The sequence below is a fragment of the Paenibacillus anseongensis genome (assembly GCF_009757995.1).
Taxonomy (GTDB): domain Bacteria; phylum Bacillota; class Bacilli; order Paenibacillales; family NBRC-103111; genus Paenibacillus_E; species Paenibacillus_E chondroitinus.
Genome location: NZ_WSEM01000016.1, coordinates 1 through 461373, shown reverse-complemented (window position 1 = coordinate 461373; position 461373 = coordinate 1). Strand labels below are relative to the sequence as shown.

Here is a 461373-nt window from a genome sequence, read left to right as displayed (position 1 = left end):
AAATGGATTTTGTAAAAACAGGAGCCCACTCCTTTTATATGGGTGATGATGAACAAATCGATTTGATCATGACCAAGGTGCTTAGCTAAGATTGGAAAAATAAGCAACCTTTTCCGATTTCCATAGTCTAATGTCTTGGATTGATGGAGAAGATGGAGGCAAAGATCATGAGAAATCGCAAGGTTGCTGTGATGTTATTGGCTTGAAAAGAGGGTCAAGGTTTCTATGTCATGCTGTTGCAGCCTTAATGCATTAGCAAGTTTGAATAAGTTTGAATATGCTCAATATATCTTTTTGCTTCTTGAGAGAGGTAGCTATCGTTATCCTGAGCAGTTGCTCCATAGGTTACAAAAGCTGGGAGATAAGTTCCATTACATTTTGTAATCGTTCGCTGGATAGGTTTTAAAAACTCACTGATTGTGAACCAATTGTCTCCACCTGCTCGATAACAGTTCTCCGTACCCCCTGTTGTTGTTGCAACAATAAATTCTTTACCAAGCAAATTATCACCTCCCGGTCCATAAGCCCAGCCATACGTGAATACATCATCGAACCATTTTTTTAAAAGGGGCGGACAACTGTACCAGTAGAATGGAAATTGTAAAACAATTCGATCATAGGCTAAAAGTAATTGTTGCTCCTTCTCAATGTCAAAAATCCAATTTGAATACTCCTGATATAAGTTTCGAACATGTAAGTTCGGATGTTTACGAAGTTCAAGCATCAATGCTCGATTTGCACGGGAAGTCTCTAAATTCGGGTGGGCTACGATAACCATAGTTTTCATTTTAATCCTCCTGGATCCAACAAGTTATTTTTACTACACCTCCATTATTGAGTCGAATGAAATATTTGAAAAGTACGCTCTTTTTTCATACTAAGTCTGGAAAACCGTACAACTAGGATCTAAAGGACTTGGGAATAGTACGTTTAACCATACTAAGTACGAAATAATATAGTACTTACGAAATTCAGGATACTTTGGTAAAGTCGGAGTAAGAGTTTCGGATCTTGCAGTAAAAGGAGTTGAAATCATGGATATAGATAGGAATCAATCGTATCGAACACAGGGGATCGTGACTACTTTACAAATGATAGGTGGGAAATGGAAGCCTTTGATATTGTTTATTTTGATGAAAGGGGGGACCAAACGGTTCGGTGAATTGAGACGTTTGCTCCCCGAAGTCACGCAAGGGATGCTTACGAACCAGCTCCGTGAATTGGAGAAAGATAAGCTCGTCGTTCGGCAAGTGTTTCAGACGATTCCTCCAAAAGTCGAATATTCTCTTTCTGACCATGGAAGAACATTAAGCGCTATTCTGACCGATATGTGCGGGTGGGGGTTTCACCACATCGATTTTATAAACAAAACGAATGACGTCCAGGATACGAAAACGCACTGAATAATTCAAAACGAAAAACCGCTTGCGGAAGCTAATTTCCCGTAAGCGGCTTTTTGCGCATTTCATTTAAGAAAATACCCTGCTCATCAAAACATCCAGCGCATGTTCGATCTCTTGCAATTCTTCTTTGGATACGTTTCCGAGTTTCTGGACGAACTGAGCTTCAACTCGCTGAAAAATGTCGCCCATCATCGCACTTCCTTCTTTCGAAAGCCGTATCGATTGTTTGCGACGGTCTTCGGCATCGGTAACCTTCTCGCACAATTGTTTTTCACTTAGTTTTCTAAGCTCACGGCTCGTGTTAGGCATGGACATATGCATGCAGTCACTGATTTCACTGAGTGTAACGGGCTGGCTGACGGAAATGTATTCTAGAATCTTATATTGAACGGGAGTAAGCGACTCTGATCTCACATCTTTGGTCATCTCATGCGTTACTTGGTGGACTGCGGCCGTGAAGGACACGAATTTCTGAAATAGGACATTGTTCTCCACATGATCACCTCGTATAAAAAATAATATCAAAATAATTATCAATAAACAATTATCATTTGACAATAAAAAACGGAATGTGCTACGATTTACTTATCAAAAGATAAGTAAAGGAGTGTTGTAATGAAAACGCTGATTATTTACACGCATCCCAATCATCGCAGTTTAAGTTATGCCTTTTTACAGAAAGTCGTCCAAGGAAGCAGTGAAAATCCGAAAATTAGTGAAGTGAGGGTCTTGGATCTATATGAGGAGGGATTTAATCCGGTCCTGGTCTTTAATGAACAGAAGCGTAGAAGGGATATGCACGCCGACCCCGATCTTGCCATCTACAGGGAGCAACTCAGCTGGGCGGACAAAATTGTGTTTGTCTATCCGATCTGGTGGGGGCGGCCTCCAGCCATGCTTATGGGCTATATCGACCAGATGTTTGCTTCGGGTTTTGCCTATAAGGATAAGGGCGGGATGTTGCCGGAAGGGCTTCTGAAAGGGAAGTCAGTGGTGTGTATTTCGAGTATGAAGGGACCGGTCTTATATCCGTTGTATTGGCTGAATAACGCGCACAAAGTTTTAATGAAAAAAGCACTTTTTAACTATGTAGGCATTAAAAAAGTAAAGTTTTTTGAATTTGGCAGCATGGAGAGTCCACGAGGCAAACAGCAGCAGAAATTAGAGAAAGTTTATGACTATTTCAAAACCGTAGACCGTTAACCGTACTGGCTGCCGCTGTTTTAATATTTGCGTTTTTTAATTAATTGCCGCAGAGAATCAAAGGCCAAACTTATTCCGATAAGGATTCCTGAGAGAGCGACTAAGAGAGCAAAATACTGAAAGACCGAATAATCAAGCATTTTTCTCCAATTAATAGGTCCTTTTAAATCTTCAATGACCTGATTCATTCCGTATATGCCACTTATCACCGTATAGATTGTCAAAATGCGCAGCAAATAACTGGCCCGTTTATTCGTATAATTGGATTGATATTCAAACAGATCGGTCAATGTCCGCTTAACTTCAACAAACAGCTCATCGTTCCCATAGAACTTGCGCAGCTGTAGGAAGATTTCTTTTCCTTGGGATTGGGAAACAACTTCAATAAAATAATATTTGGCGGAAAAATCAGTAATGGAACGGATCAGTTCTTCAATTTTTCCCTGGTTCTGCTCCAAACGGACTTGTGAGTATTGGTTGGAAATTTTGAGAAGCACGATTTTGTGAAACAAATTAAGCAGCAGTCCATAATAATACTCACCGTACATTTTATTGGCTATTTTGACCGCGACAGCATGAGATTGTTTTGTGATACAAGAAAAGGCATTTTCATCCGTGATAAAGTAAGTATCCGGACCCCACCTGTCATAAGAGTGCAGCTCGCCATAGGATTTTATATAGTTCAAATTTGTTGCACCAATGAAAGGTTTGCCCTCTTTATCCAACCCGTCAATACGTGCAGCTCGATAAATGTCCACTAAAGAAATTTCTGAGTCCTCAACCAGCGAGTAAAAACATGCCACATACATGCATTCATCCAGAAAAAAAGGCAGCTTCTCAAAGATGACCTCGTCCACTCGTTCATGGTCTAAAAATGCCGAAGTATTTGGCCCTAGAATATGAAATATAAACGATTCACTTTGTTTAAAAGTTTTCTCGTTATATTGAATGTAAGATTCGTCATCCTGTTTGTTCATATTTTGAAGCACTCTAAATCGTTTTGCGAATTCCAGAGCCAGGGAATAATTGATCTCCTCACATTTCAGTTCTGTGCGAATTGTGATGAATCCGAGATCGAAGGGGCAAAGTATAACGTCAACGGAATGAATCGTAAAAGCTAAATTGTAATATGGCGAGTGAAGGGAGCACACAATATTCAACTGCTTGGAATAACGTCTAAACCCCTGTTCATTATCCTTCTCATGAGGAAATAGGAAGCTGCTTGTAAATGGAAGATAATAATGCTCCATTTCCCTGTGAGACACACGGTTTTCGGGTCCATAATACTTATCTTCTTGCATTGTCTCACCAATAAAAAAAGGAATAAATTCATCTTTGAGCAATTGTTCCTTAAAACGATTTTGAGAATTTAGTTTGATGGAAAAAGGGAAGATAAATTGATGCAAAGCCACTTGCATGCTTTTTTCAGTTATCGCTACACGGTTCTCCACTTCTAAACCCCCACATTTCAAATTATGATATCTAATATTCCCCACTTAGGGTAAAAATACAAAATGTGGTCTGGAAAGACTTGAAGTTAAACAATGAAAGAGGGATTAGGATGAAGCTTTCAGGCAATGTGATACTTATTACAGGCGGAAGCGGTGGAATTGGGTTAGCTTTCGCTGAACGATTCGCCAAATTAGGCAATCAAGTGATTGTCTGTGGAAGACGTGAGGAGGCTCTTCAACAAGCAAAAGAGCAGATCCCTGATCTTATTACTCGCGTATGTGATTTGGATAGCGAATCCGATCGCGTGGCCTTATTTGATTGGGTAACCACAAACTACCCTGAAGTTAATGTGCTTGTTAACAATGCAGGAGTCCAGCAGCGTTTTAATGTTTTGAAAGTGGATGCAAGGAGCAACTGGGGCTATTTCAACAAAGAAATCACCAGTAATTTGGATGCGCCGATCCATCTAGCCTTACTATTTGCACCGTTTTTTGCCTCAAAAGATAAGGCGGCAATTATTAATGTTACTTCAGGACTTGCTTTTACCCCTTTCGCAATTGCTCCGATTTATTCGGCTACGAAAGCGGCGCTTCATTCATTTACGATGAGCTTGAGACAACAGTTGTCGGATACAACCATTGAAGTTATTGAGGTTGCACCTCCCGCGGTGAATACAAATTTAGGCGGCGCGGGGTTGCATACAACCGGGGAGCCACTAGATGCTTTTGCTGATGGAATTTTCGAAGGTCTGAAAGAGGGCAAGCAGGAAATCTCATACGGCAGCGCTATCGCTCGTTTACGCATGTCACGAGACGATATTGATAAGGCTACTGAAGCACTTTGGAATGCTACAAGAGGTATGATTGAATAAAATTGATCACGAGGCAGCCGACTAGCGGCTGCCTTTTCTGCGAGATTTTAATGGTACGTGTAAGCCTATATTTTGCATAAAAGTTCCAAACACCGCTCAAACTATGACCATGTCTAACATTAGGGGTTTAATTTATGCTTAATTCGGTTCAGGTAATTAAATCCATATTCGCTGACCATGATGATTTCTTCATTCAGGAAGAGCAATTTGATCAAACAGCCATATTTCTTATAGGTTTTAAAACGCTGATAGATTTCACGAAATCAAATTTGTATATTCGGCAAATGGCGAAAATGTCATCAACCGTTCATGACTTATTCACGAACCTCAGTGATCAACTAGACGTAGATACAGATCAAATAATTAAAGCTGTTGTAGAAGGCAAATTAGTACTGTTATCCGAGAATGAGCGCAATGCTGTACTTGAACCAGCCAATCGCAACTTAAGCCGAAGCATTGATCAGCCAAAAAATGAAAGTATCATTTTTGGTCCTATGGATGCTTTTGTTGAGGATATTGACATTAACGTAGGGTTACTTAGAAAGTGGTTGAGCACGGAACGTCTGTGCCATTGTTCTTATCAAGTTGGTGAGCTGGCTAAGCGGAGGATTTCAATGCTCTACATCAAAGGAAAAGCGTCAAGTGCGCTAATTGAAAAAGTGGACCAACACTTAAAACGAATTGAAACGGATATTGAAACGGTTGATGATCTGAGTAAGCATTTCGGGCAGCGCAAGTTTAATCCCGTTAGTTATCTATTCTCAACGGAAATTCCGAATCAGGCCATTGACTCGTTAAAAAAGAACAGAATTGTTCTTTTTTTAGATAATTATCCCTTCGCACTTGTTTTTCCTCATCTCTTTTTGGATATGTTGAGTACTGTAAACGATCGCAATTTCCCTTATGGGTTATCACTGATGATTCGAATATTAAGGGGATTGGGAACGTTGGCAACGCTTATTCTGCCCGCGTTGTATGTTGCCTTAACGTCAGTTAACCCTGATGTTTTAAAAATTGATCTCGCCTTTTTTATCTCTGAAAGTAGAGAAGGCATCCCATTAACACCCATCATAGAAACTCTAGCCATGGTCGTGATCGTCGACTTAATCATTGAAGCGATCGTGAGACTCCCGAAAAGCGTTGGTCCCGCAATTACCATGGTTGGAGGAATCATACTTGGCCAGGCCATGGTGGAAGCGAAATTAGTCAGTAATTTATTGGTTATTGTAATTACCGCGATGCTGATAGCAAGTTCATCCGTCGTAGGCGTACAAAATTCCTTGTACATTCGTGCATTAAAGTACCCCATTTTAATATTGGCATCTGTCTACGGTATTCTTGGAGTATTTGTCGGTTTAACTTTTGTATGCATTTATTTGGCGAGCTTAACGTCATGCGATATTCCGTATATGACATTTCGCATAAAAGGAAAGGGCGACACACATTGACTTCAAGGTTACAGATAGGATTGGTGTATATCATCATGCATATGGGATTCGGTTATTTGCAGTACCCCAGTCTCATATATAAGCTAACGAAAACCGGTCATTGGGGAGTGGTTCTTTCATATGGATTGTTAATACTAATTTTAATGATGATTTGCAAGAAAGGACTAGACTATTTCCCTGAAAAAGATATGATTGATATTTATTTAAAAATGGGAAGATGGGTTGCTTTCCTTTTTTTAATCCCCTACGCACTCAATATAACTGCGCTGATTGCGATGAGTTTTCGCCACCATGCTGAAGTCATTGCGTCGATTTTTTTACTTCAGACGCCTATTTGGGCGATCATGATTCTTCTTCTCGTCATTTCAACGTATACAGCTATAAAAGGTTTAGGCACGATCTTACGCTCTTCCGTTATTATTTTTCTCATCGTTAATATTTTGGTGGCTTTTGTTATTGTTTCTTCGTTTGTTAATTTTGATTTTAGAAACGCTTTGCCGCTTATACCGCCATCTCTTCATTTTGTAACGAATATAAATTTTCTTTACCTTTTGGGATTTTCTTCTTTATTTTTAGGATTTATACCTTCCAAAACTAATTTGACGTACGGTCAACTTTTTGGGGCATTGGCTTACGTGATCTGCTTCTATCTAACTGTTGTGTATATCCCGCTTTTTATTTTTGGGACAGAAACGGTTGATAGCTTTTTCTTCCCTGCCAAAGAAGCCGCGGATTCCGTTGACATGAATTGGTTTGTATTTAACCAGCAAACCATGTTTTTTGGTCTGTCAATGGTCGGGTTTACAATCATTTTAAATGCGGTTCTGCTATGGATGATCATTCAAATCATACAGAAACTTTTCAATTTGAAAAGTAAAAAAGCCTCTTATTGGATTTACGCCTTTTCACTTATCGCATTCGTATTCGCTATCTCCATTCCGAATCTGATCTTGATTGAGAAATTTGCATTATGGAGTGCTGGCGCTAATGCACTTTTTATCATTATTCTTCCATTTACCATGTTTATCTACGGTGTTTTAGCTGGTAGGGGGAGGTTGAGATATGAAAAAAAATAGATTTTTTATGAGTACTATTGTTCTTCTGTCTCTAATCTTTCTTGTAGGCTGCTGGGATATTAAAGAAATAGATAAGCGCGACATTCCTTTAATGATTGGAATTCGTAAGGAGAGCGATAACCAATTCAAAGTGACATTGTATATTCCAACAACCGAGAAAGGCAGCAAAATATCACGAACCATCACTCAAAAAGGTACAAACGTTTCTAGTATTTTGGAACAACTAAAGACAAATACCGAAGATGCCTTGTATTACAAGCAGGTTCGTTTAATTCTCATTCAAAACAATTTTGCAAAAGACAAAGCAGATATTGGTGAAATGATTCTTTAATGAAATCCAAAGAATTACCTTCCATAGCTTTACTAGCTATAACAGATGAAAATATCGAGAAAATGTTTTCATCCATTGATGAAAAGCTTGATGCACATGCAACCTCAGTAATTGACTATTTCTATAAAGGAGCCGATTGGGCACCGGAGATCACCACCTCCCGAGTATGGGAAGTTTATCGGAGCTTGTTTTCGTATACGAAAGATATCGCGGTTCTGGTTGTTAATGCTGGAAAAGATACATTACTAAGCTTTGAGGGATCCGCTGTATTGAAAAACGGAAAGATTATAGAACAAATTAGTCCAAGTGAAAATCAATTTGTGAATTTGTTTCAAAAGCTCCGTGCAAAAGGAAAGGTAGAGAGCCTGGGTTACGCCAGCATCATGGTGGAAAATAGTTCATTACGAATCAAACCGTCAAAGAAAGCTGGCGAACTGATGGTGGCAAGCGATTTATCTTTAAAAATAGACGTTATGGAAAAAAATGAAGACACCACGAATGATCAGATACAAAGAGATCTTGAGAATCTGATAGAAAAGCGGTTTTACAATTTGTTTGAGCAAGCTCAAAAAAACAAAACAGATATATTCGGATTTGGCCAACATTTCCGTAATCAAATTCCTTATGATGAATTAAAAAACTGGAGAGAAGACTACTATCCTAAGTTAAAAGTAAATTTTCAGGTCCATGTCAAAATGGAATAAATGACTTCGCCAACCATTTGCAAAGAAAACCATACATAAGTTGCTTCATGCCATATTTTTTTTGCAACAATTTTAATCCTTTTATCGTCTGATTATTTGTAGTGATTCAAACATATAAGAGAGAAGGCAACTTATGAAAATTTATAGCAAAAAAGCAGCTGTTTATCCAATGTTAATAGCGAGTATGCTGATGTTCACGGCATGCACATCAAATGAAAAACCAGCAGCGAGTGCCGCTGATCCAATAGCTAGCTCATCTCCTAGCCCAGTTGTAGAACCTTCATCAACACCTTCAGCTGCACCTAGCGCAACACCGGCAGTTTCTTCCAAGCCGACATCTACGCCTAGTGGTAACGTGAATGTAACGCCAGTATCGTCAGAAGCGACATCGGTAACTAAGCAAATTAAAGGTATGCTTGAATTAGCGAAGTCAGGCAAGGTGGCGGGCATTGAATTTGCTGCAGAAACTAAATTGATTGATGATGTGGAGAAAGCTTGGGGGAAAGCGGATCATACAGATGTCGTTGCGAGCAATATATATGCAACCTACGCTAAGAAAAATGCAGTCATTGGCTTCAATAAGGGCGATCAAATTATCGATATTCGTTCCAGTGATCCAAAGCTGCAAACATTAACGCTGAAACAAATCGAAGAAGCGCTAGGAAAGCCATCGGATACGAAAGTAAACGGGGATGACACGATTTATATTTATAAAGCATCCGATATGTTTCAATTAAAATTTATTATTCCTAAATCAAGTGGGAAAGTAGACCATATTTCTGTGTTTGATACGAAACATTCGGTCAATAACATGGCAGGTTAAACAAAAAACCAAAGGGGCGAGCCCCTTTGGTTTTTTGTTTTCAACATCCTATTCTATGAATCTGGAACCCTCCGGTAAAACAGCATCCTTATCAACGGCAACCAATCCTACCCCTCCCGGGATAAAGGCTGCAACAGTATCATCATCTACATTTAAATAATAGCCCGGAACATAAGTACCATGTACATAAGTTTGGATAAAGCCATTATTATTAATATACGCTGGCGTACCCTCAGTCTCAGTTGCTGCACTAATGACACTTGGAACCATCAAACTCGAACTTGCAAGAAGCAGAATCAATTTTGTTTTGAATGAACTCATATTGTGCACTCTCCCAACGGTATGATTTATTTCAACGCTATAATTCATCTGTAAACCATTTGGGATATATTTGAAACACCTGCGAAAGAAATTTTTGGAAATATTTTTTTTGTATCTGCAGACAATGCGTTATTGAACATTGCTGCGTTCCGATTATTACTTTTACCTATAAAGTTAATTCCAATTATATATTAGACCAATAAAATGTTTGGAGATATGATGTATGAATTAGTGAAAAAAAGCCATTCAGAAATAGTCGACCAAAGGAGGTCATTGTCATTAGCAGTTATGTAACTTTGTTTGGAACCGTAAGTGTACCGATTCTGTTAGCTTGTTTTCTCGGTTATCTGTATCAGAAATTTAAGTCACCCGATACGAAGGTGCTGGCAGACTTAAGCCTGTTTGTGCTTTCACCATGTCTGATTGTAAGTGCCGTATCGAGCAGCGAGTTAAATAGCTCCTCTTTTGCTCATATCGCCATATTTACCGTTATTCAGACTGTCCTCTGTTGGGCGGCTTCCCTTGTTGTTGGAAAATTATTTCGATTTAATGCGCCATCCTTACGGGCCATGGAACTGACGACGATCTTTGCCAATTCGAATAATTACGGATTGCCTTTGCTGCTTCTCGCATTTGGAAATGCTGGCTTCGCCATTGGCGTCACGAATGTCATCCTACATATCGTACTTGTGAATACTCTTGGCATGTACATTGCCTCGCGAAGTTCCTTTAGTCCGCGGCAAGCCGGTGCCAAAATGCTGCAGAACCCACTGATTTATGCGGCTGTTGTAGGACTAGTCCTGTATATATTCAAAATTCCGCTGCCCAAAAGCTTGCATGCCGGTTTGGAACTGATTGGCGGGGCTTACGCTGCCATCGTTTTGCTTATGTTAGGGATGCAGCTCAAAAAAACAAACTGGCGCGCGAGCATGCGACGCGAACTGTGGATTTCTATCCTCATGCGAATTGTGGGTGTGCCACTTTTATCTTTGTTGACCATTAAATTACTTGGACTTCATGGACTTGAAGCTTCCGTTTTATTCGTACAATCCTCCATGCCTTCCGCTATTAATTCCGTCGTGCTTATGGAGAAATACGGGGGCGATAAGGAACTTGTTTCTGTCAATGTAGCGATGACGACGGCAGCCAGCTTTCTGTATCTGCCTGTGCTGATCTATTGGTCAGGCGGCTTCTGAGTGGAGCTTTTTTGCTTGCGATTTGTAATCCCGTTAGGTACAATGGAAACCATAAAAACAAAATTGGTTTCCATTGTAGATAGGAGGAATCGTACGTATGAAGGATTCGATCCGGTTGCGCATCGTTCAGGAGGCAGCGGATCTGTTTAATGCCAATGGTTATCGCGGCGTAACACTAAGCGAGCTGGCGACTCGTCTTGGGATGAGCAAGAAGACGCTGTATTTGTATTTTAGCGGCAAAGAAGAGATTGCCGGAGCTGTGTTGGAAACTGTTTTGAAAGCGATTACACTTCTTGTGAAGGAGCAAATGCAGTCTTCCGACCATCCGCTAGATATTTTCGAGCGTGTCTTTATGGGGATCAGGGGAGAGATCGCTAAGCTGCATCCGTTATTTTTAAACGATATCCAAACCTATATCCCCGATTTATGGGCGAAACTGGAGGCATTTCGCAGTGCCCAACTCACATTCATCGAACAGCTTCTCAAGCGAGCCATGCAGGAGGGGCATATTCGAAACGTTAACCCCAAACTGTTAACCGCAATCATGCTGGAAAGCATTGAACGCATGGCCCGCCCGGATGTGGCTGCCAAGTACGGAGTTACGATGGTAGAGATGGGCGAAACATTGTTCGGCCTGTTTATGCACGGTCTTCGCACGGACTCATGCTAAGGGAGGAGCAAGTACCCATGAACGATTATGTGCTTGATTTTAGCCAATTGGATAAAAACAGCCTTCCACTCGTAGGAGGCAAGGGAGCGAATTTAGGCGAAATGACGAAGGCGGGGTTTCCTGTCCCCGCAGGCTTTTGTGTCACGACGGAAGCTTTTTTGTCTTTTCTGAAGCAGAGTGAGGTGATGGACGAATTTTTCCAGCGATTAAATGGCGTAGAGGCGGATCAGCTAGCGGTAATTACGGTGTTGGGGCAGTCCATTCGTGAGCATCTGGTAAACATGGCGGTTCCTGATGACATTCGGACCTCTATTATTCAGGCTTGGCAACAGTCAGGAGCGGATCAAGCCTATGCGGTGCGGTCGAGTGCCACGGCGGAGGATTTACCGTCAGCTTCATTTGCCGGTCAGCAGGATACGTATCTGAATGTACGTGGGGAAGAAGCGCTGCTACATGCCGTACGAAAGTGCTGGGCGTCATTATTCACCGATCGGGCGATATCGTACAGGGCTCGTAACGGCTTCGATCATCGTGCTGTGCATCTATCCGTCGTCGTGCAACGCATGGTTTTCCCGAAGGTGTCCGGCATCATGTTCACCGCCGATCCGATTACGGGCAACCGAAACACGGTGTCAATTGACGCCAGTTTCGGCTTAGGGGAGGCGCTTGTGTCTGGGCTGGTCTCCGCTGACCTGTATCAGGTGCGGTCTGGGAAGCTGCTCACGAAGACAGTTTCCCGCAAGAAGCTCGCTATCTTCGCGCTCTCGGAGGGTGGCACCGTAACGAAGGAACTGCCTGAGGCAGAGCAAGCCATGCAAGCATTGGAGGATTCGCAGATCCTGGAACTAGCTGCCATCGGCGAGAAGATTAAGCGCTACTACGGCTCAGAGCAGGACATCGAATGGTGTTTTGCGCAAGGAAACTTCTACATCGTTCAGAGTCGGCCGATCACCTCGTTGTTTCCGCTGCCGGAGTTAAGCATTCCTCCAGGGGAAAGTCCGCATTTGCTTGTATCCTTCGGCCATCAGCAGATGATGACGGATGCAATGAAGCCAATGGGCGTATCTGTGCTTCGAACGCTGTTTCCTTTCGGGAAAACAGGTATTCGGGAAATGAACGTGCATACGGCGGTAGTCGGCGGAAGGGTTTATATCGATATTACAAAGCTGCTGACTCTGAAGAAGGCCCGTGTTCTTTTACCGAAGGTATTGACCAACATCGACGAGATGATTGGCCTTGGCGTAGCGGAGATTGTGAAGCAGGAATCGTTCGTTCGACATCTGCCTCCAGCACCTGGCGTGAAAAAAGGCGTTATCAGCTTTATTCGTCCAGTGCTGCTGAAAGTGGCGCGCAAACTGCTCTATGCTCCTGTTACCGATGCACATCCTGAGGTCAATGTGTACATCGAGGGATCGATTCGTAAGGGAGAAAGCCAGCTTTCCGGAGTCTACGGTCCAGAGCGGATAGTCCGAATTCAGGAGCATGTAGGCTCGTTGCTAATGACCATTTTCCCACAGTTGATCCCCTATCCGCTGGCGGGAATTATTTCGTCACGACTCTTGAATGCACTGTCAATAAAATGGCTGGGCGATACGGAGATCGTGCATGTGCTGAACAGAGGATTGTCAGGCAACATTACGAGTGAGATGGGACTCATGATCGGCGATTTAGCGGATGCGGCCAGACCCTACCCACAAGTGACAGACCTGATCCTGCATGGCGATCCGCTTCAATTTAGGGAAAAACTGCAGCAGGTAGAGGGAGGCAGTGTATTCGGGCAGCACTGGGATCGCTTCATGGAGCTTTACGGCATGAGGTGCCCTGGCGAAATTGACATTACACGCCCCCGGTGGCGTGAAGATCCAAGCACGCTGCTGCCATCGATTGGCAGCCATATGCGGAGCATGGAGCCTGGGGAGCATCGAGCCAAGTTCGCCGAAGGCGCACTGCAAGCGGAGGCCGCGGCAATCGACTTGTTAAAGCGGCTGCGTGCCCAGCCTTTTGGCAGGTTGAAGGCGAAGCTCATGTCACGGCTAGTGAGCGTGTTCAGAGGATTGATGGGGCTGCGGGAGCATCCCAAATATTTAATGATGCAGCATTTCTACCTCGTGCGCAAAGGGTTGCTTGACGAAGGCAACTCGTTAGTTAAGAAGGGTGTGTTAAAGCGGGCGGAAGATGTGTTTTATTTGTCTCTCGATGAGCTGCTGAAACTGGCCGAAGGCGAACGTCCATCGGGAGTTGCGGCGCTGATACAGCAGCGGACGGAGGAACTGAAGCGATTCCGCGGCATGACGCCACCAAGGTTGATGACGAGCGAGGGAGAAATCGTTATCGGCCGGCGTAAGTTGCAGGATGCTCCCGAGGGAGCCTTCGTTGGAACACCGGTATCCGCCGGCGTCATCGAGGGCATCGCTCGTGTGGTGCTGCGGCCTGAGGAGGCGAAGCTGAACAAGGGTGAGATTATGGTCGCCCCTTTTACAGACCCAGGCTGGACGCCTCTGTTCCATTCCGCCGTCGGGCTGGTTATGGAGGTCGGCGGTTTGATGACACATGGCGCCGTAGTAGCCAGGGAATACGGGCTGCCGGCGGTTGTTGGCATCGATGGAGCGACGACTCTCATTCGCGACGGAGACCGAATTCGGTTGGACGGGACTCGCGGCTATGTACTGGTGCTGGAGCGAAACGATTTCATGAAACTTGACTGAGGAGGTTAATCAAATGGTACCAAAACATATCGTATCAGCAGCAACCATTGTCATAAATGAACGCAACGAAATTCTATTGATAAAAGGACCTAGACGAGGATGGGAAATGCCGGGAGGCCAGGTTGAAGAGGGTGAATCCCTGAAGGATGCGGCTATAAGGGAAACAAAGGAAGAGAGCGGAATCGATATTGAGATAACCAAATTTTGCGGCGTTTTTCAAAATGTGAACGCTAGTATTTGTAATACGTTATTCTTAGGAAGACCAATTGGTGGAGAATTGACCACTACGTCTGAGTCTTTAGAAGTGGGATTTTTTCCAGTTGAAACTGCATTAGAGATGGTAACGTGGGGGAATTTCAGACAACGAATTGAGTATTGCTTGAATGAAGAACATCATCCATTTTATGTTGAATTCTCTATTCCACTTAAGGATTGTTAAACCCAATAGAAATTAGAAATGTGATCCGCAGCCAAGTGCTGGGGGTCTTTTTTTGCTAATAAAAAATGCCTTATAATGATTATCCGATGTTATCTAATGATTATTGACTGCTAAAAACACCTGTATTGTAAGCGTATACAAATGGCTTTCTGATGATTGTATCCGGTTACTCCATACGATGCTATGATCATTTTATTCCAACGCACCATGCAGAAAGGAAGGTCGTCTCTCATGAAGGCAACGACGGTGGACGCCGGCATCAAACGAGAATCTCTTTTAACCTCGAACGTGCTAAAAAAAAGACTGCTCAAAAATCGCTGGCTCTATTACATGCTTACTCCGGGTGTCCTGTATTTCCTTATCTTTAAATACGCGCCGATGTGGGGAGTGCTGATCGCGTTTCAGGATTATTCGCCTTTCACTGGATTCTGGGGGAGTGATTGGATCGGTTTCGAGCACTTTCGGACATTTTTCAGCGAGCCCGAGTTTGCGCTGTTATTCAAGAATACGTTTATTCTCGCAATCTACAACATCTTTTTCTTCTTCCCGTTACCGATCATTATTGCCCTTATGCTCAATGAGATTCGTAAGGAAGTGTTCAAGCGAACCGTACAAAGTCTCATCTATATCCCGCATTTCATTTCTTGGGTCGTTGTGGTTGGTTTGGTCCATATTTTGTTTACAACAGAAGGCGGTATTCTTAACGAAATGATCGCATCCTTTGGTGGAGAGAAGTTGAACATGCTGTTGGATAAAAACTGGTTTAGGCCGTTTATCATTGGCGAAATGATATGGAAAGAAACCGGTTGGGGAACGATTCTGTTTCTTGCGGCGCTTGCGGGTGTCGACACGCAGCTGTATGAAGCTGCCAAGATCGATGGTGCCGGAAGGTGGAAGCAGATGATCCACGTAACATTACCAGCCATCCGCAGCACGATTGTTGTACTGCTGATTCTAAGGCTTGGTTCATTTCTGGATGTTGGCTTCGAGCAAATATTCCTCATGTTAAACCCGATGAACCGCGAGGTTGGCGAAGTCTTCGAGACTTATGTGTACGAGCGAGGTATACAGCAAGGGGACTTCAGCTACTCAACAGCGGTGAACTTGTTCAAATCGGTCATCGGCATTGTATTGGTAGTTGGCGCCAACCACTTTGCCAAAAAAGCAGGCGAGGAAGGCATCTATTAGGAAGAAGGAGGAATCGATATGAAGGAATCTCTTGGCGGCAAATTGTTTGACTTATTCAATTACACCTTTCTGGGCTTGTTCGGCTTAGTGACCATCCTGCCATTCATTTATGTGGTCGGCGGAGCGTTTACCTCGCCGCAGGAATATATCAGCCGGAAGCTAGTCTTGTTTCCCCATTCGGTATCCCTGGAAGGATTCAAATATATCTTCTCAACACCGGTGCTGCTGACAAGCTTGAGTGTAACAATCTTTATTACGATTGCCGGCACGTTGATCAATTTGATTTTCACATGCCTGATGGCGTATCCGTTGTCACGCAAAGATTTGGACGGACGCAAAGTTATTTTGCTCGGCGTCGTTTTCTCGATGCTGTTCAGCGGAGGAATGATTCCGACATTTCTTGTCGTGAAATCGCTAGGCATGATCGATTCCTTCTGGTCGCTGCTGCTGCCCGGAGCCATCAGTGCGTTCAACCTGATCGTGCTCAAAAATTTCTTCCAGCAGATGCCGGACGGTCTTGAGGAAGCCGCAAAAATAGATGGCTGCAACGACTTGCGCATTCTATGGCAAATCGTGCTGCCGTTGTCATTGCCGGCTATCGCGACGTTCTCGCTGTTCTATGCGGTCAACCATTGGAATTCGTTTTTCTCAGCCATTCTGTATATTAACGATAACTACAAATGGCCAATCCAGGTATGGCTGCGGCAGATCGTCATTCTCTCGTCAGGAGGACTCGGTGATTCTGCGACGTTCGACTCCAACTACATTGTACCTCCAGGACAAATAATCAAAATGGCTGTGATTGTCATCTCCACTGTCCCGATTCTCTGTGTGTATCCATTTTTGCAAAAGCATTTTGCCAAAGGGGCATTAATCGGATCGGTCAAAGGCTAAATCCAAGGAGGGGCTCATGCTGAATGGACGCGTACTGGAACGCTCACCCCCTGAGGGGATTTGTTGCCATGAACACGAATTCCAATATGAACTAATGGAGGATGAATCATGCTAGAAAGTTTAATCCGGACTGCCTTTGTGGATGATTGCTTGAACATTATGAACGCTTCGGAGGATATTTGCGAAGTCTTTAAAGAAGTGAGTACGACACACAGAACGTTTGCCCAATTCGGCAGCCTGACGCGTTCGGATGATCAGATTGCAACCGAACTTCTGGCTCGCTATAGGGACGATTGGGAGTCCCATCGCACCGTGAAGGAGGAGGTTGGCTTTCGCTCGGCACCGCTTGTCCCCAAGACAGAGGCTGAGTCTTCCCTTGCTTTAGCGCTTGGATGGATCGCTCATCGTACAGCGAGGGCGCATTTGACACCGGAATCAGCGGAGGCAGGGTTGTATCAGGACGCTGAGCTGTTCCGCAAGCGATATGTAGGCGGCTCTGGCATCAGTCGTGAGGAGCTCACCGAGTTGTTTAGCGTCATGCAGCAGCGCTTTTTTATTGAGATGCACACATTCGTCCCGGATGTTGATGACATCGAGGGATGGTTTGATCGGCTGGATGAGATGATGCGTGAATGGGAGGGGCACATGGCGCAGTTGGCTAGCGCGGTAGTCGCTCCCGATTCAGAGAAGGGACAGCGGAATGTCGATACATTGAAAATCTATGACGAAGAGGATGCATTGATCCGGATGGCTGAAACTATCCGCAGCGGTGTGCGGCCTTCACAGGGCGAAATTGAAGCGGCGCTTTCCGCCGAACCACGGAGTAAGTATGCACGAGGTTTGAATCAGGCGATTAACAGCCTGCGCAGAGCAAACGCATTTTTTATCGGATCCAGCGATTTAAGGTCGTTCAACGAATTCTTGGCGGTATAAGAATAAACCACAATAAGGGGGATCTTTCATGGCTAATCTTATCAGGAAGTCCAGCATAATGGGGATTGTAGGGAGTTTGTTCGTTACTGCCGCTCTTGCCGGCTGCAGCAGCACTCCTCCGAAGGCGTCAGAAACGAGCCAGCAGGGCACATCTGAGAGCACGACACCGGCGAAGGAGGATAAGCCTTTTGTCATTACGATGATGAATCTGTCCGTCCTGTCTGAGCCGCCGAAAGAGAATGACCCCATTATTACAGCGGTTGAGAAGCTGACCAATACGGATCTGCAGATTCAGTGGGTGCCGAACGGTACGTACGAAGAGAAGGTAAACGCCACGATCGCTTCCGGGCAGCTGCCGATGGTCCTGTTAATCGGAACACCGGTGCAATCCAATATCAAAAATGCCATGAGAGCCGGCCAGTTCTGGGAAATCGGACCTTACCTCAAAGACTACCCGAACTTGCAAAAGGCGTTAAATCCAGAAGTGCTTAAGAGCACAGCGGTTGGCGGAAAATACTATCAAATTAACCGGGCTCGCTCCCTGGTCGGGGACGGCATGATCTATCGTACGGATTGGCTGGATAAGCTTGGTATGAAACCTCCGACAAACCTAGATGAGATGTATGAAGTCATCAAGGCGTTTGCTACAAAGGATCCGGACGGCAATGGAAAAAATGATACGATCGGCCTCGCCGAAGAGAAGAGCATACGCGGATTCAAGCTCATTTTGGCAGCGACTGGCGGAGGTAACGTGTGGGAGATTAAAAACGACCAGGTTGTCCCCGCACATGAAAGCCAAGCTTTTGTAGAAGCAATGAACTGGTACAAACGTCTCTACCAGGAGAAGTTGATCAATCAAGATTTCGCCATTGCGGAGCGAGTGCAGAACATCGATAACGGCAATAAAGGATTGTTCGGATTCCGGCTCGGTGACAATGACTTTATTTCTCGTCACTCGGAGCTATTCAAGATCAATCCAAAGGCAGAAATGGATACCTCCAGTATTCTGAAAGGAGTAAACGGCACCAAGCTGCTGATGGACAGCGGGCTTTCGGGCAGTTTCGTCATTCCGAAACAGACGGTGAAAAGCGAAGCCGATTTGAAGCGGATTCTACAATATTTCGACAAGTTGTCCACTCCGGAAGGACAGAACATTTTCGAATGGGGCGCGGAAGGCATTCATTATACCGTGAAAGACGGCAAAGCAGACCGGACGCCGGAACAATCGGCGAAGTATGCAGCAGAGGTCATTCAGCTGCAGCAAGCTATGCAGGTCTCTGACGGCTCGCTCGCGATGGAAGGAACGTACGATAAATATACAAGCAAATATAAAGCAGCCAAAAAAGAAGCAAGCGCCGTACCGGGTATATTTGTAACAAACCCGGCAGCAGCTTATAATTCGCCGACATTCGATTCGAAGCGCACGCAGCTTGATAAAATTATTAACGATGCCCGTGTGAAGTACATTATGGGTGAGATCGATACGGCTGGCTGGAAGGCTGCGCTTGATAATTGGCGTAAGTCCGGAGGCGATAAAGTGCTGGAAGAGTTGAACAAGGAATATCAGGCTGACCCTAACAAAGGGAAATAAACCAATATACGGAGGATGAGCTATGTCGGAGAATGTAACCCATACCGCAGTTGTGGAAGATTGCTTTAACCTTATGCTCGCATCGGAACGTATTTGCAGCGCTTTTAAGGAGGCTGGCAGGGACCATATCCGATTTATCCAATTCGGCAGCGTAACGCGTTCGGGTGATAAATTTACAGTCAACCTGCTGGATAAATACCGATCGATCTGGCCTACTCGCAATCGTAATGAAAATGACCGCCTCGGATATAAGCTCGCGTTTGTACTGGGGTGGCTGTGTCATCGCGCAGCGGACCGGCAAATGAAGGTCGTTTTTCGCGAAGCGGAGCCAGAGTCAAGCGAATTCCCGACGGATTGCAGCATCTATCATGATGCATTTATTTTTCGCAAATTGTACGACGGCAACGGGAACACACCATTCCCTTATCGGACAGCTCATTTCGAGAAGGGGCTGGAGAGCTTGTCCGCAGCGGCTATGATCGATATAGGCGGAGTTACGGATGTCTACCGCTCGATCTGGCAGCAGTCCCTGTTGGGACTCCAAACGTTCATTTCGCAGACGAGAGATCGGGACGGTTGGTTAAGCAAGCTGCACGCCAAACATCAGGAGCAAGTCATCCATCTGGACCGCTATGCCGAAGCGGTTGTCACGCCGGTATCCACCAAGACTCAACGTTTTATTGGGGATACGAACTTTTACAGCAGCGAAGATGCCATCTTGCGGTTGTGCGAGGAGCTGCGCAAAGGTGCGGTACCGTCCCAGAAGGAGATCGATGAAGCCTTCGAGGCGGAGCCGACAAGCCACTACGGCCATGCCGTCCGAATGGGGTTTGGTTATCTGATGAGCGCCAGCAGCTATTTTACTGGAGCAATAGATGAAGAGACGCTGAAGGACCAACTCGATGTTGGCAAAAAAGGCAGAGACGGTCTGGCGGTTTAACTTCTCCCTTAAATTATGCTGCACCGGCTCGGCCCATAAGGCGGTCCGGTGTAGTATAATGATGGCGTGCAACAAGAGAAGAAGGCTGAGGGGGCGGATTATGTTCAGAATCAACCGGTACCTTACAAAGATGATTGTGTTCTCGATAGGCGTGAGCACGCTGCCTATCATCCTGCTCGGACTATTCTTTTATGTGAAAACGTCTAGTACGATTCAACAGAAAGTCAACGACGGTAACGTGCTGGTGCTAGAGCAGACGCGTCTGCGAATCGAGCAGGTACTAGGTGCGCTGGATTTACAAATTGAACGACTTTCGGAGAGCTCCTTTGTGACTGAGGCACTGGAAACTGGCATTACCCCGTCCCAATTTACCCTTGTCCAAAATTTGTTGAGATCGATGTCTCAAGTGCAGACATTCGATGTTGGTGTCAGAGACGTTCACCTGGTTGATGTTAGCCGGGGATGGATTTTAAATTCGGAAGGCTATAATCCGCTGTCTCCCGAGAAGACATCTATTATCGACCATTATTTGCACATCGACCGAAACAAGTTTTGGAACGTGGAAAAAACAAGCTTGCTTCGCAGTCGAAATGCGGATAATACCCTGACATTCAGTCTGGTCAAAAAAATTCCGGCTTTTATTGAGAAGCCGCTTGGGATGTTGATCGTCGAAATCAACGGCGGGCAGCTTCGCCATTTCCTGGCCAACAATAATACGCTCGGTGAAGTGATGATCCTGGATGAAGATTACGCTGTACTGACGACTCAAAGTGAAAATAGTAAGGTCGATACGGCAACTTTACAGACGATTGTCGGGAAACTGCGTGGGAATCAGGAAAAGTCCGGCCTTTTTGAGTCGTTGGTAGGAGGCACCCAGGTCGGTGTGGCGTTTCAACGATCTTCATTTAACGGTTGGATCTATATTTCCTTGATTCCAATTGAACAGATCAAGTTCGAGTCGCGCAGGACAGGATGGATTATCTTAGCTACTAGCTTCACGATGCTGCTGCTTGCCGTGTTGATCTCATTGGCTGGTTCACAGCGGATGTATGCGCCCATACATAGGCTTTATCTATCTTTGTTTTCACAGCAGGATCCGGAGCGTAAACGCGTAGATGAATTTCTTATTATTAACGAAAGGTTCATGAAAATGCGCAGTGATCAAGTGCAAATGGCCGATCAACTCAGAAGCCATACGCGCCAGCTTGAAGAATATTATGTGTTAAAGCTCGTTCGCGGAGATTTCAAACCGTCCGAAATTCAAGAAAAGCTTGGCGGCATGAACGTAGCCGGTCGGCGCATGGCAGTGCTAACGATTCAGATGGATACGCTTAAAGGTACACGTTACGAGGAGCGGGACAGTGAGCTGCTGTTATTTGCAATCAACAACATGGTCAGCGATCTCATCCCGTCGGCTCAGCGGCTGCTGCCGATTGTTTTGCAGTCGTCGCAAGTAACGCTTGTTTTTGAGGAACCGGGCTCGACTGAGGATTTCCGAACTTATATCTATTCGCTAGCCAAACAGGTACAGGATACCCTTGAGCAATATTTAAAGCTGCGGATTAGTATTGGAATCAGCAGGTCTTATGACGGGTTGAGGTATGCCAACCAAGCCTATAAGGAAGCGATAGATGCGTTGAAATACCGTGTGATGTATGGACAAAAGACAATCCTGCACATCGATGACGTCCAACCGGCCCATCATGTGACGACGATATATCCGAAGGATCTGGAGCGGCAAATTCGCGATTCGGTCAAAATGGCGGATCGGGATAAGGTACAGGAACTGTTAAATGAGTTTTTTGAGGAAATTTCCCGCCAGTATCATAACTATAATGAGTATCAAATCGCCGTCACGAGGTTATTCGTCAACTTGATCTGGCTGCAGCAGGAGAGTGGTGGTGCGACGATCGATCTTCCAGAAGGGGAGCCTCCGCTTCTTGAGCAATTGAATGCGCTATCATCCGTGGATGAAGTGCGGCATTGGTTCAGAAACAAGTTGATCGAGCCGATGATTCTCGTCTATGACGAGCAGAGACGGACGAGGCATAAATCGATCTCCGAAGAGGTCACTCAGCTGATTCATAGCAACTTCGACAGTGAAATCAGCTTGGAGTCGTGTTCCACCCTGCTTAACTATCACCCGAGCTACATCAGCAAGGTTCTGCGGCAGGAGCTTGGGATCAGCTTCAGCGACTATCTGCTGCAATATCGTTTGTTGAAGGCAAAAGAAATGCTGGAAGAGACTGACATGAAAGTATCGGAAATTGCCCTGAAGCTTCAATACAATAATTCTCAGAACTTTATTCGATCCTTCCGCAAGTTGGTTGGGATCACACCGGGTGCTTACCGGGAGGAACGGCTTACTAACATGCAATATCGAACATTCAAGCAATAAACAGCGAAGGGGATTAAGCTATGAAACGGTTTGAAATTGCGGTTATTCCAGGAGATGGTATCGGTAAGGAGGTTGTTCCCGCGGCTCTGGAGGTACTAAATGCGGTTGCGGAGGTTCATGGCGGAATCTCGTTTCAGTTCGAGTCCTTCCCTTGGAGCTGCGATTATTATGAACAGCATGGCAAAATGATGCCTGACGATGGCTTGCAAACGCTTCAAAACTTTGAAGCTGTGTTTCTCGGAGCGGTTGGCGACCCTACGCGAGTGCCTGATCATATCTCGTTATGGGGCTTGCTCATTAAGATCCGCAGGGAGTTTCAGCAGGTGATTAACATCCGCCCAGCCAAATATTTCCTCGGTCTTTCTTCACCATTGCTTTATCCAAAAGAATTTGATCTTCTCGTCGTTAGAGAAAACAGCGAAGGCGAATACAGTGAAATCGGCGGTCGTATCCACAAAGGCGATGATGAAATTGCCATCCAGAACGCTGTGTTTACACGCAAGGGCACGGAGCGGGCGATGCGATATGCGTTCGAACTTGCCCGTAAGCGTCGCGGGCATGTAACCAGCGCCACCAAGTCTAACGGTATCGTCTACTCGATGCCATTCTGGGACGAAGTGTTTAAGGATGTGCGCAAAGATTACCCCGACATCCAGACAACTTCAACGCATATTGATGCGTTGGCAGCCTTTTTTGTGACAAAGCCGCAGGTGTTTGACGTTGTTGTGGCGAGTAATCTGTTCGGTGACATTTTAACCGATATTGGCGCCGCCATTATGGGGAGCATCGGCATTGCCCCGGCTGCCAACATTAATCTGAACGGCAAATATCCATCGATGTTCGAACCGGTTCATGGTTCTGCGCCGGACATTTACGGACTCGGCATTGCCAATCCGATCGGTCAGATCTGGACGGCCAAAATGATGCTGGACCATTTCGGCTATCAGGAGCTTGGCCAGCATCTACTGGATGTGGTCGAGAACGTAACGGATGCCGCGATTAAAACGAAGGATATCGGCGGCACGGCTACTACGCGAGAGGTGACATCGGAGATTATTCGCCGATTAAAAAAGTGACGAAGATTAATAGTAATTTATGAATCGCATTTTCAAAATCAATTCAGGAGGTAATCTCTTATGGGCAAACCCTATCGTGATTTATCTTATTTGTATCTCGACAGTGCGGAGCGACAGGCTGGAAGCCGTGTTTCCACTGCGGAACTGGAAGAAGCGGCAAATTCCAAGGTATTGAATGTGGATGAGATTACAAGCCCTGTAATTATTGAGTCCTTGGAGCTGCTGTTCAACAATGGGCTGTATTTTCTGCGTACACGTTCCAAGGACGGTTCCGAGGGGGTAGCGGTAGCCAGTGAACGGGCGGCATATTTGTATCCGCTGCTGAAGCAGCTGATCATCCCGTATTTTATCGGCAAGGATGCGCGCGACTTAGAGAAATTGCTAGACGGCGTCTACGTGTATGAGAGCAATTACAAGCTATCGGGTCTTGCGTTATGGTGCTGCATCTCCTGGGTGGAGGCGAGTCTGCTTGATATGTTGGGACGCATTGTCAACAAGCCGATCGGAAATTTGCTGGGCGGCGTTATCCGCTCAGAAGTGCCGATTTATGTGGCTAGCGGTAACCGGGGTACGACACCGGAAGAAGAGATCGAGGTGCTGCAGCGACGGATGGCTGAAACAGGGGCGAAAGCGGTCAAGTTTAAGGTAGGCGGCCGTATGAGCAAAAATGCCGACTCCCTCGCAGGCCGCTCGGAGGGGCTGATCTATATGGCGCGCCGTGAATTTGGCGATGACATCGCCATCCATGCCGACGGCAATGGCTCATACGATCCTCCGGTCGCTATCGAATACGGCAAAATGCTCGAAGAAATCGATGCTTTCTTCTATGAAGAACCTTGTCCGTTCGAGCATCTGGAGGACACGAAGGAAGTCGCCGACAATCTGGCGATTCCGCTGGCTTTCGGCGAGCAGGAGACGAGCATGCGTCGCTTCCGCTGGATCATCGACAACGATGCCGCTCAGGTTATTCAGCCGGATTTGCAGTACAACGGCGGCTTTATCCGCAATACACGTATCGCTCGAATGGCAGCGCTGAAAGGTATTCCGGTTACCCCGCATATTTCCGGAGGGTTCGGTTATGTGTATGTGCTGCACTACGCGTCATACATCCCGAACATTGGGAAGTTCCAGGAAGACAAATCAGGCGTTAAGACGACCGGATTTCTGTTCTCTCCGCCGAAGGAATCCAAAAATGGTGTCATCTATGCGCCGACAGGCCCTGGGCTCGGTATGGACGTGGCGACGGTGAATGTTTTGCTGCGCAGAGCTTTACAGATTTGATTGAGTCGCTGGTTCCCCATACTGGCAGCGTCTATAAGCGAAAAACAGGCTATCCGGGATTTATCGGGTGGCCTGTTTTTGTGATGTGACATGAAGGAGGAAGGGACATTTGTAGTGCAATCAAAGTAGTACCTTGACAGACACAGTAATATGATTTATTATACAGTCATGGAGGTGATTGTATGAGCGAGAACAAGATCACATCCGACCTGTTACGCGGACATACGGATACGATGATTTTACGGCTCTTGTCCGAAGCTGATCGTTACGGTTACGAGATTGTCAAGCTGATCGCCGAGCGTTCGAGCGGCGAGTATGAACTGAAGGAAGCTACGATGTATTCCAGCTTCCGGCGGCTAGAAGCAGATGGTGACATCGAGTGGTATTGGGGCGATGAGTCACAGGGCGGACGGCGTAAATATTTTAGGATAACTGAAAAGGGCAAGAACACTTATGATCGCAACAAAAGCAACTGGGAGTATGCCAAACGCGTGTTAGAAAACTTAGTATGAGGAGAGATTTGATATGATGAATCCCAAATTGACGGATTATCTGAACAGCGTTTTTACGCCATACGATGGTGTAAAAAGCGTCTCCGAATTAAAAGACGACCTGCATACCGATTTGCAAGAACGATACCGTGAACTCAAAGCGGATGGCAAGGACGATGAAACAGCGTTTACGATGACCATTGAAAGTATCGGCGACATCGAGCAAACGATTTTGGAGGTCGCCAACCTCTCCCGTTCGCTGGAACGGCAAGTGCTGACAAACTTTAATGGAAGCAACTTGGCGGAAAGTGATTTTGCAGGCGTTAAGGCGCATAAAGGACAGTTTAAAGGCAGCTCACTGCACGGTTCCGACTTTTCCGGCGCTGATTTAACGGGCAGTTCGTTTAAGGCAAGTGACGTACGCGAAGCCAATTTTGACGGCGCGAATTTAACGGATTGCAGTCTGGACGCGCTGGACCTGTCAAATGCAAGCTTTGATAAGACGATTCTTGTACGAACTAATTTTAGCAAGTCAGGGCTTGACGGTGCCAAGTTCACAGGCGTGAGACTCATCGATGTGACGTTATCGATGACCGATCTTCGAAAGACGATTTTTGAAGGCTGTCGATTTGAGGGAGTTGATTTCAAATACACCGATCTTACCCGGCAGCGTTTTGACGGTCAGACGTTTATCGGCGTTAAGTTTGACAAAGCAGCTTTAACCGAAGTTTCATTCAGGGGCGCTACATTTAACAATGTTTCATTTCAGCCCGGTTTTAGTCTCACGAATAAATACTATCGGATGATCAAAACCGTTATTTTCGACGGCGCAACGATGGATAAACTGACGTATGCGGCGCTTAAAGGTATGGGAGCGGATGTATCCAAGGTTACTATTCGATAAGGAGGGAACTCAATGAACAGGATCATAACGGGACAAAGTAACAACGGCTTCTCCAAAGCAGGGCTGAGTAGATTGCACGATGTGCTGGCACGGCATGTTGACTCCGGGAAGATTCCAGGGATTGTCGCTCTGGTCAGCCGGAATGGTGAGACACACGTCGAAGCGCTCGGTACGATGCGCCATGACGGTGGCGCTCCGATGAACCGGGACACGATATTCCGGATGGCATCCACTTCCAAGCCGGTTGCAGTCGCACCGGTGATGATCCTGCTCGACGAGTGCAGGCTGCGGCTGGATGATCCGGTAGATCCCTGGCTGCCTGAACTCTCCAACCGGCAGGTGCTGAAACGAGTCGACGGCCCGCTGGACGATACGGTGCCGGCGAGACGGCCGATCACGGTAAGGGATCTGTTGACCTCCACATTCGGGCTCGGCATGGATATTACGCTGCTGGGCACACCGATTCTGAGTGCGATCTTCGAGCAGGGGCTTACGCCCGATCTGCCGACGCCGATGCCCGAACCGGATGAGTGGATGCGCCGTCTCGGCGCACTTCCGTTGATGTATCAGCCAGGAGAGCGCTGGCAGTACCACATCAGCAACGATCTGCTCGGCGTGCTCGTCGCCAGGGTCACGGGGCAGTCGTATGAGTCATTCCTGCGCGAACGCATTTTTGATCCGCTCGGCATGAAAGATACCGGATTCCACGTGCCTGCCGATAAAATCGATCGGATGCCGCCCCTCTACGCGCCCAATCCGCAAACTGGCGAGTTCAACGTTTGGGACGAAGCCAAAGGGGGACGCTACAGCCAGACTCCGGCGTTCCAGGGTGGCGGAGGCGGATTGACCTCCACCGTCGACGATTTTCACGCCTACTTCCGGATGCTTCTGAATCAAGGGAAACACGGGACTGAACGGATTCTATCCCGGCCTGCCGTCCAGTTGATGACCACCAACCGGCTCACACCTGAGCAACAAACCGTCCGTAACGCCATGGCGACCAATAATGTCCATTTGTCATTTGGGCAAGGGCAGCATGGTGGCTGGGGATTTGGGATGGCGGTTCGCACTTATCGTGGCGACTACGCGCCCATCGGTCAATTCGGCTGGGACGGCGGAAGCGGCACTTCGACCTATGCTGATCCAGTCAACCAGCTCACCGGAATCCTGCTCACTCAGGTGGGCATGTCAACTCCGGATTCGGCGAGGGTTATCCACGATTTCTGGACCACGTATATCAGGCCATTGAGGATTAATAGTTTATTTTCATTTAACAAGGTGAGGTGTAAAGTATAGTGAAACTTTATGATTTAAGTGTTCCTATCAGTCCCCAAATTCGTGAACCACTTCCAGCTAAAATTGAATACTCCACCCATGAAGAGGGAGCAGTCCAAGCAGCTGCAGCGCTCGGGCTCGCACCTGAGAATTTTCCAGAAAAGAAAGCATGGGCTACAGAGACAGTAACATTAAATACACATTCGGGGACACATGTGGACGCGCCATGGCATTACTGGCCTACATCGGAAGGCAAACCCTCCAGAACAATTGACGAGCTTCCCTTGGAGTGGTTTTACTCAGATGGCGTGCTGCTTGATTTCAGCAGTAAACCGCCGGGTTATGAAATCACGAAAGATGATCTCATCACTGAGTTGAAGAGGATTAACTATACGTTAAAACCATTCGATATTGTACTCATTCGGAGTGATGCAGATAAACGATTGTACCACGAGCATTATGCGTTCCTGCATGCTGGTGTTTCAGCTGAAGCGACACTTTGGCTGCTCGAATGCGGAATTAAGGTTGTTGGGACGGATGGCTGGGGCTGGGATATTCCATTGAACCTGCAAGCCGAGGATTACCGAAATCATCCAAGAGACGGTGTCCTGTGGGCAGCCCACTATTTAGGTAAGGATCGGGAGTATTGCCAGATCGAAAAACTTGCAAACCTGGATCAACTGCCGAAGCCTTATGGTTTCAAAGTGTCCTGCTTTCCAGTGAAGATTGAGCGAGCAAGTGCCGGATGGGCAAGGCCAGTTGCAATTTTTGAATAAAATACCATGCCGCGTGTAAAGCACCGTGCGTTCTAGTTAGACCCTCAGCTACTGCTGTGGGTCTATTACTTTTTGAAAGATAGGCAAGAGATTCTGGAAATTCCACTAGTCGCCACCTGCAAGTGATGGATGCGTCCTTTGCTGCTAGAAAATAGAATGTATTATTTAGTAGTTTTGGGAGGTGGCTTATGTCACAGAAAGATAAAGGAAAAAATAAATGCCGCCCCTGTCCTCCAGGGCCAGAGGGAGCCCGAGGGCCTCGTGGAATTCCGGGACCTCGTGGACCACAAGGCCCCCCTGGACCAGCGTTTGCTCCCGGTTGTAATACGCAATCTTTAGGTCCTTGTTCATTGGCCGAGGGTTCTTCCACGAAATCAATCGGGTTCGCTTCCCATGCCGAGGGATCCAAAACAGTTGCCTATGGCTTAGCCTCACACACGGAGGGAACGCAAACCAAAACAACGGTCGATGGGATAAATGCGCATGCGGAAGGTGAAGGGAATATAGCGAGTGGAAGAGCCTCCCATGTAGAAGGTGGAGGTGTGGATTCGATCGGCAGACCTTTCCCTAATCTGGCAAGCGGAAATTCTTCCCATGCAGAAGGTCTTGGCAATATAGCAAGTGGCTTGGCTGCACACGTGGAAGGGATAGTTGCCATAGCAAGCGGGGATGGTGCCCATGCCGAAGGTGCGGAGTCAACAGCAAGTGGTTTCGCTGGACATGCCGAAGGACAAATCGCTAGAGCCATTGGGGATGCGTCCCATGCAGAAGGATTTAATACAACGGCAAGCGGACAAGCTTCACATTCCGAAGGGCGGCTAACCACGGCAAGTGGGCGGTCATCGCATGCCGAAGGTTTTACAACAACAGCAAGTGGAATTGCCTCACACGCGGAAGGTCAAGGTACAACGGCTGGCGGAGTGGCTTCTCATGCAGAAGGAGAAGGAGCTACGGCAAGCGGAGAAGCATCGCATGCGGAAGGAAGTTCTACGATAGCAAGCGGAGTTGCGTCCCATGCGGAAGGAAATGGGACACAAGCCAGTGGACCTGTCTCTCATGCCGAAGGTGCCGGTACGATAGCAAGTGGACTAAATTCTCACGCAGAGGGGATACTAACAACGTCCAGTGGTACGGCCTCTCATTCGGAAGGAATACAGACAAGCACTAATGGACATATAGGTGCCCATATTATGGGAACAACCGGTAAAGCGGACAGTGATTTCTCCTGGTTTTTAGCCAATGGACTTCTTGATGATGGGACCGGAAATAATTTGGCGGCCAAAATTATTGGTTCAGGCTTAAATAATGGAAAGGGTTTTGCGGATGTCGGTTGGTTTGGAGGCGGTGCTGACTTCGCTGAGATGTTTGAAACCTTGGATGGTCAGCCTATCGATGTCGGATACATGGTGACCTTGGATGGAGAAGGCGATCGAATACGAAAAGCGAAATCAAATGATCATTATTTGTTAGGCATAACGAGTGCAAATCCTTCTTTTTTGGCAAATAGCGGTGAATTGAGATGGAAGGACAAGTTTATGACCGATGAATGGGGCAGGATTTTACTGCAAAATGTTCTCGTACCTGCAGTGCTCGATAACAAAGGTAAAGTCATCATTCCCGAACGAATGGAAGCCCGGCCGCGGATTAATCCCCGATATAATGCTGCGCAAAGCTACAAAGCAAGGTCGCAGAGACTGGAATGGGTTGCCGTAGGCCTGTTAGGACAAATTCTTGTTCGAGACGACGGGACATGTCTTCCCAAGGGATATTGCAAGCCTAATGATGAAGGGATTGCTACCTCTTCATCCGTAGGATATCGGGTTATGAAGCGTACGGGACCAAATCAAATATTAGTAATGGTTCAACCTGTTCAATTGGGATGAAACGTAAAGTATTGCCTGTCAGATTCGGATCTAAAGATTCCTAAGCTGTGGACAAGGTGCTGCAGCTTTTTTTGCACTTCCTGGGCGAGGAGATTCGTGTGGAAAGTAAAGCTAATGAACAGGTGATGAGATACTAATTTTCACCCGTGCTTCATATGTATGAATTAGGACAAGAATAGGGATCGATTAGCAAAAAAAAGTTGATTTTTATTCCAATTAGCTTTATAACTGTATTTAGAACAATTATTATTTAAAATTAATTATTGTAGGGGTGATATCATGGATTTGACTTCCGGCAGCGAAGGCAAATGCCCGTTTCCGCACGGCAGCGCAACTAGTCACAAATCAAGCGGTACGACGAATAGAAATTGGTGGCCCAATCAGCTCAATTTGTACATACTTCATCAACATGATCAGAAATCAAACCCGATGGGTGCGGATTTCAATTACGCAGAAGAGTTTGCAAAGCTAGATTTTCAAGCGGTTAAGCAGGATCTTAAGAATCTAATGACAGACAGTCAAGATTGGTGGCCTGCTGACTATGGACATTATGGTCCATTTTTCATACGTATGGCTTGGCATGCTGCAGGTACTTACCGTACGGGTGACGGTCGCGGTGGTGCCGGAACCGGAAACCAGCGTTTTGCTCCTCTGAATAGTTGGCCAGATAATGGAAACCTCGATAAAGCCCGTAGATTGCTTTGGCCGATTAAGCAAAAGTATGGCAATAAGCTCTCGTGGGCGGATTTATTCGTTTTAACAGGTAATGTCGCAATTGAATCTATGGGGGGCAAAACCTTTGGTTTCGGCGGCGGCCGAGTAGACGTTTGGCATCCGGAAGAAGATATCTACTGGGGTGTTGAGACAGAATGGCTGGGGGACAAACGTTACACGGGCGATCGTGAGCTTGAGAATCCGCTTGCCGCTGTTCAGATGGGTCTTATCTATGTGAATCCAGAAGGCCCGAACGGTAAACCAGATCCACTTGCAAGTGCACGCGACATTCGCGAAACGTTCAAACGCATGGGAATGAATGATGAAGAAACCGTCGCACTCGTAGCGGGCGGTCATACATTCGGCAAGGCACACGGTGCAGGAGATGCTGCGAAAGTAGGGGCAGAACCGGAAGGGGCTCCAGTTGAAGCTCTGGGCTTAGGTTGGATCAATACGCACGGCTCCGGTAGAGGTCGTGACACAATTACCAGCGGTATTGAAGGTGCATGGACTGCGAATCCAACGCAGTGGGATAATGGCTTCTTCGATATGCTCTTTGGATATGAATGGCAGCTTACGAAAAGCCCAGCAGGCGCCTATCAGTGGGCTCCGATAAATCCTGATAAAGAGCACCTCGCACCGGATGCGGAAGATTCATCCATTCGCGTTCCAACGATCATGACGACAGCGGATTTAGCATTGCGCGAGGATCCGGCATATGAGAAGATTTCTCGTCGTTACCATGAAAATCCGGAAGAATTTGCAGATGCTTTTGCTCGCGCGTGGTTCAAACTCACTCACAGAGACATGGGTCCTCGTGTAAGATACTTAGGTCCGGAAGTTCCTGAAGAAGTACTGCTCTGGCAGGATCCTGTAGATGCAGTCAACATCGAATTAACGGATGCGGAAGTTCAAGATCTTAAAACAAAGATCCTAAACTCCGGTCTTACAATCAGCGAACTGGTAACTACGGCGTGGGCTTCGGCAAGTACTTTCCGGGGTACGGATATGCGCGGTGGTGCGAATGGTTCCCGTATTCGACTTGCTCCTCAGAAGGATTGGGAAGTGAATCAGCCTACACAACTTAATAAAGTGCTTGCTATTCTGGAAACGATCCAGGTTGAACTTGAGAAGAAAGTAAGCTTGGCTGACTTGATTGTATTAGGTGGTAGCGCTGCCGTTGAAAAAGCTGCACGTGATGCAGGTTATGATGTAACGGTTCCTTTCACACCTGGCCGCGGCGATGCGACTCAAGAACAAACGGATGTAGAAAGCTTTGCCGTACTAGAGCCGGCGGCCGATGGTTTCCGCAACTATCAGAAGAAGAATTACAGTGTAAATGCTGCTGAACTCCTAATAGACAAGGCACATCTGCTTAACCTTACTGCGCCAGAAATGACTGCGCTTGTAGGTGGTATGCGTGTTCTTGGTACAAACTTCGATGGGACAAAACATGGCGTATTCACCGAACAAGTAGGCAAACTGACGAACGACTTCTTCGTTAATTTGCTTGACATGAGAGTACAATGGAAGCCTGTTAGCGGAGGCATTTATGAAGGATCTGATCGTCAGACAGGTAAAGTCGTGCGTACGGCGACGATCGTTGATCTCGTATTCGGGTCAAACTCTATTCTACGTGCCATTGCTGAAGTTTACGCTCAAGATGATAACAAAGAGAAGTTTGTACGTGAATTTATTGCAGCTTGGGTAAAAGTAATGAATGCAGATCGTTATGAGCTAGCTAACACTCAGTAATGAGTTAAAAAGACTCAACCAATTTTCTACTAACTTGGTTGGGTCTTTTTCTATTTTAATTTACCGAGGAGCCGGGCTGTCTTCATATTTACATTGACAACGGAACGGTCTGTTCGTATGATCCAAGTAGATTGTAAAAAAATGTGAATAGTGGGGAGAGGATCCGGATGCTGAACAATTGTGCGGCTATTATCCAACAATACATGGAGAATTTGGACAAATATTCGATAGAGCAGTTGCGATATAAAAGTGAGGAAAACGTGTGGTCAATCGGGCAAATGTATATCCATGTGATTGAAGTGGCGAAAGAATATATCGGGCATATTGAAACGTGCACGAAGGCAACCAGGGAAGAGCCTGAAGATAAGACAACTGATGGATTGAAAGCGTTTGCGGAAAAAGAGTGGCCTAATATCCGAGTGAAACTTGACCAACCGCCGAATGAGACAAGAAATCCCGAGACGAAAGATGAAATCATAGCCGGACTAGAGCAAGTGCTAGTGATGTTGGCCAACTGGACAAGCCGCATAGAGGAAGCAAATCCAGCATGCAAAGTTCTCCACGGCTGGTTTGGCTGGCTGAACGCACGTGATTGGTTTGAGATGGTTGGGATGCACAGCAGGCATCATCTGCGGCAAAAAGAAATCCTGGACGAGAAACTGGCGGAGGCAGGGATAAGATAACCCGATATAATAATTTTTTTTGTTTGATGTAGAAATTGTGTGATCTGGCTCGTCATTATTGTGAAGACGGCAACAAGTTATTCCAATATGAACGTTGAGAGGAGCAGTAACGATAAATTACACACTGATCATGTATGAAACCACAGAGGATTTCGCCAAACGTACCGACCCGATACACAAGGAGGCTTATACAGCAAGCTGGGCTCATTATGTCACAGCTTTGCGTGAATCCGGCATTGTTGTAAGCAGCGCAGGCCTCCAGTCTCCGGAGACGGGGACCACACTAAGCCGTAACGGCGGCGAATTGCTTGTTCAGGATGGCCCGATCACGGAAACGAAGGAGCAAATCGGCGGTCTGATCATCATAGACGTGCCGGATATGGACCACGCATTGGAATGGGCGGCGCGTTGTCCCGGCAGCTCAGTTGAGGTTCGTCCAAACCTCAATCCGATTACAAAATGAGCGATAGGCAAGCTCATCAAATAATTGAACAGACGGCAAGGGAATCCTACGGCCGTCTGGTTGCATTCCTTGCTGTCCGCTCTCGTGACCTGGCGGCAGCGGAGGATGCACTTGCGGACGCATTTCTGTCCGCGTTGGTGAAATGGCCGGCGAGCGGAGTGCCGGACAAGCCTGAAGCATGGCTGCTTACGGCTGCGAGACGTCGGTTGATCGATGGCAGCCGACATACCCGCGTGCAAGCCGGCGCCGAGCATGCTTTGCTATCCCTAGCAGAAGATGCACGGCAGCGAGTCGAAAACGAGATGCCTTTCCCTGACGAACGGCTGAAAATGCTGTTTATTTGCGCACATCCCGAAATCGATCCTGCTGTGCGCACGCCGCTTATGCTCCAGTCCGTACTTGGCCTTGATGCGGCCCGCATTGCATCTGCTTTCATCGTTAAACCGGCAACGATGGGTCAGCGGCTCACTCGTGCTAAAGCAAAATTAAAGAACGATGAGATCAGATTCGATTTGCCCGGTGAGGATGAATGGCCGGAGCGCCTTGGAGCAGTGCTTGAGGCTGTTTATGCAGCCTATGGTAGTGGGTGGGAGGATATTGCCGGCGTTGATTCTCGCAGGAAGGGGCTTGCCGAAGAAGCGATATTTCTGGGAAGGCTGATTGTCCGATTCATGCCAGGGGAACCCGAAGCACTGGGATTGTTGGCTCTCATGCTGCACTGCGAAGCGCGCCGTTATGCGCGCCGCGATGAGGCAGGCAGCTATGTGCCAATATCCGATCAGGATCATTCACGCTGGTCGTTCGGAATGATCGAGGAGGCTGAACATTGCCTCCGCACTGCTGCCAATGGGAAACGTATCGGACGATTCCAGCTTGAGGCGGCCATTCAATCCGTGCATGCTCAGCGAGCTTGGACGAACCGCACGGAATGGGGAGAGATTGCGCTGCTGTACGAGGGACTGGTTAGCATTGCTCCAACGATTGGCGCAATTGTAGGTCGCGCAGCAGCGGTTGCTGAAGCGTTCGGCGCAGAAGCGGGAAAAGCGCAGTTAGATGCTATACCGGCAGAAGCGGTTAAAAGTTATCAGCCTTATTGGGCGCTGCGCGCTCATTTGTTCAAAAGGATGAAGAGATACGAGGAAGCCCGCGCCTTTTACAGCCGTGCTATCGGGCTGTGCATGGATCCATCCATTCGAGCTTTTCTGGAGAAGCAATCCCATGAATGTTAATTGATTTTACGGTGGAAATGAAAGCAGGGAGTAGATTGCCGCAATGGCAGCTGCTCCCTGTTGTTTTAATTTAACTGACTTTTACGATACTGAATGGGCGTAAAGCCTGTGATCTTTTTAAATATCCGACAAAAGTAAGGGAAATTAGGTATGCCAACCAATGAACCAATTTGTTCAATAGATTTTGATTCCGTTTTCAACAACCAGCAAGCCTGTCTTACTCTACGTGCAATGACGTATTCCGTGATGCTTCCCCCTGTTTCGGTCCGAAATAACCGCGATACATGATTCTTGGAGAGATGGAGTTCCTTTGCTAATTCAATCAAGTCAAAAGGCTCTGTAAAATGCTCTTCGACCCAATTCATGATTTTTTCAGCATGGCTTTCCGGACGTGCGACGCCCCCAAATCCTCCAATGTGCAAGGAGCTGAGATAGTCTAAAATGTTGAGAATCAACATCGAGGCTGTCTCGTGGTCTTCATCTTTTTCGTTCCACCCCGTAACCAGGTCGTTGAATCTTTCCAGAACGCCTATCATATAAGTCGAATCCCGATCCTCACGAAATACCTGATTGGTCATTTGTTCTTTCCATACCTGATCAAAAAAACGAGACAGTACAGTAAAGTTTTTGAGATGAGGGGCAACGATTGAGGGTTCAAAGGTTAGAACGGTTCGTACATATGGATTTTGAGGAGTGGCATCAAATTGAATGCGATGCAGCTGGAAGGGTTGTAATATCACGACACAGCCGGCCTCTAAATTGTAAATCTTGCGGTTAAGGGTCAAGGTTCCCTTTCCTTGATAGACAAACAAGACCTCAATTCCTTTATGATAATGGTAAGTAATAGGGGGATATTCGTAGGACACGGCCCTATATTTAAGCCTTACGCCCCGGTTGTTAAGTACATGAAATACTTGTGCACGTTCATCCACATGTTTTGTGTTTTTCAATGATGATCACCATCCAACCCGCTTTTCAAAATTATCATTTGAGTGCTATTTTGTGACGGAAGAAGATAACTATTTTAGCCAAAAAATAAGCTATGATAGGAATGTCGATACCATCTAATTATACGTTGTTGCCATTATTGGTGGCAATGAGGCTTTCAACGATTATGACTCAAAAACCTACGGAGGTGACATAGAATGACTTTCCCTTTATCGACTCTAAAGGAGGACGAATACAGCGAGTTACTGGATGGAATCAAAGATATCTTGAAGGAATGCTATCAAGTGACAGAATACGAGGCGATGTTAGTCATTCATGAGGGGAATGAAAAAACGCAAGAGTTGTTAAAAGATTATTTGCCTTACATAGATTCCATTCATAAAACGATTTGTGGCATTAGGGACACACTAGAAAATCATATGAATCTAGTATTCCAGGAACAAGAATTGCCAAATAAAATGATTTATGAAGCAGCTGCCTGGCACGCGTTTGAATCTGTGAGATGTTACTATAAAAGCACGGTAACTACCGTGTAACGGCAATTCCGACTACATATGAGGAAGGCGAAAATCAGATGGCAAGAAAAACAACCTATGTGTACATGTCTATGTATTACTCACTTGTCTTTATGGCGCTAGGCGCTTTCAGCAATTATATTCCTATTTATTACAACGACATCAATCTTGATCATTTTCAGATTGGTTTGCTCTCGACAGCGGGAGCGATTACCGCAATGATCGCGCAACCGCGATGGGGATTGGCCGCTGACAGAGCGGCATCGAAAAACCGTCTGCTTCTTATAGCGCTGTTGCTCACCTCAATTCTCGTCTGGACGTTGCCGGCGGCAGGCAGCCAATTCTGGGTGTTATTTGCGTGCACAGTTGTGTTCGGGGCCGTCCAATGCGTGATTAATCCGCTGGGTGACACGATTACGCTGGAGATTTCCCGCAAGTCGGGATTTAACTTTTCGCGTATTCGCACAGCGGGATCCGTCGGTTATGCTTTGATGGCGGTTATTGCCGGCTGGCTGTTGGACCGTAATCTGCACTATATGTTTCCGTTGTTCTCCGGGCTCGTATTCGTCGCCTTCCTGCTGGCTTGGGGCATCCCTAAGGTGGAAGGCCATCAGCACAAGGCGAAGGTCCAACTGAAACAGCTGTTCACCAGCAGAAAGCTTGTTTTGATTTACTTATACACACTTGTGGTAAATTGTACGTTGGGCTTTTTTACGACATTTCAAGCCGTCTATAGTAAAGAGCAGGGAATGAGCACAGCGCTGATTGGCATTGGGGTCAGTATCGGTTCGATCAGCCAGTTTCCATTCATGTTGTTTTTTCAACCGCTTTATCGGAGGTTCGGAATTTTTAAAATATTGCTCTGCTCCGGAATTATTCTCGCCGTACGATGGTTGCTGTTCAGCGGTTCACTAAGCCCGGCCGTCTATTTGGCGACGTGGGTGCTGCATGGCGGGACGTTCATGCTCTTTTACTTATGTCTGGCTGAGTATGTGAGTACACATGTGCCAAAAGAGTTGAAAGCAAGCGGACAAATGATGAATTCATTAACGATGAACGCCATAAGCCGTACATTAGGCTCGCTGTTAGGCGGACTGTATGCCGGTTGGTTCGGTATCCGCTCAGGATTTATGGTCAGTTCTATCATTTGTGTCGCAGCAGTGGCTTTATTTTGGTATTATTATCGCCCAAATGATGGAGAGAAACTGGAAATGGAAGTGTCAGCCTGAGATACAAAACTGGCGTGCCGGCATTTTATTTAACTAATGAGCTGTGATACGATGATATGGAATAGATTATAAATTTTTTCAGAAAAGAGAGTCTAAGCAATGATCACAATAAACCGATCAAAAGTAGAAGATGAGCTTCAAGCCTTCATTGGTCATGATGTTTATATTCACAGTGAAGCAACGTCCTTTGTTTTCGTACGCAATTTCAAAGTCAAGGTTACCCATGCGTTTGTAGCTGGGGAAGGTCCATTTCGTGCTGCTCTCCGATTTGACGGGCATGGCTGGCTTCGAATGGAAGCGCTCACGCATTATGAGATTGATGCAAATGGCCGGCTTTTATTGGCTGGTTATGATGACAGAGGCCGGATGAATGTTGCCCTGCATGTAGGAAAGGAGCCGTTTCCAGAATGAACATGACACAACATACACCATCGAAAAAACTGTTAGCGGTGTTTGCGCATCCCGACGATGAGTCGTTTATTTGTGGTGGTACGCTCGCCAAGTACGCCAGTGAACAGGTCGACATTACACTTGTAAGCGCAACGCGTGGAGAAATGGGACGACGTATGGGCAATCCGCCTTACCTCAATCGTGAAACGATGGCAGATGCTCGTGAAATAGAGCTACGGAATGCCTGCGATAGCTTGGGAATCCGGCAGTTGCAATTTTTGGATATCCGCGACAAAACCGTTGAGTTTGTCGATGAGAATAGCTTGACAACTCGCATCGCGGATATTATCCAAAAAATTGACCCTGATGTCGTGCTTACTTTCCACGAAAAACTGGGTGGTCATCCCGATCATTGTGCTATAGGGAAGGCGACGACAGCTGCTTTTCAAAAATTAGGTCGACGAGGTGCCCTGTATTTTATTACGTTTGGCGATGCGATGGAGCGTCCTGAGCGATATGGGTATTCCCGTAAAGATGTCGTCAAAATCGATGTGCATGCTCACTTGGACGCCAAGCTTGCCGCGTTTCGTGACCACCGGTGCCAGACTGAAATAGACGAATGGGTATGGCTGCCCGACCAAGAAGCAAAAGCCAGATTCGGTAAATACGAATACTTTTTGAAAGCGGATAGGGCGTCTTCGACATTGAATCATGATGATTTATTTATTCCTACACTTGGATAAAACATTAAGTATTGGCAAGTATATACGGAGAAATTAGCAAAAGCTCGAATGTTTTTCTGAAACCCAAGTGTACAAAAACAATTTGGAGGTATCTGTCATGCGTTTGGAAGGTAAAGTAGCGGTCGTTACCGGTGCTGCGTCGGGCATGGGCAAAGCCATTGCTATGTTATTTGCGCAAGAGGGCGCTAAGGTTGTCGTATCAGACTTGAATTTGGAAGGCTCGAATGCAGTTGCCGAAAGCATTAAAGCCACTGGTGGCGAGGCCATAGCTGTCAAAACTAATGTTGCCAACTTGGATGATATCCATATGATGATAGATACGGCTGTGAATGAATATGGAACACTAGATATTTTAGTTAACAATGCTGGCATTATGGATAACATGGCACCTGTCGGCGACGTAACCGATGAAAAATGGGATCTCATTTTCGATATTAATACGAAGGGCGTTATGCGCGCGATCAGAAAAGCTCTTCCCATTTTCCTTGAAAAAGGTAAAGGTGTCATCATAAATACAGCTTCAACAGGCGGATTTAGTGGTGCACATGCAGGCGTTGCTTATACGGCATCTAAGCATGCTGTTATCGGGATCACGAAAAATACCGGTTTTATGTATGCTCAAAAAGGGATTCGTTGCAACGCGATTGCGCCAGGGGCGACGATTACGAATATCGCATCAACCATGACTAACGTGAACGAGATCGGTGCTTCTCGAACAAAGGTTACCCAAGGTGTGATTCCACGTGCCGGTCAACCGGAAGAAATTGCGCAAGTAGCTCTATTCCTGGCATCCGACGAATCAAGTTTTGTTAATGGCGCAGTGATCGCTGCGGACGCAGGTTGGACGGCCGGCTTCTGAGGAAGCATCCTAGAAATCTTATATGTAAATAATCTCTGAATCCGGGTATTGCTATGTGCAATATCCGGATTATTTGTTTTATAATCGTTTTAATGTTGTTTCAATAATTAAATAAAAGAATTAAAAAAATTAATTTTTAAATTAAATAAAATAATAATTATTGATTTACATTTTGAAAATAGTGGATTATAATTTAGAAAAAGAAAGGGGCGGAGTATGAAATATCCCATCATCACACAGTGTCCTGTATGCGACCATCATTTGCACGCCGTCAAGCTGGAATGCGGACATTGCCGAACAACGATTGAGAACACATTTGAATTATCCAATCTGGCTCTACTCTCGCCCGAACAACTCCATTTTGTGATCACCTTTCTAGTGAACAGGGGCAATATCAAGGAAGTGGAGAAAGAGCTCGGAATATCTTACCCGACGGTACGCGGTAAGCTCAATGATATCATTTCAGCCCTCGGATACGATACGCGGAAGAAGCCAGAAGTCGATGAGAAGAAGGTCATTTCCATGCTGGAGAACGGCGAAATCACTGCAGACGAAGCGGTCAAAATGCTGAAGGATGAATAAGGAGGAAAAACGATGAAAGAAGAAATCAGCAAAGTGTTGTCCATGATGCAGGAGGGTAAAATTGATTCCGTCAAGGCTTCTGAGTTGATTGACGCACTTAAGGAGAAACAAACAGCTCCTGCTTCGCATGCCGTACAGATGCTGGGGAAACCCAACTTCTCGAAGAAACCGTCTTCGGCATCCGGTAGTTATTTAGATAAAACATTGAAAATACGGGTCACCTCCCACGAAAATGATAATGTGAACATTAATTTGCCGATTAAACTTGTGAAAGCTGTACTCGCAGCTGGACACAGCATCGCATCCAATATTCCGCAGGCTGCGAAATATGTGAAGGATATTGATATTGACCTTCTCATCGATGCGATAGAGAACGAGCTTGACGGGCAAATCATTGACATCCGCTCCGGTGTATCGGACACAGTCACCGTCGTGATTGAGTGACAGGTCATGATGATTGTGAAGGTTAAAAGTAAGGAGCACGCTTTTACGATTCCTGTCCCTTATACCGTACTGCACATGGGGAGTGGTATTCTGACTTCCAATTTCATTCACCGTATATTGAAGGATTGGTTGAACAAATTCGACGGAAAGTCGGATGGGCATTTGAACCGGAAGCATGATTTCGATTCGGACAGCAGTCGATTCGGGATCGAGCTGGTACTGTCGATTCTCCAAAGCCGAAGCACGAAGCAAGCGATTAAGCAACTCATCAAGGAGTTGCAGCGTTACAAAGGGACGGTTCTGGTCGATGTCAAAGCTCAGGACGGCACGGAAGTGTTGATTAAACTGTAAGCTAGGTTTTTTAATCTCAATGAATGCCGCATAGGATGTGGCATTTTTTTTTGTTTCATTTTCATGTCGATATGGATTCGCAGGCAAGATATGCTAAAATAATGTCATATCGGTTAAACCTCTTCGAGAACGATATTATTATGGCAATTGGAGGAAAGTACATGCATCTTATCGACAAAGCAATAGTCCAGCAGTTTATCGATATCCTTATTGATCAGGATTTATATATTCATCTCGAGATGACAACGGGGGCTTATGCCGCGCATCTGGATTCTACGAAACATCCGGCTGCGACCTTTATTTCGAATGCCGTTATTCGTTATTCTCACGGCTCGATTTCGGGTAATGGACCTTATCGCGTCGGCTTGAAAACGGAGCAAGGTTGGGTATATTCCGAGGGGCTAACTCACTATGAAGAGACGGATTCCGAAAGGCTTATCCTTGCGGGGCATGATACGGCGGGGAAACTTGTCGTGGCGCTGCAATTGAGCCGGGAACCGTTCTAAGGTAAAGGAGGAATCGAACATATATGGAACGACACATTCTGGTTGTGCTTCCACATCCGGACGATGAGGCATTCAGCGCGTCAGGAACGCTTGCCATGCATCTCAGCCAAGGATCAGAAGTCACTTACGCTTGTTTAACTTTAGGTGAAATGGGCCGCAACATGGGCATACCGCCATTCGCCAATCGGGTCACATTGCCTGTCATTCGCAAACAGGAACTTGAAGCTTCGTGCCGCGCTATCGGCATTCGGGATCTTAGGTTGCTCGGCTTTCACGATAAAATGATCGAGTTCGAGGATAAAGCCAAATTAGATGGAAGGATCGAAGAACTTATCAAAGAGCTTAATCCTTCGTTAGTCCTTACTTTCCACCCCACACTAAGTGTTCATCCGGATCACGAAGCATGTGGAGCGGCGGTAATCCGAACCATTGGTAGAATGCCTGCCGACCGAAGACCGACTGTGCATTGTATGGCATTCGCCAAAAATCATGAACAAGAAATCGGCAAACCCGATATTGTTAATGATGTCAAAAGTTTTTTGAAACAGAAGATGGCATCTATTCAATCCCATAAGTCGCAATTCCAAGCCGCTGAATTATTGGGTAGCAAGAAATTATCGGATCCGGAAATTCAGACGCGCTTCGGAACGGAACGATTTTGGACGTATCGATTCTGATGAAACATAGTTGAATGAAGCGAGGAAGGCAGCCGGCACAAGTCGGCTGTCTTTATTTTTTTACAGGTGAACAGTTCAAATTGCAATCAATAATTTTCCCCGCGATAATAGCGCTTCAGCTTTTCTTCCAAATGAACGAGCTGCGCTTCTTTCTCCGCAATATCTTGCAACAACTTTTCCTTTTGGCCTTCAATTAGTTGGATTCGCTCCGGCAGGGTTGAGGTTCCTTCGTTTACTTTATCATAATACGTTTTGATATCCTCCACACTCATCCCGGTTTCGCGAAGGCATTTGATAAAAATTAGCCAGTTCAGATCATTATCTGTATAGAGACGGTTATTCTGCTCGTTGCGGGCAGCAGGTTCCAACAGTCCTTTTCTTTCGTAAAATCGGATCGCTCCAATATTGATCCCGACTTTCTTCGCCACTTCTCCAATTGTTAACATACGAACCCTCTTTTTATGAAAAATTAATTGTTGACCTACACTAAGTGTAGCATAGTAACTTTTAAATTGTTAATGAAAATTCAAATGAAGAAAGAAGGATTCGCATGAAAAAGATCGCTTTAGTGACCGGAGCAAATAAAGGAATCGGAATTGAAATCGTGAAGCAGTTAGGCGAAGCAGGTTGGAGAGTCATCCTTGGAGCACGAAGTGTCGAACGCGGTGAAGCAGCCGTTTCCGAGTTAACTGCCCAGGGGTTAGACGTAGAATTTATACAAATTGACATGGGTGATTTGAAAACCATCGAACAGGCAGCTGAGACGATTAACAAGCGTTACCCGGACTTGAAGCTTCTAATCAATAACGCTGGTATGCCAGGCGCTTTCTCACGCTCCTTTATGGATACCAAAGAGGAAGATTTGCGGAATGCGTTCGAAGTGAACTTTTTCGGGACCTTCCGTTTGAACCAACGATTATTCCCTTTAATCAAAGATAACGAAGGTACAGTCGTTAATGTTTCGACCGATATGGCTTCACTGGATCATATGCAAAATGCTGAATTTACTTTAAATGCATTCGATTATAACTCATCGAAAACGGCCAACAATGCCATGACACTTTCAATGGCCTATGAAGTCAGAAACAGCAAAGCGCAAGTATTCGCGGTAACGCCTGGATTCACATCCACAGATCTTAACGGCAATGCTGCAGGTGGTAAATCGAAAGAAGCTGCCGCCGTGATTATTGTTGGTTATGCGACGGATGGCAAACGTCATAACGCCGAATTCTTGGACGAGAAGGGCGTTTACGCTTGGTAACTCTCAGCTATCGAAAGCAAAAAACTCTTGCTGCCATTATTGGCAGACAAGAGTTTTTTTGCGTATAAGACAAGCCGGCATCACCCCGGCTATTCTTGAAACATCATCCAATGACCGTAAGTCCCTTTGGAAAAGAGGTCAACACCTCGACGCCGCTGTCCGTGACGAGCACATCATCCTCGATCCGGACACCGCCGACGCCCGGAACGTAAATGCCCGGCTCGATCGTGAAGACCATGCCGCTGCGCAGCAGCTCTTGGTTTTGACCGTGCACGGATGGATATTCGTGCACATCCATGCCAAGACCATGCCCGAGCCGGTGCATGAAATACGCTCCGTAACCAGCGCCTGTGATGTGCTCGCGCGCCGCGTGGTCCAGGCTGGCGAGCGTAGCACCAGGGCGAGTTGCTTCAATGGCCAGCAAGTTCGCCTGCAGCACCGTCTGATAAATTTTCGCTTGTTCTTCCGAAATATCGCCTATCGCGAACGTTCGCGTAATATCGGATGCATATCCATCTGCGTAGACGCCGAGGTCGAACAAAAGCAGCTCTCCTTCACGGACGGCCCGTGAACCCGGAACACCGTGAGGCATCGCAGATTTTTCGCCCGCAAGTACCATCGTCGCGAAGGAAGGTCCGCTCGCACCAAGTTTCTTCATCTGGTACTCCAGCTCCGCCACAAGTTCAATCTCCGTAACGCCTGGTTTCACTTGAGCGATACCGGCTTGGAGCACATCTTCGATGATCCGAACCGCATGCTTCATGCGAATAACTTCATCCGGAGTCTTAATGACGCGCATCTCCCGCAGCGGCTCGTCGATATCCGCATAAACGGCTGCACCTACCGCTCGGCTTATTGCTTCAAATCGGCTAACCGTCATATAGTCTTTCTCCAGCCCCAGCGTCCGGATGCCGGATGGCAGAAGCTTACTGAGAATTTCGTAGGGATTATCGGTGTCCGTATGAGTATGGATTGCCTTTACGGTAGATGCGGCTTGCGCTGCTTCAAGGTCCAAAGCGGGTACGATTAGCAGCGGTTCAGCTCCGCGCGGAATTAACAACCCGAGAAAACGTTCATGTGGGTCGCTCGCAAACCCGGTCAAATAATACACATGTTTCGGCATTGTAATCAGCACAGCATCAATCTCTCGCTGATCCATATATGCAATTAGTTGTTCAATACGAGTATTCATGAAACAAATCAACCGTCCTTTCAGCGTTTACTGACACTGGGTAAATTAAACATAATGAACTCATTATAATGTCAATAAGCGTCGGGTGACAAGGTCGACAAGGTCGTCACGCATTCAGAGCTCGCAAGCGTTTGATATCTTGAATGGGTGAAAGACCGAACATTCTCGTATATTCTCGGCTAAATTGAGAAGGGCTCTCGTAACCTACCCGGAACGCGGCTTCAGCGGCCTCAGTAGGTTCGGTTAATAAAAGACTTCGAGCCGCTTGCAATCGCAGGTGTTTTTGAAATTGAATAGGGCTCATAGCGGTTACATCTTTGAAATGCCGATACAATGAGGGAACGCTCATATTGGCTATTTCTGCAAGATCATCAATACGCAATGGTTTTTCAAAATTTTGTTTAATATGTTCGATGGCATCGATGATTCGGTATGCACCGCCTCCATCTTTGACAATCTGTTCCAATGCCATCCCGTATTTCCCTTGCATAATACGAAACAGAATTTCTTTTGTAATAAGAGGTGCAAGTAGAGGGATTTCTTCTGGGTGATCCAACAATTGCATCAATCGTTTAACTGCATCCATTAATGGTTCTTCCATTTTGCCGACAAATAAGCCTCGCTTTGCATGCTCTTGTGAATGTGTCGGGATTTTGGACTCCTGAATAACCTCGAGTATTTGTTCTGGAGTGAATTTCAGCTTGAGGGCGAGATAGGGAGCCTCTGGAGAAGCTTCGACAACTTGGCTGATAACAGGCAAATCCACGGAGGCGGCAATATATTCAGCTGACTCGTAGCGATAAAGCTCCTGCGCAAGCATGACTTCCTTCTGGCCTTGAAAAACAAAACAGATTGAACGGTCATGTACCCCGTGAGTGGGAACCGTCATTTTATTCTGGCGAAAGAGAAACAAAGATGGAATTGAAGTGGGGTGCGAGCCATTACTTTGGCGTGAATGATGTTCTATTAAATTAGCTATATGTTCACGTAGTTCGAGTTGGCGATTCATCATGTCATCCTCCTTAACATACCCGATAGTTGTTCCAATCATAATATACAGTCACTAGCAACGGCAATGGATGTGATAGGAATAGGCAATCAATTGAGATAAATGTTATACCGATGGGTCCTATATCCGTAGCATAATGTAGAAGCTGAAGCCAAGGCTTTCATGCTAAAACAACAAACGGAGGAGATATCCTTATGACAACTACACAAACGCCTATTGGCTCTGGTTTCGGAGCTACATCAACAGCAGCCGAGGTCATCCAAGGGATCGATTTGACTGATAAAACCATTGTGGTTACTGGCGGCTATTCCGGCATCGGATTAGAAACCGTTCGTGCATTCCACTCCGCAGGGGCCAAAGTCATCGTGCCCGCTCGCGATATAAATAAGGCTAAGGCCGCTCTCGCTGAAATGCCGGATGTGCTTATAGAATTCATGGATTTGCTTCAACCTGCATCTATCAATGCTTTTGCAGATCGTTTCCATAGACAGTTTGACAAGCTGCACATTCTTGTCAACAATGCAGGCGTCATGGCTGCGCCGCTAGTTCGTGACGAGCGGGGATATGAATCGCAGTTCGCAGCTAACCATCTTGGGCATTTTCAGCTAGCCGTTCGTCTCTGGCCAGCACTGGTTCGCGCGGAAGGAGCGCGTGTTGTAGCCCTATCTTCTTATGGCTATATAAGAGGTGAAGTCAACTTTGAAGATCCTCATTTCGAACATCGGGATTATCATCCTTGGGTTGCTTATGGTCAGGCGAAAAGCGCCAACGCGTTGTTCGCTGTCGCACTAGATTCGATAGGGCAAAGTCAAGGCGTACGAGCTTTCTCCGTCCATCCAGGTGGCATCGCAACGGATTTGCAGAGACATTTGTCACAGACGGAATTAGATGCTGTTAAGCTTTTTGATGAAAACGGCAAGCCAATTATCGATCCTGAAGGTGCAGATAGGAAAACTCCACAGCAGGGTGCGGCAACAAGCGTATGGTGTGCAACTAGTCCTCAATTGGAAGGCATGGGGGGCGTTTATTGTGTAAATTGCGAGATTGCCCCATTGTTACCGAACGATGAGTCTATGGAAAGATTTGGCGTAAGACCTCGCGCGATCGATCCAGTTGCCGCTGGCCGACTATGGCAGCTTAGCGAGCAGCTCACTGGCACAAAAATCATGCCTGTATAAGCTAGCTTTTAGATGATATGGATAGGAAGATAGAAAAAATGAACCAGTCTGTTGTTATTGAAAATAAATCAAACGTGAAAAAAACTCATCGCCCTTTAGTATTAGCCACTCTAGTTATATCCATGTTCATGGCTGCCATTGAGATGACGATTATTTCAACGGCTATGCCTAGTATTGTTGGAGAAATGGGAGGATTCACTCTCTATAGCTGGGTATTTTCTGCCTTTTCGTTAATGCAGGCAGTAACAACACCGATATATGGGAAACTATCCGACTTGTTTGGCCGCAAGCCCATTTTTATTACCGGAATCGTTATTTTTCTGGTCGGCTCCATATTGTGCGGGCTTTCGAAAACGATGATGATGCTCGTTATTTTCAGATTAATTCAAGGACTTGGCGCCGGCGCCGTCCAACCAATTGCAATGACCATCGTGGGCGATATGTTCACTGTTGAAGAACGTGCAAAAATTCAAGGATACTTCTCAAGCGTATTCGGGATTTCATCGGTTATCGGGCCAATTGTTGGTGGGTTGATCGTGCAATATTCCCATTGGTCCTGGATATTTTGGATGAACGTACCTCTTGGTATATTGTCCATTATCGGCGTCGTTTTCTTTTTTCATGAAGGCATCGATAAGCAAAAACACACCATTGATTACACCGGCTCCATTTTATTTGTCTTAACCATATCCTCGCTAATGATTGCCTTGATTCAAGGTGGCGTAGCATGGAGCTGGACATCGCCCCAAATGTTCTGTTTGTTAGTGGTGTTTATTTGGGGGACTTGGCTGTTCTTAAAACAAGAGCGTAGAGCTTCTGAGCCGATGATGCCTCTGCAGCTCTGGCAGAATCGTTATATTGCTGTCGGAAACACCGCAACGTTTACATCTGGCGCCATTGTTATCGGACTGACGAGTTTTATTCCCGCGTATATCCAAGGTGTTACGGGAGGTTCAGCATTCATAGCTGGTTTTACGCTAACGGTAATGACAGTAGGATGGCCTATCGCGGCATGGGCTGCAGGGCATTTGATTCTGAAAATCGGCTTCCGCCCAACGGCCGTTATTGGTGGCATTATCATCTTCATCGGGTCGTTGTTTTTCATCACTTTGGATCCATCAAAAGGCTCCTTATGGGCGGGGACTGGATCGTTTATGGTTGGAATCGGAATGGGATTCTCTAACTCGGCGTTTATGATTTCAATTCAAAATAGTGTACAACGGCAGATACGAGGCGTAGCTACTGCTTCAAATATGTTCATGCGACTATTAGGTAGTTCAGTTGGCGCGGCATTGCTAGGCGGAATATTGAATTTTAGATTTAAAAGATTTGTATTAAGCTCTGATAATACGTTGGGAAATACCGTTTCAATAGATTCCATTAACCAAGTATTGGACTCTTCAAAAACGCATCAAATCCCGGTAAGGGAACTACATGTTATTCAACAAGGTTTGACAATTGCACTTCACAGTGTCTATTGGGGGGTCTTAGTACTCGCTGTAATTACGATGCTTGGCACATTATTTTTACCTAAAACTCGAAATACGGCATGATGAAATTCTAGCTATCATTTATTTAGATGCATAAGATCTTAAATCTGTATTATGAATGATTCCTAATTTCAATGTATAGTATAAGAATGCTTTACAACATATGAAAATTAATTGTGCTTACGTATGGATAGTTGTCCTACCTTTTAATAGATATGGTGTGAAAAAACTGGAGAGGAAGGGATTTACGATGAAGATTGTTGAGTTAGGAACTCAGGGATTGAAGGTCAGCCAAGAAGGTTTGGGTTGTATGGGAATGAGTACTTATATTTATGGCCCAAGCGACGATAAAGAAAGCATGGCGACACTTCAGCGAGCAGTCGAACTTGGTATTACGTTCTTCGACACTGCGGAGACTTATGGGATGGGTCATAACGAAGAATTGGTTGGCAAAGCTCTCACAGGGATACGTGGGAATGTTGTTATCGCAACCAAGGTCGGATTCGGATTCACGGACGAAGGCCAGATTAAAGTCGTAGATGGCAAACGTGTCGTAGATGGCAGTCCCCAAAATGTCGTTAGAGCAATAGAAGGATCGCTACGTCGTCTACAAATGGATTATATCGACCTTGTTTACCTTCACTGTATCGATCCAACAGTCCCCATTGAAGAGACAATCATGGCGATGAGTAAGCTAGTAGCCGAAGGCAAAATCGGCCATATTGGTTTGTCCGAAGCTGCAGCGGGTACAATCCGCCGCGCTCATGCGGTTCATCCAATAACTGCTGTACAGACAGAGTATTCCTTGTTCGAGCGCGGAGTTGAAGCTAATGGTGTACTTGATACTGTCCGAGAATTAGGCATTGGTTTTGTACCGTACTCTCCATTAGGACGTGGATTCTTGACAGGTCAGTTTAAGACGGACCAGCTTCATCAAACGGACTTTCGCAAAACGGATCCTAGACTTAGCGGCGAAAACCTGGCAGTTAATTTGCAAATAGTTGAAGCTTTAACTCAGATAGCTGATGCTAGAGGAGTCAAACCCTCACAGTTGGCATTGGCTTGGACGATCGCTCAAGGGTGTGTCCCGATTCCTGGAACCCGTCGAATTTCTTACTTGGAGGAAAACGTCGCAGCTGCAGATATTGTACTGACACAAGATGAGTTAACAAAAATTAATGAAGTTGCGCCAATAGGCATCACAGCTGGCGATCGTTATACTAAGGCAAATATGTCATATGTGAACATTTAAGTAGTAAAGCCAGCTATAATCTCAAGATGAGGTGCTTTTATGAATGAGATAAAAAACATATTGAATGACAGATTTGAAGCCATTGAGCGAAGGATCGTTTTGGTTTTGGAACAGTTAGATGATGAACAAGTAAATTGGCGTCCTAACGACTCAAGTAATAGTATATCGAATTTAATCGTTCACATTAGCGGTAATATTAACGATCGTATTGGCAAAGGTATGAATAAGAGACCATTCACGAGAGACCGTGATGGGGAGTTTGAAGTACAGGTTATAACGAAGAATGATCTAATCGAGATTATTAAAACATCACTTCGTGAAGTTAAAGTGACATTAATGGCCATGAATAACGAAGGATTATTGGAAACTCAAAAAACGGGTAATCGTGAACAAACAAATTTAGAAATTTTTATTCAGAGTGCAACTCATTTCTCGGAACACATGGGCCAGATTTTATATATAGCGAAGATATTGAAAGATGAGGATTATGTGACGACTACTGTTCCAAAGAAGAAACGGGTCTAAATGATATCTGAAAAAAATATCTTATAAAGGCTGCCATACGGCAGTCTTTTTTCATCTAGTGGACTACAGAGAATGTGGTAGAATATAACATAAATATTTAGAAAATAGTGGGGGATCATATGATCAAGTTCTATAAAAACCATATATGTTATGGGAATGGGTCCATTTAGGATTGTATGATCTACTCAAAGCTTATTCTGGTTTTTTAACAGAGAACAAATATAAGCTAAATGAAGAAGAATTTAAAGAACTGTACAAAAAAGCTATTAAAATTGCTAATAAAGGGGTCTTGAGGCTTTGAAAACCGGTACAGCTATGTACCGGTTAACTCTGCTGAAATTGTATTTTCTTAATGATTTCTAGAAACTGATTGGCATCTTCAGAAGGATGTAAGGGATATAGCAAACCATAGGGGATTGCGAAGTCCAAGTCGCTAGGAATTGTTACTAGAGACGGATGAATATCTGCCCATACATCCAAAGTTAGTAAGACAACACCACTTTCTTCACATCGATTGAATATATCAATATCATAAAGACGCGGAATATCTTTGATTCGGATTTTAGGGTGGTTCTTTATCATAAAATTACGAATCTCATCAATTACCGCGCTACCTCCGCCATTTACTACAGCCAATTCCTCTCCATACAAATCTTTCACAGAAATAGTTTTTTTAGATGCCAGCCGATGATTGCGAGATAAAGCAAAGCAGAAACGATTACTTCCCAACTCAAGCACTTGGAAATACTCCTTTAAATTTTCTGTAAGGATAGGCCCTACAATGAAATCATAGTTTTTGCCAATAGTACGATAAGTAGTTGGGAGTGTATGTGAATCATCCTCAAAATGCACGATATTGATTTTGAATTGCGGAAATTTGTTGCTGACTTCATTCCACATATCCAGCAAAACCTTGTAGGGATTAAGCATAGAAGTTCCCACGCGAATTACGAGCTGATTTGCCTGTGCGAATTGACGCATGCGCAGCAGAGCTTCTTCGAAAAATTGCACCATAAATGTCGCATCCTTCACAAAGGATTTTCCCGCTTTGGTCAGGTCAATTCCATGGTTAGTGCGGATCAAAAGAGGCATACCTACCGCATACTTTAACAAACCATGAATTAGCTAAAACAAAGGATCCGCCGCGGCGGGTCCTTCTGCTATTTGGCACAGAATAAAGCCCGGCTAGCAAAGAAAGATGGAATTAATAACCTATAAAAATGAAATAGCCCCCTAATTCATACGAAGTGGATTCGTAATATGGTTAATTCAAGGTTTTAAAGCGTTTGCAAAATAGATGAATTCCAAATACGGAGGGATATAATTCATGAAAAAGTTTTTGGCCGTAATTGCTGTACTAACGTTTATTGCAGGCTGTGAACAGGGCGGGAGCTCCGCTCCGGTTGCAGGGGAAGGAGACGGAACAAGCAAAACAACATCCGCCACACCGAGTAATGAGTTGTTTATATATACCGTCAATCCGCCCTATTTCGCCAAGGAAGAAAATTTCGATAAACAAATCGGCGATTTCCTCAAAAAGAAATTCCCAGACGTAAAGATTAAGCATGTTCATTGGGATAACCCTGGTAGACAGTACAAGGACCTTATTGCAGCAGGAACAATTCCAGACCTTATCATTGATAATACGCGCATGAATGTTCAACGTTGGATTTTTGACAATGATCTGCAGTATGATATCCGGGATCTTATTAAAAAGTATAATTTTGATACAACCAAATTAAATCCGTCCCTGATGGCTCAGATGACCAATCTGAAAACGGATGGCAGCATCTATGGTTTGCCTTATAACAATAATGATTTTGTGCTTTTTTATAACAAGGACATCTTTGACAAGTTCGGTGTCGATTATCCGAAGAACGGGATGACTTATGATGAGATCTATGAAATCGCCAAGAAGCTTACCCGCGTAGATGGCGAAATCACCTACAAAGGATTTTCTCAAAATCCGGGTCATTATATGAATTATAATCAGCTCTCATTGTCGCCTCTAAGTTTAACGGAGGACAAGGCGAGCATGAACTCTCCCGAGTGGAAAAATGTTGTTGATAACTTACGCCGGTTCTATGATATTCCAGCTAACCAGTTTGACACGGTTGAGACTTTTGCGATGAAAGCTAACATTGCGATGGCTGTAGCGACAGTTGATCATTTAGTTACGTACTATGAGCAAAATAAGAATTTGAACTTTGATATTGTATCAGTGCCTTCTTTTAAAGAGGCTATGGATACGAGGTATCAGCCTAATGTGTATTCCATGTATATTACGAAACAATCACAGAAGAAGGATCTTGCTTTCCAGGCCATGGCGGCACTGCTTTCCGAGGAGCATCAAGTGGATCTTGCGAAAGAGGGCGTCATCGTACCGACGGAGTCCAAAGCCGTGCAAGAGGCATTCGGGCAAAACTTGTCACAGATGAGGGGTAAGAATACAAGCGCAATCTTTTACGGTAAAACAGCCATGCCGCCTGCTGCACGTGCTAATGGTTTAATGTGGTATGACGTTCCGATGCAGAACGTATTTGCGCCTCTCATTTTCAAAGAATCGAAAGACACCGTTACGGCGCTGCGTATGATTGAGGAACAATCGACGAAAGCCATTGCAACTGCGAAAGCTGCGAAAGTGAACACCGATACGGCTGCTGAAGCGAAGAAATAAGTACGAAGGAGAGGGATAGGATGGGGGAAAGAAAGAGATCACTTCCAGAGCTATTTGAAAGCAGCAATGGCCGCCGAGTTAAGACCGTTGAAGATTGGAGAATTTTTAGACGTCCTGAAATTATAGAATTATATCGTGAATATGTCTATGGAAGAGAGCCCGTGGGACGTCCCGATTCTTTACGATTCAATGTTGTGATGGAAACGCCGGTTATGCAGGGAACAGCAGTACATAAACAGGTCGACATCAATTTTACAGGTCGAGGCGGCGAAGGGCGCATTCGTGTACAGCTCTACATCCCAATAACCGAGTCAAGGGTACCAGCTTTTATCTACGCGGCAATCAAAGGTCAACGTGTGTCAGAAGTGGTATTAGAGGAATGTTCGGCTTATTGGCCGGTGGAGGATATCGTATCCCGAGGTTATGCAGCTGTTTCTTATCATGTGGAAGATTTGGACCCGGACTTCTTTGATGAAGGTTACCGGAATGGCGTCCACGGCGTATTTGATTCGCCAAGTGAATCACGATCGCCGGATGCCTGGGGAGCTATGTCCGCATGGGCATGGGGTGCAAGCCGTGTGATGGACTATTTGGAGACGGATTACCGAATTGATTCAGAACGGGTAGCCATTGTTGGTTATTCCAGAAGCGGGAAAGCCTGTTTGTGGGCTGGTGCTTTGGACGAGCGATTTGCCTTAGTTGTCAGTAATGATTCCGGTTGTTCGGGAGCAGCCATTTCGCGAGGTAAGGCAGGGGAGAGGCTCATAAACATTAACCGTGGAAATCCGCACTGGTTTAACGATAACTATAAGAAGTTTAATGAACGAGAGGATGAGCTGCCGATCGATCAACATCTATTGCTATCGCTCGTTGCCCCCCGGCATCTTTATGTAGCCAGTGCATCTGAGGACAATTGGGCCGATCCTGAATCTGAGTTTTTAGGATTACTATTGGCACAACCGATCTATACGCTTTATGGATTCAACGCTCTAGATGCACACCAGATGCCGCTTGTGAATTCTCCTGTGTGCAGCGAGAGAGTGGGCTATCATCTCAGAGAAGGAAAACACGACATTACCCGCTATGACTGGAAGTGCTTTATGGATTTTGCGGATAGAAAACTTTAGCATGAATATGGGGGCGATGTTGCATCTATCACGAAAAGGGAGCAGACTCCGCGGTTAATTGTTGATGATAAGAATAATACAACCGATATTTGGGCAAAAAATGGTAGTAATATTCTGCGTCAACAAGTGATTAAGGAGGAGGAACATGCGCTCCGGACGGTCGAGATTAAGAAATTGGATAGAAAAAAGATCACCAGCCCAAGTGATTACGGGTTATTACTTTTTGGCAATGATCATTTCCGTGGCATTATTTAGTATCCCTGCTGTGCATAAGCCTGGCATCCATGTTTCTTTCTTCCATACCATCTTTACCGCTGTAAGTGTTGCAAGCGACACGGGACTTGCCGTTTTTAATGTTGCAGAAACCTACAGCGTCTTCGGTTATTTCGTCATCATGCTGGTTTTGCAATTTGGGGGAATCGGTATTATGGCGATGAGCACGTTTTTTTGGCTTCTTCTTGACCGACGAATAGGCTTAACCCAACGCCGCCTCATCATGGCAGATAATAATCAGTTTGAAATGTCAGGTCTCGTACATATGATGAGAGAAATATTAGTGATTACCCTTCTTACAGAGCTTATTGGAGGACTTATTTTCGGAATTCGCTTCTTAGCGTATTATGATCGTTGGCAGGATGCCTTTCTTCAAGGATTATTTGCCTCCGTTAGTGCAACGACGAATGCCGGAATGGATATTACCGGACAATCCCTGATTCCGTATGCGAACGATTACTTTGTACAGTTGCTTACAGTTGCCTTAATCATTTTCGGAGCTATTGGTTTTCCCGTGTTAATTGAAGGCAAGGCATTTCTAACTCATCTAAGAAAACGGTCTAAAGAGATCTTTCGCTTTTCGCTTTTTACAAAAATAACGACGGTTACTTATGGTTTTCTTCTTGTGCTCGGGACGATCCTTATGCTGCTGTTTGAGAGTGATCATTTTTTAAAAGACATGCCCTTAATGGAAAGGTTTTTCTATGCCTTTTTCCAAACCGCAACAACGAGAAGCGCAGGGCTTACAACGATGGACATTAATCATTTATCCGTTCCAAGCCTTCTCTTAATGAGCTTTTATATGTTTATCGGCGGATCTCCCAATTCCGTAGGCGGAGGAATCCGTACCACAACGTTTGCTTTGAATATGCTTTTCATTTATCAGTTCTCAAGAGGGTATCGCTCCATCAAGTTATTCCGAAGAGAGGTGCATCAGGAAGATATGCTGAAAGCACTCGCCATTTTTCTACTTGCCACTGTGCTATGCGTGATATCGGTTATTGCGATCTGCAATGTGAATCATGATCTGCCGCTAATCTCGATCATACTTGAGGTATGTTCTGCCTTCGGTACGGTGGGCTTATCCCTCGGTGTAACACCGGATCTTGGCGTGTTCTCTCAATGCATTCTTATGGTGCTCATGTTTCTCGGAAGAATCGGCTTAACCACCTGCTTCTTCTTCCTTCGAGGCAAGCAAGACGACGCCAAATATCGTTATCCCGTCGAACGGATCATGACAGGATAGTGAAGAAACCAGCAAACACTTGTTTGCTGGTTTTTTGCGTTTCAAAATCCCTTATCGCAAACCGTTCGTGTATCTATAAAGATTATTAATCGGGATGCTAATGATTATAAGTTAATAAAAACTGACTCCTAGCACACGGAAAGCCCCGTTGATAACCGATTTGAGAAAAAGTCGCTTTAAAGATTGTATCCATTTATTCGGTTCTAAGAAATAATGAGATAAGTTTTACTGCAAGACGAAAACATAATCACAAAAAGAGGTGCATCATGAAACGACGAAGATACGCGATATGCGGTGTCAGCAATCGAAGCGTGAAAATGTATATCGGTCCGATGCTGCAAACTTTTTCGAAGCAGGCCGAGATTGTCGGATTACTCGATGTCGACACTAGGCGGTTTGACGTATGTAAGTCCAAATATCCAGAGCTTTCCGACGTTCCGGAATATGGGGCTGATGATTTCGATAAAATGGTCGAACAAACAAAGCCAGATGTGATTATTGTAACAGGGCGTGATGATACGCACGTGACGTATATCATTAAAGCGCTGGAACATGACTTGGATGTGTTGTCCGAGAAACCCATGGCAACGACAGGGGCGGATTGCCGCCGTATTATCGAAGCAGAGAAAAAAAGCAACGGCAAAGTGACGGTTACCTTTAATTACCGGTACACGCCCATTCACAGCCGGATTAAAGAAATGGTATTGGAAGGAAAGGTTGGCAGAGTAACTTCCGTTGACCTGAATTGGTACATTGATACCTACCACGGAGCTAGTTATTTTAAACGTTGGAACCGTATTCGTGAGCATTCCGGAGGACTTTCCATTCATAAAAGCTCCCATCACTTCGATTTGGTCAACTGGTGGATCGGTCAGAATCCGCTGGAAGTTTTCGCCTATGGCGCGTTGAACTACTACGGCCCGGATGGCGAGCTGAATCCGAAGAAGGAGGAAGGTCGTTACTGCGGAACTTGCGCGGATAAAGGAGATTGCCGTTATTTCATGCGTTGGTCGTCGCGGGGCAAGGAAGTCCATGTGAAGGATGATCATGTCGATGTGGGCTCCAATGATGTCCAGACGCCGTACAGCGGTTATCGGTCCGATGCTTGCATATTCGATTCTGAAATTAATATCGAAGATACGTATTCCGCTACCGTTAAATATGACGGCGGAGCATTACTCACGTACTCCGTTAACTTTTCACTTCCTTACGAGGGATACCGGCTTGCGATCAACGGCACGAAAGGCCGCATCGAAACGATGGAATATCATTCTCCCAGCAGGGTTCCGTTCCCGGTGCCCGAGCAGACGATTGAATACTTCCCGCTCTTCGGCTCCAAGGAAACGATTCATGTTGTGCATCGACAAGGTGGACACGGTGGCGGTGATCCTACTCTTTTGGAAGACATTTTTCTCGGTCCGGATCCGACTCGGCCCTATGATATATTGTCCGGCTCGATGGACGGCGCTAATTCCGTTGGGACTGGCGAAGCTGTTTGGATCTCCGTTAAAGAGAACAGGCCTGTCCGTATCAAGGATGTACTTACTTTGACTTAATTACATGCAGCAGAAAGGAGGCGTTAGGCTTGAAAACGGATGTGTCCGTGAGGAAGTCAACGGTTGGCTGGGGGCGTAGCGGGAGTCTTTTCTGGAGAAGACTCGTTAAAAGCCGTTATTTGTATATTATGGTTACACCGGGACTGCTTTATTTTGGCCTTTTTAAATATTGGCCGATGTGGGGAGTACTGATTGCCTTTAAGGACTACTTACCATTTCGCGGTTTTTGGAACAGTCCTTGGGTCGGTTTCAAGCACTTTGATCGCTTTTTCCACGATCCTGTGTTTTGGCTGCTGTTTAAAAACACGTTTGTATTGGCTATCTACAATATCGTCTTTTTCTTCCCAATTCCTATACTTATCGCGTTGATGCTCAACGAGCTGCGTCTGGAATGGTTTAAACGTACAGTACAGACGGCCATCTATATTCCGCACTTTGTATCCTGGGTTGTCGTTGTTGGAATGGCTTACACCTTTTTCTCATTGGAGAACGGTATCTTTACGAACATGCTTGTCCAAGCGGGAATGGAAAAAACCAATTTTCTCATGTCTAATACATGGTTCCGGCCGATGATCATTCTGGAAGTCATTTGGAAGGAATCCGGATGGGGGACGATCATCTTCCTGGCCGCGTTGTCAGGTGTTGATCCTACGCTATACGAGGCAGCTAAAATCGATGGTGCAGGACGCTTCAAACAGATGTGGCATATCACTTTGCCAGCAATTCGGAGTACAATTGTCATCTTGTTCATATTGAGGCTAGGTAACTTTTTGGATACTGGCTTTGAACAAATTTTTCTCATGCTTAATTCGACCAACCGTGAGGTAGGAGAGGTGTTCGACACTTATGTCTATTCTAACGGCGTTCAGCAGGGACAGTTCAGCTTCAGCACGGCTGTTGGTTTGTTCAAATCATTAGTAGGCTTATGCCTGGTATTAGCGGCTAACAAGATTGCAAAGAAATTCGGGGAACAAGGTGTTTATTAAAGTAGAAAGGAGCTGCTGCCATGATTCGTCAATCACTCGGTTCACGTATTTTTGATATTGTAAATGTCGTCGTGCTAATTGCCATTGCCTTAATTACTTTGATTCCGTTCGTGTTTGTATTGTCAGGCTCGTTAACGGCTTCTGAAGAGCTGATTCGCCGCGGTGTCGTCCTGATTCCAACGAAATTATCGCTGGATGGTTACAAATATATTTTTTCGACGAAAACGATTTTGTGGAGTTTAAGTGTAACCGCTTTCATAACCATTGCAGGCACGTTAATCAACCTGTTTTTTACCACGCTGACAGCTTATCCGCTCGCGAGAAACGAGTTTATGGGACGACGTCCGATTATGCTGCTCATTTTGTTCACCATGTTGTTCAGTGGAGGGATGATTCCAACATTTCTGGTTGTGAAATCGCTTGGACTGCTTAACAGTTATGGATCATTGCTTATTCCAGGCGCCATCAGTGCATTTAACTTGATTATCATCAGAAATTTCTTCCAACAGCTGCCTGACGGGCTGGAGGAGTCTGCGAAAATCGACGGATGCAACGATTTTCAAATTTTGATCCGCATTGTGCTGCCACTCTCTCTTCCGGCCATGGCAACCTTTGCCTTATTTTATGCGGTGGGTCACTGGAACACGTTTTTTAATGCCATTCTATATATCAATGATACGACGAAATGGCCGATTCAAGTATGGCTTCGCCAAATTGTCATCTTGTCACAAGGAGGGGTCGGGGATTCACAACAGATGGGAAGCGATTATGTAGCGCCTCCCGGCGAAGTGATCAAGATGGCGGTTATCGTTGTATCGACCGTTCCGATTCTACTTGTTTATCCATTTTTGCAAAAGCATTTTGCCAAAGGGGTTTTACTCGGTTCCGTGAAAGGCTAGTCATACAGCAGATTGCTGATTACGAACCGATTATTTTTGTAACGACACTAGGAGGCTAACATGAAAATTACGAGCATTACTTGTTACAAGCAAACGATGGGATTGTTTTATGTAAAAGTAGAAACCGACGAAGGAGTTTATGGTTTCGGCGAATCAAGCCCGATGCGGCCGGATGTGCTGATGCAAATCATGAACACGGTGATCAAGCCTGCTGTCATTGGGATGGACCCTTTTCAAACGGAATTGATCGAAGAGGTGGTGCTGCGGAGAAATTACAAAATATCAGGTCAATTGCTTGCCTCGGCGTACAGCGGTCTCGAAATCGCGTTATGGGATCTGAAGGGTCGCTATTTGAACCAGCCGGTGTATAATTTAATCGGAGGTCTCTATCGTGATCACATTCCGCTGTATGCATCCAGTATGAGTCGCGATCTAACCCATGCGGAAGAAGCGGATAAAATTCGCGATGCGATCGAACGTCTTAAGGTCAAAGCCGTCAAAATCAAGGTAGGACCTCGTTTCGGGACAGGGCTCCCGGTTGATTTGAACGATGATGTGCTCAAGGTCAAGGCGGCTCGAGAAGCGATTGGACCCGATTGCAAGCTGATGATTGACGGCAACAGCTCTTATACGTACATTCAAGCCGTACAACTTTTCGATCGTATTAAGGAATACAACATTCATCATTTTGAAGAGCCTTGCCCGTATTACGATGTAGACACTTACGTGAAGCTGGCGAACACGCTGCCTGTCCCCATCCATGTGGGCGAACAGGATTGGAATATATTCACTTTCCGTGACTTTATTAGCAAGGGCGCTTGTCATCTGTACGCAGCTGATCCTGTCAAATGCGGGGGAATATCTAGCGCGAAGCGCGCTGCTGCTTTATGCCGTGCGTTCGGCATTCACTATGTGCCGCACAACACCACCAAGGGCATCGGCTTCGCCGCAGCCATTCATTTGGCGGCCAGTTCGCCGGAATGCAGCAGCTTTTACGAATACAACATCGAATCAAACAGTACGAGAGAACGTTATTTGAAACAGCCTTTCGAAGTGAAAGATGGACATGTCCTTGTACCGCATGGACCAGGGCTGGGAATCGAATTGGATGAGGAACTAATGGAAGCTACACTTGAAGTTATTCGATAAGATTGTTTTGACTATTAAAAGTTCGTAATTAGGGGGCCAACTTATCCATGAAAACGAATCCTATTTTTAAGCGGGGACTGCTCGTTACAGGAGCATTATCAATTATTCTCGCTTCGGCATGTTCCAATGGCGAGGGAACCAAACCTAATGCATCGGAATCTACGAAGCCAGCAGAACTTACCATGATGAATCTGTATTTGACACCAGAGCCTCCAAAAATGGATAGCGAAGCGATGAAACTGCTTCAGGAGTACACCAACACGAAATTAAACATCACTTGGGTTCCCAGCTCAAGTTATAGCGAGAAGGTTACCGCCTCGATCGCTGTTGCCGGGGACCTGCCACAGATCCTTCTCGTGAAAGACGACCGTAACCCTGCGATTATCGAAGCTGCACGAGCAGGCTTGTTCTGGGAACTGGGGCCGTATCTGAAGGATTATCCGAATCTGAAAACGTTGGATGCTACACGTCTAACCAATACGTCAATTGACGGTAAAGTGTACAGCATTTTCCGTTGGAGACCGATGGCGCGCAACGGCGTCATTATTCGCAAAGACTGGTTAAATAATCTGGGTCTGCAGGAACCAAAAAACCTCGACGACCTGATGAATATTTTCAAAGCTTTTACCTATAACGACCCTGATAAAAATGGTAAAAATGACACGTACGGCATCTCATTTGACTCCAGCAGCGCGCAAATTTTTCACCTCCTTGCTATGATGGGCGCTCCGAATACGTGGGGATACAAAGATGGTAAAATGTCGCCGGACTTTATGACGAAGCCTTATATGGATACGATGAAATTACTGCAGCAAATGTTCAAGGATAAATTGTTTAACAGTGACTTTCCAGTGGTTAAAGACCGAACTGTATTGGTGAATCAAGGTAAAGCAGGCGTATACATTGGGGCTTACGATGATTTGAACTCCCGGTTCACTGACTTATTGAAAGCGAATCCAAAGGCTGAATTGGATACCGTTGCTACTTTGAGCGGACCAGGGGGAATGAAAGTACAGGGAGGTACCGGCTACAACAGCGTATATATGATCCCGAAAACAAGCGTAAAAACCGAGGATGAACTCAAAAAAGTTCTTACCTATATCGATAAGCTCGGTGATGAAAAGGTACAGAACCTAATGGCGTGGGGGATTGAAGGCAAGCACTATAAGGTGGAGAATGGCCAAGCTGTGCGGATTGACGAGCAAGTATTCACCGACGAAATCTATAATAATCTGTTCCAATTAATGGTGTTTGATGGCAGCAAGGCGCTTCCTGGTAAGCAGGACCCTAGCGTTGATAAGTATAACAAGCTTATTCAGAACAACGAACAATACGCAGTTCCGAATCCGGCCTTGCCGCTTCTTTCCAAAACTTATATGGAAAAAGGAAAACAGCTGGATCAGGTCATTACGGATGCTAGAACCAAATTTATCTTGGGTGAACTGGACGAAAATGGCTTTCAACAAGCCATAGCTAACTGGCAAAAGCTAGGCGGAGACCAAGTCATGTCCGAGTACAAAAGCGAGTATGAGAAAACAATGAAAAAATAATGGGTGCGATGGCACCCACTTCATGCGATAATGTACGCAATCGAATCTTATAAATGGCATAAAGAAAGTGAGATTGTCATGAAGCTGAATTTGCCCCGTTATCAAGTGAAACTGTTCGCATTATGCCTACTGCTTGGCGCCATACCTGTTATGGTGCTAGGCATTTTTTCGTATATGAAATCATCGAGCATCATTGAAAGCAAAGTGTTGAAAGGAAATGAGCAGCTTCTTCAGCAGACGCAGATCCAAATTGAAAACACGCTGAAAATTATTGATTTCTCCATCTTTCAACTTGGGAATTCGCAAGCGGTTACAGATCTTCTGCCTATACAAATCAAGGCTAACGATTTCCCGCTGGTGGACAGATTGTTAGAAACGATGCAACGCATTCAAATTTACGAACTAGGAATTCTTGATATTCGACTGATTAATATTGAACAGCAGTGGGAGATAAATGATAAGGGTTACACGAAGCTGAAAGATTCGGAAGATCTTCAGCTGTTTCGTTCATCATCTCCACTAAACAGGCAATTCAAATGGATAACACAGACGGTGGAGGGAAAAGCAGGAAAGCCATCACAAACGAATGTCTTTTTGTTCAAACAATTTCCGAATCTTTCGGCAAATCCCAGTGCTTTCCTGGTGACCCAAATGTCAAATCAGGAGCTGTTCAAAGTACTTCCCAAAAGCAGTGAACTGGGATCGTTGATTATACTAGACGACAAAGGCCATATCATCGCGACTGACATGGCGTCCTCAATGGATGCGCTCGTTCGAAATACGCCATTGTTGAAGGAAATGACCGAAGCTTCCGATCCAAACGGTTACCGTATTCAAAAAATGGGGAAAGAAGAGTACGGCTTCACCTACCGCAAATCGTCCTATAACGGATGGACGTACCTGTCTGTCGTGTCGCTGGACAGCCTCACACGGGAATCACAATCCATCGGTTGGGCTACAATATGGGCCTGTTTCGTCATCATTGTTTTGATTTCAGTTCTCTCGCTGAAGGGAGCAAATAAGCTGTATTTGCCTGTCCGAGGCTTGTATCAGAGAACCGCACAACCAGGTGAAGCTTCTGAATCTCAAGATCCGCAGGATGAGTTCAAGGTAATCGAAAGCCGTATAGAAAAAATGTCGCAAAATTATCGGCATATGACTAGCCATGTACAAAGTTTAAGGAATCAATTAAAACCTTTTATGATATATAAATTAGTGCAGGGGGAACTGTCGGCCAAAGAGATTGAAGAGCAGATCAGGCTGTTTGGTTATAACCCGGAATTCCGATGGCTCGCCGTCGTGGTGATTCAGATGGAAACACTTGAGCCTACTCGCTATCAAGAAAGCGACCGTGACCTGCTATTGTTTGCGGTCAGCAACATTGTAGAGGAGCTGGTGCCAACCGAGTATCGTCTGAATCCTGTAGTTATCAAGCAATCACAGGTTACCGTCATCCATGGTAATCACGATTCACCGGAAGCATTTAAGGAGTTTCTCTATGAAACGATCAAGCAAGTCCAGGCTAACGTGCTTACATTTCTTGATCTTCCTATCAGTGCAGGCATCAGCAGACCTTTCCAAATGTATAAGGATACTCCTAAAGCCTATGAAGAGGGGCTTGATGCGCTGAAGTATCGCATAACGAAAGTTACCGAGACGATCCTTTTTATCGAAAATGAAGAACCGGAGAAGCAAATGGTGTTTTTCCCCGATCATCTGGAGAAGCAGCTGGTGGAAGCCGTGAAGTTCACGGATGAGAAGCGAGCCCATGCCTTATTAAAGGAATTTCTACAAATATTGTCGAATCGAGAGCTCAAACATAACCAGATGTATAACTGGCTTATGAAGCTTCTGCTGGATTTGTTATACATCCCGGAGCGGCAGGATCGGCCTTCTTTCTCGCTGGATACGAATGCAACACCATTGTATGAACAATTGAAGCGCTTTAACACGATTCAGGAAATTGAGGATTGGTTCATGGTGCAAATTATCATGCCGATTATCCATAGTGAGGATCAGAACAAGGAAGCGCCGCATCAGAAAATATCAAATGAGGTCATCCGGATTATTCAAAGTGAATATGACCGGGAATTAACGCTCGAGGAGTGCGCTTCGCGACTTAATTATCATTCCAGCTATATCCGGCGTGCATTGAAAAAAAGCTTGAATATTAATTTTACCGACTATTTGCTTTCATACCGGATGGAAATTGCCAAAAAATGGCTGTTGGAAACAGATATGAAAATAGCCGATATGTCGCAAAAGCTTCAATATAATAATGCTCAAAATTTTATTCGCTATTTCAAGAAAACGACGGGTTTGACACCGGGGCAATACAGGGAAAAGATTTTAAATGACAATGATGGGGAGTAACTGTAGGGGAAGATGTATGCGCTATTATGGAAGGTGCTGATACGAGATGTCAAAAAAACGGTACGAGGTCGAAGAAAACGAAGTTAGCGTAGTTCCTTTTGACACTAATTGGTTCGTATTATTTACCGAGGAAGCACGCAGCTTAAGAAATGCAATTAACGATATCGTTCATTCAATTGAACATTTCGGCAGCACTTCCGTTGAAGGGCTAGATGCTAAGCCTATTGTAGATATTCTGGTTGGGACACAATCTGATGTTAGTCTGACGGAAGCTCATATTGAAGCTCTTGCAGAGTTAGATTATGAATTTTTAGGGGAAGATGGGCGAAGACTTGGTAGATTTTTTTTCCGGAAAAGAGGGGGGAATAACTTTAACGTAAGTTTCGTACCATTTGATGGGGACTTATGGAGAGATAATATCGTATTGCGTGATTATTTGCGTGCGCATCCGGATGAAGTTCGTCGCTATGCTGCAATTAAGAAAGCAGCGGCGCACACATCACCCAATAGCTTACTGGGATATCAGAACTATAAGCGCTCTTTTGTAGAGGAAATGAAAGAACGTGCGCGAGCTTGGAGTGGAACGATATGAAAGCAAAAAAGATTGTACTAACGTGTGAACGTTAGTTCAATCTTTTTTATCTTACGACACTGACGATCCGATTTCGGCCTTCTTCTTTTGCTTTATACAGAGCTTTATCTACAGATTCAAGCAATTCGTTTAAATAGGAATGGGGACTTCTTAGACTTTCCATTGTGAAATTATTAATCGTTAGCAATCCAATACTTATCGTAATCGATATAGAATGCGGTATATCTTTCACGATCATCTTATTGGATTCAACGGTGGATTTGACTCGCTCAGCTAAGAAATTTGCCTGTAATTGACTCGTTCGCGGTAAATAGATCATAAACTCCTCCCCGCCATAACGAGCCAAAAGGTCTGTTTGACGCAAGGTTTGTCGAATTGCTGCCACCGTGCTAAGTATCATTTGATCACCGACTAAATGGCCGTAACTGTCGTTAATTAACTTGAAATAGTCGATATCTAATAAAATAACTGAGAATGGGATTTGGTGTTTGATATTATTCATTACTTCATACTCTAACTTTTGTGTCAGGTAACGGCGGTTATAAATACCTGTTAGCCCATCGGTTATGGCCATCTTTTCGAGTTTCCGGTTTGTTAGTGAGAGTTCATCTTGTTTAATAATTAACGATTGGTTGCGTTCATGCAGGATTTCGTTCTGAGAATTCGTTTCATGAATGAGGCGATAAAATTCGCTCACGTCTTGAAAAGTGATAACACGTCCCACCATTTCACTATCCACACGGATAGGTGCTGTTTGAATATTGACATACCGTTCATTAGGGAACTCTATTTCGATTTGAGTTCGTTTCAAAGGGTGCATTTGATACGTTTGAAGGAACAAATGAATATTGCTCTTAGATTGCCCTTTAGAGAGTAGATTGGCCATATCAAAACGGGAACCTATACGAAAACTAATATGAGGAAGTAGAGTGCGATTTATTTCTACAACTACTTCATTATCATTGAGTACCAGAATCCCATGATCGATAGTATCTATAATATCTTGATGAGCTATTTTTACAATATCAAATGCTTTATCGCGATGAATGGCTATGACAAAGAAAATAGCAGAAAGTAATATGCCTAAAGATGTCAACCCTGGAATGGCGGGTAAAGGTAAATGAAGGACAACATTTAAGAATATATCTAAACATACAAATACGGTCATTACCGTAATTCCTTTAAACACTTGCTTGACCTGCGTTTTGATACGTGTTGCCTTGTCGGATATTAATGCCCGACTCATCAGATAAAGCGAAACTATAATATAGACGATCAAGACAGTAATGAGAACCCAAAAAAGGGGTCCATAAGTCCTGTGGATGTAATTACCCTGCAAAGGTAGAACGAACTTACCATTTGGATTAACAATCACGCAAACTGCTACGAATATAGCCGGAACAAAAAGCAATATTGACAATTTTTTTCTCAGAAATCGTGCATGTCCAGTGAGAAATATGGTGAAAAGAAGCCAACCGACGGCTATCAGGCACATATCAATAAAAGATAGTTTTAAATAAAATAATTGAACTTTGGGAGTGTCTACCGCTTTAATGGCAAATTGGCAGATCGGCCAGAACATCATACAAAAATGGAACGTTAAATAAACTTTGTGCAAACTCGTGATGGTTACGGAAGCGAATACATAGACAAATAATGCAAACAAAAGTAAAAACAAGGTCAAGTCAGTAAACGACAAAAAATCCATGTTACACCCTCTAAAGTAATAATAATATTCATATAATTACTAGCTTTAGGTTAAAAGTCCTGCTTCATTGTACGAATATATTATTTAAGTGAAAATATCTCAACTTTTCGTTAAATGACATATGCCGGAAACGTTCATCGTTCAGTATTGACAGATTTTTTCATTTTGTCGTGTTGGACTGTGATATAATAATTTTTGGAATAAAAAGTGAGGTGTATCATCATCAATAAAAAAGCGTTAAGCAGTATATTCTTTATCATAGGCGGGCTTGCGTTGCTGCCATATCCTTTCTTGATGATTGCAAACATCATGCAGATTGCCGGGGTTCGGTCGGAAGGCGATAGCGCCCTGTTATTATTTGTCGTATACGCATTCGTAATCGTGTCCAGCTTGTATTTGATTACGTATTTGGTATGTTTGATTCTCGCGATCGTCAAGCGAAAGCAAGGATTTTTACTGATTTCAGCCATTCCACTTTATCATTTGGTCTTGGTTTTTGTGTTGCTTTTGGTTTGGTTCTTATTTGAGTAGGACACCAATTAGAAGATGAATGTTTGTTTGAAAATGAAGTATAGGCAGCCGGTTGGCTGCCTTTTCTTGATTGATGAGATAGATAGGGAATGAATCCAAAATAATGCTTTGTAGGAGTTTACATGGAAAAGAACTTGGATAGGAAATGGAGAATGCAACAGCTAATAAGCAAACAAAAGTTAAAACATAAAAAAGAGTATGGGGTACTCTTTGAGGAATGTATGAATGTTTTGGGAAATGAAGTTTCCATCTTGTCCAAAGTAGATGGAGAAGAAGCTTACGATTGTCTCCAAAAAACCTATCCATTTTCACCTTGGTCAAGGATTGATTGGGAGCATGTAAGCTCCAAAATGGTCGTTGATAATGCGAAAGAACTTGAGAAGTATCTTAGCAAAGAATTTGATGAGAGTGATGAAAATGTATTCATCCTCTGGAGCTATGGAGATTTCCCTGTGTTAAAGACTCAACTTCAAAAAGCTTTAGAGGTAATAGATGATTTAAGGGCTGTTAGCTCGGATATCTTTATTCTATCACCATCTAGATTCGTTATTGAATGTTATCATGAAGGGGAAATCACCATTGGGTTCCGAAATTGATATTATACCATTTTATAAGTGAATTTTTAGCTAAAAACTCGAGGAGGGTATCGAAATCATGAGATTTTTTGAAAATTTTAATCTCACCGATTTTTGGAAGGAAAGTGAATATGCATTAAAGGCATATGTGGAAGAATATCCATCAGATGAGCTTATTAAATCAATTGAAAAAGAATTGAATTACAAATTACCGACTTCATATGTAAGTCTAATGAAAGTACAGAATGGTGGAATACCGAAAAATACTTGTTTTCCCACTACCAGTCCAACATCATGGGCGGAAGACCACATTGCAATTACAGGTATTATGGGTATTGGACGTACTAAAAGTTACTCGTTATGCGGAAATCTCGGGAGTCAATTTATGATTGATGATTGGCAATATCCAGCCATTGGGATAGTAATATGCGACTGTCCTTCTGCTGGTCACGATGTAATCATGCTTGATTATCGAAAGTGTGGCAAAGACGGAGAGCCGGAAGTAGTTCACGTCGATCAAGAATGTGATTATCATATTACGTTTCTGGCGAAGGATTTTGAAACTTTTATTATGGGATTAGTCAATGATGAAGAATTCGATTAATGTAGAGCAATAGATGAATTACGGTAAGTGCTCTTACAAACTATGGAATAACGTTTTCTTGATATCAATAGTAGTTAATTTGGAGGAAATTTGATGAAACGCACAGCTGATATCCTGATTCGAGGAAACAGCAGTTTATTTAATAAAATTTGTAGTCAATTTGAAGGTAGGCTGGATCAGTTAAAATTAGAACCAAGCGGTCTCCAAATAGTAATAGATGAAGAGAAACGAGAATATCAAGAATTAATGTTAATGATCAACAGAGAAGGTATTAAATATTCTATTACAGAAACCAGAGAGTACACAAAGAAAGAATTGAAGGAAGCAAAGTTTTTTCATGTAGGAGTTTTCTATCCATGGGAGCAGGATGCCCTCAAGAATGCTGAATTTTATGGGACAAAGTACGTCCAGGACCATCACTGTGAACACTGTGGTAAGGTTCAGACTTCTGAATTAAAGTTGGATGTGAAGAAAATTGGTAAGCATCATTTAATTCATATTAGACCTGAACTAATTATTACCGAATATGCTAAAGAGGTTATTGAGAGCAGTCAGCTAAGCGGATACGAAATCCTTCCCGCCAGTGATTATAAGACTCGGTATGATCAAAAGGTATATCATCTGGTTATTAAGAGTATTTTGCCACCATTTGATAATCATGTACGTTGTGACCCGTATGAACATTATCCTGCTAGTGATTGCGATATTTGCAGTTTGAGAGGCTTTCCTCGGTCAGAATTTGTTTACAGAGAAGAAGAAGTGGAGAAGTTCCAGGACTTTAATTTAACTTTTGAGTACTTGAACGCTTATCAGAATCGTTTGTTAATCATAAGCACTGAAGTAAAAGAAATTTTTCATAATCATAAAATAAAGCTGCTTAGACCAGAACCAGTTAGATTCATATAAAGAAAGTTTATTACTAGTACCAAAATACGTCTAACAATGTGATAATTCTAATATCCGGATTCTGACGCTTTACAAATAAGTAATCCACGTAGTATCAATAGATTCAATCTAAACGTTATATTCCTCGAGAATAAGTAATGAAGAATCTAGAAAAAAAGTAGAGACCATAGCTCATTGTTATGGTCTCTTCCTATGAAGTGGTCAGTCAAACTGTCAAGATCTACCGCTGAACCGTTTGATCGCTTCCTCGGTCACCGGCGTGAAGAGGTTAATCAGGTTACCGTCGGGATCGCGAAACAGCACAGCACGGTTCCCCCACGGCATCGTGGTTGGTTCGTTTACCCACTCGTCGACAAAAGGCTTCAAGCGCTCGTATTCGGCATCGACATCGTGGACGTGAAACTCGATGATAACTGTGCGATTGTTGGCCGCCACAGCTGAACCAGCACCGAACAGTTGTACCGTCTGGGAATGACCGATCGCCAGGGTGCACGATGGTACAACAAGTTCAGCAAAGACGGGCGCGGGGCGTTCCGCCGAAACTCCCATGACTTTCTCATAGAAATCGACGAGACGATCCACGTCGTCGGTAATGATGCGTACAGAAGCAAAATTCATGAGATACCATCCTTCCTATTATAGATGATACCATTCAGTATCATATCTTCTTTTTGGGTCAAATTACTTCGCATTTAATTCCCACTCCTTTCTGTTACTTACTCTGATTATATAAAAACGCTACTGACAACAGTGTGTCAGTAGCATTTAAACATGCAATTGGAAAGCCCCTAATTTTAATTATGAAGTACTGTCCGTCAACGCGGCAATCCTCTCATTCATATTGCCACGTAATCGCCCGCCATGATAGCAAATGACAGTTTCAATATCATACATGTTGAGCTTTTTCAATGATTGAAGCGCGGTTCTCAAATCCGTTGTTAAGGCTTTAATTGGGCCTTTGAGTTCTCCATTTTCAATTACCATAGCATCTCCCGCAATTAACGTCTTGGTGGGCTGATGATAGAAACAGACATGTCCAGGTGTATGGCCAGGCGTGTGAATCACTTTGATCCCGCCAGCAAGTGGCAGTGTTTCGCCGTCTACCAATGTACGATTAACATTAGCACTCGTGGGCTTAACGAAAGCTGCTTCAAAATCGCTTTGTATCTTTTTCGGAAGTGTAGCCAACAGACCGAATAGTCTTTCCAATGGTATTTTTAGCATCGGCTGTTTCCCATTAATAACTGCCTTATCCTTTTCATGAGCATAAACAAGAAGCCCCGGATTATCTGCTATAAAGGTTGGAAGGCCCCCGATATGATCAATATCTTGATGGGTTAAAAGGATGGAACTAAGGCGTTGTTTAATGCCCGCTCGCTGAATAAGCTTCAAAATTGCTGGGGCAGAGCCAGGCATTCCTGTGTCAATCAGTATCGACTCCTGTTTGTCGAATAATACAGTCGGGCAGATCGTCATCATCCCCCAATTTAGCTCTAACATTTCAATACCGTCTGCAATCCGCATCTCTCAGCCTCCATTAGGTATGGTATATTAAAGTAACAGATGTTGCCTTAATGAGAAATATACAACCGTCGAATGAATGGAAACAACCAACAATCGTAGCAGGAATGTTGCTATAGCGATAAAGCAGATAAATTGTCGGGGAAGGTATGATGAAAATGGGGACAAAAGTATTGAACGTACGAAATACACAAACAAAACAGTCACTAATCAACGCATTTATGCAGTTAGTTTCTGAAAAGGATTTTGAAAAAATAAGAATAGCAGATATTTCGCAAAGAGCACACGTTAATAGGGCTACTTTTTATGCTCATTTCAATGATAAGTACGAGTTATTGGACTACATGATTGGAGACTCCGCTTCTGCTGCTATTGTGGAATTTACTTCAGGAACTGTGAAATTCGATCAGGATAGTATCTTTCAGCTCGTCTTAGGAGCATGTTATTTTTATCAACAACCGAAAATGAAATGTCGCAGCAGCTATATAGGTTTAGTCGTACCACAACTGAAAGAGAAAATGATTAATGAATTGAAGATCTATTTGGATAAAAGCTTGGAAAATATGCAAACAGAAATTGAAAGGGATTTTTATGTGCCTATATTTGCAAACATCATTAATGAAGGTGCACTTCAATGGGCTTCTGGCAAAGTTACAATGAATCAAGAGGAAATAGCGAGGAGAGTCTCATTATTAGTAATAGGAGGATATCAGCTTTCCAAGGAAAGAATTGTATAACAAGTTTAAAATGAAAAAAAACACCGGATACCTTAAGCAGGTGACCGGTGTTTTCTATTAGCGTTTAGGCATTTTGCTCTCATCCATGTACAACAGGTTCCAGCGGTGACCGTCCAAGTCGGCAAAACCTGCACCGTACATCCAACCGTCCGTTTCACTCGGCTTGCCAAAGATGCTTCCTCCGGCAAACTCTACTTTTTGAATAAACGTATCTACTTCTTCTCTGCTCTTAGCGCCAATGGAAAATATGACTTCTGCGCTATGGGAAGTATCTGCGATTTTTGAACCTGTAAATTTCTCAAACACCGTATCCGGGAACAGCAAAATCGTTGTTTGGCCTATGGCAAGCTTGGCTCTCTCGTTACCCATACTCACTGCTTGGAATCCAATCTCATTAAAAAAGGCGGTTGACCTCTCAACATCTTTGACCGGCAAGTTAATCCAAATCTCTTGTGACATGGCTATAGCCTCCTGGAATATATTTTCAACTATCTCAACTATACTCTATTTCAGGCCGCAGAAGCGAATTGCATCATTTACGACTGCTCAGATAGGGTTCGCATTTTTCGAAGTGATGGGAATAGATACATCCAGAGCCCAGCGATTGCAAGCGTACCAAGACCACCGACGAATACCGCAGGAACCGCTCCAATAAAACCGGCTAAAGTCCCCGACTCAAACTCTCCCAACTGATTAGAAGTACCGATAAAGAGGGAGTTAACGGCATTGACCCGCCCTCGCATTTCATCCGGAGTTTGCAGTTGTACGAGAGATGACCGAATGATGACGCTAATCACATCTGAAGCACCAATGAAGAATAATGCCACAAGGGAAATGAATAGATGACTCGAAACGGCGAAAAGCATAGTCGCTAATCCGAAGACGGCAAGGGCTGCAAACAGAATGTAGCCAACAGCTTTTTTCAGTGGATAATAGACCAAGACAATTGACATTAACAAGGCACCGATGGCTGGTGCGGTCCTCATTAAACCTAGTCCCCATGGTCCTGTATGAAGAATATCCTGTGAAAAAATTGGCAATAAAGCGGTTGCACCACCCAACAGCACAGCAAAAAGATCAAGTGATATCGTCCCAAGGATGATCGGTTGGCGGTAAACGAACATGATGCCAGAGAAGAGGGAACGTAGAGACACCGGCTCAGATTTGCGCACAATAGGCGTTGAACGGATGAAGAAGGTTAGGATGCCCGCGGTTAAAAGAGCGAGCGAGGCAGCTGTATAAACAAAAGATGAGCCTGCCCAATATAGTAATCCCCCCATGGAAGGTCCAAGTATCTGCGATAATTGTCCGACCGAGGTGTTCCAGGATATCGCCTGTTGAAGGAATTCCTTTGGTACCAATTGAGGCAGCAAAGCTGAGGAGGAAGGACCTTCGAATGCCCGGCATGCTCCTAAAATGGCCGCCATTACTAGGATATGATTCTGACCTAATGAATTTGTAAGACTACCTGATAAAAGCAATAAGGCGATAACGCCCTCTACGATTTGACAGAGAAAGACGATATATCGCCGATCATAGCGGTCTGCGAAATGCCCAACGACCAAGGTCAGCAGAACCATGGGGAGAAATTGGGCTAGTCCAACAAGACCGAGACTGAAGGCATCATGGGTCAACTCATACATTTGCCAACCGATCGCTACAGAAAGCATCTGGAAGGCAATTGAGGATAACATTCGTGATACCCAATAGTTCTTATAATAGGGAATTTGTTGAATTGAACTGCTTGATGGGGCCAATTGTATGACACATCCTTTCGACTAATAACTCATAAATTGTATTATATGCCTTACTCAAAAAAGAAGTCTATAGCCATATTGTTTTGCTAATGGCGTCTTCGAAAGGATGATTACTTATGAGAGCAGGGGAAGTCCGCAAGTCTAAGCTCCGCCTGTATCCGTTTCCAGGCACGGTCCTTTGGCAGAACCACAATACAACAGCAGCCCAGACCGTCAATTTTTCGATCATAGGCGATTGTCATGTCGGCTATTCGAACAGCTTGAGTATTTTTAAAAGCATACTGCCCAAGGCCGTTCGTCCTGGGAGTACGAGGTTTGTTATTTTTGGCGGTGATAACAAGCATGGGTCGAAAGGCGCGCAGGCGGATAGCGATTATCAGGCGTTCAAATTTGCTGTGACGAGCGTGCTCGGGACCAGCATTCCTTACAAGGCGTCCATCGGTAATTGGGAGGACGATACGCGGGAGCAATTCCGAAAATATTTGAATCCAGTTCTTGGGATGACGAATTTTCCTGGAACGGGCGGCAAGGTGAAGTATGTCTGGCTTGACAACGCACCGGGCAAGTTCAGCTATGACAGCATATCTCTGCTGAAATCGCTCAGCGCTAATTATTACTACATTATCGATTGCCACTGGCCGCTACGTGTGAACGGCATTACGGTGGACTCCTCGCATGTGCTGAGCGCAGAGGAGACGGGGCATTTCTTCAAGTCGATTCCAGTAAGCGTCCGGGATAAAGTGCTCGGCATTTTTACGCATCATGCGCACACGTTCTTTGAAAATACCTCAACCATCTACACGGGATTTGCTGAAACAAGGTTCTATGTTTGCGGCTGTTCCGGCGCTTATAACTGTCGATGCAACAGTTCGTCCTGCGGGAGGGGGTATTACCAAGCATCTCTCACCCTTCAAGGCAACAAGGTGACTCTCTCCAAGGTAACGCCCGGCAAAATGTGAGCTAAATAAAGTTTCCAAAGCGTTCACTCAACCGGGTGAACGCTTTTTTTAGCAGGCTGGAGGTGGAGGTAATGACGAAACGCAACTTAATTTATACTCCCGAAAACTTCCCAGTTGTTTCCCGGATTTATCCCAAACATTTCCCAGATGTGTCTCAAGAAAAGTGAATTGCACGTGTTGTATGCTAAATCCAGCAAGTAAATACAATTCATTTGACAAAGGGAGAGAATGGAATCTATGACATTGAAGTTCAACAAACGTAAACAAACCTCAGCCATTACATTTTTACTGGCGGGGTGTTTGGGGTTCGGCAGTATTGCCGGTGCTTTTGGCGAAACGCCTCCTGCAAGCGTGCAGATCAAGGAGTTTAGCTTGCTTGATACGTCATCTGACATCGTAGGTGCAGCTGATTTTACACCTGAGGGCAACAAGGACGGTCACTTCAAGCTACGGCTGAGTCTAGCTCAGAATACGGTTATCAATTCCGTCGTATTACGTTCCACGGATGCTTATGGTAAGGATAACTACCAAGGGGTATGGAGAACCAACCATGTAACAACGGGGTGGCTCCTCGGCATTGTGCAAGATAAAACGGTTACATCGTCAAGTGGTACATCACATGAAAGCATCATCATTAACCCAGGGTTTCGAAAGGATGTGAAAGAGCCTGTCGGTGAATTTGAGGGAGAGCTTAACTTAGATCTCTACGCCACCGATAACGGCACAATCAAGGAAACGCAATTTTATGTCTTAGAAATTTTAACTCCTCAAGGGACCGTAGTTTCCAAACCGATAAAGTATAAAAGTCCGATGACAACAGGGGAGAGTACTGGCTCTACAAGTCCCACTCCGCCACCTATACCAACACCTCAGATCCCAACCCCTGTTCCAACTTCGGATAATCCGCTAATTCATGTGCTTTTTAATGGTCAAGAGCTTCAGTTTGATCAAGTCAGTCCCGTACTGAAAGATGGTTCAACACTCGTTCCGTTCCGTAAATTATTTGAAACGCTGGGCTTCGAGGTTCAGTGGAAGGAGACTGACGGGTCCCAGAAAGCGATCGGAATTAAAGATGGACTCAGGATTGAATTGACTATTAACAGTACCACTGCAATTGTGAATGGTAAAAACGTGAGCTTGGATGTCCCTGCCCAAATCCTGAATGGGAGCACCTTAGTCCCGCTTCGCTTTGTAGCGGAAAACAGCGGATACAAGGTGTCGTACTCCAGAAATGGTAGCGAGGCGACAGTTCGAATTGATGCAGCTGATGAAGCTCCAAACACACCAACACCAACCCCTTCTCCTTCTCCTGCTCCAATCCCGGATCCGGTAATAGAGGTGGCTGAGCCGTATGTCGTTAAAGGTTATGTGCGCGATGCAAAAGGCCAGCCTCTCCCTGATATTGTTGTTTTCGCCGATAACACAATGCTTTACGACAGCAATATTCTTGGCGTTACCGATGAATCGGGACACTATCAGATCGAGCTGCCTCAGATAGCTACATCATGGCATATGGGTGCTGATATAACGAAATCATTTAACGAAATGGATTACACCTTTCATTTGAACGTTGATAAAGATCTACCGTTTTCGGGAAGCACTGGAGCCGTCCGCAATTTTACTTGGAGCAAATTTGATGGAATGATTTATATATATCCGAATTTTACGTCATCGGACGATTCACTGCCGGAGTTCGATATGAGCGATCTGGAAATCACGCTGACTCCTGCCGGCCCACTGCTCGATGGTAGTGCCGGTCGTACGATTACGAAACGCGGAGGTCCGATTTCAAATGGAGCGGGCATTGATCAAATACCGATTGGCCGTTACAAGGCTACCGCCAGATGGGTGCCAGAGGGGCATGCGCCAATTTCCTTACAGATTAGTGACTCAACCGGCAAATATGCAGCTACTGTCGAGTTTGAATTCGGTCCTCCTGTAGGCGTATCTACAACTAATTATCTCGCAGAACTTAACGTTAAAATACCTTAAATCGACATTCAAACAACAAGCGATTAGGCTGCCGAATGGCAGTCTATTTTGCATGCTGTATATTTAAACCTTCCTATATGAAAAAAAACCGACCTCACGGCCGGAGTTCCTTGCTGCAACTTATGCGGTTAATTCTTTTGAATTTTTTACCTTGGTGAAAAAATTTCCCGTCCATATCATATAGCCCATTCCCACATACACCAAGCCCCAGAAGAAGGCAAACCATTTCTCAAACCCCGGCATACCGAACGATATGAGCATGAGAATAAACAAAATAATCGTCCAACGTGGAAATACTTTACCTCTAAAAGTAACAATCATTAAAATAATAGTTCCAAGCAGCATCCCCATACCGGAGACAGCTCCGGTGAGATCAACGAACAGCTGCCCTTTTTTCGCATATTCGCCGTATGCAAACAAACCGTAAAAGTTAGAGGCAACAAGCAAATTGCCAATCATGATAAGCAGTGTAGAAATTAAGCCCAATACGCCGGTCTCCTTTGACTGTGCCATATATAACGCAATAGAGCTGATCGCCATCAGGATACAAGCGATAAACCCGCATACCACTTCCGGCGTACTGTCATCTCCCCAGATGAGCGACGATGGTGTCATTCCGATTCGAACGATTCCAGCTAAGAAACAGATAAATCCAAGCGATTTCACAACTTTGTCTACGGTCATTTTGAATAACCTCCAATATTTATTGACTTACATGTTACTAATTGTACCAACGGATAGTTCCTGTCAACGAGAGTATCCCCTACCTAGTGAAGACAGGAAGATTTATGGGTAGATCCGGGAAGCAATCCGCAAGTCATATACAGATTCAGGGGCAGCAGTTATAATTTTCATATAGCTTTCATTGGCTAATTAGGAGGAGAGATGAGGCTCTTAAGAATGAAACTGAGTAGTCAAATGGAGTGGCTATTGCAGGTGCTTATGATTGCAATCAGCGCGATTATGGTTATTTTCTTCATAAGCAGTATTTCAGGTTATTATGAAACGCTGCGCGATCAATGCATCTTGCAGTCATGCGGTTCATCGGCTCCAGTTCCGCCGACCACGCTTGAGACACTGAATCAGCACAGTTTAACGGTTGATTCGTATGCGGCGGCTTTAGTCGCGATTGACAGCGGGCTTGCATTTCTTTTCTATACGGGTGCCGGTATCATCCTCTGGAAGAGCAGGCGAGAGAAGATGGGAAAGCTTGCCATGCTCGCGCTCGTTGCATATGGGACTACGTTCCCCTCGCTCGTCTATATTGCTTCTGAAGGGAGCGAGACATTTCAGAGATGGCCGGATGGCATCAGTACAATCGGTTGGATAACGCTATTTTTGTTTTTTTTATTATTTCCGAGCGGAAAACTAACGCCCTATTGGACACTCTTTGTTTGGATCCCGTTTAGCTTGGTACAGATTTCGAGCTTTTTACTTCCGGAAACCGTTATAGATTTGCAACAATGGTCCCCAACAGCCAGGATTTTGTATTATTTATCTGCCATCGGCAGTATGATTTATTCGCAAATTTATCGATATAGGAAGGTTTCTAATGCCGAGCAGAAGCAGCAGACAAAATGGGTTGTCTACGGCGTTACCATTTCGTTTCTTGGTTTTTTTGGAATAGGTGCCTTTTTTGTTGTTGATGCGGCGTTCAGTCCGGTCTCTTATATTTATTTAACGATCGCTTTACATGTTTTTGTGTCTATCATTCCCTTGACGCTTGCATTTGCCACCCTTCGCCATCGCTTATGGGATATCGATCCGCTCGTTAATCGGACCATTGTCTATGGTGTGTTGTCCCTTGCCATTGTGATCGTTTATTCTGCCTCTGTCCTATATTTAAGCAGTGTGTTCCGAACGGATAAAAGCTATATTATCTCGCTGATCGCAACTTCCATCGTCGCTATTCTTTTCGCACCGCTTAAGCAATGGCTTCAGCGTATTGTGAATCGCTTGATGAAAGGCAGGCACGATGATCCGTTTGCTGTGCTTGTCGAATTGGGAGATAGTCTGATAAAACCGATGGCGCCAGAAAAGGTGCTAGATGCCGTCGCTCGAACCATTCAAGATGCGCTTCGCCTTCCTCATGTCAGTATCTCGATTGGAATGAATGGTCAGGAAACGATGGTCATATCCGTCGGTGAAAAGAAATATGATTTGCATGCTTTTCCTCTTATTCACAGCGGTGAAGAACTCGGTACGCTTTGGCTGTCAAGTCGTTCGCCAGGAGAGGCGTTCAGCTCGGAAGATAGCAGGTTGTTGGATGTACTGCTTCGTCAAGCTGTGCCAATCGCCAAAAACATAAAAATGACCGCTGGAATGAAGCTACTGGCCAAAGATTTGCAGGAATCGCGCGAACGTCTGGTGCTTGCTCGTGAGGAGGAGAGAAGGCAAATCCGCAGAAATCTTCACGATGAGCTTGCTCCGCGCTTAATGTCGCTCGCGTTTAACGTAGCGGCTGCGGAGCAGTATATTCGCAAAAGTCCGGATACCGCGATCGAACTACTGGGAGAGTTAAGGCAGGTCATCCGTACGACGGTTAACGATATCCGTACAATGGTACATGATTTGCGTCCACCAACGTTGGATGAATTCGGGCTGCTTGGTTCAATTGAGGCACGTATTGAAGAGATCTTGAAGACGTCCGCTCAAATGGCAGCTACACGGAATCATGACGCAATTCGTGTGAAACTACACGTGCTGGAGGAGCTACCAATTTTACCGGCAGCAGTGGAGGTAGCGGTGTATCGCATCGTAACAGAGTCTTTAGTTAACGTCATAAGGCATGCGGAGGCAACAATTTGCGATGTACATATACGGTTGACTGCGGCGCAAGAGCTGCAAGTCGAAGTTATCGATAACGGGAAGGGCATTCCAATTCCTATAAAGCCAACCGTAAATGGAGGCATCGGGCTGACCTCAATTCGCGAGAGAGCGGGAGAAATTGGCGGTCACTGCCTATTTGAAAGATTGGAAGCAGGCGGTACGCGTGTAATGGCGCTGCTGCCGCTATTGCGTGGGGAGGAAATAAAGTGAGAATTTTGCTCGCAGACGATCATCCGCTATTTCGCGGAGGCGTGCGCACCTTAATTGGTACTACAGAAGATCTACAAGTAATAGGGGAAGCATCGAACGGAGAAGAAGCGGTGCAGTTGGCTCTCTCCTTATCACCTGACGTCATTGTTATGGACATTCGAATGCCGGGTATTAATGGGATTGAAGCGACGAGAATGATTAGGGAGAAACAGCCTGAACAAAAAATACTCATCGTAACGATGTTGAAAGACGATAAGTCCGTTTTTATGGCCATGCAAATGGGAGCACGAGGTTATGTACTTAAAGATGCGGGGGAGATGGAGCTGCTGCAGTCCATTCGAATTGTGGGTGGCGGTGGTGCTGTATTCAGCTCAGATATCGCTTCACGCATGATGCATTATTTTACGATGCCGAAGCCATCACAGCCGTTAAATCCGGCGCTTTCCGAACTGACGGGCCGAGAGACGGAGGTGCTTGAGCTGATCGCGGACGGATACTCCAATGGACAGATTGCAAGCCGCTTACAATTGAGCGCGAAAACGGTCGCCAACCATGTCACCAATATATTAAACAAGCTTCAAGTTCAAGACCGTCACGAAGCTAAAAAGGTGCTGAGGAACTTTCATGATGCATCGGATTTTGAAAGGTAATGTTGTTTGTGGCTGCCGTATCAGGAAAGACTTTGTCATTACGACAGGGTCTTTTTTGTGTTAAGCCTGAAGCCTCCTACTTAGAAGGTATTGTGTCCATTACGATGAGTAATTTAAACTAATTTTTTTATTATTTTGGACTGTGTAGTCTGTAATTTACGTTTTTCTGATTTCTCCCCATAAATCAGCTGAATATCAGGGAATGCATTAATAAGAATTCCCGGTGTGTGCAAATCCCATAATGGATTGACAGCAGTTGTGTCTTAAGTTAAGATTAGAATGAACATTCGATCTAAGGGGGAGCGGTGGTGGTTATGAGGCCTCCCATTGCCTTGTCATTTATAGATTGAACGTTCGATAGAATATTGGTCATCAATGACTGAAAAAAATCATTTGTACAAATAATATTTGGAGGAGATTCAATTATGAATAAGAAGACTATTTTTATTACAGGAACAAGCTCAGGATTGGGAAAACTGACGGCGATTCATTTTGCGAAGCTTGGTTGGAATGTGGCCGCGACGATGCGTACACCAGAGAAGGAAACCGAGCTTACCGCATACGATAATATTAAAATCTTTAAGTTGGACGTTACGAATGTGGACCAAGTCAATTCTGCAGTTAACGATGCGATAGCAACCTTTGGGAAAATCGACGTTGTAGTTAACAATGCAGGGATGGGGTCGTATGGGGCGCTTGAATTAGCCGAAGAGAGCACCATCGATTGGCAGTTTGCCGTGAATGTTCGCGGCCCGATTAACGTTATTCGTAAATTCCTGCCTCATTTCAGAGAGGTTGGCGGCGGGATGTTTATCAATATTAGTTCTTTCATGGGTGTAACCACAGCAGTACCGTTAGGTTCCCTATACAATATGTCCAAGTTTGCTTTGGAAGGTTTAACGGAAGGTCTTTATTACGAGCTTAAGCAGCTAAACATCGAACTTCGTCTTATCGAGCAAGGCGGTTCCAAGGGTAATAATTTCGTCCATAGCGTCATCTGGAATAAAAATGAGAACATCAAAGCCTACAATGATTTAGAAAATAAAGTAGGCCATATGATGGCAAGTACGCCTGAAGATCAACTCGATGATCCGCAAACGATTGTTGATGCTATTGCTGCTCAAGCAACCGGGGAAAGCAATCAATTCCGTACGCTCGTTGGTGAAGCAGGAAAAGGTTTGATGGCCCTTCGTAATTCAGTTCCTATCGAGCAATACCTGGAGACGATTGCGTCGAACTATAAATAAGTCAAAATTTAAATATTAATTAGAAAAGTAAGGTTCTTGTCAAAAGTTAAATGACAAGAACCTTATCTTATTTTCGGCGAATTGAAGTAGCTCTCTTTTTTTGTATGGGAATTTGTGGATCAAAAGATCTTGAAATGATAAATTTAAAATACTTGATAGACGAAACTAACAGAAAGGAGTACAACCATGTTTGTATCTTTCAATCTAGTATTCCGATTCTTACTGGAACTGTTCCTTCTCGGTTCTTTGGGTGTCTGGGGATATCATCTTGGTGGTGGAACTTTTGCGAGATTCGTCCTAACGGTTGGGCTTCCATTAGCAGCCGCAATCATATGGGGACTATTTATTTCTCCCAAAGCCAGGTTCTCTCTACCAACACCCTTAGTTGTCTTCATCGAATTTTTGCTTGTGGGAGCAGCAGCTTACGGATTAATTTGGTCAGGCTATTTTATAACCGCCGTAATCTACGTAGTGGCTCATATTGGAAATCGACTTCTGCTGGGCATTTTCTTACATAAGAGAAAGGAAGAGTAACGATGATTATGACCCAAAAAGAAATGATGTTCATTGTACAATCACAGCTTGCCATTGATTTAAATTGCTCAATCGATGACCTGAACGGTGAGAAGGACAGCATTATTTTTGTAGAAGCCAAAGAAAATCCTGGACGCAGGCCGTTTCCGAGGAAAGCACGTTATTTCGAAATTCTATCAATGGGCAAGTCAATTGTAGTCTCAGCTACACCGGAACGGTTGCTCATTGCCAAAGAACAGATGCAGGGCAAAAGCAGGGATGCCGTATTTTCCTTACCGTTTTTATCGATTAGGCTATTTTCCCGCGTGGGTGTCTGATTGGCGATGCAATTTTGAATGACTTGAATAGAAACTGGAGAACGCTAGTTCAATATACAGGCAACTCTTTTATGCGTAACCTATTAGTTAACTAATAAACTTATTGTTGACAATGTGCTAGCAATTTAGCATAATGTGACCAATGGTTCTTTTAAATATTATTTAGTTAATTAATAAGTTAACCTAAAGGAGAGTTGCCAGAAAATGACCAGCACGCATAAGTATGTTAAAAATTACCCGCGCCCACAATGGATTCGCGATGAGTGGCAATTGTTGAATGGAGAGTGGAGCTTCCGCTTTGATGATTCGTTCGAAGGAGAACGTAACAATTGGTACAGTGATCTGCATGCGGATCGCACCATTCAAGTTCCTTTTACATATGAGACTAAGGCAAGCGGAATCGGCGAGGAGAAGTTCCATCCGTGCGTTTGGTACGAACGGATCGTATCAATTCCGGAAGAAATGAAAGATAAGCGAGTAGTGCTTCATTTTCAAGCCGTGGACTATTTAACTAAGCTGTGGGTGAATGGCGTTTATATCGGCTCGCATGAGGGTGGATATTCCGCGTTTTCATTTGATATTACGGATGCTGTGGAGCAAGGCAGTAATAACCGCATCTCCATCCGGGTTGAGGATGGAAACAGTACGATGCAGCCGCGAGGCAAGCAGCGTTGGACTGACAAGAACTATGGCTGCTGGTATGTGCAGACAACAGGCATCTGGCAGTCTGTATGGCTGGAATACGTCGATGCTTGTTATGTAAGCCATGCGAAAATTACGCCGAAGCTGGAGGAAGCGTCCGTCTCGTTCGAATACGAGCTGGGAAGCACCGTTCGATCTTTCGAAGGATTGTCGCTCCAGACGATTATTCGTTACGATGGCAAGCTGATTCGCTCGACCGAAACGAATGTAGATAGGAAGTTCGTGAAGGTGGATTTAAGCGTCATGAACGATGTCGGTGAATGGAAGGTCTACGCGTGGCATCCGAATCATCCGAATTTGTACGATGTGGAAGTTGTTCTGAAGAAAGATGGCCAGGCGGTTGACACGGTCTACACCTATTTCGGCATGCGCCGCATTCAGATTAAGGGGAATAAGGTACTACTTAATAATCATCCGTATTATCAACGTTTGCTGCTCGATCAAGGGTATTGGGAAGATACTCATTTGACACCACCGTCTGAAGAAGCTCTTATTGAAGATATCGAGAAAACATTAGCCCTCGGATTTAACGGTGTTCGTAAGCATCAGAAGCTGGAAGATCCCAGGTTCTTGTACTGGGCGGACCGCAAAGGGCTCTTGGTATGGTCGGAATTCGGATCCACGTATGAGTTTGGAGATGATGCGGTACATCGGTTCACGAAGGAATGGATCGAAGTTGTGCGCCAGCATTATAATCATCCAAGCATTGTCACATGGGTTCCGTTCAATGAATCGTGGGGAGTTTCGAGCATCTCTACGGACCGGAAGCAGCAGCAATTTACTGAATCGATCTATCATTTGACCAAATCGTATGACCAAATGCGTCCTGTCATTGTGAATGACGGTTGGGAGCACACGGTTTCAGATATTATAACGCTGCACGACTACGAGGAGCTAGGCTCAGTATTCGAAGCTCGGTATAAGGATCAAGAAGTACTGCTTAGCAATAAAGTACCGCATGACAAACATCGATATCCTTTTGCTAATGGATACAGCTATAAGGGGCAGCCGGTGATTATCAGTGAATATGGCGGCATCGCGTTCAAGAGTGAGGAAGGTTGGGGCTACGGCAACCAAGTCAAGAATGAAGAAGAGTTTCTGGCGCGTTATGAGAGTATTACCCAGGCTATCAAAAACTTAGATTATGTTAGCGGCTTCTGTTACACGCAGTTGACCGATGTGCAGCAAGAGGTGAATGGGTTATTAACGATTCAGCGTGAACCGAAAATTGAGATGGAGAAAATCAAAAAAATCAACTTGAAATAGGAGTTGTAGTATCCTGAAGAAGACCTGCTACGTTTTGTAAGCAGGCTTCTTTTTTTATTTCCCAAGGATGATTCCAATTAACTATTGACAATACAGTTCAATTTGATAAACTTGGTTCAAAATGACGAACAAATTTGATGGATAAACGGAGGCGCTTTCATATGAGATTAGATGCTGAATCAACCATTCAGGAAGTCAGAATCATCGAAATAGCCGATCATAACCTGCAAAATGAGCATAGGTACGTGGAAATTGTTTGCTATGGAGGATTAACGGGCCATGCCGGACCGTTGGACGGGCAATATCAATTTCTTGCTGTCAAAAATCGGCTTCATGTGTTTAACAAATTTCTTGCGAAACGGGATATTTTTGATCCCGAAATTGAGTTTGCTTCTCTGTGGGAGGCTGTCTATCCGGAACATCCACTTTCATCGTATGAGCATGGGAAAGATCCGATAAACGGTGACAATATTTGGCGTTCGCACCGTACGTCCAGGCATTCCGCAACAGGGGAAATCATTACGGCTTTCAGCGCAATCGATATTGCCATTTGGGATTTGCGGGGTAAGGCGAGCGCCAAACCTGTACATCAGCTGCTGCATGGCGAACGCACCGAACTTGAGGCTTACGTCAGCTGCATGGGCAGCAAGACACCGCAAGAAGCAGTCGAAAAGGCGACCAATTGGTATGACAAAGGTTTCAAACGTCATAAATGCTTCCTTCCCCACAGACCAGTAGAAGCTGCAGGAGTCAAGAACAATCTTCACATTATGGAAGCGCTTCATCAAACGTTGCCGCAGGATGCGCAGGTGATGTATGACCTGAGCCGTTTAAGCGATCAACTGGACGATCCATCCACCAGGAGCCAAAGGCTGACTTGGGTTAATGAGATGGTCAAAGAAATGCAGAACTACCGCCCGGTTTGGATCGAAGAGCCTGTTTCTCCGGATGACATTGAGGGATACATGACGATCAAACAAGCCAATCCTTCGGCGGTGCTGGCTGGCGGGGAGCATCTTTATACGCGTTGGAGCCTGAAGCCATATCTGGATAAAGGACTGCTGGATTATGTGCAATGTGATCCGGAATGGTGCGGCGGCATCTCCGAAGCGATCGCGATCTGCAAGATGGTTGAAGCCTCTTACCCGAATGTCCGTGTAGTACCGCACGGACATATGATTCTGGCAGCGTCGCAAATTATAGCAGCGCAGTCTGAGGCCTTATCTCCGTTTACGGAATATTTATATCAGGTCATTCCCGATCGAAATCGTTATTTTACCTATGCACCGGAACCGGTGAACGGGATTTTGACTGTACCGCAAGATCCCGGAGTAGGGCCGGCGCTTGACGATTCTAAATATCAAATCATTCGAATCTATAAGGATGAAGAATAAAAGCAGCGGCTGATAAAGTTGTATGTACCATTTTGTAGAAATGGAAGGGAGTTTATGACCATGAACCTTAAACCAGTCATGATTCTGGCAGCAAGTGTTCTGACAATGTTCCTTTTCGAAACCGCATGCTCCTCGGACGAGCAGCTGGCTGACAAGCAGGATACGTCAGCTGCTCGCCAAAAGGTTAAAATTGATATTTGGCATTGGACAGCAGAGCCGGGAATGAAACCGGCATTTGATGCGTTTAATAAGTCACAGGCCAATATTGAAGCTATCTTCCATCAGTTTCCAAGCACCTCGAACATTCCATCCCAAATTAATTCTTTTCTGATTTCCGGCGAATCCATTGATGTCACTGCCCAGTTCAGCCCGGATGACCTGAGGGAGAGGGTGAAAAATAACTTGTATTTACCTCTCGACGAATTTCTAGAAGAAAACCATATCGATTATGAACAAACCTTCGGCAAAGCGATAAACGATTTAACCAAGATCAATGGGCATTATTATAGTGTTCCTTACGGGGTCAATAAATTTGCCGTGTTTTATAATAAACAATTGTTCGATGAAGCGCATGTTCCTTACCCTAAAGCGGATTGGACGTGGCAGGATTTCATGAAAACAGCCAAGCTTTTAACGAAAGGAGAGGGTGCGGATAAAATATATGGTTCCGTCATCTATCCGCTCGACAATAACATCGGCTGGAGTACGCTGGCTATTCAAACACTTGGCTTAAACGGCATGTATAAAAACGATCACGAAACGAATTTCGATCATCCCAGTTACAAGCAAAGTCTTCAGTTATTTATTGATATGCAAAATAGAGATCAATCCATTATGCCACTCACCGAATTTCCGGGGCAAAAGCTGGACATAGGGACGAATCGGACCAGTTTGTTTTTCAAAGGGAAGTTCGCGATGTTTATTGAGCCTATTTATAATATTTGGAGAAGTCGTCTTCCGGAATATAGACATGATTTCCAAATGGGGGTCGTGCAGATGCCAAGAATTGATGCTAATGCTCCTACGGTTTCCCCAATCACCTTTAGTGACATGAGTATTCCGAGAAGCAGCAAGCATCCGAAGGAAGCGTTTGCGTTCATTCAATTTTATTGTTTGACGCGCCCTGATGAAACGGTGGCTCCGAAAGGAATGATGCCTGCGGCTGCACTCTCTGACCCCCAAGTCATCCAATCGGTCAATCAGTTGATTTACAGTGCACCCGGGGTTGATGAGCAAGAAGCTAAGCAAGTGTTCGAAGATCCGAATACGCAGTATGTGACTCCGGAGACAACCATTACGGTAGCCAAGAAGGAGATATTGCAGGTGGTCAATGAAGATGTCACCAAGGCATTTCTCGGAGAATGGAGTGTCGATGAAGCATTAAAGGATATGAAACAGAGATCCGACGCTTGGATTGCTTCCAAAAATCAGCAGCAAAATTAGCATTTTATGAATGCGCTCTCAGATCTTATTGCGCAGAAATTCGGTGATTCGCATGAAATCAATAGATTGGCTAGGGATAAAAAGCAGCATCCATCGTAAAATTTTTATCTCTTTTATGTTAGTTATGTTATTGCCGACGACGTTAATTAGTGTAAGTACCTATTATTTCTCCATCGATTTGCTGAAGCGCAAAGTCAGCGAGTCCTTTCTGGATAATCTTGCTTACAACAAGAACATCATCGGTATGGAGTTTAAGCAATTCGAACAAATCGCTGATTATATTCCCTATAATTCGGATATTCAGAAGGTGCTTTCTCCCGGTTTCAAATCGCCTTCCATACAGGGCTATTATGATCTGCAAAGCGCGCAGCAATCGCTCAATAATTTTACTATGCAGGCATTTGCTGTTTCCAATGTGGCCTCTATCCAGATTTTTGGCGATAACGGCATCATTCTTTTTACCGGAGCTTCAAGCGATATTTATCCGGACGATAAGAAGTTCAAGGAGAAGATCTGGTACCAGCAAGCGGTTCAGACAGATCAGCCCCAGTTTAGATTCGGTACGTTGAACGAAGATTCTGACGGATCGGCTGGATCAGGGAACATGTACAGTCCTTCCATGATCAAGACCTTTCGCAATAGCGCCACATTAGAGAAACTTGGCGTAATTTACATTAAAATCAGAAGAGATTTGTTCGACAACTTGTTTGAAGACAGCAATATGAAGAAAGCCGGGAAATTTGTAATCCTGGACGATAACGGGCAAGTCGTGTACCATCCCGACAAAAGTATGCTGCTGAAGGCGTTTCCAGGCGTGGACAAATTGAGAGAGCAGCAGGGAGACCACGGTTCATTTATTACCCGGGACGGTCAGTTAATGGTGTATTACCACATTGAACGCTACGGTTGGTGGTTAACAGACAGCATCCCTCTCAGCGAGCTTCTGAAAGACAATAAAATTATTTTTAATATTACGATTGCCGTTGTATTGATTTGCTTCCTATTATCAGGAATAATTTGGTATTTTGTAGCGTCCGGCATTGTCCACCCGATCAAGAAGCTGGCATTTGTCATGCGAAGCGTGAAAGAAGACGGATTGGCCGTTAAATCCGAATATACGGGCAAGGACGAAATTGGCCTGTTAAGTTCGAGTTTTAATTATATGATTGAGAAAATTCAAGAGCTGATCTCCAGGATGGTTGAGGAGCAAGCCAAGAAAAAGGATATGGAGTACCAATCGCTGCAAGCCCAAATTAACCCCCATTTTTTATATAACACGCTTAATTCCATCCGCTGGATGGCGATGATTCAAAAGGCGGACAACATTAAAGAGATGGTGGAGGCGCTGGGCCGGCTGCTCGCGAATAGCACCAGCAAAAGCGAAGCCATGATTACAATAGAAGAGGAATTGGCAATCGTCAAGGATTACATCAAAATCCAAGAGGTCAAATACTCGGATAAGTTTCGCGTTGATTTTGACATCGATCCGCAACTGCTTAAGGTCAAATGCGTGAAATTTATTTTACAGCCGTTTATAGAAAACGCAATTTTCCATGGGATAGAGCCAAAAAGCGGTACCGGCTGTATTCGTATTCAGTTGAAGCTGAGTGGCCAAGTGGCTGAAATAACCATTTATGACGACGGAGTGGGGATGGATGTAGAACAAATCATGTGTGAGGGACATGACAAGGGTAACGGTAGACGCTTCAATGGCATCGGGATTAAGAATGTTGACGAACGGCTGCGATTGACATATGGGGATACATACGGCGTGACCATTCAAAGTGTAAAAAATCACTTTACGTCGGTAACAATCCGATTTCCTGTGGATGCAGATTTCGAGGCAGGAGGACTCCAATGATCAGTGTGATGATTGCAGATGACGAAACGTTGGCCAGAGTTGGATTGAAAACGATGATTCCCTGGGAGAAATACGGGTTTCATTTAGTAGCGGAGGCTGAGAATGGCAAAGTAGCCATGGATTTAGCCCTGCAATTAAAGCCGGATATTATCATCACCGATATCAAGATGCCGCTATTAAATGGAGTTGAGCTTATCTCCGCTTTACGTGAGCAGTTAAAGGATACGAAATTTATCGTTCTGAGCTCTTACGGCGACTTTGATTATGTGAAAGAAGCGATGCAGATCGGTGCCGAGGACTACATATTGAAGCTGGAAATGGAACCGGAACCTTTTGCCGAGCTGCTTAACAAAGTTAAAGGGAAGATTGAAGCCGAGCGAAGCAGGCATAAGGAGGAGCGCGCAGATGAATGGAACAAAAGGCGAAATTTACCTGCATTACGGGAAAAATTGTTCCAGAATCTGTTATTCAGCTACTATATCAATGAAGATGAGATCCAAGAGCAATTCAATTATCTGGATATTAAGCTGCATGCCGAAAATCTGGTATGTTTGTTAGTTCGAGTGGAGAACAGGGAGTTATATGAAAAATACGGTGTAGACGACAGATATGTGCTAACCTATGGCGTCACGAATATGATTGAAGAGATTTTGCAAAATTATCCTCCAGCTTACGTCACCTCAACCAATTCCATGGAGTTTGCCATTATTCATTCAATTAGGGCCGATTCAGAAACTGAACCGAAATCTGCTGCCGAGAAATTAGCCGTTCATGTGGAAAGCGCTTTAAAAACATGTTTTAACTTCAAATGCCGAATCGGAATTAGCGAATCATGCAGCCGCCTTGGAAAACTGAAGTCAGCCTATCGCGAGGCCAGCACAGCGCTTAATCAAGGCTTTTCGGAGCCGAAGCGTACCATTCATCATTATCAGCGGCACTTAGATACCGGCCATACGGTTAGCTTTGAAGAGGAGTTTAAACCAATCGACGACGGGAGAAGTATCGTATCCCGCGCCAAAAAATATATGTTGAAACATTATGATGAGGATATCTCCTTAAAGACAGTTTCCCAGTATCATAATATTTCCCCGAATTACTTGAGCTCTCTGTTCAAAAGAACAACGAATGAAAACTTTATTGATTTTCTCATTCATGTTCGGATCGAGCAAGCTCAGTATTTGCTTAAAAACAGCAGTAGCAAGATCTATGAAATCGGCATAAAAGTCGGCTATCCGGATGCCTATTATTTCAGTAAAATTTTCAAAAAAGTGACGGGTTTAACGCCTCAGGAATATAGAAATTGTCAGAAGTGAAACAGCCCCTTGCGGGTTGTTTTTTTATAATGAATGCAGCTCGTGCGTTAAATAAAACAATGGATCGTGGATAAAGACAATATCTGGAATTTGCTTGGTAAACACCTTTGGATTTTGCTTAACTGGACGGCCAAATTAGTAATATAAAACAATGGATGCCTTTAGATATTACATTTCAACATGCTTTACGGCTTTCTATAATGAAGACATGAACACATAACTTTACGAATAGGGGAGTGAGCATGTTGAGAAATTCAGCTTTTAGAAGAGTAAAGCGTTATTTGGTACCTCTGATGCTTATCGGAAGCACGATTGCAGCAATGGGCTGCCAAAGTCAAAGTGCGGGCACGGCCGCCAAACCAGCCGATGCAGCGCCGGGTCAGACTGTGCTGAATGTCTACAGCTGGACGGTTGAGGATAGCATGAAGCCATTTTTCGAAGCTTTTGAGAAGAAATATCCGAATATCAAAGTGAAATATACAAAAATGGCGGATTCCAATCCGACGACGGCGAATTCGCTGCTGACCTCAGGTGAAGCCATCGACGTTATCCCGCAAGCCTCGGTAGATGATATGCGTGTCAGGGCCACAAGCGGGATGTACGAGCCTTTGGATGAGTACCTGAAAAAAGACAAAATGGACTACAAGCAAATTTTCGGGGCTTCCATCAATGATTTGGAAACGGTGAATGGCAATCATTATGCGCTTCCATACAGTATGGCGACCTACGGTCTTTACTACAATAAAGCCATGTTTGATAAAGCAGGTGTACCGTATCCAACCGACGACTGGACATGGGACGATCTCAGGGCGGCAGCGGTCAAATTGACTTCAGGCAGCGGAGCTAATAAAATCTATGGCTTTTTACCGGACTACACAGGCCAATGGGCTTTTCCCGCTATTCAACAGCTCGGTCTGAACTATGTCTACAAAAATAACGGACAGGAATCGAACTGGGATAATCCTGCCTTCTTGAACGCCTTGCAATTTTTTTACGATATGGAAATGAAGGATAAATCCGCGTGGCCGATTTCGGAATACAAGGCGCTCAAAATCGATACCAATCCGCATACCATTTTTATGCAGGGGAAAGCTGCGATGTACATTCAGCCATCATTTATCGTCAAGTACAGCTCGCAGGAGTCCTATGGCTTTACCAATTTTGATTACGGCGTTGTCAATCTGCCCAAAGTGAAAAAAGAAGACAGCTTGAGCAATGTATATTATATAAGCGATTTCAGCATTCCAGCGAGTGCACCAAATAAAGAAGCGGCCTGGACGTTCCTGAAGTTTTACTGCTTGGAAGCACCGGAAATTTTCGCTCAATCCAAAGCGATGACGCCTGCCAATCTTTCATCTATGGATGCTTCCGTCAATGAGAAGGTAGGTAAAATCATTTTCGATTACCCGCATTTTGATCAGCCAACAGGTATGAAAACATTTATTACGAATAAGATGAAGCTCACGCCATATTTGACGACGATCACAACGGCAAAAGCTGAAATGATGGATATGGTAAAATCGGAAATTACTTCGTGTTTAATGGGCAATCAAACTCCAGCGGAGACCATAGCCAAATTGAAAAAGCAGTCCGACGATTTGATTAAAAAAGCAGGAAAATAGGAGATGTGCGGAGGAATGCTAGATGGAACTGGCAAAGAAGAACTCACTCATAGCACCTAAACGCAAAAAGAAGATTCGTAAGGATATCTTGCATGAAAATATAGCGGGATGGTTGTTTCTTTCCCTTAATTTAATCGGGTACATTATTTTCAAATTAATTCCGATTATCCTTTCGCTGATTTTCAGCTTGTGTGATTGGAACTTGGTATCCGGTTTAAAAGGAATTAAATTTATCGGATTAAAAAATTATATCAATTTGTTGACGGACGACGTATTCATTAAGTCCTTGGTAAATACCATTGTTTATGCAGCTATTACGGTTCCGTGTTCTGTGTTTCTTGCCTTGATTCTTGCAGTAGTACTAAACGATAAAATCTTCTTTAAAAGCTTAGTCCGTTTAGGATTTTATTTACCCAATATTGCTTCCATGGTTGCGATTTCCGTGGTGTGGAGTATTTTGTACATGCCTACCTTCGGTCCAATCAATCAGTTCTTGATTTCAATTGGGATCGAACACCCCCCGGGCTGGCTGTCTTCATCCCAATGGGCGCTGATCTCGATTATCATCATGAGCGTTTGGCAAGCCGTTGGGTACAATGCCGTTATTTTGCTGGCAGGGCTGCAGAGTGTCCCTGGAACATTGTACGAATCGGCGGAAATCGACGGAGCCGGCCCGCTGCGCAAATTTTTTCAGATTACGATTCCCATGCTGTCGCCAACTTTGTTTTTCGTAACAGTGATCTCCATTATTGGTTCGTTTCAGGTGTTCACGCAGGTGAACGTCATGACGCAGGGAGGGCCAGGTACTTCGACGTCAGTGCTAGTCTACTATATTTATAAAGCTGCCTTTACGTACAACAAGATTGGATACGCCAACGCGATTGGATGGGTATTGTTCATCTTGGTCTTCATTTTTACGACGCTACAGTGGAAATTTTCCAATAAAGACTCGCATGTAAACTAGAAGGAGAGGAGGATCCAGATGAGTGCGAGGTCTTTTAAATTAACTCAAAAAACGGTTTTAACCGTAATAATGCTCCTACTATCGCTCCTATCCGTCATGCCTTTCTTCTGGATGTTATCGGCATCCTTCAAGCCAACTGCGGAAGTATTCGAATTTCCGATCCGATGGATCCCGAAAACGTTTATTTGGGATAACTATGTAACCGTATGGTTCGCTCGTTTTCAAACCTATTTTTTAAACTCGGTTAAGGTTTCCGTGGTCAGTGTCATCGGAGAGGTAATTACAAGTGCACTTGCGGGGTATGCGTTCGCTAAAATCAAGTTTAAAGGCAGAGAGCCTGCCTTCGTCATGTATATCGCCACCCTGATGTTTCCGCACCAGATGTTATTGGTTCCAAGATTCGTTTTGTATCGTTTGATGGGCTTGTACAATAGCTTGTGGGCGTTGATGCTTCCCGGCATTTTCAGTGCTTTCGGCACCTTCTTATTTCGGCAGTTTTTCACCACGATACCGGATGAATTGATGGAAGCGGCTAAATTAGATGGCTGCAATCATTTTAAAACGTTTACAAAAATCATACTTCCGTTATCTATGCCGGTTGTTTCAACGCTTGTTATTTTTTCATTCGTCGGTTCGTGGAACAATTACGAAAACGCGTTGGTCTTTTTAAGCAACAAAGATAAATTCACCATTCCGCTTGGCCTGCTGCAGTTTCAAACCGAGGAGCAGACGAATTACGGCGCCATCATGGCGGCATCCGTCTTGTCGCTGCTGCCGATCTTTGTTATCTTTTTGAGCCTGCAAAAATATTTTATTGAAGGAATTGCTACCGCAGGTTTAAAAGGATAAACAACTATACCTGTATATACCGAATTGGAGGAGATTGTCCGTGTCACAAGCAAACCAATCGAACAAGTTGCCTGACGTTATCATTATCCAAGATCATCAAACAACGTTATCCCCAGAACCATCCGTCCAATGGGCGAAGCAAACTTTAATCGACACGCTGGAAAGTCGCGGAATGATTGTTGGATTTGAACCGCTGGATACTGAACAATCCGCCAAGGTACAAATTATCATTTCCGGTAACGATTCCCCGGCAGCCATCGCTGCGGGAAAGGATCTAGGCGTTGCTTTGCCAGAGGAAGCGGAATCGCTTGCAATTCTAGCCACACAAGGAAAAATCGTACTCACCGCACCTGATAGACGAGGGCTTGTGTACGCTCTCCTTGAACTGACGGATCGCATCCAGCATGCTTCCGGCGATATAACCGGCGAATTGCTGGACGTTAAAACGCTCATCGACAAGCCGGCCAATGAGATTCGGAGTGTAACTCGCTTATTCGCTTGCGAACCGGAAGATAAACCATGGTTTTATGATAAGTCATTTTGGGATGAGTATTTGACGGAACTGGCGACACAGCGGTTTAATCGTTTCACCCTATCTTTAGGTATGGGGTACGATTACGGCCACGATCTGAATGTACGGGACAACTACTTTTGTTTTGCATACCCGTTTTTGTTTGATGTGCCTGGTTACGAAGTGAAAGTACTTGAACTGTCGGAAGAGGAGAGAAGGCTAAATTTCGAAACGCTCCATTACATCGGTCAGGAAACCAAACGGCGGGGGATGCATTTTCAGCTTGGACTCTGGAATCACTCTTACATGTTTACGGACAGTCCGAATATGGACTATACGATTGCCGGTATTGACGATAAGAATCATGCTTCCTATTGCCGTGATGCGATCAGCCAGCTGCTGAACGAGTTTAAAGAGATCGACGGTTTGACTTTCCGTGTACATTATGAAGGCGGTATTCCAGAGCCTGCATACGAATTTTGGCGTGTTGCTTTGGCAGGAACGAAAGACATAGGTCGCAGAGTAGAAATCGATATGCACGCGAAGGGCATTAATGAAGAGTTGATTCAGATTGCGCTTGACACCGGTCAGCCGATATTTATCTCGCCGAAATATTGGGCGGAGCATATGGGACCAAGCTATCATCAGGCGGCAATCCGAGATAACGAATTCTCTCTGCCGAAAAACCAGACGATGGATATGCAAGCCATTACCGCATGGTCGCGCCGATTTACACGGTACGGGTATGCCGATTACTTGCAGGATGATCGCAAAATAGGCATTTTATTCCGGTTATGGCCCGGAACGCAGAAGCTTCTCATGTGGGGAGACCCCGCGCTGGCTGCAGGCTATGGACGGCATTCCCATTTCAGCGGAACGCAAGGTATCGAGCTGTGCGAACCGTTGACTTTCAAGGGACGCAAAGGTTCGGGTACGGAGGGCGGAAGGGAGCCATATCTCGCCGAAGAGCTGAAACTGCCGAACAGCGATTGGCAGAAGTATAAATATACGTACCGGCTATGGGGACGGCTGCTTTATAACCCGGAAGCGACTCCTGACGTATGGCGCAGATATTTGTGCCACGAATTCGGCGAGGCGGCAGACAGTTATGAATCGGCGCTTGCGCATGCAAGCCGCATCCTGCCTTTGGTTACTGCAGCCTATTGCCCGTCAGCTGCAAACTTTGTTTATTGGCCAGAAATGCATACTAACCAGCCGATTGCCGATCTGGAATTGCCGTCGCCATTTGGCTTCGATACGCCAAAGCCGGGAACGTTCGGGGCAGCTAGCCCTCTGGACACTGCCTTATTTTATCGAATCGATGATTTTGCCGACGATATTATTCAAGGGTTCCGTCACGGTAAGTATTCTCCGCTTGAAACAGCAGATCGTCTGGAGTCCATGGCGACATCGGCCGCTCAACATTTGTCAAAAGCCGAAGAGCTGGCCGTAGATACACAAGCTGCGAATTTTCAGCGGTTTGTAACGGATACCCGAATGTTGGTCCATATCGGCCAGTTCTTCGCGAATAAGTTCCGGGCGGCGTTAAGCTATGCTTTGTCCGAGCGGACCGGGGATATGGTTGAGCTGGAAAGAGCGTTGGATTTCTATAAGTTGGCCAAAGAGCATTGGGTCAAGGTCATTGAGATTTCGCAGGATACATATAAGGCGGATATCGCATTTGGTAATTCAGGGGCGGTTAGAGGACACTGGGCGGACCGGTTTCCTGCAATTGAAGCGGATATTCAGGCAATGGAACGCCAACTGCAGACAGCTCGGGCAGACAACAGTCGAACGGTAGATTCCGGAAAGCTGCAAGCTGCTATGAAAGTGCTGACCGCTTCTCCTGTTGACCGCAGGCAGCTGTTCGAGCATCAGGCGCCGTCTCATTTCACCAAGGGTGAGAAGATTGGTCTGCAGCTCGAGCTGCCAGGCGCCTCCGACGGCCTGAAAGTAGTGTTGCACTATCGGCACGCCAATCAAAGCGAGCATTACGTCGTCACAGAAATGAATCGGGACGGTGCGAGCTTTGCTGCCGAAATTCCGGCAGCCTACACCAAGTCACCTTTTGGCATTCTCTATTTCTTCGAAGTCGTTGAAAGCGATAACGGAGCCCGGCTATATCCCGGTTTGAACGAGGACATCTCGAATCAGCCTTATTATTTCGTCCAAAGCCGCTAATCCATGTTTCCAAGCTTCGCAGCAGGACGGTGCTGCGAAGCTTTTCATCACAATCTATGCACCACATTAACGCATAATGGGAGGGATTCAGGTGAGTTCAAAGCAAACGACTGGAAAAAACGGCATTATTGATTGCGATGTCCACGTCTACCTTAAATCCAGGGAAGAACTGAACAAATATTTGCCTCAGCCTTGGAGAGACTGGTATCGTCCGTTGAACCGAGCTTACGGCAACATTCAGGGAAATCGTGTGGATGCCAAGCCGCCAAACGGTGGTGGGGCGGGAACCGATCCCGATTTTTTGCGGGAGCAATTGATCAACGAGTACGGAATCGATTACGCGATTCTGCTGCCCCGCGCGATGCTGAACAATTTGCCGGATCCCGACATGGCTTCCGCAGTAGCCGCTGCCTACAACGATTGGCTTGCCGATACATGGCTGGACAAATATAATCATGACGGCGTGTTCAAAGGCTCGCTGTATATCGCTACCCAAGACCCTATCGGAGCGGCCAAAGAGATTGAGCGCTGGGCCGGCCATCCTCATTTCGTACAGGTAATGACCGATTCCGGGGCAACGGCGCCCTTCGGTCAGCGGCAGTATCATCCGATCTATGAAGCCTGTGAAAAATATGGCTTTCCACTGGCGATTCATCCCGGTACGGATGGAATGGGCATTAACCATCAGCCAACACCAGGCCATCCTACCCGCTACATTGAGTTTCATACGTGCTTATCGCTTGCCTTCCAGGCACATCTGGTCAGTTTTCTGACCGAAGGGGTTTTCGTGAAGTACCCTAAATTCAAAATTGCGCTTGTCGAGGGTGGCGTTTCCTGGCTTGCACCTTTAATGTGGCGGTTGGATGCGGAATATAAGGGACTCCGCTATGAAGTGCCTTGGCTTGAAAAGCGGCCGAGTGAATTTCTACGAGACCACGTACGTATTACGAGCCAGCCCATTGAGCGGCCAGATGATGACAAATATTTGTTGACGATGCTGGAAGCGATGGATGCCGAACATATTCTCATGTTTGCCAGCGACTACCCGCATTGGGATTTCGACTCGCCGAGAAGAGCGTTTCCGAAGCTTCCGGCCGAGCTTCATCGGCGAATCTTTTATGAGAATGCGAAGGAGTTTTACAACCTTTAAACAGGAGGCTGCTGAACATGGAGCGATTCGTAGTATGTAAAACGACCGATATGCAGCCGGGAGAGCGGAAAATCGTTCAAGTTGGCGGAAGGTCTATTGGCGTGTTTAATGCAAACGGGGAGTATTACGCTTTGCGCAACAGCTGTCCACATCAGGGAGCACCTCTGTGTGTGGGCAGATTGACTGGGACGACGCTGCCGTCGTTGCCGGGCAGCCACCGATACGGACGGGAAGGCGAAATACTGGCCTGCCCTTGGCACGGATGGGAGTTTGATGTCACGACGGGGAAATCGCTATTCAATCCCAATGAGTGCTTGGTCAAAAAATACGATGTGGCTGTAGAGCCGTTAGAGGATAGTCTTGAAACCTTCCCGGTTTCTGTAGAAGAGGAACATGTTGTTCTGTATGCCTAAAAAGGAGGAGGAACATGGGATTCAACCTCACCGGGAGGCGAGTATTCAGCAGCCGGGCAGCATTGCTTCATCGCATGATCATGCTGACCTTGGCTGCCTCTATTTTGCCGACCTTACTTGTAGGGATCAGCAGTTACCTCTTCTCGACTTCGACGCTGCAAAATGAAGTCAACCGCGCCCATGTTCAACTGCTGGAGAATACTTCGGCAACCATTGATCGGGATTTACAAAATATGCAAGATAGTACATTGCAGATGTTATTTCATCCTCTTTTCGCGAATGAAGCTTTGCAGCGGGGCATCAAGGGAAATGAATTTGAGTTTAACTTGCAGGTCTCGCAGTTTTTTTCCACTTTTCAGTATAACCATAAGCAAATTCTTGATATATCCATGTACATTAAAGACAACTATCTGCTTTCTTCCTCTTACGGTTTATTTAAGATTGCCCCGGTGTACGACCACAACAGGCTAAATGATGCGATGGTTTCCCCGAAGGAGCTGGAGTGGACCAATTCCGTCTTTCGCATCCGGGAGAACGATGAAGCTAGTGGCGTTACCTTTATTTGCAAGCTGCCTCTTCAAGCACCTAATCCAATCGGTCTCATGCTGGTCCGTATGGATCAGAAGGTGTTTCAGGATTCGCTTCAGCGCTCGACCGTGTATCCAGGTCAGATGACAGTGATTGTCGATCAAGAAGGAAAAACCGTTGCCGCATCTTCCGCTTTTACGCTTCCTTCCGAACTGCTTAATACGATTCGTCATAGGAATATATCTGATCATAAGCTCAATTATAATTGGAACAACCGTAATTATCTGGTCACAACGTTAACGTCACGCTATACCGGCTGGCAGTATATTGATCTGATCCCAACGCAAGAATTAAATGCCAAATCGGCGGGAATCGGTGTTATCACAGCCATAGTGCTGGTTGTCGTGCTGCTCTTGGCGCTTGTTCTCACACTTCTTGGTACGCAATGGATTTACCGGCCCATTGCCAATCTTATGAATTTCCTAAAGCGGGAAACTTCCTCAGGTAATGATGTAGGAGAAGACGAGATAGGTTACATGAAACAAAGTTGGCAGGCTTTAAAGCATGAGACGAGTCGGCTACAACACCAGTTATCCATGCAACAGCCTATGCTGCGGGAATCATTTGTCATGCAGATGTTGCTCGGGCATTATTTGCATTACTCGCAAAGCGAGCTGGAACAGTTGTTCATGCGGTACGGGCTTCCCCACCAAACCCGATTCGCGGTTTTTATTATGACTTATGACAGAAGCGGTCCAGCTAATGGGAGGTTTTTGGATCAGGACCGGGACCTTGTTATTTTTGCTATGAAAAATATTATTATGGATATGGTGCAAACGAATGTTCGCCCGATTCTTGGGGTTACTGTTAATTGTCTAAACGATCAGCTGGCTGTGCTGCTCTGGCAGCATGCGGAAGTAGATCATCAAACCGTTCATGAAACGTTAGAGGCATGGGAGAATTCCGTGAAGGTATTCGTTGAGGAGCTCCGAGATGTATTGGCCAATTATTTACGGCTGCCGGTAACAGCAGGGCTTGGTGTAGGAACAAGCGAGATTGGAAATCTTCCGCTCGCATATCGGCAAGCACTTTCAGCTCTTACTTCGCGTCTCGTCGTTGGTGGAGAGCAGGTCATAGCTCCGGATAACGGCTTCTTCAAGTCGAATGAAGAGTACCGTTATCCCATTGAGCTGGAGCGGCACTATGAGGAGTCTTTGAAACAGGGAGATCTCCATGAAGCGGAACGGATGCTTCATGAGTTTTCGAAATATGTCATCGGTGCGACCCATGTTGCCAAGGTGATTCAAATGTCGTATACGCAGCTCCTAGGCACGACGATACGCACCATGTATTTGCTCGGCATTGAACCCGATACAGTCTTCAAAGGAGAAGAGCCCTACGACTACTTACGTAAGTTTCAAAACATGGATGATTTAAACCGTTGGTTTCTTCAGCATTTGATAACACCAATTGTGCAGTTCGTACGAAATAAAACGAATATAGAACACGAGCAAATTATCGACAAGGTGACCGCTTATATCCATGAGAACTATCATCAGGATATTTCTCAGGATCAATGCGCGCGCAATTTCGGAGTCAGCCGTACCCATCTCAGCAAGCTTTTCAAAAAATTCAAACAGATCGCTTTTAGTGATTATTTAACGCACATTCGGATTGAGAAGGCCAAAGAGCTGCTTTGTGAAACCGATATTCCCGTGGCTGACATTTCTGAGAAGGTAGGTTATCTCCATACGCAGAACTTTATCCGTGTTTTTAAAAAGATGGAAGGGATCACTCCTGGACAATTCCGTGAGGAACGCGGGTAGCGGAGCAGCCGTGTTGCACGACCCTCTATGCAGCTGGAGAGCAGAGAAACTCCCGCTGTATAGGGGGTTTTTGCTTACATTTAGCGGATGCTCGTTGTGTGACTCGGAGCTGGGCTGTCACAGATTGAGCATGCACAAATGGCTTATTGAGAATTATCGGAGCCATCCCTAGAATACAGATTGCCGGCATGGAAATTCAGCAAGCATGGAGCACTGGATGGTGGGGAGACATTCAAATTTATGTAGAAAGGATGAGCGTATTGCCAGATCAATCTAGAAGCGCGGTATCCGCCGATGATTTAAAGAGGTCTCTGCAAACGAAACAGGCAAGCAACCGCTTTCTAAACTGGCTGAAAAGTTGGAAGCCAACATGGAAGCAAGAAAAGTATCTGTATGTTCTCGCGCTGCCCGGACTGTTGTATTTCCTTATTTTCAAGTACATCCCGTTATGGGGGCTGTCACTAGCCTTTACCGAATACTCTCCTTACCTGGGATTGTTCAAAAGCGAGTGGGTCGGATTCAAGCATTTCCAAAGTTTTTTTGCCAATCCTGATTTTTGGCTGCTATTCCGCAATACTTTAGCAATCAGCTTCCTAAATATCATTTTATTTTTTCCGATGCCCATCATTATTGCATTGCTCCTGAACGAGCTGAAAAACGTGACCTTCAAAAAATGGGTCCAAACCTCGATTTATTTACCTCATTTTTTATCTTGGGTCGTTATCGTGGGTATCTGCTTTCTAACCTTGAGCGGCAGCGGGATTATTAATAAGCTGGTCGTCGAATCGGGAGGGCAGGCTATTAATTTTTTAACGAATCCCGAAACCTTTTGGGGCATGCTGACGGCTCAAACGATCTGGAAAGAAACCGGTTGGGGAACGATTATATTTTTGGCCGCCTTAGCCAGTATTAATCCCGAGCTATACGAAGCGGCGAAGATTGACGGGGCGAACCGATGGAAGCAAATGCTCTATGTGACGATTCCGGGTATTAAAGGAACGGTAATTATCTTATTAATACTTCGTTTGGGTCAAGTATTGGATATCGGCTTCGAGCATATTTACTTGATGTCCAGCTCGGCCGTGACGGAGGTTGCGGATGTCTTCGACACTTACGCATACCGGGTAGGGATTCAAAACGGGCGATTCAGCTTTGCCACCGCTGTCGGCATTTTCAAATCGGTGGTCGGCTTGATCCTTGTTCTATTGGCAGACCGAGCGGCTAAGAAGCTGGGAGAGGAGGGCGTGTACTGATGAAGCGACACCTAGGCTCGCGTGTGTTTGATAATATCAATTATGCGGTTCTTGGACTGATTGGATTATCAACATTGCTGCCGTTTATTTATGTTATTCTCGTTTCCTTTACTGATCCTATCGAGTACCAGACTAGCCCGATTGTCATCTTTCCCAAACATTGGAGCTTGGCTTCGTATGAGTTCATTCTGTCTACACGTACCTTTTTGAACTCGCTAAGCGTAAGCGCAATTCTGGCGATTGTCGGTACGGCTTGCAGTCTTATATTGACAAGCGGACTTGCGTACACCTTATCTCGCAAAAAGTTCAGACTGAAGCGGGTGTTCATGATAGGTATTTTGTTCACCATGTTGTTCAATCCGGGGATGATACCAAACTATTTGCTGGTCAAGGAATTGGGGCTGGTCAATACCATATGGTCGCTTATTCTTCCGGTGCTGAGCAGCGCCTGGTATGTCATTTTGATGAAAAGCTTTTATCAGGAAATTCCTGAGGAGCTGGAAGAGTCGGCCAAAATGGATGGATGTACGGATATCGGCGTATTTTTCCGGATTATGCTGCCTGTTTCCGTAACGGCGCTTGTCGCTTTCGGCTTATTTTTCGCCGTTGCTTATTGGAATACGTACTTCAATGCGGTGCTGTACATTAACAAAGATACACTTCGCCCTATGCAGGTCGTGCTGCAAGTGCTGCTCATTCAAGCATCAACACAGGTAGGCGATCCGTCTGTTGCGCAAATGCTGCAGAGCGATCAGATGCTGCCACCGGAGACGATAAAAATGTCGGCGGTCGTTGTGGCTTCCTTACCAATTATCATCGTATATCCATTCCTGCAAAAATATTTTGCCAAAGGCATGATGGTCGGCTCTGTGAAGGGTTAAGTTAAATTTTAAGGAGGTCAAACAGATGAACAGATGGTTAAAAAGAGCGTACCTTGGTGCCGCTTCGACGGTTGTCCTGCTTGCTGGCTGCAGCTCTCCGGATGGAGCTTCCAATTCGGCGGGCGGTGCAGGCAGTGCTTCGAGCAAACAGGAACCTACGGAGATCAATATCTTGACCACAACCTACAATTCGGCACCTGGTAACGATCTGGACAGTTTGAAGCAAATCAACGAGAAATTTAATGTGAAAATGAATGTGACCTACGTTCCGGCTAATAATTACCAGGACAAATTGAACGTCATGCTGGCCTCGGGCGATCTACCCGATGTGAGCCTGGTTTGGGACATCAATACGCAGGCATTTGCCAACGCGACAAATCAGGGGGCTTTCTGGGATTTAACGCCGTATATCAAGGATTATCCGAATTTGGCGGCTTATCCTGAGCAAATTTACAAAAATGTCTCTTTTAAAGGGAAAACCATGGGTATTCCGCGTGTTCGTCCCATTGACGGGCATCAGTCGCTGCTCATCCGGCAGGATTGGCTGGATAAATTAGGATTGAAAGCGCCAACGACGATGGATGAGTTTTATAGTGTTATGGAAGCCTTTACAAAAAATGATCCTGACGGTAACGGCAAAAACGATACGTACGGATTCGTCGGTCAAGGCACACCAACGCTATCCAATTATTTCTTATCGATGTTTGGTGCGGGTCTGCAGCATTATGTAGATGAAAACGGCCAGGTACAGCCTAGCTTCTTCAATCCTAAAATCAAGGATGCGTTGGCCTTTTGGAACAAAGTAAACAAAGCGGGCATTATGGTGCCGGATCTTCCTTTGCTGCAAACGAGCCAAACTCGCGATTTTATGACGCAGGGCAAAGTTGGTATGGGCTTTAGCAACGTGTATGATGGCCACTTGTATACCGATGACTTGAAGAAGGTTAATCCGAACGCGGTTATCAAGCCTTATTTGTTCCCAGCGGCGCCGGACAGCAAGGTTTATATGGAAGCGGCACCGGGCTCTTTCGGTATTTTCATGATTAATAAAAAAGTTAGCGAACAAAAAATGAAAAAAATTCTCGAAGTTTACAACTATACGGCAACGAGAGAAACGTACAATCTGGTTGCTTACGGCATTAAAGGCGTCGATTACAACGAGAACGAAGCAGGGGACATCACCCAGACGGATGAGGGTAAAAAGAAAGGCTATGCCTTCGATACTTCAGCGCAATGGGTTTCGAGCTATTACGATAAATACGTAAAAGCGGATTTACCGGGTATGACGCCTGAAACGAAGGCATACAACCATAAGTTAGTAGACACCATTTCGACCGTGTCCGTTCCGAACCCGGCGCTTGGGCTTGTCACTCCGACGGCATTGGAGAAAAGTGCGGATTGGAATAAAAAAATCAACGATATGATTACGAATGTCATTATAGGCAAAAACAGCTTTGAAGATTTTGATAAATTTGTCCAAAGCTTTAAAGACGACCCTTCGTATCAGAAGCATTTAAAGGAACTTAATGATTTGTACAAGGAAAAAACAGCAAAAAAATAAGAGAATTCAGGAGGCCTATCGACATGGGAACAAGATTACAGGGTAAGGTAGCGGTTATTACAGGCTCATCATCTGGCATCGGAAGAGCGAGCGCCGAGGTGTTCGCGGAAGAAGGAGCGCATGTCATTGTCAATGACGATGGCGGACGAGAAGGTTTGGGGCAGCAGGTCGCTGATGGCATCAATGCGCAAGGAGGTTCGGCCGTTTATGTTCAGGCGGACGTATTCAAAAGCGAAGAATTGAAGCGGCTCATTGATTATGCTTATGAAAAGTTCGGCAAATTGGATATTTTGATGAATAATGCCTATAGAGGGCACACCAATTCCGTGTTGGACCAAGAAGAAGCGGATTGGGACAGGGTATTCGCATCTTCGGTTAAAGCCGTATTTCTCGGCAGTAAATATGCACTGCCAGGTATGATCAATGCGGGAGGCGGTTCCATCATTAATTCCGCTTCGGTCCACGGGCTGCTCGGGGGAAGAAGGCATTCCTCCTATGATGCTGCTAAAGCGGCAATCATTAATTTGACCCGCCAGATGGCGGTTGATTACGGGAAACACGGCATTCGGTTTAATTCCATTTGTCCGGGCCGCATTGTGACGGAAGGGAAGATTGATTTCCTGGAGAAATATCCGGAGGAGGTTCGCCGGCAGCAAGCGGTTTACCTGCTAGGGCGGCCAGGAACCATGCGCGAAGCCGCACTGGCCGCACTGTTCCTGGCATCGGACGATTCCTCCTTCGTCACGGGCCATGCTCTGGTCGTAGACGGCGGCCTGACTGCTCAGCTGGCGGATAGTGTCTCCGAGCCGCTTGAGGAAGGTCTCGGTCTCGGCCTTGCCGGCTCCAAATAAATGAGCAGATATAGGGAGAATATCTATGAATAAGCAGGCAACGATTTTCGCATATATCGGCACGCAAACTGATGGCAGCAGCAGTGAAGGGATTTATGTTTATCGGATGAATCCGTCTACCGGTGAATTGGAGTATTCGAGCACGGCTGCGGCGGGAATCAATCCTACTTACTTGGCGATCCACCCATCGAAACGGTATCTTTATGCAGCCAACACAATTGAAGGCGAAGGCCTGATTAGCTCCTTCGCCATTGATTCCCTTACGGGGAGGCTGACGTTCATGAACAGTCAGCCCTCCGGGGGCTCTAAGCCTGTTCATGTGCTTGTTGATGGGAAGGGCAAATTCGTGCTTGCCGGAAATTTCGGCGACGGCAGCGTGTGTGTTCTGCCGATCCAAGCGGACGGCAGCCTTGGCGCGATGACGGATATCATCTATCATTCCGGCTCCAGCGTCCATCCGACGCGTCAGCAGGGACCTCGCGTTCATTCGGTCACGCTCGATCCGGCCGGCCGATATGCGGTTACCGCTGAATACGGGGCCGATCAGCTGCGGGTTTATCGACTGGATGCGGAACGCGGAAAGCTGCTTCCTGCAGCCGTCCCGTCCATTTCCGTTGCAGCGGGTTCTGGGCCTCGTCATGCCGCCTTTCATCCCAATGAACGTTGGGCTTATGTTATCAATGAGCTGGGTAATACGCTGATGAGCTACGATTATGAAGCAACCCAAGGCATCCTTCATTTAAGGGATACGCTTGCCACGCTGCCGGAAGGGTTTGCCGAACCGAGTTTTTGCGCCGATGTTCATGTTCATCCGGACGGCACCTATGTCTACGGTTCGAACCGCGGGCATAACAGCATTGTCATTTATGCGGTCGAGCCTGAGACGGGAAGGCTCCAGCTTGTTGGCCATGAGCCAACTCTGGGGAGAGCACCGCGAAGCTTTATCATCGACCCGACCGGTCAATACTTGTATGCGGCGCACCAAGATACGGACAATGTCGTTGCTTTTAGCCTGGATGGTCAGACTGGTAAGCTGCGTCCGGTAGGTCACAGCATCAAAGTGCCGATGCCGGTATGCATCAAGATGATTTCGATTTAGCTGCGTTAATAGGTATGAATCTGGCGATGATCAACGAATGAGAGGACCTTGCATGATGGACTCATTAGTAAAAATAGCTATAATCGGATGCGGAAGCTTGATGTATCATTTTGTCTACGATTGCCTGAAGCGGATTCCGTTCAACTTAATCGCGGCCAGTCATGAAGATGAGGGGGAACTGACCCGTTTTACGAACCGGTACCGGGTTCCGAAGGCGTATACGAATTACCGGGAAATGCTGCAACAGGAGCAACTGGATGCCGTTATTTGCTTCACGGACGACGAATACGCTCATTTTCAAATAGCTGAAGAATGCCTGCAAGCTAACGTTCATGTGTTTATGGAAAGGCCGGCTTGTTTTTCGATCCAGCAGGCTGAACGTCTCCTGGAGCTGCAGCGGCGTACAGGAAAATATGTAGTGTCTCGTTTTAATAAACGGTTTACTACAGCATATATGATGGCGAAGGAAATCATCCAAAGGGAGGAATTTGGCAGGGTTACGATGTTTCTGTCCAAATTCCAAGGCTCGGAAAGTGCATCGAATGAGCTGTTCCTGTTCAATCATGTGAGTCATCATCTTGATTTGGCTAGATTTCTGCTCGGCGAGATAAAATCGCTGCATGTCGATCAAATCAACCTCGACGCACACAGAGTCGGATACAATATTTCATTCGTCGCGGAGTCCGGCGCTATAGGTGTCATCCAATCAGGCTCTCTGCAAAAGATCGAATACCCGATGGAGCGGGTGGAAATCACTGGAGTCGGCACAAACATTATTGTGGACAATATTCGGCATCTTGCGTATAACCGGCCTGCTCCCAAGCGGGTAGGCTTTCAATTTGCCAAGTTAGCGGATGGCGGAGATACATTGATGTGGAATCTGAATCACGGCAACCTGAGCAATTATTCCTATTATGGTTTTGAGCAACAACTTTATGAATTCATCGACAGTATTCAGAGGCAGATGGCTCCCGAGCCTAACATGGAGGATACCATTCATACGGTAAAACTGTTGGTGCAAATTCAATTTTTGTCGCAAACCAAATGAATTAAGGTATTTTTACCCGCTCCGGCGGGTTTTTCGTTTTGAGATCGAGACGTAGCCTTCTAAATATTATGCGGGCGTAACACTTCCGCTTTGCCTACAATATGATGAGTTTAGAAAGATAAAGAGGTGATCTAATGGCAGTCGTAAAAGCCAGGAAACAGGATATTGATATGTTGGCAAGGTTGCTGCGTGCGGAAGCTGAGACTGAAGGCGAAATGGGCATGCTCCTTGTTGGAAATGTTGGTATTAACCGAATAAGAGCGAATTGCTCCGATTTTAAAGGAATCCGGACCATTCCTCAAATGATTAACCAGCCGCATGCGTTCGAAGCGCTGCAACATGGTTTGTATTATCAAAACGCCAGAGAGAGAGAACGCCGTCTGGCGCAACGTTCCGTGAATGGGGAGCGAAATTGGCCGGGCAAATTCTCCTTATGGTATTTCCGCCCGGGTTCGTTCGAAAATCCAGGTCCTTGTCCGGCAACTTGGTATAATCAACCATTGGCAGGACGATGGAAAAAGCACTGTTTTTATGAACCAACAGCCAAAGAATGTGAAAATGTTTATAATACGTTTTAATTTTATGGTTGGTGAACGATCGTTGAAGTGGAACAGACAAGGCCATCCGGCAAGGATGGTCTTTGTGTTTGCTGTTATAAGAGAGAATTTTGTTAACATGAGGAAAGATTTAACTGTTATACGTCGAACTATACTATATGGATGGACAAGCTTTTTATGACTGGGAGGTCTGAAATGAAGGTCAAACGAATCGTCGCCAATATAAATGCGCAGGATATCTCGGCAGCTAAATGCTTTTACCAGGATGTGCTCGGCCTTGAGATCATGATGGATCATGGTTGGATTAGAACTTATGGTTTAGACGAGGAGATGAGCATTCAAATTAGCCTTGCCTCACAGGGTGGCTCAGAAACGCCTACGCCTGATCTATCGATTGAAGTCGATGATGTCGATGCAGCATTAGAAGGCATGAAGAAAGCTGGATTTCCGATTGAATACGGGCCTGTTGATGAACCTTGGGGTGTAAGACGATTCTATGTTCGAGACCCATTTGGTAAACTTATCAACATACTTGCTCATGAAGATTGATTCACTAATGGCCAAATTGATAAGATACTGGTAAAAAAGGTGGTTATAAGATTGATTGCCGAAGCAATTATTATACAAAATGACTGTGTACTAATGGTAATGCAATACGTTGAACGCGGAGATATTGTTTGGAATTTTCCCGGAGGTGGCATTCAAGAGGGGGAAAGTCCTGAGCAAGCGTGTATTAGAGAAGTGAGAGAAGAGACGGGATTTGATATTCAGTTGAAAGGTTTGTTGAAGGAAAGAAACAAAAAGTATAGTTTCATTGGTGAGGTAGTTGGAGGAAATTTATTCCTCGATACTGACAATCAAGATAACCTGGATATCATTGAAGTTGCATGGATACCTCTAACCGAGCTTGAAAAATTTGATTTCATCACCTTGCCCATGCTTGAGTTAGCTAAACAGCGAGTCCCATTTAACATTTCTTAAAATAATATTGGGATATGTCGATTTTTATGTATACCGCTCGTCGACTAATTAGAGGCTAGAAAGAACGCTTCAATTTAATGGTAGAGGAGACTTTGATCATGAAATTCCTATGTTTAGGTTACTTGGAACCCGAGAAAATGGATGCCCGACCAAAGCATGAGATTGATGCTATTATGAATGAATGTTCGGTTCACCTGGAAAATTTTTATACTAGCGGCCAAGTAGTTATCGATGCCGGTCTCTCATCTGAAACGAAATGCTTGCGGAGAGCGAATGGAAAAGTGAGAGTAACCGATGGTCCTTTTATCGAAACGAAGGAGATGATTGGTAGCGCTTTTCTCATAGAAGCACAAGACATGGAGGAAGCCATCCGAATTGCTTCCTTACATCCTACCGTACAGGTTGCTTCTGGCGAGCAATTCGGATGGGGGATTGAGATTCGTCCAATCGACTACTTTGAATCGAGAAAGTAGAAACAAGAAAAGGGGCTCATCGGAGGCCCCATTTTTTTATCAAAAGTTCATCGCTAATAGAAGTATATATGAATATGTTCACATCTCTTTGTAGTACTTAACACGGTAATAAACGTTATATCCGAGGATAAACATATAGGCAAAGGCCAATATAAATACCGTTATTTTATCTATGCCCATCAAGGCAAATGCTAATAGTAAAGCTCCAAATAGAAAAACAATCATATCATAGGCTTTAGCTTTTGCCCGATTTGCAATTGCCAAATTACGCTCATCATTTTTTTCAATTTCCATCTGCTTTGCTGCGGCAGGATTATTTTTCATAAGGTGTCGGTTGATTATTTCTCCCATACCGTGACCGAAAATCCCACAGCCAAGCCCCACACAGATATAAGGCAATGCTCGAAGTATACCTTGTGGATCTTCAATCGTTTTGATGAAGACTATACCAATTGACAGTAGCACTACACCTGTAAAGGAAAGAAAATAATACGAAATCGGATTTTTCATACACTTTCATCCTCCTCATAAATAAAGATTTCTTCAATACTCATATCGAAATAACGAGCAATTTTGAAAGCTAAAAGGATCGATGGGTTATAACGTCCATTTTCCAACGAACCGATCGTTTGTCTCGACACTTCAAGAGCTAATGCTAATTCTTCTTGCTTAATTCCGCGTTGCTTGCGAATTTCTTCTAATCGGTTCTTCAGAGCGTGTACCCCCTTGTGGAAAGCTAACTTTCCATAATTGAAGTATATTGTGCACGGTAATTGATGTCAAGCGAACTTTCCATTTTGATGAATTTTAACAAGTTGAGTATTAGAAGATGATACGTATAGCGTAATCTCTCGATAACTACTACGCTAGCAATTAAAAAAAATAAACAAATTTAGACAGGAGAAACATGAAGTGAGTGACCATATCCCCGGGATTCAGTTAAGCCGATTGTTCCATGAGCATTATGTCGCCCCGCGCCTAACGGCCGCTAAACCAACTCTTTTATACGCTTCAGCGCTTGTTGGTCCTGGTAGTGAAGTACTTGGCTTCGATACATCGATGTCATGTGATCATGATTGGGGGCCTCGTGTGCTAATTTTTATCCGCGAGTCCGATATTCCTCAAAAGGAAACTATTCTTGCAGCGCTTCAGCATGAGATTCCAGCATCGTTTTATAACTATCCCGTCGAAATCAATCAGACAATTGTGACGACAGTATCGAGTTACTACGGTAGTAGACTCGGTGTCAGCCCTACTAAATTGTTTGAAGGACTTGATCTAGTCGACTGGCTGACATTTTCTTCGCAGACTTTGGCGGAGCTTTCGGGAGGAGCCATCTACCGAGATGATATCATTGAGTTAACGACTGTTCATGAGAGTTTACGGTATTATCCCAAGGATGTATGGCTTTTCTTAATGGCATCCGTATGGAACAGAATTGGACAAGAGGAGCATTTGATGCCTAGAGCAGGCTTCGTGGGTGATGAATTGGGGTCTTCACTTATTGCATCCCGTCTAGTAAGGGACGTAATGAGTCTTTGTTTCCTAATCGAGCGTCGTTATGCCCCTTATCCGAAATGGTTCGGTACTGCCTTCCAGCAACTTACTTGTTCCTCCGAATTGTTACCTTATCTGCAAACGGCACAAAATACAAGCGAGTGGAGAGTGCGCGAGCAAGCATTAGCAAAAGCCTATCAGATCGTCGCGCAGATGCATAATGAACTACAGTTGACCGAACCGCTTGATACGACGGTGAAACTATTTTATGATAGGCCTTTTTCGGTCATTGGCGGAGGCCGTTTTGCGGAAGCACTCGTGAGTGAAATTGAGGACCCAACGCTGCGAAAGCTTGCTGCCTTTGGGTTCGGCGGCATTGACCAGATCAGTGATAACACCGATTTCCGCGCTATCTCCGAACGTTTTCAAGCAGTAACCTGTGAGATAAACCCGCTTCGAGCTTTTTTTGACGGTTTGAGTAATGAAAGGGACCAGTGAACTTACTGAAACAGGAGAAATAGAAGATGGATGATAAAGACCGTAAACATTATAAACTTGGAATTTTCTACTACAATCCCGATAATAAGTCGATTTTTGTTCCTAAACGATTGGGGTTAGGTTGGACAATAAACTTTGCTCGTCCGATTAGTTGGATTATTATCCTTGCTATAGTTGGTTTCGTGATATTTAAAGTGTGGTAGTCCAGAGCTTTTTACACAAAAAGGGGAGAGCACTAATGCTCTCCCTTGTGACAATCCCTTAATTGTTCGGCTTGGTTTTGCAGTCGGATAATTTGGGATTTTGGAAATCCAATCATAGATGATTTTTCGCTGCAAAATGGACAAGAACAATGCACCTTGTTTTTGGACAAACGTCCGTATTGCTCATCATTTACAAGCCAGTGTGTTTGTTTAGCGATTTTATTTTAGAGGCTCAGCCTGCAAAAGACACCAAGGACAAGACATATAGATCTTTTACAAGCTGAGCATGATAATAATGAGCCTCAGTTGCATAGCGATCGGTCCTTCCGATAAAGTTTTTGGGTTGTTTTATAGTCATTGTACGTCAATGCTGAAGCCATCACAATGTGAATGTGTTGTTTTATATGTTGCGATAATTTACTATTGGAAATCTAAGGTTTAAACGAATAGAGGTAATAAATTCATGGACATGGACTATTTCATGCTAATATTTGGTTGTATATTCGCAGTTTTTGCTACGGTTGGTCTCGGATTCTTAATATATGTTTTACGTCGAGAGAGTAAAGCAGATGATTAACGTGAAAGTGTTGATAAAGCGATTTGTTGCATGCACGCTTGAATATAGGGCGAACACCATTTACAATTGATTTATCTTCCAAATGAGGTGAACTGGATGTCTTTTCGTATCGTTCGAAGTAATTAGTTTGCGGGCTGGGTAAAACGCGTACCAGCTACCAAAGGGGATTTTCTGTCCTTTTTAGTCTTATGAAACTAGTGCTTGAACGGTGTCGGGCGGATATCCAAAATATTTAAGCCAAGGGCACTTGAAATGATTGAATGACGGAACAAAAGAATTTTCGTTTGTTCCTATTCAATTGCAACCAGCCCTTGGTTTTTTATTATTCATTCTAAAATGGAGGACAAAGTATGAACAGGTCTGAGTACAAGGATTTTTACGATAAGGTTGGAAAATTAAACGGTTGGGACTTTAGTAAATTGAGAACTACTTCTGAAGGGGAACAGTGGGACTTTCTTCATGAAGTTACTCTGAAATGTAATAAGTCTAGTTTTTTGCTTGATATTGGTACAGGTGGTGGAGAAGCTTTAATATCTATTGCCGATGCTGCATTACTTCTTGTTGGCATTGATCGTTCAGAAGGAATGATAGAGTCAGCTACTGAAAACTTAAAAAAATCAAATAAGGGTAATATTCGCTTTTTACAAATGGAAGCGGAAGATATTGCTTTTCCTATGTCTTTTTTTAATGTGGTTTCCTGTCGGCATAGTGAGTTTTATGCAAATGAAATTTCAAAAGTGTTAGCGAATGATGGCATATTCTTAACGCAGCAAGTAAGTGAAGGAGATAAATTAAACATTAAACAAGCTTTTGGCAGAGGACAGGGTTTTGGAACTAATGATGGGATTTTAAAAGAGAAATATCTTACAGAGCTAGCTGAAGCAGGTTTTACCGATATTCAATCGTTTGAATATGATGCATCGCAGTATTTTCAATCTTATGAGGATTTGGTCTTCTTCTTGAAATTTACTCCTGTTATTCCTAGCTTTGGGCAAACTGATTATGATTTCGAAATCCTTCAAAAGTTTATTGAAGCAAATCAAATGGAAAAGGGAATCAAAACCAATACAAAACGTTTTATGATAATGGCAAGGAAATAATGAGGGTGTTAAATTTACGAAGAACTTTAGTTCAATAACACAACAAATGGAGGCTGCCGGCATGATAGGCAGCTTCCATTACGTTAATGGTAATTTCTTGAACGAAACATACGAACATATGCTAGTATTTAGGTAACAGGAAGTATTAAATAACGTGAGGTGTAAGATGAAAAAAACTGTTTTAGTAAATATCAGTTATTACGTTGAAATAGATGAAAGTGAGAACGGACTTTCTCAAAAAATCCAAAACAAACTTCGCGAGAATCGGAGTTTAGAGTCTGATGATAGTAATGTTTTTCTAAAGTGGAATCAATCTTCATTTAGGGTATTGAATCCTCGAATCATGAATTGCGGTAGATGTGTGAATTGTGGATGTTGGACTACTAATAGTGAAAAAATTGATGCAATTTTTGGACTAGATAATGGAGCATTTCACAATAATAAATTACTTTGTGATGAATGCCTACCTCCAGACCATCGGTGGGCTTTTTGATTAAACTAAAATGATAGTGTAATTGCCTAAAGAAAAAGTATTTAGGCTTTCTAGCGGCAGTGGATATTTCTATTATTTGGTAAAAAGGTTAAGAGAGTGGGGGGAAGTCATTGCTAATGTTTGAAGACCTTAACAAGGCGATTTGCAATTTTTATTTATCCATAAAAGAAGAGGCAGAAGTTCTCTGGTGTTTTACTGATGCAGATCATAAACTAGTATTTTCCTCATTAAAGCATAACTTTATTAGACACGAAGACTTAAAGGAGTTTATTGAATCTAGAACAATATTCATTGAAAACAATTACACATATTGGTACAGCCCAAGATCTATTCAGGAATTATTCCGAATAATCGAAGATAACCCAATTACATATAGATGTAGAGTGCTCTTCTCGGATGATGATATCAATAATCCAAGATTTCGAATACATGTGTATGAACATTATAATTATAAAAGCTCAGAAACAAGAGCATTGTTAATAAACGAAGAAAAAATAGAAAATGATTATGTTTCGAATATCCTACCTAGGATAAAAAATATTCAGAAGTAAAAATTGAGGAATTGATGTTGATACTAGAAATATATGAGTGTTTCATTGGTCTGATAAGCAAACGCAGAACGCTAGTTGACAAATACAGCATGGAAACCAAGCCAAAATGGGATCATGGATAAAATGAATCATATTAACTGTTGCAGTCGAACCTTTTTATTTAACAAATTAGCTAAGGAAGAATGGTGTATTTTATGAAGATGACAGATAGCCAGTTCGATGAGTACCTGGAGCTTTGCTATGAAAATTTACAGAAGAAACAAGAAATATTACTGACAGAGTATGGTCTTGGGAATTTCCAAGAGTATTGGTATGACCAGGAAACTAGCAAAATTCAATTTAAAAATGAGGGTAAAGTAATGCTTGAATTTAGTGTCGTATTTATTGGATCATGGTCAAGTGAAAGCAACACTTGGATGTGGGCGTGGGCAAACAACAGCATGACAGATCAAACAAGGGCACAATCCTCTGCATTGAAAGAAATAGAATCCATTACAGGGATTGGCATCTTTACAAAACAATGCTTTAACTGTGACGAAGCGATGGCACATGAATTAACTGCTTTTTCAGTTGAACATTTAAAAGCAAACGGAATGTATATATCCCCTGATGGTAAAAGCCATGTATTCATGGCTTTGAAGCATCCTATTTCTTAGATTGCTGAATGTGAATGCATTGGCAAAAGCGGGATTTGCCATTGAGCAAATGATCGAGGAATCCGATACACAAGACAATGATGGAGATTTTGCAAAAAAAGCAAAGATGCTTCCTGTAACATTCGTATTTAAAGCAAGAAAACTATAGCATCGTGACGAACAGGCAGCCGACTACATTGGCTGCCTGTTAAACTATAGGAAGGTTAATGGAAAAGAATGATATGGATTTTAAGTACTAAGTGCGGATGGTTCCATAAGAATTGGTTGGATTTTATACAAATTCCTCCTATAAATAACCAACATATGGTATGTTCTTTTAGGTGGGATATATGGGGTTTAATCTAAAAAAATGGGGGTCTAAATAGTACAGGACGATGAGAAATGGTTTTATAAGCAGGGTGTTCAAGAAAATGGCCCTTTCACGACGAAAGAAATGAATAACTTGATTCAAAAAGGCGAATTGAAGCTCGTTACAAGTGTTAAGCGAATTGGACAAGAATGGAATGCTGCGGAATCATTCAAAGAGCTGCATTTCGAAAAATTAGCAAATAGCATTGCACGTCCCTGGTCCCGCTATTGGGCACGAGGACTAGACATGTTAATCCTAGGATTCCTAATGGGTATTCTTATGAGCATTTTATCGACGATTTCCTTCAATACTCGTATTGATGGATTTTTTCTGGGAATTGCGACTCTTATTCTAGCCATCCCATTTGAAGCTTGCCTTTTAAAATTGTGGGGAACCACCCCCGGAAAATGGATCCTTGGCATCAGCATTCGGGATTCGGAGGGTCAGAAACCCAAATTAAGAAAGGCCTTTCAACGAAGTGTGCTTGTATGGTGGCGAGGGCAAGGGGCGGGCTTACCGATTGTCTCACTAATTTTTCATTTGAGAGGTTACCAGCAATTGAAATATGATTTGGGTATGACAACATGGGATCGGGATTCGGAAGTTGTGGTATCTTATCGGACAAAGAGTTGGTGGGGGGAGCTATTAGTCTGGTTAGCTGCTGTTCTTATCATTTATTTTAGAATTATTAGCTTTTTGCCCTGATAAGGTGTACTGGTAAATTATTGAGGCAAGTCTCCAACGTCTAGACTTCGTCATTAATTGAAAAGGAGTAGGCAAACGATGCCCTTTACCTTCGCGCACCCGACCTATGCTTTTCCGATAAAATTGATTAGTCCTCGATGGCTTAGTACAACTGGTCTTGTTTTGGGGAGTATGGCCCCTGATTTTGAATATTTTCTCGCTTTGGAACCGCATCAGGTGATTGGTCATTCGTTCGCGGGATTATTCCTTCAGGGGATCCCGTTATGTTTATTGTTTGCATATCTTTTTCACTTTTATGTTAAGGAATCGCTTGTTCTGCACTTGCCATCTATCTTAAACATCAACCGAAGAGGGTACGACCTTTTATCCTCATGGCGTCTGCGAACGTTTAGCGACTGGTTTGTTTATGTCTTATCTGTCATCATCGGCTTTCTCTCACACATAACGCTTGATGCATTCACGCATTAGAGCGGTTATATGGTTCGGCATCTTATCATTTTACAGACTATTGTTGTGTGGAACCTGCCGCTTTTTAAAATATTGCAGCATACTCTATCGTTGATAGGGATATCGATGGTAGCTGGCGTCATAGGATTAGCGCTGTCTAAGGCAGCATCTGATAAAAAAATGCTTCCAATAATTACGAACAAACAAAAGTTCTACTATTGGAGTTTTGCCGCAATGAGCTCGGTCTTCGTTACTATATGCAAGCTAATATTTGTTTCAAGTGGCAATTTCATTGGAATCTTGGTCGTAGCGCCAATTTCCGGATTCTGTTTAGGAATACTGCTGAAATCCTTATTTTGGAATACAAAGAGGCATCGGACATAATGTATAACTGAATGTAAACTTCATGACAAGAGAAACCTTCGAAGGGTAACGTTCTGCGGCTTATCCCTTTTGTAGGAAGCAAATCGGATACCCGCTGTCGATACATCATATAGTAGGAAGGAGGAGGGGGTTGCATGAATTTTGGAACCTACATTCAATCGGCACGCATTCGAGAATGTAATCAAACACGGCGAATGCTTATTACTTTTGAGCAATGGGAACAGGAAGCGCGCAGGCTTCTTGATCCGCGGTCTTTTTCATATGCGGCAAGCGGTGCTGGCGAGGGGACAACTATTTGGGCAAACCAAGAATCGTTCCAACGTTGGCGAATTGTTCCAAGAATATTAAGGGACGTAGCCGATCGAGATCTTTCGGTAAAACTTTTTGGGAAGACTTTTCCGTTCCCTGTTGGTTTTGCTCCTATCGGAAGGCAAGCGATGTTTCACCAGCTGGGGGAAGTGGCATCTGCAAGGGCGGCCGCGATTTTGGGTATTCCTTTTATTCAAAGCATGGTTTCTACGTATTCCATGGAACAAGTAGCCGTCGCTCATCCAGGCAGTTGGTTGCACTTGTTTTTCGGGGAAGATCGTGACGTATTAAAAAGTTTAGTACATCGCGCGGAAAGAGCTGGTTTTACCGCCATTGTTCCAACTCTTGACCGGCCGGAAGAAGGGTGGAGAGCCGAGAATTTATCGTTATGCGTTTCTCCATTTATGTTCCAATATGGGGTTGGGAACTTTATCTCAGACCCTGTCGTAAAGCAAAAGTTTGGCATTTCACTAACACCTCAAACAATGCGTTATTTGACATGTAAACCCCATATATCCGTTGAGGATTTCGGTTATCTACGCTCTATTACGAAACTTCCAATTATAGTTAAAGGGGTTCTCCATTCGGAAGACGCAAAAATGTTAATAAATTACGGTGCAGACGGAATTATCGTATCCAACCATGGTGGACGACATTTGGACGGAGCCATCGCAGCATTAGAGGTATTACCTTCCATTGTGGACGTTGTTGGAGCACGCGTTCCTGTTATGTTCGACAGCGGCACCCGGTGCGGGGCGGATATCTTCAAAGCACTGGCCTTAGGGGCAAAAATGGTATTTATCGGACGGCCATATCTCTATGGTCTGACTATCGGAGGCGAAACTGGAGTTCGACATGTTATGGAAAATTTAGTAGCTGATTTTGATTTGAATCTTGGGATGGCAGGTTTGAAAAATTTGAGTGAGCTGCTTCCCAGTACATTATCTAAGCAATAGTTGTCTTGATGTGGCTCAATTTCCTAAAAAACAGATAGTTTAAAGACACCGCGGCATCCGATCATGACGATTGGTTGCTTTTTTATGCTTGTGAGCAGAAAAAGCCATTTTCCCTTCTAAATATCTGGAACAAAATGTAAGTTTGACTCGCCAATAATGTATTCGTTTATGGGAGGTATTAAATTGATCAAAAAGTTAATCATATTTGCCTTTGCTATGTGCATATTGTCAAGTTGTTCAAATATTAATGGCTTTGACCAGTCAAAAGGAACATTAAAAAATAATGCTGATGTGATTGATATTCACGGAAGTGTTTCTAACCTTTTCAAAATGGACGACTTTGTAAAAAAAGTTAATGAAAAAGAAAACGTCTCTATTCGTATTTCTCATTATACGATTGAAGGCGATCCTATTTATCAGAACATCAAGTACAGCGATGGTAAATTCGAGCTTCAATATGATACTACTCAAGATAAATTTGGAGCAGGCAAAGTAACAACATATTCCTGTGAAAACTTTGAAAAAACGGAAACGAATACAGAAATGAAATATACTTTAATTGGTTGTTCGAGTGATGTGAAAAACATCGATGTTTTATACCTTTCATATGATGTATCAAAGCAAGATCTTTTCCAATTCCAACTTAAATATGGAGACAATCAAGCAAATGAGATTAATACAATAGATATGAAATTTGTGAAAAACCTAAAAAGCGGGCAGATCATATCAGTGAATGATTTTCAGCTGAGTAATGAAGAACGGCAAAAAATCTATAAAAAAATGGTATTATCAAATTTCTTAAGTGAAAAGAAATTTGCAACATGCACGGAAAAGCCAGACTTCTATTTAAAAGTTAAAATCAATAATGCGGTTCGTGAATATAACTGGTCAGATTGCACAAGTAATGAGGATGATAAATTAATGACTGATTTGGCTAATACAATTATTAAGATTGTTAATTCGAATCAATTTTATGTTATGTCAAATACGAAAATGATGAGCAAAGAACAGGCGTTAGATTTAGGGAAAAAGTTGGATTTAGATAGCGCTGATAAAGCTAAATGGAGTGCGACGTTGGTTGAAAAAAAAGAATATGATATCAATAACCAAAAAGAAAAACATACAGTATGGGTGGTTGAAGCGATTTATCCATTAGGAAATAAAATGATTGTAGACTTTGATGCTTATTCAGGAAACCAAATTATTATGGCAGAAATGGAGGCTAATAACTAGCAATATTATATAAAATTTCATAATCCAATAATTGTAAAATTAGAGAGAGGTAACATGAGTTAAATAATATACATGAAAAGGCAGCCAGTTCATGCGGATTGGTTGCCTTTTGTTCCTCCTGACTATCAACGTGTGGCTCTGGAATAGTTGTATATATTCAGTTTATAAAGCTATTTTATTCTATACAAAAGTCATTAATCATATTGAGGATTACAGGAGGAACTAACATGGAAAAAACGATCTTAGTTAGTGGAGCTAGTTTCGCAGGCCTCTCCACAGCCTATTGGATGAATAAAATGGGTTACAAGGTCACCGTTGTTGAGATTTCTAAAGGTCTTAAAAAAGGTGGCACGCCAGTAAATATCGGCAAAAAGACCGTCGACATTGTAAAACGTATGGGGCTGCTCGATCAAATCAAGTTGAACAATATAAACATGGAATTAATGGAATTTAAAAATTCAGATGATGTCACTGAAAGAAAGGAGTTACGTGAGGAGCATGCAGAAGATGAATATGAAATTGAGCGAGATGTTTTGCTGAATATCATGTTCGAGGCTGTAAAAGAGGATGTCGAGTTTATTTTCAGCGATAGTATTGTGTCGTTGAAAGAAGAAAGTGATGGGGTCTACGTTGCTTTCAAATCGGGCCAAAACCGTTCGTTTGACCTAATATTCGGCTGCGATGGTATTCATTCGATCGTTAGAAAATTGTGCTTCGGCGAAGAGGCTGAATTTTCGCATTTCCTTAAAACTTACTTCTCAATTACAATCGTGAATAGTTTGTTGATCCGAGAGAATACGACTCAGATGTACAACGAGCCAGGTAAGGCGATTATGCTGAACGCCTACAACAATAAAACCGATATTGTTCTCTGCTTTTCTTCAGATAAAGAAATCCCTTACGACTACAGAAACGAAGAACAGCAGCGGAATATCATTTTAGATCAGTTTTCTGGACTAGGCTGGCGAACGCCTGAATTGCTGGAAGAAGTGAAGAATTCAAATACTTTTTACTTTGACAAGCTGTGCCAAATGAAAATGCCATCATGGACAAAAGGCAGGATAGCGCTAGTCGGTGATGCTGGTTTCTGCGCTTCTCCGGCTGCTGGCATGGGTGGATCACTGGCAATAGATGGGGCGGGCGCTTTGGCCGAAGCTTTTCAAAAGTGTCATGGAAATTATGAACTTGCGTTCGAGGAATACAATAAGAGTTTCCGTCCTTTTATCGAGGAAGTGCAAGCCACCGCGGAGATGACTGTAGATTTTCTTGTCCCACGAACGGAAGAAGCCATTCGCACAAGAAATTCGCAAGGACCATTTGCATAGGTCATATTTTCGGAGCGAAGTAAAGGTATCTTGAGAAATCTCCTGTATTTTGACAATGGCTTAGGAAAAAGCTCATGAATATGGAAATGGCAGCTGATCGTTTAATCGGCTGCCATTTTGTTTTGTTTAAACTTGTACCTGTTCAGACTCCTGCGAATTTACAAAGCGGTTACGGGCTGCCCCCATACCATATACAAATATTAAAAAGCTTGCGGCAATTAGTAACGTTAATGGTAGATCCCAAGTCCCGGTCATGTCATGCAGCAAACCGAACAGCATTGGGCCAATGGCGGCCATGATATAACCAACGGTCTGAGCCATACCGGACAATTCCGCTGCTTCTTGAACGGTGCGAGTTCGTAGACTGAAGAAAATCATAGCTAAGGTAAATGAAAATGCACCGGCAATGCCAATAATGACCGCACACAGAGGTACTAGTGCATTGGTGTTCATGAATAAGCCACCTATACCAAGCAGATAAAGAACAGCCGTTAATAGGACCAGTGGTCTCTGGTTGCGCATGCGGCCTGCGATGATTGGTACAAGGAGCGTGAACGGCAACATGGAAAATTGAAGAAGTGAGAGCATCCAACCGCCTGCACTTTCCGACATCCCTCGGCTGACCAATATTTCCGGAAGCCAAGCAGCTAACATGTAAAAAATGATCGATTGCAAACCCATGAATGCTGTTACTTGCCATGCAAGTTTAGAATGCCACAAGCTCGACTTTTTATCATTGGCAACAGTAGAAACTTCAGCAGTCGCTGGTTTGGTGTTGCGCAGGCGGGGGAACCAGCTAATCATGGCCAGGATCGTCAGCATGCACCAACAAATTAAAGCACCTTGCCAGCCGAAGCCCGCATCACGCGCGAGGGGAATGCTGATTCCGGATGCCAGTGCTCCGCACAGATTCATAGAAACCGAGTAAACGCCTGTCATTAACCCAACTTGATGTGAGAAATCCCTTTTTACGAGACTAGGTATAAGTACATTGCAGACGGAAATGGCAAGTCCAATCAAGATTGTTCCTGCAAATAAGGTTCCGGCACCGTGAAGTGAGCGGCATACCGTTCCGAGGAACAGAACGACCAATGCACTAAAAACGACACGCTCCATGCCATAACGCCTTGCGAGTTTGGGAGCGAATGGCGACATGAATGCAAATGCGAGTAAAGGGACCGTCGTCAGCATACCTGCAACCGTATTTGAAATTCCCGTTGATTCCCGAATATAGCTGATTAGAGGGCCAACCGAAGTAATTGGCGCCCGCTGATTGGCAGCGACCAGAATAATGCCAAGGACAATTAACCATCCAAGTGTCAAGTTTGTAGAGTTCTTGATATGAGTTGATGCTTGTAAGTGTTTCATTTTGTTTTAACCTCTCTGTTGCTGAAAATGTTCTTTGGAATGTTCGATGTAGATTCGTACGGTTTCCGCAGCTTGTGAACTATCATTTTGTTGGATAGCGAGAAGAAGCATTTCATGATTTTGCAAATAATAACTGTGAGAGCTTAATTCCATAACATCCGAAATAGTTTCGCGAACGCCTTCGGTCATATGGTTATAAAGTTCCATAAGTAAGGGGTTATGGGAAGCCGCGATGATCGAGCGGTGGAATGCAATGTCTGCTAGGGCATAAGCTGCGTGGTCGCGGCTATGTACGGCAAGCTTGCAAGACTCTATGTGCTGCTGAATTTCCTCCAAATCTTGTTCTGTTCGCCGCGTTGCAGCTAAAATCGCCGCTTCACGCTCTAGCGCATGGCGAACCTCTAACGTTTGCAATATATCACTCCTTTGAATCCGTTTCTTTAAAACAGGGCCAAGAGCACTGGATGAGGATACGTAAGTTCCATCACCTTGCCTTGTCTTTAATAATCCTGCATGAGTTAATGCGCGCATAGCTTCTCTCAACGTATTGCGACTGACCTGCAGCTCTTCCATGAGCTCAGGCTCAGTAGGAATCTTCATCCCAACCTGCCACACGCCACTTTCAATTAATTGTTCAATTTGCATGGATGCCTGCTCGGCAAGTGACAGGCGGTTAGTTTTATTCAACATAACGTCCGGTCCTTAAACGTAGGATGATTGGTCGTTTATAGAATATCACTTCGTTAGGGGAAATACAAGGTTAATTTACGTGTTACGAGTAAATACATTTTCATTATTTTGTTGAATACACAGCAATCTTTAGTCACTGTTGGTTGAACATTCTTTTGTATAAATATAATTCAAACATACAACACCTGTTGTATTTACAATAAATGATGATTTCTATACCAAGTTATGGAGGGAAATACCTAATGAAGAATATAGTCATTGTTGGTGCTGGACCGTGACTAGGATTAGCGATTGCAAAGAAATTCGGCTCCAATGGTTTCCGCACACTGTTAAGATGTCGTTGAATTCAGCCCGATTGTTTTTCCTATACCTAAAAAGGCATTACAAACTACCGTTAAGGATGTTGTGGGACTTGTAGATGGTTATCTTGGCGGAGCAATTCGTGTCGTGGAACAGGTTGTACCGGATATGGTGGAAAAAGGGGAAGGAAGTCTGTTATTTACAACAGGTTTATCTGCTATGTATCCAATGCCTATATTGGGCCATATTGGGATTGTGTTACCTGCGTTAAGAACATATATTTTGAATTTATAAGATGTTCGAGGAAAAAGATGTTGTAGAGGATGTTTATCTTAAAGGTGTTACACCAGAAACAATTAGTCATTACGTGGAATAGCTGTGTTAAAAAATAAAAGAGCAGTTTGCCGCGCCGACAGCTGCTCTTTTTCATTGAATTAAGATAGGTTTTTTGATCCAAACGTACAAAATTTAAGAAAAATTTTATAAATACCCTACTAATTGTTAAAGTATTTTCCTTATCCTTATCAGAAGAGATATGAAGAAACGGGGACGAAAACAATGAATCGCACGAAACGAATAAAACGCCTTGTAGTGCCAGTTCTGTTTGCCGTATACATGCTTACATTATTTAGAGTCATTTTATTTAAATATGGCTCGATAGATATAGACTTTCTTTGGTATCGATTGCAGAAAAATGTGGAAAACCCTGAGTATAGTATGAGCCGCATGCAGTTTGGTAATTTTATTCCGCTCAAAACAATTTCCGATACCGTACTAAGTCCGACAAGTCATGAAGTCATCAATTTGATTGGAAATATCTTGGCATTCATGCCGTATGGCATTTTCCTATTATTATTATCTAAATGCAAATCGATAAAGCTTATTGGAGTAATTATCCGATCACTGGGAGTGAGCTTACTCTTGGAACTTTTACAGGTCTATTTTTCCATTGGGAATTATGATGTGGATGATATCATCCTGAATACCTCTGGGGGGCTTCTTGGATACTGTGTCTTTAGGATGTATGGTAAGTATGTAGGACTAAAACGATGAGATTACCGAGTCGATTGAAAGAAACGCAATATTTTTGACCTGATAAAAAAGAGTATAAATATCACAGGGATGTAGCCAAATAGAAAACAGGCTCCAAGCTTTGCAACGAATTTACTTAATGCATCAATTTTGATTCGATCACTGAATTGAAGTAGAGCAAAAAAGAACGGTAAAAGTATCAAAGGCAAAGAGATGCCCGGTTTGACATTCAGGATTCTTTTTAGAATGCGCGTACAACTCCAGAAAGACAAACACAAAGACGGCAGCGAAACGATAAACCAACCAAGAATAAAGAGAAATTCAATTCTTTCAGCAAAAGGAAATTGTATAATTTTTGTTACCACTAATATCGGATAGAGCGTCTGTTCTAATAGGCCCTGACTAAAATACATCAAGGTAGAAATGGAGATAAAGGCGTACTGTAAAGACGTGAAAAGCACACCAAAATGGGCCCATTTTGCATGTTTATCAGTAGATCTAATAAACGGAAAGAAAATGAATAGAGATTCGAACCCCATATACAAATTGGAAGCAGCTAATGTTGATTTAAGCAGGTCGGAAGTGGAATGATTCCAGATGGGGAATAAGTAGTGTAGGTTTCCATATTTCATAGGAATATAAGTGAGAATAAATAGCAGTGATGAGGCCAACACCGCAAAAAAAGCTATTCCGGTTAAAACTCTAAAACCTCCGGATACAATGTAATAGATGATACATAAGAAAATTAAACATAATTCCCATGTGCTAACCGTTGGAAATATCCACACTTGTAGAACATCGATATAAGCTCTTACGGCAGATAAAGCTGACATGAAAAAATATCCGATCATGAGAAGGGATATAGCACTTCCAAGTATTTTCCCGAAAATCATTTGATGCAACTCTATAACATCTTTTGCAGGGTTATTCAGCATTTTATACATCATCCAGACAATGAAATGCAGGTATACTCCCATGAACAGAATTGAAATCCAAGCATCATGACCAGCTGTTTTATATACGAATATCTGAGAACAAATAGTTGAAACACCAACCGTAGTAGCATGAACTAAAAAAAATACGAAAAACCCGGAAATGATGTAATTTTCCTTAATGCTGCTCTGCACCAATACCCACTCCCGTTTGTGTAATCAAGATCTCCGTATTTACTTCAAACTTTAAGTTTGCATATGAGTTTGTATTGAACGCTTGTTCGTTCCAAGTTCCCCCTTTACTTCTAAAAAGCTCACCAATACCTATAGGGTCCACAGTGTTTTTTTGGAACTTTTTCAAAAGCTCGTTGATTTCTTCAGAAATATGTTGTTCAATTTGCTTTTTTAGATCGAGAAAGTCACTTTTATCAACAGCGTTAATGGTGATAGGTATATCTCGTAGTTCTGTACGCAGCTTTAAAGAAACGATGACTTTATCTTGTGCAGGAAGAGAGAAGTTACAGTTACCACGAATGACTTTAAAATGAAGTTTTTCATTTTGATCATTCAGAAATTCATAATAGCCCATCATCGTTCTCGGTTTATCTTTAAGAAGTTTGAGAAAAAAAGCTTCCTTCTTGGTTAAGAGAAGACGTAATTTATCTTTCTCGAAGACACCGACACCATCCATATGAATCATGTCATCTTTGTCTATATTGACTACGGGTAAGAACAAGTCTTGTCCTTCCCCGTAATATTGATCCAGCATAAGGTGCGTATTTGTAAAAGGAGTACTTCCTTTGTCCATATTCTGTTTAACCATGTCAGCTAAAAAGAAAGGGGGATTTTGTAAGTTTTTGGTCAAAAGCTCATTTGCATCTCCTATGGAGATTAATACATTGGCGTTATTGCTAATAAATTGATCACGAAGAAGACCCTTAAATAGTTCTTGAATCCCGTTTCTTGCTAACTTGTCGCTAATCACGATCGTCCGCATTTGACCGAGTACAACTTGGTCATCGGATTGTGCTGTTAAGGAAATCCAAACGCCGCTGAATGTTTGTGACTCTGACGTAAACAATCGCAACCGCGTATTTTTTTCGTAATCGGCGTAGGCAGAACTGCTCTTAAAGGTGTCGCCATTTGAATCGTAGCCAATACTTTCTATCATTTTAATTCGATCGATGATTTGTTCTTCTGCGCATCCAGAAAGAAGGAAACAACACATAATAGCAGGAATGAACATTTTCATAGATGCTTATTTCCTTTACAACAAATTTTATTCATTATTGTAGTCATTCTCGATGTCTTTATGCTTTTGAACCTGGTAGCGTCTTAAGAATAGGGGACGTAGAAAGCTTGGTCGACTCCAAGTCAGACTTAATGCTGAACGCACAAAACCATCTTTAAAATCTTTGTAACGAAAAGGATATAAAGGAGCCAAATAAGGATTTCCTAAAGATTTCAGACGCAGTAAATGAGCCAGTAGGAAAACCGAACCCACCATGACGCCCAAACCACCAAATGCACCGGCCAGGATGATCATCGGAAATCTCAAAAAACGAATGGTGTTGGCCATTTTAAAAATGGGTGTTGTGAACGTAGCTACTGCGGAAAGAGCCACAATAATGATTAAGATATTGCTTGTTAATCCGGCTTGTACCGCCGCTTGACCTAATACTACACCGCCAACAATTCCAAGGGTTTGGCCGACTTTTGTCGGCAGCCTTGCTCCAGCTTCACGCAAAAGTTCAACCGTTATTTCCATAATGAGAACTTCCAAAAAAGGCGGGAAAGGTACATTGGATCTGGATTCAATAATTGGACCTAACATGTTCTTAGGGACGATAGAGTAATGAAAAGTAATAATTGAAACATAAAAAGGTGTAGCAAAAATGGTGAAAATAACACCGATAAAACGAATAATACGGAAAAATGTCCCCAATACCCAAGGCAAATAATAATCTTCAGGTGAGAAGAAAAATTCAAAAACGGTCGCAGGACCTGATATCCCAAAAGGAGAACCGCTGCTTAATACACCCACTTGTCCGTTCAGAAGGTTAAACTTCATCCGATCTACTCGTTCAGTTGATGTAAATAACGGAAACGGCGTATTGCTATTGTCGGATATAATCTGGTCAAGGATAGAAGTGTCGAAGACTACATCTACATCTACTTCCATGAGTCTTTGCCTAAGCGTATTTACATGCTGGGGATTCGTGATTCCATCAATATAAGCGATTACAACTCTAGATTTGGAGAGAGATCCTTTGGTCAGTTCTTCAAAAATAAGGTTCTCGGAAATGATTTCTTTTCGTAATAAATTTAAATTGGTATCGATATCTTCAACAAAGGCAACTTTCGGACCGATTACACTGTATTCGTCTTCAGATAAATTGTTTTTACGGTAACCCTTGTTCGTATCTGCAATGTTAATAAGGATTCCCTCGTTAAGATTGGATCCTATTTGAATGAAAAGTGAACCTTTGGTCAAACTGAGTGAAATCTCAGCTAAATTGGAGGAGAACTGAATGCCTTCGATTGGAATGAGACGTTTAATATCATCTAAATCATGAAAGTCACTTGTACTGCACTGTATATAATCGAGCACATCATGATGCAATTGTTCATGATTAATGACAGATTTAAGAAATGACATATGAAGTGTAGTTTTATTTTTCGTGATGGTTGATTGATTAAAATCATCCGATCTTAGTGCATCTTTTAAGGCTTCATAAACATTATTCAAAATGGAGATCCCTTCCTTGGTTGAAACGAAAATGATTGTGTTATTTTATTCCATTTAACTTTTTTTATACATCTATCCAAAAGCCCTCCCCTAAGAGAACTTATTGAATATGTTAAAGTACAAGTTCCTTGGGGGTGAAAATATTGATACAACTGAACGGAATCGTAGGTGGAAAAGCTCCAATTGCAGTGGGAGCGCGGAAAACGGTACTCCTCCAGCAGATCGTGATTCGAGTGAAAAATCGCCAAAAGCTCATTTTGAAAAACCTGAATTTTTTGTTTAATAATGAAGCCTTTGCTATCAAAATTGAGGCTGAACCCTCTCCAGGTGTGTTTATCGCAAGAGGCGGGGCTGGCGACTTAAACCCTAATAAAGTACTGGTTAACAATACAAGTGGATCGGAAGTGACGATCTTCTTGCTTATTAGCGCTGTAAATATGGCCAATAACACCAGATCTTTGAGTCGTTCCGACAGCTGGCGCCTGCTGCTTCAGCGCAAGTAATGGAAGAGTGATCGACAAAGATAGCGTTAACGTAGAACAAAGCAGGCGCAATAGCGACCTGCTTTGTTTATTAAGACATCAGTTTAACTTACGGTAAAAATTCAAGAAGACGTTTTGAAGCTGCTGAAAGCGGTACGCCCTTAAGTGTAGCAATTCCAACGTGGCGCTCCGGAACGGGAGGGGTGAGAGGTATTTCAACAAGTTTGCCTGAAGATAATTCCTCCGTTACATAATTGCGCACAATAAAAGAAAGTCCAAAACCGCTTTGTGCAAACTGAACAAGTAGATCGAGGCTGCCTAATTCAAATTCCGGCTTCAGACGTACACCGTGCGATATGGCAAACTCGTCAAGAAAATTCCGTGTACTGCCTCCCGGTTCAAGGAGCAACAAAGGGTATTGATGAAGCTCCTCCAGAGGGAATGGCTTTTCCGCTAGCGCTGCATAATCGTGATTTCCGACAAGACAGTCCTGTTGGGGTGAGCTTATACGGAAGTTGATGTTCGGATCACTCGTAGGTAAGTTCACGATGCCAAAGTCAATTTTCCCCTCTTTTAGAAGTGTGATTGTTTCTGGTGTTGTTCGATTGGTCACGCGAATCTTGATGTCAGGGAACTCTTTGTGGAATTGTTCCAAATGCCTTAGCAGATAATGCTTGCAGAGTGTGTCGCTTGCCCCTATGTTAATTTCACCGTACATAAGTTCTTGCATTTCAGCCATTTTTTTCTCGCCAATTTCAATAAAATGGATCGCTTGTTCTACGAATTTGAAGAGTACTTCACCTTCTGTTGTTAACGTTACACCTTTGGTAGTTCGAAAAAAAAGCAATCCACCAAGGCTCGCTTCTAGTTGCTTAAGTGTGTGACTAACCGCTGGTTGCGTGATGTGAAGCCTTTCTGCGGCTTTCGTCAAACTGCCGAATTTAGCCGTCCAATAGAAAACTCGATACCATTCCATATTGAATTCCATAGCCATTACCTCAGTTTATGATGAGTATTATTTATATCAATTTTACTAATGTTATTACCGCCAATTATAATCATTGAAGTAGACCAATACAAGTGACGGAGGCGAGAAATTTGACGGTTACGGCAATCGTAGGAGCAAATTGGGGAGATGAAGGAAAGGGTAAAATGACGGATGTCCTTTCTGCAAAATCGTCTTATGTTGTGCGTTATCAAGGCGGAAGCAACGCGGGGCATACGATTATTAACAATTACGGAAAATTTGCTTTACATATGCTTCCTTCGGGCGTTTTTTATCCAAATGTGATGAATGTGATTGGTCCTGGAGTTGCGTTAGATGTGGATGCATTCACTAAAGAGCGAGAAGAGTTGCTTGAAAGAGGGGTTCCTGAGCCGCGGTTATGCGTGTCGGATCGTGCGCAAATCGTCCTTCCCATACATCGTTTATTAGATGAGCTGGAAGAAGAGCGGTTAGGTGCTCGCAGCTTTGGATCGACCAAACGGGGAATTGCGCCTTTTTACATGGATAAATATGCAAAGCTTGGCATTCAAGTATCGGATTTGTACGACAAACAGAGGCTGCTATTACGATTAGAACAATCACTAGAGGCCAAAAATGTCCTGCTTGAGAATTTGTATGGGCGGGAACCGATTCAACCAGAGAGTTTGCTAGCGGAATTATTAGAGCAAGGCGAGAAACTCCGTCCATTTGTTTGCGATACCACTACCATGCTCCACAACGCCTATGTGAACGGTGAGTCAATATTATTAGAAGGCCAACTCGGAGCACTTCGTGATCCAGATCATGGCATTTATCCTTATTCCACGTCATCTTCAACGCTTGCGGGATTTGCTCCTGTTGGTGCCGGCTTACCTCCTTATGCTATTGAGAAGGTCATGGCCGTGGTCAAATCTTATTCAAGCTGTGTGGGAACTGGGCCTTTTGTATCCGAGTTGGATGGAATAGAAGCGGACGAACTGCGACGTTTAGGAGGGGATGCGGGAGAGTTTGGTGCAACGACGGGTCGACCTCGCCGTGTTGGTTGGTTCGATGTAGTAGCCACTCGTTACGGCTGTATGATACAAGGGGCAACAGAAGTTGCGTTGACAAATCTTGATGTGCTTGGATATTTGGATACGATTCCCGTTTGCGTTGGATATGAACTACAGGATGGGACGATAACTGCGGATTTTCCAGTAAGCGCCAAGCTCGATAAGGCCAAACCAATCTTGCAGCAGCAAAAGGGTTGGAAATGCGATATCTCAAAAGCGCGCTCTTTCGACGAGCTGCCTATCGCTGCTCAACAATACGTCGCATTCATTGAATCTGCCATCAATGTGCCAATAAAGTATGTTTCAGTAGGTCCTAGACGGGAACAACTAATAGGCATTTAACTAAACCTAGCCAAGGCTGCCGACATTCATGTTCGGCAGCCTTTGTTGAAGTATCATGGTAATGCGATCATGCTGGAGACTGAGTTCTTAGCAGTTTGGGTTTATTCCGTATCCATGTGAGGAAAATCAGGAGCAGCGGTATGATGATGGCAAATAGCATGTAATAGGGAAATAAATATTTTTGTATCCAAACGATATTTTCTAAGATATTGGCAAATAACAGGGAATAGCCTGACATAAACCAGACTAACGGATAAGCGACAGCAGCACGCTTTTCAACCTTAAAAAGTTGGCAGATTCCCAACACGGCGCAATAAAACAAAATGCTTAATTTTAGACAAACTAGAAGCAAAATATTGATGGAAATAACAGCTTCCAGATGTTCAATAAATCGCGAAAATTGCATCTCGCGAAATATCGTGAAGATGGGATAAACGAGCGCAGAACCGCGGCTAGTGCCAAGGATACCGATTGTGAAAAACATACATAATGTCAGAATGCATCCGCCTATTCCGATTCCCAATAAGTAGGAAGTTTTAAGCCTTTGACCTACAAAAGGGAACAACATCATCAAAGCCACCGTTTCCATATAAGGAAAGGCAAATACATAGTTCGTTTTGATCATCATCGGCATAAATTGAAAATCAAAGGGCACTTTGAAATATGTCCAATCCCATTCCCGAAGCATGAAAGAGAAAGGCAACCAAAATGCTAATACCATGTAGGGAGTTATCAGTTCGCAAACGATGGCTATCGTTTCTATCCCTTTGACGACGGCATATGCGCAGGCAAACAGAGTTAAAATAACGAACATGGGAATTGGAGTTCGGGGCATGAGGGTGCTATGCATAAAATCGCCAAGATTGCGGGTCACCCAAGAAGCCATTTGTATAAAGAAAAGGATATACAAGATGGAAACAACTCCGCCGGCCCATTTACCTAAAACTTCATTGGCTATTTCGATTATTCCCTTTCCAGGATAATGTTTGGCTAAATATAACCATACGCCAGCTAATAGCAACCCGTATAAGGTTGACCATACGACAATTAACCAAGCATATTGCTTGGCATCCACCATTAATTTGCCAGGAAGGAGGATATAAGTCGTTCCGATTACTAAGCTATAGGTCACTGTAAACATCTGCCAGCCGCTTAAACGTGCATTTTCCAATCGCTGTTCCTCCCATGTTACTGATAAGTAGTGCTCGTGTTGCCGATTCCTTCTACGGTAGATTGAATCAACACATCAATTTCGAAGTTTTTCCAATTTTCCTCGCCGATGCCTTCATCTTGAATTCCTAGAAGATCCCAGGATTTTTCGTGAGTTAACGTAATAAACCGGTCTATTTTTTCCTTCAATTCTTTATTATAGGCAGCTTCTATCTCAGTTAGATTTTCCAAATTCATGGGAACAGTTTGATTGTTTTCTACGACCCTAAGCACGGCTTTGATGTTCATAACGAGACGTGGAGGCGACTCAGCAAGTTCATATTTCCTATGTACTTGGATATCCTGTGCTTCAACTACAACAGAGGAGCCATTCACTTCAAGCGTGTTTGAAGTAACTTTGAGTTGGCCGTTTAAAAGATAATTCAGTCTTTTCGTATCCTCTTCTACACGGCCTACCATTTTAGCGTGCTGAAATACAGCCCCGTCTGTGAATGTCAGAGAGTTTTTACTGGCTTGAATACTTTCCAATCGATCTGTTTTGGAGGACGACTGCACCCCGGAGTAGTGGAGAATCGGAATGATGATCGGTTGGCTCAAGGATACTGCCCTAGCCACGTCTCTTAGCCGACTAGGAAATAAATGTTTATGAAATGTCCGCGCATGCATGTCCATAACGGAGCGAATATATTTACCGGGGACCCTTTCCAGAGCCGTATAGCTGTACATAATATCTGCGAGAGGGGAGTCAGTGACAACAAAATCAACGTTTGTTCGACGATCTGGATCTCGCTCAATGAAATTAATAAACTCTAATATGCCTTGTTTGGCAAAGCTTTCGGAGACAATATAGCACTGGATATGCGGAGTGAAAAATTGTCTAGGCATGATCATGCTCGTACGTCCTGCAAGACGGCCGAAGTTCATTTCATTGATTTTAAAAGTGTAGACTGGCGCACTCGAAGTGCCTCCTTGCTTAGACGCAATACCTGTAGGGTTTATGACTTGATAGTAAGCTGTGAGTTCACCAGTCTTGGGGTCTTTATCCGCGCCAGCTATATTCACAATGGCTAATTGATTAATTTCCCTTTTGTCCCAGCAGCCTGCACAGATAAAGAGAAGGAGTAAAACTATGAAGACCCTCATTACTTACTCCTTTCTGCTACTTGTCATGAGACCAACGGGGGAGTCGATTCATAAGGAATCTCGGGACTCGAATGATCATATCTTTCCAAGCCGATAGGTACAGTGGTGCTACAGGCGACAAATAATGGACTCCGAAAGAACGTAAGGAAGCCAAGTGGACTAGCATGATATATACGCCTATGAGTAACCCGTATAAACCTAACACGCTGGATAGTCCAAGAAAGGCAAATTGGACAATACGTTGAGCAATACCGAAGCTATAACTCGGTGAAATGAAATTGGATATAGCCGTCAGAGAAACGACGATCACCATAGCGGCCGAAATGAGTCCAGCCTCCACAGCTGCTTGCCCTAGAACAAGCGCTCCTACAATGGAAATCGCTTGACCGGCGATGCGCGGCATCCGTAAGCCTGCTTCACGTAAAATTTCAAACGTTACCATCATAATTGTCGCTTCTACGAAAGCAGGGAAGGGAACTTGTTCGCGCTGAGCCGATAAATTAATAAGCAGGGACGTTGGCAAAAGTTCTTGATGATAACTGACAATGGATACGTATAAGGCAGGTATGAAGATGGCAAGCAGGAATGTAAACATACGAAGCCATCGGATGAGTGTTGCAATATCCGCTCGTTGGTAATGGTCCTCGGGGGAAGTGAAGAACTGAAAAAACGTGACCGGCCCTAGCAGCACCATGGGTGTACCATCCGTCAGTACGGCAACCTGTCCTTCAAGCAGCTTCGCTACGACAGAATCCGGACGCTCTGTTGTTATTAGCTGTGGGAAGGGAGAGAGTGTTTTATCCTGAATCCATTCCTCTATGTAAGCACTCTCGATGATTCCGTCGGTTCGTATGGAAGAGATGCGACGACGAAATTCATCGACAACCTGTGGAGAAGCTACATCCCGTAAATAGGATATGTAAATCGTAGTTTGTGTCTGGGAGCCGAGTACAATCTTTTCGAAAATCAAGTTTTTGCTTTTTAGCCTTTTGCGAATCAAGGGCACATTCTGAGAAATATCTTCGACGAATCCTTCCCTCGGCCCGCGAATAGCGACCTCCGAGCTCGGTTCTTCAATGCTTCTGTAGGAGGACTTCGAGACGTCAAAGCTCAGGTACTTGCTATCAGCAGAAGGGATGAGCAGGCAATGTCCATCAAGCAGTTGATGGATCGCTTGACTGAAATCGTCCAGCTCTTGCCTTTGCCCAATTGGAATAGAACTCATTAACCATGCAAGGTTTGTTACATGATTGCCTTGTTGATTCGCAGAAATAAGTGGTTTGAGGATCAGTTCATCGACTTGATTAGCCATTGTGATGGAGGCAATGTACACGCAATGGACTGTCGAATTGTCCTGCATCGTCAATTGCAAGCAAGTAAGATCCGGTGGATTCCCCAAATCACGCGCAATTTGCTGTGCGATAATATCCGCTTCGATATGCACGACGATATCCCCCTTGTAAGTTCCTAGTTGTATATAATTTCCTTGCCAATAGTTGTTTATTCACATAGGAACTTTTTATCGAATAGGATGTGTTAGCCTATTTAACTTGGGAGGTTTTTTTGTTGATTCCAGTTTTCCCTTATTATGGCCACGAAATGAAATGTGACATTGTTCCCGTGGTATTTCCGCCTCAACATCAAGATGTTCAACCTGGCATTGAGGCGATCATGAACCCGATTCCTATTTCCGATAATCCGGCATATATAGGCAGTGGTAAATTAGCAGGCAAAGTTGCAATAATTACAGGTGGCGATAGTGGAATAGGGCGTGCTGTTGCTATTGCTTTTGCAAAAGAAGGGGCAGACGTCGCAATTGTCTATCTGAATGAAGAACAAGATGCCAACACGACATCCATGATGGTTGAGCGCTATGGACGCCGGTGTTTGTGTATACAAGGGGATCTTCGGAACCCGGCTTATTCAAGTCATGTCGTGCATCAAACGATTCAGTACTATGGAAAGCTTGATATTTTGATTCTTAATCAGGGTGCGATGTTTGAATCCAATTCGATTACAGATATTTCAGATGAAAAAATGGAGGATATTTTCCGCACCAATATTTTCCCTCATTTTTATATGGCAAAGGCTGCACTTCCGTATTTGAGACCTGGAAGTGCGATCGTTAGCACGGCGTCTGTTACAGCCTATCATGGTGAACCAACAATGGTTGAATATTCCGCTACAAAGGGAGCCGTTGTTTCTTTTACACGTTCGCTAGCCTTGCAGTTAGTTAGTAAAGGAATTCGGGTTAATGCTGTTGCTCCAGGACCAATTTGGACGCCGCTAATCGTGTCTGGTTTTTCCAGTGAGAGGGTTAAATCTTTCGGCCTTGAAACGCCAATGAAACGTGCCGGCCAACCGTTTGAATTGGCTCCAGCTTACGTATACTTAGCTTCAGACGATTCTTCCTACGTCACAGGGCAAGTGTTGCATGTAAATGGCGGTGAAAATACAGAGTCATAACCACCGCAAGACAGTGGATTTCTATACAGAGACTTCTTTGAAGTCTTTTTTTTCTGCACTTATCTTGCTATCCTTGCAAGTGGCTTTGCCTTTGAATACATAGGTTGAAAACTAGGGAAAATAAAAGTAAACGATGTTTAACAGTGGGGATTGAATCTGCTGCATCAAATCAAAGAAGAGAAAGATGGGCACTTATAAGTATCTATAGCACTCCAAAGTGCGTACTTATCAAAAAAATTATATGCTTTTATAATAGCACTCAGGCAACAAACAATAATTTTAGATTACAGAAATTCACATATATCGGGAGGAATTATTAGGATGGGTAAGTTATTTAAAGATAAATTAGGATTTGGTACTGCTCCTTTAGGAAATATGTTCCGTAATATTCCGGAAGAAGAAGTTATGGCAACATTAAATACTGCATGGGAACAAGGTATTCGCTATTTTGACACAGCTCCATTCTATGGTGCAGGATTGGCTGAAACTCGTCTAGGTAGAATGCTGGCAAATCATCATAGAGACGAATATGTTCTAAGCACAAAGATTGGCCGGGTCATATCTGACGAACTTGAAGATCCTATTACTCGAGATCTTGGTGAAAAAGGTGGCCTGTTTGAATTCGGGAACAAAAATAAAATGATCGTGGACTATTCCGCGGATGGGACTTTGCGTTCCATTGAACAAAGCTTAAAAAGATTAAATACAGATCGACTTGATATTGTTTACATTCACGATATTGCACAGGACTTCTATGGCGATGAATGGCTTATCCATTTTGAGACGGCTAGAAAAGGTGCATTTAAAGCTTTGACAAAATTAAAAGAGGAAGGGGTCATTAAAGGTTGGGGGCTTGGTGTTAATCGTGTCGAACCGATCGAAATTACCCTCGAATTAGGTGAGGCTAAACCAGACATTAGTTTGCTGGCAGGCCGATACACATTACTTGACCATGAAAAAGCTCTGCAACGTTTGATGCCTAATGCTTTGAAAGAGGGAATGGAAGTAGTCGTGGGTGGGCCATACAGCTCAGGTATTTTGGCTGGAGGAAATCATTTTGAGTATCAAAAAGCATCTCCTGAGATTATCGCTAAGGTCGAAAAAATTAAAAGCCTTACAAATCGATATGGAATCAGCATTAAAGCAGCTGCCCTTCAGTTTTCTTTAGCCAATCCAGCAGTAGCGGCTGCTATTCCTGGTGCTAGTAAACCGGATAGAATTGTTGAAGATAAAGCGGCGCTTAACGAAAAAATACCTACTGAGTTCTGGGAAGAGATGAGGAAGGAACATCTGGTTGCAGAGGATGCTCCTTTAGCTTAATAAAAGAACAAAGAAACGTAGCTAATACCGAACTGCACTCCATTTGTTAGATACAACTAACAATGGAGGTGCAGTTTTTTTGATTAAATTAACAATAATAATGTAACAATAAACGATATTAATTTATTGATAAACAATAAATTATATGGTAAAGTCATTTTATTAATAAATTAGCGAGGTGCTCTATATGAAACGGGGAACAACACTTTTTTTGAAGATGGCCGTTATTGTTATTGGAATTCCAATTCTTGCTTTGTGCATATTTTTAGTGCCAAAGTTCGGGGATTTCGCTGGTGGGTTATATCCAGAAATCACTTATATGAAATCTCTCGTATTAATCGATATGTACGCGGCAGCGGTACCTTTCTACATTGCTTTGTATCAAGCATTTAAACTTTTAAGCAACATTGATAAGAACCAAGCATTCTCGGAATTATCCGTAATGGGTTTAAAGAAAATAAAATACTGCGCCATTACAATCAGTGGCTTGTACCTGCTAGGTATGCCGCTTTACTATCTTATGGCGAGGAGAGTTGACCCTCCATTTATCACCGTTACAGGATGGGTCATTATTTTCGCTTCTATCGTGATCGCCGTTTTTGCCGCTGTTCTCCAAAGACTTTTACAGGAAGCAATCCAAATAAAATCAGAAAATGATTTAACGATCTGAGGTGATGTACATGGCGATTATCATCAATATTGATGTGATGTTAGCAAAACGGAAAATGAGTGTCACGGAGCTTGCCGAGAGGGTCGGAATTACGATGGCGAATCTCTCCATTTTGAAAAACGGGAAAGCAAAAGCTGTTCGTTTTTCAACGTTAGAAGCGATATGTAAGACATTGGGTTGTCAGCCGGGTGATATTTTGGAGTACAGAAATAACGAAGAATAAAGGAGATTTTTAATGGAGACAAAGTTATATTAAACCCATCGTTTCTTAAGCCAGACGCGGTAAACGATATAGACGGAGGCCAAAAAAAGGATATACACGCCAACGGACAAAACGAGCTTGCTGGTGCCAGCAAACAGATTGCTGCCAATGAACGCAAAAAGAAGCATAGCAGGAATTTTGCCCAATGCAGAAGCAACGGCGAATGTAACGACAGGAACAGAAGTAATGGCAGGAATGACATTAACGACAGCCTGAGGGATAACCGGGATTAGTCGAGCTAATAAAATAGTCAGGAACGGATTTTTTTCAATCGCAGCTTGGAGTTTTTCCAACTTTTCATATTTGGACAAGTAAGCACGGCCCTGTTTTTGAAATAAGTAGCGAGCAAGCCAAAAAACAATGACAGACGCGATTGAAGCAGCAGTCCAACTAATCAAAGCACCCATCAAGGGACCGTACATAAACCCGAGCATGCCGATAACTATTTTATAGGGAATGACCGGCACGATAATAAATCCGAGCGCAGCTAGAAAAATAAGCAGAAGGGGAGCGTCCCCATGCTGCATCCAATGCAAAATTTCATCCTTGAATACATAGACAGTAATAATGAGCACGAGATACATGCAGATGGTGAACCATTTCTTCATTTGGTAAGTTGTCTCCTTGGTCTGAATCGTTCATCTAGCCTTGTTAGTCATATTTAGTGTAACACAATCATTATTCAAAGAGTTAACTTACTATACTCTCGTAAAGTATGTAAATAAAATTTCAGTACTTTTAAAAGAATCCTTAGTGTTTTATCATTAGGTAGACAAGTTCGCAGTTCATAATGGAGGGAATGGCTCACATGAAATACCGGAAATTAGGCAGATCGGGACTAAAGGTTAGTGAGATTAGCTTAGGCAGTTGGCTTACATATGGCGGTTACGTTGAAAAGAAAAATGCTGTAGATTCAATTCACAATGCCTATGAACTCGGAATTAACTTTTTCGATACGGCTAACGTGTATGAACGCGGAGAGGCTGAGAAAGTGGTTGGAGAGGCGCTCGGCGGATACTCCCGCGATTCTTATGTACTTGCAACGAAAGTTTTTTGGCCTATGGGGACGGGTCCCAATGACCGGGGATTATCCCGTAAACATGTTTTCGAACAGTTACATGCCAGTCTTAAGCGTCTGAATACGGACTATGTTGATATTTATTATTGCCACCGCTTCGATCCTGAAACACCTGTAGAGGAAACGCTTCGCACGATTGATGATATGGTTAGACAAGGCAAAATTTTGTATGCTGGAGTCAGCGAATGGACCGCTGCACAAATGGCGGAAGCACTGGCAGTAGCTGATAAATATTTGCTTGATCGCATCGTCGTCAGTCAACCGGTCTATAACATGTTCAACCGCTATATCGAAAAAGAGGTGATTCCGCTTGGCGAACAGAAAGGCATCGGCCAAGTCGTTTTCTCGCCACTGGCTCAGGGTCTTCTCAGCGGGAAGTACACATCGATCTCCGAAATTCCAGCAGATAGCCGTGCCGCTAAACTGGAAGGTATGAGAAACGGGATCACAGAAGAGAAAATCGCTAAAGTCGGACAGCTCAATGTTATTGCTAAGGAGCTGGAAATTACTGTAGCGCAACTAGCCTTAGCTTGGATTTTGAGACAGCCTAATGTTGCGAGTGCGCTCGTAGGTGCAAGCCGTCCAGAGCAGGTAGAGGAAAATGCGAAGGCATCTGGTATCCAGCTTTCATCGGATGTACTCGCTAAAATTGAAACTATTCTGGCTTGAAAAATGATCTAAACTTTCGGTAAAATATGATAGAAACTTGAAACCGGCCTTAATGGCCGGCTTTTTGTTTATATTTGATCTTTTATTCCGAGGAGAAGCATAGCTTTGAAAGCAAAATATATTATATGCAATGAATTCGGCGACCCTAAAGACGTGTTGAAAGTCGCTTATAAAACTATTCAGCCACCAGAGGATAATGAAGTCCTTGTGCGAATGTTGGCACGACCGATCAATCCATCTGATTTGATACCGATTAGAGGTTCTTATTCACACCGAATTTCTTTACCTCATATTCCGGGTTATGAAGGGGTTGGCATCGTTGAAGAGGTTGGATCCTCCGTCTCTCAAAGCCTCATTGGTAAGCGTGTTTTACCTTTACGGGGAGAAGGGACGTGGCAAGAATTTGTTAAAACAACCGCTGACTTTGCCGTTCCTATTCCTAACTCTATAGATGATTTTACTGCGGCCCAGCTCTATATAAATCCAATTACAGCGTGGGTCATTTGTACGGAAGTGTTTGCACTAGGTCCAGACGATGTATTGGTAGTCAATGCGTGCGGCTCAGCGATCGGGCAAATTTTTGTGCAATTATCAAAGGTTCTGGGATTTCGGCTAATAGCGGTTACGAGAAATCATAAGTATACGGAAGATTTACTTAGACTTGGCGCTGATTTTGTCATTAACACCTCTGAAGTCCCCTTACAGATGACCTTAATGGATCTAACGAACGGACAGGGTGCAGATGCCGCCATTGATTCTGTGGGAGGGACCTCAGGAATAGAATTAGCATTGTGCGTTCATAACAAAGGAACGTTTTTGACCATTGGGCTTTTATCCGGTATTCAAGTAAATTGGACGGAAATTGCTAAAGCACAAGTGAATACGAAATTATTTCATTTGCGACATTGGAACCAGAAAGTATCGATAGAAACTTGGAAAGAGACCTTCAATTGTTTGATTACGTTATTAGATGAGAAAAAATTAAAACTCATGGTGGAGGGTTCGCATTACGATTTGTCAAATGTAAAAGAAGCTGTCCGTGTAGTTGAAACTTCTAAACACGGCAGTGGGAAGGTCTTTTTAACAAGTTAATACTTTCAAAAGGGGACTAGCTCATGCTTGATGATCGTAAATACTTATTGGAGGCATTTATTGAAGCTGAGAAAGCCGAAGAGGCAGGTACCTATCCGATTGGAGCAGTGATCGTGGATTCCGACGGTAAGATGATTAGCAGGGGACATAACAAGGTCTTTACGCAAATAGATACAACCGCACACGCTGAGGTCGATGCCATTAGGAACGCTGGAGCAAAAATGCTTGATGCTGAGACCAAGAAATTTCTTAAAAAAGGTTATACTTTATACACAACATGCGAACCTTGCCCGATGTGCAGTTGCACAATTCTATTATCTTTCAGTATTACTCGGGTTGTTTGGGCTGCAAACGATCGAGACATGGGAGCGATGAAAAAGTTTGTCGAAGGACCGCATTTTCAAGATCGTTTTAGTAAAATTTCTATTGAAGCAGCCCCTTACAGGGATTTAGAGATTCGTCAGAGGAAAATGCTTGCTGAATGGTCAATAAAACGAGGGTATGTAGATACCCACTGGCAACATCATAATGATGTTTAGAAATAACGGTAATTATTTCAACCCTAGTTTATCGTAGGAGGTATGGCTGCATATGTCAGAAGATCGAGTGAAACTCGCGCCAGGGTTCTGGTCGAGTTTACGCTTAATAGGGATATCCCCGCAAGAAGTAGCGCGCCATGCCCGTCTATCCCTGACTGTTATCAACGACCCGGTCGTTACGACGGCCCAATACTATGCGATCTGGCAGGCTTACGCCGAACTTGTCGGCGATACCGCCACGGCAATCGTCAAACTGGCCACCGCATTCGAGACAGCGCAATATCCGCCGGCCGCCTTAGCAACGTTTCATGCCCGAGATTTCCGTGATGCTCTTATGCGTATGTCTCGTTATAAACAAATGTGCCCGCCAGAAAGCTTGTTTTTGCGTCAAGAAGGAGAGCATGTTGTCGTTGAACTGGGTTGGCAGCATGCCGTTGAGCCTGGTCCACCTGTACTGGTAGGCATTACACTAGCTTATCTCCTGGAACTCGGACGACGAGGAACCGGCCGCCCTCTCAAAGCTCATTCTGTTGAGCTCGTCCATGAAATAGGAAACTCGAAAGTTCTCGAAGATTTTTTTGGCTGCTCGGTTCGAGTTGGTGCTTCTGATAACCGGCTTACGCTGTACGGTAGTGATCTGGACCGTCCGTTTGTTTCTTATAATGAAGAACTCCTAGATATTCTAACGCCTACCTTGGATCGTCATTTGGATGAACATCAGAGCAGAGGCAAGCTCAGCAATAAAGTGAAATGGATTCTGTCGCGCTGCCTTTCGCGCGGGAGAATCGACATTCAAACCGTTGCCAAAGAGTTGGGAATGAGTGATCGCACCTTGCAGCGGCGCTTGACGGAAGAAGGAGCAAGCTTTAAGCAGTTGTTGGTGCAAACCAGGCATGAGCAGGCGCTTTCCTATTTGGCAGACCCGTCACTGGAGATCAAAGAAATCGCCTTTCTCGTCGGCTACGAGGATCAGAACTCATTCTACCGGGCATTCCGCTCGTGGGAAGGGGAGACTCCAGCCAATTGGCGCCTTGCGCAAGAACATTGGCGTTCTTCGCTAGTTACCGAATAGTCGAATCCAGCTATCATTATCTGTATCCTCAACATAAGGAGTGTAGACAGATGGATATGGGTTTAAAAAATAAAACGGCCTTAGTGACGGGTTCTACTAAGGGAATCGGTAAGGCAATTGCCTTGGAACTTGCCAAAGAAGGCGTTCATGTTCTTATAAATGGTAGGAGCAACGAAGAGGTTGAGCTTACCGTGAGGGAGATTCAGGCGAAATTTCCTGATACTCAGCCCAAAAGCGCGACAGCCGATCTCGTAGATGCGCAGCAAAGGGAAGCTTTGTTCGTGAAGTTCCCTCAAGTCGATATTCTGGTCAATAATATGGGCATCTACGAAATCATGTCCTATGATGATATTGATGATGCCGAATGGGAGAAATATTTCCGCACAAACGTGCTTGTCGCGAACAGTTTGACGAAGTTCTATCTGCCTTCCATGTTGAGCGTCGATGATGGACGCGTAATCTTTATCGCGAGTGAGGAAGCCATTATGCCTTCGGGACTGATGCCTCATTATGCCGTGACCAAATCGATGCTCCTCTCGTTATCCAAAAGTTTGTCCAAGCTGACCAAAGGATCGGAAGTCACCGTAAATACAATCATGCCCGGGCCAACACTTTCCGAGAATGTGCAAATGATTATTGAAAGCATGTATTCGAATGAAGAGATGACTTTCGAGGCGAAAGAAAAGGATTTTATGGCGAAGAACTTGCCGCAATCTGAAATCCAACGCTTCATACGACCAATGGAGATAGGTCGGCTAGCCGCATTTATCTGTAGCCCATATGCCTCCGCGTTCAAAGGCTCACCTATCCGAATGGATGGGGGAATGGTACCGACAATATTTTAATGAACTAACATGATGTTAGTAGACAAGTCTATCGAAGAAATGGATTTTATATACATGGGAAAATATGATTGGTATAATATCGTTGATCCTATTATTCCATTTCTATCGAACAGGAGTGTCAGACATGAGTTCAATTTGCAATTATTGCAGTAAAAACGAAGCACTGAACAATCTTATGATCGAAATCGGCCAGTTACGCGTATCAACTTTGTATTTGTTTAAGGAACAGACGTACCAAGGGCGCTGTATTGTCGCGCTAAATGAGCATGAAACGGAGTTTTTTCATCTGTCGCAGGAGAAGCAAGACGCTTATATGCGCGATGTAGCGCAAGTGGCTGCAGCCATTGAAAAAGCGTTCCAACCGGATAAAATTAACTACGGTGCATTTGGTGATACAATGCCGCATGTACATTTTCACATCGTGCCGAAATATAAAGATGGCTACACCTGGGGAAAAATGTTTGAAATGAACCCAGCGGCAAACCTTCTTTTAACTGAGGAACAATACGGGGCACTTATAGATCAAATCAAGAGCCATCTATAAAGAAAGATAAGTATCCGCAGAAATTGCGGATCTTTTATTTTTTTGGAACAAATTACTGTACCATCATGATTATTTTTTAAGATTTAAACAAGGCGTTTGCCGTTACTAGGACAGGTGTCCCTACATAGACATATGCTGATGAGAAAGGCATATGCCATGAACAGGGATGGTGTAAAATAGATGGCTCAACACCAGACAAAAGCAGGTACACGATTAACCGGAAGGATCGTATTTCCGGGCAATCCGACTTACCATGCAGCCAGAATGGAGTTCAATAGACGCTTTTCCAAATTTCCAAAGATCATAGTTTTTTGCAGGCGAACTCAGGATGTAATCAACGCAGTCAAATGGGCTCGTGAGCGGGGCGTACGGCTGAGAGTGCGCAGCGGGCGTCACAGCTATGAAGCTTTTTCGGCTGTAAATGGCGGAATTATTATCGATGTGAGCGAGATGGATAAAGTTAAGGTTGACCGGAAAAACAGGGTGGCCATTGTTCAAACGGGAAATCCACTTGCTCGTGTCTATAAAAAACTGTGGAATAAGCGTATGGCACTGCCGGCTGGGACTGCGCCTGACGTAGGTGTGGCCGGGCTTACACTGGGAGGCGGCATTGGACTTTTGTCCCGGAAATATGGACTTACGTGCGATAACTTGAAACAAGTGAAGATGGTCGTAGCATCAGGGCGGTATGGAGCAAAGACAATTGTGGCAAACAGGAGGCAGCATGCCGATCTGTTGTGGGCATCAAGAGGCGGCGGCGGAGGAAACTTTGGCATTGCTACTGCTTATACGTTTCGGGTTAGACCCATTTCAACGGTGTCAATATTTAGTGTCACATGGAAATGGAGTGATTTGGAGAAGGTGTTGCCAGTTTGGCAACGCTGGGCTCCGTCCGTCACGAACCGTTTAACTTCTACAATCGAGGTTTCTGCCAAACAGGTAGGGACTATTTTATCTACCGGCCAATTGCTTGGCGGTGCAGAGGAGCTGCGTCGATTGATTAGACCGCTTTTGCTGGCAGGCACTCCGGTGAAGGTGCTGGTGAAGACAGTGCCTTTTATTGAAGCAACCAAATTTTTTGCCGTATCGGACCTACATTTGGAACCGAAATTTAAAATAAGCGGCGCCTACGGGTTTCAACCTTTACCAAGAGAAGGAGTCCGAATCATTCGTGACTTTTTATCCAAAGCACCCAACAGGCATGCTACCGTGTGGAGTCAAAGCTTAGGTGGTGCAGGAAGCGCAGTGAGTCGAGTATCACCTACTGCAACGGCCTATCCTCATCGGAAAGCTGAGATCATTTACGAACTGTCAGCACGCTGGAGGAACAACCGTGAGCAAGAGCGGAATATCCAGTGGGTAGAAAGGTTTCGCAGAGCGTTACGTCCCTTTGTTAAGGGGGATTATGTGAACTTTCCTGATTTGGCGATTAAAAACTGGCCCAAGGCGTATTACGGTGTGAACTTTGGCAGATTGAAACAGGTGAAACGAAAGTATGACCCACATAATGTGTTTCGTTTTGCCCAGAGTATTCCAGTAGGTAAAAAGGCAAAAAAATAATAGTCTAGTGAGGTGTGAAATCTGTGACTTTGGTTTGTATGATCAGCTTTTCGTATGAAAATTGACCGCTTACTGGCCATGACGGTGCTGCTGTTGAATCGCGGGCGTGTCAGTGCCAAAGAATTGGCTGACCGTTTTGAAGTTTCGACGAAGACGATCTATCGGGATATGGAGACCCTGAATCAATCGGGTATTCCGATTGTGGCTCATCAGGGCATATCCGGAGGATTTGAAATCATGGAACCCTACGCCATGGCTCGGCAATTCTTAACGCTCAGTGAAATTGAAGCCATCGTCGCGGCGGTAAAAGGGATACATACCGCCGTGGATGACCGCGTGTTTGGCACTCTATTGGATAAGGTAAAGGCGCTGCTCAGTCGTGTAGATCGCCTTCAATTGGAGCAGCAGGGAGCGGGACTTGTTTTCGATTTCAATCCGTGGGGGCAAGGACCTGCAGCAAGGGATAAAGTGAATAGCTTGAGGCAAGCGATTGAGCATACAAGAAAAGTAAGTTTCAAGTACCTGAACATGAACGGAACGGAGAGCGAGCGAGTAGTTGAGCCTGCCGTATTAATTTTAAAAGGATACCTGTGGTATGTGCAGGCTTATTGCACGCTTCGCAGTGAATTTCGAGTGTTTCGATTATCTCGTATACAAGAGCTGCGGGTGTTGGAGCAAACTTTTGTTAGAAAACAAGCCCCTTCGCTAGAGGGTTATGCGTGGGAGTCGGATTGGTCAAGTGCGAATTTGCAAGAGATGACATTTCTATTTGATTCGAAAGTTCGGCATCGTGTTGGGGATTCCTTCGATCCGGAGCAAGTTAGAAGTCAGGACGATGGTTCTTTACAGGTAAAAGGACGCTTCACCGAAGATGAATGGCTTTACAGCATGCTGCTGAGTTACGGTGAACATGTCAGAGTCGAAGCACCGAGTCACGTAGTTGAAGAAATGGTGAATCGGGCACGAAAAATTATGGAGCGATATCAGAAACTGGACAGATAGGTGTCCACGTTCTCCTAGTATACTGATGTTAAATACAAGGAGATGAGGATGAAATTATGCGTACATATATAACCGAGCAACCAGCAATCACACTAACAGGAATTCATGTGCGAACAACAAACGCAGAGGAAGCGGGTCCGAATCGGCGGCTGCCGAAGCTGTGGGAAACGTATTTTCAAAGTCAAATCACCTCACAGACCCCGACAATCAATTCCCATCTGATCTATGCGCTCTATACGAATTATGAAAGTGATGCTTCAGGCGCGTACACCACACTGATCGGGCACCAAGTAGCCGGCGATAAGTTGCTAGACGAGGACAAGTTCCATACCGTGGAAGTGCCAGCAAGCAAATACATGGTATTTACAACGGAAAAGGGCCCTGTTTATGAAGTGGTCGCACAGGCGTGGGGAAACATATGGGCTTATTTTAAGGAATCAAAGGAAGTAAGGGCATATACGGGAGATTACGAGCTGTATGACGCCGGAAATTTAGATCCCGAGCAAACACAATTACAGATTTTTATAGCAATTAAATAGCTAAAAAGGCGCCTAATGTAGGCGCTTTTTCTAATGTTTAATGTTACAGTTTGCTTCTCTTTGTTTAGAATGCGATAATGAAAAAACACCAAATTTTAGGAGGCCCAAGAGGAATGAAATACATGGTTGATTATCAATTTACCAAGCCTGATCAAGGGATACAAATACACAAAGGGTCAATTGAAATTGACATCGAAAGTGATGTGGAGTCGGAGATCATACAAAAGGCAAAAGAGATCGTTATAGAAAAAGAAGGCGTTACAGAAGTGAAAGTAGGTTTAATAAGTCCGGAATGTTAGGCCGCTCATACGAAGCGGCTTTTTTAATGAAAAAAACACGTATGTATCGTAGAGAGAGAAATCGAATTGAATGCATTGGAAAGCGCTTTCTAATCCCAATATGTGCTACAATTACACAGACCATACTTGCGAAGGAGCTAACCAAGGGCATTAGGAATTATCTGATTGAAGGCGTTTCCGGAACCGGTAAAACTTCGGTCTGCAATGAATTGCAGCGGCGCGGCTACCAGGCCATTCATGGAGGTCGACCTTGAAACATTGAATCGGCGGCTTGACGAGAGACCGGAAAAAGAGTGGGGCGGTAAGAAAGCGGAGCTGGAACTCATTGCGCGATTGCAACGTACGAAAGAAGACATTCCGCAAAACGGGATGATAATTGACGCCACTGCATCGATTGCACACGTCGTTGACGAGATCATTCGTCTAAGCGAAACAAATAAAATTTGATGGATGGAGATGATTGAGTATGAATCTTTTTAATAACTGCGTAGGGAAAAGTCTACCTACTTCCCTTCAATGGATGAATGAACCACATGAATGGGAATTTTCTGAAGAAAGTGAACTTATGATTACTGCACCACCTCAAGCAGACTTTTTCCATAACCCAACAGAGGAAACAAGAAAAAATTCTGCTCCATTCCTTTATATGACAACAAATGAGAATTTCATTTTAACCAGTCGGGTCAGCGTAGACATACGTGAGCGGAATGATTCCGCATGCCTTATGGTCATGGCAGATGAGAATAACTGGGCCAAGTTATGTTATGAAGATTTTAGAGGCCGACCTTCCATTGTTAGTGTTGTAACGAAAGATATTTCGGATGATTGTATCGGTGACTATGTCGGGAATGTGAACCCTTTCTTAAGAGTATCTCGATATGAGAATTGCTTCGCTTTTCATTATTCTCTTGATGGTAATGAATGGGCATTAGTGCGGTATTTTGGAATGAAGAATAGTCAAAGTTTAAAAGTTGGTGTGGTTGCACAGAGCCCATTTGGTGAAGGATGTGCAGTGAAGTTCGATTACTTACATCTCTTACCCAATACGAATAAAGATGTAAGAAATATTTGATCATTCCTTGAGGAAGTAGGTTTGTTAGTGAGAAGTGAACATTTAGTAAAGCTCCTGCAAGAGAAGGAATTGCATACTGACCGTCCATTCGATGGGTGTAGCGAAGCAGAGATAAAGCTGCTGGAGCAAGAAATGGGAATCAGGTTACCCGAGTCTTATCGTCAATATTTACTTGCAGTCGGCCATTATTCGGGAAGATTGTTTCAAGGCACTGATATGCAATTCTCACAGCTAAAAGAACTTCAGGATGAGACAAAAGAATTATTACGAGAGAATAATAACCCGGTCGTACTGTCAGCTGGCACATTTGTATTCTCCATTCATCAGGGCTATGAAATTAGATTTTTTGATTTAAATGAAGGAGATAACCCTCCGGTCATGGAATGGTACGAGGGAAGCATGAAAGGGATAGTTAGGCTTTATGATTCATTTGAAGAGTTTCTTACCGATTCGATATATCAGCAAACAGTTATGAAGTGGCTTGATTAGTCTTAGGGGAAATAGTTAGTAATAATTAGACATATATCAAAGTACTAAAGTACCAAAATAACAAAGTCAGAAACAAGAGGGCTGCCGCGAGAACGGGCAGCTTTTTTGCGCTGTTTTGGGATTTACCACTTTGTGGAAAAAAAAGGTGGCACCTTTTAAGTCCAAGCCATCTCTTAAAAACTTGCATACTTTAGAAGTAGTATTTACTAACTAGTAAATATATTTTGCAAACTAGAGCAAATATCAAGCATATGAATAGGAGGGAAAAACATAAATGGCTGTCTTATCAAGCGGTCCGATAGAAAACAATGCTATCAGTGGTACGAGGTCCACTCAACAGATAACAATATTAATAGATAATAGAGATACTGTTAATTCTGCATCTCTTATCATACAAGGATATGTCTTAAATGGTAAAAGAACGTTATATGTACTTGATGTTTTGGATGTCTTTCCAAATCAAATGCTGATCAAAAATTACTTTGCTAATTTCGATAGATTTGAATTCGTTTTTACAACAGGAGGTACCGCTGCAGATCAGACTGGAGTCTCCGTATGGGGAAAAAATGCATCCGGACAGTTAGTTACAGCTCATCGGCTTGTAACATCTGAACTTTAATAATAGGAGGTTTTATATTATATGGCTATTTTATCGACTGGGCCTATTGAAAATAGTGCTGTCAGCGGAGTAAGACCAACTCAGCAAGTAACGCTCATTATTGATAATCGGGATACCGTCAATTCTGCTTCTGTGGTCATTCAAGGTTATGTTTTAGACGGCACAAGAACATTATATGTTCTTGATGTATTGGATGTATTACCAAATCAAGAGGTAACAAGAAGTTACTTTGCTAATTTTGATAGTTTCGAATTCGTATTTACAACTGGAGGTACTGCTGCAAAACAGATCCAAATTTCCGTTTGGGGAAAATCGGCCACAGGAGAATTAGTAACAGCGCATCGGCTTGTTTCTTCTGAACTCTTTGCAGATAACACAGGAGCTACAGGACCTGCAGGAACTACAGGTGCAACCGGGGCAACAGGGACTACTGGCTCAACAGGTACTATCGGAGCAACAGGTGCTACTGGCGCAGCAGGGGCTATTGGTGCAACTGGGGCCAGAGGTGCAACCGGTGCTACGGGTACAGCAGGAGCAAACGGTGCAACCGGAGCTACAGGTGCAGCAGGGACTAACGGTGCGACAGGGGCAACGGGTACAGCAGGGACTAACGGTGCAACGGGAGCTACTGGTGCAGCAGGGACTAACGGTGCGACAGGGGCAACAGGCGCAACAGGAGTTGCCGGCGCAACTGGGGCTAGAGGTGCAACAGGTGTTACAGGCGCAGCAGGAACTAACGGCACAACGGGTGCAACGGGCGCAGCAGGGACTAACGGTGCAACGGGAGCAACGGGTGCAGCAGGGACAAATGGCACAACCGGCACTACGGGTGCAGCAGGGACTAACGGTGCAACCGGTGCAACGGGCGCAGCAGGAGTTGCCGGCGCAACTGGGGCTAGAGGTGCAACCGGTGCTACAGGTGCAGCAGGAACTAACGGCACAACGGGAGCTACTGGCGCAGCTGGGACTAATGGCGCAACGGGAGCTACGGGCGCAGCTGGGACTAACGGTGCGACAGGGGCAACGGGTGCAGCAGGAACAAACGGCGCAACGGGAGCAACGGGCGCAGCAGGAACAAACGGCGCAACGGGAGCAACGGGCGCAGCAGGGACTAACGGCGCAACGGGAGCTACGGGCGCAGCTGGGACTAACGGTGCAACGGGAGCTACGGGCGCAGCAGGAACCAACGGTGCGACAGGTGCTACGGGCGCAGCAGGGACTAACGGTGCAACGGGAGCTACGGGCGCAGCAGGAACTAACGGTGCAACGGGAGCTACGGGCGCGGCAGGAACTAACGGAGCAACGGGAACTACGGGCGCAGCAGGAACCAACGGTGCGACAGGAGCTACGGGCGCAGCTGGGACTAACGGTACGACAGGTGCAACGGGCGCAGCAGGAACTAACGGCGCAACCGGTGCAACGGGCACAGCAGGGACTAACGGTGCAACGGGTGCAACAGGCGCAGCAGGAACAAACGGAGCAACCGGTGCAACGGGCGCAGCAGGGACAAACGGCGCAACGGGAGCAACGGGCGCAGCAGGGACTAACGGTGCGACAGGGGCAACGGGTGCAGCAGGAACAAACGGAGCAACCGGTGCAACGGGCACAGCAGGGACGAACGGTGCAACGGGTGCAACAGGCGCAGCAGGAACAAACGGAGCAACCGGTGCAACGGGCGCAGCAGGAACAAACGGTGCAACTGGGGCGACAGGTGCGGCAGGAACTGACGGAGCAACGGGAGCAGCAGGAACAAACGGTGTGACAGGGGCAACGGGAGCAGCGGGAACAAACGGTGCAACTGGAGCTACAGGCGCAGCAGGAACAAACGGAGCAACTGGGGCGACAGGTGCGGCAGGAACTGACGGAGCAACGGGAGCAACGGGCGCAACAGGAACAACCGGAGCAACGGGAGCAACGGGAGCAGCAGGAACAAACGGTGCGACGGGTGCTACAGGTGCAACAGGAGCTGAAGGTGTAACCGGAGCTACAGGTGTAGAAGGAACAAACGGAGCTGACGGAGCAACCGGAGCAACCGGAGCAACAGGAGTTGCCGGAGTAACAGGAGCAACGGGTGCAACAGGAGCTAACGGTGCGACAGGGGCTACAGGTGTAACAGGTGTTAACGGAGCAACCGGTGCAACAGGCGTCACTGGAGATACAGGGGCAGCAGGAGCTGCTGGCGCAACTGGTGCAACTGGTGCAACAGGTGTAACAGGAACAAACGGTGTGACTGGTGCTACAGGTGTAACAGGAGCTACAGGAACGACTGGCGCCACAGGTACGGCTTTCACGAACACAAACAGCTTTGCTGCGAATACGGCCGGCTCCGTCATCGCCGTTGTCCTTGGCGGAACTAACGTTCCACTCCCTAACAATCAACTGCTTAATGGCGGCATTACTGTCAACGGCTTAAACGATACGTTTACGGTGCCGTCAGCCGGAGACTATATGATTTCATATCAAGTAAATGTTACGACCGCTTTGTTGGTCAGCACGCGATTGTTAATTAACGGAACACCATCTACACCTACCATTATTGCACCTGTAGCTTCTGTATCTGAGTTTAATAATTTGGTGATATTGAGTCTAGCTGCAGGTGACACGATCACACTTCAATTATTTGGATTACTCGGTGCCGCGACATTGCTTAGTGGGGCTGCTGGCGCTGCTCTGACCATCATTAAAGTTTCTTAATTGCGAGTCACTTAGAAGCACTTTTTCGACCAAATAGCATTTAGGACTTGAAGTAACTTTCTAGGCTCTTTCGCTTCCCTATGGGAAAACGGAAGAGCCATTTTTCATTTTGAAAAGGCCAATCTGCCATGGCAAACTGACCTAGTATAGTTTTTTTCCTAATTAGTTGAAGTTTTTGCAAGTTGTACCTTTTCCTGCGATTACTTCCCTAAAAGCAATTCCTTTAATACAGAAGTAATCATGTTGTGATCTTCTTCACCAGGTAGCCCTGATACCGAAATTGTGCCTACAATGCCTTCATCCTTCAAAGTCAATGGAAAGGCGCCGCCCTCAGCTTTGTAATCAATCGGATTAAGTCCGGAGGCTTCCACCGTTGAAGCGGTCGATTTCAGTAATACGTGCATATAATAGGAACTATGCCCAAAATGATTAACGACGTTATTTTTCCATGTCACCCATTCGTCGTTATTAGAAGAAGTGCCGACCATTCTGCTGTAAAATAACAGCTCATTGTTCTTACGAATATTGACGACAATTGCTTTATTCTCTTTCATTGCTTTTTCAATGATCCTGTTCCCAACCCTGTAAGCAGTCTCATTCGTAAAGACGGAAAACTGGAGATCTGTTTCTTCCTGTAGCAGAGTCTTTAATAAATCGTCGTATTTATCCAGAGGGAGCACATCCATTTCAAATAAATTAGCATTTCCTGCTTGATATTATACACGCAAATGATGCTTTTAAACTAGAAGTAATACGGAATTTAAAAGAGTAATAGGAAACTTCGTTTGTTCTAAAAAAAGGTGCAATAGAATAATTTTATAGAATAAGAGGAACTTCTGATAATGGAGGTTGCAGCGATGGCCATGATAGAGCAGACGATTTTCAATTCAATTGGAAACAAAATTATTACAAAGGATAGAGAGATTCCTGTTGTCGCTAGAATGGATGAACCGCTTATTCTAATTTTGGACAATGTATTAAGCTACTCAGAGTGTGACTCTTTGATAGACTTAGCTAATAATCGAATGCAACGAGCTAAAATCGGCAACTCTCACGTAGTAAGTAATTTTAGAACTAGCAGCAACATGTTTTTTGAGGAAAGCGAAAATGAAATGATTCAAAAAATTGAGACCAGAATTTCTGAACTCATGAATATACCGATATCACATGCAGAACCGCTGCAAATTTTACATTATAAAGTAGGAGAGCAGTATCATCCTCATTTCGATTATTTTACATCTGAAAATGTTGTTAACAACCGGATCAGCACATTGGTGATGTATTTAAATGACGTGGAAAAAGGCGGTGAAACGCACTTCCCCTCGCTTCGTTTTTCAGTAACGCCGAAAAAAGGAAGTGCTGTCTATTTTGAATATTTTTATAACGATAATTGCTTAAATGAACTAACCTTACATGCAGGAAAACCCGTAGAAGTCGGGGATAAATGGGTAGCGACCCAGTGGATGAGAAGACAGAGATATCGCAATGTTTAAAAAAGTGGAGTTTGCAGCGATGCAGCTCCTTTTTTAGTTGTGTCACGTTGAAATACCCTGTGAAGAGTGGAATGCTTCTAATACAAACCTATTAATTATTGGGCATTAGTTTAGCCCAGAACTTTCTCACTTGTCATCATAAATTTTGGTATAATTTAGTAATGATAGTAGAATGCCTTTTGAAGGTCCATCTTGAGCGTGAAACCTTATGTAATTTCAATTGCTGCTGTATCAGGAGGTGGGAAAACCACCGTTACCAATCATTTGCTAGGCAAATTGAATAATTCAAAAGCATTCTATTTTGATGAATATGATTTTAAAGATTGCCCTGAAGACATTTGTGATTGGGTTAGTAGAAGTGCAAATTATAACGAATGGAATCTAGCCCCCTTAATTAAATACATCTAAAACGAAGAGGAGTAAACAAATATGAAGACAATTAAGTGCATGATGGATCACCTATATTGGGCGGACGAACGTATCTTGGCTGCACTCGAGGATAGTGAGACGAAGAACAAGGAGTTATTAAAGCTGGTTCGGCACGTCGCGGTCGCGGAACGCGTCTGGCTGTCTCGATTGCAAGGCAAGGGTACTGCGCAATATTCGTTATGGGAGGAAACGGAAGACCTGAATACGATACGGACGATGTTCGAAGAAAATGCCGAGCAGTATCGTGTCTATTTTGAAGGGCTCGAGGAGTCTGTGTTGGACAAGATGATCGACTATGCGAACCAGAGCGGGGTTCCGTTCCGAACGTCCATCCGGGACATCTTGTTACAAGTCCTTTTACATGGGCAATATCACCGGGGACAAATCAACCGTGCACTTCGGATCGAATCAGCAGAGCCTGCCCAAGTCGATTACATCACGTTTGCGAGGCTTAACAGCGTCTAATACTGGGGTGAAGCCGTTGAGCGAAAATAATATTTTTACTATTGATTGTAAGGATGTCTACCTAAGAGTGTACTAAAAGTGAATGGAAAGCTAAGGTTTAGTTCATAAAAGTAACGGAGAACGATAGTCATTGCATGCTCCCCTTACTTATAAGGGAAACATGCAATTGACGATTTTGCCATCAAACCTACAAAAGTGAATTCAAGCAGACCGCTCCGATTTCACGTACCCCGATTTTGAACAGTTCCGTCCCAGTCGTACGCCCGATTAGCTCCCTATATTCCGCTACAGCTGCATGTGGCAGAACGGCGAGAATGACTCCCGCGAAACCACCTCCGTGTACTCGGCAGGCACCGTCGCCCAATCGGTCGATGAAACGCTCAGTAATAGCGAGTGTAAGCGCAATCCCCTGTTCATGTGATACTGATTCTTGGTAGATGTTCTGCAGCCATTTCCACGAGGAGTTACCTGAGGCAGTAATATACTTCAGCACGTTCTGCCATTCGCCCGCCTTAATTGCCTCTACCTGCTGCCCGACACGATCATTTTCATCCAGATAATGGAGGACGCGCAGCACTGCTCGATCTCCGGCAGTTTCGCGGAGTTCCGCGAGCCGGCCATAGATCATCTCCGCCGTCAAATCGCGGCATACCTCTACACCAAAGGCATGTGCCACTGCCCGCATCTCGTTCGGAATTGAAGCATAATCCTTCGTAAGATCAGCATGGTTACCACCGGTACTGACGATGACAAGGCTGTAACCTGCTGCTTCGAAGGTACCTGGAACACGCTCGATCTGAGGTTCTGCCGGATTTTTAAAGTCGATTGTGATCATGCCGCCGTGCGAACAGGCCATCTGATCTAACATGCCAGAGGGCTTGTTCCAATAAAGATTTTCAGCATACTTGCCAATGCGCGACATCATGACCGCATCCAGATCTCCGTTATTATAAAAAGTACTTAAAATTTGGCAGATCAGAATTTCGAAAGACGCAGAGGAGCTGAGTCCTGACGCTGGAAGCACGTTGCTGCTGATGCTAGCATGAAATCCGCCAATTCGATACCCGTGCTGCTGGAAACCGTGTGCAATACCGCGGATCAAAGCAGCCGTCCCACCCTCGCCTGATTTAGGTTCTAGATCATCCAGATGGATGACGGACATGCCTGGATACCCTTCGGAAATGACCGAAATAATACCAGTGTCTACGGCTGATGCAGCCGCTATCGTATCCAACTGGATACTAGCCGCCAGCACCTTTCCATTGTTATGATCTGTATGATTACCGCCTATCTCTGTACGACCCGGAGCACTGAAGTATTTCAACGACTCCGTATCCCCATATTGCGCATGGTATCCTTCCATGCACTTCCGGTACCTGTCAATTTGTCCCTCTCGTTCTTCGTTTCCATACATTTGGTCCAAGAGCTGTTGTGTCTGAAGAGAATTAAAAAACTGCTCGAATGGATTGTTCATCTTGAATTTTCCTCCTGGTTCTAACTGTTTAAGTAATAATTATCATACCCATTGTACCGAAAGACAGCGCTCTCAGATAGATATTTATGAAAGAAATCGGTCTTAATAAAATTCTTAGCTTCATATCTAATCGGAATCCATGGACAGGTCTGAAATTTTTCGATAAAATTCTCTGAAAGGTTTTTGCTCTTACCACCTAGTAGAAAGGGAAGTGCTGGATGAAAGGCAGTTTGAAGAAGCTTCCCATTGCTTGGCAATTGACTTTGCTGACTTCACTCATTGTCATCCCTATGCTTCTAATTATGGTCACGAATTATTTCCGCTCTGTCGAGGTCGTCAAGCGTGATAACAGCAATTATGTGCAGGGGGGCATCTCCCAGTTGAAGCAGACTATTGCGGCCAATAGTGAACACATTATTCGTATTTTGGATACGGTTGCTTACAATGGACCGACGGTTCAGAACTATTTTTACGTGTCAGATCCGGTTGAGAAGTTTGAAGCGTATACGCAATTGAGGAATTACTTGTCGGATATGATGGGCATGAAGGATGGTTTGCTCGATATCATGCTGGTGGGGAGAAATAACACGAAAGTCAACATTCAAGGTAATCTGAATGACCTGATGCCAATTGTTGATGAAATCCCGGACCAAACATTATTTTATTATGTGGGCTACAATGAGATTAATTTGGTGGCAAAAACAATGCCAGTTCTTGTTGTCGGAGCACCCGTGTATTCAACAACTGAATTTAGTGAAGGCAACAACCGTCTAGGTACGGTGCTAATGACAATTTCGATTAAGTCGTTGTTTGATGTGAATTTCCCAGACAAACTATTCACCGGAGCGAAGGTGTATATGTCGGATCGTGAGGGGCATGTTTTTTTTACCAATGATGCATCGACGCGGCTTGGCAGTCCTATTCCCGAACAGGTATTGGCGGGTTCGAACCGGAAATATCTCGTTCAGAAAGATAGCATTCCGGATCTGGGAGGGGAAATTGTCGTCGAAATACCCAACGAAATTTTGCTCAGGGGCATCAATGATATTCGCAAGCAGCAGTTGATTCTGGTCGCTGTAGCCCTGCTTTTGTTAATCGTGCCGCTTCTTTTTGTCATTAATAACATTCTGCAGCCGCTGAAAAAAATGATGCGCTTGATAAACGAGATGCGAATGGGGCAGAAAAGTCATTTAAGCAAGCGCATTCAAGTGGACGGCTACGCGGAAATGACGGTGATGACGACGCGTTTTAATGAAATGATGGCCGAGATTGAGGAGTTAACCGAACATTTGGTGGAGGGCAAACGCTTGCTGTATGAGTCTGAACTGGTGAAACGCAGAGCGGAGCTGTCGTACCTGCAAAGCCAAATCAATCCACATTTCCTCTATAATACGTTGGAATCCATCAAAGGAACGGCTGTCGATGAAGGGGCAACTCGTGTGTTCGAGCTCACGAAAGCGCTTGCGCTATTTTTGCGATTCAGCATTAAAGGGCCCGAGATGGTTACGCTCGACAGAGAACTTACTATTATTAGAAACTACATCTATATCCATCAAATTCGATTCGGTGATCGCTTACAGGTCGAATATGATGTTGCGGAGAACTGTCTTCCATGCTACATTCCCAAAATGATTCTCCAACCCATCGTGGAAAATGCAATCTATCATGGGCTGGAACCGCTTCAGCGCAGTGGGCGTCTGGTGATTACAGCAAGCATGGACGGGAGGGACTTGTCCCTTTCTGTCCAAGACAATGGAGCAGGGATCGGTGTTGACCGACTGGCTCAGATACGAGCCTCCATTGCAAATCATTCCGATCAGCTTGCGCCTGACTCAGCTTCGGAACCTAGCATTGGTCTGCTCAATGTCCACGACCGTATTCGCCTCATGTTCGGCGAGGCGTATGGACTTCAGATAACAAGCCGTCCCATGGAAGGAACGCGGATTGTGTTGAACATGCCGCTTAGGAGGGAAAGCTAATGTACAAGGTGTTCATTGTTGACGACGAGGAGCTCGTTGTGAAAAGCTTGAAAGCCAGCGTAAACTGGGCCGCTTGCGGCTTTGAAGTAGCCGGTTATGCGCTTAGCGGGGAAGAAGCTTTGGCGGTCATTCCGCAAGTTCGCCCCCATGTGGTTTTCTCCGATATTCGTATGCCCGGCATGAGCGGTCTCGAATTAATAAAGCATCTTGGAGATGCCGGCATCTCAGCGAAATTTATGATTGTCAGCGGCCTTGCAGAATTCGCTCTGGCACAGAAAGCCATGAAGCAAGGCGTATTCGGATATTGCTTGAAGCCATTTGATGAAGAGGAAATTAGTGCCTATTTGAATAAAATCAAACAAGAGTTAAGTCGCCACGAGCAGTTGAGTGAAGGCGATATATTGGATCTGATCGAAAGCGGAACGGCGGAGGCGCACCACAGCTTGAAGGAGGAACTATTGAAAGCGGGCATTCCGCATGGGTTGACACTGAAGCTTATGCTGACAGTCCGCAAAGAGAGAATGCAGCTGAAAGCACCATGCTTGCCGCTAAAGATCGGGTATCGTAAATTCATCTATGTCCTGCCGGAGTCGGAAGCGAACGCTTTAGCGTCGACGATGGAGCTGCAGTTGTCAAGAGGAATTGGCTTCAGCTCCCCGTTTACTGACGTTTCCGCGTTATCTCAGACCATTCAACAGGCCGAAGTGCATGCCTATCACTATTTCACGCTTTACAGCCGTCTAATGGGGAAGGGGGACACCAAAACTTCAGCCTCTCTGGAGGGAAACGCCAAAGTAATCCCTGCAGAGGAAGGGAATGTCGCTCTTGCACGATTGGATGCGATGCTGCCGCTATTTCTAAGCGGGCAGCGAGATATTCGCCATGCGTTGCTCCTTTTTAACGACAGCGTATCGCAGTTCAGCCGCCCGGGAAAGGAAGCGTCGGATTTATTTTTATACTCCTACGAGCAATTGGTTGAACGGTTTGACGATGTGCATGCAATGATCGTTGATCTCAAACGTTTATACAAAGAAGAGAAATGCGATCAAGCCTATTCGATTCACGCGGGACGTAATCCCACATTCAAAGCGCTTCTGAATCATATGAACGAGCACTACTGCCAAAATATTTCTATTCAAAGCATGAGCACGATGTTTAATGTCAACGCCAACTATATTTCGCAGATGTTTAGAAAAGAATTGGACAAAACGTTCACCGAATATTTGACCGGTCTTAGAATCGAACGAGCCGCAGCTTTGCTAAGAGCGACGGTGGTTCCGATTAACGAAGTTGCCGATCAAGTCGGGTATCCGGATTATTTTTACTTTAGCAAGCTATTCAAAAAAACGACAGGCGTATCTCCTACAAGCTACCGCAGTGCACATACGCAGTCCCCACACCTCTCTGGCCTCTGAACCTCAGGGGTCTTTTTTACGCCCCACTTGTACTGGAGTTCAATAGATTCAACAGAAAGACACAAGTTTGGTTTTCCCCTTGGACGATTATTCGTTAAAAGGCTAACGGATGTCTATGTCTACTAGTAAGCGCTTACTTTATGATTAAGCCATAGATAGAGACATGAACCAAACGGGAGGCGAGAGGATTGCAGCAACATAACATGGTCAATCAGGTTAGCGGAAAAAGCCGCGTCGTTCAGCAAGCAGGATACCGCAAGGTCAAGATGCGAGAAATCATTAGACACAAATATTTTTACTTGATGGTGCTTCCGCTAATCCTCTTTTACATTATTTTTGCCTACATTCCAATGTACGGTGTCACCCTGGCGTTCAAGGATTTCAATTACTCGCTTGGCATTATGGGGAGTCCCTGGAACAATTTTCAAAATTTCAAGGATGTGTTCCATAACCCGGATTTTGTGAAATCATTTAGAAACACCTTGTTCATCAACCTGGGACGATTGATCATTGAATTCCCAATTCCAATTGTACTGGCTATTATGCTGAACGAAATCAGAAACGGCAGGCTGAAGAGAGTGTATCAAACGGTCTTTACGTTTCCGCATTTCATAAGCTGGGTTGTGTTAAGCGGCATTATCACGAGTCTGCTCAGCGATCAGGGCGTGGTGAATCAACTTCTTCAATTGCTGGGGATGGAAAAAAACAACATACTTACATCAAATGGATCGTTTCTGGGTCTGGTGTTTGCCTCAAACGTTTGGAAGGAAGCCGGTTGGTCTTCCATTATTTATCTCGCAGCGATCTCGGGTATTAATCCGGAGCTTTATGAAGCCTCAGCCATCGATGGCGCCAACCGATTTCAACAGTTAAAGGCGATTACTTGGCCTGTACTTCGCTCTACGGCAGCAATTCTGCTGATTCTTGCCGTCGGCGGCATAATGAATGGCGGATTCGATCAAATCTTTAACATGTATAATCCCGCCGTATATGAACGTTCTGATATTCTCGATACCTTTGTGTATCGAAGCGCTTTTACGGATGCAACAGGCTTCGGGTTTTCAACGACGGTAGGACTCTTGAAGTCTGTCATCAACTTTGTGTTATTATTCGGGGCGAATTTCATTGTCAAGCATGTCCTGAAAGAGGAGGGGTTATATTGAATCGGGCGAAGGCTTCACATATTCTCATCACGTTGTTATTAGGCTTGGGCGCAATCGTGACCTTGTTTCCCTTTTATCAGACACTTGTGCTTTCCTTTTCAACCATTCTGGATGCCAAAAGCGGCAGCGTGCTCTTGTTTCCCAAGACGCTGGACTTCTCAGCCTATCGGTTTATTTTCATGCAGGGGAAAATCACTCATGCCTTGATGATCTCAATTGTGGTTACCGTGCTTGGTACGTGCGTAAGCATGATCGTTACGGCAGCCGGCGCCTACGCGCTTTCCAAATCGTCGATGCCGGGGCGCAATTTCATTTTTACGGGAGTTATTTTGACCATGTTTTTCTCAGGAGGCCTTATTCCTTATTACTTAACGATTCAAGGTCTTCATTTGCAAAATAATTTGCTGGTTATGATTTTGCCTGCCGCCGTCAATTCATTCAATTTAATTCTGATGAAAAATTTCTTCGGTACGATCAGTCCAGCGCTTGAAGAGTCAGCCAAAATCGATGGCGCGAACGACCTGCGCATCCTGGTTCAAATCGTCGTTCCCGTTTCCTTGCCAATCATAGCGACAATTACTTTATTCTATGCGGTTGACCGCTGGAATGAATGGTGGCTGCCGATGTTATTTATCAGTGATACAGGCTTACAGCCGTTGCAGCTTGTTCTGCGGGATGCGATTACGAATTTGAGTCAAGTGATTTCCAATACGACAGGAGCACAGCTCGCAGCAGGTGTTCAGAACGTGTATATGGAATCGGCGAAAGCGGCGATGATCATTATTTCTGCCGTACCGATCTTTATGATCTATCCTTTTATCCAGAAGTACTTCAATGCCGGCATTATGATTGGTTCTGTAAAAGGTTAATAGAGGATTTTCCTTTATTATAGATGTATTAGTTAATGAGGTGGAGGAGGCTTACAACGTGAAAATGAGAAAGGAACTAATTATGGGGGCGACCGTTCTAACGGTTGTGGCGGCATTGTCGGGTTGCAGCAAAGGCGGAGAAAACAAAATCGAGACAAAACCCTCGCCTGCCATAGCAGCAAATTTGGATGCAGGAGGGGACAAACAGCTGGATTTAAGCGTCGCCATCTGGGATATTCAAACCGGCTTCGACGATGCGAATGCCAAAAACGATACGGTGTATACCGATTTGGCCAAGCAATTCAACATGACTGTCAAACCGGTGCAAATCACTTGGAACGACTGGCAGGATAAAATGAAAGTATGGGCGGCATCGAATCAGCTTCCGGATATTTTTGTGAATGCACTTGCCACCGACAACCCAGGCCTGTATGAGACATGGGCTAAGCAAGGCGTCATTAAGCCAATCCCTGACGATTTGAGCGCCTATCCGAATCTGAAAAAAATCTTATCGCATCCTTCGGTCCAGCCGCTCAAAATCAATGGGAAATTTTATATGATCCCACGCATGACATATGCGGATTCCGGGGACTGGATCTTGGATCGCCCGATCCGTTATAGGAAGGACTGGGCTGCAGAAGCCGGTTATACGAAAGATCCGGCCAGTTTCGATGAATTCATGACGATGACGAAGGCCGTGATGGCCAAGCACCCTGGTGTTACAGGTATCACCATTCAGAATAAGGCGTATTTGCTGACACAGTTTCTTGGCAGCTTCCCGGAAATGACGAATGTGAAATCGTGGGTGAAGGAAGAAGGGAAATGGATTCCTTCATTCGCTTCCGAGAAAGCTTACACAGGCATTCAGCAGCTTCGCACGCTCTACACAGACGGCTTGCTTGACAAGGATTTTGCGATTCAAAAGGATGCGGATGGCGTCTCCAAGTTTTTAGCCGGGCAAAGCTTTGCTCTATACGGAATGCAGGATTTCTCCAGCGATAAAGTGGAGCAGTTTAAAAAGGCCAACCCAGGCGTCAGTCCATCGAAATCCGTAGGCTTTATGAATATCTGGAAATCCCCGGACGGTAAACGCTATTCCTTCGTTGAGACGCCTTATTGGTCGGAAGCCTACTTCCCCAACTCGCTGAGCGACGAGAAATTTGCCCGCGCGCTGAAACTGTTGGATTATATGGTATCTGACGCGTATTTGTTCAAAGCGACCAATGGGGTAGAGAATGTCGATTATAAAACAGAGAACGGAAAGTCCGTCTCCTTGTTGAAAGAGAACGAAAAGATAGCGGATAAATACCCGATTACGAAAAATATGGCCTTCCTTGGCGCGTGGAACAATGGCTTGCGTCTGACGGGGAAAGTCGTCGTGAGCTCCGACAGTGAAATGAATACGATTCAAGACGATCTAGTTACGTCCTTCAATAAATTCAAGAGCGAGGATTCCCCTGCGCCGATTAATTTCGATGTGATGCTGCTGTCTACACCGGCAAAAAACAAACTTGGCTCGCTAAACGTGCCAGATGATATTGTGAAGGTGATCCTGGGCAAAGATGATCCGGTCACCCAATGGAAGGAAATGGTCAAAGGCTACAATGCCAAAGGCGTCCAAACCGCGATTCAAGAAGTAAATGATGAAGTAACGAAGAGAGGGATCAAGTAGGTAGTTCAGAGCGCGTTCCGAATGTGTCGGAATGCGCTCTATACTCATAATTCATTTCCGGAAAGGGGAGACAATGAAAATGAAAGCGCTTAAATGTATGTTGGCTTGCGGGTTATTGCTGTCTTCGATCTGTTTCAGCACAGGGGCGAACGCAGCAGGCAGCACAACCGTCACGATTAATGGAGCCGGGGCGGGGAGTATTTTTGAAGGTGAAGGTGTGCTTAGCGGTGGTGGAGGCAACACCAAGCTGCTCATTGATTACCCGGAGCCTTATCGCAGTGAAATTTTGGATTACCTCTTTAAGCCTAACTTCGGAGCCTCTTATCAGGAGCTGAAGGTTGAAATCGGCGGGGATATCAATTCCACAAGTGGAACAGAGCCCAGTCATGCAAGGACCAGAGCAGAGAACGCAAATCCGAATATGACACGGGGGTATGAAACTTGGTTGATTAACGAAGCCAAAAAGAGGAATCCGAACATCAAGCTGTACGGCCTGGAGTGGGGAGCGCCCGGGTGGGTAGGCAGCTTATGGTCACAAGACAATGCCGACTATTTAGTCAGTTATTTGAAAGGGCTGAAGAGCGTCTGGGGCTATGATATGGATTACATCGGCGGGAGCCAGAACGAGAGCTTTAACGGTACTTCTCAGCAGGCAAGGGACTATATCGTGAATATTTTACGGCCGACACTTAATGCGAACGGGTTGTCCAATGTTAAAATCATTGCTCCGGATATCCTGAGTACGGATTGGGCGTTTGCGAACCAACTTGGAAGCGATACATCACTCAAAAACGCCGTCGCCGCCATCGGCTATCACTATGTGAACAGTTCGTCCACAAGCACAGCGCAGAACAGCGGGCTGCCGATCTGGGAGAGCGAAGGCTGGACAGGAATCGGGGATTGGAGTGGTGCTTATGCGCTAGCTAAGGAAATGAACCTCAATTACATCAGTGCCAAAATCACAAAAACAGACGTATGGCATGCCATTGCTTCACAATACGACAACACGAATTGGGCGCACTCCGGCATCATGGAGGCGAATACGCCATGGTCGGGCTACTATATGGTGAAGCCAGCGATCTGGGCGGCCGCACATACGACGCAGTTTGCGCAGCCCGGCTGGCAGTATTTGGACAGTGGCACCGGAATTACGCAAGGTGGAAGCTCGTATGTCACGCTCAAAAAGCCGAACAGCAATGATTACAGCATTGTGATCGTGACGGGTGGTACGTCGGAAACGATGACCGTCAACCTGACGGGCGGGCTTTCTACGGGAACTGTTCATGTCTGGAAATCCAATAGTACAGATCAATTTGTGCAGCAGACTGATATTCAGACGAGTGGCGGCTCGTTCACGATCCCTCTGGAAGCAAATGCGATCTATTCCTTGACGACCACAACAGGTCAGCAGAAAGGCGCTGCGCAGCATGCCATTCCTGCCAATCAGCCTTTTGGCAGCAGCTACACGGAGAACTTCGACAGCTACTCGGCGGGACAGACGCCTAAATATTTGTATGATATTGAAGGTGCTTTCGAGGTCAGCGGCAAATATGGCGGAGGTACAGGCAAAGCGCTGCGTCAAGTGATTCTCAAGCCGCAGCTGCCTTGGAACAGTTGGGGAGACTTTGCCAACCCAAGTACATTCACGGAATTCGGAGATTTGAATTGGCAGAATTATGACTATAGTGCAGACGTTTTGATTGAGAATGCTGGATCTGTCAATATTTATGGTCGAGTCGGCCGGCCTTTGGCAGGTGGAAACATCAATGATTACAAAGGTTATCGGTTAAGCGTCTATGATAACGGCAGTTGGTATCTCTGCTACGGGGATCCGTACAGCTATGAATCAGGCGCAGATAGTGTGCTTGCTTCGGGAACGGTTTCCGGCTTCTCGGCCAATACTTGGCATAATCTCAAGTTGTCTTTTGTCGGGACTTCGATCACGGCCTATGTCGACAATGTGCAAATTGCCTCAGTCACGGACAGTCATTCCAGAAGCGGTATGGCGGGGCTCGGCAGCGGATGGAACCCTGCGCAATTCGATAATCTGTCGGTTGCGATTACATCTTCCCATTATAAAATAGTGAATCGCAACAGCGGCAAGGCCTTGGATATTCCGAGTCACTCCACTGTTGACGGAACGCAGCTTGATCAATGGACGTATGCGGGAGCGACTAATCAACTGTGGAAAATTCTAAATGCCGGTGACGGTTACTTCCAGATCGTGAGCGATGAAAATGGCAAAACGGTTGACGTTGCCGGAAGCTCGACGGCGAACGGAGCATCCATAATCCAATGGCCATACAATGGCGGTAATAATCAGCAGTGGAGCATTCAGGATGTTGGCGGCGGTTATTTTAAAATTGTCAATCGCAACAGCGGAGAAGCGCTTGATGTATCAGGCAGTTCCACAGCAAATGGTGCGCCTGTTCTGCAATGGCCTTATTCCGGCAGCAGCAATCAACAGTGGCAAATTATACCCGTTCCTTGAACAGACGGCATTCTTTTTTTGAAAAAAACTTATTTAGGGGGAATTATCCATGATGGCTGGCATTCGGTTTAGGTTTATCCCCATTGTTTACTTTGTTATTCTCTTTGCTGTGCTTCTTGGTATAAGCGTAGCGAGCGCGGGGCGTGCACACGCGGCTAATACGACGTACTATGTCGATCCGGCGGGGAACGACGCCAATAACGGAACGTCGGCGAGTACGCCTTGGAAAACATTGACGAAGGTCAATGCGACAACATTCGGAGCGGGGGATCAGATCCTGTTCAAGGCCGGTGGGAGCTGGAGCGGGCAACTGCACCCGCTTGGATCAGGAACAAGCGGAGCGCCTATTGTAATTGACAAATATGGCAGCGCTTCCAATCCATTGATTGACGGCAATGGTGGCGATTCCACGGTTTACCTCTACAACCAGAGCTACTGGGAGATTACCAATTTGGAAGTGAAAAATTACAACGGAGTCAACTCGAAACGCAGAGGCATCTTCGTTGTTAACGATGGTGCAGGAACGCTTAATCATATCTACATCAAGAACAATAACGTGCATGATGTTTGGGGAGACAACACCAAAGATGCCGATGGAAGTGCGGGAATCATGGTTGTATCTAAGGGTACGACGCCTTCCAAATTCAATGATGTGCTTATAGATGGAAATACGGTAGGACCGGATGTCGATCGCACCGGCATCGTCATCGTGTCAACGTTCTGGTGCCGTTCAGACGTCAACTGCACGGCTACCCCAAATTGGTATCCAAGTACGAATGTCGTTATTTCCAACAATTATGTGCAAGGAATCGGCGGCGATGGTATTGTTCCCCAGCAGACGGATGGAGCGATTGTCCAATATAACACGGTAAATGGGTTTAACTTGCGATCGAACAGCTATAATGCAGGAATCTGGCCATGGGATGCCGACAATACCGTGATTCAATATAACGAGTCTTACAATGGGCATTCCGAGCTGGATGGAACGGGTTTCGACGCCGATTACGGCTGCACAAACACGATCATTCAATACAACTACAGCCATGATAACGATGGCGGATTCCTGCTTATTATGGGGACGGGAACGGGCAAGAACGATCAGACGACAGCTCGTTATAATATTTCCCAAAATGACAAGCGGGGACTACTAGTATTCAGCCAAGGCAATCCGACCAATTTCCAGGCATATAACAATGATTTCTATATTGGCAGCGGCATGTGGACGGACGTTGTGACGGCCGATTGGGGAACTAACCCCTGGTGGATGTATAACAATATTATCTATAATCTGGGTTCAGGAGGCTACAATTTGAGAGGCATTAACTCGGATTATAATCTTTATTATGGCAATCATCCTTCTTCCGAACCCAATGAGTCACACAAACTTACCTCCGACCCTGCATTTGTAAATGTGGGATCAGGGAACCTCGGGCGGGCTTCATTAAACGGGTATAAACTGTTGCAGGACTCTCCGGCGATCGGCTCCGGTGTGTTCGTCAACAATAACGGTGGCAAAGATTTCTGGGGCAACAACGTGGCGTCCAGCGGTTCGACGAATCGAGGTGCCTACAATGGCGCAGGCATTGCCAGTGGATTCACGTCTTCTTATTACAAAATCATCAGCAGAAACAGCGGCAAAGCCTTAAGCATTCCGGGAAGTTCCAATACCGATGGCGTTCAATTACAGCAGCTGGCTTATACCGGAGGGGACAATCAGCAGTGGCAAATTGTGTATGTGGGTGGCGGTAATTATAAAATCGTCAGTAAGTTAAACAGTAAAGCGATCGATCTATCAGGGTATTCCACCACTGACGGTGCTTCTATAATTCAGTGGCCGTTTAGTGGCGGAGACAATCAGCTGTGGAAACTTTCCGCCGCTTCCCCTGAGGGCTATTACAAACTCATTAGTAAGCTAAGCGGTAAAGCCGTCGATATTTCGGGAGGCTCGACAGCCGACGGTACGCCGATCATTCAGTGGCCGTTTAGCGGCAGCTACAATCAGCAATGGGAGCTTGTGCCTGTGCCATAACGCAAGCCAGCACATAAGGACCCTCCGTTCAGTATGGCGGGGGGTCCTGTTTCTCTAAGGGAAGGGAAGTGGTTCAGACATGAAGGCTAGAAAGCGAAACGTATCGGTGCAAATCAGTCGGATTATTCTCGGTTTGCTTGTTCTCACGTTTTGCAGTACCAGTGTACCTGCCGAGCATATTGTAACGCCGCCGCAGGCAGGCCTAGAGCAATCGGAAGCCAGAATTGTAGCAACCGTCAACGGCGAGCCCATGACCTTGGAAGAGTATCGCCTTGCGGGACAGTTATCCGTTTCTCAATCCGGAGCTCAGATTGGACGGAAAACCAATGAACTCGAGACGGCGATTCAAGTCAAGGTCTTGCAGTTGGAAGGGGTGAAGCAGGGGCTGCTCGCCTCCGCTTCGTTTGCAGATTTTCACGCCCATCTTGATAAGGAAAACAAGCGGAGAGCGCAAGCTGTAGAAGAGAATGCGGTCATCTATGGTCCCAAACGATACTCTGACCAAACGTTCTACGCCGATGAGTTCGCCCAATTGGAAAATGGGTTGAAAAAAATGGCAGCACAAACGTTGGATTCGTCGGATGATGCTCTACAACAAGCCTATGAGCTGGACTTGGCTGCATATACGATCCAGCCAACCATCCGTTTGAAAGTGTGGAAACTGCCGATAAGCGTAGAGGCAGGAAGCGACTTGAAACGCATGCAGGCGCTATACAAGGAAGCAGTCTCCGGCGCCAAACTTGAGGCAATTGCCAATCAAACGGAAACTGCTCCGATACAAGTTATTGACGAGATGATAAATGAGGAGAATAAGCGCAGTTTTTTGAAATATCGGGAGGCCGTAATCGAGCAGGCGAACCTATTGCAGCCTGGCGAGTACAGCCCAATTTTTATGGATCAGGGCAGCTATGTCATGATTTATTGCGACAGTCGGGTTGAGGAAGGAGTCAAAGCTTTCGCGAAGGTGCGGGATGAGGTATACCGCAAGCTCGTTGAGCAAAAATTTCAAGAACGCTGGGATCAGCTTCGAGCATCGGCAACGGTTCAGGTGAACGCGGCTGAGCTTGGCACCCAGGCATCTTATTAAAATTTACTTCCTCACTGAGCGCTGATTCTCAGCGGGAAGCTTGTGAGCATCGCACTCTCGGCGTCTTCGCGCTGAAGCGTGCCCTTTTCGCCATCCTTTGTATAGCTGATACTCATTGGCAGTTTGATTTCAACGGAATATTCGCCAAAAGGAACTTGCTTCCCGGCGGAATCTTTCTGGTCCCAGAGAAAGTCTAGCGAATGTACTTCGCCGCTTGCGAATTTCGCTTCCAGAGAATCGATTTGACCGGACCAAACTAGCGTCAATGATCCATCTATCGTGTTCCGGCGGGAGATATCGATTGTGAACGAAGTCGTGGGCTGCAACGTGAGGGCTTCCTCACTGACATTTCGAATTGTGAATTGAATGCCGACATTTTTTCCATAAGGTTGAAAAGCTTCGCTAGAGGTATTGCTGGCGTCGTTCTTAACAAAAACCGTCAAATCAAACGGATAATTTCGCACCCCGGACCCGAGTTCGGTCATCATTTTAGAGGAATTGATTACTTAAATCGGTTTTACCTCTACTTTCGTCGGGGGAACGTAAGCATCGGGATCCTGCTCCTGCTTCACAGCGTATACCCACGAATCGCCTAGCCAAGAGCTGTGAATATGATGCCAGCCGCCACCATGCTCGAAAGTGTTAATGGTCTGAGGAGCAAGAGAGCCAAGTACGCGGGCCGCTTTATTCGGATGTTCGTAAACAAGCGCCGTTTCGTCTAATTTAAGTGTCGTTTCTTCGCTGTGCAAATCCGCAGGATACCCGACCTTTGGGTTTACCCAGTGAGGGCCATCCCAAGTATCCACATAGAACCAGTCGTTCCATACGATTTTCGATGTGAACCACTGAGGGGCAAGCCAGCCTGCTACATGACTGCCGGCGTCCGGCGAATCGAACATTGGTGAAGTCGTCGTTAATTCAAACGACATGCCTGAGCTGTTCGCACCATATGTCTGCACATCTTCAATGATGGGGTGCTGCGGACGCATCCATCGATAACCGAGCCAGGTTTGGATCAAATAATTGCCATCAACACGATATAGGACGCGCAGCAGTTGAGGAGAAACGGAACCCGCGCTCCGAAAGCCAGGAGTTTGGTCGTTATAGAAGCTCTCCTTTTCGGTCAGCAGGATATGTTGATAGAAGTCTTCCCGAAACTCGGGGTTTTGCAAGTGGACCCAGCGATCGCCGTCAGTAGTCTGAATTTCGAACCAGACAGCCTCATGATTTTGAATCAGTTTACGATCCCAGCCCGGTTCCGCTCCATCGACCTTCACAATTTGAGGTGAGGCGGAATATAGCTGCTGACCTTCGATTGAATCATACACAGGCGTAAGTTGTTCGTTCAAAACGAGTTCGATAGGTAAGGGAAGCAGTGCGGGGTTCGAATCAGCGGCATGCACGCCTTTGTTGAAGATCATTCCGCTAAGCAGGATTGCGGATAGCAAGGTAAGCGTTTGTTTTCGCATACAAGGTTTCCTCCAATGCTCTTCAGAGTCGAATAACATGATATATACATTAACGCATGAGGGGATCAAATGTTTCGGCAATGTATTGCCATTGGTTGTATTTAGTTATTACTCTTATTTGGTATACTGTGAATGTAAATATCGAGTGCGTAGCTATTGAATATGTACAATTTACTATTATTTGAAGAGAGAGGGGGAGTAATTTGGAGAACAAACTAACTCCTAGGCAACAAAAACGACAGCAAGAGCGTGAAATTATTGACGAATATCATAAATTGGTAACGGAACAAGCGCTGGAGCCCTTGTACCAATCTTTTTTGGATTGGAAATCAGGCACATTGCCACACTTTGAACTAACTGAACAAATACATCTATTCCATAAGAAGAATCAGGAGATTTACAAGGACTTTACGTACACAGATAGTAAACACGTCCTTCTACTAGCAAAAATGAAATTGGGCCGTTTAACAAATGATGATATTATAGAAAATCAGCGACTTTTAGAATTATGGGGATATGAAGATAATACCTCTAATTAATCCAGAGGTTAAATATTCAGTTGATAAGAAAATAAATCTATACATACAAGGAGATAACCATGGCGAAAAGCAAATTACTTAGAATGGACAATGTCGGTATCGTTGTAGAATCACTTGATGACGCAATTTCTTTCTTCGAAGAGATTGGCTTGAAGCTCGAAGGACGAGCTACAGTCGAAGGTGAATGGGCTGGTCGCGTAACCGGACTGGGTTCACAGTGTGTAGAGATAGCTATGATGATTACGCCTGACGGCCACAGCCGAATTGAACTTTCGCGATTTCTCACCCCAACTACAATATCAGATCACCGAACTGCTCCTGTAAATGCCCTTGGTTATCTACGCGTCATGTTCGCGGTTGAAGACATTGACGAAGTGGTATCCAGACTAGTCACTAAACATGGTGCTCAGCTCGTTGGCGAAGTGGTTCAGTACGGAGACTCGTATCGGCTCTGCTACATTCGTGGAAATGATGGACTTCTAATCGGTTTGGCGGAACAACTCAAAAATTAGAAAAAATCTCTCGAGAAATTCAATCGCACCCTCTCATAATTATCCACCCTGCCGAATTCATTTGATTGATTATTAGTTATCATGAATCATATCAATGATAAGGGAGAGGGAACGGGATGTTGCATTCGAAAAAGGTAGTCGCAGCAGGACTTGTACTCGTCATGATGCTAGGCAGTGGCACGGCAGCAATGGCAGAAGGCTATAACAATAACAAAAACAAAGGCAAACACGATGATGACCGGAAAGGTAATAACAAAATTGAACTGCATTTGACGTTCAACGATTTAAAAAATTCGGAGTGGGCGATGCGTTATATTGCCAGCCTTGCTTCCAAGCGGGTGTTTGAGGGCTATGACGACGGCACATTTAAGCCACAAAACACGGTATCACGCATCGAGGCCATCACAGCAGCTGTTCGTTTAATGGGGCTGCGCGATCAGGCGGAATCGCCGGCGAAGATGAGTACGAAGCTGAATTTTAAGGATGCTAATCAAATTCCTGCATGGGCTGTCGGCTACGTTGCCGTCGCACTGGAGAATGACCTGTTCTCTGAAAGCGATGACATGGTCAACCCGCAAAAAGTCAGCGACCGGCTGTGGGCAACGACACTGCTTGTGAAAGCATTGAAGCTGGACGCCGATGCCAAAGCCAAGATGAATACGGTGCTGCCGTTTACAGACGCTAAGCAAATCCCTGCAGGATCAGTTGGTTATGTCGCAGTCGCGCGGGAGCGGGGGCTTGTCGATGGCTTTGAAGACAATACCTTCAAACCAAACCAACCGGTAACACGTGCACAACTTGCAGCGTTGTTGGATCGCGTTGGTGGGCAGCTGCCGGATCAGGACAATAACTCGTTAACAGGCACAGTGAATGCAGCTGTAACTGGAAGCACACTGAACCTGACGCGTTCGGGCAGCACGTATTCGTATGCGCTGCATCCGGAAGTTTTTGTTTACCGGAATGGGGCTAAAGTCAACGTATCTGCGATTCAAGTAGGCGACCAAGTGAAACTCAGCCTTTTTAACAATCAGGTTGTGTTCATTGAAGTAACGACTCCGGTGAACTCGAACCCGAGCACAGTTCTATATAACGGTACAGTCAGTGTGCCGGTTACAAATAATACATTGACGATTACAAATGGTACGCAATCTTCTTCGTTGGCGCTTGATCCGAACGTTGTTGTGTACAGAAACGGTACAAGAATCACCGCTTATGACCTCAGGGTGGGGGATGTGGTCAGCCTGAGCATTGCGAACAACCAAGTGACCTACATCTCCGTAACGACTTCCGCGACACCTGTAACAAGCAGCGGTACAGTCAGCGCAATTGTGAACGATAACGTACTACAGCTGATGAAAGCAGGAGTGAACACGACGTATACGCTGGATACCAATGCTGTCATTTACCGCAACGGCGTTCAAGCTAGCCGCTCCGCGCTGCAAATCGGGGACGTGGTGAACATCAGCACTTCCAATAACTTGGTCACTTATGTTCAGGTGACACAGATGGCACAAACGCTTAGCACTAGTGCAACACTGAACGCTGCGGTTTCCAACAATGTGCTGCAAGTGACTTCGACAAGCAGCAGCAGCCCTGCATACTACACGGTTCATCCTGATGTGGTTGTTTACCGCAACGGTGTGCGTGCCACATTGTCCGATCTTCGCGCCGGAGATGTTGTGAACCTGCGCACTTCGAACAATCAAGTGATTTACATTGAGGTTACGCGCAATGCAGGCGTTGACCAGTCATTTGATATTTATGGATATCTGAAAAGCACAACGGTTAACGCGCAAGGCGTGATTGCGACGATTACGATTTCCCAAAACGTTAACGGCACTGATCAAAACACGCTCTATAATGTATCGCCGAGTGTTAGCTTATCAGGGAATTTGGGCTTATTCAGTGAAGGCCATCTCGTTGAATTGATCGGCTCGAATAATCTCGTCACTTCGATCGTTGTGAAATAAAACAGAAGGGCTGCCAAGTGGCAGCCCTTTTCTTATTGAAATTTGCGATGCTAGAAATTCATCCGAACACGTAATTCCGCCATCATAGCCTCGGCCCGCTGTGGATCATCATTTAACAGCTTCCTGTATGTCAGCATCCAATTCAGCGTTACAAGCATATGATCATATTCTTCCTTCTTGCGCTCGATTTCATTGATTTTCTGAAGAATCCATTCTATTACTTCTTGGTTCGTGCGTGTGTTCGTATCGTGATCCTGCAAAATCGTCTTCAGTTCAGCCAACGAACAACCGATGCCTTGAAATTTTTTAATCAGCCTTAACCGTTCAATGGCTTCGTCCGAGTAGTTACGATAATTATTCTTCTCTCGCTGAATATGCCTGCTGTCAAGCAAACCTTCTTTCTCATAAAAACGAATGGTGTGGGGGGTTAAACCCATCAAGTCAGCTAATTCTTGAATTTTCAAAAATAATTCTACCTCCAAACGCTTGCCTTAGAGTTCACTTCATAGTTTAGACTAGAGACATATCTTCGTCAATTACTTAAGGAGGCGTTAACGATTATGCGTATATTTGTTACAGGTGCAGCAGGTTATATTGGTACAGCTGTTGTTCGCGAACTCATCGGTGCGGGACATCAGGTAGTTGGTCTAACCCGTTCAGAGAGTGGTGCTCAAGTATTAGAAAACATGGGAGCGGAGGTAGCTCACGGTGTTTTAGAGGATCTGGATTTACTGCGCAGCCGTGCAGCAACTTCAGACGGAGTTATTCATCTGGCTTTTAACCACGATTTCACAAATTTCGCCGCATCACTGGCCACGGATCTTCGCGCTATTGAAGCAATGGGAGAAGCTCTTGCAGGCTCTAATAAACCACTTATTATCACAGCTCATGCGAATGGTAAAGCATCGGAGGATGCAGCACTTTCGTTTATAGAAAAAGGCGTGCGAGCATCGATCGTCTCGCTTGCACCGTCCGTTCATGGAGAAGGGGATAAAGGTTTCGTTCCCCAATTAATTCGGATCGCGCAGGAAAGAGGCTCTTCTGCTTACATTGGAGACGGCACAAACCGTTGGCCAGCGATTCATCGTTTGGATGCGGCAGTTTTGTTCCGCCTCGCGGTAGAATCTGCGCCCGCTGGCTCACGACTGGATGGCGTGGACGACGAAGGCATTCCGTTCCGTGACATTGCCGGCGTTATAGGCCGCGACCTGGGTGTGCCGGTAGTCAGCATCCCGCGGGAAGAGGCACAAGCGATCTTCGGTTTTCTAGGTATGGTCGCGTCGCTTGACTTGGCAAGATCAAGTGAAGAGACGAAGGGACTGCTCGGCTGGAAGCCTGTTCAACAGGGGCTTCTCGCAGATCTGGAGCAAGGACATTATTTCAGGACATAGCGATCCTGCAAAATTGTCTTCAACTCATCAGGTAGTTATGCAGGAAGAAATTTCAGCCTATTTTTAGCATGGACTTGCAGAAATTAAGCTGATTTTAACCGGGAAATTATTCCAGTTTAAGGATTGGTTCATGTAAAGTTCAGGAAACACGCCTATACTTCATTATGTCGAAAGCAAGTGACATACCGAAATGATCGGAGAGGTGAAGAGTAGGATGAGAAAACAACTGATGATATTGATGGGTGCTACCATTTTGGCCGTATCCACTAGCGGAATCGTGCTTCCGCGGGGAGCATTTGCGGATGAAGCGGTGACTGGTGTAAATTCAACGGCGCAGACGACTACAGAGAAACCTGATGCGCAGGCGGCAACTATAGATTTTAGCAGCATGTTCTTGAACAATTGGCTAAGCAAGCTCGACGTGCATACAGCAGAAGCTGCCAAGATAAATACGAGTGATTTTAGCGATTTGTTACATAATGGATCAAGCTTGGCGACCGCTTCAGGTCTTGCCTTATCGGAGCTATCATCGTCGCTTATTGAACAGTTTGGGATTGATATTAGCAATGAGGTTAAGCAAGGGACTCTTACGGACGAAGAAGCTGCTAATCTTCAGCAGCAGTTCAAAGAGGGTATAGCGAGCTGGGTCCAGCAATCTTGGCCTGGAGCTAATGCGGCTTCGTACCTGCCTAAAGATGGAAAAAGCATAATCCAAAATCGCTTGAACCATATCATCTCAGATGCTGCTACAGCGTCGGCTGTTGCGGAAACTGATATTCGGCAGGCGCTTCAATCCGGAGATTCGATTGCTTCGGCAACGGGGATGGATGCGCAATCGTTAGACAGCACTTTGAACACCTTGCTGGGTGGAGATTTGGATGCGGCTGTTAGTGCGGGAACCTTGAAAGCCAATCAACGCGGCCAACTTGCGATTTCCGGAGCGGATCAGATCTGGCAGACCATTGAGAAGAAGGGCTACGACGAGCAAACAACGCAATGGATGGAGAAGTACGGCCAGGCTCTTTTGAACAAGAAGCTGGATCCTGACATGATGATTCAAGCTGCAGCTGCTTTTGCAGGCAAAGACTATCAGGATATCATGGACGGATTAACCGCAGGCCAAAGCTTGGTGACGGCTTCCGGCCTCGCATCCGCAGATTTATCCGCGCAGCTTTTGGATGCAGTAAGCCGAGATTTGGACAACGAATGGAATGCGGGTAATCTGTCCGCTCAATTGCGAGATCAATTGAAGAAGAGTGCGGCTGAGGCGATTGACAAAGCCATTGACCAAGACGGATACGGCCAAGCGGCTAATGGCAGCAGCAATCATGTGATTGCAGAGGAAAGCATTCAAACTCTTGTCGAAGACAGTGCGAATTATGCGGAAGCTGCTGTAGCCGATCTGCGCCAGTCCTTGGCAGATGATCATACGCTAGTAGAAGCAACAGGCAAGGATGAGAGTGACTTGAGCAGCTATTTACAGCAGAATGCAAATGCTTATATCGAGCAGGCGGTGCAGAAAGGTTGGCTCAACGCTGCTGATCAAGCGGCAACGGAGTCGGAAGCCGATAGCCTCGTGCAGGATGCGATCAATCGCCAGGGCTACAAAGATCAAGTGGATGCGAAGCAATATTTGGCGAACCGCGCGGATCGGATTATCGATGATGTGGCTTCAGTCTCCGGCATCGAGACCGATGACCTGCTTAAGAATCTGGATGGAGGGCAAAGTATAGCCCAAGCTGCCAATCTGGATCCGGATTCGCTCTTGTATAACCTGTTGAAAAAGGCTAACCAACAGATCAACGGTTTTGCCGCTGCTGGTGCCATCAGTAAGGAAGAAGCAGCAAAGCTCAAAGCGGATTATGGCGTTTGGGCTGTAAAATACCTTAGTGCAAACTAAGTTAAAATAGAAGTGACGGGCAATCCGCAATGACGGATTGCCCGTTTTTTTGTCATAAGTGCTTTATAGATGCAGGCACTACAGTCGGAACAACTTCCGCGAATTATTATAATAAAACTTTCCCTATAATGTAGATGATCATAATGCTATGATTTTGTTATTGTAAAAGTAAATCATTTGGCTCTGAGGGTAGGATTTATTCTCAGGGCTTTTATTTTTAGGCAGAAGTGGTCGTTATACGAAAGGATGATGTTTTATTAAAAGACTCGCTCAATATTTTCGCTCCTTACAATCTGGACAGTCATCTTACAATCTGATTTATGAAGGTTCCTACTATGATCAAGGGGGGATGATATCGGATCCAACTTATTGGAGTGATGATGTTGCTTACTGCATTGAACGAACACATAAACTCACACTCGATAAACCATGTATCACCATAAAAATACCTTTTGACCGTCTCGGTCTAGATGAAAATAGAGATCAAGTTGTTCTCTCCGATTTTGCATTAAGAGATTGGATTAATCATATCGAGGCATTAAATGAATGGATCTATAACCGATCACGTTCGGATAAAGAAAATGGCGCATTTTATTGTTTTCGTCCAACCAATGTGGTGTTGCAGCGTAATGCATCTTATGTCGAGTTCATCTCGGAAAAATGGTATCTATGTTTGATGATTACCGTTCAACTTCCATTTCAAAATCATGATAAAGCTATGCGAATGCTCTGCAAAATGCTTCCAAAGGAAGTGGAGGCGTTTATTGGCAATTGGGATCTCACCAAGTTGAAGGCTGCCTATGCATTAGCCGAAAAACAAAATAGGATTCGCGAATGGCTGAAATCCAGTCCTTATTGTGCATTTATAGGGAATGGCAGCATGTTGCCAAGAAATAAAGAAAACAGCGGCCCATTGGAAGGCGCATTGCCTTTTACATCTCCGGAAGATCTTGAAATTGACATCTGTGGTGTGCGAGGAATGGGTATAAAGCAAGGTGTGACGGTCATCACCGGTGGCGGTTATTCGGGTAAAAGTACATTGCTGGATGCGCTGAATTCGGCGATTTACAATCACATCTCAGGCGATGGGCGAGAATTCGTGATTACTGATCAAAGTGCAATGGAAATATCAGCTGAAGAAGGCCGTTCCATAAAAAATATCAATATTACCCCCTTTATAAAATGGGTACCCAATGGTTCGGCTGAACAGTTTTCGACGGACTATGCCTCAGGCTCAACCTCTCAAGCCGCAAATATTATGGAGGCCATCAATGTCGGGTGCAAGCTTCTTCTTATTGATGAAGACCGAAGTGCGACGAATTTTATGATTCAAGACAACAAGATGCGTTCATTAATCAAATCTGAACCCATTACGCCTTTTACAGAACGAGTCAGAGAACTTTATGAGGTTGCTCATGTATCTTCCGTTCTTGTGATTGGAGGTAGCGGTGAGTTTCTATCTGTAGCCGATCAAATTATTCTGATGGACAATTTTGTGCCAAAGAACGTCACTCAGGAAGCAAAAAGTTTATGTAAACACGACAATCCTCGCGAACGAATTACTCCTACAAATTGGGATATAGAGAGAAAAATAACCAGCGAGCACTTTTCGAGCTATCCACAAGGGAGTGGCACAGAAAAGCTGATGGTTTCACCCATGGGTTACCTCATGATAGGAGAGGAACAAATTGATATCAGAGGGCTGTACAATATCACCTCACAAGCCCAGCTTGCAGCTATCGCTTTTTTAATCCGAAAACTCACTGTAAGTAATCAGGATCATCTCATCTTTCTTCATGAAAAGATTAAAAAGGCGCTCCATGATATGGAAAGAGAAGGAGTGGATATTGTATTTTCTACCTTTTTCCCTGGTTTCGAAAGATGGCTTGAAATCCCAAGATTTCATGAAGTTTTATCTGTCATTAACCGAATGAAACATTTGAACTTTGTTCAGCATGAACCATCTGAGCAGCGCTAAGTAAGACATAAATATACGTTTATCCAGCTAGGAGACGGGTTAAAGTGACGAATAGATCGTTTTCTCCCGTTCCTTCTGGAAAATAAAAATCTCATTGCATCCAACTGCGAAATGCGATATATTGCATATACATATAGTATTTATAAGGAGATTCTCATGCCAATACCCCACAATTTTTCTTCCCCTAATCGAATATCAGCGAAAGAACGTGCTTTAACTCAAATCCAGAGATGGATCATTGAGGGAACACTCGTGCCTGGCGAGAAATTAATTGATGCTGAACTTGCAGAATCTTTAGCCGTTAGCAGAACTCCAATCAGGGAGGCTTTTCAGCTTTTGGAAATGCAAGGTCTTGTATCAATGTTTCCTGGCAAGGAGACAAGAGTAACGAATATAGAAAAAAAGGATATTCTTAAGCTTTACCCAACACTCGCTGCGCTCTATTCTTTGGCTGCCGAATATGCAGCGAAGCTAATTACTCTTGAACAGATTGAGGTTTTAAAAGAAATAAATCAGCAATTCGCCCAAGCCATTCACAGTGGACAGACTTACCAAGCTATGGAACTTGATGAGCAGTTTCATAATTTAATTGTTGATGTAGGGGATAATGGATATATCGCGTCATTCAGTGCATCCTTACAAATCCATATTAGAAGATTTAAGTATGTTTTTCTTAAACAGCCAATCACGGGAACACTTGCCTCAGTGGAAGAACATGCGTCCATCATTTTAGCTCTGGAGAAGAAAGACGCTGAATCAGCTGCCGCACATATGAAACAAAACTTAATAAGACCTATGCATGAACTGTATGCCCTAATTGAATATTGAAAGGATTGATGAAGATGTCTGATCAAAAAGATTTAAGAATTCGAAGCAAAGTAATCAGTGAGGGAGTCAATCGCGTTCCTAATCGCGCTATGCTTAGGGCTGTAGGTTTTAAAGACGCTGATTTCAAGAAGCCGATGATTGGGGTAGCCAGTACGTGGAGTGAAGTAACCCCATGTAACATGCACATTGATTCATTAGCGCTTGCAGCGAAAAAGGGAGTTCAGCTTCATGGCGGCGCTCCTCTGATTTTTAACACCATCACGGTTTCAGACGGAATTTCGATGGGGCATGATGGGATGTTATACTCCTTACCAAGCCGTGAAGCTATAGCAGACTCTATTGAGATTGTTACGAACGCTGAGCGCTTCGATGCGCTTGTTGCTATAGGCGGATGCGATAAAAATACACCAGCATGCTTAATGGCCATTGGCCGACTGAATTTGCCTGCGGTTTATGTGTATGGGGGAACCATTCAACCTGGAAAGTTAGATGGGAAAGACGTAGATATTGTGAGTGCTTTTGAAGCAGTAGGATTATATCATGATGGAAAAATGACGGATGAAGAGCTTCACAAAGTAGAATGCAACGCTTGTCCTGGGGCTGGTGCTTGCGGAGGTATGTATACAGCTAACACAATGGCATCTGCTGCAGAAGCATTAGGGATGAGTCTTCCTGGATCATCTTCCACCTCAGCGGTATCATCTCATAAAGCGTTGGAATGCGAAAAAGCCGGAGAGCAAGTACTCGAACTGCTTGAGAAGGGGATTTATCCCCGTGATATTATGACAAAGAAAGCATTTGAGAATGCGATAACGCTCGTAATGGCACTCGGTGGCTCTACGAATGCGTTCTTGCACCTCATTGCGATTGCGCACTCCGTACAAGTGGAGTTGACCTATGATGATTTCGAGCGTATTCGCGTAAAAGTGCCGCACATCGCAGATCTTAAGCCGAGTGGAAAGTATGTCATGCAGGACTTAAGTGATGTTGGGGGTGTACCCGGCGTGATGAAGCTTCTTCTTGAACAAGGCCTTCTCCATGGTGATTGCATGACAATTACCGGTAAAACGTTAGCAGAGAATCTGGCAGCGTCAGCACCTTTGCATGAAAATCAAAATATTATTCGACCGTTACATAATCCTTTAAAGACTAGCGGACCGTTGGTCGTTCTTAAGGGGAATTTGGCGCCGGAAGGCGCAATTGCCAAAATGTCAGGAATGAAAAAATCTCGTTTTACTGGTCCTGCACGCGTATATGATAGCGAGACAGAGGCTACTGAAGCTATTATGCAAAATCAGATCCATAAGGGAGATGTGTTAGTTATACGATATTGCGGGCCGAAGGGAGGACCCGGTATGCCAGAGATGCTTTCCGTTACCGCCTTAATTGTCGGGAAAGGGTTTGGTGGGGAAGTTGCGCTCATTACGGATGGCAGATTTTCAGGCGGCTCACATGGTTTTGTAGTAGGTCATGTTGCGCCAGAAGCGCAGGTTGGCGGACCCATTGCACTTCTGCAAGAAGGTGACATCATTACCATCGATAGTGAAACGCAAGAAATTTCTTTTGAAGTTTCAGAAGAAGAGTTAGCGCAACGCGAGAGCGAATGGGTTCAGCCGCAATTGAAATTTAGTCGAGGTGTTCTCAGTAAATACGCTAGATTAGTTTCATCTGCTGCTAAAGGGGCCGTTACGGATTAGTTGAATATAGTGCATAAGGCAGCCAACAAAATGATGGCTGCCTTTGTCATGCTGATTAGATTATTTTTTAACCACAGGGACCCAAAATTCGCCGTAAAAAGTGCCGTCACGGTTATCTTTGCGATAAGTTGCGTTTGGACCACCGATGTACGCATAATCCGTGATTTGTGACAATACTTCACCAAATGCACGGTATGTCAGCTGATCAAATAAAGATTCCTTTTCGCCATTTCCTGCGACCACGATGTACTCGCTCTCTGGAAACTCGATGATGCGTGTTGCGTCAGTCACTGATTTGCCAGCTTCCACCGCGAAATAATTCCACGGTTTTCCTTGATAAACCTCATTGACAGACCATTCGCGATCATCTTTTGCAGCGTCTTTGAGCTTTGTAAAACGCCCGTCAGCTTTGAGTTTGTCCCAAAACTCAGTTTTTTCTTTTTGCATAGCCGGCATATCTTGAAAATTCGACTGGATTGAAAAACCATAAGCGGTCAATGTGAATGATTTCTTGTGTTCAAGTGTGTATTCTGCCATGTGAATGCTCCTTTTATCCAGTATAATTTTTGGGAGGTCAGGCTCCATTGTAGTGATTTTGAAAGATTTGACAAGGATTATTTTTCAACTTTCATTACACGAAGCCACATTTCGCCGTAGAATTCACCAGTATCATTTGCTTTAACGAATGTTGAGTTACCTGGGCCAACGTATTTGTATTCTGTGATTTCCTGGAGCAAGCCCCCAAAAACTTTGCCTGTGATTTCGTCAGCAAGGCGGTCTTTGTCAGCACCTGTTCCTGGAACTACTAGGTACTCGCCAGCAAGGAAATCGAGGACAACTGCGCCTTCCACGTTGAACTCACCCATGACACCGAATCCGCGCCAAGGCTTGCGATCGAAGTTGTAGTTGATTTGATATTCTTGCCCTTCAGCGAGTGCGAGAAGTTCAGCAAGCTTGCCGTTTTCTGTGATTTCAGCTTTTTTCGCTGCAGTTTTTGCAGCATTTCCTGCCCAGTCGTTGTAGTCATCGAATGAAACACCGAAAGCAGTCATTTTGTAGTTTTCTGAGATTGTTTTGATTGAGTAGTTATTCATTTTTATTCTCTCCTTTAAGGGGGTTATTGTTTACAAGACTGATTCTATTGCTCAAATGTATCAAAAAATGATACTTTTAATTGGATCCGAAATTGTTCATACGTTAGTGCTGACATTTAATGCTACATTTTTGATATAATACAATCATGAAGAAAACAGAACGAGTGAACCTGATCATGCGTTACATCAATAACCGCGCGCACTTTACAATTGCTGAGATTCAGCAAGAGTTCAAGATTTCCCGCGCGACAGCGATCCGCGACATCAACGAGATACAGGCTATGGGGTTTCCGTTGACGTCCGAGCTTGGGCGCGGTGGCGGATACTTTGTGCTGCAAAATCAGTATCTACCCGCCGCCCGCTTCACGCCGGAAGAGCTGAAAGCGATTTTTATCAGCTTTATCGCCTCAAAAAATTCGCAGTTGCCTTATCTCCACAATCGCCGCTCAATCACTGAAAAACTGATCGGCATCGCGTCGCAAACTCAGCAAGATGAGCTGATCGAGCTCAATAATATCTTACTTTTCGAAAATACGAATCCTGCCAATCCGAATCTTTTGGAGCTTGATGATGCGGCTCCTCCGGAACTAAACCAATTGATTTCGCTTGCAGTGCAAGATAAACATTTGCGTGTGACTTATGAACTGAATCTGGGCTGGCCGCAGTTGCTGGATGTTTTTTTGCTTCATATCTTTAACTCAAACGCTACGTGGTTGGTTGAGGTTTATGATTTTGATACGGATGAGTTTCGTTATTTGCCTGTTGAGATGCTGCGGGACTCGGCCATTTCTAAGCAGGAGATGAAGTGGACTGAACAAGAGATTTTGGACAAGAAACGGCTTCGTGCACGTGAAGCCAATCTTGTTGTGAAGCTTGATAACATTGGGATTCAGCGCTATAAGCGGATGCACCCGCCTGGGATCATTTTGTCCTTAACGGGGATGTTTCAGTCGAGCGGGATTTTCAATGTTCAGTTGGATGTGGCTGATAGCGAGTCGCTTGCGTATTATGCGGATTGGCTTTTGTTTTTGGGAAAAGGGGTCGAGTATGTGCGGATTCCTGATGAACTGCGTGTAATTTTGGAAGAGCGTTTAGCTGCTTTGAGATTTAACTAAGATTTTTCTATGAAAAGGACATTATCGCATTAACTGCCGCGAATATCGTGGCTTTTTTGTTATTTTTGGATATAGTTTTCGTCACAATCTTACAGGGCACCAAATTTTAAATAAAAATCCTAAATAAAAAAATAAAGCTGGGGTTGAACTATGATTAATTCAGCCGTGGAATTTGTAAGGTTAAGGCTTAGTGAGAATATTGAGGAATACCTAAAGGCTGCATGGGATGAAGCCTCATTAGATGTTTGGTTAGAAGTAATTCGAACCTATCCTGAAATGCGCAAGTGGGTAGCACATAATAAATCAATTCCTATTGAAATTATGGGGATTCTAGATGAAGATGCAGATGAAAGCGTTAGATTTAATGTTGCAACTAAAAATCGGTTGCCTGAAAACTTACAATTAAAACTGGCAAAAGATTTAGATAACTCCGTTAGACAACGAATTGTCTATAACAAAAAAGCGACATTACGAGTATTAAACATTTTATTGAACGATGAGGATGAAGAGATAAGAGTGAAAGCGAAGAGCAAGATAGATGAATTACGCAATAAATAAACGATATAAAGTAAGATAATCCCAATATGCCATGCTATGATAACAGAAAGGGGGTTAGCTTGTTATGAGTGAATTTACGCAAGGTACTTTGCTGAAGAGTGAACATATTTCGGACGTATTACTTCTTCGTCGCCAATTGGAAATGGACTGTATCATTCAAATATTGAATAGTAATTGGGCAGTTTTCTTCTGCCGCGAGGATATTTCCTATACATATGTTGAGAAATTTCACTTGGAATGTTCTCGGTTCTTTCCCCTGCTTGCTTTCTATAATTTCGAAGATCATGGTTGGGGAGGGACTGTCTTTCGAGATGGGCGCACTTTCCATAAGTTTGATATATCTTACGAAGAATTAGAAAGGAACTTGGCCAAGTTTCAACCTCAATTTTTCGATTCATTCGGTTTCACGGCAGATGAGTTGCTGAAAATTGAAAAATCAATCATCCGAGCTGATGTTGAAGGCTTCAAATATGCAATGGGTTTTCCTGAAATGTCAAGGCTTTCTTATGAATATGCAGGGGGAGATATTGAGGAGGAAGCGGATAAAGAAAGCAGACTTGAGGTGCTTCGGGGACCGACGGAATGTTCGCCTATAACTCATCTGGTCAAGCATTGTCGAAGCTCAAATGACATTCCTGAGTACGGGATGAATGATGCGAGTAATTTGACCCCGTTTCGATTTAATGGGCTTTCAGGCTTTTTTGATTCGCTAGGAAAGGTCGTCATTCCGCCTACTTATCAACAAGTCAGATATTTCAGTGATGAGCGCGCGGCTTTCAAGCGTGACAACAGATGGGGGTTTATCGACGTGGAAGGCGCTGAGGTGATCAAACCGTCGTTCGACCAAATCGGTTTATTCTCAGAAGGCGTGGCACTAGTCAGCACAGAACAAAACAGTCTGCTCATTGATCAAAGCGGTCAAGTTCTGCGGAGGTATGATTATTTATTCGAAGAGAGACCATTTCTCAACTGTTTCGTTGAAGGCCATGCCGTTGTAAAGGTTAATGGAAAGTACGGTCTACTGGACCGGAATGGATCATTTGCGCTAGACCCGGTTTATTCAGCAATCGGGCAAGTATGCAACGGCTTCTCAGTCGTAAATCTGAAGGATATGCCACCATATTTTTGGAAAGCAGACTGTACTCGAATGGATGCTCCAAAGGGTTATAGAATAGTTGGCGGCTTCTCTGAGGGACTTGCGCCAGTGCAGTTAGATGGTGACATGCATCATTTCTCTTTCATTAACTTAAATGGTGATATTGTCCTGAAGAATATTTCACTTATGTTTTTTTATCAAGGCTTCAACAACGGACTCATGCCTATTCTCTTTCCCAATAAAAAGTATGGGTACATAAATTCCATTGGCGAGGTTGTCATTGAACCGAAATTTGATACAGCTCTTCCTTTCCTCGGAAATGCAGCTCTCGTAGAGAACCGTGGCAAATCGACCTTTATTCGGTCAGATGGCACCCCCTACTTCAAACCAAAGGAACTATGCAACCTGTCACAATGGAGCTTTCGTCTTAATAACCCTCTTGTTGCACTAGATATTTTTAATACCGATTACATCAGTAAATACACAGGAGAGCTTGTCTTTTCGAGTAAGTCTTACCAACAATAAGTTAGAAAGAGCTGAGGACGGTGCATCAGCAATGGATAACATTAAGTTACTTCAAATGGCTGTAAGACAATATGGATGTAACCCTGAAGATTTGGTTTTCGAAAAAGAACTTCAGTCGAATTCTTGGCATGGGGATTTACATTTCAAAATTCTTTTAAAAGAAAAGGCGTTCTCAGCAAGATTTATTAGCTATAAGCGATATGAAAATGATGTGTTTGTTAAATTAACGGATGAAGTTCTTACAGAACAAATTAAATTTTGCAATTATTTACGTGAATCTGGAATTCCTTTTATGAAGCACCAGCCATCTGTACATGCTGAACCCTTTATTTTGATTCATGATGGAGAAAAGGAATGGAGATTCCTATTGTTCGAGTGGATTGAAGGTGAGCATATTACTCATTGCACTGAGCCTATATCCGAAAAATTTAGCAAACTAGCACGAAAGATTCACGACATATCAGTGAAATTTGAAAGTAAAATATTTACAAAAGAATCTCATATTTATGGTTCAGAGCAGTTTCTTGGAATGATTCGAAAAGAAGCAGACTCAATAACGTTAATACCAAGTACTAACGAAATGTTACAAACTTATATATCACTTGCAGAATATCATATAGAAAAAGCTAAATCTGATTCATTGGAGTTCATCGTTCAAAGTGACCTAAACAATCTAAACATATTGTGGGATACTAATGGTGAAATCTGAGGCATAGTTGATTTTGAATCTATCACTTACACAGATAGAGTAGAGGGTTTAGCGATGCTGATAAAATGGTATTCGCGAACTCATGGGATAGGTTCACATGAAATGTCTCCTGCTCTGGCTAAAGCTGTATTACATGGTTATGGGGCAAAAGATATTCTAAATCAACATGATTTTGACAGACTTCCTTCATTGCTGTGGTTGTCAGGTTGCTTAAATTGGAATTTTACTGCTCATACAATAAAATTAATTAAGAATAATGAAGATATACTTCTAAAAGAACATCTAACCAAGTATTTAAAACGTGGAGAAATACTCTTGTCACTTATGGAGATATAAAAATCCTCGGTCAAGAAAGCAACCGAGGATTTCTTTCTTTTATTATAGCGGCTTATCCGGCTGCACCCACATATCTCCGGCCCAAGTATGAATATGATACCATAGCTCGTTTTGCGGATCGGTCCATCGCTCGAATGCATTTACGGTTTGAGCTGATAGCACGCCAAAGGTTGGGAAAGGCATTGTAGGAAACATATACAGCCTTACGTCCTTCAAAAGGTTTAGACGTTCATCGATTGGCTCAACCCCTACAGGTTGTGCAAAATCCGGCTGAACCCAAAAAGTGTTGCCGTCTTGAGACCGAACATGGTAAATCCCATTCTGTGTTTTTTCTAAAGCAAACACTTTTTGCGGAGGAATGAACTTGGCATCCGAGGGACGTTGCAAACGACTCGACGTATCGTAGTCCTCCATGTACAAGGTTTCTGTCGGCAGATCCATCTCCTGATTCAAAATCTCCATATCCAGCAGCATACGAGGCTGAGAGACAATCCACATATCTCCTAGCCACGAGGTCTCAATTCGATAGGAGTTGGATAAATACGATACTGGTGATTCGAATACGGCATTCGCATGAACCGTTTGCGGAGCGAGCACGATATCTGTCATCGTCGAAGTAGATGGTTGCGTATAAAGAGAGGAGTCCCAGAGTAATGCAATGTTCGTATCGATCGGTTTGACGATGCCAATTTTGTCATAGTCCAGATGCATCCAGAGATCACCTGCCCATGTGGTCTTAATTTTAATCCATACCTTCTCTCCGTGCTGTTTGTAGTACCATGCTTGTTCAGCATCAACTGTAGTCACATCTTGAGGTGTAAGTGCTGCAAATGGTTTGTGAGAATCGTCTGTTGTAGAATAGAGTGGTGTCTGCTCGAATAGGGTGATGACGGGTGGGATTTTGGGTGGGACAATTTCTCTGTGCGGCGGCGGCGCAGCACTTGCCTGCAAAATGCCCAAAAAATTCCCCAGAATCATGGCAAAGACGAGAACAATGACGTTCCTGTTTATTACTTTGAAATTCATATACGGTTATCACCTCAATTTCCTAATGTTGTAAATATAGACTCGATAAAAGGTAAAAGTGTTGCGAAGAAATTGAATTTTTTTCACAGCCAGATTTTTAATTGACGTGTTGATTATTGTATGATGGGTAATAGAACGAGTGCCTTAACTGGTGTTTTGTAATATTAGGAGGATGAAATGGCCTGGAGTAAATTGAAGCAACAACTGGAGAGTTTTCTCAGTCCTGCGCTGCATGGAAGGGTCGAATACCTTTCAACCAGCTACCGTTATTTACCGGATAAAGCAGGGCTTTGTTATATCGCAGTTGATAAAAAAAACGTACTCAACATGAGTGATACGCTAGTCAAATGGTATCAGACGGAATTGGAGATTAAGAATGATTCAGATATCCAGATTCCTATCAGCCATGATGAAATCGAAGCGGTCAGAAAAGAAACCAAAGGGAATGTTCCGGAGGATCGTTTAAAAGTTATAGTAAGAAGTAGAAAAATATCGGAATTTGCAAAAGAGCTATTGTCAGCACAGTCAACTTTGAGTAAATCAAATTTTAACGTTATTGCGAATAAGTTTTTATCCATTTCTATAGAGGAAAGCCTAGAAAGCAACGATATCTTACTGAATATTTTAGCTTTAGTTGACCGAAGAGTTGGAAAAAAACGAATAATAAACATGACCGAGAAGATGAAGTTAAAACATCCAATTGTACAGTATTTTTTTGAACTTAGACTAGGTACATGATAATCCGAATCATATCCGCCGTAATGGCGGTTTTTTTTATGCCCCGATTGCAGACAAAACCTCCAAATATCTACTTATGAGAAGCATGCTTGCACATAGCAGATTGGAATAATTCTACGATAGCTGCAACATAATATTGGTTATTGCCAGAAAACGGAACCAAACCGCAATTGAAACAACGACAAACGCTGAGTACTTCCATTATATACAACGGGGGGATTGCATTACTCATGTTAAGAATCTTTAGCAAACTAAGACTAAAAGAATGGATTCAAGTGGTGATCAGCCTCGTGTTTATTGTCGCACAGGTTTATCTCGACTTGAAGTTGCCGGATTATATGTCCGAAATTACCCGACTGGTACAGACACCAGGCAGCGAAATGAGCAACATCTGGATTCATGGAGCGTATATGCTGCTCTGCGCGCTTGGTAGTTTGCTGTCTGCCGTCATTGTAGGATTTTTTGCCTCCCTTATCGCGGCTTCGTTCTCACGGCAGCTACGTACTTTGCTGTTCAACAAGGTAGATTCTTTTTCTATGGAAGAAATCAATCGATTTTCTACCTCCAGCTTAATCACACGTTCTACAAACGATATCACCCAAATTCAATTGCTTGTAACTATGGGATTACAACTAATTATTAAAGCACCTATTATGGCGGTATGGGCGGTTACAAAAATCGCGGGCAAGGGTTACGAATGGTCACTGGCAACCGGATGCGCGGTGTTGATTCTGGTTATTGTCATCGCGTTTATAATGATTTTTGTATTACCGAAATTCCGAAAAATGCAGACCCTTACAGATAATATGAACAAGGTTACCCGAGAAAACCTCACTGGAATTCGAGTTGTTCGCGCCTATAATGCTGATGATTACCAAGAGGCAAAGTTTGAAAAAGCAAATGGGGAATTGACGGAGACTCAACTCTTCACGACTCGTGGTTTGGCTTTTATGCTGCCAGTGATGAGCATGATTATGAGCGGCTTATCTCTATCGATTTATTGGATTGGCGCATATCTGATCGATTCCGCACAAGTGGCGGATAAGTTGACCATATTTTCCAATATGGTTGTATTTTCATCCTACGCCATGCAGGTTGTAATGTCATTTATGATGTTGGCCATGATGTTTGTCCTGCTGCCGAGAGCAGCCGTGTCAGCCAAGCGTATCAATGAGGTGTTGGATACAAGGCCGATCATTGCCGATGGTTCGCAAACCGAAGGAAAGCCAGGGGTGATCGGTGAGGTGGAGTTCAGAAATGTTAGTTTTAAATATCCCGGAGCGTCGGAATATGTTTTACATAATGTCAGTTTCTCCGTAAAGCAAGGTGAAACCGTCGCCTTTATCGGTTCAACTGGCAGCGGCAAATCGACGCTCGTCAATCTGGTTCCACGCTTTTTTGACGCCACGGAGGGCGAAGTGCTAATTGACGGTGTGAATGTAAAGGAGTATGTCGAAGAAGCGTTATACAATAAAATCGGATATGTTCCGCAAAAGGCGGTGCTGTTCAGAGGCACGGTCAGTTCAAATGTGGGTTACGGTGAAAATGGAAAAGATACCACTACGGCGGATCAAATAAAAAAAGCCATTTCCATTGCTCAGGGGACGGATTTTATTGAAGCCATGGAGGGGCAATATGATGCGGCCATTTCTCAAGGCGGTACGAACTTGTCAGGAGGGCAGAAACAAAGATTATCTATTGCCCGCGCCGTCAGCAGAAACCCGGAAATATATATCTTTGACGATAGTTTTTCCGCACTGGATTACAAAACGGACCGTGTGCTGCGTAGCGCACTAAAGAAAGAAACGGCAGGAGTTACAAGCATGATTGTCGCGCAGCGTATTGGTACTATTATGGACGCTGACCAGATTATTGTACTCGACGATGGTAAAGTGGTCGGGAAAGGGACGCATAAAGAGCTTCTCACGACTTGCGAGGTTTACAAGGAAATTGCCATGTCACAACTTAGTGAGGAGGAGCTTGTATCATGAGTGAAAATACACACAAAAGACCCGCAGCAATGGGGGGCCCCGGCGGTATGGGAGGCCAAGGCAGGATGGGGGCCCCGGTTGAGAAATCGAAAAATTTCAAAGCGACTTGGGTAAAATTGATTCGATATTGCAAGTCTTATCTTCCAGCTATCCTGATTGCACTTGTAATGGCTGCCGCCGGTACTGTGCTGCAGATTATTGGACCCAACAAAATCAAGGACATGACGAACGAGATTGCCAAAGGGCTTCCGGCCATGATCAAAGGTGAGACGGTGCAGGGCAGTATTGACATACCCGCGGTTGTAAACATTGCCTGGCTTCTTGTGTTTTTCTATGCAGGCTCAACGATCCTGAGTTTTGCGCAGAGTTATATCATGGCGACTGTAACACAGAGAATATCAAAATCAATGCGGACTGACATTTCTCAAAAAATCAACCGCTTGCCCCTCAAATATTTCGATAGGACGAGCAATGGCGATATCCTCAGCCGTGTCACAAACGACGTGGATGCCATTGGGCAAACCATGAACCAAAGCATCGGACAGTTGGTTACCGCAATTGCGATGTTTGTTGGCTCGCTCATTATGATGTTTTATAACAGTTGGATTCTGGCCTTGACCGCTGTAGGTTCCAGTCTAATAGGTTTTGCTTTGATGATGATCATCGCAAAAATATCACAAAAATTCTTTATCGCTCAGCAAGCGGGGCTCGGAAGCATCAATGGACACATTGAGGAAATTTACTCCGGACACCATGTTGTGAAGGTCTATAACGGCGGGATAGAGGCAAAGAAAATCTTTGAGAAATTTAATGGAGATCTGTACCAAAGCGCATGGAAGTCGCAGTTTTTATCGGGCTTGATGATGCCGCTGATGGGCTTCATCGGAAATATCGGGTATGTAGCCGTTTGCGTGGTAGGCGCAGTTTTAGCGATGAACGGAAGCAATTCTTTTGGCGTCATTGTCGCATTCATGCTGTATATCCGCCTTTTTACACAGCCGCTTTCACAGATGGCACAGGCAATGAACAACCTGCAACGGACAGCAGCGGCCGGAGAGCGTGTTTTTGAATTTTTGGACGAGCAAGAGCTTACCGACGAGAGCCAAAAGGTAAAAACCTTGCAAAACGTAAAAGGCAATGTTGAATTTAAGAATGTTAAATTTGGGTATGAGCCTGAAAAAATAATTATCCATGATTTTTCAATTCAGATAAAGGCAGGACAAAAGGTAGCTATTGTCGGCCCGACTGGCGCAGGGAAGACCACGATCATCAATCTGCTCATGCGGTTTTATGAGTTGGATGGCGGTGAAATCCTGCTGGATGGCACGCCGACTAATCAGGTGACGAGGGAAAATGTCCATCAGCAATTTGGTATTGTCTTGCAGGATTCATGGCTGTTTGAAGGCACAATCAAAGAAAATATCGTTTACAGCAAGCAAGGCGTGACGGATGAGCAAGTCGTCAATGCCTGTAAGACCGTAGGCTTACACCATTTCATTAAAGCTTTACCAGATACATACAATACCGTTTTGAATGACAAAGCAAGTCTGTCTGAAGGGCAAAAGCAACTTATTACCATTGCGCGCGCTATGATTCAAAATGCTCCGCTACTTATTTTGGACGAAGCAACCAGCTCGGTAGATACCCGAACCGAACGCATCGTGCAAACTGCAATGGAAAGATTGACAGAAGGTAGAACCTCATTCGTGATCGCTCATAGGCTTTCGACCATCAAAAACTCCGATCTGATTCTGGTCATGAAAGGCGGCGACATCATCGAAAGCGGCAATCATGAGGACTTGTTGTCTAAAGGTGGAGTCTACGCCGAACTCTATAACAGCCAATTTGAACAGCTGGCATAGTTCATTCGAACAATAGGACTAATCATACCGAACAAAATGCCACCTGGAACTCTTGCAAGTCTCAGCAGGCAACAAATTACCTATCCATCACAAACAACTGTCGGTTTTCCCGTCAGTTCTCCATTCGGTACAATGAAAGCGCATACTGCTTTCCGCAAAGGAGAATTGAACATGAACTTTGACCTGAACGTTGTACCTTTCAGCCGGAGAGAATCCTTTCTAGCGATTTCGATTCTGCCTGAAGCCCAAGATAGACAACAAGGCCTGTATCTGCGCACCGTTCGTGGAGGCGACGATAAATTCGGCGAGGCGTTTCATATCGATATGCTGGATGAAAGCGGCCAACCCGTATCATTCGAGGCTGCTGCTTGTCCTGAGCAGATCCAGCTGAAATCAACAACGGGCTTAACCGCTGAGATTTGTATCTCCGATCGCCGAACATTTCGGATTCGCGCGAATGGCTGTGGAATTCGCTTAACTTTCCGCACGGCTGCCTACGATTACGCGTATCAAGCTGCTTCCGGCAGCTGGGAAGTAAACAGCTTCAAGCATGAATGCAGGTTCATGTTGACAGCGCTGGTAGGCGATTTGAAGATGGATGTACCATGGGACAAAATCAAAAGTTCCTACGTCATCGCAGACTTCTTGCCTGACAGAAAATCGGGCATTGCCGAGTTTGCTGTTGAGGAATTCCGCACCGTGTGGGAGCCGCGAATGGTTTGGGAGCCCTTCGATGACGCCGTAAAGCAAGTAAAGGAAGAGTTTAGTCAATGGTTGGATAGCTCCCTGCCCTTGCCTGAGCGCTGGCATGAAAGCCGGGAACTTGCAGCTTACATCACTTGGTCTTGCATCGTTCCGGCAGAGGGGTGTCTGACCAGGCGGGCGATGTATATGTCGAAGAACTGGATGACCAATATTTGGAGCTGGGACCACTGTTTCAACGCAATGGCGCTTGTTCGCCATGATCCGAAGCTGGCATGGGATCAATTCATGATTTTCTTTGACCGACAGGATGAGAGCGGTTTACTCCCCGATTTTATCAATAATAAATATGAACTGTGGAACTGCAACAAGCCGCCGATACACGGTTGGACGCTATCTTGGATGATGGCCAGAACGGATTATATTAAGGAAGCGCAACTTCGTGAGGTCTATGAACCACTTTCCAAATGGACGAAATGGTGGTTTCGCTATCGCGACGGCGATGGAGACGGCATTCCCCAATACAATCACGGGAATGACTCAGGCTGGGACAACAGCACAGCTTTCAATAATGGCATTCCTGTAGAAAGCCCGGATTTAGCAGCCTTTCTTGTTCTTCAAGCAGAACTGCTCGCGGAGATTGCGAGTCTGCTCGGACAGGCAGAGGATGCTAAAGAATGGCGGCAACTTGCTGAGGGCACACTTGATAAGATGATTCGTCATTTCTGGAAGGATGACCGCTTTACCGCATGCCGTTCCGGCACGCACGAATTATCAGAAGGGGACAGCCTTCTCTTATTTGTTCCCATTCTTCTGGGCAAACGTCTGCCTGAGCCGATTCGCACAGCTTTGTTGAAGGGGTTACGGGAGGAAGATCGTTTCTTAACCCGTAATGGCTGGGCAACAGAAAGCGTGAAAAGCCCTTTCTATCAACCGGACGGTTATTGGCGTGGCCCGATCTGGGCGCCGTCCACGATGCTGCTCGTAGAAGGAGCAGCTGCAGCGGGTGATCGGGAACTGGCAGAAATGGTGGCGCATCGATTCTGCAGCATGTTAGATCGCAGCGGAATGGCCGAGAATTTCGATGCGATTACGGGACAAGGTTTGCGTGATCGAGCTTTTACATGGACATCTAGCGTATTCTTAATTCTTGGTAATGAGTACACGAATTAAATACAACCTGCACTTCTTCCTGTTACAAAATTAACAGAGGGAGGTGCTTTTCCAGTTTCGGGGGATTGAATTTCATGGATGGAAGATACATTGTTCGCTGAAACTGTTCCATGCTACACTTAAGAGTAAGATTTTTTCAGAGAAGCTGGAAGGAGGGTGCGATCATCAAAGGTTATTTGCATAAGCGATTCAACTTCCGCCTTTTGTCTAGCTATTATCGAAGCATGCTAACGAAGCTGCTCTTCTGCTTTCTTATTGTGACGATTATTCCACTGCTCTCGCTTGGGGCATTGTCTTATTATCAATCTGCGAAGGTGATTAATTCTCAATTTGGCAAATACGGAGAGAACGCTGTGGCGCAGTTGGAGCAGCAGATGAGCTCTTATCTGAACCGAATGAATCAGACGACGGAGACCGTTTACTCCTATTTACTTGATCCTGCGAGGGTCGATCTAGGGAACCAGGTTCCGACAACCTATAAAGAAATTATAGATAAAAATGATTTTGAAGTCCTTCTGAAAGCGCTTAAAACCGATCGCACGACAGGCATCTACATCATCACCAGCTCCGGCTACTATTATGGAGAAAATAATCTTGATGTGACGAAGCTCAACCGCATTCCTGCTTGGCAATCCATGTCGGACGCCAATAAAGGCAAGTACTGGTTGGGATTCTATACTCAGAATCATGGGATGAAGGAAAACGAAGATTCCGGGATGACGGTTCTGGGCCTAGCTGTGCCCATTAACAATCCATACGGAGCGCTCCGGGGCAGCAAAATTCTTATCGAGGAAAATGCGGAAGATTTGCTTCATATGTTCAGACTGTTCGAAAATGATACGAAGGCTCATCTCCGCATAGCAGATCCGCAGGGTCGCATTATCTATGAGACGACAGCTGCCTTCACCTCGCAAACCAGTGATATTGTTTGGAACAAAACACTTGCGGCAAATCAATGGACGATCGAAGCGAGATTGCCTTCCCAGTCGTTTTATCGATCCTCCAGCATTATAAGATCGAATACGATTATGGTTGCTGTTGCTTCCTGTTTGCTGGCCTTCGGGCTTGCGTATCTATTCTCTACCCGATTAACCGCGAGGATTCGCCGTCTGAAGGACGCCATGCAGAAGGTTAGCTTCGGGAAGCTGCATACGAGGACTCCGGTTGAAGCGAAGGATGAACTGGGCATTTTGGATACAAGCTTTAACAATATGGTCGGCGGCATCCAGACTTTGATCGGCGAGGTTGAAAGGAGCGAGCGGCTCAAGAAGGAAGCGGAGTTGAAGGCTTTTCATTATCAAATTAATCCGCATCTGCTTTTCAATACACTTAACTCCATCCAATGGAAAGCCCGGCTTCAGGGAGCGGAGGACATCCGCCAAATGCTGTACCATCTCACGATGGTGCTCGAAGGCAATTTGGATATCTCGCAGGAGCTAATACCGCTTGGCCGCGAGCTGCGGATGATTGAGCATTTTCTGAAAATCCAGGAAGTCCGCTATGGCCCCGTATTCGAATATGAACTAACTTGTGATGAGAAACTTGAGAGATATCTAATTCCCCGCATGACTTTACAGCCGTTGTTCGAGAATATTTTTTTTCATGGCTTTGAAGACGGCAAAGGCGTGATCCGTTTAACCGTTCGCGATGAAGGCACTTATTTACACCTTACATTAACCGATAATGGAGCGGGGATTCCTGCCGAAAAGCTCAAGCAGCTGCTTCGGCCAAGCGAAACGAAACGCAAGGGAAGGGGAGGCCTGGGTGTGCAAAATGCAGACCAGAAGTTCAAGCTGCATTTTGGCCTGCAGCACGGGCTGACCGTGCAATCTATCCAAGGTGAGGGAACAACGATTATCATGGAATGGCCTAAGAAGGAGGAGAGTCCGCATGGAAACAATCAAGACCATTAAGGTAATGATCGTAGATGACGAGAGCATCGTCCGTAAAGGACTTCGTTCCACGGTTCCTTGGGGGAAATACGGCATGGAAGTGGTGGCGGACGCTCCGAATGGCCGCAAAGCTTGGGAAGCCTTCCTGGAGCATCGGCCACAAGTTGTTATAACCGACATTGTGATGCCCGAAATGGATGGAATAGAATTATCACGACGCGTCAAGGAAACAGCTCCCGATACGAAGATCATTCTGCTTAGCTGTCACCGTGATTTCGAGTATGCGCAGCAGGGCATAAAGCTTGGAGCAGCTGGTTATCTACTCAAAACCGCTTTCGAGGATGAAGAGCTGGAAGGTATGTTGGCGAAGTTTCAACATGAGCTTGCGACGACTCCTTCGGCACCGACGACTGCCCAATCAGTTGGCAGTGACGTTGATGATGAGCGTCTGGGTACCCTGCTTTATGCTTGGCTGAATGGCCACAATGACAAATTTGCTCAGGAGATGGAGAAACGAACGCTTGATGAGTGGTCTTTCCACGGTGAACCGATTTATGTCTATTTAATCAAGATTTCCGGATGTGAAGCGTCGTGGCTTCAACTGTTAAAGGAATCGCTAGAAGAAGATCGCCAGCTTTGCAAAGGGGCTGTCATTCCTTACGGGGATGAGCGCTGCTACTATCTGGTGCCCGAATCTCTTCTGAATGCAGCTAAGAGCTTGCTTGTGGAGAGAAAGAGCGAGAACGCGAAGCTGCAGTGGGCAAAAAGAGGACCGCTTACAAGCACAGAGGAACGTCTTGATGCGTTCTTAGCGCTGCATAAAGCAGCGGAAATAGAGAAAATCTATGGCGTAACGGCTGAAGATTGGCCGGAGCCGATCTGGAAAGCTGTTAAACTTTTGCATGACAATCCAGCGGCTGAGTGGTCAGTCAGCGATGTGGCGAGTCAGGTTGGCCTCAGCCGAAGTCACTTCTCTATTATTTTTAAGAAGACGCTGGGAGACAGTTTTGTGGCTTTTCAGTACAAACGTAAGCTTAAGCTTGCCTACGGATTATTAAAGGACACGCCGCTTACGATGCAGGAGATTGCAGAGCGTACGGGGCTTGGAGACAGCAAGTATTTCAGCAAATGGTTCAAACGCTGCACAGGTCAAACGCCAAGCCAGTACCGCGCCGAACATAAGGACGGCACACTCCGAACATCTGGACACCCATCTCGGTGAATCGAACAAAAACGCTCAAACATTCGAATAGTTATCGGTTTTGAACCGCTTTCATTTTAGTTATGATGAAAGCGGTTCAATTATTATCTACTCATTCACAGAGAGGGGAGCTGACAAAATGAACAAGAAACTTTCACTTATTGTTCTTACAACGGCAATGGCCGTAACGACGCTTTCAGCATGCAGCAGTAATAATGAGGGTACGACTAGCCAGGCGACACAACCGGCGAAAGGTAACGATGCTGCCACAGAGAAGACGCTGCGATTCGCTACATGGGATACCGGGGATGCGCTGAAGATCGAGCAGGATATAGCGAAGAAGTTCGAAGTCAACCATCCCGGGACGAAGGTTCAGGTAGAAGCATACGCCGACGGTTTCGACCAGAAGCTGGCTGCGGGCTTCGGCGCTACGAATCCTCCGGATGTGATGTATATGTGGGATTTCCCAACGTATCATCAATCGCTTGAACCGCTGGGCAGCTACGCAGACGGGGACAAGGACTTGAAGAAGGATGATTTCTACAAAGGGTTGTTCAATTACGCAACGATTGATAACAAGCTCTATGGAATCCCGGCTGGTTTCACGACTCGGGTTGTGTATTACAACAAGAAGATGTTTGATGAGGCCAAAATTCCTTATCCGAAGGACGGATGGACATGGGACGATTTCCAGGAAATCTCAAAGAAACTGACAGATAAAGCCAAGAAACAGTATGGTTTCGGTATTCGAGCGGATAACGATACGTACGATCTGCAAGGGTTTGTATGGAGTAATGGCGGCTCTTATATATCTAATGACGGCAAGACCATAAACGGGTTTATGAATAGTAAAGCAACAGCCGGAGCCATTCAAATGTTCGGCGATATGATCAAGAACGGTTCGGCCGTACTGACCGGAGGCAAAGGACAGCAAAGCGGTGAGGACATCTTCAAAGGCGGCAAAATTGCCATGTGGGAAAGCGGAATTTGGCCGTTGGAGTCGTTCAAGGAAGCAGGGATTGATGTAGGCACGGTAGAGATGCCGGCATTTCCAGGTCAACCAGTCAAAGGCGTGATTGCTGAATCTGCCCTATCCATCGCGAAGGATTCGAAACAGAAGGATCTCGCTTGGGAGTTTATTAAATATTACGTTTCCAATGAAGCGATCAAAATGCGCGTAGCGGATTTACCGGTCAGAGTAAGTGTCGTCAACGAGCTTAAGAAAGACCAGGATCCTCTGTACAAACCATTCTACACGATGCTGCAGCGTTCGGATAATTCGCCGGCTTTCCTGCTTAATCCCAAGTGGAATGAAGTAAACCGTCAGCTATCTTCGGCCGTAGAAGCTATCGTGCTTGGCAGCAATGCACAGGATGCGCTGGATCAAGCTGTCAAAGACAGCGAGCGTTATTTGAAATAAGATTTCTACAGAAAGAAGGTTAGGGAGATGGCTCAAACCTACCCACAGCAAGCAAACGCAGGGAAACCAATGGCCAGCCTCAAGCCTAGAAGAAAACCACGTTGGGGTGGGGTAGCTCCCTACCTCTTCATTTTCCCATGGATCTTCGGGTTCCTGGTGTTCACTTTAGGGCCATTGTTATTCTCGCTAATTATTTCGTTTTTCGATTGGCCGATTGTAGGTAAAGTTCGCTTTATCGGTTTAGGCAATTATGTGGATATGTTTACAAAAGACCCGCTCTTCTGGAAATCGTTCTGGGTGACGATCAAGTTCGCAGCGTTGTTTGTTCCGCTCAATATAGCGGTTGCTCTTGGACTAGCGATTCTACTCAATCAGAAAATTCGCGGCAGCGCAATATTTCGAACTGCCTTCTACCTGCCCTCCGTGATCTCAGGCGTGGCTCTGGCTATGATCTGGTCTTGGGTATACAGCGGCGATTATGGCATTCTGAATTATTTTCTGTCGATCATCGGTGTTAATGGTCCAGATTGGTTGAATAGCAAACAATGGTCACTGGTAGCGATGGTTGTTGCCAGTCTATGGGGGCAAGGTTCGATGATGCTCATTTTTCTAGCAGGACTCAAGGGGATACCAAAGGATCTATATGAATCGGTTTCCATCGATGGAGCGGGTAAGCTCAGACAATTCTTCAGCGTGACGATTCCGATGCTCAGCCCGACCATTATATTTAATCTGATTACGTCCATTATCGCAGCGTTTCAACAGTTGACCCTTGTGCTCCTGCTAACCGGAGGCGGTCCGCTGAAATCAACGTATTTCTACGCGATGTACATGTACGAGAATGCTTTTAAGTTTTTTAAAATGGGTTATTCCGCGGCTAACGCATGGTTCATGTTCCTTATTGTCCTCAGTCTGACATTCCTTGTATTTAAGTCATCCGAGGCTTGGGTGTTCTATGAAGGCGAAATGAAGCAAAAATCACAGAAGAAAGTGAAATCCGGCGGAAGGAGGCGGTCAGCATGAAACGGATCATCGTCTACACGCTGCTGATTATCTGCTCGCTGCTGTTCGTCGCTCCGCTGTTCTGGGCGGTGACAACGGCAGTGAAATCACCTGCTGAGCTGTACCTTTTCCCGCCCAAATGGATTCCTTCCGTATGGAAGTTCAGCAATTTCTCCGATGCATGGACGATACAGCCTTTTAACCTATTTCTGAAAAATACCGTTATCGTGACGTTGATGTCAACGCTAGGCCAACTGATCTCCTGTACGCTCGTAGCCTATGGGTTTGCAAGATTCCAATTTAAAGGTCGAGATCTGTTGTTTCTGATTGTGCTTGCTACGATGATGATCCCTTGGGAAGTAACCATGATCCCGCAATATATGGAGTTTAACTATCTGGGCTGGATCAATACACTTAAACCGTTAATTGTTCCGTCCTGGTTCGGTTCGGCTTACTTTATCTTTTTGCTGAGACAGTTCATTCTGACGCTTCCTCGCGAATTGGATGAGGCAGCAACGATTGACGGGGCCAATAAGTTTGCTATTCTTGTGCGAATCATTGTTCCACTTATGGGGCCATCGCTTATTTTAGTCGGTGTCTTCCAGGTTATGAGCTGTTGGAACGATTATCTGGGACCGCTCATTTTTCTTAATGATCAATCAAAATATACGCTGACGCTTGGACTGTCGCAGTTCAAAGGAATGTTTGGCGTCGATATGCAGTCTATTATGGCAATAACTTGCCTGATTTCCATTCCGCCGCTCGCTGTATTTTTCTTCGCGCAGCGCTACATTGTCGGCGGCATCGCGGGTACGGGGATTAAGGAGTAGATTCGAGAGGAGAGACAACGATGCGTAACGAGAAAGCAGCACGTGATTGGGATAATCTTGCGGTACTGGAGCGCAACCGCGCGAAGAGCCGTGCGTATTTCATCCCACATTCCGACCCGGCCGGAGCTTTGAGTTATGACCGAGGGAGTTCTCCTTGGTTCAAATCATTGAATGGCCGCTGGAAGTTTCATTATGCGAAGGGGCCTGAATGGGCGCCGGAAGAATTTTACCTAGAAAATTATGACATGTCGGGCTGGGATGAGATTCAAGTTCCAAGCCACTGGCAGCTGAAAGGATATGGAAATCCGCATTATACGGACTTATATTATCCGTTCCCGGTCGATCCTCCGCATGTGCCTAACGATAATCCGACGGGCAGCTACGTGCGAGAGTTTGAGCTTCCACCGCATTGGGACGGTAGAAAACTGGCCGTGAAGTTCGACGGCGTAGATAGTGCCTTTCACGTATGGGTTAATGGGACATTCGTTGGTTATAGCCAAGGAAGCCGATTGACGTCAGAGTTTGATTTGACGCCATATGTGAAGCAGGGAATCAATCGTATGGCAGTTCGCGTCTATCAGTGGTCAGACGGCAGCTATTTGGAAGACCAAGATATGTGGTATATGAGTGGTATTTTCAGGGATGTGTATTTGATTTCGGAGCCATCTTCGATGCGGATCGTGGACTATCGAATCGTAACCGAATTGGATGCGGAGTATAGCGATGCGACCTTATCTGTTCAAGTTGAACTGCATGGAAATGGTCTGCAGGGGGCGGCACTCCAGCTTCAGCTGCTAGATCATGTAGGCGCATATGTTGTTTCGGCTGTAGAACATATCAATATTGGCGGTGTGGATCATACGCATGTATCGTTTTCGATCCCAGTTGCGAAACCTGCGCTTTGGAGCGCTGAAGCTCCAGCACTCTATCATTTGATGATTTGTCTCGTGGATCAGAACGATAAAATCGTGGAGGCAGTGGCCCAGCGGGTTGGCTTCCGCAAGATTGAAGTGAAGGACGGCCAGTTTTTGGTGAACGGCAAGGCTATTATGCTGAAAGGCGTAAATCGGCATGATCACCATCCTGATACGGGGCGCACGGTGACGGTGTCGACCATGATTCAAGATGTGAAGATGATGAAACAGCATAATATCAATGCGGTCAGAACCGCTCATTATCCGAATGATCCGCGGTTCTACGATATTTGTGATGAATATGGCTTATATGTCATGGAAGAAACCGACTTGGAAACGCATGGTTTCGAGCCTTTGGGCAATATATCACGGTTAAGCGATGATCCTGTCTGGCAGGAAGCTTATGTCGATCGCATGCGTCGTATGGTGGAAAGGGATAAGAATCATCCTTCTGTCCTGTTCTGGTCACTAGGCAATGAGTCCGGCTTCGGCTGTAACTTTCGTGCGATGTCGGCCTGGTGCAAACAAGCGGATCCTACGCGGCTCATTCATTATGAAGAAGACCGCGAAGCGGAAGTGTGCGATATTGTGAGCACTATGTACTCTTCGGTTGAAAAAATGATTAGCTTCGGACAGCTAGTGGATCATCCTAAACCGCATATCTTATGCGAATTCGCCCATGCCATGGGGAATGGTCCAGGCGGACTCAAGCCGTATTTCGATACCTTCGATGCTTATCGAAGACTGCAAGGCGGTTTCGTTTGGGAATGGATCGACCATGGGATCCGCAGGAAAACAGCAGATGGCAAAGTCGATTACGCTTACGGCGGGGACTACGGCGATGTGCCGAACAACAGCAATTTCGTCATCGACGGTCTTATTCGTCCAGATCGAACACCTTCTCCAGGTCTAATTGAATATAAGAAAATTATTGAGCCTGTTAGGGTTGAGTATATAAAAGATAATCGCATACGCATTATAAATCGCTATGATTTTGTTACATTAGATCATCTCAGTGCTGATTGGAGTGTGACGGTAGAAGGTCGGACAGTCCAAAGTGGCGTGCTTGTTCTGCCTAGAATTGGCCCAGGTGAAAGTGCAGAGGTGCATGTTCCTGTAAGAACAGATCTACAACTCGTTTTATTGGAGCAGTATGCGGAGCGTTGGTTGAATATCGGCTTCACGCTTGCGGCGGATTGTCTCTGGGGTGAGCGAGGACATGAGGTAGCATGGGCGCAGCTCGCTCTAGCAGCAGTTGGTGGCAGTGAACAAGCTAGAAATAACGGAGTTAGCACTAGTTTATCTGTTTATGAGGCAGCTAGTCCGACTAAACGGAGCTTATCCTGCGGAGAGGAAGGGCGCAAGCTCATCTTAGCAAACGATGTATTCCGAATCACCTTCGACACCCGGCGTGCAGGAATAGGTTCGCTGCGAATGAACGGGCAAGAGCTAGTGAACACGGGGCCGCGTCTTCATTTTTGGCGTGCGCCGATTGATAACGATATGTATGTCTTGCCTGACTGGTACAAGGCGCATCTGAATAGACTCACCGAACGAATCGATGATTGCCGCTGGGAGCGGTTGGACGAAGGGACGATTCGAATCACTTGGAAGTCCCGCATTGCACCACCTGTTTTCGATTGGGGCTTCCAATGTGAAACCACCTATACGATAAACGGCTCAGGTCTTATTGTGATCGACGTGCACGGTGTTCCAGAAGGCAAGCCGCCGGCCATGCTCCCGAAGATTGGACTCCAAATGGAGATACCGGGGGACATGGACGCCGTGAAATGGTATGGACGTGGTCCAGGCGAGAGCTACTCCGACAGCAAAGAAGCAGGGCGGTTTGGTGTGTATCAGGGGTCCGTAGATGAACTTTTCACGCCCTATATTTATCCGCAGGAAAATGGCAATCGGACTGATGTAAGGTGGGTATCCATCACTGACGGCGCCGGAATCGGTCTACTCGCGTTAGGAGCACCAACACTTGAATTCAGTGCACGGCGTTATACCGACGCTGACTTAGAAGCAGCCAAGCATGCTAGTGAACTTGTTCCACGGGATTACATTACTCTCAACTTGGATTACAGGCAGAATGGTCTAGGCAGCAACAGCTGTGGACCCGCTCAGTCCCCGGAAAACACAGTCACATCGGAAGCATTCCGTTTCAGGATTCTGCTTAAACCATTTTTATCTGAAGATGCCTCACCTGAGCGGTTGAGCCATCAAATGAGATCTGAAGTGAAATTGCTACAACAGGAGGGTACACATCATGCTTAATCAACAAGACATATTGAACTTATCAGGAAAAATAGCGGTTGTGACTGGCGGTGCTTCAGGAATCGGCCTTGCGACTGCTGAACTGCTAGCCAGCTTTGGCGCATATGCCGTAATTCTGGATATTAACGAAGCACAAGGTGAGCAGGCGGTAAATGGCATCAGATCACAAGGAGGACAAGCGAGTTTCTACCGCTGTGATGTGTCTTCCTCCGCAGATTGCCAGCGTGTTGCAGCAGAGATTGATGCTGCACATGGACGAATTGATATTTTATTCAATAATGCTGGGATTATTCGCCGTAAAACGGTCGTTGAGCTGGAAGAACGTGACTGGGATCTAGTCATTGATGTCTCTTTAAAAGGCGTTTATCTGCTGTCCAAATCTATCATTCCGATTATGGAACGTAATGGCGGAGGCAGCATCATTAACTCTGGATCCGGTTGGGGACTGAAAGGCGGCGATCGGGCTGCTGCCTATTGTGCTGCCAAAGCTGGCGTTGTGAATTTGACGCGGGCTATGGCTATCGATCACGGCGTCGCCAACATTCGTGTAAACTGTGTATCGCCTGGTGATACGGATACGCCGTTACTGCGTGATGAAGCGAAGCAGCTGCAGCGAAACGAGGCTGAATTTCTAATCGCCTCGGCAGGCGGGCGCCCGCTGGAGAGACTCGGCACACCACGAGATATCGCGAATGCGGTCCTATTTCTGGCGAGTGACATGTCTGCTTGGGTAACGGGCAGCGTGCTTGTTGTGGATGGCGGGGGGATTGCCTAGGGAGATTCGCATCCGGCAAGAATGGCAGTTAAAAATCTATGAAATCGAGTTTTTTAATCTACTTTTAAAAGTATGACGAATGGAGGCGTTATCTATGCCTAATAACAGAACTTATGCCCATCCTTATATACCGAATACCGTACCTGAAGTTCGTGATGCGATGCTGAAAGAAATAGGCCTGACTCGGATCGAACAACTTCATGACGCCATTCCGGACAGCTTGAAGCTGAATCGGGAGATGAACCTTTCGCCAGCCATGACGGAATATGAGCTGCGCCGCCATATCGATGGCCTGCTCGCCAAGAACAAGCATGGCGCTGCTTATTTGAACTTCCTCGGAGCAGGCTGCTGGCAGCATTTCATCCCGGCTGTCTGTGATGAAATCAATCAGCGTTCTGAGTTCGTTACTGCGTATGCCGGTGAACCTTATGAAGATCACGGACGTTTTCAAACTCTGTTCGAATACCAAAGTTTAATGGCTGAGTTGGTGGATATGGACGTCGTGAATGTCCCTACCTTTGACTGGGCACAAGCGGCATCAACCGCGATTCGAATGGCGGGCCGCATTACCGGCCGCAGCGTTGCACTACTTCCTAAGTCAGTCGACCCTGACAAAGTTATGATCATTAACAACTACTGTACACCTGTGATGGAGCTGCGCTTTATTGAAATTGATGAAGCAACCGGCAAAATTGACTTAGATGATTTGCGCAGCAAGCTATCCAGCGAGGTAGCTGCAGTATACTTCGAAAATCCTGGTTACCTTGGGATCATCGAAGACCAAGGACAAGAGATCTCGGAGCTTGCTCATGCCGTTAAGGCCATCTCTATCGTTGGAGTTGATCCCATCTCGCTCGGCGTTCTTCAACCTCCAAGCCAGTATGGTGCAGATATCGTCTGTGGCGATTTGCAACCGCTCGGGATGCATATGAATTACGGCGGTGGGCAAGCCGGATTTATCGCGACGCGCGACGAAGAGACGTATGTGATGGAATATCCTTCTCGTCTGTTCGGCATCGTGCCAACAGAAGTTGAAGGCGAATATGGCTTCGGCGACGTAGCCTATGAACGCACATCCTTCGCACTTCGTGAGAAAGGGAAGGAGTCCGTCGGTACCCAGACCGCATTATGGGGCATAACCGCAGGTGTTTATCTGTCCTTGCTTGGGCCAACCGGTATGCAAGAAGTCGGCGAAACTATCATGCAGAAGTCGCAATATGCGGCCAAGAAACTCTCCGCCATTCCAGGTGTTACCCTGCTGTTCGCAGAAACAACATTTTTCAAAGAGTTTGTTGTTGATTTCAATGATACAGGCCTAACTGTTGCTGAAATCAATGCGCGCCTATCTGAAGCCGGAATATTCGGAGGCAAAGATTTGTCCGGTTCTTTCCCGGCTTGGGGACAATGTGCCCTCTATTGCGTTACTGAAATTCATTCGCAAGCTGATCTTGATCGTCTTGCCGACACCATTCAAACCATTGTTCGCCAATCGTGATCCACATAAATAGAAAGGATGGAACGCCATGAAACGAATTCGCAGAGACCATAAAGTCCGTAATTTCCATCAAGCCAAATGGGATGAGCCAGTTATATTTGAACTTCACCGACAAGGTGAGCGTGGGGTCATTCCTCCGGGAACAGATGCTGGTATTACAGCTGAAGTGGGAGATGGGATAGGACGTATTCCTTCTTCCATGAAGCGTAGGACTGCGCCGGCTTTACCCGAAATCGGCCAAGCGAAGGTACTTCGTCATTACTTACGCCTTTCCCAAGAGACACTTGGCTCTGATTTGAATGTTGAGATCGGGCAAGGCACTTGTACGATGAAATATATTCCTCGCATTAACGAAATGCTTATCCGTACGCCTCATCTCATGGAGCTGCATCCCTTGCAGGAGGCTGATTCCGTTCAGGGCATGCTGGAGATTTTCTATAAGCTGGACCTTGCCATGCGGGAGATCAGCGGGATGGATGCCTTCTCGTTCCAGCCGAGCAGCGGAACGCAAGCCTTGCTGGCGATGGCTTCCATCGTTCGTGCTTATCATGATTCACGGGGGGAGGGGGATCAGCGGGATGAGATTATTACGACGATTTTCTCTCACCCTTCTCAAGCAGCGACAGCAGCAGTTAAAGGCTACAAAATTATCACATTGCATCCTGATGAAGATGGATTCCCAGACATCGAGAAGCTGAAGAGTGTTATCTCCGAGCGAACAGCTGGTTTTGTCGTTGCGAACCCGGAGGATACGGGCATCTATAATCACCGAATCCGCGAGTTTACCGACATAGTCCATGAAGCGGGTGGAGTCTGTTTCTACGATCAAGCCAACGCAAATGGCTTACTTGGCATCACGAGAGCGAAGGAAGCAGGCTTCGACATGTGCTTTTTCAATCTGCATAAGACATTTGCAGCTCCTCATATGTGCGGTGGACCAGCGACTGGTGCACTAGGCGTTAGCGAGGAATTGAAACGCTTTTTGCCTGGACCACTTGTCGATTGCGTCGAAGGTCGTTATGTTTTGAAGAATCAGACGGCAGACAGCATCGGCAAAGTCCGCAGCTTCCACGGGGTTGCACAGACTGTTCTGCGTTCCTACGCTTGGATTCTGAGCCTCGGTCCGGATGGACTGAAGGAAGTCGCCGAAATCGCGGTTCTGAACAACAATTATCTGTATCACAAAATCCTGCAAATCCGCGGAGCGAGCGCACCTTATATTAAAGGACGCCGTCTCGAGCAGGTTCGCTACAGCTGGAAGCAGCTTACCGACGAGACAGGTGTCACGACAGAAGATATCACTCGCCGCATGTGTGATTTCGGCCTGCACTACTGGACGTCCCATCACCCGTATATCGTGAAGCAGCCGTTTACCTTGGAACCGACAGAGTCGTATTCCAAAGAGGATCTCGACGAATATATCCATGCGCTGGAGCATATTTCGAATGAGGCTTACACACAACCGGATATTGTTCGGTCAGCTCCGCATAACAGTACTGTCCATCGTAACGATGAGTCGTCGCTTGACGATCCGAAACAATGGTGCATTACATGGCGGGCGTATTTGAAGAAGACTCAACTGGTCTAAAGAGAGGCTCCGTGAGGGGCCTTTTCTTGAATTTTTTTGTTAAGACCGCGATTGCGGTCTTTCGTTGCACATCATACAACCATTTGCTGAAAAGGGTGGATTGTAAGCGATTTAAATGAATCAATCGTTGTATTAAGTGCAATATAGAGGCGAAGTGAGGCCCCTTTACGGATGAATGGTTGCGCAAAATACAACATAGCTGCCACAGTCGCTGTTATCGCTCCAGCGGTTCCTACCTGAGGGGAACTAGAGGGCCCTATTTCATCGAAATAGGCTACTCGTCACGTGGAGGGGAACTGACGTCCTCTATTTGTCCGTTTTCTTGAAGAAATCGGGATTAGGCGTTCAAATAAGGCCCTGTAGTTCCGCTTGAACGCGGATTTTGTTAGAATAACGCCCTGTAGTTCCTCCAAGTGGCCAGCCAGCTTACCTCTCCGATGAGGATGCCCTCTCGCCAAATGTCTCAGTAACGCTGGATTGTTATCGGCGTTGGGTGTTCTCCACCGCCAAAATTCGCTCCCACTGGGCTCTTAACAAGCTAAACTACGGAGGGAAATTAACTCCTCCAACGATTCCTTTCTCCTCAACGAGTAACTACTGGGCTCTATTTCATTTGAACTGTTAGCTGACTGCTTTTTTTTGTTGACCGAATGAGCAGGTTTGTTCAATATTTTCGCGAATACAGGTAGGAGACAAAGCACATTTAGTGGGAGGGGACATTCATGAAAATTTTTGCGGCTGGAGCTACTGGAGCTGTCGGGCGTATTTTGCTTCCAAAATTGATTCATGCAGGTCATGAAGTAATCGGAATCACGCAAAGTGAGAGTAAGAAAGCTATCATCGAGAATATGGGAGCAAAAGCATTAATTGCTGATGTCTTTGATCGTGAGTCAATACGGTCCGCATTAGATGAATCTCAACCTGAGGTTGTCATTCATCAATTGACTTCTTTGAGTAATCGTAATTTTTCAGATAATACAAGGATCCGTAAAGAAGGCACTCAAAATTTGGTGGATGCCGCTATTTCAGTTGGTATCAAACGCATTATCGCACAAAGCATCTCTTGGGCATATGAACCGGGAGAGAGACCGGCAAGCGAAGATGAACCTTTACATGTAGTGGCTGAGGAACCTCGGAAATCAACGATTGATGGCATATTAGCTTTGGAAAATGAAGTGTCAAAAATACCGCAACATGTAATCTTACGCTATGGAATGTTCTACGGACCGGGCACTTGGTACGAGCGTAATGGATTTATGGCAAAACTAATACATCAAAGACAGGTTCCTGCTACTGAAGGAGTCACTTCTTTTCTTCATGTTGAGGATGCCGCTGAGGCAGCACTTTTGGCCTTACAATGGCCTTCAGGACCAGTGAATATTGTGGACGACGAACCAGCAAGAGGAACTGACTGGCTTCCGGTTTTTGCACAAGCTTTAGGAGCACCTACCCCTGAAACTACTTCAAATAGCAACGCTTGGGAGCGAGGGGCATCGAACAGGAAGGCTCGGCAGGAATACGGTTGGAAACCCCTATACCCGACTTGGCGGACAGGCTTTAGCGCTAGTCTGGCTGATGAAAACAATTCAATGTTAGATCAATGAGGAACGTTAGTATTAAAAACGAGGGAGCAGATCGCCACATGGTGACTGCTCCTTTTTTCGTTGACGAAAAGGGAGATTAGCATGGTCAATATAGAACTTTTTCCATTTATTTCCGTCTATAATTGAGTAGTCATTATTCATAAGGGGGCATTACTTTGCCTAAGTTAATTGGCGCGGCAGCAGTTATTTTAGATTCTGAGGGGAATGTATTATTGGTAAAACATAGCTATGGCAAAAATAATTGGGATCTGCCTGGAGGAAAAGCTGAGGAGGATGAATCAGCGCAGGAAACTGCCAAAAGAGAAGTTCACGAAGAAGTAGGGCTAGAAGTCGGGATTGGTCAATTAACTGGTATATACTACGACCCGAACTATGACATGCATCATTTTGTGTTTCTTGCGAATAACGATGCTAACCAAATACCTCAGCCAAGCTCGCCTGAAATTTTAGAATGCAGATTCTTCTCAAGAGATGAACTTCCTAAACCGATTAGTGATTTCACTTGTAAGCGTATTGAGGATGCATTAAATCATGAAAGACAACATCTTTTCCATACTGTGGGACCGAGACAGTGGATTGAATAACGGTTTGTTCGACTATGAAGAACGTTGGTTCAAAACAAACGAAGTGTTTATCTATCTTTTGAGGAGAGTGTGAAATTGAGATTTTTGAATAACGGATATTTAAATGGATTTTATGCTGTATTGTTAGCCGTAGTATCTATTTTCACAGGGGAAATCGTAACTTTTATTATGCTCGGATTCGTATTCATGGCCTTATTGAACATTAACTCAACTTTGCAAAAGATACTTGATAAAAAAGATTAAGATTACTAATCTATAGTAGCTGTTTCTTAGCTAAGGAGGTTTTTATTATCGAGATTATTACAATTATATTTATGTTTATTGTTGTAATTGGCCTAATTAGCATTGACAGAAGCTTAAGACTCAAATTAAAGAATGATGAAATTATAATTGATAAGCTTAACGAAATAACAAAAAAGACAAATTAGTAGGTATGATTTTTAATTGTTATTGGGCAGTTTGATGAAAATGTTACAATAGAAACAAAAGATTGTCGTTTACTTATGGAGGTCAATAAATGGATCTATATAAAATTGCAGATAACATAAATTTAATAAGTGACTTTCTTGGAATAAGAGATATAGACACATTAACAAGTGATGCTCTAGAAGAAAAATATAAATTTTCACAAGCAGATTTACTCATATTATTCGGTGGTAGTATACCATATGGTTGTGACGTAGTAGGTAAAGCCTTTTCTAACAATATTGCCAAGAATTTTATGATTGTTGGTGGGGAAGGACACACCACAGAAAGTTTACGTAGAGCTATTCATTGTGTTTTACCCGAAATAGTAACTGCGGGAAAAATGGAAGCAGATATTATGAGTGAGTATATGAAACGAAAGTATGATATTGACAACATTCTGATTGAACGTAATTCAACGAATTGTGGAAATAACGTTACTTACGCATTTGATGTTATAAAACAAAATTATCTTTCCCTAAACAATATTATTATTGTTCAAGACGCAACGATGCAGTGTAGAATGGATGCTGGTTTTCGTAAGTATCTCCTAGATTCAAAAGTAGAAGTAATAAATTTTGCTTCGTATAAGGTTAAGGTTGCCATAAAAAATGAAAAATTGGTAATTGACCCGTCAGATATTTGGGGTATGTGGGATATAGAAAGATATATTTCATTATTGATGGGAGAAATTCCGAGATTGTTAGATGATAATAATGGATATGGCCCTAATGGAAAAAACTATATTGCACACGTTGATATTCATAACGATGTATTGAAAGCATTTGAAGAGTTAAAAGTGGAGTATGGAGATTTAGTTAGAGTTGCTAATCCTCTGTATGCTTCAAAAACGTTTGAATAAGGGAATATACTATAAAATAGCTATTATTAAGTTATGGAGGCGAAAACTTTTGCTTGTCGGTGAAATCAGTGAAATAACACGATATCCTGTAAAATCATTTGCGGGAGAAAGCTTGGAATCTTGTAGCGTAGATACATATGGGTTGTTTGGTGATCGTTTTTGCGCTTTTTTGGATGAATCAAAAGAGGGATGGAATCGTTTTATTACGGCTAGGGATATCCCTAAAATGCTCGGTTATTCGGCTAGATTAATTAATAACGAAATAAGTGTGAAATCTCCAAACGGAGAAATTTTTAGCTGGAATGAAGATCTTTTAAAAGAAATTCAAAGATACACCAATAGAGAAATCTCTAAGGGGGACTATAGAGCACCAAATCCTCAAGACCCCAAACTTATGTCTGTTGATACTGCTAACATTCTTATCGTTACAGATGCTTCGTTGCGTAGACTTGAATCGATATGGGGAAAGCCATTAGATAAACGTCGGTTTAGAGCTAACATTATCTTGTCATTAGATGAAAACACGATGGATGAAACTGCTTGGATAGGAAAACAATTATCAATTGGCGATGTAAAATTAAAAGTAGAATCAAATTGTGAGCGGTGCTCAATCATTACGCTTGATCCTGATACCCTAGAAAGGGATGTTACTCTGCTAAAGAAAGTAAATGAGCAAATGAATTTATGCTTTGGCTTATATGCATCAGTTATTAACCTAGGGCAAATTCATGTTGGTCAGAAAGTTTATTTATCTGATTGAAAGCTCGGATTACAAATTATATAGAGTGAATAGCTAGTGTTCATTCTGTGAAACAATTTTGATAACTGAAAGGATTAGATTATGGATGTTCTTGTGGGATTCTTAATTTTAGGCGCATTATTTGGCATATTTGTTGCTATTCAAAAGCTCAACTCAAATATCATTACTCAAATTGACCAAAACGAAAGAATTATTCAATTAATGGAAGAAAAATGCCATCAGTCTTTGGAACCCTAGAAAATGTTGGTGGACATACGCATTATTATTTGAAAAAAGACCTTAAAGGACCTGTACATAGCTAATCGTTTTCACAGCCCCTAATGATATGGTAAGGTAAAGGTATAATTTACCATGCGAGGAGGTCAGCGATGTTCCACCATACTAAAAAAACGTCTAATAATCACAGTACTAATGAAAGTGTAAGCATTCAAAGAAACAAAGTTCCTACAAATGCAATTTTACAAATGCAAAGAACGATAGGCAATAAAGCAACAATGAATCTCTTAAAAAGTTACACTCCGCAAATTCAGCGATTTCCTGAGAAGAAAGGGGACTCTAATGATGAGTATATAGACAAACAATATCCAGGCGTGACTTTTATAAAAACATCTGGAAAATGGAATGAATATATGTTGAATGATGGTACGATTGTCTATTATGACGAAGGTAAATATTGGAAAGATGCAAATACATCTCAAATTATGGATTTATCCGGGTATATGAATCAGCAACTAATTGAGAATGCCGGCGGTAAGTCGTACAATTATTTGGCAAGTAATTTAACAGGTCGATTAATGAATATTATGGATTTATATAGAGCAATAACAAATCACAGAGAAAAGTTAGATATACCTAGATATGATGCTGCAAAAGCCGAGATGGAACGCGGTGAAATCGTATATCCCATAGAGGTCTATAACATTGGTGATGGAAAGCTTCGGTTGAGTCAGGGCAATCATCGTCTTTGGGCCGCAAGAGAAATGGGGTATGAGGTGGTTCCAGTTAATTTTCTCTAAACGAAAGAAAATGGAGAGTCTGCATCTATTGTTTGCCTCTTCTTAGATTTTTAGCTCCATAGCCCGCTGCTGTGGGGTATTTTTCTGCCATTTAACTATCGGGCGGAGAAAATCCATTATGTAGTAAGTTTGGATTTATTCAGATAGAAGCTTATTGTTCCACTCATTTCAGGGAAATCTAATACCAAATGTTTTCCCATTACTGTTTACAGTAAACATAATACATCACCATATTTCCTTGAAGGGGGACATCAGTTTTGGATGCGCAGTTTCTAGATTTATTGGCCCTGGAATATGATACGGAAGAAAAAGTAGTAACAGAAATCATCAACCTTGAAGCAATCTCCAATCTTCCCAAGGGAACTGAGCACTTTGTCAGTGATTTGCATGGGGAGTTCCAGGCTTTTCAGCATGTATTAAGAAATGGTTCGGGTACCGTAAAAGAGAAAATAAAAGCCTTATTCCGTGAGGTTTGGACGGAGCAAGAAATCAATGAGTTTACGGTGTTAGTTTATTATCCGGAAGAAAAAATACAGTTGGTTAAAGGTGATCTATGCAATCATCAAGCCTTGAACCGTTGGTACAGGCAAACGATTGAACAAATGCTGATGCTCATTTCTAATTCCTCATCCAAGTATACTCGCTCAAAATTACGTAGAGCTTTGCCGGAGCAGTTTGTATATATTGTAGAAGAACTTTTATACAAGACGGATTCCACCAACAATAAGGACCCTTATTATGAGGAAATCTACCGGCAAATTATTTCATTGGGCCAGGCGGACAAGCTTATTATCGGGCTTGCTTATACGACCCAGCGCCTGGTGGTTGACCATCTTCATGTTGTCGGAGATATCTATGACCGCGGGCCGGACCCTGATAAAATTATGGACACGCTGATCAACTACCATTCTGTCGATATTCAGTGGGGGAACCATGATGTCCTATGGATTGGCGCCTATGCGGGCTCCCTGGTCTGCCTTGCGAACATTATTCGGATCTGTGCCCGATATGATAATCTGGACATCATCGAAGATGTCTATGGCATCAATCTACGCCCACTGCTGAACTTGGCGGAGAAATACTATGATGACAATCCAGCCTTTCGACCGAAGCTGCAGACCGACCATAACGGTTCGGAGCAGGAAATCCTGCAGATTACCAAAATTCATCAAGCCATTGCCATGATTCAGTTTAAACTTGAGATCCCTATTATCAAGCGACGTCCCTACTTTAATATGTCTGAAAGGCTTTTGCTCGAACAAATCGATTACGACAAAAATGAAATCAAAATCGGTGGTAAAACATACCCGTTGGAAAACACTTGTTTCGCAACTATAAATCCGAAGCAGCCTGAAGAATTGCTGGAGGAAGAACAGATGGTGCTGGAAAAGCTGCTCTTCTCCGTTCAGCATTCCGAAAAGCTGGCACGGCATATGAATTTTTTTATGAAACAGGGCAGCCTTTATCTGAAATATAACGGGAATTTGTTATTTCACGGCTGTATTCCTTTGGATGAAGAAGGAAACATGGAAGAAATGCAGATTGAAGACAAAACGTATTCGGGCCGTAAGCTGCTCGATGTTTTTGAATATTATTTACGTTACGCCTTTGCGCATCCGGAAGAGACAGATGATCTGGCAACGGATATGGTATGGTACATCTGGACAGGGGAATGTTCCTCGCTCTTTGGAAAGAGAGAAATGACCACCTTTGAACGATACTTTATCCAAGATAAAGAAAGCTATAAAGAGAGAAAAAATCCTTATTATCATTTGCGTGAAAATGAGGAGATCTGCCGGAAAATACTGCTAGAGTTTGATTTGAATCCGGATCATGGACATATCATTAACGGCCACACGCCAGTTAAAGAAATTCGTGGAGAGAGCCCCGTTAAAGCAAACGGAAAAATGGTGGTCATTGACGGCGGTTTTTCCAAAGCCTATCAATCTACAACGGGCATCGCCGGATACACCTTGTTGTACAATTCCTTTGGCATGCAGCTCGTTGCCCATCAGAAATTTAAATCGAAAGAAGATGTGTTATGTAACGGAGCGGACGTATTGTCTGTAAAAAGGCTGGTGGACAAAGAACTGGAGCGGAAGCTGGTAAGGGAAACCAACATCGGGGAGAAGCTGCTGCAGAGGATCTCGAATTTGAAGAATCTCCTGGAATATCGCTATATGAAATGAAACAATGATTTTTTGCGTTTGAAAAAAGAGCTTATCTTCGATTTCTGCTCCGCATACATATCATTGGCATCTAATGGAAATCATAATGCTTAATTATTGTTTGTAGAGGAGTGCTTTAGATGAATGATTTAATCAAGAATGCAGTTTCGCTTGGTCTGGGAATCACGATTGTGACCAAAGAAAAGCTGGAAACCTACGTTAAAGAGCTTGTGGTAAAAGGAGAAGTTGCCCCTGAAGAGTCGAAGGCGTTGGTGGCAAAGTTAATCAAGAAAGGTGAGGAGCAGCAGGACGCTCTTAAAGAAATCGTACGCGTACAGCTTCAGAAGCTGCTGGTTGACCTGCACCTGGCGACTGAGGAAGATATTAAACGGCTAGAACAACGCATCGACCAATTGGAACACAAGCTACAGGCATAGCCCGTTATGAGGAAAAGGATACGGCAGTTACAACGATACCGGGATATTGTTATAGCTTTGGTTCGCCATGGTTTCGGCTTCTTGGTAGAAGAGTCTGATCTGCTGCAGCGTCTTCGTATTCCAATTAGAAGATTTCAAGTGCATGACGATGCAGACCGTAAATCGCTGGGACTACGAATCAGGGATGTCGTTGAAGAGCTCGGACCCACCTTTATCAAACTGGGGCAGATCGCCAGCACGCGTATGGATCTCCTTCCGGAAGACATTGTAAAGGAGTTGGAGAAACTTCAGGATGATGTGAAGCCCATCCCATACAAACAGGTGCAGGAAATCATTGAGACTGAACTAGGACAAAGCATCGAGGCGATTTATGACCGATTCGAAGAGCAGTCACTGGCAGCGGCTTCCATCGGGCAAGTACACCTTGGCGTGCTCCACACCGGAGAACGTGTGGCTATCAAAATCCAACGGCCTCAAGCCGGAGAATCCATTCGGATTGATCTCGAAATTCTAGCAGATTTGGCAGCGATGGCTGAGCGACGCTTTGCATGGGCTCGCCGGATTCAAATGGAGGTCCTCATTGCGGAATTCGGCAAATCGCTCTTAAATGAGCTGGATTATACCAAAGAGGCTAGGAATGCAGAGAAAATAGCTGATCAATTTAAAGATGTCGCTCATATCAATGTGCCGCTGATTTATAGCGACTACTGCTCGAAAAAAGTCATGACGATGCAGTATATTGAAGGTGTTCGGCTGTACCAAGAGGATCAACTCGACGCACATGGGTATAACCGAGCGCGAATTGCCAATCGGCTCATTCAAACATTGTTTCATCAGATATTCATTGAAGGTTTGTTTCATGCCGATCCTCATCCTGGGAACATCGTCATACAGCCGGGCGAAGTGATCGCTTTACTTGACTTTGGCATGGTGGGCAGGCTAACTTCGGAGTCAAAATTTCATTTTTCTTCTCTGATTATTGCTCTTATGCGCCAGAACACCGATGGGGTGATTAAGGCGATCTACCGGATTGGACTTATTGACGAGGAACTCGATATGGAGGAACTTCGGTTTGATATTGAGGAGCTTAGAGAACGATATTTCGGAGTCCCTCTTAGTAGGGTAAGCTTGGGGGGAATCGTGAATGATCTGTTCGAGGTGGCGTACAAGTACCATATTCGTGTTCCGGCGGATTTTATCTTATTAGGGAAAACGCTGTTAACAATTGAAGGGGTTGTTACGAAGCTAGATCCTACGATCAGTATTGTAAAAATAGCGGAACCATTCGGTCTCCAACTGCTGTTGGAACGGCTGCGCCCGAAAAATTTGACATCAAGTTTACTTAGAGACGTCACGGATTATGGGTCCTTGCTGATTGATTTTCCAAGACAGTCCCGAGAGTTCTTTTCACAGATAAAAAAAGGGAAGCTACATGTGAATATTAGTGTCACTGATGCCTACGATTTCCTGCGCAAGCTGGATCGCATTGGCAATAGGATCACATTCGGCATCGTTCTCTTGTCTTTCAGTCTCATTATGATGGGACTCATCATTGGTTCTTCCATTGTTGGCCGGAAGCATTATTTTTTGCTGAACGTGCCAACGATTGAAGTTGGATTTGTACTGGCATCCTTAATGAGTCTCTGGCTGCTATTTTCGATTTTTAAATCGGGCAGATTCTAGATGAAGAACTTCTTCAGAGTTTGAAACTTTTATATAATCATTCTTTCCCTTGACTTTCAAGAGCGCGACTAAGTATTATGATAAAAGTAAACACAATAATAATAAGGCATTGACCAAAGACATGATTTCCTTCACGAACTGTCCAGAGAGAGAAGTTTAGGCTGAAAGCTTCTCCTGTTACCGGATGTGAAATTACCCCTTTGTAGCCGTGTCGTTGAACCCGTCGATCTGTTCGTCGCGGCAGTAAGCGTCACCGTCTTATCCCCGATACTGGATACCAATAAGGACCTTGCATCTGCTACTTTGGAGAACAGCCAAAGAATGATACGCTGCAGGTCAAATTAGGGTGGAACCACGAGCTGAACGCACTCGTCCCTTTGTGGGAGAGATGCGTTTTTTTGCGTTCAAAAATACTGAAAAAAATAGAAATGGAGGCTAAATCATGGAGATCAATGTAACATTGCCAGATGGAACAATTAGGAGGTATCCCCAAGGAACGATAATCGGACAAGTGGCGGAATCTATAAGTACAGGTTTGAAGAAAAATGCTGTAGCTGGAAAAATTAATGGCAAACTCGTTGATCTTGATCAACCGATCGAGCCTGATAGCCTTGTCGAAATCGTTACTCTTGATAGTAAAGAGGGCCTCGAGATATACAGGCACACTACGGCACATGTAATGGCTCAATCCATTAAACGCATATATGGAGATAAGGCAGTCAAGCTTGGAATTGGACCGGTCATTGAAGATGGATTTTATTATGATATTGATATAGAAAAACCTCTTTCTATTGATGATCTTGCAGCTATTGAAAAAGAGATGGAGAAAATTATCCAAGAAAACCTGCCCATTGTTCGCCGGGTTGTCAGCCGCAGAGAAGCGGTTATGACATTCGAGGAGCTCGAAGAACCGTTAAAATTAGAACTCATTCGCGAGCTGCCGGAAGATGTCCTCATTACCATTTATGATCAGGGTGAGTTTTTTGATCTATGTCGGGGACCGCACCTTCCATCTACTGGCCGGATAAAGGCGTTTAAGCTGATGAACGTGGCGGGAGCCTACTGGCGTGGAGATTCCAATAATAAGATGCTGCAGCGCATTTATGGGACTTCATTTCCGAAGAAGGCACAGCTTGAAGAGCATTTGCATGTTCTTGAAGAGGCCAAAAAACGTGACCACCGCAAGCTCGGTAAAGAGCTAGAATTGTTTATGTTCTCTGAAGAAGCACCTGGCATGCCATTCTTTCTTCCGAAAGGGATGAGCATTCGTAATGAGCTTGAGAACTTTGCGCGTGAATTACAGCGGCAGCGAGACTACGCTGAAGTGCGTACACCGCTTATGATGAATAATCGTGTTTGGGAGCAATCGGGACACTGGGATCATTACAAAGATAACATGTACTTCACCAATGTTGATGAAACAAAATTTGCGCTTAAACCGATGAACTGCCCGGGACATATGCTTATTTTTAAAAACAGCTTACATTCCTACCGGGAATTGCCTATCCGTCTTTCCGAATTTGGCCAAGTTCACCGCCATGAACTTTCCGGGGCGCTTAACGGGATGATGCGGGTCCGTACATTCTGTCAGGACGACGCACACCTATTCGTTTTGCCAGAACAAATTGAGGATGAAATTAGCCGTGTCATTGCTCTAATTGATCATGTTTATCAAGTGCTCGGTTTTGAGTACAAGGTTGAGCTGTCTACCCGGCCTGAAGATTCAATGGGTTCAGATGAGCTATGGCAGCAGGCTGAACAATCTTTGCAAAATGTCCTGGACAAACTTGGTATCCACTATCATGTCAATGAAGGCGACGGGGCATTCTATGGACCCAAGATCGACTTTCACATTTTAGATGCGCTTAAAAGGAGCTGGCAGTGCGGGACCATCCAACTGGATTTCCAGATGCCCGAGAAATTTGATCTTTCTTATATCGGAGAGGATAACCAGAAGCACCGGCCAGTCGTTATACATCGTGCTATCTATGGATCTATTGAGCGATTTATCGGCATGTTAACTGAACATTTTGCTGGAGCTTTCCCGCTATGGCTTGCACCCGTCCAGGTGAAGTTATTGCCGGTTTCGGAGAACTATATCGACTATGCTCTGCAAGTGAAGAAATCACTAGAAGAGACAGGTATTCGAATTGAAGTAGATGTGAGGAATGAAAAACTCGGGTATAAGATTCGTGAAGCCCAACTCGAAAAAGTACCGTATATGCTCGTTCTCGGCGAGAATGAGAAGAATTCCGATAGTGTGTCTGTGAGAAAACGGGGTGAAGGGGACCTTGGATCAAGAAGCATCATGGAAATTATTGGGCAGATTAATGAAGAAATTCGTGATAAAAAATAAGTAGGTATTGGTTTTTGGGGGCTGTTCTAATTGAACAGCCTCTCTTTAATTTGTAGTTTCATAAAATGAAGGACCTTTATGAAAATTTAATTTTTCATATTTTGGTTTATTTTGTATGATAAAGTCAACACATATATGTATATTGGAGGCGTACTTTTTGAAAATACGTGTATTCAGCATCCTTGTAGTACTCTTGCTTAGCACTCAAACGAGTGCTTTTGCAGAAGAAGAACAATCCAAACATAACTACACTTGGGTTACAGGTGGAAAAAATGTAGAGCTAGGAAAAATAGCTAACTTGGATCTTGGCCAGGATTTTGTTTTTCTAAATGGTGAAGATACAAAAAAAATGATGACGGACTACAAGGACATCCCTTCAGGAAGAGAGATTGGCAGTGTATTTCCGAATGATCCCAAGGAGCAATGGTCGGTAATTTTTGAGTATGATGAGTCTGGGCATATAAATGATGATGAAAAGAAATCGATTGATGATGCTGGCATATTGAAAAGTTATAGTGATAGTACGGAAAAGGCGAATGAAAAGCTTCCGTTAGACCGTCAACTTCATGTAACGGGATGGGATGTAAAACCATTTTATGATGAGAAAACACATGATTTAACATGGTCGATGGGCGCGGAAGACGCTAAAAAGCTACCACTTATCAACTACGATGTAAGGCTTTTAACTCGCACAGGTTATATCTCAGCTATCCTCATATCGGATCCTGTGAGCCGTGAACATGATAAACAAGTCTTGGCTTCTCAAATCCTTCCTAAAATTTCGATGGTTAATGGTCAAAAATATGAAGACTTTAACAGCAGCACTGACAAAGTATCTAAATTCGGTTTATCTGCCCTGATATTGGGAGGAGCTGGCCTTGCTGTAGCTAAAAAGGTGGGTCTCCTCGCAGGTGTTTTATTGTTACTGAAAAAGTTTGGGGTTGTTATTGCTATTGCTTTAGCGGGGAGTTGGAAATGGATAAAGAATTTATTTGCTGCCAGAAAAAGAAATCCGAATCCAAGTAGTTCTGAATTCAGTGAGGAACAACTATGAGTGAATTTACCGCAGGAAGCTTAATTCGAAATTCATATCGCGAAACAGTACAACAACATAATCCTCTGATTGTCAAAGAGCTGAATGAGCAGTGGACAGTGTTTATCACCTCAGGGACAGGCGTCAGCGAGATGGCTCCTTCAGATGTTATGGCGATCTCGCAGCATCTGCCGGTGCTGTATTTCTACAATTTTGAGGATCATGGCTGGGGCTTCACTCTTCTTCATCAAGGCGAAGCTGTTTCAACGTTCGACTTGTCGTATGAGCAAGAGGAAGTCGACCTCATGAATTATGTCAAAGACAAATTTCCGGATCAGGATGCCGTCGAACTCCTATATATTAGCCCTGATTCAGACACCTTCAGGGCGTCCATGGTTTTGGAGATGGAGCTGCAGCAAAGCGGGATTGACCGAGTACATATGATGCTGAGGCAGCTGGACGTGGAAGCTTTTAAGCTTTTCGAGCTCGGTGCCGCAGAGATGGAACAGCTTCGGCACCTGTTCGAGGCGGAGACCATCGCACAACTCGAGCGCAAGCACGCCATGGTGGATGACTTCAAAACAATACTTGGTATCGAAGAGATGAGTTGGGTTCGCGCAGATCGATTGGAGTGGTTCGAATCATAAAACGTGAACTCAGGTGAAACATCATACGTTAACGGAAAACGATAGTTTAATTTCGATAGACGGCTGCCAGTATAAAATTGGCTGCCGTTTTTTGTGCTACGGTGATCATCTAAAAAGTATCACTTTTTGATACATTTAATAGTTAGTATAAATGTATCAAGAGAAAACAAATGATTGGAGGATTGAAAATGAGTACAGTTATCAGAAGTGAAAATATCGCGAAAGCAGTACCCCATCCTATTGGAAGGATGGTCGCTTATTGGACCGTTACAATCATACTCGCATTCTCAATTACATTAAGTGGCATCGGACAACTGATGCGATATGGGGGGAATGTCGATCTAGTGACCTCTATTGGTTTCCCGCTGTATATCACGTACATTCTTGGAGTATGGAAATTGCTTGGCGTTATTGCAATCGTAATTCCAGGTTTTCCTCGGCTTAAGGAGTGGGCCTATAGTGGTATCTTTTTTCTAATGACAGGGGCGGCCATTTCACATGCGTTCGTTAACGATTACGGTGATTACGGCTTCCATATCATTCTTCCACTTTTCTATGCTGCGCTTGGCATCGCCTCCTGGTCGCTTCGTCCAAATAGCCGCAAACTTTAATGATATTTTATTAGACACAATAAAAAATAAATTATTTGATCTATTCATAAAAAGGAGTGTTGAAAATGTCTTATATCGTTGATTTCAAAAATCTATCTTCAGTTGGCTTAGAGTCTTCACCTGTAGCAGAAGCGCTCACTGGTTTACGTGCTAATGAAGCTCGTTACTTTATGAACAAATACAAACATGAATTTACGGTCGTACCCGCTAGTGAAAGTCAGGAGAACATTGATTATGTGAACCGCGTTTTGAAAGAACGTGATATTTCATTTGCGGCCAAACCATTAGAAACGTCGCGTTTTCAGGTAGAAAATATCCAATTTACCTACGTCTTTTATGAGGATGGTCTTGGGATCAATGTCATGTATACGGTTGATGACCCTAAGAAGCGGGCTGTTGGGTTCAAGCTCTCTGAGGGGATGGAGGTACCAAAAGAGCTAGAAGAGAAGAAGTTTAAGTTTGCCAGACAGAAGTCTAAACTAGCTGGAACAATTCGGGGTTCGTTTTTTGTAATTAAAGGACAATACTAAGCAAGTAAAGCGTAACGGGACCCATTTTATTCAGCAAATAAGATACATGACTTAGACAAACTACAAATTGAGGCTACCGCTGTGAAAACGAGTGGTAGCCTCATTAATCTTTCACGAGCATGGTTGAAGATCTAACGCGATCAACCGTATCAGAAATAGCGCCTCCTGCAGGAATAATGTACCAAGACCAAAGTCCAGTACTAAACTAAACCTCAGACAGTTATCGCTACCTTACTTATTTGCTAATCTTAATGTCGTAGACAATAACTCGAGAATCAGTATTTTTGTTTTTCCTGGATTCAAAAATGAAAGATGTAAGGACGGGCGGCAGTCCAGATGGAGGAACAATGAACAGACAATATAGGACTAATGAATTTACGAGGAAGAGAAACATGCAATGGTTAAGGCAGGTCGATCACAATATATTTGTCTGGTGCAATCAAAGGGTACATCACTTTGTTCTAGATTGGTTGTTCGGATTGATTACCCACATGGGCGGCGCGTCGTTTACGATTCTATGTACCATATTAGTTATTTGGCTTGCACCCAACGATTGGGAATCGGTAGGTCTGCAAATTTTAGCGGCATTGACTTTCAGTCATGTGATTGCCGTTATTATTAAGAAAAAAATGCGCAGAAATCGTCCATTTCGCGTCCTGCAGCAAGTGCGAGTAGGAAGATTTCCGCTTAAGGATTACTCGTTTCCATCTGGACATACCACCGCCATTTTTGCATTCGTGACTCCTTTTCTTTTTCTATCGTCACAAGGAGTTGCTCTGTTATTGATTATCTTTGCAGGATTGGTTGCCTTTTCACGTGTTTATTGGGGATATCACTACCCGACGGATTGCGTGGCAGGAGGTACGATCGGGATGGGTTCTGCTTTGCTGGTGGTTTATTTGACGAATATAACAGGATAAGTAAATTATAAACACTCGAGGAGCGTAAATATGGAGTGGATTAGATATCTCTTTGAGCAGTATGGGTATTTTGTATTAATTTTTGGATTGTTTGCCGAATCATTGGCACTGCCTTTCCCTGGAGAATTGGCAATGGTGATCGCTGGACACATGTCTACTGTTGGAAGTTTAAATATTTTAATTGTGATCTTTTTTTCTTATTTTGGAGCTATAGCTGGTACAACGGTAACTTATTATTTTGGTTATAAACTTGGTACACCATTCTTTGAAAAATATGGAAGGTTCTTTTTTCTGAACCAAGAACGAATCATTACGATCACGAAATGGTTTCATAAATATGGGAACAAACTCATCCTTGTCAGCTACTTTATCCCAGGTTTACGGCACTTCACTGGCTACATGTCAGGTATTCTGAGGGTTCGGTTAAGCACCTTTATCTTCTACAACTTCACGGGTGGACTCATTTGGGTATTGGTTTATGTTATGATCGGGAAGACGTTTGGTATAAAAATAGAGCAAATGCTTCACCTCATTTCTCAATACTCCCTAGCAGCAATTATTGTATTGGTGGTTGGAGTGGTGATAGGATTTCATATTAAGCATTATAAACAAGCAATTTTAGATTGGATACGAACATTAAACTGGCTTAAATGATAAAGAAAAAGCGTTCACTCATCAATTTTGGGTGAACGCTTTTTTTTATTGATAAATCTCAGTCTTCAATACCTTCAACTGGCCCGAAGCCTGGGCGGGAAGCGCATGGATCGTGGGGGCTGTTTCTCCAGCGGTGACCATTCGCTGTTTGAGCACCTCGCGCAAATGCACCCTCACTTCCTCGTGCGATTGTTTATCGACAAGGTTGTTCAGCTCATAAGGATCCGCCTCCAGGTCGTATAGATAGGACTCGACGTAGTCGGAGGCTCTACTGTCGTGAATCGGATCCCCTGACGGTGCTGTCACGGCATATTTCCAGCGACGGGTACGGATAGCCCGCCCAACCTCAGATTCGCTGATCTGTACAAATACCTCCTGTTGCCATGCGACACCCATACGGTTGCCTCCAATCAACGGCATTAAGGAGCGTCCCTGCATGTGATCCGGAACTTCGATTCCGGCAGCATCAAGCAATGTTGGCGGCAGATCGATCAAGCTGATCAACTCGCGCAGAGCACCGCCACCGTTAAAGCCGGGGCCGCTGAACGCAAGCGGTACCCGGATGGAGCTTTCGTGGCAGGACCGTTGACAATTGAACGGGCAATTCGTATGATCCAAATAGGATTGTAAAAAAATGCAAATGGGGTCGGATGCTGATGGCAACAGCTGATTGGGCGAACAAAATTACCGAAATCACATTGTTTGTGGAAGATTTATATCGGTCGAAGGCATTCTACCAAGAGACTTTCAAACTTGCAATCCTCTATGAGGATGAAAGCTGTGCGGTTTTCGATTATGGCAACACAAGTATCAATTTGTTAAAACAATCGAATGCCGGAGAGTTGATTAAGCCGGCGCAGGTTGGTCACAGCGGAGATGGCGCGCGTTTTCAGTTCACGATTCAAGTGCCAGACGTTGACCGGGTATGCGATGAACTGAAAGTGCGGGGTGTTCAGTTATTGAATGGACCGATAACGCGCCCTTGGGGGCGGAGGACGGCTTGTTTTGCCGATCCAGATGGTCACCTGTGGGAGATTGCCCAGGTGCTGTAATGAATTGGGAGAAGAAAATCAGCGCGAAAAAGCTTGAGAAATCAAGCTTTTATTTTTTTGTGTAGAGATAGGGTTTAATCCATAATTTCGAGAAATCAACCCAGCCGAAGGATTCCATCGAGGCACCTTTGAGCGCTGAATGAAACTTGGATACCTTATTAAGGTGATAACCAAACAAGATCCAGTTTTCATCCCTTATTCTCTGCTCGATCTTATCAATAATCTCACTCCGCCCTTCCGGTGCAAGAAGTTGCTTGAATCTGCGGAAATACATACCCAGCCATGCATGTTGCTCGCGATTGAAAAAACGGTGCAAAAAGCTCGATTCATCCTGAAATAATCGTAGGTAACCCCACTCCGTATCGTCCTCGAGCATTTCGCAGATGAGCAGCAGATCCGCCTTTTGGTCCGCATCTGTCGAGTAGTAGTCAGTAACGGGGATCGGATGAAGGTTGATGTGCAATCCGATAGAATGACAGCGCAGCTGCAGCCACTTGGCGTCTTTCAAGAATTCTTTTTTGTCCCAGTAATAAAGTGTTAACTTTTCCCCGGAGTATCCGCTTTCTCGAAGATAAGCCTGAGCTTCTTTAAGGGTCATGTCGCCATCGTGGACATGCTTGCTCTTATCAGGCAAAAAGCTGCTGGCCGGAGCCATGCGGTTCCCCTTCAAGTCCGTAATGATCGCGGTGCGATCGTACAAAATCCTCATCGCCATGCGGAAGGAAGGATGATGATGAACGCCTTCTTTTCTAAAATTGAAAGCCACATACTGGCAGCCGTCCAACGATTCTATGTCTGTTGTAGGGCTTTCCTCCTCATGCCTTGCATCGTTCCACTTAGGGAGCTGGTACTGACCGTTCTGGATGTCATCCGGAATAAACCACAATTCAACCCGATCCAACAGCGCTCTCTCCCGGTAAAAGTCTTCGAAAGCCTCCAAAACCAATACCTGGTCTGTGAACTCGGCCATGCGAAACGGTCCCGTTCCGATCATCTTTTTTTCCGAAAATGGCGTGTCATGGGGAAGGATGGACATATAGAAAGAGCCGAAAAAGTGCAGGAATAACCGATTAGGCTGTTTCAGATAAAAGGTAATGATATGGTCAGACACGACGTCGGCATGATCGATCTCTTCATACTGCCAACGTGATGGAGAATGGACAGTCTTTAGCCGCTGCAATGTAAATAGCACATCCTTTGCCGTAAACGGTCTCCCGTGGTGAAAGCGGACTCCTTTCCTCAGATAAAAAGTCCACCTGCTCCCGTCCTCATTGCTTTCCCAGTTGTGGGCAAGAGCCGGAAGGTAGGTCTTAGTCTTGGAATCGAAAGATACCAACGTATCGCAAAATTGCTGAAGGAAAAAAGCCTCGGTCGAAGTCGACACGAAAGCAGGATCAAGAGATGTGGGCCTCCGGTCCATGGTTACCCGCAGAATATCCACGATGGCGGATTGTGTATGTTCCACTTGAAAACCGAACCGGGCGCCGAGCTGATCTCGAAGTTTATTGTATAGAGGGAGGGGCAAGTTTTTATGATAGAGCAGGTCCATAACTTCTTTGATCTTGTCTTTTGCCAGTTGGTCATGAAAGTATTCTTCCGCCACATCCCCTAGATCCCTCAGGAGAGTCATTTGGGACGAGTTACCTCGGCCAATCCCGGCTTGCCATTTGATAAATCCTTCCTCCAAGAGCTTACGCAAAATTAGCTTGACGTTACGAGGGGTACAATTTAGAACTTTTGTTAACTCCCTCGTTGTAATAGAAACGGTTTCTCCTTTGTCCAATTGAGGTGGGAGCGACAGTAGGATATTTAGATAGTGCTGGGTGGATTTCATCGCTCTTTCTGGCCTCCGTTTCATAAAAGGTGAAGTTTTGGTTTTGATATTACTCTTTTTCTTCTACTTTTACAAGATAAAATAGAACTATACCAAGGGGGAATGAACATGGAATACAGGAAATTAGGAAACAGTGGGCTACTCGTATCTGAGCTGTGTCTTGGAACGATGTTGTTTGGGAGTTCGACTGATGAAGCGGAGTCGACGCGGATGGTTCAACAGTTCTTGGATGCCGGCGGGAATTTCATCGATACGGCGGATATTTACACAGAAGGGGTGTCTGAGGAGATTGTCGGTAAAGCCATTGGAGCACGCAGATCTGAGGTCATTGTGGCTACAAAAACAGGGATAAGCGTCGGTCCTCATCCGAATGATAGGGGAGGTTCTCGCAAACATATTATGGACAGTGTCAACGCGAGCCTTCGCCGGTTGAATACCGATTATATCGATTTGTACTATCTGCATATATGGGATCATTTGACGCCAATCGAGGAAACTTTGAAAGCGATGGATGACCTCGTCTCATCCGGAAAAGTTAGATATATCGGAGTCTGCAATTTTCTCGCCTGGCAATTAATGAAATCCTTAGCTTATAGCGACGCTAAGGACTATGCCCGTATTGTCGCGATTCAACAGCAATACAGCTTGGTCAGCCGCGATATGGATCGCGAGCATATGTCGTTATGCCAGGAGGAAACGATTGGCATTATCCCTTGGGGACCGCTTGGGGGAGGGTTATTATCGGGCAAGTACAACGCAATGGAAAAGCCAGACTTTGGCCGATTCTCCTTGGGACTTAAGGGAGAGTTTGATTATGACAACAAGTTCACTTCGAATAACTTCGAGATTGTCAATGCGGTTAAAGAAATTTCAGAGCAAACCGGGAAGAAGCATGCTCAAGTTGCACTGAACTGGCTTCTTGGTAAAAAGGGAATCACAGCACCGATCATTGGTGCCAGCAGCTACACTCAGTTCGAAGATAACATGGGAGCAGTCGGTTGGTCGCTTACTGCAGATCAGTGGAAGTATTTGGATAACGCCAGCAGCCTGCCAAGTGAGTATCCACTTCGAATGCAGGAGAGGTTCAGGCGTAATTTGTAAAGTTTCAAACACCCATTTAAATTCTTCTAGTTCAGTGATACTATTTGGATAAACTCCAACAAATATCAACTAACGCAGATGAATGAACAAGAACCCGGCCAAGACGGACCGGGTTTTTAATTTCCAAATGGGGGCTGATGAGAAATGGCACGGTTTCATGTAATGATCGTTGATGACGAGGTACTTGCCATTCAACATCTTAAGCAGTTGATCGATTGGGAGGAGCATGGCTTCACCTTGGCAGGAGAATCGGCACGTCCTAAGCAAGCATTGTCGATGATAGAACAGCTCAAGCCGGAGCTTATTTTTGTCGATATCCGCATGCCACAAATGGACGGTCTGACGTTCTGCAAGGAAGCCTTGGCGCTGAATCCGACAGTGAAGCTCATTTTATTATCATCCTATAAGGAATTTGAATATGCCAAAGAGGCGATCCGGCTGGGTGTTTTCAACTATTTGGTGAAGCACGAACTGGACCATGTAAGCTTGACCAAAGAGCTGGAAGCCGTGCGAAAGGCGATTCAGGATGATTACAATAAACAAGGCATCATGATCAAGCAGGCATTAAGAGAGTTGACAGCAGGGAATGTGTCTTCGTTTGAGCTTTTAGAGTTAGTCCCGAAGCATAAATTGGATGCAGGTCAAGTCTTCATGTACATACTGATTGAGAAAGATACTCCCTTTCCAGTAATACCTGGATATATGACTGACAGCAATTCCCTAGTCGAATTGGAAAAAAATCTGCTTCGTGAGAGGGAGGATGTTTTAGGGATTGCTTACAAAGAAAGCGGCCGCTTGGGGCTTGTGGTTATTCTTGAGTCGGGTAGAAGCATGAAAGCAGCGGCAGAGCTGCAGTTCTTCACTGCACGTGCTATTCAAAACGCATTTTTGCGACTGCAAGCATTTGAAACCGTTTCCATAGTATATTCGGGCTTATTTCGCAAACTTGAAGATTTGCCGGACATCCACCGGCAAGCGCAGGAAGCTCAAGCCGTCCGATTTATGATAGGAAGCGGTTTGATTTCATCTATCGAGGATCAACAAAAGCGTGTGAATTCAAATCGGCGGCCAAACTTGCCAGACATTAACGCGGGCGAATGGGAGCAGCTTTATTCCCTCCATGGATTGGACTCGCTGCTCGAAGCACTGGATAAGACATTCCAAGATATTCAAGAGGCGTATTCGACAGAGCGGCTATCTGAGCTGTGTACGGCGCTGACAGGCTGGATTGACAGGCATCGTACTGAGCGTGGGCTACCAGTACTTAAGCAGCTTTGTCAGCAAGGACAGATCTGGACAGAACAATGGCGAACTTTACACGGAATCCAGCTATGGTTAACGGAGATGGTGAAGATGACGTTTCAACGGGAGCAACAGCCCTTTTCGCGCAAAGTACGCGAGGCCCTTGAATTCATGAATAGTCACTATAGCAAAGAAATAAGCACAGAAGAGATTGCCATGCAGGTCGGCTTAAGCGGTGAGCATTTCCGGCATATATTTAAAGAGGAGACAGGACAGACGGTGCTGGATGCGATAACGGACATTCGGATGAACAATGCCAAGAAGCTGCTACAAAGCGGACATTACAAGCTCTACGAGGTTGCAGAACTAGTCGGGTATCGAAGCAGCTATTATTTTACAAAAACGTTCCGCAAGCAGACCGGCTTCCATCCCCATGCCTTCGTTGAACAATCGAAAGAAGGAAGAATCAGATGAAGATTAGAACCAAAATCATCGTAAGCACTGCGGCCATTGTCTCCATTTCTTTACTCGTCAGCAGCTTTATTACTTACACCTACGTAGCCCGCATCATACGAGAACAATCTGTCAGGGATAATCAGACCAAGCTCGCTCAAATCTCTTCTTCCATAACCAGAGTACAGGAGCGATTGGCTAAAACCGCTGAGATCATTATTGTCGACCCAGGGATCAATGGAAAGATGGTTCCCAATGAGAGCTTAACGAATGAACAGCAATATTTCCGCAAATATGATGTGCAGCAGATGCTGCAGCGCTTCCGTGCGCTCAATTCTTCCCTTCTTAACATTATGATTGTCCGGCCGGATGGCGAGATATTCTCCAATAACATCGGCTATGAAAGCTATTTTCGGGAATATTTGACGGAGGATTGGATCAGACCGTTCTTCCACCATGCCGAACCGGCTGTCTATTCAGTGCCTCATAAGCTTCAATACTCTAACGGGACTTACTCGGTCATCAGTTATGTAAGTCCATATCTGAATATGCAAGATACGGGAGAAACTAAGCCTTACTTCTTAATTCTAGAAAGCAGGCTGGATGAATTTGAACGCATATTTGAAAATAGCAGCAAAGATTTCGCCTGGTTGAGGCTGTTGAACGGTCAGGATCAGACTATTTATGATAGTCGAGCGATGGGAAGTGCAATGAAAGAAGTACCGTCGACTGCGCGAATGATTCCCATGGAAGACGTATCCATGTTGGCTGGATGGCGGCAAGAAGCGTACATCTCTGAGGAACAGCTGTATGAGAAAATTCGGCCTATTCTGTTGTTTTATCTGCTGATCGGCATGGCGAGTCTGGCTTTCATTCTGCTTGTAATGTTACCCAGTATGATCCGTATTACCAAGCCGATTATTGTAATGACTAGAGCGATGCGGCGATTGTCGGCGGGCGAGTTGAACACGGCCGTAACCATTCGCAGTGGCGACGAGATGGAGCTTCTAGGGAATGGTTTTAACCGGATGGCGAAGGATTTGCAGATATGGATGGAATCCGCCATGCGAGAACAGGAGCTGAAGCGGAGTATCCAAATCAACCTGCTGCTCTCGGAAATCAACCCGCACTTTCTGTATAACACCCTGAATACCGTTATCTATTTATCGCAATCGGAGAAAAACAAGGATGTCATCACCATAACGAAAGCGCTTATTGATATTCTTCAGGATACGATCAAGACAGGGGAGGATGCCTATTTTACGACGGTTCGTGCAGAGGCGGATATCATAACTAAATATGCGGCGATTCAGCAATATCGATACCCAAATCGGTTTCGGCTGCAGTGGTCGTTCGGAGAGGGAACGATGGAATGCATCATCCCAAGAATGATCATACAGCCCATCGTTGAGAATGCTCTATTCCACGGCGTGTTTGCAAATGAGGATATTGGCATCATTCAAATCGAAATATCTCTAGTCGGTGAAGAACTTCAAATCGTGATTCAAGACAATGGATGCGGCATGAGTGGAGAGAAGATGAGTACGCTGTTCACAAAAAGCAGGAGCTCAGATTTGTCTAATCAGACAAAAGGCATCGGTCTTGCCAATATTATGGAACGAATCGAGTTCCACTATGGTCCCCCTTATGGTGTGGAACTGGCAAGCACCCTGGGTCAAGGAACAACGGTTGTACTACGATTACCTATTCAAATGTAAGAAATGAGCGATGAAACGTGTGAAACCGGATCGGTCCATAAATAGCCGGATTGTTGCATAGGAAAGCCCCTATAAAGACGATATTCTTATTGGTGTAAACGATTACAAAATTGATTGGAGGGGTTGTCATGAAACAGTTGAAAAAAACGTGGATCGTACTTACGGCTGTAGCGTCAATCACAATGGTTGTTTTGTCGGGATGCAGCAGCTCGGAGACATCAACAACGAACACTACGCCCGCAACTGGAAACAGCGCATCAACTGCAGCCAAGTTTGGTGGAGTTCCCACTGATCTGAAGGGCACAATCAAGGTGTGGGACTGGGATGAGGCATTCCTGAAGCGAATGGTGCCAGAGTTTAATAAAGTGTTCCCGAACGTGAAAGTGGAATATACCGTTGTCAACAATGGCGATTTCATGCAGAAGTTGCAGAGCGGTATCGCTTCCGGCTCGGATGTACCGGATGTCATTCTTGGTGAGATGAACTATCGCGGTCAGCTGTTCGATCTGGGAATCCTCGATAATCTGGAAAAAGCTCCATATAACTTTGCAAAGAGCGAACTGCTGGACTACCTGCCTGCGATTCTCACCAATGCCAAGGGGGAGCTGGTCGGTGTCGATCAATCGATTACGCCGGCAGGATTAGCGTTTCGTAGGGATTTAGCGCTGAAATATTTGGGTACGGAGGACCCAACTGCTGTAGCTGCCTTATTACCCGATTGGAAAGCATTTATCGAGAAAGGGAAAGAAGTAAAGGAGAAAAGCGGTGGTACGGTTACGATGTTCGCAAGCTTTGATGATGCGTACCGAGTCATTCGCGAACAAGCCTCCAAGCCATATGTGACAGGAACGAATATCAACATAACAGAACGCTTTAAGCAGCCAATTGAGACAGTATTTAGTATGCGAGATGCAGGTATTCTTGGTAAATATGAATCCTATACGCCTGGTTGGAATGCGTCCTTTGCCAAGGGAGATAATATCTTTTATCCGATGGCTCCTTGGGGTGCAAAGTGGAACATTTCGGCTAACGACAAGGACGGCATTGGCCGATGGGGACTAATTGCAGCGCCAGGCGGAAGCTATACTTATGGCGGGACCTCTATCGGCGTCTTTAAGGACAGCAAGAACAAGGAAGCAGCTTGGGCATACATTTATTTCTGCTATTTGTCCGATGAAGGGCTTGCCATCAGCTATAAGGAGTTCGGCAATATGCCGGGAATCAAATCATTCTTCGAGAAACATAAGGATTGGCTGGATGCGGGAATCGAATTTGATAAATACTTCAAGAATCAGAACCTTAGCAAGACGTTCTTCGAGAAAATCGTTCCAACTGTGAAAGCAGATCCGCAAACGAAATACAATGCGATTGTCCAAACCGCTTATAGCTCACTTTATCCTCTTTGGATGAAAGACAGTAGCATCAGTGCGGCAGCTGCTCTCGAAAAGTTGAAGGGAGAGGTCAAAAACCTGGCGCCTGAGGTTTCAATCAAGTAATCCGTGATCCAGCTTTGGAAGTAATCGCTGTAGCTCGCATCCTTAATTGCAGCGGTTGCTTCCTTGCCTAGAGGAGGAATGAAGCATGGAGATATTGAATGCTGCTGCTGTCACACAAGCAACCAAAAGTAAAATAAAATCTGGTGTGCGTGTATGGCCATATTTGTTTTCGCTTCCGTTTGTCATGTGCTATCTGATTTTTCATTTCTATCCAATCTTATATTCCTTTTATTTAAGTCTGCACGATTGGAATGGGATTGGCGACAAAACGTTTGTCGGCTTGAGAAACTATGTCACGCTGCTGACCAAAGATCCATTGTTCTTTAAGTCGCTGTTCAATACTATTGTCATTATGCTCATGTCTACACCGTTCATGATTCTGTTAGGAATGGTCGTCGCACATCTGATCTTTCATTTGACACGCGGAAGAATGTTTTTTCAAACGGTCAACTTCCTTCCGTACATTACCACCCCGGTCGCAATTGGATTCATTTTTTCGTTCATGTTTGACTGGCAGACAGGGATTATAAATATGCTGCTCATCAAGCTTGGTTGGCTGAAGGAAGGAGTTTACTGGCTGCAGGACCCCTGGATGTCTCGAATGATTATTGCAATCATGATCATCTGGCGCAATTTGGGCTATTTCATGGCCATTTATTTGGCGGGGATGACGGCAATTCCACAGGATATATATGAAGCGGCTCGTGTAGACGGAGCTTCATCCTTTCATACGTTTACAAGGATTACTTTGCCTCTCCTGCGTAATATAACGGTGTTTCTCATCGTGACCTCGGTAATCGGCGGTCTCCAACTATTTGATGAACCTAAATTACTGTACGGCGGGTGGTCTGCGTCTCAGGTAGGCGGGCCTGACAACGCTGCATTAACGGTGATCTGGAAATTTGTGAATGATTCCTTCGTTACCGGTACTCGGTTTGGGTATGGTTCAGCGATAGCGTACACGTTGTTTGTCGTCATCGCTATCTTTTCTGTGCTCAGCTACAGAATTACCGCCGGGAAGGAGGAGAAGGCATGAAGATTTTCAAATGGTTGTTTATCGGTTTGTTAACTGTCGTCTCGTTGTTTCCCTTTTATGTGATGGTCATGATGTCCACTTATTACTCAGAGGATATTTTCAAGCAGCTTCCGCTTCTGCCTTCGAGTTATGCATTTAACAATCTGGAGACCGTCTTCAAGACGAATTTCCTAAAGGTATATGCCAACAGTCTCATCGTTTCGCTCGCTTCGGTGCTGCTCGGCGTATTTACCAGTACCCTAATCGGCTATGCTATTGCCAAATTCCACTTCAAGCTGCGCCGAATATTGACCTATTTCATTATCATTACCATGATGGTGCCTGCTCAGGTAGGGCTGATTGGCTACATTATTGAAATGAGACATATGGGTTTTGGTAATACGCTAATGCCTGTCATTCTGACCTGGAGTGCCTGGTCCTTCGGGGCATTCTTCATGATACAGTTCATCCGGGATACGGTTCCAAGTGAGATTATCGAGTGCGCGAGAATCGATGGGGCATCAGAGCCTGGCATCTTATTTCGAATTGTGCTTCAGTTAATTAAGCCGGGCATTTCCACCTTATCAACACTCGTGTTCCTCTGGTCATGGAACAATTACTTGCTTCCGCTAGTCACCATCAATAATTCAAAATGGTTTACGCTACCAGTTTTCATATCGACGCTTGGCATCGTGCATCGGACGGACTATGGTGCCAGGATGGCCGCACTTTGCATTGCAACGCTTCCGGTATTACTGATTTTCCTACTTGGAAGTCGTACCTTTATTAAAGGGTTGACCGCTGGGGCGGTTAAGGGTTAGGGGATGCAAACGTCCTACCTAAACCAGCGAGAAAAAGCTTGAGGAATCAAGCTTTTATTTTTTTATGTAGTGAAATTTATTTCATTGAAAAATGCACAATGGAAAATCATTGAAAAAGCTTAGTTTAGCCATTATCTACCGCTTAGAAATGTTATAATTTAATGTATATTATGAAATCGAATCTTTTTAGGGAGTGCTAGTATGCTTAGTTTTAAGAATACGACATTTAGAGGAGACAGGGATGAACGATTCGAGGCGTCATATCAAACGGTATTCAATCGTTACCCTGACGTAGAGGCTGAAGATGATGCAAACTACCCTGATGGATTTTTTATAACTACACAATCTTGAGCTAACAGAGAACGATACCTCAATCACTTGATAAATACAAAATAAAGAAACCCAACGTCTTGACACAGACGCTGGATTTCTTTGCAATTTGAAGTAGTTTACTTGTTATAAACAATAGGCGGTCCTACGACGCTTACTTCATATTTTTTCGCCAACTCGATAATTTCGTCCATGGACTTCCCATGAACTTCTTTAAATATAAGCTCATCTCCCGGAGGAGTAAACATAATCGACATATGCAAATGCGAGTCTCCAATATTTAAGAATGCGTGAGGCGTACCTCTTGGAACGACAAGGACATCACCTGCGCCTGCATTGAATTCCTTCCCGCCAATATGAAAACGAGCTTCACCTTCGATGATTCGAAATATTTCATCCGCTTTATGGTGTATGGCGATAGGTCCATTTCCTTGCTTTGCAGCCATTCGAAGATCGAATAAGGAGTACTCGTTGTTCACATCTTTTCCCTGAATGCGATAAGCGATTTGTTCTCCTGGGAGTACGTCAAACCACTCCATCTCTTCATGACTATGATGAATACCATGGCGTTCCAAATCTTGATGCCTTTGCATAGTTAATTCTCCTATCATTTTATACTAAAATAGACGCGCTCCTTCATTACGCAATAGATGATGCATTGAAGGTTATAACGCATCTCAAATGATTACAAAATCTCTATGAGGCGTCAGCCTTATGTCTATTTAAAATGAATTGGAAACTGTAAATTGATCCAAAGCAAGTCGGTTGGATGGGTGCCCAAGTTTAGTGGCAAGTCCAACGGTTATTAACATCACTGGTGCGTAACGTGCTGGAACATTAAATGCTTCAACAAATTGTGTTTGATCGAAGCCGCCCATTGGGCATGTATCATAGCCCATAGCTTTTGCTGTGATCATCAGCTGCATGGAAATTAGACCAGCATTGCTGAATGCGGAATCGCGAGCTGTCTGCGGATCTTGATAGGCGGCTTCGATTTGCGCAGCCATGCCGTCTTTTACTTCTTGTGGCATCATGCCAGCCGCAACTGCTGCGCCATGTACGATCTCAGCGTTTTTGTTCGCATCGAGATCACCAAGCACCGCAATGACAACAGAGCTTTGTGTAATTTGTTGTTGACCATAAGCGATTGGAAGCAGTTTTTCTTTTTGTGCTTCGTCTTCGATTACGAGAAGTTTCCAATGTTGCAAGTTCCAAGCCGAGGGTGCAGTAGCTGCTGTGGTTAATAATTTCTCGAGATCAGCCTTCGGAAATTTATGTCCGACTTCGTAATCTCGAACAGAATGACGTTCTTCCAGTAGATTTAATACAGATGATTGTACTTGTGTGCTCATATGTGTTTCCTCCAAGGAAATATTATTTGTTTTTGCAAGCTTTTGAAGCTAAAAACACCATATCTATGAATTTGACGACAGATTTTGCAGTAATCATCACTGCATATAATTCTTTTTATTTAAATAGCAGTCCAAATTACTTGTTCTGGAAAAACGATACATCTTTCATTAAAAAATAATCTATTTTGCTTACTAGAGGTCCATCAAATTCTGTCATTCGTTTTATGTCAATCCATTCAGGATCGTTGTGGAAACGATCATAGTTGAAGTTGCGCATTTCCAAATTGGCATGCTCGACTATGAAATAAAGACGATTGCATGCCTCATCTATATCTACCCAAAATTGCGTCACTTTCATACCATGCTTCATAAAGAACTCAATACCATGATCTCTGAACCTATCTTGAATTGCCTGCATCTTGCCAGGATTCACATGGCACACTCGCAGCTCGTACAACATTGCTTCACCTCCTCCGTTTATTCGTGATGACATGACATTTTGGCCTGTGCCTCCTCATTATGCAATAGAACACTTAGCTATAGTTATAACGATATTCTCAATTGTTTGCCTGTTCTTATCAAATTTATTGCGGATTATATTTGGGTATGACCTGGAAGAATTATTTATGAGGAGAGATGTAGATGTCGGACATACAGGCAATTGTATTAGACTTGGACGGAACATTGCTTGGCAGTGACAAATCCATATCACCTAGAAATTATCAGACTGTTAAAAGATGTTATGATGCTGGAATTCATATTATTGTTGCCACGGCGCGACCACCTCGAGCGGCAAATAAATTTGTAATGAATTTTCCTTTTGTAGACCACATGGTTTATTACAATGGTGCTCTAACAACATGCAAGTCTAAGCAAACTCAGCGGCACATTAGTGTCCCAATGGAGATTAGCCAACAAATAAGCAATTACATTGAGTTACAAGCAGCACCTCAATCGATAATTTCATACGAGGTTAATGACTCATGGTATACGTGTACACCCATTCCCGACGCGCAACTTGGCCATTTCGGTATCCGTTCAAATGATCCTAAACCGTCTGTTGTTGATAAGGATTTCATTAGTACACTATCCCCAACCAAAATATTGGTTCATGGTTACAGCACATGGAGGGACGTTATCGATCAGTTCGGCGACCAGGTGAACGTAATCGCAACCGATGGAGAAGCATTGGTTCAAATCATGCATAAATCAGCCTCAAAAGAAGAAGCCGTGCAATGGGTGCTTAATGATATCGGGGTGAAGTCAGAAAATGTAATGGTATTTGGGGATGACTTTAACGATTTAGGGCTATTCCATAAGTGCGGATTTCCGATCGCTATGGAAAACGCGATAATTGAGCTGAAAAATTGTGCGAAACACATTACCCAATCAAATGATAACGATGGTGTTGCTGTTGCTCTTGAGAAATTTGTGGTGTAATCAATTGCAGAAAATGATTCACCTAACAGATACTGAATATAACGTTAGATATAAATAGTTATTTGAGGAGAAGATGATGGAGTGAATGACTTATTCAATCGAGCACGACATAAAGAAATGGAATATCATGATAAGTTTTATGCAGAAACAGAACTTTTTCTACCTGGCAGCTGGCTTTCGCGCCCTGTGAAAGTTGTTCTCGATATTTTGACGCAAATACAAAAAGACAATATACAGGTTCTAGACCTTGGTTGTGGAGTCGGAAGAAATAGTATCCCCATTGCACAAAGTATTCAGGCGTATAAAGGAAAGATATATTGTATTGATTTATTGCCTTCGGCTATTCAGTTATTAGAGCAAAATGCGGAAAAGTATGAAGTTACAGATACAATCATTTCACAAGTAATTGATGTGGAGAATTTCCTGATTAATAAAAATACATTTGACTATATTGTCGCCTGTTCTTGTTTAGAGCATGTTAGTTCAAAAGCAGCTTTTCAAGATAAACTTGAAGAAATGAAAGCAGGAACAACAGTCGGCGGGATTAATTGCATATTAATGAGCACCGAAGTAAAGGAAATTGACCTACTTACTGGAGAAGAACGGGAGGGTTTGATTGAATTAAACCTTTCAACAGAGAAAGTATTCGCTTATCTTAGAGAGGTGTACGTAGACTGGAACATAACAATAGAGAAAAGTGTGCAACAAGAAATTAAAGAAGAAATAGATGGTAGAGAAATTATTTTTAAAAGCAATTGGATTACATTTGTAGCTCAGGCAAGAGATTAAGCGAATGAATGATAATTTATTGAAAATACTAGACGGAAATCGGTAAAAAAGACTGCCTCAACTGGATATTTGCTTAGCGTCATCCTCGATGATACGGTGGTTACTCTCTTGTGGGCTCGCTTAAATTGCTATTAAGTCCATCGACTACCTGATAAATAAGTGGATTTAGAGCAATTGTTGGAATCACAGCGAGTTCGCTCGCTCTATTCAGTGCTTTCTCTGCAATGTCGACTGGTGGTACGATCTTTTTGTTGGTAGATGATGTCTTCGTATTTTGTTCTAAATTCGGTTGATTCATGCTGTCGAGCTGAACGTTTTTATCCGGTTTCATACATATGTCTGACATTAAACAAAAAAAGCAACACAAAAGATAGAGCACCTACCCGGAAGAAAAAGAAGCCGGCGGCTAAGTTATATTTTATTTGTGTCTAATTTAATTAAGGTCTGAATAAAACAATGGGACTTTACAAAACCTTTATTTGATATCGTTACACATTAACGGTTCAGGAGGGATTGTTATTAAACCATTGGTCATAATAGCAGCGTTGCTATTAGTTACGGGTTGTTCGAGTAATAATTCGACAAACAATCAATTGAATGCTAAACAAACGAAGATTGAAACTCATGCTCCTAATGCTGCTTCAACGTCAACCTTAACTCAAGCATCATCCATTTCTACTGAGGGTGCAGGAAAATCATCTATTACGATTAAACAAGTACCCAATGAAGCTTCAAATTGGCTGGATTGGTTCCAAAGTAACTATGGACCGGCAGAAAGCCCAGCGAATCAAACCGTAAATCCACAACAGCCCGCTAATCCGCAAGTGTCTGTCAATCCACAACAGCCTGCTAATCCGCGAGTGTCTGTCAATCCACAAGAGTCCGTAAATCCATCCCAATCCGCGCAGCAAGTTTTGGATCTGGTGAATCAAGAAAGATCGAAAGCAGGCTTGAGTTCCCTTAGCATGAACAGCAGTCTCACAAAAGTAGCCATGGCTAAGGCTCAGGATATGTACAATAATAATTATTTTGATCATCAGTCTCCGACTTATGGATCCCCGTTTGATATGATGTCTGCATTCGGGGTCACATATAACTCTGCAGGGGAAAACATCGCCAAAGGCCAGAGTAGCCCGATGGAAGTCATGAACCAATGGATGAATAGTCCTGGTCATCGTGCCAACATCCTAAGTAGCAGCTACACCCAAATCGGGATAGCTTACTATAATGGTGAGTGGGTTCAGGAATTTATTGGCTAGTAGATCAAGGACTTCAACGAACGCGCCGCGGGGTTGAAGTTCTTGTAATCTGACACACAAAAACATACCGCACCATATGGAAAATAAGACAAAAGGCTACTAATCAGCCTGTGTATACGATTTGGAGGCAAGTAACCTTTAAGTATAAACAAACTAGAGCTGCATTGAAGCAGCTCTTTTTTATTTCATCATTTAAGTAATGAGAGGATAGTTTCTTCTCTCTATACTGCCCGCTATATGGCTCCATGTTACTCAAGAATGGAAACGATTACAATTACTGCAGTTGTAGTTAAACTAAAGAGAAAAGATAGTTCAAAACAAACAATGGTCTCACCATTAATCTAACGGGAGACGTTAGTTTCATACAACAACTGTGAAGGCAGCCGAAATCCAGCGACTGCCGTTTCCCCGCTAACGGCAAGATTTGTATAGGGTATGTGTGTTAATATGAGGATAATAAATTTCAAGCTATATGACTGGTTAGCGACCAGTAGTGAAGATAATGATAATTGAAATTGACGGTTATACATTGAATGTTTTACTAACGGGTAAAAAGTGTTCTAAACAACAGTTAAAGCAAATGTATCTTAAAGCCAAAAAAATAACATATGAAATAAGTGATATTGATAATGTATTTTGTAGGCTCCACAACTTTAAAAGGATCACGAACGATAGCGATGTTGAAGTTGATTTTGTCATAGACACTGATACAGATAGAATTTATTCACCAATTTATTGAGTTAAAGGGATACTATAGCGTAATAAGCAGGGAGCAGCCCGCCACACGGCAACTGCTCTCTGCCTTCGTTAAGGAAAGGGATAGTTTAATCGCTTAGCGAATAATTCGTATGAACAAAAGCGAAGGGACTGAAGGCACGGAATGAATCTTAAAGGATATACATGTAGTTGCTGTGGTGAGTATCACGATGAACTTCCAACCAGTTATGGAACTGCTGCTCCAGCCTATTACGAATTTGCCCCACCCGATGAGCGAGAAAAGAGGTTTGAACTAAGTGAAGACTTATGCGTTATGGACAATGAACATTACTTCATTAGAGGTTGTGTCGAAATTCCGATAATCGGGACAAATGAAGAATTCATTTGGGGCGTTTGGGTTTCGTTAAGTAAGGCGAATTATTTGAAAGTAAAAGAGTATTGGAACCAATCAGAATTATTAGAACCAATGCTTGGATGGTTTTCTACTGCTCTACCTTGTTATCCTGATACGTTAAATTTAAAGGCAAAGGTCCACCACAGGGCAAATGGACTTAGACCATATATTGAGCTGGAACCGACAGACCACCCGCTGGCGGTTGAACAAAGAGATGGAATTACAATCGAACGTGTTCAACAAATAGCTGAACAGATATGTGTCAATAAAAAGAGCGATGTTTCATTACGGAGAACGATAGCCCAATAAATACAAAGAAACGGCAGCCTGCATATGGCTGCCGTTTTCTCAACTAACGGGCAGTTTACTCCAATGGCCTACCATAATAGTAAGCGTGGATTACAGAGTTCTTCCTAACAGTATCCCAACTTGTTTAGCCATTACTTTAGGCGGATAGGGCATTCCGGACTTGATCCACCATTCAATGATACCTGCATAAGCGGTACCCGCATATTGCAACATGACTTCTTCAATTATCTCCGTATTTCTTCCGCTTTCTCTATCGACCTCACCTTTGAATCCCTCAATAAAAGAGGCAAGTAGCCGGGTTCTAAATGCTGCAGGTACCCCTGTACTTGCTAACATAGTTGAAAAAAACAAATAATTCCTCTCGAAATATTCAAAATAAGGTATAAGAGCATCGTTCCAATCGAGCTTACACGCCCACTCATCTATCTCCCCTAATTCATTCAGGTGTGCTTCCATAAGTTTATCCAATAGATCAAATTTGTCCTGATAATGGAGATAAATGGTTCCACGATTTAGGTCTGCATGGTCTGCAATATCCTGGATAGTGATATCGTCAAAATTTTTCTTGGTCATCAGCTCAATAAGAGCTTTTTTTAAAGATTCCTGCGTTTTAATAATTCTCCGATCTACTTTAGGCATTGTATGCTCACCAAACTTTCTAAGATACTTAACACTTTTTGTTGTTGTGTTGATATATCAACAGATTTCATTTTTTTAACCATTGAATTTAAAGCGCTTATTTTTATAATAATAAACACAAGTTGGTTAATCAAAAGTATTTCGTTAGATTAATCATTACCGTTTGATTTGTGGAAAGGAGAAAACACCTATGTACAAAACTCATGCTCTAAGTGTTTTCAGTGCCCATAAAACATTATATGGAATGTTGGAAGTGAATTTGTTAATATCGTCAAACAACTCGTAGGTAACAAAAATCCAACGGATATAAGACTAATCATATCTTTTGATGTCATCGATAACTAAAAACAATTTTAAATTGTGTGATCAGTCCTAATTTATATAATTCATAGATACATGTCCAATGCAAAACACTTGGAGGTGCAATGATTATGGGAGATAGTTATCAGAAACGCATAGAAAAGGCAAAAAGAGCGCTGGAAGATACTGAATACATTCTATTGGGTGCTGGAGGAGGATTATCAGCAGCCGCGGGTAAAACATACAAGCGGCAAAGGTTTTCTGACAATCTTAGCCCTTTTATAAATAGATATGGTTTAACTGTTAGGTACTCATCAGCATTCTATCCTTTCCCTTTGAGAGAGGAGCGATGGGCGTATTTGGCAAATTATATCAGCTTTAACTATTATGATTTTGGTCCTACTAAGATTTATAAGGATTTATATCAGTTGGTTCAAGACAAAAAGTATTTTATTCTTACCTCCAATGTAGATGGCCAGTTCGAAAAGGCAGGGTTTTCAGCCCACAAAATATTCGAGGTCCGGGGGAATTATGGATATCTTCAATGTGCACAAAATTGCCATGACAAGAGATACAGTAATGAAATGCTAGTGAGAAAAATGGTTGAAGAGACTATTAATTGTAAAATACCACCCGAACTTGTTCCTTTATGTCCTGAATGTTCTAGAGAAATGGTACCAACAGTCCTTCCAAATTTAATACAAGATGAGAAGTGGTATGAACAAGAAGCTCTATATGGAGACTTCAATCTTTCTTCTACAAAGGGAAAGAGCATCTATTTAGAGTTAGGTTTAGAAAATAATAACTTTATAAAATTGGAATATAGAAATGAAACCATTATATTCTTAGAGGATATGCGAGAGGTTATTTCATCCTTAATGAACCCAAGTGGGTGTCAATTTGGAAGCGCTTAAAAATCGGATAAAAGGGTTAAGCTACCTACTCCATCTAGAGAACAACGGGAAACGTTAGTTCAATCACAACAAGACGGCAGCCGGCATACTAACGGCTGCCGTTGTCCGTTGAAGTAACGGGATAGAATACAAACAAATTTAGTCCCTATCATGATGAGTCCCAAATTCCAAGCATCCTCCGCTAAAAAAGCGACTGCATTTAATGCAGCCGCTTTTATCTTTTACTGGTTCAATATTTTTTATCTCGCACTTGTTATTTCGATAATCTCCTCTGAATGATTGCATGATATGTCAATGATTTAATCCCTCGTGCTTTCGATTCGTCTTAGGTTCTCAGTGTCCCGAGCTGGAGATGAACCGAAGAAGCGAGAGTACTCTCGATTAAACTGTGAGGGACTTTGATAGCCAACATGATATGCGGCACTTGCTACTGGATAGCCCTCAAATGAAATGAGGTTTCTAGCCTCCAAAAGCCTTAATTGCTTTTGAAATTGAATAGGACTTAAACCTGTTGCCCTTTTAAACTGACGGTGAAAGGTATTTATAGCCATACCAGATTTTGATGCCATCTCGCCAATGTCTATTGGCCTCATGAAATTTTCGCGAAACCATTTTACAATCTGGGAAATCTTAGATAAATTACTTTCCTGCAGACCAAATTGCCTCAGATTCCATCCTTGTGGTCCCATCAGAACGCGATAAAGGATTTCACGCTCATAAGCTGGTGCAAGAGCTGGAATATCTTTTGGTGTTTTAGATAATCGCAATAAGCGCAGCCATGCCGCCATAAATTCATTGTCTATTTCACAAGCTGTGAAATGCTCGGAAGCAGTTGGGATTAGATTTTCAGGGAGATCTCTTAATAAACTCTGAAGAACATCCTGATTTAACCTAAGACCAAGGGACATGTAAGGACGGCCATCACGATCTGAGTGTACACTCGCTGTTGCAGGAACATGTACCGGTAACACGTAATAGGATGGCCCTTTCAGGTCTGTGCAACGCTCCCCGATGGAAAGAATCTTTGTCCCTTGAACCGTAAAACCAATCATGGGCTCGTAGAGCGCTGCAAGCTGATGTGCGGGAATGTCTCCCTTAATCATACTTAGCCCTGGTACTCCGGTTTCCATTGGTCGAGTGCCTGCACTTTTCATTAGATCAATAATTTCATCATGGATTATATTCATACACTTATTTTATTACACGACTACTTATTCCTCAATACCACTCTGAAGTGATTGGGCACTTTTAGGCTCTTCTTGTGATAAATATTAGGGATGATCCTGCTTCATCGAAAGGGTCTATGGTGTTTTTAGGCAATAAGAAGGCATGATTAGATCTATATTATTTCAGCAGATACGACTAAAATTTAATCTAGAACGAACACAAAAAAGGAGAGATCTTATGAAAATTGCAATTGTAACAGGTGGAAGTAATGGCATTGGAAAAGCGACGGCTCTTGGGCTTGGCAAGCGCGGAATTAGCGTCATTCTCACATACAATTCCTATAAGGACCGGGCGGAAGCTGTTGTTAAGGAAATTGAGAAGAATAGTGGAGTTCGGGCATTAGCATTGAAGTTGGATCTGACTCAACTATCATCATTCGAAGGTTTCGTTTTAGAAGTGAAAAAGAACCTTAAAGAAGTTTGGAACAGAACGACTTTTGATTACTTAGTTAATAATGGCGGTATTGGCGGGCCAATGATGTTATCTGACATGAGCGAAGAATATTTCGACAAGATTCTTAATACGAACTTCAAAGGACCGATTTTTTTAACACAACAGCTTGTCGGATTCATGGAAGATGCTGGAGCTATTGTAAATACCACGAGCTCATCCAAAAACCAATCATTTCCAGGATACTCCATCTACGGCTCGTTAAAGGCAGCATTCTCAACTTGGACTCGCTACATCGCCAAAGAACTTGCACCTCGCCAAATTCGGGTTAACGCAGTTTCGCCCGGTCCTACGCACAGCAATTTTGGCGATGGAGTATTCGATAAACATCCTGAATTCATTAAGCCGCTGGCTGAGCAATCAGTATTTGGCAGAATCGGCCAACCCGAAGATATTGGGAAGGTCATTGTGAACTTAGTGTCTGATGATTTCAGCTGGGTTACAGCCCAGGACATTGAAGTGTCTGGCGGACATTTGCTTTAGAAATGCTGTCCACTTGAGCAATGACGATCGGAAGAGATAAAAAGGGTGTCCCATCGTCATTTTCAAGACTTATGGGAACCCCATTTAGATTGCAGAAAATGGCAGCATTGCATAACAAAATAGGTCTTACCGAATTTGGTCTTGGATACAACAGGGGAAGTTGTTGATCCGATAAATAGATGGTAGAGACTAAACTAACGGGAGACGATAGTTCAAAAACAAGGGACAGATTGCCGCGACAGGCAGTTGTCCCTTGTTTCATTGTAGTAAAGGGCAGACTAGTTAATGTAACATAACTGTTGACGAACTCGTCTTTCTTATTATCTGAGGCGATTTTGAATGGGATTAGACGATTATGAATATCACAAAGTTGCCGTTCTCTTCATTTAGTTCATTACAGTGAATTCTCGAAGTAACTCATTCAACTTGTCGCGCTCTTCGTAGAACGAACCATGGCCGCTGTACATGAACGGAACGAGCCGTGAATAGGGTATTTTTCGATGCATTTCCTCTGCTTGGCTGAATGGAATAACCTTGTCGTGAATACCATGCACGATCAGTGTCGGCACTTGGATGCTAGGCAGGTCGGCATTCAGATCGAAGTCGCGCAGCATAATGATGATCGCGGCCGTTGACCAACCGGCAGCTTGCATGCCCATCTTATTAAACCAGTCCGAGAGTGGCTTGGTGATGTACTGGAAGAAGAAAATGTCAGTTATGCCTTGCATCATATTTGCCCGGTCGTTCAACGTTTGTTTTAGCAACTGCGCTGCAGTCTCCTTAGTGAAGCCCCTTGGCGCTGCTGCGTCTATTAGCACGAGCTTGGATACGCCTCCACCATTGTAACGCACCACGTATTTGATAGCTATCGCGCCCCCGGTCGAATGTCCGGCGAGCACGAAATTTTGCAACTGTAACGTGTCAACGACTATGCGGATATCGTCCGCAAGCCGCTCTAAAGTATAACCGCTATAGGGACGATCTGACTTACCGAAGCCGCGCCAGTCGATACCGATGCAGCGAAATCCTAAGCTAGGCAGTACATCGAACTGATACTCGAACTGGTCATGGCTGAACGGCCAGCCATGTAGAAACACGATCGTCTTGCTTCCTTCCGGGTTGATGTCCTCTACGTAGAGATTTACATCTGGCTCTACCGTTACGTAATATCCCACTGTCTTTGCCTCCACGAGTCATAATCCTTTCCCGATAAAATACGCGACATGCGCCCAAAACGTGATCTGAAAAAGACCGTAATTCTTGCTGACGAAGGAGGTGCTTTACGGTGGAGTTTATTTTCATTCTCTAGAAGTTGAGTTATGTACGATAGTTCAATCACTCAGTACATGACGGCAGTCGGCACGCAATCCGCTGCCGTTGCCCGTTGAAGTAACACTCAGGAAATCAGTAAAGATTATCTCCAGTAATGTGTTAAAATGGGTATAAACTAATTTGGTAAAGGATGGATGACTATGATCTTAATGGATAATGGCTTTCGGTTACGTCCTATAATCATACCTAATGATATTGAAACTGCTGTTTCGTGGTACCAAGAGCCTGAAGTTCTTTATTATTCTGAAGGTGGAGAAGCATCCACTCCATATGATTTCGAAAGAGTTGAAGCAATGTATAGTTTTTTATCGAAAAAGGCCGAAATATAAATTATTAAAATTAATACAATTGATGGTTGGCTTCCAATTGGTGACGTATCCCTTTTTCAAGAATCTGGTGTTCCTATTGTTATTGGAAATTCAGCGTATCGTTCAAGTGGGATAGGTAAACGAGTTATCCAATTGATTATTAGTCATGCTAGGGAGCTTGGAAGAAAGACTATCACCACCAATGGTATCTACACTTATAAAAAACGATCTCGTCGTCTTTTTGAAAGCCTTGGCTTCAACATGATCGAATGTTTTATCGATGACGATGGAAATGAATACTACAGGTACAATTTAGTGTTGTGAATTAGATTTTGTAGTAATTAAATGAACGAAAGACAGAAATTCTTAGTTTAGGAGGATTCTATATGATTTTAGACAAAGTTATAAATAGAATTGTAATACAAAGTGAATACAAGGATTTTGTTGATAAGTATATAAATAATATACTTACCGAATTTAAAGGTAAGATTCATAGCATTTATATGTGTGGCTCGATTCCAAAAGGAACTGCTAAACCTTTTAAGTCAGATGCAGACTTTACTATTGTATGTGTAAATCCCAAAGATATTGATTACGAAAGATTGTCAAATATTAAAGACAGGCTTTTGGAAGAGTATCCAGTAGTAACTAAGATTGATACGATAATTTGCTCGATTGACGATGTATTAAGTAAACCAAATGAGTGGGGTTTTTGGGTAAAGATAATTTGTGTTTGCATATATGGTCATGACGTTGGTGAAAAAGTACCACCGATAATTATTTCTCCAGAGTTCATTTTAGACTTAAATACAGAGACCAAGGAGGAAGTAGATCGTATACATAGTTTACTTTCTAATACCAGTGATAACACAATGAAAACTAGATATATTAAAGGTTACTCTAAGAGATTAATTCGTGCATTATACTCTTTGGTTTTAGAAGATACAGGTGTATGGCAAGATGATATTATTAAAATGAAGAATGCTATATTAAACTATTGTGAGATTGACTCTGCTTTCGTTGATTATTTGTATGCTTGTTACTTGGATAGTAATGTACTTGTTGAAGAGTTTCTGGAAATTGCAGATGAAGTATATAGCTATTTTGAGAACGCCTTAAATGCAATGGCTGCTTCCAGAACTTCCTTCGACTAACACCATATTGACGCTCCGGGTCACTCTGAGAAGCGAGTGACCATATACAACTTTCTAAGCCCGTCGGGACGTCAGTGCGTTAAGTGATCGGAAAGCCTCACAACTATAGGCAGCGACTTTAATAAAAACATAAGACTATTGAGCTAACGGATACGTTAGTTGAACGGATATTGGAGTAGTTTGCCGCGTCAACTGCTCCATTTTTCAATACGTCTAATGAGAAACGATAGTTGAGGAGCGTGCAACGCGGCAGCTCCTTTTTACGTTTTTTAGTAACGGTTAGTGGAATAGATTGTGTTAAAATATTGTTGATAATATCTTTTGGATTGGGTAGGGGGAAATTTAGAGATTATATGGAATGCTTAATCATGAGCATCCCTATATTAAGTATGCTGCAGCTATTTACTTGCTTTCGAGGAGAATCGATCTTTGTATGAAATCCATTGGTATTTATTATTCTTAAAGATAAAGATATTGCGAGCTCGATTGAGCATGAATTTGAAAGGACAATGATAAGGCCTATGAGTCTAATATTAATTAGTAAAGGATGAATTAAACAAATACAATGGGAATGGTGATAACATGGAGAAGGAAAACACAAAGGATTTAAAAGAATACGCAGGACGAATTCAACAATTGGTTGAAAATTTTCAAAGCAATATACATGACCATTTAAATGAAGATTATGCAAAATCAACAAAATGGTCAGATAAACTTGCTGATAATGTAGCGGAGTTTGTTGGAAGTTGGAAATTTATTAATATCTTCATTGTATTTTTGGCAGCTTGGGTTATCTTAAACACATTGGCGATCACTAAGGTCATTCATTTTGATGAACCACCTTTTATTTTATTAAATCTTTTATTATCCTTTCTTGCTGGATTCCAAGCTCCAATTATCATGATGAGTCAGAATAGACAGTCAGCAAGAGACAAACAAGAAGCTATAATTGATTTTGCAATAAATTATAAAGCGGAGCAAGAAATTGATGATATGCAGGGTCATCTGCATAGACTTGAGGCAGATTTTGCTGAGTTTAGGAATGAAGTGAAAGAAGATTTGGCGGAGATTAAAAAGCTTTTACAGGGGAAATAAAAAGACTTTTTTAAGAAGAGAAACAGAGCCGTTCTTTTATCATTGTTCTACGGAAGTAAAATCGGCTTCCACTGCGGGATTGGGCGAATAGCAGGCTTGAAAACGCAGAGAGGATTGAACTAACGTAGAACTATAGTTTAATTAATCAGCCTGCCGGTGTGTCCCGGCAGGCTGTTCAGCTATCCGAGGGAGAGTGCTTTTAAGGGTTCAACTGAAGGTATCTTGATCTGAAGCACGGTCAATTGTTCATTATTTCCTCGATTCGATTTGATCTATCGTAATTAATTTTGCCGTTGAAAAGTCCCTCCATACAGCATCTTTTGCATCCAAAAAATAATTACTGTAGTTGGCTTTGCGTACAAGGGTATAAACCAGAACAGGCTTCACCGGATCTTCCGTAATCGTAACTGGATTAGTCTGAATTATCTCATCCTCTTTTTTGTTAATCAGGTTCAGCGGAGGTGTATAGTAGGTTGGGATTACATCGTACGCTTTCAGAAGCATTGATTTTAGTTTTGGTTCATCGAACTGTGGGATGTCTGTAGGTAATGTGCCTTTCAAGGAGTTATTTACAGAGATAACTTCGCCGGATTGAATGTCGATCAGGATGGAGACGTGTCCGTAATAAATTCCAGATAAATTTGCAGTATATGTCAACGTGTAAACTCTATCACCCATTCGTGTCGGCAGCGTTAAAGACGATTCATGGATTGCATACAGCGTGAGTGCTGAAGCCACTTGCGGTAGCACTTTTTTAAGATAATCAGCTGATATTTGCTTAGCCTCATCCTCGACGATAAGGTGTTTGCCATCAAGTGGACAACTATTAGAAAGTGAAGTTAATTCGCCGGTGCTCTGTTGTATTTCCACAGAAGACGAGCAGTATTCAGTTCCTATTGGTTTTCTCCAGATTACTTTCCAAAAGGGTCCGCTTAAATTGCTATTGAGTCCTTCGACTACCTGATAAATAAGTGGATTTAGAGCATTTGTTGGAATCACAGCTAGCTCGCTAGCTCTTTTCAATGCTTTCTCTGCACTGTCGACTGGTTGTACGATCTCTTTGTTGGTAGATGACATCTTCGTATTTTGTTCTAAGGCCGGTTGTTTCATGCCGCCTTGGACTTTTCCGGTAACTGCATCGACTTGCCAATCATCCGATAGTACAGTTTCATAAATGCCTATTTTCTTTTCACCTTTGTTTAATTGTTCCGGGAATACTTGGGAGAACGTCGGAACCAACTGCTCGGTGAACTTCGCGCGTGCTTCTTCTGCTGAAATCACAGGCTCGCTTTCTGGAAGTTGAACGTTTTTGTCCCACAAAATTTGTTTGTCTACAACCTTCCCGGTTTTATCGATATCAAGATTGATGTAGTTACCTGGATACCGAATACCATCAATGGCTCGCATATAACGAATATTGTAAAAATTCGGTTTTACAAACGTATTCTCTTGATAGTCAACAAACAGGAGTTGATCTTTCGCAAAAGGATATTCCTTTTCGATATACTGCGTCGCGTACTCTTGTACCTGAACCTGATCGATCCTGACTTCGGTTGGTGCGGCATTCGCCGCCAATACTACATTGCTTGCCAGAAGTAATGTAAATAGGCTGGCCAATACAAGACTAGTGTTTCTTCTTTTTTTCATAATACCTCCACTTTTTGGGATTTATGTATCGTAACTGTTAGACGAAAATATTTCCAATTAGTTTCGTTCATTTCATAAAATTTCCAAAAAATAAATAAGCCACGATTTACGCGGCTCTTACTTCAAAGGAAAGCTGCAGCCGATTCCACCACTTTTCCATGTGCTATGGCCCAACTAGCCTAACCCTGGTTGAACAAAATAGGCGCTATGAACTGAATACCTCACGGGTCCAGGTCCCACTGGCAGAAACGTTCGATCCCCGGGTGCTGCCATAAAATACTAAAAAAAGAGGCGTGCATATACAAGAAATTTATAATAAAGGATGGAGGTGGTTCGATGTTAGTGAAAATGAATAGGCAAGAGTTCGACTTGTTGGATGATGATGCACTTGGGTGGATGTGTATGGAACCGATTTTCTTGCAGATTCGTGGGAAAGACATGGCAGTGAAATCGCAAGCGTTTGCTCAGCTTGGCACCGGACAACAAGCGCTCTTCATGTTCAGAGTTTTGTATGATCATGCTCGTAATTCAGTGACAGAGTTTTACTGTTGGGTAGCCTATTTGTTGGAGCAGTCGTATTTCTGGTCAGGGGTCATGAAGGGATTGCGCTTTTTTGATGATGCATTAATGATACAAATACTTGAAGAAACGAAAAATGTCCTAGAAACAAGGAGCCAGCAAATTGGCTTACAATTGAGTAATGTTAATTTTAAAGACCTTGAGGATAATAGGGAGTTAAAATCAACCATTGATCGATTATTTCAGAAATTTCAAGAGGCTACTCCTGATAGTTTAAAACGAATCAGTGTGTATATTCGGTCAAATCCACTAGAATTTGTAGAAATGAAAGACTGAGTTACAGGTCAGATTATTACGCTTATGTGGGACGTTAGTTCAACGCCACACTTGTGAAAATTGGAGCTTACACAATGTCCAATTTAAATTGGCAACAAGATAGAATTGGTTGCGCCAAGCACGGAGAGAACCCGTTGGGAATTACAGAGTTGAGAAGCGGGTCTGCTGTAATTGGTGACTCTCAGTACTTGCTGAGATATTGTGTGTTGTTGCCTTCATATAGCGCAATAAACACACCAATGGAGGCTGCCGGCATAATCGGCGGCCTCCATTACGTTGATTGGCAGGATAATTCGGACGATTTAGAGAATTACCCAATATATGTAAGTGTAGATGGGGGGATTCCTTTGATAATTCAAGCTGTTTTTATTGACCGTGATGGAACATTAGGTGGGCATGGTCACTTTATTCATCCTCAAGATTTTGAGTTATTTCCATCATCTTTAGCAGCATTGCAATTGTTAAAAGGACAAGGAATAAAAATATTTGCCTTTACTAATCAACATAACATATCCAAGGGTTTGGCAACAGAATTAGAATTTCAAAAAGAATTTGATAGCTATGGATTCGATGCAGCATATATATGTCCTCATGAGCCAGAAGAAGAATGTGAGTGTCATAAACCACGGCCTGGGATGCTTCGGAAAGCTGCTGCTAAACATGAACTAGACCTGACTTATTGCGCTGTTATAGGTGATGTGGGTTCAACAGATATGCTAGCAGCTGCTGCAGTAGGGGCCAAAAGAATTCTTGTAGAGACAGGCTGGGGTAAACAGTCTTTGGAAAAATACCGTCACAAATGGTACGAGGAAGCATCACCAGATTTTATTGCGAAGGATCTATTAGATGCAGTGAACTGGTTGATTAGTAGTATTTACAAATAAGAGTAGGTATAACTAGCTAATCCATTGTAGAACGATAGCTAAACAGTGAAGGGCTGCCGAGTAAGTTAAATTAATCAAGAATACAATTGGAAAAATGCCTTGAAAAAGGAGAAATGTGCTTTCTTTAAACCAAAATGGCTGTTTATTTTATTAGTATTACTCATGTTATTAACGGGAGTTATTCTGGTACTTAGTTTAAACTTAATTGAAAAGAAGCACGAGGAAGAAATAAGAAATGTCATCTCGTCCTACGGAGGGCAGGTGATAAAAATTGAAAAGGTAGACCCCAAACTTACTCCATTTGCAGAGGATTTTAACAAAAGTAATGTTATCTATAAAGTATCTTATAAAAAGTCTCATGAGGAACTTATAGCTTGGTATCGTGGTGTGAATGTTGTAAATAACATACACGCTGAAAATCCAACTGCCCTTCAAGGTGGATTCGCAGAAAAATGGATAATCCCTTCCGAAATGAAGGATTAAGCGTGAACCTTTTTCCTCGTCGTTAATAAGGATATTTAATACAACAGTAACTTTGAGTACTTCCTACTAATATCTATTGAATAGCAGTAATATACTTCTATTTGGAGAATTTTAATGATAGGAAGAGGTGCTTGTATGATTGCTTTCGCAACCTTATCGTGGTTAAGTATAATTTATTATTTTTTACTTGGTATTGGCGGTCCAATTTTCATCATTTGGTTTGCTTTTTCTTATATAAGAGGTATGAAGGAACGTAACAAAATACTTAGGGAATTGGTCGAAAAGTACAAAGATACTGCACCAGAATGGGTCGGCAAGGCGTGGATTATGCCATCCTATGCGGCTCTTGGAGAGCAAGTTCCGTCATAAGCAAATCTTGAATTATTCGGTGTTGAGCCGATATACTTCGATCCTGGTCTTACTAATCCGACTTGGATTCAATTAGCCCCCCAAACCGTCAAAGTCAAGTCGAAATGGGGAGACCGCTATCTGATTGAAACACAGAAGGGCGATAGGTGGATCGCTCCACGATACGAATCGTTGTACGGTGTGGAGGAAGTAATGCGTGAAGTTCAACTCCAAAATGAAATAAAGCTACTTCGCTCCCCCTCTGGGTTGGAAACGGGAGCAGCTTTGAGCCCCCAAAAAGTAAAAGTGAATGCAGTGTGGCGCGATTGGTATCGCATCGAATCGTGGCTCGGGCCAGTTTGATTCAAGCTGCCGGATACGGATAAGACTATCGAGCAGTCAAAATAACAAATGAATTTTTGAATGGATACTATATAGACCTCTAAGCTAACGAGAAACTATAAAATTGACCGTTATGGATTGGTGTGTAGCTTTTTTCTTTCTATGTCCTCAAGTTCTTGTCGAAATAAGATGACAAGATCTTGGGGACATTCCCGTTTTTTTGACAAGAACATTATGATATTCCCGACGGACTTTTGGTGTGATCCCGGACGAGTACCGTAGGAACAATCACATAAACAAAAAAAGTTATAGATGTAAGTAAACAATTTCTTAACTAATATTGTAAGTTGGTAGAGGAGGCAGGAGTTTATACTTTGTTAATAAACGATTTAGAGGGATTCAATAAGCTTGGTTTAGAATAAGCAGTAAGGAAACGTTTCTACTAAATGTTCCATTGCGAATACCAGTGAAGATATTCCTGTTACCCAGAAACCCAAGAAATCGCATTGTGTTTGCTAACTATCCAGCCACAGATGGCTTCGGAATCAGAGAATTTATGCTTACATTCACAATTTAAAATGACCTTTTTCTGGTATCCACATCCACTATAGAGATAGAGAAAAAAACTTCTCAACGGGTCGGGGGAACATTAAAATGTCAATAAGAAAATATGTTCTCTCTATTTTATGGAGAGCGAAATACTTAAAAGAGCCTAACCTGAGAAATAGAGTCTATAACGAAAATGTAAATTCCGGGTGGCTTATCTGATTCAATGAGGTGAGAGTATGGAGACGACCGGTGTCCATGTATTAAAACATATGAACTATTTGTCTGAAACAACCGATCAGAAGGCGGTCCTTCACAATTTAATGGAAACCTACGGGAATGATGTTTGGAATTATGCATTTACTATTTGCCGTAATACGGATTTATCCGATGACATTACACAAGATTGTTTCCTAAAGGTATATCGCAATTTAACGACATTCCGCGGAGACGCTTCAGTAAAGACCTGGCTACTCACTATAACGCGTAATACCGCTTATGATTATTTACGCAAAGCATTCTGGCGTAAAGTTACTCACGTCGGGTTTATTCAGTCTACCGGAACCTCAGATTCTGCTGAGAACGAAGTGATGGAGAAACTTAATGCTAGGGATATGTGGAAAAATGTAATTTCTCTACCTCCTAAGTATCGAGAAATTTTGATTTTGCATGCACATAATCAACTCTCGATCAAGGAAATAGCAGCCGTTCTTAACATTTCGGAGGGGACAGTGAAATCCAGACTGCATCGTGCCAGATTGAAGGTGATCGAGCTGAAGGAGCGTGCAGCGCGTGAACTGTGCTGATACGGTTGAAGTAATACATAAATGCTTTATCAGCCGCGTATAATGCGGTTTTATTATTTTAAGGATATGACTTCTTGTGCTTTTCAAAAGATAAGATACCATCAACATCCTCATGTTTGGGAGTATAATTAAAAGTGCAGAACAGTTTAAGTGTTTTTGGAGGGATCTTACCTTGAAAGTATTAGAAACAGAACGGCTTATTCTTCGTCAGCAAACAATTGAGGATGCCGCTTTTATCCTTGAACTTTTGAACGACCCTTCTTGGATTCAGTACATAGGCGATAGAGGTGTGAGAACCGTTGAGGATGCGAGGGACTATATTTTAAAAGGAGCTATAGATATGTATGCCCGCTTGGGCTTCGGGTTTTATTTGACAGAGCTGAAGGATGGAAGGATTCCGATCGGCATTTGTGGATTGGCAAAAAGAGATTTCCTAGCAGATGTAGATGTTGGATTTGCCTTTCTTCCTAAGTTCAGAGGAAAAGGATACGCCTTTGAAGCTGCTAGAGCAGTAATCTGTTATGCACAAAACGTTCTAGCGCTAGAACGCATTGTGGCAATTACTTCCGAAGATAACCGTGCTTCGGCCAAACTATTAGAAAAATTAGGATTGAATTTTGAAGGCAAGATCCGATATGAAAATACAGATGAAGAGGTCCACATATTTGGAATTAACAAATGTATTTGATTCTGCAATAATAATGCCATGTGACTTTAAGATTATCTCATTAGGGCTGAGAAAATCGCGGCTTTTTTGTATTTGGGATGAGGGTATTAATATATAAAAAAAGAGGTGCCATCTTGTGAAATACTTCGAAGAAGCCAAACATTTATGGAAAACCTATGTACCAAAGCAAGGTCAATCCGAGACAATACAAGGTGAATTAATAAGGGCTATAGAGAAATTAAGAGATGAGGCCCAGAGGAACGGAAATGGCAATTGGGATGATTGCTTCAATATGTTTTGTGACTTTTTGGAATTGAATTTATGTAATTCAGGAGTTTTTAATATGCTACAGAAAATGAAAATTAGGAGCAATATAAAGAGGCTTAGGAAATTCAGTGATCCTTATTTAGAGGACGACATTTATGATGATTTAACTGATAGAGTGGTAGAATGGTATTTTAAGAATCAAGAACCGATTTTTAAACCATATGATCCGAAACAGTACCGATAATAAAACGGAGATTTCACTAATGAAAAACGATAGTGCATTCACGCATGACGGCAGACGGAACACGATCAGCTGCCGTTGTCTGTTGAAGTAATGGCAGGATAGCTACGATATTTGATGAAATATTGTAGAAGCTCATTTTGAAATAAACAGAGCAAAGGACTGAATCAAAATGACATATACGATGTGGCAAACCATCTATAACAAAGCAAACAATCAAACAACTCGTGAGGAAATTGACGAGTTGCTCTCTTCACTTGAAGACGGAATATGTAATTTAACGGATGATGAAATTATAATTAAAGTGGGGCGTTATATTCCCAGTCAAGGCTGTGAGGGTGCCGTGCATGGCTATTTAGAGATGCTAGCTGCGGTATCACCGTTTCGGACCAATATAACCCACAACCTTCTTGTTATCGCACTTCAACCTATTTATTATATGGGCTTTGAGGAGACAGAAAGACTTTGTCAGTACATAGCCGCTGTCGCAAGAGAGGGACGTAATTTAAACAATAGTCAGCAAAAAGTGCTCGCGGATTTAGCCACTCAAAAAACACTTATCGAATCTGCCTTTACTACGATGCTTAAGTTAGAAAAATTGTATCAATAAGCATCAAAAAGGGGCAGATTACGTTAGTGATCGACTCCTTTAAAATCGATTGATAATTATATTGAATCCTTTATTTAAGCAGTATAGGAGTTGACGAATGTTAAATATCAGTATTCTTAAAGGACTTTCCCATTTAGGTGCAGTTCAGTTGCTTCTAGAAGAAGGATATTTGGAAGAAACGTTAATCGAGCAAACGAGCGATGAATGCGATATGTTATTACAATATCCATTTACCCTATATGACGGTAATAATAGAATTATCGATCAAATCATTTGGGTCGAATATTGTGTTGAAGTAGCTGAAGATGAATACGAGGATCTGAAAAGCTTTTGGTCCAGGTAACTTATAACTTAAATTGATCGGGAACGATAGTTAAACAACGAAGGGCTGCCGCGTGGCAGACCTTCTTAAAGAAATGGAAGACTATAGCGTGGCGATGAAACCAATCCATCGCCTATTTTCGTTTCTGTACAATCCGCTCAACTATCGGGTAGGATTTGCACAATAAGCCTATAACAAATATGGTACAATATCCCATGAAGTTGATGTACTTTGAAGAGGGGGATTTGTTAATGCAAACTGTTTATATATTGTCAGGACCAGCAGGAGTAGGAAAATCAACGACTTCCACTGCACTAGTGGACGCTTTAAAAAACAGTGCATATATCTCAGGTGACGATGTAAGTCATATGCATGTTAGGGGGCGTCAAAAGCCTTGGAAAAGCAAATCCGAGTTGTCCCTCATTTGGAATAATATCTTAAGTCTTACTCGAAATTTCGTTCTCAATGGGATTGATGTTGTAATAGATTATGTTACTTTTCCAGATGAGGCATATTGGCTAAGAGACAAGCTGATGGATTTAACCCAGAATGTGGTCTATGTGGTACTAATGACTGATTATGAGACTCTTTTAAAAAGGGACCAGTTGAGAATACCCGAACACCAGATGGGGGAACGGTGTCTTATCTTAATTCAAGAATTTAATGAATCAGGTTTAAATCGGAAATATTTGCTCGATACAGCTCGGAAAAGTGTTGATGAAATCAATCTGGTTATCGACGACATTATGAACAACAAACAATACAGTTTAGATGATGAATCTAATGGGATACATTACTTCTAAGTTTAATAAATGAAAGGGCGGTTCAATTGAATCCGCCCTTTTTTGTTATATTTTATATAAAATCAGGTCAATAATTTTTAAGAAAAGGTAAAATTAGTTCGTTTAATTTCCAATATATAGAATATAAAATGAATGGTATAACATTAACCTTATAAGAATGGAGGTTTAAATTTGAAGATTAGCAAGGGAGCATTTTATATTATTAATATTATATCTGCTATTTTGGGTGTTCTGGGAATAACAGTTTTATTTATCTCATACAAAGTAACTTCTTGGGTTAAGAATATAGAGCAAATAAAGCTAGGGTATTTAGAAATATTCAACGAACATGCACTAACAATAAATATTTTCGCTTTATGTTCCATTATTCTATTCTTTTTTACAACACTGATTTTAATGAGAATAGTTCGAAGAAATACAAGAAAATTAATAGCCGTACTATCCGTAACTTTATCTATATTAATCGGCGCATATTTAATCCTTTGCCTCTTTTTTTATCAAAATCTAGACGAACTTATTAAAATTAATCATCTTACTTACCAACCTAAAAAGATTGATCAATCTACTGCTGAAAAGATTAGGGTACTTTATAGTGATGCTGAAGAGGTTAAAATTAATACATCTGACAATATAAACTTGTACGGATGGCTTATAAAAAATTCGAGTGTTAAAGATGCCCCGCTACTTTTATACTTTGGCGGTTCTGGGGAAGAAGTTTCTGATATGATATCGTTTGCTTAGAGATTAGATGGATGGTCTGTAGCACTGATTAATTATAGATCGTATGGACTGAGTGAAGGAAAACCAAGTATGATTAGTTTATACAATGACGCTAATTCAATTTATGATTATTTTTCAAAAAGAAGTGATGTTGATAAGAAGAAAATAGTATCGATGGGATATAGTCTAGGAACTGGAATCGCTGTGAATTTATCAAGCGAACGCTCAACAATAGGTACAATCCTAGTTTCTCCATATGATAATTATTCAAAGTTAAAGGGCAAAACAATATCAAACGCTTTACAGCTACATAATATGTTTCCGCTTTCTTATTTTATTGGAGAATCTTATAATTCGGTAAAAAAGGCTTCTTCAATAAAAACTCCGTTACTATGCTTAGCAGGAGATTTAGATAAAAATATACCTATAGAATATTCTAAAAATCTTGTAGCTAAATGGGGAGGAGAGAAGACGATGAAGACAATTCATCGTGGTGATCACTCTTTCTTATTCACGAGCGAGGATGCATGGAATGAAATAAAGAACTTCCTTAAGTTAGTTTAAATTAACGTGCATATGTTCGGATCTTAATCACGATGCCTTTGGGTCCATTATCGTTCCATATTTAAGCCAATTGACGATTAAACTAACGTAGAAGCTATTGTTGAGGGACATGATTCGTGGCAGCTCCCTCTTTTTGCTCATTCAAGTAATGGGAGATTTCGTTAAAACAACAGGGACGTACAAAGCAAACTTAAATTCTCATTGAGCATATATGTTCAGGAACAATTTTTTTACTTTCTTCTGGTACTATAAATTTTTAGTACTTACTCTTAAGTGCAAATGAATGATAAAATTATTACCAAAAAGTCTGGGTAGAATGGAAAAATGATTTTTATTCTGTTAGATGGTTTGATACTTGCTTCAATTATTGTTTATTTATTATGGTTATAGTCTCCATTATTAAAGACAAAAAAATGAATCAGATACTTCATTTGAAATGTGTTGAATGATGGGAGGAAAATTTAATTAAAAAAGTAGCTTTGGTTTTATTTATGACTTTTATAGCACTCACGCTATTTGAAGGTATTAGATCTATAACAAGTCCATTAGTTCAACCAGAAGCGCAATTAAGAGAGAACCTACTTAAAGAAATTCCATTAGGAACCCAAATGAACAATGTTATTCAAATAATAAAGAGCAATAGAGACTGGGCAATTGATGGAATAGATTACGAACATGGTTTTCGTCGATCTGGATCAGGCGAAAACGAGATAATTGGTGAGAAATCAATTCGATTATCTCTTGGAGATTATAGAATTATTTCTAACTATTATTTTATAACTGATGTGTCGGTTTTTTTTAGTTTTAATGTTAATGATCAATTAATTGAAATATGGGTATGGAAAACCACGGATGGACTCTAATATCTTTATGTAGGAATGCCAAAGATAAAGATCTGAGCAAATATCTTTTCAGTTCAGTTTAGAGGCTCATAATGTCTGTAAGTGTGTTTAGAATTAATCAAGAGAATGATTCATTTGAACTAGGTTTTGAAATTCCAGTATCTAATGAAAGGTTCTTTATGAAGTGTTGGCAACCTGCTATCGAGCAGTTAGGAATTTCCTGTATCCGGAATGGAACGGAATTAAGAAAAGAGCAGTTAGAATTAACACTTCTCGAGCTAGAAAAGTTGAGAATATGGGCACAATCTACTCTGCTGGATAATGATACGGAATATATGCTAACGAGGATTGATTGGCTTCTTAAGCAATTGCCTATCGCATTTATTACAGACGACACTGTTTTATGGATTGGATAGGGTGAATTAATTGTTTACTACATTATCTGTTGCTTTTTTGTTGAACTAAGTATGAACGATAAATATTTGAATTATTTTGAGCTCCAAATTATTGAAGATGAAGTTGGAATTTCTCGACGAATAGAAATTGAAGGGTTAGATTTTTCAGGTCATGATGTAGCTTTTAAAGATCTTGATGAAACTTTCGAATATATCGATAAGAAATTAGCTAAAAGTTAATTAATCTTCCTCGGCGATCTATAGATTAACGCATAGGATAGTTGAATCAACTTCGAATTCTTCAATCAATGCTCACTGCTATTAATTGAATTTAAAGAGAAGAAGTGTTGTTTATTGAAAAATTCAATGAAGCTTTGTCAAATTGCAATCATTATTTTTCTAATCATACTCATTAATTCAGCATGTAGTGTTACATATACAGTTAAGACATCATCAACGGTTTCCTTATCGGAAGTGTTAAAAAAAGAAATACCAGCTATCAAAAACTTTAAATGCACATTCACTAGACCCGATTTAACAATAAGCATAGAAATGAAAGATGTTCCTTCTGAAGAATCGTTAAATTCCATATTGGCTAACGTTAAGCAGTTCTCAACTATTGAGAACTTAAACGATATTGCAAAATCCGTAAAATGGAAAAGTGAGATTTACGATATTAATCTTATTATTTATAGTCATTCAAAAGAAAAACCACTTATAAAATATTCTGCAAGCTATTTCAAAACATTCGATGCCTCTAACACTTCGGAAGAAAATATTGATGGATACAAAACTTGGACCAAATATGAGGAACCACACACCTGAAAGTTTAAACTAATAACGAACATTTAGTTGAATTAAGGAACCGCGGCAGCCGGCCATGAGGATAAACAAAAAAGCAGTCCAAGCTGAGGGAATCAGCTGTGGACTGCTTTTTTCATTTCAAGATCGCTTGCGCAGCGAGCATCGGCGCAATATGATTACGAAACACAAGGAGCGGGATCTTGCTCTTCTTCCGCTCATCATGCGTTAACACGACGACGGTGTCCAGTCGTGGAATGATGTAAATCGCCTGCCCGCCGAAGCCGTAGGCGTTGTAGTAGTCCATTGGTGGGGAAGATGGTGAGGCTGTGTTCGCATCAGCCTCATATGTATCGACCCACCAATGCCAGCCGTAGAAGCCACGACGCGGCGGTACCGGCGCGGCCGGAATGGCGGGAGCGCTGGAGCTGGCGACCAGCGCCTTTGAGATGAGGGGCTTGTGCTCCCACAAGCCCTCCTGCAAGAAGAGCCGGCCGAATTTCAGCATATCGGCAGGCCGGAGCTGGAGACCGAATCCGCCGGTATGAATACCTTGCGGGTCGGTCTCCCAGGCGTAGTCCGCGATGCCAAGCGGACCGAAAAGCTGTTGCTCCGCATACTGGGCAACAGACATGCCTGTAACTTGCGCTAAAATCGCAGCAAGCAGCTGGGAATTGCCGGAGTTGTATTCCATGCGGGTGCCAGGTGCTTCCGACAGCGGTTGTGCCAGGACGAAGTCGACCCAATTCGACGTTCTGGTCATCTGTGGGAACGAATTCTGACCTCCAAATTCGGTCCAGTCCATGCCGGAGGTCATCGTGAGCAGGTGCCGGATTCTCATTTCCCGCTTCCGCGGATCAGCGTCTTGAAGAAGCTGAGGGAAGAATGCTGAAACCGGCGTTTCGGGCTCGGGCAGCAACCCTTGATCCATGGCGATGCAGATCAGCGCCGAGAGAACACTTTTTGTGCAAGAATTAATGCGCGTTATTTCAGCTTCTTTTTGTTCGTTGCGATAATGTTCAAAGATTCGTTCACCGCGTTGTTCGATGAGGCAGCTTGCCAAATGCAGCGGTGCAAGCGCGGCAGCCATCTGTTCCAATCTCATGCCATCCGTCCTTTAATTACCTTTTGAGTGAAATGCAGCGTGTGTTACACTAGGGCTAACTATGGTATCCTACCATTATACCATCCTGCCAGGCAGTCAGGAAAAGATTGCGATAGGAGTTCTTTAGCTAATGAGCATGAAGCGAAACCTTTTGTTGATTCCCCTCGCCTTCGTCATGACACTTTCAGCTTGTGAAGCTTTACCTGTATTCGGAAAAGAAAAGCTTGCCCGCAAGCCCATCTCTGGTTATGGCCAGCTTGTACCCGTCACCGAGCAGCGTAATGCGCTTCAGCATTTTATAACAGAAACATTAACCGGACCTCATGGTACGTATACCAACTTACAAGAGACCGATCAGAATAGCGAAGTCGCAACCGGGCATGAAGTACTTAGCGAGTCAGCGGGACTGCTCATGCGTTATTATGCCTTAACGGGGCAAAAGGATAAGTTCGAAGCCCAGTGGCAGCTTACCAAACGCACGTTCGATGCGCGGTCCGGTCTTAGCTACCGGTACAGCCCCAAGTTGAATAAAAAATTCACCGTTAACGCTACAGTGGACGACTTTCGAATCCTTCGCGCGCTGGATGAAGCAGGGAAAGCTTTTCAGACAGACGCTTATAAGAAGGACTTGGCGTACTACGGAGATAAATTATATACCTATAACGTTTCTGAAAGCCGTCTGCGTGATTTCTATGACGAGACTTACGCGATGACGAATTCATTTATTACGTTGTGCTACATAGATGTAGCTTCTATGGAGCTGCTTCCCGTTTCGAACCGGAAGAAGCGGGCGCTTGAAACGGACATGCTGGGGATTATGCAAGGGGGCTATTTGTCGGATTCGTTCCCTTTTTATCAAACTCGGTACGATTTTAAGTTGAAAGCCTATCAATCCGAGCAGATTAATTCGGTGGAGTCGCTACTAACGATCCTGAACCTAGCTGAAATTGGAGAAGCCAAGGCAAGCAGTTTACAATGGATAAAAGCTCAGGTTACCGCGGGCACGTTGGTGGGCGCTTATGATCGAAACGGAAAGCCGTTAAACGATATCCATTCGACGGCGATTTATGCGATCACGGCCATGATCGGTTCTGTGACACAGGATAAACAGCTATATAACGAGAGTATTAAGAAAATGAACGCGTTTCAAAATCATACCCAAGGGAGCCCGCTGAACGGAGGCTTTGGAGATGAGCTCGCGCAGCAAGCCTATTCATTCGACAATGCCATGGCTTTGCTCGCTTATGTTTATTAATAAAGGAGTGAGTGCTTGTCGTGACGAATCGCTATTTGAGAGGACTGCTTCGCGTGATGACACCAGCTGCTACCGCGGCGACCGGCGTATTGGTCATTACAGTGCTCGCCCTATTTGTTTATCCTTATATCGGTATTGCAGATAATGGCGACTTTTTTCGAGTTTTGTATAGCAACGGACTTTACATCAACGATCCGACATATGATAGTCAATATCTTGGTTTTTTCGTCAAAACGTACGGAGTTTTTCAGTATTATAACGAAAATCAGGCAACTATTTTCTCGACTCAATCGTCTTTTGTAAAAGCGGCTATTGGCCTAAATCAGTTGTTCCATCCAGGCACAACCACATTTGATATTCGCTATCAAGCGGCTTTGTATCTCGGACTTTATACGGCTGCGGTATATTTGCTTGTTGAAGCATTGACTTGGAAGCTTTCAAAGCTTCGCGGCTATGTGATAGCGGGAATCGCTGTTTTTGTGTTTGGCGACACCGGTTACACGGCTTATTTTAATTCCTTATACGGTGAGAGTGTGATGTTGATCATGACGATGTTCATGGTAGCAAGCGGACTCCTGTTATACCGGAAAAGATATAACGATTACGTGATGTTTGGTGTATTCGTGATTAGCGCCATGATTTTAACGGCAAGTAAGCAGCAAAACGCCCCAGTTGGGGTTTTAACTGCTATATTCGGGGTATTTTTCATTTATATTCGGAAAAGCCGATCGTATCGCGCCATAACGGCAGGACTCCTCGCAGCTCTGATTGGTGTTGGGGTGGGCACTTATGTGCTGATCCCCAAAGAATTCGTCAATATTAACAAGTTTCATTCAATGACTCGCGGCGTATTGATGGGCTCAACAGATCCGGAAAAAACATTAGAAAGCTTTGGCATCGATAAGCAATATGCGATTTTGAACCGTAGTGAGTACTACGAGCCTTATAAATCGTTTGATGTGGATTCTGCACAGTTTGAAGAACAGTTTTTTAGCAAATACGGCTTTGTTTCCATTCTTAGCTACTATGTCGCACATCCTGGACAAGCGGGACAGATGCTTAATATCGCAGCGAGAGACGGCTTTAGTATCCGTCCCATGGCGATGGGGAACTATGAGAAGTCCGTTGGCAAGCCATTTGGTGCGCACACGGTATTCTTTTCTGGCTATAGCTTGCTCAAGCAGGCGCTGGCGCCGAAAACGTTTGGTTTTATTTTACTTTGGACTTTGCTCATTATAGGGCTTTATATCCCATCGTTTATTCATGCGATTCGCTCGCAACAATGGCGTAAAGCAACGAAGCTGCCTATCGTGATTTTACTGATTTCAATGGGGTTATCGGGGATTTTCGTTTCCATTATTGGGGCGGGGGACGCGGACTTAGCGAAGCATGAATTTCTATTTACATTAACCTTTGATTTTGTTTCTTTGCTTACGGTAAGGGATTTGATTGCTAAACAGTTATGGAGCACAGAATCGGAGAATCAACAAGTTGGGGCAGCGATGTAAGGCATAAGGAGGGAGCGACATGCGAAAAGTATACCTCTTCGTCACACTTCTCGTTTTATTATGTACGTTAAGTGTGCCAAGACAAACTTCAGCCGCAGAAAGCGCAAAGGATCCTGTACTGCTTCTCTATGACAGCAAAGCGCTTAAGACACCGCAGGAAGGAAATGTTGAAGCTCTGCAGCGGCTTTTAGCTGGCTACTCTACACCAGTTACACTGCTGAGCTTAGAGCAATATAAAGAGGGAAAGCTGCACAGCTTTAATAAAGTAATCCTCGTACGAAATAAATCAGATGAATTGAATTTTCCCGATGCTTTTTTACAAGATTTGAAAGCTTACTCCGGTAAGTATATGCAAATTGGAAGCGGCCTTCCAGCATCGATTCAGCAAGCGCTGCACCTTCAAGAACAGCATACGGTGGATGATACGATCAACTTGAAGATTAGTGATCTGAACCAAACTTCCATTCCTGTTAGCAACATGGCATGGGTGACCTCGTTTGAAGGAAAATCGTATGGAACAGTGAAATCCTCCAAACATCCGTCCGAAGCACCGTACAGCATTGCAAACGGCAACTATGGGTATATTCCGTACTTGTCAAAAGGCAACGTGTCAGAACTGGCAGCTTCCTATGTGTTGAAAGATTGGCTGGAAGTTTCCTCGGCCCCGCAGCATTATGTATTAATTAGCGATATTTTTCCATTTTCAAATCTGGAACTCGTGAATGCAATGGCGGATCAGCTGTATGAAGCGGGCATTCCTTTTGTAGCCAGTATACAGCCGGTATTCAGTAATTGGGACTACCCGGCAATGCAGCGTTATATGGAGACGCTTAAACATTTGCAAGCCCGCAATGGCAGTATTATTGTTCAAACGCCGATTGTTGACTCTACAGATTCTCCGGATGTGAATAAGCTTCGGAATGAATTGGGCTCTTTTCTTGATCATCTAGCAAGCTCAGGGATCGTACCGCTTGGCGTCAGTGCTGAGATGTATTGGACTTATGATAAACATTATGCGTCAGATGGACTTTCTTTTTTTGATTCAGGTCTTATTCTTCCTAACAAAGCCGTTCAATACCGGGATCCTTCCGATACTGCCGTGGCATTCCACTCAACAGCATATACGATTGATGCCAAAGAGCTTTCGCGCTATTCGGATGAAGGTAAAAGCCTGAATCCACTGCCGATGAATACGGCCATAGCGTACAGTTTTCCTAACGATCCTTCGAAGCTGGAGACTCTGCTTACGACGTTAACATCTAGCTGGACAACGTATGATGATTATAAAAATGGGGAGCACTCCGTTCAAACGTCAGCGAGTAAATTTAGCTCACAGAACGGGCATTTGCTAATCAATGGTCAGAGTATTCTGCTTAATAATCGCATTCAGGATATTGATTCGGCGCATGTCTATGTGCAGCAAAAAGAGAAAAGTTTAAGCGGACTTTTCTCCGTGCAAAATAAAATACTAATTGTTTTAATCGGAACATCGCTATTCTTATTCGGTCTTTTCCTTATCATCGGACACCGAATGTACAAACGAAAATACATGCAATCGTGGAGACAATGATGACACTTGCCGACATACTAATGCTGATTGCTGTGATATGTATCTGGTCACTCCTGCTGATTAATATCATCCTGATTGTGGCAGGCTATCTGTATTACATGCAGATTGAGAATCAACCGGTTCCTCCGATTAAAGGGGAACCTCCTTTCGTTTCCATCATGGTGCCGGCTCATAATGAAGGCAAAGTGATTACGCAAACCGTTGAATCACTGCTCGCTTTAGACTATCCGCATGATCGCTACGAAATAATTGTGATTAATGACAATTCCTCGGACAATAGCCGAGAACTGCTTGCTAAACTTCAAGCGAAATATCCCGAGCGTCAATTGATCGTGTTGAACACGGATGCTGTCACGGGTGGTAAAGGCAAATCCAACGCCTTGAATCTGGGCTTCAAGCTAAGCCGTGGCGAGCTGATCGCCATCTACGATGCGGATAATACCCCGGAAAAGAAAGCGCTGCTTTATCTCGTCGCTGAAATCACGCAGGATCCAGGACTTGGCGCGGTAATCGGCAAATTTCGCACTCGAAATCGTAATGCGAATCTGTTGACGCGTTTTATCAATATTGAGACGCTTTCGTTCCAGTGGATGGCTCAAGCGGGGCGTTGGAAGCTGTTTAAGCTATGTACGATCCCGGGTACAAACTTTCTGATGCGCCGCGAAATCGTTGAGCGAATCGGCGGTTGGGACGTGAAGGCGATTGCGGAGGACACGGAAATTTCATTCCGCATTTATTTGATGGGTTACAAAATTAAGTTCCAGCCTAAATCCGTTACTTGGGAGCAGGAGCCTCAGACGGTCAAAGTATGGTTCAAACAGCGGACAAGGTGGGCGAAAGGGAACATTTACGTCATTGTAAAAAATATCCCGCTGCTGTTCCATCCGGATGCGCGCCGTATACGATTTGATATTTGCTATTTTCTATCTATTTATTTTTTATTGCTGACCTCGCTTGTCATGTCGGATTTGCTGCTGATTCTACACGCATTGGGCTATGTTAGCACCACCATTGCAAGCTTTAGCTCATTTTTGTGGGTACTGGCGATTACTCTCTTTATCGTGGGCACTTTTATTACGCTCGTCACGGAAAAAGGAGAAATGCGGCTCTCTAACGTGTGGATTATTGTTTTGATGTACGTGTCTTACTGCCAAATGTGGATGGTCGTGGCGGCTTACGGCATGTATACCTATCTGAAGGACGTCATTTTTAAGCGAGAAGCAAAATGGTATAAAACCGAACGCTTCTAGGGCAGTAAGGATCGGAGTTGACGACGATGTGGAATCGTAGTGTTGTGAGAGTAGCATTAAGTATTTTTCTATTTCTGGGCTTATTTCTACCGACAGTTCAAGCAGAGAACGTGTCACCTGCCGCCGGGCAAATGCAAACGCATTTGTCCGATACGTCTTTAACCGGCGGCATTACATATACGCAGCAGTTTTTTCGTGTAGAGAACTATTGGAATGTGACCAGCGTTGACATTCATCTCGACTACCAGCTGTCACAGCTCCTGCAAAATGAACGCTCCTCCGTCACGCTCTATATGAATGGAACTCCGTTTCATTCTTTTCGACCGCAGCTGGGAGAGAAGGTGCAGCAGCAGCTGGATCTGACCGTGCCGGCTTCAATGATTATTAAAGGCGTCAACACGCTCATGATACAGGGGCACCTTGAGACGAATGCGCCAACCGTACAGAATGCTTGTCTGCCTACCGATAATCGCGATAATTGGCTGCAAATCGCAAAATCCTCAAGAATCGCCGTGAATTATTCCAGCGAGCCGATTCAAGACAGTATTCAGGATTTTCAACGCCATTTTATTGGGCAAGATTCGGTTACCAATGGTCAAATTGCGATAGCTGTTGCACCGGAAAACACGGCTCCTGAATTGGAGGCGGCGACCTATGCGTTATCTGGCTTAGCTAAAGTAAATCAAGTGACGGATAAACCGATTCCGCTTACGACTTATAGCAGCGATCTGACGAAAACCAAGAAAGCACTCATTCTTGTCAGTCTCTATGAGCATTTGCCTGCGGAAGTGAAGGCTGTGATCAAAGAAGGGGACGTGGCGCAAAAAGCCGTTCTTCAGCTCCTCAATCTGAATGGAGTCAAAACGCTAGTCATCACATCGAACGACGCCACGCTCCTCATAAAGGCCGGTCGGCTGGCAGCCAATCAAACGCTGCTTACGCAAATTAATGCGCCGCAGAAAGAAGTACTGGCTACCACGGAAGTGGACACGCCGGCTGTCAATGTTAGCCGTACTTTGCCGCTGACGGAGTCCGGAGATAAGCTTGTCGGTGACCGTCACCGGGAGAAAGCGTATTTTATTTCCCTGCCAGGCAATCGTTCCATTGCAGACGGCAGTAAGCTGCGCATCAACTTTCGTTATGCGCGGAATGTCGATTTTGATCGTTCGTTGGTCACGATTCTCGTGAATGATACGCCGATCGGGAGTAAAAGGCTTTCCACCGAGCTCGCCGACGGCGATCATATGGAGCTTACGATTCCGAAATCCCTGAATATTTCAGGGAATTTTACAGTAAAAGCAGCATTTGACCTTGAGCTTAAAAATAATAGCTGTCTTGCAAACGAAGATCAGATGCCATGGGCCTTTGTCGAGAAGGATTCTCTGCTTCAATTGAATACAAAAGACAGAACGGAGCTGTTGTTTAACAACTATCCGTATCCGTTTCTACGTGACGGCAGCTATAACCAAGTTACGGTTGTGTTGCCGACGACACGAGATGTGTACATGTATCAATCGTTAACAAATGTATTCAATCTGCTGGGCCGCTATGCGCAGACGAATACAGGCAATGTACAATATTTAGGAGGTAACCTTCAACCTGAGCAGCTCAAAGGCCGTCAAATTATTGCGATCGGCAGCTATGAAGATAACGCTGTGATTGCGGCTAACAATGATAAGCTTTATTTCCGCTATGGAGCTGGGGGACAAGGTTTTGTCTCTAACGAAAAACTCAGCATTGAATCCGGCTATGGCAAACGAATCGGTTCTTTACAATTGATTGATTCTCCCTATCAAAGTGGTTTTGGCCTTATGGCAGTGACGGGCAGTCGTCCGGAATATGCTTACTTGGCCTCCAAGCTCATCGGCTCGGAAGGCTCGCTATGGCAAGTGTTCGGCGATGGCGCAATCACGGATGCAGATGGCAACGTGCAGGCATATCGCTTTAAGAAAGAAGCTGCCTCAGCGCCATCCACTGCGCTTGATGATGTACTGGCGCGTAAAGATGTTCTCGGCTTTATGGCCGCGGCAGGACTTGTCGCCTTGCTTGTGATCCTCTCGCTGATTTTAATGATTCGTAAATATGCGAAGAAGAAGCGGAGGGATCTGCGATGAGTCGATTACGAAGTAGTATGATCTCGGACGGCGGCTTCCTACTTTTTTTGCTATTGTGCTTTGTAAGCATCATTTTTACCGCGGGCAATCCGAATCTGTACCTGCAAAATATTATTTTTCTCAATGTGGCTTTTCTCATTGCTGTTATTACGTACTTTACGAATGTTACAACAGGCTTGATTCTAAACATTCTGTTCATCTTCGGCTATGGGACGTACACCTTGTACCAAACGGTTGTGGCTGGCGGCTTAATCGGGACGCAGAATTATTTTTGGCTCATTGTGACTCCGATCTTTACACTTGCAACTTGGCTCTTGACGCTGGGGAATCGGCAATTGCAGTCGGAGAACGAACAGCTAATCAAAGAGAATCAATCCTTGGCAACCGTCGACTTAAAGACAAGTTTGAAAAATACGCTTTCTTTTCAAGCCGATGCAACCGTATTTATGGCACTTTCCGTCCGGTATCATATTCCCTTAACCCTGATGGTGATCAGCGTGAAGTATTGGGATGAAATTAAACGGATGATTGGCGAAGATCAGCTGATGGAAGCGGTCCTCGATCTATCCAGAATGAGCCAAACGAATATTCGCACGAACGATTCGCTTTATTTGCTCAATAAAGAAAATCCGATGTGGGGCATGCTGCTATTTACGGATCGGCCAGGGGCATCTATCGTCATTGAGCGTTTGAGAAAGAGTGTTGAAGAACGTAATCGCGGCGAATATGCGGAGAAATACAGGGTGGAACTTGTTTTGAAAATGGGTGCAGTTGAGTACAATGCGGTTGAAATCAATAATCCCCTGGAGTTTATCGTACAAGCGAAAAAACAGTTAGAATACGACGTGTAAAAGGAAGGGTCTCGGCGAAAGCTGGGACTTTTCTTTTTTTGTATGATGTTCAACTCACAAGCAAATGAGAAAATTCGTCATTGGATATGAGATTGTGTAGTTTTGATATACGCAACGTTTATTTTTTGTTTATAAATTATTTAGAAAGTGTCTATAATCATGATTTAAACTAAAGGAGTGGTGCCAATGTGGATGTGGCAACATATATTTAATATCTGTTTTGATAAATGAAAGGATTGAAATTTGGGATGGGTGTAAATGATATTTTCTCCATGTTACTGCGTTGGATAGTCCCGGCTGTATTGTTCATAGGAGCAATCACAGTTGGTTTTCTAATATTGTATAAATTGATTTATCGAAAGTTCCTTCAAGGAAATAAGAAAGTATCCTGGACTAAATTCATTTTATCAATACTTTTGACAGGGTATCTATTTATCGTATTCGCAATAACAACACTAAGCAGAAGTGCAAATTTTGACAACCAATTCAATTTGAATTTAATAAGTGGTTTTCTAGATGTTTGGAATAATTGGTCGTTAACTTCATTTCTGCTACTTGTATATAATCTCGTTGTTTTATCACCTCTCGGAATTCTTCTTCCCTTCATTAGTCGTAAATTTCAATCTATCAAAAATATTTTTCTCTTTTCCGTTGGATTTACTTTGTTAATTGAGTCATATCAATGGGTTACACATAGGGGAATCTTTGAACTGGATGATTTGGTTCATAATACCATCGGTGCACTCAGTGGTTATTTGATCATTAAACTTATTTTGAGTTATAAACAAGAGAGTAAAATAAGATACAATTCCATAATTAGTGCTGCAATTATTCCATTTTTTTATGCTTGCCTTTTTGTGGGTGCAATTTTTAGCTACCACAGCCAGGAGTTTGGAAATATGAGCATTCGTCCTTCAATAGGAACGGATATGTCTAATGTCTCAGTTTCCAGTCAAATTGCACTCTCTCAAGAGAGCAGATTGCTTCCGATTTATTACGATGTAAATGCCAATCAACCTGAATTAGCGCTCAATATCATTTCAAAACTACAACGTAGCATTCCCTTGCCTTTAGTTAAGAGTAGTGGTCGAGACGGAGATAACAAGCAATACAGTTTTGAAATCACTAATGATTCGTCGTATCACTTAACTTACTTCACTCGAGAAGGAACATGGTCATTGTTTGATGAACTCGTTGACACGACGAAAGAACTAACTGATGAAGCTACAGGTCAGAAAATTGAACATCTTTTGAAAGAAAACTCATTTATCCCTTCAGATGCTGAGCTAAAGATTGATCAAAACGGTACTTTCCGCTGGGACGCCCCTAATGTCGATCCTAGCGAGTATTCAAAGGACTTTCTAAACGGAATGGTTATGGTCGATGTTACAGACACTGGCAAGATTTCAAATCTAAGCTTTGATTTAATTGAAAATAAATTTATTCGCAACGCTCAGGTTATTTCTCCTTCTGATGCTTTTGAAAAAATCAAAAAAGGGAAGTTCGATAGTTATAATAGTCGTAAACCTTATCGAATGGGAGATCAAATAAAAATCACCGGTATGAAACTGATGTACCAGTATGACAGTAAAGGCTATTATCAGCCAGTGTATGAATTTGATGGTTCCTTAAACGACGAAGTAAGTAGATTTAGTGTAAGAATACCAGCTCTTCCCTAGATTCATGCCACGGAGTGCTAAATTCTGAATAATTAACCACTTGAAATGAAATAATGAACTCATGAAAATAAATTCTGGAAAATGAGTTGATGTGGCATGAATTCAGTTCCTGAGATCTGGAAAGAACTTAGTAAATCGCTGGATTTTGTTTGTTACGAACATAAGACAGGATCCGAACCTTTTTATATTGGTTATCTAAGTTCACTCATTGACGAGCAAGTTTTACACCGTGATATTCTTGGATACCTAACCGAGGACTCGAAAGTGTCAATAGATGATCTGTACAATCTCATTCCCGTTGCAGAAAAAGAAATTTCATGTACTTCGAAAATCATTCAAAATCATATACTTCAGGGATATGTGGCTGTTCAACTTGGCCTTCTGAATCAACATACGATCTTGGTTAAAGCCTCTCTTTCCAAAGGGCGAAAAGTTACAGAACCCCAGGTTGAATTCACCGTAGAGGGATCGAAAGATGCTTTCGTTGAGTCGTTGGACATCAATCTGAACTTGATCCGCAGACGTATTCCCATTCCCGAGCTACGAATAAAAGAAATTACGCTAGGTAGTGCATCCAAGGCGAAAGTTGCGGTTTGCTACATAGAAGGAACAACGAATGAACAATATGTAAATACATGTATACAACGAATTGAAGATGTAGAATTTGATGTTTTTTCTGATGTTACATTGCTTCAACAAATGATCGAAGACAATTCTAACTCTATTTTTCCCCAAACAGTTGGTACCGAGAGACCGGATTACGTCTCTTGGGCTTTATCATCTGGCCAAGTTTGCATATTAATGGACGGGTCCCCGACAGCCGTATTTGCGCCGGTCAATTTGGGGATATTTTTCATTTCCTATGAAGATTATTTTCTGCCTTGGATCATCGGTTCTATATTGCGATTAATCCGTATGACATCTGTGGTGTTCTCGATCTTTGCCACGCCATTATATGTTGCTGTGATGACGTACCACGGACAAGGCATATCAAATATTTTTTTGCCAACGATCATTTCTTCCAGAATTAATGTGCCTTTCCCTCCGGTTGTGGAGGTGATCATTATGGAACTTGTGATTGAACTGTTACGGGAAGCTGGTGCTAGGTTGCCTTCCAAAATCGGACAAACGATTGGAATTGTGGGAGGTATAGTGCTCGGAACAGCTGCCGTTGAAGCTTCAATTACAAGCAACTTTTTATTGATCATCGTAGCATTATCAGCTTTAGCTTCATTCACAACGCCTGTTTTTCGAATGAGTGCCACGATACGTGTCCTTCGTTTTCCGTTTATTATTGCAGCTCAAATATGGGGGATTCTAGGCATATTCATCATCATTCTCTTTGTGATTATTCATTTATTGCGTTTAACGTCCCTTGGAATGCCTTATTTGGTTCCTTTTTATCCCCTTCGAACTTCCGACATGTTCGATTCTGTGATACGTTCCCCTTATAGTAAATTTCATCACAAATTTAGTTTTTTCAGAACATTAAACCCTGTAAGGTTTGATAAGAAAAAAGCAAAGACGAAGGAAGACATCAATGAATGAAAGAATACGTACGGGGAGTGGTAGGCTGTTGAAACCATCGGTAAATGAACGGTTCACCGTTTCGCCGTTTCTGATTTCCATATTGATTCATTCGATGCAGCTCGGAGTCAGCTATCTTTCTATGGCTATCAATCCGATTCAATGGGCTGGTCAAGATACTTGGATATCTGTCCTTCTTTGTGGTCTCAGTATTCATGTTATTATATGGATGATGTACGGAATCCTCAACCGGAATGAAACAGATCTTATCCACACTCATCTTCAAATATTTGGAAAATGGGGCGGTAGCGTACTTAACTTTATCTTTATCGTTTTTTTCCTGTTAGGCACCATATATCAATTGCGACTATTTATAGAAATTGTCCAAGTATGGGTGTTTCCTGATATCGAAACTTGGTCTCTCGCTTTAATTTTGCTTCTGCTTGTTTACTATTGTGTTGCAGGAGGATTTCGAACAATCGTCGGTATTTCTATGGTTAGTTTAGTGCAGCATCTTCTTATTTTTTCCCTGGTATTTGCAATGCCCTTTTTTCAATTTAACAATTTATTGCCTATGCTGGATCATTCAGTTAACAGTATCCTTAAAGCGGCGAAGGAAATGACATTTCCGTATTTTGGCGTGGAGATGCTTTTATTCATCTATATGTTTGTTAAAACACCACAAAAATCGCAGAAGTGGGCTCATTTAGGCAACATGCTCACAACCATGTTTTATCTCATCATCATTCTTTCACTAGTGTTATTGTTCAAACCGCATCAATTATCAACAGAAATTTGGCCCGAGTTATCCAGCTACAAATTTGTACGTTTTCCATTTATTGAACATATTGAGTTTATTGGTGCCGCTTCTTTGTTATTCGCTTTATTTCCTGTCATATGTCTAAATCTTTGGGCTTCAGGCCGAATAATGAATATCATGTTCAATGTTAAGCGTTCGACTGTTCTGCCTATGTTTCTAATTATTATCTTTATCGCGGTATGTCTGATTCCAGATCGCAACAGCATTGAAGAAGTTAAAACCATTTTATCAAAAATAGGATTTTACTTGATCTATACATACATCCCATTTCTATATATTGTCGATATGATCAGAATGAAAGTGAGAAAAGTGGCATGAATCGGTATCTATTCTTGCTATTGGTCACATGTCTCCTGTTAACTGCTTGTGTGAAACAACAGATTATAGACAGAATCACGTTATTTATTGTTTGTGCTTTCGATGATGCAACCAACGATCAACTTGAATTCACAATAGCTGCACCTAAAGTTCTATCCAAAAAACCTGACTCCATCTCAAACCAATTGCTCTCGAAGGTTGCTCACACTAGTGTGGATATTAAGGAAATAATGGACTACCAATTAACAAAGCCTATTAATCCGGGAAAGCTTTCCGTGATATTGTTTGGAAAAGATTTGGCTGCAAAAGGGCTGGTCAAGGAAATAGATGTAGCTTTGCGGGACGCTCAAGCCTCACGTCGAATGTTTCTAGCTGTGGTTGATGGAGAAGCAAAAAAAATGCTCCAAGCGAATTTTAGTCCAGATGAGGAAAAAGGAATGTTCTTATTCAATTTGCTAAATTCGAACACGAGAAGTGGATTGCTTCTCAAACAAAATCTTCATGAGTTCGAATATGCTCTTTCGGGCAAAGGAATGGACCCTTTCTTGCCGCTCCTTAAATTGGAAAAGGATCAAGTAATAATCGCTGGTTTAGCTCTATTTAAGGACGATAAATATGTACGTTCCATTAATGAAAAAGAAATGGGACTCATGAAACTACTTAAAAAAAATGCAAATCAAGTAAGTTGTGAAGTAAAGCTGGATAATGGATCTTATGTTACCGTTAGAAGCTCCAGTTCTAAAGTGCACTATAAAGTAAGCCATGATAAAAACAATGAGAATGTGATTATTAATCTTAAGATGAAAGGGGAAATTAATGAATCGAGAAGTGAGTATTTACCAAGTCAAGATTTGCAGGCTATAAAGAAGGGGCTAGAAAATGAAATTACTACAACCGGCATGCATCTCATTCATTCATTTCAAAAGGATGGAATCGATCCACTCGGATTAGGTGATTTTGTTAGGAGTAGAACGCGAAATTGGAATGAAGAAGCATGGGAAGAAGCCTATCGAACCTTGAACGTTCGCTTGGATGTTGAGGTTACTCTTAAAGAAATGGGCATCAAGAAATAACATATTCTTGCAAAGCACTCGTATGAAGTCAATGTACTACTCATACCTTGGGAATAAAATTAAGTTTTACCATCCATACTGATAAAGTACAAATAGATCTTTATCGGGGTATATAAACTTGGCACAAGAACAAACCAAACGCTATTCCCATTTGATGCATAGTATTCCATCTAATTCGAGTATTGAATACCCGCTTAATCCGTGGATTCCTCTTTGGTGGTCGGCAGCCTTTCCGGGTTACGGGCATTGTATGGTCAACTATCCACTGATCGGATATTCGCTCATTATCTTCGAATTCACCGTTAACAACCTCGCAAAAGTAAACAAAGCTATTTATTTCTCAATGTTAGGCGATTTCCAATCAGCCATTGACGTTATAGATCTGCGTTTCTTTTATCTCTACATTGGTGTGTACGTATTTACCATGTTCGATTCATACCGCAGATGTGTAGATATGAACAATAATTACGTGTTATCTTATCGGACTACAACTTTGACGAAAACAACGAAGGCATCCTCTTTTAGCGTAAATACCTTGAACAAGGTTAGCCCGATTACATCCACTTATTGGGAAATGATTATGCCTGGTCTCGGTTCCTTGTATCTAAACCATCTAATTTCCTTTTTCTTCAGCATAATCACGTGGGTAATAACGATCGGCTTCTCTAGGTTTTATGTCGGTGTCTACTACACTTGCATTGGCAATTTTGAAAAAGCGAAAACCATATTAGACCCACAATGGTACTTGTTTATTCCGTCCATTTACGGAGGATATGTGTATTTTGCATACTCACAGGCCGTTATTACGAACTTCCAATTTAAGCTCTCTCAATCGCAGTTTTTGCGTTCCGAATATCAACATGCAACTTTCGACATGCCTCTTCCAGTCATGCCAGGGGGAAATAGAATGTATATCATTGCTTCTTTCGAGCACTCGACTGCAATCGAACTAGCTTTGACCGAACTTGAACAGATTGGTGTTGAGAAATCGGACATGTTTGCATTGCCGCTTCGAGTCCGTAATGAAAAGAAAAAGTTATTTGATAACGCACATTACTCAGACGGTGTTAGCTTTGTAGATCTTGCTACCATCTTAGGATCCATCTGTATGCTCCTTGGGGGTATATACGGCTTTGTGCTTAAGCAGGGACCTATTTTATGGGCTTTATACGGATTGGTGGTCGGTGGAGTACTCGGCTTCCTTATCAAGTTCATTGTGATAAAAAAAATGCCTTCGCTAGATCTATTTGGAAGAAGGAAAGCAACAGAAATAGTTATGATGATAAGATGTGGTTCGACAAATGATGATCAGATAAAGAAAATATTATGGAACAATAAAGCGCTTGGATTAACGGAGTACGATCCGAACAAGAGGGAGATGGAATGAAAGAATTATATAATTCTCAATTAGCGGCATAGGAAAAAGATTAAACTAACTAAGAAACTTTTGGTTGAATAAACACCTAGGAAGAGGTTGCCGGCATAATAGTAATCACAAAAAAGGAGAATTTTGTGTGAGAAAGGTATTATTTACACCTTTATTACTATTTTTACTCATAGGATGGGTTTATCTAGACATTGAAAAAGGCGTAAAAGAAGCTGATGCAGCAAAACAAAGTTCTTTCCACTATGCTGATTTTCAGATGTATAACGCAGGACAGAATTTGTATGATTCGCTGTTTTCCGATATACAAAAAGCGAAAGAGTACATTTATATACATTTTTTTATCATTCGAAATGATGAAATTAGTAATAAATTTCTTACTTTATTGGAGGATAAGGCAAAACTAGGGGTCGATGTTAAGTTATCGACAGATCGAATGGGGAGCTTTCTGTTTAAGAAATCGATGCGAGAAAGATTACGAAAAGCTGGGGTGCAATTTACGTTTAGCGGAAAGCCTACGTTTCCACATTTCTTCTATACTTTACAAAATCGGAACCATCGCCGGATTACTGTGATAGACGGGACGACCGCATATATTGGCGGTTTTAATATGGGGAAGGAACATTTAGATCAAGATAAGCGAGTGGGCCATTGGGAGGATTATCACTTTCGTATCAGTGGTGACGGCGCTCAAGATATGGAAAGGCAATTTTTGCTTGATTGGAAAAATAACACGGGTGACAGTTTTCCTGTTCACTCCAGCTCCCCTATAAATGGAAATACGGGTTATGATTATTTATTTACGGACGGGAAAGGTTTGGCGGAGCGATATCAAGACTGGATAATGAAGGCAAGTCATTCGATCGTGATTGCATCACCATATTTTATACCTGGAAAGAAAATGGTGGATGAGCTGATTGAGGCAAGAAAACGAGGTGTTGCTATCAAAATTTTAGTTCCGCTTAATAGTAATTTCCCTATGATAAAACAAGCTGCATACCCGTACTTAAGAGAACTCTTGAAAAATGGGGCGGAAATTTATTTATATCAGAACGGTTTTTTTCATGGAAAGGTGTTGAGCATTGATGGAAAGTATGTAATGACGGGCACCCCGAATTTTGATACTCGCACCTTTTATCTTAATAAGGAATCGGTATGTTCGATTTATGGTGGACCGATAATAGCTGAGATCCAGAAAAAGTTACAGGATGAATTTCGGATGTCAAAGCGTATCTCTGATACTTATTTTGATGATTTGAATATATGGGAACGATTTTTGGAGAGGACGATTTCAATCGTTTCTTTTTATCTCTAGCGATTTTATTATTGAGGGGGAGAAGTTTATTTAAACAATTAAGATTATGGCGAGCTACAACTGAAGACAGGCCGTAATCCATGGGGAGCTCTAATAAAGGCTCAAAAAAACCATTTTAATGATGATAGTTTTTTTTGTCGGTAATGCGATAAAGTTCTTGTCAACGACAGCCCCCAACGACTAAGGAACTGAAGTGGTACTGGGTCAAAGAATCCTATATCCAAATGGCTTAACTGAATTACTTAAAGAAATTACTTAAAAATTAATAAGCTACTAGAGGTAAAATTTAGTGGGAACTATTTCTTAATAAAAACACCAGGAAGGAAATCACAACAAGCGGCTGCCTTTTCGAACACAGAAACGCATCGTATCAGAGGAATTAAGAATTTTTTGAGGATGCTGATGATTCTATCGTTAAGTTATAATATGCTTGTATCAAATAAAAAACGAAAAGGAGCTCACTATGAAAGCACTCGTCACTGGCGCAAATAAAGGAATCGGTTTCGAAATCGCTCGAAGTCTTGGTAAGCGTGGTTATGACATTCTCGTTGGAGCGCGTGATGAAGCCCGTGGGCAGGCAGCAGTCGAAAAACTTGCCGCAGAAGGCATCTCAGCAACGTACATCAAGATTGATTTAAATAATCTTGACAGTTTGCACGCAGCGGCTAAAATGGTTGATTCGCTTGATATTTTGGTCAATAATGCTGGAATTCCTGATAGTGTCAAGCCAGGGCGCGCGGCGCTCGACCTCGCCAAGCGCACATTTGACTATACAACAGAGGATTTACGTACGACGATGGAAACGAATTTTCTCGGCACACATGAGCTCATCAAAAGTCTGCTGTCATCTCTGACAGACAACGCGAAAATCGTCAATATCACTGTTCCGATTTCGCCGACCGACTTTTGGCACCCGCTCGCTTACATTACGAGCAAAGCAGCACTTAACGTGATGACACTGACTTACGCTTACGAGTTTGAAAAAATGGGCAGCCATCGCCAGATTTTCGGCATCATGCCTGGCGCAGTCGCAACCGATTTGAACGGCATGGAAGCTGGTGCGCACGGCGGATTCGTCAAGTCTCCCGAAGCCGCTGGGCAGATAAGTACCGACATTATCCTGTCTGATAAGAATCAAAATGGCCAAATTATTCAGTACGATGGAAAGATTGTTACAGATTATGAGATTCAGCTAAGAGGCTAGAAACACCAATCTCTGTCAGATGTACAACTTAGACTGGCACTTTAGTTACCTAGGGCTACCTTAATGATTTACACAGCCTCTCCAATAGGACAAAATTTCGTTTCAATCGTCACGTTCGAGCACTAATAGAATAGAAATCCCTGTTCACTTCTAGTGAATAGGGATTTTTTTCTTTCATATACTTTCCTGAAATTCGATTGACACAAGCAGAAAACTGTGGGAATATTTTCTTACGGCAACATTTAGAACGATGTTCACAATAATGAACAAGATGGATGATCATAAGTTAATAGCAAAATAAAAAAATGATAAGGTGAATTATGAGAGGAAATGTAGCTGTTATAACCGGCTCTGCAACCGGTATCGGAAAAGCCATCGCTCTTCGTTTAGCAAGGGAAGGCGTCCATATTACAATCAATTATTCCAAGTCGGAAATTGAAGCTTTGGAGACCCAAAAGGAAATTGAGGCTTTAGGAGTAAAATGTCTGTTGTTTAAAGCTACAGTTTCCGATGATCTTCAGGTACGCCAAATGATTAAAGAAACCGTAGCTTCATTCGGACGATTGGATATTTTAGTCAATAATGCAGGAGTGACCGATTTTGTTAGCCATGATGATCTTGAGGGGTTGAAAGAGGAGTATTGGGACAGGGTCATGGATGTCAATGTAAAGGGGCTTTTCTTTTGCAGCCGGGCCGCAGCGGTCGAATTAAAAAAGCAGAAAGGCTGTATCGTAAACATTACGTCGGTTGCAGGGTTGACGGGGCTAGGCAGTTCGATCGCTTATGCCGCCTCGAAAGCCGCTGCTATTAGTGTAACGAAATCGCTTGCCCGCATCATGGCCCCTGAAGTTCGCGTCAATAGTATTGCGCCTGGGATTGTACAAACCCGATGGGTTGAGGGGCAGGAGGATCATATCAAGCGACTGGCAGAGGGAACACCGCTTGGTAGAATTGCAACTCCGGAAGATGTGGCTGAAGTCGCTTATTCATTAATTGCGCATTCGCATTTTGTGACAGGAGAGATCCTCAAAGTAGACGGCGGCATGTTTATATAACTTATGAAAGCAGAAAAATAAGCTGACCGTGTCTAACGCGGCTGGGTCTTCCATTTCATCCGGAAAAGGAAGGTATTATCGGAAAAGCTATAGATAATATGAACGCTGCTCTGCTCTATTATTTGTCGCTACTTCTGGTTTACAACGGTATAAGTAAACCCGCTCCTATCTATAAGGAGCGGGTTATTTCTAGTTAGTAACTTTGCTAATTTCATTTCCTCATTAATGCAAGTGGTACGGTAGTTTCGTTCATGGATTCATACTGTTTCATACGATTGGGAATTGATGTTGTAGCATTTGGGACACTGGATCATCTATTACTTAGCGGCACGAATTGGAACTGAAACCCTAGAACCGCGATGGGAAGTATAAAAGCAGCCGTTTTTTCTATATTTTATAAATTGCATATGAGTTTATATTTTGATGATTTACTAAGATCGCCTTTTCCCTAATAATGAAGGGTATCCTTCAAAAGCCTCATGAAGTATTAATTGTAACCGTTCTCATCGTGCTGGGGGGTCATTCATATGCTGCAGAAGATTCGAAGATATAATAGGAGTGTTATAGCCACATGGCTAGTCTCGTATTTGTCTGTGCTGTTGGTACCTATTGTAATTAGTATGATTCTTTATTCGGCAACGCACAGTCTGGTGGAGAAAGAAATAAATCGGGCGAACGAGTTGCTTCTCACGCAGATCGAAATGTCTATCGATAGTAAGTTAAAAGGCTTGGAACAATTAAGCTTGGAAGTTGCTTTAAACAAAAATGTCTCTTCTTTCGCGAATGTTGAAAAGCCGTTATTCGACGATCAGTATTATCAACTTTTTAATATTGCCGAAAGTCTGAGAACTTACCAACGAGCCAATGACTATATTGAGCAAATTTACGTGATGTATGCGAACAGCGATACCGTTGTATCCACGTTCAATCACACCGATTCCCGTGGGCTGTTCACCCTCATGAGGCCGGGGCAGGAGACTTCTTTTGAGGAGTGGAGACGGCTATTTGACCAAAAGTATGTCTATAAGTATTCGCCAATGAAATATTGGAACGAAGGCACGTCGATGTCGGGGGTGATGTTTGCCCGGTCGCTCGTTTTGAATAATCCGCTTCAGCCTTATCCCATTCTAATCATTTTGATTAATGAGAATAAGCTGCTGGAAAGCATTCCGAAATACAATGATTCCTCGCTACTGATTTTGGATAAAGATAATCACTTCATTGCTGCGTCCAAAGATAAACAGGAGCTGCAAGAGCACTTGCCATCAGAGCGTTTGTTAGGGAAAAAAGGTTTGGTGTACGCTGAGATGAATCAGGACAAAGCGGCTTTGTCTTATGTTACATCCGAACTGACGGGCTGGAAATATGTGTCCGTTCTCCCGGCAGAAATCTTCAATGAGAAGATGGAATATTTGAAAGCGATAACAAGACTGGGTATTGCCCTAGGTTTGTTGATAGGCATTATCGTTACGATTATTTTCTTGAGAAAAAATTATATGCCCATTCAAGTCCTGCTGCAGAATATGACGCAGCGGTCCGGATTCCGTTTTGATGGAAAATCGAATGAGTATTCCTTTTTGCAAAATGCGCTTCATCATACCTTTATCGAGAAAGATGAAATTAGCAAGCTGTTAAAGCTGCATAATAATACGATCAGAGCGCATTTTCTGACACGTTTATTGAAGGGGCAGTTGGAGAAAAAGCTTTCGCTTACGGATTCTTTTGCCGCCCACAATGTCCACTTTGTTTCGGATCGGTTTGCGGTGCTGCTGTTCAGCATTGATGCTTACGGCAAGCTGCAAACGGATGAAGCGGATGCATCATTCGGGCAGGAGACACAGATGCTTCATTTTGTGCTTAGCAATGTGATCGAGGAGCTTGCTGGTGGCGATGCAACGGTTTATTCCACAGAAGTGAATGAGCTGACAGCCTGTATCGTTAATTTGAAACCACTTCCTTCGAATGAGGAAGAAGACTTGGTATTAATCCGAATGGCCACCCAAACGCAAGCGTTCATTAAGGAACACATCCATGCGGAAATGACGATTGCTGTGAGCGGTGTTCATAATGACGTGTATGGGATCTCACAATCGTACCAAGAGGCACTGGAAACTCTTGAGCATCGCATCGTGCGCGGCAATGGGCAGGTGATTTTGTACAAAGAAATTAGCATGGAGGCAGCGTTCTCCGGACGGAATTACTATTATCCGTTGAGCGTTGAACAACAGCTCGTTTACTACGTGAAGACGGGGAATTTGTCCAAATCGCAGGCCCTGCTAGCAGAAATTTACGAGGCGAATTTCAAGGATCATCCTGTTTCAGTGCCGCTTGCAAAATGTCTGCTATTTAATTTGGCAAGCACAATGCTGAAAACGCTCGACGAGGTAAGCTCGATCAGCAAACGAAATTTTGAAGCTCATGCTGAAGATGTGGAACGGCTGTTGAACTGTGACACGGTTCAGGACATGATGGCCCATATAAATCGAGTGCTTGAACAGGTCTGCGAATGGATTCAAACCGACAAGAAGAATCAACATACTTATCTGATCGATGATATACGCGTTTATATTCAGACGCATTTTCGAGATGTCAATTTGAATATCTCGATGATTGGGGAATCTTTTTCGCTGACACCTTCCTACGTGTCCAAAATATTTAAAGAACATACGGGAGAATCCCTGCTGGATCTCATTAACCATACGCGATTGTCAGCGGCAAAAGTGCTGCTGTCTGAGCACAACCTGACGATCAACGAAGTCGCATGGCGTGTCGGTTATGCAGATGTGAGCACATTCTTGCGCATTTTCAAGAAATTTGAAGGAATGACGCCTGGGAAGTATCAGAAGATTTAGCTTTTGCATCAACAAACAAAGCGATGTGAGGTTCAATAGACAAGGAATGGAGGAATAGCAGATGAAAAAAATGCGATTAAGCGAGCTGCAGGATGTTCAAAGTGGTCATCTTTTACAAGAGATATTGCTCGGTAAATATTTGTCTTCAGGCGGTCTTGCCTTTGCTAAGCAGGGGGAACGCAGTCATACAAATGATGGGCCGGATGGTCGTGACTATCATGTCCATGGGGATTGCGAAGCCTTTCTTATCCTGCAAGGAACGGGAACCATGGAAGTGAATGGGGAGTTTCATCAGGTTAAGGTCGGTGACGTTGTGATTATCGAGCCTGGAGAAGATCACCATCTGAATTCAAGCGAGGAAGATCCGATTGTAACGGTATGGTGTCATGCTGGTCCCAACCGGCATAAGAATCAGCAAGAAGAGGCAGCGATTTGAGCGCATTTTTCAGCGATTGTCGTTCATTCACGAAATTGCTAGAGAGTGAGTTTATGTTTTGCAAGTCATTTTAACTATTGCATATTTCACAAACGAAGCCAAATGAGGTTCAATAATCATGAAATTGGACAAAAAAACGACTTATGTGGAAGGGAGGTGAGGAAAGCGTCCTGAAGAAATAATTTAGTAAGCGCTTTCGTTTCAAAGCGATTCATCACATTCAGCAAAAAGGACGGTGTTAGTTACATGAGAATGTCACCGAAGAAGGCTGCGGCCTTCCTGTTATGCGTACTCTTGTTCATGAGTTTGATTCCTGGTTTCGTTGCTGCAGCAGATACGAAGTTCTCCGTATCGGGTTCCAGCGTGACCGCAAGCTCCAACGATGGCAATGTTCCTGCGAATACGGTTGACGGCGATATGGGTACACGTTGGTCAGCCAGTGGGGATGGCCAATGGATCAAATTCGATCTTGGCTCCAGCGTAACGATAGCTTTTGTTAAAATTGCCTTTTTAAATGGCTCTACGCGTACTTCCTCTTTTGATATTCAGACCTCTGCGGACAATGCGACGTTCACGACGCAGCTTTCCAATGTAACAAGTAACTTGGTAGATGGGCTGCAAACCTTCGATTTTCCGGATGTCGCATCGGTCCGGTATGTGCGTATCGTTGGTCATGGGAATTCGGCGAGCGCTTGGAACAGCTATTTGGAAGTCGAGGTTTATGGAAATGGAGGCAGCACTCCCGTTGAAGATTCAGTGACGGTTTCGACGTCGGCACAGCTGCAGACTGCGATCGACCAGGCTATTCCCGGCAGGATCATTTATTTGCAAAATGGCACCTACTCACAATCCGGTCCATTTACAGTCAATGGGATTCACGGTCAGGACGGCCAGGAAATCGTCATCAAAGCCTTGAACCGAGGGCAAGCGATTATTTCCGGGGGAGCTTATTTCAGCTTGTATCAGTCGTCTTATGTGACGATTTCGGGAATGAAATTTACAACTACGACGAGTGCAAGCAACAATGCGGTAAAAATGGATGAGTCCAGCCATATTCGCGTGACACGCAATGAATTCAATCTGAATGAAACCGGAGCCACGAACAATTGGGTGAAAATCAGAGGCGTTAACAGCGACAACAATCGGATTGATCGGAATAAATTCGTATCTAAAGCGGATCCGGGGCCGATTATTGCCGTAGATGGCGATGGAAGTACGTATATGTCGCGCTATACGATTATCGACCGCAACTATTTTTATGACAGCACACCAAGGATTACGAACGGGAAAGAGAGCATTCGTCTTGGCTTATCCGGCGTTTCTTTATTAAACGGGAACGCGACCGTAGAGAATAATCTGTTCGAGAACAGCGATGGCGATCCGGAAATCATTTCCGTGAAAAGCAGCGGCAATACGGTTCGCTACAATACGATTCGGAATTCGCAAGGGCAGGTTACGGCAAGACACGGCAATAACAATCAATACTATGGGAACTTCTTTTTGGGCGATGGCAGTAAAGCCGGTGTAGGCGGGTTCCGAATCTATGGGACGGATCATCGCATTTATAACAATTATTTTGAGGGTCTTACCACGGATGCCATTAATCTCGATGGTGGAGATTGGGATGGTGGGACCAATTCCACCAACTACAGCAGTGGGGATTTAAGCAAGCATTGGCGCGTGTATCGAGCACAAGTTACGAACAATACGATTGTGAACAGCGATTTCGGCATCATTATCGGCAGAAGCTATACATCAGCGCCAGTTGATAGCCGAGTAGCGAATAACATCGTTAACAACAGTACTGGTACGCTATATGAAGAAGTGAAAACATCGAATACCGTGTTTGAAGGAAATATCGGCTTTGGCAGCACGGTTACGAATCGTTCGAGAACTTCTTCGGAAATTCGGAATATCACACCGTCATTCACAACGATTGGCGGCTTGCAAAAGTTAACCTCGGGCAGTGCAGCCGTTAATGCCGCTGTTGGCAGCTATTCTTATGTCACTGAGGATATGGATGGTCAAACGCGTTCAACGAACGATGTTGGCGCCGATGAGTACTTCAGCTCCTCTACGTCCATCGTCCGCGTGCCGCTCAGTTCCTCGGATGTAGGACCTGATAGCCCGTAACATGCAAAACGAAACAGGTATGTAAAACCTGAAATTTGAGGTTTTGCATACCTGTTTCGATATTGATGATAGTTTTTTGGGCATGGATTCGGCAATATAGGGAATGTAGGCGCTTTCAATTTGAAAATACGGTTTAACTATGGAATGGGGGATGAACATGGAAAGTAACAAATCAAAAAGAAAGTATCGGTCATACAGCGCTGCTGGGCTAAGTGTTCTCATGTTAACAGGTATCGTACTTTCCGCTTGCTCGGAGACTGGCAGCACAACTAAGAATAGTGCAAGTCCATCCGCAACGGATGCACCGAAGGCAGTTTATCCGCTGAATACGAAGGAAACGTTAACATCATGGGAAAGTTTGAACAACAATGCGACTACGTTTTATCAAAACTTGGCTGAAACGCCATTTGGTAAACAGCTGGCCAAAGCTACCGGCGTTGAGGTGAAATATATTCACCCGAATGATCAGCAAACGAAAGAGCAGTTCAATCTGATGATTGTTGCGGATAAACTGCCGGATGTCATTGAATATGATTGGACGGGAAGAAGCGCGGGGTCTTACCCAGGCGGTCCGGAGAAGGCGATTAACGATAAAGTCATTCTGGAACTCAATGATTTGATTGATAAGTATGCGCCGAATTTGAAGAAAAAGCTGGCAGAAGATAAAGAACTCGACAAAATGATTAAAACGGATAGCGGCAAATATTATGTATTTCCAATGATACGTAACCCTTCCGGACTTGTATTCCGGGGACCTATCATTCGTAAAGACTGGTTAGATGAGCTGCAATTGCCGATGCCTGAGACGATTGATGAATGGGAGACGACGTTAAAGGCATTCCGTGATAAAAAGGGAGCAAAAGCACCATTTAGTGTCACTTACGTCAATGGGAATTTCGAAATTCGCGATGCTTTTATCGGCGCATATCATACTTCGAATACGTTCTACCTAGATGATGCAGGGAAAGTCAAATATGGTCCGGTTGACCCGCAATATAAGGATTTCTTAACGCTGTTCCGCAAGTGGTATGCAGAGGGACTGTTTGATAAAGATTTTGCATTGACTGACGGAAAAGCGTTGGATACGAAAATACTTGGCGGTCAAACCGGAGCAACGGTCGGCTTGCTGAGCGGCGGGTTAGGGAAATGGCTGGATGCCATGAAAACGAAAGATCCGAAGTTTAATCTGGTGGGCTCGCCGTATCCAACCCTCAAAAATGGGGAGAAGCCTTTTACAGGACAATTGGACTTTAAATATAATCCAGGTCCAAGTAAGGCGGTTTCGGCAACGACGAAAAATCCAGAACTGGCGGTTCGTTGGCTTGATTATGCCTACAGCACGCAAGGCAGTCTCTTGTTCAACTTCGGGGTCGAAGGTGAAAGTTTTACAATGAAAGACGGGAATCCTGTATATACCGATCAAATTGTCAAAAACGAGAAATACAGCTTGCAGCAAATGGTCTCACAGTATACGAAGCCAAACGGTCCTTATGAAGCGGACGAAAGACGCAACTGGAATACGTACCCGCAGCAGGACGCAGCTGTGAAACTATGGATGAATACCGACGCAGCGAAGCACACCATTCCAGCTTTTCTGACGCCTACTGCCGAAGAAAGTAAAGAGCTTGGCAAAATCGTTAACGATGTCAGCAACTATAAAGAAGAAATGTTCTCGAAGTTCATTATGGGCAAGGAGCCTCTTGAAAACTACGACAAATATGTTGAACAAATTAAAAAGTTAGGCATTGATCGTGCAGTTGAGATTTATCAGAAATCGCTTGATCGATATAACAAGAGATAGAAGACCGCTAAGGTTTGGATACGGAAGGAGTGGAACGATATGTCAACCAAACCACTGTTAGATTCGAGGACGGCCATAACTGTGAAAACAAAATCAAATGTATTCCCGGGTTTGGGCATTCTCAAAGATATTCAGAAAAATAAACTGCTTTATGTCATGCTACTTCCTATCATTTTGTTTTTCGGAGTGTTTCATTATATCCCCATGTATGGCGCGATCATCGCCTTTAAAGATTTCTCTCCAAGGCTCGGCATTCTAGGAAGTCCGTGGGCGGGGCTCGAACATTTTAGAACATTTTTCGAAGGGATTTATTTCTGGCGGACACTCAAAAATACGATCCTGATTAGTTTGTATGATCTTATCTTTGGTTTCCCAGCTCCGATTATTCTGGCGCTGCTGCTTAATGAAATTAAAAAGACATTTTTCAAACGATCGATCCAAACCATTACCTATATGCCGCATTTCGTCTCGCTTGTTGTCGTGTGCGGCATGATCAAAGAATTCACTGCCAGCAGTGGATTAGTCAATGATGTGATTGCTTTTCTGGGCGGCGAGCGACTCTCTCTGCTGCTTGAAGCCCAGTTTTTCCGTACGATCTACGTTTCCTCAGGGGTATGGCAGCATATTGGCTGGGGGACAATTATCTATCTGGCAGCCTTGGCCGGCATTGATACGGAGCAGTATGAGGCTGCGAAAATCGACGGCGCAGGGCGCTGGAAGCAAATGTTCCATATCACGCTGCCCGGCATCATGCCTACAATCGTGATTTTATTGATTCTTGAGATGGGACGCATGATGAACGTGGGGACGGAGAAAATTATTTTGTTATATAATCCTACTGTTTACGACACGGCTGATGTCATTAGCTCCTATGTGTATCGGATGGGCCTTCAGGAATTCAATTACAGCTTCAGCTCGGCCGTCGGATTATTCAATTCGGCAATTAACTTTACCCTGGTTATCGGGTCCAATTGGTTAAGCCGCAAGTTGAATAATACCAGTTTGTGGTGACGGGGGGATGACCATGTATCGCAAATCATTCGGAGAATGGACGTTTGATCTCGTAAACTATGTATTTTTATCGCTGCTGGCTATCGCGACAATATACCCTCTCGTATATGTCTTGTTCGCCTCTTTAAGCGACCCTACCTTATATATGCAGCATAGCGGAATCCTATGGAAACCGCTTGATTTCAACCTTAGGGCCTACAAATTGGTGTTCGATAACGGCGCAATCATGCATGGCTATGTCAATACGATGATCATTGTCGTGGTGGGCCTATGTCTGAACATCCTGCTTACTTCCCTCGGTGCTTATGCACTGTCCCGTAAATGTCTCGGTTATCGGAAGCCACTGATGCTCTATATAGTTTTTACGATGTTCTTCAGTGGTGGTATGATCCCGTTTTATTTTACGGTTAAAGGACTTGGCTTGGCGAATACATTGTGGGCATTAATTATTCCGCAAGCGATTTCCGCCTTTAATCTTATTCTGATGAAAACAGCTTTTGAAGCGATACCGGATAGCCTTGAAGAATCCGCGAAGATGGATGGGGCGAACGAATTTGTGATTTTGTTCCGGATTATGCTTCCGCTTTGTATGCCAGTTGTCGCGGTCATGCTGCTGTATTACGGAGTGAGCCACTGGAATGCTTGGTTTAACGCGCTGATTTTTTTACAAGATCGGTCGCTTTACCCGCTTCAGCTAGTGCTCAGAGAGCTTCTGCTGCAGAATGATGCGAGTTCGATGGCGAGCGGCGCCGGTTCCGGCGAAGTATCTGTCATTGGTGAGACGTTGAAGCATGCTACGATTATTATCGCGACAGTACCGGTTCTAATGATCTACCCATTCCTGCAAAAATATTTCGTTAAAGGCGCTTTAATCGGTGCAATTAAAGGATAATAAAGGAGAAACACAAAATTATGGAAAAACCTACTATGATTGAATCCGCTGATATTGAACGATGGTGGAAAGGCGTACAGAGCAAAGTGGATCAAATGCTGAGCCAAGATAGAGAACTTGCGCCCCACGTGGCTAAATCAGGCGCTTACGACGGATTGAAGCTCGATCAGTGGATCTCTGGATTCTGGCCGGGGATATTATGGATTCTCTACGATCTGACAGGTGAGGAACGCTATAAGGATGCAGCTTGGAATTGGGATGTTCGGATGGAACGTCATCTGTTGGAAGAGAACCATTTTCATCATGATGTTGGGTTTCAATATTTGCCGACATCTGTCCTCAAATATAAACTGACCGGCGATTTGGACGGAAGACGTCGGGGGCTGGCGGCAGCCAACTTCCTAGCGGGCCGCTTCAATCTGGCGGGGCAATTCCTTCGGGCTTGGAATCGTGATTTGCACGGATGGTCAATCATCGACTGCATGATGAATTTGTCTATCTTATTCTGGGCTTCGGAGGAGCTTGAAGACCCACGATTTGCTCAAATTGCCCGTGCGCATGCCGACATGGTACTTAAGCATATGATTCGAGGAGATGGATCAACTTGCCACGTCGCTGTATTTGATCCAAGTTCAGGTGAATTGTTGGAGTATAAAGGCTGGCAAGGCTATGCTCCGGACTCGTGCTGGTCCAGGGGGAATGCTTGGGCGTTATACGGCATGACGAACACGTATCGCTTCACGAAGCAGGAAAAGTATCTGCATGCAGCGCAGCAAATCGCTCATCATTTCATTAGCTCGCTGCCGGCAGAGATGGTTCCTCCCTGGGATTTTCGAGTTCCGAATGCGGACGAAGCGCCTCGGGATACATCCGCTGCGAGCATTGCAGCGTCAGGGTTACTTGAACTCGCTGAACTCGTTCGGGCAGAAGATGCCAGCAAGTACCGCTTAGCTGCTGAGCGTATCCTTTTGTCCCTATCTGAGAAATATGCCTCTTTCGATGAACCGCAGCATGAAGGTATTCTCCATGGAGGCACGGGGCATAAGCCGGCAGAGGCCAATGTCAACGTATCTTTGATTTACGGCGACTATTACTATGTGGAGGCTCTTGCCAAGTTGCAAGGCTGGAAGCATCGGGTGTTCTAATGGAATGGAACGCTTGCAGGTTCCTAAGCTTAGAACGATAGGGAGCAGGTAGATGGAGGAGCTTATGAGATGAAAGATACACTCCAGCAGGCACTTGACGAAGCAACCGCAGGAACAGTCATTGAATTGGCGAAAGGGGCGTATGAACAATGCGGCCCTTTCGTTGTTAAGGAGCAGAAAGGTTCTGCCCTGCAGTCGCTGATCGAGAGGGGGCTGTCTCACCGGGGTTTATACGGTATCATGAATTTGCAAGATTTCACCCTTCAATCAGAATTTAGAAGGGACAGAAGCAGGTCATCGATGAGGTCCACCAGGTACATTCACTTTTACAACCACAAGCAGTTTCAAAAAATTAAACAACCTTAGTCCGGTGGAGTACCGAACTAAGGCAGCTTAATGCTCTTATTTCATTGTTGTCAACTTGACGGGGCGCCATTGGCCTCCCGTTTGGGAAGGACCCAGTTGGGGCGCGGGAAGTGGCAGGTGTAGCCGTTCGGATAGCGATCCAGATAGTCCTGGTGCTCCGGCTCTGCTTCCCAGAAGTCGCCGACAGGCGTTACTTCGGTGACGACCTTGCCCGGCCACAGTTCCGACGCGTTCACGTCGGCGATCGTCTCCTCCGCCACCTTTCTCTGCTCGTCACTCACATAGTAGATCGCCGAACGGTAGCTTGTGCCGATATCGTTGCCCTGACGGTTCTGCGTCGTAGGATCGTGGATTTGAAAGAAATACTCCAGGATGCGCCGGTAACTCGTCTCCGCTGTTTCGAAGACGATTTCGATCCCCTCCGCATGAGTGCCATGGTTGCGATAAGTCGCGTTCGGAGTGTCACCGCCAGTATAGCCGACACGAGTCGAGACGACGCCGGGAAGCTTGCGGATTAAGTCTTGCATTCCCCAGAAGCATCCCCCAGCGAGTATAGCTCGTTGATGCATGTTTAAACCTCCTCAATCTAATTGAGATATTTGCAGATGGCTGTCGCCGTGATTGGATCTAGCCTCTGTCCTTATCATCCCATGGGAAGTGTCCCGCAGCTCGTTGATGTTTGCGGAAACGATCGGCTTCGTGAAACTTGGCCACCAAAAGGAGGACTAGACCTAAGGCTTCATATCGGTGATCTCTCGAAGATCCATGTCTAGAATATCCCATAACCGCATTGGAAAAGCAATGTTTATCAAACTAACTTAGAGCTTTAAAGTTCCCATGTGGGCCATGCTCCTGCAATAGGAAGTCACTATTTTAGATATGTGGAATGCTGGTGCTGGAAATAGTTACCTAAAAAGTACATGAAAACGGCCTACACAATATAGTGTGTAGGCCGTTAATTTATCTAAGCCCGCTCCTCTTTCTCTCCCAATATTCTTTGCTAAGGGAGATCAATTCTTTCGCTGCTTGATTTAGATAGCTGTCTTTTTTATAGCTGGCTGCAATTTCCCACACCGGATGCTGACGTAGAGAGAAATAGGAGACATTCGACCAGGAGATGGCATAACTGATTGGAAGGACTGAACAACAAATGCCCTCGGCGACCAGTTCGAACAAAGTTTGACAGCTTCGCGTTTCCAATAATATAGGAGGTGAAATATCATCTTCGGCCAAGAGATCGTCATAAATTTCCCGTAAAGTGGAGCCTTTCCGCATGACGGCGAATGAATCATCTACAAAGTGCTTAAGGCTGATTTCAGGAAGTGGTTCGCCGAGGCTGCCTCCTAAATGCGCGAGTGGGTGAGAGCTGGGAATACACAAGATTATCTCCTCAGAGCAGATCGGAATATAGGCATCTTTCGTTTTCTGAATCTGCTGAAGCGTGACAAAGCCGATATCCAGATTACCTTGAGATATGGCATGTTGCTGCTCTTTGACGGTCATTTCAAGGGGCTCGATCTTGACTTTGGGATATTTATTATAAAAACCCGGATAAATGGCTGCAAACATGTCGGTACCTCTTTCAGGAGTTAAACCGATCTTTAGTGTTCCTTCTTTGATCTCAAGCAGGTCATTGATTTTGTTGTAGGTCTCTTTCTTGATCAACAGGATACTTTTGGCGTTTTCAACATAGATGGCCCCTGCCTGAGTCAGATGCCAATTATTTCTGGAGCGAACGAAGAGCTGCGTACCCAGCTCATTCTCAAGCTTCAGGAGCTGCTGATTGAGAGCAGATTGCGTAATGAATAGTTTTTCCGCAGCCCTGGTAATGTTGTTGTCTTCGGCAATTTGAATAATGTATTCCAACTGCTTCAACTCCATATACAGTCGCTCCTCAACTCTTAAATTAATTTAGGGAAAACGTATTTTAATCACTTTTACTTTTCGATAATTCTAGATTACTATAAGTCCAATTCAGGAACAAGTGCTTATGAGAGGGGACTATCCATGTGACTGTTCAACGTGTTGAAAGTGAAAAGCCGCTGTATATTCAGGTTAATCCGAAGGATAATATGGCGATTGTTGTCAATGCTGGCGGACTGCCGGAAGGAACAGTATTTCGCTGTGGTCTTAAGCTCCTGCAAAATGTTCCGCAGGGTCATAAGGTGGCACTTGCTGATTTAAATCCAGATGAGGCGATTATCCGTTATGGAGAGATAATCGGGTATGCGATGAGAGGGATAGCGAGGGGAAGCCGGATCGATGAATCATTGGTGAGAATGCCGACACCGCCTCAATTGTTAGAGCTCTCAATAGCAAGCAACTTACAACAAACCATTCCTCCGTTGGAAGGCTATACGTTCGAGGGGTACTTGAATGAGGACGGAAGTGTTGGCAGTAAAAATATTTTAGGCATTACGACCAGTGTGCAATGCGTAGCCGGCGTGTTGAACTTCGCAGTGAAGAAAATTAAAGAAGAACTCCTTCCTCGATTTCCAAACGTCGAAGACGTGATCGCACTAACGCATACCTACGGCTGCGGGGTGGCGATTAACGCGCCTGACGCCATTATTCCGATACGCACAATTCAGAATCTCGCGCAAAATCCGAACTTCGGCGGAGAGCTCATGGTCGTCGGACTGGGGTGTGAAAAGCTGCTTCCCGAACGGATCGTTCCTGAAGGCGCCAACGATCAGATCGTAACCCTGCAGGAGAGCCACGGGTTCATGCCAATGGTCAGATCGATTATGGCGATGGCGGAAAAGCGCCTTGACAGATTGAACAGCCGGAAACGGATGACTTGTCCAGCATCGGCGCTAGTAGTTGGTTTGCAATGCGGGGGAAGCGATGCATTCTCGGGAGTTACAGCGAATCCGGCTGTCGGATACGCTGCTGATTTGCTGGTACGTGCAGGAGCTACGGTGTTGTTCTCCGAAGTTACGGAGGTCAGAGATGCCATTCACTTATTAACACCTCGTGCAGTGAATGAGGATGTTGGGCGAGCTTTAATCCGTGAGATGGATTGGTATGATGATTACCTGCATCGTGGCAGCGCGGATCGCAGCGCGAATACGACACCTGGGAATAAAAGAGGCGGCTTAGTCAACATCGTCGAAAAGTCGCTCGGATCTATCGTCAAATCGGGTACGAGTCCGATTGCCGGTGTCCTATCTCCTGGTGAAAGAGCAACCCAGAAGGGGCTGCTGTTCGCAGCGACGCCTGCCAGCGATTTTGTATGCGGTACGTTGCAACTAGCTTCCGGCATCAATGTACAGGTGTTTACAACTGGAAGAGGCACGCCTTACGGATTGGCTGCCGCTCCGGTCATCAAAGTATCGACGAGAAATGCGTTAGCAGAGCAATGGAATGATCTGATAGATCTAAACGCAGGAACCATTGCGACGGGGGAAGCGACGATTGAAGAAGTGGGCTGGGAGCTGTTCCATCTTATTTTGGATGTTGCGAGCGGGAACAAGCGAACTTGGGCAGACCATTGGGGGCTGCACAATGACCTCGCTTTATTTAACCCTGCACCCGTCACCTGATCGTAATTTGAAAGAGGAGGAGTGAAATCATGGGTACAGGTTGGATTCGCCGGGTTATTCCGCCAATCGTTACTCCGGGGATGCGGAAGAATGTGTTGAGGAGCAAGGCTTGCGCCGGGTTGTAGAGCGCGGCTTTTTTATTTTATGGGATCAAGTTCTTGTCGAAAACCCAATGACAAGAACTTGATCTCATTCCCGACGGCTCCAGGTTGGAGATTTATTAATTGGCCAGTGGAGAGACTGCCTTTTCTCAAGTAACGGGGAGGATAGATAAAATCTTCGTTATTTATTACCTTTGAGGTAAAGAATCATAATAGTTAAAATTAGTAGTCCTATAATTAATAAAGGACCGAGACCTGTGATATACACAATGTATATTTTTATATTAAGGATAGCGTTCACAATAAGAACTATTAATAAGGAGATACACAATAAAATGATTAGAGGCATGTTCTTATTTCTACGCAAAACAACCAGCCCCTTTTATAGAAGATTACTTATACAGTAAAGAATAAAAAGCCAAGTAATAAAATGGCGTCACCATAATAAATTTATCTGTTATAAAACATTATGCGAATCACATCTTGTACTATTATGGAAAGCATACAATGTTTTTTCTTCAAGATAACTGTTTCGTACTTATATGTCTCAATGGATGGATTAAATAAATTGATGGTGAATATTCAAACCAATCACTAGTTTTGAAAGATAACAAAAGGTATTGACGGAGACGATAGTTAAAACATCGAAAGAGATGCCGAACGGGACTGCAGTTTTCTCAACTAACGGGCAGATTAACTCAATAAAAAGACATTTGAATAAAGGTGAAATATGTATATTTGTGGAAGTAATATTGAAAATTAATCATGGAGGTCATAATATGGCCATAGAAATAATTGAAAGAGAACAAATCCGTATCATAGGAATGAAACTGGAAACATTACTTCAAGACACTAGAGAGCAAATGATAATTCCAAAACTCCAACAATCTTTCAATGAAAGATTAGAAGAGGTAAATGGTGCCGTAGTATTTCCGATTACATATGGAGTTTTCATTGACCCGCCAAATTATAATCCTAATACTGATCTGTTTACATGGATAGCTGGCGTTGAAGTTAATCATGATGTAGAACCGCCAGTCGATATGATTTCATACGAACTTCCTAAAGCGACCTATGCTGTTTTAGAATACCAAGGAGACATTGACAGAGCTGGTGATGCATATGGAGAGTTGTATGAATGGATAAAGAATTCAGAGTATGAACAAGCAGGAACTTATGGGTTCGAGGTGTATTCGAAAGTACACTCACCATTAGAACGTGGAAATGCAGATTTTCTTTTACATTTTCCAATAAAGAGGAAGTAATTGACTAAGATGCATTAAGCGGATAACTTTAACGCGGCGATGGGACAGATCCATCGCTTGTTTTCGTTTCTGTTGCTCCAGTCACCTATCGGGATGTTATATGAAAAAATAAAAGGGAATTTCAGGAAAAATGTGGAATATTCAACTTAAGTAATTCACTCTATTTCTGAAGGAGTTATTCCCATGTCTCAGTTACCGTCGTTAATTGAAGAAATTCATTATATCCGCATACAAGTAAGAGAATTAGAGGATTCTGTGCGTTGGTATACAAAGTTCCTGGGATTCACATTACGACGTCTGACAGAAGAATTGGCAGTAGCGGAATTAAAAGCTGGTCCATTATTAGTTTTAGTGAGCGCTCACATTGATTCTCGTGGTTACTTTAGTAGAAATGGTCAATGCAGAACGTTAGTGAAAAAAATTTGGAGGTAGGGGATGAGAACAAATCGATTAATATTCATGCTAATTACAAGTTTATTGGTCGGCTGTAGTAGTAATGCGCCTTCCATCCAACCTCATGTTAGGCTGGTATACTTAGATGTTAGTTCATATGAGAGCAATAAAGATTATCAACAAATGTTAGAATTAATTAATCAAAGTGCAAAAGCAATTAATGAGAGAAACAGTAAGGCATTTTTTGAGTTATTTTCTGATAAAATAGAGAATTCTAAAAAACTAGCTTTATCCAACTATGACTATCAAGTAACGACATTAGAAACAAAGTTTTTGAAATTGGATCGCCCAACTTTTGAAAACACTACAACTGACCCCAGTAAAATGAATGTTACAATAACTGTCGAGTATCTTGAAAAAGATAGTAAAGATATGAAAAAGGAATCAAGAATATACTACTTCCAAAAGGCTGATAATAAGTGGGTTATTGCTTATATTGATTAATTAATAGTGGACTGTTTGATTTAGAAAGTTATGACAACTCAGAGAGGCGGCTAAGTGTGGTCTCGACTTGGAACGTTGCGCCGGGTTAGGTCTATAAACAAAGGGAGGTTCATTCAAACTAACGGGACACGATAATACAGTGATAAAGCATGAAGGCAGCCGTCAAAATGAACGAGTGCCTTTTATAAATAAGCGTGCGGTCAGTAATTTGCAGAAATGTATGTTGAATTAAGGGTTGGGTTCATATGATGGGTGATAAGTGTCTTCAAGTGTGAAGGAGGAATCATAAATAATAAAGTTAAATCGTGCCGTTTTGTTACTATTTATCACTATCCAGATTCTAAGTGCTTGTTCAAAAGATTCAAATACAATCCCAGAAAGTTTTAAGTATGAGAATGAAAAGTATAAATTCATCCTTATGTTACCTTCAAAATGGCACGATAATTATGATGTTGTTGAACTCAAACATGAAGATATCATAGCTTTCAGATTTACCTCAAGGGTTGGAAAGGGTGAATTATTTAGAGTTGAGGTTTGGCCTGAAGATCAATGGGAATCTAAGGGAATCGAGTTGACTAAAATTATTCACATTTCTAAAATTGGTGAGCTAGGTGAGACAGTCTATGCATTTGAGACCCCAACGGATGTGCAGTATGATCCCAACAACCAGAAAGATATGGAACAATACACTTTGTTAAAGCAAGATGTCGGACAGATAAAAGCAAGTTTTGAAGTTAAGAAATGATCCAATGACATGTAATACCCCACTCGTTACGATAACGGAGAACGATAGTTCAAGAAAACAGCGTCAGTCGAGGACTTTTATTTCGTCCACGACTGACGCTGTTTTAGGAAAGTCAAAAACAAATTTTACAAAGTCAGACGTTTTTGTAAATTGCTCAGCCGCTTTTTACCCATCGAAAAACTGATGAATGCAGACAATAGTGCTAACACTATAATAAAACTTGCCATCCATGGATTGTAGAGAACGGTGGAATTGGCGCTTATCATCGCTCCTCCAGCCCCAGCGCCTGTCGCCAACCCTAAATGAATGATCGATGTATTCAAGCTAAGAACGAGACTGGAAGATTGTGGTTCTTGTTGAATGAAATACGTTTGAGTTGCTGGACCAGCCATGAACAGAGAGACCATCATGATTGAAATCAAAAGTAAACCGATGAGAGTCGACCCAGCAAACAGAGGAAGAAGGGCCAGGACAACAACGTGCACAATGGTGCTGAAAGCTATGATGCGCGCTGCCCCCCATCGATCAATTCCGTAGCCGCCAAAACGGGTACCGACTGCACCAAATATACCAAAAACAAGCATGACGATGCTAATGTTGGACGCTTTAAGTTGAAGGATATCTTGCATAAAAGGGGTCAAATACGTAAACAACACCGAATTACCTGATTCTCTAAAGAAAGTAAGAAACAAACCGCTCACGATTACGGCACTGCCCAGTACTTTAAATTGTTGTCGGAATGACGTCGGTGCATCCCCCTCGATCTCTGGTAGCAAGCGAAAAATGACAAAGGTAACCAACAGGCTCATCAGTGCTAAAATCAGGAAAATTGCTTGCCAGTTCAACCAGTTCGTAATGGATATGCCGATGGGCACGCCCAAAATCATCGCGCTGCTGAAGCCAAGAACGATCGTGCTGATTGCACTGCCTATCTTCTCGGGAGGAACAATTTTGGCAGCCGCACCAAATGCTGCGACAATATAAACACCTGAACTTACACCCAGAACAATGCGTGACGCTATTAAGGTGGAGATATCCGTACTCCAGAAGGAGAGCAAGCACCCCATGATGAAAGCTGCCATTGCACCTAACAACACTTTTCTACGTCCCAAGCGGGATGTTAGTGATACCAGGATAGGTGTTCCAATGGCAAAGGCCAGCGAGTAGGCCGTAATCAATTGCCCGGCAAAGGCGATGGAAATGTTTAAGTCTTTAGCGAGTACACGCAGGATTCCGGAGACAACTAACTCGGAAGTAGCTGTTAAAAATACCCCTAATGCAATTACATAAATCGTCCATTTATTCATATCTTTCATTCCCTTCCATTTGACTTATTGTCATTATAGAAGGGGTGCGATAATATTGTAAGAAGGCAAAGTATTCGGATGTAATCCATCTATTTTGACTAACTTACTTTTTGTTAGGGGTGAGTGGGATGACGGATCATAATGACAATTCCTATTTGGAAACGGATAGTTCTAACATTTGCGAAGTATTGCAAATTCTTGGAGCCAAGTGGGCTTTTCTCGTGCTGAACGAATTGCTTCGTGGGCCACAGCGATTTAATCAACTGCAAAGGAATACAGCTGTGATTAAGACGCAGTCTCTTACGGATACGCTTCGACACTTGGAACAAAACGGTCTAGTTCTGCGCCAAGTTTTTCCTACTGTACCTGTAACGGTTGAATATTCCTTAACTGAAAAGGGAAGCGATTTCCAAACTGCGCTGAAGGAAATGAATAAATGGGTGGAAAAGTGGGGGAAGCCACCTCAAGTAAACGGGAAAACGAGCATTTCTTCGTAACAAGCGCTTTTTGGTATAGGCGGTTAAGTGAAGTTAAATAGGATGATGTAAAAACCGGGACTCAGTTGGAGTGCCGGTTTGTTGTTTTTTTGCATAGGCATTGGGATCGAACGCGCAGGACGGTGGAATAATACGCTAGTTTGATGAAATAAATGTAAAAAAGTAGGAGGTCGTTCTATGACTAGTTAGATCAGTTCCGTAATTCTTTGGTCTTTGCCATTTTCGGAGCCTCATTAAGCGATTGGGCAGATAACATAGTTAAGTAATAGGATTTTGTAATAAGATATTCCAGTAAATGTGACTCTATATGGGTGGTGTGAATAAAGATGCAGATTAGTTTTAAAAAGGTAAAACAGAAATTATTAGAGGTAGGCATCACTAATGAAAGTGGTATTCACTCTGATAATTTAATTATTTCACTCGAGCAGAAATATGACTTTCACTTACCTCAAGATTATAAAGAATTTCTTTTGACATATGGGAGAATAAACTATAACCATGAAATAAGCTATTCAAAATTAGCCAACATTCCAAAGCATGTTGAACGAGGGAGAATGGGGTATTTTTATAACTTGCAAAATGACAATAATGATTTAATTACTAATATCGAATGCTATCTTGGGAGAATGCCTGAAAGCATGATACCATTTGCGGAAGTTACAGGTGGGGATCAACTTTGTATTGGAGTTACTGATGATGTAAGGGGAACGATTTACTTTTGGGATCATGACCAAGAACACTTCGCCCCCTCAGAAGTAGAATTATGGAATAATGTTTACTTAATAGCAAATTCATTCTCGGAGTTTATCCTAAGTTTTCAAATAGTAGAGGAAGAAAATTTACCCAAGGATCTTGGTATTGTTAGTGTAAAAACAACACCTGAGTTTCTAAAACTGGTTGAAAAATTCAAAAATAAAAAAGAGAAAACGAGCTAATCAAGAAAGCTATTTAGCGTTTGATTGGCTTGACAAATTAAGCTAACGAAAGAATTATAGTAGGGAAGCCTGCAGGAGGGGAGCAGAAAAAGTAGTCAAAGGTGGAGATGGACTTGTTATTACACATCTAACCATTATTTAACTTTTGTGAAACTTAATTAATCAGGAGGGTTGAATGACTACAAATAATATCAATTTAACAACCGATCATCCCCATTTTTATCTAGTCGGTGATACTGACAGCCGGTCAGAAACGATCGGCAGCCGTCGTTTCGCTAACGGAGATTAGTTCAAACAAAAAGGGTATAGTTAGAGGGAGTTTAATAGTTATATGATAAAGAAGAAATGGAAATTCAATGATTCGGAGAACACGGCAGTATTATAAAAGAGGAGTTGTATTTAATAAAAATCCAATATTAGTTGTTGACTTGTGATTCCATATTGAAAAACGATTAAGACGGGAGCGATAGTTCCATAACAAAGCTTAAACCCATCAACAAATGGTGGATTAAGCTTTGTTAATGAAAAATCACATTGAATTTTAACAGGGTTTTAAGAAAGTTGTTCGATGGCGCTCCATGTCTTCGGCACCACGGATGCCACATAGACGTTCTCAGCCAAGGCATATTTCTGCGCCACCCGCAGTACCTCATCTGCGGTCACCGCCTCTACATTGGCTACGAAAGCATCAACATCAAACTCCAGTCCATACAGTGTGCTATAACTCAGAGAATCATTTTGAGTGAGCACATCATCCATACCGATTATCAGCTGTCCGGTTAAACAGGCAATGGCGCGGCGGAGCTCCACAGCACTGACGAGACTTGTCTCCAGATCCGATAGGTGCTTAAACAGAATCTTTCTTGCCTCGTTTACGTACGTTGCCGGTAGTCCCATATATCCCAAAAGGTATCCGTGATCATGAAAAGACTCGTAATCCACATCGACTGCATACGCGAGTCCCTTTTCTTCACGAATCTCATCATACAAACGAGAAGACGCATTTCCATGAGCTCCTAAAATCGTGGCAATAACTTCAAGCGCCGGCTCATCGCCGCTTCCGTAACCTGCTACCGGAATTGCCCATGAAATATGCGCCTGTTTGACGCTGCGTTTGACAACCGCCTCTTTTTGCTGCAGATCATATTCACGCCTCTCCTGCTCGGGACGTTCCTTCGGATGATGAACTTTTAAGCGTTCCAAATAGGAGAGCACCTCAAATTCATCAAAATTGCCCGTCGCGACAAAGATCACAGCGCCTGTGTGATAGTGCGTGTTATAAAATTGAAGGAGGTGTGAGCGCTGGATCTTCCGCACGCTTTTCTTAGTACCCAGAAGCGAGCTTCGCTTCAACAGTCCTTCGAGCACCTCGCCGGAAACCGAAGACGGTTGATCGGCATACATATGAATTTCTTCGATGATGACCTGCTTTTCTTTTTCGATTTCTTCTTCCGGGAGCGCCGGTTGCCAAAAAAAGTCCGATAAAAGGTCCAGCGCCTCCATGCCGTACTTGCTTTGCACCTGGATGTAGTACTTGGTTTCATCCTCCGAGGTATAGGCATTGGGAAGCGTGCCGAGGTCCGCGGCGTCCTGGTTAATCTTTTTTGCCGTTTTCGTGGCGCTGCCTTTAAAGAGCATATGTTCGAGAAAATGAGCAGTCCCGGCAGGGACGCCTACTTCCATGTTGCATCCTGCTTTAATCGCGTAGGCAAAAACCGCACTGCGCGAAGACGAATCTGGCTTCAGCACGACTTGTAAATGATTTTTTAGTGTCATGATCTCCATGCGCAGATCCCCCTTTACTTTTTCCATTATGAATTTTCCGGAGGGAACCTTCGTAACTGGAATCCGTGCTAATATATCTATATTACACTATTTTGGTTCATACCTGTAGGAGCGTTGGTATTTTCGAGTCGAGCATGACTGGATACATTGTAGGTTGAAAGAAGGGTACTTTGAGGGTTTTGGTGGTCCTAAAAACTTAGGAGAAATTCAAAGATTGGGTAGAATTAAACTAACACGGATAACTATAGCTTAATTACAGAAAGGGTTGCCGATTGGTGGCCCTTTGCTCAATTAACGGGCAGTTAAAAGGAGGTAGTGGTGGATGGAAGAAGCTCATAATAATTGTTATGAGGATGTCGAAGCATATTCTGTAAATGCTACTTCTGAAGATGAGATAATTAGAATTATTAAATGTGATATTGAAAAATGCATTCTTGATGATTGAACTAACGTAAGAACGATAGTTTAGGGGCTTGCTTCGTGGCTCTTTGTCTATAAATTTCTACTCCAATAATTGATGGTATAATTATTAAGGTTATTAGGATTATTTTCGATTTAGGATAACGTCTATTATGTTGATATTTTGAAGGTAAACAGGTGAAGCATATGAATCTAAAAGAGCAATTTGGCGATATTGATATTTATTTATTTGATCAGCTACTAAAAGGTCGTATTACGCCAGGAATGCGAATTCTCGATGCCGGATGTGGCTCGGGGCGCAATCTTGTCTATTTGCTGCGTAACGGTTATGAAGTGTATGCAGTGGATCGATCTGAAGAAGCGATTGATGCTGTTCAGAAGCTTGCCATGGACATAGCACCTGACTGGTCGAACGAGCGCATTCGGGTTGATGCTGTTGAGAAGATGAGCTTTGATGATCACTATTTTGATTTTATTATTAGTAGTGCTGTTTTGCATTTTGCTGAGAATGAGGCCCATTTTCAGCAAATGGTGCATGAATTATGGCGTGTACTTAAGCCTGGCGGACGGATGTTTGTACGACTTGCCTCATCAATTGGAATTGAAACGAAGGTAAAGCCGCTCGGGAATGAACGTTATAAACTTCCAGACGGGAGTATTCGTTTTCTTGTGGATGAGGAGAGATTACAGAAAACAACGGAAGAGTTAAAAGGTATACTATTTGAGCCTATCAAAACGGTCAATGTGGCCGATCAGCGCTGTATGAGTACTTGGTGCGTGAGAAAGTCAATGTAAAAAGAAAAAGTGGGGGAGCATGACAAGAGATTCGCATTTTTTTGATAATGAAGAAGAAGCAGAGATACGTAAATCTTTTCAACGGCAGCTGGCACACAAGCGGCTGCCGTTGTCCCGTTGAAGTAACGGGCAGTTAGTTAATTCAATCATTTCACGAAATAAATACAAGAATGTATCCTGGGGAATGTGTGGAGTAAGGAGATGATTTATCTGCCTAAAATGATGTGTACTTGTGGAAACGTACTCCGAATGAGTGATATTCCTTGCAAAATATAATACAATTTTATTTCTGACAATGATTAAATTACCTATACAAAAGGTTGGCGTAGATAAAGGCTATGATCGTTCTCCTGTTCATCAAACTTGAGATCGAAGGATATATTACGCCGATTGATTCTGACGAAAATCATTTACAGAAACTTGGATTTCATTATGACAAGACCATGGATGCCAGACATCAAGTTCTTGTCAACCGACAACATGTTCAGGTAATTGTCCAATGACACAAATTCCCCTACATAACTTTGAATGTACATGCCTGGGGAATCAGGCTTTATTATTTTTATGTAGGAGGATTTGTGTCATCTAAAAAAGCACAAATGTCTCAACATTGTAGTCTGGCGACATAAATTTACCTACATTATATGAGATCGATTTTTGAATAACACAAGAGATTCTTCACTTGCCAACAAAATAAACCTAACCGAGGGAAGGGCAGGTTAACTCAAAAATAGCTACAAACCAATCCATCGTCTAACCAACTATATACCTTTTATACAAAAAAAGGAATTAAGTCAATTGATGATGAATAATAGTTATAAACGATTTGTGAAAGGTTACTGATACTAATGTTAAAACAAATTTCAGATTATTTATTTATGGGTTCGTTACTTATTTTATTGATATCTATCTTTGTCGTAACTGGAAGTAGGGGTATGACCAATTCTTCTAATGCTACTGGAGCTACTACAGATTTACAAATGGATCATGATCACAAAAAAATAATGGAAAAGCAAGATACTATGTTGTCCAAACTTTTAAAATCATATTTATTTTGGATTCCTATTGTTGGAATCATAGTTTCAATTATTCTCTCTAAAATAACATTATAAAGCTATTACGCAAACGAAAGAACGTTAGTGTAACAATAATGATTGTCTTGGTAGCTTAGTCCTCTAAAGTAAAACAAGACTTGTGTAACAAACACTTTTTAAGGCTGCCGAGGGACCCTTCGGCAGCTTTTTTGAGTTGCTGGTGAAATTATACTGGAAATAGAACCGGAATCGCGGTTGACAAACCATCGGCTGCCACTTTTTATTTTTATGGGATTAAGTGAAGCATAAAAATCAACCTTTACCTAATGCTCTTTTATACTGAATATGACAAAAAACGATCAATTAGATCAAGAAGAATCTAATAGATATATGTGCGAATTATATGCAGGGCACACATGTTAACTCGAAAGATTTCAATGCTGGCTTTTGATAGAACCTATGATTTTAGAACTGCTATGAAGGAGAAAAAGGTCGAAATCAGCAGGAAAATATATCCATAAATAGGATTGACAAATATTCCCTATAGCTTTAACATTTGTATCAAAGCACTTTGTTAGTCATCTTAACTATCAAAGGGGGTGAGTAAAGTGCTTGGACGCGGTCAAACTGGAAATACCAAGTTAGTTAAACAAATGAATCGACATGTACTGATAAGTCGGCTTAGAGAAAATAAGCGAGTATCCCGGGCGGATTTGGCTAAGCTTACTGAATTAAGTCGACCATGTGTGTCCTCTTTAGTGGATGAAATGATACGAGAAGGCCTCATCAACGAGGTCGGCATTGGTGAGTCCAAGGGAGGAAGAAAGCCGATTTTACTTGAGTATAATTTTAAAGCTAAAGGTGTGATTGGCGCAGTATTTGAGGGTAGCACCCTCCATATGTCCATAGCAGATCTTAGCGGTGAATTGCTTTATAATTACGAGACCCGTTTATCCCAGCCGACCAATGGGGAGACAGCGATTCACGCGCTGGAAGTTGGTGTGAAGTCCCTTCTGAAGCAAAGTGGATTTGATAAAGAACGTCTTCTAGGAATTGGGGTCGGACTTCCGGGTATCACGCAACGTACGGATGGAACGATTAGTTATGCGCCAAGCACAGGTTGGATGGGGCTGCCTGTTCAGCAGGAAATGGAAGAAAGATTGCGTATTCCAGTATTCATTGAAAATGACGTGAATTTAATGACCATTGGTGAATTTCATCAGGGGATTGGCTTTGGTATTCGTAACCAAGTTCATATGTATGTAGGTACAGGAATCGGTGCAGGAATTATTATTGACGGTCAATTTTATCGAGGCTTTCGTGAAGCTGCTGGTGAGATTGGCTATATGATGATTGGACCTGTAGGACGGACCCGACGCGGTGAATATGGCATTTTCGAAAGAAATTATTCGGTTTCTGGCATCCTCGAAAAAGCAAGGCTGATTCTTACAGGCTGGAATGAAGATACGAGTGTGATCATCGAACTCATGAGGCAATCGGAATGCGGGAATCGGGAAGCGGAGCAGCTTTTGGAAGACATTTACGTTCACTGGGCTCATGGGATGGTTAATATGATTAGTGTGTTGGATCCAGAGTTGTTAATCATTAACGGAGAAATGGTCAACATCGGCGAACAGGGGATAAAAAAGTTAAACAGGCTTCTTGCTGAATGGGTTCCCTTTGTACCACCTGTCAAAGTTGCAGCATTAGGTATAAAAGCAGGAATTATTGGAGCGATTCAAATTGTTTTGGAAGCCCTTACATAAACCTACATAACGAATCATCAAAAATAATTTACTGGAGGAATTTAAACGATGAGAATGACAAAGGGGAACGTATCGAAATGGGTTACCAGCATACTTCTTTGCACTGTTATGACAGCAGTTACAGCGTGTGGGAGCGCGGTTCCTAGCGGTGGGCAAGCAACCAAGCAGCCGGATAAACCGGCGGAATCTGCTAAATCTGCCGAAACTCCAAAGGCCTCAGAGAAGCAAAAACTCGTCATTTACACAGCTAGAGATAAAAACGTTGTGGATGAGATTGTTCCAAAGTTTAAAGAGAAGAATCCAAATGTTGATGTTGAAGTGCTTACGATGGGCGCTCAGCAAATTATGGAACGTGTCCGTGGAGAGAAAGCTAATCCGCAAGCGGATTTCTGGTGGGGTGGAACCCAATCCTCGCTCATGACAGCGGCAGATGAAGGACTCCTGGAAAGCTTCAAACCTAGCTTCGGCGACAGCATACCGGCGCTCTATAAGGATGCGAAGGACCGTTGGTACGGCGAAATGCTGCTGCCTGAGGTTATTATGTATAACTCTAAAGCGCTGAAAAAGGAAGATGCTCCTCAGGATTGGGATGATTTGCTTGATGCTAAATACAAGGGAAAAATTATCATTCGAGGTGTTCTTGCATCCGGTACGATGAGAACAATCTACTCAGCAATGGTTTTTAAAGAAGGTGGAGCTACAGATCCGAAAAAAGGCTACGACTGGCTGAAAAAGTTGGATGCAAACACGAAAGAATATGCGCAGGATCCTACAAACTTATATTTGAAGCTAGCGCGTGAAGAAGGAACTCTGTCTCTGTGGAATATGCAGGATATTATGATTCAGAAGGAATTGCAGAAGCAGCCATTTGACTTTATTTATCCGAAAAGCGGTGCGCCGATTCTGGTAGATGGTGTAGGGATTGTTAAAGGTGCAAAAAACATGGACGCAGCTAAAAAGTTTTATGAATTCCTATTTGACTCCAAGTTGCGAGTGGAATTAGCCGAGAAGCTATTCCAAATTCCTACCAGAACGGATATTAGCAAAGATACGCTTCCTGCTTGGTTGAAGGGCGTTGAATTAAAGCCTATGCAACTGGATTGGACAGTTATGGCGAATAAGGAAAAAGACTGGATGCAGTACTGGGATGAAAACATCAGAGGTAAAGGCGGTAAATAAGTCAGATTGGATGGCGGAGGATCCCCTCCGCCACGATTACAACAAGGGAGGTAGCCTGCTTGATTGATGTGGCTTTGGAACAGGTAAGTAAAGAATTCGGCAAAGTAAAAGGTGTTCAAAATGTAGATATCAGAATTAAACCAGGAGAATTTTTCACTTTTCTTGGTCCAAGCGGATGCGGGAAAACAACGACGCTTCGGATGATCGCCGGATTCTATTATCCGAGCGCAGGACGCATTGTTTTCGGGCATGAAGATGTTACGGTCCTGCCCCCGAATAAACGTAATACGGGGATGGTATTTCAAAACTATGCACTTTTCCCGCATTTGACTGTATTTGAAAACGTAGCGTTCGGCCTGGAGGTTAGAAAAAAGCCGAAACTGGAAATCGCCGAGAAGGTAGAGCGAGCCTTAAGACAGGTACATCTGGGTGATTTCTCACATAGAAGAATTGACCAATTGTCAGGCGGTCAGCAGCAGCGTGTTGCTCTAGCGAGAGCCCTTGTGATTGAACCCAAAATATTACTTTTGGATGAACCCCTATCTAATCTAGACGCTAAGCTCAGAGAAGAAACACGTTTAGAAATTAAGCGTCTACAGATTGAGCTTGGAATAACTACGATCTACGTTACTCATGATCAAGCGGAAGCGATGTCGATGTCAGACCGCATTATGGTCATGCACGGCGGTGTCGTACAGCAAATTGGGACACCCGAGGAAGTATATCACCGTCCTGTTAATCGGTTCGTAGCTTCGTTCATAGGTGAGTCGAATTTGTGGGAAGGCGTAATTGAAGAGATCCATGGTGAGGAAATCAAAATTCGGGTTGCCCCTGGCCTCGTGCTAACGGCTTTAGCCCGCAATTGTTCACCGAACACAACATTGACAGTTGGCACAATAATGACGGTATCCATACGTCCTGAATCAGTTCGTGAAGCACTACCGGAGGAGCAGCTTCAAGCGAATGCGGTGGTCGGTAAGGTGTTGATTTCAGAATTTACGGGCATTAGCGTCAATTATTTGCTTCAGGTACAGGCGCTCTCACTAAAAGCCATGTTTGTAAATCACAAAACACATGTCCTGCAGCGTGGGGGCGAATTGTCTATCTATATTCCCAAAGAAAGCGTATACCTACTGGGGTAGTCGAGGGATCCGATGATGAAATCTGAGATGCAATCCTATACGCAGCCTGTCACTCGTAGACGTTCGATCGTACATTCACCTAATTTCGTTTATGTACTAGTAGCACCGCTATTTCTTGTATTACTGGCATACGTGCTATTTCCCTTATGTCAGACCTTTCTACAAAGTGCCGTAGTGAATGGGCAGTTTTCGATGAAAAGCTACGCCAAGTTCTTTAGCTTGGAGCATACTGCAAACCTGGAAGCCCTATGGACCAGCATTTATTTATCGGTCCTTAGTGTGATAACGTGCGCACTCGTTGGCATCTCCATGGCTTTTTTGCTTGAGCGTTATGAATTCCCAGGGCGGAAAATATTAACCGTACTCGTTATGGTTCCAATGGCTTTACCACCGTTAATCGGTGTGCTGTCCTTTACGTTTTTATATAGTGAGAGCGGGATCATTCCCCGAGCCCTGAAACTTCTGCTTCACATGGATCATGTCCCTTTTTCGCTTAAAGGGGTGTGGGGAGTGCTCGTTGTCCATACGTTTACCATGTATACGTATTTCTACATGACTGCTTCGTCTGCTATCAGAGGTTTGGATCCGTCCTTGGAGGAAGCGGCATCCAGTCTTGGAGCCGGAAGATTATATATTTGGCGGCGAGTTATTATTCCGATGCTGACACCAGCTATTATTGCTTCATCTCTATTGGTTTTTATGGTTTCTATGGCCTCTTATACAGCACCTCTCATCTTTGGAATAGAACGGACTATGACGATGCAAATTTACTTGTCGCGTACAAATGGCAATCTGGATATGGCTGCGACGCAATCGACGATTTTATCGTTCGTCTCTATTTTGTTTTTGATTTTAATGCGATGGTACCAGAGTCTCCGTAATTATCAAAATTTGAGTAAAGGCGTCTCTGTGCACAGGACTGAGGTGAAAACGGTATGGGGTCGATATCTGGCGATGCTGCTTTCCTTCCTGGGTGTCATTGTCCTGCTTCTGCCGATTTTCGTCATTATTCTTATTTCTTTCTCCGCAGATGGCAAATGGACGACGCAAATTTTACCGCCAGAGTACACCTTTAAGCACTATGTGGAGCTTTTTACGGATAGCAAAACGTGGCGCCCGGTCGTTAACAGTTTCAAAATGAGCTCCATTGCCACATTAGGCAATCTCATATTTGGCGTGGCGGCTGCTTACGCGATGGTTCGTTTGAAATTTAGAGGAAAATCGGTCATGGACATTTTTATTATGCTTCCATGGGCGCTGCCGGGTACAGTTGTAGGTATTAATCTGATAGCTGCATTCAGTACACCGTCAGTATTCAGCTTTAACCAAGTACTGGTAGGAACCTTCTGGATTTTGCCTATCGCCTATTTTGTTCGCCATTTACCTCTGGTTTTCCGCTCGACATCCGCTACTTTGATCCAAATGGACCCTTCTACGGAAGAGGCGGCACGTAATTTGGGGGCTACCTGGTGGTACAGCTTCCGGCGCGTGGTTTTCCCAATGGCGCTTAGCGGCATACTGGCCGGGACACTGCTTGCGTTCGTGGATGGCATTGGCGAATTTGTGGCTTCCATTTTGCTTTTTAAAACAAGTACAGTTCCCATCTCGGTAGAAATATTTCAGAGAATGTACTCTTTCGAATTCGGCACAGCTTGTGCATATGGCGTTTTACAGATCGTTCTGATTATCATTGTTCTCTTTATTTCGCGTAAAATTACAGGGGATAAAGCAGGTAGCGTATTCTGACCATCACTGATGATCTTCAAGCAGGCTCGGTCATATCGTGGGAACACCTAGGAGTTCAAAACCACGTCATGATATACAGCGGGAAATTGGCCATTTCTTGCCGTGTGAGATAGGAATGATCAAAGGAGGAGTTCAATTGAGTGGTAAGTCGAAATCAAGCCCCAAATTCGTATCTATGATGACGAGCGTTGCGATCGCAGGAAGTATGCTCTTACCTGCAATAGCAAGTCCTGCTTATGCAGAACGAGGCGTAGTAGATCTATGGAAATCGATCAAGCCGTTAGCGACCATTGCAAGTGCCATGAATACCGGTGCCCATCCAGATGACGAGCACAGTGCTGTTCTCGCTTATCTTTCTCTTGGCAAAGGCGTCAATACTTTCAGCGTTATTGCAAACCGTGGCGAGGGTGGACAAAATGAAATCGGCAGCGAACTGGGGAATCCCCTGGGAATCATCAGGACTCGCGAACTGCAGGAAGCCTCTAAAATCACTAACGTAACACTAGGTATGCTTAGTGAACAAATTAATGATCCGATTTTTGATTTTGGATTTTCTAAAAGTGTAGAAGAAACGCTCCAACATTGGGGAGAGTCCTTTGCGTACGAACGTTTGATACGTAAGATCCGTGAGGATCGTCCGGATGTCATCATTCCATCTTTCCTTAATGAAGATTCGACGCATGGCCATCATAGAACGATTAACGTTCTTACTGTTCGGGCTTACAAAGATGCCGCTGACCCGAATGTATTCCCTGAGCAGCTAAAGAATGGTCTACAGCCTTGGCAGGTTAAGAAGTTATATTTGCCAGCAGACGCCAAGAAATATAACGTCATGGTTCCAGTAGGCGATTATGATAACATCTACGGCGCTTCATATGTGCAGTTGGGTGAGGAATCGCGCTTTATGCATAAGAGTCAAGGTATGGGCAGAGTCGTAGATGAAGGTCCCTCCGGTAATTACTATACGCTAGAATCAAGTACGGTAAAATCGAATGATAAGGAAGCAAGTTTCTTCGATGGAATTGCCTTCACTTTTGCCGACCTGGCTAAAGAGGTTGAAACCAAAGGCAAAGATAATAAAATAACGAAGGACTTACAGCTGCTGCAAAAAGATAGTGAAGAGGTTATTAAGGCGTATCCAAACTTCACAGAAGTGGCTAGAGAAGTTCACGAAATGAAAAAGGATGTCCAAAACGCCTTGGCAGATGTGAAGTCTTCCAGTCTTGATCAAGCCGTGAAGGATGATTTGCTCTATCGTTTGAATGTGAAAGACGCGCAATTGAACAAAGCTAGCATGGAAGCCACTTCGCTGGTTGTTAAAGTAAAACCAGATACGGGTGAGCTAGTAGCCGGGCAAACGGCCAAGGTCGTGGTTTCTGCCTTCAACGGCGGCGATGTAGACCTGAGAAGCATTCAACTAAACTTGAATGTTCCGCAAGGATGGGAAGCGAAGGCTGCAGGGCCGGTTAGCTTCGATTCGATTGGTAAGAACCAAACAGTTTCCGTTACGTACAATGTGACCGTACCTAAGGATGCTGCTGAGTTCAAGCCTTATGCCGCACCGAATCTAACGGCTGATGTTACATACAAGGCGTTTGATACATCAAGTACGGTTAGAGCAGTTCCGCAAAATGCGGTTGCCGTTCTTCCAGCGTATGCGATGTCTCTTAGCCCTAGTGCAACTGTATTTAATACATTGAAATCGGATGAGGCGATTCCGGTTAAAGTTACAGTACGTAACTACACGCCAGGAGCTTCCAAGGCATCTATTTCTTTGAACTTGCCGGAGGGTTGGACGGCTGAACCATCTGTAGAAGAGGTAAGTTTTGCTTCTAAAGGCGAAACCAAATCCGTATCCTTCACGGTCAAAGGCTCTTCCAATGTGGCCACAGGTAAATACTCGATTACGGCGGTAGCTAAGAATGAAAATGTTCAAAGCAATGAAGGAGTTCAAGTGATTTCATATCCGCATATCGGTACAACGTATTTGATTCAGCCTGCCGAACTGAAAATTCAAGCGTTTGATTTGGCCGTTCCGCAAAACTTAAAAGTTGGATACGTGTCAAGCGGTTTTGATAACATTGATGAATATTTGCGTCAAGTAGGCGTTAATGTTGTGAAGCTGGATGACAAGGCAATTCAATTCGGCGATCTCTCTCAATATGACACGATTGTTCTTGGCATTCGTGCATATGCTTTCCGTCCGGAGCTGATTCCGAGCAATCAACGTCTTTTGGATTATGTGAAGAATGGTGGGAACCTCGTCGTTCAATATCATAAGCCTGAAGATAAATGGAAGCCTGAGCTTGCGCCTTATCCGATTAAGATTGGAGAGCCACTAATTAAATGGCGTGTAACCGATGAAAACTCCAAGGTTACGATGCTGGCTCCGGATCATCCGATTTTCAATTACCCTAATAAAATTACAAATGCGGATTGGGATTCATGGATTCAGGACCGTTCCGCTTATAATCCTGCACAATGGGGCGAAGAGTACACGAAGATGATTTCTAACGGCGATCCGGGCGAACAAGAATTCACAGGTACTTTCTTGTCGGCTCCTTACGGAAAAGGTGTTTACACATACAGCTCGATTGTTTGGTATCGTGAAATTCCAAATCTAGTTCCTGGATCCATTCGTATGTTCGTTAATATGATTAGCCAAAAACAGTCAGAGAGCAATTAGTTAACCCATTACATCTGGAGGTCACGTTCAGTGCCCTCCAGATGTATCATGAATTTGGAGGTTGTTCAGGGGATATGAATGTAATGAATGTTCATGGGCGAGAGGTAGATGAAGTTAAGCATACAGCGCAATTTGCTGTGGTTCCACTGGGTTCTTTAGAATATCATGGACCACATTCACCGTTGGGTACGGATATTATTTTGGCTGAGGGTTTTGCACAAAGGGTAGATCTTGCTCTTAAGCCCTTAATCTATCCTGTAATATCCTATACGCCTTGTCCAGGCAAAACCAAAGATTATCCTGGTACGGTTTCGGTCCGCCCCTCAGTTTTTATTGATTACTTATCAGATATCGTAGACGGAATTTGTCAGTTGGGCATTCGAAATATCGTCTTGCTCAATGCTCACGATGGCAATATGGGTCCTTCCAGGACCGTAGCCGAATCCATCACCGGTATCTATCAAGACGCGAGCTTTTTGTTAATCAACTGGTGGCAAATGGTTGCGATAGATTTTTCTGAGCAAAAGGGACTGTTTCACGGGACGGCGGGCAGAGGCCATGGGGGTCCATACGAAATGTCTGCCGTTAAGGCTTTTCGACCGGACTTGGTTTCCGTACAGGATTCAGACTTGGAATTAGATTCATGTCCGCCTTTAACTTCTATGCCTTATGTTTTAGTGGAAGGTACGCCACGAGGATGGGATGGATACACAGGTAAAATTAAGCAAACTTCGCAGGAAGCCGGGGAGTCGATTGTGGAAGAGGCTATCCGGAATATGAATCAATTAATTGCGAATTGGCTTGAGATGAGAGCAAAAAGGGATAGGAAAGGATGAACCGCAAAATGGGATATCGCGAAGAACTGCTGCAATCAGAAGGATCTTCTTTTCCGGGAAAAACGTATACAGAGGTTGTTTTGGAGCCAGCTTTTAATGAAGCAAAAGAAAATCTATTAGAACCAATGATGGCAATTAACAAAGCACATTTGATCATGCTGCGTGAGCAAAAACTAATCACAAAAGAAGAATCCAAACAAATAGCTAAAGCTATTCAGAGTCTTGATTTGGAGGCCCTTCGTTATAGCACATATACCGGAGAGTTTGAAGATTTATTCTTTCAGGTCGAGAATCAGTTACTGGAACATGCCGGAGATATCGCAGGTAATTTACATATTGCGAGAAGCCGTAATGATATGGGTATTGCGATTTATCGAATGGTGCTCAGAGAGAAATTAGCGGTGACACTGTCTTCTGCACTTCTCTTAAAGGACCATTTACTGGATTTTGCAGAAGAACATTTGGGTACGGTGATGATTGGCTATACACATACGCAGCAGGCGCAGCCAACGACTCTCGCTCACTACATGACGGCTGTCATCGATTCCTTGAATCGTGATATTCGACGTATGAAGGCGGCTTATGCCAACTGTAATCGAAGCAGTATGGGGGCAGCGGCATTGACGACCTCAGGATTTGCTATCAGTCGGGAACGTATGATGAACCTACTTGCTTTTGATGAAATTATTGAAAATTCATATGATGCGATAAGCGGTGCTGATTACATAGGAGAAATTGCAACAGCGATTCAGCTGGCAGCAATTAATTTAGGGCGGGTTGTGCAAGATCTTCTCTTGTGGTGTACGCAAGAGTTTGCGGTGCTTAAGGTAGGAGCTCCTTACGTACAGATCAGTTCCATCATGCCACAGAAACGCAACCCCGTCTCACTGGAACATATGCGAGCGTTATTGTCGAGCTGTGTCGGTAATACCAATACGATTCTTTCCATGATTCATAACACTCCTTTCGGAGATATTGTAGATACTGAGGATGATATGCAGCCGTACGCATGGAAAAGTTTGGATATGATGGATAAGTTATATAGGTTGTTAGCTGCTGTCATGGGTACGATGGAGGTCAACAAGGAAGTACTTCGCCAGAGGTCGGAAAGAAGCTTCGCAACAGTCACCGAGCTGGCGGATATGTTAGTAAGATCGGATGCGCTGTCATTCAGAAAAGCCCATCATATTGTCAGCGAAGTGGTAAAAAATGCGCTTGCTAATGGTTTATACGCGAATCAAATCACACTTCAATCGGTGAATGACGCTGCAAGACAAGTCATTGGCCGGGATGTGTCCTTGGATGAGGAAGCCTTGCGCAGAGCGATGGATCCCGTTCATTTTGTGGACATCCGTACGTTACCAGGAGGGCCGAATCCTAAAGAAATAAAAAGAATCATCGATGACCGCAGGCTCCAGTACTCGTCACATTTTGAATGGCTGCAAGAGGCTCAGGAGAAGAGCCGGAGTGCCGTTCAGCATCTGGATGAAATCATTCTTCTATGGAGTGAAGCCTTATGAAGAAATTAAGAATTCCACTACTTGCTTTTGATGGAGGAGGTACCAAAAGCATTGTCGTTCTCACGGATAGGGAAGGAAACGTACTAGGACAAGGAAAAGCAGGTCCATGTAATTATCAGGGGGTTGGCAAGAAAAAGGCGGTGCGGGAAATCGCTCATGGTATTCGCGAGGCGATACTGGATCTTGGTATTACCGAGGATCTCGCATTGCTCCCTTCAATTGAGATCGACTGCGCTGTTTTTGGAATCGCAGGCTTGGATACAGAATATGACAGGGAAATAATAATGGAAATGGTAAAGGATTCTCTCTGCCTTCTCACTATCCAAGTAGGGCACTTAGTGGTTCATAATGACGGATTAGCCGCATTATTAGGTGAAACCGAAGGCCAGCCCGGAGTACTTGTCATTGCAGGTACAGGCTCGATCGTATTTGGTATCAATGAGTTCGGTCAAACGGGTAGGACTGGCGGGTGGGGGCATCGGGTAGGAGACGAAGGCAGTGGCTATTGGATCGGTAAACAGGCCGTGACAGCCATTCTTCGGACGAATGATGGTCGGGGCGAAGCAACTAAACTACACGAATGGGTACTGCCGCATATGGGCTTTAACCATGTGGAAGAACTGTTCAATTGGGTCTATAGTACGGACTACTCGGTGGATAAATTAGGGGAATTATCTCAGGTGGTTAGTTTAGCAGCGACAGCCGGAGATCATGAGGCTAAACGCATTTTATCCGCAGCCAGCGGGGAATTGTTTGTGAGTGTGAGGGCTATTATTCAGCAATTAATGCTAACGGATAAACCGTTTAAGCTAATCCTGCAGGGCGGCGTGCTGCGTAATATTAGCCTCGTTCGGAAACAGTTGATTTCGCAAATCGAGGAATATGCACCCCAAGCCCAAATCATTGAAAAGCAGGGGGAACCGATAAACAGCGTTACATCGATAGGACTGGTATATCTAAATTCTTCTATCAGCGAATTGAATTGAAGGAAGGAGTTGAATCATATGAGTAAGAAATTATTATTCGTGTTTGCTCATCCTGATGACGAATCCTTTGCAGCCGGAGGGACCATAGCTAAAGCCCATAACCAGGGGCACGAGGTGTTTTTAATATGCGTCACTTCAGGCTGTAAAGGCAAGTCCGGTGAATTTCAATTTAGCTCGCGAGAACAGTTAGCCTTGCACCGCGAGGAAGAATTACGGAAGGCATGCTCCATACTTGGCGTTACCGATTTAATTTTATATCGATATCCAGACGGGACTCTCAAGGATCAAGATCCGGATATACTGGCCGAGCGAATTAGTCAAACGATTATCGCTTTAAAGCCAGATGTAATTTTATCGTTTCCGCTCGACGGGGTCACCGGACATCCGGATCATATTGCCGTTTCACACGCATCAGAAAAGGCCGTAATCTTATCGGAGGCCTATTATCCCCCAGATCAGCTGCCTAAATTTTATTATATATCCGTTCCTCACTATTATGATCATTGTAAGGACGTTGGCCCCTTGAGTACATGCATCATTACAGGAAAAGTGGATATCAGTGATTATAGAATATTGAAGGGACAGGCACTGCAATCTTATAAGAGCCAAGTCTACTCGGTGAACCGGGCTTACCCGGGCGTGATGCAGAACGATTTTTCGGTTATTGGGCCTTATGAATACTACACCTTAATACGTGCCAACGGTAATCAGGTCGACCTGACGGCAGAGAAGTTCTCAAACAAATTAATAATTATCGATTTAGTTGATAAATCTAGCATTTAAAAGGATTAATGGATGCATAGAAACGCAAATTATCCCGAATGGTTAGAAAGTTACATCGGGATACGATCGCTGAAGTTTAGGGAGCAGCGCCGCGACCGTTTGCTACTCCTATTTTGTTGAATTACCGTCAGGTTAACTTAACGATAAATGTCCATAGGGTTAAATTCAATTAAATAATCGAATTATTGGTCAGGTAAAGAATGTGCAGAGGTATCCTTTTTATTAAATAATGAACGAAATAGATCAACCATCAAATAGAGAGTAGGAGTAACATCCAAGAACAAGAGTAGAGCGGCCGCACCATAATTCATTATATCCACAATATCGGTTGTAGATTGGAAACCAAATAAAGCAATACCAACCATGAAAGTGGCGGTGGCATAAGTAAACGGTTTGTGATCTTTTAGACCGAATGTATGTGTTACACTGCTAACTGCTACGTACAAAAAGAGACTCACTTTTAGAAACATACTATAAATCCAAAATACGAGTAACAAAGGATCTAGATTCTCTAAAAAAGAGCCTAATCGTGTATAACGAATCACTTCGAGGGTAGGTGAACTCAGGTTTTCTGTTAACTCTGGACCGAAAAGTAAAATGGTCGAAATCACGTCAGTGAGTGTAATGAAAACTACTGTAATGGTCGCCCAACTAAACGATTTCATTAAATTACTTGGTTGTACCAAATATGGATAGAAATAAACAATGTAACCCATCTCTCCGATTAATGATCCCATGATCATAGCTCCATTCCATGAACCTGGCATATTGAAAGTGTGTATAAATGCAACAGCCATATCAAAATTTAGATCCTTTATTGGGATAATTGGTAATATGAATATGGCAGTTATACTGAAGAAAAATAATCCCTGTGCACTTCGGAATAAAGTGATGGCTCCAGAGCGTACGGCTCGAACTGAACAGAAAGTGAATAAAATGCTAATGATCCAATTTGGTGTACCTGGCAAATAAATTTCACCAATAAAATCCGATAAATATCTTAAGACCAGAGCTCCACAAATTAAATTTGCGAGGATGACGGTCGTAAATAATGGATAATGAATCCACTTACCCATGATATCTTTACCATACTGACCGAAAAAGAGTGTAGGCCTTCTTATGCAGAGTAAGTAAGAGCAATAAGAAATAACTAGACCGACAAATCCTCCTAAAATGATTGCAATCCAAGCTGAGAATTGGGCCTGCTTAATGATCTGTCTTACAAAGATGCCAATCGTTGTCGAATAAGAAACTTGCGAAAAGAACATAAATACTTGCACGGGTGTAATTTTATTATTCAAATGCTTTTCTCCTTTATACTTCTAAGAAAATTAATTTTTGTAACGGGTAGAAAACAGCTTTTACTACATTGAAAATCGTCCAGGTATTCTTTAATAAATAGATGGATACCAGAACTATCATCATGAAGGAAACGTAAACCAGCACGATACCAAAGGTTTGCGTGCTGCGCTTTTTGCGTTTTAAATACTTCCATTCCAAGAAACCTATTGCACAAAAAATAATTATAATTGTTATCATTGGGGCTCCTCGTCTTGATGAAGGAATCGGTTCCATTCAGGTTTCTGCACGGCACCAATACGTTTAATTGAGATATCGACTTGTGGATTAATGACTAATTTTGATGCATACATATCCCGCCAATTGCCCTCCAAAGAGTTCCATTCGTTAGGAAATCTCCATTTGATTATTTGACCAAACTGAAACACGTCGGTTTTCATTGCCTTTGACTTTGTAATGGTTTTGGTGATGATTCCTTCAAGCATAGTTTCAAAACTTTGTTCAAGCGATTTAAGTTCTCGAGAACTCGTTAAGTCGATACTGGACTCCGATGACATTACAGAAGCTTCGCTTCGGCATTTGATGTTCAGTTGGATTTGAGTGTCACTGATATTAGGTACTATCTTGGTATTTGAACTTCGCAAGATCAAGGTAACTAACTTTCCGTCAGTTGGAGAAATAACGCTATATTGAGCGTGATAGACGTCGTCAAAAAGCCATCGAGCACCTTTGGTTTCCTTGATATCAAAGGTGCCCACCATTTTGGCATTTCTGAAAATGGCCATCCCACTGGTCCCCATCCATTGTGCCCTCTTTTTCTCAAAGTCCACGCCTGATTTTCCAATGGTCAGTATCGGTAAGGTAAAGTCTCCTTTCCGATAGATGGATATCAACATGTTCTTAATTGTAACTGAATGCACAATCTTTTCTTTTGTGTACAGCAACAGGATATCAGTCAGAAAACTTTCGAAGACCATGGGAATTGAACCTACTTCTTTACTGTTACCATCAACTACGAATAAATTAACATTCAGATGGAGCCCTGGTTGCCTGGACAAAAAATCGATAAATGGTTCCAGTCCTACCTCTGTTGCTAATTGTTTACTTATAAAGATATTACGCATTTGTCCGAAAGTAACCCTCCGGGGCAAATCAGCAAGAATTTGATTGTAAGCTTCACTAATATTTTCACCTGATTTTGTAACATAAGTAAAAGGAGGGGAACCATTATCTCCTCCAGCTTTACTGGCAACCATCCGGTTAGGAAGCGGAAATCCAAGGGTCAATTCCACTCCCAAATCTGCTTTATCGATGAACATAAATCTTGCAAAAGATCGTTGATTAATCTCAATAGAAGACCAACAACCGCTTTGAATAAATGAAAGGCTCATAACGAGAAAGGTAATGATCATTCTTCGTACCATGGAAAGTTTGTTATTCCTCCTCGAGGTGAATGTCTTCTAAGGATTGAGTCCATTTTCGGGAGTTGGTCGGCTGTCGTATACCACCTTGGTTTAAACCGAATAAACTCGTTCGGGTTGTTAACTTCCACCATGGACTTCTTCCTAACGTATCCTTAAGATCATTTGGGACTAACGGAGCAACTGGAGCCAGGTAGGGAACACCGAAAGAACGCAATTCCAACAAATGTAAATAGATCAGAATCATAGCGCAAGCGATACCATATATGCCTAGAATGCCAGCGAGAATCATAATAGGAAATCTTAACATTCGAAATGAAAATCCAAGTTCAAAGTGGGGGATAATAAATGATGAGACTCCGGTTAGTGAAACAATAATGACCATTGCTGCGGAGACAATGCCGGCTTCAACAGCAGCTGTACCAATAATTAAAGCTCCAATGATTGAAATGGATTGCCCGATCGTTTTTGGAATTCGAACAGCTGCCTCACGTAGTGCTTCGAAAGAGAGCTCCATAATAAATGCTTCAACGAATGAGTTGAATGGAACGACCTCTCTTGAAGATGCCAAAGTAAGTAAAAGTCTCTCGGGCAGAATTTCAGGATGAAATGTTGTGATTGCTATGTATAGGGATGGTAGTAACAAGGAGACGAATAGAAAAAAATATCGAATATAACGAATCCAACTTGCCGCTATATATCGATGGTAATAATCTTCTGCTGCCTGCATGAGCATAAACATGGTTGCAGGAGCAATAAGGGTAATTGGTGTTCCATCTACCAAAACTCCTATACGTCCTTCCAACAATGCTGCGTTAACGACATCTGGCCTTTCTGTTAATTGCAATTGAGGAAAGGGGGAGTAGGGATTATCTTCAATACATTCTTCAATGTAGCTTGTTGCTAGTATGCCGTCGATATCGATAGATGATAAACGTTTCTTCATTTCTTCTACCAATTGTTGACTGCATTTTCCTTGCAAATAAGTTATGGCAATTGAAGTACTCGTTACTGTACCTATGTGCATCATTTCACTTTTAAAGGAGGTAGACTTCATACGTCGGCGCAGTAAGGTCAGGTTCGTCTCTAAATCCTCCATAAATGCTTCTCGTGGTCCACGTATAACGGTTTCATTTTGTGGTTCTTCAATAGCTCTTTTTGTAAAGGAAACCATTGAAATAGCAAGTATTCTCGGATCGCCTTCAATTAGGAGCAAGGCATCTCGGTTTAAAAGCTTTCCAAGAGCTTCTTTTAACGTATATTGAATACTTTGCTCGGCAATAGGCAAATGCTTTCTGTCCAGAATTAGAGTAGTGAATTGTTCAATAGACATGCTAGAGTCAAGTGTTGTTATAACCCCTAGAACACTTTGTTCCACAGTTTTATGATCAATCATGCCTTTTAAATAAATCAGAGCACATCTTACTTCTGGTCCTGCTATGAATGTGTGGTAATGGACATCGAAAGAATTCGAAAGGTTTTGCTGGAACCATTCCAACCTTTTGCTGAAATCAGCATACTCCGTATCAGAAAATGGTTCTTTGTTAGAATTACTGTGCTTTTCCCTAGGTGGATTAACAGTTGATTTGGTTTGTGAACCAAACATCTTCTTCAACCAATATGACATCGTATGCCTCCTAGGAAATTTATTTTTTAATATTCCACATTTTGTATTTTTTATGCATTTCATTTCTCTAATTATGTTGTTATTATTGTCGGCTACACGTAATGGACAACGAGTTAAGATTTGAGAGCATAATGTTAGGAATGCAATTGCATAATAACTTTAACTCATTGAGTGTAATTTTATGACTCATGTTTAGATTTAGAATTAAGGAGATGCTAGATGCTAGACACTAAAAAACCATGGAGTTTGTCGGAGTTCAAATTATTTGAATCTCTCCCAAAGAAAGATTTAGAGCAAGTTGTTCAAATGGCACCAAGTACAAATATAATTTCTATATCTAAGGGGACCTTGGTACAAACACCTGAAGTTAATACTAATGGTTTGTCTATTGTTATTGAAGGAAAACTTCGATTGTATAAAACAAACGCTGATGGGAAGCAGTATACCGTAGGTATTTTAGGACCAGGTGATATGTATGGAGAGAGTGTTTCATTCTCATTCGGAACCAATGGGAATTATATGGAAACAATGGAGAATACAATTATTTGCTCCGTTATTCAAGAAAAATTCGACTTATTTTTGAGTTTGCGTCCTGAACTTGCTTTAAAACTTTTAGAGGAATTAAGCAATCGATTGCGTGACAGGGACGAAGTATTAGAACGACTGGCATTAAGCGATCTTCGTGGCAAAGTTCTTTTTTTTCTCACTAAACTTTCTAAAAAATTCGGTGTAGAAGAAAATGGGTATCAAAGAATAGAAATGTCTCTGACTCATCAGGAATTGGCAAACATGATTGGGGCAACTAGAGAATCAGTTTCGCTTGTTTTACAAGAGTTTTCCAATGAAGGTATTATCATTACTAGCAGAAAATCGATTATGGTTCAGCTAGAGATGGCGAAAGAACGATTAGAAAATACATAAACGTTTCAAAGTAAAGTCACCTTCAAAGGTGTTGTTATACTAGGTGAGCAGATAAGGAGAGGGAAGACGGGGTACTAATATCGGGTTATACTATGTGATTCAATATATTAGCTTCAACTCGATTCCTTCCAACTATGGCAGTAGTGGAATTAGAAGCTGGTCCATTATTAGTTTTAGTGAGTGCTGACATTGATTCTCGTGGTCACTTTAGTAGAAATGGTCAATTGGAGTTTGCAGTCGGATTCACCAGCCTAAATATTCAACTCTTACGTGAAAAACTTATTGAACACGGTGTCGAAGTAGATGATATAAAAGAAGATGATGGACATTTTTCTCAACTAACGGGCAGTTATGCTTAATAGCCGTCTCTTTTTTTGTTGTAGGTAATTCAAATAAGAACATAGGTTTTATTACCAAAAATCTTATCAATCGGGTATCTCAAAACCTAAATCAAATGAGGTATTAAGCTACTGTAGAACATGTTTGTTAAAATACAGGAGCAGCTTGCCTCAGCCGGCAGCACTTACGAGAATTCGTCAAATGCCGTACGCTTATTTATTAAGACTGCGCAATAATTATGTAAGACAATAAAATAAAACAAAAACATTAATAGCATAAAGTACAAAAACGGCAGCTACTTGGCTGTCGTTTTTGTACTTTATCCTGTTCGTTGGATGAAAGCCGTTAAATGTCTATCGGTTTTATTTAATTTGGCTAGAAGCATGTAAATGTTTATCTATTAGTTTTTCTGTTGTCTCCCAAAGTTTTTTTTGCAATTTCTGGTCTCCCCCAGGTAGAACTGGTTCGATTAAATTGCCGGTACCAACGTTAAAATACCCGCCAGTTAACTTTTGAAATTTTGGGTCCACAACTAGTTCTATAATAATTTTGGTTCCTCGTTGGGGATCGCCAATTTGCAAAGCTTTCAAAATTCGTTCTAATGTGGGCGCAAACCATAATTCTCTTCCTAGACTAGTTACATTAAAACCTGGATTAAGTGCGTTTACGCTAATTCCTGTTCCTGATACCCTTCGTGAAAGTTCGGAAGTAAACATAATGTTCAATAACTTTGTTTTTCCATAAATAAGTGATGAGCCCCGAGAAGAGAATGGACTTGTATCTGTTAAATCTTCTGGTAATTTTAATATTCCGTGTCGCCGGGATGCCTCAGAGGCGACATTTACGACTCTGGAAGCACCTGCGGATTGGAGAGAAGAAAGTAAGGAATTTGTTAAAAGCCAAGGTGCCAAATAATTTATGGCAATCATTTCAGGAAGTCCCTCTGAAGTAATACGTGGTTTGAAAGCATGAATGCCCGCATTATTCAACAAAACATCAATTTTGGGACAGAACTGGGCAATTTCGCTCCCTATGCGCTGAACATCCTTTAATATCGATAAGTCACCATAAAAGAAATCAACCTTTGTTTGCGGGTCATTCTCCTTAATCAGTTGCATTGTTAAATTTGCACGTTCTTTACTTCTGGCTGTTAAAATAAGGTCGAATCCACGCTTTCCTAATTCTATAGCGGCAAGTTGTCCAAGCCCACTAGTTGCTCCCGTAATAACAATTGTTTTTCTTTGGGACATTCTAAGGTCTCCTTTTGTGCTACAATTTGTAGGATCTTAAAATTCTAATTAATTGACATATGTCCATCATATTGATTTAATTGATATATGTCAATTAAAGTTTGGTGCTGTTCCATTTTAAGAAAGGTGATAAAAAGATGGAAAAAAATAACGGGCGTACATCGAGGAAAGGGCTGGAAGTTGAATTAGGAAATCAGCTTAATGCACTAATTAGTGCTGTACACGCATTAAACGTTAGGGCTGCTACGAAGTTCGATTCCTCCATACAACCGGCGGCTTTCCATATTGTCAGGTGGTTATATTCATATGGTCCAACCAATGCTGCCAAGTTAGCAGATTCTACTGCAATGGATCGTAGTTCTGTCAGCCGTCTTATTAAACAACTTCAGTTACTTGGCTACGTAACTAGAGAGGTTTCTCCGAATGATGGTCGAGGAGTAATGTTGTCCCTTACTGAGAAGGGGAAACAACAAGTAATTGAAGCCCTTAATGAAAAAGAGTCCGTATATTACGAACGACTTTCAAACTGGGGAGATGTAGAACTACAAGAGTTTATTAGTATGCTGAAGCATTTTAATGGCTTCAATGGTTTATAATTGAGGGGATGAAGTCAAATCTAAGAGTTTTACTACAGCGGAATTCTACTGAACTGAGAATTATAGTTGAATAAAAGTAGCGAGGCAGCCGTCCATGATGATCGACTGCCTTTTCTATGCTAACGAGAGGATAGTTAAATTACTTGACGAATACCTCAAATATGGAAAAGTATCAAAGAGGGGAAATACTATGACATCATATAAGATTAGACCATATTTGAGTTTAATAGGATTCTGTATACTTATTTTCACGCTATTGGTTAATTTCGCTTTTAGGTTAGCAAAAGACCCAGGTTCTAAAATGTGGGTTGTCAGGAGGCGTTAACCACAAGCGTTGCGTGAAATATACCGAATTGCATTATAACGAAGATGGAACAAATCAGGAAATCGATCCAAAACATTAGTATGATTAATTAGTATGAAAAAAAGTAGGAGCTGCGTGACGCAGCTCCTTTTGGGTTTTCACATTGAATTATGCTCTCACAATAGACTCTTGGATATTAAAAAATGACAACGTTTTCTTAGGAATGTTGGCTTACGCTGGCGGTGTGCGAGAGAGTACACTAAATATATAGGAGGGGTGCATATGCAACTGGAGACGCAGTCTATCAGCCCACAGGCCGGTAGTAGCCGATTATGGAAGCGGTTTAAAAAACAAAAGATGCTTCATTTATTTGTCGGACTCGGTATGGTGTTCCTAGTGATTTTCTCGTACACGCCGATGTTCGGGATCCTGATGGCGTTTAAAGACTACAGCATTTCAAGCGGCATCAAGGGGATTTTTACAAGTGAATGGGTAGGGCTGAAGTATTTTGATGAATTTATACATGATTATCAGTTCGGCAAAATTGTCCGCAATACACTGATCATGTGCTTACTGAAGGTTATCTTCGCTTTCCCAGCGCCGATTCTGCTCGCTATTATGTTGAACGAAGTGAAAAACATGGCCTTTAAACGGTTCGTTCAAACGGTCAGCTATCTCCCGCATTTTATTTCTTGGGTTGTGGTTGTGGGGGTTTCCTACGCATTTCTGTCCGCAGACGTAGGTGTAATCAACAAAGCCTTGATGAGCCTCGGCTTAATCAAAGAGCCTCTAAATATTCTAACAAGTCCGAACTATTTTTGGGGGCTTTCAGTTGGAAGCGCTATCTGGAAGGAAATGGGCTGGTGGACGATTATTTTCTTAGCAGCCATTACCGGTATTAATCCATCGCTTTACGAGGCGGCCGAGATTGACGGGGCAGGAAGATTTGCTCGCATTCGTCATATCACATTGCCGGGAATGAAGGGAACTATCGTAGTGGTGTTGGTGTTGACGATCGGAAGTATTCTAGGAGGCGGGTTGGTTGGCTCCAACTTCGAGCAAGCATACTTGTATGGTAATAGCATCAACAATTCGACTTCGGAAATTGTGCAGACCTACGCGTTTAAGGTGGGGCTGAGAGACGGTCGGTTCTCTTATGCAGCAGCTATTGATTTAATTCAGTCAGTCATCTCAGTAATACTAATTTTTTCTAGCAACTTTATTGCGAAGCGAATGTCAGGCTCAAGTATATTCTAGAGAAAGGAGGAAGAGCCGTGTGCAAGACTCAAAGACAGAAGGATTTACTTATGGATAGCTTTATTTATGCCATCCTCTTCATCATCATGCTCACCATGTTTTACCCGTTCTATTATGTCCTGATTGCCTCATTTAACAAAGGATCAGACTCCCTTCTGGGCGGCGTCTATCTCTGGCCAAGAAGCTTTACTCTGGAGAATTATAGAATGTTTATGGAAGATCCTAAATGGTTCCGTGCTTTCTTGGTTACAATTGCAAGGACACTTTTGGGTACAGCACTGGGACTACTGCTGACAAGCTTGGTGGCTTACGGGCTTTCGCACCGCGACCTCCTGTTCAGCAAAGTGTATTTTACAGTCATCATTTTTGCAATGTATTTCTCTGGCGGCTTAATCCCTTATTACGTGGTACTGCGATCGATTGGTCTACTTAATTCATTTGGGGTTTATATCATTCCTTCGATGCTTAGCACGTTCTTCTTGCTCATTGCAATCTCGTTCTTCAGGGAAATTCCCGGCGAGTTAAAGGAATCTGCCCATATTGACGGCGCTGGCGAATTCGTCATATTCTTCCGAATTATCCTGCCGGTCTCAACTCCGCTGCTTGCTACAATGGGGTTATTTATGGGGGTTGGTCAGTGGAATTCCTGGCTGGACTCCGCTTATTTCGTCCAATCGGAGAACATACGGACACTTGCATTCCGCATGATGGAAGTCATTAACAAGAGCAACGCTCCAATGGATGCGATTGCTGCAGCCAACAGTGCTTCGGCAGGCGTTACAAGCTTCTCGTTACAGGTAACAGCGATGATAGTTTCTATCGTGCCAATCATCTGTGTGTACCCATTCCTGCAGAAGTATTTCGTGTCTGGTATTATGCTTGGTTCTGTGAAGGGTTGAGCATGAAGCTTCAATATTAAAGCGATTAGCTTGAAGAAATTTAGAGGCTACAAGCAGTCTCGATCAAATTCCTTCAATTATTAGCAAGTGATGAAGGTAAGAAATTGACGATGTTCGGAGTCGAAGGAGAACATTGGACATGGAACAATGAAGGGTATCCGGATCTGAAATACAATCCTTCTGATGCGGACTTTATTAACGCCAACTGCATCAAGTGGTGGTACCTGAACAACGATGGGATTACGGAAGGTATGTTGTCTTATGTTCCGGGCCAACAGAAGACACTGGCCTTAATTGAAAGGAAAGCGATCACTGTCTATAAGCCAGAAATCGGCTTAAACGATCAAGACGAAGATTGACGAGATGGTTAAAAACGAGAAGGTCAAAATTTATCTTGCCAAATCGGAAGAGCAAGCACTGGCGAATTACAACAACATGATTATCAATGCAGAAAATATGGGGTTGCAGAAGCTCGTGGATTGGGCGACGACTGTATCAGAAGAAGAAGAATTTGTTCGAGTAAACATAACTTAAAGCGGCGTCAGATCAAATAATAACGAAGCAAGGAGAGATATGAATTGCTTAGAATAAACCTGGATCGAAACTGGGAGTTTGAAAATGGGAAACCGGATCACATTCATCGCAAGGAAGCCGAACAAGCGAGGATCGTTCATCTGCCGCATGACTTCACGATTGAAACGGACACCTGGGCGGACGCGCCCGGTGGGAGTGCCACAGGCTATTACGTTGGAGGTATCGGAACCTACACTAAGATGCTGGACATACCAAAAGAGGCTGAAGGAAAGAAAATTCTGGTCGAATTCGACGGAGCTTTTATGAATACCACTGTTGTGCTAAACGGACATACAGTAGCCAAGCATCATTATGGATATACGCCATTCCATGCCGATCTCACCCCCTATATCAGACCGGGTCGGGCAAACCGGCTTGCGGTTACCGTGAATAACGCCGCACAGCCTAACTCCCGCTGGTATACAGGTTCAGGCTTATACCGTCACGTTGATCTGCTAACCAGCCCGAATCTTCATATCGTCCCTTGGGGGATATACGCCCATACCTCGCATATCGTCAATGGCACAGCTTTCGTCATTGTTGAAACGACAGTGGAGAATCATTCGGATACCCCTGCTAATGTGTTGGTGAATCTCAAGTTGGAGAAGGAATCGGGCGGGCTTGAAGCGGGAAGCGGCAGAGTGCAAGTCTATGTACCTGCAGCGGGGAAAGCTGTAGGCAGGGTGACGGTTGCCGTAGATAACGCCGAGTTATGGGATATCGATTCCCCAGTGCTGTACCGGATTACCGCCTGCTTGAACGGACGCGAGAGGCTCTTAGACAGTGACAGGACTCTATTTGGTATCCGTACCCTCTCAGTAGACGTGAAGAACGGTTTAATGCTGAATGGACGTACCGTCAAACTGAAAGGCGGCTGTGTGCACCATGATCAAGGGATTCTCGGAGCTGCTTCCTACAGGGACAGTGAGTACCGTAAAATGAAACTGCATAAGGACAATGGGTATAATGCAATTCGCTGTGCCCATAATCCTCCATCAAGGGATATGCTGGATGCCTGTGACCGGCTAGGTCTACTCGTTATAAATGAAGCATTCGATATGTGGACGATGGAGAAGAAACCGCATGATTACAGTTTATATTTTGAAGAAAACTGGAAGTCCGATATAGAGGCATTTATGTTAAGGGATCGCAATCACCCTAGTATTATCATGTGGTCGACAGGCAATGAAGTCAACGAGCGAGGGGGGTTGTCCGGCGGATATGAGTGGGCTGCCCAGTTGGCGGCATGGGTAAGGAAACTAGACCCGACCCGCCCGGTTACCAACGCAGTATGCACGTTCTTCAGTGGGTTGGAGGATGAGGATCAGGAGCGGTTTTATGACGATCTGAAGAATCCGCCCAAAGAGTCAGCGGGCTTCGTCAACTTTGATACGGAGTTCGGCAAACAGGTATGGGGTAAATATACAGAAGCCTTCTGCGCTCCACTGGATATTGTCGGTTATAATTATCTGATTCACCAATTTGATGATGCTGCTAGCACCTATCCGAACAGAGTCATTTGTTCGAGCGAGAGCATAGCCAGAGATATGGATAAATATTGGGAAGGCGTGGAGCGGCATCCTTATATTATAGGCGATTTTAATTGGACCAGCTTTGATTATATCGGGGAAGCCGGTCTGGGCAAAAGCTTATATACGGAACCGGACAAGGCGGATGAGCAACGAAAAAAATTGCATGAATCCCCGTACCCTTGGCGTCTGTCTTATGATGCGGATTTCGATCTGTGCGGATTTGCACGCCCCCAGCTTGCCTATCGGCGGATTGTATGGGGCTCTGACGAAACCTTCATCGCCTCACACCGTCCTGAAAACTACGGCAAAACCGAGTTGCTGAGTGGGTGGGGCTGGACGGACTGCGAACATGCATGGAGCTGGAACGGGTATGAAGGAGAACCAGCTACTGTGGATGTCTACTCGGCGGCGGAGGAAGTTGAACTGATTCTGAACGGTATAAGCTTGGGAAGGCAACCCGCAGGCAAGGGGAACCGCTTCAAGGCACGGTTTGTTCTTTCATTTATGCCCGGAACATTGGAAGCGGTGAGTTATGTAAAGGGCATAAAAGGTTCAAGCGATGTGCTTCATTCCACTGGGGAGGCTGCGGGCATCCGGATTATTCCGGAGAAGAAGGAGCTTGTCGCAGATGGACAGTCGCTCTGTTATGCGGTTGTTGAAATTATTGACGCAGCCGGCAATTGCGTGCCGGAAGCATCCCTTTTGTCAACTGCTCGGGTAGAGGGTGTGGCTACTCTGGCTGCTTTCGGTACCGGCCGACCACGGACGACCGAAAATTATACGAAAGGCCAATTTACTTCTTTCAAGGGCAGACTGCTGGCAATTGTACGTGCAGGATATGAGATAGGGTTCTCCACACTGACAGTCAGCGTTGATGGGCTGGAGCCTGTTAGTCTTGAGATTCCTGTAAATAAATATACGGAGGGATTAAATTGAAAAAGACAAAAAGCTATAAGACACTTGCGGCAACACTGGTGGTAACCTTGGCCCTGGGGCTGCTGTCTGCCTGTGGTGAAGGCAGCAGCAAAGACGCCAAACAGGAGGCAACGGCTTCAACGACCGGAGGCGTGAAGGAGTTGTCCTTGTTCATTGATTTTCCTTGGTGGGCGACCAAAGAATGGAAAGGTCCGATCGCCGAGAAAATCACTGAGAAAACAGGCATTAAGCTGAATGTAACCGTAGCCACAGATGATAAGCAGCTCCCACTGATGATCGCTTCGGGCGATTTGCCAGATCTGGTGCTCACCTCCAGCAATGTGAGCCGCATGTCGGATTCCAAGCTGTCGTATCCGTGGAATGATTTGATCAAGCAATATGCGCCGGAATTCAAACTGGATCCGACAAGAATTGCAATCAATACGATGGATGACGGCAACTTCTATACAGTTCGCAATGCTTTCGCCACTCAGGAGGAAATGGCCCAGAATAAATATGCGGTCGGCGGGGATGGCAATCCCGGGATCGCGGTACGGGAAGACATCCTGAAGGAGTTGGGTAATCCGCCAATCAAAACGCTGGACGACTTCGTGAAAGTGCTGGGTATGGTCAAAGAGAAGAACCCCGACATGGTGCCGCTTGTCATGGACAAGAACTGGATTGAGGTCTATTTCCTCCAGCAGTTCGGCGCCGAAGCTCTGTTCGACAATTGGTATGAAAATAAAGGAAAAGTGGATTATTACATCAGACAGCCGCAAATGCTGGAGTTCTTCAAATTCATGAACAGCTTGTACCGCAATGGATATATTCTGGCTGAGAACTTTGCATTTGCCAATGATCAGATTGACGAACAGTATGCGACAAGCGGTAAAGCATTCGCCCATAGTCACACGGTAGGCACTGCGGATACGGACAACAGCGCCATCAAGAAAAACAATGGCACGTTCGCCTTCAAGATGCTGCCGAGTGCCTTGACGAAGGAAGCCAGAAAGGTGAGTACGGGGCTGGGCTTCGCAGGCACCTTTGTCACCAAGAAGAATAAAGACCCGGAGGCGTCGATCAAGCTTCTCCAATACCTGGCCAGCGACGAGGGACGGAAGCTGACCATGTTCGGGGTGGAAGGGGAGCATTGGACGTGGAACCAAGAGGGACATCCGGATCTGAAGTACGATTCGTCTGATCAAGACTTCATGAATGCCAACGGCATTGGCTGGTGGGTGCTGTACAACGACGGAGTCATGGAAGGCTTGAGAGGATATGTACCGGGTAAGCAGAAGACGCAGGCGCTGATGGAGACGAAGGCGATTACCATCTACAAACCGCAGCTCGGGCTGATTCAGACCCAACCGGATTCCGAGGAGAAAACGATAAAGACCAAAATCGACGAGATGATTAAAAATGAAAAGGTCACGATTTACCTCGCCAAATCTGAAGAGGAAGCAGTGGCGAAATACAACAACATGGTTAAGAATGCAGAGAATATGGGGTTGCAGAAGCTAGTGGATTGGGCTAATACGACCTATGAGAAAAAGAAAGGTTTGTTCAAGTAAACCAAGGACATCCGGTAGAGGAGGCGTCATGCCTCTACCGGATTTTGCCAGTTCATGGTACCTTTAGAGGAAAACAATCCGGGATTCAGGAGGATTCGTCACCGTGAGCATCGTTCGTAAAATCACTTTGGGGTATATCATTCTAATTTTTATTCCAGTTGTCGTGTTCGGTTATTACTATTACTCGCAAATTTACGGAAATTTGACCAATCAGTTCGTTCAAAGCCGTCAGAAAATATTGGAGCAAGCCTATGCCAATATGAAGATGGATCTGACCCGCATCGATTCCATCCAACGTATTCTGCAAAATAACCCTTATGTTACAGATTACCTGGACGGCGTATATGAATCAGATTCAGATAGTATCTATGCCTATAACCGTAATATCAGTCCGATTATTACGCAATCGCTGTCTAATAATCCAGATATTGAGAAGCTTCAGATCTATAAAACTAAACAGCGGGCGCTTCCGATTACTGACCGGTTGTTGGATATATCTACTCTGGATTCTCAAGGTATGGAGGTCGCGCGTAAGCTGAAGCCCGGTCAAGGGGTTTGGATAATATCCGATCGGGGGGCAGCAGCTCCTTCGCTCATATTCTATCAGAACATTTACAATTCTGATTTCACCGAGAAAATTGGACTTCTTGAGCTGCATGTTGGAAGCGGTTTAATACGTAAATTTTACGAAGCGGCGGGGGGAAGAGACAATTGGCAAGCCTTGCTGCTTCCCGAGCACGGAGTACCGTCTAGAGAAGTCGCCCCAGCAGGAATAGATATGGCAACATGGAAGCTGCTTGGTTCCAATGATACCCAGCCCTATTTCATCAACAAAAAAACAATTGTGAATCAGTTGTACATGCAGGAGCTAAAAGTTCGCATCGTCGTGACCGGTAAAATAGACGATGTGTTTCGAACTATCAAGCGAAAGGAGATCTTCCTGGTCTTTACAATCATCGCGCTGCTAGCTGCTTTGTCATTTGTTTATTATGCGCTCGCATCGAAAATTACCAAACGTATTCTGCTCCTTGTAAGACATATGCGCAATCTGGACGATGACAACTTGAAGCAGTTTATCAGCAAAAAAGCCAAGCCAAACCGTCTTGATGAAATAGAAATTCTGACATCAACCTATAATTCAATGATCCGGCGTATGGATGAACTGATTAACAACATCCACCGGTCCGAGTTGCGGAATAAAGAAGCGGCTTATAAAGTACTTCAGGCGCAGATCAAACCACACTTTCTCTATAACACCCTTGAGACAATCCGGATGTTGGCAGAGTCAAATGATGACAAGGAGGTCGCGGATATTTCGTTCTGGTTCGGCAAGCTAATGCGCTACAGCCTATCCTCGGAAGGGGATCGGACCTTCCTGGCTAACGAAATTGAGACGGTTATCTTCTATTTGAACATTCACAAGATGCGTCTTCAGGACAGGTTGACCTATGAGGTCAACGTCTCTGTAGATGCGGAGCAGATTGCCTGTCCAAGATTCATACTCCAGCCCTTAGTCGAGAATTGCATCGTTCATGGCGCGTCCGCAATACTTCGACCTTTCCATATTAAAATCCAAGTCTGGGCGAATGGAGACGAAATCCACATCTCCATTACGGACAGTGGTTCAGGCATCCAGGAGGAGAAGTTGGAGGCAATACGCTCCCGGTTAGCAATGGGGGATGACAACAGAGCCGACGCGGAGAATGAGGGAGGTATAGGGCTGTTCAATGTCAGTGAACGGATTAAATCGTTTTTCGGAGGCTCTTCACAAATGCTTATTGACAGTGAATCGGACGTAGGAACATGCCTGAGTATCATCATAACAACGGGAGGTATAGGTCGAATATGAGAGTGTTAATTGTTGATGATGAGCCGTTGATTCTTAAAGGATTGGTCAAAATTATCGGTGAAGTGGCTCCACTCGGAACAGAGATATTTAAGGCTAATAACGCTTTTGAGGCACTAGATCTTATGAAAGTCTACATGCCGGATGTGACCGTTACAGATCTTCATATGCCAGTGAAAAATGGATTCGAACTAATAGAGACGGCTAGGGAAAGCGGTTTATGCGACCGGTTTATTATTCTGACGGGCTACAATGAATTTGAATATGTCAGGAAAGCGCTCCGGGCAGGAGTGGTGGATTATCTGCTAAAGCCGATCGACAAGGATGAGATTACTGCTCTATTAGCACGTTTCGAGCAGGAGCTTCCCTCCGAAGCCGATCCGGAGTGCTCAGGGCATGCGAAACGCATTATGGCTTATACCAAAACCCATTATAGTAACGATCTGTCATTGGACCATCTCGCCGAATTGATGGATCTCCATCCTAACTACATTAGTAGCCTGTTCAAAAAAGTGACGGGCGACACGTTTGTTAATTATTTGAACGCATTCCGCATCAAGGAAGCTCAGAAGCTGCTCAGGTTGCAGCGCCGGCTATCCGTGAACGCTATCGGAAAGATGGTCGGGTTTGAGAACAAGCATTATTTCACCAAGGTGTTCAAGAAGTACACGGGCATTACGCCGGGCGCCTACCGCGATGATGACGATGCAGAGGGGACTGCCGATGATGACGGTGCAGCCAGCGGGCTAGACTTGCTAGATATGCATGTGTAATCACACCATTGGCTGCCGTTGCCCGTCGAGCTAACGGGACACGAGAGTTGAACAAATTAATACTGAAAGACTGCCGGCATGGAAAGGCAGCTTCGTTACGAACGGGTAAAATATGGGGGAGGAGATTATATGCATATAACCAAAAAATCAGTAACCGTCTATCTTATCTCTGGTCCACTTGGTGTAGGGAAATCAACCGTCTCCAAGACTCTTGTTAGTGCGATGAACCAATGTGTCTTGATTGAAGGTGATCTCCTTCTCCATGTCTACCGAGGGGAGACCGAACCGCCCTGGGAGAAACGACTCCGACTGGCATGGCTAAATATCGCTGCGGTGACGCGGAATTTTCTCCTGAACGAGTTAGACGTGGTTATCGATTTCGTCGTCGAAGATGAACTTCAATGGTTCTTAGATCAACTAACGGATTTCGATGTAACGCTTTTCTATGTTGTGCTGCACGCGGAACCGGATACCCTTACCACTCGACTCCATCAGCGAGGAGATGCGCAATATATCCACCGCTCACTGTTCCTTCGTAACAAGTTGATGGCTTCACCGGTTAATGAGTCATACCTACTGGACACCGATAGTAAGAAGCCGAATGAACTTGCTGAAGAAATCATAAAAAACTCCAGATTTCGGATACAGGGATCAAGTTCTTGTCAACCGACAAAAAAAGAAGCCGGCGGCATCTTTGTGGATGCTCGGCTTTCATTTTAATTACGTAAAATTCTAATTTGACCAAATTTAAATTATATTGACAGTTGGAACATCGGACAGTAACCGCATGTGGTCTCTGCGGGTCGTGTTTAAGATGGAGATGTTACTCGGGAACGGCTTCGCCCGGCGTGGCCGCTGCAACTCCGGACAAACAATGTTTACCCTTCAGAGAATTTTCTAGATATCTTAGATAACCTGGATAACCACGGTCATATAACAGGTAAAAGGATAACTCTATAGCTAGCGCGGAAACAAAAAAGTCGCTTGAGCTTTTGGCTCCAGCGCTTTTTTGACGATTAGTTCCTGTTGGGCATTTCCGACCATCCGCCCGGCTGCATTACAGGCCCGGGTGGTTCTTTTTCCGGGTTTCAGTTCACCCTGGCTCCGCTTGGAGGTGCATCGCCAATCCATCGCATGAATGCGGCGACATGCTGTGCCCACAGTTCTGGCTGCGCCATCGTCAAGTGTCCCCGCGATATCGAAGTTCCGGGCTGCACGACGTACCGGCCGTTCTTGATCTTGGGGACGAGGCGTTCAAGAACATGGAGTTCTTCGGGGTTGAACTCGTCGTCCGAGAAATTGAGCGCAAACAGCTTCGTTTTGATCTTAGAGAGGCCCGGCTCCGGATCGTAGTCGGCGGACGATTTCAGCGAATACAATATATCGTTGGCATCGATCTGCGCTGCTTGTTTGTGGGTCTTTTTGATAAACTCGTCCGTCACAGGCCCGTCTGGCAAGGTCTCTTGTAGATGGACGACACTGTCGATCATCATCCGCAGCACCGCATAACTCTGCAGCCAACCGCATGGCGGATCTATATAGTTACCACCTTTCCACTCCGGATCGGAGCGAATTGCGTCGGTCACAATATGCCGCCATAATAGATTACGGCCCGACACTTTGATTGGGAGAGACACTACAGGCATTACCCCATCCATAGCGTCAGGATAGGCTTCAGCCCACTGCCAAGCGTTCATGCCGCCCATCGACATGCCGAGGATGGCGTGGAGTCGCTTGATGCCCAGGGTTTCGGTGACGAGCTTATGCTGCAGATCGACAAGGTCGCCGTAACTATAGTTGGGGAAGCCAGCTTTAAGACCATCGCTCGGCTTGCTTGATTGCCCGTGCCCGACGTTATCGACGAAGATCAGATAGTAACGCTGGGTATCGAGTGGCCTTCCCGGATTGTACAGCGCCTTCATGAAACTCGGTGCGAGAAGGGCACGGCTGTCAGCGTCGGTCCAATGAAGTACGAGAACAGCATTATCGATGTCGCCTTTTGCATTGCGGTGCGGCGTTCCCAGAGTCGCGTAATGGATTCGCAGGCGTTCAAGTGTTTCACCACTGCGAAACTTATAATTTTTAAAACAAGCATCCGCTTGTACGGCGCCACTGACAGCTTGTCTATCCCTAGACGCGCTTGGCATGGATACGCCATTTTCCCGCAAAGTCTGAGTGACCGTATGAGCGGATACTTGTCCTGATAACGTGGACGCAAAAAGCAGCGTGCTGCAAAGCACGCCGAATAAGTAGCCCGAATGCAGAATAGCCAAAAGGATAACCTCCAAGGTGTTGAGTGAGACTGCGGGCACGCATTCTATTCACGGTGTCCGTCGCTTCCTTATATTGCCCAATGGAGGTAGAAATATCAGGGATGCCATGCAAGACACGTACCTTGTCAACAACCGATGTCGGACGACACAAACATTGTCCGTTTTTCGACATGAAATCAGGAGGTACTTGTAAGTGTCATACCAAACAATTTAACGGAGATGATGTGCAGCCCTGATCCCAGAAAGATCTGAATCAAAAAATCGTTTCAATCGATAGCAATTCATATGAAATCGTGTTCAAATACGAGACGATAGTGCGTATTCCATGATGTTAATGCCATCCCGCTAAAGATGGCCTTCTCAACAATCTACATCATTCCGCTAACGGAGAACGTTAGTTCGATACGAATTCCGCGGCAGCCGGCCAGAATGATCGGCTGCTTTTTCGTTGAACTAGAGGGAGGATAGTGGAAGAGAATATTTGTAAATCGCCGAATAACTTATTTGATGAAACTCTTAGAGGTGCAAATATGGAAATGAAATGGTTAGCATATCGAATCTATCCTGAGCCATTTGGAACCAAGTATCAGTATACTGATTTAATGAATAAAGCTATTGTTGAAAAGTTGTTTGATTATTGTCAGATATTAGAAGCAATGATTTCAAGAGAAGGTTGGGACTTTTTGATTCATTTTGCCTCATCTTTAAACTAATGCAAACAAGAGCTCAATTAACACGAAGAAACGGCAGCCGCATAAGGACTGCCGTTTTCTCAACTAACGGGCGGGATAGATTAAAATCATACGCAGGGAAACGTACTATAAGCAAGGGCAAGTTATATATTTTCCGCGCCTTGATTATAACCGCTGTCGATCGCGACGTGCTGAATGGACGCGATCAAGGCCACTTCTCCGAATGCGCCTCTCACTCCGACGGAAGCGGTGATTGCCCGACATTAATAGTGGGGGGCATATGGGAAGGAATCGTTCCTTCCTGCATCTCGCCGTCAATGCCCAAGAAATAATGCCGGATCGGGAACAATTGCTCATTCAATTCGTACACGAGCGGGATGCCGGTCGGTATGTTCAGATCGGCGATCCCGTCGGCAGGAACTCGATCCAGATGCTTCACCAACGCCCGCAACGTATTGCCGTGAGCCGCAATGAGAATGTGCTTGCCGGACGTGAGAGCGGGGGCGATTATCTCCTCCCAGTACTTTAACACTCTGCGCTCCGTATCATCGAGATTTTCCGTTAACGGAAATTCCCCTTCTTTTAAAACCCGGTAGCGTGGCGCGGACGCTTCGTATCGGGCATCGTTTTGATTCAATGCAGGTGGGCGAACGTCGACGGACCTGCGCCACAAGTGAACTTGCTCTTCTCCGTATTTCTCGGCCGTCTCGGCTTTGTTCAATCCTTGCAGGGCGCCGTAATGCCGCTCGTTCAGCATCCAGCTTTTGAATTCTGGAATCCACGTCAAATCCATTTCTTGAAGAATGATCCACATCGTTCGAATCGCACGCTTCAGAACCGATGTATGCGCTGCGTCGAAGACGTAACCCTGCTTTCTCAGGATGATTCCGGCTTGTCTTGCTTCTTCGAGACCGTTCGGAGACAAATCCACATCTGTCCAGCCCGTAAATCGGTTCTCGAGATTCCATTCGCTCTGTCCGTGGCGGATCATTACTACTTTGATCATGCGGAATTCTCCTTGTATAAGGATAAGTTGGCCCAACTCAATCATAGTTGTCAGCTTAGGCGAAAGCAAATGACCATAAAAATGGTCAGTATATAGTAATAGCGTCTACTTCCGAGAGTTAGTGCGAGTGGATATGGAAGATTTTATTAGAACTATTATAATTAAGATTCTTGTTGCCGTTTCCTGGCTACGAACGAACGTTCAGAAGGTGTGCTCATCAATCAATATAGTTATCTTAGGTCTCAAAAGTAAGGCATTTGTGCTGCGAGCAAACGACACAAATATGGGCACATTGTATGTATACGACACAAATTAGGAATGAAATTACCGAAATGTGACTACTTAATTTAAGATTAGAGCCCAACAAACCCGATCGTAGTGAAATCAAGAATATACTGCTCATATTATGGCAAAATAATAAAAAAACAATAAGGAGAGATTCCCTTGAAAAGAACGATAGCTGATTCCATCGTGGAATCCCTTCTGAACGCCGGCGTAAAGCGAATTTACGGCATTATCGGCGATTCGCTTAATGCCTTGCTCGATGCGATCCGTCGTTCCGGAAAAATAGAATGGATCCATGTCCGCCACGAAGAGGTTGCAGCGTTCGCGGCTGGCGCGGATGCCACCCTCAGCGGAGGAATCGCCGTTTGTGCGGGTAGCAGCGGACCTGGTAATTTACATCTCATTAACGGTTTGTACGATTGCCATCGAAACCGGGTGCCAGTACTTGCGATTGCCGCTCATATTCCGAGCAGTGAAATTGGCAGCGGCTTTTTTCAAGAGACACGTCCGGACATGTTGTTTCAGGAATGCAGCTTCTTTTGTGAAGTCGTAACCGGACCGAGGCAAATACCTCGAGCGGTTACGATGGCGATGCAAACCGCGACGGCAAGGTCGGGAGTGTCTGTCTTAGTTCTTCCTGGTGATGTAGCCGCTTTCGAATACGACGAAAGCCCGGTTCCAGAAAGCGTCATCCATTCCACCCGGCCAATTGTCTGCCCTTCTACAGACGAATTGAAGACGCTTGCCGACTACTTAGATAAAGGCAAGAGGATCACCTTGCTGTGCGGTGCTGGCTGCTCGGGAGCTCATGCTTCGCTCATGAAGCTGTGCGAGAAACTGCAATCCCCGATGGTCATAGCGCTGCGAGGAAAAGAATATCTGGAATATGACAACCCGTATTCCGTCGGATTAACCGGCCTCATCGGATATTCATCAGGATACCACGCCATGATGGAATGCGATGTCTTACTCATGCTGGGTACCGATTTTCCATACCGGCAATTTTATCCGCAAGAAGCGACCATCCTTCAGGTTGATTTGGATCCCTCCCGACTAGGCCGGCGAACGCCGCTCGCATACGGGGTGTGCGGAGACATAAAGACGACGGTCGAAATGCTGTTACCCCTATTAATGGAACCGCACTCCCCTGATCACCTGCAGCACTTTGCAGAACATTATGCCAAAGTCCGCGAGGAACTGGACAACCTTGCAGCTCCTGGTCGAGCTCCTATTCATCCACAATTCCTCATGAAGGTAATCAGCGATCTCGCAGATGAGGATGCCATTTTTACTTGCGATGTTGGGACGCCGACTGTGTGGGCTGCCCGATACATGAGCATGAATGGAAAAAGAAGGCTACTTGGCTCGTTTAACCACGGGACAATGGCGAACGCCATGCCCCAGGCGATTGGGGCGCAGGTTGCGCAACCGGGACGCCAGGTCATATCGCTGTCTGGGGACGGGGGACTCACGATGCTGCTCGGAGATCTATTGACTCTTCGTCAGCAAAAGCTCCCGATCAAGATCGTTGTCTTTAATAATGGCGCGCTTGCATTCGTGGAATTGGAAATGAAAGCAGCTGGCTTTTTAGAATTCGGAACGGAACTCGACAATCCAAACTTTGCGGCACTTGCTCAAGCCATGGGAATCGAAGGAATTCGCGTCGAGGATCCGAATGACTTGGAAAGCGCCGTTCGCCGAACGCTCAAACACAGCGGTCCGGTAGTGTTAGACGTCGTCGTCAATCGTCAGGAGCTGGCAATGCCGCCGAAAATCAACCTCGAGCAGGCTCGCGGATTTACGATGTGGATGCTGAAAGCCGTTTTGAACGGGCAAGGCAACGAAGTCATCGAACTGGCGAAAACCAATCTCCTTCGGTAATAAATAGGAGTACTTGGACTCCTGCAACTGCTGCCTTAGTCGCAAGTTTAAAATAGCCCCCATCTGATTGCCAGATGAGGGCTATTACGCTTACGTTAATACAAATAGAATTACAGCCAGTTACATCGCAAATATCTCTAGTATGTATCGGTATTTATTCGATTTGGTGCCTATGTCCAATTAATGAGGTAGAGAACTTTGAGCAATCGGCAGTCCGTTAAACTAAAGGGCAGAATACTTCCAATATATGCTAATATAGATTGTAGAGTTAAGAGCCCATATTGGATATTTTCAAAAGGAAATATGATATAACTTATTCATTTTATTTTCAGAGAGGGAGAATAATCATTACATTAGATTTAATGAATTCGACTGAATTTCAGGACTACCTTAATTCTGCTATTACGAGCTATGCAAAAAGCAACGTGCAATCTGGTAATTGGAACGAACAGGATTCTATTAGTAAGGCAACAGAACAATATGCACACCTTTTGCCTGATGGCGAGAAAACCACTGATAACAAATTGTTTACAATTCGTTCTAACGGCCAAGAGGTTGGAATGATTTGGTTTGCAGTCAAACCAAACAATAAAGGGTTTATTTACGATATAAAAATTAGGGAGGATTACCGAGGTCAAGGTTTTGGCAAGCAAGCGATGGAAGATATAGAAAAGTTGGGAAGAGAAATTGGCATCAAGAGTATAGGACTTCATGTCTTTGCCCATAACCAAATTGCTCGTGGTTTATATGAAAAGTTAGGCTATGAAGAAACGAGTATCGTAATGGCAAAAGAATTATAAACTCTATTTGCCTTTGCTCAACTAAAGGGCAGAATACTTCCAATATCTGCTATAATTGATTCAATTAATCTTTAGGAGGATGAGGCAGATGCTTGGTCTACCGAAAAGGGAAGTTTATCTTGTTCCTTGGACGAATGAGTGGGTAACAGAATTTAGGAATGAAAGTGAAAAGATTAAATTTGAACTTGGTGAACTTGTCCTAGCAGTTCACCATATTGGGAGTACAGCTGTAAAGAGCTTGTCGGCCAAACCAGTAATAGATATTGCAATCGAACTGAATGATTATCAACTCGGTATTCAATGTGTTGAGGGATTGGAACGACTTGGTTATGAATATAAAGGAACAAATATACTGCCAGAAAGGTATTACTTTAGCAAAGGAGAGCCCAGAACTCATCAGATACACATGTTTCAAACAAACAATTTATATATGAAAAAGCAACTCGCATTTCGGGATTTTTTACAGAACGACAGCGAGGCATTGAATGCATACCAAGCTCTAAAGGAAAAACTTTCGAGTACTCATTATACCGATAAAATTACTTATTCTCATGCAAAAACGGATTTTATTAATGCTATTTTAAAGAACTTAGGATTCAATTAACGGGACACGATAGGGTAATGAGCAGGGAGCAGCCCGCCACGCGGCAGCTGCTCTCTGGTTTCGTTAAAGTAACTTGCAGAATTCTTTAGTTACAATTAAAGGGATTGGGCAAATGTGTAGGGAAGAAATTCAATCAAAAAGATGAAGAGGTACAAGGAGATGTTCGCTAAGTGGAAATTGATTTGTTACTGATTGACTTTCTCTTGAAGAAATATAATTCAGAAAAGAATGGCATGCTTCAAGTGATTGAACAATTATCAGACGAAGATATTATATGGGCACCTACACCAGAAAGTAATAGCGTTGCCAACTTAGTTGCCCATATATGGGGTACAGTTCATCAACGAATTGAAACAGTATTCTTTAATATTCCAGATACAAGGGACAGGGATAAGGAATTTCAACGCGAACTAAAAATGACAAGAGGTCAGGCCATAGAACTTATTGGCAAGTCTTTTGACCGTATCATTGAGGTCTTGGAAACGGTAAAAGCTACGCCAAAAACATTACTTGAACAACCTTATCTGAACTTGCCACCATTAACGAGTAGTGGTGTTGACAACCAAGCTACTGTACTCGAAATGATTCTGCACCAATTTAGACATTTACCAGGTCACACAGGGCAAATAGTGTACATTGCTAAAATGAGAAAAGGGCGACTACAGTGGTAATTTTTTGCAGGAGTTGCTCTTTTTTATTTTTGACTTAAGCGACTTGATTGAACAGTTCAAGGAAAACGATGAGTAATGGCTTTAATAATCCAGCTTCGAAAGATATTTTTCGAGTAGGATACACAACGAATCTTACTCCAGAAGTGATAAAAAAATCAGTGGTTGAAAATGTTCATTTTATTTACGGTATGTTAGAGGACAAAAACATATATCAATTATCAGCCGCGTATGACACGGTTTTTTTATTTTATGGATACAACTTCTTGTCTTTTCCAAAAGACAAGAAGTTGTATTGCTTTCCATTGATAGACATAATGATGATATGTTCCCCGAGGTAATTGAACGATGCATTCTCGAGGGTTATTTTTCATAATACTATACACATTAGTGTCTCTTAATTCGGATTACTATATATTTTTAAAAGTACGTTAAGCAATCGAATTCTACATGGTATTTTGTCGTTTGCAGCCTTTGTAAAACTAACGGTCGGAATAACGAAAATTACAATATTGGTAATCGTGTAATTTATTAAAAACAACCTTTGAGGTGGGGCATAATAAACCTAATATGGGAAAAAGTCGTAGTGGCCTGAGGTTGACATTGTCATTTATTGCCTCGCTCACGCATTCCGAATTCCAACGGGTAGGAAAAACTGATCAATGTCCCCCCCTTGTACCGAAGTCTCTCCCGTATCGCCTTCTAATCATCGCCCTTATACTAAGAACATAGCGAGCGAGACAGTAAAAAGCTTATGATTCTCAACTGTTGCGATATGATATATGACCGATTACGAGGCTTACGATGGCGGCGCTTGCGATTGCAATACTGCCAGCCATCATCGTTTTCCTACTGTTTCAGGAGCTAGAACATGAAAGGAATGACCGCTGGAGCAGTCAAAGGGTGAAGGAGGACATGCAGATGAAGTTGCGCTTTAAAGGGGATACTACCGATTTGCAAGCGGGAATTCAGCTATTGTTACAAGAGCTACATATTACCGTAGAGGAAGATGGGGTTATTGTACAAGTGGAACCATCCGCGGGCGATTTGGAGGTAGGGCTTGAGCAAGGGAAGGCTTATATACGTTATGGGCTAAAGCACCAGTTTTTCCGTGGACTTGGTCTTCTCGTACAGCACGGCCGCTGTGGAGAAGCATTTCAACTCCAGGAAAAACAACAGTTTGATACGATCGGACCGATGTTCGATTTGTCCCGCAATGCAATTTTGACTTTGGACAGCTTTAAATTCATGCTGAATAAGATGGCCTTGATGGGGTTGAACACCGTCATGTTATATATGGAGGATACGTATGAAATTAGCGGTGAGCCTTATTTCGGATATATGCGGGGCCGGTATTCGCAGGCGGAATTAAAAGAGATCGATGACTACGCGGATCAATTTGGTATCGAGGCATTTCCGAGTATTCAGACACTCGCGCATCTAGAGGAGTTCCTCAAATGGGAGCCTGTGAAGCATTATAAGGATACGAAAGGTGCGCTGTTGGTAGGGGAAGAAAAGACGGATCTATTGGTGGAGCAGATGATTGAGGCTGCCAGTGCGCCATTTCGCAGTCGCAAAATTCATATTGGTATGGATGAGGCGGAGGAGCTCGGGCGCGGAAAATATTTGGATTTGAATGGATTCGCGAGCCGATTTGATATTATGACGACGCATTTGGAGAAAGTACTGAAGGTTGCACAAGGGCGCGGCTTGAAGCCTATGATGTGGAGCGATATGTTCTTGAAGCTTGCTTCCGAGGGCGGCGGTGACTATTACAATGAAGATACTCAAATTTCGGAGGAAATGGCTCGCCGCATCCCCAAAGATGTGGATTTGGTGTATTGGGATTACGTCCATACGGAACGAGATGAATATGAGAGCTTGATCGCCAAACACCGTCCGCTCGGTTGTAATTTGGTATTCGCTGGCGCTGTGTGGGTATTTAATACGTTCGGTGTAAACTACGGCTTGTCCCTGAATGCTTCGGATACCGCACTTCAAGTTTGCAAAAAAGAGGGTATTCGCGAGGTGTACGCAACCATGTGGGGTGACGATGGGATGGAGAGCAATCCGTTCATCGCTTTGTTAGGCTTACAGCTTTATGCTGAACACGCATACTCGGAGGAAAAACCAGATTGGGCGCGAATCTCAGAGCGGGTTAAATTCTGTACAGGCATTGAAGCTGATGTATACCTGCAGCTCAAATATTTAGACGAGACGCCTGGATCCGAGCCGGACAATCGGAAGCAGAGCAATCCTTCGAAGTTTCTATTGTATCAGGATGTGCTGCTCGGGATGTTTGACAAGCAAATTGAGGGACTCGACATGTCGGCGCATTATGCGAAAGTGGAGCAGAACATTCGCAGCCGCCGCGATGACAATGCCGCGCTCGATTATTTGTTTGAAGTACCGGAGAAGCTATGTGGGGTGCTTAGGCAAAAAAGCGAAATTGGCATCGAGTTGAAGCGGGCATACGATGCTAAGGATTGGGAGACGCTGAAACACATCGCAACAAATGTGCTGCCTGCGATCGGGGAAGCTGTGCGGGAGCTGCGAAGTGCCCATCGAACGCAGTGGCTGAGTATGTTTAAGCCGTTCGGATGGGAAGTTATCGATATTCGCTACGGCGGTGTCATCAATCGATTGGAGACAGCTTCCTTTAGGCTTCTTGAATATGTTGAGGGCCGGATTGGACGAGTCGAAGAGCTGGAAGAGGAGCGTTTGTTATACAGCACCACCAACAGGTTCACCAATAAAGGGGTGGGCTGGTGCAGCTATTATTACCGGATGGCATCGCCAAATGTCTTCTTCCATGTTTTGAATCCTTTCTAAGGAAGTCGGCAAGAGCCTTCAGAAGCTACGGAGGGTATTGCGATGTTTTGTTTAAATTGCGTGTTTCACCGTTGCCCATAATTTTCTACAAAGCCCTTAAGGGGCTTTATTTTTTTTGAAGCTTAAACAGTCGTGTGTTCCTAGTTTTGTCGTTTTTGATCAACCAAGCCAGGTATATTTCCCTAAAGTAAAGAAACAAGAAGCGGATAACGAAATAGTTGATCCGGGATTTAAGATATAACTGCAGTAAAAAGTATATTTAAAACATTAGTCGAGTCAGTTAAGTCTACCAATGGTGATTGGCAATGTATTATTCTAGACCATGCAGATGCTGATATATACGGTGATATTGAAAATGTTAATGAAGTAGTTGAATGGAGAAATGGGAAAAAGTTAATTCCTGAAGAGTGGTATACATAAGGTAGTTGAGAGCAAGAATCTAATCGGGTCATAGGGAGGAATATTGCTCCGTCTAAAGTTGTTTTTTATACTATCGGCAATCTCGGAGAGCATACTGCGACCAACTATTAATCAAGTTGACTATTAAAACTTTATTTTCAAAAAGACACATCGTCCAATTAAAAGACGGTGTGTCTTTTTGAATTTTTGAAATGATGCGGGCCGCGGGAATAGATTAAGTTCTTATCGTCCGAATAGATTAGTGCTGTAAATTAATGTGCTACGTCTAACAGATATTTTGGACATTTCCTCACCAAATCGAAATTTTTTTTGCAGCAGTTTTTCGTATCTATATAGATACATTTGAAAGAAGAGATTGTAGCATGTCTGCAAAGTATACAGTAGAAGTTGCCCTTGAACTGTCGAAGGCGTTGGTATATGAGAGTTTTTGATAATCCAACAAAGTATAATAAAGAACTTAGTAAATACGTTGATTCAATATGTAAGCAGGTTGACTATATAAAATAAAAAGAAAGAACTATTGAATATAATTTAATCCAACACGATGGCTTTTCCGCGGTCTGATATATGTCAGTTAGACAAGAAGAGGAGATACTCTTCCTGAGCAAGTTTTATATAGGCAAGGAGCATTGGGGACAGCCAAGCGATGGTATTTCTAGAAATGCTATACAAAGGCCGTAACCTAAACTCAATTTGGTTTACAGTCAATCGAAATAACGAATCCAGTATTGCGGTATACGAGAAAAAGGGCTTCAGGACTGTGCGAGAACAAATTGCGGATATCGGGAATGGATTCGTAATGGATGATTTTATTATGGAAAAAGAAATTCCGGTTCCATAATACCAGAGTTCAATAAGCTACAAGCGAAGCTGCCGTATTTTTCTATCGGTGGCCTCGCTGGCTAACGGGACACATTAGTTGAAAGATATAATGTTGACAAAAAATCGTGAATGATACCATATAGCATATCTTCTATTTGGCGCAGATTTTGAGGCTTTCGAAAAGGCATGCGAACGTCAAAAGCCTCCGTCAGGGTCGATAATTGGTGAAATACTCCGAAATCTGCGAAACCCCAAAAAAATATTAGTATAATCAGCTTATTGGAAATAATATCAAGTATTATATAATGGTTTTGACAGGAAGTAGAATCTATTAATCGGTAAGATGAGGTGTATTAATGAAAGAAGACAAAGGAAGCCCAACCTCCACTTTTCCCCTTCTCAAAACAGACGGAGGAAAAACGAAGTCCAACGCCATTGAGATTCCTTCCATTTCTTTGCCCAAGGGCGGCGGAGCCATGAAGAGCATCGATGAAAAGTTTTCGGTCAACGCCGTGAATGGGACGGCTTCCTTATCGATCCCGCTGCCCTTCTCGCAAACCAGGGACGGCGCTGCACCCGCCTTGCAGTTGTCATACAGCTCGGGCGCCGGGAACGGTGTTTTCGGACTAGGGTGGTCATTAAGTCTGCCGTCTATAAAACGCAAAACCGACAAAGGGCTCCCGCAATATAAGGATGAGCTCGATTCGGATATCTTTCTGTTTTCCGAAGCGGAAGACCTTGTTCCGCAATTTGCTAAAGATGAGCATGGCCGTTACGTCACGGATGCGTACGGAAATTACAAGATCAAAAAAAAAGACTCACCGGACGGCTTGTACACGATTAGGTATTACAGGCCTCGTATAGAAGGCCTATTTGCCAGAATTGAGCGGTGGTCGCGAAAATCGGCCCAAGAAGTCAAATGGCGGGTCATTTCGAAGCAAAACGTCACGACGTTGTTCGGATGGAGTGCGGCGTCAACAATTTCCGACCCGAAGGATGCCACTAAAGCATTTGCTTGGCTGCCTGAGTTCGTCTTCGACGATAAAGGCAACTGTGTTCATTACATTTACAAGAAGGAAGACGATAAAGGATTTGACGAAACACTATTGCACAATCGAAACCGCACGGCAGACGGAACGATTACCTATGCCAATTTATATGTGGAGAAGGTGCTGTACGGCAACAAAACGCCATACCGACAATTAAACAACGCCTATCCGGATGAAGCGGATTACCTGTTTCAAACCGTATTCGATTACGGGGAATATGACACTAACGCTCCCTATTCAAAAACAAAAGATTGGGATTTTAGGACGGACGCCTTTTCCGATTACAGAGCCGGCTTCGAAATCAGAACGACGAGACTATGCAGGAGAGTCATGCTGTTCCACCGTTTTTCCGAACTTATCGGCGGTTCTGCGCTGGTAAAATCGTTGGACTTCGGCTACGACGCCGCAAGCGAAGCCGGTTTTACGTACCTTACTTCCATCACTTCCTGCGGATATATCAAGAAAGCGGACGGAACCTATTCGGTGAAAAAGCTGCCGCCCAACGAGTTTGAATATGAACAGCTCGACTGGAACAGTGAGGTCAAATCGATAGCTGAGGATCATATCACTCATGCGCCGGCCGGACTGGACGAACCGGCTTATCAATTCACGGATTTATTCAGCGAAGGCCTATCGGGCATTCTGACCGAACAAGCGGAAGGCTTGTATTATAAACGAAATTTAGGCGGCGGTCGGTTTGCACAGGCAAAGCTCGTTTCGCCGAAGCCCTCTTTTGCTGGTGTCGGTTCAAGGTTACAATTGATGGATCTGGATGCGGACGGAAGCAAGCAGTTGGTAAGCATGAACAACGAACCAAGAGGGTATTTTGAATTAGGCGATCAGGAAGATTGGCAGCCGTTCCGGACGTTTGACAACTGGCCCAATATCCATTTCGGCGAAGCGAATGTTAGGATGGTTGACCTTAATGGGGATGGGAAACCGGAGGTTTTGATTACTGAAGATCACGTATTTTCCTGGTATGAATCGGCAGGCCGCCAAGGATTTGAACAATACCATAGAACAAGCAAGCCGTTTGATGAAGAAGAAGGCCCTTGTCTCGTCTTCTCTGATTCCGAGCAAACGATTTACTTGGCGGATATGTCAGGCGACGGGCTGACGGATATCGTCAGGATCAGGAACGGTGAAATTTGCTATTGGCCAAACCTCGGTTACGGCCGATTTGGCGCTAAGGTGGGCATGGACAACGCCCCGGTAGTCGATCATGACGGTTCATTCAATCCGTCCTATTTGCGATTAGCCGATATTGACGGCTCCGGTACCGCCGATGTTATTTATTTAGGCCAAAACAAGTTTTCCTGCTGGAAAAATGTATGCGGAAATGCATTCCACAACTCGCCTTTTGAAATCGAATCGTTTCCCGACATCCACCCACAGGCCCAAGTCACGGTTGCCGACTTGCTTGGCAATGGTGTCGCCTGCATCGTTTGGTCAAGCTCTTTGTCCAAGGATAACCAAGCGCCATTCAAGTACATAGACCTAATGAACAGCAAAAAACCCCACATCATGACCGCTTACAAAAACAACCTCGGCAAAGAAGTGAAACTGACATATACTCCCTCGACGACCTTTTATATGGAAGACAAGGTCACGGGCAATCCATGGATAACTAAACTGCATTTCCCAGTCCATTGCATTTCCAGTACGGAAACAAGAGATACGATTACAGGGCATCGTTTCGTCAGCTCTTACCGCTACCATCACGGCTATTATGACCATGCCGAAAAAGAATTCAGGGGCTTCGGCATGGTTGAACAGACGGATGCCGAACATTTCGAGCATTGGGCCAAAGTGGATGCAAGCCATGTCGTGGACAAGACCTTGCATCAGGATCCCGTGGTGATCAAAACCTGGTTCCATATCGGTGCCTTCAAGGACACGGACATTTTACTCAATCAGAATGCTCGGCAATATTGGCATGAAGACATGGCAAGGCAAGGTTATGCTGTCGTCCACCCTGAAGTCCCTTTGCCGGATGCAAGGATCATCGCAGGGCCCGGACTTGCCCCTTCCCTAATCGACCATCTAGGCGCTTTGGAATGGGGAGAAGCGTTGCGCGCTTGCAAAGGCATGGGACTGCGCTCGGAAACATTCGCTTTAGATGCCCCGCCGGCAGGGGCGACGCCGGATCAAATCCAAAAACAATTAACTCCATATACCGTTGCGACCCACAATTGCGTCATTGAGCTTTTGCAGCCGAAAGGTCAAAATCAACACGCCGTATTCATCGTCAAAGAGAGCGAGGCCATCACCTACAGCTACGAGCGGAACACGGAGGACCCGCGCATTGCCCATACGCTTAACATCAAACTTGACGAATATGGAAACGTGCTTGAATCAGCCTCGGTCGTTTATCCGCGAGCCAAAGCTGACGCAACCTTACCAATAGAAATACAAAGAGAGCAGAGCAAAACACTGATTACCTATACGCAAAACAGCTTTACTAATGATATCGATGCCGACGCTTCTTATAGGCTGCGGCTCCCGGCTGAAACGAAGACATACGAATTGAGGGGGGTTCCGAAGAACGGCGGGCTGTATGCAGTGAAAGATTTTGAGAACATGGTTACGGCTGCCGTCGAAGCGGAATATCATCAGATTGATAAAAATCCTCCACACGGGACTTCACAGAAAAGATTAATTGAACATGTGCGCACGATTTATCGCAGCGATAATCTCAAGGATGCATTGCCGTTATATCAGCTGGCATCTTTGGCGCTACCCTACGAAAACTATCAATTAGCCTATACACCTACACTGGTAGACAATATTTTTGGCGCGAAGGTCAATGAAGATCTGATGCTGGAAGGGAAGTTTACACACAGAGAGGGTGATGACAGCTGGTGGATTCGCTCGGGAACGACCCAGGTTGTCGATACGGGAGAAGCCATTGCCGATGCGAGGAACCGCTTTTATCTTCCGGTTTCCTATACCGATCCGTACGGTGCCAAAACAAAGGTGCAGTATGATAGCAGCTACCGCCTCTACATTGAGGAAATCGAGGACTCAGCAGGCAATCGAACCAGGGCCGAGCTTTATAATTTCAGGACGCTTTCTGTGCAGCGAATGAAAGATCCGAATCAAAATATTACCGAAGCTATAAAGGATGAATTGGGCTTGGTAAAGGCGATGGCGGTATTTGGCAAAGGCGATGAAGCCGATGATCTGATAGGCTTAAACGAGTTTTCATCGCCGTCGGAAGCTACGCTCGTCAATGATTTCTTCCTTGCTCCGGCTGCGCATGGAAAAGATTTATTGCAGCATGCCACGGCAAGATTCGTCTATGACTTTGATGCTTATCAGAATTCGGGCAAACCAGTGGTTGTCGCCTCCATCTCGCGGGAAGAGCATTATAAAATAAACAATAATTCACCTGTTCAGATCGGTTTGGAATACTCCAACGGACTTGGGCAGGTAGTGATGAAAAAGGCTCAATCCGAACCGGGACCGGCTAAGCAAGTGATTGTTAATCCCGATAATTCTTACCTGGTGACGGACATCGATACCGCCTTGATGAACCCCAAGCAGCTGCGATGGATAGGAAACGGCAGGACCGTGCTTAACAACAAAGGCAATGCCGTCAAACAATATGAGCCCTACTTTTCGGTAGCGCACCAGTATGAAGAGCTCAAGGAATTGGTGGAGACCGGGGTTACGTCAATCTTATTTTACGATGCACCGGGACGTCTCATTAAAACCGAAATGCCAGACGGTACTTTGTCGCGAACGGAATTCGATTCCTGGAAACAAGTTGCTTTCGACCAGAACGACACGGTTTTGGAATCTTCCTGGTATGACAATCGCGCCAACCGACGCATCGATGCCAATCTCATTGCGGCGGGCAAAAGCCCGGAAAGGGAAAAATCGGCTGCCGATAGAGTAGCCAAGCATGCTGATACCCCTAAAGTCCAGCACTTTGATACATTGGGCAGACCAGTATTATCGGTAGACCATAATAAACATTTGAAAGCCGATGAGGATGAATTTTATTTAACTAGAGTCGATCTTGATATTGAAGGAAACGTGCGCAAAGTAACCGATGCCCGCGGCAATACGGTAATGGATTACAAGTACGACATGCTGGGCAATAAGGTCTATCAGCGCAGTATGGATGCCGGGGCTCGATGGCTGCTGACGAATATACTAGGCAATCCGCTGCGTACTTGGGATGAGCGAGAGCATGAATTCCAATATTTTTACGATTTTTTGCATCGTCCCACCTACAGTAAGGTGATCGGCGGGGATGGAGAAAAACCTCTAAACCATATATTCGATCGGATTTTTTATGGTGAAACGGAGGTAAACCCTGAGCTAAAAAACCTTAGAGGGCAGGTTATCAGGCATTATGACACTGGCGGAATTTTGATATCGCCTGAATACAATTTCAAAGGACAGCCAAAATCCACTATCCGTAAGCTATTTAAAAATTATAAAGACGTCGTCAACTGGATAGATGCCAACTTAGACTCGGAACTTGAATCCGAAAGCTATACCTTTATCACGGAAACGGACGCCATCGGAAGAATCACGAAACAAATCGCGCCTGACGGAAGCATCATCACACCATCATATAACGAAGCGGGATTGCTGAACAGCGAAAGCGTCACTCACGCAGGTATAGCCGCTGCCTCTGACTATATCAAAGACATTGACTACAATGAAAAAGGCCAGCGCAATGAAATCATCTATGGGAATGATGTAATCACCCGATTTTATTATGACAAAGAAACATTCCGGCTTAGGCGTATGGAAACAAAACGGCAGAACGGCGATTTGCTTCAAGATTGGAATTATACTTATGATCCGATGGGCAATATCACCCATATTGAAGACAAGAACATTCCGGTTGTATTTTTTGATAACCAGTTCATTAGCGGGGTTTCTACTTATACCTACGATGCCCTTTATCGTCTCGCTGAGGCTACCGGAAGGGAAAACCTTGCGTCGCTCACCTTCGACAGCAAAGACAATTGGAGCGACACCGCTTTCTTGCAGCGACTAAACCAAGGCGATCCGTTGGCTATGCGGAATTATAACCAAAGTTATCAATATGACTCCGTCGGCAATATCCTGCAAATGCGGCATCAAGCCGTCGGCAACAATTGGGTAAGGGATTATAACTATCAGTCTGCGAATAATCGCCTGATCAGCACGCAAATAGGAGTAAATACTTACAGCTATCCGCATCATTCACGACATGGCTTTATGACCGCTATGCCTCATTTGGAACAAATGGGATGGAACTTTAAAGAAGAACTAGTAACAACCATTCGCCAGAAACGAACGGACGGCGGCACGCCGGAAACAACCTTTTACCAATATGATGGTCAAGGTCAGCGAATTAGGAAAATAACCGAGAATCAAGCCGGCGCGGGGGCAGTTCCAAGCAAAAAAGACGAGCGGATTTATGTAGCCGGCTATGAACTTTACAAACAACACAGCGGTGCGGATGCGGGGTTGGAACGCACAAGCTTGAGCCTGATTGATAAGGAGCATCGATTTGTGGTGATAGACACCGAAACCAAGCCGCGGGTGGTATTAGGCGTACCGATGGGACGCAGTAGTCCTGAACTAACGGTGCGTTATCAACTGCACAATTATCTGGGTTCGGCGTCGTTGGAGTTGGATGATACTGCTCGAGTCATTAGTTACGAGGAATACCACCCTTACGGTACCAGTGCCTATCAATCCAAAGATGCAGCAATAAAAGCCGCTGCCAAACGCTACCGTTACACAGGGAAAGAAAGAGATGAGGAAAGCGGTTTATATTATCACGGTGCCAGGTACTATATGCCATGGGTAGTCAGGTGGATAAACTGTGATCCAGCAGGATTAAAAGATGGGCTTAACATTTATGCCTACGTAAAAGGGAATCCAATAAAGTTTTCTGATCCGGATGGAAGAGGGGCATGGTTAAATCGAGGAATCGGTTTATTACAGGTTGTCGGCGGCGTAATGGAAATTTCAGCAGGATCAGCAGGAGTAGCTGCTCCAACAGGAGTTACGCAAGTATTAGGTGTAGTTGCAATCATTCATGGCATTGATACTGCTGCAACAGGAATTCGTACCATCGTGTCCGGAGAAGTACAACATACATTGACTGAGCAAGCAGCGTCCGGAACTGCGCGCGCTTTAGGAGCAAGCGAGAAGACCGCCGGTCGAATCGGAGCGGGAGTCGATTTTGTAGCAGGGGTAGGCCCTAGTGTTGCTATTGGAGCAACTAAGGCGGCAGTGAGTGGTGCATCGGAAGTGTTGACTCATGCGGCACCGGAAGCGGCATCGCATGCAGCGCCGGAAGCGGCTGCGCATGCGGCGCCGGCCGCGGCCGCGCATGCGGCACCGGCAGCTGCAGCACATGCGGCACCGGCAGCTGCAGCACATGCGGCACCGGCAGCTGCAGCGCATGCGGTACCGGCAGCTGCAGCACATGCGGTACCGGCGGCTGCAGCGCATGCGGTGCCGGCTGCGGCATCGCATGCGGTACCGGAAGCGCTGCAACGTATTCAGCTAATCGAAAGGATGCAGCAAATTGTAACGGAAAGTGCACGAGTAGCAGATGAAGCGATTGCTAGGGTAGACAGGTCAATGTTAAGCCGGTTTCTAAAACCAGGTCATGTAAACAACTTGCTAAGGGGTAAATTTACTATGGCCATACGCGGCATTTTCGTCGAATCGCGATCACGGGCATTGTTTGCACTTGACTCAGCTATTGCACCGCATGTAGGTCCTGGTGGTTACTTAGGCATGAGACATGTCGTCGGTTTAGGTCCAAGACGAGCCTTTGCGGACTTCTTTGGTACCAATGGCGGGTTATTGTCCGGCATGGCTATCGATATTACGACTAACGCCGGACGAGCCGCCCACCTTGCGCGCGGATATTTAGAGAAGGGTCTGATTCTCACGTATTAACCACAAAAAAATATAGAATGTTTAAGGGAGGCTTTACATGCCAAACCAATCCGAATTTACCAATCGCCTGGCCGAATGGGGCAACGGCAACCAAACGCTTAATGCGAATTTCCAACAAGATGCTGCATTCCAATCCATGCGCGAAATCGCGTTGAAGCTTGATAAAACGGCGTTTATTGCAAAGGTGAAGGATCACGTGCCTTCGGGATCGGACGAGGAAAAGACGGCTTTCGCTGTAAACCTGCATCGCGAGCTGTTTAATATGGAGCCGACAGCTTTGCTAGTCAACCTGATCAAAGATCGGAACGTTTCGATCCTGAACAGTGCGATTGGTGCAAATGTCGCGACTGTTCTAGAAAAGCAGCCCGAATTCAATATATGAATGACCTCAATTTATGAAGTTATTAACGATGAAGAGGCATTAAAGGACATCCCGCTGGATAACCATCAAACGGTGATTACCCAGCTCAAAACGTTGCAGCGCATCGCGGCGATCAGCCCGGAAACGGATGCGTTGCCGGTGCTGTATAACGAGAATTTACATTCTGCCATGCAGATTTCTACGATTCCGCAAGCGCAATTCAAGACTATGATGAGCAAGAGCGGGGTGGACGACAACACCATCATGGGCATTCACGCCAATGCCCAGATGGCTCGCGTCCGCAACGAACAAGCGATCCTGGCGTTAAGCGATACCTATAGAGGCACGGGCGTAGCCATGATCGACAATAGTTTGGACAAAGCCGACTCCTCCAATCTGGATAACCATAATTTGTGTTGGGACATGCTGTTCGACGCCGCCGATTTCTGCGAATGCGAAGAGTGCACGTCCATCTATAGAACGACCAGCAGGCCTTGGAGAAGAAATCTCTTTTCGACATTCTGCAGCATCTCAAGCTGTCCACCTAAAATGGGAATACCTTCATACGCTACAAGTCTGTACATTTTAGTTCAAATGAGGTTAAATCTTCAAGATTCAAGTTAATAAGTATCCAAAACGAAGGAGAGCCGTCTTATGGAAAAACTCGACTTATTCAAAGCCAATCTCAAATCCGATAGTCAAGTAAAGACTTTGGAGAATTTATTCCAAGCCAACAACGGAAATTGGGAGGCCATTAAAGCGGTTCTCGCCAACGACGAAAGTTTTGAGCCGGAAATAAATAAGCTTGAATTCACGAACCGGTTGATCGATTGGAGCAAAGGAAACACGAATCTCGTCTCTACCTTTCAACAAGACCCCGAAGTCTCTTCCATGCGCGATATTGCAGTCAAGCTCACCAAGCAACAGTTCGTCGACAAAACGGTGGCTTTAGCACCATTAGAGTCCTACGAAGACAGGCTTGCGTATGCCCAGAGCCTGCATCGCGAACTGTTCCGCATGGAGTCGACGGCGATGCTAACAAGCTTGATCAGAGACCCGAAAGTACCTATTCTAAACGACGCCATTGGCGGCAATGTCGCACAGGTACTGGACAAGCATCCCGATTTCAATATCAAAACGACTTCAATTTATGACATTCTGAACAACGACAAGGCGCTGGAAGATATCCCTTTCGAAAATCACGAAGCGGTGACGACCCAGCTCAAAACGCTGCAGCGTATAGCCGCCGTAAGTCCGGACGTGGATGCGGTGCCCGTACTATACAATACGAAGATGCTGTCGGCCATGCAAATCTCCGCCATGCCGCAAACGCAATTCCAAATGATGATGAGCAAGAGCGGCTTGGAAGGGAACACCCTTGTCCAAATTCATACGAACGCGCAAATGGTGCGGTTGCGCAACGAGCACGCCATTCAGTCGATAAGCGAAGCGTACAGAGGCACGGGCATCGCCATGATCGACAATAGCATGGGCAAGCCCGAGCAATCGCCAAAGGACCGTAATTTATCCTGGGACTTGCTGTTTGGCGATGCCGACTTCTGCGAATGCGGAGAGTGCACGTCCGTCTATAGCGCGGCTGCCTATTACGTGGAACTGCTTCAATATATTCGCAATAACAATCTGGATCCCGATCTCGATGCCCTGGACCCGCTTAAGAAGAAGGCGGACCCGAAAGATATATCAGGCACGCCTCTCGAGAAGCTGTTCGATCGCAGGCCCGATTTGGGTTGTCTGAAGCTCACTTGCGAAAATACGAACACCGTCTTGCCGTATATCGATTTGGCTAACGAGGTGATGGAAAATTTCGTGGCCTTCAAGCGCCTTAAAGCGTTTAACGTGGAAGACGAAACGAGCGGGGAGCTGCTTGCCGAGCCCCAAAATACCGAATATCAGGCGTATTGCATTCTAAAAAATGAAGTGTATCCGTTCACTCTGCCTTATCATCAACCAATCGACGCCGAAAGAATCTATTTGAAGCATCTGGACACGAGCCGTTACGAACTGATCAAGACGTTCCAGAAAAAGGTAAAGAATGGAGATGACGAAGTCGTTCGGCTGAAGAACGAAGCATTGAACCGAGCCGCCGACGCGGAATTTCTAGGACTCACGTTGGAAGAATACGTGATTCTGACCCAAGAGTGCTTCGAAACCAAAGACCTGATGGACAAGCTCAAAAAGAAAAACTTCACCGATGACGAATATCGGCAAACGATTGGCGTCAAACCAGTCAGCAAATACTACGGCTTTGACGACGATCAAACGATGATGGGAGACGAGGGGCTTACCCTCATCAAGAAACAGTTTCTGCGCCGCACTGGCATCGACTACGTGAATTTAGTAGAGCTGCTAAAGACGGAATATATTAACCCGAATATGCCCAAAGGCAAATCCAAAGCGATCATGGAGAGCCTGCATTTGAACTACCGGTTTCTGCAAAACTACGCCAAAGCAAACGGTATAGACATAATGGCGGACCTTCTCGTCAATTACGAAGAGTTGGCAGCTCTGGTACCCACGCTGAAAGAAAAGGTAGCAGTACTTATCGGCCGCAAAGTTACGGGGTGTGCGGATTCCGACCCAAACAAGCCGGATATCTCCGATAAAGACATCCGGCGCTGGGTGAAGTGCGAATTCGCGAAAGCGGGCAAAATGATCGTCATCGAAAGCGGAAGAGGCTGCGCGAACGGCAAGGTTTATAAATCGGTTCGAGAGATTGCAACTCGAGAGTTTGCAACAGTCATAGATTGCAAGATCTATAATGATGACGGCGTCGAACAAGGTGCAATCGATAGAAAAACCGGTAAGGTATCCCTTAACGAACATGCTTGGCTAGATGCCAATATTTTGCAAGGCGCTTCTTTCGTCAGCGATAAAGGCGAGAAAGGCGTCTTTATGGCCATGGACGGAAAACAGCATTTGATCTACACGGAACAAAAAGACAGCTGCGATCTCGATACGGCACTGCTTCAGCATTTGGACGGCACGCCCTTAACGGTCGAAGAATACGACCGCATTCATCGTTTCTTGCGCCTGTGGCGCAAGCTCGGGTGGACGATCTCCGAGACCGATCAAGCGATTGCGGGCTTGAGCCATGCGAACTCCGTTGCGCAGCAAAATAACGCGCCTGAAGAAGAAACGCTATGCGAAAATTGCGGGGAGGATGACTGCGACTGTTGCGAAGATTGCAAGGATTGCGAAGGTAGCGGCGGCAATATGATCAAGCATCCGCTAGCCATTAACCCGAATCTCATTCATCAGCTTGTCGCCGTTAAGAAACTACTGGATCAAACCAGTCTCGAGCTGGACAAGCTGCTGACTTTTTGGAGCCCAATCGGCACCGTGGGAGAAAAATCGCTCTATGAGCGATTTTTCCTGACTCATAACGTGCGGGGCATCGACAAGATTTTTAAGGCGGACGACAACGGTCATTATTTGTTGGCAGACACTTCCTTGCTCGATCATGTTCCGGTAGTGATGGCAGCCCTTAATCTCTCCGCGGATGACATTCAAGCCATCATACAAGATGCCAAGTTGGATAATAAGCTCACGCTTAGCAGCCTGTCCACCCTCTACCGCTATCGTCTATTATCCAAAGCGCTAGGCCTTAGAATACCAACATTTATTCGAATACTGCCGTTATTCGAACCTCTCTTTGCGGACGCCCATTCCACGCTTCTGTTCCTCAAACGTTGGGATCGTATGCAAGCAGCCGGATTTACTCCGCTGCAGCTGAATTACATCATTAGGGGCGTGGACGATGAGAATAAACCTTTTGCCCCCTCCGAGCTCAACGTATTGCAGTTTAGCAAAACACTGTATGACGGCCTCAATGCCATTGACGAAGTGCACCAAAATTTAAAAGCCGACCCCGCCATTCAAGATCCGGCTGCACAAATGCTGAATATCCAGGAGCAAGCGACTGGAGAACTCGTCCGTTCCAAGGCAAGTCTGCTATTTGAAAGCGGCATGGTGGATAAAATCGTCGGTATTTTGGAAGGCACAAACGTATTCAAGACCAAAGCGCCCTCCAAATTGAACATCGCGTTGAAAGACACCCAGTCGCTCAAAAACAAGCTCCAATACGACCCATCGACAGGAATCCTGCAGATTACGGGTATATTGACCGAGGCCGAAAAGAACGACTATAAAGCTATCGATAATAGCCTCGAGTGGGCCAATGCTTTTGTTCGCATTCAAAAGCAGCAGGACAAAATGTTCAACGAACTTTTGGCCTGCGTGATCGAACAAGCGCAAACGGACACCGATAAACCGCGAATCATTACCCTTTTTCATTCCGGCGACATCAGCAAGCCGCTCGACAAAATACCGGATGGAGAAGCCGATCCGAATACCGCTGGCCCCAAACGGGCAGCTTTCCTGGAAATCTATCTTCCCTATTTGCGCCAGCAGCTCTCCCATCGTTTCGTGATCAATACGCTTGCCGGGTTTGTCGGGCTCGATGCCAAAATCGTCGAGGCCTTGGTTTCGGAGGTTTTGAAACAGGACGCGTCCGATGAGCCGATTTACGGCATCTTTGAAAATATCAAAGAAAGCGCGAACCCTAATGAAGCGAAGTGGGAGGTGTACGTGAATCCTGCTTCCGATGCCCTCTATACTTTCGTTGTTAGAGACAGCGACACCGAACCTGCCGTCAGCATGGATGGGAAAGCTCTTGTTTTTACCGAACAGGAGGACCTGGTAAACGGGAAAGAATGGTGGAGCGACACCCAAACCTTGCATGCCGGCACGTTGGTGAATTTGGTTGCCTCGGGTATTCATATTACTCAAATCTACTGGAAGACGCCGTCAACGGAAGTCAGTGCGATCCCTTCCACGGCATTCATTCCGGGGTTCGCGACCAAACGCTGCGAGCCCGCCCTAATCGCACTGAAAAAAGCGGCCATGCTAATTTCCACGTTTGAATTAAGCGAGGACGAAATCCGATTTATAGACGGGAACAAAGGAGACTTCGGTGGCTTTGAGTTTAAAGCCCCTTCCCCTGAACAGTGGCGACGCTTGGAGGCTTACGTCCGGTTGCGGAATTCGTTGCCGCAGGCGAAATTGAACATGCTCGGCTTTTGGAAATGGATACGCGATCAAGATTCGGACAAGAACGAGCTTCCGGTTAAAATCGCAGAGCTGACGACTTGGAAGCCGGAACGCATTAAGAAATTGATCGCGGCTTCCCACTTTGATCTTGCCAACCTTGAAGATTATCGCAATGAACAAAGCCTTCTGAAGCTGCAAAAAGCGTTGGCCGTGGCCGACAAAATCGGAGTTGACATCGACCTGCTCTTCGATTGGGCGGTACCGGGCACTAAATTTAACGTTCGCCGCAAGATCGCCGACAGCATCAAGCATGCGATTCGAGCCCGTTACAACCAGGCGGACTGGGAACAAGTCGTTAAGCCGCTGAGCGACGAGCTTCGGAGCAATCAGAAGCAAGCATTGATCGCCTATTTGTTACAACAAAAAGAACTGATCGAGCGGAACGTGATCGATGCGAACGGACTATTCGAATATTTCCTCATCGATGTGCAGATGGAGCCGGTCGTGGAAACCTCGCGAATTAAGCAGGCGATCTCGTCCGTGCAATTGTTCGTGCAACGTTGCTTCCTGGGTCTCGAAAAAGGTATCCTTCCCGAACTGTTGGACAGACCGCGTTGGGACTGGATGCAGAATTACAGGGTTTGGGAAGCGAACCGCAAAGTGTTCCTGTACCCCGAGAATTGGATCTTATCGAATCTTCGGGACGACAAAAGCCCCTTCTTCAAAGAACTGGAAAGCGAGCTACTCCAAAAGGATATTACGAAACAAAACGTCACCGATGCGCTAAAGAACTATCTTTACAAATTGGATGAAGTGTCCAACATGGAGGTCGTTGGGTTATACGTCGAAGGAACGGCAACCGACGAAAATGCCAAGCTGCATATTTTCGCCCGTACTCGCAGCGCACCGCATATTTTTTATTACAGGTACGTGGAATTAAAGGGAATGAACTGGTATCCGTGGGAGAAGATGCAGGTCGACATTCCAAGCTACGAAGTGGAAAAGTCACTCCTCAAGGACACCGGAAGCTTCCTTACGCCAGTCGTATGGAATGATAGATTGCTCGTCTTTTTCCCGCAAATTATGAAGAAAACACAATCCGAGGATCTGAACGGCATCAACGTTAAATCGTATGCTGATGATCCCGGCAGCTTAGCGCAGCCAACGGAATACTATGAAATCAAAATGGCGTGGAGCGAGTACAGAAACGGTAAATGGACGCAGAAGCAAGTGAGCACCGGCGCCGTCTTTACTCAGCCTATTGGCACGTATCACGATCTTCAGTATTGCAGGTTCATTCCCATCGTAAGTGATAGTAGCGTAATCATCAATATTGGTGATCAATGGGGATTGGATCCGTCGTACCAAGGAGCATTCGAGTTTAACGGTTCCGCTCTGGTATCGACAAGTGCAAAGTTGTTGAATGAATCTTTTAATATCAATTATTTTAATCAAGACAACTTCGACAACATGTATTCCTGGCAAATCGATCCCGTCAGTCTTCAAAGACAGAATACGACTATTTATTTTCATGAAGACAACGCCAAAGAAATGGTTCAAGGTCTATATCCGGAAGACACCGACTTTTACTATTCCAATTCCAAGGATTTATTGCAACTGATGAACTCTGGCAAACTGGAGGCCTTCTTCAATCGGAATTTGACGATACCGGACGTCAATTTCGGTCCTTATCAGCCGGCCAACTTGCCGAAAGGGACTAATTGTATCTACCACGAGCTTAAAAGACCTTATTCGCTTTATACTTGGGAGTTGTTTTTCCACACGCCTGTTATGATAGCCAATACGCTCAGTAAAGCCCAGCATTACGAGGAAGCGATGAACTGGTACCATTACGTCTTTAATCCTTTTGCGGAAGGATCGGGCGCCACGCGCTTTTGGCAGTTCATGCCGTTTCGGAACATCAATAGCCAACGGGTACTCGATAATATATTCGACAATCTCAAACCGAATACGGAGGATCAAGCCATCAACGAATGGCGGGACAAGCCGTTTATGCCTCACGTGGTGGCGCGCGGCAGGCCTGTTGCTTACATGAAATGGGTCGTGATGAGCTACGTTGACAATTTGATCGCATGGGGTGACTACCTTTTCCGTCAGGATACGATCGAATCGATCAACCAAGCCATACAATGTTACGTGTTGGCAGGCCATATATTCGGTCCGCAGCCTATGATGATTCCGAAGCGAGGGAAGATTCAACCCCAAACCTATATGAGTTTGCTGGACAAGTGGGATGCGTTCGGCAACGCAATGGTCGAACTGGAACTGGTGGCGCCGTTCAGCAATCAAACGGATTTGCCGATCGGCTTGGCGAATCGAGAGCTTGCTTCCGCCAATATTTACGGCACGGCTTCGTCGCTGTATTTCTGTATCCCCAACAACCCCAAGCTGATGGGTTATTGGGATACGCTAGCCGACAGATTGTTTAAGATTCGAAATAGCCAAAATATCGAAGGGGTTTTCCGGAAGCTACCGTTGTTCGAACCGCCGATCGACCCGGCTCTGCTCGTACAAGCCGCGGCTCACGGGCTAAGTCTAGCTTCGGTATTGAACGATCTTCATACGCCGATGCCGAACTACCGCTTCTATTATTTGCTTCAGAAGGCACTGGAATTGTGCAACGAGCTGAAGGCGTTGGGCGGCGCTATGCTTTCCGCCAAAGAAAAACTAAACAACGAGACGATTACGCTCCTCCGGGCCAAACACGAGGGAGTCATGCAAAATCTCCTCATGGAAATCAAGAAGAAGCAGCTGGACGAAGCACAGAAAAACCTCGAGAGCCTGAGGCAAAATCGCGTATCGCCCGAATTCAGAATGAAATATTACTTGAAATTAAGCGGTCTCGACGAAAGCTTGGTTCCTTCGGATACGGTCGAATTCAACGGAGTTCCCAACGAGATCGTGACGGTAGACGGGGATAGCGGGTTGAAGCTCATTCCATTTGAAAAGGAAGACATGGAAAAAGCGAGCGAAGCGCAGGACTTTACTCGTTGGTCGGGCATTTCGGAGACACTGGCCGGTGCATTACATCTGATTCCGAATTTCACCATGGACGGGAAACCGTTTGGCGTAGGAGCAGGCGTTGCTTGGGGCGGTAGTTTTTTTGGATCGGCTGCGCAGGCCGTGGCCAAAGGCTTGCAAGTCAGGGCCAGCGACTTGTCGTTCGGGGCTAATCAAGCGGGCAAGAAGGGCGGGTTAACCCGCGCCCTTCAAGATCGAATTCACCAAGCCAGTTCGGCCGGATTCGAGCTCAAACAGATTGACAAGCAAATTATCGCCAATCTCATCCGAATCGAAATTGCGAACCAAGAAATCGCCAACCAGCAAAAGGCGATTGATAACGCCAACGAAGTGGAAGATTTCATCCGAAACAAATACTCGAACGAAGAGCTATACGTCTGGATGGCTGATAACTTAAATACGCTGCATCACCAGGTATACACCTTGGCTTACGAGCTTGCCAAAAAAGCTGAGCTCGTCTATCGCTTTGATAGAGGCGTCACCAGCACCAATTTCATCCAATCTGGTTATTACGATGCTGGTCGGAATGGACTGCTCGCCGGTGAGCAGCTATACGTCGGGCTGAAGCAACTGGAAGCGGCTTATCAGCAAGAGCGAGGCTACGATTACGAAATCGTCAAGCCAATCTCTCTTTACCAAATCAATCCGCTTGCCGTCGTCCAACTCAGAGAAGCCGGCAAATGCGAATTCACGCTGCCGGAAGTGTTGTTCGATATGGATTATCCAGGTCATTACAAACGCCGCATCAAGTCGGTATCCCTTTCGATTCCTTGCATCGTCGGACCTTACACCGGTGTTAACGCGACGCTAAGTCTGCTCGAGAACAAGTTTCGAAACACTTCAATTGGGGGCAAAGACTACGTGGAAGATACCGAACAGACGGACGGACGATTCAGCACATTCAATATTCCGATCAGCGCGATCGCGGCCAGCAGCGCTCAGAACGACAGCGGGGTGTTCGAGCTTAGCTTCAAGGACGAAAGGTACTTGCCGTTCGAAGGAGCAGGGGTCATCAGCAGGTGGCGTCTCGAAATGCCGAACTTCCGGCAATTCGACTACAGTAAAATCTCGGACGCGATTTTGCATGTCAAATACACATCCTGCGAAGGCGGAGAGCGGTTGAAATCCGGAGCGATTAAGTCTTTGTCGAAGCAGCTCGAGAATATGGAGCAGGAACTGAACGAAACGGGCCTGCACATCGCTTTGAACTTGAAACACGATTTGCCCGGCGAATGGAACGTGCTCCGCAAAAACGGCAGCGTCGATCTGAAGATCGATAAAACCAGATTGCCTTTTATGGCGCAAACTCTTAAAGCCGCTATCGAAAACGTCATGTTCGTGGCCAAAGTCAAGGATGATCCGGTCGGCTTTACGATAAAAATCGATGAAGCAAACCTATTGCTTAACCGGATCGACGATTGGAATGTTTGCTTTGGGAATCAAGAGGATTTATCACTTGATCAATCTTTTGCATTATCCGTGGGTGTGGATCAGATGAAAAACTTAGAAGAACTGATGTTAATCGTGAAGTATAAGTTTTAACTAAGAAAGAATAGCAAGGGGTTAGTCGTTGCCTCCCGCCACATCGAGCACCTATGAAGATTCAGAGATTTCGTTGCATTGTCGGGTGACAAGAACATTATCTCATTAATTGCCGCGTGAATCGCGGTTTTTTTATTTTATGGGATCAAGTTCTTGTCAAAACCCAATGACAAGAACTTGATCCCATTTCCGATTTTGACAAGAACTTTATCTCATTCCCGACGGAAGGCCAAGGGGAGTATTTTCCAAATGATTAAACTAACGGGCAGTATAGCTCCAATATATAGTAATCTACAAAATGGCAAAGGGCAGACAGTTACTGCCTTTTTTGTATTTACCGCTTGACTTGGTGTTAACACCAAGTTGTAACATGAGCGATGTAATGTTCTAAAGCGTAATGATGCACGTCATTCCGCTCAAAAAGAGAAGGATAGGTGAGAAGAAATGACCGTACAAATGAGGAAGGTAGCTTTGATTACGGGAGGCAATAGAGGGCTTGGATTTGAAACAGCCCGCCAATTGGGGAGTCTAGGGTATACGGTTCTGCTAGGAGCGAGAAACAAGGAGCAAGGGGAAGAAGCGGCAGCAAAACTGCAAGCCCAAGAAATTAATGCGCATTGTATCGAACTGGATGTGACCGATCAAGCCACCATTGACGCAGCAGCTCAGAAAATCTCAATGGAATATGGAAAACTGGATGTGCTTATTAACAACGCAGGAATTGGTGATATTCATAAATTTACGGATCTGAGCGTAGTAGATTTAAAGAGATCATTTGACACGAACTTTTTTGGCGCGTTCTCGGTCAGTCAAGCTATGCTCCCCCTCATTGAAAAATCGGATGCCCCGCGAATTGTCAATATTTCAAGCTCCATAGGATCTATAACGCTGCATAGCGACCCGGCTAGCGGCGTATATCCTTTAAAGGCATTGGCCTATAGTAGTTCCAAAACTGCACTAAACCAGCTTACCACTCATCTTGCTTTTACTTTGAAAGGTACCCCTGCTAAAGTAAATTCTATTTGCCCTGGTTTTGTTGCTACCGATTTCAATAACGGATACGGCGATCTGACACCGGAACAAGGTTCACGAATCATTGTCCGTTATGCTACACTTACGGAAGAAGGTCCCACGGGAGGCTACTTCAATGAGCAAGGCGTAATTCCTTGGTGACTTTACTTCATGAAGATAGAAGGTCTTAGGATGGGCAGCGCCGCCGCTTTTTCAATCAAGGAAATCTCAAAAATGACCGGATTGACAGAGGATGCACTCCGCTATTACGAGAAGATCGAACTGCTTCCCCGGGCGAAAAGAAGAGAGAATGGCCGACGAGTGTATAACAAGGAAGACATGCAGTTAATGGAGCTTATTATCTGTCTGAAGAAGATGGGTGTCTCTCTTAAAGATATAAAAGAGTTTGCATCTCTCTCCTACAAGGAAGACATCCTGTCTGCACCCGAAGTGCATGATAAAGTTCAATCGTATAGAAGGAAGCTCCAAGACCAAATCGATTATTTGCAGAAAATTTTAGGCGTACTGGATTACAAAATTGCGAATAAGAAAAGCCTACTGAAGGATTCGTAACATTAAATTCCGTAGATTGCTTGGATGGCGATGTAAATAGCATATGCAATGACAGAACACTGTGAAAGCGACTACCGGTGTTCTGTATTTTTTTATGGGAACCAGTATTCGGCATGGTTCTTTATATTAACAGCGGCCAATAATTCTTGACTGTCCAGTCTGGGCAGCACCCAAGTTACTTTGTTGAAAGATAAGGGAGTAGATTGCCATTCCGGCAGCTGCCCTTTTCAATGAAGTAATAGGTAGTTTAGCGTATCAAGGTTCAATTCCTTAAACTAAGTCTTTCTTGAAGAGAGACATACTTTGAGATATCTTATTATAAGAAAATGCAGAGAGGATAGTGGACGAAGATATGAAAACAATCGCTGTATACTGTGGATCAGGCACTGGAAATGACCCTATTTATATGAATGAAGCAAAGAAATTAGGGGAAGTTTTGGTAGCGCATGGATTGGATCTTGTATACGGAGGAGCAACAGTCGGCTGTATGGGTGCTGTTGCCGATGCAGTCATGGAGTCTGGTGGCAAGGTTATCGGAGTTATACCGAAAAAACTGGCTAATGTGGAAATTGCTCACGAACACCTAACAGAACTTCATATCGTTGAAACTATGCATGAAAGAAAAGCTTTAATGGCAGAGCGTGCTGATGGATTTATCGCACTCCCTGGTGGGACCGGCACGTTAGAAGAATGGTTTGAAGTCTTTACATGGGCTCAGCTAGGATATCACAATAAACCATGTGCGTTACTAAATATCAATCAATACTACACGCCGATGGTATCGCTTTTTGATCATATGATTGAACAAGGGTTTGTAAAAGAGCCGTATAAAAATTTAATTGTAATTGACGATGATTCAACAAACTTAATAGAGAAGCTAAAGAACTATAAAGCGGAATATATACATAAATGGTAGCTCCTTTCAGCTATGGATAACATTAGCTCAACAAATAGATGTAAGAGGAGTTAACCATGTCACAACAACGTAAAATTATTTCTACCATAACCATATTCTATACAATTCTGATTCTTTATTTTTTATTTTTCGCTTTCGGTAGAGTGGGTGGTGCCGCGGAGCGCTATACCTTTATTTTTTTACCAGACAATTTCTTTAAATTGCCAAGTATATCTGATCTTCTACATCCTACCCTGATGGATTTCGTAGGATTTGGAAACATCGCGGCTTTCATCCCTTTCGGCATATTGATTCCATTGTTATATCGGATCACTTTTATTCGATTCATTACATTGTTCATCCTGTCGATTCTCGTGATGGAAACCATACAGGCACTAACATTTCTCGGCAGCTTCGATGTTAACGACGCCATTATCAACTCATTAGGTGCAGCAGTCGGTTATGGGGGGTACAAGCTTGGTTTTCGTACCAAAAATATTTGGGGGAATATTGCTGCCGCCGGCATTTCCTGTATGGTTCTTCTAATCGGCGTATGGGGATTGTGTGGGATTGTAGATAAAGCGTCCACTAAAGAAGAAGGTCCCTTTGTGGCGATCAACGAATTGAAAGACAGCTCCGGAAATTCATCAACGGGGGAAAAAACAAATAGCTTTAAAATTAGTGGTCAAAACGTAACCCCCCGCTATAATATGTATGGCATCGAAGGTAAGAATATTGAAACGTACATGTATACGTATAAGGAGAAGTTTATTTTCTACTTGTATTATGGAATACCCGATCAAACGGATTATTTCGGAAATATCCGAGTTTCCGTCGATGGACGTGAGGTAATGACCGGCTCTGGAGAAGATCAACACCGTTATCCGGAACTGTTCCCTGCGATGTGCGAGATTCCTGTCGAAGCGGGGAGCCAGCTCACGATAACCATTGAGGGGAACGAAAAAATATGGGATGTTGGGTATAGGAAAATGAAATATTTCTGGAACTGAGTCAATCGTCGTACATATAGGTAACAGATCTTTCATTGCTCAATTTATGCACAATTGCCGGCAAACGAATAACTTGCTGTTTCAGCTAGCGCGGAGGAAACCGTATCACAATAAATCATTACGGGGAACTATAGCTTAATAACAACAAGAAAAGGCAGCCGATTCAAGAGGATTGGTTGCCTTTTCTCAACTAACGGCAATCTTAGTGCATCTTTTCTTATGGTATTATTTAGGTTAAAACACCAAGATAAATGAAAGTGACTATGAGGGGGATTTTTAATGGAGACAACATTGTATTCATTAATGGAAGAATTAATGGAGAAGTATAAAAAATTGAAAATACCAAATAGATTTACCTTAGAAGAAGTTGAGAACATCTTAAAGAAAAAGTATTTAGTTATTGAACTTGATAAAAAGGAATTTGGGGATTATGAAAAAATAAGCAAGTGTTATTCAATTCAAAATGAACAAATCCTGAATAATTTGTTTAGTGCAGAAGAGAAAATATCCATTTTCATTATGCTTGAACATTTAAAAAAAGAAATAAAATTAAGTACGAAAGATATTGATGAAATTCATGCGGGAAGAAGAATAAATATTATCCTTGAAAGCGAAAACCAATATATAAGTAGCTTTACAATTCAAGGTATAAGTAACAAATTAGTAAATGAACTTATAGTATTAAAAGGGATTGATTCAGAAAAATGTACATTAGAAAATCAAGAATTTCTATACTATCTACAAGCTTTGTTAAAAGCAGGATATATAAATAATCAATAGATAAAATCTAACGTCATTCCTTGGTATAAACTATTGGGACATGATAGCTGAATAGATATACCGCGGCAGTCGGCCATGAAGGATCGGCTGCCGTTTCCATGCTAACAGGCAGTTTAGTTGCAAAAATGGTACAGTAAAGAAGGTGAATTCGAGGAATCCCTTCGAGGCAAATTGGCAGAAGCAAGGAGTTGAAATTTTGAATAAACCGATATTGAAAGATCTTATCATCACTGGAAATCCTAATATTTACGGTAAACTACAATTTACACAAACAGAAGACATTGGGGACGACTTTTATTTATCCGGAACAGCATGCATAGGGTCAGCAGAATCTGATGGCGAAGATAATTTCGATTTTACAATAATAACCCCAAAAGCGTTAGAAAGAGAATTAAGAAACGGAACTAAAATAATTTTGGGTATGAGGACTTTTATTTTAAATAGCTTAGACCTTGAACTAGTTACTGAAACAATTAATCAAATTCTATCAAGGCATCAAGGTGAAACTTGGCAAGAGGTCGCTGAATCTCTCAGCCCTTATTTTAGTTGGGAGTATACTGATTCTACACATTTGGATAAAGACACATTCTTGGAAATGATTAATAACCAGAGAGACAACAGTCATTAAAGGAAACTTAATGATTCAACTAACGGATAACTATAGCTCAACAATCACAAAGAAACGGCAGCTGTGAAAGGCTGCCGTTTTCTCAACCATGTGAAGGATAATGCAATAAAATATCGAAAATAGAATGAATTTAATCAACAAAAAGAATGGATGGTTTTAGGATGAAATTCTTGTGTGAGTGTGGTCATCCAATATATGACCAGACCGATTACTTGCCGTATAAGGCACACGTAATTTCAGATCAAGATTGGTTTAATTTTCTAGATGAAATTGATGATGCCATTGAAAAAGCAGGCTTAACTCCAGAAGACAAAGAAAAAGCACTAATGAGAATTTGATCATTAGCAGTTAATTTATCTAAGTCAGTATATCAATGTAATGAATGTGGAAATGTATTTTTTTATAGGAACCCGCCTCAGTTAGAAATGTTTAGAAGTTGTAGTGATAATCCTAATAAAGAATTGTTCAAGTCTGCAAAAGTTGATGGGTAGTTTATTAATATCCTCTTCAGCTAACGAAAGAACGAAAACTAAAAGAATGTAACATAATTGAAATCTTATTTACATTCATGTGATATTAATGAATTAAGCCTATAATAAAGCTCGACCCCCTTTTAAATATAAACCTTAGACCCTCAGCCTGTTGCTGTGGGTCTCTTTTTTGCCATTCAACTAAAGGGCAGGAATGCTAAATTATGATGTGGAATAAAATGTAATATTAAACTTTTCAAGGGGATGATTCTGTTTTGATCCGTCAAGCTGAACGAGCTGATAAAGACAAACTGTACGAGCTCTATCGTATGTTAGTACCAAATAGTAGGAAAATGAATGTTGTCGAAGAACAAATTGATATAATTAGAAATGACCCTAATAACTTTCTTTTTGTTTTCGATAAAAATGGTGAAATATTAGGGACAGTAACGCTAAATATATGTATCCAAGCAATGCATGGGACAAGACTGTATGGAGTTGTCGAAAACATTGTTGTACATGAAAATCACCGAAGTAAGAACATTGGACAGCAACTCTTACAATATGTTGAGGCGTATTGTAGGTCAATAAATTGTCATCGGATTATGATTCTAAGCAATTCAACCCGTGAAAGAGCTCATAGGTTTTTTGAACGAGAAGGATTTGACGGATCGGTTAGCAAAGGGTTTAAAAAGTACTTCTGATTAAAATAACGAGGAACGTTAGTTCAGCCAACCAGGAGCAATTAATAGGAAAGTTTGCCACAACAGTTTTCACTATATGTTAATATTTAATTGAGTATGGTTATATTTGAACCACTAGAAGGAGGACAATGATGAAGCGGATGTCATTTGAACGTCCAACCGAGCATTATGACGAGCGAATATTCCCTATTGATGAGCAGATTTGCGAGTTATTAAAACAACGTAAAGAAATTTCGAACAATAATCCAGGATATCCGCAATTCGAGTATATCGAGAAATGGGCAATTTCTTTTAACCTCTACGAGGATTTTTTGAAGTCTGTATTTTATGTTCTTAGAAATGAAGAGAAATATCAACCGACAGTTGAACCTATTGGATTCAGAAAACACGTCCCCATTCTGAAATCCAAGGAAAATGAAAAGTTGCTCTATACTGTGACATCTATGCGGCAATACAGCAATGCAAGCGTAATAATCTTTAATATTGATTGGGATGTAAAGAGTGACCACACGTTGAATAAAACTTTTGAATTGTATCTCGGAGAAAATTACTATTGTCGCATGGATACTGGAGGTGGTAGTTCGGGGCATCTATCTTTTAGCTATGTTGTGTCACCAGCATTACCTGATGATATAGCGGGCATGGAATTTACTTTCAGAGAGATCGGAGTTACTTCGAAGGATAAACCAGGAGGAAATGAAATCGTGTTTTAAATGAAGTATTGAGTTCCTATAGGCTAATGTTGAACGATACAAATATAAGGGACAGATCACCTTGCAGGGAAACTGTCCCTTGTTTCATTAAAGTAACGGGTAGAATAGTTCCAATATATGGTATAATTAAAGGCGGAAGTTTTCGTTGAAATTAACTACTTAATGGAGCGATCAATTATATGTCAACTTATAAAATACAGGCTGTTTTTATTGATAGAGATGGGACTATAGGTGGTTCTGACGAAGTTGTTTATCCTGGTGTTTTTGAATTATTTTCTTCTGCAAAACAGTCAATAGATAAACTTAGGGATACAGGCGTATCCATCTATTCGTTTACCAATCAACCTGGAATTTCCCGTGGTGAAGCTTCAATAAATGATTTCAAAGACGAACTTTTTTCATTCGGTTTTGATAATGTATACATATGCCCACACCAACATGAGGATCGTTGTTCTTGCCGTAAGCCCTCACCAGCTTTGCTTGTTCAGGCAGCACAAGACAATGATCTGGATTTGAAGAAATGTGCTGTTATTGGTGATAGGTGGACCGATATGATTGCTGCCAAAAGGGCAGGATGTACCAAAGTGTTAGTAAAAACTGGTTCTGGCGAGAAGGAATTGGCGAGATACCTTAATAATCAATTTTTTGACGAATGGCTTGAAGCTCCTCCAGACTATATTGCTGAGGATTTATTAGATGCTGTCAACTGGCTATTAAAATAGCTACTCAACTCCTGATCTGGATAGATTCATCATTAAATCCAGACCACAAGTATATTAAACCTTCAATTAGAATTTTTGCTTACTTAATGACTGGATCGCGGATGAGGCAAACTGGAATATCTGCAATAGGTTCAATGGGTGGTGGAAAAATGATTACAATGAGTGAGATTGCCTTTCCTCCAATGGGATACGTAATGACTTTTAATTCTGAACCACCGGATTCAAGATTAGTAGAAATTACTCATTTCACAAGATATGGATATAATGATTTTGAAACAGTATTTTTAAATTTCTCACAATTACCAGTACATCTTTTTATGCCTGGTGACTATAGAACAAAGGAAGAGATTTACAAAGCATTAGAAGAAAATACAAAGAGTGAAGGCTAATAGAGTATTCTTATATACAGGCTACCGACAAGAACGCATCGGTAGCCTGCTCGGCTAACGGGCAGTTTAATACAATTTTAATGTGGTACAATGTGGGGAAATAAAAGGACGGAGTGAAGACTTGGATAAAGATTTTATGTGGGGAATTTTTGTTTCTGAAGATATTAAACGTTTTCCAAACTTCTTTCCCATCGGTTTTTACGCGAGCCGTGAATTGGCGGTCGAGGAGATTCAAGGATTACCCAAAGACGTTAATTATGATTTGCTCAAGCTACCTTTGAACCGCAATTTTGCTTATTTTCATAAGAAAAGCTGTAAGTTCGTAGGTATGGATGGTATTTACCACGAACATTATCATTTTAAGCGTGAACATGAAAGTGACTGAACTAACTGATTACGATGCCAATCTAAGTAGGAGTAAGAGGGAGTAGTTTATGATAAAGCCCGTACTAAAATATCTTGACATTGTACAAATAAAAGATGGCTCAAAAGGATTCCTTGCTCGTGGTGCTGCTTATATTGGAGAGGAAGAAGTTGAGGGAGTCGAATATTTCTATTTTCGAGTTATGACTACGGACAGACTCCTTTCCATTCTTGATAAAGAGAAGATATTTGATGGTCGAGCAACCTTTATAGTGCATACATTTGATCAAACTGCAATTGAAGAACGAATAAATGCAGTCTTACAAGATTCGATTCGTCCAACGTGGGGAGAAGTAGCTATAGCCATTAACCGCTATTTGAGTTGGGAATACGATAACATAAAATATGAAACTATTGAAGAAGCATTGGAAAGAATAAACAATGTGGACTAAGCTAACGGCGAACTATAGCACAATAAACAGGGAGCCGATTGCTGTATATGCTCCCTTTTTCTAGTCATAAAAACGGGAAGTTATGCGTTTTATTTTTTCAAGGAGGCGAGTTTTATGCTATATATATTTAGCGGGTTGCCAGGCACCGGAAAGTCCACATTATCATCAGCTTTGGCAAGAGAGTTACAGGCGACATATCTCCGGGTCGATGTCGTAGAGCAGGCTATGCGGGCCGCTGGAACGTGGGTTGATGGACCGGCGGGTTACATGGTGTGTTATGCAATTGCATCGCAGAATCTCCGGTTGGGCCTCGACGTGATAGCAGATACTGTTAATCCCATCCATGTAACGCGCCAATCTTGGCGGAATGTGGCGGAATCTCTTGAAACTCCTTTTGTGGAAATCGAAGTGGTCTGCTCTGATGATCATGAACACAGGCATCGAATCGAAACGCGTAATGCCGATATTCCTGGTTTAGTTCTACCCACGTGGGAGAAGGTCAAGAACCGACAGTACGATGTGTGGGATAGAGATCACATCATCATAGACACAGCTCATCAAACTGTGGCTGAAAGCTTGAAGTTGTTGTGTGTACAGTTGGATCGGGAGCGTAGAAAATTGCTTGAATGAATTAACTCAGAACCGTTTGTTCAATACACAGTAATGGGAGGCTGCCAGCACGTCGGTAGCCTTTCGCTCACCTAACGGGCAGGTTACTTCCAATATGTGTTAATATAAAAATAATATTATTTTCCAAATTGGAGTAAGTTAGAGGGGGCTTTTTATGCAACGAATCTCTGAAGAAGACGCACTCTTTTTTGGTATCGAAACTAAGTTTGATCTTATGGAAAATGGGGAGCGAAGATTTAGATTAAATTGTTCAGTGGATGGAAGCTCGTATTGTCGAACAGTAGCTGGAGAGAGGGGCGCATGGCAAAATAGTCATTATCATAAGTTAGCATCAGAGCTTTATGTTGTTCAATTAGGATGGATGGTCTATGCTGAGAGAAAAGAAACTGAATTCCATATGTGCTTATTAAGGGAAGGAGAAAGTGTGGTATTTAAGCCTTTAATCCACCATAATATCTTTTTATCTTCGAATTCAATTATTCACACAATAAAATACGGTCAATCTTTAGAAAATGACTGGTTCCCTTCCTCAGAGTTAGATAAGATGACGAAACACTTGGATCCATATGATCTTTATGAATTGAGCTAACGGAGAAGTAGAGATCTCCCAATGGAACAGATAGAATATCGAGATATTTGTGGAGTACCATGCATCATACTAGATCCTTCATCTGAACAGGTTGGACAAATTGTTTTGTATCACGGATGGGGATCAACGATAGAAAGTTACAAGTTTTTTGCATCGTTAATATCAAGTTGGGGATATCGAGTAACTATACCTGAATTACCTTGCCATGGAGTGCGTGGAAGTCTTAATTATTTTGATAAAGAAACGTTACAAAAAAAATTCTGGCCAGGAAGACACTTCCAATTGGTAGAGTACCCGAGAGTTAATCATCAGATTACATTAGGAATGCTGCAAAAGATAAAGGAGTTCCTTGATAAGAACTTGCTATCTCTATAAAACACTTGTGGTACATGGGATTTATCCAATCTATAGACATATGTATAAAATACGGGTTTTGTGAACATGTACTGGATTGTCGCATGCAATTTGCGCGATCGCTCTTATCGCGTTCCTGCGTGTCCGTTGAAGCAAAAGTGGTTGCATTGAGGAAACAAAACCAGTTGCATTCCCCATCCGCGAGATTTTGTGAAGCAAAAGTGGTTGCATTCAATTCTTGATATTAACAGTATGCAACCACTTTTGCTTCAATAATTCCATTGAAATTAACAGTTAAAATGAACTGAAACTGGTTGCAAAACATACAGCGTTGCATCAACTGGTACTACTGTCCATGTTATCGACTGCTTTTTTTAATTCATCGTTTGTTAAATGTGTATATATCATTGTTGTTTGTATTGCAGAATGCCCGAGCTGATTTCTAAGTTTAGGCACATCGTTGTTCTCTTGATGATATCTTGTTGCAAATGAATGACGAAGTGTATGAACTGTTAGTGCTGGTCTACCGTGTGCAACAGCATACTTCTCCGTCATTTTTTCAACCGATCGTGGTGTCAATCTCCTGCTTTTTCCTATTGGGCCCATAGAGGCAGCAATGAATAATGCTTTCATGGTTTTATCTATCCGATAACGTTCTTCTCTTACGTTTAAATATTCTTCAAGGTCATGAAGCGCTTGTTCGCTAAAATAAACGTATTGTTCTTTATTACCTTTTCGAATTACTCGAACACAGCATTTTTTTAAATCTAAATCTTGTATATCACAACCAACTATCTCTGATAAACGTAGCCCTGAACCAAGAATTAATGATATTATAGCTGTATCCCTTTCACGATTTCTCTGATGAAAATTATACAATTTTTTATCCTTTTTATTAATTTCTCCATATTCATAAGCAACAAATTGTCTGAAATGTTCGAATTCGTCCCCGCGTAAAATCTTTCCCCCAATCCGATTAGCAATTGCTTCCTGATCTTCTTTTACAGAATTAAACTCGATTTTTGCCATTACATTACGCTCTAAGTAGGGTTTTAACTCTTTTGTTTCTGCTTGATTTTGTAAATAATTAAATAAAGATTTAAGTGCTGATAACTTGCGATTGACAGTTAATTTTGAATTATGAAGATCTAGTTCTAAATAATTTAAAAATTCCTCTATTTGCTGCGTTGTCAATTTTTCAAGCAAAGGTAAATGAACATCAGTCATATTTCCTGTAAAATGACTCTCCTTAATTAACCACTCTAGAAAGATGATAAAGTCATGGCAATAATTTAACAATGTTGCCGGCGAGAGTTTTCTTCTCTTTTTATTGATATACTCTTTAATAAACCAAGGAAGGAGAATAAGTTTATCGTTAGTTCTCTTGTTTAGCTTTTGTTTACTTTCAATATCCATTATTAATGGAATCCCCCCTAACTATATAACTTGATACTGGAATTATAAACCATCTAACTTTAATTCGTCAAAATTATATTTTACGTAATAATTTAAAATAACCTTGCCAGGTGGTGTCTGTTGTGTTGTTGCTTGTTATTTGGTGCAAAACAAACTCAATATACGCCTATATTCTGGGGATTCGAGTCGGAGAAAGATTATGCGCTAAGCACGGAGGGCAAGGAAAAACTGCTCATGGCAGTGGTATCCTGCGTCATCTTTTCTTAACTGAACTCGTGTCCTTTTGTTAATATGCCGAAAAAGACTCTTATAAGCTTATTACACAAAGCAATGAGAGATTTCATCTTCTAGAGTGGATTCAACTCAACTGTCGTTTGGTGTAATACTCATGCAAAACCTGGAAGGCTGCATTTTTGCGACTAACGGCATCATAACTCGAAAGACCAACGCACGAAGACGCTTATGGCCTCGCTTAGTTATTCTCGCTTGTCCGATGTGTGTACCTGATGAATTTGTTTTCAAGTTCAATCCAGCAAGCTTCGTGATCGTGTCCATGCCGATCCCTTTTAACTCATCTTAGCTAACCCCGAACCTTCTCTTATACCGACTGATCGGCTTGCTGCTGCTTTCAAACTAATGATTCGACCTGGACCAAGCCCTCGTTTTGCAGCTTCTCTCATGTGCTGTAGGTAAGGTTGTACCCAGCACGTGACATGCGGCAGTAGATGAAGGCTTAGCAATTGAATGGCAGATTTGGCACTCCCAGTCTTTAAAGACCGTCAAAACCACTGGGAAATACCAATCTAACCAGTTATGTACACATGCTTGCACAACACAAAGATCAGTTGTTAGGTGTTCGCGAATTTTCAACGCTTCCTGCAGTTCGGCATAAATACCCTGGGGAAGGTTCGGTACTGCGTATCTCCCGTATTTGACCAACTGTGCGATCACTTTTGCATCCCTCATGTCATTCTTAGTTGGAGAATGTCGTCTAGTTCTTTGCTTTTTTTCACGTGCAGTGGATTCAAAACACCGTATTTTACTTGCTTCTCCTTTAGAAAATGAGCAAGGTTCAGTGGCCCGTTGGTTCCATGCAAACGATAACGTCCTGTAACCATTGCTCTATTGAAATCTTTTGGAACCAGCTCTTGAACAACTCAAAAGCTTCTCGGTTGTTCCCGAAAGTGATGGGCTTCCCGAGCTCGACTCCGCGAAATTCTTGCGCACGAGCCACCTGTTTGAATTTTTGCAATCTCGAAACCGATAATTAAAGTAGAAGAAGTGATTTGATTAATAAGTTCATTTTCTTGTCCGGATCTCGTTCAATCTGCCGGTGCTTCCGTTTCTGCAATGGCTGCTATATTGGCATTTGGCGAGGACTTACGTGCGCACAATACCGATTGAAAAGAATGATGAAGATGAGTCCATGATGCAGCCGATTGGGAAACTGGCCCAGATGCTACAATATAAGAAACAAATGTTAACAATCGAATAATCCTCTTCGAATCACGTTTGCGGTAATCGGCTGCTTTCCTATTTCTCGCGACCATACGGACAATTGGCCGATGTGGTGGATCTCATGAGTGAGGACATGTCGTATAATCTCCCCGTATTTGAAGCTCTCTAATTTGTTTGTTGGGTTTCCGTCCTCTAAAATACGAGTTTCCATACTGCTGTTCCAAGCATAAATGAAGGGAGTAATTTCCTCATGGCAGCGTGCGGAATATTCTCTTAACTTCTTCATATTGGCATAGTCCTCGAATGTGGGTTCTTGTGGTTCCGGCTTTCCTTGCAATCCGCTTATCCAACTGTACTCGACATCTATGATGTGAAACAGCGTATAGAGAATACTGCCCGGCCCTCCTCTGCGTTTCTCAAGTAATTCTTTTTCAGTTACCGAGTCACACCAGTCAAACCAATCTTTGCGTACTTGCCAGTTATATTCGAAAAGTTTCAACATTACGTATAGCCTCCTTATTAAATAACGTAATCATAAAAGGATTCCTATCCATTACTTCGATGAAAAGAGATGCTATCGCGCTAAGCAGGATCCTCAGCAGACATCTTTAAATCATACAAATTTACACATTAGCTGCTTATTGGGACTGTTTTATATAAACATTTCCTAAGTCCATTAATCCCCGTACTAAAATATAATTATGATTCTTATCATTTTTATACTCTATAACCCAATCGGGCAAAATGTAGTCTGTGATTGTCATTTTTTTGTTTATGGCAATACCAATCTTCTTGCCTAGATTGCTAGTATCCGATTCAGAAAGTGAATTTTTACTAATATAAACATTATTCTCAAATACTAATGTATCGCCATTCATTTCATATTTGTCTATCCAAATTCTTGTATCTAGAATATAAAATACTCCACCTATTATTAATAGAATCAACAATAGTCCAACAATTTTCCATGGTTTCATGCTTACTCCCCCTTCAGAACGGAAATATGATTTTATGAATTTCCACCCTCTTCCACAATACCACAAATTGGAAGTAACCTGCCCGTTCGTAATCAAGCTGCCGATGACCGTGTGTAAAACAAAAAATCCGATAGGTTCATCATCAAAAAGAATAACCACAGGATAACGATTTATATCTTGAATGGACAAATCAATGACTGCACTAGGCAATGCAACAAAACTTTTTTGTGCTTCATCCAGCGTAAAATCCCTTATTCTTGAATCCCATTCTGGACTATAAAACGCAAGACGGCAATTCATCCTTGTACCTCCTATAACAAACCACTTTGGGTTTATTGTATCATTTATGTCTATATATTAGTGCTATACTGCCCAGTAGCTTAATGGAACTATCGGCATCATTCCGCGGCAGCTCCATGGGTGTAACTGAATTTAGCTATCGTTCTTGCGTTAGTTCAATGCCTTTATCATGAAATTGATGTTTTAGAGAATTAGCCTCCAAAGCCATTTGTTTCTGTACAGTAATAATACACTCAAGCCTAGTAAGTCTTTCTTTGAGCTTCCCATTGTTTGGTTCATTCTCTAACTGAGCCAATATGCAAAAAAACTGTGGGAGCTCCCAAACACTTCTCAAGGCAGCGCTTAAACAGAAACCATATCTCACTAATCCTGCATCCCCTGCCATCCCATATCTCGCAACCCCTCTAGGTATGCATCATATAAGGAGGTTTGAAACCTTAAATATTGGTCAGGTGGAATAATTCCAAGACTTAGGTTCACGCCGAATAATTTTCCCAAGTCTTCGCCAATACCTGATATACTCATGGATTGCCAATCTATAAGAACTAGTTGACTTAGACTTGTTCCCTTTTTAACGAGCAACATATTCATTTGACTCAAATCTTGATGTGCTAGTACTCGTGGCAACTGTTGGAGCGAATCTATCGCAGAATCAATGTTTTTGAGAATCCCTCGATACCAATCCCATGTACTTTGCTCATTTTCGGATGATAAACGACTTACATACGCCTCCATATTAGGAGCATAAATGCGGCTTGCAGTCGTCCAGGATTTGAGCCAACTTCTGCATATCCACTTATGATCTGGCACCACTTTTATTCCTTTAAGATAGGCCCCATTAAACCGACCTAACTGTTTAGCAATAAAAGAAAATTGTTCAACAGTATTAGCGTATTCGCCTTTTATATTGTCCATCCAGAGCCAAATGGTACCATCTTGTTGTTCTTCAACCAGATAGCATTCTGTCACGCAAATGGAATCAGGAAGATCCCTCAAAACCCCTGACTCAAATACAAGAGCTTCACGTCGCCAGTAGTTGTGATGTTCGAGATTATCTTTCTCTTCTGTGTCAGCTTTAATAATTTTTAAAATAACACACCACCACATCAATTCATTATGTAATAGCTTTACCTGTCCGTGTAATCGGAATATACCAGAGGTTGTGAAGTTTGGGGTCTTATAGCCAATATCGTCACATGTTATGGATACAAGCTCAAATGTTGCATCCCCATGTATAGATTTAATACAAGCGTTGATCTGGTCAATTTTATTCTCAATAGGAATGTGGGTATTATTTTCTAACATAACCTCTGAGCGCAATTCATTCCCCCCTAATTGAACATAATTGCTCGCATGGAAACGGCTGCCGTCTTGTCTTTATAAAGCTATAGTTCTTCGATAGCTTAATAAAAACTATAGAATTCTGTACTTCCTAAGAAGAGCTCTTGTAATTAAAATAACAGCAAGTGATACATAAGCATATCCCATTTTTGAATATATTTTAGTGATATCTTCAGGTGTAACTGGTTTATCAAAAAAAACAAAGTAGCCTATATATATTACATATCCAATTGAGCAGAGTGTAATGATATTTGCAATTAATTTAAAGAGTTTTTTGGACATGTAATCACCTCCAAAAGTGAGCAGATAAACGTCTCTCCTGTCTTCAGACCAGCAGAATAACACCACATACTAGAACTATTGTTCTTTCGTTAGCTCAACGCTTATCTGTTGTCCCCGATTATTACTAATTCAGCCAATTAGCCTGTATAAATTCTATAAGTATGGGACAATTGTTTTTATCCAATATGCTGCAGGTATTAATATTATTTGTGCTAATAACGTACCACAAAATCTTGAGAACATAAGAGCACCAAAAACTTTATTAATTGATGATAACTTCACTTTTTTACTCAGAGCTTTATCTGTCAGTAATGCAACTTGCGGATCGATCAGTAAAGTCAATAGAATAGTAGCCACTCCGTTTATTAGTCCCGAAGATTGAGAAGCCCCAATGCTATACTGCCCAGGTAAAAATGTTGCATATAAAGCTGCCAATACGCCTACGGTATAAATAGCGGTCACAAAACAGTTCATAATCATCAATCGCTTCGGGAGCCCACCTGCACGGAGACGTTGAACCATTTCCCACTTCGGCATTCGAAAATGATAGAAAGAATGTTGAATGACATCAACTCGGAGTACGTTTTGAATCATTTTCGGGACTGATCCAGCTTTCTCCAGATGTGATACCATACGTCCAGCTAATGCTGTAATAGTAGGATATAATGCTATTGCAAGTAGAGTACCAAGGGCAGCAGCAGCTAATATAATCCTAAAGCTCCCAACTAAGTTATACTCTAAATGCTTCTTGGCAAAATCAACGACTTTGCCGGTCATCGTTCCCTGAGCAATATTTGACGTTCTCGATATAAGAACAATCATACCCGTTTAAGAAAGTGCTATTGCTAACTTTCCTGATCGAATTCCCGCCAGTCTCACCGCGTATGAGAGTGTTTCAGCAGAATGGATAATCAACGTAAGCAACGATATTAAAACTATACGTTCAGTCATTGCCAATGGCCTCCCCGTTTGTTGCTTTTATTTATAAATATCTCTCAAATTTAACTTCCTTACATATAATAACCTAGATATTTTTTCCAAAAAAGAGAAACTCGCTTAATATTTATTTCTTATTTTGTTCTTAGTGCCAACTCCGTTATCCATGAACTTGTATTATGAGGTCTCCACATCTTTTAATTAGATCTTAAAGTTCGATAAAAAAGCAGGATGCCGTGGCACCTGCTCATTGATAATCTTATTAAACAAACGTTCAACGTTTAGTTCAACGGCAATTGGCTTTTCACATGTTAAAGTCGCTTGAATATGGGTTTGCATACATATCAATATCAAATTCTGCATTTATTCTATTTGCGAAGTCAATCTGTTCAGTATCAAGGTGCAAACCTGGCGTTAAACCATTTTCTATTTTTATCACGATTGAGATAAGACATTCAAGTTTATACTTCATTTTCAAATGATTTATAAGCGCTGTTTTATTTTTCAGTGGTTCTAAAATCTGGTCCAATTGTGCCTTAACATCATTGGACTCTTGGTAGCCTGAACTAAGTTCCCAAGCCGTTTCTATTCTGTAATTGATTGTGTGAGAAATCACATTATCATTCTTAGGTCTGACAATAACTTCTCCTTTGTTGTACGATTTGGTTGGTTCGATGCCCAGTAATTGCGTAACTTCATTTATCGGAAAATGGTCCCCATATATGCTGAAATACGCCATAACATTGGTCTTATCCATTATCAATCCCCCCTGTTAATAAAGAAAATTTCCCTTACTAGCGATTGTATCACTTACTGAGCTAAGCTCCCTCTATGGAGAAACGCTTTGCTCTTAAATACTCTCGTTTTCTCAGTTTTTGACCTTTAGATACTTTTTAGCAGATAACATTCAATGGTGTGAAGTTGTAGAGGAAGAAATTTATGGAAGTGCTAAGAAAAAAAGAGACTCTCTACCTAAACCGCCAGTTGTAAAAAACGGTTGGCATGGTAATGTATGGTTGCACTTTTGGATCTCCACATGAACTCATGGTGGTCTACCCTCCCACATCTCGCAGAGTCTACGCTCCCACATTCCTTCATTCAACCTGTCCATGAGGTGGAGGTCAGATATGCTGCCCGACAGGATCTCTTAGTCCGTATGTTAACGTTGTTCCGACTCATCCTTGCTTCTCTTGTTATCTTGCTCTAAACTGGGCCATCATTATAAAAAACGATTATTAAGCTGCTTGTAATATTTCCGTAAATCGAGGGATATCCTGGATCATCTTTTCTTCACTAAACTCATGGCCCTTCTGCAATATACCGAAAAGGATGCGTATGAGCTTGTTACATAACGCGATGAGAGATTGCATCTTTTTTAATGGATTCACAGGGCGTTTGATGTAGTACTCGTGCAGGGCTCGAAAGGCTGAATTCTTTGCGACTAGCGGCATCATCACTCTAAAGAGCAAAGCACGAAGCTTTTTCCTACCACGCTTTGTTATCTTGGTTTGTCCTGTGTGAGTGCCGGATGAATTTGTTTTCAAGTTCAATCCAGCGAGCTTCGTGATCTGTTTTGGATGTCGGTACTGGCCAATGTCTCCTACCTCGGCTAGAAAGCCAGCGATGGTATCCCGGCCAATCCCTTTCATGGCCAACACTTGCTTCACATGAGGGATCTGCAACAGTAGTTCATCCAACTTTACTCCCAATTCCTCAAGTTTGTTCTGAAGCCATTCGTACTGTGTCAGCAGTAACTTTAGCTCCATTTTAGCTAACTCGGGGCCTTGCCTGATGCCAACAGAACGGCTGGCTGCTGCCTTCAGATTCTGTATTCGACCTAGACCAAGCCCGCGCTTTGCAGCTTCTCGTAAATGCTGCAGCAACGTCTCGTCTGGCACAGAAACAAGCTCATGCGGCAGTAGATGAAGACTTAGCATTTGGATGGCAGATTTGCACTCCCAGTCCTTAAATACCGTCAGAAACTCTGGGAAATACCGATCTAACCAGTTATGGACACGTGCTTGCACAACACAAAGGTCAGTTGTTAGGTGCTCGCGAATTTTCATGGCTTCCCTCAGTTCGGCATAAACACCCTGAGGAAGGCTCGGTACAGCGTATCTCCCGTCTTTGACCAACTGTGCAATCACTTTTGCGTCCTTGATGTCATTCTTTGTTGGGGAATTGTCATCTAATTCTTTACTTTTCTTCACGTGTAATGGGTTAACTACGCCGTATTTTACTTGCTTTTCTTTAAGAAAATGGGCTAGGTTTAGCCAGTAATGACCCGTCGGTTCCATACCAACTATGGCATCCTTGAACCCTTGCTCCGTCGCAATCTTCCTGAACCAGCTCACAAATAATTCAAAGCCTTCTCGATTGTTTTCAAACGTAAGTGGCTTCCCGAACTCGACCCCGCGGAAGTCTTGGGCCCTCGCCACATGTCTAAATTTTGCGATGTCGACTCCGATAATTAAGGTAGAAAAAGTGATTTGATTAATTCGTTCATTTTGAGTAGAATGCATGTTGTAGTCTCCTTGGTTTTGTTTTTGGATCCGACGCTGGCCAGCATCAGGGACCCATAAACATCATACCAAGGAGTCTTTTTATTTCTCAAACCTCGTATTTCCTCATAATAGGAATGCTGCCCGTTAGTTTAGCGATGACAGCCATTTGGAACTTAAGTTTGTTTGAACTATAGTTTTTTTGTAAGAAGCTTAAAAAAGAACGTTTGAATGGCTCTGTCGGGAATGAAATCAAGTTCTTGTCAAAATCGGGAATGGGATCAAGTTCTTGTCATAGGGTTTTGACAAGAACTTGATCCCATAAATTAAAAAAACCGCGATTTACGCGGCTTTTAATGAGATAATGTTCTTGTCACCCGACATTCAAGTATTTTTGGCTCTGATTCTTTCGCTCGTTAAAGAATGCTGCCCTTTAGCTTAATGAAAAAGAAGCAGCTGCCGCGGCGGCAAATTGCTCCTGGTTCGCTGAACTAACCTTATCCGCTAGCTGAATGTTTAGCTTAATTCGTCAAGCTATACTCTGAGATTTACGTACACCAAGTATTCAGGATCGGTTATCTGTTGTAGTTGAATCTCCTGTTATTTATATTTGTCTTTTTAAACATTACACTCCTGCAATTTTATGTTCCTCAATATTTACCAAACAACACAAGCAGCAGGAAAAATAGGTTTTTCACAATTTTTTCATACGTGCCCTTCCTTCAAACGTGAAAATACCAAGAATTAGTTATCAGTTTCCCATGCTTTCGCATAAAACTCCTTGCTCATAATGCCCATATAGCCGGTAGCCCCTGCAACAATCGTAGGGCATTCACAATAAAAACAATTTGCATTTCCAATATTATTCTGCAAGTAATTACTATCAGAATAAAACTGCGATCTTATGTATTAGCCAAAATCTTCATTGTATTGCTTCCGACTTCCTCCACTGTCTAAATATATAGACTATTTTAACATTGTAACCGTTGTCAACAGACTTTTAAATTAACTTTAAAGCTTTTTTATTTAATTAGGACAAGTTTATTCCAGTCTTTAAATCATCTTAATAAAAAATAGGCTCCTTAAATAAGAAACGCTTTTAAAAATTGGAATATATTATTACTGTCAAACTCCTACCCCTTGCCACCTTTTCATCCTCCGCACGAAAAGGTGGCTTTTTTATTTTTGAATGTAGACTGTAGCAAGCCTATCTCAATTTTCTAATCCTTTTCTAATGAATTATTCGGAACCATAGGCATACATCCCTAGTCCATTGACTTCAGTTACAATCGATCAGGCGCAAGAAATCAATTGGAAACCTGTAGAACAAGCACTCGGCATATCTGGAAAAATGACTGCAGACGGTGTGTTTAAATTCGGTTTGCCGCGGCGTGATCTACAAGTGACCGTCGAGGGAATAAAGATTAAACCCACTTTTGTACTTGGTAATGCGCTTTTTGACGCAATTAAGGCTCAAAATATGGAGGGCATCGTTGCTAAGCAAAAAGAGTCCATCTACGTTTGCAAGCGTAGCCCCCAATTGGTTAATAATCATTAACTGGACTTATAAACTGGCTGGCGAAAGCAGGATTTTGGATGGCTGGCAGCGGTGCACGGCGATGGCAGTAAAATTGCGCCCTGCTGGCGTAATAAAACTTGGGGTATCCCCGATAGCTAAGAAGGTGTTTAGAGAAGTTCTCTAAATAGGTCGAGTAATTACGTGTATAACTCGTTCTCTGCATCACTAAATCTTTGAAGATACAGGATCAACTTTTTCCAGACTACGTATATATAGTTACCCCAAAATACAACAAAAAGATACATTCAAAGCGTCTTGCCCTTGCATCAAAAAAACAGTAGCTGATTTCTTACAAGCTGCTGTTGAAGAAGCCCACACCTATACATAAAAGGTGTGGGCTTCTTGGATTAAATCTACTTTATCGGGTACGGCTGAATAATTCGATCCCAATGCCGATGCTGGGCAATTGCATCAATAAATGACTTGTAGAATGCTTTGTCTGTACTTTGTTCTTCTGTGATCAAAACGCCATTCAACTGAGCATCTTTCTCTCCTACAGCCTCTACGGCGCCTGCGGAAATAAGCAGACGAACACCGTCGCCTACAGCTGCTATAGCCTTATAATGCTGAAATGCTTCACGAACAAATCCCGCTGATGCAATGTCGCTAAGCAACTCGTTCACACCTTGAGATCCGCCGGAAACATAGACGGCGTCATACAACACGGAAGCAGCCGTTAGCAGCGATTGCTGAGGTTCGATAAACGTACCGTCAGCACTTTTTACTGGAGCAATTGTTTTACTCACAATCTCTGCCGTTATTTTCGACGCGGTCAACTCTTTTAACAATGCTTGCACCTCTGCCGCGTGATAGCCCGTTCCGAGCATCACCGCCACCTTACGTGTAGCAGCTGTCTTCGTCTTGGTCATCATGCTGAGTGCAGGAGATATGGCGATCGGCGTCACAGCGACACCCTTTGTAGACCTTGCTCCAATGCCTTCGGCTATTCGCTCCGCAAGATCCTCTGCCACCTGGCTGAACACATCCACCACACGCTGCCTAATTTCTTTAGACATTACCTTGCCTAGCTCGAACTGGAATGCGTCTACGATCTGACTTTGCTCTATCGGAGACATGCTATGCCAGAACATCGAAGCTTGGCTAAAATGATCTTCGAAGCTATTGCTTCTAGCCTTAATCTTCCGACCTTCCACCTTCTCCTCGTAATGGCGATAACCACCTTCACTTGGCGGTACTTGCGCAGGATCATTGTTCGCCAAGCTGTTTTTATGATAGCTCGTCTGCCCCTGATTAATTGTCATCCGATGCATGCCATCACGTTGATTGTTATGTACTGGTGCGATCGGACGATTAATCGGAATTTCCGAAAAATTTGGCCCACCGAGGCGAAGCAATTGCGTGTCGGTATAAGAAAATAGCCTTCCTTGCAGCAATGGATCATTCGTGAAATCAATGCCCGGTACAAGATTACCGACATGGAAGGCTACCTGTTCTGTCTCTGCGAAGAAATTATCCGTGTTCCGATTCAGAGTCATTTTCCCAACAATTCGCACAGGCAAAATCTCTTCGGGCCATAGTTTCGTGGCATCCAGTATATCAAAGTCGAAGTTGAATTCATCTTCCTCTTTCAAGATTTGAACGCCTAGCTCGAATTCAGGATAGTTCCCTTGCTCGATCGCATTCCACAGATCGCGGCGATTGAAGTCTGGGTCTTTGCCAGCTACTTTTTGCGTCTCATCCCATACCAGCGAGTGTACGCCCAGTTTCGGCTTCCAGTGGAACTTAACAAAGTGTGACTTGCCATGCTCATTAATGAATCGGAACGTATGAACGCCGAATCCTTCCATCATACGAAAACTACGAGGAAGCGCTCGTCCTGACATTACCCACATGATCATATGAGCAGATTCAGTATTCGTACTTACGAAATCCCAAAACGTATCATGTGCCGACGAAGCTTGTGGAATCTCGTTTGGCGGCTCAGGCTTAACAGCATGTATGAAGTCGGGAAACTTAACTGCATCCTGTATAAAGAACACAGGCATATTGTTTCCGACGAGATCGTAGTTTCCTTCCTCTGTATAGAACTTAACTGCAAAACCACGTACGTCTCGTACTGTATCGCTTGAGCCCCTTGATCCTACCACGGTGGAGAATCGAACAAACAAAGGCGTCCGTATCGAAGTATCGGTTAAAAACTTCGCCTTTGTGTATTCAGCTAGTGATTCGTACAACTCAAATTCGCCATGGGCGCCGAAACCTCTCGCATGTACGACACGTTCAGGTATACGCTCATGATCGAAATGAGTCATTTTCTCCCTGAAGTGAAAATCCTCCATAATGGTCGGTCCGCGCGGACTAACTTTAAGAGAGTGTTCGTCATCCTCGACTCGCAATCCCTGATTCGTTGTTAGAGCCTCACCTTTATCCGTAACACGATAGGCATCCAACTGCTTTTGCTTTACGGTATCTTTATCGTTCACATATAACTCCTCCTACTTCAAGATAAGGCATATTATCCGCAACTCCATCCTAATTAATCCTTTTATGGATATAAATTTAGTTTATATTGGAGTAAGGATAATAGGGATTATTTTCAACCTCCTATTGCTTCAATGAAAAACAGCAATCCAATAGAGTAATCCGAACTATCCTCACCGCCGCCAAAGCCAGATCGAGGCTGAAACGGCAAATGCTGCAGCAGCGGTGATTTTTTTGGAAAAGAGGCGGACGCGGCAACCCTGCCAATCATGCCTATGATCTGCCAGCTCCCCATGCTGACGCTTGAACAGTTACGCGTAAATCATAAGGACTCTTCTTCACGTTACGCGATAGAAAATGGTCGGTTCTTATGGCTGAAACGTAAGTAAACTAAAAACTCCAATCCAAGTAAACATGGAATTGGAGTTTTTTAGTTTGGAAGAGGCTCATTTCCTTCTAATCTTTCCAGCTTGGAGAGCTTTCAAATACTTATTTCTTATGCTTTTAATTTTTTGATACATCGTTTTAACTTTGAGTTTGTTAAACAGATCATGGGATGGATAGTCAAAATTGACTTCAATAATCCATATTTTTGATGTTGATCGATACCAAAATCGATGCCAATTTGAGAAGAATATTTGTAGCGATTAAATCGATGACATATGCGATGACTTAAAGCGATTAGGTCTTTAATCGTTCTATGTTGCTGCTCATGGGTTAAACGTAGTGAAGTGTCTAATGCATTCTCAATCGGAATTGCATATCCACCTCCCCTATTTACGTTTGTAATAACACTAGACGGTCCAGCAATTTTGGCTAACATTCCTGTGTACTGCCACTCATTCTGTGAGTTGCGCATCATCATGACTCTGATATCAAAAGGCCTCGTTTGGATTTTGGCTAAATGAATAGCTCTCTGAACGATATATAGATCTTTGGAAGTCTGTTTTTGTATCGAGTTATACGTGGACTTTAGATTTCGAAAGGATTTGACATCCCCCTTCTCTTTAACTAATCGATACTCCTTATCCGTAGACCAAGCTTTCATGATACCTTTGCCCATGTGAGACATATTCGGTTTAATGTAAACCGATTGGTACCGTCTCATCAAGCGATAAAATGAATCCCGATTTAATACCGTTGTCGACGGCAAATAAGCTCGGATATGAGGATCCTTTGAATAAAATAAGTGCAAACCTAACTTACCAGGCATGCCATCCTCTCCTCCTGTTAAAGTATCTCGCGAGCCGTAATGTACCTATCTAACAAATAAGGGCTTCTCCATCTCGTAATTGTCACGCCGGGAGGTGATTTATACGTATTGAGCATCCTGCCATTTCCGATATCAACCCCACAATGACCATCCTATTATCCGAATAGCGCGGTCTACGGAAAAAGATGACATCACCGGCTTCAACATCCTTTTGAGAGATCCTTTTGCCCACAGTTGTTTGAGATCTAGTCGTTCTGGGCAAGTTGATGCCATTTCTCCCGAAAATGTATTGGAGATACGATGAACAATCAAATCTTCTTAATTTTGAAAAGGGTCCTGCTCCAAACCGATATGGCGTCCCTCTCAATCTCATTCCGAGAGCTATTATGGCATTTGCCTTTTCCGTTTCTTTGATCCTAACGGCTTTCTTAAGCCCCCTTTTAGCACATTCCTGCTGTAATAGGTTCTTTTAGATTTTTGTTAATCGCAAGCAATCTCTTTTCCCTGGTCAGTAAGGATGGGATGCACCCGAAAGTTAACTCCCTCTCTTCTGGCAACCCTCCCTGTCGTGGAATAGATATGAATTCAGAACCATCTGTAGCAAACAGGAACCTGGCATTGCCTCCTTTCAAATCATACTCTAGAATTTCCAATACACCGTTCAAGGCTAGGTAGCGAATTCCGTTTAGAAGGATAATTATTTTGTTTATAAAAGTTTTACGCGTATTTTCAAAAAAGTCATTTTGTAAAATAACAATGTCAATCGTTTGTCTTTGTATAATTGGCATAACAATCTCCACATTTTTTCAATTACTTCTTTATATTCTTAGAGGAAGGGATTTGAACCCTGGAAAAACACATAAAAATTAGATGGTCGTTATTAATGTCCATCTTCCCGGGTTCATATCGTTCGTAGTCATGTCAACCTTTTCTTAGTTTAAGACAATTGAAATGATTGGGTGCCGTTTCCGACAGAATCAACGCTCACCGTTTCGAGCATCACACTTATCTAAAGCCATCTAAAGCCCGTGCCCCATGTAAATCTGTTCGCATATAATACCTCTAAATGAATATGTAGGAGGTAGATCTAATGAAGAAAGTGAAATACAAAATGGGGAAATTAGGCAAACATATTTTCATGCAAAAATATAGCAATATAAACACGGTATTACCTGACACAGAAGCAGCAACAAAATCTAACATCTTAAATATGATAAGTAAGTATGACTCTCTTTACTTAAAACCAGATGAAGGCACCGGAGGTCGTGGAATATATAAAATAACTAAAACCGAAAATGGGTTTGTTTTAAGAGGCGGAACTACCTCAAGAAATTATGAAACCTTTGATGCTTTATACAGTTCTCTTCAGAAGTTCTTATATAAAAACAAATATGTTGTTCAACAAGGTATTGATCTGTTAAAACATGACGGTCGCTCATTTGACATACGGGTTATGGTGCAAAAGAACAGAAATGGACAACTCCAAACGACAGGTATAATTGGGCGGTTGGCTAAACCGAGCAAGATAGTAACTAATTTCCACAGTGGAGGCACACCATTAAAAATAGACACATTACTCAAATCACATCTCAGAGGAGCTGATAGGACAAACTTTATAAAAAAGATTAAATCTTTAGGGAGAGAAGCGAGTATTGTTCTCGGAGAAAGTTATAGAAGAAAAAAAGCTTTCGGAGTTGATATAGCTATTGATTCAAATATGAAGCCATGGATTCTAGAGATTAATACTGGGCCAGATATGAGTATTTTTAATACGCTTAAAGACAAAACAATGTATAGAAAGATTTTAAGGTATTCAAGATTTTGAACGATCAATTCGATGAACTGAACCTATTCGGATGGTATATATGATAAAGATTTTCCACTTATATATTCAGAATCGTCTTCATTTCGACTAAGTTCCAGAACTTTTATTAACGATTTACTTACACTCTGCTTGGTTGCAACCCTTCCCATTAAATCCATTTCTCCTCAACGTAATTTAAACATTGAGCATAAGTTTGCGTTTTTGATGTTGTTTGTGCTTGTGTCTATTTCAATAACTTAAGTAGGTGCGTACTTTAAATGATCTTGGAGGTGACTTTGCAAAATGCACATAACTGAGAGTCTTTTAGCGAAAGACACGAAATTCGAAACACCTTATTACACTATTAAAGGTTCCTCAGCAGGGAATAAAGTAATTGTAACAGCAGGTATTCATGGTGATGAAAGAGCAAGCATTCTCGCAGCTAAAAAATTTTTGGGTTTGATACAGAAGGATCTTCTCCACATTAACAAAGGGAGTTTGATTTTCATTCCAATTGTTAATCAAAACGCCTATAAAGAGCGGATTAGGGGTATTCCCGATTTGAATCGGACTTTCCCGCGTAAACACAATCATGTGGCAAGTCATCCTCTTTCGGCTGCCTTATTTAAATTGGCAAAGGAATTCCAGCCATCTTGGTATATTGATCTGCATGAAGCAAACGGTTTATCAAAAATCAACCCAAAGGTGTTAGGACAAACATTAATTGCCAATCCTAAAAGCAAAGTTATACCTATTGTAAGACGAATTGTGAGTCTCATGAATCTCAATATAAAACAAAAATCAAGACATTTTACGGTTCGCTTGCGGAATTTACCTTCTGGTTCGGGCCGTAATGCTGCATATCGTTTATTAAATTCAAGAGCTATCACCGTCGAAACGAGTTGGAATTTACCCCTTTCAGATCGAGTAAATTATCAAATGAAAATCCTTCGGAATATTCTAGATGAAGTAGGCGTGCTAAAAGAAGATATTGCTAGGTTCCCTCAACAGAATGATGAGAGGCAACTCTATAGGGAAGGTTACCGCTCTTTCTTTGGTTGATGCTGTATATGAAAAGACGACTTCTACTCCATCTTTTTGGGTAGTTGTCGTCTTATTTGCATTTATACGTCCTGTTTGTTCAGGTATTCTTATTCACTTAGTTTCAATTTCCGTTTTAGATTATCTGCGAATATTGCCTTCGCCCCTTCCATCTCCATCCCTAATAGACCGAGGATGTGGATACATCATACCCGTGCCTGTGTTTCAGTGCAATTTGTATCACTCCCATATTCGGCCTCCTGCTGTCATTATGCTATCGTTCTGAGATAGCTTAATCTCAATTGTGATAACCAATCGTAATTTCTCCATCATGATGAAATTCAACGACATATTTTGAAGGAGAAAGAATAAACACGTCAGAACTAACTGCCAATACGTCATCCATTGAATTTATGAACTTGTAGAGTTGCGTTACCAATACAGGACAATCTCCGTAACCCCAGAGAATAAAAACCTCATCCTCATCGATTTGCCCGTATTTTTCACTGAGGAAGTTCGTTAATTCAATCTCATTTCTTATTGTCATTTTTAAGCGGACATGTTCCCAGTCTATCCTCGACCAAGGGGTTAATGGATATGATTTTGGGAACAACTCATATATTTCTTGGCTCTTTTCTTCTGGCAGGATGGTGGTTCCTTCACCTAATGCACTAACACATTCCTCAAACAAGAGCCCGTATTCTATTCTTTGTTTTGATTTCTGTTTGTGTAATAGTTGTTGCAATGAGCATAATTAGTTCAACCATTAATTTAAGTGTATATTCATTTAAAGCTAGCGCCTTTCCGCTCATAATTATTGCACACATCTCGAATGATACTTATTATTCAATTATAGGCTTCTAACTACAACATTTATAGTGATCCTGGAATACATTATTTAGGGCTTCTACAATTACTCCCCTTACCACTATTACCGTTCCAACCCGTAAGATGGTTCTTTTTGTGTTCTTCAATATTATTGTACGCAATATCATACTTTACTCAGTTGGAAGATATTCAAAGAAGGTTAAGCTAACACAATGTTGGAAACAATTAAGAAAAATACATAGCATTTGTAGGTGGAATAATGACAAAAGATCAATTACATGATATGCAGGAATCCCATGCACTTTTTGAATATCAGCTATGGATAAATGAAAGTCTCTTTACCTGGACTTGGTGGTTTTTACTTGGAATGATCATTATCCCTTGGATCGTCCTCATAAAATTTATAGACCGCAAACGGGCACCAATTATTTGGTTTTTTGGACTAATCGTGCTGATTATTTCAATTATTACAGACGAATTTGGTGCAGACTTTGGTATCTGGATCTATCCAACAAAATTAATACCGTACTCTGTTTTTGAGTTACCTTTTGATTTTTCGATAGTACCCGTAGCTCAAATGTTGATTTTTCAATATTTTTCGACTTGGAAAACATTCTCCTTTGCTTTATTCATGCAAGCTCTTATTTTTGCATTTATTGGTGAACCGTTTTCTATCTGGGTTGATGCAGTTGCATATTATGGCTGGAACTACTTTTATTCGTTCATATTCTATATGTTGACCGGAACTCTCACTAGAGTATTTGTTCTAAAATGGATTCCCAAAAAGTGAAGTGAATTGAACTTTGCTTCCACATTGATCCGCTTACTATGTTTCATTTAATCAGGCAGACTTAGTCCTGACGATGTCATTAAGGGATTCTAGACATTCATGAAGTGGCATTCTGGTGTGCGTAGAGTTCATCTCCTCACAGAAAAGTTGGCTCTAAGCAGGCCTCACACGCTTACAAACTGCATATAGAGCTGTTTAAGTTTCGTAATATCCTCCATCGAAACCAAATTGCTCTGCTGCTACCATGGTCTCAGTGCTACTTTAAGTCAGTTGAGGTTCCATGTTCTCATAAGCATTTAAGCATGGCTGCAAAAGTGTACACTTAACTCCTCGCCCCGCTTGGTTTTTCACAATAAAAAAGCAACTCATATGAAAGACTTCTTATTATCCTGAACAGGCACCAATTTAAATTGTTGTTGCCTGGAACATGAGTGAGCGTAAAGAGTTCGCACATGTTTTAAAAAGCAAAACTGCGGAGTCATTTGTTTTAGTTATTACCTTTCTTCTTACTATTAAAGTACGTATGACCATAAAATAATTCAATTTAATTAGTCGCTTCATTCAGAACCCATTGCAATTGCTTTGGTTTCATGTATTGTACCATATGGATGCTGAGGTGGTGCATAGATTACGTAAATTTTAAGTGGTTTATTACCTGTATTGGTTACATTGTGCCATTTGCCAGCAGGTATCATAATTGCATAGTCATCACAGGCCATTTCTTGAAAATCTAATTTATCTTTACTATCACCCATTTGAACAAGGCCTTGACCTTCTTCAATACGTATGAATTGATCCGTTGTGGGATGAACTTCTAAACCAATGTCATCTCCAACATTAATACTCATTAGGGTCACTTGATAGTGTTTCCCTGTCCATAAAGCGGTGCGGTAATTATTGTTCTGCTTAGCAGCTTGGTCAATATTCACTACAAATGGTCTTGGTCCATAATCTGATAATCTAATGTTTTCATTATAAGGATTCCAGTTGGTATTGTTCCAATTGTAATAATGAGGATACCAATTATAGTTCCATTTTAGGTTATTCCAGTTGCAATGCATAGGATTATGCCATTGATAGTGATAGTATGAATTACGGTACATATTCATTTTCCTCCCATAATTTCATTGTTTACCTATTATTCTATGCAGTTGCCTAATTAAAGGATTGGAAAATGGGCAAGAGCCTAGATACTAAAAACGACGAGAACACCAAATTACAAACAATTGATCTCCAAAACTGCTGCCCGCTAGCCATAGTTGCAACGTAAACGTCAAATAGACCCCACCTAGCGATCAGAGTGGGGCTCATATATGATGAATGCAGAATAGTTCAGACGGCAGAAGTCTGGCAATGCTGGCGAATAGGGCATGAACGGCTCCAATGCCGCTGCCGTATGCAAGTCAGCAAGCTGAGGCAACTGCTCAAACAAGTACATGAGGTACCTGAACGGGTGCAGCCCGTTTTCCTTAGCCGTCTCGATCACACTGTAGATGGCCGCACTGGCTTTGGCTCCCCGCGGCGTAAAGGCGAATAACCAATTTTTGCGTCCGATCACAAATGGTTTGATCGAGCGCTCCCCTCGATTGTTGTCCAACTCCAACCGGCCGTCTTTCATAAACGCGGTCAGCTTCTCCCACTGGTTCAAGCTATAGCCAATCGCTTGACCTAAGAGGCTCTTGGGCATGATCCGAGATTTCTGCTGACGCAGCCAAGCATAGTAGTTATCCAACACGGCTTGGCCTTGCTCTTTTCGGACGGTCAGTCGTTCCTCAGGCGTGACTTCCTTCAGCTCCCGTTCGATGGTAAATAGCTCATTGCAAAAGGCCAGGCCTTGTGCGGCCACACTATGCGGATTACTTCTGGCTTCCGGCGCTGTCTTCAACGCTTCATCATACTTGCGCCGCGCATGTGCCCAGCACCCGACAAGCGTCACATTCTTGACCTTGTGGTAGCCTGCGTAGCCATCTACGTGCAAATAACCTTGGAATCCCGCTAAAAAATCTCGCGGATGTTCACCGCCCCGGGTGCGCTGGTAGTCGTACAACACCACCGGCTCTACGTTCCGGCCTGTGCGATTCAGCCACATGTACGAGTCCGACTGCGCTGCTTTACCTGGCTCCTTTAACACTTGAAGCGTGGTTTCGTCCGCATGCAGAACTCTCTGTTTCAGCAAATGACGTTTCATCTCTGCCACGACGGGCAGTAGCCATTGCTCCGCGCCGTAGACCATCCAGTTCGCCATCGTCTGCCTCGACAGAGGATAACCTAAACGGGTCCATTCCTGTTCTTGTCAAGGGTAAAGCGGCTGGCTGCCAACATATTTCTGGCACATGACATGCGCCATCGACGATGGCGATGCCAGACTGCCGGGATAGACAGGCCTTGGCATCGGTGCCGTGATGATCGGCGTTTGCAGGTCATGGCGCTCACAGTGGCGGCAAGCATGAACTTGCCGTACATGCTCCACCACCTTGACCTGCGGCGGGACGACGGCGATCTCGCGACGAGTTTCCGTGGTCATTTCATGCAGCGAGCCCCCACAGCAATGGCAGATTTGCTCGCCTTCGGCAAGCGTATACGTCAGCGTTTCCACCGGAAGCTTGGAGAGATCCGCTTCACGTTTGCCGCTTGCTTTGCGACGTTCATACGCGATTGTTTCCTTTTCTGGCTCCGGTTCAGACGCGGCAGTCACTTCCGCTTCATTAAACAGATTCAGCTCCAGTTGATCCGGGTGCGTCTTCTCGCTCGAAGCACCGAAGCGCTTCTGCTGGGCAGCGGAAACTGCTCTTCATACCATTTGAGTTTTGTTGAAAGCTCAGCAAGTTCGCGGGCTTGCTTTGTATTTTGTTGCTCCAACTTTTCGTTTTGCTGTTGGAGTTGTTCCAGGGTAAGGGATTCCGATGATGTGTCCATAACCTAGACATTCAATACCCCGATCCCTTATTCCTGCTGCCAAACGTTAAATGGCTATTTCCGGTGATACTTGGGGATGTGCGTGTCGTTACGTAAGGAAGAGGCCGTCCAGCAGCCAGCGCAGCTCCCGCTGGGTGAGACATAGCGGAGCCGTGCCGCCAATGGGCCATTGAAACGAGCCACGCTCCAGCCTGCGGTAGTAGAGCCAAAAGCCATTGGTGTCCCAGTGCAGGATTTTGAGCTTATCCCGCCGGCGGTTGCAAAAAACGAACAGCGCGGAAGAAAACGGATTAAGTTCAAATTGCTCCTGAACCATAGACAATGGATTTACGCATGTCGGTAGCGCCGCAAGCTAAATACAAGGAGCAGCGGAGGTGAAACTTAGCATAACGGGGTGAGGGCCGCGATAACGTCGCGAAGCAACTCAGGTTTAAAGCCGGAAGGAACCTCGATCCAGGCCACGCCGACTTGAATACGAAGAGATTCAACGGCATCGGTTTCATAGGAAGAGGTGACAGTAACGGGACGGAAGGTTGCAGAGGATGCAGCCCGCGCTCGTCTTTGATCTTTGTACAACCAATACTTCAATTGATGTAACGTGAGATTCTGATCCGCGCACCATGCTTTCATTGATTTACCGCTGGCTTGATAAGCATTAATTCGTTCCTTCCATAGCACTTGTAAATTCGTATCCATTTTGAATCCATCCTTTCCAATAGCTTGATGGATTCATTGTGATGCATTTTGATCGCTACGAATAGGTGTAATGGGTTTGACGCTTACTTTGAAATGGATATCTAGAGAAACATAATGACCACGAGAACTATAGCGTGCAATAAAAAAAAGCCGCAAGTATGCGGCTGTAAGAATGAAACCTGTTACGAATGACTTTCCCAATCAATTCGACATTGTCGGCTCAGCCAGCTTGCGTCTCAGATGCTCGATGGTGCGCCACCGGGCTACCAGGAAATAAACCAGTTGAATGGCAGCAAATGATGCGAAGATAGCTAGTGAATATCCTGTAATGGAAAATTCCACGAGTCTCTGAAGAGCCACAAATGCAACCGTGCTATGCACGAGTGCTACAATAAGCGGCACAAAGAACATGAGAAGCAGCTGACTCGATATAATTTTGCTGAGCTCTTTGCCGCTTAGTCCTATCTTGGCAATCATGCCGTACTGCTTCTCGTCTCGATCCATGTCTGCGTACAGCCGGAAATATATTGTACCTGCGGCAAACGTGAAGAATACGATACCAACCAGACCGCTGACGATTAAGAGCATGCCATTCTTTTGCTTGGTTGCAACCCATTCCAATGCTAATGAACGCAGGTAATCATCTCGCTCATTGTCATTGTTAATTGTATCGACAAGCTGCTTGGATAGATGAAGAGTCTTCTGCCAGTCCTGTACAGTGTACTGGTAACGTGTGAACGGAGGAGACTCATCACTAACTCCTTTTAGAAGATCGTTATAAAGGTTATCCGTTACAACCAACGTTCCAGCATAACCAATTTCCGCAAGAACAAGATGCGGAACGTATTTGACGATGTGAGGAGTTACTGTCCGGTCTCCTATGGTTAACTCCAATTCACCCGTAGGAGCACCTGATTTCGTATAGTTCTCCTTCTGCCATACGTAGGAAGGCGTAACAAACATCTGCTCGTCACCGCCTAGCGTTTCGGCAGGATAACCGAGATCCTCCGCTAATTGGTTATATTCGCTGAGAGCTGCTATTACATATCCGGTATCCGTACTTATGGCGGTCAGCGGATGTACTTTATAGGCAATTTCCGATTCCTTAAGAGAATCACCGATAAGCTCAAGCTTCTGACGAGTGGCTTCTTCATTGTGGGCTGATGGCGTATAACTGAAAGCGTACGGATTGACCATGGATGCCAATCCAGGGTCGCCTAGCGAAAGTGTTGTTCCGATTCCGGTGAAAGCCATCGCTGAAACAACTGACACGATGAAGAACGTCGCTGCATTGTCACGCATTCGGTATATCAGCTCGGAGAGGGTCAGCATGTTTGTTTTTCTAAAAAATAATTTCCTCCCTCTTAACATTCGCAGTACATATACGCTGGTCTGGGTGAACAGCAAATACGTACCTGCAATCGTCAAGACAACACCCAAGAAAAGCTGCTTAAAGGAAAAATGACTGTTGATCGCAAAATCTAACACGATACCGTATCCGGCAATGAGAAGAAAACAGCCCAGTATAGCCAATCCGATAGAAGCGGCAGGCTCCGGCTTGGGCTTCTCATCCGAAACGATCAGCTCCGAAACCCGCAATCTGCCCGCCATCACGGAGGTTAGTGAAGCGATCACAAGGAACAGAATGCCAAATGCAGCAATGGTCATCAACACTGCCTTTAATGGCACATAGAATCGGAGACCATTTTCAATAACAAGCAGCTGAGCACTGGCAAGTAAAACGAGTTTGGAGAAGATTAGTCCAGCTCCAATACCAAAGATAAGGGCGACCAAGCCGATCCATGCATTCTCGATGAACAGCATTCGGTTAAGCTGCCGCTTCGACATGCCAAGCAAAATCAGAATGCCGAATTCCTTCTTGCGTACCTTCAGAAATGCGCTGACCGAGTAGAGCAGGAAGAAGAAGGAGAACACGAAGATAATGATTTCGGATACCAGAATGCCATATGAGCTGAGCTCACTTATGGTTCCGCTTGATGAGACAAGTCCCCCTTCCAGATCTGGATGAAACATCAGCAGCGCAAATATGAAGAAGATCATAACAGAGAAAGCACTGCTCAGAAAATGCGCCATATAAATCTTCTTGTTGCGCACTACATTATGAATAGCGAATTGGCGAAAATTCATTCTCCGACCCTCCCATCACAGACAGCAGGTCAATGATCTTTTGATAAAAGGCCGCACGGCTGTCTCCGCAGTGGATCTCGTTGTACAAACGGCCGTCTTTAATGAACACTACACGGTCACAATGGCTTGCAGCTGCCGGATCATGCGTGACAAGCAGCATTGTTGTCCCATCTTCCTTATTGCGCTTCTCCAGAATCTCCATAACTCCCTTAGCAGCACGAGAATCCAGGTTGCCGGTCGGTTCATCCGCCAATAACACCTTAGGACGGTGAATGAGCGCTCGGGCGATTGCTGTCCGTTGAGCCTGCCCGCCGGAAATCTCATAGGTGCGCTTGCCCAGAATGGAAGTTATGCCAAGCTTCTCCGCGATCTCTTCTACTCGACGGTTCATATCTGCGATCGGCTGGGCATCCAGTACAAGCGGCATCATAATGTTCTCCTTAACGGTCAGCTTGTGCAGCAGATTATAGGCTTGAAAAACAAAGCCAAGCTCACGGCGTCGGAACAATGCCAGCTGATCATAGCTAAGCTGAAAAGGATTTTCCCCCGCGATCCGTATTTCACCGGATGTCGGACGGTCGATTGTGGATACCATATTGAGCAGAGTGGTCTTCCCGCTGCCGGACGGACCCATAATTCCTACAAATTCTCCTTGGGCTACACTTAAATCGATATTGGCAAGTGCTTCGAACGAAATGGCGCCGGAATAGACTTTCCCAATATTACTTGCGGTTAACAGATTCATTTTATGACCTCCTTGTGATTCCTGATGCCATCAGTGTAACCCCAATTTCCCGCTTACTCCTATTGATCGTCCTTTCAGTAATCTTACAACGATGTAAGATTGTTTCCGAAGATGATGCTGACCGCAGTGCCCTCGCCAACCGCAGATTCCAGCTCAAGCTTCAGCTCAAGACGTTTGGCAACCTCATTAGCCAGAAAAAGTCCCATGCCTGTTGATTCCTTAAATGACCTTCCGTTTGTCCCGGTATAAAACGCTTGAAACACACGCTTCTGGTCGGATTTTGGAATGCCTACGCCTTGATCGCGAATCTCGAGGACATGGACACCATTACGCTTTAATGCGGAAACAGTAACCGTATTACCCTTGCCCGTTGAATATTTAATGGCATTAGATAAAAGCTGCATTACAATAAACCGAAGCCATTTGGCATCGGTTTGCACAATGAAGCCTTCATCGATATTCACTTCGGGATAGACATGGCTTCGAATGAACAATCGCTTATACTCATGTACGGCTTCACTCACGATGTGCCGGAGCGAGACCGCTTCTACACTGAAATCCTGTTCAAACGTCTCCAGCCTTGCAGTGTATAGCATCATCTCGATGCCATGCCGCATCCGGTCGACCTCTTCCGAAATACTTTTGAGGCGCTCATCATCTTCATTATGAGTGATCATCTCGATAACAGATAACGGTGTCTTCATCTGATGCGCCCATTGGTTAATAAAGACCAGATGCTCCCTCTGCTTGCGTTCCCATGACTGAATCTTATTCCTGTAATGACTGTACTGGGTGTCCAACAGGCGGTTGAGCGCCTTTGGCAGCGGCGATGATTCCCGTTGTCCTACCGATTGGCTAAGTGAAGCCAACTGATCCGTCAACCGTGAATAGAAGCTGCGATGTGTCATATATCGGATTAACCCATTGGAAAATCGAACAGAAGAGCAGAGATAGATGCTCGCGCAGAAATAGCTTCATCGTGCTTCCTCATCTGCCCAGACCGGATTCAGGCGGTAACCCGTGCCACGAACCGTCTCGAGTGCATGCTCGATCCCCAGATCAGCAAGCCGTTTACGAATTCTTGTAATATTAACGCTGAGCGTATTGTCATCCACAAAGGTATCATCCCATAGCTTATCCAGAATAACCTCCCGACTGACGATACGGGGACTGCGTTCGATTAACGTTTCCAGCAGCACCGTTTCCTTCTTGCTCATGGCTACAGACTTGCCGTTTAGATGCAGCTCCATACGTTCCGGATAAAGCAGCAGACCAGATAGACGAATTACCCGTTCCTTCACGGCGAAATCCCCATGCGCGCGCCGAAGCTGATTCCGTATCTTCGCCATAACAATCTCGTAGTGGAACGGCTTCGTCATATAGTCGTCCGCCCCGTTCTCCAGTGCCATTAATTGATCCATCTTGCCGTTGCGTGCCGATATAACGATTATCGGGCAAGCCGATACCGCCCGGATCTGACGACACCAATAATAACCGTCATAGCTGGGCAAATTGATATCAAGCAGAACCATGTGAGGCTTACGTGTATGAAATCGATCAAGCACAAGGTCGAAATCATCAACAATAAAGCCGTTATATCCATATTTACGGATATAGTCGAGCAGCATGGATGCGATTTTGTCGTCGTCTTCTACGATCATAATATCGTACATGGTCTCCCCCTAATTATCAAAAAATACCTTAATAATAGTATAATCTTCTGAACGTTATCCACCTATTCCTTCAGCTTTCAAGAATCTTACAACGTTGTAAGCTTAAACGACAGGCTGCCCCATTACAACGAAAAAACCGCGCAATAGCGCGGTCTAATTGGATCTGCATATTTCAACAACTGACCGGTTCACCTTTAGGCGATATCTCCGAGAGTACCTTCAACTCCATCATCTGCAAGCTTGGCAGCCTTCTCAGGATCCTCTTTCATCATCTTAGCGATGCCTTTTAAGTATTGGTCTGTTCTTGCACGTTTTTTATAATTTGTGAGTACTTGTCCATCCTGAAAAACCATGTCCTCCCCAATAATGACACCCACGTAATCAAACTCTAAGCCTTGACAAGTATGAATACAACCTGCCTCGCTTACCGAGTCTTCGTCTATGGCCCAGGTTGCTGTATTAGCAAGATTCCAGCTCATACCAAATTCAAAATCCGACAAATAAATATCTAGATGAGAGGGATCATTTTTGCCCTCGCTTTTCCAATCCCAGCAATAGCCCGCAATTTTTGGCACTCTTACCGCTGCGGTGGGAGCTGTTATTTATGGATACTTCGGCGGATTGATTTACTTCTTTATAGGGTTGCTTGTTGGGAATCTCTATCATTTTTTAAGAGCTCGTTCATCTTCCCTCAGTATTAAGGATTTATCTCACGTAAACTCACTCATTCGCAGGATTTCATCACTTTGGAATACAGCGGCCGTAAGGATATTAAGTTGCAGCGAACGTAAAGTTAACCTTTTTGGTCATACGGGAACAGAGGAACATATGAAATATTTCCCCATATCATACTCTACTGCACGCATACTCCACAATCTCCTGGAGTTTGACCATCCCAAGGCTCTACGGGTCGACGCCCTTACATTCCTTCGTTACACCTATCCAAGGTGTGGAGACCGATAGCGTTTAGCGGATGGGTCTGTGCCCTTATGAAGAACGAACTCGGTCCTCCGTGCTTTCTTTTTTGAAGTCCTGCGAATAAATCAATTTACAATAGTTCGAAGATGTTAGGCAGCGTGAGTATACGGAATGACTGTTTTTTCAGGAGTGAATGACTCCTCGGAATGCACCAAGCCAACTAAGATTCGTGCCAGTTTTCCGAGCAATTTAAATATCGACTTCTGCTTACTCATATGTTTAACTTGCACATTATTCAAATGTAATTGCTTAAATATAGGATTTGTTCCCACTAATGTAAAGTAGCCAGATACAAATATTTTCGGAGTGTGGAATCTCCTCGTTTGGAGAGTATGATCTGGCCCTTTCGCTTTCCAGACATGCTCTCTGCCAAATTTAAACCGGCTTTTCGTAGCAACTGACGACCGTGAACGTACTGCGTCAGATCACCGGCACCAGCCAGAATTGCTGCAATATAGATCGTGCCCAAACCTTTAATGGAACGAAGCTGGCTAGCAATCGGGATCTCACCAAGTAAAGCCGCGATTTCTTGTGCTATTTGGTTCAATATACCGTCTATCCGCTCGTACTCTTCTAGTAAGCGATTCAGATGTTTGGCCTCATACAGCGCTACTGTCTCCCCGACGCTTTGAACCGCTTTAGAGAGTAATTCAGCTGCCTTCTGATAACTGTGGAGCCGCCAGCTCGTTTCATATATTTTCGCTAACCTGTAATAACCTCTGACGTAGATTGACCTTTTAGATCCAACGGAGACGGAAACTCTTTGAGTGTAGCTATGGAGCGTGGACAGGTCCAATCTTTAAACACAGAAGCATACTCAGGGAAACGTATATCCAGCCAGCGGATGATCCGATTCTGCCTCCGAACACTATTTGTGACCCAAAATTCTCGATCATTCATTTGGGTCCGGAGCCTTTGAAAATGAGTCGCTTGCCGAATGTATTCATAATAATAGCCACGACTAACAACATCTGCAATAACAAGGGCATCCTTCGGATCACTCTTGGAAGGACAATTATCTCGGTTCTCCTTGTTTCGTTTCGTCGTTGCTGGATTAACTAAAACGACGTTTAGACCTTTCTGGACAAGCCAGTTAGCTAAACTGTACCAGTAGTGTCCCGTCGGCTCCATGCCAATTATGATATCCTTCAGTCGATGTTTTTGTTGCAAACCTTCCATCCAACGCTGTAATTTTTCAAATCCCTGGATAGTGTTTTTGAATGATAGATGCTGGGTTGTAAGGACAATTCCTCGATAATTTGTAGCTTGAGCTACTTGAGTTTCTTTTGCCATATCAATGCCAACAACTAGATGTGAAGTAGTAATTCGTTCAATACGTTGATTTTTTCCGTCTGATTGCTTAAACTTCATAATAAGAGCGCCTCCTTGATGGTGTTGGGTATCTACCCGTCGACAAACCCATCATACCGAGGCGCTCCTTTTTTGACAAAGCCCATTTCTTAGGCTATACAGGAATGTTTACATGCATCTAAACAACATAGAAAAGTTGTCAGCGCGTCGTAAGCCTAAAGTAAGTGAAAAGTGGAACCTGTTCTTGATTATAATAAATGACACTCGTATAGAATGTTGTCTATTGATCACATTCTAATCGATAAATAGTAGCACCTCTGCCCGATCCATAATGTGGGTTAGGATCCGCGCCTGAGAGACGATACAATTACTTGAACGCAAATGTAATCACAGTGCTTCCATACCTTTGTCTTAAGCTATGGTTACTAAATGCCTTCACCATTCGGTACTTGGTCCCTAGAGATAGCGCCCATTATGGGCGCACTAAAAAATGCCGCCATCCCATGATGGCAGCATTTTTTAGTGTTAGGATGGAGATATCTAGAGATATCACCTCCTACTTTAGCGACTTAGGAGGATTGACATATTCTCCTTTTACCTTAACATCGACCCCATCATCATATACCATCTTCCCCCCGAAATAACCAGTGGACAGCACAAAAATGCAAGTCAACAGAGAGAGGCTTAAATAGATCATCAAAGTTGTTTTTACGAAATTGTCTCTTTCCTTCCATATCATCCACATTCTCCACGCAACCACAATAGAGGCCATCCAAGAAGTGAAATTAGCTAGTAAAGAATGCTTATCCAAATATGCTGTATTTCCGTACGCCATTTCTTCAGGGCCAGTGGCTACGGATAGCCAAGCGCTTAATGCTGCAATTACCCATAAAAGCAGTCCTTTCTTAGCGGAAACGGAACCTGTTCTAGCTGCTGAAATTAAATCAAATACTAATGCTACGGAAATAATTGCGATTGGAAAATGAACCAAAATGGGATGTATATGATCGAATATTTCACTAAACATGTAATCATTTCCTCTCATAAATAATAATTATATATCATTAGTGTTGCTTGGGCGTGCAAGAACAATTTAAGATAAACGTGTGTCGCAATATCTTTCCTTATGTTTAGGATGCGCACTGAATTCAATGTAAACTCTAAGAAATTAATTTAGCAATAATGAAGGCAACGCCAGCCGCCACACTGCCAATCAATGTGGTTTGCCATGCGCTTTTTAATGGGCGGGCTCCTGTGAATTTACCTTTTACTAAACCGAAAATGAATAGCGAAATAATCGTGACAATTACAGATATGATTAAGGCTACATTGGGTTGTTGAATAAAGAGGTAGGGTGATAAAGGAATTATACCGCCAACAATGTAGGAGATCCCTATCGTTAACGAGCTATTACGAGCTCTTTTAGGATCAGGCTCCTCTAAACCAAGCTCATATTTCATCATAAAATCGACCCAACGCTCAGAGTCCCGACTGATTGCATCGACTGCGGAAGTAATGGATTCCTCTGGAATTGCCCATCCACGGAGAACTTCAGCTACTTCCTCCCGTTCACGATCTGGCAATTCGATAATTTCGCGTTGTTCTCGAGCCAACTCGGACAAGTAATGTTCTCTGTCGGTTCGTGCAGCTAAATATCCACCTAGTCCCATCGCAATAGACCCCGCCGCGATTTCTGCTAAACCTGCTATGATCACAAGGTGGGTATTGGAAACAGTTCCTGATAAACCAGCTGCAAGTGCAAAAGGTACAGTTAAACCATCAGCCATACCAATGACAATATCTCGTATTAGGTCTGGTGCTGCGAAATGTTTTTCTACATGCCGATTCTGTTGCATAATGATGTCCCCTCAAAGTTAGTTAAAACTTAGCGTGATATATGAAAATCTTTATCTTCACTTTATAACGGCACACCCTAACGTCATGACGGCAGCATGTATTTTTTCAAAGAAAGTAAGAAAGGGCGTACGTACTTCCTCAACAATGAGGTTCATCTTCATTCCGGATTCTTTATGCCCATGTTTATCACAAATAATTGAATAGGTCCCTAGTTTAGCTGGAGCAGTCAAATCATTCTCTTCAGTTTTTCCTGAATCAACATCCTTATCCAATTTTAAAACATCGTTATTAATATCGTGCTGTACTTTTCCGGAATTAGTTAGGACTGAATAATATGTTTTGCCATAACAAAAAGCCTCCTTTTTCATACTCACACTCTGTTCTACTGCCCTGACTATAAAGATGAATCATGAGAAGAAAAAGAAAATGAACCTACCACCTTCTCTAGGCATAAAATGCATGGTCTATGCGTTTATATGTAGAAAAGATAGGTAAGAACTATCTCGTTGTTCCCTATAAGTTCGGCTCTCAGAAAGGAACTACACGCTCATTTGATTGTTCTTCCTTTACCCAAAATGTATATCGCCAGTATGGAATTACGTTGCCGGGTTCTTCTAAAGAGCAGTCACAAGTAGGTAGTTATATACCACCCAATTAACTAAAACCAGGAGATCTAGTATTCTTCTACTCACCTATTCATCATGTTGGTATATCTATATCGGGAATGGCAAGGTTATGCACAACGGGAATACGAAGGTACATAAAAGAGAAGTTTGAACAAGAAGCCACTCCGTTTCGATTGATGGAGTGGCTTTATTACAACTACACAGATATAAAAACCTTATGTTGAAACATAACTTTGTGCTTAGGTATACCGCCGCGGGGACCATATCACAAATAGGGAGCAATAATGAATAGCCGCTCCACCACGTTCTACTGCCCGTTAGTTTAGTCGCCGTGGCGGTCATCACTTTACAAAAAGATTCTTCATCTAGAATAATCATCACTCCAACCTAAAAGCGTTCACCCAGTAGAGTGAACGCCCTAATAACTTCAAAACTTTTTTTCTTCAACACATGTTATTTATCAGTGTATCAATAAAGGAAGGGATTATCTAATTCGATGCTTCACAGTTTTTGAATCATTTGCAGTGATTATAGCGCAAATGTATTCACTCGCCACCGTAAACCTTGGACTTAGTCCAATGCCCCGTAAATGGCAGCCCGTACTCGAGGATGAATGAAGGGCTCAAGGCTTGGTAGCAGCTGCTGCATGTACACGACGGACAATTCTTCCTTAGGATCGATCAACAAGTAAGAACCGGCTAGACCGGCCCAGCCGAATTCACCGATAGAGCCATTAATGCCGCCGGCTGCAGGATCGGTCATAACACGGACCCCCAAACCATAGCCATAACCACTCATTTGCGGCCAGTTAAAATCCTTGATTTGTTGTGGATTTAAATGATTGGTCGCCATCAAATGAACCGTTTTCGGGCTAAGAATCCGCACCCCGTCCAGCTCCCCGCCCTTCGCCAGCATCTGAGCAAATCGGCTGTAATCGCCGATCGTCGAAAGCAGGCCACCTCCGCCGCTTTCATGACGGCTTCCCGGTTGATAACGGGCGTCAATCCTAGTATTAGGAGTATGCGTGCCGTCTTCTGCACGATCGTACATGGTACATAAACGTTCCCGCTTATCCTCCGATATCCGGAATGAGGTGTCGGTCATTCCCAACGGAGCGAAAATTTCCTTCTGCAGAAACTCTCCGAATGTTTGTCCGGAAAGCACTTCGATCAATGCTGCCAAGACATCGTGGCTTGTACCATACTTCCAGTGTGTGCCGGGATCGAAAGCCAGGGGAACTTCTGCCAACGCTTTGGACAAAGCCTGCATGTCAATGGTCGCTGCAGCATTCTCCATGATTGTACGGGTTTGCCGTTCGGTTTCCGTGCCGTCACCACCGTACGTAAGCCCGGAGGTCATCGTGAAAAGATCCCTGATTCGGATTGGACCCACTGCAGGGGATAAAGACTTGGTACCATATTCGTTATAGCGGTACACCTGCGGATTTTTGAACTCCGTCAGGTATTCCTCCAACGGATCGTTAAGCAGATAAAGTCCTTTCTCATAAAGCATGAGTGCCGCTGCGCAGGTAATCACCTTAGTCATCGAATAGATGCGGTAGATTGTATCCGGAGTGATCTCCTTCTTTCTCTCTAAATCCGCATAACCCAGGGTTTCCTGATAAACAACTTCTCCCCGCCTCACAACAGTACAGGCACAGCCAGCTGGCCCCTTTTCCATGACACTCTTAAGTAGTGGTGTCAATCGTTCATTCAGTCGCTTACTTGGGTTCATTTTCCTATCCCCTCCCAGAAACGTTTTCAACTATAATTATAACATAATCTTCCATAAGAATTAGAGCTCTTGATGTTATTTAACTAGCGTTACCCGTTAATACCCTCCTCGATTTTTTAACCACGTGGCAATCTGTACCGATTACCCATAACTCAATTTCAGACAAAATTAAGAAAGGCTACCGTGTTCGCCTGAACTAGACTCTGTTTATTTTAATGGACCAGTCTAAAACTCAATTCTCAAAAAGTGACTATTTTACAATTCAAAAACCGAGTCAATTCAACGACTCCAGTCTAATTCTTTATTTTCATTGAACAACATTGCCCGAACTGGCACCCGATCTTATTAGCGTATACTTCCGTTGATGTCAGAATCGCCGCTGTCGACATGAGACGTGAGCGTGCCGGTTGTCAAACCTCTCATATCCATTTTGCCCGAATGTCCAATCAAAATTATTGTATCAGCCGACAATTCCGATATGTTCGTATAGCCGTTGTTCGACTCAAGAACGAACGAACTATACTCCTGCTCAGGCAATTCTAGCTTGAGGTTAAGATTGCGAAATGTGCTGCCGATAGAAACTCGGATATCGCTTTCCACGGAAACGTTGACTGCGTCACCGTTCCGATTCAAATTCAATTTAATTTTGTCCACATAATTCTCGCTTGCTTTACCAGTTAAATAGGCTTTAATTTTGCTGGTTGAACCTTCACAATCTGGAAATCAGTGCTTCTGGATTGTACCTTGATATTTCTTACTCCTTCACCTTCAACCGTCTGATTCTGCTCAACCTTCACACCTCCAGGACCGAACATGTTACTAATACTAAACGTCCCTCCTATTCTAATCAATCCGATCACCAGCAAAATGAAAGCGACTATAATTCAATTTCTCTAATCTTTTCTCCTTACATAAAGTAAAAAAGAATGCACCAAAATACAAAACCACACAATAAGGAGCAAACTACATACTATCATTGCTGGAGTAATCGCGGTAATGGAATATCCTTGATAGGTCTGTACAAACATACAACCTATTGCTGATAGCCATAACCAAGCCGCCGTATGGACTATGCGGATAGAACGAGAATAGTCGAGTCTTGATCGTTCCAGAAACCATGCAATTAAGGGAATTGCCTGGAGCCCGTGGAAGCCAAGAAAGTGAATCGTCATAACATTACCGCCTGATCCTGTTATTCTGCTTGATAGAATAATCATCCAGATGCCTGAAGAAAACCCCAGCATAGTGGCAATAAAACCATACCGTATGCCTAGGACTAACAAAGGACGTTCTTGCATTGGTTTTTTGGCAAGAAATTTAATCAGAATGACTACATACAATCCTACAATCGTAAGCGATATAACACCAAACAATATACCAGGTAATTTATTTGTCAAAAAATCACCTTGGCCAAATCGTGGATCCACACCGCGATAGGTCTGAATCACTTCTACCATATAGGCATATAGCACAGTTATGATTAACATCCAACTAAATCTTTTTTGCTCTGTTACACTAAATTTAGCTAGCGGCATCATAAAGAATGTCGTTATTAAAAAGGCTCCCAAGGCAAAATTAAAAGTTATCGGCTTGATCCAATCACCGTAAGGCGGAACATTGTTACCATGAACTAGCATAAAAACCAAACATAATAGCGCTAATAATATCCCAAAGCCTCCTGTTAAAAACAATCCTTTTTCTTTTCTAATCAATATCGTTTTCTGTAATAAACCAATTCCGGTCTCAAGTATGATCATTTCTATCTGCTCCTTTTATCAATTGCTTCAGCTTCAGCTTATCAACTATTAAAAGAAAAGAAATCTGCAATACGATAGATTTATAACAAAAAAAAACACGTACAGTTGTACGTGTTTCCATACTATCTACACAGGTAACATGTAATTAGTCATGCTCAGAATGGGACGATACCCTCTTTAACTGCAAAAATCGCTACCTGCGTCCGATCACGAAATTCCAGTTTGGCAATAACATTCGACACATGATTCTTTACGGTTCCCTCGGTAATGACCAACTCATCTGCTATTTCTTTATTGTTCAATCCTTGGCCTAACAGTTTCAACACCTGTACTTCACGGTCAGATAACAGATTGAGCAGCGCCACTCTTGGGTCCTTGCTTAGAGAAATAGCACCTTCAATTGCATGGTCGCTTTGATGCTTTTTCCTTTCGCTGAGCAAATGGTTTGTGATATCTGGTTGGAAGACCATTCCGCCTAAATAGACTGTGTGAATCGCATTTACGATCGCTTCTGAGGGAATATCCTTTAATAAGTATCCATGAGCGCCTTGGTCCAATGCCGTGAAAATCAATTCACTATCATCGAAAGTAGTCAGTATTAACACCTTTACATCTATAAGATGACTGCGGATTAAGCGAGTCCCTTCTATGCCATCCATTATAGGCATCCGTATATCCATTATAACGACATCTGGCTTTTGGACAATTGCTATTTCATACGCTTCTCTTCCATTCGACGCAGTATCGATAACTTCTATATCTGTTTCTTGTCTGATAATCGTCGATAATCCTTCACGAAAGAGGCGCTGATCGTCTACAACCATCACTCTGATCATTGGGGTTTCCTCTTAAAGGGAATAAGAACATGAATCTTAAAACCTTTCTCTTGAAAAGAGTCAATTTGTAAGGTTCCCCCATGTTCTTGAACTCGCTCTTTCATATTGAGCAATCCAAATTCTGGTGCGAACTCAGATTTACCCGTTCCATTATCCTTAATCATCAATTCGATTTGCTCCTCTGAGCATTGAAGAGTTACCGATGCTTCAGTAGCGTCTCCATGCTTTTTTGCGTTGGTTAAAGATTCTTGTACAATTCGCGATAAGTTCAAACGTAGCGCATCCGGTATAACGGAAAATTCTTGATCAACTTGTACCGTTATTTTCATGTCTGTCATTTCAGCAAATTGCCCCGCTAACCTATCAAGCATTTCCTTGATCGTTCGTTGATTCTCGTCTTCTCGCATATCACGAACGGAAAGCCGAATTTCTTGTAAGGCGGAACGTGCTAGTTCTTCACAATGCAAGAAGCTCATCTTGCTCTGATCCGAATTACTCTCCTGCAGCTTGCGAGCAACCTGCAGTTGCATAAGTAAAGCTGTCAATTTGTGCCCTACGGTATCGTGAATTTCTCTAGCTATCCTTATCCGCTCGCGGTTGACTGATAAAGACTCCGCTTTATGGGAATATTCGATCAACTGCTGGTTAGACTTCTTTAATTCGGCATTCAACAAAGCAGTTTGGCTACGGGCATGCTGGTAATAGCGGATTAATGAGCCTACCAAACTGGCGAATACGACAAAGGTTCCACTTACAAAGTACATAACGATTTGAAATTTTCCAAATTCATGTTGTTCAAGTATAATCTGTATCCCGATATTGAGTGGAACGAAAATAAACCAAACTATGGTAACTGCACGTATTTCTATGTACATGAAAAGAAACAAGCCTACTAAACCTAAAAAAAGCAGATCGGGATAGTCCCCACCCAAATATACGTACCCATAGGGGGCAGTGACCGCGGTATCAACGACTGCTAATGTGAGTACCTGCGTAGTAAGGCTTGCAAAATAATAGAGAAAGTGATTGATAAATAATATCAACATACTGACAATAACAAAAGCCTTTACCCAACCTACAGTATTATTGTTAATAAATAAATACATACAGCTAAGTATGATAAAAAAGCTCAAGCGAAGAATAGATAAAAGTAAATAACTTGACGGGTTATTCAGCTTCTCTACCTTTGAATAGTTTGCCATACAAAATTCACCTCTTGTTGATCATTTGATGTGAATAAAGGATTTTCTGGATGGAATAGCTATTTGGCCAGTCGATTTCTTGCTGAAGCTGGGCAACAAAAAAAGCATAAGCATCCTCATTCATTTTTGAATTAAGTAATTCAGCCCCTCTTAGAATAGCTATCAGCTTCTATTGTCGATTCATTTAACTCATCATACCATTCGTCTTGAATATTATCGTTAACAGGACCTCGGGAATGGGATCAAATTCTTGACACCAGCCAATAACAAGAACTTGATCCCAAAATAAAGAAAGCCGCAAATTTCGCAACTTGTTATGGGACAATGTTTTGACCTCCGACACAAGAAAAATATTTTACTTGTGTCGGATTGTATACCGATAAAAGAAAAACCCACAAAATAGATCGAAACAAACGATTGAACTATTCTGCCAGTTATTTCAATAACAACGGCAGCCATCGTATACCGGCTGCCGTCTCATGTAATGATTGAGCTATAGTTCACCGTTAGTGTAGCGATTTGGACCTATTGGTACGGTTCTCCTTGACAGGTTTACCGGCGAAAAACGAAAGGAGTGCCTCGGCAGCTCCCTTCGTAGAATTTAAGTGATTCTATAGATGTCTTAACTTTTCTGAATTTGCGACCTATAAATCGCTTCGATCTCAGACCGCACTCCCAGATCGGTTGCCTTTTCCACCTAAAATCGAAATCGGGAGATTAGGAGTTTGGGACATTATACTCTTCGAGAGCACCGACCAACTTCCTTCTGACAGCTTCTCTTAGTTCTTCCGGTTGGAGCACGACTGCTTCAGCGCCGAATGAAAAGAAATATTCAGCAAAGAATATTATTTCTGAGGGGGAGATACCCATCTCTAGTACACCTGTGCCTTTATTAGAACGATGTACTTCTCCCCAAGGGAAAATCCAGCTCTTATCTCGGAATAACTCAATCCCTTTTGCCGTTAGTTTTACTTTGACATCTACGCTTTTTAGTTTTCTGTAGAAATGATGGCCCCAGTTCGTTAAATCCACCTCTGAAACATCCACTGGAGGCAATAACGCTTCGGCATCTGCCAAGACGGCAGACCCTATTCGATCAACCCGGTATAATCGGAAGGCTTTTCGCAGATAGCAGTACGCTGGGCAAAACCAATATCCCTCATGGGCATATATCCCGATGGGTTGAATTGTTCTTTCATTGGTCTCATACTTCCGAGTTTTATAATTGATTGTTACTGGCATCCTTCTAATAGACGCTTGGAGTAATATCTCAAGGTATCCAGCTCGTTCCGGGCGTGTATGCGTAAAGAAGTCAATTCGGTGTCGCATCTCATCTATCTGACTTTTCACATCATCCGATAAGTACCTGTAAAATTTTCGAAGTGCGGATTTTGCAGATGCCTCGAAGGGCAGCGAACTGAAGTGTCGAAGAGCATGGGAAGCAAAGAATATGGAGAATGCCTCATTTTCTGTAAATGAAATCGGTGGAAGGCTTCGCTCTGTTAGAACCTGGTACCCACCTCCTGCACCAACTTGTGAGTATAAAGGCACTCCCATTCCGCTCAACTCCTGCAAATCGCGTAGCATGGTTCGGGTAGACACACCAAATTCTTCAGCAAGCTCTTTGACGGTGAATTTCCGCTTCCGATTTACTGCCATCATTAATTCAATCAGGCGCCTCGACTTTCCCATTTTATTCACCCTCCAAAAATATAGTGACAAGTATTGTCACTATTTTAGTATACATTAAAAATAAGCCGGATCGCGAAATTACGGCAGAAAGCGATTAAAAAAGGAGAACATCATATGTCAAGAAAACAACGTAAGATTGTGGATGAAATGCTGCGGCATCCCCAACCCACCAAGCCACAAACCGTCGAGGAGATGCGCTCGAACTTCGCTGCCATGATGGCAGCTATGAAAGTACCTGCGGGCATTCGGACTACGCAGACGACCCTAGGTAATCGGCCCGGTGTGATAGTTGACTCCGCACAGGATGCCCGCACAGGAATCATTCTCTATTTCCATGGAGGATCGTATATTATGGGTTCCCCCTACACTGCCATGTCCCTTACCGCGAACCTGGTAAACAGGACCAGTATCCGGTCCGTCTCACTCGATTATCGTCTGGCTCCGGAACATCCGTTCCCTGCAGCTCTTGAGGATGCTCTGGCAGCCTATCGTGAGCTTCTGGACAACGGAGTTGAGCCGGCGTCTATTGCGTTTGCTGGCGACTCAGCCGGCGGTGGTATTGCTGTCTCGACTTGCCTGATGGCACGGGACGCAGGTCTACCGATGCCAGCAGCAGCAGTTATGTTCTCGCCGGGGTTGGATAAGACGCATACCGGGGCAAGTATGGATAGCAAAATGGGGCTCGACCCGTTCTTCACCCGTGCGAGCTTTACGTACACGGACGCGATGTACCTCGCTGGACAGGACCCGAACCATGAACTCGTGAGCCCCGCCAGGTTCGCCGATCTTACCGGATTCCCACCGCTCCTGCTACAAGTCGGAACTAACGAGCTACTCCTTGACGACTCCACGCAGTTAGCCGACCGTGCACGGGCAGCAGGCGTGGATGTAATCCTTGACGTTACCGCCGATGTCCCGCATGTTTTTCAGGCGTTCGCTGGTATTCTCGATGAAGCCGATCAAGCTCTGGACCGTGCTGCGCTCTTCATCACACAGCATCTCAGATGAACATTTGCTCACTAAAATATTCCTAGCGAATACGTATAAAGGAGAGCCAAAGGAGCAAGCCAATGAACTTCGACCTGATAAGATAACCCATTTTCAGATGGCTCTCCTTATTAACTTGCTGGTTCTCTTTGGGCGAACCGTATCAAAGTATGGCGAAAAATTGTAGAGGAATAGCTCTTATAGGTAAAGATGAGTGCACGCAAGCGTAGCTGCTGGTCACAAATGTCGCAAATGTCGAGCTCAGTGAGATGTCATAAATACTGAGAAAACAACTTCAAAAATGCTTGATTTATTAAGGAAAAATTTCATATTTAGTGAGAATGAGTCTGATCTGACTGTTACGATTAACTTCAATTTTCATAATTGATGAGAATATCCACACATAGGAGCATGCATTATTTATGCATAAAATGTATAAGAATGCCGATGCATTGTTTTTGGTGGCGTAACTTTAAATTATGTAGCCCAAATAACAAAAAACAGTGTTTAACTATGGAAAAGTTAAACACTGTTTTTATTCCTTTTTTTCGTAAAAAAAAAGTTGTCATTTTTCTATACCAAAGCATTACGTTGAAATCCTATCTAAAACCAACAAATTACGAAGCTTGATTAAACTTTTCAACAATAAATCTACTAGTAATACTATCAGGTAAATTGAATTTTTCGAAAGGTATAAAGTCTATTAACAAACATAGACATAGTTCTGAAATGTTCAACTTTAATTCTTTTATTCTCTGTTAATAATACATTTTGAGAATCATCTATTACTAGAATTTGTGTGTATTGTTAGTAAGTTGAATTTCTAAATCTTCTATTGTTTGAGCTTACTATTTAAACCAGCAGAATATACTAGTGATGAAACAAAACACTTTATGCTCATTCTTAGTGCTATAATATCAATTAAAGATGAAATACTCCCAAATAATTCCTTGTATTCTCGAACAAATTTGTAAATGAAAAATGTTTTACCAGTTCCAGATGGACCATCTACAAAAAGATAATTTGAATCTTGACTAGCTAGAAATTTTTCAATATTCATGAAATCACCTCTTAAAACAATTATAGCCAAAATGAATTAATTTAAACCCTCCCAGTCTACATTCATATGTTGGCAGGATGGCTCAAGAACAAGGCCATTGAAGTCGTATTTCTTAATCTTCACCTTGTTTATATGAATAAAGAAAACACCATAACACTCTCTCTAAAGTCGCCAGATGATCACCAATTTTTGGGTGTCCAAAAATTTACGAATACCTTAGTAAAAGTACTAATAAAAATGTAGAAAAGGAAAGAATAAATGTAGGTCCAACCATAATAAGTTATTGTTCCGGCCCAAACTGAAAATGGTTCCCCAATAAATGCAAAAATCAGTGCTTGGATGAATATAGCTATTGAGAAGCTTTTCCATGTTCTGAAGTATTGAAATATCAGCATTTGTGCAACCGGAACTGCAAAAAAATCCCCTTTTCAGAAAAAAACATTTGCTATTACTGACAAGAGTCCAATTGCTCTAGCTGGTGTTTTTTTAGAGGTTATGCCACGGGAACGCTCTACTCTGTTACGCAAGACTTAATATAACCGAAGCAAGCTCCAAAAAATGGAAGGGACAACTGAAACTCAGTAAACACGTTCGTCCACAACTGCGTCACTTTCTCTATTTAATTACAATGTGCAATGTCATGAGTAACCAAGAATTTAAAGCCTTACACTTCTAAAAATGTTCAGGTGAAAAAGCTTAAAAGATGAAGTCTATCATGAAGCAATGTGGAAAGCTAGCTCTACTCTTAGTAGGAATAGCTCATAGTGATGAAGCTTACAATAAAAACTTTGCATTAGCAGCGTAACATAAACCTTATCTCACGCAAGTTGGCGTATTCGCAGGAGACAAAGAAAGCACGGTGTATCGGGATACATTACGAAAGAAAGGGTCTGACCTGTTCCGTTAGAAAGATCGACCTCCACCCTTAAATAGAGGTGACGAAGTTGAGCGGTTAAGTTTATCATCTTCGGCAATCGGAATTTCTCGAGGTATTCGCCCGAAAATTGAACTCGCTTTAAAGTAAGTGAGTTTGTTCGAAAAACTACAATGTAGGGACATTTGTGCATCTTTTGATGACACAAATCCTTCCACATAAAAATAAAAAGCCTGATCCCTCAGGCATTTACATTAAAAGTTATGTAGGCACATTTGTGTCATTGGACATCGGTTGACAAGAACTTGATGTCATAAGTGACAAGAACTTGATTCCATTCCCAAGTTGTTTTTTCGTGGCATCAAAAAAAAGCCTCCCGTTTTTATGAAGGCTTTACAATTCAGAATATTTTATTGGAGCATTTATATTTCTTACATATTTATCAATATAACGTTGTTGTTCTTCTTTTATAATTGTTAGGATAACCACCCTTTTCTGAATTAAAATATCGCATAGAGTAAGCAATCCCTAGTATAGTGCATCCTTACCAGTTTGAAAATCCCAATATTCATGTTTAATTGCTTTCAGAGCCCAACTTTTAATTTGAATAATTTTGGAATTAAAAAATGTGTTATTTACGCGGCTTTTAATGTAATTTTAGTCTCACTACAGCGGTACATACTCACATAAATAACAAGAATATTGTCCCGATCATTATAGCATCCCTAATGCTACTGTCTCATGATTAATCATATTCTTCATTTTCATTGAATGTGTTTCAGTATTTATACGAAAAAGCTGCTCGTTGATGATAGGACGCAGCCGTTTTTGGTTATCAACCATATTTAGGTACCTGATTAAACTTTGTGAAGAACCTTATTCTTCATGATCAAGACGCCATACGGCAGCATATTAACTTCATTCTCCAACTATTCGCTAGTAATAGATCTGTCCCCCGCAGAGTGAACGTTATGGAAGGATTGAAGTGAACAAAATAAATGAGAATCGCTCGGACCCAAAATCCAAATTGCTGAAGAAAGTCATCTCCCCCATAATGAAAGTTGGCTTTCAGAATTTGAGAATGGACGATATCGCGAAAGCTATGGACGTCAGCCGCGCCACTATGTACAAGCATTTTTCATCCAAAGAAGAAGTCATCGATGGCGTCGTACGTATGTACACGGATTATTTAGATAAATTAGAAGACCGAACATCAAATGATAGTGAACAATCGTTTGGTATCTGGTTTCAGCAAATATTTGAGCAGTCGGTTATGCTCGTTGGGCAGCTTACAGAGGTCTTCCTATTGGATCTGCAATCGGCTTACCCTGAGTTGTACGAACAGTTGAAGGAAATCTTAAATAAACGGGAACAGCAGACGTTAAAATTCTATCAAGATGGAAAACACAAAGGCATATTCAACGACATCAACGAGAAGCTTATTTTATTGCAAGACAATCTTCTCTTGAGAGAAATCGCTACTACCAAATATCTCGTGTATAATCAAACGACGATTAAGCAGGTACTGTTGGACTATTATCAATTTAAAAAGATCCAGCTTTTTAAAGCCGATAAGCTTTCGAGCGTAGACGATTCTAACATAGGTCCCCGCATCGATCATCTAGTGAATAAATTCAACCAAACATTATGAAAAGAGCTGCCAACTCCACTTTAAGTGGTCTTGGCAGCTCTTTTCTTAAATCTTATTCAACTTCGAGTCCAGAAACCTGCCACACGTAATGACATGCCAACTTCTTTTCCAGAGACGTCCATCTATGGTTAAATCCTAAAGTAAAATGAGCCTAAACATCCAGAAGCGAACTTAAAAGCTGTTAAATAGCCGACAAAGCCTCTTAAGTATACTTCCTTCTACGAGTTTATAAATTTTCAGCATAAAAATAATTCTAATCCATCAGGGTCGGAACATCCCCTCAAAATCATAGTGTTATCAAAAACTTAAATATACATACCACCCGAAATCTCAATACGTTGGGCATTAATCGTTCGATAAAAGCGATGCTATCGCTTCCCCAATATCATCGGGTTGGCCTACACGCCCAAGAGCTGTCTCTTCTGAGAGATGCTTGACAACCACCTGATTATCTCGGGCAATTCCACCGCTGAAATCGGTAGCAACGGCTCCTGGAGCAATTGTATTGACTGCGATACCACGATGTCCGAGTTCTTTGGCCAAATAACGAGTCAGAACCTCAATCGCACCTTTCATGGATGCATACACACTAACGACGGTAGAAATGGCACTGCCAATTTTCTCTTGAGCTACTAGCTTTGTAGCCATTGTAATGGCAACCGTCAGGAAGATCCCCCGCGCTAAGTGCTAGTACAATTCTTGACAGAAGCAGTGGCAAGAAACCAGGTAAGAATATCACCATGGCATTACCGATAACAAAAGTGATAAGTGACCCAATGAGCAGCTTTCTTCTATCCATTCTGGAAGTTAACGTAATTAGAATAGGCGTTCCAATCGCGTAGCTTAGCGAGAAGATGGAAATCAATTGTCCAGCAGTAGCGATAGAAAAGCCGGTATCTTTTGCGATGATATCGAGGAACCCAGCAATTACATGCTCGGATGTTCCCACGAAGAAGGTAATGATCGCAAGAAGAAATATTTTAAATGAACCTGACATGGTATATGCTCCTTTAGAAATTAGATTTTTTAACTTGGATGATAAATGTCTGTGCAGCAAAATCCGTAGCCCAACATTGAAATGCGCATCTTTCGTAGTGGGGGATGGAACTTACGAGATAAAATATATATCAGATTGGAATGAATGTTCCACAGGTATATTCCGGTCTGATGCTCAGTTTTATTAAGTTCTTACCATAAATGAGTAAATCCCATCGTGAATTTCGCGATGGGATTTGTATTTTTAAATGTATCTGGGAACTTTACTAAAGATATAGCTCAGTATTTCTGAAAGGTACTTGTATCACGATTCCTAAGGAAAAGAAATATGAAATTACAATCCCTTGATTTTCCCATCTATCTATATAGGGCTTATTTAAAAAAGAGGCAGTTAAGTTGAACTATGTGGTTAGATAACTTGGATTTCCCCCTTGGGAACTGTCTTAATAAAAATCTATTGCATAAATCTCAAACTTACTAGACTTGAAGTTCTTAAGGCAAAAAAAAGAGTACCTCCTCAAATCTCCAGTGTTTAGTAGGCCTTCACACAGAGACAAGGTTGGAACTCTCATGGATAAGTATGCTATTACTTTGAGTCGTTTGACAGACATTAATCCATTTCACACGTGGCATCCAGCGTTTGAAGCGAAGTATTTAACTTAGAATGGAATTTACTTTGCAGGTACAGAATGTAATCCAGCACATATACACGGCACATTCAAAATTTCATATTACCTACATTCTTCTCAACGCTTGTTCAACTTCTAGGCCGGGGAGATTAAGAATGTTCCACGGTTTATTATAATGGGGCTGGAAGAAGAAGTCGACGTAAGCTAGTTCATCCATCGTCATTCGATTTTGGATGCAAACCGATAGTGTGTTAATCGATTGGGTCAAATCGGCTTTGGAGAACACTTGCGCCCCTATGATGCGTTTTCCGTTTTCCTCGTAGACGACTTTCAGCGTCGCTTTTTCATAGCTCGGCATAAATTCAGGTCGATAATTTTCTTCAATTACGACACTTTTTACTTCCATGCCCAATGCCAACGCAGCAGTTTCGGTCAGACCGGTCGAAGCAATGTGATGATCGTATATTTTAATCGCGGATGTTCCTTGCGTTCCCAAATATTTGACGGTCGGCTTCAAAAGATTGCGCGCTACAAGCGATCCCATACGAACCGCATTCGTTGCTAAAGGAATATATGCTTTTACCCCCGTTGGGTTGTATAGCACAGCGCAGCTATCGCCCGCAGCGAAAATGTCGGGGTTGCTAGTACGCATATACTCGTCAACCAAAAACGCGCCATTCGGAAGCATGTCGACTTGTCCATTTAACAAATAGGTATTTGGCCGGAAGCCGATGCATAGAACGACAAGATCCGCGGTATATTGATTATTATTCGTTACGACGGTCGTAACGGCGCCATCTTCACCCTCGAATCCAGTCACGGTTTGTCCGAGAGCTAAGCAAATACCTCGTTCGGAAAGCGATACCTCGACTGTATCCGTAACTTCGGAATCTAAATATCGGAATAATATTCGATCCATATTGTCGATTAAAGTTACGCTTTTACCAAGATGCTCGAAAGCCTCCACCAACTCGATACCAATATAACCTGCGCCGATAACAGTGATGTTCTTCGCGTATTTTGCTTTTTCGATAATCGTAAGTGCGTGACTATAATTTTTGCATAGTAAAATGTTGTTAAGCTCGATGTTGCGAAGGTCAGGAATGATGGGCCAGGAGCCAGTAGTCATGACGAGCTTGTCATACGTATCAGTGAAACGCTCGTTCGTAACCATATTGTGAATATGAAGCTCCTTTTTCTCCGCATTGATTTCAAGCACCTCATGCAACATGAACATATTTACACCAAGATCACTCAGTTCTTCGGGGGACGAATAAAATAAATCTTCTGCCTGCTTCACTATACCTCCGACGTTTAGTGCGATTCCGCAGGAAAGAAAAGAAACATTGTCGTTTCTTTCGTATACACTAATTTCCGCATCCGGATACAAGCGCGCAAGATTCTTCGTAGCTTCTGTTCCGGCATGCGTACAGCCAACAATAACGATTTTCATTTCATTTCCTCCTAGTTTGTGAAATAAATCACAAGATATTGTTTAATGAAAACCCCGTCATTATAAACAGGGTTTTCACTGTATCTAGAGTTTATGAGTTATCTAAAGCCGAATGCGCTGTTGAACGACTTTTATTTCTTACCGAAACTAGGAATGCGACTGCAGCCACGACCAATGCAATAGCTACGGCCATGAACACGTCCCGAGTTGATTCAGAATGAAGTAGTACTTCCACCCCTCTAACGAATAATGGGCTAAGGAACTGGCAAATATACACGCAAGCGAGAAGCAATGATATTCCCGTCGTCAAAATTAATTTAGGCACGACTTCCGAGGTTTTTATGAATGAAAGTGGGAATAATACACCTTCGGCCAAACCAATCATGAATACCGCCAGGGCGACCGACCACTCCGTGTGTGCAGAGGAGATCAGTAAGAAGCCTCCTGCCATCAATCCTAAAACGAGCGGAACGAGTTTCTTCTGAAATGCCCCAGTCAAACGAGTCACCGAAAGTCCACCTATAAAAACTCCGATTAACGAAAAGGCAATCAAATAGCCAGCCGATGCAACGCTCCCGATGCCGTTATTAGCTATGAATAGCGAAAGGTTCGTCGGAAGTAATGCAAACAGCATTGTATGCAACCCGCCAGCAATTGCTACGGCGTAGAAAAATTTCGGCATCTTTTCAGAAGACTTAGTCGATTGACTGACCTGGAGCGGCGGAAATTTTGGAAGAAAAATAATCACAACGAGTAATAAAACGACGGCGTAGAGATAAGTCATAAAGACGTCTCTCCACCCTAGCGATGCGATAAATCCACCGATAGAAAGGAATATCGCCCCGCCTATACCATTGATAGAAGTTTGAAGACCATTCATTCGCGAACGGTCATTTCCATGAAAGTTTTCCGCGATTAATGAATTAAACGTTGGCGAGATGAGACCGATACTTAACCCTAGGATTGCCCTACATACCAAAATCATATTAAACGAATGCATGAAGGCCGGTCCTACGCCTCCAATTAAATACAAGATCAAAGCCGTGATCAGAATTGTTTTCCGGTTAAACCTTCTGCCGAGCGTTCCAGACAAAAATAGAGTCGGTAAAATGAATAAGGAAGACAGAGTAACTACCCACTGCACCAACAGAGCGTCCGTATTTGGGAAAGCCACAGCCAGCGGTTTAACCGCCGGCGCAGCCATCATCGTTCCGAAGGTCGTAGTAACAGCCATCGATAATAATGCAATTCTTGCGCTTACTTTCAATGACGCACCTTCTTTCTACTATGCATGTTTGGTGAACGGCAACGAACACCGTTCATACCATCCATGCAAACTTAAAAATTTTTATCTTCTTATATAAGTGATACGATGAACATAATGTAAAACGATTAAAAGTCAGTCGAGAGGCTAATCTTTTCCCATCGTTTCGTTTCTTCTAACTTGCCGTTATCCATCGCATTCGCAAGCTCAACGGCATCACTTCCGAGTAGCAAGCGAAGCGGCGGGTTTTCTTCGTCCACGATCGTAATGATCGCTTGAGCAGCTTTTTCCGGATCCCCTTTCTCTTTCCCGCTGTTATCGCGGAAATGTTTCATCATGTAGCCAACCGTATTTTTATACTCATCGCGTGGCTGGAGTTGCTGCATTGAGGAGCCTGCCCAATCGGTACGGAAACCGCCTGGCTCTATTAAAGTAACCTTAATTCCCAACGGTTCGACTTCTTTGGCAAGTACCTCAGAGAATCCCTCCACAGCCCATTTAGCCGCTTGATAAGGTGCAAGACCCGGGGCGGCAATACGTCCGCCGATGGAAGAAAATTGAACGATATGACCATGGCCTTGTTCTCTCAGTAGAGGTAGCGCCGCTTTCGTAACGTTGATTACGCCCCAAAGGTTCGTCTCAACTTGAGCGCGGAAATCTTCCATCGATGTTTCTTCAATTGAAGAAACGTTACCGTAACCTGCGTTATTTACAAGGACATCTAGTTGTCCAAATGTATCAAATGCTACTTTGATAGCAGCTTCAGCCTGATCGTATTTATTTACGTCTAACTGTACAATGCGAACTTGGTTGCCATATTTATCTGCAAGATCAGCAAGTTGCTCTGTTTTACGAGCCGTTGCAACAAGACGATCTCCTTTTGCGAGCACCGCTTCAGCAAGGCTTCGACCAAACCCCCTAGAACTTCCTGTAATAAGCCAGACTTTTTGCATATCCAATATCCCCCTCACATAGATGTTTAACTTGATTAGATGTTAATCGCTTTATGTTCTACGTATGCACCCAGACCAACAACGCCAAACTCGCGACCGATACCGCTAGATTTATATCCTCCGAAAGGACCTTCGTATGATGCAATTGCACCATTGACTATGAAGTAGCCTGTACGGATTTGACGAGCGATTTCGAGACCGTGCTCAAGAGTACCGGACCAAACGCCACCGCCAAGGCCAAAAGGAGAATCATTTGCGATGCGCACGGCATCAGCTTCATCTTCATAAGGAATAACGACAAGAACTGGTCCAAATATTTCTTCTTGGGCAATTCGCATGCTGTTGTTTACATCCGCGAATACCGTTGGCTTGACGTAGAAACCACCTTCAAGACCAGCGGGAACTTCCGTTCCACCGGTCACCAAGCGCGCGCCTTCTTGGATACCCAGTTCAATATAAGATTGAACGCGTTTTTGTTGGTCTGCTCTGACCATTGGCCCAATGAAAGTCTCAGGGTCTGCAGGATTGCCTACAACGAGGCTTTCCGTCATGGTTTTAATCAAATTCACTGCTTCTTCATACCGCTTTTTGGATACAAGCACACGCGTATGCGCGACACAGCTTTCCCCGTTATTAACAAACGACGCATATTTCAAACCTTGAACAGCCGCTTCTAGATCTGCATCGTCCAGAATAATCGTTGCGGACTTGCCTCCGAGCTCCAAGCTTACGCGCTTAAGTTGTTCGCCAGCAATCGCAGCGATGCGACGCCCAGCTCCTGTTGAACCCGTAAATGCGATTTTATCCACACCAGGATGCGATACAAGGTATTCACTTGTTTCTCGACCAGCTGGAACAATACTAACTACACCTTCAGGAAAACCTGCTTGTTCAAAAATATCACCCAGTAACAAAGCATCAAGGGAAGTTTCAGGCGATGCCTTTAAGATAACTGGGCAACCTGCAAGCAACGCTGGAATCATTTTCGCTAGAGCTGATTGATTAGGGGCGTTCCAAGGTATGATCGCTGCGACGACGCCGACAGGCTCGCGGCGAATCATTGGACCTTTGCCATCATTCAACGTTTCTTCCCAACCAAAGGATTTGGATGCGCGAAGATAAGCGTTTGTTTGCTCAGATAGGGAGTGTTGAATACCGTTTGTAAACCAATTAGGCGTGCCGTTCTCAGATGTAATTAAGGCAGCAATTTCGTCCGCACGCGCTGCATGCAGTTCATTGAATCGTGCGACAAATTCTTGACGTTCGCTAGGTGTCAGTCTCGGCCACGGGCCGTTATCGAATGCATTTCTAGCTGCAGCAACGGCTAAATCGATATCTGCCGGGGAAGCTTGTGCCGCATTACCAACTACAGATTGGTCATGAGGCGAACGAATTTCTAGTACTTCCTGGTTAACGGGTGCTTGCCATGTACCACCAATAAAGAGTTTGTCATAAATTTTCATTTGTCGTTTCTCCTTTATATTTGTTATTTATTTTAAGTTGGCCTTGCAACTGCGCGATAATTATGCCTGTTCCATGACTTCGCTGTAAGCAATGCGCCTCCCTCATATATGCTTGGAATGTTTGTTCCACATGAAATAGTATACTCGATCGTCTATTTGATAGTCAAGCAATTTCGGAATAAAAATTCCAAGATATCATTGGTAAATTTGGCTTTTTTGGTGTAAAACTATAATAATATGCTGTTATTCTTAATATTTTATTTAATTTTGGAATATTAATTCTATAAAAACAAGAAAAAATCTCCGAACTAAGAAGTCCAAAGAGATCTTTTATGATACCAATGATTGTTTAACCTTAGCTTTACTTACTAAGCATGATTGAATGTTTTTACAACTTCATACGAGCCCGGATCGAACTTTGCAATCGTTAATGCTTCCTGGAAGAATGGAAGAGGTCTAGGATCTTCTCGCATGGCTTGATAATCCTCCATACTTTTCCATTGGGCATACATAGTCACTTTAGTTCCGTCCAAACTTCGATGCAGACTGCAGGAGATAAACCCAGGAGCCTCTGTAACGGACCCCTCTGTCGCTTGGGTAAGTAGTTCAACTACCCGTTCTTGATTTGTGGGGTCTACTGTAAAAACATTGATAAAGGTAAGGATGTTTTGCCCTGCAGAGATTTGTGTCATATATACACTCCTTGTTCTTATTTTCGTTGCTGTTTTATACGATGTCCAAATACCTAATATCTATTCTAGATAGTAGTCAGCCTCAAAGACCTGATCGAGATTTCTCTTTATTAGCCGAGTTCTATACGCTCATACAAGGATACTTCGCGATCACGGATAATACGTCTTAGTTGTGCTGCCAGTCCACGATCAATTTTCCCTTGCTCGTATAAATTTTGCACTTCGTACCTTTCAGCTTGTACCGCAAGCCAGTGAAGTTCTTTACGAGTTTCATCAAAATCTTGATCTCTGTGTTTTTTCTGAACATGAAGATTTTTCAAATGATTCAAAATCTGTTTATAATAGGCGACTACACACTGGGAGGGGTCATTTTTACTTTCAGGCGTGCAAAGCGTCCCCATTTGATCAATCACCTTTTGCCCGGACTGAATGCGAAGGCCCCTTAGTACACTGACATCTTGCTCAGTAAATAGTACACCCACTGGATTTGATGACAAAAAGAACGACGCTTGGAGCCTTGCTAGGAGCCTTTTAAACACCAATAACCACATGCGAAAACTACTCGTTAACATGATTTCAACCTGGTCTAGCATGTTGTAATAATATTGGGCATGATTCTTCGTAATGTCTCCGTTCTCAAATTTCTCACGAACATAGTTTCGTTCAATACCAATTGCTTCAATTCGCATTGCAACTTCCATTCGATTTATTCGAAATACACGATTAGTGGAATTACCTTTTAGTCCAAGTTGATGGATGAGTCTGTTGTACTCCGCAATAACTGCTTCCACCGCTTCTTCATTACTCTGATTGCTCTCTTGTTGCAAATGCCGTACAGCAGCTTCCAAGATATGTTTGTGCCATTCATTTTCAACTGTAACCATTTCTGTGTCATCTAATGGAAGGGTCTTTTTCGCAATTAACGGCAGCAAGATACTAGCTGCTAACAAAGACAAAAGGATCACAAAGGTAGAGAGAAAAATAATAAGGTGCCGTTGTGGGAACAACTCACCGTTATGCAACATTAACGGCATTGAAAAAGCACCTGCTAAGGTTACTGCACCGCGAACTCCAGATAAGGTCGTCATAACAATCTCTTTAATACTTGTCGTCTCTTCACTTGCAGTACCGAATACCTTTGAGCCACGTGTAAATAAAAATGTCCAAATAAAACGCAATACTAGCAAAATCGCAAAAATAACAATAGCGTAACCAATAACAACAACGTCGTTAAATCCTGGATCTTTAAAAATAACGGAGGAGACATCAGGAATTTGTGTTCCTAGAATAACAAATACAAGTCCATTTAGTATGAACAAATAGACGGCCCACGTATTATTAGATACAACTTTTATGTTCGAGATTTCACACTCTATCCGATCATTTTCAATTGCATGTACAATTCCACCTGCGACCGCGGCCAAAATACCAGATACATTTAATTGCTCAGCTATTAAATAAAGTAAAAATGGAGTAAGCAATTGAATTAAAATATGCATCGTTGCATCTTCTAATCCCGCACGACGGAGTAGTTGGCGTATACCAATAATTAAAAATGCGATTGCAGCACCTACAATAAGACCACCGATTGAGATGATCAGAAAACTCAAAGATGCCTTCTGTAGTGAAAACACACCGGTCACAGCCGCCGCGATAGCGAACTTGAAAGCAACGAGACCAGAAGCATCGTTCATCAACCCCTCACCTTCGAGGAGACGAATTAAGCTTTTCGGGAGATTGATCCGCCCTGCCAAAGAATTTACTGCAACGCTATCGGTCGGGGACAGTATAGCAGCAAAGGCAAAAGCAACAAATAACGGTATAGTCGGAATCATCCAATGGATTGTATAACCAACGACGAATACCGTTGCGAAAACAAGTCCCACGGAAAGAAGTAAGATTGGTGTTATAAGCCTCCAAAGTTCTGCACGCGGCGTATGCTTTCCGTCATTATATAATAGTGGGGCGATAAACAAGATGAAAAACAACTCAGGCTGAAGCATCAAATGAATCCCTTGTGGAATCACAGTAATACAGGCGCCGAGAATAATTTGGATTAACGGCACTGGCACAAACGGGACAAAGCGGTAAATGACATTAGAAACCCCTATTAGTAAAAGTAATATGAGTACGACAATAAACACTTCCAAGTTAGGTTCCCCCAATGTACGCCCATAATCAGTGCTTCCACGTCATTTGATTCTTCATTATCGTATCCCAACATTCATGTAATGATGTAATTTTGACATTGACTCATTACGTATTTATAGTTTAAAACCATTTAAATCAGCTCGGTGATGCGCGTTGTCACCAGAGTGATTATCAGACCCTGAACTTCTCTATCTCATTAGAGAGTAAATATTCTACATATTTCTTCGCACTTAACTCCAACCCTTCATCACTCTTATCATCTGTTTTATAGAGCGTAAACGGTTTTAGAAAAACCGTTTCGATTAAGCTACTTGTTGCGTGAAAGGGACTTATCAAATCATTAATTGTATAGAGATCGCCCCCCTCTTTACTATAATCGCTTTCTGCCCCTCCGATTGAGATTGCGAGTCCAAGCTCTTTTCCACGTAATTTACTTCCTTTTGATGTGAAAGCCCAGCCGTATGTCAATACATCATCCTGCCACTTTTTTAACAGAGGTGGCGAACTATACCAGTAAAATGGGAATTGAAATATGATGCGATTGTGCTGTTCAACAAGTTGTTGCTCCTTGGTTACGTTTATTTGCCAATCGGGATAACTTGCATATAGATCTTGAATTGTAATTGACTCTGGATATTTTTTTAATTCCTCTAGCCAAATTTTGTTCACACGTGATTCTTTCATATTTGGGTGAGCGATTAGCACCAAATTCTTTGTCATACCTTGCTCCTTCTTATTCATATTGTCTTTTTATTTTTAACCTTGCCTTAAGAATCTTCATGTTTATTATTAAATAACGCTGATTGGACTATACGATTGATTTGGGGTATTTTTGAATCATCTAGGGATTTTAATATTTTTCTATAATAAATACACCCCATGAATCTCACTGATAAAATTCATCCAATGACAATCCAACGGGGTGTACTGTTTCCTCTTTAATTTCAGAAAAACCATATTATCCTAAAGAGATAAAATTTAAAACGAAAAACATAATATTAGATGTTGATCGCTTTATGTTCGACGTATGCTCCAAGACCGACCACGCCAAACTCGCGACCGATGCCGCTGGCTTTGTATCCTCCGAACGGCCCTTCGTATGAGGCCATTGCACCATTGACTACGAAATAGCCTGTACGGATTTGACGAGCAATTTCGAGACCGTGCTCGAGAGTGCCTGACCAAACGCCACCGCCAAGTCCATAAGGCGAATCATTTGCGATGCGCACAGCATCCGCTTCATCCTCGTAAGGAATCACAACAAGTACAGGTCCAAATATTTCTTCTTGGGCAATTCGCATGCTGTTGTTAACATCTGCGAATACCGTTGGCTTAACGTAAAAACCGCCTTCCAAACCTGCAGGAACTTCCGTTCCACCAGTGACCAGGCGAGCGCCTTCTTGGATACCTAATTCAATGTAGGATTGAACACGTTTTTGTTGATCCTCTCTTACCATTGGTCCAATGAAAGTCGCCGACTCAGCGGGGTTGCCTACGACGAGGCTTTCCGTCATGGTTTTGATCAAATCCACTGCTTCTTCGTATCGGTTTTTGGAAACAAGCACACGCGTATGCGCGACACAGCTTTCTCCGTTATTTACGAAAGAGGTATACTTCAGGCCTTGAACAGCTGTCTCTAGATCCGCGCCATCCAGAATGATTGTAGCGGATTTACCACCGAGTTCCAAACTTACTCGCTTAAGTTGTTCGCCAGCGATCGAAGCGATTCGACGCCCAGCTCCTGTGGAACCCGTAAATGCGATTTTGTCGACACCTGGATGGGATACAAGGTATTCGCTTGTTTCTCGACCAGCAGGAACAATACTTACGACACCTGACGGAAATCCTGCTTGTTCAAAAATTTCACCCAGTAACAACGCGTCAAGTGATGTTTCAGGCGAAGCCTTTAGGATAACTGGGCAACCTGCAAGTAAAGCAGGAATCATTTTCGCAAGTGCCGATTGATTCGGGGCATTCCAAGGAATAATCGCAGCGACTACGCCAACTGGTTCGCGCCGAATCATTGGACCTTTACCGTCGTTCAACGTTTCTTCCCAACCAAACGATTTGGATGCACGAAGGTAAGCATTCGTTTGTTCAGCTAGGGAGTGCTGAATACCTGTTGTGAACCAACTTGGCGTACCGTTCTCAGAAGTAATAAGAGTAGCAATTTCATCTGCACGTGCAGCATGCAATTCATTAAAGCGTGAGACAACGGCTTCGCGTGCGCCCGGTGTCATTTTCGGCCATGGGCCGTTTTCAAAGGCATTCTTAGCAGCTGCAACAGCGAGATCAATATCTTCTGGGGATGCTTGAGCAGCTAGTCCGACTATAGATTGGTCATGTGGGGATCGAATTTCTAATAATTCTTTGTTAACTGGACTTCTCCATTCTCCGCCGATAAAGAGTTTGTCATAATGCCTCATGTTGTTGTTCTCCTTTTGTTTTCGTTTTATGAAAATCGAATACTATTTTAAACACGTTGAGTCAGCAATTTAGGAATTAAGTTCTTCATTAATAAAAGAACTTAATCCCTTCAAAGAGAAGCTTTATTACATTGTTAGATCAAAGCCTGTAATCGTTTTGATCTCTAAACAGTCTTCCAAGCCATAAATACCGTACTCACGGCCGATGCCGGAATGTTTGAACCCACCAAATGGAGCTTTCATTTCAAAGCCCGCACCATTAATAAGCACAACGCCTGCTTGAATACGGGATGCAAGTTCGTTAGCCTTCTCTAGGTTTGCCGTGCTGATATAAGCACCAAGACCATAATCTGTGTTATTGGCCATAGAGATGGCTTCTTCTTCTGTTTTGTATGTGAGAATAGAAAGCACTGGACCAAAAATCTCTTCCTTTGCAATCGTCATTTCTTCGGTAACGTTAGCAAATACAGTTGGTTTTACGAAGTAACCCTGTTCTAATCCATCAGGATGGCCTTCACCGCCGATTACCAATTCAGCACCTTCTTTAATGCCAGCTTTAATGTAATGTTGAACTTGAAGATACTGTTTATGAGTCACTTGTGGTCCAAGTACAGTGTCAGCTTCAGATGGAAGGCCTACTTTTATTGATTCAACAGTTTCACGAGCAAGGCGTTTCACTTCTTCAAGCCGATGCTCCGGAACAAACAATCTTGTGCCAGCTACGCATGCTTGACCATTATTCGAGAAACATGATCTAACGGCTGCAGGAATCGCCTTTGTAAAGTCCGCATCGTCAAGTACGATATTCGGGGATTTCCCACCAAGTTCCAAGGTAACTCTCTTCATTGAATCTACCGTTGCTCTACGGATTTCTTTCCCGACACGTGTTGACCCGGTGAAATTAATCATTGCAACATCTGAATTACGAGTAAATTCAGCACCTACAGTTGTTCCGAGACCATTTACGATATTGATTACACCTGCAGGAACACCCGCAGCATGAATGCATTCAGTAAGCAATTGAGTTTGCAAGGCGCTTAATTCGCTAGGTTTAATTACTACCGTACATCCCGCGGCGATAGCAGCGCCGAGCTTCGCCGTAATTTGTGAATAACTAGCATTCCAAGGTGTAATAATACCAATAACTCCAACAGGTTCAGCGACAACTTTTGCTTTTCCGATGTACTTAATAAACTCGAAATTTTCAAGAGCCTCCATGCTATCCATCAAGTTTCCTGCAGCAAGTTTTACCCTTCCAACAGATGCCATTCTAGGAGCACCATATTCAAGGATATTGGCTTCGGCCAATTCATCAATTCTTTCCAAAATTGAATCACTCAAACGTTGCAGAATATCCACTCTTTCTTGTACAGTGCTTCTAGCAAATGATGAAGATGCCGCTTTTGCTGCAGCGATCGCACGCCTAGCATCTTGTTCATCTCCGAGGGTAACACTCCCAAAGCTTTCTCTAGTTGTAGGATTTACTAATTCAAAACGCTCTGTACCGTTTGGTTTTACAAACTCTCCATTTATATAAATTTGATCAATGTTTTTCATATTTGACACCGCCTATATAGATTTATTTAACTTTTTGACATACTGATTAATTCTATACCTAATAAGGGATAATAAATGAGTCTAACAGTATAGTAGCTACTATTCTTGCACTATTTTTCAAAGACGAAGATATTGATATACATGACAGGTGAACGGCAACAATGACCGTTCTCCCTATCGATGCGATTGCATTATCTTCGCGATAATGAAAGTATTCATTTTATGACTTAGAAGTCAGTTGAGATACTGAGCTTTTCCCAACGTTTCGTTTCTTCTAATTTACCGATGTCCATCGCGTTCGCCAGCTCTACCGCATCACTACCTAGCAGCAAGCGAAGCGGTGGGTTTTCTTCGTCAACGATCGTAATGATCGCTTGTGCGGCTTTTAGAGGATCTCCCTTCTCTTTGCCAGTATTTTCGCCGAAATATTTCATCATATAGCCAACAGTATTTTTGTATTCGTCGCGCGGCTCGACTTGCTGCATCGAGGAGCCAGCCCAATCAGTGCGGAAACCACCTGGTTCTACTAGAGTAACCTTAATTCCGAGCTGTTTAACTTCCTTGGCTAGTACCTCTGAAAAGCCTTCCACAGCCCATTTCGCTGCTTGATAAGGTGCAAGACCCGGTGCGCCAATACGGCCCCCAATAGATGAGAACTGAATGATATGACCATGTCCCTGTTCTCTCAATAAAGGTAGTGCAGCCTTGGTTACATTTACTACGCCCCAAAGGTTTGTCTCCACTTGAGCACGGAAATCTTCCATCGTTGTTTCTTCAATCGAAGATACGTTGCCGTAACCTGCATTATTTACAAGGACATCTAAGCGTCCGAATGTTTCGAAAGCTGCTTTTATTGCTACTTGCGCTTGCTCAAAATTATTTACATCGAGTTGTACTATATGAATTTGACTACTGTATCGCTCTGCAAGATCAGCAAGTTGCTCTGGTTTGCGAGCCGTTGCGACTAGTTGATCGCCTTTTGCTAGCACCGCTTCTGCAAGACTACGGCCAAAACCTCGTGAACTTCCTGTAATAAACCATACTTTTGACATATCCATGCGCCTCCCAAATCAAATGTGGAATATTAATTCCAACGTCAGTATATCCCTAACCTCTACGTGAAGTCAAGATTTTTCGGAATAAATATTCCAAGTTGATTTATTTAACTGAATATACATGATATCCCTGATACTATTCGATCTTATTATTCGGACACACATTTCTATTCAATTATCATCAGCGCATCAAATATTGAGTATATTTTGGAAAAAATATTCCAAAAATCATAACCTTTGCTTCATTTAAAATTTACAAACTTCTTATATATCCTATTGACATCTTAAACTATCTCGTAATAATGTTTATATTAAGAGAGGTGAGATAGATGAGTAAGAAACAGGACATCATGGCTGCTACGCTCGATCTGATACATGAAGAAGGGCTGCAATCTGTTACCTTCTCAAAGATATTCAAAAAAGCCAATGTAGGTTCTGGTACTATATATAATTATTTTTCAAATAAAGAAGAAATTGTAAACGCCGTTTATAAAGAAGCAAGGATGCATATGGGGGAGCATTTACTGCAGGGTTACGATTCCTCTACAAGCCTGTATGAGCGCTTTAAGTGCCTTCAATTGAATAGGTTAACTTTTGGCATTCTGTATCCCAAAGAGTTCCTTTTTATAGACAATTTTTCCTTTTCTCCTTATATATCACCAGAGCTACGTAATATGGATGACTTGCACAAATCAAGAGAAGTCATACTTTCCTTGATTGTTGAGGGTCAAAAACAAGGAATCATCAAAGAGATGGATTCACATTTGTGCCATCAACTCATTCACGGTATCATTTCTTCTATCCTTAAAGGATATTACGTACAGAAATATCCGTTGAACGAAACTCAAATTCAACAAATCTTGGAAGCTTCTTGGAAATCAATGCTCGTATAAAAAGCAAAACTTCATTCCGTCATTCAATATTTGCTAACTGTGCCAATCTCAGGCCCAGATTCACTTGCTGAAAAATGAAAAAAGGACTAGGCGGCTTTTGTACCGCTTAGTCCTTTTTTCTAGGTGCAATCCGTCGGGAATGTCCTCAAATTCTGGTCATCTAATTTTGACAAAAACTTGAGGACATAAAAGCTGACGCTGATTCGAGCAATCGGCCGGTGGGCCGATCGTCGTCGTACTCTTGATCGGAGCTAGAGCCAGCGTCACCATCACTTGATTTAGGCAAACGTATGGGAGCTTTAACCCATATACAAAAGCCAAGCTTTTAGCGACCATTAATGAGATTATGTTCTGAGCGTTAGGTGATGTTATTAATGCACCAAATCGCATTATCCTGTATAGATTAACCAAATGACTATTAGCTCTGCGAACTCTTTTTGTCGTTAAGCAGCGGGAGTTACTAGTCGATGTCGATCTTACATAAAATTGATTAAAATATACTTAAATAGTTTACAAATAATTATAGGGTACAGTAAATCTTATCGTTGGGAGAGTGGTGCAATATTATGTAAAAACTTATTTCAGTGTCCGCTTCTCTTAGTTTCTTCTCAATTGAACTAAATGTTTCTTGTTTACCAAATAACTTCGAGAACAAGCTTTTTTCTCACTTTTTCTTTGAATACGATGATTAACAAACATCTCAAAGGCTGTCATTACGGAAGTCTTGGGCTCTCGCCACATGCCTAAATTTTGCGATGTCGACTCCGATAATTAAAGTAGAAAAAGTAATTTGATTAAATCGTTCATTTTGAGTAGAATGCATGTTGTAGTCTCCTTGGTTTTGTTTTTGGATCCGACGCTGGCCAGCATCAGGGACCCATAAACATCATACCAAGGAGTCTATTTATTTCTCAAACCTCGTATTTCCTCATAATAGGAATGCTGCCCGTTAGCGTGAAAAAGGCAGCCGATCGTCAACCCTACCTGCTGTCTTCTTATATGGATTCAGCTATAGTTATCCGTTAGCGGAAGTAACGACCGACTTCATGATCTGTGACTCGGCTAACGCTGACAGACTTTGAATGGCTGGATTCGAAGCCTTTTGGAGAATGCTTTTTTGAAATTTATAATAAGTTAATGACTGTCAAGTTATACATTGAAGAAGGGAATTGAAATGACACCATTATGAATAAAACTACCATTTCACTTTTATCTAAGAGTCGGAAGGCCCAAGAAGAAATCCAGAAACAAACGGTATATCCATCAATGAAAAAGTCGTTCAGTTCACCAATCTAGGGAAGGCACTCATAAAAGTGCTCCACGAAAGGATTGGTCCCTTCGTGGAGCTAGAGGCCGTGATGCCTGGGATAAACTTATATCCCCCATTGAAGTGCTCAAACGTGACGATTGAAACGAGATTTTTTCCTATCGGAGAGGCTGTGTAAACCATTAAGCTAGCCCTATGTAACTAAAGTGCCAGTCGAAGTAGTACCACTGACAGAACTTGATATTTCTAACCTCTCAGTTGAATCTCATAATCTGTAACAATCTTTCCATCGTACTGAATAATTTGACCATTTTGATTCTTATCAGACAGGATAATGTCGGTACTTATCTGTCCAGCGGCTTCAGGAGACTTGACGAATCCGCCGTGAGCACCAGCTTCCATGCCGTTCAAGTCGGTTGCGACAGCGCCAGGCATGATGCCGAAAATCTGGCGATGGCTACCCATTTTTTCAAACTCGTAAGCGTAAGTCAGTGTCATCACGTTGAGTGCTGCTTTGCTCGTAATGTAAGCGAGCGGGTGCCAAAAGTCGGTCGGCGAAATCGGAACGGTGATATTGACGATTTTCGCGTTGTCTGTCAGAGATGAGAGCAGACTTTTGATGAACTCATGTGTACCGAGAAAATTCGTTTCCATCGTCGTACGTAAATCCTCAGTTGTATAGTCAAATGTGCGCTTTGCGAGGTCGAGCGCCGCACGCCCAGGCTTGACACTATCAGGAATTCCAGCATTATTGACCAGTATATCAAGCGAGTTAACCATTTTAGCCGCTGCGTGCAAGCTGTCAAAATTATTCAAATCAATCTTGATGAACGTTGCTGATATGCCTTCTGCGGCAAGTTTTTCGACTGCTGCCTGCCCACGGGCTTCATCACGTGCTCCAACGAGAATGTCATAGCCACGCTTACCAAGACTTCGAGCGATTTCGAAACCGATTCCTTTATTTGCTCCAGTGACAAGTGCTTTCATAGTGAGCTCCTTTTCGTTTTTTTACTTGTTACAAGCATATTATAACTTAACGATAGAATTATCAGCATCCTCCAAAACGTCTTAATTCCTCTGATACGATGCGTTTCTGCGTTGGATGGGTTGTTAATCATGAAGCAGATTGTTGCTCCAGCCAATCCGCTATGAGTTTAAGCTATGAAATTGAGTGGTGCTTCACGGTCTGCCACATTTGGAGTCTCAAATCCACATTCCAATTTTATCTAAATTAATTGTAATTCAGGAATCGGAAAATATGCAAATTTTTTAATTATTAACAATTAGAAACGAAATATTATTCTACTCTTCTAAAGACAGTCAATCAGTACTCATGTCTGTTTGAACTAAAGTTGCTCGTTTGAACTTAACAAACAACGCTTAAATGATTCTCTCGGGAATGAGATCAAGTTCTTGTCAAAATCGGGAATGGGATCAAGTTCTTGTCATTGAGTTTTGACAAGAACTTGATCCCATAAAATAAAAAAACCGCGTTTATCGCGTTAACTAATGAGATAATGTTCATGTCACCCGACACTTCCGGAGGGTTATGAACTTCTATTTTAACGTCTAGATTCTTCAACTTAGAGACGACGCTTTTTATTTAAGTTGGTTCTTTAATTATAAAACTGAGTTCTAAAACAGTCCTCCTTGTTACCAATTCATAAGTTATCACCTTATCAAAGATGGTGCCACATAATGGAATTATCGTTCTTTCGTTAGCTTAATCAAAAATCCCCATTCCACAATCTTATTACTTCTTTTAGTTCTAAATTTTCAAAACTTAATCTATAAATATCTGGTTTCTTTAATTGATTTAAAAAATCCAAACCATAACTTGAATCAAAATAATTCATCATCAATGTCATTACAAGTCCATGTGTTCCAATAGCTATTTTTTTCCCAGAGTGTTCTTTTAATATGTTTTTTATCACTGATATCGATCTATCCTGGCATTCAGAATTAGACTCCCCACCAGGTAGTGAATAATCAAAATCATAAAATTTCTCACTAATGACGGACATTAAATTTTCAATATTAACTTTAGCAAAATCCCTTTCCCTGAGATCTTCAAATGTTTCGATATCTAATCCCAAGTTTTGTGCCAATCCCTCAATACTCAGAATTGCTCGGTTATACGGGCTAGATACAATGACATCAATTCCTTCTTCTTTAAGAATTTCTGTAACTTTTTCAACATCGCCCTTGCCCTTAGTGGTAAGTCCCCTTGTTCTTTCTGTTCCTTCATTGTAGGGTGCTTCAGCATGCCTAACCATATAGATGATGGTGTTCATATAATCCTCCTTGAAATACTAAACATTCTTCCTTGTTACTGAATCAATTCCTCACTTAATTGTTCAAGAACTTTGGGCAAAAAATCGAGTTTACTTCTTTGGTCGTTTTTTAAGAATTCGGATATCCGCCTTGCGTGCACAAAGACAATGGATGAAAATTCTGGGATGATGCTTTCACTATGGAGTTTGGTCTCGAAGCTATCGTAATGCAATTTTAGCTCATGGGAATCAATGGATAACTCAATAAGGTAAACCAAAGCTATCGCTTGCCAATGTATAACATATTTAGACGTTACCCTAGAAACCACATTAGAGTTGGTCAAATCAATACCAATTTCTTCTTGTATTTCCCTCGACAAGTTCTCAAACATATTAACAACGTTCCCCTGAATATCACTTTTCTCAATGCCCCCCGCGACAAACTGCAACCTTCCCGGAGTGGAGGTATGTGTATTCATCTCTCCAATCACAAAAATTCATCCTTTGTGAGGATAACACCATTCGCAACCACTCCACGGCACTTGTATTTATGATTGACACTAAATTGTTTAGCGTATAAAAAATGAGCATAATCAGTTTTTTGTAAAGTTATCTTCATATCCTCTTCCAACTGAATCGTATGACTTATTGAATATATTTCGCCTCGGGTAAGGTATGGTTTCTCTTTTATTAATGAGTCCCAATAGGTATTTATTGATTCTTGAAGGGTGTAAGGAAGGTGAAGCTCTTCACGATCAACAGTTACTTGTAAACTTTTAGGGATCGGTTTAATCATCATTAATTGTTCATATCCCCTTCCAATCTATGTAACAATGTATAACTGGGGTTTACTTCCCAGGCTTCAAAGGGTACAAGACATTTTGCGTTCATTGCATCTAATAATCTTGATCTTTGCTGCGGCCTTGTTATGTATTCCCCAATATTCGCTTCATCGATTTTTATGTACCGAGCTTCGACTATTTCGTCTTCTTGTATTTTTATTTCCCCACTAAGGTATTGAGCTCTGAAACATACAGTCAGCACTTGTTTCGTTGTATTCATATAAACACCAGTTATTCCAATTGGCTTAATAACGATGCCGGTCTCCTCTTGGAACTCTCTGCAAATCGCTTCGTCGAGAGGTTCTCCTAATTCGACATTCCCACCTGGCATTTCCCAGGTATCCGAACGCCAATGTGTTCTAAGCAACAATACCTCACCACTCTCATTGGTGACTATACCTGTTACCGAAATACAGTGTTTAGGAACGTGGTACTCCAAACAGATCCCTCCTTCAATTTCTTTGACGCTTCCACCTATTGGAAAGTTTCTCCAAACTGCCCATTAACGTAATAAAGCCACCGATCGTACCGGCAGCTTTATCCTAGGTGTGTATTGAGCTATCGTTCCCAATTAACGTAATAAGATCTCCAAAATATTTCTCACCTCGTACAAATCCTTGCATATGTAGTCGGGATCTATTCCATCAGGCTTTTTCTTATTGAGCCTATTTAGCCAAATCGCCGTGATACCCAGATTTTTAGCTCCATTAACATCACTTAAAAATGAGTCACCAATATGGATAACCTCATTTGGATTTAAATCGAATCTTTGTAGAGCCTCTTGAAATAGCTCTGGATTAGGTTTGTAAGACTTAACGTCCTCGCTCGTCAATACAGCATTAACATGGATGTCATGGTATTTTATTGCTTCCATAATATCTTCAGTATCAATGTTTGAAAGGATAAGTGTAGTTATGCCATGTAAGGACTGAATGAAAGGGTTTGTGTCTTCATATATTTTCGGTCTTTGCCAGTGCTCGAACTGAGCTTTAATAATTTCTTCTGCTACACAACTTGAGTTGTAGTTCTGTACTGTATGAGAGAGCGAAGAAATCCCCAATGTTCGCTGTGTCTGGAATGTATCGCCATAACTATTACGAAATGCGTCGGAGAATACGTTCCACCAAAATTTTCCGATCTCATCTATCTCACAGATTGATTCTGATGAAGATTTTATTTGCTCACAAATATCTGGTATTATTTCGTCATCTTCATGAACGAGCGTGCCATAGAAATCGAGGAATACCGCTTTTATAGTCATGTTAAACCTCCGTTTGCCGAGTACGCTTCGCGATCACCTTTGGAAGCAGGCCTTATTTCTTACTTTTCTTATTCTCTTCTTAGTATCGAAATCCTTCCTGAATATTCCATTATTCTGCCAGTTACTTTAACGAAACCAGGGAGCAGCTGCCGCGTGGCGAGCTGCTCCCTGGTTATTAAGCTATCGTTCCCAGTTAGCGGAATCAACTCTTGTTCATCGGTTGACCGTAAACTACATGGAAATGAAGATGTTTCGAATCTTGATATTTCCCTAAATTTGTTATCACCCTGCATGCCCCATTTTCTGCAACCACTCGGGAAGCCACCTTCTTAACAGTATCTATTAACTCAATTAGAAGGGCATTGTCACCTTCTTCTAAAGTTAAAAGTGATGGAATATGTCTTTTCGGAATTGTCACAATATGCACCGGATAAAATGGACGAGTGTGATGATAAGCGAGTACATTTTCGGTTTCCAGTACCTTTTGTACAGGTGTTCGACCACTTAATACCTCATCGCAATAAAAATCTTCCGACATAATGTTGCCTCCTACAATGTTTTTCCTTATTTTTTTAACACTCGTTTACTTAACAAAACTGCCCAAGCCGATAGTGTGTGAGCTGCCGACATTTCATGATTGAACTATCGTTCGCCGATAGCTCAATAATTCTTCAGTGAAAAAAGCCAGCAGGATAGTGATCATCTTCTTCCGAATCTACATCAGGATACCTATTAAAGACCGATTGAAAGTTATCGTGTTCGATTAAATGGTCGACAAGTTGTTCAATTCTTTCCCTGCTAATAACGTCAATTAACACCATATCGATGGACCAAAAATACGAACCATTCATACATTCACCAGTTTGTATATTCTTATGCCTTAACGTCTCGACATTTTGGTAAGTGAAAAAGCTTGCAATCCATTTTGAGCGATCCCGAAAAACAACAATAACATCTGTATTACAATCGTTACAATCCCATGAGTCTATGAGCCACTCTTCCGCTTCTATCCATATTTGACGTTTCAAACAGTTCATATCTGACTCCCTTGTATTCAGCTATCGTTCCCGTTAGCTTATCGACTTGCACCATTTAAGAACTGCCTCATCAACTTCATCAATATAACCAACATCTTCGGTTAAATTCCAAAATAAAATTCTATCTGTTTCATTATTATTTTTAAACGGGACTATGTAATCCAGCTCAGTATAAAAAATGGGATTATATTTTATTGTACCATCTGGTTTCCCAACTTTTAGTAGGCCTTTAAAATCCATATCTTGAACAACCTGTGCTGTTTCTTCAAAAAGCTCCCGTATAGCGCATTCTTTAGCCATTTCATTATCATTTCTTCCTCCGGCAGGTACTTCCCATTGTTTCCTCCATGTGTTAAAACAAATTAGATAATTCCCGTCGTACCTCACCACTGCGTACGAACCTGCTAATGGCTCATAATTTATTAGTTCATGTTCATTCAATGAAATGCACTCTATAAGTTCATAACCATTTTTATTAATAATAGCTGTCAATAAAAGCCCTCCTTTATTCCAAATTGTACCATATAATGAGCGAGAGTTATTGAGCATAACTGCCCTTTAGTCATAATGAACGAGGCGGCCCCATTTCGCTTATCGTAGGTTACATTTGGTAAAAATGTGTAGTGGATTCTACTTAAAACCAAATGCAGAGCTACATTCGAAAGGAGCCGCTACTATGAAGGATTACACAAAATTTGTTGGTTTAGACGTATCAAAAGATTCAATTTCTGTTGCTGTTGCAGACACAGGACGTGGTGAACCACGTTTTCTCGGCAACATTCCGCATACACCTGAAGCGATTCGCAAGTTGATGAGAAAGCTAGGTACTCCCGAGCAATTGCAAGTATGTTATGAGGCAGGACCAACTGGGTACGCTCTTTTCAGATTTCTCATCTCCTTAGGAATTGACTGTATCGTTGTAGCTCCAACACTTATCCCTAAGCGTGCAGGAGACCGAGTTAAAACGGACCGAAGAGATTCTTTGAAACTTGCAAAGCATCTTCGATCTGGTGAACTTACACCTGTTTGGACACCAGATGAAGATCATGAAGCATTAAGAGATCTCGTTCGTGCTCGTCATGATGCTAAGGAAGATTTGCATCGCGCTCGTCTTCGTCTTGTCCAATTTTTGCTTCGTCATGATCTGCGTTCTCCAAAAGGAACACGAAATTGGTCGGTTAAACATCGCGAATGGTTGAATAGTCTGCATTTTGAAAGATATTCATTACGAATTGTTTTTCAAGAGTATCTTCATGCTATCGATGAAGTCGCTGATCGAATGAAGCGCATCGAAGCTGAAATACATGAGCAAGCCATGAGCAGTGTTCATGCTCCTGTTATCCAAGCTCTTCAAACCATGCGTGGTGTTGCAGAAGTAACTGCAACCACATTGGTAGCCGAAATTGGACAGTTCTCTCGTTTCTCAAGCCCCAGGCAATTAATGTCTTACGCGGGACTAGTTCCTAAAGAATATTCAAGTGGAACTACCAGATGGCAAGGCTCCATCACCAAGGTTGGAAATGCTCACATTCGTCATGTTGTCGTAGAATCGGCTTGGGCATATCGTCACTCGCCATCATTAAAAGGCCAACTCCTTGCTCGACAAAATGGACAAGACCCTGAGGCCAAACGCATTGCGTGGAAAGCTCAGCACCGTTTGCATAAAAAATATCATCAAATAACTTCTCGAGGGAATGCCGGAAAAAAGGCCGCCGTTGCTGTTGCTAGGGAACTCATGGGGTTCATTTGGGCTATTGGTTGTGAAATTGAAAAGCGAACGGAAACTGTTGCAGCAGGTTAATTTTTATTAAAACCCATTAGTTTATGGGAATAGTTTTGAGGTTTTGGCTCGGAGGCAAAGCTCTGGTAAGGAGAACCCTCATGTTAAGCTATGCACTAGGTCTGTTTATTAACCGAATGTGCGCCGTTAGTCCGAGGCAGCTCCACGACGGATGGAATGAAATGCGGTAACCAACCCGCGCATATCAGACTGTTAACCACCGTCAACTACTTTGCCTTCGTGCTAAGATCTTAAAGCACCTCTTTTTCAGCGCGGCCATTATATCCTTTCTCTCCGTTTGATTGTCAAGGACGCAAAGTCACCGTCCTTGACAATCACTTCGCGAAAGAATCTTTAGGTTATTAGGCTGAAAAAATGAAAGTGAAGAACTAAGAAAACCTTCCAAAAAATGGGGTGTTGATCGCCTCGTTCATATCAGCTTAATAAAAACAGGGAGCAGACTGCTGCGCCAGCAGCAGTCTGCTCCCTGAATAGTTCAACTAATGTTATTCGTTAGATTCCTGTAGATGGATAAATTTCAGCTTTGTAAAAAAACGAGCGCCTCGGTACGATGGAAGTACACAACGGGTCAAAAGCCCTTTAATTCCATCATCCAGGAGGACGCTCTACTATGAAGTTTAAATCACAAGATAAGCAAAATCAACTCATTGAAAACATTACCGTTCATCATATTGTTGTAGGTGTAGACATTGCTCAGGAGGTCCACGTTGCCAGAGCGGTTAACTTTCGAGTTTCAGCTTCATAATCCAATTTTAAAAAATCATGGATAACCTCATCTTCACTTGATTTAAGGTGATGAAATTCTGCGAACGAGTGAGTATATGTGAGAAGAGGGAACGCGGAGTACTGGGAAACTCGTACGCTCCGTGTGGAGCAGGGGAAAAGGAAACTTGAAACTCATCTGGATCCTGAAAGGGATCAAAAAGAGGTTCAGGAAACTCAAAGCTGAAGAAGACTTGGTCAAGTATATTAATGAGCATCATCGTCAGTAAGCCCTTCCAGCGATTTTATGGATTCAAACTGTTACTTTTTTTTGGTGTCCAGTAATTAACGAATGCCTTTGTCAAAGATCCAGTAAAAATATAGTAAAGGAAAGAGTAGTAGTAGGTCCAACCATAATAAGTTATTGTTCCGGCCCAAACTGAAAACGGCTCTCCAATAAATGCAAAAATCATTGCTTGAATTAATAATGCTATTAAGAATTTTTTCCATGATCTGAAGTATTGAAAAATCAACATCTGTGCCACTGGAACTACAGAAAAATCAAAAGGAAATGAAATAAGAGAGTAAGGGACTAGCTTAATAGGATACACCCAAGTACCAATTTCTGCACCAAGGTCGTCCGTAAATGATGTAATAATTAGTATCATAAGACCATAGAACCAAATAACGTGTGCTCTTTTTCGATCAATTAGCTTTAATAAAATGATCCATGGAACTATCAAACCAGCTAACAAGAACCACCACTGCCAAGTAAACACACCACTTGTTAACCATCTAACTAATTCGACATGTGCACCATTTTGTTGAATTTCATGTAATTGATCACTCATAGTTTTTGCCTCGACAACAGATGAATTTTTGTATCTCCTGTTAATTTTACCCATACACTTGTCAAGTTAAACTGCCTGCAAAGATTTGCCGGCAGTGTTAACATGGTTCATGATTGCGGCAGGCTCCACGTGACTCGACTTAATAGTTGTCGATATCTACGTTGATGTCAGAGTGTCCATAACGAAAACGACCGCCATTCATAGGGCGGTCGTTTCTCCTTTAGGACTTGGCTAAGCAGGCTTGCGTAGCCTTTGCGTTTTCATTTTTATCCATGTAGTAATTAATATATACAAAATTGAGTGTGGCCACGGTAATTTGAAATATATTTACCGTTACGACTAAATGGTTGATAGATTTTAGAAAGACTCCGAAATAGTATTTGACCATCTATAATATAAAAATCAGATTCACGAGTTAAAGAAGGCAAGTCTTTATGATTTGGAAATGGCAAGCTTACTTAATTCCTTCATTGTGTTCTCAATCGCATCCATCGATTGGAACTCCCTGGACAATCGCATAACATTTTTCTTATATTGAGGTTGGTTCAGCACTTGCTTCACCGCATGCAAAATGTTCTCTTTTGAAGGACGGTCGGTTTTCAAATTGATACCTACTCCTGACCATTCAACACGTGCGCATACTTCCGGTTTATCTTCGGTTTTACCTGCTGATACGATAGGAAGCCCATAATAAATCGCTTGCTGTACTCCACCATATCCTCCGTTAGTCACAATTGCATCTACATGAGGTAAAAGTTCATGATGAGGAATGAAACTTTCCAAACGAACATTGTCCGGTAATGGAATGTCCACGTTCTTTAGGGGTCTCCCCCCTGTCGTAGCCACAACCAAGACATCTTCACCAGCTAATGCTTGTATTGTGGGGATAAGTAATTTACGGAAATCTTCGTTAGCGATCGTTCCTTGCGTAACATATACGACCGTACGGTTTTTCATTTCATCCCACCAAGAAGGAGGCGTGAATTCAGTTTGTTTCGCTGGTAGATACGGACCTACAAACTTAACGTGGCTCGGCAAATCACTGCGAGGATACTCAAAGGAAGGGCTGGTTCCCTGAAGGAACAAATCACTTGCCATCGCAGGGGCAGTCAATGCAAAGTACGGGAGTTTAGGCACGTTAATAAGTGATAACAATTTGTTTGCATGCTTTTGTACATCCGCGAACATGATGTTTTCGACCAATCCGTTTAACAATTTGTTGCGCATTCGACCCAAAGCACTTGTGCTTGGCGAGATCCCAAGACCAAAAGGCGCAGTATCACGGCTACTTAGAGTCATAGGAAATACTCCATATGCCGCTATCTTTGGAGCCTGGCCTGTTAGCTTTAATGGCAACATCCCGGTAAATGCCCCATCCATGACAACAACATCCGCGGGAAAATCTTTTAATATTCTTGTTAGATCTGCGGCATATGCGGGCATTTCTCCGAAGAAAATATGTTTCAAATCAAATTTCATTTGGTTTACTCCCTGAAATTTACTTCGTTCGGGAAACCACTCTTCATACCGACTATCATCCAAGTCCTTAGCAGACTGCACCTTCTTAAAAAGCGCACCCGTTGCTTCAATTTTTCCTCGATATTTAGAAGTGCTGTACCACATAACCTCATGTCCCAATTCTACCAGTCGTTTGGCAATCGGAAGACCTGGAGAAATATGTCCTTGTATAGGCATAGCGGCAAATAAAAATTTAGACATTGTTTTTCTCCTATCCATCTATATTAATTCAATTATTAATTTTACTAGCCTTATGTCATCTAATTGTAAAAAGCGTTGAATTTTATTGTGTTAATTTTTACATATTGGTCAAAACCTTTTTTTTAAAGTTTTCCAGAGGTGCTTTAACTCTCATTTTTAATGGATGCTTTGCGGTCTTCTATCGCCATTGGTGTCAAAGAAACCCAACATTCATTTGAAGCATAGCTATCTTCGCCTAGAAGAATTCAGCTTTCATCTTGATATCTCCACGTATATTATCCATTTAGTTACCAAATAATCCGGTATAAAGACTAGAAACATTTATTGCAATTTCGCTCTACATTCAACCGGTATCTCTTCCACAACTTCGCCTTCCGAGACTAAGTAAGCTTTTTCGTATAAATTACAAACAGGGCAAATATGATTCGGTATGATTTGTACTTTATCTCCTACAGCCACTTTATTACTGAAATCTTCATTGTAAATAATAGCGTGTTCGTCAAACACTTTAAAAATATGGACGTCATCAAACTCTTTAATACGACCGAGACCTTTTGTTGTTGTATGACCTTTACTCCTAGTTTGAGCTGTAATTCCTTTCGCGCCTACATCCATAATTATTCTTACCTTTTTCAACTGCCTCGATATAGCCATCAAAATAATATGGTATTTCATCTTCTTTACCATTCCGAATTCTGCCTCTAACTTTATCGAATGCAAATATAGAAATTGAATATTCAGGCTTTCCAGTAACCAACACACCACACGGAGCGTGCCAGAAATGCTGGCCGATAAGCTTAACGAGGCCACCAAATCATACCGGTAGCCTCGTTTCTGATTGAACTATAGTTTTCATTAAGGAACTATAACCGACTCACTGCCATGGGCACAACGATAGTCTTCTTCAAGCTCGTTATACGTGAGTGGCATGCCATAAACGGTTGGAAGATAACAAATGTTGCACGACTTGAGTCAAATTTTATTGACGAGCCGCAGGAGCCGGAGCCGCTCGCTGCGTTTGAATCAAGTTGTCTACATTGGACTTCGACTTATTAATTTGCTCTTGCGTCAACGGCTTGCCAACGCCGAAGCTCTTGACGATTTTCTTCAGCGTATCCGCATCGAAATCATCCATCGCATACATCTCCACCGTAAATCCCTTGTCCTCCCAGATAACAATTCCATTTGCAAAATACAGCTGGGTCCCATCGATCATTTCCGTTTTCACTTCAGCTGTCGTTTCAACTCCGTTCTTGCCGCCTTGCGAAATCAAGAAATTCACGGATTTTTCGCCTTGCGCGTATTGCACCTCTACCATCGTCTTACCGTGAATGATGGTGTTGACATACTTGAAGTCAGCCATCCAGGATGGAGCCGGGAAATTCATTCCCACGACGGTACGGGCTTCGTCCACGGTCATCGTCGGCCGCGGCGGCAGCTCCACTCTATCGGTTTCGGAACCTTGCTTCTGGGCGGAGGCATTTTTGGCAGACGCCGGAAGCTCCTTATCGACTTGAACGATGTCCATATTGCCTACATGAAACTTCGCCAAGATCGATTGCATCATACCTTGGGCGTAGGAGGTAGTAGATAGCACTCCGCCAATCAGCACTACACCAAGTACAGCCACAGTAGCCGTTTTCCATGTTCTATTCATCGTTGTCATCCCGTCCCTCATCGTATTTTTCGGTGAAATGGTTTGCGTCTCGATCTTATGTACCAGACGCCTGTGAATCCGCTCTTTCGCCAATGGATTATCAAGCTTTGTATTTTCAAGCAAATCAATCACATCCTCGAATGGTTTGAGGTCTTGTTTTTTATTCATCCATCAACCCCCCTGTCCCCAAAAATTTATGCAGCTTCTTCAAGCTCCTGTAGACAATTACACCGATCTGGGATTCACTTACTCCCATGAGTGCCGCAATCTCCGAGTTTTTGAGACCGGCGGCAAACTTCATGGCGATGATGTTGCGTTCCTTGTCGCGCAACTTGGCAAACGCTTGAAACAACGCCTGATGGTCGTCAATCTGGATGGCTAGCTCCTCGGGAGAAGGCTTCGGCCAGATCAACTCGGTAATCGAGTCCAAGGAGAAATGAAATCTCTTTTTCCGGGCGCGAAAGTAATCGGTGACGGCATTCCGTACTATGGCGAACAACCACACCTCGAATACGGCTTTTTCCTCCGAGAAGCTGCCATAATTGACAATAACCCGTTCAAACACTTGGCTGCAAACATCCTCCGCCTCATACTGATTCTGAATCCGGTAGTAAATATACTTGTACACGCGGTTAAAGTACTGTTCATAGATCCGGGAAAATTGTTCGGTTGACAGAACCTCTCCGGCAGCACGGAGTTTGTCCGTTCGCTCCCTGAATATGTTCTTGTTTACTCGGACGCTCTCCACTCACTTTCCTCCTTCCTATGCTTCTATTTCATCCAAGCAAGCCGGTTACGTATGTTAATACGCCGCTTAATGAAATCCATTAACAAGTAGCGGTCGTTTTTTTTCTTCAAGTCACTATTATAGAGCATGAAAAAAAATGCGGGCACCAGCAATCGCTGGAAACCCACATCCACTATAACGGCGTTAATTTTTTTTACGGATTCAAGATTTGATCCACATTCCGCTGGCTAAGTCGGTCCTCAGGGAACTCACCAGTTGCTGAAGGCTGCCCATGTAGGTGGTGTTGCCTTCGACTGGTCCGGTTCCCGCCATCGTTCAGCATCTTTTTGCCGTTACAGTCAGCTTGGGGAGGTCTATCATAATAAGGGTATTGTACTATCCCATATTGTAAGTATGCTGCCCGTTAGCTGAGAAGGCTGCCATTCTATGCTGTCCGTAGCCTTCTCCTGATGTCTATTGAGCAATAGTTATCCGTTAGATTCCTGTAGATGGATAAATTTCAGCTTTGTAAAAAAACGAGCGCCTCGGTACGATGGAAGTACGCAACGGGTCAAAAGCCCTTTAATTCCATCATCCAGGAGGACGCTCTACTATGAAGTTTAAATCACAAGATAAGCAAAATCAACTCATTGAAAACATTACCGTTCATCATATTGTTGTTGGTGTAGACATTGCTCAGGAGGCCCACGTTGCCAGAGCGGTTAACTTTCGTGGTGTCGCTCTTGGTAATCCTTTAGTGTTTAGCAACGACGAGGATGGTTTCAAGTCCCTCGACCGTTGGATTCGCGGTTGCCTGCCTACTTTCATCGATTATAAGGTCTTGTGTCCCGTTAGGCTAACCCTCAAACTTTGCTTCATTATCTGCTAGATAACTTGTTAACCCTAGTATAACTTTAAATGCTTTTCGCGGTTTGACCATTTTTTTGAATCCTTGTTTGGAGTCCCAGATGTAAACCGTTTTGCCTATCCATAATCTTAGATAGATTGAATAAAAAATAATTGGCTTAATAATACCCTTCTGTTCAACCTCAGAACCATCCGCCAACTCGGTTTCCGTTCTCACAATCCAAGTATTTCCTATACCTACTTCGATATATTTCAACCAAGATTACCTCTTTCAAGTCAGAAAATCTTACAGTTTTATATTAACACATATTGGAAGTAACCTGCCCGTTAGTTTAATCATTTTGAAAATACTCCCCTTGGCCTTCCGTCGGGAATGAGATAAAGTTCTTGTCAAAATCGGGAATGGGATCAAGTTCTTGTCATTGGGTTTTGACAAGAACTTGATCCCATAAAATAAAAAAACCGCGATTCACGCGGCAATTAATGAGATAATGTTCTTGTCACCCGACAAGCTATGACACAAGCCTACCCGTTACTTTAATGAACAAAAAAAGTGACCCACAGCAACGGGCTGTGGGTCATAACTATTTATATTTTAAAGGGGGTCAATTTTATTATAGGCTTGATTCATTAAAGCCATATCAAAATAAAATTTCATTCTTGTTACATTTACTCTACTATGGTTCTTCGTTAGATTCCTGTAGATGGATAAATTTCAGCTTTGTAAAAAAACGAGCGCCTCGGTACGATGGAAGTACGCAACGGGTCAAAAGCCCTTTAATTCCATCATCCAGGAGGACGCTCTACTATGAAGTTTAAATCACAAGAAAAGCAAAATCAACTCATTGAAAACATTACCTTTCATCATATTGTTGTTGGTGTAGACATTGCTCAAGAGACTCATGTTGCCAGAGCGGTTAACTTCCGTGGTGTCGCTCTCGGGAATCCTTTAGAATTCAGTAATGACAACGAAGGTTTCAAATCCCTCGATCGTTGGATTGGCGACTTGTTAGCTTCATATAAATTATCTCAAGTTATCGTTGGTATGGAACCGACTGGCCATTACTGGCTAAGCCTTGCTGGCTGGCTCAAAAATAAGGCCATTGAAGCCGTACTTGTTAATCCTCATCTAGTTAAGAAAAACAAAGAAAACCGCGACAATACACGCTCTAAAAGTGACAAAAAAGATGCTTTAGTTATTGCCGACATGGTGAAGAACGGCTATTACTCCCCTGTCCGCTTCCATTCCTCCGAATACGAGGAGCTGCGAGTGCTTATGGCTAACCGAGAAACGGTCGTTAAAAGACTCGTAAGTGCCGTTAACCAGATCCACCGCTGGGTCGACATTGTCTTTCCTGAACTGAGACAAGTTTTTAAGATCTTAGCTTGCAAAGGTGCACTGTTAACCCTTCGGCTATTTCCGCTCCCAGCCGAGCTATGTAAACTAAGTCCTGACGATGTCATTAAAGGATGGCAGAAATCAATGAAACGGCATTCAGGTGTGCGTAGAGCTCATCTACTCATCGATCTAGCCAAGAAAACGGTTGGATCTAGGCAAGCAACACATGGGAGTGAAAATCGCTAAGGGCACCGTGGAGAATACGTGCAGTAATTGGAATGAACTGGGTGATTCAACTCCACCTCTATTCCCGCATGCCTTTTTAACGAAACACTCTAAATATATCTCACTCCTTTTCATTCAGCATCGAAACCTAAAGGATGAAATCCTGCGAATAGACGAGCTTGCGTGAGGAAATTAAATCATACCGAGGGAGTTTATTCATCCTCTTTTAACCATCGTGTTAAGGCTCCTGTCATGTCTGTATTCTATCGTCTGCGTTAATTGAATTTCCTTAGACGGTGCTAATTCACGTCATTGGTTAATTTCCATGGGACTTTCGGAAATTTGTTGCGGCAAGCACAGTTTATAATTACGAGTATTATAGTTATTATTTTGAGGCTTGCGAAACAAAATCATTCACTGCTTTTACAAACTCTTGGGGCATCTCCACATGGTTCATATGCCCACCTTGTTCGAAAATGACGAGCTGCGAAGCTGGGATTTTCTCATCCATCTCCTTGGCCCAACGCGGTCCGCAGTTAAAATCGTACTCTCCGACTAAGATTAGGGTTCTGGTTTGAATTGTTTCTAAGGCATCACGAACATCCCACATATAAGGCTTGCGATTCGGATCAACGGAGAAATCCAAGCTAGCTTGCCACTCGTTGAAACCTTCCGAAAGTTTCCAATAGTTACCAAAGAAAGCAGGCATTAAGCGCCCCAAAACCTTCAGGATCGATTCTCTATCCTGCGCTTTCCCCGTAATCATGTCCATCCATGCCTGCTTCGCATCCTGAGCTTCCGGACGATTTTCCCAACGCTGGGTGAAAATTTCGAGTTGTTGAACCTGCTCCATTCCAAGATCTTGATTCATACACGGAGCCGAGCTGTAGAGGATAAGGCCGCCGAGTTCATTTGGATAATCGAGTGCATACTGTAGGCCTACGAAACCACCATGCGAGTGACCTAGGAAAAATGGCTGATGAGCTCCAATATGTTCTGCTACTTTATGAGCAAAGTAGGCGTATTTTGGCATTGTGTAATCTCCATCTGGAAGGTTATCGGAATTTCCTGTGCCTACTGCCTCTAAATAGACAACGGTCATGGATTTTTCAAGCAAGGGCATACGCATATAGCCCCAATGAAAACCAGGGCCTCCTGCATGAACAAGACAAACAGGTCCTTTTCCTGCAATATGATAAACTTGTCGTATACCATTAATGACGAGCTCGTGCATACTTGATGTACCAATATAGGTTTGAAAATGAGATGAAGTCATGTATATTCCCTCTTTCAGTTCATTTTAAAACACAACAGCCGTACGCAATTCATGTTTCATTTTTTCCCATTTCAAAAACGCCTATTCAAGTTTTTCTATTGATGTAATTCTATCTTATCTGCATCAGCAGTACAACGGCGCAATGCCTGACAATTCATTCCGGTTATCATGTATGGCATTAATCGTCTTTTGAAAAACTAGCACGAGCATATAATTAAATCAATTGGCAACTCGCAGCCTATTGTTCCACAAAAGAGTCAATAGTCCCCAAGCCAATTACACTTTTTTTTACCGTTTGGGGTGTAAGACTGCTTTAATTTGCGATGCGATCTCTAAAATTAAAGACCGGGATAAGTAATATGATACTTTTTGGCTACTGTTAAAATTTTGCATGACCTCAGGAGTAGGTGGCTCTATATGTGCCTCCATCCCTTCTACATAAGGAACGCCAAGTTCCCTCACAAAGTAATCAAATCCTGCAGGGTATTCAGTCACCAGAAACTTAGCTATATCTGATTTTACTTTGAATGTGTGTGGAATACCACGAGGTGCGAATACATATATATTCCCCTTTCTTCACCGAAATAGTCTCTGTACCTAGTGTCATCTCTATTTCTCCATCCAGAATGTTAAAAGATTCGTCTTCTTTTTCATATAAATGCAGTGGAGATCCATCATCTTTCATGACGGAACAATGCACGACGCAAAACTCTCCGTTCGTCTCGTCACCGCTTGCTAATATTGAATTTATGTCGCTGAGAAATAGGAATGTATTTGCTTTGTTATTATTTCTGTATAGCACATCTGCTGATTGTTTCGCTTTTATACTCTTATCCAAAAAATAAATGCTTTGTCTTGACTAATGTATACGGGCGATGGGGAATCTTTTTTTGTAGTATTTGATTAATTCATCGGTTGAATCGGATTGCTCTTCAAAATGTCTTCCACTTCTTGGTAGCCATCAGGGTAGGCAAAGTTATAGCGTGCCGGAAGTGCGAACACGTATTTGTCATTGCGCGTCAGTTCACTTGGGCCGATAGGCACTGCGCCGATGTGGAATTTATCCTGCTGAAGCTCGTTCCATTGGTCGACAGTAAAGACGAGAATAGAGATATCCTGTCTTGGCTGTTCTGCGGTCCATTCGGGATGGCGGATACTGAGGCTCGCGCCGCTAGCCTCTTTTCCTTGCGCATCCCATACAGAATGACCTTCCCATTTGTCCGTTACGATCGTGTACCCTTTCCAACTGTCCGGCAGCATGAAACGGAAGCCATATTGGGTATTCTCATAGACGGATTGATCTACTTGACCCGTTTGTCCCGTAATACTAATCTCCCGGTTGCCTTCATCCCACTTTACATTAGCTCCAAGTGACTCAGAAACAACCCTCAAAGGAACATAGCTGGATCCATCTATGATCTGCAAATCCGCATTAACTATTTTCCCGTTAATAAATAATTTAATATCCGTTGCCGCATAAGCGCCAACAGCAATAGATGCTGCGATAACACCAGTAAGTCCAAGTGCAATTAATAATTTCTTCTTCAAGTAAATTTCTCCTCTTATTGTTTCCCCATAATTTCTCTAATGCTTACGCCAGTTTCTATCCCCTCGTTTAGCTTAGTTTTCGCTTACAGTTCTTCAAACGATTGATTGGTTGAAATTGTTACAAAAAAAATTTATTCATCACATTAGTCTATTGTTCGTTGTCCGGAAGCTGTCTGCACCAATTGATTAATCATGCGCATAATTTGATCTTCATCATTTACCATACCTCCGAAAATTGATTTCCCCTTATTTACTCAATAATTGCAACTGGCCTCGCCCATCCGGCACTTGCCCGCTCTACCTTAACAGGAAAACATGATACTTTGAAACCATATGGTTTTGGCAGTTGATCAAGATTAGCAAGTTTTTCAATCTGGCAATATTCCATATCTTTACCTAAAAAGTGTGCTGCCCATAGCACACCTTCTCTTGGATTCTTGCGATACTCCTCAACCTGCAAATTCAGCGGGATATCCCACCCCCAACCATCCGTGCCAACTACCTTAATTCCGCATTCGAGTAACCAAAGTGTCGCCTCAGGTGAAACGCCAGCATGTAGGAACGCATAATGTTCGTTATAAAGTCGTTTATCTGCATCGCTACGAATGAGTACGATATCCAGTGGGTTCAAGGTATAGTTGATCCGATTCAACTCTGTGATTAGATCGTCTTTGGTTATTTCATAACCCGGCGGTTTACTACTGAAGTCAAGTACCACACCATCTGAATAAAACCATTCTAGAGGAAGCTCGTCAATAGTTCTTGAGGGCTTGCCTTCCGAAGTAGGCCAGTAATGCCAAGGTGCATCTACATGTGTTCCAGAATGCGTATTTAATGTGACAGTCTCTGTTGCCCACGCCATCTTTTCAGGAAAATCCTCAGGTGAAAGACCTAGCGCTGCTGCTGCTTGGAGTGCTCCGTCCTCATGAGTGGAGTAATCAATTTTTGCAGGCAATGGTTCCCTAATTCGTGGACTGATTGGGACACTCAAATCAATAAGTTTCACTATTGTTACACCTCATCTTATCTTCTTGGTTGTCTCCGTAAAATAATAGCATGAAAAATATGGAACCAGGATATTTAAATTGATTACATCTGTAATCAAACTCTCTCTTCATTACGTAAGTATTCATTTGATAATTGCAGCATCCTCACGTTCACGATTTTCAAATATTTCCTTGTTGAATATTCCAAATTTTTCCTAATTCATTAATTGATATTTCATGGTAATGTGTTGATTCAAGACCATAAAAATAGGCCAACCAGAAAGGGCTGAATTTGAGAAAGTCACCAGTATTAGCAGGTTGATTACTTTGGCAAAGTTGTAGTCAACAATCGAATGTAACTTGCAATTTTTTATTCAGGAAGGCATTAACTTCCAAAGCGAATTCATGCGGATACTGGAATAAGAAACCGTGATTCACATCTGGGTAAATAATTAATTCTGCATTTGAAATGGTCCAGCAAACAAGGAGTTGACGGTAGGCACCATAATGTCATTGTTACCGTTCGCGACAAGCGTAGGCTGGCTAATTCCTGCAAAAAGTGCCTATTGTTGTACGGACATAGACGTGCAACCCATTAATCGAGTTATGAATATGTCGTCACAGCTTAAAGACATGTCTTTTTAGATGATGTTTACTTGACGGGGTTCTCGGTTGGCTTTATGCATCATACACGGTGCTCATGTTACGTATTAGTCCTATTACTTTGTATGTGCAACAAATTCGTTAACCGCTTGAGTAAATGGTTCGGCATGCTCTACATGCTCCATATGACCGCCTCGATCGAATATTACTAGTTGAGATCCAGGTATTTTTTCCGCCATTTCATTAGACCACCTTGGCCCGCAGTTGACGTCATATTCACCGACAAGAATGAGTGTTGGCGTGGTGATTGTGTGCAGGATATCTCGTACATCCCACTCATATGGCTGGCGGTTGGGGTCCCCGAAGAAATCGAGATCAACCTTCCATTTGTCCACTTTATCCTTCACATCCCAATAGTTACCGAAGTATGCAGGCAATAAGCGGTGGAGAACAGCCAAGGCCGATTCTTTGTCCCTCACGTTTTTTGAATCCATCATAGCTTGCTTCGCATCTTCAGCTTCCGCGTTATCTGGCCAACGTTGAGCAAAGATCTCGATTTGTGTGAATTGCTCCATATATAGATCCATGTTCATTGTAGGAGCACTGGATTGGAGAATCAGACCGCTAAGTTCGTTCGGGTAATCCAGAGCGTATTGAATGCCAACGCCGCCGCCATGAGCATGACCTAGGAAATAATACTTTTGAACTCCGATATGCTCAGCTACTTTATGTGCGAAAAGCGCATACCGAGGCATACTATAGTTTCCGTCTGGAAGCATATCTGACTTACCTGTTCCTACCGGTTCTAAATACACCATTGTCATTGTTTTCTCCAGCTCTGGCATCTGAAGATATTTCCAGTGAAATCCAGGTCCGCCCGAGTGAACCAAACAAACTGGGCCGTTGCCAGCTACATGATAAACTTGACGCACACCTTCGATAAAGACTTCATGTTCTCCAACTGCCAGCGGGTTATCATTAGATAGATTCATTTTTAAGTTCCTGCTTTCTAGGTTAATTAATTGCAAGTCACTTGCCATTAAGGCCGAACAACCTCAAAAATTCCTGTAATGTTTTACGCCATGGACGAAAGTCTTCAAATCCATTATCAAGGATCGCTGTATGCGCCATTGCCGAGTAGCGCGGACGAGGCGCAAGTCGTGGAAAATCTTTCGTGGAACCTGGTGTAATCTCCACTTTAAATCCACTCTTCTCGATAATCGCAAGAGCAAGATCATATCAGGAAACAGATTCCCATTTTGCTTTGCCCATATACCCAAGAGGTACTTACGATAAAATACGGCCACATGAAATTCCGCCGAAAAATAAATAACGATATCATGCCCTTACCAAACTGACGATTCGTTTGTTTGCTAAGGGCATTGATATCACCTTTTATAAAGGAGCTCTTGTCACAAATGGGAATAGTCTACAAACTTGTTAGATTTCCAGCTGTTAATGCATCCAAGTTAATTAGTTCATAATCCGGGTAGCTATCAAGCATATAATAAATGAAGTTGCTGCCAATAAATCAATTAGGATGACAAGGATAATATTATTTGGCTTCTAACTCGGCGACGACATTTGCGATGGACGTGTATGGATCAAGTGCAGCATACTCCGCCTTCAATCTTTGTGCATTTGCTAAGAATTCAGTCTTATGAAGTACGTCAAGGACCGCCTCCCGAATTGCCGCTGGCGTCGGTGTTTGGGTTTTGAGATTGATTGCAGCACCAGTATGGGCCATACGAGCGTTACCCTCAATCTTATCTTCGGAAATGCCAGCCAATACCATCGGCACTCCGAACGTTAACGCTTGCTGCGTCCCGCCAAATCCACCATTTGTGACGAGAACATTGGTATGCGGAAGGAGGTCGACGAATGGTATAAATTCCGCGACGCGCGCATTGGCCGGTATTTTTTTGACTTCATCCTTGCTGCCTGTCGCCGCAATAACTAGAACCGGCAGATCAGCCAGCGCTTCTAGCGTTGGCTCAATTAGATGACTGAAGTCACCGTTTGCTACTGTTCCCTGTGTTACAACAACAACTTGTTCAGCTTCAAACACTTCCGGCCACCATGCTGGCAATTTAGCCTCCACGGAAGGCGGAGTAGGAAGCGCTCCGATGAAGCGGACGCTAATGGGCAGGTCTGATCGCTTATAACTCAGCTCCTCTACAGACAACTGAAGGTAGCTGTCCGCATATACGCAACTATCAAGAAGATATGGTATTTCCACAATCGCTCCCAGACTCGTCAACACCTTTTCATAGAGCTTCTGTGCATCTCCGAATATCGTATTTCTCATTAAGCTATTAAGCTCGAGGTTTCGTGCACGACCCTTTTCTGAGCTGTCCGGTTCGAGGCCCATGCCAAATGGTGCAGTGTCTATACTAGAAATCGCAAGTGGTATAACACCTACAACAATATATCCCTTCGCCCGTACACCTGGGACACCGTGCAGTGCTGGCGAGATTGCGAAGCCGAATGATTCAGCCATCACAATTGCTTGGTCGTCACCATACTTCTCCAGTTCTTGTTGCAACGCCGCATACTGGTTCGGAATAGCGCTAATGAAATAGCGCTGCAGGTCATAGTTAACCTGAGCAGGCCCTTCGAGGGCGAGACGCTCGGGGTCTAATAATTCATCGGGCTTCCAATCGGCTGCACCAGTAAATGAAATAAATGCGGCGCCTGTCCTTTCAACAGCTTCCTTGAATATAGACCCTGTTATAATAGTCACCTCATGACCGCGCCGAATAAGGTCTTTTGCTATGGACAGCATGGGAGCAACATGTCCATATACAGGCGTAATGGGAATGATAACTTTTGACATAATAAAACCTCTTTCTTTTGCGCTAAAACAAACGTTTAAGCGTTAGTCGCAAGCCATTTTGGTTATGCTCATAAACGTTTTGCCTACTTTATCCGTTTGTCCGTCGAGCGGATTTGTCGGTTGATTACTTAACATTCAAAAGAAATTTAAAGACCCGGATACGTAATATTATATTTTTTGGATACTTGTATGAGCTTATGGAGAAATTCAGGAGTAGGGGGCTCCATGTGAGCTTCCATTCCTTCAACGTAAGGAACGCCTAATTCTTTTACAAAGGAATCAAATCCTGCAGGGTAGGCCGTAACTAAGAATCGAGCCTTTTTGGACTTCACCCTAAAGGTATGCGGAATGCCCCGAGGAGCGTAGACATATTCTCCGCTTTTCACCAGAAGCGTGTCATCCCCAAGCGTCATCTCCAACTCTCCATCCAGCACGTAAAAAGATTCATCTTCGTTCTCATGGATATGGAGCGGCGGACCATCATTCTCATTAACCGAACAATGCACCACGCAAAATTCCCCATTTGTATCTTCCCCGCTTACCAAGACGGAATTAATGTCGGTAAGGAATAAGAACGTATTATCATTATCAGGCTTCCTACGCATTACACCAGCTTTGCTTTGATTACTCATGGTTACTTCAGTCTCCTCTTTGTTGTCAATTTTTTACCTGTACAATGTTATGAGATTGATCGTTCTTATAATAAAACCTTTTATGACGCTTTGTCAAAGTATCAAATGCAAACCTACCATTCAGTAATTTCTTCCAGTTAGTCTTTTCATTTTTTTAAAATACTAATATTCTATATTTATTTAAGTCTTAGACTGTTTGTATCGAAAGGTTTATATGGAATAAATTGCATGAGATCTATTCGTGATTTAACTTTTACTGTTTGTTCTCATATGATAAAATCATTTTGAAGAGGTGTATAAGATGACAAGAAGTAAAGAGTTTGACGAAAGAGAAGTACTTCTAAAAGCAATGCATTTATTCTGGGAAAAAGGTTATGAAAAAACCTCGCTTCAGGACCTTGTTACGCATATGGGTGTACATCGTAGAAGCCTGTATGATACATTTGGCGATAAGCATAGCCTCTTTGTAAAGACGGTGGACGAGTACCAGAAACAGATAAACGCAATGATTAAGGAAGAAATAGGACGTGGTCGTACGGCGAAACAAGTAATTCGCTTCAGATTTGATTATCTGATTGAAGTGAATGACGATCGACCGCCAGGCTGCTTATTTGTGAATTCTGCGACCGAACTAGCTTTAAGGGATCCAGAAGTTCGTGAAATGATTAACGCAGGTTTTGATAACGGGGAGAAAATTCTCGTAGATCTCATTCAAAAAGGTCAGCAGTCGGGCGAGATCCCGGTTGATAAGGATGCGAAAATACTAGCTGCTAGTTTACAGACTACAATGATTGGATTGAGAGTATTGGCTCGAACGTCTACAGATAAAAAGAGGATGCATCAAATAGCAGATGCATCCATAGCGATGCTTGATGCTTAAAGAATGCTCGATGATGATAGTTAGCACGGGATGTTAGCAACCATCTAAATTTGTCGATGTCGACTATACAATTCCCTTTGCGATTGCACACTTTACGGATACGGTCCAGCGCCTGCTTGGCGCTTCGCTTCGACCTGTAGACAAATGAGGCTTCCTGAAAATGTGCTTCAAAGATCTGTTCTATAACCCAGTTTCGTTGCCATTTGTATGACGTGGTATCGGATGATGGGAATACCTAGAGGTCTTTGTTTCCAATCTTTCTTCGGAATGTAACGCGTCTTACCGGCTGAGGTGATGGTACTTGCCTTTTCTAAGGATTCGTTGGCACTCATACAAAAAGAGACTGTCTCCCTGCTTCTCGATGTCCACAATTGTCATGCCATGATTCCAGCCGCCCCTTTATTGGCTCCTGCCCTTCTCCCGGCAGGGCTCCTTCCTCCCGCAGGTTATTTTGTACTGCGTTCCTCGGTCGGATAGCCCCCCGGACTCCCCCTGCACGCCGAGAAGGCTTATAGAGGGTCTATCTTTTTACGGTTTCAAGAAAACTGGGGAGGGTCTCCCAGTTCACCATATCCTCATTCAAACCATGCCGATCCCCTTTCGCCTGAGGATTCTTTCGCGACCGATCCAAGTTCCAACTTCTTTTCGTCCTTTTATACGAGCTCGGTATCCACTCGTAGCTCTTACAAGGGCTTTTTAACGACACGGCAGGATCGATTTGATGTTACAACCTACAGCTTGGCATATTACTCGCGCTATCTCTGAGAGTACTTTCGTCGAGACACTTTTAAGTATAGATTGCTCCATACGCAAGTATCCAAGCTACGTTGGGCTTGGCCCCTCCCGCTACCGAACTTTCACCTGCTAGAAGATGAATGCTTGGCTGACATAAAAACAAAAAAGCTTGATTTCTCAAGCTTCAATAAGTTTGTGATAGCATTCTCTTATATTTTGTCATATAAATAAATTGATCGTCAGCAATTCCTCAAATCCATGTTTGCGGTAAATGGTCTGTCCCATGGAACTAGCCTGTAAAATGGCTAACGTTGCTCCTGCGACTTGCATGTCACGCAGAGCATGACCTACAAGTGCACCGCCAATCCCCCTTTTACGAAATTCCTTCAATGTCGCAACCATATATATGCCTGTCACTTCGCCTTTACTGAACGTCATGGTCGTTCCTACCGGCACGTCATTCAAATAGGCCAGAAAATACTGCATTTTTCCTTCCGGATCATAAGCAAAAGCTTCGGTAAATGCATGGGCCAATTCGTCCGGGAGGCCGTATTCTGCCACGAACACCCGTTTGAATGTCTCAAGCTCTTCATCCGTATGAACAGTCACGATTCTCAATCCTGGCACATAAGATTGGTTAACCGTTTTCTCTTCGAGATCAACTGCCATGCCAGACATGATACCGCTCAATATGAATCTGTTAGATATTAGCGTTTCATTAACGATTTCATACTGCGTATGGGAATAGGTATGCCAGACACATTTTACGCCACGTTCTCGATACGAATCGATAATAGATTGCACTTGCCTGGTTGCATCGTTCTTATTGTCATTAGGAGCTTTATAATCAAACACGCGATTGAGAATCGTTATCGGCAATTCAGATTCGATTCTTGCGCAGTTTTCGTCACGATAAAAATTCGCGTAAGGACTGTTTATGCTCAAATGTTCAAACATTAGAATCATGTTCTCCAAGATTGCTTTCTTTTTATTTATCAGTTTCACTATTGCTCCTTATACCGAAATATCGGGCATCCTCTCGAATTAGTCCGAATCGATTAAATTATTTATTTCATTTAATAAGCGACATCGTTCATAGAGTAATCGGTCAGCTTGCCATTGCAGGTATCTCCCTTTACGAAAAGCCAGCTTTTAGTCACATTCTCGACTCGTCATTAGGTTTAAGCTTTGACAGCATTTACAGATCCCCAAAGTGATCCTGGGTTTATTCGGTTTGGGTAAAGATTGAGCATTGTATGGTATAAATCTAAAGCGGTGTCTGTTTCTTTATTCAACCGATTAAAATCTAAGAGATATTGTTTAGTTTCATCCAAAATTTTTGGGTTATTATCATTATCGGGGACTTTGTGCCCCGCAATAACAAATTTAGGATTTAGTTCTATCATACGATCTATTGTTTGGTCCATTCGAATCGAGTACTCTCTGTTGTTTCAACTAGATACTGATGGATTCCGTTATAAACAACATCACCTGCCACTAGTAATTCAATATCTGGAATCCATAATGATGTTGTATTTGCCGTATCCGTAAACCCAGCTTCAATGATTTCCATCCTATGTCCTTCAAGCTCAAAAGAATTTGTATCGATAACATCAGGAAAACCTGCGGGTAAGGAATTTGATTAGGAAATAATTTATCCCAAAAACTTTCAATTAGACTTCCTTGTTTTAAACTTTCTTTAACAGTTCCTTCTGTTGCTATCGCTTTAACATTGGGAAAAGCTTCTTTTACTTGTTTGATTCCAAAGAAATGATCTCCATGACCATGCGTAATGTAGATGTATTTTAAGTTGCGGTTAAAAGACTTTATCCAATCAATTAATTTTTGGTTGTGTTCAATAGTAATAAAAGTATCGACCAAAACTGCATCTTTTCCTCCATAAATAAGAATAGCAGTATTGGAAACCCATCGAAGATTTTCTTTTCCTTCTGGCAGGTTTCTTGTGAGGCTGTCACGTTTTACGCATAGTTCAGCAAATTGTAAGTTTGACATTAGTATATCATCCTTTTTTTTCTACAGCGGAATAACCAACATACTATGCTTGTTTTCAAGGTTTTGGAGGTA

At 43.4% G+C, this 461373-nt stretch carries 417 protein-coding genes and 18 pseudogenes (1 of these 435 only partly in view); 305 read left to right on the top strand and 130 right to left on the bottom strand.

Features of this window, described 5'->3' with window-relative positions; all coding sequences use genetic code 11:
• On the top strand, positions 1–89 hold the 3' end of the coding sequence (paiA, locus tag GON05_RS18420; RefSeq protein ID WP_157320692.1) for a spermidine/spermine N(1)-acetyltransferase. Its footprint begins 430 nt before the window's first position; only the last 89 of its 519 coding nucleotides appear in the window; the start codon falls outside the window, past its left edge; it ends in the stop codon at positions 87–89.
• Positions 90–244: 155 nt separating this feature from the next.
• Here paiA and GON05_RS18415 read toward each other — a convergent pair whose 3' ends face one another.
• Complete coding sequence (locus tag GON05_RS18415) at positions 245–787, bottom strand: NAD(P)H-dependent oxidoreductase (RefSeq protein WP_157320690.1); 543 nt, start codon at positions 785–787, stop codon at positions 245–247.
• A 247-nt stretch (positions 788–1034) separates the two neighbouring features.
• On the opposite strand from GON05_RS18415, the gene GON05_RS18410 reads away from it, so the two are divergent.
• Positions 1035–1403: a winged helix-turn-helix transcriptional regulator gene (locus tag GON05_RS18410; RefSeq protein ID WP_157320688.1), complete on the top strand. Its 369-nt coding sequence runs from the start codon at positions 1035–1037 to the stop codon at positions 1401–1403.
• Positions 1404–1469: 66 nt separating this feature from the next.
• Here GON05_RS18410 and GON05_RS18405 read toward each other — a convergent pair whose 3' ends face one another.
• Positions 1470–1898 carry a MarR family winged helix-turn-helix transcriptional regulator gene (locus GON05_RS18405; protein ID WP_181646134.1) on the bottom strand — a complete coding sequence of 143 codons (429 nt, stop codon included), beginning with the start codon at positions 1896–1898 and terminating at the stop codon, positions 1470–1472.
• Positions 1899–2018: 120 nt separating this feature from the next.
• On the opposite strand from GON05_RS18405, the gene GON05_RS18400 reads away from it, so the two are divergent.
• Complete coding sequence (locus tag GON05_RS18400; RefSeq protein WP_157320686.1) at positions 2019–2606, top strand: NAD(P)H-dependent oxidoreductase; 588 nt, start codon at positions 2019–2021, stop codon at positions 2604–2606.
• 20 nt (positions 2607–2626) lie between these two features.
• Here the strand turns inward: GON05_RS18400 and GON05_RS18395 are convergent, their stop codons facing one another.
• Positions 2627–4057 carry a hypothetical protein gene (locus tag GON05_RS18395; protein ID WP_157320684.1) on the bottom strand — a complete coding sequence of 477 codons (1431 nt, stop codon included), beginning with the start codon at positions 4055–4057 and terminating at the stop codon, positions 2627–2629.
• A 110-nt stretch (positions 4058–4167) separates the two neighbouring features.
• On the opposite strand from GON05_RS18395, the gene GON05_RS18390 reads away from it, so the two are divergent.
• From GON05_RS18390 to GON05_RS18365, 6 genes are all read left to right on the top strand, one after another.
• The gene (locus GON05_RS18390; protein WP_157320682.1) at positions 4168–4929 is read left to right on the top strand and encodes an SDR family oxidoreductase; all 762 of its coding nucleotides are present in this window, start codon (positions 4168–4170) and stop codon (positions 4927–4929) included.
• A gap of 134 nt (positions 4930–5063) precedes the next feature.
• Positions 5064–6377 carry a spore germination protein gene (locus GON05_RS18385; RefSeq protein WP_157320681.1) on the top strand — a complete coding sequence of 438 codons (1314 nt, stop codon included), beginning with the start codon at positions 5064–5066 and terminating at the stop codon, positions 6375–6377.
• On the top strand, positions 6296–7453 hold the full coding sequence (locus tag GON05_RS18380; protein ID WP_309491752.1) for a GerAB/ArcD/ProY family transporter: 1158 nt from the start codon (positions 6296–6298) through the stop codon (positions 7451–7453). Before GON05_RS18385 ends, GON05_RS18380 begins: the two co-directional genes overlap by 82 nt.
• Positions 7440–7784 (top strand): Ger(x)C family spore germination protein, encoded by a 345-nt coding sequence (locus tag GON05_RS18375; protein WP_157320679.1) that lies wholly within the window; start codon positions 7440–7442, stop codon positions 7782–7784. Before GON05_RS18380 ends, GON05_RS18375 begins: the two co-directional genes overlap by 14 nt.
• Positions 7784–8488: a Ger(x)C family spore germination C-terminal domain-containing protein gene (locus GON05_RS18370; RefSeq protein ID WP_157320678.1), complete on the top strand. Its 705-nt coding sequence runs from the start codon at positions 7784–7786 to the stop codon at positions 8486–8488. The genes GON05_RS18375 and GON05_RS18370 overlap by 1 nt, the downstream gene beginning before the upstream one ends.
• A 133-nt stretch (positions 8489–8621) precedes the next feature.
• On the top strand, positions 8622–9311 hold the full coding sequence (locus GON05_RS18365) for a YjgB family protein (RefSeq protein WP_246239244.1): 690 nt from the start codon (positions 8622–8624) through the stop codon (positions 9309–9311).
• A gap of 48 nt (positions 9312–9359) precedes the next feature.
• On the opposite strand, the gene GON05_RS18360 is transcribed toward GON05_RS18365, so the two are convergent.
• Positions 9360–9632 (bottom strand): hypothetical protein, encoded by a 273-nt coding sequence (locus GON05_RS18360; RefSeq protein ID WP_157320677.1) that lies wholly within the window; start codon positions 9630–9632, stop codon positions 9360–9362.
• A 296-nt stretch (positions 9633–9928) separates the two neighbouring features.
• On the opposite strand from GON05_RS18360, the gene GON05_RS18355 reads away from it, so the two are divergent.
• From GON05_RS18355 to GON05_RS18255, 21 genes and pseudogenes are all read left to right on the top strand, one after another.
• On the top strand, positions 9929–10828 hold the full coding sequence (locus tag GON05_RS18355) for an AEC family transporter (RefSeq protein WP_157320676.1): 900 nt from the start codon (positions 9929–9931) through the stop codon (positions 10826–10828).
• A gap of 97 nt (positions 10829–10925) precedes the next feature.
• On the top strand, positions 10926–11498 hold the full coding sequence (locus GON05_RS18350) for a TetR/AcrR family transcriptional regulator (RefSeq protein ID WP_157320675.1): 573 nt from the start codon (positions 10926–10928) through the stop codon (positions 11496–11498).
• Positions 11499–11515: 17 nt separating this feature from the next.
• Positions 11516–14203 carry a phosphoenolpyruvate synthase gene (locus GON05_RS18345; protein ID WP_157320673.1) on the top strand — a complete coding sequence of 896 codons (2688 nt, stop codon included), beginning with the start codon at positions 11516–11518 and terminating at the stop codon, positions 14201–14203.
• Between the two features lie 13 nt (positions 14204–14216).
• Positions 14217–14642, top strand: coding sequence for an NUDIX hydrolase (locus GON05_RS18340; protein WP_157320671.1), 426 nt, complete (start codon positions 14217–14219; stop codon positions 14640–14642).
• Between the two features lie 231 nt (positions 14643–14873).
• Positions 14874–15830, top strand: coding sequence for an ABC transporter permease (locus GON05_RS18335; protein WP_157320669.1), 957 nt, complete (start codon positions 14874–14876; stop codon positions 15828–15830).
• A gap of 18 nt (positions 15831–15848) precedes the next feature.
• Entirely contained in the window at positions 15849–16724 is an 876-nt protein-coding gene (locus GON05_RS18330) for a carbohydrate ABC transporter permease (protein ID WP_157320667.1), read from the top strand.
• A 108-nt stretch (positions 16725–16832) separates the two neighbouring features.
• Complete coding sequence (locus GON05_RS18325) at positions 16833–17657, top strand: hypothetical protein (protein WP_157320665.1); 825 nt, start codon at positions 16833–16835, stop codon at positions 17655–17657.
• Between the two features lie 28 nt (positions 17658–17685).
• On the top strand, positions 17686–19248 hold the full coding sequence (locus GON05_RS18320; protein WP_157320663.1) for an extracellular solute-binding protein: 1563 nt from the start codon (positions 17686–17688) through the stop codon (positions 19246–19248).
• A 22-nt stretch (positions 19249–19270) separates the two neighbouring features.
• Positions 19271–20188 carry a hypothetical protein gene (locus tag GON05_RS18315; protein WP_157320661.1) on the top strand — a complete coding sequence of 306 codons (918 nt, stop codon included), beginning with the start codon at positions 19271–19273 and terminating at the stop codon, positions 20186–20188.
• Positions 20189–20288: 100 nt separating this feature from the next.
• Entirely contained in the window at positions 20289–22586 is a 2298-nt protein-coding gene (locus GON05_RS18310; RefSeq protein ID WP_157320659.1) for a helix-turn-helix domain-containing protein, read from the top strand.
• Positions 22587–22606: 20 nt separating this feature from the next.
• Positions 22607–23662, top strand: coding sequence for a tartrate dehydrogenase (locus GON05_RS18305; protein ID WP_157320657.1), 1056 nt, complete (start codon positions 22607–22609; stop codon positions 23660–23662).
• A gap of 60 nt (positions 23663–23722) precedes the next feature.
• Complete coding sequence (locus tag GON05_RS18300) at positions 23723–24943, top strand: mandelate racemase/muconate lactonizing enzyme family protein (RefSeq protein ID WP_157320655.1); 1221 nt, start codon at positions 23723–23725, stop codon at positions 24941–24943.
• A gap of 182 nt (positions 24944–25125) precedes the next feature.
• Entirely contained in the window at positions 25126–25455 is a 330-nt protein-coding gene (locus GON05_RS18295) for a PadR family transcriptional regulator (protein ID WP_157320653.1), read from the top strand.
• A 16-nt stretch (positions 25456–25471) separates the two neighbouring features.
• Positions 25472–26338, top strand: a complete 867-nt coding sequence (locus GON05_RS18290; RefSeq protein WP_157322187.1) for a pentapeptide repeat-containing protein — start codon at positions 25472–25474, stop codon at positions 26336–26338.
• Positions 26339–26350: 12 nt separating this feature from the next.
• A pseudogene (locus GON05_RS18285) lies at positions 26351–27594 on the top strand (serine hydrolase domain-containing protein).
• 39 nt (positions 27595–27633) lie between these two features.
• Complete coding sequence (locus GON05_RS18280) at positions 27634–28389, top strand: cyclase family protein (RefSeq protein ID WP_181646133.1); 756 nt, start codon at positions 27634–27636, stop codon at positions 28387–28389.
• A gap of 188 nt (positions 28390–28577) precedes the next feature.
• Positions 28578–30272 carry a peptidase G2 autoproteolytic cleavage domain-containing protein gene (locus GON05_RS18275; protein ID WP_181646132.1) on the top strand — a complete coding sequence of 565 codons (1695 nt, stop codon included), beginning with the start codon at positions 28578–28580 and terminating at the stop codon, positions 30270–30272.
• Between the two features lie 279 nt (positions 30273–30551).
• Positions 30552–32741 (top strand): catalase/peroxidase HPI, encoded by a 2190-nt coding sequence (gene katG / locus GON05_RS18270; RefSeq protein ID WP_157320647.1) that lies wholly within the window; start codon positions 30552–30554, stop codon positions 32739–32741.
• Positions 32742–32908: 167 nt separating this feature from the next.
• Positions 32909–33424, top strand: a complete 516-nt coding sequence (locus tag GON05_RS18265; protein ID WP_157320645.1) for a DinB family protein — start codon at positions 32909–32911, stop codon at positions 33422–33424.
• Positions 33425–33554: 130 nt separating this feature from the next.
• Entirely contained in the window at positions 33555–33887 is a 333-nt protein-coding gene (locus GON05_RS18260; RefSeq protein WP_157322185.1) for a YciI family protein, read from the top strand.
• A complete protein-coding gene (locus GON05_RS18255; protein ID WP_157320642.1) occupies positions 33884–35116 on the top strand; it encodes an RNA polymerase sigma factor in 1233 nt (410 codons plus the stop codon). Before GON05_RS18260 ends, GON05_RS18255 begins: the two co-directional genes overlap by 4 nt.
• 65 nt (positions 35117–35181) lie before the next feature.
• On the opposite strand, the gene GON05_RS18250 is transcribed toward GON05_RS18255, so the two are convergent.
• Entirely contained in the window at positions 35182–36066 is an 885-nt protein-coding gene (locus GON05_RS18250) for an AraC family transcriptional regulator (RefSeq protein WP_157320640.1), read from the bottom strand.
• Between the two features lie 195 nt (positions 36067–36261).
• On the opposite strand from GON05_RS18250, the gene GON05_RS18245 reads away from it, so the two are divergent.
• The 10 genes from GON05_RS18245 to bshB2 all read left to right on the top strand — a co-directional run bounded on the left by GON05_RS18245 (position 36262) and on the right by bshB2 (position 42360).
• Positions 36262–36600 carry a hypothetical protein gene (locus tag GON05_RS18245; RefSeq protein ID WP_157320638.1) on the top strand — a complete coding sequence of 113 codons (339 nt, stop codon included), beginning with the start codon at positions 36262–36264 and terminating at the stop codon, positions 36598–36600.
• 38 nt (positions 36601–36638) lie between these two features.
• Positions 36639–37808: an MFS transporter gene (locus GON05_RS18240; protein WP_127450579.1), complete on the top strand. Its 1170-nt coding sequence runs from the start codon at positions 36639–36641 to the stop codon at positions 37806–37808.
• A gap of 99 nt (positions 37809–37907) precedes the next feature.
• Positions 37908–38219: a DUF1806 family protein gene (locus tag GON05_RS18235; protein WP_157320636.1), complete on the top strand. Its 312-nt coding sequence runs from the start codon at positions 37908–37910 to the stop codon at positions 38217–38219.
• A 2-nt stretch (positions 38220–38221) separates the two neighbouring features.
• Entirely contained in the window at positions 38222–38941 is a 720-nt protein-coding gene (locus tag GON05_RS18230) for a PIG-L family deacetylase (RefSeq protein WP_246239243.1), read from the top strand.
• A gap of 97 nt (positions 38942–39038) precedes the next feature.
• Positions 39039–39800, top strand: a complete 762-nt coding sequence (locus tag GON05_RS18225) for an SDR family oxidoreductase (RefSeq protein WP_157320632.1) — start codon at positions 39039–39041, stop codon at positions 39798–39800.
• Between the two features lie 216 nt (positions 39801–40016).
• Positions 40017–40382 carry a DUF2089 domain-containing protein gene (locus tag GON05_RS18220; RefSeq protein WP_127450574.1) on the top strand — a complete coding sequence of 122 codons (366 nt, stop codon included), beginning with the start codon at positions 40017–40019 and terminating at the stop codon, positions 40380–40382.
• Positions 40383–40394: 12 nt separating this feature from the next.
• The gene (locus GON05_RS18215; RefSeq protein WP_157320630.1) at positions 40395–40826 is read left to right on the top strand and encodes a hypothetical protein; all 432 of its coding nucleotides are present in this window, start codon (positions 40395–40397) and stop codon (positions 40824–40826) included.
• 6 nt (positions 40827–40832) lie between these two features.
• Positions 40833–41177 (top strand): hypothetical protein, encoded by a 345-nt coding sequence (locus GON05_RS18210; protein WP_157320628.1) that lies wholly within the window; start codon positions 40833–40835, stop codon positions 41175–41177.
• 161 nt (positions 41178–41338) lie between these two features.
• Positions 41339–41683, top strand: a complete 345-nt coding sequence (locus GON05_RS18205) for a YojF family protein (protein ID WP_157320626.1) — start codon at positions 41339–41341, stop codon at positions 41681–41683.
• 23 nt (positions 41684–41706) lie between these two features.
• Positions 41707–42360 carry a bacillithiol biosynthesis deacetylase BshB2 gene (gene bshB2, locus GON05_RS18200; RefSeq protein WP_157320624.1) on the top strand — a complete coding sequence of 218 codons (654 nt, stop codon included), beginning with the start codon at positions 41707–41709 and terminating at the stop codon, positions 42358–42360.
• A gap of 86 nt (positions 42361–42446) precedes the next feature.
• Here bshB2 and GON05_RS18195 read toward each other — a convergent pair whose 3' ends face one another.
• Entirely contained in the window at positions 42447–42806 is a 360-nt protein-coding gene (locus GON05_RS18195) for a MerR family transcriptional regulator (RefSeq protein ID WP_157320622.1), read from the bottom strand.
• A gap of 104 nt (positions 42807–42910) precedes the next feature.
• Between GON05_RS18195 and GON05_RS18190 the strand changes: the two genes are divergently transcribed.
• The gene (locus GON05_RS18190) at positions 42911–43621 is read left to right on the top strand and encodes an SDR family NAD(P)-dependent oxidoreductase (RefSeq protein ID WP_157320620.1); all 711 of its coding nucleotides are present in this window, start codon (positions 42911–42913) and stop codon (positions 43619–43621) included.
• A gap of 103 nt (positions 43622–43724) precedes the next feature.
• On the opposite strand, the gene GON05_RS18185 is transcribed toward GON05_RS18190, so the two are convergent.
• Positions 43725–44813 (bottom strand): M24 family metallopeptidase, encoded by a 1089-nt coding sequence (locus GON05_RS18185; RefSeq protein WP_157320618.1) that lies wholly within the window; start codon positions 44811–44813, stop codon positions 43725–43727.
• 106 nt (positions 44814–44919) lie between these two features.
• Positions 44920–45825, bottom strand: coding sequence for an AraC family transcriptional regulator (locus tag GON05_RS18180; protein WP_157320616.1), 906 nt, complete (start codon positions 45823–45825; stop codon positions 44920–44922).
• Positions 45826–46016: 191 nt separating this feature from the next.
• Here GON05_RS18180 and GON05_RS18175 point away from each other — a divergent pair, with 191 nt between their 5' ends.
• The 4 genes from GON05_RS18175 to GON05_RS18160 all read left to right on the top strand — a co-directional run bounded on the left by GON05_RS18175 (position 46017) and on the right by GON05_RS18160 (position 50267).
• Positions 46017–47000: an oxidoreductase gene (locus GON05_RS18175; protein ID WP_157320614.1), complete on the top strand. Its 984-nt coding sequence runs from the start codon at positions 46017–46019 to the stop codon at positions 46998–47000.
• Positions 47001–47038: 38 nt separating this feature from the next.
• The gene (locus GON05_RS18170; protein ID WP_157320612.1) at positions 47039–48553 is read left to right on the top strand and encodes an MDR family MFS transporter; all 1515 of its coding nucleotides are present in this window, start codon (positions 47039–47041) and stop codon (positions 48551–48553) included.
• 187 nt (positions 48554–48740) lie between these two features.
• Positions 48741–49742, top strand: a complete 1002-nt coding sequence (locus GON05_RS18165) for an aldo/keto reductase (protein ID WP_157320610.1) — start codon at positions 48741–48743, stop codon at positions 49740–49742.
• Between the two features lie 39 nt (positions 49743–49781).
• Entirely contained in the window at positions 49782–50267 is a 486-nt protein-coding gene (locus GON05_RS18160; RefSeq protein ID WP_157320608.1) for a DUF1572 family protein, read from the top strand.
• A gap of 324 nt (positions 50268–50591) precedes the next feature.
• Here GON05_RS18160 and GON05_RS18155 read toward each other — a convergent pair whose 3' ends face one another.
• The gene (locus GON05_RS18155) at positions 50592–51380 is read right to left on the bottom strand and encodes a LysR family transcriptional regulator (RefSeq protein WP_221435247.1); all 789 of its coding nucleotides are present in this window, start codon (positions 51378–51380) and stop codon (positions 50592–50594) included.
• 214 nt (positions 51381–51594) lie between these two features.
• On the opposite strand from GON05_RS18155, the gene GON05_RS18150 reads away from it, so the two are divergent.
• The 10 genes from GON05_RS18150 (at position 51595) to GON05_RS18105 (ending at position 64695) form a co-directional block, all read left to right on the top strand.
• Positions 51595–52944, top strand: a complete 1350-nt coding sequence (locus GON05_RS18150; RefSeq protein ID WP_157320604.1) for an ABC transporter substrate-binding protein — start codon at positions 51595–51597, stop codon at positions 52942–52944.
• 20 nt (positions 52945–52964) lie between these two features.
• Positions 52965–54071, top strand: a complete 1107-nt coding sequence (locus GON05_RS18145; protein ID WP_157320592.1) for a glucuronyl esterase domain-containing protein — start codon at positions 52965–52967, stop codon at positions 54069–54071.
• Between the two features lie 145 nt (positions 54072–54216).
• Positions 54217–55590, top strand: coding sequence for a TrkH family potassium uptake protein (locus GON05_RS18140; protein WP_157320590.1), 1374 nt, complete (start codon positions 54217–54219; stop codon positions 55588–55590).
• Between the two features lie 266 nt (positions 55591–55856).
• Entirely contained in the window at positions 55857–57146 is a 1290-nt protein-coding gene (locus tag GON05_RS18135) for a Gfo/Idh/MocA family protein (protein WP_157320588.1), read from the top strand.
• Between the two features lie 128 nt (positions 57147–57274).
• Positions 57275–58132, top strand: a complete 858-nt coding sequence (locus tag GON05_RS18130) for an ABC transporter permease (protein WP_157322183.1) — start codon at positions 57275–57277, stop codon at positions 58130–58132.
• A 20-nt stretch (positions 58133–58152) separates the two neighbouring features.
• Entirely contained in the window at positions 58153–59031 is an 879-nt protein-coding gene (locus tag GON05_RS18125; RefSeq protein WP_157320586.1) for a carbohydrate ABC transporter permease, read from the top strand.
• 60 nt (positions 59032–59091) lie between these two features.
• A complete protein-coding gene (locus GON05_RS18120) occupies positions 59092–60180 on the top strand; it encodes a mandelate racemase/muconate lactonizing enzyme family protein (protein ID WP_157320584.1) in 1089 nt (362 codons plus the stop codon).
• A gap of 47 nt (positions 60181–60227) precedes the next feature.
• Entirely contained in the window at positions 60228–61730 is a 1503-nt protein-coding gene (locus GON05_RS18115; RefSeq protein ID WP_157320582.1) for an extracellular solute-binding protein, read from the top strand.
• A 30-nt stretch (positions 61731–61760) separates the two neighbouring features.
• A complete protein-coding gene (locus tag GON05_RS18110; RefSeq protein ID WP_157320580.1) occupies positions 61761–64103 on the top strand; it encodes a helix-turn-helix domain-containing protein in 2343 nt (780 codons plus the stop codon).
• A 46-nt stretch (positions 64104–64149) separates the two neighbouring features.
• Positions 64150–64695: a GrpB family protein gene (locus GON05_RS18105; protein ID WP_157320578.1), complete on the top strand. Its 546-nt coding sequence runs from the start codon at positions 64150–64152 to the stop codon at positions 64693–64695.
• A 46-nt stretch (positions 64696–64741) separates the two neighbouring features.
• On the opposite strand, the gene GON05_RS18100 is transcribed toward GON05_RS18105, so the two are convergent.
• Entirely contained in the window at positions 64742–66403 is a 1662-nt protein-coding gene (locus tag GON05_RS18100) for a histidine kinase N-terminal 7TM domain-containing diguanylate cyclase (RefSeq protein ID WP_157320576.1), read from the bottom strand.
• A gap of 294 nt (positions 66404–66697) precedes the next feature.
• Here GON05_RS18100 and GON05_RS18095 point away from each other — a divergent pair, with 294 nt between their 5' ends.
• The 4 genes and pseudogenes from GON05_RS18095 (at position 66698) to GON05_RS18080 (ending at position 69019) form a co-directional block, all read left to right on the top strand.
• The gene (locus tag GON05_RS18095) at positions 66698–66934 is read left to right on the top strand and encodes a hypothetical protein (RefSeq protein WP_185157224.1); all 237 of its coding nucleotides are present in this window, start codon (positions 66698–66700) and stop codon (positions 66932–66934) included.
• A 122-nt stretch (positions 66935–67056) separates the two neighbouring features.
• Positions 67057–67530, top strand: coding sequence for a CDI toxin immunity protein (locus GON05_RS18090; RefSeq protein ID WP_157320572.1), 474 nt, complete (start codon positions 67057–67059; stop codon positions 67528–67530).
• A gap of 58 nt (positions 67531–67588) precedes the next feature.
• Positions 67589–68110: pseudogene (locus GON05_RS18085) on the top strand (SMI1/KNR4 family protein); the annotation flags it as partial.
• 96 nt (positions 68111–68206) lie between these two features.
• Complete coding sequence (locus GON05_RS18080; RefSeq protein WP_157320568.1) at positions 68207–69019, top strand: hypothetical protein; 813 nt, start codon at positions 68207–68209, stop codon at positions 69017–69019.
• Positions 69020–69232: 213 nt separating this feature from the next.
• Here GON05_RS18080 and GON05_RS18075 read toward each other — a convergent pair whose 3' ends face one another.
• Positions 69233–69637 carry a VOC family protein gene (locus tag GON05_RS18075; protein WP_157320566.1) on the bottom strand — a complete coding sequence of 135 codons (405 nt, stop codon included), beginning with the start codon at positions 69635–69637 and terminating at the stop codon, positions 69233–69235.
• A 180-nt stretch (positions 69638–69817) separates the two neighbouring features.
• Positions 69818–70543: an MBL fold metallo-hydrolase gene (locus GON05_RS18070; RefSeq protein WP_157320564.1), complete on the bottom strand. Its 726-nt coding sequence runs from the start codon at positions 70541–70543 to the stop codon at positions 69818–69820.
• Between the two features lie 149 nt (positions 70544–70692).
• On the opposite strand from GON05_RS18070, the gene GON05_RS18065 reads away from it, so the two are divergent.
• Positions 70693–71277 carry a TetR/AcrR family transcriptional regulator gene (locus tag GON05_RS18065; RefSeq protein WP_246239241.1) on the top strand — a complete coding sequence of 195 codons (585 nt, stop codon included), beginning with the start codon at positions 70693–70695 and terminating at the stop codon, positions 71275–71277.
• A gap of 57 nt (positions 71278–71334) precedes the next feature.
• Here the strand turns inward: GON05_RS18065 and GON05_RS18060 are convergent, their stop codons facing one another.
• Both GON05_RS18060 and GON05_RS18055 read right to left on the bottom strand, forming a co-directional pair.
• A complete protein-coding gene (locus GON05_RS18060) occupies positions 71335–71736 on the bottom strand; it encodes a VOC family protein (protein ID WP_157320562.1) in 402 nt (133 codons plus the stop codon).
• A gap of 77 nt (positions 71737–71813) precedes the next feature.
• Positions 71814–73034: an MFS transporter gene (locus tag GON05_RS18055; RefSeq protein WP_220138824.1), complete on the bottom strand. Its 1221-nt coding sequence runs from the start codon at positions 73032–73034 to the stop codon at positions 71814–71816.
• Positions 73035–73150: 116 nt separating this feature from the next.
• Between GON05_RS18055 and GON05_RS18050 the strand changes: the two genes are divergently transcribed.
• The gene (locus GON05_RS18050; protein ID WP_157320560.1) at positions 73151–73993 is read left to right on the top strand and encodes a metallophosphoesterase; all 843 of its coding nucleotides are present in this window, start codon (positions 73151–73153) and stop codon (positions 73991–73993) included.
• Positions 73994–74230: 237 nt separating this feature from the next.
• Positions 74231–75985, top strand: coding sequence for a copper amine oxidase N-terminal domain-containing protein (locus GON05_RS18045; protein WP_157320558.1), 1755 nt, complete (start codon positions 74231–74233; stop codon positions 75983–75985).
• A gap of 120 nt (positions 75986–76105) precedes the next feature.
• Here the strand turns inward: GON05_RS18045 and GON05_RS18040 are convergent, their stop codons facing one another.
• Positions 76106–76669, bottom strand: a complete 564-nt coding sequence (locus tag GON05_RS18040; protein ID WP_157320556.1) for a hypothetical protein — start codon at positions 76667–76669, stop codon at positions 76106–76108.
• Positions 76670–76885: 216 nt separating this feature from the next.
• On the opposite strand from GON05_RS18040, the gene GON05_RS18035 reads away from it, so the two are divergent.
• The 27 genes from GON05_RS18035 to GON05_RS17905 all read left to right on the top strand — a co-directional run bounded on the left by GON05_RS18035 (position 76886) and on the right by GON05_RS17905 (position 108499).
• Entirely contained in the window at positions 76886–79024 is a 2139-nt protein-coding gene (locus tag GON05_RS18035; RefSeq protein ID WP_181646129.1) for a sensor histidine kinase, read from the top strand.
• On the top strand, positions 79021–79674 hold the full coding sequence (locus tag GON05_RS18030; protein ID WP_309491751.1) for a response regulator: 654 nt from the start codon (positions 79021–79023) through the stop codon (positions 79672–79674). The genes GON05_RS18035 and GON05_RS18030 overlap by 4 nt, the downstream gene beginning before the upstream one ends.
• Before the next feature lie 425 nt (positions 79675–80099).
• Positions 80100–80921, top strand: coding sequence for an SDR family oxidoreductase (locus GON05_RS18025; protein ID WP_157320552.1), 822 nt, complete (start codon positions 80100–80102; stop codon positions 80919–80921).
• A gap of 186 nt (positions 80922–81107) precedes the next feature.
• Positions 81108–81455, top strand: a complete 348-nt coding sequence (locus GON05_RS18020) for a YrdB family protein (RefSeq protein WP_157320550.1) — start codon at positions 81108–81110, stop codon at positions 81453–81455.
• 2 nt (positions 81456–81457) lie between these two features.
• On the top strand, positions 81458–81772 hold the full coding sequence (locus tag GON05_RS18015) for a hypothetical protein (RefSeq protein ID WP_246239238.1): 315 nt from the start codon (positions 81458–81460) through the stop codon (positions 81770–81772).
• Between the two features lie 204 nt (positions 81773–81976).
• Positions 81977–83740, top strand: coding sequence for a glycoside hydrolase family 2 protein (locus GON05_RS18010; RefSeq protein WP_157320548.1), 1764 nt, complete (start codon positions 81977–81979; stop codon positions 83738–83740).
• A 161-nt stretch (positions 83741–83901) separates the two neighbouring features.
• Complete coding sequence (locus GON05_RS18005; RefSeq protein ID WP_181646128.1) at positions 83902–85134, top strand: mandelate racemase/muconate lactonizing enzyme family protein; 1233 nt, start codon at positions 83902–83904, stop codon at positions 85132–85134.
• Positions 85135–85194: 60 nt separating this feature from the next.
• On the top strand, positions 85195–86577 hold the full coding sequence (locus GON05_RS18000; protein WP_157320544.1) for an ABC transporter substrate-binding protein: 1383 nt from the start codon (positions 85195–85197) through the stop codon (positions 86575–86577).
• Positions 86578–86692: 115 nt separating this feature from the next.
• Positions 86693–88438 (top strand): sensor histidine kinase, encoded by a 1746-nt coding sequence (locus GON05_RS17995; RefSeq protein WP_185157223.1) that lies wholly within the window; start codon positions 86693–86695, stop codon positions 88436–88438.
• On the top strand, positions 88435–89751 hold the full coding sequence (locus GON05_RS17990) for a response regulator (protein ID WP_157320540.1): 1317 nt from the start codon (positions 88435–88437) through the stop codon (positions 89749–89751). The genes GON05_RS17995 and GON05_RS17990 overlap by 4 nt, the downstream gene beginning before the upstream one ends.
• A gap of 242 nt (positions 89752–89993) precedes the next feature.
• Positions 89994–91373, top strand: a complete 1380-nt coding sequence (locus tag GON05_RS17985) for an ABC transporter substrate-binding protein (protein WP_157320538.1) — start codon at positions 89994–89996, stop codon at positions 91371–91373.
• 22 nt (positions 91374–91395) lie between these two features.
• Positions 91396–92337 carry a carbohydrate ABC transporter permease gene (locus GON05_RS17980; protein WP_157320536.1) on the top strand — a complete coding sequence of 314 codons (942 nt, stop codon included), beginning with the start codon at positions 91396–91398 and terminating at the stop codon, positions 92335–92337.
• Between the two features lie 18 nt (positions 92338–92355).
• Positions 92356–93186, top strand: a complete 831-nt coding sequence (locus GON05_RS17975) for a carbohydrate ABC transporter permease (protein WP_157320534.1) — start codon at positions 92356–92358, stop codon at positions 93184–93186.
• Positions 93187–93226: 40 nt separating this feature from the next.
• A complete protein-coding gene (locus GON05_RS17970) occupies positions 93227–95878 on the top strand; it encodes a hypothetical protein (protein ID WP_157320532.1) in 2652 nt (883 codons plus the stop codon).
• A gap of 91 nt (positions 95879–95969) precedes the next feature.
• Entirely contained in the window at positions 95970–97028 is a 1059-nt protein-coding gene (locus GON05_RS17965) for an amidohydrolase family protein (protein WP_309491750.1), read from the top strand.
• A gap of 17 nt (positions 97029–97045) precedes the next feature.
• Positions 97046–97441 carry a Rieske (2Fe-2S) protein gene (locus GON05_RS17960; protein WP_157320528.1) on the top strand — a complete coding sequence of 132 codons (396 nt, stop codon included), beginning with the start codon at positions 97046–97048 and terminating at the stop codon, positions 97439–97441.
• Between the two features lie 14 nt (positions 97442–97455).
• Positions 97456–99795 (top strand): helix-turn-helix domain-containing protein, encoded by a 2340-nt coding sequence (locus GON05_RS17955; RefSeq protein ID WP_157320526.1) that lies wholly within the window; start codon positions 97456–97458, stop codon positions 99793–99795.
• A gap of 146 nt (positions 99796–99941) precedes the next feature.
• Positions 99942–101048, top strand: coding sequence for an ABC transporter permease (locus GON05_RS17950; protein WP_246239236.1), 1107 nt, complete (start codon positions 99942–99944; stop codon positions 101046–101048).
• Entirely contained in the window at positions 101048–101929 is an 882-nt protein-coding gene (locus GON05_RS17945; RefSeq protein WP_157320524.1) for a carbohydrate ABC transporter permease, read from the top strand. Before GON05_RS17950 ends, GON05_RS17945 begins: the two co-directional genes overlap by 1 nt.
• Positions 101930–101954: 25 nt before the next feature.
• Positions 101955–103490 carry an extracellular solute-binding protein gene (locus GON05_RS17940; protein ID WP_157320522.1) on the top strand — a complete coding sequence of 512 codons (1536 nt, stop codon included), beginning with the start codon at positions 101955–101957 and terminating at the stop codon, positions 103488–103490.
• Positions 103491–103513: 23 nt separating this feature from the next.
• A complete protein-coding gene (locus tag GON05_RS17935; RefSeq protein ID WP_157320520.1) occupies positions 103514–104341 on the top strand; it encodes an SDR family NAD(P)-dependent oxidoreductase in 828 nt (275 codons plus the stop codon).
• Between the two features lie 25 nt (positions 104342–104366).
• Entirely contained in the window at positions 104367–105440 is a 1074-nt protein-coding gene (locus GON05_RS17930; RefSeq protein WP_157320518.1) for a lactonase family protein, read from the top strand.
• Between the two features lie 52 nt (positions 105441–105492).
• Complete coding sequence (locus GON05_RS17925) at positions 105493–106488, top strand: Gfo/Idh/MocA family protein (protein WP_157320516.1); 996 nt, start codon at positions 105493–105495, stop codon at positions 106486–106488.
• A gap of 134 nt (positions 106489–106622) precedes the next feature.
• Positions 106623–107066: a cell wall hydrolase gene (locus GON05_RS17920; RefSeq protein WP_127456950.1), complete on the top strand. Its 444-nt coding sequence runs from the start codon at positions 106623–106625 to the stop codon at positions 107064–107066.
• A gap of 174 nt (positions 107067–107240) precedes the next feature.
• Entirely contained in the window at positions 107241–107594 is a 354-nt protein-coding gene (locus tag GON05_RS17915; protein ID WP_157320514.1) for a VOC family protein, read from the top strand.
• A gap of 51 nt (positions 107595–107645) precedes the next feature.
• Positions 107646–108026 (top strand): NUDIX hydrolase, encoded by a 381-nt coding sequence (locus GON05_RS17910; RefSeq protein ID WP_157320512.1) that lies wholly within the window; start codon positions 107646–107648, stop codon positions 108024–108026.
• A gap of 98 nt (positions 108027–108124) precedes the next feature.
• A complete protein-coding gene (locus tag GON05_RS17905) occupies positions 108125–108499 on the top strand; it encodes a YciI family protein (RefSeq protein ID WP_127456953.1) in 375 nt (124 codons plus the stop codon).
• 78 nt (positions 108500–108577) lie between these two features.
• Here GON05_RS17905 and GON05_RS17900 read toward each other — a convergent pair whose 3' ends face one another.
• Positions 108578–109009 carry a hypothetical protein gene (locus GON05_RS17900; RefSeq protein WP_157320510.1) on the bottom strand — a complete coding sequence of 144 codons (432 nt, stop codon included), beginning with the start codon at positions 109007–109009 and terminating at the stop codon, positions 108578–108580.
• Positions 109006–109212, bottom strand: a complete 207-nt coding sequence (locus tag GON05_RS17895; protein ID WP_157322176.1) for a helix-turn-helix transcriptional regulator — start codon at positions 109210–109212, stop codon at positions 109006–109008. Before GON05_RS17895 ends, GON05_RS17900 begins: the two co-directional genes overlap by 4 nt.
• A 199-nt stretch (positions 109213–109411) precedes the next feature.
• Here GON05_RS17895 and GON05_RS17890 point away from each other — a divergent pair, with 199 nt between their 5' ends.
• From GON05_RS17890 to GON05_RS17830, 12 genes and pseudogenes are all read left to right on the top strand, one after another.
• Positions 109412–110494: a DUF4037 domain-containing protein gene (locus tag GON05_RS17890; RefSeq protein WP_181646126.1), complete on the top strand. Its 1083-nt coding sequence runs from the start codon at positions 109412–109414 to the stop codon at positions 110492–110494.
• 26 nt (positions 110495–110520) lie between these two features.
• Positions 110521–110697, top strand: a complete 177-nt coding sequence (locus GON05_RS17885; RefSeq protein WP_157320508.1) for a DUF5808 domain-containing protein — start codon at positions 110521–110523, stop codon at positions 110695–110697.
• Positions 110698–111624: 927 nt separating this feature from the next.
• Positions 111625–112374, top strand: a complete 750-nt coding sequence (locus GON05_RS17880; RefSeq protein ID WP_157320506.1) for a class I SAM-dependent methyltransferase — start codon at positions 111625–111627, stop codon at positions 112372–112374.
• Positions 112375–112540: 166 nt separating this feature from the next.
• Complete coding sequence (locus tag GON05_RS17875; RefSeq protein ID WP_157320504.1) at positions 112541–112867, top strand: hypothetical protein; 327 nt, start codon at positions 112541–112543, stop codon at positions 112865–112867.
• Positions 112868–112983: 116 nt separating this feature from the next.
• Positions 112984–113418 carry a hypothetical protein gene (locus tag GON05_RS17870; protein WP_157320502.1) on the top strand — a complete coding sequence of 145 codons (435 nt, stop codon included), beginning with the start codon at positions 112984–112986 and terminating at the stop codon, positions 113416–113418.
• A gap of 194 nt (positions 113419–113612) precedes the next feature.
• Positions 113613–114074 (top strand): DUF6882 domain-containing protein, encoded by a 462-nt coding sequence (locus tag GON05_RS17865; RefSeq protein ID WP_157320499.1) that lies wholly within the window; start codon positions 113613–113615, stop codon positions 114072–114074.
• A gap of 10 nt (positions 114075–114084) precedes the next feature.
• Positions 114085–114222: pseudogene (locus GON05_RS17860) on the top strand (class I SAM-dependent methyltransferase); the annotation flags it as partial.
• A 213-nt stretch (positions 114223–114435) separates the two neighbouring features.
• Positions 114436–115128, top strand: coding sequence for an RDD family protein (locus tag GON05_RS17855; protein ID WP_309491771.1), 693 nt, complete (start codon positions 114436–114438; stop codon positions 115126–115128).
• Positions 115129–115206: 78 nt separating this feature from the next.
• Positions 115207–115959 (top strand): annotated as a pseudogene (locus tag GON05_RS40110) (DUF4184 family protein).
• A gap of 134 nt (positions 115960–116093) precedes the next feature.
• The gene (locus GON05_RS17840; RefSeq protein WP_157320491.1) at positions 116094–117224 is read left to right on the top strand and encodes an alpha-hydroxy-acid oxidizing protein; all 1131 of its coding nucleotides are present in this window, start codon (positions 116094–116096) and stop codon (positions 117222–117224) included.
• A 183-nt stretch (positions 117225–117407) separates the two neighbouring features.
• Positions 117408–118457 (top strand): DUF4362 domain-containing protein, encoded by a 1050-nt coding sequence (locus tag GON05_RS17835; protein WP_157320489.1) that lies wholly within the window; start codon positions 117408–117410, stop codon positions 118455–118457.
• 227 nt (positions 118458–118684) lie between these two features.
• The gene (locus GON05_RS17830; RefSeq protein WP_157320487.1) at positions 118685–119782 is read left to right on the top strand and encodes an FAD-dependent monooxygenase; all 1098 of its coding nucleotides are present in this window, start codon (positions 118685–118687) and stop codon (positions 119780–119782) included.
• Positions 119783–119908: 126 nt separating this feature from the next.
• Here GON05_RS17830 and GON05_RS17825 read toward each other — a convergent pair whose 3' ends face one another.
• Together GON05_RS17825 and GON05_RS17820 are read right to left on the bottom strand one after the other, a co-directional pair.
• A complete protein-coding gene (locus tag GON05_RS17825) occupies positions 119909–121150 on the bottom strand; it encodes a CynX/NimT family MFS transporter (protein WP_157320485.1) in 1242 nt (413 codons plus the stop codon).
• Positions 121151–121156: 6 nt separating this feature from the next.
• Entirely contained in the window at positions 121157–121840 is a 684-nt protein-coding gene (locus GON05_RS17820; RefSeq protein WP_157320483.1) for a FadR/GntR family transcriptional regulator, read from the bottom strand.
• Between the two features lie 405 nt (positions 121841–122245).
• Between GON05_RS17820 and GON05_RS17815 the strand changes: the two genes are divergently transcribed.
• Both GON05_RS17815 and GON05_RS17810 read left to right on the top strand, forming a co-directional pair.
• The gene (locus GON05_RS17815; RefSeq protein WP_157320481.1) at positions 122246–122434 is read left to right on the top strand and encodes a hypothetical protein; all 189 of its coding nucleotides are present in this window, start codon (positions 122246–122248) and stop codon (positions 122432–122434) included.
• A gap of 264 nt (positions 122435–122698) precedes the next feature.
• Positions 122699–123193 (top strand): VanZ family protein, encoded by a 495-nt coding sequence (locus tag GON05_RS17810; RefSeq protein ID WP_157320479.1) that lies wholly within the window; start codon positions 122699–122701, stop codon positions 123191–123193.
• A 2-nt stretch (positions 123194–123195) separates the two neighbouring features.
• Here GON05_RS17810 and GON05_RS17805 read toward each other — a convergent pair whose 3' ends face one another.
• Genes GON05_RS17805 through GON05_RS17795 form a run of 3 tightly spaced genes read right to left on the bottom strand, consistent with a single transcriptional unit; the run spans position 123196 to position 126856 of the window.
• Positions 123196–124299, bottom strand: a complete 1104-nt coding sequence (locus GON05_RS17805; RefSeq protein ID WP_157320476.1) for a GerAB/ArcD/ProY family transporter — start codon at positions 124297–124299, stop codon at positions 123196–123198.
• The gene (locus tag GON05_RS17800) at positions 124283–125356 is read right to left on the bottom strand and encodes a Ger(x)C family spore germination protein (RefSeq protein ID WP_157320474.1); all 1074 of its coding nucleotides are present in this window, start codon (positions 125354–125356) and stop codon (positions 124283–124285) included. Before GON05_RS17800 ends, GON05_RS17805 begins: the two co-directional genes overlap by 17 nt.
• Positions 125357–125383: 27 nt before the next feature.
• Complete coding sequence (locus GON05_RS17795) at positions 125384–126856, bottom strand: spore germination protein (RefSeq protein ID WP_181646194.1); 1473 nt, start codon at positions 126854–126856, stop codon at positions 125384–125386.
• Between the two features lie 140 nt (positions 126857–126996).
• Between GON05_RS17795 and GON05_RS17790 the strand changes: the two genes are divergently transcribed.
• Complete coding sequence (locus GON05_RS17790) at positions 126997–127356, top strand: hypothetical protein (RefSeq protein ID WP_157320470.1); 360 nt, start codon at positions 126997–126999, stop codon at positions 127354–127356.
• A gap of 88 nt (positions 127357–127444) precedes the next feature.
• Here the strand turns inward: GON05_RS17790 and GON05_RS17785 are convergent, their stop codons facing one another.
• Positions 127445–128323, bottom strand: a complete 879-nt coding sequence (locus tag GON05_RS17785; RefSeq protein WP_157320468.1) for a LysR family transcriptional regulator — start codon at positions 128321–128323, stop codon at positions 127445–127447.
• A gap of 110 nt (positions 128324–128433) precedes the next feature.
• Between GON05_RS17785 and GON05_RS17780 the strand changes: the two genes are divergently transcribed.
• Positions 128434–129714, top strand: coding sequence for an adenylosuccinate synthase (locus GON05_RS17780; RefSeq protein ID WP_157320466.1), 1281 nt, complete (start codon positions 128434–128436; stop codon positions 129712–129714).
• A 67-nt stretch (positions 129715–129781) separates the two neighbouring features.
• On the opposite strand, the gene GON05_RS17775 is transcribed toward GON05_RS17780, so the two are convergent.
• The 3 genes from GON05_RS17775 to GON05_RS17765 are packed head-to-tail and all read right to left on the bottom strand — an operon-like array spanning position 129782 to position 133471.
• Entirely contained in the window at positions 129782–130885 is a 1104-nt protein-coding gene (locus GON05_RS17775) for a GerAB/ArcD/ProY family transporter (protein WP_157320464.1), read from the bottom strand.
• A 17-nt stretch (positions 130886–130902) separates the two neighbouring features.
• On the bottom strand, positions 130903–132027 hold the full coding sequence (locus GON05_RS17770) for a Ger(x)C family spore germination protein (protein WP_157320463.1): 1125 nt from the start codon (positions 132025–132027) through the stop codon (positions 130903–130905).
• Positions 132028–132043: 16 nt separating this feature from the next.
• Positions 132044–133471 carry a spore germination protein gene (locus tag GON05_RS17765; RefSeq protein ID WP_309491748.1) on the bottom strand — a complete coding sequence of 476 codons (1428 nt, stop codon included), beginning with the start codon at positions 133469–133471 and terminating at the stop codon, positions 132044–132046.
• A 122-nt stretch (positions 133472–133593) separates the two neighbouring features.
• On the opposite strand from GON05_RS17765, the gene GON05_RS17760 reads away from it, so the two are divergent.
• The 4 genes from GON05_RS17760 (at position 133594) to GON05_RS17745 (ending at position 136706) form a co-directional block, all read left to right on the top strand.
• A complete protein-coding gene (locus GON05_RS17760) occupies positions 133594–134493 on the top strand; it encodes an SDR family oxidoreductase (protein WP_157320461.1) in 900 nt (299 codons plus the stop codon).
• A gap of 321 nt (positions 134494–134814) precedes the next feature.
• Entirely contained in the window at positions 134815–135813 is a 999-nt protein-coding gene (locus GON05_RS17755; RefSeq protein ID WP_157320459.1) for an aldo/keto reductase, read from the top strand.
• A gap of 187 nt (positions 135814–136000) precedes the next feature.
• Positions 136001–136483 (top strand): DUF2975 domain-containing protein, encoded by a 483-nt coding sequence (locus GON05_RS17750; protein ID WP_157320457.1) that lies wholly within the window; start codon positions 136001–136003, stop codon positions 136481–136483.
• Positions 136484–136493: 10 nt separating this feature from the next.
• Positions 136494–136706: a helix-turn-helix domain-containing protein gene (locus tag GON05_RS17745; protein ID WP_157320455.1), complete on the top strand. Its 213-nt coding sequence runs from the start codon at positions 136494–136496 to the stop codon at positions 136704–136706.
• A 29-nt stretch (positions 136707–136735) separates the two neighbouring features.
• On the opposite strand, the gene GON05_RS17740 is transcribed toward GON05_RS17745, so the two are convergent.
• A complete protein-coding gene (locus tag GON05_RS17740; protein ID WP_157320453.1) occupies positions 136736–137353 on the bottom strand; it encodes a TVP38/TMEM64 family protein in 618 nt (205 codons plus the stop codon).
• Positions 137354–137553: 200 nt separating this feature from the next.
• On the opposite strand from GON05_RS17740, the gene GON05_RS17735 reads away from it, so the two are divergent.
• The 15 genes from GON05_RS17735 to GON05_RS17665 all read left to right on the top strand — a co-directional run bounded on the left by GON05_RS17735 (position 137554) and on the right by GON05_RS17665 (position 150858).
• A complete protein-coding gene (locus tag GON05_RS17735) occupies positions 137554–138492 on the top strand; it encodes an aldo/keto reductase family protein (RefSeq protein ID WP_157320451.1) in 939 nt (312 codons plus the stop codon).
• A 105-nt stretch (positions 138493–138597) separates the two neighbouring features.
• A complete protein-coding gene (locus GON05_RS17730) occupies positions 138598–139584 on the top strand; it encodes a zinc-dependent alcohol dehydrogenase family protein (protein WP_157320450.1) in 987 nt (328 codons plus the stop codon).
• Between the two features lie 23 nt (positions 139585–139607).
• A complete protein-coding gene (locus GON05_RS17725; RefSeq protein ID WP_157320448.1) occupies positions 139608–140123 on the top strand; it encodes a nucleoside deaminase in 516 nt (171 codons plus the stop codon).
• Positions 140124–140175: 52 nt separating this feature from the next.
• Entirely contained in the window at positions 140176–141195 is a 1020-nt protein-coding gene (locus tag GON05_RS17720) for a helix-turn-helix transcriptional regulator (protein ID WP_157320446.1), read from the top strand.
• Positions 141196–141245: 50 nt separating this feature from the next.
• On the top strand, positions 141246–142040 hold the full coding sequence (locus tag GON05_RS17715) for an SDR family NAD(P)-dependent oxidoreductase (protein ID WP_157320444.1): 795 nt from the start codon (positions 141246–141248) through the stop codon (positions 142038–142040).
• A 124-nt stretch (positions 142041–142164) separates the two neighbouring features.
• Positions 142165–142584: an HIT family protein gene (locus tag GON05_RS17710; protein ID WP_157320442.1), complete on the top strand. Its 420-nt coding sequence runs from the start codon at positions 142165–142167 to the stop codon at positions 142582–142584.
• Positions 142585–142764: 180 nt separating this feature from the next.
• The gene (locus GON05_RS17705; protein WP_157320440.1) at positions 142765–144144 is read left to right on the top strand and encodes an FAD-binding oxidoreductase; all 1380 of its coding nucleotides are present in this window, start codon (positions 142765–142767) and stop codon (positions 144142–144144) included.
• A gap of 54 nt (positions 144145–144198) precedes the next feature.
• Positions 144199–145146 carry a helix-turn-helix transcriptional regulator gene (locus GON05_RS17700; protein ID WP_157320437.1) on the top strand — a complete coding sequence of 316 codons (948 nt, stop codon included), beginning with the start codon at positions 144199–144201 and terminating at the stop codon, positions 145144–145146.
• A 56-nt stretch (positions 145147–145202) separates the two neighbouring features.
• Positions 145203–145685 (top strand): GyrI-like domain-containing protein, encoded by a 483-nt coding sequence (locus GON05_RS17695; protein WP_157320435.1) that lies wholly within the window; start codon positions 145203–145205, stop codon positions 145683–145685.
• Between the two features lie 113 nt (positions 145686–145798).
• Positions 145799–145984: a hypothetical protein gene (locus tag GON05_RS17690; RefSeq protein ID WP_157320433.1), complete on the top strand. Its 186-nt coding sequence runs from the start codon at positions 145799–145801 to the stop codon at positions 145982–145984.
• Positions 145985–146188: 204 nt separating this feature from the next.
• A complete protein-coding gene (locus GON05_RS17685; RefSeq protein WP_221435246.1) occupies positions 146189–146431 on the top strand; it encodes a nucleoside/nucleotide kinase family protein in 243 nt (80 codons plus the stop codon).
• Positions 146432–146450: 19 nt separating this feature from the next.
• Complete coding sequence (locus tag GON05_RS17680; RefSeq protein WP_157320431.1) at positions 146451–147056, top strand: DUF1349 domain-containing protein; 606 nt, start codon at positions 146451–146453, stop codon at positions 147054–147056.
• A 27-nt stretch (positions 147057–147083) separates the two neighbouring features.
• Entirely contained in the window at positions 147084–147545 is a 462-nt protein-coding gene (locus tag GON05_RS17675) for an SMI1/KNR4 family protein (RefSeq protein WP_157320429.1), read from the top strand.
• Between the two features lie 274 nt (positions 147546–147819).
• On the top strand, positions 147820–148164 hold the full coding sequence (locus GON05_RS17670) for a hypothetical protein (protein WP_157320427.1): 345 nt from the start codon (positions 147820–147822) through the stop codon (positions 148162–148164).
• A gap of 21 nt (positions 148165–148185) precedes the next feature.
• Positions 148186–150858 (top strand): BclA C-terminal domain-containing protein, encoded by a 2673-nt coding sequence (locus GON05_RS17665; RefSeq protein WP_157320426.1) that lies wholly within the window; start codon positions 148186–148188, stop codon positions 150856–150858.
• 200 nt (positions 150859–151058) lie between these two features.
• Here the strand turns inward: GON05_RS17665 and GON05_RS17660 are convergent, their stop codons facing one another.
• Positions 151059–151544 (bottom strand): heme-degrading domain-containing protein, encoded by a 486-nt coding sequence (locus GON05_RS17660; protein WP_157320424.1) that lies wholly within the window; start codon positions 151542–151544, stop codon positions 151059–151061.
• A 171-nt stretch (positions 151545–151715) separates the two neighbouring features.
• Between GON05_RS17660 and GON05_RS17655 the strand changes: the two genes are divergently transcribed.
• From GON05_RS17655 to GON05_RS17645, 3 genes and pseudogenes are all read left to right on the top strand, one after another.
• On the top strand, positions 151716–152351 hold the full coding sequence (locus tag GON05_RS17655) for a 2OG-Fe(II) oxygenase (RefSeq protein WP_157320422.1): 636 nt from the start codon (positions 151716–151718) through the stop codon (positions 152349–152351).
• 192 nt (positions 152352–152543) lie between these two features.
• Positions 152544–152756: pseudogene (locus GON05_RS17650) on the top strand (nucleoside/nucleotide kinase family protein); the annotation flags it as partial.
• Positions 152757–152780: 24 nt separating this feature from the next.
• A complete protein-coding gene (locus tag GON05_RS17645; RefSeq protein WP_157320418.1) occupies positions 152781–153245 on the top strand; it encodes a DinB family protein in 465 nt (154 codons plus the stop codon).
• Between the two features lie 187 nt (positions 153246–153432).
• Here the strand turns inward: GON05_RS17645 and GON05_RS17640 are convergent, their stop codons facing one another.
• On the bottom strand, positions 153433–154719 hold the full coding sequence (locus tag GON05_RS17640; protein WP_157320416.1) for a galactokinase: 1287 nt from the start codon (positions 154717–154719) through the stop codon (positions 153433–153435).
• Between the two features lie 218 nt (positions 154720–154937).
• Between GON05_RS17640 and GON05_RS17635 the strand changes: the two genes are divergently transcribed.
• From GON05_RS17635 to GON05_RS17600, 8 genes are all read left to right on the top strand, one after another.
• The gene (locus tag GON05_RS17635) at positions 154938–156698 is read left to right on the top strand and encodes a sensor histidine kinase (protein ID WP_157320414.1); all 1761 of its coding nucleotides are present in this window, start codon (positions 154938–154940) and stop codon (positions 156696–156698) included.
• The gene (locus tag GON05_RS17630) at positions 156698–158113 is read left to right on the top strand and encodes a response regulator transcription factor (protein WP_157320412.1); all 1416 of its coding nucleotides are present in this window, start codon (positions 156698–156700) and stop codon (positions 158111–158113) included. The genes GON05_RS17635 and GON05_RS17630 overlap by 1 nt, the downstream gene beginning before the upstream one ends.
• 188 nt (positions 158114–158301) lie before the next feature.
• Positions 158302–159276, top strand: a complete 975-nt coding sequence (locus GON05_RS17625; RefSeq protein WP_246239233.1) for an ABC transporter permease — start codon at positions 158302–158304, stop codon at positions 159274–159276.
• Complete coding sequence (locus GON05_RS17620) at positions 159273–160145, top strand: carbohydrate ABC transporter permease (protein WP_157320410.1); 873 nt, start codon at positions 159273–159275, stop codon at positions 160143–160145. The genes GON05_RS17625 and GON05_RS17620 overlap by 4 nt, the downstream gene beginning before the upstream one ends.
• 64 nt (positions 160146–160209) lie before the next feature.
• Entirely contained in the window at positions 160210–161817 is a 1608-nt protein-coding gene (locus GON05_RS17615) for an extracellular solute-binding protein (RefSeq protein ID WP_246239304.1), read from the top strand.
• Between the two features lie 79 nt (positions 161818–161896).
• A complete protein-coding gene (locus tag GON05_RS17610; RefSeq protein WP_181646125.1) occupies positions 161897–164308 on the top strand; it encodes an RICIN domain-containing protein in 2412 nt (803 codons plus the stop codon).
• Positions 164309–164357: 49 nt separating this feature from the next.
• Complete coding sequence (locus GON05_RS17605; RefSeq protein WP_157320404.1) at positions 164358–166337, top strand: RICIN domain-containing protein; 1980 nt, start codon at positions 164358–164360, stop codon at positions 166335–166337.
• 79 nt (positions 166338–166416) lie between these two features.
• Complete coding sequence (locus GON05_RS17600; RefSeq protein WP_157320402.1) at positions 166417–167424, top strand: peptidylprolyl isomerase; 1008 nt, start codon at positions 166417–166419, stop codon at positions 167422–167424.
• An 11-nt stretch (positions 167425–167435) separates the two neighbouring features.
• Here GON05_RS17600 and GON05_RS17595 read toward each other — a convergent pair whose 3' ends face one another.
• Together GON05_RS17595 and GON05_RS17590 are read right to left on the bottom strand one after the other, a co-directional pair.
• Positions 167436–167909, bottom strand: coding sequence for a flagellar hook assembly protein FlgD (locus GON05_RS17595; protein ID WP_185157222.1), 474 nt, complete (start codon positions 167907–167909; stop codon positions 167436–167438).
• Positions 167910–167930: 21 nt separating this feature from the next.
• Positions 167931–168893: a hypothetical protein gene (locus GON05_RS17590; protein WP_157320398.1), complete on the bottom strand. Its 963-nt coding sequence runs from the start codon at positions 168891–168893 to the stop codon at positions 167931–167933.
• 203 nt (positions 168894–169096) lie between these two features.
• Here GON05_RS17590 and GON05_RS17585 point away from each other — a divergent pair, with 203 nt between their 5' ends.
• From GON05_RS17585 to GON05_RS17575, 3 genes are all read left to right on the top strand, one after another.
• Positions 169097–169432 carry a hypothetical protein gene (locus tag GON05_RS17585; RefSeq protein WP_157320396.1) on the top strand — a complete coding sequence of 112 codons (336 nt, stop codon included), beginning with the start codon at positions 169097–169099 and terminating at the stop codon, positions 169430–169432.
• Between the two features lie 59 nt (positions 169433–169491).
• Positions 169492–169944, top strand: a complete 453-nt coding sequence (locus GON05_RS17580) for a VOC family protein (protein ID WP_157320395.1) — start codon at positions 169492–169494, stop codon at positions 169942–169944.
• A 116-nt stretch (positions 169945–170060) separates the two neighbouring features.
• Positions 170061–171914, top strand: a complete 1854-nt coding sequence (locus tag GON05_RS17575; RefSeq protein WP_157320394.1) for an S-layer homology domain-containing protein — start codon at positions 170061–170063, stop codon at positions 171912–171914.
• Between the two features lie 50 nt (positions 171915–171964).
• Here GON05_RS17575 and GON05_RS17570 read toward each other — a convergent pair whose 3' ends face one another.
• Entirely contained in the window at positions 171965–172378 is a 414-nt protein-coding gene (locus GON05_RS17570; protein ID WP_157320393.1) for a MerR family transcriptional regulator, read from the bottom strand.
• A gap of 96 nt (positions 172379–172474) precedes the next feature.
• Between GON05_RS17570 and GON05_RS17565 the strand changes: the two genes are divergently transcribed.
• From GON05_RS17565 to ilvD, 5 genes are all read left to right on the top strand, one after another.
• Complete coding sequence (locus GON05_RS17565; RefSeq protein ID WP_157320392.1) at positions 172475–173305, top strand: SDR family oxidoreductase; 831 nt, start codon at positions 172475–172477, stop codon at positions 173303–173305.
• A gap of 214 nt (positions 173306–173519) precedes the next feature.
• Complete coding sequence (locus tag GON05_RS17560; RefSeq protein WP_157320391.1) at positions 173520–175205, top strand: hypothetical protein; 1686 nt, start codon at positions 173520–173522, stop codon at positions 175203–175205.
• 349 nt (positions 175206–175554) lie between these two features.
• The gene (locus GON05_RS17555) at positions 175555–177183 is read left to right on the top strand and encodes a P-loop domain-containing protein (protein ID WP_157320390.1); all 1629 of its coding nucleotides are present in this window, start codon (positions 175555–175557) and stop codon (positions 177181–177183) included.
• Between the two features lie 156 nt (positions 177184–177339).
• A complete protein-coding gene (locus tag GON05_RS17550) occupies positions 177340–178011 on the top strand; it encodes a GntR family transcriptional regulator (protein WP_157320388.1) in 672 nt (223 codons plus the stop codon).
• A 14-nt stretch (positions 178012–178025) separates the two neighbouring features.
• Positions 178026–179708, top strand: a complete 1683-nt coding sequence (gene ilvD, locus GON05_RS17545) for a dihydroxy-acid dehydratase (RefSeq protein WP_157320386.1) — start codon at positions 178026–178028, stop codon at positions 179706–179708.
• A gap of 60 nt (positions 179709–179768) precedes the next feature.
• On the opposite strand, the gene GON05_RS17540 is transcribed toward ilvD, so the two are convergent.
• Both GON05_RS17540 and GON05_RS17535 read right to left on the bottom strand, forming a co-directional pair.
• Positions 179769–180245, bottom strand: a complete 477-nt coding sequence (locus GON05_RS17540; RefSeq protein WP_157320383.1) for a GyrI-like domain-containing protein — start codon at positions 180243–180245, stop codon at positions 179769–179771.
• Between the two features lie 77 nt (positions 180246–180322).
• Positions 180323–180802 carry a hypothetical protein gene (locus GON05_RS17535; RefSeq protein WP_157320381.1) on the bottom strand — a complete coding sequence of 160 codons (480 nt, stop codon included), beginning with the start codon at positions 180800–180802 and terminating at the stop codon, positions 180323–180325.
• A gap of 146 nt (positions 180803–180948) precedes the next feature.
• On the opposite strand from GON05_RS17535, the gene GON05_RS17530 reads away from it, so the two are divergent.
• The 4 genes and pseudogenes from GON05_RS17530 (at position 180949) to GON05_RS17515 (ending at position 185141) form a co-directional block, all read left to right on the top strand.
• A complete protein-coding gene (locus tag GON05_RS17530) occupies positions 180949–181917 on the top strand; it encodes a helix-turn-helix transcriptional regulator (protein WP_246239232.1) in 969 nt (322 codons plus the stop codon).
• A gap of 150 nt (positions 181918–182067) precedes the next feature.
• Positions 182068–182475: a hypothetical protein gene (locus GON05_RS17525; protein WP_157320379.1), complete on the top strand. Its 408-nt coding sequence runs from the start codon at positions 182068–182070 to the stop codon at positions 182473–182475.
• Positions 182476–182539: 64 nt separating this feature from the next.
• Positions 182540–184096: a WG repeat-containing protein gene (locus tag GON05_RS17520; protein WP_157320377.1), complete on the top strand. Its 1557-nt coding sequence runs from the start codon at positions 182540–182542 to the stop codon at positions 184094–184096.
• Between the two features lie 55 nt (positions 184097–184151).
• Positions 184152–185141: pseudogene (locus GON05_RS17515) on the top strand (phosphotransferase enzyme family protein).
• Between the two features lie 42 nt (positions 185142–185183).
• On the opposite strand, the gene GON05_RS17510 reads toward GON05_RS17515, so the two are convergent.
• A complete protein-coding gene (locus GON05_RS17510) occupies positions 185184–186167 on the bottom strand; it encodes a hypothetical protein (protein ID WP_157320375.1) in 984 nt (327 codons plus the stop codon).
• A gap of 177 nt (positions 186168–186344) precedes the next feature.
• Between GON05_RS17510 and GON05_RS17505 the strand changes: the two genes are divergently transcribed.
• The 28 genes from GON05_RS17505 to GON05_RS17370 all read left to right on the top strand — a co-directional run bounded on the left by GON05_RS17505 (position 186345) and on the right by GON05_RS17370 (position 222360).
• Positions 186345–186905, top strand: coding sequence for an SF0329 family protein (locus GON05_RS17505; protein WP_157320372.1), 561 nt, complete (start codon positions 186345–186347; stop codon positions 186903–186905).
• Between the two features lie 230 nt (positions 186906–187135).
• Complete coding sequence (locus GON05_RS17500; protein WP_157320370.1) at positions 187136–188896, top strand: ABC transporter ATP-binding protein; 1761 nt, start codon at positions 187136–187138, stop codon at positions 188894–188896.
• Entirely contained in the window at positions 188893–190758 is a 1866-nt protein-coding gene (locus tag GON05_RS17495; RefSeq protein ID WP_181646123.1) for an ABC transporter ATP-binding protein, read from the top strand. Before GON05_RS17500 ends, GON05_RS17495 begins: the two co-directional genes overlap by 4 nt.
• A gap of 171 nt (positions 190759–190929) precedes the next feature.
• Positions 190930–192633, top strand: a complete 1704-nt coding sequence (locus GON05_RS17490; protein WP_157320368.1) for an amylo-alpha-1,6-glucosidase — start codon at positions 190930–190932, stop codon at positions 192631–192633.
• A 224-nt stretch (positions 192634–192857) separates the two neighbouring features.
• On the top strand, positions 192858–194546 hold the full coding sequence (locus GON05_RS17485; RefSeq protein WP_246239302.1) for a sensor histidine kinase: 1689 nt from the start codon (positions 192858–192860) through the stop codon (positions 194544–194546).
• Positions 194524–195747 (top strand): response regulator transcription factor, encoded by a 1224-nt coding sequence (locus GON05_RS17480; RefSeq protein WP_157320364.1) that lies wholly within the window; start codon positions 194524–194526, stop codon positions 195745–195747. Before GON05_RS17485 ends, GON05_RS17480 begins: the two co-directional genes overlap by 23 nt.
• 118 nt (positions 195748–195865) lie before the next feature.
• A complete protein-coding gene (locus tag GON05_RS17475) occupies positions 195866–197146 on the top strand; it encodes an ABC transporter substrate-binding protein (protein WP_157320362.1) in 1281 nt (426 codons plus the stop codon).
• Between the two features lie 69 nt (positions 197147–197215).
• Positions 197216–198169, top strand: a complete 954-nt coding sequence (locus GON05_RS17470; protein WP_246239301.1) for a carbohydrate ABC transporter permease — start codon at positions 197216–197218, stop codon at positions 198167–198169.
• Positions 198166–198978 carry a carbohydrate ABC transporter permease gene (locus GON05_RS17465; RefSeq protein WP_157320357.1) on the top strand — a complete coding sequence of 271 codons (813 nt, stop codon included), beginning with the start codon at positions 198166–198168 and terminating at the stop codon, positions 198976–198978. The genes GON05_RS17470 and GON05_RS17465 overlap by 4 nt, the downstream gene beginning before the upstream one ends.
• A gap of 20 nt (positions 198979–198998) precedes the next feature.
• Entirely contained in the window at positions 198999–202172 is a 3174-nt protein-coding gene (gene lacZ / locus GON05_RS17460; RefSeq protein ID WP_157320355.1) for a beta-galactosidase, LacZ type, read from the top strand.
• Entirely contained in the window at positions 202165–202947 is a 783-nt protein-coding gene (locus GON05_RS17455) for an SDR family NAD(P)-dependent oxidoreductase (protein ID WP_157320353.1), read from the top strand. The genes lacZ and GON05_RS17455 overlap by 8 nt, the downstream gene beginning before the upstream one ends.
• 94 nt (positions 202948–203041) lie before the next feature.
• A complete protein-coding gene (gene gcvPA, locus GON05_RS17450; RefSeq protein ID WP_157320352.1) occupies positions 203042–204442 on the top strand; it encodes an aminomethyl-transferring glycine dehydrogenase subunit GcvPA in 1401 nt (466 codons plus the stop codon).
• A gap of 28 nt (positions 204443–204470) precedes the next feature.
• Positions 204471–206030 (top strand): aminomethyl-transferring glycine dehydrogenase subunit GcvPB, encoded by a 1560-nt coding sequence (gcvPB, locus tag GON05_RS17445; protein ID WP_157320349.1) that lies wholly within the window; start codon positions 204471–204473, stop codon positions 206028–206030.
• Between the two features lie 722 nt (positions 206031–206752).
• Positions 206753–207634, top strand: coding sequence for an NAD-dependent epimerase/dehydratase family protein (locus GON05_RS17440; protein ID WP_157320347.1), 882 nt, complete (start codon positions 206753–206755; stop codon positions 207632–207634).
• Between the two features lie 155 nt (positions 207635–207789).
• Positions 207790–208218: an NUDIX hydrolase gene (locus GON05_RS17435; RefSeq protein ID WP_157320345.1), complete on the top strand. Its 429-nt coding sequence runs from the start codon at positions 207790–207792 to the stop codon at positions 208216–208218.
• Between the two features lie 517 nt (positions 208219–208735).
• Positions 208736–209545: an ElyC/SanA/YdcF family protein gene (locus GON05_RS17430; RefSeq protein WP_157320343.1), complete on the top strand. Its 810-nt coding sequence runs from the start codon at positions 208736–208738 to the stop codon at positions 209543–209545.
• 49 nt (positions 209546–209594) lie between these two features.
• Positions 209595–210305, top strand: coding sequence for an MOSC domain-containing protein (locus tag GON05_RS17425; RefSeq protein ID WP_246239228.1), 711 nt, complete (start codon positions 209595–209597; stop codon positions 210303–210305).
• Positions 210306–210673: 368 nt separating this feature from the next.
• Positions 210674–211321: a ParB N-terminal domain-containing protein gene (locus GON05_RS17420; RefSeq protein WP_157320339.1), complete on the top strand. Its 648-nt coding sequence runs from the start codon at positions 210674–210676 to the stop codon at positions 211319–211321.
• 257 nt (positions 211322–211578) lie between these two features.
• Positions 211579–213510 carry a fructose-1,6-bisphosphatase gene (locus GON05_RS17415; RefSeq protein ID WP_157320337.1) on the top strand — a complete coding sequence of 644 codons (1932 nt, stop codon included), beginning with the start codon at positions 211579–211581 and terminating at the stop codon, positions 213508–213510.
• Between the two features lie 119 nt (positions 213511–213629).
• Positions 213630–213926, top strand: a complete 297-nt coding sequence (locus GON05_RS17410; protein WP_157320335.1) for a phasin family protein — start codon at positions 213630–213632, stop codon at positions 213924–213926.
• Between the two features lie 6 nt (positions 213927–213932).
• Positions 213933–215609 carry an ABC1 kinase family protein gene (locus tag GON05_RS17405; protein WP_157320333.1) on the top strand — a complete coding sequence of 559 codons (1677 nt, stop codon included), beginning with the start codon at positions 213933–213935 and terminating at the stop codon, positions 215607–215609.
• Between the two features lie 442 nt (positions 215610–216051).
• Positions 216052–217965 (top strand): threonine--tRNA ligase, encoded by a 1914-nt coding sequence (gene thrS, locus GON05_RS17400; protein ID WP_157320332.1) that lies wholly within the window; start codon positions 216052–216054, stop codon positions 217963–217965.
• A 157-nt stretch (positions 217966–218122) separates the two neighbouring features.
• Entirely contained in the window at positions 218123–219019 is an 897-nt protein-coding gene (locus GON05_RS17395; RefSeq protein WP_157320331.1) for a DUF2167 domain-containing protein, read from the top strand.
• On the top strand, positions 219016–219645 hold the full coding sequence (locus tag GON05_RS17390; RefSeq protein WP_157320330.1) for a hypothetical protein: 630 nt from the start codon (positions 219016–219018) through the stop codon (positions 219643–219645). The genes GON05_RS17395 and GON05_RS17390 overlap by 4 nt, the downstream gene beginning before the upstream one ends.
• Positions 219646–219833: 188 nt before the next feature.
• Positions 219834–220256 carry a DoxX family protein gene (locus tag GON05_RS17385; RefSeq protein WP_157320329.1) on the top strand — a complete coding sequence of 141 codons (423 nt, stop codon included), beginning with the start codon at positions 219834–219836 and terminating at the stop codon, positions 220254–220256.
• Positions 220257–220321: 65 nt separating this feature from the next.
• Positions 220322–220786: a phage tail protein gene (locus tag GON05_RS17380; RefSeq protein ID WP_157320328.1), complete on the top strand. Its 465-nt coding sequence runs from the start codon at positions 220322–220324 to the stop codon at positions 220784–220786.
• Between the two features lie 392 nt (positions 220787–221178).
• Positions 221179–221706: a phosphatase PAP2 family protein gene (locus tag GON05_RS17375; RefSeq protein ID WP_157320327.1), complete on the top strand. Its 528-nt coding sequence runs from the start codon at positions 221179–221181 to the stop codon at positions 221704–221706.
• Positions 221707–221736: 30 nt separating this feature from the next.
• Positions 221737–222360 carry a DedA family protein gene (locus GON05_RS17370; RefSeq protein ID WP_157320326.1) on the top strand — a complete coding sequence of 208 codons (624 nt, stop codon included), beginning with the start codon at positions 221737–221739 and terminating at the stop codon, positions 222358–222360.
• Positions 222361–222405: 45 nt separating this feature from the next.
• Here GON05_RS17370 and GON05_RS39930 read toward each other — a convergent pair whose 3' ends face one another.
• The gene (locus GON05_RS39930) at positions 222406–222978 is read right to left on the bottom strand and encodes a sulfatase/phosphatase domain-containing protein (RefSeq protein ID WP_338114153.1); all 573 of its coding nucleotides are present in this window, start codon (positions 222976–222978) and stop codon (positions 222406–222408) included.
• A 38-nt stretch (positions 222979–223016) separates the two neighbouring features.
• Here GON05_RS39930 and GON05_RS17360 point away from each other — a divergent pair, with 38 nt between their 5' ends.
• Positions 223017–223412, top strand: coding sequence for a VOC family protein (locus tag GON05_RS17360; RefSeq protein ID WP_157320325.1), 396 nt, complete (start codon positions 223017–223019; stop codon positions 223410–223412).
• 49 nt (positions 223413–223461) lie between these two features.
• On the opposite strand, the gene GON05_RS17355 is transcribed toward GON05_RS17360, so the two are convergent.
• Positions 223462–225246, bottom strand: a complete 1785-nt coding sequence (locus GON05_RS17355; RefSeq protein ID WP_181646122.1) for an SgrR family transcriptional regulator — start codon at positions 225244–225246, stop codon at positions 223462–223464.
• Positions 225247–225354: 108 nt separating this feature from the next.
• Between GON05_RS17355 and GON05_RS17350 the strand changes: the two genes are divergently transcribed.
• The 6 genes from GON05_RS17350 (at position 225355) to GON05_RS17325 (ending at position 233092) form a co-directional block, all read left to right on the top strand.
• Positions 225355–226347 carry an aldo/keto reductase gene (locus tag GON05_RS17350; RefSeq protein ID WP_157320322.1) on the top strand — a complete coding sequence of 331 codons (993 nt, stop codon included), beginning with the start codon at positions 225355–225357 and terminating at the stop codon, positions 226345–226347.
• Positions 226348–226491: 144 nt separating this feature from the next.
• Positions 226492–228063, top strand: coding sequence for a response regulator transcription factor (locus GON05_RS17345; protein ID WP_157320320.1), 1572 nt, complete (start codon positions 226492–226494; stop codon positions 228061–228063).
• Complete coding sequence (locus tag GON05_RS17340) at positions 228060–229760, top strand: sensor histidine kinase (protein WP_157320318.1); 1701 nt, start codon at positions 228060–228062, stop codon at positions 229758–229760. Before GON05_RS17345 ends, GON05_RS17340 begins: the two co-directional genes overlap by 4 nt.
• Before the next feature lie 128 nt (positions 229761–229888).
• Positions 229889–231256, top strand: a complete 1368-nt coding sequence (locus tag GON05_RS17335; RefSeq protein WP_157320316.1) for an extracellular solute-binding protein — start codon at positions 229889–229891, stop codon at positions 231254–231256.
• A gap of 85 nt (positions 231257–231341) precedes the next feature.
• A complete protein-coding gene (locus GON05_RS17330; protein WP_157320314.1) occupies positions 231342–232292 on the top strand; it encodes a carbohydrate ABC transporter permease in 951 nt (316 codons plus the stop codon).
• Complete coding sequence (locus GON05_RS17325; protein ID WP_157320312.1) at positions 232289–233092, top strand: carbohydrate ABC transporter permease; 804 nt, start codon at positions 232289–232291, stop codon at positions 233090–233092. Before GON05_RS17330 ends, GON05_RS17325 begins: the two co-directional genes overlap by 4 nt.
• Before the next feature lie 449 nt (positions 233093–233541).
• Here the strand turns inward: GON05_RS17325 and GON05_RS17320 are convergent, their stop codons facing one another.
• From GON05_RS17320 to GON05_RS17310, 3 genes are all read right to left on the bottom strand, one after another.
• Entirely contained in the window at positions 233542–234015 is a 474-nt protein-coding gene (locus GON05_RS17320) for a cupin domain-containing protein (protein WP_157320310.1), read from the bottom strand.
• A 129-nt stretch (positions 234016–234144) separates the two neighbouring features.
• Positions 234145–234774, bottom strand: coding sequence for a nitroreductase family protein (locus tag GON05_RS17315; RefSeq protein ID WP_157320308.1), 630 nt, complete (start codon positions 234772–234774; stop codon positions 234145–234147).
• A 136-nt stretch (positions 234775–234910) separates the two neighbouring features.
• On the bottom strand, positions 234911–235234 hold the full coding sequence (locus GON05_RS17310) for an NIPSNAP family protein (RefSeq protein ID WP_157320306.1): 324 nt from the start codon (positions 235232–235234) through the stop codon (positions 234911–234913).
• Between the two features lie 182 nt (positions 235235–235416).
• On the opposite strand from GON05_RS17310, the gene GON05_RS17305 reads away from it, so the two are divergent.
• Both GON05_RS17305 and GON05_RS17300 read left to right on the top strand, forming a co-directional pair.
• Positions 235417–236214 carry a Cof-type HAD-IIB family hydrolase gene (locus GON05_RS17305; protein WP_157320304.1) on the top strand — a complete coding sequence of 266 codons (798 nt, stop codon included), beginning with the start codon at positions 235417–235419 and terminating at the stop codon, positions 236212–236214.
• An 81-nt stretch (positions 236215–236295) separates the two neighbouring features.
• On the top strand, positions 236296–237003 hold the full coding sequence (locus tag GON05_RS17300; RefSeq protein ID WP_181646121.1) for a class I SAM-dependent methyltransferase: 708 nt from the start codon (positions 236296–236298) through the stop codon (positions 237001–237003).
• A 100-nt stretch (positions 237004–237103) separates the two neighbouring features.
• Here GON05_RS17300 and GON05_RS17295 read toward each other — a convergent pair whose 3' ends face one another.
• Entirely contained in the window at positions 237104–237349 is a 246-nt protein-coding gene (locus tag GON05_RS17295; RefSeq protein WP_157320302.1) for a hypothetical protein, read from the bottom strand.
• A 199-nt stretch (positions 237350–237548) separates the two neighbouring features.
• Between GON05_RS17295 and GON05_RS17290 the strand changes: the two genes are divergently transcribed.
• Together GON05_RS17290 and GON05_RS17285 are read left to right on the top strand one after the other, a co-directional pair.
• Positions 237549–238262, top strand: coding sequence for a CAP domain-containing protein (locus tag GON05_RS17290; RefSeq protein WP_246239224.1), 714 nt, complete (start codon positions 237549–237551; stop codon positions 238260–238262).
• 880 nt (positions 238263–239142) lie between these two features.
• Positions 239143–239682, top strand: a complete 540-nt coding sequence (locus GON05_RS17285) for a DUF2199 domain-containing protein (protein WP_157320300.1) — start codon at positions 239143–239145, stop codon at positions 239680–239682.
• Between the two features lie 90 nt (positions 239683–239772).
• On the opposite strand, the gene GON05_RS17280 is transcribed toward GON05_RS17285, so the two are convergent.
• Positions 239773–240321 (bottom strand): TetR/AcrR family transcriptional regulator, encoded by a 549-nt coding sequence (locus GON05_RS17280; protein WP_157320298.1) that lies wholly within the window; start codon positions 240319–240321, stop codon positions 239773–239775.
• Positions 240322–240752: 431 nt separating this feature from the next.
• Here GON05_RS17280 and GON05_RS17275 point away from each other — a divergent pair, with 431 nt between their 5' ends.
• Positions 240753–241535, top strand: coding sequence for a Sir2 family NAD-dependent protein deacetylase (locus GON05_RS17275; protein ID WP_157320296.1), 783 nt, complete (start codon positions 240753–240755; stop codon positions 241533–241535).
• Positions 241536–241834: 299 nt separating this feature from the next.
• Here GON05_RS17275 and GON05_RS17270 read toward each other — a convergent pair whose 3' ends face one another.
• Positions 241835–242722 (bottom strand): AraC family transcriptional regulator, encoded by an 888-nt coding sequence (locus GON05_RS17270; protein ID WP_157320294.1) that lies wholly within the window; start codon positions 242720–242722, stop codon positions 241835–241837.
• 217 nt (positions 242723–242939) lie between these two features.
• On the opposite strand from GON05_RS17270, the gene GON05_RS17265 reads away from it, so the two are divergent.
• On the top strand, positions 242940–243695 hold the full coding sequence (locus GON05_RS17265; RefSeq protein WP_157320292.1) for an SDR family NAD(P)-dependent oxidoreductase: 756 nt from the start codon (positions 242940–242942) through the stop codon (positions 243693–243695).
• A gap of 386 nt (positions 243696–244081) precedes the next feature.
• On the opposite strand, the gene GON05_RS17260 is transcribed toward GON05_RS17265, so the two are convergent.
• The gene (locus GON05_RS17260) at positions 244082–244870 is read right to left on the bottom strand and encodes an alpha/beta fold hydrolase (RefSeq protein WP_181646120.1); all 789 of its coding nucleotides are present in this window, start codon (positions 244868–244870) and stop codon (positions 244082–244084) included.
• A 297-nt stretch (positions 244871–245167) separates the two neighbouring features.
• Here GON05_RS17260 and GON05_RS17255 point away from each other — a divergent pair, with 297 nt between their 5' ends.
• From GON05_RS17255 to GON05_RS17240, 4 genes are all read left to right on the top strand, one after another.
• The gene (locus GON05_RS17255; protein WP_157320290.1) at positions 245168–245356 is read left to right on the top strand and encodes a hypothetical protein; all 189 of its coding nucleotides are present in this window, start codon (positions 245168–245170) and stop codon (positions 245354–245356) included.
• On the top strand, positions 245357–245659 hold the full coding sequence (locus GON05_RS40105; RefSeq protein WP_181646192.1) for a GNAT family N-acetyltransferase: 303 nt from the start codon (positions 245357–245359) through the stop codon (positions 245657–245659).
• A 62-nt stretch (positions 245660–245721) separates the two neighbouring features.
• Positions 245722–246489, top strand: a complete 768-nt coding sequence (locus GON05_RS17245) for a nucleotidyltransferase domain-containing protein (protein ID WP_157320288.1) — start codon at positions 245722–245724, stop codon at positions 246487–246489.
• Positions 246490–247071: 582 nt separating this feature from the next.
• Positions 247072–247584: a DUF1003 domain-containing protein gene (locus GON05_RS17240; protein WP_127458603.1), complete on the top strand. Its 513-nt coding sequence runs from the start codon at positions 247072–247074 to the stop codon at positions 247582–247584.
• A 249-nt stretch (positions 247585–247833) separates the two neighbouring features.
• Here the strand turns inward: GON05_RS17240 and GON05_RS17235 are convergent, their stop codons facing one another.
• Positions 247834–249231 carry a YcdB/YcdC domain-containing protein gene (locus tag GON05_RS17235; RefSeq protein WP_157320286.1) on the bottom strand — a complete coding sequence of 466 codons (1398 nt, stop codon included), beginning with the start codon at positions 249229–249231 and terminating at the stop codon, positions 247834–247836.
• 336 nt (positions 249232–249567) lie between these two features.
• On the opposite strand from GON05_RS17235, the gene GON05_RS17230 reads away from it, so the two are divergent.
• The 16 genes from GON05_RS17230 to GON05_RS17155 all read left to right on the top strand — a co-directional run bounded on the left by GON05_RS17230 (position 249568) and on the right by GON05_RS17155 (position 259751).
• The gene (locus GON05_RS17230) at positions 249568–250086 is read left to right on the top strand and encodes a hypothetical protein (RefSeq protein WP_157320284.1); all 519 of its coding nucleotides are present in this window, start codon (positions 249568–249570) and stop codon (positions 250084–250086) included.
• Between the two features lie 347 nt (positions 250087–250433).
• Complete coding sequence (locus tag GON05_RS17225; RefSeq protein ID WP_246239300.1) at positions 250434–250970, top strand: HAD-IIIA family hydrolase; 537 nt, start codon at positions 250434–250436, stop codon at positions 250968–250970.
• A gap of 99 nt (positions 250971–251069) precedes the next feature.
• Complete coding sequence (locus GON05_RS17220; protein WP_157320282.1) at positions 251070–251453, top strand: hypothetical protein; 384 nt, start codon at positions 251070–251072, stop codon at positions 251451–251453.
• A 135-nt stretch (positions 251454–251588) separates the two neighbouring features.
• Positions 251589–251822 carry a hypothetical protein gene (locus tag GON05_RS17215; protein ID WP_157320280.1) on the top strand — a complete coding sequence of 78 codons (234 nt, stop codon included), beginning with the start codon at positions 251589–251591 and terminating at the stop codon, positions 251820–251822.
• Between the two features lie 1106 nt (positions 251823–252928).
• The gene (locus GON05_RS17210; RefSeq protein ID WP_157320278.1) at positions 252929–253495 is read left to right on the top strand and encodes an RNA polymerase sigma factor; all 567 of its coding nucleotides are present in this window, start codon (positions 252929–252931) and stop codon (positions 253493–253495) included.
• Between the two features lie 172 nt (positions 253496–253667).
• Positions 253668–254183, top strand: coding sequence for a GNAT family N-acetyltransferase (locus GON05_RS17205; protein WP_157320276.1), 516 nt, complete (start codon positions 253668–253670; stop codon positions 254181–254183).
• A 115-nt stretch (positions 254184–254298) separates the two neighbouring features.
• The gene (locus GON05_RS17200; RefSeq protein WP_181646119.1) at positions 254299–254673 is read left to right on the top strand and encodes a hypothetical protein; all 375 of its coding nucleotides are present in this window, start codon (positions 254299–254301) and stop codon (positions 254671–254673) included.
• 181 nt (positions 254674–254854) lie between these two features.
• Positions 254855–255280: a hypothetical protein gene (locus tag GON05_RS17195; protein WP_157320274.1), complete on the top strand. Its 426-nt coding sequence runs from the start codon at positions 254855–254857 to the stop codon at positions 255278–255280.
• 97 nt (positions 255281–255377) lie between these two features.
• Positions 255378–255623 (top strand): hypothetical protein, encoded by a 246-nt coding sequence (locus tag GON05_RS17190; protein ID WP_157320272.1) that lies wholly within the window; start codon positions 255378–255380, stop codon positions 255621–255623.
• A 230-nt stretch (positions 255624–255853) separates the two neighbouring features.
• Positions 255854–256405 (top strand): AAA family ATPase, encoded by a 552-nt coding sequence (locus GON05_RS17185; RefSeq protein WP_157320270.1) that lies wholly within the window; start codon positions 255854–255856, stop codon positions 256403–256405.
• A 171-nt stretch (positions 256406–256576) separates the two neighbouring features.
• On the top strand, positions 256577–257146 hold the full coding sequence (locus tag GON05_RS17180; RefSeq protein WP_157320268.1) for a hypothetical protein: 570 nt from the start codon (positions 256577–256579) through the stop codon (positions 257144–257146).
• A gap of 69 nt (positions 257147–257215) precedes the next feature.
• The gene (locus GON05_RS17175) at positions 257216–257689 is read left to right on the top strand and encodes an alpha/beta hydrolase (RefSeq protein ID WP_157320266.1); all 474 of its coding nucleotides are present in this window, start codon (positions 257216–257218) and stop codon (positions 257687–257689) included.
• Positions 257690–258180: 491 nt separating this feature from the next.
• Positions 258181–258552 (top strand): hypothetical protein, encoded by a 372-nt coding sequence (locus tag GON05_RS17170; RefSeq protein WP_157320264.1) that lies wholly within the window; start codon positions 258181–258183, stop codon positions 258550–258552.
• Positions 258553–258623: 71 nt separating this feature from the next.
• On the top strand, positions 258624–258947 hold the full coding sequence (locus GON05_RS17165) for a hypothetical protein (RefSeq protein WP_157320262.1): 324 nt from the start codon (positions 258624–258626) through the stop codon (positions 258945–258947).
• Between the two features lie 51 nt (positions 258948–258998).
• Entirely contained in the window at positions 258999–259166 is a 168-nt protein-coding gene (locus GON05_RS17160) for a hypothetical protein (RefSeq protein WP_157320260.1), read from the top strand.
• A 126-nt stretch (positions 259167–259292) separates the two neighbouring features.
• A complete protein-coding gene (locus GON05_RS17155) occupies positions 259293–259751 on the top strand; it encodes a hypothetical protein (protein ID WP_221435244.1) in 459 nt (152 codons plus the stop codon).
• Positions 259752–259863: 112 nt separating this feature from the next.
• Here the strand turns inward: GON05_RS17155 and GON05_RS17150 are convergent, their stop codons facing one another.
• Positions 259864–260832, bottom strand: coding sequence for a serine hydrolase domain-containing protein (locus GON05_RS17150; protein WP_157320255.1), 969 nt, complete (start codon positions 260830–260832; stop codon positions 259864–259866).
• A gap of 130 nt (positions 260833–260962) precedes the next feature.
• Here GON05_RS17150 and GON05_RS17145 point away from each other — a divergent pair, with 130 nt between their 5' ends.
• The 22 genes from GON05_RS17145 to GON05_RS17040 all read left to right on the top strand — a co-directional run bounded on the left by GON05_RS17145 (position 260963) and on the right by GON05_RS17040 (position 290391).
• Positions 260963–262087 carry a hypothetical protein gene (locus GON05_RS17145; protein ID WP_157320253.1) on the top strand — a complete coding sequence of 375 codons (1125 nt, stop codon included), beginning with the start codon at positions 260963–260965 and terminating at the stop codon, positions 262085–262087.
• A gap of 20 nt (positions 262088–262107) precedes the next feature.
• On the top strand, positions 262108–263595 hold the full coding sequence (gene wsfD / locus GON05_RS17140; RefSeq protein ID WP_181646116.1) for a glycan biosynthesis hexose transferase WsfD: 1488 nt from the start codon (positions 262108–262110) through the stop codon (positions 263593–263595).
• A gap of 19 nt (positions 263596–263614) precedes the next feature.
• Positions 263615–265165 carry a hypothetical protein gene (locus tag GON05_RS17135; protein WP_157320251.1) on the top strand — a complete coding sequence of 517 codons (1551 nt, stop codon included), beginning with the start codon at positions 263615–263617 and terminating at the stop codon, positions 265163–265165.
• Positions 265165–266415, top strand: coding sequence for a glycosyltransferase family 2 protein (locus GON05_RS17130; protein ID WP_157322160.1), 1251 nt, complete (start codon positions 265165–265167; stop codon positions 266413–266415). Before GON05_RS17135 ends, GON05_RS17130 begins: the two co-directional genes overlap by 1 nt.
• Before the next feature lie 26 nt (positions 266416–266441).
• A complete protein-coding gene (locus GON05_RS17125; protein ID WP_157320249.1) occupies positions 266442–268529 on the top strand; it encodes a cellulose biosynthesis cyclic di-GMP-binding regulatory protein BcsB in 2088 nt (695 codons plus the stop codon).
• Entirely contained in the window at positions 268526–269380 is an 855-nt protein-coding gene (locus GON05_RS17120) for a diguanylate cyclase (protein WP_157320247.1), read from the top strand. Before GON05_RS17125 ends, GON05_RS17120 begins: the two co-directional genes overlap by 4 nt.
• Before the next feature lie 227 nt (positions 269381–269607).
• Complete coding sequence (locus GON05_RS17115; protein ID WP_157320238.1) at positions 269608–271059, top strand: VanZ family protein; 1452 nt, start codon at positions 269608–269610, stop codon at positions 271057–271059.
• A gap of 96 nt (positions 271060–271155) precedes the next feature.
• Positions 271156–272607: a spore germination protein gene (locus GON05_RS17110; RefSeq protein ID WP_157320236.1), complete on the top strand. Its 1452-nt coding sequence runs from the start codon at positions 271156–271158 to the stop codon at positions 272605–272607.
• On the top strand, positions 272600–273724 hold the full coding sequence (locus tag GON05_RS17105) for a GerAB/ArcD/ProY family transporter (protein ID WP_157320234.1): 1125 nt from the start codon (positions 272600–272602) through the stop codon (positions 273722–273724). The genes GON05_RS17110 and GON05_RS17105 overlap by 8 nt, the downstream gene beginning before the upstream one ends.
• Positions 273721–274797, top strand: coding sequence for a Ger(x)C family spore germination protein (locus tag GON05_RS17100; protein ID WP_157320232.1), 1077 nt, complete (start codon positions 273721–273723; stop codon positions 274795–274797). Before GON05_RS17105 ends, GON05_RS17100 begins: the two co-directional genes overlap by 4 nt.
• 118 nt (positions 274798–274915) lie before the next feature.
• Entirely contained in the window at positions 274916–276184 is a 1269-nt protein-coding gene (locus GON05_RS17095; protein ID WP_157320230.1) for a hypothetical protein, read from the top strand.
• 127 nt (positions 276185–276311) lie between these two features.
• Positions 276312–277496, top strand: coding sequence for a phospholipase D-like domain-containing protein (locus GON05_RS17090; protein WP_181646114.1), 1185 nt, complete (start codon positions 276312–276314; stop codon positions 277494–277496).
• A gap of 463 nt (positions 277497–277959) precedes the next feature.
• Positions 277960–278700: an SDR family NAD(P)-dependent oxidoreductase gene (locus GON05_RS17085; protein WP_157320226.1), complete on the top strand. Its 741-nt coding sequence runs from the start codon at positions 277960–277962 to the stop codon at positions 278698–278700.
• A gap of 320 nt (positions 278701–279020) precedes the next feature.
• Entirely contained in the window at positions 279021–279755 is a 735-nt protein-coding gene (locus GON05_RS17080; protein ID WP_157320225.1) for an SDR family NAD(P)-dependent oxidoreductase, read from the top strand.
• 527 nt (positions 279756–280282) lie between these two features.
• Positions 280283–282607, top strand: a complete 2325-nt coding sequence (locus GON05_RS17075; RefSeq protein WP_157320223.1) for a helix-turn-helix domain-containing protein — start codon at positions 280283–280285, stop codon at positions 282605–282607.
• A 61-nt stretch (positions 282608–282668) separates the two neighbouring features.
• Complete coding sequence (locus GON05_RS17070; protein WP_157320221.1) at positions 282669–283043, top strand: cupin domain-containing protein; 375 nt, start codon at positions 282669–282671, stop codon at positions 283041–283043.
• A gap of 300 nt (positions 283044–283343) precedes the next feature.
• Entirely contained in the window at positions 283344–285176 is a 1833-nt protein-coding gene (locus GON05_RS17065; RefSeq protein ID WP_246239223.1) for a chondroitinase-B domain-containing protein, read from the top strand.
• 157 nt (positions 285177–285333) lie between these two features.
• A complete protein-coding gene (locus GON05_RS17060) occupies positions 285334–286977 on the top strand; it encodes a type 2 periplasmic-binding domain-containing protein (RefSeq protein ID WP_157320219.1) in 1644 nt (547 codons plus the stop codon).
• 156 nt (positions 286978–287133) lie between these two features.
• Positions 287134–287988: an ABC transporter permease gene (locus GON05_RS17055; protein WP_397369239.1), complete on the top strand. Its 855-nt coding sequence runs from the start codon at positions 287134–287136 to the stop codon at positions 287986–287988.
• A gap of 13 nt (positions 287989–288001) precedes the next feature.
• Positions 288002–288880, top strand: a complete 879-nt coding sequence (locus GON05_RS17050) for a carbohydrate ABC transporter permease (protein WP_157320215.1) — start codon at positions 288002–288004, stop codon at positions 288878–288880.
• A gap of 20 nt (positions 288881–288900) precedes the next feature.
• Positions 288901–290025 carry a glycoside hydrolase family 88 protein gene (locus GON05_RS17045; protein ID WP_157320213.1) on the top strand — a complete coding sequence of 375 codons (1125 nt, stop codon included), beginning with the start codon at positions 288901–288903 and terminating at the stop codon, positions 290023–290025.
• 69 nt (positions 290026–290094) lie between these two features.
• Entirely contained in the window at positions 290095–290391 is a 297-nt protein-coding gene (locus GON05_RS17040) for a hypothetical protein (protein ID WP_157320211.1), read from the top strand.
• Positions 290392–290441: 50 nt separating this feature from the next.
• Here GON05_RS17040 and msrA read toward each other — a convergent pair whose 3' ends face one another.
• The 3 genes and pseudogenes from msrA to GON05_RS17025 form a co-directional block, all read right to left on the bottom strand.
• The gene (gene msrA, locus GON05_RS17035; protein WP_157320209.1) at positions 290442–290960 is read right to left on the bottom strand and encodes a peptide-methionine (S)-S-oxide reductase MsrA; all 519 of its coding nucleotides are present in this window, start codon (positions 290958–290960) and stop codon (positions 290442–290444) included.
• A gap of 12 nt (positions 290961–290972) precedes the next feature.
• Positions 290973–291092: pseudogene (locus GON05_RS17030) on the bottom strand (hypothetical protein); the annotation flags it as partial.
• Positions 291093–291351: 259 nt separating this feature from the next.
• The gene (locus tag GON05_RS17025) at positions 291352–292272 is read right to left on the bottom strand and encodes a LysR family transcriptional regulator (protein ID WP_157320207.1); all 921 of its coding nucleotides are present in this window, start codon (positions 292270–292272) and stop codon (positions 291352–291354) included.
• Positions 292273–292400: 128 nt separating this feature from the next.
• Between GON05_RS17025 and garD the strand changes: the two genes are divergently transcribed.
• The 5 genes from garD to GON05_RS17000 all read left to right on the top strand — a co-directional run bounded on the left by garD (position 292401) and on the right by GON05_RS17000 (position 296944).
• Entirely contained in the window at positions 292401–293936 is a 1536-nt protein-coding gene (gene garD, locus GON05_RS17020; RefSeq protein ID WP_309491747.1) for a galactarate dehydratase, read from the top strand.
• 814 nt (positions 293937–294750) lie between these two features.
• Positions 294751–295302 (top strand): GyrI-like domain-containing protein, encoded by a 552-nt coding sequence (locus GON05_RS17015; protein WP_246239222.1) that lies wholly within the window; start codon positions 294751–294753, stop codon positions 295300–295302.
• A 183-nt stretch (positions 295303–295485) separates the two neighbouring features.
• Entirely contained in the window at positions 295486–295734 is a 249-nt protein-coding gene (locus GON05_RS17010) for a VOC family protein (RefSeq protein WP_157320203.1), read from the top strand.
• 3 nt (positions 295735–295737) lie between these two features.
• Entirely contained in the window at positions 295738–296199 is a 462-nt protein-coding gene (locus GON05_RS17005; RefSeq protein ID WP_157320201.1) for a hypothetical protein, read from the top strand.
• A gap of 313 nt (positions 296200–296512) precedes the next feature.
• On the top strand, positions 296513–296944 hold the full coding sequence (locus tag GON05_RS17000) for a methyltransferase (protein WP_185157221.1): 432 nt from the start codon (positions 296513–296515) through the stop codon (positions 296942–296944).
• 125 nt (positions 296945–297069) lie between these two features.
• Here GON05_RS17000 and GON05_RS16995 read toward each other — a convergent pair whose 3' ends face one another.
• Positions 297070–298251, bottom strand: a complete 1182-nt coding sequence (locus GON05_RS16995) for an MFS transporter (RefSeq protein ID WP_157320196.1) — start codon at positions 298249–298251, stop codon at positions 297070–297072.
• Between the two features lie 128 nt (positions 298252–298379).
• Between GON05_RS16995 and GON05_RS16990 the strand changes: the two genes are divergently transcribed.
• Positions 298380–298748: a winged helix-turn-helix transcriptional regulator gene (locus GON05_RS16990; protein WP_157320194.1), complete on the top strand. Its 369-nt coding sequence runs from the start codon at positions 298380–298382 to the stop codon at positions 298746–298748.
• A gap of 326 nt (positions 298749–299074) precedes the next feature.
• Positions 299075–299683, top strand: coding sequence for an SMI1/KNR4 family protein (locus GON05_RS16985; protein ID WP_157320192.1), 609 nt, complete (start codon positions 299075–299077; stop codon positions 299681–299683).
• 552 nt (positions 299684–300235) lie between these two features.
• On the opposite strand, the gene GON05_RS16980 is transcribed toward GON05_RS16985, so the two are convergent.
• A complete protein-coding gene (locus GON05_RS16980) occupies positions 300236–301468 on the bottom strand; it encodes a M16 family metallopeptidase (RefSeq protein ID WP_181646113.1) in 1233 nt (410 codons plus the stop codon).
• Between the two features lie 322 nt (positions 301469–301790).
• On the opposite strand from GON05_RS16980, the gene GON05_RS39760 reads away from it, so the two are divergent.
• The 12 genes from GON05_RS39760 to GON05_RS16920 all read left to right on the top strand — a co-directional run bounded on the left by GON05_RS39760 (position 301791) and on the right by GON05_RS16920 (position 316361).
• Positions 301791–301913 carry a hypothetical protein gene (locus tag GON05_RS39760; RefSeq protein WP_258567501.1) on the top strand — a complete coding sequence of 41 codons (123 nt, stop codon included), beginning with the start codon at positions 301791–301793 and terminating at the stop codon, positions 301911–301913.
• Between the two features lie 161 nt (positions 301914–302074).
• Positions 302075–302683: a class I SAM-dependent methyltransferase gene (locus GON05_RS16970; RefSeq protein WP_157320186.1), complete on the top strand. Its 609-nt coding sequence runs from the start codon at positions 302075–302077 to the stop codon at positions 302681–302683.
• Between the two features lie 848 nt (positions 302684–303531).
• Positions 303532–303795 (top strand): hypothetical protein, encoded by a 264-nt coding sequence (locus tag GON05_RS16965; RefSeq protein WP_157320184.1) that lies wholly within the window; start codon positions 303532–303534, stop codon positions 303793–303795.
• A 530-nt stretch (positions 303796–304325) separates the two neighbouring features.
• Positions 304326–305483 (top strand): ROK family protein, encoded by a 1158-nt coding sequence (locus GON05_RS16960; protein WP_181646112.1) that lies wholly within the window; start codon positions 304326–304328, stop codon positions 305481–305483.
• Between the two features lie 48 nt (positions 305484–305531).
• A complete protein-coding gene (locus GON05_RS16955) occupies positions 305532–306662 on the top strand; it encodes an extracellular solute-binding protein (RefSeq protein ID WP_379174926.1) in 1131 nt (376 codons plus the stop codon).
• 59 nt (positions 306663–306721) lie between these two features.
• Complete coding sequence (locus GON05_RS16950) at positions 306722–307804, top strand: ABC transporter ATP-binding protein (RefSeq protein WP_157320182.1); 1083 nt, start codon at positions 306722–306724, stop codon at positions 307802–307804.
• A gap of 12 nt (positions 307805–307816) precedes the next feature.
• Complete coding sequence (locus tag GON05_RS16945; RefSeq protein WP_397368878.1) at positions 307817–309550, top strand: ABC transporter permease; 1734 nt, start codon at positions 307817–307819, stop codon at positions 309548–309550.
• Positions 309551–309725: 175 nt separating this feature from the next.
• Positions 309726–312236 carry an NEW3 domain-containing protein gene (locus GON05_RS16940; RefSeq protein WP_246239293.1) on the top strand — a complete coding sequence of 837 codons (2511 nt, stop codon included), beginning with the start codon at positions 309726–309728 and terminating at the stop codon, positions 312234–312236.
• A 74-nt stretch (positions 312237–312310) separates the two neighbouring features.
• Positions 312311–313072, top strand: a complete 762-nt coding sequence (locus GON05_RS16935; protein WP_157320178.1) for a creatininase family protein — start codon at positions 312311–312313, stop codon at positions 313070–313072.
• Between the two features lie 8 nt (positions 313073–313080).
• A complete protein-coding gene (argH, locus tag GON05_RS16930) occupies positions 313081–314592 on the top strand; it encodes an argininosuccinate lyase (RefSeq protein ID WP_157322148.1) in 1512 nt (503 codons plus the stop codon).
• The gene (locus GON05_RS16925; protein ID WP_157320176.1) at positions 314589–315578 is read left to right on the top strand and encodes an N-acetylglucosamine kinase; all 990 of its coding nucleotides are present in this window, start codon (positions 314589–314591) and stop codon (positions 315576–315578) included. The genes argH and GON05_RS16925 overlap by 4 nt, the downstream gene beginning before the upstream one ends.
• Before the next feature lie 18 nt (positions 315579–315596).
• Positions 315597–316361: a PIG-L deacetylase family protein gene (locus GON05_RS16920; RefSeq protein WP_157320174.1), complete on the top strand. Its 765-nt coding sequence runs from the start codon at positions 315597–315599 to the stop codon at positions 316359–316361.
• 182 nt (positions 316362–316543) lie between these two features.
• Here GON05_RS16920 and GON05_RS16915 read toward each other — a convergent pair whose 3' ends face one another.
• The 3 genes from GON05_RS16915 to GON05_RS16905 all read right to left on the bottom strand — a co-directional run bounded on the left by GON05_RS16915 (position 316544) and on the right by GON05_RS16905 (position 320708).
• Positions 316544–317662 carry a GerAB/ArcD/ProY family transporter gene (locus GON05_RS16915; RefSeq protein ID WP_157320173.1) on the bottom strand — a complete coding sequence of 373 codons (1119 nt, stop codon included), beginning with the start codon at positions 317660–317662 and terminating at the stop codon, positions 316544–316546.
• Between the two features lie 234 nt (positions 317663–317896).
• Positions 317897–319084 (bottom strand): Ger(x)C family spore germination protein, encoded by a 1188-nt coding sequence (locus GON05_RS16910; RefSeq protein WP_181646111.1) that lies wholly within the window; start codon positions 319082–319084, stop codon positions 317897–317899.
• A gap of 10 nt (positions 319085–319094) precedes the next feature.
• Positions 319095–320708 carry a spore germination protein gene (locus tag GON05_RS16905; RefSeq protein WP_246239221.1) on the bottom strand — a complete coding sequence of 538 codons (1614 nt, stop codon included), beginning with the start codon at positions 320706–320708 and terminating at the stop codon, positions 319095–319097.
• A gap of 219 nt (positions 320709–320927) precedes the next feature.
• Here GON05_RS16905 and GON05_RS16900 point away from each other — a divergent pair, with 219 nt between their 5' ends.
• Together GON05_RS16900 and GON05_RS16895 are read left to right on the top strand one after the other, a co-directional pair.
• A complete protein-coding gene (locus tag GON05_RS16900; RefSeq protein WP_157320171.1) occupies positions 320928–321629 on the top strand; it encodes a Crp/Fnr family transcriptional regulator in 702 nt (233 codons plus the stop codon).
• A gap of 134 nt (positions 321630–321763) precedes the next feature.
• Positions 321764–321988 (top strand): hypothetical protein, encoded by a 225-nt coding sequence (locus GON05_RS16895; RefSeq protein WP_157320170.1) that lies wholly within the window; start codon positions 321764–321766, stop codon positions 321986–321988.
• Positions 321989–322330: 342 nt separating this feature from the next.
• Here the strand turns inward: GON05_RS16895 and GON05_RS16890 are convergent, their stop codons facing one another.
• Positions 322331–323218: an SDR family NAD(P)-dependent oxidoreductase gene (locus tag GON05_RS16890; RefSeq protein ID WP_157320169.1), complete on the bottom strand. Its 888-nt coding sequence runs from the start codon at positions 323216–323218 to the stop codon at positions 322331–322333.
• A 137-nt stretch (positions 323219–323355) separates the two neighbouring features.
• On the opposite strand from GON05_RS16890, the gene GON05_RS16885 reads away from it, so the two are divergent.
• From GON05_RS16885 to GON05_RS16845, 10 genes are all read left to right on the top strand, one after another.
• A complete protein-coding gene (locus GON05_RS16885; protein WP_157320167.1) occupies positions 323356–323814 on the top strand; it encodes a MarR family winged helix-turn-helix transcriptional regulator in 459 nt (152 codons plus the stop codon).
• Positions 323815–324400: 586 nt separating this feature from the next.
• Positions 324401–325375 carry an ABC transporter permease gene (locus GON05_RS16880; protein ID WP_157320165.1) on the top strand — a complete coding sequence of 325 codons (975 nt, stop codon included), beginning with the start codon at positions 324401–324403 and terminating at the stop codon, positions 325373–325375.
• Between the two features lie 50 nt (positions 325376–325425).
• Entirely contained in the window at positions 325426–326274 is an 849-nt protein-coding gene (locus GON05_RS16875; RefSeq protein WP_157322145.1) for a carbohydrate ABC transporter permease, read from the top strand.
• 110 nt (positions 326275–326384) lie between these two features.
• Positions 326385–326633 carry a hypothetical protein gene (locus tag GON05_RS39355; protein WP_246239218.1) on the top strand — a complete coding sequence of 83 codons (249 nt, stop codon included), beginning with the start codon at positions 326385–326387 and terminating at the stop codon, positions 326631–326633.
• A 4-nt stretch (positions 326634–326637) separates the two neighbouring features.
• Positions 326638–326808, top strand: coding sequence for a hypothetical protein (locus tag GON05_RS39350; RefSeq protein ID WP_246239216.1), 171 nt, complete (start codon positions 326638–326640; stop codon positions 326806–326808).
• 44 nt (positions 326809–326852) lie between these two features.
• On the top strand, positions 326853–329315 hold the full coding sequence (locus GON05_RS16865; RefSeq protein WP_157320163.1) for a glycoside hydrolase family 2 TIM barrel-domain containing protein: 2463 nt from the start codon (positions 326853–326855) through the stop codon (positions 329313–329315).
• Positions 329312–330865 carry a type 2 periplasmic-binding domain-containing protein gene (locus GON05_RS16860; RefSeq protein WP_157320162.1) on the top strand — a complete coding sequence of 518 codons (1554 nt, stop codon included), beginning with the start codon at positions 329312–329314 and terminating at the stop codon, positions 330863–330865. The genes GON05_RS16865 and GON05_RS16860 overlap by 4 nt, the downstream gene beginning before the upstream one ends.
• A gap of 103 nt (positions 330866–330968) precedes the next feature.
• Positions 330969–332714 (top strand): sensor histidine kinase, encoded by a 1746-nt coding sequence (locus tag GON05_RS16855; protein ID WP_181646110.1) that lies wholly within the window; start codon positions 330969–330971, stop codon positions 332712–332714.
• A complete protein-coding gene (locus GON05_RS16850; protein WP_157320161.1) occupies positions 332711–333484 on the top strand; it encodes a response regulator transcription factor in 774 nt (257 codons plus the stop codon). Before GON05_RS16855 ends, GON05_RS16850 begins: the two co-directional genes overlap by 4 nt.
• Positions 333485–333613: 129 nt before the next feature.
• On the top strand, positions 333614–334204 hold the full coding sequence (locus GON05_RS16845) for a P-loop nucleotide/nucleoside kinase family protein (RefSeq protein ID WP_157320160.1): 591 nt from the start codon (positions 333614–333616) through the stop codon (positions 334202–334204).
• Positions 334205–334572: 368 nt separating this feature from the next.
• On the opposite strand, the gene GON05_RS16840 is transcribed toward GON05_RS16845, so the two are convergent.
• A complete protein-coding gene (locus tag GON05_RS16840) occupies positions 334573–335757 on the bottom strand; it encodes an alpha/beta fold hydrolase (RefSeq protein WP_220138822.1) in 1185 nt (394 codons plus the stop codon).
• Positions 335758–336224: 467 nt separating this feature from the next.
• On the opposite strand from GON05_RS16840, the gene GON05_RS16835 reads away from it, so the two are divergent.
• A complete protein-coding gene (locus GON05_RS16835; protein ID WP_157320159.1) occupies positions 336225–336470 on the top strand; it encodes a hypothetical protein in 246 nt (81 codons plus the stop codon).
• 211 nt (positions 336471–336681) lie between these two features.
• Here the strand turns inward: GON05_RS16835 and gpmA are convergent, their stop codons facing one another.
• Positions 336682–337455, bottom strand: a complete 774-nt coding sequence (gene gpmA, locus GON05_RS16830) for a 2,3-diphosphoglycerate-dependent phosphoglycerate mutase (RefSeq protein WP_157320158.1) — start codon at positions 337453–337455, stop codon at positions 336682–336684.
• A gap of 444 nt (positions 337456–337899) precedes the next feature.
• On the opposite strand from gpmA, the gene poxB reads away from it, so the two are divergent.
• From poxB to GON05_RS16690, 28 genes are all read left to right on the top strand, one after another.
• Positions 337900–339621 (top strand): ubiquinone-dependent pyruvate dehydrogenase, encoded by a 1722-nt coding sequence (poxB, locus tag GON05_RS16825; RefSeq protein ID WP_157320157.1) that lies wholly within the window; start codon positions 337900–337902, stop codon positions 339619–339621.
• 362 nt (positions 339622–339983) lie between these two features.
• Positions 339984–340421 (top strand): GNAT family N-acetyltransferase, encoded by a 438-nt coding sequence (locus GON05_RS16820; RefSeq protein WP_157320156.1) that lies wholly within the window; start codon positions 339984–339986, stop codon positions 340419–340421.
• An 88-nt stretch (positions 340422–340509) separates the two neighbouring features.
• Positions 340510–341025 carry a GrpB family protein gene (locus tag GON05_RS16815; protein WP_157320155.1) on the top strand — a complete coding sequence of 172 codons (516 nt, stop codon included), beginning with the start codon at positions 340510–340512 and terminating at the stop codon, positions 341023–341025.
• 170 nt (positions 341026–341195) lie between these two features.
• Entirely contained in the window at positions 341196–341696 is a 501-nt protein-coding gene (locus GON05_RS16810) for a DinB family protein (RefSeq protein WP_157320154.1), read from the top strand.
• A gap of 918 nt (positions 341697–342614) precedes the next feature.
• Positions 342615–344525, top strand: a complete 1911-nt coding sequence (locus GON05_RS16805; protein ID WP_157320153.1) for a beta-N-acetylhexosaminidase — start codon at positions 342615–342617, stop codon at positions 344523–344525.
• A 115-nt stretch (positions 344526–344640) separates the two neighbouring features.
• Positions 344641–344766 carry a DUF3732 domain-containing protein gene (locus tag GON05_RS40100; protein WP_157320152.1) on the top strand — a complete coding sequence of 42 codons (126 nt, stop codon included), beginning with the start codon at positions 344641–344643 and terminating at the stop codon, positions 344764–344766.
• Positions 344763–344945: a DUF3732 domain-containing protein gene (locus GON05_RS40095; protein ID WP_181646186.1), complete on the top strand. Its 183-nt coding sequence runs from the start codon at positions 344763–344765 to the stop codon at positions 344943–344945. Before GON05_RS40100 ends, GON05_RS40095 begins: the two co-directional genes overlap by 4 nt.
• Positions 344946–345591: 646 nt before the next feature.
• Positions 345592–345786, top strand: a complete 195-nt coding sequence (locus GON05_RS16790; protein ID WP_181646109.1) for a GNAT family N-acetyltransferase — start codon at positions 345592–345594, stop codon at positions 345784–345786.
• A 337-nt stretch (positions 345787–346123) separates the two neighbouring features.
• Positions 346124–353743, top strand: coding sequence for a SpvB/TcaC N-terminal domain-containing protein (locus GON05_RS16785; RefSeq protein ID WP_181646108.1), 7620 nt, complete (start codon positions 346124–346126; stop codon positions 353741–353743).
• A 37-nt stretch (positions 353744–353780) separates the two neighbouring features.
• Positions 353781–354125, top strand: a complete 345-nt coding sequence (locus tag GON05_RS16780; protein ID WP_157320151.1) for a hypothetical protein — start codon at positions 353781–353783, stop codon at positions 354123–354125.
• Positions 354126–354728: a hypothetical protein gene (locus GON05_RS16775; protein ID WP_157320150.1), complete on the top strand. Its 603-nt coding sequence runs from the start codon at positions 354126–354128 to the stop codon at positions 354726–354728.
• 30 nt (positions 354729–354758) lie between these two features.
• A complete protein-coding gene (locus GON05_RS16770; protein WP_157320149.1) occupies positions 354759–363758 on the top strand; it encodes a Tc toxin subunit A-related protein in 9000 nt (2999 codons plus the stop codon).
• A 444-nt stretch (positions 363759–364202) separates the two neighbouring features.
• Positions 364203–364931: an SDR family oxidoreductase gene (locus GON05_RS16765; protein ID WP_157320148.1), complete on the top strand. Its 729-nt coding sequence runs from the start codon at positions 364203–364205 to the stop codon at positions 364929–364931.
• A 9-nt stretch (positions 364932–364940) separates the two neighbouring features.
• Positions 364941–365342: a MerR family transcriptional regulator gene (locus GON05_RS16760; protein ID WP_246239214.1), complete on the top strand. Its 402-nt coding sequence runs from the start codon at positions 364941–364943 to the stop codon at positions 365340–365342.
• 352 nt (positions 365343–365694) lie between these two features.
• Positions 365695–366258, top strand: coding sequence for an LOG family protein (locus GON05_RS16755; protein WP_157320147.1), 564 nt, complete (start codon positions 365695–365697; stop codon positions 366256–366258).
• A gap of 56 nt (positions 366259–366314) precedes the next feature.
• Positions 366315–367247 carry a VanZ family protein gene (locus GON05_RS16750; protein WP_157320146.1) on the top strand — a complete coding sequence of 311 codons (933 nt, stop codon included), beginning with the start codon at positions 366315–366317 and terminating at the stop codon, positions 367245–367247.
• Positions 367248–367526: 279 nt separating this feature from the next.
• Positions 367527–368027, top strand: coding sequence for a hypothetical protein (locus tag GON05_RS16745; protein WP_157320145.1), 501 nt, complete (start codon positions 367527–367529; stop codon positions 368025–368027).
• 196 nt (positions 368028–368223) lie between these two features.
• Positions 368224–368655: an Imm8 family immunity protein gene (locus tag GON05_RS16740; RefSeq protein ID WP_157320144.1), complete on the top strand. Its 432-nt coding sequence runs from the start codon at positions 368224–368226 to the stop codon at positions 368653–368655.
• Positions 368656–368816: 161 nt separating this feature from the next.
• Positions 368817–368993 (top strand): hypothetical protein, encoded by a 177-nt coding sequence (locus tag GON05_RS16735; RefSeq protein WP_181646107.1) that lies wholly within the window; start codon positions 368817–368819, stop codon positions 368991–368993.
• Between the two features lie 407 nt (positions 368994–369400).
• On the top strand, positions 369401–369829 hold the full coding sequence (locus GON05_RS16730; protein WP_157320142.1) for a GNAT family N-acetyltransferase: 429 nt from the start codon (positions 369401–369403) through the stop codon (positions 369827–369829).
• Between the two features lie 131 nt (positions 369830–369960).
• Positions 369961–370542 (top strand): hypothetical protein, encoded by a 582-nt coding sequence (locus tag GON05_RS16725; RefSeq protein ID WP_157320141.1) that lies wholly within the window; start codon positions 369961–369963, stop codon positions 370540–370542.
• Positions 370543–370721: 179 nt separating this feature from the next.
• Complete coding sequence (locus GON05_RS16720) at positions 370722–371264, top strand: HAD-IIIA family hydrolase (RefSeq protein WP_157320140.1); 543 nt, start codon at positions 370722–370724, stop codon at positions 371262–371264.
• 149 nt (positions 371265–371413) lie between these two features.
• On the top strand, positions 371414–371653 hold the full coding sequence (locus GON05_RS16715) for a hypothetical protein (RefSeq protein ID WP_181646106.1): 240 nt from the start codon (positions 371414–371416) through the stop codon (positions 371651–371653).
• Positions 371654–371774: 121 nt separating this feature from the next.
• Positions 371775–372038, top strand: a complete 264-nt coding sequence (locus tag GON05_RS16710; RefSeq protein ID WP_157320138.1) for a hypothetical protein — start codon at positions 371775–371777, stop codon at positions 372036–372038.
• Between the two features lie 49 nt (positions 372039–372087).
• Positions 372088–372468, top strand: a complete 381-nt coding sequence (locus GON05_RS16705) for an Imm8 family immunity protein (protein ID WP_157320137.1) — start codon at positions 372088–372090, stop codon at positions 372466–372468.
• Positions 372469–372582: 114 nt separating this feature from the next.
• Positions 372583–373098 carry a P-loop nucleotide/nucleoside kinase family protein gene (locus GON05_RS16700; RefSeq protein ID WP_157320136.1) on the top strand — a complete coding sequence of 172 codons (516 nt, stop codon included), beginning with the start codon at positions 372583–372585 and terminating at the stop codon, positions 373096–373098.
• A 154-nt stretch (positions 373099–373252) separates the two neighbouring features.
• Positions 373253–373687 (top strand): hypothetical protein, encoded by a 435-nt coding sequence (locus GON05_RS16695; RefSeq protein WP_157320135.1) that lies wholly within the window; start codon positions 373253–373255, stop codon positions 373685–373687.
• 21 nt (positions 373688–373708) lie between these two features.
• Entirely contained in the window at positions 373709–374062 is a 354-nt protein-coding gene (locus GON05_RS16690; protein WP_157320134.1) for an alpha/beta hydrolase family protein, read from the top strand.
• Positions 374063–374377: 315 nt separating this feature from the next.
• Here the strand turns inward: GON05_RS16690 and xerS are convergent, their stop codons facing one another.
• The 9 genes and pseudogenes from xerS to GON05_RS16645 all read right to left on the bottom strand — a co-directional run bounded on the left by xerS (position 374378) and on the right by GON05_RS16645 (position 383273).
• Complete coding sequence (gene xerS, locus GON05_RS16685) at positions 374378–375457, bottom strand: tyrosine recombinase XerS (RefSeq protein ID WP_157320133.1); 1080 nt, start codon at positions 375455–375457, stop codon at positions 374378–374380.
• Positions 375458–375720: 263 nt separating this feature from the next.
• Positions 375721–376752: pseudogene (locus GON05_RS40235) on the bottom strand (IS110 family transposase).
• A 185-nt stretch (positions 376753–376937) separates the two neighbouring features.
• Positions 376938–377417 carry a DinB family protein gene (locus GON05_RS16675; protein WP_157320132.1) on the bottom strand — a complete coding sequence of 160 codons (480 nt, stop codon included), beginning with the start codon at positions 377415–377417 and terminating at the stop codon, positions 376938–376940.
• A 136-nt stretch (positions 377418–377553) separates the two neighbouring features.
• Complete coding sequence (locus tag GON05_RS16670) at positions 377554–378192, bottom strand: hypothetical protein (protein ID WP_157320131.1); 639 nt, start codon at positions 378190–378192, stop codon at positions 377554–377556.
• A gap of 363 nt (positions 378193–378555) precedes the next feature.
• Complete coding sequence (locus GON05_RS16665; RefSeq protein ID WP_181646105.1) at positions 378556–379512, bottom strand: oxidoreductase family protein; 957 nt, start codon at positions 379510–379512, stop codon at positions 378556–378558.
• Positions 379513–379605: 93 nt separating this feature from the next.
• The gene (locus tag GON05_RS16660) at positions 379606–379815 is read right to left on the bottom strand and encodes a hypothetical protein (protein ID WP_157320129.1); all 210 of its coding nucleotides are present in this window, start codon (positions 379813–379815) and stop codon (positions 379606–379608) included.
• 153 nt (positions 379816–379968) lie between these two features.
• Positions 379969–380766: pseudogene (locus GON05_RS16655) on the bottom strand (lipid II flippase family protein).
• Positions 380767–381055: 289 nt separating this feature from the next.
• A complete protein-coding gene (locus tag GON05_RS16650) occupies positions 381056–381508 on the bottom strand; it encodes a DUF4279 domain-containing protein (protein ID WP_157320128.1) in 453 nt (150 codons plus the stop codon).
• A 478-nt stretch (positions 381509–381986) separates the two neighbouring features.
• Entirely contained in the window at positions 381987–383273 is a 1287-nt protein-coding gene (locus tag GON05_RS16645; protein ID WP_157320127.1) for an IS110 family RNA-guided transposase, read from the bottom strand.
• A gap of 1252 nt (positions 383274–384525) precedes the next feature.
• Here GON05_RS16645 and GON05_RS16640 point away from each other — a divergent pair.
• Positions 384526–384810 carry a DUF1259 domain-containing protein gene (locus tag GON05_RS16640; protein WP_157320126.1) on the top strand — a complete coding sequence of 95 codons (285 nt, stop codon included), beginning with the start codon at positions 384526–384528 and terminating at the stop codon, positions 384808–384810.
• Between the two features lie 374 nt (positions 384811–385184).
• Here GON05_RS16640 and GON05_RS16635 read toward each other — a convergent pair whose 3' ends face one another.
• The 5 genes from GON05_RS16635 to GON05_RS39340 all read right to left on the bottom strand — a co-directional run bounded on the left by GON05_RS16635 (position 385185) and on the right by GON05_RS39340 (position 389274).
• A complete protein-coding gene (locus GON05_RS16635; RefSeq protein ID WP_181646104.1) occupies positions 385185–387275 on the bottom strand; it encodes a catalase in 2091 nt (696 codons plus the stop codon).
• 113 nt (positions 387276–387388) lie between these two features.
• Positions 387389–387544, bottom strand: coding sequence for a hypothetical protein (locus GON05_RS16630; RefSeq protein ID WP_181646103.1), 156 nt, complete (start codon positions 387542–387544; stop codon positions 387389–387391).
• A 225-nt stretch (positions 387545–387769) separates the two neighbouring features.
• A complete protein-coding gene (locus GON05_RS16625; protein ID WP_157320124.1) occupies positions 387770–388486 on the bottom strand; it encodes a YheC/YheD family protein in 717 nt (238 codons plus the stop codon).
• An 82-nt stretch (positions 388487–388568) separates the two neighbouring features.
• Entirely contained in the window at positions 388569–388859 is a 291-nt protein-coding gene (locus tag GON05_RS39345) for a C40 family peptidase (protein ID WP_246239212.1), read from the bottom strand.
• 67 nt (positions 388860–388926) lie between these two features.
• A complete protein-coding gene (locus GON05_RS39340; protein ID WP_246239210.1) occupies positions 388927–389274 on the bottom strand; it encodes a hypothetical protein in 348 nt (115 codons plus the stop codon).
• Between the two features lie 302 nt (positions 389275–389576).
• Here GON05_RS39340 and GON05_RS16615 point away from each other — a divergent pair, with 302 nt between their 5' ends.
• Together GON05_RS16615 and GON05_RS16610 are read left to right on the top strand one after the other, a co-directional pair.
• Positions 389577–390311, top strand: coding sequence for a YheC/YheD family protein (locus GON05_RS16615; protein WP_246239208.1), 735 nt, complete (start codon positions 389577–389579; stop codon positions 390309–390311).
• 282 nt (positions 390312–390593) lie between these two features.
• Positions 390594–391352 carry a M14 family metallopeptidase gene (locus GON05_RS16610; protein ID WP_157320123.1) on the top strand — a complete coding sequence of 253 codons (759 nt, stop codon included), beginning with the start codon at positions 390594–390596 and terminating at the stop codon, positions 391350–391352.
• Between the two features lie 277 nt (positions 391353–391629).
• Here the strand turns inward: GON05_RS16610 and GON05_RS16605 are convergent, their stop codons facing one another.
• Positions 391630–392076: a CDI toxin immunity protein gene (locus GON05_RS16605; protein ID WP_157320122.1), complete on the bottom strand. Its 447-nt coding sequence runs from the start codon at positions 392074–392076 to the stop codon at positions 391630–391632.
• 342 nt (positions 392077–392418) lie between these two features.
• Between GON05_RS16605 and GON05_RS16600 the strand changes: the two genes are divergently transcribed.
• On the top strand, positions 392419–392949 hold the full coding sequence (locus GON05_RS16600) for a CBO0543 family protein (RefSeq protein WP_157320121.1): 531 nt from the start codon (positions 392419–392421) through the stop codon (positions 392947–392949).
• Positions 392950–393506: 557 nt separating this feature from the next.
• Here the strand turns inward: GON05_RS16600 and GON05_RS16595 are convergent.
• From GON05_RS16595 to GON05_RS16535, 13 genes and pseudogenes are all read right to left on the bottom strand, one after another.
• On the bottom strand, positions 393507–394052 hold the full coding sequence (locus tag GON05_RS16595) for a cupin domain-containing protein (protein WP_157320120.1): 546 nt from the start codon (positions 394050–394052) through the stop codon (positions 393507–393509).
• 185 nt (positions 394053–394237) lie between these two features.
• Positions 394238–395865, bottom strand: a pseudogene (tnpC, locus tag GON05_RS16590) (IS66 family transposase).
• An 88-nt stretch (positions 395866–395953) separates the two neighbouring features.
• The gene (gene tnpB / locus GON05_RS16585) at positions 395954–396181 is read right to left on the bottom strand and encodes an IS66 family insertion sequence element accessory protein TnpB (RefSeq protein WP_157320119.1); all 228 of its coding nucleotides are present in this window, start codon (positions 396179–396181) and stop codon (positions 395954–395956) included.
• Between the two features lie 65 nt (positions 396182–396246).
• Positions 396247–396561, bottom strand: a complete 315-nt coding sequence (gene tnpA / locus GON05_RS16580; protein ID WP_157320118.1) for an IS66 family insertion sequence element accessory protein TnpA — start codon at positions 396559–396561, stop codon at positions 396247–396249.
• Positions 396562–396762: 201 nt separating this feature from the next.
• On the bottom strand, positions 396763–398709 hold the full coding sequence (locus GON05_RS16575; protein ID WP_157320117.1) for an FtsX-like permease family protein: 1947 nt from the start codon (positions 398707–398709) through the stop codon (positions 396763–396765).
• Entirely contained in the window at positions 398681–399454 is a 774-nt protein-coding gene (locus GON05_RS16570) for an ABC transporter ATP-binding protein (RefSeq protein WP_157320116.1), read from the bottom strand. Before GON05_RS16570 ends, GON05_RS16575 begins: the two co-directional genes overlap by 29 nt.
• A gap of 83 nt (positions 399455–399537) precedes the next feature.
• A complete protein-coding gene (locus GON05_RS16565; protein ID WP_157320115.1) occupies positions 399538–400362 on the bottom strand; it encodes a sensor histidine kinase in 825 nt (274 codons plus the stop codon).
• 66 nt (positions 400363–400428) lie between these two features.
• Complete coding sequence (locus GON05_RS16560) at positions 400429–401127, bottom strand: response regulator transcription factor (protein WP_157320114.1); 699 nt, start codon at positions 401125–401127, stop codon at positions 400429–400431.
• Positions 401128–401339: 212 nt separating this feature from the next.
• Positions 401340–401693 (bottom strand): annotated as a pseudogene (locus GON05_RS16555) (DNA/RNA helicase domain-containing protein); the annotation flags it as partial.
• A gap of 501 nt (positions 401694–402194) precedes the next feature.
• A pseudogene (locus tag GON05_RS16550) lies at positions 402195–403476 on the bottom strand (IS110 family RNA-guided transposase).
• A gap of 496 nt (positions 403477–403972) precedes the next feature.
• Positions 403973–404443, bottom strand: a complete 471-nt coding sequence (locus tag GON05_RS16545; protein ID WP_157320113.1) for a DUF2231 domain-containing protein — start codon at positions 404441–404443, stop codon at positions 403973–403975.
• A gap of 133 nt (positions 404444–404576) precedes the next feature.
• Positions 404577–405272 (bottom strand): VIT1/CCC1 transporter family protein, encoded by a 696-nt coding sequence (locus GON05_RS16540; protein WP_157320112.1) that lies wholly within the window; start codon positions 405270–405272, stop codon positions 404577–404579.
• Positions 405273–405329: 57 nt separating this feature from the next.
• On the bottom strand, positions 405330–405641 hold the full coding sequence (locus GON05_RS16535; RefSeq protein WP_246239290.1) for a sulfocyanin-like copper-binding protein: 312 nt from the start codon (positions 405639–405641) through the stop codon (positions 405330–405332).
• Positions 405642–405763: 122 nt separating this feature from the next.
• Here GON05_RS16535 and GON05_RS39335 point away from each other — a divergent pair.
• A pseudogene (locus tag GON05_RS39335) lies at positions 405764–406014 on the top strand (C40 family peptidase); the annotation flags it as partial.
• Between the two features lie 455 nt (positions 406015–406469).
• Here GON05_RS39335 and GON05_RS16525 read toward each other — a convergent pair.
• From GON05_RS16525 to GON05_RS16500, 6 genes are all read right to left on the bottom strand, one after another.
• Positions 406470–407633, bottom strand: coding sequence for a serine hydrolase domain-containing protein (locus tag GON05_RS16525; protein WP_157320110.1), 1164 nt, complete (start codon positions 407631–407633; stop codon positions 406470–406472).
• Between the two features lie 345 nt (positions 407634–407978).
• On the bottom strand, positions 407979–408272 hold the full coding sequence (locus GON05_RS16520) for a hypothetical protein (protein WP_221435243.1): 294 nt from the start codon (positions 408270–408272) through the stop codon (positions 407979–407981).
• 254 nt (positions 408273–408526) lie between these two features.
• Positions 408527–409390, bottom strand: coding sequence for a hypothetical protein (locus GON05_RS16515; RefSeq protein WP_157320108.1), 864 nt, complete (start codon positions 409388–409390; stop codon positions 408527–408529).
• Between the two features lie 155 nt (positions 409391–409545).
• A complete protein-coding gene (locus GON05_RS16510) occupies positions 409546–410226 on the bottom strand; it encodes a response regulator (protein WP_157320107.1) in 681 nt (226 codons plus the stop codon).
• Complete coding sequence (locus tag GON05_RS16505) at positions 410223–411428, bottom strand: sensor histidine kinase (RefSeq protein WP_157320106.1); 1206 nt, start codon at positions 411426–411428, stop codon at positions 410223–410225. Before GON05_RS16505 ends, GON05_RS16510 begins: the two co-directional genes overlap by 4 nt.
• Before the next feature lie 717 nt (positions 411429–412145).
• Positions 412146–413120, bottom strand: coding sequence for a helix-turn-helix transcriptional regulator (locus GON05_RS16500; protein WP_157322134.1), 975 nt, complete (start codon positions 413118–413120; stop codon positions 412146–412148).
• A gap of 114 nt (positions 413121–413234) precedes the next feature.
• Here GON05_RS16500 and GON05_RS16495 point away from each other — a divergent pair, with 114 nt between their 5' ends.
• Positions 413235–414128 (top strand): alpha/beta hydrolase, encoded by an 894-nt coding sequence (locus tag GON05_RS16495; RefSeq protein ID WP_157320105.1) that lies wholly within the window; start codon positions 413235–413237, stop codon positions 414126–414128.
• Between the two features lie 811 nt (positions 414129–414939).
• Here GON05_RS16495 and GON05_RS16490 read toward each other — a convergent pair.
• Positions 414940–415167, bottom strand: a complete 228-nt coding sequence (locus GON05_RS16490) for a hypothetical protein (RefSeq protein ID WP_157320104.1) — start codon at positions 415165–415167, stop codon at positions 414940–414942.
• A 511-nt stretch (positions 415168–415678) separates the two neighbouring features.
• Between GON05_RS16490 and GON05_RS16485 the strand changes: the two are divergent.
• Both GON05_RS16485 and GON05_RS16480 read left to right on the top strand, forming a co-directional pair.
• Positions 415679–415843, top strand: a pseudogene (locus tag GON05_RS16485) (transposase); the annotation flags it as partial.
• A 1183-nt stretch (positions 415844–417026) separates the two neighbouring features.
• Positions 417027–417692, top strand: coding sequence for a TetR/AcrR family transcriptional regulator (locus GON05_RS16480; RefSeq protein ID WP_309491744.1), 666 nt, complete (start codon positions 417027–417029; stop codon positions 417690–417692).
• Between the two features lie 345 nt (positions 417693–418037).
• Here the strand turns inward: GON05_RS16480 and GON05_RS16475 are convergent, their stop codons facing one another.
• From GON05_RS16475 to GON05_RS16420, 12 genes are all read right to left on the bottom strand, one after another.
• Entirely contained in the window at positions 418038–418340 is a 303-nt protein-coding gene (locus GON05_RS16475; protein ID WP_246239204.1) for an SDR family oxidoreductase, read from the bottom strand.
• Positions 418282–418689: an MFS transporter gene (locus tag GON05_RS16470; RefSeq protein WP_157320103.1), complete on the bottom strand. Its 408-nt coding sequence runs from the start codon at positions 418687–418689 to the stop codon at positions 418282–418284. Before GON05_RS16470 ends, GON05_RS16475 begins: the two co-directional genes overlap by 59 nt.
• A gap of 734 nt (positions 418690–419423) precedes the next feature.
• Positions 419424–420770, bottom strand: coding sequence for an FAD-dependent oxidoreductase (locus GON05_RS16465; protein WP_157320102.1), 1347 nt, complete (start codon positions 420768–420770; stop codon positions 419424–419426).
• Positions 420771–420861: 91 nt separating this feature from the next.
• Positions 420862–422037 (bottom strand): MFS transporter, encoded by a 1176-nt coding sequence (locus tag GON05_RS16460; RefSeq protein ID WP_157320101.1) that lies wholly within the window; start codon positions 422035–422037, stop codon positions 420862–420864.
• 125 nt (positions 422038–422162) lie between these two features.
• Positions 422163–422987 (bottom strand): oxidoreductase, encoded by an 825-nt coding sequence (locus GON05_RS16455; protein ID WP_157320100.1) that lies wholly within the window; start codon positions 422985–422987, stop codon positions 422163–422165.
• 35 nt (positions 422988–423022) lie between these two features.
• Positions 423023–424450, bottom strand: coding sequence for an aldehyde dehydrogenase (locus GON05_RS16450; protein WP_157320099.1), 1428 nt, complete (start codon positions 424448–424450; stop codon positions 423023–423025).
• A 368-nt stretch (positions 424451–424818) separates the two neighbouring features.
• The gene (locus tag GON05_RS16445; protein ID WP_157320098.1) at positions 424819–425142 is read right to left on the bottom strand and encodes an antibiotic biosynthesis monooxygenase family protein; all 324 of its coding nucleotides are present in this window, start codon (positions 425140–425142) and stop codon (positions 424819–424821) included.
• A gap of 110 nt (positions 425143–425252) precedes the next feature.
• Positions 425253–427286 (bottom strand): Na+/H+ antiporter, encoded by a 2034-nt coding sequence (locus GON05_RS16440; protein WP_309491770.1) that lies wholly within the window; start codon positions 427284–427286, stop codon positions 425253–425255.
• Positions 427287–427464: 178 nt separating this feature from the next.
• Positions 427465–428013 (bottom strand): NAD(P)H-dependent oxidoreductase, encoded by a 549-nt coding sequence (locus tag GON05_RS16435; protein WP_181646100.1) that lies wholly within the window; start codon positions 428011–428013, stop codon positions 427465–427467.
• Positions 428014–428291: 278 nt separating this feature from the next.
• Positions 428292–429719: an aldehyde dehydrogenase gene (locus tag GON05_RS16430; RefSeq protein ID WP_157320095.1), complete on the bottom strand. Its 1428-nt coding sequence runs from the start codon at positions 429717–429719 to the stop codon at positions 428292–428294.
• A 126-nt stretch (positions 429720–429845) separates the two neighbouring features.
• Positions 429846–431276, bottom strand: a complete 1431-nt coding sequence (locus tag GON05_RS16425; protein WP_157320094.1) for an aldehyde dehydrogenase family protein — start codon at positions 431274–431276, stop codon at positions 429846–429848.
• A 227-nt stretch (positions 431277–431503) separates the two neighbouring features.
• Complete coding sequence (locus GON05_RS16420; protein ID WP_157320093.1) at positions 431504–432328, bottom strand: oxidoreductase; 825 nt, start codon at positions 432326–432328, stop codon at positions 431504–431506.
• A 332-nt stretch (positions 432329–432660) separates the two neighbouring features.
• On the opposite strand from GON05_RS16420, the gene GON05_RS16415 reads away from it, so the two are divergent.
• Positions 432661–433224, top strand: coding sequence for a TetR/AcrR family transcriptional regulator (locus GON05_RS16415; protein ID WP_157320092.1), 564 nt, complete (start codon positions 432661–432663; stop codon positions 433222–433224).
• 1513 nt (positions 433225–434737) lie between these two features.
• Here GON05_RS16415 and GON05_RS16410 read toward each other — a convergent pair.
• The 9 genes from GON05_RS16410 to GON05_RS16370 form a co-directional block, all read right to left on the bottom strand.
• The gene (locus GON05_RS16410; RefSeq protein ID WP_157320091.1) at positions 434738–435478 is read right to left on the bottom strand and encodes an SDR family NAD(P)-dependent oxidoreductase; all 741 of its coding nucleotides are present in this window, start codon (positions 435476–435478) and stop codon (positions 434738–434740) included.
• Between the two features lie 740 nt (positions 435479–436218).
• On the bottom strand, positions 436219–436785 hold the full coding sequence (locus GON05_RS16405; RefSeq protein WP_157320090.1) for a histidine phosphatase family protein: 567 nt from the start codon (positions 436783–436785) through the stop codon (positions 436219–436221).
• A 35-nt stretch (positions 436786–436820) separates the two neighbouring features.
• Complete coding sequence (locus GON05_RS16400) at positions 436821–437255, bottom strand: NUDIX hydrolase (RefSeq protein WP_157320089.1); 435 nt, start codon at positions 437253–437255, stop codon at positions 436821–436823.
• Positions 437252–437563 (bottom strand): hypothetical protein, encoded by a 312-nt coding sequence (locus tag GON05_RS16395; protein WP_157320088.1) that lies wholly within the window; start codon positions 437561–437563, stop codon positions 437252–437254. Before GON05_RS16395 ends, GON05_RS16400 begins: the two co-directional genes overlap by 4 nt.
• Positions 437563–438045 (bottom strand): NUDIX hydrolase, encoded by a 483-nt coding sequence (locus GON05_RS16390; protein ID WP_157320087.1) that lies wholly within the window; start codon positions 438043–438045, stop codon positions 437563–437565. The genes GON05_RS16395 and GON05_RS16390 overlap by 1 nt, the downstream gene beginning before the upstream one ends.
• A gap of 132 nt (positions 438046–438177) precedes the next feature.
• A complete protein-coding gene (locus tag GON05_RS16385) occupies positions 438178–438867 on the bottom strand; it encodes an HAD family hydrolase (protein ID WP_157320086.1) in 690 nt (229 codons plus the stop codon).
• A gap of 202 nt (positions 438868–439069) precedes the next feature.
• The gene (locus GON05_RS16380) at positions 439070–439405 is read right to left on the bottom strand and encodes an HIT domain-containing protein (protein WP_157320085.1); all 336 of its coding nucleotides are present in this window, start codon (positions 439403–439405) and stop codon (positions 439070–439072) included.
• A 133-nt stretch (positions 439406–439538) separates the two neighbouring features.
• Entirely contained in the window at positions 439539–439895 is a 357-nt protein-coding gene (locus GON05_RS16375; protein WP_420819858.1) for a hypothetical protein, read from the bottom strand.
• Positions 439896–439937: 42 nt separating this feature from the next.
• The gene (locus GON05_RS16370; RefSeq protein WP_246239202.1) at positions 439938–440396 is read right to left on the bottom strand and encodes an NUDIX domain-containing protein; all 459 of its coding nucleotides are present in this window, start codon (positions 440394–440396) and stop codon (positions 439938–439940) included.
• Between the two features lie 184 nt (positions 440397–440580).
• Here GON05_RS16370 and GON05_RS16365 point away from each other — a divergent pair, with 184 nt between their 5' ends.
• Both GON05_RS16365 and GON05_RS39755 read left to right on the top strand, forming a co-directional pair.
• Complete coding sequence (locus tag GON05_RS16365; protein WP_157320082.1) at positions 440581–441705, top strand: IS110 family RNA-guided transposase; 1125 nt, start codon at positions 440581–440583, stop codon at positions 441703–441705.
• A gap of 610 nt (positions 441706–442315) precedes the next feature.
• Positions 442316–442450 (top strand): hypothetical protein, encoded by a 135-nt coding sequence (locus GON05_RS39755; RefSeq protein ID WP_258567497.1) that lies wholly within the window; start codon positions 442316–442318, stop codon positions 442448–442450.
• A gap of 262 nt (positions 442451–442712) precedes the next feature.
• Here the strand turns inward: GON05_RS39755 and GON05_RS16360 are convergent, their stop codons facing one another.
• From GON05_RS16360 to GON05_RS16340, 5 genes and pseudogenes are all read right to left on the bottom strand, one after another.
• Positions 442713–443312, bottom strand: coding sequence for a CBO0543 family protein (locus GON05_RS16360; protein ID WP_221435241.1), 600 nt, complete (start codon positions 443310–443312; stop codon positions 442713–442715).
• 378 nt (positions 443313–443690) lie between these two features.
• Positions 443691–444977, bottom strand: coding sequence for a nucleotide disphospho-sugar-binding domain-containing protein (locus GON05_RS16355; protein ID WP_157320080.1), 1287 nt, complete (start codon positions 444975–444977; stop codon positions 443691–443693).
• Positions 444978–445298: 321 nt separating this feature from the next.
• Positions 445299–445637, bottom strand: a pseudogene (locus GON05_RS16350) (D-TA family PLP-dependent enzyme); the annotation flags it as partial.
• A 319-nt stretch (positions 445638–445956) separates the two neighbouring features.
• A complete protein-coding gene (locus tag GON05_RS16345) occupies positions 445957–446802 on the bottom strand; it encodes a hypothetical protein (RefSeq protein WP_157320079.1) in 846 nt (281 codons plus the stop codon).
• Positions 446795–447382, bottom strand: coding sequence for a sigma-70 family RNA polymerase sigma factor (locus GON05_RS16340; RefSeq protein WP_181646099.1), 588 nt, complete (start codon positions 447380–447382; stop codon positions 446795–446797). Before GON05_RS16340 ends, GON05_RS16345 begins: the two co-directional genes overlap by 8 nt.
• Positions 447383–447974: 592 nt before the next feature.
• Here GON05_RS16340 and GON05_RS16335 point away from each other — a divergent pair.
• Positions 447975–448169 (top strand): annotated as a pseudogene (locus GON05_RS16335) (IS110 family RNA-guided transposase); the annotation flags it as partial.
• A gap of 48 nt (positions 448170–448217) precedes the next feature.
• Here GON05_RS16335 and GON05_RS16330 read toward each other — a convergent pair.
• Positions 448218–448484, bottom strand: a complete 267-nt coding sequence (locus tag GON05_RS16330; protein ID WP_157320078.1) for a DUF3977 family protein — start codon at positions 448482–448484, stop codon at positions 448218–448220.
• A gap of 552 nt (positions 448485–449036) precedes the next feature.
• Here GON05_RS16330 and GON05_RS16325 point away from each other — a divergent pair.
• Positions 449037–449789, top strand: a pseudogene (locus GON05_RS16325) (IS110 family transposase); the annotation flags it as partial.
• Between the two features lie 388 nt (positions 449790–450177).
• On the opposite strand, the gene GON05_RS16320 reads toward GON05_RS16325, so the two are convergent.
• The 8 genes and pseudogenes from GON05_RS16320 to GON05_RS16290 form a co-directional block, all read right to left on the bottom strand.
• Positions 450178–451068 (bottom strand): alpha/beta fold hydrolase, encoded by an 891-nt coding sequence (locus GON05_RS16320; protein ID WP_157320077.1) that lies wholly within the window; start codon positions 451066–451068, stop codon positions 450178–450180.
• Between the two features lie 502 nt (positions 451069–451570).
• Positions 451571–451753 (bottom strand): cupin domain-containing protein, encoded by a 183-nt coding sequence (locus tag GON05_RS38860; RefSeq protein WP_185157218.1) that lies wholly within the window; start codon positions 451751–451753, stop codon positions 451571–451573.
• Between the two features lie 218 nt (positions 451754–451971).
• Positions 451972–452616: a copper amine oxidase N-terminal domain-containing protein gene (locus tag GON05_RS16315; RefSeq protein WP_157320076.1), complete on the bottom strand. Its 645-nt coding sequence runs from the start codon at positions 452614–452616 to the stop codon at positions 451972–451974.
• A 250-nt stretch (positions 452617–452866) separates the two neighbouring features.
• Positions 452867–453622, bottom strand: coding sequence for a cyclase family protein (locus tag GON05_RS16310; protein WP_181646098.1), 756 nt, complete (start codon positions 453620–453622; stop codon positions 452867–452869).
• A gap of 699 nt (positions 453623–454321) precedes the next feature.
• Positions 454322–455197, bottom strand: a complete 876-nt coding sequence (locus GON05_RS16305) for an alpha/beta fold hydrolase (protein WP_157320075.1) — start codon at positions 455195–455197, stop codon at positions 454322–454324.
• A 37-nt stretch (positions 455198–455234) separates the two neighbouring features.
• A pseudogene (locus GON05_RS40080) lies at positions 455235–455432 on the bottom strand (sugar nucleotide-binding protein); the annotation flags it as partial.
• Positions 455433–455760: 328 nt separating this feature from the next.
• On the bottom strand, positions 455761–457041 hold the full coding sequence (locus GON05_RS16295) for a glycosyltransferase (protein WP_157320074.1): 1281 nt from the start codon (positions 457039–457041) through the stop codon (positions 455761–455763).
• 146 nt (positions 457042–457187) lie between these two features.
• Positions 457188–457673 (bottom strand): quercetin 2,3-dioxygenase, encoded by a 486-nt coding sequence (locus GON05_RS16290; RefSeq protein ID WP_157320073.1) that lies wholly within the window; start codon positions 457671–457673, stop codon positions 457188–457190.
• Between the two features lie 301 nt (positions 457674–457974).
• On the opposite strand from GON05_RS16290, the gene GON05_RS16285 reads away from it, so the two are divergent.
• Positions 457975–458553: a TetR/AcrR family transcriptional regulator gene (locus GON05_RS16285; RefSeq protein WP_157320072.1), complete on the top strand. Its 579-nt coding sequence runs from the start codon at positions 457975–457977 to the stop codon at positions 458551–458553.
• 321 nt (positions 458554–458874) lie between these two features.
• Entirely contained in the window at positions 458875–459030 is a 156-nt protein-coding gene (locus GON05_RS39070) for a hypothetical protein (protein WP_221435239.1), read from the top strand.
• 477 nt (positions 459031–459507) lie between these two features.
• Here the strand turns inward: GON05_RS39070 and GON05_RS16275 are convergent, their stop codons facing one another.
• The 3 genes from GON05_RS16275 to GON05_RS39060 all read right to left on the bottom strand — a co-directional run bounded on the left by GON05_RS16275 (position 459508) and on the right by GON05_RS39060 (position 461301).
• Positions 459508–460245: a GNAT family N-acetyltransferase gene (locus GON05_RS16275; RefSeq protein ID WP_157320070.1), complete on the bottom strand. Its 738-nt coding sequence runs from the start codon at positions 460243–460245 to the stop codon at positions 459508–459510.
• Positions 460246–460469: 224 nt separating this feature from the next.
• Positions 460470–460715, bottom strand: coding sequence for a hypothetical protein (locus GON05_RS39065; protein WP_220138821.1), 246 nt, complete (start codon positions 460713–460715; stop codon positions 460470–460472).
• Positions 460716–460785: 70 nt separating this feature from the next.
• Positions 460786–461301 carry an MBL fold metallo-hydrolase gene (locus GON05_RS39060; RefSeq protein ID WP_220138820.1) on the bottom strand — a complete coding sequence of 172 codons (516 nt, stop codon included), beginning with the start codon at positions 461299–461301 and terminating at the stop codon, positions 460786–460788.
• Positions 461302–461373: the final 72 nt, after the last annotated feature.

What these genes read in the sequence shown, in the direction of transcription:
- GON05_RS18415 (WP_157320690.1), bottom strand. Translation starts at nt 787, where the DNA reads ATGAAAACTATGGTTATCGTAGCCCACCCGAATTTAGAGACTTCCCGT.
- GON05_RS18410 (WP_157320688.1), top strand. Translation starts at nt 1,035, where the DNA reads ATGGATATAGATAGGAATCAATCGTATCGAACACAGGGGATCGTGACT.
- GON05_RS18400 (WP_157320686.1), top strand. Translation starts at nt 2,019, where the DNA reads ATGAAAACGCTGATTATTTACACGCATCCCAATCATCGCAGTTTAAGT.
- GON05_RS18390 (WP_157320682.1), top strand. Translation starts at nt 4,168, where the DNA reads ATGAAGCTTTCAGGCAATGTGATACTTATTACAGGCGGAAGCGGTGGA.
- GON05_RS18385 (WP_157320681.1), top strand. Translation starts at nt 5,064, where the DNA reads ATGCTTAATTCGGTTCAGGTAATTAAATCCATATTCGCTGACCATGAT.
- GON05_RS18380 (WP_309491752.1), top strand. Translation starts at nt 6,296, where the DNA reads ATGCATTTATTTGGCGAGCTTAACGTCATGCGATATTCCGTATATGAC.
- GON05_RS18375 (WP_157320679.1), top strand. Translation starts at nt 7,440, where the DNA reads ATGAAAAAAAATAGATTTTTTATGAGTACTATTGTTCTTCTGTCTCTA.
- GON05_RS18370 (WP_157320678.1), top strand. Translation starts at nt 7,784, where the DNA reads ATGAAATCCAAAGAATTACCTTCCATAGCTTTACTAGCTATAACAGAT.
- GON05_RS18365 (WP_246239244.1), top strand. Translation starts at nt 8,622, where the DNA reads ATGAAAATTTATAGCAAAAAAGCAGCTGTTTATCCAATGTTAATAGCG.
- GON05_RS18360 (WP_157320677.1), bottom strand. Translation starts at nt 9,632, where the DNA reads ATGAGTTCATTCAAAACAAAATTGATTCTGCTTCTTGCAAGTTCGAGT.
- GON05_RS18350 (WP_157320675.1), top strand. Translation starts at nt 10,926, where the DNA reads ATGAAGGATTCGATCCGGTTGCGCATCGTTCAGGAGGCAGCGGATCTG.
- GON05_RS18345 (WP_157320673.1), top strand. Translation starts at nt 11,516, where the DNA reads ATGAACGATTATGTGCTTGATTTTAGCCAATTGGATAAAAACAGCCTT.
- GON05_RS18340 (WP_157320671.1), top strand. Translation starts at nt 14,217, where the DNA reads ATGGTACCAAAACATATCGTATCAGCAGCAACCATTGTCATAAATGAA.
- GON05_RS18335 (WP_157320669.1), top strand. Translation starts at nt 14,874, where the DNA reads ATGAAGGCAACGACGGTGGACGCCGGCATCAAACGAGAATCTCTTTTA.
- GON05_RS18330 (WP_157320667.1), top strand. Translation starts at nt 15,849, where the DNA reads ATGAAGGAATCTCTTGGCGGCAAATTGTTTGACTTATTCAATTACACC.
- GON05_RS18325 (WP_157320665.1), top strand. Translation starts at nt 16,833, where the DNA reads ATGCTAGAAAGTTTAATCCGGACTGCCTTTGTGGATGATTGCTTGAAC.
- GON05_RS18320 (WP_157320663.1), top strand. Translation starts at nt 17,686, where the DNA reads ATGGCTAATCTTATCAGGAAGTCCAGCATAATGGGGATTGTAGGGAGT.
- GON05_RS18315 (WP_157320661.1), top strand. Translation starts at nt 19,271, where the DNA reads ATGTCGGAGAATGTAACCCATACCGCAGTTGTGGAAGATTGCTTTAAC.
- GON05_RS18310 (WP_157320659.1), top strand. Translation starts at nt 20,289, where the DNA reads ATGTTCAGAATCAACCGGTACCTTACAAAGATGATTGTGTTCTCGATA.
- GON05_RS18305 (WP_157320657.1), top strand. Translation starts at nt 22,607, where the DNA reads ATGAAACGGTTTGAAATTGCGGTTATTCCAGGAGATGGTATCGGTAAG.
- GON05_RS18300 (WP_157320655.1), top strand. Translation starts at nt 23,723, where the DNA reads ATGGGCAAACCCTATCGTGATTTATCTTATTTGTATCTCGACAGTGCG.
- GON05_RS18295 (WP_157320653.1), top strand. Translation starts at nt 25,126, where the DNA reads ATGAGCGAGAACAAGATCACATCCGACCTGTTACGCGGACATACGGAT.
- GON05_RS18290 (WP_157322187.1), top strand. Translation starts at nt 25,472, where the DNA reads ATGAATCCCAAATTGACGGATTATCTGAACAGCGTTTTTACGCCATAC.
- GON05_RS18275 (WP_181646132.1), top strand. Translation starts at nt 28,578, where the DNA reads ATGTCACAGAAAGATAAAGGAAAAAATAAATGCCGCCCCTGTCCTCCA.
- katG (WP_157320647.1), top strand. Translation starts at nt 30,552, where the DNA reads ATGGATTTGACTTCCGGCAGCGAAGGCAAATGCCCGTTTCCGCACGGC.
- GON05_RS18265 (WP_157320645.1), top strand. Translation starts at nt 32,909, where the DNA reads ATGCTGAACAATTGTGCGGCTATTATCCAACAATACATGGAGAATTTG.
- GON05_RS18260 (WP_157322185.1), top strand. Translation starts at nt 33,555, where the DNA reads ATGTATGAAACCACAGAGGATTTCGCCAAACGTACCGACCCGATACAC.
- GON05_RS18255 (WP_157320642.1), top strand. Translation starts at nt 33,884, where the DNA reads ATGAGCGATAGGCAAGCTCATCAAATAATTGAACAGACGGCAAGGGAA.
- GON05_RS18245 (WP_157320638.1), top strand. Translation starts at nt 36,262, where the DNA reads ATGACTTTCCCTTTATCGACTCTAAAGGAGGACGAATACAGCGAGTTA.
- GON05_RS18240 (WP_127450579.1), top strand. Translation starts at nt 36,639, where the DNA reads ATGGCAAGAAAAACAACCTATGTGTACATGTCTATGTATTACTCACTT.
- GON05_RS18235 (WP_157320636.1), top strand. Translation starts at nt 37,908, where the DNA reads ATGATCACAATAAACCGATCAAAAGTAGAAGATGAGCTTCAAGCCTTC.
- GON05_RS18230 (WP_246239243.1), top strand. Translation starts at nt 38,222, where the DNA reads ATGACACAACATACACCATCGAAAAAACTGTTAGCGGTGTTTGCGCAT.
- GON05_RS18225 (WP_157320632.1), top strand. Translation starts at nt 39,039, where the DNA reads ATGCGTTTGGAAGGTAAAGTAGCGGTCGTTACCGGTGCTGCGTCGGGC.
- GON05_RS18220 (WP_127450574.1), top strand. Translation starts at nt 40,017, where the DNA reads ATGAAATATCCCATCATCACACAGTGTCCTGTATGCGACCATCATTTG.
- GON05_RS18215 (WP_157320630.1), top strand. Translation starts at nt 40,395, where the DNA reads ATGAAAGAAGAAATCAGCAAAGTGTTGTCCATGATGCAGGAGGGTAAA.
- GON05_RS18210 (WP_157320628.1), top strand. Translation starts at nt 40,833, where the DNA reads ATGATGATTGTGAAGGTTAAAAGTAAGGAGCACGCTTTTACGATTCCT.
- GON05_RS18205 (WP_157320626.1), top strand. Translation starts at nt 41,339, where the DNA reads ATGCATCTTATCGACAAAGCAATAGTCCAGCAGTTTATCGATATCCTT.
- bshB2 (WP_157320624.1), top strand. Translation starts at nt 41,707, where the DNA reads ATGGAACGACACATTCTGGTTGTGCTTCCACATCCGGACGATGAGGCA.
- GON05_RS18195 (WP_157320622.1), bottom strand. Translation starts at nt 42,806, where the DNA reads ATGTTAACAATTGGAGAAGTGGCGAAGAAAGTCGGGATCAATATTGGA.
- GON05_RS18190 (WP_157320620.1), top strand. Translation starts at nt 42,911, where the DNA reads ATGAAAAAGATCGCTTTAGTGACCGGAGCAAATAAAGGAATCGGAATT.
- GON05_RS18185 (WP_157320618.1), bottom strand. Translation starts at nt 44,813, where the DNA reads ATGAATACTCGTATTGAACAACTAATTGCATATATGGATCAGCGAGAG.
- GON05_RS18180 (WP_157320616.1), bottom strand. Translation starts at nt 45,825, where the DNA reads ATGATGAATCGCCAACTCGAACTACGTGAACATATAGCTAATTTAATA.
- GON05_RS18175 (WP_157320614.1), top strand. Translation starts at nt 46,017, where the DNA reads ATGACAACTACACAAACGCCTATTGGCTCTGGTTTCGGAGCTACATCA.
- GON05_RS18170 (WP_157320612.1), top strand. Translation starts at nt 47,039, where the DNA reads ATGAACCAGTCTGTTGTTATTGAAAATAAATCAAACGTGAAAAAAACT.
- GON05_RS18165 (WP_157320610.1), top strand. Translation starts at nt 48,741, where the DNA reads ATGAAGATTGTTGAGTTAGGAACTCAGGGATTGAAGGTCAGCCAAGAA.
- GON05_RS18160 (WP_157320608.1), top strand. Translation starts at nt 49,782, where the DNA reads ATGAATGAGATAAAAAACATATTGAATGACAGATTTGAAGCCATTGAG.
- GON05_RS18150 (WP_157320604.1), top strand. Translation starts at nt 51,595, where the DNA reads ATGAAAAAGTTTTTGGCCGTAATTGCTGTACTAACGTTTATTGCAGGC.
- GON05_RS18145 (WP_157320592.1), top strand. Translation starts at nt 52,965, where the DNA reads ATGGGGGAAAGAAAGAGATCACTTCCAGAGCTATTTGAAAGCAGCAAT.
- GON05_RS18140 (WP_157320590.1), top strand. Translation starts at nt 54,217, where the DNA reads ATGCGCTCCGGACGGTCGAGATTAAGAAATTGGATAGAAAAAAGATCA.
- GON05_RS18135 (WP_157320588.1), top strand. Translation starts at nt 55,857, where the DNA reads ATGAAACGACGAAGATACGCGATATGCGGTGTCAGCAATCGAAGCGTG.
- GON05_RS18130 (WP_157322183.1), top strand. Translation starts at nt 57,275, where the DNA reads ATGGTTACACCGGGACTGCTTTATTTTGGCCTTTTTAAATATTGGCCG.
- GON05_RS18125 (WP_157320586.1), top strand. Translation starts at nt 58,153, where the DNA reads ATGATTCGTCAATCACTCGGTTCACGTATTTTTGATATTGTAAATGTC.
- GON05_RS18120 (WP_157320584.1), top strand. Translation starts at nt 59,092, where the DNA reads ATGAAAATTACGAGCATTACTTGTTACAAGCAAACGATGGGATTGTTT.
- GON05_RS18115 (WP_157320582.1), top strand. Translation starts at nt 60,228, where the DNA reads ATGAAAACGAATCCTATTTTTAAGCGGGGACTGCTCGTTACAGGAGCA.
- GON05_RS18110 (WP_157320580.1), top strand. Translation starts at nt 61,761, where the DNA reads ATGTACGCAATCGAATCTTATAAATGGCATAAAGAAAGTGAGATTGTC.
- GON05_RS18105 (WP_157320578.1), top strand. Translation starts at nt 64,150, where the DNA reads ATGTCAAAAAAACGGTACGAGGTCGAAGAAAACGAAGTTAGCGTAGTT.
- GON05_RS18100 (WP_157320576.1), bottom strand. Translation starts at nt 66,403, where the DNA reads ATGGATTTTTTGTCGTTTACTGACTTGACCTTGTTTTTACTTTTGTTT.
- GON05_RS18095 (WP_185157224.1), top strand. Translation starts at nt 66,698, where the DNA reads ATGATTGCAAACATCATGCAGATTGCCGGGGTTCGGTCGGAAGGCGAT.
- GON05_RS18090 (WP_157320572.1), top strand. Translation starts at nt 67,057, where the DNA reads ATGGAAAAGAACTTGGATAGGAAATGGAGAATGCAACAGCTAATAAGC.
- GON05_RS18080 (WP_157320568.1), top strand. Translation starts at nt 68,207, where the DNA reads ATGAAACGCACAGCTGATATCCTGATTCGAGGAAACAGCAGTTTATTT.
- GON05_RS18075 (WP_157320566.1), bottom strand. Translation starts at nt 69,637, where the DNA reads ATGAATTTTGCTTCTGTACGCATCATTACCGACGACGTGGATCGTCTC.
- GON05_RS18070 (WP_157320564.1), bottom strand. Translation starts at nt 70,543, where the DNA reads ATGCGGATTGCAGACGGTATTGAAATGTTAGAGCTAAATTGGGGGATG.
- GON05_RS18065 (WP_246239241.1), top strand. Translation starts at nt 70,693, where the DNA reads ATGAAAATGGGGACAAAAGTATTGAACGTACGAAATACACAAACAAAA.
- GON05_RS18060 (WP_157320562.1), bottom strand. Translation starts at nt 71,736, where the DNA reads ATGTCACAAGAGATTTGGATTAACTTGCCGGTCAAAGATGTTGAGAGG.
- GON05_RS18050 (WP_157320560.1), top strand. Translation starts at nt 73,151, where the DNA reads ATGAGAGCAGGGGAAGTCCGCAAGTCTAAGCTCCGCCTGTATCCGTTT.
- GON05_RS18045 (WP_157320558.1), top strand. Translation starts at nt 74,231, where the DNA reads ATGACATTGAAGTTCAACAAACGTAAACAAACCTCAGCCATTACATTT.
- GON05_RS18040 (WP_157320556.1), bottom strand. Translation starts at nt 76,669, where the DNA reads ATGACCGTAGACAAAGTTGTGAAATCGCTTGGATTTATCTGTTTCTTA.
- GON05_RS18035 (WP_181646129.1), top strand. Translation starts at nt 76,886, where the DNA reads ATGAAACTGAGTAGTCAAATGGAGTGGCTATTGCAGGTGCTTATGATT.
- GON05_RS18025 (WP_157320552.1), top strand. Translation starts at nt 80,100, where the DNA reads ATGAATAAGAAGACTATTTTTATTACAGGAACAAGCTCAGGATTGGGA.
- GON05_RS18020 (WP_157320550.1), top strand. Translation starts at nt 81,108, where the DNA reads ATGTTTGTATCTTTCAATCTAGTATTCCGATTCTTACTGGAACTGTTC.
- GON05_RS18015 (WP_246239238.1), top strand. Translation starts at nt 81,458, where the DNA reads ATGATTATGACCCAAAAAGAAATGATGTTCATTGTACAATCACAGCTT.
- GON05_RS18010 (WP_157320548.1), top strand. Translation starts at nt 81,977, where the DNA reads ATGACCAGCACGCATAAGTATGTTAAAAATTACCCGCGCCCACAATGG.
- GON05_RS18005 (WP_181646128.1), top strand. Translation starts at nt 83,902, where the DNA reads ATGAGATTAGATGCTGAATCAACCATTCAGGAAGTCAGAATCATCGAA.
- GON05_RS18000 (WP_157320544.1), top strand. Translation starts at nt 85,195, where the DNA reads ATGAACCTTAAACCAGTCATGATTCTGGCAGCAAGTGTTCTGACAATG.
- GON05_RS17995 (WP_185157223.1), top strand. Translation starts at nt 86,693, where the DNA reads ATGTTAGTTATGTTATTGCCGACGACGTTAATTAGTGTAAGTACCTAT.
- GON05_RS17990 (WP_157320540.1), top strand. Translation starts at nt 88,435, where the DNA reads ATGATCAGTGTGATGATTGCAGATGACGAAACGTTGGCCAGAGTTGGA.
- GON05_RS17985 (WP_157320538.1), top strand. Translation starts at nt 89,994, where the DNA reads ATGTTGAGAAATTCAGCTTTTAGAAGAGTAAAGCGTTATTTGGTACCT.
- GON05_RS17980 (WP_157320536.1), top strand. Translation starts at nt 91,396, where the DNA reads ATGGAACTGGCAAAGAAGAACTCACTCATAGCACCTAAACGCAAAAAG.
- GON05_RS17975 (WP_157320534.1), top strand. Translation starts at nt 92,356, where the DNA reads ATGAGTGCGAGGTCTTTTAAATTAACTCAAAAAACGGTTTTAACCGTA.
- GON05_RS17960 (WP_157320528.1), top strand. Translation starts at nt 97,046, where the DNA reads ATGGAGCGATTCGTAGTATGTAAAACGACCGATATGCAGCCGGGAGAG.
- GON05_RS17955 (WP_157320526.1), top strand. Translation starts at nt 97,456, where the DNA reads ATGGGATTCAACCTCACCGGGAGGCGAGTATTCAGCAGCCGGGCAGCA.
- GON05_RS17945 (WP_157320524.1), top strand. Translation starts at nt 101,048, where the DNA reads ATGAAGCGACACCTAGGCTCGCGTGTGTTTGATAATATCAATTATGCG.
- GON05_RS17940 (WP_157320522.1), top strand. Translation starts at nt 101,955, where the DNA reads ATGAACAGATGGTTAAAAAGAGCGTACCTTGGTGCCGCTTCGACGGTT.
- GON05_RS17935 (WP_157320520.1), top strand. Translation starts at nt 103,514, where the DNA reads ATGGGAACAAGATTACAGGGTAAGGTAGCGGTTATTACAGGCTCATCA.
- GON05_RS17930 (WP_157320518.1), top strand. Translation starts at nt 104,367, where the DNA reads ATGAATAAGCAGGCAACGATTTTCGCATATATCGGCACGCAAACTGAT.
- GON05_RS17925 (WP_157320516.1), top strand. Translation starts at nt 105,493, where the DNA reads ATGATGGACTCATTAGTAAAAATAGCTATAATCGGATGCGGAAGCTTG.
- GON05_RS17920 (WP_127456950.1), top strand. Translation starts at nt 106,623, where the DNA reads ATGGCAGTCGTAAAAGCCAGGAAACAGGATATTGATATGTTGGCAAGG.
- GON05_RS17915 (WP_157320514.1), top strand. Translation starts at nt 107,241, where the DNA reads ATGAAGGTCAAACGAATCGTCGCCAATATAAATGCGCAGGATATCTCG.
- GON05_RS17905 (WP_127456953.1), top strand. Translation starts at nt 108,125, where the DNA reads ATGAAATTCCTATGTTTAGGTTACTTGGAACCCGAGAAAATGGATGCC.
- GON05_RS17900 (WP_157320510.1), bottom strand. Translation starts at nt 109,009, where the DNA reads ATGAAAAATCCGATTTCGTATTATTTTCTTTCCTTTACAGGTGTAGTG.
- GON05_RS17885 (WP_157320508.1), top strand. Translation starts at nt 110,521, where the DNA reads ATGGATGATAAAGACCGTAAACATTATAAACTTGGAATTTTCTACTAC.
- GON05_RS17880 (WP_157320506.1), top strand. Translation starts at nt 111,625, where the DNA reads ATGAACAGGTCTGAGTACAAGGATTTTTACGATAAGGTTGGAAAATTA.
- GON05_RS17875 (WP_157320504.1), top strand. Translation starts at nt 112,541, where the DNA reads ATGAAAAAAACTGTTTTAGTAAATATCAGTTATTACGTTGAAATAGAT.
- GON05_RS17870 (WP_157320502.1), top strand. Translation starts at nt 112,984, where the DNA reads ATGTTTGAAGACCTTAACAAGGCGATTTGCAATTTTTATTTATCCATA.
- GON05_RS17865 (WP_157320499.1), top strand. Translation starts at nt 113,613, where the DNA reads ATGAAGATGACAGATAGCCAGTTCGATGAGTACCTGGAGCTTTGCTAT.
- GON05_RS17840 (WP_157320491.1), top strand. Translation starts at nt 116,094, where the DNA reads ATGAATTTTGGAACCTACATTCAATCGGCACGCATTCGAGAATGTAAT.
- GON05_RS17830 (WP_157320487.1), top strand. Translation starts at nt 118,685, where the DNA reads ATGGAAAAAACGATCTTAGTTAGTGGAGCTAGTTTCGCAGGCCTCTCC.
- GON05_RS17825 (WP_157320485.1), bottom strand. Translation starts at nt 121,150, where the DNA reads ATGAAACACTTACAAGCATCAACTCATATCAAGAACTCTACAAACTTG.
- GON05_RS17820 (WP_157320483.1), bottom strand. Translation starts at nt 121,840, where the DNA reads ATGTTGAATAAAACTAACCGCCTGTCACTTGCCGAGCAGGCATCCATG.
- GON05_RS17810 (WP_157320479.1), top strand. Translation starts at nt 122,699, where the DNA reads ATGAATCGCACGAAACGAATAAAACGCCTTGTAGTGCCAGTTCTGTTT.
- GON05_RS17800 (WP_157320474.1), bottom strand. Translation starts at nt 125,356, where the DNA reads ATGAAAATGTTCATTCCTGCTATTATGTGTTGTTTCCTTCTTTCTGGA.
- GON05_RS17785 (WP_157320468.1), bottom strand. Translation starts at nt 128,323, where the DNA reads ATGGAATTCAATATGGAATGGTATCGAGTTTTCTATTGGACGGCTAAA.
- GON05_RS17770 (WP_157320463.1), bottom strand. Translation starts at nt 132,027, where the DNA reads ATGAGGGTCTTCATAGTTTTACTCCTTCTCTTTATCTGTGCAGGCTGC.
- GON05_RS17755 (WP_157320459.1), top strand. Translation starts at nt 134,815, where the DNA reads ATGGGTAAGTTATTTAAAGATAAATTAGGATTTGGTACTGCTCCTTTA.
- GON05_RS17750 (WP_157320457.1), top strand. Translation starts at nt 136,001, where the DNA reads ATGAAACGGGGAACAACACTTTTTTTGAAGATGGCCGTTATTGTTATT.
- GON05_RS17745 (WP_157320455.1), top strand. Translation starts at nt 136,494, where the DNA reads ATGGCGATTATCATCAATATTGATGTGATGTTAGCAAAACGGAAAATG.
- GON05_RS17740 (WP_157320453.1), bottom strand. Translation starts at nt 137,353, where the DNA reads ATGAAGAAATGGTTCACCATCTGCATGTATCTCGTGCTCATTATTACT.
- GON05_RS17735 (WP_157320451.1), top strand. Translation starts at nt 137,554, where the DNA reads ATGAAATACCGGAAATTAGGCAGATCGGGACTAAAGGTTAGTGAGATT.
- GON05_RS17725 (WP_157320448.1), top strand. Translation starts at nt 139,608, where the DNA reads ATGCTTGATGATCGTAAATACTTATTGGAGGCATTTATTGAAGCTGAG.
- GON05_RS17720 (WP_157320446.1), top strand. Translation starts at nt 140,176, where the DNA reads ATGTCAGAAGATCGAGTGAAACTCGCGCCAGGGTTCTGGTCGAGTTTA.
- GON05_RS17715 (WP_157320444.1), top strand. Translation starts at nt 141,246, where the DNA reads ATGGATATGGGTTTAAAAAATAAAACGGCCTTAGTGACGGGTTCTACT.
- GON05_RS17710 (WP_157320442.1), top strand. Translation starts at nt 142,165, where the DNA reads ATGAGTTCAATTTGCAATTATTGCAGTAAAAACGAAGCACTGAACAAT.
- GON05_RS17705 (WP_157320440.1), top strand. Translation starts at nt 142,765, where the DNA reads ATGGCTCAACACCAGACAAAAGCAGGTACACGATTAACCGGAAGGATC.
- GON05_RS17700 (WP_157320437.1), top strand. Translation starts at nt 144,199, where the DNA reads ATGAAAATTGACCGCTTACTGGCCATGACGGTGCTGCTGTTGAATCGC.
- GON05_RS17695 (WP_157320435.1), top strand. Translation starts at nt 145,203, where the DNA reads ATGCGTACATATATAACCGAGCAACCAGCAATCACACTAACAGGAATT.
- GON05_RS17690 (WP_157320433.1), top strand. Translation starts at nt 145,799, where the DNA reads ATGAAATACATGGTTGATTATCAATTTACCAAGCCTGATCAAGGGATA.
- GON05_RS17685 (WP_221435246.1), top strand. Translation starts at nt 146,189, where the DNA reads ATGAATTGCAGCGGCGCGGCTACCAGGCCATTCATGGAGGTCGACCTT.
- GON05_RS17680 (WP_157320431.1), top strand. Translation starts at nt 146,451, where the DNA reads ATGAATCTTTTTAATAACTGCGTAGGGAAAAGTCTACCTACTTCCCTT.
- GON05_RS17670 (WP_157320427.1), top strand. Translation starts at nt 147,820, where the DNA reads ATGGCTGTCTTATCAAGCGGTCCGATAGAAAACAATGCTATCAGTGGT.
- GON05_RS17665 (WP_157320426.1), top strand. Translation starts at nt 148,186, where the DNA reads ATGGCTATTTTATCGACTGGGCCTATTGAAAATAGTGCTGTCAGCGGA.
- GON05_RS17660 (WP_157320424.1), bottom strand. Translation starts at nt 151,544, where the DNA reads ATGGATGTGCTCCCTCTGGATAAATACGACGATTTATTAAAGACTCTG.
- GON05_RS17655 (WP_157320422.1), top strand. Translation starts at nt 151,716, where the DNA reads ATGGCCATGATAGAGCAGACGATTTTCAATTCAATTGGAAACAAAATT.
- GON05_RS17645 (WP_157320418.1), top strand. Translation starts at nt 152,781, where the DNA reads ATGAAGACAATTAAGTGCATGATGGATCACCTATATTGGGCGGACGAA.
- GON05_RS17640 (WP_157320416.1), bottom strand. Translation starts at nt 154,719, where the DNA reads ATGAACAATCCATTCGAGCAGTTTTTTAATTCTCTTCAGACACAACAG.
- GON05_RS17635 (WP_157320414.1), top strand. Translation starts at nt 154,938, where the DNA reads ATGAAAGGCAGTTTGAAGAAGCTTCCCATTGCTTGGCAATTGACTTTG.
- GON05_RS17630 (WP_157320412.1), top strand. Translation starts at nt 156,698, where the DNA reads ATGTACAAGGTGTTCATTGTTGACGACGAGGAGCTCGTTGTGAAAAGC.
- GON05_RS17615 (WP_246239304.1), top strand. Translation starts at nt 160,210, where the DNA reads ATGAGAAAGGAACTAATTATGGGGGCGACCGTTCTAACGGTTGTGGCG.
- GON05_RS17610 (WP_181646125.1), top strand. Translation starts at nt 161,897, where the DNA reads ATGAAAGCGCTTAAATGTATGTTGGCTTGCGGGTTATTGCTGTCTTCG.
- GON05_RS17605 (WP_157320404.1), top strand. Translation starts at nt 164,358, where the DNA reads ATGATGGCTGGCATTCGGTTTAGGTTTATCCCCATTGTTTACTTTGTT.
- GON05_RS17600 (WP_157320402.1), top strand. Translation starts at nt 166,417, where the DNA reads ATGAAGGCTAGAAAGCGAAACGTATCGGTGCAAATCAGTCGGATTATT.
- GON05_RS17595 (WP_185157222.1), bottom strand. Translation starts at nt 167,909, where the DNA reads ATGACCGAACTCGGGTCCGGGGTGCGAAATTATCCGTTTGATTTGACG.
- GON05_RS17590 (WP_157320398.1), bottom strand. Translation starts at nt 168,893, where the DNA reads ATGCGAAAACAAACGCTTACCTTGCTATCCGCAATCCTGCTTAGCGGA.
- GON05_RS17580 (WP_157320395.1), top strand. Translation starts at nt 169,492, where the DNA reads ATGGCGAAAAGCAAATTACTTAGAATGGACAATGTCGGTATCGTTGTA.
- GON05_RS17575 (WP_157320394.1), top strand. Translation starts at nt 170,061, where the DNA reads ATGTTGCATTCGAAAAAGGTAGTCGCAGCAGGACTTGTACTCGTCATG.
- GON05_RS17565 (WP_157320392.1), top strand. Translation starts at nt 172,475, where the DNA reads ATGCGTATATTTGTTACAGGTGCAGCAGGTTATATTGGTACAGCTGTT.
- GON05_RS17560 (WP_157320391.1), top strand. Translation starts at nt 173,520, where the DNA reads ATGAGAAAACAACTGATGATATTGATGGGTGCTACCATTTTGGCCGTA.
- GON05_RS17555 (WP_157320390.1), top strand. Translation starts at nt 175,555, where the DNA reads ATGATATCGGATCCAACTTATTGGAGTGATGATGTTGCTTACTGCATT.
- GON05_RS17550 (WP_157320388.1), top strand. Translation starts at nt 177,340, where the DNA reads ATGCCAATACCCCACAATTTTTCTTCCCCTAATCGAATATCAGCGAAA.
- ilvD (WP_157320386.1), top strand. Translation starts at nt 178,026, where the DNA reads ATGTCTGATCAAAAAGATTTAAGAATTCGAAGCAAAGTAATCAGTGAG.
- GON05_RS17540 (WP_157320383.1), bottom strand. Translation starts at nt 180,245, where the DNA reads ATGGCAGAATACACACTTGAACACAAGAAATCATTCACATTGACCGCT.
- GON05_RS17535 (WP_157320381.1), bottom strand. Translation starts at nt 180,802, where the DNA reads ATGAATAACTACTCAATCAAAACAATCTCAGAAAACTACAAAATGACT.
- GON05_RS17530 (WP_246239232.1), top strand. Translation starts at nt 180,949, where the DNA reads ATGAAGAAAACAGAACGAGTGAACCTGATCATGCGTTACATCAATAAC.
- GON05_RS17525 (WP_157320379.1), top strand. Translation starts at nt 182,068, where the DNA reads ATGATTAATTCAGCCGTGGAATTTGTAAGGTTAAGGCTTAGTGAGAAT.
- GON05_RS17520 (WP_157320377.1), top strand. Translation starts at nt 182,540, where the DNA reads ATGAGTGAATTTACGCAAGGTACTTTGCTGAAGAGTGAACATATTTCG.
- GON05_RS17510 (WP_157320375.1), bottom strand. Translation starts at nt 186,167, where the DNA reads ATGAATTTCAAAGTAATAAACAGGAACGTCATTGTTCTCGTCTTTGCC.
- GON05_RS17505 (WP_157320372.1), top strand. Translation starts at nt 186,345, where the DNA reads ATGGCCTGGAGTAAATTGAAGCAACAACTGGAGAGTTTTCTCAGTCCT.
- GON05_RS17500 (WP_157320370.1), top strand. Translation starts at nt 187,136, where the DNA reads ATGTTAAGAATCTTTAGCAAACTAAGACTAAAAGAATGGATTCAAGTG.
- GON05_RS17495 (WP_181646123.1), top strand. Translation starts at nt 188,893, where the DNA reads ATGAGTGAAAATACACACAAAAGACCCGCAGCAATGGGGGGCCCCGGC.
- GON05_RS17490 (WP_157320368.1), top strand. Translation starts at nt 190,930, where the DNA reads ATGAACTTTGACCTGAACGTTGTACCTTTCAGCCGGAGAGAATCCTTT.
- GON05_RS17485 (WP_246239302.1), top strand. Translation starts at nt 192,858, where the DNA reads ATGCTAACGAAGCTGCTCTTCTGCTTTCTTATTGTGACGATTATTCCA.
- GON05_RS17480 (WP_157320364.1), top strand. Translation starts at nt 194,524, where the DNA reads ATGGAAACAATCAAGACCATTAAGGTAATGATCGTAGATGACGAGAGC.
- GON05_RS17475 (WP_157320362.1), top strand. Translation starts at nt 195,866, where the DNA reads ATGAACAAGAAACTTTCACTTATTGTTCTTACAACGGCAATGGCCGTA.
- GON05_RS17470 (WP_246239301.1), top strand. Translation starts at nt 197,216, where the DNA reads ATGGCCAGCCTCAAGCCTAGAAGAAAACCACGTTGGGGTGGGGTAGCT.
- GON05_RS17465 (WP_157320357.1), top strand. Translation starts at nt 198,166, where the DNA reads ATGAAACGGATCATCGTCTACACGCTGCTGATTATCTGCTCGCTGCTG.
- lacZ (WP_157320355.1), top strand. Translation starts at nt 198,999, where the DNA reads ATGCGTAACGAGAAAGCAGCACGTGATTGGGATAATCTTGCGGTACTG.
- GON05_RS17455 (WP_157320353.1), top strand. Translation starts at nt 202,165, where the DNA reads ATGCTTAATCAACAAGACATATTGAACTTATCAGGAAAAATAGCGGTT.
- gcvPA (WP_157320352.1), top strand. Translation starts at nt 203,042, where the DNA reads ATGCCTAATAACAGAACTTATGCCCATCCTTATATACCGAATACCGTA.
- gcvPB (WP_157320349.1), top strand. Translation starts at nt 204,471, where the DNA reads ATGAAACGAATTCGCAGAGACCATAAAGTCCGTAATTTCCATCAAGCC.
- GON05_RS17440 (WP_157320347.1), top strand. Translation starts at nt 206,753, where the DNA reads ATGAAAATTTTTGCGGCTGGAGCTACTGGAGCTGTCGGGCGTATTTTG.
- GON05_RS17430 (WP_157320343.1), top strand. Translation starts at nt 208,736, where the DNA reads ATGGATCTATATAAAATTGCAGATAACATAAATTTAATAAGTGACTTT.
- GON05_RS17420 (WP_157320339.1), top strand. Translation starts at nt 210,674, where the DNA reads ATGTTCCACCATACTAAAAAAACGTCTAATAATCACAGTACTAATGAA.
- GON05_RS17410 (WP_157320335.1), top strand. Translation starts at nt 213,630, where the DNA reads ATGAATGATTTAATCAAGAATGCAGTTTCGCTTGGTCTGGGAATCACG.
- GON05_RS17405 (WP_157320333.1), top strand. Translation starts at nt 213,933, where the DNA reads ATGAGGAAAAGGATACGGCAGTTACAACGATACCGGGATATTGTTATA.
- thrS (WP_157320332.1), top strand. Translation starts at nt 216,052, where the DNA reads ATGGAGATCAATGTAACATTGCCAGATGGAACAATTAGGAGGTATCCC.
- GON05_RS17390 (WP_157320330.1), top strand. Translation starts at nt 219,016, where the DNA reads ATGAGTGAATTTACCGCAGGAAGCTTAATTCGAAATTCATATCGCGAA.
- GON05_RS17385 (WP_157320329.1), top strand. Translation starts at nt 219,834, where the DNA reads ATGAGTACAGTTATCAGAAGTGAAAATATCGCGAAAGCAGTACCCCAT.
- GON05_RS17380 (WP_157320328.1), top strand. Translation starts at nt 220,322, where the DNA reads ATGTCTTATATCGTTGATTTCAAAAATCTATCTTCAGTTGGCTTAGAG.
- GON05_RS17375 (WP_157320327.1), top strand. Translation starts at nt 221,179, where the DNA reads ATGCAATGGTTAAGGCAGGTCGATCACAATATATTTGTCTGGTGCAAT.
- GON05_RS17370 (WP_157320326.1), top strand. Translation starts at nt 221,737, where the DNA reads ATGGAGTGGATTAGATATCTCTTTGAGCAGTATGGGTATTTTGTATTA.
- GON05_RS17360 (WP_157320325.1), top strand. Translation starts at nt 223,017, where the DNA reads ATGGCAACAGCTGATTGGGCGAACAAAATTACCGAAATCACATTGTTT.
- GON05_RS17355 (WP_181646122.1), bottom strand. Translation starts at nt 225,246, where the DNA reads ATGAAATCCACCCAGCACTATCTAAATATCCTACTGTCGCTCCCACCT.
- GON05_RS17350 (WP_157320322.1), top strand. Translation starts at nt 225,355, where the DNA reads ATGGAATACAGGAAATTAGGAAACAGTGGGCTACTCGTATCTGAGCTG.
- GON05_RS17345 (WP_157320320.1), top strand. Translation starts at nt 226,492, where the DNA reads ATGGCACGGTTTCATGTAATGATCGTTGATGACGAGGTACTTGCCATT.
- GON05_RS17340 (WP_157320318.1), top strand. Translation starts at nt 228,060, where the DNA reads ATGAAGATTAGAACCAAAATCATCGTAAGCACTGCGGCCATTGTCTCC.
- GON05_RS17335 (WP_157320316.1), top strand. Translation starts at nt 229,889, where the DNA reads ATGAAACAGTTGAAAAAAACGTGGATCGTACTTACGGCTGTAGCGTCA.
- GON05_RS17330 (WP_157320314.1), top strand. Translation starts at nt 231,342, where the DNA reads ATGGAGATATTGAATGCTGCTGCTGTCACACAAGCAACCAAAAGTAAA.
- GON05_RS17325 (WP_157320312.1), top strand. Translation starts at nt 232,289, where the DNA reads ATGAAGATTTTCAAATGGTTGTTTATCGGTTTGTTAACTGTCGTCTCG.
- GON05_RS17320 (WP_157320310.1), bottom strand. Translation starts at nt 234,015, where the DNA reads ATGCAAAGGCATCAAGATTTGGAACGCCATGGTATTCATCATAGTCAT.
- GON05_RS17315 (WP_157320308.1), bottom strand. Translation starts at nt 234,774, where the DNA reads ATGAGCACACAAGTACAATCATCTGTATTAAATCTACTGGAAGAACGT.
- GON05_RS17310 (WP_157320306.1), bottom strand. Translation starts at nt 235,234, where the DNA reads ATGTTGTACGAGCTGCGAGTGTGCCATGTGAATCCTGGCAAGATGCAG.
- GON05_RS17305 (WP_157320304.1), top strand. Translation starts at nt 235,417, where the DNA reads ATGTCGGACATACAGGCAATTGTATTAGACTTGGACGGAACATTGCTT.
- GON05_RS17295 (WP_157320302.1), bottom strand. Translation starts at nt 237,349, where the DNA reads ATGTCAGACATATGTATGAAACCGGATAAAAACGTTCAGCTCGACAGC.
- GON05_RS17285 (WP_157320300.1), top strand. Translation starts at nt 239,143, where the DNA reads ATGAATCTTAAAGGATATACATGTAGTTGCTGTGGTGAGTATCACGAT.
- GON05_RS17280 (WP_157320298.1), bottom strand. Translation starts at nt 240,321, where the DNA reads ATGCCTAAAGTAGATCGGAGAATTATTAAAACGCAGGAATCTTTAAAA.
- GON05_RS17275 (WP_157320296.1), top strand. Translation starts at nt 240,753, where the DNA reads ATGGGAGATAGTTATCAGAAACGCATAGAAAAGGCAAAAAGAGCGCTG.
- GON05_RS17270 (WP_157320294.1), bottom strand. Translation starts at nt 242,722, where the DNA reads ATGAATATAATCCATGATGAAATTATTGATCTAATGAAAAGTGCAGGC.
- GON05_RS17265 (WP_157320292.1), top strand. Translation starts at nt 242,940, where the DNA reads ATGAAAATTGCAATTGTAACAGGTGGAAGTAATGGCATTGGAAAAGCG.
- GON05_RS17255 (WP_157320290.1), top strand. Translation starts at nt 245,168, where the DNA reads ATGATCTTAATGGATAATGGCTTTCGGTTACGTCCTATAATCATACCT.
- GON05_RS17245 (WP_157320288.1), top strand. Translation starts at nt 245,722, where the DNA reads ATGATTTTAGACAAAGTTATAAATAGAATTGTAATACAAAGTGAATAC.
- GON05_RS17240 (WP_127458603.1), top strand. Translation starts at nt 247,072, where the DNA reads ATGGAGAAGGAAAACACAAAGGATTTAAAAGAATACGCAGGACGAATT.
- GON05_RS17235 (WP_157320286.1), bottom strand. Translation starts at nt 249,231, where the DNA reads ATGAAAAAAAGAAGAAACACTAGTCTTGTATTGGCCAGCCTATTTACA.
- GON05_RS17230 (WP_157320284.1), top strand. Translation starts at nt 249,568, where the DNA reads ATGTTAGTGAAAATGAATAGGCAAGAGTTCGACTTGTTGGATGATGAT.
- GON05_RS17215 (WP_157320280.1), top strand. Translation starts at nt 251,589, where the DNA reads ATGATTGCTTTCGCAACCTTATCGTGGTTAAGTATAATTTATTATTTT.
- GON05_RS17210 (WP_157320278.1), top strand. Translation starts at nt 252,929, where the DNA reads ATGGAGACGACCGGTGTCCATGTATTAAAACATATGAACTATTTGTCT.
- GON05_RS17195 (WP_157320274.1), top strand. Translation starts at nt 254,855, where the DNA reads ATGTGGCAAACCATCTATAACAAAGCAAACAATCAAACAACTCGTGAG.
- GON05_RS17190 (WP_157320272.1), top strand. Translation starts at nt 255,378, where the DNA reads ATGTTAAATATCAGTATTCTTAAAGGACTTTCCCATTTAGGTGCAGTT.
- GON05_RS17185 (WP_157320270.1), top strand. Translation starts at nt 255,854, where the DNA reads ATGCAAACTGTTTATATATTGTCAGGACCAGCAGGAGTAGGAAAATCA.
- GON05_RS17175 (WP_157320266.1), top strand. Translation starts at nt 257,216, where the DNA reads ATGATTAGTTTATACAATGACGCTAATTCAATTTATGATTATTTTTCA.
- GON05_RS17170 (WP_157320264.1), top strand. Translation starts at nt 258,181, where the DNA reads ATGACTTTTATAGCACTCACGCTATTTGAAGGTATTAGATCTATAACA.
- GON05_RS17165 (WP_157320262.1), top strand. Translation starts at nt 258,624, where the DNA reads ATGTCTGTAAGTGTGTTTAGAATTAATCAAGAGAATGATTCATTTGAA.
- GON05_RS17160 (WP_157320260.1), top strand. Translation starts at nt 258,999, where the DNA reads ATGAACGATAAATATTTGAATTATTTTGAGCTCCAAATTATTGAAGAT.
- GON05_RS17155 (WP_221435244.1), top strand. Translation starts at nt 259,293, where the DNA reads ATGAAGCTTTGTCAAATTGCAATCATTATTTTTCTAATCATACTCATT.
- GON05_RS17150 (WP_157320255.1), bottom strand. Translation starts at nt 260,832, where the DNA reads ATGAGATTGGAACAGATGGCTGCCGCGCTTGCACCGCTGCATTTGGCA.
- GON05_RS17145 (WP_157320253.1), top strand. Translation starts at nt 260,963, where the DNA reads ATGAGCATGAAGCGAAACCTTTTGTTGATTCCCCTCGCCTTCGTCATG.
- GON05_RS17135 (WP_157320251.1), top strand. Translation starts at nt 263,615, where the DNA reads ATGCGAAAAGTATACCTCTTCGTCACACTTCTCGTTTTATTATGTACG.
- GON05_RS17130 (WP_157322160.1), top strand. Translation starts at nt 265,165, where the DNA reads ATGACACTTGCCGACATACTAATGCTGATTGCTGTGATATGTATCTGG.
- GON05_RS17125 (WP_157320249.1), top strand. Translation starts at nt 266,442, where the DNA reads ATGTGGAATCGTAGTGTTGTGAGAGTAGCATTAAGTATTTTTCTATTT.
- GON05_RS17120 (WP_157320247.1), top strand. Translation starts at nt 268,526, where the DNA reads ATGAGTCGATTACGAAGTAGTATGATCTCGGACGGCGGCTTCCTACTT.
- GON05_RS17115 (WP_157320238.1), top strand. Translation starts at nt 269,608, where the DNA reads ATGAAAGGATTGAAATTTGGGATGGGTGTAAATGATATTTTCTCCATG.
- GON05_RS17110 (WP_157320236.1), top strand. Translation starts at nt 271,156, where the DNA reads ATGAATTCAGTTCCTGAGATCTGGAAAGAACTTAGTAAATCGCTGGAT.
- GON05_RS17105 (WP_157320234.1), top strand. Translation starts at nt 272,600, where the DNA reads ATGAATGAAAGAATACGTACGGGGAGTGGTAGGCTGTTGAAACCATCG.
- GON05_RS17100 (WP_157320232.1), top strand. Translation starts at nt 273,721, where the DNA reads ATGAATCGGTATCTATTCTTGCTATTGGTCACATGTCTCCTGTTAACT.
- GON05_RS17085 (WP_157320226.1), top strand. Translation starts at nt 277,960, where the DNA reads ATGAAAGCACTCGTCACTGGCGCAAATAAAGGAATCGGTTTCGAAATC.
- GON05_RS17080 (WP_157320225.1), top strand. Translation starts at nt 279,021, where the DNA reads ATGAGAGGAAATGTAGCTGTTATAACCGGCTCTGCAACCGGTATCGGA.
- GON05_RS17075 (WP_157320223.1), top strand. Translation starts at nt 280,283, where the DNA reads ATGCTGCAGAAGATTCGAAGATATAATAGGAGTGTTATAGCCACATGG.
- GON05_RS17070 (WP_157320221.1), top strand. Translation starts at nt 282,669, where the DNA reads ATGAAAAAAATGCGATTAAGCGAGCTGCAGGATGTTCAAAGTGGTCAT.
- GON05_RS17065 (WP_246239223.1), top strand. Translation starts at nt 283,344, where the DNA reads ATGAGTTTGATTCCTGGTTTCGTTGCTGCAGCAGATACGAAGTTCTCC.
- GON05_RS17060 (WP_157320219.1), top strand. Translation starts at nt 285,334, where the DNA reads ATGGAAAGTAACAAATCAAAAAGAAAGTATCGGTCATACAGCGCTGCT.
- GON05_RS17055 (WP_397369239.1), top strand. Translation starts at nt 287,134, where the DNA reads ATGCTACTTCCTATCATTTTGTTTTTCGGAGTGTTTCATTATATCCCC.
- GON05_RS17050 (WP_157320215.1), top strand. Translation starts at nt 288,002, where the DNA reads ATGTATCGCAAATCATTCGGAGAATGGACGTTTGATCTCGTAAACTAT.
- GON05_RS17045 (WP_157320213.1), top strand. Translation starts at nt 288,901, where the DNA reads ATGGAAAAACCTACTATGATTGAATCCGCTGATATTGAACGATGGTGG.
- GON05_RS17040 (WP_157320211.1), top strand. Translation starts at nt 290,095, where the DNA reads ATGAAAGATACACTCCAGCAGGCACTTGACGAAGCAACCGCAGGAACA.
- msrA (WP_157320209.1), bottom strand. Translation starts at nt 290,960, where the DNA reads ATGCATCAACGAGCTATACTCGCTGGGGGATGCTTCTGGGGAATGCAA.
- GON05_RS17025 (WP_157320207.1), bottom strand. Translation starts at nt 292,272, where the DNA reads ATGGAGTTGAAGCAGTTGGAATACATTATTCAAATTGCCGAAGACAAC.
- GON05_RS17010 (WP_157320203.1), top strand. Translation starts at nt 295,486, where the DNA reads ATGTCTCAGTTACCGTCGTTAATTGAAGAAATTCATTATATCCGCATA.
- GON05_RS17005 (WP_157320201.1), top strand. Translation starts at nt 295,738, where the DNA reads ATGAGAACAAATCGATTAATATTCATGCTAATTACAAGTTTATTGGTC.
- GON05_RS16995 (WP_157320196.1), bottom strand. Translation starts at nt 298,251, where the DNA reads ATGAATAAATGGACGATTTATGTAATTGCATTAGGGGTATTTTTAACA.
- GON05_RS16990 (WP_157320194.1), top strand. Translation starts at nt 298,380, where the DNA reads ATGACGGATCATAATGACAATTCCTATTTGGAAACGGATAGTTCTAAC.
- GON05_RS16985 (WP_157320192.1), top strand. Translation starts at nt 299,075, where the DNA reads ATGCAGATTAGTTTTAAAAAGGTAAAACAGAAATTATTAGAGGTAGGC.
- GON05_RS16980 (WP_181646113.1), bottom strand. Translation starts at nt 301,468, where the DNA reads ATGGAGATCATGACACTAAAAAATCATTTACAAGTCGTGCTGAAGCCA.
- GON05_RS39760 (WP_258567501.1), top strand. Translation starts at nt 301,791, where the DNA reads ATGGAAGAAGCTCATAATAATTGTTATGAGGATGTCGAAGCATATTCT.
- GON05_RS16970 (WP_157320186.1), top strand. Translation starts at nt 302,075, where the DNA reads ATGAATCTAAAAGAGCAATTTGGCGATATTGATATTTATTTATTTGAT.
- GON05_RS16965 (WP_157320184.1), top strand. Translation starts at nt 303,532, where the DNA reads ATGTTAAAACAAATTTCAGATTATTTATTTATGGGTTCGTTACTTATT.
- GON05_RS16955 (WP_379174926.1), top strand. Translation starts at nt 305,532, where the DNA reads ATGAGAATGACAAAGGGGAACGTATCGAAATGGGTTACCAGCATACTT.
- GON05_RS16945 (WP_397368878.1), top strand. Translation starts at nt 307,817, where the DNA reads ATGATGAAATCTGAGATGCAATCCTATACGCAGCCTGTCACTCGTAGA.
- GON05_RS16940 (WP_246239293.1), top strand. Translation starts at nt 309,726, where the DNA reads ATGATGACGAGCGTTGCGATCGCAGGAAGTATGCTCTTACCTGCAATA.
- GON05_RS16935 (WP_157320178.1), top strand. Translation starts at nt 312,311, where the DNA reads ATGAATGTAATGAATGTTCATGGGCGAGAGGTAGATGAAGTTAAGCAT.
- argH (WP_157322148.1), top strand. Translation starts at nt 313,081, where the DNA reads ATGGGATATCGCGAAGAACTGCTGCAATCAGAAGGATCTTCTTTTCCG.
- GON05_RS16925 (WP_157320176.1), top strand. Translation starts at nt 314,589, where the DNA reads ATGAAGAAATTAAGAATTCCACTACTTGCTTTTGATGGAGGAGGTACC.
- GON05_RS16920 (WP_157320174.1), top strand. Translation starts at nt 315,597, where the DNA reads ATGAGTAAGAAATTATTATTCGTGTTTGCTCATCCTGATGACGAATCC.
- GON05_RS16910 (WP_181646111.1), bottom strand. Translation starts at nt 319,084, where the DNA reads ATGGTACGAAGAATGATCATTACCTTTCTCGTTATGAGCCTTTCATTT.
- GON05_RS16905 (WP_246239221.1), bottom strand. Translation starts at nt 320,708, where the DNA reads ATGTCATATTGGTTGAAGAAGATGTTTGGTTCACAAACCAAATCAACT.
- GON05_RS16900 (WP_157320171.1), top strand. Translation starts at nt 320,928, where the DNA reads ATGCTAGACACTAAAAAACCATGGAGTTTGTCGGAGTTCAAATTATTT.
- GON05_RS16895 (WP_157320170.1), top strand. Translation starts at nt 321,764, where the DNA reads ATGGCAGTAGTGGAATTAGAAGCTGGTCCATTATTAGTTTTAGTGAGT.
- GON05_RS16890 (WP_157320169.1), bottom strand. Translation starts at nt 323,218, where the DNA reads ATGTCCCAAAGAAAAACAATTGTTATTACGGGAGCAACTAGTGGGCTT.
- GON05_RS16885 (WP_157320167.1), top strand. Translation starts at nt 323,356, where the DNA reads ATGGAAAAAAATAACGGGCGTACATCGAGGAAAGGGCTGGAAGTTGAA.
- GON05_RS16880 (WP_157320165.1), top strand. Translation starts at nt 324,401, where the DNA reads ATGCAACTGGAGACGCAGTCTATCAGCCCACAGGCCGGTAGTAGCCGA.
- GON05_RS16875 (WP_157322145.1), top strand. Translation starts at nt 325,426, where the DNA reads ATGGATAGCTTTATTTATGCCATCCTCTTCATCATCATGCTCACCATG.
- GON05_RS39355 (WP_246239218.1), top strand. Translation starts at nt 326,385, where the DNA reads ATGTTCGGAGTCGAAGGAGAACATTGGACATGGAACAATGAAGGGTAT.
- GON05_RS39350 (WP_246239216.1), top strand. Translation starts at nt 326,638, where the DNA reads ATGGTTAAAAACGAGAAGGTCAAAATTTATCTTGCCAAATCGGAAGAG.
- GON05_RS16850 (WP_157320161.1), top strand. Translation starts at nt 332,711, where the DNA reads ATGAGAGTGTTAATTGTTGATGATGAGCCGTTGATTCTTAAAGGATTG.
- GON05_RS16845 (WP_157320160.1), top strand. Translation starts at nt 333,614, where the DNA reads ATGCATATAACCAAAAAATCAGTAACCGTCTATCTTATCTCTGGTCCA.
- gpmA (WP_157320158.1), bottom strand. Translation starts at nt 337,455, where the DNA reads ATGATCAAAGTAGTAATGATCCGCCACGGACAGAGCGAATGGAATCTC.
- GON05_RS16820 (WP_157320156.1), top strand. Translation starts at nt 339,984, where the DNA reads ATGAATTCGACTGAATTTCAGGACTACCTTAATTCTGCTATTACGAGC.
- GON05_RS16815 (WP_157320155.1), top strand. Translation starts at nt 340,510, where the DNA reads ATGCTTGGTCTACCGAAAAGGGAAGTTTATCTTGTTCCTTGGACGAAT.
- GON05_RS16805 (WP_157320153.1), top strand. Translation starts at nt 342,615, where the DNA reads ATGAAGTTGCGCTTTAAAGGGGATACTACCGATTTGCAAGCGGGAATT.
- GON05_RS16790 (WP_181646109.1), top strand. Translation starts at nt 345,592, where the DNA reads ATGGTATTTCTAGAAATGCTATACAAAGGCCGTAACCTAAACTCAATT.
- GON05_RS16785 (WP_181646108.1), top strand. Translation starts at nt 346,124, where the DNA reads ATGAAAGAAGACAAAGGAAGCCCAACCTCCACTTTTCCCCTTCTCAAA.
- GON05_RS16780 (WP_157320151.1), top strand. Translation starts at nt 353,781, where the DNA reads ATGCCAAACCAATCCGAATTTACCAATCGCCTGGCCGAATGGGGCAAC.
- GON05_RS16775 (WP_157320150.1), top strand. Translation starts at nt 354,126, where the DNA reads ATGACCTCAATTTATGAAGTTATTAACGATGAAGAGGCATTAAAGGAC.
- GON05_RS16770 (WP_157320149.1), top strand. Translation starts at nt 354,759, where the DNA reads ATGGAAAAACTCGACTTATTCAAAGCCAATCTCAAATCCGATAGTCAA.
- GON05_RS16765 (WP_157320148.1), top strand. Translation starts at nt 364,203, where the DNA reads ATGACCGTACAAATGAGGAAGGTAGCTTTGATTACGGGAGGCAATAGA.
- GON05_RS16760 (WP_246239214.1), top strand. Translation starts at nt 364,941, where the DNA reads ATGAAGATAGAAGGTCTTAGGATGGGCAGCGCCGCCGCTTTTTCAATC.
- GON05_RS16755 (WP_157320147.1), top strand. Translation starts at nt 365,695, where the DNA reads ATGAAAACAATCGCTGTATACTGTGGATCAGGCACTGGAAATGACCCT.
- GON05_RS16750 (WP_157320146.1), top strand. Translation starts at nt 366,315, where the DNA reads ATGTCACAACAACGTAAAATTATTTCTACCATAACCATATTCTATACA.
- GON05_RS16745 (WP_157320145.1), top strand. Translation starts at nt 367,527, where the DNA reads ATGGAGACAACATTGTATTCATTAATGGAAGAATTAATGGAGAAGTAT.
- GON05_RS16735 (WP_181646107.1), top strand. Translation starts at nt 368,817, where the DNA reads ATGAAATTCTTGTGTGAGTGTGGTCATCCAATATATGACCAGACCGAT.
- GON05_RS16725 (WP_157320141.1), top strand. Translation starts at nt 369,961, where the DNA reads ATGAAGCGGATGTCATTTGAACGTCCAACCGAGCATTATGACGAGCGA.
- GON05_RS16720 (WP_157320140.1), top strand. Translation starts at nt 370,722, where the DNA reads ATGTCAACTTATAAAATACAGGCTGTTTTTATTGATAGAGATGGGACT.
- GON05_RS16715 (WP_181646106.1), top strand. Translation starts at nt 371,414, where the DNA reads ATGATTACAATGAGTGAGATTGCCTTTCCTCCAATGGGATACGTAATG.
- GON05_RS16705 (WP_157320137.1), top strand. Translation starts at nt 372,088, where the DNA reads ATGATAAAGCCCGTACTAAAATATCTTGACATTGTACAAATAAAAGAT.
- GON05_RS16700 (WP_157320136.1), top strand. Translation starts at nt 372,583, where the DNA reads ATGCTATATATATTTAGCGGGTTGCCAGGCACCGGAAAGTCCACATTA.
- GON05_RS16695 (WP_157320135.1), top strand. Translation starts at nt 373,253, where the DNA reads ATGCAACGAATCTCTGAAGAAGACGCACTCTTTTTTGGTATCGAAACT.
- GON05_RS16690 (WP_157320134.1), top strand. Translation starts at nt 373,709, where the DNA reads ATGGAACAGATAGAATATCGAGATATTTGTGGAGTACCATGCATCATA.
- xerS (WP_157320133.1), bottom strand. Translation starts at nt 375,457, where the DNA reads ATGGATATTGAAAGTAAACAAAAGCTAAACAAGAGAACTAACGATAAA.
- GON05_RS16675 (WP_157320132.1), bottom strand. Translation starts at nt 377,417, where the DNA reads ATGTTGAAACTTTTCGAATATAACTGGCAAGTACGCAAAGATTGGTTT.
- GON05_RS16670 (WP_157320131.1), bottom strand. Translation starts at nt 378,192, where the DNA reads ATGAATTGCCGTCTTGCGTTTTATAGTCCAGAATGGGATTCAAGAATA.
- GON05_RS16660 (WP_157320129.1), bottom strand. Translation starts at nt 379,815, where the DNA reads ATGTCCAAAAAACTCTTTAAATTAATTGCAAATATCATTACACTCTGC.
- GON05_RS16650 (WP_157320128.1), bottom strand. Translation starts at nt 381,508, where the DNA reads ATGGATAAGACCAATGTTATGGCGTATTTCAGCATATATGGGGACCAT.
- GON05_RS16645 (WP_157320127.1), bottom strand. Translation starts at nt 383,273, where the DNA reads ATGCATTCTACTCAAAATGAACGAATTAATCAAATCACTTTTTCTACC.
- GON05_RS16630 (WP_181646103.1), bottom strand. Translation starts at nt 387,544, where the DNA reads ATGATTGGCAGGGTTGCCGCGTCCGCCTCTTTTCCAAAAAAATCACCG.
- GON05_RS16625 (WP_157320124.1), bottom strand. Translation starts at nt 388,486, where the DNA reads ATGCCTGGTAAGTTAGGTTTGCACTTATTTTATTCAAAGGATCCTCAT.
- GON05_RS39345 (WP_246239212.1), bottom strand. Translation starts at nt 388,859, where the DNA reads ATGAGATTGAGAGGGACGCCATATCGGTTTGGAGCAGGACCCTTTTCA.
- GON05_RS39340 (WP_246239210.1), bottom strand. Translation starts at nt 389,274, where the DNA reads ATGCCAATTATACAAAGACAAACGATTGACATTGTTATTTTACAAAAT.
- GON05_RS16615 (WP_246239208.1), top strand. Translation starts at nt 389,577, where the DNA reads ATGAAGAAAGTGAAATACAAAATGGGGAAATTAGGCAAACATATTTTC.
- GON05_RS16610 (WP_157320123.1), top strand. Translation starts at nt 390,594, where the DNA reads ATGCACATAACTGAGAGTCTTTTAGCGAAAGACACGAAATTCGAAACA.
- GON05_RS16600 (WP_157320121.1), top strand. Translation starts at nt 392,419, where the DNA reads ATGACAAAAGATCAATTACATGATATGCAGGAATCCCATGCACTTTTT.
- GON05_RS16595 (WP_157320120.1), bottom strand. Translation starts at nt 394,052, where the DNA reads ATGTACCGTAATTCATACTATCACTATCAATGGCATAATCCTATGCAT.
- tnpB (WP_157320119.1), bottom strand. Translation starts at nt 396,181, where the DNA reads ATGGTTCAGGAGCAATTTGAACTTAATCCGTTTTCTTCCGCGCTGTTC.
- tnpA (WP_157320118.1), bottom strand. Translation starts at nt 396,561, where the DNA reads ATGGATACGAATTTACAAGTGCTATGGAAGGAACGAATTAATGCTTAT.
- GON05_RS16575 (WP_157320117.1), bottom strand. Translation starts at nt 398,709, where the DNA reads ATGAATTTTCGCCAATTCGCTATTCATAATGTAGTGCGCAACAAGAAG.
- GON05_RS16570 (WP_157320116.1), bottom strand. Translation starts at nt 399,454, where the DNA reads ATGAATCTGTTAACCGCAAGTAATATTGGGAAAGTCTATTCCGGCGCC.
- GON05_RS16565 (WP_157320115.1), bottom strand. Translation starts at nt 400,362, where the DNA reads ATGACACATCGCAGCTTCTATTCACGGTTGACGGATCAGTTGGCTTCA.
- GON05_RS16560 (WP_157320114.1), bottom strand. Translation starts at nt 401,127, where the DNA reads ATGTACGATATTATGATCGTAGAAGACGACGACAAAATCGCATCCATG.
- GON05_RS16545 (WP_157320113.1), bottom strand. Translation starts at nt 404,443, where the DNA reads ATGTTTAGTGAAATATTCGATCATATACATCCCATTTTGGTTCATTTT.
- GON05_RS16540 (WP_157320112.1), bottom strand. Translation starts at nt 405,272, where the DNA reads ATGCAACAGAATCGGCATGTAGAAAAACATTTCGCAGCACCAGACCTA.
- GON05_RS16535 (WP_246239290.1), bottom strand. Translation starts at nt 405,641, where the DNA reads ATGAAAAAGGAGGCTTTTTGTTATGGCAAAACATATTATTCAGTCCTA.
- GON05_RS16525 (WP_157320110.1), bottom strand. Translation starts at nt 407,633, where the DNA reads ATGAACCCAAGTAAGCGACTGAATGAACGATTGACACCACTACTTAAG.
- GON05_RS16515 (WP_157320108.1), bottom strand. Translation starts at nt 409,390, where the DNA reads ATGATCATACTTGAGACCGGAATTGGTTTATTACAGAAAACGATATTG.
- GON05_RS16510 (WP_157320107.1), bottom strand. Translation starts at nt 410,226, where the DNA reads ATGATCAGAGTGATGGTTGTAGACGATCAGCGCCTCTTTCGTGAAGGA.
- GON05_RS16505 (WP_157320106.1), bottom strand. Translation starts at nt 411,428, where the DNA reads ATGGCAAACTATTCAAAGGTAGAGAAGCTGAATAACCCGTCAAGTTAT.
- GON05_RS16500 (WP_157322134.1), bottom strand. Translation starts at nt 413,120, where the DNA reads ATGGGAAAGTCGAGGCGCCTGATTGAATTAATGATGGCAGTAAATCGG.
- GON05_RS16495 (WP_157320105.1), top strand. Translation starts at nt 413,235, where the DNA reads ATGTCAAGAAAACAACGTAAGATTGTGGATGAAATGCTGCGGCATCCC.
- GON05_RS16490 (WP_157320104.1), bottom strand. Translation starts at nt 415,167, where the DNA reads ATGAATATTGAAAAATTTCTAGCTAGTCAAGATTCAAATTATCTTTTT.
- GON05_RS16475 (WP_246239204.1), bottom strand. Translation starts at nt 418,340, where the DNA reads ATGGCTACAAAGCTAGTAGCTCAAGAGAAAATTGGCAGTGCCATTTCT.
- GON05_RS16470 (WP_157320103.1), bottom strand. Translation starts at nt 418,689, where the DNA reads ATGTCAGGTTCATTTAAAATATTTCTTCTTGCGATCATTACCTTCTTC.
- GON05_RS16465 (WP_157320102.1), bottom strand. Translation starts at nt 420,770, where the DNA reads ATGAAAATCGTTATTGTTGGCTGTACGCATGCCGGAACAGAAGCTACG.
- GON05_RS16455 (WP_157320100.1), bottom strand. Translation starts at nt 422,987, where the DNA reads ATGCAAAAAGTCTGGCTTATTACAGGAAGTTCTAGGGGGTTTGGTCGA.
- GON05_RS16450 (WP_157320099.1), bottom strand. Translation starts at nt 424,450, where the DNA reads ATGAAAATTTATGACAAACTCTTTATTGGTGGTACATGGCAAGCACCC.
- GON05_RS16445 (WP_157320098.1), bottom strand. Translation starts at nt 425,142, where the DNA reads ATGACACAAATCTCTGCAGGGCAAAACATCCTTACCTTTATCAATGTT.
- GON05_RS16435 (WP_181646100.1), bottom strand. Translation starts at nt 428,013, where the DNA reads ATGACAAAGAATTTGGTGCTAATCGCTCACCCAAATATGAAAGAATCA.
- GON05_RS16430 (WP_157320095.1), bottom strand. Translation starts at nt 429,719, where the DNA reads ATGAGGCATTATGACAAACTCTTTATCGGCGGAGAATGGAGAAGTCCA.
- GON05_RS16425 (WP_157320094.1), bottom strand. Translation starts at nt 431,276, where the DNA reads ATGAAAAACATTGATCAAATTTATATAAATGGAGAGTTTGTAAAACCA.
- GON05_RS16420 (WP_157320093.1), bottom strand. Translation starts at nt 432,328, where the DNA reads ATGTCAAAAGTATGGTTTATTACAGGAAGTTCACGAGGTTTTGGCCGT.
- GON05_RS16415 (WP_157320092.1), top strand. Translation starts at nt 432,661, where the DNA reads ATGAGTAAGAAACAGGACATCATGGCTGCTACGCTCGATCTGATACAT.
- GON05_RS16410 (WP_157320091.1), bottom strand. Translation starts at nt 435,478, where the DNA reads ATGAAAGCACTTGTCACTGGAGCAAATAAAGGAATCGGTTTCGAAATC.
- GON05_RS16405 (WP_157320090.1), bottom strand. Translation starts at nt 436,785, where the DNA reads ATGAACACCATCATCTATATGGTTAGGCATGCTGAAGCACCCTACAAT.
- GON05_RS16395 (WP_157320088.1), bottom strand. Translation starts at nt 437,563, where the DNA reads ATGATGATTAAACCGATCCCTAAAAGTTTACAAGTAACTGTTGATCGT.
- GON05_RS16385 (WP_157320086.1), bottom strand. Translation starts at nt 438,867, where the DNA reads ATGACTATAAAAGCGGTATTCCTCGATTTCTATGGCACGCTCGTTCAT.
- GON05_RS16380 (WP_157320085.1), bottom strand. Translation starts at nt 439,405, where the DNA reads ATGTCGGAAGATTTTTATTGCGATGAGGTATTAAGTGGTCGAACACCT.
- GON05_RS16365 (WP_157320082.1), top strand. Translation starts at nt 440,581, where the DNA reads ATGAAGGATTACACAAAATTTGTTGGTTTAGACGTATCAAAAGATTCA.
- GON05_RS39755 (WP_258567497.1), top strand. Translation starts at nt 442,316, where the DNA reads ATGAAGTTTAAATCACAAGATAAGCAAAATCAACTCATTGAAAACATT.
- GON05_RS16360 (WP_221435241.1), bottom strand. Translation starts at nt 443,312, where the DNA reads ATGGGTAAAATTAACAGGAGATACAAAAATTCATCTGTTGTCGAGGCA.
- GON05_RS16355 (WP_157320080.1), bottom strand. Translation starts at nt 444,977, where the DNA reads ATGTCTAAATTTTTATTTGCCGCTATGCCTATACAAGGACATATTTCT.
- GON05_RS16345 (WP_157320079.1), bottom strand. Translation starts at nt 446,802, where the DNA reads ATGAATAAAAAACAAGACCTCAAACCATTCGAGGATGTGATTGATTTG.
- GON05_RS16320 (WP_157320077.1), bottom strand. Translation starts at nt 451,068, where the DNA reads ATGACTTCATCTCATTTTCAAACCTATATTGGTACATCAAGTATGCAC.
- GON05_RS38860 (WP_185157218.1), bottom strand. Translation starts at nt 451,753, where the DNA reads ATGAAAGATGATGGATCTCCACTGCATTTATATGAAAAAGAAGACGAA.
- GON05_RS16305 (WP_157320075.1), bottom strand. Translation starts at nt 455,197, where the DNA reads ATGAATCTATCTAATGATAACCCGCTGGCAGTTGGAGAACATGAAGTC.
- GON05_RS16295 (WP_157320074.1), bottom strand. Translation starts at nt 457,041, where the DNA reads ATGTCAAAAGTTATCATTCCCATTACGCCTGTATATGGACATGTTGCT.
- GON05_RS16290 (WP_157320073.1), bottom strand. Translation starts at nt 457,673, where the DNA reads ATGAGTAATCAAAGCAAAGCTGGTGTAATGCGTAGGAAGCCTGATAAT.
- GON05_RS16285 (WP_157320072.1), top strand. Translation starts at nt 457,975, where the DNA reads ATGACAAGAAGTAAAGAGTTTGACGAAAGAGAAGTACTTCTAAAAGCA.
- GON05_RS16275 (WP_157320070.1), bottom strand. Translation starts at nt 460,245, where the DNA reads ATGTTTGAACATTTGAGCATAAACAGTCCTTACGCGAATTTTTATCGT.
- GON05_RS39065 (WP_220138821.1), bottom strand. Translation starts at nt 460,715, where the DNA reads ATGGACCAAACAATAGATCGTATGATAGAACTAAATCCTAAATTTGTT.
- GON05_RS39060 (WP_220138820.1), bottom strand. Translation starts at nt 461,301, where the DNA reads ATGTCAAACTTACAATTTGCTGAACTATGCGTAAAACGTGACAGCCTC.